Below are 446,683 nucleotides of genomic sequence, written 5' to 3' on the forward strand. Positions count from 1 at the left end.
CTATATCAAAGGGGGTTCATTCAATTTAAAGTGAATTGCGTCTTTTCAAAACAGTGGGGATAATCTCTTGAATTTTTTCTTGTGTGAGTACAAAATGAGCCGCTTTTTGAGCCATTAATGTGAAATCTGTCGAATAGGTCGTTATTCCATCAAAGATAATCTCCTTTACAGGGTCATCATCCTGCGATAAAATACCGATATCAGTTCCCAGTTTAATGTTTTGCGCTTTACAATCTTTCAGCAGTTTCCAGGTTTGTGTATCATATCATTACAAAAAAAAATAGATCTTTCCACGTTCTACAGAACCCGGGATATACTCTTTTTTTATAGTGTAATTGATATTATAATCCTTTACAAATTTTTTAAATGCCCTGACAATTTCAACCGGAGAATCAGAGTTTGGACGAGAGAAGAAAATCAGCTCATCAAAAGATCTGATCGTATCCAATAACTCTACAAACACCCGGTAACTGGATTCTTCAAATTCCTGAATCACATAAGAATACTCACCCGGCATGGGTTCATACCGGTCAGTCATTAAAAATTTATTTGCAGGAAGATTTTTTAATATACCGGCAGTTTTAGGATGTGGCATCGGAGTAACTACGTACACGCTATATTTCCCATTGATATTATTAATGACATTCTCAAAAACATCAATATTCTGATGATGAAAAAAAACATCAATATGTATATCAGATCCAACTGCTTCCCTGAATGCATTATGAAAAGTTTCCTGAATAGAGTCAAATGCGTACATCACCAGTGCGACTTTGATCATTTGACGTGTATCTGTATTAGACAGATAATAACCCATCCTGTTTTTAGAAGCGATAATACCCCGTTCAATTAGCTCTTTATATCCTTTTACAATTGTTTCCCTGGCAAAACCAGTTTCTTTGATCATCGTATTTACCGAAGGAAGTCTATCTCCCTTCACCAATATTTTCTCATCAATTGCATGAATAAAGCCCAGTACTAATTGTTCGTGTTTGGAATAACCTGGATTTGCTTCCAGTTCCTGTATTTTCTCAAAAAAACATTTCTCATATATCTTATCTGGCAGCCCCGCTGATTGTAATTAACAAAAACAAATTTAACATTAAAAGCGGTATGGTTATCCCATCCATACCGCTTATTTCACGGTTAATATCCGGGATTTTGCACTAAGAGCTTATTTTTTAATATTTCATATTTAGGTACAGGGAACAGATAATTAGCTTCTGAGAATTTCCTTTCCTGTAAAGTGAAGTAATTATACGCAAATGAACCAACCATCCGGATTTTTAGTGATATTCACTGCCATCAGCGGTTTATTATCCGTAATATTAGCTATTTTCCATCTGCGCACATCATAAAACCGTTGAGCTTCAAAACAGAATTCAATTTCCCGTTCGTGACGAATAGCATCTCTGAGTACTGATAAACTCTCGTTAACCTGAGGCATATTTACACTTGGCCGGCTCCGGATAAGATTCAGATATTCGGCAGCTACAGCCGTATTACCCAGCTCATATTCAGCTTCCGCATAGTTTAGATAGACTTCCGCCAAACGAAAAATAATCCAGTTCTGGTTACTGCCCGTAGCCGCCAGATCACGTGTTTCATCTGCATATTTACGCCAGTTATACCCAGTCAGACTGGCATTCCAGTTTTCAACCGGACTCTGCGGACTATCCAGTCCTCCTTTAAAGTATTCTACTTTACGACCTCTGAATGAACTACCATTATAAAGAATCGCCGCATCAAAACGCGGGTCGCGGTTCAGGTAAGGATTAGCCGGATCATAGCCCGATGCCGGATCTCCAATCATCTTTCCATTTTTCATTTCAAAATCGTTAACCAGGTTTTGAGAAGGCGCATATACTGACCAGCCATGAAATCCATTCGGCGAGATCATCACATCCAGCGAAGATTCCCAATAAGTGCTATTCATACCATAAGACAAAATTACCTCGGAATTAAACTTTTCAAGAAAAAGTTGTTTGTAATCTGCGCCAGAATATAGTCTGTAAATCCCCTTATCAATAACCGTTTTGGCTGCATCCGCTGCAGCCTGCCATTTGGTTTTATCATTCGAGGGATTATTCAACGGACTTGCAGCATATAATAAAGCCCTTGACTTCAAAGTCAGGGCAGCCCCGCTGGTAATACGCCCCAGATCACCTCCACTATAACTAGCTGGCAGCATTGTTCCAGCATCCGTTAATTCCTGAAGAATAAAGGTCATACACTCATCATAAGTATTTCTTGGAGATAAAACATTAGCATCCTCCAGGTTATAGACCTTAGTAATCAGCGGCACACTACCATAGCGTGAAACTAAATTAAAATAGCACCAGGCTCTGATAAACTTCATTTCTCCTGTCAGCCTTTTTTTCATTACGGCATCGCCCTGGACTGCCCCTATATTCTGAAAAAAGACATTGCAATCCCTGATAAATCCATAATCGGCCGACCAGCTATCCATAGAAAGATTATCAGGGCTAACCAGCCCGTTATTCCATAAGAAAACGCTTTCATAGTTAAATTTAGAGTATCCCTCATCTGAGGCAGCAGACAATCCAGGCCCATTCACCGGAGCGTCCCAATTATAAAAATGCGGCAGTGCCCGATATTTTGAATTGACAAAGGTCTGTACAAGATTCAGATCTGTCCATACATCTGTTTCGGAGTAGGTGTCTAAAGGTTTTTTTTCTAAAAAATCCTTCTTGCAGGAGCTGAGGCCAACTAAAAGGCTAAAGCTCAAACAGCATATATATAGCTACTTAATTTCATCTTCTTCATTTTTCAGATTATGGTTTAAAGGGAAATATTGATTCCGGCATTTATGATCCGGGTTTGCGGATAATAGCTACCCGTCACCGCATTTAGCCTATTAGTTCTTACTGTGCTTGTTGGTAAAGCACTTAATTCAGGATCATAATCCTTAATTTTACTGAAGACCAGTAAATTGCTGCCATTTACAAAAACCCGCAGGCTTTGCAATTTTAACCGCGAAACGAATGTCTTCGAAAAAGTATAAGAGACCTCTACATTTTTAAGTCTCAAAAATGTAGCATCACGAAGCCAGAAGTCTGAATACCGGTTATTTATAGGATCATTCCTATCAAAAGAGGCTGGATAAGCTCCATTTACGTTCGTAGTGCTCCAACGGTCTTCAAATAACCAGATTGGTGGCGTAATTGCATTCCCTTGTTGTGGTAAAACAAGCTGTTTGGCCCGCCCCTGTCCCTGTAAAAGCACATTTAACCCTATCCCTTTATATTGTATATCCCAAAATTCAGTGCAAATACAGTAGAAGGAGTTGGGGAATCAAAAGCCCTTACCATATCGTTAGAACTTATCTTTTTATCGCCATCGACATCCGCATACCTGATATCACCAGGTTTGGTATTCGGCAAATGCACAGAATTATCAATTTCAGCCTGTGTACGATAAATACCTTCAGATTTATAAACTAACCACGAATCCATTGGATGCCCCTGAACTTTTTGCCAGTCAGGAACATTAGCCGCTTCGTCCATAAACACAACTTCATTTTTAGTATGGGTAAAATTCCCTCCTATACTATAAGAGAAATCCTGATTTAAAGAATGCTTATAAAATACCTCCAGCTCAATCCCCTTATTGTTTACCTTACCAATATTCTCAGCAGGAAGTTTACCTGTTAACCCGGTACTTGACGGAACTGAAGCATTACGGGCAGTCAAAATGTTGCTGCGTTTAGAAATAAAATAATCTGCATTTACACTCAGATCTCCATGAAAGAAAGAAGATTCGAGTCCAATATTACTCGTATTGGCAACTTCCCATGTTATTCCAGGATTAGGTGCAACACCAGCAGATAACCCTTGTTGTCTATCACCATTCGCACCAAAATAATAGCCATTATCCAGATAATACTGCTGCAAATTCTGATAAGGATCAATTTTATCATTCCCCAGTTTACCCCAGGATGCTTTCAGTTTTAACTGATTGACAAAAGAAACATTATTCTTAAAGAAATTCTCTTCAGAGATCCTCCATCCTACAGAAAGCGCAGGAAAAGTCCCCCACTGCTTGCCTTTTGGAAAGTTGAAAGAGCCGTCATGTCTTAAAATAAACTCCGCCAGGTATCTATCTTTAAAACTATAAGTCAGCCTGCCAAATAAGTTCTGACGGGCAGATTGTCCAGCCACACTCCCATTATCTTTATCAATATCGCTTCCGATAAAAATCTGATCAATTTTGCTGCTTAAAAAGCCTGTACGGTAAGCACTGATACCCTCATTATAATTTGAACTTTGTTCATAGGCTACAAAAGCATTGACATTGTGATCACCAAACCGGCGTTCATAACCTAATTTCAAATTATACGTTTGAAGCTGATAATTCCTGAAATTCTCATTCAGATTAATTGGCCCTTCGGTGTTGCGCAGATTATCATAATTATTGGTGGACGGGTTATAGCGATAAGCATCCCAGTTATCATATAATTTTTTCCCATTGTTAAACCGAAAATCAAAGGCAGCCAGACCACTGATAGAGAGCCCCTTAGTAACATATGGTAGTTTGAGATCAAATGACAGATCAGATTGCAGGGAATAATCTTTTATCTTATTATATCCGGTTGCCCCCGAAGCCATGAGTACCGGATTACGGCCTCCTGCCAGTCCCGGGCCGGGAAGACCATTTGGATAATAGGCAGGTAAAGTCGGATAAGCAGACAGTAGTTCTGCAAATATCGTCCCGCTATCATAATTAGAATAACGCCTGTCTTCAATTCTTTCCGAAAGATTGAGGGACACTTTAAGATCTGAGGTAACTCTTGCTGTCACATTAGAACGCAGGTTGTATTGCTTATAACCCGTTGCCGAGTTGCGAAAGATACCATCCTGATTCAAATATTCTCCGGATATAAAATGATCAAACTTATCATTTCCGCCACTTAAGGTAAGTGCATGGCGATACTGCGGAGAAAAGTCTTTGACTACTTCATGGTACCAATTGGTATTGGGAAAGTTTAGCGGATCACTGCCTGCCGTATATTTCTGAATATCAGCAGCAGAATATTGATGAGGCTGTCCCAAACGATCATTAACTTCGTTAATATAAGTAGCATATTGCCCCGCATTCACGAGCTTTGGTAAAGTGGTAGGCTGAGTATAGCCATAACTGCCGTTATAAGTAATAACTGGCTTTCCGGTCTTACCCCTTTTGGTTGTTATCAGTATTACCCCATTTGCAGACTGCGCACCATAAATAGCCGCAGAAGCATCTTTTAATACACTGATACTTTCGATATCGTCAGGATTCATTCGTTCAAAAGCACCGCGATTGGCTACCCCATCAATAACAATCAGCGGACTATTATCATTCAGCGTCCCCATACCGCGAATCAATAAGGTGGAAAAATCACTACCAGGTTCGCCGGAACGATTGGTCGAGATAACTCCAGGTACGCGCCCTGCGATAGCATTAGTCAGGTTAGCGGCTGGACTTTCCCTTAGCGCATCGCCCTTCAGGGTAGCAACAGAGCCAGTTACGGTCGCTTTCTTCTGCACGCCATAACCTACGACTACAATTTCATCAAGCGCCTTTTGATCAGTATTGAGCTGAACATTAATTTTTGAATTGCCATTTACAGGAACTTCTTTACGGAGATAAGCTGTAGAAGAAAAAATCAGTACTGATTTTTCCGAAGCATTGATCAGGTAATTACCTGATGCATCCGAAGAAGTTCCGATATTTGTTCCTTTAACAGTAATGGAAACGCCGGGTAGCCCTTCCCTTTTTCATCTGTTATGGTTCCTGTAATGCGGTGTACCTGCTGTACAACTGACTGGGCATAGAGATCCTTCATAAAAGCCATCTGCCCCCCACTTACAGACAATAGCATTAAAACTTTGAGAGTCATTTTTAATTTCATACACGTTTTTTTGGTTAGTTTATTTGGTTTTGATTTATTCTAATTCATAGTCAACTGTTCTATTCTGTTCTATTCTACAATAGAACAAACATAAGAACATTTTTAAATAATCAAAACTTTATTTTACAAGCACTTATAAAAAACATCAGGAACCAAAACCTGATATTTAAGCAGAAAGAAAAGGAAGATTCAGAGATTTCACCCTATTCTGTCTATTGATACAAAACCTTATTTAGGGATTTAATTAAAAAGAAAAAACACCAATAATAATTGGTGTTTTAATGGAGGAAGAAAGAAATCATTTATGAATAAAATAGTACTTATATTACCCTTTTTTAATCTGATCTGCTATCTTTTCAGCAGTCATAATAATTACTGTAGGGTTCAAGTTAATCAAAGGAATTTCCGGGAAGATCGAAGCATCTACAACACGCAGATTTTTCAACCCATATACCCTGCCCTGTTCATCAACTACCGCATTCGCAGCACCTTCTTTTCCCATTGGGATAGTTGAACAAGGATGTTGTAAAGTTGATACACCGCTTAACAATGCCTTCCTGATTTCGGCATCAGTTTGCACCTGCTTTCCAGGATAAAGTTCACTATGGAAGAAGTCTTTTAACGGAGCAATTCCTACCATTTTACGTGCCAGTTTAAAACACTCGACCATACGAAGCATATCATCCTCAGCAGTCAAATGCTGAAAATCTATAACTGGCATAACTGCAGGGTCCTTACTAGCCAGCTTAAAAGAACCTTCAGAGATACAATTCATTAGCTCCAAACCTAAAGTAAACAATGAACCCGTAGGACTTAGAGATGGGTCAACCAGGTGTGAGGGAGAAATTGCAATATCCATTTCATCTGCTGAAGCTGCTCTTGAAGAGTTTGTCCATAATTGGGCTCCTACCACAGGATGTATTTCTGTGTTTTTTTCAGGCACTGCAGCAAAGTTCATCCAGTAAAAAGGGTGATCTAATAACCTTTTTCCAACTGGCGCGTTCAATACCATATCTATATCAAGTTTTTTAAGATCTTCAGCAGGCCCAACTCCAGAACGCATTAAAATACCAGCAGAACCATAAGCACCAGATGACAGAATAATCTGTTTTCCAAATAACTTCTTTCCATTAGCCAATTGAATTCCTTTAGCTTCTTTGTTTTCAAAAATGATTTTGTCAATCAATGACTCACTTAAAATCTGCAGGTTTTTACGCTTGCGCACATCTGGGCTCAGGTAAGCAATCCCCACATTTACCCTTACTCCATTCACCACATTCATTGGCACCGGACCTGCACCATTATTACTTTCCGGATTATTAAAATCATCAACTTTATTATATCCCATTGCAAGGGCAGTATCAACCACAGCCCTTTGAGCTGGAGTGATATAATCCATTGTCATTTGATGAATAGGAAACGGACCTGTTCTGCCGTGCCACCTATCATCGCCATGCTCAGTCCTTTCCATTTTCTTGTAGTAAGGAAGCACATCATCAAACGTCCATCCCTTCAAACCAAGATTAGTCCAGCGTTTAAAATCGAATTTCAGTGCACGTCCTGCTACAGCTCCATTGATATTCGAACTCCCGCCTACACCCTTTCCACGTGGTGCAGTTATGACATTACCATATTGTTGCACGGCACTTTTATATCCCCATTCATATCTCGGATCAAGGTTCGCCGCAATAATGTTGCTACTGTAAATTTTTTCAGGATTACCTTCCGGATCAAAATCCTTTCCTGCCTCAATTAGCAGGATATTCCAGTTTTTATTCTCCGAAAGACGACTTGCTAATACAGCACCAGCCGATCCTGCACCTGCGATAATAAAATTATATGTCCCATCAGAAGCCGGACCTTCATCCAGTAAAGGCGAATTTTCCAAATTAACTGCTGCTGCACTGATTGTATCCGTAATTAAGGTGGCCGCCAATGACAATGCACCTACTTTAATAGCATCTCTGCGTTTCATCGATTTTTATATTTTTTGATTAAAAAGTAATAACTGCTTTGATAGTTTCACCCGACAAGCTTTCGGCAACGGCCGTATTGATCTCTTCCAAACTGAAGAATTTCATCATTTTATCAACTGGAAAACGCCCTTCTTCATAAAACCTGATCATCTTAGGAATGAATATCCCGGGAACACAATCGCCCATGATACTACCTTTGATCGTACGTCCCCGTAAAAGGTTCCATGCGTCAAATTCAACCTTTGAACCTGCCGGTAATACACCAGTTAGTATACATATTCCATTCTCCTGGATCACATCCAGTGCCGAAGTCATTACTTTTTTAACCCCAGAAGATTCAAAAGCATAATTTGCACCTCTGTCACCAGTCATTTCCAATACGGCTTGTACCAAATCCTCCTCACGATCGCCACGTAATACGTGGGTAGCCCCAACTTCCAGTGCTAACTGAAGTCTCTTTTCACTAATATCTACAGCAATAATCATACTGCATCCAGCAATTTTAGCTGCCATTACTGCACTAAGGCCAACTGCACCCATACCGTAAATAACTATTGAAGTACCCGCTTCTGGTTTTAATGTATTTAAAATACCACCAGCGCCTGTCATAATTCCGCAAGCAAATGGAGCAAGATATTTTAAGTCTGCTGTTGGTGATACTTTAATTACAGAAGTCTGGTTAACTACCGCATATGATGCATGGGAAGATTGACCAAAGAAATGACTATGTACATCTCCCTCGTGATTATGCAGGCAAACTGAACCGTCTAACCGGCTTCCACCAAAATTAAGCGGTACATGCCGGATACAGTATGAAGGTAAACCGGTTTTACATTTTTCACATTCACCACATGAACTCAGTGATAGGACAACATGATCACCTGCCACTACTTGGTTACAGCCAAACCTACTTTAATAACTATTCCAGCACCTTCATGTCCCAAAACCACTGGTAAAGGAGTTTTAATATATTGATCTCTTACATCAATATCCGTCCGGCAAATACCAGCTGAAACCATTTTCACTAATACTTCGTTCTCTCGCGGCTCATCCAGGATCACTTGCTCTACAGCTAACTCAGTCCCTTTATTTTTCGCAATTGCTGCTGTTATCTCCATAATTTCATTATTGACATTGCAAGAATGAACTCCTTGCTTTATTGATAGTTTTTTGATTGATTATTTGTCAAAGGTAGAACAGCAATTTCCGGATATACTTAAGAAATATTAAGAAATTAGTGAAAAATATTCTTTAACAATCTGCGATTTAGCAGAGACAAGGCTGTTTTAAGATTAAAAAAAGCAATTACAAAGAAATAATACAACACCACTAATACTTCTCTGCAAGAATAGTCTCGCGTAACTAAAAGAGTTTCATTGGTTAAAAAAACACAACCAAAAAAACAGCAATATCCTCAATATTATTTCCCCATATAGCCTGCAAAAAAAAAAAAAAAAAAAAAACAATAATTTTACACCGATAGTTAATTCACTTAACTCACCAAAATAAAACGGGCAAAAGATAAAATGGACGAGACTAGAATGCGCTATGTTAGCCTGATTGCTAACATGCAAAAACATATCAAATTAAATGATAGTGAAATTGATGAATTATGTAATTCATTTAAATATAAAAAGATCAAAAAGGGAGACTATCTGCTTAAAGCCGGCGAAGTATGCCGTTATCAAACTTTTGTACTTTCTGGATTTTTAAAATTACACCATCTAAATGAAGAAGGAAAAGAGCACGCATTGATATTTTTACCTGCACAATGGTGGGCTGCTGACCTTTTCTCTTATTTTAATGGAACCGCTTCTAATATGATTATCAGGGCACTTTCTGATGGAGATGTTTTACAGCTGGAGAAAAACGCATTTGATAAGATGTTGAATAAATTCCCGTGTTTGAAAGATTTTTCAGGATAATCTATCAAAATGCATTATGCTCTCAACACAAAAAAGTTATTGATAGTATCAGTCTTTCAGCTAAGGATCGTTATCTGAATTTCATAACACGTTTTCCTGAGATAGTCAAACTCATTTCTCAGAAAGATATTGCAACTTACCTGGGGATGGCACCTGAATACTTAAGCAAATTACTAAAAGACATGTCTACGAAAAAGTAAAATTCTCTATGGTATAAATCAGGCTTTCCCGGGTTCTCTCAGGAAAGCCTGATCTGACTACTCCCCGTATACAGGGTAATCGGTATACCCATGTTCGGCACCACCATAATGCAGATCACGGTTTGGCAAGGCAAACTCATAATCATATTTTAACCTTTCTGTCAAATCAGGATTCGCAATAAAAGCTTCCCCAAAAGCGGCCAGGTCAATTACCCCTTCTTCAATATATTTCGTGGACAATTCTTTATCCATCCCTCCTGCCAGGATAATAATACCATCAAAGTTTACTCTGAAACGCGCTAAGAAGCCATCAGGCAAAGCAAAACTCCCTCTTGACTTCTGGTCCATCAAGTGAATATAAACGATACCACGCTTACTTAATTGACCAGCCAGGTAAGCATAAGTTTCCTCTATTTCATCATAATGCGGCAATTCATGCAATCCACCATAAGGGGTTAAACGAATAGCAACTTTTGCTGCACCAATCTGAGCAATACTGGCATCAATTGCTTCTAATAAGAATCTGCTGCGATTCTCTACTGCCCCCCCATATTCATCTGTTCTGTTATTTGTAAACGGATTCAGGAATTGTTCAATCAGGTATCCGTTAGCGCCGTGAAGCTCTACTCCATCAAAACCAGCCTCCATAGCATTAGCTGCTGCGCTGGCAAAATCCTGAACCACTTGTTTAACTTCTGCCGTAATTAATGGATGTGGCTTGGAAGCAATCACGAAACTCTCTTTTCCATGCGCATCATATCCCCATGCATTTGATTCAGCAGCTTGAATATCAGAAACACCAACCGGAGCCCGTTGATCTGGTTGATTGGAAACATGTGAAACCCTGCCTACATGCCATAACTGGGTAAATATTTTCGCTCCTTGTTCGTGAACAGCTTTAGTCACTAATTTCCAGCCTTCGACCTGTTCTTTAGTAAACAATCCCGGTACATGAAGAACCCCCATTGAAGTAGGAGAAATAGCAGTTCCTTCGGTTATAATTAAACCTGCACCTGCTCTTTGTTTATAATATAGGGCATTCAAATCATTAGGAATGCCATTTGGATTACGGGCACGGGTCATTGGTGCCATCACCACTCTGTTTTTCAGCTCAAGCCCTTTGCCTGAGTAAGTTTCAAATAAAGTCGTTTTATGTATGATTTTCTTGTGTTCCATCTTTTTATGTTATTTATTTAACAGCACAAATCTCCAGATAATAACACTATCATTAAAATAACATAAATTTCATCTTGCTATCACAATTATATAATAGAAACAGAGAACCTCCAATATGTGCCCGATTTTTTTTTTTTTTTTTTTTCTTATAGAAGAATATCTTTATCTAACCATCAATCAACCATTTACACTATGAAAAAAAATATCATTTACATTTTCTGCTGTATAACATTGCTATCAGGGGTACTATCCTGTACCACCAATAAGAATAAAGACAAAAGCGGATCAAACAAGGAGGCTGGCTCCAATATCAGCTCTGCTGCTAATGGGCCTGCTGACCAGGCAAGCCGTATCATTGAATACACCAACCTTGTCGTAGATATGGCAAACAGCCATAATTCTTACTTAAAAAATATCCTCAGCAATACAAACCAGATAGAATTTGGATTAAAAAACCCAAAAAATCTATATGCATTTGCAGGAATAATTACACCACACATCATACGGGCTGGTCTTCGCAACATGAATGGAGTAACTATAGAAAAGCCTGTCGATGAATTAGGTAAAGAGAACCAGACCTACTTTAAAACACAAAAAGAGCAAATATAATACCACATTCGGAAAGCTCCAGAATGATTACAAACTATTGGATGATTATGTAAAAGCGCAGGATTACAAGGATGATAAAGGCACTAAAGGCTATCTATTAATTGATACAATCAGAAACACCGTGCAAAAACTATATACCGGAAAGATAGTTTTGATGAAAAAAGTAAACGAACTAGCTGACGCTGCTGAGGTTGTTGTCCTGAAAGACAGCCCGCTAAAAGAATATATAATTGCGATGAAAACAGATATGAAGAACTTTCGCAGTTTTGTCGATCTGCTGGCAAATCACGGCAATGACTATACAAAGATCAGTGATAAAGTACAAGCAGGCTATAAAAACTTAGAGGCCGCACAAATAAAGAATGCTAATTTGAATATTGATAATGCTAAGAAGGCCAATAAAGATGCAGAGTACAAAAGATTCTATGAAAGTTTCCATGATCTTTTAATACGCACTAAAAAGACATTACGTGATGCCGGGACAGCTGGTAAAAACTAACAGATATTGATATCGACGGGCTCGACCGTGAATATGACGGCTTGATTAGAAGTTATAACTACTTTAATCAATAAAAAGAAGGGGATCCTAAATAAATCCCCTCTTTTATTTAATCTTTTAAACTAATCCTTATTTTTTCACCGCTGTAACTATTAACGCCTGTAAAGGAACATTAAGATCTGAAGTTCCATAAACTTCTGCTAATCTGTCACTTAATTTCTCAGTTAATTCAGGCAATAAATCAGCACACTGCTCTACAATTCCAGCATAGATAGGTGTTCCTTCTAATAATCCTTTTGCTGCATCATACGAATTAGCACTATATCCATTAACCTTTAACACCTTGATATTGATATCAGAGAATCCTCCATTGATCAAATCGGTTTTAATAACAGCCTGATCAGAATAAGAGAACGGAATATTATAAAAAGAAGGCGGATTAGCAGGGAAATACTCTTCCATTAACTCCTTAACTAATAGAACTATAGGATTATTAGACATTATATCCCACGAATTGAATATAAATGTCCCTCCATTTTCTAAAACACGAAATGCCTCCTGATAGGCTTTAACCCGGTCACTATAAAACATAACCCCAAATTGGCCGGCCACACAATCAAATGATTCGTCATCAAAAGGCAAAGACATTGCATCAGCCACAATCCATTGTACCTTGCTATCCTCTCCCATTTTATCCATTGCTAAAGCAATCATCCCCAGATTGATATCAGTTGCGACAAGAGAAACATTTGAGGATAACGTTTCCATAAGCTGTTTAGTTAACCTTCCTGTACCACAAGCCACTTCTAATACATTCGCCGGCTGTAACAGAGTTACACGCCTGGCCATATCGACAGCATAAGCTTCAAAAAGTAATGGGCCTAAATATTCGTCATAATTGAATGGGATACTACCAGAAAATGCCGTCGTTTTTGTTTCTGTCTTCATGCTAATAGAGTTTTAATTAGAAAAATTTCATGTGATGGGAATTGAGAGTGTATAATAACCACCAGCTGCCAAAATAAATCTTCCTGATAAGAGTACAACTATTCAATTTATTCAGTTTACCTGAAAAAAACCGCTTTCCTCAGATTAACTTATTCACAGCCACCGTTCACTAAAGTATAGTTTATTACTAAAAAATATTTATTTTTCACATTAAAAACTAAATCATACCTAAAACGATAATATAAAGACAATAATAGAATGTTACCAGAGACACAGTTAAATTAACAGGTGAAGCGCTCTACTTTAATTGTTTCTCCAGTCCTAACCGATCTATCTGAATCCAGTACTCAGCAATTTTCCCTTTTTCAATCCTATAAACTGAACTGGCAATTTCAACCAATTGTTTTCCTGTAGCCGGATGCGAATCAATTGTTCCAAGATGTTTTCCTGTTTGTTTCCATCGCACATAAACTTTATCATCTTCGGCAATCATTTCTGTGATCTCAAATTTAAAATTACCATATAGACTCAGAAATTCTTTGACATGTTCCGCATAGTTCTGAGGCGTTCTTTTAACAGTAGTCTCTTCCTCTGCATTCATTTGATGCGCCAGCAAAGTATCAGCCATATACAGCTCCGCATGATCTGGATGTTTACCAGAACGTACATCTTCCAAAAATCTCCTCACTACCTGCTTATTTTCTACGGATAGATTTTGGCGTTTTAATGCAGTAGCAGCAATTTCAATATTTCCATTTCCTGGAAGATCAAGGACAGCAATACAAACTCTGGCTGGAAAATCCCCCTTAAAATAAGTACTGTAAACCTGATTAGTCAATGGGTAATTATCCATGTTTTTTAAATAAATAGTTACGTTAACCAGGTCACTAAAATCAAGTCCCTGTTGTTTGAGTAAATGACCAATATTTTTCATAACCTGATGTGATTCAGCTTCAAAACTACTGGTTACTAATTTCTTAGTTAAACTATCAACCCCCAGTTGTCCTGAAATAAAAATAAAATCACCCGCAGATTTAATTTTGCTGTATGGTGGTGTTTTAACCTGGTTTTCTTTTGGTTGTGCCATGAGGTAAAAGGGATATATAAAAAAAAAGAGTGAATAATATCTGTTTCATGTTTCTTAATGAATTTGTACAAAATTACATTTACGTTTTAATACCCAAAATACTATTTTTGTCACAAACTAATACCTAAATAGTATTAATATGGATTTAAGACACTTGAATTACTTTCTGATTTTAGCAGAAGAATTACATTTTGGCCGGGCAGCAGAACGACTACATATCTCTCAGCCTCCTTTGAGCAGGATGATTCAGCAAATAGAAAATGATCTGGGTGTATTGCTCTTTGAACGGACTAAAAGAAGTGTCATACTCACTCCTGCCGGACTTGACTTTTTGCAGGATGCTAAACAAATGATTTTACAGATGCAAACTGTAAAGAAGCGACTGGCAATTTATGGACAGGGTGAAACTGGCACGCTAAGGATTGGCTATGTTGGAGCAGTTATGCATAGTAAACTCCCTTCACTTTTAGCCGAATTCACGAAAACTCTTCCCCATATTAGTTTACAGTTTGAGGAACTGCCAAACCATAATTTAGTCTATGAATTAAACAATGGGACCCTTGATGCTGCATTTGTCAGAACATGGCTTCATCCTGAAAAACTGGAAGAAAAATTAATTCTCTCGGAACCATTTGCAGTAGTAATCCCTATAAATCATTCATTATCAAATGAGAAATCAATATCAATTAAAGAGTTAATTAACGAAAAGTTTATCACGTTTACAAGGGAATGTGGCCCGACTATTTTTGACAGCTTTTTGGTCATGTGTTCAAATGCCGGGTTTACCCCGCAAATTTCGCATCATGCTTCTCAATTGAATTCTGTATTAAAACTGGTGGAAAGTGGTTTTGGAATTTCGCTTTTACCTGAACAGGTAGAACAGGGATATGCACTTAATTTAAAATTCATTCCGATTGAAGATGTACAGGAAACAGTTCCGCTGATTATGCTGACCAGGACACAAAAAATCCTAACCCTGCGTTGCTGCATTTGCAAAATCATCTGCTTAAGTGTTTGTAAAAAACAATAGTATTTCCTTAAAAACAGTACCAAAAATCACTGAAAAACAACCTCTTACAGCTCAAAAAACAGTTTAAAAAACGACCAAAACACGCCAGCCATAAGCCACTGATAACAAGCACGTTAAACTCACCTTGTTCAGACATCATTCGGAGACCATTCACAGGCACTAAAGGTATCTTTCAATTTTTACCGAACAAACATTAAACTTGTTGTAAATTATTTTTCAAATAAAAATTCAAAACGACACTTATTGTTATTGTTTTAACTATATTGGTAATACCAAAAACCAGATATAACTATGGCAATTTTACAGGAAGGCACCGTATTAGCAGGCATCAGAGGAAAAATCGGAAACATTGTGATTTATCAATGGAAGAACAAGGTTTGCGCCAGGTCCAAACCAAAAAAAGGCCGTAAAAAAGCAGTCAGAACTGTCCCGCAACAAGCTCAGGCCAATAAGATGAAGGTATTAAGTCCATTCTTAAACGTCGTTGCCCCTTTTCTTCAGGTAGGTTTCAGGCAAATAGTAGCAGGTCAGGACATGTCTGCACACAATGCTGCTAAATCTGTGAATATGAAAAATGCCATTAAGGGAGAATTTCCTGAGCAAGAGATCAACTGGGATACTATATTGGTTGCAGACGGAGAGCTGGTCAAACCTGAAAATGTGAAGACTACACTATCAGACAACACTTTTAATTTCACCTGGAACAAAGATCAAACAGGTATGGGCTCTCCAAGCGACAGAACCATTATCCTGTTATATGATAAGGATTATAAACAATTCCATGCCAATTATAGTGGTGCACGCAGAGACGAATTAAAGGATACTTTCTGCCTTGATTCTATTCCTATTGCAACTAACGATAGAGCTTATGAAGTATTTATAGCCTTTAAAGATGTAATGAGTGATGAGGTCTCCAGGAGTGTATACGGAAAGTTCATATAAATCCATAAAAAACCGGCTTTTTAATTAGCCCATCATTTAGACGATGAACTTCATAATAAGCCGGTTTCTGTTGTGAGTTCGGATATGTCTTAAGCCTGAGGCTCAAGGTATTTTGCGTAGCAATAACCTTCTTCTCCGTCATTGGTACGTACCAACCACCATAAATCATTACTTCTGTTAACCAGAGTAATAACCTCACCATGAGCTGCTTTTCCAACAATTGGCTGATCAGTACCTGGTCCTTTACGGATATTCAGGTTACTGCTTTCTGTGATTACTTTAGCATGTGTTACCGCTGCATCAACAGCAACATTTACATTTAAAACTAAATCGCCACCAGCGAAATTAGGATCAATCTGGTTGTAAATATCCCATAGATGATCTTTGGTAGCACCATCAGCTGCTGTTCCATCTACGTATAGTATTCCATCCTGTTCGCGTACTGCTAAATCAGAAATTCCTGCCGCAGTTGCAGCATCAGTTAATGCTTTTATATTTATCTTGTAATGCCATAATTCAGATTATTTTACAGTTAATTGGTTATCAATTTTTTTAGGTTTCAATACAGACAGCTGCTGCATTAATTTTACTAAAGAAGATTTGTTGATTTCTCCTTTTAAAGTAACTACACCATCTTTAACTGTAGTTTGAACTGTTGGAAAATCTTTAGCTGCATCAGCTACACTTTTGATCAATGCTGCATCTTCAGCAATCACAACTGGTACTAATGAAGCCAATCCTGATTTAATAGTCAGATTGTTTACTACCGACTTCACGCCTTTTTCCGCTTTTGCGATCACTTCTGCTTTAGCTTTTTCGGCTTCATCAGCAACTTCACCAGTCAAAGTAACTTCACCTTTTGTGACAGCCACGCTAACTTCACTTGCTTCTTTAGCTTTTACAGCAGTTTGTATGTCCCCATCTTTTGGTGAACAGCCTGCAAAAAACAGGGTTGCGACAACAGCCGCGCTCATAAATAGTTTTGTTGTTTTCATTTGTTTTCAGATAATGGTTTGTTAATTTATAATACTATAACAAAGTTCCCTTCAAAAAGATTGCCGCAATGCTAAAATAAATTACTAAGCCTGTAACGTCAACTAAAGTGGCCACAAAGGGTGCAGAGGACGTTGCCGGATCTATTTTACATTTTTTCAGGACCATCGGCACCATAGAACCACTTAATGTTCCCCACATCACAATCCCGATTAAGGAGAAAAAGATCGTAATTGCCAGCAATAACCAGTGAATTCCGTAATCATACCAATGCAGGTTCTGCCAGATCGCAATCCGGATAAAACCAATTGCTCCTAAGATTATTCCAAGTACTAATCCTGACAAGATTTCCCGTCGCATAACATACCACCAGTCTTTGAGGCTCAGCTCTTTTAAAGCCATAGCCCTTATAATCAAAGTAGCAGCTTGCGAACCACTATTTCCTCCACTAGAGATAATTAAAGGAACAAATAATGCCAGTACCACGGCTTTTATATTTCCCCATCAAAATACCCCATTGCCGTAGCCGTCAGCATCTCCCCTAAAAACAAGACAATTAACCATCCAGCTCTTTTTTTAAGCAAGGAGAAGAAAGGGGTCTTTACATAAGGAAAATCAAGTTCTTCGATACCCCCAAACTTTTGAATCTCTGCGGTTGCTTTTTGTTCAGCAACATCCATCACGTCATCTATGGTTACCACGCCTAATAAAACATGCTCATCATTGATTACAGGTAATACAACCCGGTCATACTCTTTAAATTTCTGAACAGCATCTTCTTTGGTTTCTGTAATTTTTAAGGTGACACAAAATCCGTCTACAATATCCATGATTTTTTTTGAACGCTCGTTTAGAACCAGTCGCCTGATTGGGATATCATCAATTAACTTCCCTTCGCTATCCACCACATAAATCACATTGGCGGCTTCTGTATCATTATGCTCTAAACGCAAATGCTCTGATGCTTCTTCAATGGTCATGGTCGTCGCATCCACAGTGGCTACATCAGTATTGATAATTCGAGCCACACTTTTAGGAGAATAACCTAACAGATTGGCTACTGCATCCCTATTCTGTTCATCTAAATATTCCAGAACACGGGAAAGTTCTATTCCCCTTAACGAGGAATAAAAAATGGTCCGGTCATCCGATTTCAGGTTATTGAGAATATAGGAAGCTCTATCTTTTGATATATTATTTATAATTTTCTTTTGGAGCTGTATATCCAGATAAGGTAATACATTGACCTGCTGGTCTGCACTGAAAGAGTTATAAGCATCAATAGCTTTGCCTGCTGGTATAGAAATAAACAGCTGAGCTACCTCTGAAGGGTGAATATACCCACTTTGGTGGTTCGGTTTAAATAACCCGGAGAAGTCTCCGGCAAGTATTTTCTTCCTCGTTTCTTTAAAAGGTAGAGTCATAGGAAATAGAATTATATCTCCAAGCTACTTAGTTAATTATTGATTTCCAACACATAAGATTCGAAATCATTTAATTCCGGCCTGCTCCTCTTCTCTCCACTGAAACCTGTAGACTTCGTTCCAGCCATTTTGAATTACATGAAGGGTTAGACCATCTTCATAAGGCAAAAAATTAGTCTTTTCAAAAACCCATATTTCACCAATATGATGGGTTATATAATCATAGTCAACAAATTCTTTGATCACTTGATACTTTGTTCCTGGTTTTAAGTTATTGATATTTCCCATAAAATTAAAACATAAGAGCGTTAAAATTACAAACCGTTATCCGTCAGTTGAGCCCTGAAAACCGAGGGCGTACATCCTTTAACTTTTTTAAATACCCTGCTAAAATAAGAAGCAGACTGATAATTTAACTGATAGGCTATTTCTGCTATTTCCATTGTGATATCCTGCAATAAAATCTGGCTATGCAGGATACTGATTTCATTAATCCATTGTTTTGGTGGTTTACCAGTCGTTTCTTTGACACATTTATTCAGGTAAGTTTCTGATAAAGCCATCTTTTTTGCATAAAATGAGACATCCGTATGGATGGCATGATCATTTTGCACATGCTCCCGGAATAAATAGGAAATCTCCTGGCTCCTGGTAATTGCACGCGGCTGATATGGGCTCTGGTGAATAATTTTGAGCAGAATCGAAGTAAAAAGCGAGATACAGATCTCTTGCAGTGCCTGACTCCCATGCATTTCTTCTTCCAGAAGCTTAAATACACTGCATACCCACTGAAGCACCTTTTCCGATAAATTGATAAAAGGCGCAGTAAAGAAAAAGTTAAGCTTGGTTTTATTCAGGGCGATATCAGAAATAATATCATTTTCATAAATCACATAAAAACCCCTGATATCATCTGATAGCTCCATTGTCCTGGTAATACTTCCCTGTTTGATATTCAGAGTCTGGCTGGCATTGATCGTATACTCTTCAATCCCTAGTTGTTGTCTGATACTCCCCCCAGTAACCAGAATCAGAAAGTTGAACGAAGTCCGGTAAGGAGGAACAGGGATAACAATATATCCTTTAAATAATCTTCAATCCGGTATAGTTGTAAATTAGATTGATTATGCAGCACCTGTTCCGTTACTTCTGGAAGGAACTGGCGCTTATACTCATAATTGGTAATCAATTTTACAGAATGACTCATAGCACAGGATGAAATTAGTTAAAGATAGTAATGTTTAAGAGCCCGTTTAAATTTATCTAATAAAATTAAACAGCTGCCTCAAGAACCACACCTTGAATGATTGTTTGTGCAGCAGCTGCGTTCATCAAGAAAAACAGACCAATGCAAACACTTAGTTTCTTCATTTTATATCCCGGGAGAATTTCTTTAAAACAACAGCGTTAAACCATTGCGCAGGCAGTATTTTTTTAAGGACAAGAGTAATCCAGCTTGCCGCAACAAATGGGAAAGTTAATACAGAATAGTTCATTTGAAGCATCCATACGTCGATTAGTACAGACAAGACCACTGCGATAAAAACAAAGATCCCTGCTTTAGGCTTTTCATCTGCAAAAGTGATTGCACACAAAACAGCATTGAAGCTAAATAAGCCCATATGTATGTCTAGTGAGGGTTCACCAATCCTAACCGATAGATAAGCGCTTAACAAGGCTCCTGCCACTCCATACAATGCTGCAATAGGCTTATTTATAAATACGGCCAGGAAAAAGATAATACCCGCCAGATTACTTCCCTGAAAGATAACTTCTCCGAAGCCACGTGCAGAAGTGACAAAATCATCTTCATCAGGAAACACTTCTCCGATAGCTAATGAATTAGTAACCACATAGGCGTGATGAAAAAAGTACAGTAATATCCAGCTTACCAAAATAAAGGGTAAGGTAAAGCCAGGAACATTTTTACAGATTAGAAAATGCTGAATAATGGTGGCCGTTGCCGCTCCAGCAATTACAGCAAGCCAGATTGCTGGCACAGGTTTAAAGTAGAAAGTTAAAGCCACGCCAACTAAGGTGGCACTAAACCCATATAAACCTTGTTCTATTGCTGTGCGGTCATATATTTTAAAAATTTTGCAGTTAGTGTCCCTGTGAGCGCAGCAAGCAAGGCAGCAATCCCAGAGATATAGGAGCCATAAAATATTCCGGCTAAAAAAACAACGCTCCGGTCCAGCCATTTTCCTGCAACATGATTTGACCAATACCCCGAAAGACGGTACGGCCTAAAAGAAAGGATTTCGCATTCATATATTTTGATTAGCAGATTGTTTTTCTTTGACTAAAGAGTCTTTTTTTGATGAAATATTTTTTCAGGTTAATCAGAACCTAATCTGGTTACCAGCCCAGAAACACCATTCCGATACCGCAGATCGTCACCACAGCACCACCAATGGCATGTACGTAACGTTCCAGTTTATCGGTCTTGAAAAAGGAATAGCCATAGATACCCAACAATACCATCCCCAGCATAGTTAATACCGTACTTATTGTAAAAACGGAAATCAAAACCACAACTTCAGGGACTGATCTTTTAGTTCCGGAGTAGAATAAAAGTGGAATCAGTGGTTCGCTGGGGCCCATCACAAAAATCGCGAATAAGACTAGTGGGGTAACTTTCACTTTACTACCAGGCATTACCACTTCTCCATGTTTATGAGTATACACATAAACTTCCTCTCCCATGACGTCAAAGTGTTTATGGGGCTTGTTTAAAAAGGCTTGTCTTAATCCGTAAATCAAATAAATTACTCCAAAGGCGAGTAATGCCCAGCTGGAAACATTCCCCCTGACATCCTGTAACCAGGAAACTTTATTCAGCTGCCAGCCTAAAAACAACCCTGCTAAACCCAAAACCACAGAACTTAGCACATGCCCTAAACCACAGGTGATAGTTAAAAAGATGGTTTTCATCTTACTCCATTTACGGGAACGGGACAAGACGATAAATGGCAGGTAATGATCCGGTCCTGATGCGGTATGAAAAAAACTGATGGTAATGGCCGTAAAAGCCAATGCAATTAATGTAGAAGTCATGATTTCAAATTATTGGTGCCTGTTTTTTCCCATATATATAGTGCTGTACGGTCTGAAAACAGTTGTACAGTTGTTCGCCTCCATTACCTAACATCCGCAAAACGAATCCTTTCTGCTGTACCGCAGAAATCCCAAAAATCAGATCCTCTTGCTTGCTCAGCAAGGCAAACAGATCTTCAATCAACTCATTTACAGCCACTTGTTTGGTATGGAGATAAACCAATGTGCCCTGATGGGTGAATCCTTCCAGTAAACCCGTTGAATCTAAAGGCATTGACGCAGGCTGTAATAAGACATTATCCTTCAGAATGAGCTTCTGGTGATGGTAGATCTCGATCAGGTTTTGAAAATGTCTGTATTTGAAGACTTCTCCATGATGTTTACGTCCGCAGGTAATGATTTCACTCATCATCAATTCGCAATTATCATCCAGATTCACGGTGTTCACACTGGTAAAACAGGAGTTTTCATGGGGTACAACGGGATGTGGTACGTAAAAAAAGGAGCTCCCTTTTTCCAGGTTCACTTCCATATGTTGAGATGCACTGTTTTCCATATTGTACAACCGCTGATAGGATTGTGATTGCAACTGCAAACGCGCATCAGCTTTAACCAGAATACTGAGCTGATATTCATCACCACTCAATATACCCGGCGAAGTACTCATCACCATTAAATAAGCAGCATGATCTGCTTTGTTTTGCCCCACCGGGACAACCCGGAATGGTGGCGTAACAAAAACATCTTTCAAATAGGAACGGCCTTGTTTTTCTTCAACCGTGATTTTAAGTGAACAAATCATAAACCGCTATCTGACAAGTTGGGGTTCGTCTATATCTTCCAGCATGGCGTATTTTTTAATCCAGCCAATTACAGCATCCAGTCCTTCCATTTCAATCAGGTTAGAGAAAATGAACGGAGCACCCTTGCGCATTCGCCTTGCATCGTTTTCCATCACTTCCAGACTTGCGCCAACATATGGAGCGAGGTCAATCTTATTGATCAATAATAAATCTGATCTGGTATAATACCAGGCCCCCCTTTGCGTGGAATTTTTTCTCCTCCTGCTACGTCAATCACAAAAATGGTAACATCGGCCAGATCCGGACTAAATGTAGCGGAAAGGTTATCTCCACCACTTTCAATCAGAATCAGTTCCAGATTCGGGAAACGGGCAACCAGTTCATCGATGGCTTCCAGATTCATACTTGCATCTTCTCTGATCGCGGTATGCGGACAACCACCAGTTTCGACACCAATTATTCTGTCACGTGGTAAAAGACTATTTTTAGCCATGAATTCCGCGTCTTCTTTGGTATAAATGTCATTGGTAATAACGGCAAGATCATATTGCCCCATTAATTTACGGCTCAGTCTTTCCAATAAAGCGGTTTTACCAGACCCTACCGGCCCTGCAACACCAATTTTAACATATTTTCGTTCCATTAATTCTGTTTTAAAATTTAAATATTACCAGGCTATATATGACCTGAATGATCAGGACATATATAGCCTGGAGTACAGTCTTTCATGTTGCATACAGCGGATATCGAAAGCAATACTGCAAAGCCCTACCAAGCTGCGGTCAACAGACTGACTTTCCACAACCAGCTGTTTTAACAGGGGTTGTAACTCAAAAAGAATATCCTGTCCGTCCAGTTGTCCGAGCGGTACCAACTTAACGCTATTGGTAATCATCCCCACAGCGGCATTAAAATAAAAAGCAAACAAAGCTTCTGGCAGCGGTAGTCCTAATAACTGTGCATAAATGCCAAAGGCGATACAATAATGCGCATCGGCAGTTTTCTCTGCAATGGCCTGCTCGTAAAACGTAACCAGCGGGAACACCTTCTGTCTTCTGAAGATTTTAATGAACCTTAAACCTAGTTTCTGACTAGCCTGCCTGATTTCCATTGGAGATTTAAGTGCGGTACATTCCTGATCGAGCTTTACTATAGCAGCAATGTCATTTTGCGCCGCCGCTTCATAAGCAAGCTTCATCATTGCCGCATCATTGTATTTGAGGTTATAAAGTCAGCATATTGGTGACGTATAAACGGGCAGTGTCTGCGCTGCAAACTATTCCCTCCTGAACATAGGTTTCCAAACCATTAGAGTGGCTGTATCCGCCAATAGGCAAAGTAGGATCGGCCAGGTGTAATAAGCTCCCTAAAAAATTGAGTTCCATATTATTCTTTTGTAGATGCCAGGTTCAGAATTTTGGTAAACAGTGATGTATTGCCACTGTGTCCATGAGGTTCAACATTTGATTTCAGCAGGTGAAATAGCTTGACAACCTGTTTTTCAGGGCGATAACCGCTCGCTTCCAACCACCTGAACATAGGCATTTCAAAAGGCATCATCACTTTATTGTCCTGAATAAACAGTGGCATATGTTTGTTTCCGATTTCATAACATACGGTTCCCATTTCCAATAAGGTCTCCGGACTGAGTACAATAGCTTCACAAGGGATAATATCAATTAATACTACCTTTTCAGTATCTATATACAAGATATCATCCTGTCTTAAACGCTGCCCCTCTCTAACAAACCTGATAGCGATCTCCATACCGGACTTTGTTTTTTTCCGCTGAATCCGTTTGGTAGTTTCATACCATTCGAGCTCCAGCAGATCGATTTTTAGCCCACTGATCTCATAGCCGCTTTTATTTCCAATAATTTCCTGTACAATCATATGCTATTAGTTTAAAAAAGGAAATAACGCTGGCCTAATGCAACTTCATCGATCGGCTCACAGGTTATTTTTTCTCCATCTACTTTGACCTCATAATTTTCAGGGTCAACGGTAATCTCAGGCAAGGCATCATTGTGAATCATATCACGTTTAGAGATATTCCGGCAATTCACTACTGGAAGCAGTGTTTTTTCCAAGCCATATTCTGCTGCGATCCCATTATCAAGCGAAACCTTTGAAACAAAAGTGAATGCCGATTTGGTAACGGCTCTGCCATAAGCGGCAAACATGTTGCGCATAATTACAGGTTGCGGAGTAGGTATAGAAGCATTGGCATCCCCCATTTTACTCGCTATAATCATCCCCCCTTTGATAATGATCTCTGGTTTAACCCCAAAGAATGCTGGTTTCCAGATCACCAGATCCGCAATTTTACCAGGTTCTAAAGAACCTACATATTTAGAAATCCCATGCGCTATAGCCGGATTGATTGTATACTTAGCCACATAACGTTTGGCTCTGTAGTTGTCATTTTCGTTCTTCAGATCCTCTGGTAGATAACTGCGTTGTTTTTTCATTTTATCGGCAGTTTGCCAGGTCCGCATAATCACTTCTCCAACCCTGCCCATAGCTTGCGAATCAGAACTCATGATACTGAATACACCAAGATCCTGTAAAATGTCTTCGGCGGCAATCGTTTCAGGACGGATACGGGAATCGGCAAATGCTACATCTTCAGGAATATCTTTACTCAAATGATGACAGACCATTAACATATCAAGATGCTCATCTATAGTGTTTTTAGTATAGGGTCTTGTAGGATTAGTTGAGGCTGGCAAAACATTAGCATACATAGCTGCTTTGATAATATCAGGTGCGTGACCACCTCCCGCACCTTCAGTATGGAAGGTATGGATGACACGGCCATTGATGGCGTTAATCGTATCTTCCAGAAAACCGGCTTCGTTTAAAGTATCGGTATGGATAGCCACCTGGACATCGTATTTATCTGCTACATTCAAAGACGCATCAATAGTTGCTGGTGTAGCTCCCCAGTCTTCATGAATTTTCAAACCTAAAGCACCTGCTTCAATCTGTTCTGCCAGCGGAGCTTCAGTAGCACAGTTCCCTTTCCCAAAGAATCCGACATTGACAGGAAAGGCTTCTGCAGCTTGCAGCATCCGTTTGATATTCCATTTTCCTGGGGTTACAGTAGTTGCATTGGTACCATCGGCTGGTCCTGTACCTCCGCCAATCATAGTGGTTATTCCACTATAAAGTGCCGTTTCTATCTGTGTAGGGCTAATAAAGTGAATATGTGTATCGATCCCCCCTGCTGTAACAACAATATAACCGGAACCTCCATGCACTTCAGTAGAAGCTCCAATAATCATATTCGGAGAAATACCGTCTGTGGTATCAGGATTACCTGCGCAGCCTATCCCTACAATTTTACCGTCTTTAATCCCGATATCGGCTTTAACGATACCCCAATGTTCAATAATAATGGCTCCGGTAATGGCCATATCCAGTACGCCCTGATCTCTGACAGCAGTGGACGACTGACACATCCCGTCACGAACGGTTTTGCCGCCACCAAATTTGGCTTCATCACCAGGATGCGAAAGATCTGCCTCTATTTCTACAATAATTTCTGTATCTGCAAGACGTACTTTATCACCTGTGGTGGGACCAAAAATATTGGTGTAATTTTTCCTGTTTATCTTTAAACTCATGTTGTTCGATTTTAAAATTGTTATTGCGGTTCATTCTTAAAATGATTCTTCTCCACCTTTTGCATGGCGGCAATTTTATTCTGTGCAAGTGTGGTATCGCCATTGACCAGGTTGTTATGGCCATATACTCTGCGCATTCCGCCAAACTCAACTACTTCTACTTCTTTGGCCTCTCCCGGTTCAAAACGAACAGCGGTACTTGCAATAATATTCAGTCTCATTCCGAATGCTTTTTCACGGTCAAAAGACATGGCTTTATTGACTTCAAAAAAATGGAAGTGTGAACCCACCTGAATTGGGCGGTCTCCTGTATTGGTCACTTTTAATTTCACGGTTTTACGGCCTTCATTACAGATGACGTTACCTTCTTTGATAAAAAATTCTCCTGGTATCATGTTAGAAATTTTAAGATTAACGGATTGGATCATGGACAGTCACCAGTTTGGTTCCGTCCGGAAAAGTTGCCTCGATCTGAATGTCATGGATCATTTCTGGAATACCTGACATGACATCTTCGCGGGTTAACAGAGTTGCGCCGTATTGCATCAGTTCTGCAACTGATTTTCCGTCACGGGCAGCTTCCATCAATTCGCCACTGATATAAGCGATTGATTCCGGATAGTTTAATTTCAGGCCACGGGCTTTCCGCTTGGCAGCAAGTTCCCCTGCCAGGTGCAGGAGTAATTTTTCGGTTTCTCGAGGGGTTAAATGCATAGTGTTTTTCTAAATATGAGAAATAAAAGGATATATATATCAGCAACTAACTGATTACCAGAAATATATGAATTAAACACGAGTAAACAGACCAGCAAATGAGATAGAGTGCATTCCTCCTGGCGAACAGGAAAATACCCTCAAATTCTTTTCTGAATCGGAATTACTGATGTTTTAGCAGGAAGGAATACGCAAATTGTGGTGCAAAATATACCTTGGAGTGGTATATGAGGCAGAAATCTCTTTCTCCCGAAGCTGGTTCAGGGGAACGGCAAATGATTCTGCAAATAAATAGTTGAACAGGTATTGTAGTTCGGGTGTTAAAAAACTGACCGGAAATACGGTATTGAATTCTTTAAAATCTTCGTCTTCTTGGTCCAGATAATATACTGATGAGCCGCGGTAGCATGTTCAGGTAAACCGATCATGGCAGATAATTGCTGGCTGAGCTGTTGATTTTGGCCCTTATACTCTCTGTTATGGTGCGCAAAACTACTCCCCTTACCCGCAAAAAAAAAAAATAAACATAAAGAATATAATACGGATAAACATTTTCATTTCTCGGACGATAAATTCAGCTTTCTCTACAATGTTTTATTGATCAGCCAAAAATATGTACCTCAGAACTTATGCTATAGTACAAATCACGAATATACTGTTAACTATCACGCCTTTTCATCAAATAGCAAACCGCTGACCCGATTTCTGAGAGACAGAATCCAGCCAGCGGATTTATTGCCACCTAACCAACCTTTATCTTTAAACTATTATTTGATATCCCAGATCCCCGCAGCACGCTCCAATTCGATCAAGGCAGCAGCATAGTTTGATTGTGATTCATAGAAGCCCTGTTGTACCTCATTATAGGTTCGCTGTGCATTCAAAACTTCCAGCAATGAAGTTTCTCCACGTTTGTAACTATACATTTTTGCAGTCAATATCCTTTTCCCCTCAGTCAGCAGGCCATCTTTATATTGCTTTACCTGCTTTGCAGAAGCCGTATAATTAAAATAAGCCTGGGTTACTTCTACCTGAATTTGCTGTAAAACCTGCTCATACTGCACTCCGGCCTGTTTAATAGTAAATTGAGCTGCCTTTAAATCTCCTTTATAATGATTGGAAAACTTCAATGGGACACTAAACCCGGCATTAAATGTCCGGTGATAAGGTGTCGGTGCTTCTTCATTTTTAGAAACTCCGTTAAACTGTAATCCGGCATTGATACCCAGATCTATTTTTCTGTTCGCTTTCACAAGTGTAAGACTTCTTTCTGCTACAGTTTTACTGTTTAACGCAGCGACGGCATCTGCCCGGATATTTTGAGCATTACTGATTAAGGTCTGATAATTCAGCTCACGTGCTAAGTTTTCGAAATCCCCATCAGGGTAATAGCATATATCCGCATTCTTTTTACCCAGATAAGCCCCTAATTTGATCAGAGAATTCTTCCAGTCGGCTTCATTCTGATAAACGCTGTTCTGCAAATTACTGGCTTCCAATTTTGATTGCCTTGCATCTGTTTCGGTAATTGCGCCCAATTTATAGCGTATAGCATCTGCATCAGCAAGCTGTTTCATCATTTGATAAGAATACTGCTGTACTTTCATTAATTCATAAGATTGAATGGCACTATAATAAGCTAACGCAGCATCAGCCCTCAGGTTCCTTAAATAATCAAGCAATAGTGCCTTACTTAATTCAGTTTCACTTTTGGCAAGGTTAATCCGCGCACTTCTTTTGCCACCTAATTCCAGTGTTGTCCCTAAACCAAGGGTTACCCCCTGCCCAAGTTTTAGTTTAGATTGCTGATTGTCAAAAGCCCCGAATGAAAATTCAGGATCAGGAAAAATCTTCGCTGTTTCGACCCCTGCTTCAGCAATATTTACATTGTATTTTTCTGCGGCATAACCTAAATTTTCTTTACCAACGCGGTTCAGGAATTCAAGTACTGATATTTTTGATTTTAAAGACAGGGTATCAACCTGTGCTTGTCCATTGAAGGCTATACCTGTAAGGAAAGCCAAAGACATAATATATTTAGTCAACTTCATAATGTATTATTGTATAGCAGTTTCCGATGGACTTATTAAATTGTTTTCGGCTGGCCCGAAATCGTTTCTGCCCCATTTACTTTCCATCAGATAATAAAGTGCAGGCAAAACGAATAAAGTAATTGCTGTTGCGGCAAACAAGCCATAAACGATCACTGTAGCCAATGGCCTTTGCACATCAGAACCAATTCCTGTGGCTAAAGAAGCAGGTAAAAGACCTAATGCAGCTACTGTTGCAGTCATCAGTACTGGTCTGAAACGATGTTTTGCGCCATCCAAAACCGCTTTAAGTAAATCATATCCTTTTTTACGGAGCTCATTGATGTGAGAAATCAGGATGATGACACCGTTTTGTATGGCCACACCAAACAAGGCGATAAAACCAACTGCCGAAGACACATTCAGGGTCATTCCACGAACGTTAAGAGCTAACATTCCCCCAAATAATGCGAGAGGAACAATACTTAAAATCAAGCCCGCCTGTCTGAATTTCCCAAATGCACCATAAAGCAATAAAAACATGATGGCTAAAGCCAAAGGCACAACAACTGTTAACTTTGCATAAGCCCGGTTTTGATTTTCAAACTGTCCACCCCATTCTATCTTATACTTTTCAGGATCGAATTTAACCTGCTGTGTAATTTTAGCCTGCGCTTCTTTTAAAAATGAACTTAGATCTGCTCCCCTTAGATTTAACCGGACAGTTAATTGTCTGCGGTTCATTTCTCTGGAAATAGAACTTTCCCCCAGATCGGTTTTCACCTCTGCAATCTGAGACAATGGAATTTTAGCCCCAGTTGAAGAAGTCAGCATTAAGTTGGCGATTTTTTCAGGAGTATCACGGCTCGTCTCTTTATAACGGCAAATTACATCGTAAACTTTATCGCCGGCAAAGATCTGTGAAACAGCTTTCCCTCCGATTGCTACTTCAACAAGCTCAGCTACATCGCTCATATTCAGCCCGTATTTAGCTACTGCATCCCGGTTTACCCGGATCTGTAATTGAGGTAAAGGAGGCTCCTGATCAATTGCAATATCTACTGCCCCTTTAACTTTACGTAAAGTGGTCACCACATTTTCGGTAATCCGTCTCGTTTCTTTGAAGTCATTGCCGTACACTTTAACCACCAGTTCACTGTGGGCACCTGCGATTTTATCCATAACCCCATCGATCATCGGTTGGGTAAAAGCAACTGTGTAACCAGGCATAGCAGCATATTCTTTTGACAGATCCTCTATCAAATCTGCTTTACTCCGTCCGCTTGTCCATTCTTTATAAGGTTTCAATCCTACGGAGACTTCAAAATGCGAAGGTGTAAAATAATCCGTACCATCATCATTACGACCTGCCTGTACATTCACATAAGTAATCTCAGGGTGCTTCATTGTAACGGCTCTCAGAGAATCGCTCATTTCCTTCGATTTCTCTAAAGTAACTCCCGGAGGCAACGATACTTGTAACCAGATAGAACCCTCATCCAGAGGAGGTAAGAAGTCTTTTCCCACAGTAATTGATAAGATAATCGCGCTGACCAATACTAAACCTAAAGGCAGAAAAACCTTTTTGGGCCTGTCCATTATCTTTTTCAGACGGCCTTCATACCATTTGGTCAGATTTTCTAACCAGGTATTATGATAGATTTTTCCCGGTTTTTTTTATAAACTGCATAGGCAAGTCCAGGTATCAGTAATAAAGCAACTGCCAGTGCACCCAACAACGCATATCCTACTGTAAATGCCATTGGTGTAAAGAGTTTCTTCTCTACTCTTTCAAAAGAAAACAAAGGCAGATAAGCAGTAATGATAATAATGGTAGAAAATAAGATAGGTTTTGCAACACTCAAAGCTCTTTTACCAATAGAAACCTCCTCTAATTCTTCATCAGGGTTAGCCTCTCTTTTCTTCAAAATTGTTTCGAGCATTACAATTGCCCCATCTACGATAATCCCAAAATCAATAGCCCCCAATGAAAGTAAATTGGCAGGAATATGCGTAAAATGCATCAGTATAAACGCAACCAGCAAAGCGACAGGAATGGTAATAGCCACGATTAAAGCTCCTCTCCAGCTTCCCAGGAAAACAATCAGCACAACAATAACCAAAGCCATCCCTTCTAAAAGTGTATGAGAAACTGTATCCAGTGTAGTATTAACCAGGTTTGTCCTGTCCAGATAAGCGCGTATAGTTACACCTTCAGGCAAAACACCTTTATTCAGATCTGCAACAGCTTTATGAATTCCATCCAGTACCACTGAAGGATTCTGTCCTTTCAACATCACAACAATCCCTTCAATTCCGTCCGAATAATTCACCTGACGATCAGTATAACCCAAAACACCTTTACGTTCCGTTCCAGTGTTCCATACTTTAACTCTCCTAAATCCTTCACGAATACAGGAACTCCGTTGACAGATTTGACTACAACATCTCCTAATGCGGCTAAATCTTTCACCAACCCTATTCCACGGACTACATAACCCTGTTCTCCCCGATTTAAAATGCTGCCCCCGGCATTGGTATTATTGTTATTAATTGCAGTTTGTACATCCGCGAGAGAAACATGGTATTGCGCTAATTTAGCAGGATCAATTTCGACCTGATATTGTGTAGTGATGCCGCCGAAATTGGTCACATCGGCCACGCCCTGTACTTGTTTGATCCCTGGAATAATTGTCCAGTTCTGTAAATCTGTAAGTTTCCTTAGATCATGGTTCTTACTTTCTATAATATACCGGTAGATTTCTCCGGTTGGGGAAGTCAGCGGATCAAGACCGGGAACAGCGCCAAAAGGAAGTTTCACATCGGTTAAGCGTTCCTGAATTCTTTGCCTTGCCCAATAATCATCTACCCCATCTTCAAAAACCATTGTAATGAGAGATAATCCGAATAAACTACGGCTACGCATCACATGCATGCCGGGTAAACCATTCAATGCGCGTTCTATAGGAATAGAGATCTGCTGTTCTACTTCTTCGGCAGCAAGACCGGGTACTTGTGTAACCACCTGTGAAGTTACATCGGCAATATCAGGATAGGCCTCAATAGAAAGTTGTTTCCAGGAGTAAAAACCAAATACAGCCAGAAGTATAAAGAGTGCCGCAAAGAGCCAGCGTTTTTTAATTGCAGTAAAAATTAATTGTTTCATCTGGATATTTATTATTTTTTAGATGGAGCCTTTGATTATAGCGTGATTTACTTAGCTTCCAATAGATAGAAGCCACCTTCTGATACGATCTTTTCGCCTTTGGCCAGACCTGATTTAATAACTACACGGTCTTTCTCTGTACCACCTGTCTCTACTTTTCTCTTGATATATTTACCCTCCGGGGTCACTACGAAAACAAAATTTGCATCGTTCATTTGCAGGATTGCTTTTAAGGGGACGATAATGGCTGAGGTAGGTGCATCTATAAAATTCACGGAGACATACATCCCCGGTTTAAGCATATGGTCGCTATTATCACATTCAATTAAAACCTGTACGCTACGGGTATCTTCGTCAACAATTTCATTCACGTGATAGACTTTTCCTTTGAGTTTTTTTCCGGGTAATGCCGCAACCTCAATTTCACATTCATCCTTTTCATTGATATAACGGATATCCTTTTCTTTGACCTGACCTGCAACCCAGACCTTGTTCAAATTAGCTACGGTTGCTACACTAGCTGCATCGTCTTTGATAAACTGGCCCAAAACCACCCTATTTTCAATAACTTCACCAGTAATCGGTGCGTGTACAACAAGAGCTTGTCCTAAAGACAATTTTTCTGGATTTGCTTTGAATATTCTGATGCCTATAACTGCATTTTCGAACTCCTTTTTTTCTACATCATAACCCGTTTGAGCTTCTTCCAGATCTTTCTGTGTACCTACTCCATTGGCCATCAAGTCCTTTTGACGTTTCAAAGTTCTTTCCGCTTGCTGCATCTGTGATTTCTCCTGAAAAAAGATCTTTTGGGCAGCTATGAAATCTGGTGAGCTGATTTCAAACAAGGGCGTTTCGGCAGTCGTTTTCATCCCTAATCTGATATAGCTTTTAGTCACCCTACCTTGAAATGGCGGTGCAATTTCAGCATATTGCGTAGGAATTGCTTTGACAGTTCCCGCAGTCAGCATTTGCATTTGATAAGGTTCAGTATCAACAGTGATATATTTCAGTTTGCCTTTCAAAACAGAATTTTCAGGCAGTGTAATCGCATCCCCTTTCAGGGTAAAATCAGCAGCCGGTTCTTTGGCTGCCTGTTGTTTGCATGAAGCAGTCAGCCCTATAATTACCACAGCAATGGCAGCCAGACAGGACTGACGATTATTTCTTAAGTTCATATTGTTCATTGTGTTTGTTTGAGAAGTTACTTAGGGTATGAAAATGGTATTCAAGCCATTCGGCGAAGATGACAACCAGTATAATTAATACGATTGCCAGTATCCATTGTTTGCTGGAGCGGATTATAGCCATTGGTTAAATCTTTTGATGTACCACACTTTAACATATTGAGTAAGCAGGCAATAGCCGCCAAGAATTCCAATTAACCATGGGAAATAACTGAGTGGCAATTGTTCCATCTTTAATGCACCTGCAAATGGTGAAAACGGGATAAATATTCCGATAACCATAATCAGGGAGGTCAATGCTACCACAGGAGTAGTTGCCCAGCTCTGGATAAATGGGATTTTACGGGTACGGATCATGTGCACAATCAGTGTCTGAGACAATAATCCTTCGATAAACCATCCACTTTGAAATAAACTCTGATGCTCCGGACTATTTGCTTTGAAAACAAAGAACATAACCGCGAACATCGCATAATCAAAAACAGAACTGATCGGGCCTATATAAAGCATGAAGCGTTTTTAATCCCTGAGGCATCCCATTTTTTGGGTTTCTCGATGAAGCCTTCATCCATTCTATCCCAGGGAATTGATACCTGCGATACATCATATAATAGATTCTGAACCAGGATTTGTACCGGTAGCATAGGTAAGAATGGCAGAAAGGCACTTGCACCTAACATGCTGAACATATTCCCAAAATTACTGCTGGCAGTCATTTTGATATATTTGATAATATTACCAAAGGTTCTGCGGCCGTAGATCACCCCTTTCCTGAGCACCATCAGATCTTTTTCGAGTAAAATGATATCGGCACTTTCTTTGGCGATATCCACCGCTGTGTCTACACTGATCCCAACATCGGCATCTCTGAGTGCCACAGCATCATTGATACCATCGCCCATAAAACCTACAGTATGGCCTTTTGCCTGTAATATTTTGACTACCCTGGATTTTTGAACCGGACTTAACTTTGCCAGTATAGAAACCTCTCCAACCTGTTCCTGCAATTCTGCATCAGTCAGTCATTTTTTCGACCTCAGCGCCTAACAGTATTTTATCAAAAGGAATACCTACATCACGGCATATCTTTTTGGTGACAATTTCATTGTCACCTGTTAATACTTTGATACTAACACCTAATTTCTGCAGTGCTTCAATTGCAATTTTAGCCGAAGGTTTAGCAGGATCAAGAAAACCTATAAAACCAGTCAAAATCATATTATTTTCATCTTCGACGGCATAATTGAGTGCGCGGTCATCAAACTCGCGGATGGCTACAAGCAAAACCCGGAGTCCTTCTGCATTCATTTTTTTTTTGACGTCTGCAAAATCATATCCCGTATTGTTTCATCCATACGGATTACCTTGTCAGATTCAATATGCAGTTGTTTATCATCTCCCGGATCAAAAGCATGACTACAGAGATCAAGCATTTCTTCTACAGCACCTTTACAGATCAGCAAGTGTTTGCCATTACGTTGTTTAAGGACAACCGACATCCTTCTTCGATGGAAGTCAAAGGGAAATTTCATCCACCTTTAAAAAGTGTTCTTCAACTTTCAGATAATCATGCAATTCAACATGATCCAGGACAGCTACATCCAGCAAATTTTTCAACCCCGTTTGATGAAAACTATTGAGGTAGGCCCATTTCAGCACCTCTTCATCCTCCTGTCCGAAAATATTCAAATGCCTTTCCAGCACAATCTTATCCATAGTCAGCGTACCTGTTTTATCCGTACATAACACATCCATAGCTCCAATATTCTGTATCGCATTGAGGCGTTTGATAATCACCTTATGTTTACTCATATTAACAGCTCCCTTAGCCAGGTTTGCCGTTACAATCATTGGTAACATCTCTGGGGTCAACCCAACGGCTACTGCAATAGCGAAAAGCAAAGCATCCCACCAGTTTCCTTTCACAAATCCATTGATCAGGAAAATCAGAGGTACCATCACCACCATAAAACTGATGAGCAGATAGCTCACTTTATTGACACCCTTATCAAAATTTGTCTCCGCCCGTTTACCAACAATAACTTTACTGAGCGAGCCGAAGTAAGTTTGATTACCAGTATTCACAACAATAGCGGTAGCATAACCACTGACAACATTTGTACCCATGAAACAGATATTATCCAGTTCTAATACTGGTTTATCTTCTGCATCACGCACTGCCAGACTCCTTTTTTCTACCGGTAAAGATTCTCCAGTCAGCATAGACTGGCTTACAAAAAGATCTTTAGATTGTACAATCCGGCAATCCGCAGGAATCATATCACCCGCAGAAAGCATGATCAAATCACCGGGCACTAATTTTTTAATATCCAGTTCTTTCTTTCCGGTAATCTTCCTCACAACCGTCGCAGTAGTTTTCACCATACTTTTAAGTTGTTCAGCAGCCCGGTTGCTCCGGTACTCTTGAAAGAACCGCAATAAAGAGCTCACCATCACCATAATACCGACCATAGCAACTGTCTTATAATCGGCTTCACCAGGACTTGCCAGCCATACATCCAGTATAAAAGAAATCACTGCAATAATCAGCAGTATGCCAATAAATGGATTGACAAATGCCTGAAACAGTTGTTTAATCCACGCCGGAGCTTTCTCATGATGCACTTCGTTTAAGCCAAATCTGCCTAACCTTTCTTTAGCTTGCAGAGCAGATAGTCCATCCACACCACTATCCAGCATAGCAAAATAAAAATCAGGATCTGACCTGGAAACATTCTGTAGTTTGGTTGCAGCGGCTTCATCACTACCATTAGACATGATTTTTCTTCTGTCTGGAATGGCTCTTTTTTTTAAACTCTCTTTTACGATAGTCATGATATTATATATAATAGATTAAGCGGAAATTGTTAATTATATCAATTGGAACAGGAGTACGACAACCCCGACCATCATCAGGCAGGTACAAATAGTGCGCAGCCTGCAGATCAGGTTATCGGCAGTGATTCCAACTGCAATAAATAAGATTGCGTACTGTATAATGCCGCATTTTAAAAGTAGAAAGGTCATTGTATCATCTTAATGTGTGTTTGTAAAAGTTATCAGTCATCTTATCGCTGATTATCAGTAATTTTCATTTAGCTACAGATCATTCTCATCACCCGCTTTATTCCAGCTGACCTCAGAAACTTCATGTTCTATAGTTAATCGTCCGGCGATCCGTTCCATAATGGAGTCTTCATTGCTATTAGCGAGTATTTCGGCCATGATTACAGCTTTACCTGGATCACCATCATCTGTACTTTTGAGTGATCGCAGCAATAGTTTATCGTCATTACTCGTAAACTGGAGCAACAGCACTCTTAAATGATTCTCTACATCCTGTCTGCATTTGATAATCAGCAGATAAGCCACTGGAATGCGTGTACTCTTCGTTGGAATACGACTTAGTTTCGCACCAACCGGGCGCATCAGCACATGTGTCAGGATTACAAAAGTGGTCACAACAACAGCCTCTGGAAGAAACCCAAGACCACAGGAAGCACCTACAGCGGCAGAGCACCATAAAGTGGCTGCTGCTGTATTTAGTCCCCTTATATTAAGTCCGTCTTTCATAATGACACCGGCTCCAAGGAAACCAATTCCGCTGACTACGTAAGAAATTACCCGGCCGGAGGCATCACCACCAACCTTTACCCCTAATGAAACGAACATACAGGCTCCCATGCAAACCAGCATATTTGTTCTTAGTCCGGCCATGCGTTGTCTCCATTGGCGTTCGGTACCAATAGCTGCTCCAAGGGCAAAAGCTATTGCAAGTCTTAGTGTGAACTCAAATATTGTCATAATTAGCCCTCCATTTTTTTAATTGTAGAAAAGCCCTTTTGATAGTATTTAGTATCAAAGAAGACAGTCTTAAAAAGATCCGTCTGAAAGAAAGAGATTGGTAATCGTGTTTTCTGCCGAAGATATTATCGGCTACCCCAAACGAGATAAATGGTTTGGTATCCATACCCACTGGATAATCATAATCTGAAATATAGCGGGTATATTTTGTCTGTGTTTTTGAAAAATTGAACATAACTCTGTTTTATGCCGTCAACCGGCATAACATCAGCTATGAGGATTGGCGGGCAGTTAAATAATTAATTAGTAGCGCTTTTAAAAGCGTCTTTGAATGGGGGCCTGAGTCCATATATTGTTATTTTTTAATGTGCTGCAAATATAAAGCGCCCTTTTTGAAAGCACCGTTAGAGGACAAACAGAAATTCATTAGAAATTCATTAGAGAAAAAGCAATTACCGGGCGGTAAAACGCAATCTTAAAGCCTTCAGCAAGTAAACCCTTAAAGCATCAACAAGTAATCCCTTAAAACATCAACAAGTAACCCCTTAAAACATCAACTAGTAATCCCTTAAAACATCAACAAGTAACCCCTTAAAACATCAACTAGTAATCCCTTAAAACATCAACTAGTAATCCCTTAAAGCGTCAACAAACAAACCTTTCAATGCTCCAGCCTGTTACCCTTGGGAGGTTTTTACAAGAAAAATGTTATCACGTTTATCCGGCCATGGATTAAAGAAAAAAAAACATCAACTAAACATGCTGACATCAGGGCCCGAAGGGAACGTAGTCAGCATGTTTAGTTGATGTTTTTTTTGCGAAGTCCCGGAGCTAAACGTGAAATATTTCGATTGTAAAGACACTCCCGGAGTTAACGGTTGAAGCAACACGAATAGCACCTTGATGCATACCAATAATCTTTTGAGTCAGCGACAACCCGATCCCGTTTCCCGGGCTAAAGTCCTTATTCTTTCCTCTGTAAAATGCAGAAAAGATACTTTCCAGTTCATCCTTTGCAATACCGATACCTGAATCTTTAAAACCCAATTTTACCCGATCATGGTCGAAGTTAATACTTACTGTACATTGGTGATTAGCAGAAAACTTACAGGCATTTTCCATCAGGTTGATAAATGCGACCTTCAGCAAGTACTCATTTCCTTTAACCGAAATATCGTCATCATCATCAATTTCACGTTCAAAGACGATATCAACCCTATAATCTTCATTGATTTTAAGCACAGCCTCTCTTGCATCCATCAGCAATTCATCTGTCCTTAACTCTTTCATACTTACCGTAGTCTGATCATAACTCGCTTTGGCCAGATCAAGTAACCCGTTAGACAACCTCACTAATCTTTGTGCATCACTCAATGACAGCCTGATCACTTCTTTATACTCTGCAACACTTCGCTCCCGGATTAATGCAAGCTGTAATTCACCAACTATCGTTGCCAGCGGAGTTCTCAATTCATGAGAAATATTACTTACAAAATTCTTCTGACCATCAAAAGATTGCTCCAACCTATCCAGCATGTTATTAAAAGTAATAGCCAGCTCTCCAATCTCATCCTTCTCATTCTTGACAAGTACCCGCTTATATAAATTAGTTGCTGTAATCTCCTCTACCTTATCTACAATTTCAGCGACCGGGTTTAACGCTTTACCTACAAAATAGTAACCCGCAGCGATCGTCAAACTGATAATAATGATAAAAAAAAGAAATGATGAAAAGTATACTTAAACTCTTCCAGTCGTGTCAACCCATATTTATCATTTGCTGCCGCAGTGATAACATAGGTTTTGCCTTTATGCAGATATAAAAGCCCTACAACCTGTAAACTTCCCTGATCAAAGGTAATTTCCTTCTGAAGAATAATCTGATCGATCATCTTTCTCGTTTCTTTAACCTTATCTATTTGCACAGCATCATGATAAAGCAAATTAAACGAAGTATCATAAACAGCTACCTCTTCTTCAAATAACGAATTGATTGAATTCTTATAAATTAATTGTAACACTGCCGGAGGAACTTTTGCATCAAAGAGCAAATTTGCTTTTGTAATCGCTTCTCTTTTAAGGTGCTTATAATATTGATCTTTCCTGCTTTGTGAAGTAGAAACATAGATAAATACAGCAAATGCTAAAAGTAAAGCACCAAAAAGCGTCAAAAACAACAATAAAAGTTTCGCTCTTATCTTCATCCTTCTTTAAATATGAAACCCATACCTGGTTTAGTATGAATCAGTTTTACTGCATAATTTTTATCTATTTTTTTTTTTTCCTTAAATAATTGATATAAACGTCAATAAAGTTTGTTCCAGAGTCAAAAGTATCCCAAACTTTCTCTGCAATCTCTGTTCTGGACAAAACACGTTCAGAATTCCCCATCATATACTCAAGCAACCGGAATTCTTTAGGTGTAAGATCAATAGGCTCCTCATTTCTTTTAACAAGCTTTGTTTCCAGATTCATTTCCAGATCTGCAAACCGCAAGATAAATCCCTGGTTAAAAGTATTATTCTGAGTCTGATTTCTTTTTATTAAAGCACGAATCCGGGCATGCAGCTCCCTGAAATCAAACGGCTTAACCAGGTAATCATCCGCACCAGCATCAAAACCTTCTACTTTATCATCCGTAGTGCCTAAAGCAGTAAGCATAATAATTGGAATGTCAGGACGTGCGATACGCACTTCCTTGCAAAGGTCAATTCCATTAATCTTTGGAAGGATTATCCATCCATCAGAATCAGATCATAGGTTTTCGTCAGGGCTAGTTTCTTACCCATTTCCCCATCAAAGGCAAGTGTAATATGAAATCCGAGTTCTTCCAGCCCCTTTTTGATCAGTTCAGCTACTCTTTGTTCATCTTCAATAACCAGTATGTGCATAAGGATATAATTAAACAACAAATGTGAACATTATTTTTTAGAGCCTGTTTAAAAATTTGTGCTGAGCTTCTTTTCCCTTAGCATCATTAGCACTATTTCTTCCTCTGGATAATATCAATTATATGCGCTATATATATATTATCATTTGATCTTTTTATAATCCGGCAAATGGATTTTTAAGCTGCAATAACAGCAAAAGATAAACTATTCATTAACTAGATATTAACAATATGTAATGAACCCGCTGCCAAAGACACTTTTAATATCAAAAACCCTGTAAAAGTTTAAGTATCCATAATACTAAATTGGTTTAGTTTTAATAAACAAAGTTTAGTATTGCTGTGTGAAAAAAACACATTACAACCTAAATCCACATAGATGAAACAGCTCTACAAGCAATTTAAACAGGTAATAACTGTAGTGTTATTTTTGCTTGCCCCGATGACTTTAGCGGCGCAAACTAAAATATCCGGCACAGTTAGTGACGAAACCAAACAAACCCTGCCGGGGGTAAGTGTATTGGTTGACGGCACCAAACAAGGTACAGTAACAGACATGAACGGCCACTTTCTTTTTACAGCTAAGAAAGGGCAAACTGTATCCTTCCAATACCTTGGATACCAGAAAACACAAATCATTATTGGTGATGAAACAATTATCAATGTAGTTTTAAAAGGTGACAGCAAAGCACTTTCTGAAGTCGTGGTTACAGCCCTAGGTAAAAAAAAAGACACCAAAAGAATTGGTTACGCACTTCAGACCGTAGATGGCGGTGATTTGCTAAAAGCACGTGACCCCAACCCGATCAGCAGTTTAGTAGGAAAAGTTGCTGGTTTATCTGTTGGTCCTTCTTCTCCTGAGGTATTAAGAGAACCTAACGTGATGATCCGTGGTGATAAGTTAACATTATATGTTATAGATGGTTTTCCTATCAATACAGACACCTGGAATATCAGTCCTGATGACATTGAAACTTATACAGTATTAAAAGGCCCTGCTGCCGCTGCTTTATATGGTAGCCGTGCAGTAAATGGTGCAATATTGATTACGACCAAAAAAGGTGATAAGAACAAAAAAGGACTAACCGTTGATGTTAACAGCAGTACAGTAATTAACAGCGGATTTTTAACCTTCCCGCGTTTACAAAATTCATATGGTGCTGGTGAAAACACACAGTATATGTTTGTGGATGGTAAAGGTGGTGCACCTGGTGGTGTCGATGGAGATTATGACATCTGGGGGCCATATTTCGCCGGACAACTGATCCCGCAATATGATAGTCCTGTAATTAATGGAGTAAGACAGGCAACTCCATACACTGCAAGAGGTAAAAACAATTTAAAGAACTTTTGAAGAGACTGGTTACCAAACCAATAATAACATATCATTAAGTGCTAACGGTGAGACTTATACGACAAGATTCTCAGTTTCGCAATCAAAACAATCAAGTTATATCCCCAACAGCGGACTTAATATTGTCAACTTCAACATGTATGGTTCATTCAATCCAACTCCAAGATTGAAAATTGAAGGTAACCTGGATTTTTTAACAGACAGTATACTGATAACTTTCCTGATGCAGATTACGGGCCTTCAAGTTTGATTTACAGTACAGCGATCTGGACTGGTGCAGACTGGGACGTGAATGCTCCGGATATTAAAGCGATATGGCAACCAGGTAAAGAAGGTGTTCAATCGCAGTTTGCAGAATATCAACGTTACCACAATCCTTATCTAATGACAGAAAAGTGGTTACGCGGACATTACAAGAATGATGTGTATGGTTATCTTTCTGCAAACTTTAAGATTGATAATCACTTAAACGCAACGCTTCGTTCACAATTTGATACTTATGGTATCTTACGTACTGAAAAACTTCCATTCTCTGCTCACCCATACGGACGTGAAGGAAATCAGGGTGACTACCGTGAAGACAGACGTAATTTGTTTGAGAACAACAATGAGTTATTATTAAATTTCAATTATAACATCAAGAATTTCTTCAACCTTTCTGGTTTGGTCGGAACTAATCTTCGTACCTTATCTTATAATTCAAGCTGGACATCTACTGATTACCTGAATGTTCCTGAAGTTTATGCTTTCAGTAACTCTAAAAATCCGGTACAGTCTACGAGTTTTAACTCGAGTATGATGGTATTGAGCGGGTATTTCTCATTGGATGCATCCTTCGGTAAATATGCAACATTATCGACGACGAGCAGAATAGATAAATCATCGGCCTTCCAAACGCCAACAACTTATTATTACCCAAGTATATCATTAGCAACTGTTGTTTCTGATTATATCAAAATGCCAAATTTCATCTCGTTCCTGAAAGCAAGAGCATCGTTCTCCAATGTACGTACTGATGCAAGCAGTGCAACAATCGGCCCTGCTCCTTTCAGTTCGATTACTGCATTTGGTGGTCAGACTGGTTCTAATCTGACAAATAATCCGCTTGGTTATGGTAACGTATACATGTCTCCTTATAACGGACCAGACTATTCTTTGAATACTTCGTTTAATATCAATAAACCTTATAATAATCAGGCTGCTGGTTATGGCCCTGATTATTTATATGAAAATGGAATTAAAACCAGTACCCGCGTAAATTACGAGGAAGGTTTTGATGTTAAGTTTTTAGGAAACAGACTGGGTTTAAGTGCTACGGCTTTCCAATATATAGATGGGCCGAAGATTTTACCTAACCAGATTTCTACTGCTACAGGATATACTTTATTATATCTGAATGCTTTAAAAACTAAAAAAACAGGTTATGAGGTTTCACTAAGTGGCACACCGATTAAAGACATGGGTGGTTTTGGCTGGGATGTTTTGGTCAACTGGTCAACTTTCAAGAGAGTTTACAAAGAACTTCCAAAGGGACAGGATATCTATCAGACCTTTTTCAAAGAAGGAGACCGCACGGATAAATTATATGGAACTGCTTTCGTAAGGACAAAAGATGGTCAGATTATCAATGACGCAGCCGGAAAGCCATTAAATAATGGTGGTGCGAATCAATACCTGGGAAACATGAATTCTGATTATTCATGGAGTATTTACAACAAGTTTCACTATAAAAACTGGAGTTTAGGTTTCCAGTTTGATGGTAGTGTAGGTGGAAAAACTACGGATTATATGCATAATAAAACTATGCGTGGTGGTTCAAATATCGAAACTGCTCAAGGTGCTTTGGGTGATGCGCGTTACCAGGATTGGGCTAATTATGGCCAGAAAGGCTATGCAGGTTCTTATGTTGGTGAAGGTGTTGTGATCTCTAATGGTGCTTCTATTAATTACGATTCTAAAACTGGTGCGATCCTGAATTATGGAGATCTTGCTTTTGCACCAAATACAAACAAAGTATTTGTTCAGGATTATGTGAGTAAGTATTATAATTTCGACGAGGCCAACCTGATGAGCAAAACTTTCGCGAAACTTCGTGAGGTAACCATTGGATTCGAGCTTCCTAAAAAATTACTTGCGGGTACGTTCATTCAAAAAGCTTCCTTCTCTTTGGTAGGCCGTAATTTATTGTACTTCTACAAAGATAAAAGATTTAAGGATGTTGATTTAGATCAGTATAACGGAGAGACTTCTGCAACTGGTTTACAATCACCTACGGTACGTAGTTATGGTTTCAACGTCAACATTACATTATAATTTCCTATATGAAAACGATATTCAGACTTTATTCTTTGCTTCCTCTTTTACTTGTGGTTACCATTTCGGGCTGCAAAAAGGACTTCGAAGAGAAAACGATCAACAATAACAAACCAACTGCTGTTCAGGCTTCATTGCTTTTAAATGGTATTTTAACCAGTAAGGGTCTGGTTGAGGGACCAGATGGTCAAAAAAGAAACTAATAATCAGTATTACTTAAATAATTATGATTATTACGGGAATAACCGCTATGATTTCAAATATGGTGATGATTATTATACCATCCTGAAAAATGTAGCAGAAATGGAAAAACAAGCGATCAAAGGAGGCTCTGCAGTTAACTCTTATAGTGCTCTGGCGAAGTTTTTCAAGGCTTACCTTTTCAGCAAAATGAGTATGGAAATGGGAGATATCCCAATGACAGCTGCATTGTCTGGAATAGGAAACCTCACTCCTGCTTATGATACGCAGAAAAACGTCATGTTACAGTCACTGGCATTACTGGAAAGTGCGAATTCAGATCTGACTACTTTAATCGCTGCAAAAGAGAATATCCTTGCGGGTGATATATTCTTTAATGGTGACTTGCTGAAATGGCAAAAAACTATCAATACATTCAGGATCAGATTATTGATTCAATTGAGCAAAAGAGCTGATGATGATGCACAACTGAATGTGAAAACACATTTGCTGCTGATATCGTCAACAATAAGGCTAAGTATCCTATCATGGAGAGTGCTGCAGATAATATGCAGTATATTTATATTTCTCCGACTAACTATTATCCGCAGACTCCTGATAACTTCGGACAAAGTGGTTCGAGGAAAAATACTTCGGCTACTTATATCGGCTTATTGACTAAATTAAAAGATCCAAGGGTATTTGTAACTGCCGAGCCTTCCCGCTACCAGGTAGAAACTTTAAAACAAAGTCCTACTGATTTTTCTTCTTTCATTGGCGCTGATGCCGGAGAAGATCTTGGTGTGATGTATAACAATGCAGGTTTGCAGAAATATTCATTTCTAAACAGAAAGCGTTATTATTCGACGTATACTGGCGAACCAAGTATTCAATTGGGTTATGCAGAACTGATGTTTAATATTGCCGAAGGTATTTCTCGCGGATGGGCTGCTGGTAATGCTGAGGACTATTATACTGCGGGTATCAAAAGTTCTATGGATTCTTATAAGATCCCCTACAGGTACCGGAACGTTTACTGCTTATTTCTATCGCCCGGGTTCAACGAATGTTGCTTTACCAGCCAACTATGATACTTATACAATCAATGTGGACTGGGATGCTTATTATAGTCAGCCTGCTGTAAAGTATAATACCACGAATGCACTTACACAAATCCTGCAGCAAAAGTACCTGGCTTTATTCCGTCACTCTGGACTGGAGTCTTATTTTACTTATCGCCGTACGGGTATCCCTGCTTTTACTACTGGTCCGGGTACTGGAAATGGTGGACGTATTGCAAGCCGTTTTCAGTATCATGAGTATGAACGTACTGCAAATGCAGCAAATTATCAGATTGCTATACAGAGTCAGTATGGTGGTAATGATGATATCAATGGAATCATGTATATCCTGAAATAGTAATGTCAATAGTTTAGTCTAATTTATTGTATTTTATTTTGAAAGGCGGAATTGTTCCGCCTTTCTGATTTTCAGACTCTTAGGCATAAACGGTTAAATAGACGGTTATTTTTATTGAATTTATTTTCATATTTAATTGCATGTTAATATTTAATTTCTATCTTTGCACCTCCTTAAACAAAAGGAATTAATTGATTCCGTAGCTCAGCTGGTAGAGCATTACACTTTTAATGTAGTGGTCCTGGGTTCGAATCCCAGCGGGATCACGAAAGGCGCAAGAAATTGCGCCTTTTCTGTTTAAAATGTTTTTTAAAAGGCGTTTTTCAAAAAATAATAAGTCATTTCATAGCAATCTGATTGGTGCCCTATCCGGTGCCCAATTGTATTTGGTAAATTTGGGCACCAGTTATCCTTGCCTCAATTTGAGCCATTCCTTAAAGCAAAAATTTGTTTACTGGATTTATCCGGGCTTAACTAAATGTTTTAATAACAGATTGAGAAATGAAAAGCAACCAAATATTAACCATTCTTTTTTGGCATCGTAAATCAAAGAAAGATGCTAACCGCCTCGCTCCTATTATTTGCAGAATATCTATGATTGATGGGATGGACGAAGAATTATCCACTTGTAGGAAAGCACAAATTGACAACTGGGATAACGCTTGCTGATCTTCAAATTAAAGAGTTTTCTGATTTGGTAGAAAAGAAGCTAAGATCACTGGAAACGCCCAAAACAATGGAAAGCCAAAAAAAAAAACAAGATTGCAGAATTCTTTTATACCACTATAATATTAATGATATAGAACTCATTAATATTAACTATTCCTTTGCACAGGATTTTTTAACCTTCCTGACTGTTAAGCGAATTTCAGCACTTGGGGAAGCTTCTGCGATGAAGCAAATCAAGAGTACCAAACAGATGCTGAAACTTGCTGAAACAAGTGGCTGGATAACAAAGAATACCATTGAAAAATTCAGGTGTGGTGCGGATGAACCAGAGATTCTGCCATTGGAAATATCAGAAGTTGAAAACATTTTGCATCATAAACTTACGATTGAAAGAATCGATAAAGTAAGAGATGCGTTTATATTTCAATGTTTTACCGGATTTGCTTATCAGGACATATTTAATTTATCTCCGATACATATTATAACCGTTGGTACCGCACATGAAAAATGGCTCATTAAAGAGCGTGGAAAAACAAATCATACGCTTCAATATTCTGTTAATGAGAACAACTACTTGCGCCAGATTTTTAATTGTCAGTTTTAAAAAATTATACCAGGCAAGGTTGAACCTATTAATTACGCCATAAAAGTCGAAACCGAAGTAAACAAATATTAACTTAATATTTATAAAATCACTAAATTATCGCCAAAAAAAACACTTTAAAATCTACCTAAAATTTACTTAAAAGATAAAAATTACTTCTAAAAACCATATCCCTATGGAGAAAACAGCAAAATACATTACTGAGTTATTTAATGGAAAGTATTTTGAGGAGCCAAAAACGGGACTAATGATCTTTAAATCTTGTCAGACAAAACTTGGAACTGGTATCTACCCAATACATGTAGCACATACACCTGGGCTTTTACTCGCAAACGTAAAATACCAAGGCTAATTACCAATAGAAACCAAGCAAGTAGAATGATTTACGTAAAAGAGAATTGAAGAATATTTAAAAAAAACTTTCTAAATACTAGCATTTCTTTTATCCACCAATACTAGACTCAACTTAATTCCGCTTCAATCTAAATTCGTTAATCAACTCTCCCTGCAATTCCCTAATTTCTCGATTAGCCAATTTCAATTCACTTTCCAATTGTGATATACATTAATCTTTGTGCTCATCTGTCTCATCTGGAGATTTTGGAGAGTGAGAACAATTCATTACAGAAACTCGTGACAAGCGATTTCGGCTAAAAATGGCCAACTTAAAACAATAACAGTTGATTACAAAAACAGGTATAATTATTTCTGTTGGTCAATCCGCCACGGAATCTATGGTCAATAGTACCGAAATCTCCACGCACAAGTCTGCCGACAAATAGCTTACAGCAAATTCAAAACGAATATAAATCGCTTAGAGATGATCAATTGACTTATGGCCTACTGCATTATGATGCACGTCCAATGGAATAAATGTACTATAGGCAACCTCTATGATATTTCCTTCAATATCTTCAAAATAAAAAAACAGGCCACCGAATGGGGGGATAGTAGGTGCTTTCAGGATTTTTACGCCTTTAGCCTTTAATTTTTCATAGATCACTGTCACCTCCTGCGCTGTAGGTACATTATAACCGATCGTAACTGCACGAAAACCCCTGCCTTCGGTTGGAACCCCAATAAAATCCGCCAGGTCTTTACGCTTTCCGATACTGAACAGAAAACCGTTCATCTGGTAAAAAACAATATCCTTGTTTTCCACAACCGGCTTCCAGCCCAGGTTTTCCTCATAGAATTTTTTCATAGCCTGCAGGTCATTTGCCCCAAGTGTCAATACGCTTATCCGTTGTTCCATCATCTGAGTTGTCTTTTCTACCGGTTTACAGGATTCCAATCCTGTTATCATACAGCAGCTGATCAATAGCTTTTTATTATTATGTTCACAGGCCAAATTTAAGACCAACCATCGCCCCTTCGTTTGTAAAAATCCGACAATATCAGAACAATGAGGGAGCTGTTCCCGTGAATCTTTTAATCTCCCTTGAAAGATGGGCATGATCATAATACCCATGATCAATGGCTATCTTCAGTAAACTGTCGGCACCCCTGTTCTTTATAGCCACCAGGGCCGCCCGGTTCCGCAGGATGTTGATAAAAGTCTTGGGACTTAGGCCTGTCTGTTGCCTGAATTTTCTTTCCAGCTGCCGGGGAGTTATGGCGTACCTTTCTGCGATTGCACCGATAGACAATTGGCCGGGCTTTAATCCCTCTATATCAGAAATCATGCCTGCAAGGCTATCCGTTTTCCGGGATAATTTTCCTGCAAAAAAATGATCAAGGTCAGCAGTAGTACCATTAAATAGTTTATCCAGGCCCGGGCAAAAAGAATTGCACAGTTCCACCGTAATGTCAGAGATCTCATCAAATCATAAAAAAAAAAATTAGAGAACGCTGCTGGCTTAAACCTAACACCTACAAGACTGGCATCACAAGGTATACATGAAGTTGTAAAAGTGGTCATTGTACCAATTAAATAGGCTTTTTCCGGCTCCATTAAAAACCTGCCATGACTAGTGGTACATTCAGCTCCCAGGTTGAAAATGATATCGATACACCCGTCGGGTAAAATGCGCTGCTCTTTTGACCCGCAGCCAACGTGCCGGATCGTCCAATAGGCATCTATATAACCAGTCAAGGATTGGTGAACAGGTAATTCAGTGTAGATCATAGGAATTTTATTTAATGCCCCTTAGCTATAAAACCATTTTTATTCCTGAAAGTTTTTCCGCCAGGCCGGAAAATCTGCTGCCATCTGCGCTTCATTCCTATGATGTTCTCCGATGATCCCAACACGCTTAGCAGAACAATCTGTCTCCAGTACCGTGCAAACCCACCCAGATCAAAGGGATCAAAACCCAATTCATCCACCAGGTCAAACACGATTTCCTTTGCAGTAGTAATCTCAACCGAAACTGCTAAAACGATGCGGTTTTTTTCCCTTTTGCCTCTGCCCCGATCATTCAAACTTGTCGCAAAAATGGAATTGAATACCTTAACCACAATAACACCCAATTGCTCCTGAACCCATAGGCTATCAATATCACTTTGTTCCAGCGAAAGAATGACCTGCCTGTTATTACATCATCTTCAACAGTAACTGCCTCAGCCCTGGTTTGCTCAGCAAGTTCTTTTAAAGATGCCGGCCCACGAGAGTTTGCAATCGAAACGTGATACCTCAGCTTAATAAATTTTGAAGCGAGGCAGCTTCCGATCTGACCTGCGCCAATAATTCATATCTCCATCTTTAGATCAAGACTCGGTTTTAACAACTATGTCGCTGAGTGTAGATTTCGGAATGAGGAGGTCAGTTTTGTCGAAACTCCCAGCCAGTATTGACGGCTTTTAAGTAGTGGAACCAAGTGGGCACTTCTCGAACCATTTCCTGCCCAATCATCACAGGTTTAACGCCTCTTGCACTAAATTATATGATAAATTTTCAAATGCTTCCCCTTGCACGTAAGTATTTTTCATAGAATATTATTAATTTTTCATGTAATGAATTGTAACGCAATTTAATAATTTTTCAAAAGTCTTTAATGGAGTAGACAGAATGGATTTCGTCATGTAAACCAGGTGCCCGCAACTGGCCCTATAATTAAAAGTATTTTTTTTTATCTTTACTCGAGCGATAAGTCAACCCCAACTAATCTACAATTTTGCAAGAAAGAAACCCAGCAAAAGATTTGCTATTTACGCATTTCAACTCTTCGTTTCTCTTAAATGAAGAGGAAAAAGAAAAACTGACCTTACTTTTCTCCGAACGTAAAATAAAACGACGTGGCTTTATCTTACAAGATGGGGATATTTGTCGGCATTTCACTTTCATTGTTTCAGGATGTTTTAAAATGTATGCTATAGATTTTTAATGGTAAAGAGTATAACCTGGAGTTCACAGCCGAAAATAGTTGGATAACCAATCTCTCCAGCTTTTATGCTCAGCAAGCTGGAAGTGTATATATAGAAGCAATAGAACCCTCTATCATTCTTCAAATTAAACACGCAGACTTAATCCATCTATATAGCAACTACCCAAAGTTTAACAGTAGTTTCCGAATTATTATTGAGCGCAAATATATTGAACTGCAAAACCGCGTATTGCAAAACATTAGCACAACAGCGAATGAACGCTATTTGTATTTCTTACAGCAATACCCTGATCTGGCTAACCGCTTACCCAGTACACAGATCGCCTCATACCTCGGTATAACTTCAGAATTCTTAAGCAAAATTAGAAAAGACTTGACTCAAAAACGCTGATTTCTTAAACTATCTTAAAGGTATTTCTTAAGATAGTTCATTGGTCGATAATTTCCCGAAAGCGGACATTTACGAAGTAATTAAACGCAAAAAAAATGGAAAATCTAATGAAAGCGATTGTACTATCGGAACAGACTTTGAAAGTGCAAAACGTAAAGAAACCACAAGAAACACAGGCAGACCATTTGATCATTAAAATGGATTGCTCCGCTATTAATAGCGGAGATAAGTTCTTTTTAAAATATCCATCTCCCCCTGGTGCCGTACAAAGTCTTTACGATATTAAAGGCGTATCAGGTGTTGGTAAAGTGATACAAATTGGCGAAGGAGTGCCGCTAGAGTATTTAGGAAAGAGCGTGACTATATACAGAAACTTAAGATACAGTGAAAGCGCGATTGGCACCTGGTGCGAATATTCGCACGTACACTTTCTGGACTGTGCAATACTTCCTGATGGTGTCAATCCTGAAGACTATTCTGGTTCCATGGTCAACATCATTACCCCATTTGCATTCTATAAAGAAATTTTAGACCAGGGACATCAAGGTATAATCAGTACTGCGGGTAACTCAGCGACCGGAATTGCACTACTAGGTATTTGCTTAACGTATAATTTCCCTTTGATCTCTATTGTCAGAAATGCAGAAAGCAAGAAGCAGTTAGAAGAACTTGGCGCCAAGAATATAGTTGTTCAAAGTGAGCAACATTTCGGCCTGCAACTAAAAAAAATGGCACAAGAACTAGAAACAACTGCAATTTTTGATGGCGTTGGAGGAGAAATATTAAATCAAATAATAGATATGCTCCCCAATGATTCAGTAATCTATTCTTACGGCTATCTTGGTGATCAAATTCCTTTAACAATTCAAACAAGTACGCTAAGTCTTAAAAACCTGATTATAAAACCATTTTCCAACTTAAAAACAAATACTGTACAGAATCCTCAGAACTTAGAAAAAGCATTGAAAGAAATAGCCGGACTTATTCATATGCCTCATTTCAAAACAAAAACAGGAAAGAGGTTTAAATTAGAGGAAATTAATGATGCACTATTTTTTAATAGCGGAAAAGCTATTTTGTATCACTCTTAATCATCATTTTAATAAAAAAATATCCCCTGTAAACATATATTGACCCCAAAAAATTGGACGAGGCTGCTTCACTCCCATTAGTTGCCTTAACAGCATGGCAGGCTCTTGTAGAACGTGGCGCATTAAAGAAAGGACAAAAGTCTTTATCCAAGCGGGTTCTGGTGGCGCTGGGGCTTCAAAAAGACACTTTAAAAATTAGACATTTTACCAACAGATGGATATTATAATTCAACCATTGCTTTTATTACCGCATTAGCAGGATTTAACAAGCCAGAAAATTCAGTAGCTACCTCGTCAAATTTAATCCGGTGGGTAATATAGGTTTGCGGATTGATCCACCCCTGCTTCATGGCTTGTTTCACCTGTTCGAAATCTTCGCGAGTGGCGTTACGGCTACTCATTAAGGTAGCCTCCCGTTTATGAAACTCAGGGTGACTAACTACCAGGTCTCCTTTTTGAAGACCGACCAACACGTATCTGCCTCCATGCGCCATATAACTAAAGCCATTATTTATGGCCTTCTCATTCCCAGTGGCATCAATAACTACAGCTGGCATTTCGCCATTAGTGATCTCTTTCAAACGGACAGTTATATCTTCCATTTGTACATTAATGGTAAAATCAACCTTTAATTTATTTGTACAAAACGTTAAGCGCTGATCGTTCATATCAGCTGCAATAACTTTAGCACCGGCTATACGTGCAAACTCCATAATACCCAAACCTATTGGACCAGCTCCTACCACCAGCACATATTCACCTTTGGCAATGTTAGCAAGTCGTACCCCATGCGCGCCTATGGCCAATGGCTCAATCAGCGCCAGTTCATCATAATTTAAACCCTCTCCATGTACCAGTAAGTTGGCCGGCACCTGTAAATATTCAGCCATTCCACCATCAATATGCACACCGCAAACCTGTATACTGACACAGCAATTAGGCTTACCCGACCGGCAGGCAATGCAATGACCGCAGTTAAAATAAGGAATAAAGGTTACCGCCTCTCCTTTTTCAAATCCTTCGCTTCGCTGCCGCCAGTATCAACTAATTCTCCGGCAAGTTCGTGCCCTAAAATACGCGGGTAACTAAAAAACGGTTGCGTACCTTCAAAAGCATGTAAATCTGTGCCGCATATACCTAATCTTTTAATTTTTATCAGGGCATTGCCTGGTCGTAGATGAGGTATATCAGCTGTGCCATATTCGAATCGCCCAGGCTCAACACATGTTAAAATCTTCATTTGTTATTATAGTTAATTTACTCATTTTTGGATTACGTTTTTATAATGCCGATTTATAATTAATGGCAAATATTCAGGGCTGATTAAACCCTCGCTCCTCAGTTTTTCCCAAAACTGCATAGGGATTTGTGCGTCGGCCATAGCCACATTATTTTTTACCCGGCCGGGATTTGTGGTGTTTAACGCTATGCTGCTTACACCTGGGGCACTTAAGCCAAATATAACACAGGCGACGGCAGGTTTAATATCAAAATCGACACAGATCGCATTAAACTGGTGACGCCAGGAAAATAGCGTTGCACCTTCGCTAGTTTGCGGATCAATTAGCTGGTAATTATAATAATCGCCACCTGTTAAAAAGCCGGCATTAAATACCGCCGAGTTAATGATAGATACTCCCCTGTTTTCCAATTGCTTCATAAATGTTAACAAGGGGAGCGGGTGGCTATGGATGGTCATGCTGTTGGCAATCATCACCCAATCTAAATCCACATCGGCTGCTATTTTCTGGATTACCTTCCAATCCTTTGCGCCGACGCCAATGCCTTTCACTTCCCCTTTTTGTTTTAAATCAGCGAGCGCACGGTAGGCGCTCAGTATATCCTGATAACGTTTACCGCGATCTGCCTCATCAATGGCAGCTAACAGGTATTCATCCGGATCATGTACTGATACCAGCGATGCGGCATAACCATTTAATAACTCATTTCCCTGGTGATAACACTCTAAAATACCATCATAACTGATATTTTGTACAGCATCGTACTTAAGCCCTTTCCATACGCCAGGTTCAAAAGTAGGTTCATCGGTTGTCAATTCAGTACGCATCCACCCCAGCTTGTTGCTTATTAATACGTCTTCAGCAGCAACATCCGTCAATTTTAAAAATCTACCTAATGACTCCAAAGCCAGACCCGCCCCATATTTCCCGGCTGAATCAAACACGGTAGGTTTATGCGAATAAACTACACTTTCCTTTACAATGGCTTGCTTAACCGTATCATCTAACTCAACATACAAATTGCCTAAACCGCTGGTACCAAATATCACGTCAGGTAAACTGATACCTTTCATAAAAATCTATTATTTTAATTCTATTTTAAAACTCATTACTTTCCAGGCAGGTATAACTGACGGTTTGGTGATAACCAGTGCATCATCTTCCTGCTTCCATTTTAGTTTTTCATTGCTGCCTAAAAGTTTAATAACAGCTATCTTTTTGTCATTCAGTTTTGAACTTTTCCCCAATGATGTGATACGGATATCACTGGCCGGTGTATTCATACAAAAAAATGCGTAGAGATTATTACCTTTTGTAGTAAAACGAATATCTGTTGCTTGATAAGCCTGGGCGTCGCTCAAACCACCAAACTGGCCTTTTGCCTGATTGGTTTTAATAGTTGAAGGACCTTCCCCATAAACTTTCCATGGGCGTGTGCCATATATACCCTCACCATTTACAGGCATCCAGGTTGCAATTTGCTCGATGATAGTAAGTACATCAGGCTCAAGGTCGCCTTCCGGAGTTTGTACTACATTAATCAGCAGGTTGCCATTTTTACTTACGATATCAATCAGCATTTGTATAACCTCGGTCCCGCTGCGGTATTTCTGACCGGTTTTATAATACCAATCACCTATTGATGTATCCGTTTGCCATGGGTACGGATTGATAGAATCCAGTACACCCCGTTCCACATCCTGCGCCCATTTACCTTCAGATGCTTCTTTGCAGTTATACACCGCCGTAGGCTGGCCGCCGGTATAAGCGATGTTCCCATTATAAAAAATTATTAGCCAGCATGCTGCGGCCTACTTCATCAAATGGTAATTTGCTATCAGAATAAAGCAAATCGGGATGGTAGGTATCCACCAGTTCTTTCACATCGGCATACCACTCTTTCATCCACGCTGGATTGGTGGTTAACCAATCGTTATCGCCAGGGGCAGCTTTAGTATGATACAGATCGGCATATTGCGGGTCGTTACCATCATATGGCACCTCTTTATACTGACCCGCAGTATCGGCTTTGTGCGCAGACTGATACCAGGTGTAGCTGGCCGCCAAGTGCTCGGATACACCAAATTTAAGACCTTCCTTTTTGGCAGCTTTTTGCCAAAGACCAACCACATCTTTATGCGGACCCATATTTACGGCATTCCAGCGGTGAATTTTGGAATTCCAAAGAAAAAAGTTATCATGATGGCTACCCATACTGACAAAGTATTTGGCTCCTGCCCTCTTATAAAGCGCCATCAGTTTTTCAGGATCCCACTTTTCTGCCTTCCATAACGGGATAATAATATCTTTATATCCAAATCTTGATGGCGTACCATAATGAGCCACATGGTACTTATTTTGCTGACTGCCTTCCACATACATGTTTTTTGCATACCAATCACCTTGCCGCGGAACAGCCTGTGGACCCCAATGTGCCCAGATACCAAACTTGGCATCCCTAAACCATTCAGGATACTTATACTCCTTTAACGATTCGTCTGTTGGCGTAAACGGACCTTTGTTAATAGATAATTGCTGAGCTTCACCTTGTACATTCAGCAGTAAACCAATGGCTACTGTAATGGTTAACGTGCTTAGTATTTTAAATTTCATATTACGGGTATTTATAGAGAAAAAATAATAATCCAGCTAGAATTCCCTGTACAGTGTTTAACGTGAACCATTGTTTTAAATGTGGAATAAGAATTGGATCATCTGTTTCTTCATTAGCAGGAATCAATTAAATTGGTAATCCAAAGTAAGTTGATTCCTGCTATTTCTAAAAACATAATTATATCTGATGGTTAAGGAATATTATCATACATTTAAACAAAAACACACATTGATGAATAATTCTGAAATTACGCGTACAGGTGTATCTCCTAACAGAAGGTGATGTCTGGTCGTCATAAGTTGATGTCATTAAAAGCAGAATAGAGTAAATGAAATTTGTGCGACTCTATTTATTATATTCCTTTTGATAATCCTGAGGTGTTTTTCCGGTCATACGTTTAAAGTTGTTGTGGAAACAGGAAAAATTATTAAAACCGCTATCATAACATATTTGTTTAACGCTTGATTGATTAGCAATTAATTGCTTACAGGCAAAACTAATACGAATTTCTGTTACAAAACTTAAATACGTTTTACCAGTATGGTATTTAAAATAACGGCAAAACGAACTAGGTGTCATGTCTGCTATACTGGCAACCTCTTCTAACATTATCTTTCTTTGGAAGTTACTGAACGTGTGGCTATAAATAGTCGTCATTCTTTTATTTTCTGCTTTCGGAAAGTCATATTTAAATCCTAATGATGCTAATACCGACACCTCTTCCAGCCCAGAAAACTCAGATAAGCAGGTAATTAACTTCATAATCCTGTTTAATCCGTTAGCCTGGTATATTTCCTCTATTAGTTTACCAATATTATTATTTGCCGATGCCTTGATCAGGAGTCCACGTTTTGCTTTTTCCAATAGTATTTTTAAATGCTTGGTTTCTGGCAAATACAAAAAGCGCTCTCCTATAAAGTTTTCGTGGAAATGGATAACCGTAGAATAAGACACCTGGCTAGCCGATTCATTCAAATTGCCATCATCATACTTCCAAAAATGCGGTAAATTACTGCCGATAAGTACAATGTCTCCCGGATCAAATTGGGTAATATGATCACCCACAAACTGGGTACCTGATCCTTTATGAAAATGAATCAGCTCAACCTCGGGATGACAATGCCAGCGTTTATTAATATTAGGAGCCATATCCTTACGCACACTAAAAGAGTGTTCGGTCCGTAAGGTATTTTAAGGATCTGAGGTTTCATTATATTCCTAAAGTTATCAATTACTAAAACATTAAGATAAAAAAAATAGATCCTCTTTTCAGAAGATTCCATCAAAAGCTCATAATTACGACATAGCCCGCTGTCACCCGCACAAGTTTCCGGAGTTTTTCCAGTTACCAATTATAATGATAGCTGATCTGCGCATTTTTTGTAATACTAATAAACCAGTTGCCTAATAATGACCTCTCTGCATAGTTCGCAAACTACGAGTACGGTTTCTTTCATCAGATTATAAAGTTCTTTTTATAAATTGCCTTTGCGTTTCTCTTAAATCAGCTTGAAACACAACAATTTTTTTTTTTTTTATTTTATCTGTTTTTAAATAAGTTCTTACAATAAATCATTATTTGAAATGAAGAAATTCTACTTACTATTTTTCTTTCTTCTTTCTTTGACAGCAACAGCGCAATTCCCCTCGGGCAGGATTCTTAACTATACACGTAAAGAGGGTCTTTCTTTCTTACGGTACGATCAACAGTATTTTACAGGATAACAAAGGTTTTATCTGGTTCGCTACGGGTGATGGATTAAATCGTTTTGATGGCATCAACTTTAACATCTTTAAACACCAGTCAGATAATCAGTTCAGCTTGCCTGGAAACTATGTGCAAAAGATATTTAAGGATTCCAGGGGCGAATTCTGGGTATCATCCAGAAAGGGGCTTTACCGTTTTAACCCAAAAACTGAAAACTTCACCAATTATCCATTAATTGCCCATTCAAAAAAAGTAGACGTAAGCCATATTACTGAAAACAAATATCATAATTTTTGGGTGTCCACTAGCGGAAATGGTTTTTTTTACCTGGACAGAAAGGTGGGAAAAATAGTTAATTATACGATGAAGACCCTGAATGGACTAAGCAGTAACAGCATTCTGAAGATTTATGAAGATGCCTATGGCCTGCTCTGGGTAGGTACAATGGATGCAGGTGTATGTGTATTTCGGGTAAGCATGGATTGGTTACGGAAAAATTGAACCTTGGTAGGGATCTAACCAACACTAACCGTGTAAATTCAATTTACCAGGATCGTATGAAGAATATCTGGATAGCTACCTCTGGTGGTTTATTACTATACGAAAGGCGTACAGATAAAGTATATAACCTTCAAGGGAGCAATTACGGATTAAGAAGTAATGTATTTCTTTCTGTCATTCAGGATAACCAGCACCAACTATTTGTTGGTTTGCAGGATGGTGGTTTGTATAAGGCAGATTTGAGCCATCTCGACCAAAGTAAGCCTACGGCTATCATTTTTGAACAGTTGAAGTATGAGAATGGCTTCAACATCATACCCAGGTCAGTACCTGAACTATTCCTTGATAAAGAGGAGAACCTATGGGTAGGAACTTATGGTGATGGCGTTTTTATGCTGAGCCGAACGCCCGATAAATTCAAGGCCTTTCACAAAAAGCTGAAAGATAATGATGGTGAGAATTATGTCCGCTATTATGGAATGTGTGTGTACTGACCATGAGGGCTATCTTTGGCTGGGTACTGATGGAGATGGGATTTATAAAACTACCACAGGCGGTAAAGTCATCAAACATTACCTTGCAGACGGCAAACCGAATAGTATTAAGGATAATGCGATTCTATACGTTTACCGGGACAGCAGAAACAATCTCTGGTTTGGTACCTATAGCAAGGGATTGTTTAAGTATGACCAGAAATCGGATTCCTTTATTAACTATCAGCACGAGGCCAAAACAGCAAGTACACTAGGCAGCAACGACGTTAGGGTAATTCATGAAGATGCACAGCATCATATTTGGGTAGGTACTAATGGCGGTGGACTGAGTATGTTTGATCCCCAGAGCAGGAAGTTTACCAATTATGATGGCAGGAACAGTAATATTCCATCTAATGATGTGAGGTCGTTACAGCATGATGATAAAGGAAATATCTGGGTGGGTACTTATGGAGGTGGACTATCATACTTTAAATTAAGTGAGCGCAAGTTTTATCCTTTCCTGAAAACGAAGAAATCGTCCGTAGATTTATCAAGTGATATTATTTTCTCGCTTTTTCTGGATAAGCAGAAACAATTGTGGATAGCTACCGAAGGAAAGGGGCTAATCGTATACAACACTATACAGCAATCAACCTTAAGCTTCAATGAAAGAAATGGCCTGGCTAATAATACGGTATTCGCAATTCAGGAAGAAGCACCCGGTAAGATATGGGTTAGTACAAATGAGGGACTTTCTAAGATAGAGCTCCAGCCCCACCGGGTATATAACTACAGCGGGAAGGATGGTCTGCAGGAAGGACAGTTCAATCCTGGGTCAGCTTCTTCAAGTAACAATGGTGAACTTATCTTCTTTGGAGGTACAGAAGGTTGGAACTCTTTTTATCCAAAAGAGATCAGACAAAGTAACTCCAGACCAGAAATAAAGATTACCGGCTTACAGCTTTACGGCAATAAAAAAGATGAAAAGGATAATACCAGAAATATCAGTGAATCAGTGAATCCAGTCATATCGTATTAGAAGCCGATCAATCTGTTTTTTCTATCCAGTATATGGCATTGAACTATGCCTATCCACGGTCAGGACAATTCGCCTACCAGTTAGAGGGGCTGGATAAAGAATGGAATTATGTGAAACATCAAAAATCTGCTACCTACAGGTATTTGCCGTCCGGGCACTATACGTTTAAAGTGAAAGCTACCAATCAGGATGGTGTATGGCAGAACCGATATGCAAGCATTCATATCCAGGTATTACCACCATGGTATAAAACCTGGTGGGCATATACGCTCTATCTCATAGCAGCCGGAGGATTGGTTTATCTGCTGATTCGTTATAAGGAAAATCAGAACCAGTTAAAATACAAAATCAGGATAACCGCTATTGAAGCTCAAAAAGAAAAAGAATTGCATGAAAATAAACTTTCCTTCTTCACCAATATATCACACGAGTTCCGCACACCGTTAACCTTAATCATTAACCCAGTAAGAGAGATTCTTAATTAATGATAAAGAACAAGAGAAAGACCTGAGCAATCTGAATACGGTATACCGCAATGCAAGGCGACTACTAAGTCTGGTAGACCAACTGCTGCTATTTAGCAAGGCAGAGACAAAGGCCGATAAACTCAAAGTTGTGGAACTTAATCTCTATAATCTTTGTGAGGAGGTATTTTTATGTTTCACTTACCAGGCAACGAAAAAAAACATTAATTATACATTCAGTAGTATAGCAAAAGATCTAACAGTTTATGGCGACCGGGAAAAGATTGAAATTGCACTCTTTAACCTGATTTCAAATGCGATAAGACATACGCCTGAAGCTGGCAAAGTAACTTTGAGTTTAACTGAACATGAAGAAAAGGTGAGCATATTGGTGGCTGATACCGGAAGCGGTATTGCAGAAAGTACTGGCGATAAGATTTTCGAACGCTTTTATAAGGTGCAAAATAATCAAAACTATACTAATGGAGGCTTTGGCATTGGACTTTTGGACTTTACCTGGAAAAAGTTACGTGGAGAGCCATCAGGGTACAGTAAATTACCAAAGTATAGTCGGGATTGGAACTTCCTTCGAACTAACTTTACATAAGGGCAAAGTACATTTTAAAGATAACCTGATCTTTGACGATCAGCTGGAAAGCTCTGCCATTCTGGAAGAACTGACAGAAGGGGCAGAAGAACAGGTATTCAAAAATGAGGCACCACCCATCCCCAATCGCTTACAGGAGGATATTTCTTCCGAGCAGAAAACGATACTAATAATTGATGATAACAAACAGATCAGAGATTATATCAGGCAGATCTTTGAATCTAAATTCCAGCTACTAGAAGCAGAAAGCGGTGACCAGGGCCTGCATATGGTTACTCAGTATCTTCCCGATGTGGTGATTAGTGATGTGGTTATGCCAAATCTTAATGGGTTGGAACTTTGCAAACTTATCAAAGAAGACCCTTCGCTTAACCACATTCCAGTGGTTTTACTTACGGCCAGCACTTCTCCAGATATCAAATTAAAAGGAATAGGATATGGTGCAGACGATTACATCAGCAAACCTTTTGAAAAAGAGTTATTGATTGCCCGGATAGAAGGTTTATTAAAGATCCGTAACGACTTGCAGAAATATTTCTACAATGAAATTACCCTCAAATCTGGTAACCTGAAGATCTCTGCTGAATATAAAGAGTTTCTGGACCGGTGCATTGAAATTGTAGAGAAACATATGACGGATCCTAATTTCGGGATTCAGACCCTGGCAGAGGAAATCGGCATGAGCCGATCTAATCTATACATCAAAATTAAATTGATCTCAGGCCAGTCCGCTAATAGCTTTATCCGTTTCATCCGTTTGAGAAAAGCGGCAGAGATTTTTGTGAGTACAGCACTTACTGTACAGGAAACCACCTTTCAGGTGGGCATCAAAGATGCACGCTATTTCAGAGAACAGTTTTACAAGCTGTTTAACATGAACCCTTCCGACTATATCAAAAAATACCGGAAGACTTTTACCGGTAAATATTCTCTAAACAAATCGTTAATCAAAGCGAAAGAGCTTAAATAAACCAATTTCTGTTCAAATCTCCCTTTCTTTTTGGGAGTTTACCCCTCACGCCGTCAGCATAAATATATCGACTTTAGTCAAGTTCATAGTTGATGCTTTAGCTGCAATAGAACGAGCTTCTAAAATCGAAACCAAATATTAAACCAAGTATAGTATGAAAAAAAATCTACAAGACGTCCTGTCTGTGTATACATGAATATTGCTGAAAACAGAAATTAATTTGTCATGTATCAACTCAACTCCAAACATTATGTATTCTAAATATTCTCTTAAGAAGAGTATTCAATTTATAGCAAAGACATTTTTGCTCCTCGGTATTACCACTGCTGTATTTGCACAACAAGCAACTATTATCAAAGGGAGAGTAACAGATAGTCATAACCAACCTCTGCCAGGCATCAGTATCCGGTTAAAAAATACAACAACAGGTACCTCTACAGATGGAAAACGGAAATTTTCAGATCGGCATCACCAGTTCCAATTCAATCTTGCAGTTTACTGCTGTAGGATATACCACACAGGAGATTTCTGCTTCTGGTAAAACAGTAGTCAACATATCGCTGACAAGCGATGACCGCAATTTAAATGAAGTACTGGTAGTTGGTTACGGTACCCAGAAAAAAAAAGAAACAGTTACAGGTTCCATTTCTCAGGTTAAAGGATCCGATTTGGTAAAGAGCCCGCAACCCAACTTATCTAACGCTTTGGCCGGAAGATTTTCTGGTGTGATCATCAACAACAGAGGAGGTGAACCGGGTTATGATGGTTCCAATATCACTATCCGCGGGCAGGCTACTACAGGAAGCAATGCAGTACTGGTTGTTGTAGACGGTGTGCCTGGACAAACCGGTGGTCTGGAACGTCTTGACCCAAACGATATTGAAAGTGTATCAGTATTGAAAGACGCCTCTGCTGCTATCTATGGTAACCGCGCAGCGAACGGGGTAATTCTGGTAACTACTAAAAAAGGTAAGACGGGGAAACCTGCCATTAACTACAGTTTTAACCAGGGTTTCGCTTCCCCAACCCGCCTGCCCCATCTGGCAGATGCAGCTACTTACGCGCAGATCATGAACGAGATCAACTACGATTCCAATCCTAATGGTGGTCTTAATCAAGCCTATACCGATGCACAACTACAGAAATTCAGGGATGGTTCTGACCCTTTATTGTATCCGAATACCAACTGGGCAAAAACCGTATTGAAAGATGTCACTCTGCAAAGTCAGCATAGTTTATCAGTCAATGGTGGTACAGAAGATATTAAATATTACCTATCCCTGGGCATGATTAACCAGGATGGTTTATACAAAAATGGCGTAACTGACTATAAACAATATAATTTTAGAACAAACATCGATGCCAGTATCACTAAACGACTAAAAGTTGGCTTATCCATTTCAGGAAGAGAAGAAGACCGTAACTTTCCGATCACAGGAAGAGAAAAAGATCTTGATTTTCCAATGACAGGATCAGGTGATATATTCAGATCGATTTACCGTTCTAAGCCAATTGTTTCGGCCTATTATCCAAATGGATTGCCAACAACAGGAATTGAAAATTCAAACCCTGCTGTACAGGTTACTGATCTTGGGGGAACGGTAAAAAATCCTACACAGGTATTAAATGCAATTCTGAGAGGAAGTTATCAAATACCAGGTGTAGAGGGTTTATCTCTCGACGGATTCTTATCCGCAGATAAGTCAAATACCTTCTCCAAGAATTTCAATAAGCCTTATACATTATATACCTATAGCTCTGCAACGGGAACTTATACCCCAACTACAGTGGGCGGTAACAATAATAAGGCATCACTATTTGAATCTCAAAAAAGGGAATCGCTCATTACTTCTAACGTCAAATTAAACTATACCCATCGTTTTGGTGCAAATGCTATCAATGCATTTATAGGTTATGAGCAGAGTAAAAACAATCTGGAGTATTTTAATGCGCAACGTTTCAACTATCTGTCAATACAAACACCTGAATTATCACAAGGAGGAACTTCCGCAACAGACTATCTTAATTCGGGATATAGCGCTAACTATACCCGCAGGAGTGTGATTAGCAGACTGGCCTATACTTATGATGATAAATATCTGTTTGAAGGTCAGCTGCGCCGTGATGGATCTTCTATTTTTGCTCCAGGCCATCAGTGGGGTAATTTCCCATCAGTATCTGCAGGATGGCGCATTAACAAAGAGAAATGGTTTAGTGACAGGGTAAAATTCTTTGATGAATTAAAGCTGAGAGCATCTTATGGATCACTAGGTAATGATAATGTGAACGGTTTCCAGTACTATGATAACTATACATTGGTAGGTAATGGATTTGTCGCTATGTCACCAGGTGGCATACCAACCATTCAACCAGGCGTAGCCCTATCTAAACTGGCCAACCCATCCATTACCTGGGAGGTATCAAAGAAACTCGACATTGGTATTAAGCCTTTCTTAAGCATTTTACTTTAGAGGCGATTTATTTCAAACAAAAAAGATCTGATATCCTGGCTACCCGTAACGCTTCACTGCCCGCAACTTCGGGAATCGTAAACCCTTATGGAACAGATCCACTGGTACCTTCAGAAAACATTGGTAAGGTAAACAGTGAAGGGTTTGAAGCATCTTTAGGATACAACCAGTCGGACGGCGAATTTAAATGGGGTGTAGCAGGTAACTTCACTTATGCAAAAAGCAAAATCATATTCATAGACGAAGCAGCTGGTACTTTAGATTATCAGAAACAAACAGGCAGACCGCTAAACAGTTATCTCTTGTATAATAGCGTCGGTATTTTCCGGACACAGACAGATCTGGATAACTATCCTCATGTTTCCGGAACAAAAATCGGTGATCTGATCTACAAAGATATTAATGGTGACGGGGTAATCAATGCAGATGATATGACCCGGACTAAATATGGTAATATCCCTCAGATTTACTTATGGTCTGAAACTTAAATGCATCCTATAAAAACTTCGACCTGTCGGTATTATTTGCAGGGCAGGCACTGGTAAGTCAATATGTACTGCCAGAATCTGGCAGTGTAGGAAATTTTTACAGCAGCTGGGCAGACAACAGGTTCAGTCCTACCAATCCAAATGGTACCTACCCGAGGGTTACAGAGCGGTCATCCAACGCCATTAGTGGCGGGGCCTACAAGAACACTTTCTGGTTGAATGACGCTTCTTTCCTCCGTCTTAAAAACGTAGAGCTTGCCTATAACCTGAAAAGTGAATTGCTGCAGAAGCTTAAGATCTCAGGCCTGAGGATATACCTGAGTGGATTCAACTTGTTTACCATTACCAAGGTTAAAGACTACGATCCCGAAGGAAACAATGAAAGCGGACAATTCTATCCTCAGCAAAGGATAATCAATTTAGGTGCAAACATTAAATTTTAATTCTTGTCAAGATGAAGTACAAATATAGCATACCAGTTTTCCTATTATTGGGAAGTGTACTGGCACTCAGTTCATGTAAGAAAGATTTTCTAGACCTGAAAGCAACAGACAGAATTCCTGCCAATACGCAGGAAACAGATACCGCAGTTTTTGAAGCTTACGTGACCAATGGTTATATTGGAACAAGACTGCAGGATAAAGAGGCTGACGGTACCAATCCCGGTTTTGGCCGTGGCTTTGAATACAGTATGTGGAGCTCGATCACTGATGAGTCTATTTACAACAATGATGATAACACCTGGCCAGTACAAAGAGGCCAGCTGGCACCAGAAAATCTGGGTGCACTCGGTGTATTATGGGGCAGAAGTTACCGTAGCATCCGAGAATGTAATTATGCACTGGGTGTATTAGCAAAGATAACAATGAGCACAGGTCATAAGACAAGACTGGAGGGTGAGATAAAATTTATCAGAGCTTTCCGGTATCTGGATCTGATCAGAAATTACGGAAAAGTAGTACTTATGGGCGATCAGGTACCTGGACTAAAAAGGACAATCTTCAGGATCCGGCTTTATACAAACGTGTAAGCATTAAGGAAAGTATAGATTATGCCGTAGCACAATTTGCTGATGCCGCTGCAAAATTACCATTGGATAACAGTGCCAGCTGGCAGCTGGGCAGGGCAACAAAAGGTGCAGCACTAGCATTGAAATCGAGATTGCAGCTTTATGCCGCCAGTCCTTTATACGATGGTGCCGGTACCTGGTCTCAAGCTGCTGCTGCCGCACAGGAGGTGATTGCGCTGAACAAGTATGGTATATACCAGGGAGGTTATGGGAATATGTTCCTGATCAATGAGAGTAATGAGGCCATTTTTGAGCGTATTTACACAAAAAATGCAAACCATGTGCACCTGGAAATCGCTAACGGTCCTAACGGATACGGTGGCTGGGCAGGAAACACACCTATGCAGAACCTGGTAGATGTATATGAGATGACCAATGGTTTACCTGCAAATGCATCCAATTCGCTTTATAATCCTACAAACCTTATGAAAACCGTGATCCACGTTTTACAGCGACCATTTTATATAATGGTGCGGCTTACAGGGAACGGAATGTAGAAACTTTTATACCAGGTGGTAAGGACAGCAGAGATGGTGATAGCAACTGGAATACAACTAAGACAGGTTATTATCTGAAGAAATTTATGAATGACGCTTACCCACTGCAAAATCCATGGGGTAATGCTGGGTTCCAGCCATGGATTTATATCCGGTATGCTGAGGTGCTGCTGAATTATGCGGAAGCAGTAAACGAAGCTTATGGCCCAGATGGGGCTGCACAAGGTGCAAATCTTACAGCTCGTCAGGCTATCAACCTGATCAGATCCAGAGCTGGTGTAAATATGCCTGGCGTGACAGCAGCAAGTCAAACAAGCATGCGTGATGCAATCAGACATGAGCGACAGATAGAGCTTGCTTTTGAAGAACACCGTTTTTATGATGTAAGGAGGTGGAAGATTGCAGACGTAACAGAAAACCTGCCCCCGCCAGAGGTATGATCATCACTAAAAATAGTGACGGCACCTTTACCTATACGCCTAAAATAGCCTTAGACGGACGTAAGTTTGAGACCAAACATTATTGGTTGCCTATTCCGCGTTCAGAAATACTCACTTCTAACAATCAGCTGGAACAGAATCCAGGATACTAAATAGATCAATATGAGAAATCTTTATTTGCCGTTCATCATTTTTGTTATGCTTTGTCCAGTCTTCTCGTCAGCTCAGGATGATGCTAGTGGATACCTTCTTTTTAACTCCGGATGGAAGTTCCATAAAGGAGAAATAGAAAATGGGGAAACAATTCAATTTAATGACCAGCAATGGCGAAATGTGAGTTTACCACATGACTGGAGTATTGAAGGGCCTTTCAGTTCAGAATGGGCTAGTAGTACAGGATATCTGCCAGGAGGTATTGGCTGGTATCGAAAAGCATTTAAGCTGTCACCACATCAGCAAGCTGGTAAGGTGTTTATCTATTTCGATGGCGTTTACAAGAACAGTGAAGTATGGATAAACGGACATTATCTGGGTAAAAGACCGAATGGCTATACACCTTTTCAGTATGATCTGAGCCCTTATCTGAACAAAACCGGAAACAACATAATTGCCGTTAAGGCGGATCATACCAAATATGCCGATTCAAGGTGGTATCCTGGCTCCGGGATATATCGTAACGTATACCTCATTATAAAAGAACAGGTTTATATTCCTACCTGGGGAGTTTCTTTTACCACACCAGAGGTAACTGTTGCACAAGCTTTGACTAAAGTTGAGGTAACACTACAGAACGACACGAAATCGACAGCAAACCTGGAGGTCAGAACAAATCTTGCCGATATTCAGGGGAAAGTAGTAGCAAGTATTAAGCAGCAAGTGTCGGTCAAAGCAGGTCAGAATGAGACTGCAAGTTTATCATTGCCGGTAAAGTTTCCTCGTCTATGGTCTGATGAAAACCCCGAACGTTATCGCCTTCAGGTATCAGTTTTTCCAGGAAAAAAAAAAATAGATGAGTATACAGAAAAGGTGGGTTTGAGAACGATAAAATTTGATGCCAATGAAGGCTTTTTCCTGAACGGGAAGAGCAAAAAACTCAAAGGTGTTTGTATTCACCATGATGCAGGTGCGCTTGGCGCCGCAGTCCCTAAAGAAGTATGGGCAAGAAGGCTGCGTATCCTGAAAGAGGTAGGTTGTAATGCTATAAGAATGAGTCATTATCCGCACCAGGATTATCTATATGAACTATGCGATGAGATGGGTTTTCTGGTGATGGATGAAGCGTTCGACGAATGGACCAGAGGAAAGAATAAATGGGTGGAAGGATGGAATGAGGGTACGCCCGTGAAAGACGGGTACCATGAGTATTTTGCCGAATGGGCAAACCGTGATCTGGCAGATATGGTAAAACGTAACCGCAACCATCCTTCTATCATTATGTGGAGTATTGGTAATGAGATTGACTATCCGAACGACCCTTATACCCATGAGGAGGTGCTAAACACTGGACGTAATCCTCAGATCTACGGTAAAGGTTATATAAAGGATAACCCGCCGGCAAGTGAAATGGCAATTATTGCCGCAAAACTGGTGAAAGTAATAAAACAAATTGATAAAACGAGACCAGTTACCGCTGCGCTGGCAGGTGTAGTCATGTCGAATATGACCGATTATCCAGGCTTACTCGATCTGGTGGGTTACAATTACCAGGAATATCGCTATGCGGAGGACCATAAGAAATACCCGGACAGAATTATCTATGGAAGTGAAAACGGCAAAGGAAAAAAAGAATGGCTTGCTGTAGATACAAGCAAGAATATCTTTGGTCAATTCCTTTGGACAGGTTTCGATTTTGTTGGAGAAGCAAGAAAATGGCCGGTGCGCAGTAGCAGTGCAGGACTGGCAAACATGGCTGGTTTCCCGAAGAATGACTATTTTGTAAGACAGTCACTGTGGTCTGCCAAACCAATGGCTTACCTGATGGTAGGTAATAAGTAGTGAAGAAAAAGGAGCCGACAAATTTATGTGGAATTCAGATTCTAAATGGAACTGGAAGGATGGTGAACAGGTTAAAGTTGGAGGTATTACCAATGCCGAAGAGGCTGAACTCTTCCTTAATGGAACTTCACTGGGCAAAAAAAGGGCCGATGAACCGGATTATCCAATGTGGGAACTTCCATATCAGTCAGGTACATTACAACTGAAAGCCTATAACAAAGAGAAAGAGGTAGCCAGCTACACTTTATCGACAACTGGTGAGGCAATGCAGATCAGTGCATCGGCAGATAAAAAAGAATTTAATAAAGCTAAAAAGGAAGTGTCACATATAGAAATTGTACTGAAGGATGATAAGGGCAACCTGGTCTATGATTCAGTCAATAAAATAAATGTTAAAATAGAAGGACCTGCAAGGCTTTTAGGTCTGGAAAGCGGTCGCACTGACAGTGATGAAAGTTATCAGGCTGCAAGCCGAAAAGTATACCATGGTAAACTACGCCCTACATACAGTCGGATGCAATAGAAGGTACCATCAGTATTACTTTTAGCAGTCCTAATTTAAAATCTCAAACAGTTATATACCAATCCAGATAATGAATAAATATAGCTTTCTTCTGTTTATTTCAGTTCTATGCCCTGCCCTCCTATCAGCGCAAAACATCATCAGTCCAGATAAAAAAATTCGTGTCGAACTCGTTATCACCTCTGGCCGGCCTGTATACAGCATTTATGTTAACAACCAGTCTGTGCTCCAAAAATCTGCAATGGGCGTAGACATCAATGGCTTTTCTTTTCATGACGGGATAAAAATAGCTAGTGTTTCACCTCTCAGTCTTATTGAGGATCATTACAGTACCCTCAATGCAAAGAAAAGCCAGATAATCTACAAAGCAAACAAACGTACTTTCACTCTTCTGGGTTCCCAAAAACAAAAAATTGGTATTACTTTCCAGGTATCCAATGACGGTGTAGCTTTTCGCTATGAGTTTACAGGAAAACACAAAATCAGCTGAGCACCATTAATAAAGAATACACCTCCTATCATTTCCCCGCAGATACAAAAGCCTGGTTACAGCCCAAAGCCCAGGCACAAACCGGATGGGAACATACCAACCCTTCTTATGAAGAAAATTATCAGCAGGAGATAAATATCGGTACTTCCTCTAAAACCGGCTGGGTTTATCCAGCCCTGTTCCGTTCAAAAGAGGTTTGGATGGCTATCACCGAGGCCGGGATGGATGGCAGATATTGCGGTACTATTTTAAAAAATGAGCAAGGAAGCTCTGAGTATCAAATTGATTTCCCCGACAAAAGGGAAATCTTTACTGGTAAAGGCTCTTTACCAGAATCAACAGGTTCCTGGGCCTCCCCCTGGAGAATCATTGCACTAGGCTCACTTAAAACGGTTATGGAATCCACATTAGGGACAGATCTGGCCATTCCTGCCATAAAATCCAAAGACAATTCTTTTATCAAACCGGGCCGTTCGTCCTCCTGGAGCTGGATCATGAGTAAAGATGATTCCATTATATACAGGGAACAGAAAAAATATATTGACTATGCTGCCACGATGAAATGGGAATATACTTTAATTGATGTAGACTGGGATACCAAAATTGGTTATGAGAAAATTGCTGAACTCAGCTCCTACGCTGCAAAAAAGAATGTTGGTTTAATACTTTGGTACAACTCTGCGGGAGATTGGAATACAGTAACTTATCATCCAAAAAACAAATTACTAACCCACCAAAACCGTGTCGAAGAATTCAGCCGGCTTCAAAAAATGGGCATCAAAGGCATTAAAGTAGATTTCTTCAACGGAGATGGACGTTCCATGATAGCTTACTACATAGAAATCCTGAAAGATGCAGCAGATTATAGGCTGCTGGTGAATTTCCACGGAGCAACACTACCAAGAGGATGGGCAAGGACCTACCCCAATCTAATGACAACAGAGGCGGTAAAGGGGTTTGAAATGATCACCTTTATGCAGGAAGCAGCTGACCAGGACCAGGAAGCTACACATGCAGCGATGCTACCTTTTACCCGCAACCTCTTCGATCCTATGGACTTCACGCCAATGAACCTGTATAAAATACCTACAAATGTGATCCGCAAAACTACGAGTGCCTTTGAACTTGCCACTAGCGTTCTGTTTCTTTCGGGCATCCAGCATTATGCAGAATCTCCCGAAGGTATGGCAAAAATACCTGAACAGGTCAGGACATTTTTAACAGAGCTCCCCTCTCATTGGGATGAAGTGAAGTTTATAGATGGGCTGCCTGGGAAATTTGTAGTCCTGGCCCGAAGAAGCGGTAATAAGTGGTATTTTGCAGGAATAAATGGTGAATCAACTCCAAAAAAAATCACGCTGGAACTATCCGGTCTAAAAATAGACAAAGCAAAATTGATTACCAGTGACATGACAGACCCACTAACTTTTAGTATCCGGCAAATTGACCCGCCCGCTCCTGAAAAAATTGAACTGGAGCTCAAAGGCAATGACGGATTTGTTCTGGTACTACAATAGATTCTCAGGCTCTTAAGTTAAGGATCAGAGAGATTGAAAAGTCATTAGAGAATCGAACGTACTCTATTATGGCTTCCCCCCCCATATATAGAGTACGCTCACTTCCAACAAACGTCCAGATGTTCTTGAATATAATGAATAAGCGCTGAAAATGGTGGTAAAAAAATGTCCGGTCGTTTTACAATATTTTTCTTAAAATATTCATTCCCATAACATCTGTATTCTCTGCTGCGTTAGATAACACAACTACCGTTATGTTTTTTTCGACATTAAAAATTAAAAAGCTGCTGCTTCCGCCTGTCCCACCATTATGCCAATAATAATTATATCCATTTATCAAGCGAATATGCCAACCCAGGCCTACTAAGGGACCTTTTGAAAATGAAACTTCATGAGTAAGGCCAAAAGATTTTTGCAAAACGGGATAGTCACTTTTTATATTGTTTTTTGCATAAACTAACAGGTCACTAATGGTAGAATGAATGCAAGGAACCACATGCGCTCAGTGCCTCGAAATCCCAGGCTTTAGTTTCATCGCCATCAGCATCATAAACCTTAACAAACCGTGATGCCAGTAGTGGTGTTAAGTGCTGTAATGTGCTTTTCATTTTTAAAGGGCTAGTTATTACGTCCTTAATAAGTTGCTGGTAACTTTTGTGACTAACCCTTTCTAAAATTACACCCAGTAAACCGACCGCCTGGTTTGAGTAAGCGTAAACTTCGCCAGGAAAAGAATTTAATTTACATTTCTTAAGATCAGCAAAGAGCATTTGCTCAGTATAATTTCTATATGGATTAAGCGGATCCATATTCTTATTAAAGAAATTATCAGGCAAGCCAGACAGGCCAGAGGTATGATTAATTAAGTTGATTATCCTGATCTTTTGGAGATATGGATTTGTTGCCACAGAATCTGGTAAATATTTTGTAATAGGGTCTGTCAAACTGATTTTACCTATATTAATATAATAAGCTAAAATTTCAGCTGTAAATGTTTTAGTAATGGAGCCTATCTCAAAAACAGTATTCTCATCCGGCAATTTTCCATTCTCCGTTTCGGTTTTCCCGTATCCGTAAGTGTACATTTTACCATCTTTTAAAACTCCGATACTTAGTCCAACCGTATTTGATTTCTGAATATATATCCTGGCGACAGAATCAACTTGTCTGTCGATAGTTGATTTTAAATGGTTTGAGGAAGCGACAGGGAAAGCTTTGCTGGTGATAATTGCTTTATAAGGATTAAATGTTATACAGTTAAACCTGTTATTTTCATCCAATACAAAAGAAAACTCCAACTTACCTGATTCAAAAATCAACTTATACTTAGCGGTATCAGTACTAGAACTAATAAGAGATGATTGTTTAATTCTTCCTAAAGGGTAAATTTCTTTCTCAAGAAAAGCACTCAATTTATCTTTATTTACAATCGCTTTATATTGTTCACTTGCTAATGAGTAGGTTAAATCCGCATTTCTTTCATCAATATATTTTTTCTTACCAAAAGTAGTACTGAATCCTTTTTTTGGTGCAAGCCGTCTTGTGCAAATATTTTTATTGATAAAAAACTAAATAGGACGAATAGCTTAATGTGGGTTGCTTTCATTATTTACAATAAATATAGTCTATTTTATCATTTTAAGATGATGAGTCAATTTCAACATCTGAGACAATAATTTCACTCACAAGGTTAACAGTTTTACTACACTTCAGAGACAACTGATTATGAAGAGCGATGCCAAACATCCAAAGCTCAGCTCTTGTGCTGAAAGTGAGATCTGGATGATCAAAGAAATGTAAAAATGCGATATGAAAGGCCCATTTACTCGCTCCAAACCAATACCCCTGCAGGCTTCAATGTCTTCTCCCCGACAAGTACTTTAGAAGTCCCGGGAATGTTCATGGTATAATCGGTGGAAGAATAATTTACAGCCACATAAAAACCATCTCTCCAATAAACAAAAACACCTTGCGGATAATCTTCTGTAGTAGTGGCCCCGGCTTCTGCATAAATGTCGCGTAATAAATCCTTTTCCAGATTCGAATCGTCAGTATCCACGCCTATGTAGGTTACAGATCCTTTACCAATTTTATGTTTTACAACAGCTGCTTTTCCCTTGTAAAACTGGTTTTCATATGTCGCAAGAATTTCCGTATTTTGATCAGGTAGCAACAAATCTGCCCAGTTATTCCAACTGTAATGTTTTGAGCTCATCTGAATATCACCTTTTGCATAAGCTGAAAGCATATCCGTCGCTATAACCTGGGCTCCAATAAGACCAGAGATTGGCGCAGCCTGCTTACCCTCCCAAAAATGCCCCATACGATCTTTGGTTGCTGTGCGACAGGTAATAACTAAATGGCCGCCACCGGCCACATAATTATTCCATTTCTTTACCAAAGCAGAATCAACCATTTCATAGGCAGGAACAATTACCACCTTATAATTTGACAAATCCGTTGTTTCAGATACTACATCAACCGGAGCTCCCAAGGCCTTCGCCATCTCCATGAACTTAACAGGGTAATTCCACGTGTCCCACTGCGAGGTCTGCTTTTGCCTGCCAATAGTCCAGTAATTTTCCAGGTTCCAAAGAATTGCAGTTGATCGCATAACCAGCTTTTCCGGCATCTTCATCCTTGGTCTATATTGCTTCCGCAATTCTTTTATTTCTTTGATGAATTCCATATATTCTTCCCCACCAGGCGAAGCTGTTATTCCATCCGTTTGTATGACACCTGCATGGTATTGTTCTGAGCTGTATAGGATCTGGCGGAAGCGATAGGAGCATGCAATTTTTCCGCCTGCGGGAAGGTATGGTACAACCACATACGCACTGTTCCTGGTAAAAGAAGCGGGTTATATGCTCCCCAGTTCACCGGTCCGGGTTGAATTTCCATCACTCCTGATACACCACCTAAACGCTTAAAATATTCCGAGGCAAAAAGGATTATTTTGCTGTCCCCCAGCCTGAATCCTGAATCCGAGTTCACCAATATTATCGCTGCCGCCATTAGGATAAGCAGTATAGGCTGCAAAATCGAGTTTTTTAGTTCGTGTCGGGTCAGAACCGGGAGAAACTGCGGTATAGTTAGTGGTAATATACTGATTCTTTGAAATGTATTTCCGCAATGTACCTGCCTGAAAATCAAGAAACCCAGCCTGGGCATCTGCAGAGTAGCGTTTAAAATCGAGCAAGGCATGAGGGTTATTTCCCCACCAGCCTACCAGATTGGTATTATGGATCATAACCTGGTTGAAGTTGTTATACCATTGGCTCCAGAAAGCCGTTCCCCAGGCATCATTTAATGCGTCAACAGTTTTATATTTGTTTTTTAGCCATTGCCTGAAAGCTTGCTGTGATGACGAGCTATAATCGGGTTTAGCATCGGGTTCATTATCTAGCTGCCATCCTATCACTTCTTTATTTTGTCCATAGCGCATGGCCATTTCGGTTACGATTTTTTCGACAAATAACCTGTATTTAGGATTAACGATTGATTGAACCTAACCCTCGTGTCCCATGTTCAGCCCGGATATAATTTCCATCCATTATAAAGGTTTCGGGGTAATTTACACGCATCCATGCTGGTGTAGTCGCCGATGGTGTGCACATAAGCACTTTAAGTTTATATTTAACACAAAGACTTACCACCTTGTCAAGCCAGGTAAAATCATACCGCCCTTCTTCTGGTTCCATTTTAAACCAGGCAAATTCAGAAAGGTGTACAAACTCATACCCCATATCCGAGATCTTCTTGATATCACGTTCCCACTGGCTTTCCTTCCAGTGTTCGGGATAATAATATATTCCCGTTGTAATCAGATCTTTTTCAGGAAAGAAACGATTGACTTCCTGAGATTTTGCAATTGATAATGATATAAATATTGTTGCTAACAGTGCTATAGATTTTTTCACCTTACTAATTATTTTGTATTTCAAATTATTTTCTTTTAATGTGCTATTCTTTTCTCTTTATAATATTCCTGCATTATGTATGTACCATGCTTTCTTTTTTTTGCCCTTTTCAGATAACAGGCCTTTTCTATTGAATCCACTCTGGTAAACTGGATGCATCCTACCCAATGAACGGTAATCAAATAAAAGCCAAGGACATACGCCACATAAATTAGGTGTTGTACTGAACATTTTTAGCTGATTGATATATATCTGTTCCTGATATTCTTCTGTCCAGAAAGCAGCCTCATCAATGGGGCCGTACTTGCTGCCGTACAAAGCTTCACCGCCAAATTCTGAAATAAAAAGGGGCTTATCCGGATAGGTCACATTCCATTTTATATCCGCAGATTTACCCTGCCAGGGCACATACCAGCCTATGTACTCGTTCAATGATATCATATCAACATAGTTGTTCAGCGTGTCCCATACTTTAATTGTATTATTCTCGTACATCTGATTGTTGAGAACATGGGTAATCAGCCTCGTAGAATCAAGTTCTCTGCATTTTTTTGTCAAATCCACGAGTTCTTCGCTGCGTCTGGGGGTTGAGGTATAAGTTTCATTGGAAAGGCTCCAGATAATCACATTGCAACGGTTCCTGTCCCTTCGCAGCATTTCCTTTAGCATCAGCTCCATTTTTAAAGGAACAGCAGTATCTGAAAATTCAATATGCTGATAAACGGGTAATTCGCTCCAAACCATTAGTCCCATTTTTTCTGCTTGCTTTACCATATTTTCATTGTGTGGATAATGTGCCAGGCGTACCAAATTACACCCAAGTTGTTTTGCATGGCTCAATAGCAATACTGCATCCTCCTTCGAAAATGCCCTTGCCCCTTTAAATGGATTCTCTTCGTGAATATTTACCCCTTTAAGAAAAATCTGCTTGCCGTTCAGAAAAATGTTACTCTTCCTTACTTCAATATTCCTGAAACCAATCTCATCAACGATAGTATCGGTTTCGCTTTCAATGAGCACTTTGTAAAGTTTAGGATTATCGGGCGACCAGCATATAAAAGACGAAGAAAATTGCAGGCTATAGCAATACCAGTGCTATCCGATCTTGTTGAATACACCAGGCCCAGCTCTGGAATTTTAACTTTTATACGTTGTTGCCTGCCAGCACCATTTAACTTTATCCACCCTAAAACCTCTTTTTGACTTCCTTTTTTGAGCTGAATGTTATAATCATCAATATAGGTATAACCAGTTTCAACAAGATTTACATCCCGGGTGATACCCCCATAGTTTAACCAATCGTATCCCAATCCGGGAAGTCCGTTTTTCAGACGTTTGTTATCAACCTTAACAATCAACGAGTTTGTCCCTGCTTTTACTTTCCCTGTTATTTCAAATTGAAACGGGGTAAAACCACCTTCGTGGCTTCCGATCTTTTCCCCGTTCAGATAAATATCGGCCAAGTAATTCACTGCGCCAAAATGTATAAAAAGTCTCCTGTTTGCATTCAGGGAATAACTAAATTCTTTTTTATACCAGACAATCCCTTCAAAATATGTCAGTTCGCATAGCTGAGAATTAAAATCTCCGGGTACTTTCAATCGCGGGCCACCTTCAAAAGAATATTCTACGAAATCTGTTTTTAACCGGGGAGTTTTCTCTAACCACACCTGCCGCCATTCTCCAATACCAGTCGGGTCGGGAATCACATTCCAGTCACCATTCAGGCTCGTAGTATTTCTCGATTGAATGTTAATCATTGCAGTTTGGCCTGACACAGCATTAGCCCAGAACCCCAAAATGAGAATCAGCAATATCTTTGATGTAAATTCAATTTTCTTCATTTCTAATGCTAATTCGTCCATTTTATAAATCCGATCCGACTCCCAGCGCGCCACCCATTAACAATCTAATTTCAATTTCTTAAACCTGCATCGTACTACTGCCTGGAGGTTTTAATGTTTAAAGTTGCCCCTGGCAGATGCGGGGAGGTAACAATCAGTCCCCTTCCATACCAGCATTATCATTTCCTCTATTGCCTGGTGAGGTTATTTTATTTCTGGGTAATGCCCCTCCAGTCATCGTTCTGAAAAAGGAATAGCAGGCAAGCCAGCAGAATTCATCAAATTGCATTCAGGGTTATCGGCCCAGGCATAGCGAAGAGCTTTCGGATTAGGTACCTCATCGGAATAAACCACAATTTCATTTCCTTCAATTGCAGCCTTTGCCCAATAGAATTTTTTGTCTTTACCTGCAATCGCAAAACCTGTTATTTCTCTGGCATCCTTCGATACAAGTCCATCATCAGCATTCATAAAACTTACACGAATGCGACTGCCGTCCTTTGTCAAACTTTTAAACACTGGTCCCGATGCTATACAATTTTGTTTATACACCAGCTTATTAGCATTCAGTGCCAAACGACGCCCCACCTCCTGTTTGTTAACAGGGTGAATATTATCGGCCTCTCCAATATCGATGATACAAGCCATGCCTGTATTGGGCTGTGACAATGTTAAAGTTTGGGCTTCCCTCAGCTCAGCCCATTCGCTTTCGGAAGGAAGAGGCTTTACTTTTTTGAAATTTGTCAGTCAGCTGAACATACAAAAATGGCAAATCACCTTGTTTCCAGCGCGCTCTCCAATCACTTATCAGCATGGGGAATAACTTACGGTAATTATAGGCCGCGGAGTCATTCGCTTCTCCCTGATACCAGAGAAATCCTTTGATTCCATAGGGAATAAGCGGATTAATCATTGCATTAAACAGTAATGACGGATAATTTTGATAATTCCGTATTTTCGGAAAAGCTGGTTCCAGGCCTTTTTGATATAACCATTTTCCGGCCAACGAAACCTTAGAAGAGCTATCTGTCAGATAAATTTCATTTGCAGGAGGATTCAAGCCACCTCCACCCCATAACATAGCTATTCTGAGGGTAATAATATTTTCACCCTTCCTTAGTAATTTGGCTGGAATAGTATAAGATTGTTTAGGATCACTGTTCCATATAGTCTTACAGATTTCCTCACCATTGAAATACATGGAATAGTTCATTTCCGGATGCCCGATATGGAGTGATAAATTTCCTGAAAAAGATTCAGGTAAGACTACTTTTTTACGCATCCACACCATGCCTTCATAAGGCCCGGTTCCAAAATCCTTAATCAATTTAGGCATTTCAACAACCGGCCAGCCAGAATCATCATATCCCTCTGCTGGTATTATTTTATCAGTATTATTTTGCGGATGATTTACAATGTCCCAGTAATGGATCTGGTCAAGGCTATCTTTTACAAAATTTTGCTCACTTAGAGAATCGCTTGCGAGCATGCTTGTTTTAGTAATTGGTGAGGTAAGCAACTTGTCCCGGCTTGTCCAGGATTCCACCGGTGTCCCTCCCCAGGTACTTTGGATAATGCCAATCGGAACATTCTGATCCCTATGTATTTTTCTGGCAAAATAGTAGGCAACGGCAGAAAACTGCCGCACATTTTCAGGATTACAAACTTTCCATTTTCCGGCTAGAATATCTTGCTGAGGAATTATTTTCTTACCATGCTCTACCTGAAGCAAACGTATTCAGGAAAATCTGCATTTGCAATTTCATTAGCCGCATCCTGAGCCTGCTGTACTGACCACTCCATGTTGGATTGCCCCGAAGCCAGCCAGACATCCCCTATAAGAATCTTTTCCAAGCTAATCTCCGAACCTGGTTTTCCTGATTCAGAAATTTTGAGCTTATAGGGTCCACCCGCTTTAAATGTTGGAAAACGAACCATCCAATTTCCATTCTGGTCTGCCGTTGCAGTGACACGGAACTTTCCGAGTTCGGCTATTATATGCACCCCTGGAGCAGAGTTTCCCCAAACGGGAATCTTAACACCTCTTTGTAAAACCATATTATCCCCAAATACTTTTGGTAAAGTAATCTGAGCATAACCCTGCACCCGAATAAAAATGAATAACATAAAAAACACAAACGATGTTTGCACCTGAATTCTCATTATTTTTTTCATCTATTAATATATTTAAGATAATTCTGTTGTTTATGTCTTGCACTTGTGATTACCCATTTATCTCATCGTCTTCTTATTTTTTAGAGCCCGCAATCAGGGCATCTATGGTGCGCTGATCAAGCACCTTATTGTTTCTGCGGTCTAAGGTGCTACCAGTATCCCAAAAGAAAGGCTTAAGGCCAAATTGAATAGCTTGTTTGGTTACATAAGTATTCCAATAATCTACAGCAGCATTATGTGCTGCCAGATCTAAAGGAACATTATTGGAATTCCCCCTTCTGGACGCGCTATACTCACCCATTATCACAGGAATCCCTTTATCTATAAATTTAGATTTCATTAAGCCAAACATTCTCAATTGCTCACTTTCTTCTCCCCAGCTTGCATTACGGTCGGATTGAATAGTAGAGTGGTGCCCTGCCCCCCAATAGTAAAACATCTTACCCCAGGTTGCATCTTGCTCTAATTGTGTAAATTGAAAAGGGGTATAATTATGCACTTCAACCATCATGCGATTGGGAACCTGATCTGTTGGAAGAGTATTCATCAGGTTGTTAGTTTTATCGACATCAGTCCCTGGCCCCTGAACAACCAGCACCCGGTAACTGTTCCTGCCCCCTGTTGAGCGAACTGCATTGATAAATGTTTGATGATAGCTATTGAGTATTTCCATCTGTTCAGCATTTTCCGCTGGAGGTTCATTAGCACTGGCAAACATGAGATGCTCGTCAAAATCCCTCATCGTTGTAGCGATCTGTTCCCAAAGCGCTTTTTGCTTGGCATTAACCGAGTCTTTCTTAAGCTGATTGATATTATAATCCAACCAACCACCGTCCCAGTGGATATTGAGCAACACATACATATCATTGTTTGCACAATATTGGACCACCTCTCTCACTCTGTTAAGCCACGCAGGGTCAATTTTCGCATTTGGCCGGTCACTTAAGTGATGCCAATCCCAGGCACATGGAAGCCGTACAGCATTAAAACCTGTCTGTTTTAAAAATTTCACATACGATTCGGTAATTTGAGGATTACCCCAGCCACTTTCGCCACCTGGCGATTATTCCATTGTATTACCGATATTCCATCCCAAATTCATTTTAGCAGCCAGTTGAACAGCCGTGTTGCTCATACCTGTTTGATCCGGTGCCTTGGGCGATGTATTATATGATGGATACAGAGCACTTACTTGCGAAAGCGTTACCCGTCTGGTCTGGCCGTTTTCTGATGTAACAACCAGTGTAACAGAACGGGAAGCACCGCTACTATTAGATACTGCGGTTACCTGAAGATCTTTAGCTCCCTCATTTCCTGTTGTTTGGTTGAACTGTAGCCATGCAGCACCAGGGCTACTAATGCTCCATTTACTACTACTGGTAACGGTTATACTTGAGATACCTCCTTCTGGCTGAAAAACAACTTCAGATTTAGAAACGCTGAGTTGCGGTTGAATTTCTTCCTTCTTTTTACAAAATGCGGTTAGCATTGTAAGCAACAGTAATACTAAGATTGACCGCTGTCCTTTAATTTTTATGTTTCCGAAATGTTCCATTAGTTTATTTTATTAATGTTTTAAATTATAAACCCCACCACTGAACAGACCTACTTTGATCAGGAGGGAATGATGATCTTTTTATTGATCATCAGCGTTATTATTTAGCGGTAACTGGTGGAACATAACTATCGGAATAATCTTTAGAAATAAAATTATAGACCAGCAATGCATTTCCTTCTCCATCAACATCTTTGTTCCGGTAAACACCGAGCCTCAAGGTATTGGCCGTGAGAGAAATGATCTCATAATAGTCCCAGTTTACACCTGTTATTCCATTTTTAGCTGGCTTATACCCTCTTAAAATGGTCCCTCCCGTAACGACTAGCCTTTTCTTTGCCGGGTCCAGTGAATAGGTGCCATTTTGTGTAATACCACCTTCCATGGGCTTCACCGCATTAAAGCCAGGGCCACCAATCAGGCTGAAGGTCATAACACCATAATCCCCTTTAGCCATATTACCAGGATAAATACCCTGTCCGGCATCCCACCAAATCGTATTAAAATTTGGGGGTCAAAATAGGTAAGTGGTCCCAGGAAAAATTTACCATCAGTATCCAGTACCCAGGATTTCTTTTTCCCAGGGCCACCGGAAATATCAAACCACATTTGGTCGGTCACATAACTCAGGTTCTCCCTGGTTACGTTCACGATCACAGAATCCATCTTCACGACTCCACCAGCTGTAACAGCCGAGAACTTGATGGTGTAACTGCCCTGAAATGCAAAATGAACAGTATCAGTCATCCGTCTGGAGGTCCCGGTACCATAATCCCACATAGAGATTGTCTCTGGGGTCAGGTTTCTCATAATCACCGTATTTCCCCCCGGATCGGCGGCAAAATCCTGAGAAACCTGATATTTAATTTCTGACTTATCCAGGGTCCTGCCCAAAGTATGCTGATCTTTCTTACAGGACAATATTCCAACAACCGGAAAGATGAGCAATAGCAGTGTTTTTATAATATGTTTCATTTTTACAATTTTTAAATGTTAGATTACCAGCCTGCATTTTGTTTTAGTGTTCCATTAGAAAGTGTGATTTGCGTATTTGGAATCTGCTGCAATCCTTGTGTTTCAATAATTTTTCCCGCAGAAATGGTTTTCACCGTACTTGTGCCTCCATTTAAGACCGTCGTCGTTTCTGCAATCTGCTGTGCAGCCACAGCTACGCCCTGGCGAAGAAGATCGTAAAACCGCAATCCCTCAAAAGCAAACTCCAATCGCCTCTCCTTCATTATGTTGTCCTTGGTTACGGGAACAGAAACGAAATTATCCTGGTAGGCGCGTTTTCTGACTTTATCAAAATAGGTTTGGGCACTGGCACTGCCAAGTTCAGCTGCCATCAGCAATACATCTGCATAACGGATGGATACATAATCCTGGAACTGTCCGATCTGAAAATCAGGATTCCCGTTTACTACTGGCAGCGGAACACATTTTTTTTATCTATCATTGGGCTATATTTTTTCACATAGTACCCAGTATATTCACGCTGTTTACTTTGATTGGAAAATTGAGCTTCTCATCTGGGATAGAAATCACAGAAGCTACTTTTCGTGTATCATTTGCATCAAAAGTATTCCAGAGTTTAGGGTTTACAGTTGCACCGCCCCACCCATTTCCATATGGAAAAATGGATTGTTCCCGCATACCTAACATGACCATCCAGTAATTTCCATCAATGTTTCCACTATAATCGCTCGTATAGGTATATTTGATTGCGAATATGGTTTCCATATTGTCCTCCCCCACATAAGCATCCTGCGAAGCAGCTGGCCATAGATTTGCATACTTATCTATCAGATTATAACCCCCGGTATTGATCACATCTTCCAATCCGGTTAAAACAGCAGCTTTATCTGCAACACCAACCAAGTCTGATTTAGTATAATATCCTGTATAAAAGAGAAATACCCTGGCTAATAATGCTTCAGCAGCATATTTGGTTACCCGGCCGCGATTTGCAACATTTTGAGCCGCATAGGGCACAGCAGGAATATTAGCAGCTGCGAATTTTAAATCACTTGCAATCACTTTATATACCGCATCTGGATCCGACTGTGGCAGGTTTTCTGCTGATGGTTCGGTTAACAAAGGAATGTGGCCCCATAAACGCATCATATCAAAGTATAAATAGGCACGAATGTACCTGGTTTCCCCTTCATAGGTTTTTTTTAAGTCAGTATTGCTTCCCCAGTCGATCTGGTTAATTTTACTTAGGAATACGTTACACCGATAGATCGCCTTATAGTATAAGGACCAGTTTTGTCCAAAAATATTCTGATCCGAAGGGGACCGGGATTTATCAAACTCATCCAGCAGCTGATACCCGTAGCCATCTGAGTTTCCTGTGCCGCCAAAGCAGTCATCAGATAAAACATTAGCCGCCACAGGGAGAGAAACACCACCAGACCAGATGATCTGTAAACCATCATAGCAGCCCACTAATGCCTTATAGCCATCGGCAGGTGTTTTATAGAAATTAGCATCTGTTACCGTCGTAATCGCTGTACATCTAAATAGCTTTTTTTGCAGGCCCCTGTTGCCAGCAGCAGCAGAGTGACCAATATGCATATTTTTATCGTTTTCATATCTCGCGTTCTATAGGTTATAATTTGATGTTTGCCCCAAAGAGAAAGGTTCTTGGCCTAGGGTAATACCCTACATCAACACCAGAAGCGAATTTGTCTGTATCGCTCCCGTAACCTATTTCAGGATCCATTCCATCGTATTTAGTGAAAGTGTAAAGGTTTAGTGCACTAGCGTATACCCTTACTTTTTTAAGGAAGTTTTTTTTAATTACCCGGCTTAGATCATACCCAAGCGTCACTGTATTGATCCTCAGGTAATCTCCCTTCTGAATGTACAGGTCAGAAAAAGTAGTATAGTTTCGGTTGTCGTCGGTTACTCTTGGCCTTGTTGTAGAAGAACCTTCACCGTGCCAGCGGTCCAGGACAGCGGTTGTATAATTTCCATATTGACTAGATTGGCCTCTGTAAGATTGTACATATCATCATTTCCAGTAACGCCAGATGCCACAAGAGAAAAATCAAAACCCCGGTAAACAGCACCCAACGTAATTCCAAAGGTATAATCAGGATTAGGCTTTCCAATCTGGATTCTGTCTTTATCATCGATTACACCGTCATTATTGATATCTACAAATCTGGCATCACCGGGCTGAGCAGTTGGCTGGATAACTTTTCCGCTAGAGGCACGGTAACTATTAACTTCTGCCTCATTCTGAAAAATACCATTTGTTTTCAATCCCCAGAAATAACCAATTGGGAAGCCATCCTGTGCACGATAAAACTCTCCTGAATTGTCGTAAAGTTGAGCCGCTGCACCATGGATGATGCCATCGGCTGTAGGTATTTTACCTACTTTATTTTTATTGTAGGCACCATTTACCCCTATATTATATCCAAATTCTCCAATATTGCTTTTGTAATTTAAGGCCAGCTCAAAGCCTTTATTCACTACATCACCACCATTAATGAAAGGTGCATCTGCGCGCCTGCGGTAGCCAATATAGGGGCAGCGATCAGCCAGTTTTTTTTGGTCTTTTTGTTGTACCAGTCAAAAGTTACTGCAAGTTTTCCTTTTAGGAAAGTTGCATCAAATCCCAGGTCTGCCTGTTCCGAAGTTTCCCATTTCAGCCCTAGATTACTCAATCTGCTTGGATAAGCCCCTGGCGTATTCACGCCCTCTTTATCGCCAAAAATATAATTCACATTAGTGAGTGTAATCGGCGCCAGATACTGAAAAGCAAGAACATTTTGATTGCCAACCTGTCCCCAGCTGGCACGTACCTTCAGGAAATCAAGCCAGTCTTTCTGATCTTTAAGAAAATCTTCATTTGTAGCTACCCAGCCTGCAGAAACAGAGGGGAAATAGCCCCATTGATTTTGGGAAGAAAATCTGGACGAACCATCTGCACGAAACGTGGCATTCAGCAAATAAGTTTCCTTATAATTATAATTAAGCCTTCCGAAATAAGACACACGGCGATCGGGATCGTTCGTTCGGCCCACCACCGATGGTAATCCCTGTACTGTTCTTATTGGTCGCATTACTTAACCAGGCATGGTCAAGGTCATCAAAAATCAGGTTGGTGTTGGTACCGAATAACGTTTTTCCATCTGCCTTATAGGCTGACATCCCACCAAGGATTTCAAAATTATGGTTTTCTTTTACCTTAAAGTTATAAGTCAGCAAGTTATCCCAGATCAGGGACTTTCCGCTGTTCATGGTTTGACTGGCTTTTGTTGTAGTGGTATAAGCATAAATCGACAAATTATAAATTGGCTGAAAGGAATGATAATCATAAGCGCTATAATCCATCCCCAGACTTGTTTTAAAGGTTAAACCTTTCATAGGCTTCAACAACAAATAAACATCGCCTAGTAACCGCTCAGTATTTGCTCTGTTCTGATTATTGTAGACCATAAGCGCATAGGGATTGGCTTCTCCATTATTCCAGGTTGATTTGCTGTTATCGTAAAAATTACCATCTGCATCATAAACAGGTACAAAAGGACTGGTATTAAAAGCACCTCTCAGCGTGTTGTTATATAGATTGCCTACAGCAACCCCATTATTTTTTGTATTTGTATAGGTGAGGTGCTGCCCGATCTTAAGAATATCTTTGTAAAAATTATGTTCAGAGTTGATTCTGAAGCTGTATCTTTTATAGTTAGATAGATCTTTACCTCCAACTACCCCCTCCTGACCGGTGTAAGACATACCCAAAGAATAAACTGATGCTTCTGAAGCTCCTGATGCACCAAGGGAATAATTCTGCGTTAACGCATTGCTGACCAGCATCTGGTTAATCCAATTGGTGCCTGTTCCAAGGGCTGCAATTTGGCTATTGGTAAATATTGGTTGTTTACCACTGTTGATGGCTGCTTCATTCATGATGGAAGCATATTCTTTGGAATCCAATAATTTCGCCTTGTTGGCGACATCCTGCACGCCTGCATAGGCATCAAAAGTAAGCTGTCCCGGCTGTCCTTTTTTTCCGGTCCTTGTGGTAATCAATACCACACCATTTGCTGCCTGTGAACCATAAATGGCTGCTGAAGCAGCATCTTTAAGAACGTCCACAGATTCTATATCAGCTGAGTTCAGATAAGAAATATCTCCGGTAAGAACACCATCTACCACATAAAGCGGACTTGCATCACCAGTTGTTCCGAGGCCCCGGATCACAACTTTGACATTTCCACCAGGTTGCCCCGTAGAAGAGGTAATTTGTACACCCGGGGTTTGCCCCTGCATAGCCTGTAATGGATTAGGACTGCTTTGCGACTGCAGGGCATCTCCTTTTAATTGCACTGATGCACCCGTAATTTTTTTTTCGTTGTACTCCATAACCTACTACAACAACTTCTTCGAGGTTTTTATCCTCTTCTACCAGGTTGATCTGGATTGTTTTTGCTGTACCAACTAGTACTTCCTTAGTCTGGTACCCTACAAAACTGACACGGAGAATATCACCTGTTTCAGCAGCAATGGCAAATAGGCCATCGTTATTTGTCCCCGTTTTACTGGTTTTATTTTTAATCTGAACTACAGCACCAGGTATCGGTTGCCCGTCAGATGCACCTGTAACTTTCCCCGATAGCTGACGCTCCTGCGCAAATAAATTCTGGCTAATGGTCAGCAAAGAGAGAAACACCAGCAAAAAGATGCCATCTCTTTTCATACAATTACTCTTTTTCATCCCGTTCATAAGATTTAGTAAAATTTGAATTCATTATATATTTGGTTTTGTTACTGTTTAATACTCATTTTTTTACCGGAGTATTTAAAAGTATGGTCTGGTTTAAGGTCAAAACGGAGTTCCTTTCCCGATTTAGGGGTGATAAAAATCACGTTTATCGTTCGCGTTTTTAACATTCCGGTAAAACTTCCTTTTCGATCCTCAACCGTTAGCGTTCCGGTATTTTCTTTATAATTGAATATAATGGTACTGAAGGCACCCTTTTCATAGTTATAATTTGTGCCTTCATCTTCATAAAGGGAAAACGAAGCATCTTTTCCTGTATACACAAATAAGGTGAGTGGATCTGCCGGCTTTTCTGAAGTATACTGCATTTCAGGACCAGTTGGAAGTATAGAACCTTCTTTTACAAAAACAGGGATTGTCTCATAAGGGGCATCCACCTGAACATCCTGTCCTCCGGTAAAATATTTACCACTGTATAAGTCATACCACCCCTGTCCAGAAGGCAGGTAAACCTTACGGGTCCTGTCTTTATAACCTGATACCGGATTAATCAGCAAAGATGGCCCAAACAGATAAGCATCATTTAAATCAGATGCTTTATGATCTGCCGGAAAATCCATCACCAGACCACGCATGATTGTATAATCCTCTGTGTAGCTTTTTCCTGCCAGAGAATAGATATAAGGCATTAACCTGTACCGTAACTTATTATAATACAACATACTTTTGTAAGCAGGATGATCTTTCGGTGCAATGTTATAGATCTCCCGGAAGGGGAACGGGTACTGTGTGAACCCTGAATAATGGAACAAAGGCCCCAAACTGATACCAGCGGGTATTCAGTTCCCTCCATTCCTCCTGATCTTCATCTTTTGGTTGTTCATATCGTTTTTCTACAGAAAAACCACCAATATCCATCGTCCAGTAAGGCATTCCGGAAAGGGAAAAGTTAACACCTGCACTGATTTGTGTTTTCATGTCTTCCCATCTGGAAGCAATATCACCACTCCATGCTGCCGCTGCATAACGCTGCAGGCCTGCATAAGCCGATCGGGTGAGAATAAATACCCTGTTCACCGGGTTTTCTTTACGCTGACCTTCATATACACCCTTTGCATTCACCAGAGGAAAAGCATTGAAGTAAGTGGTAGAAGATCCTTCATAAGTGGGATTCATTAATTCTTTCCGAATCTCCACTGGTAAGTTCGAATGCATATCAGGTTCTGTGGCATCCATCCACCAGGCATCTATCCCTTTAGTATAAAGCCTTTTATTCATCAGGTTCCAGAAAGCCTTTCTGGCAGTAGGGTTAAATGCGTCATAAAAGGTATTTGAATACCCTTTCCCTATCCAATCCCGTCTTCCATCCTCAATATTCCGTTTATACAGAAAATTATTCTTATTGAAATCATCGTAAACGTCAAACCCTTTATTAAACTTTGGCCAAACAGATATCATCAGGTTTACATGCTGTCTGTGAAGTTCACTGATCATTTTTTCCGGCGCCGGGAAGCGGGCAGGATCAAATTGCTGACTTCCCCACTCCGGTTCCTTCCAGTAAGACCAATCCAGTACAATGTTGTCCAGCGGAATCCGAAGATCCCGGAAAGTCTTCACAGTGGTTAAAATATCATCCTTGGTTTTATACCGCTCTCTGCTTTGCCAAAAACCCATCGCCCACTTTGGCATTAAAACTGCCTTTCCCGTAACAGTCCGGTAACCGCTGATGACCTGATCAGCATGGTCACCCTGAATAAAATAATAGTTTACACAGCGTCCGGATTCTGACATCAAACCAAAGGTATTTTTCAGTTCTTCCGGAATTGGCGGCAAACACATAAGCCCCAAATAAGATTCACCACCATCCGGTGTCCATTCTATTCTTATTTTCACCTTTTTATTCTTTTCCAGGCTCAGGTCCAGCGTAGCTACGCCCGGATTCCATGCCTGTCTCCAATAATCCGCAATGAGCTTATCATCAAACCATACTTTTATATACCCTGCATATTTTAACTGCAGCTGATACAATCCGGATAAACCACTCTCTACACTGCCTTCATAATTTACCACCGCCTCTGCAGGCTTAATTGCATCAGGAAATTTATGCTGATCTGTTAACCAGTTCATCGATATTTCTGAAACCGGTCGGCTAAACAGAATGGTTGAGGGGTTTTCCCGTTTGGCATAACTAGCAGTCAGCCAGCCCTCTTCATTGTTTTTGGAAAGGAGTTTTAAAGCACTCAATGGTTCATAATCTCTCAGATCTCCGGCACGGGTTATCGAATAATTATCCATAATACCCCATATCCTTTGTTAGACAAGAAGAATGGAACGGCAATATCCGTGTTGTACTGGACTAAATCTACCCTGCGCCCCCTGTAATTCATTACCCCTTGCTGATGCTGGCCTAAGCCATAATAAGCTTCATCTTTCTGTGCATCAAACAACTGTGTTACTTGATAACATGGTTCTCCGCTAAATACTTTGGGCACCAAAGAAACAACAGTCTTTTTACTTTGTGCCAGTAAGAGATCGCCCTGAATGGTATAGTAGGTCAGCAAGCCAGTTTCAAGAGAAGTTTCCACGCTTAATGTTGCAGTGGTCAGGATAACGCCTTTTTCTGTTTCCTTTACGGAGAATTTAAGATCAGGGTTATTTTGCTTAATAGCCATAAGGCTGTTATCTATACCAAAATCATGATCCGAAATTTCGGTAACATGAATGATCTGATCAGATACAGGTTGAAGGCGGATCTTTTTTACGCCTGAATTGGAATGATGGATCGTGATTTTTCAATTCCCGTAGGAATTTTAACATAGTTACTGTCGCTTGTCTGAGCAAGCACATTAACAGATAATAGAATACCACAGATAAAGGCTGCTGAGCTGACCCCGATTTTACGCATAGAAATAAATACAGTTATATTTGGTTGTTTGAATACCTAAAAATATCTGTAAACAAAAAATGAAAGGGTATTCAAATGATAACAATTTGGTATTAAAATGTTAACAGAAATGGCTTTTTGGCTATTAAATTCATTCCAACTGTTCTCCATGTTCCCTGAACGCTGCGTAAGCAGAGGGAAGTATTCCAAATTCTAGTTTGAAGTACCGGCTAAAATACTTGGGATTACTGAAGCCTACCTCATAGGCAACTTCTGCAACAGGAAGTTGAGATTTCAGCAGCAGAGGCTTTGCCTTCTGCAACCTATAACTTCTGATGTATTCAATCGGGGACTTGCCAGTTAGGGAAAGGATCTTTTTATACAACCCTACCCTGCTCATATTGAGATTTTGCACTAAGCTGATCTACACTATAAGTAGTATCTGACAGATGCTTTTCCAGATGGAGAGACAATTGCCTGATAAATTTATCATCAACAGATTCTATCTCGGTTTCCAGAGGCTTAAACTCTACCTGTTTTTTATAGGTTTTTTTGGAAATGGCCTGTTGCTGCAAAAGGTTACGGATTTTAGATCGCAGGATTTCAAAATTAAAAGGTTTGGTAATATAATCACTGGCACCTGCTTCCAGACCTGTAATTTGTTGGTTTTCTGTAGCCATTGCCGTTAACAGGATCACTGGAATGTGTGCCGTGCGTTTGTCAGATTTAATTTTTTTACATAGATCTACTCCATTCATTCCCGGCATGCTAATATCGGTCACAATCAGATCAGGATGCGATGACAAGACTTTCTTCCATCCCTCCAGTCCATTGTCTACTTCCGTAATCTGATAATGTTCTTTCAAATTATCTTTCAGATAAAAACGAAAATCTTCATTGTCCTCGATCAGCAGCATCAAGACTGGCTTCTTCTTTTCTCCGATAAAACCAGGGTCAGCTGCGAGCCTTTCCTGCAGAGCCGTAATTTGTATCAGCTGACTTTCTGCCGAAATATTTTTTTCTGTTTCTTCTACGAGCAGGAAAAAGGTTACTGTAAAAGTACTTCCTTCATTCAGAACACTTTGGACATGAATCGTTCCACCCTGCAGCCTAACAAACTCCTTAGTGATGGACAGACCTATTCCGCTTCCCTGGTTGACCATAGAATCAGGAACATCTGAATGAAAGAAGCGTTCAAAAATCTTTTCCTGCTTGTCGTCTGGAATTCCGATCCCATTGTCGCTTACTATAAGCAGTAACTTAACCATTCCTTTCTGGTAAGTCTGGACTTCCAGTTTAATAGAAATCTTTCCCCCTTCACCAGTAAACTTAAAAGCATTGGAAAGCAGGTTAAAAAGTATCCGTTCTACCTTATCATGGTCAAAAAAGAGGTTGTCAGGTGCTTTTGGTCCAGCCTCAAATTGAAGAGATATATTTTTCCGGTCTGCCACATCACTAAACGAATGGGATAACTCCTTAATAAATTGTATGATATTGCCGGTTTTCGGATGTAATTTCAATTCTTGTTCTTCCATTTTCCGGAAGTCTAACAGCTGGTTAACGAGGTTCAACAATCTCTTGCCATTCCGCTGAATCATTTGAAGCTGCGGCCGCTCAGAGGATTTGGCTTGTTTGATTATTTTATCAAGAGGCGTAATAATGAGGGATAAAGGTGTCCTGAACTCATGGCTGACATTAGTCAGAAATTTGATCTTCATCAAATCCAGATCATGCATTCTTTTGGCCTGCTGACGTTCCTGTTCTAAAACAAACTCTTTCCTGATGCGCTGAATACCCCTTTTCCTGATCAACAAGAGGGTCCCACCCGCAGCCAGCATGTATATTATATAAGCTGCTTTTGTTCTCCAAAATGGCGGAAGAATCTTAATTTTCAGTTGAGTTTCATTATCCACCCCAATTTCCGGATCCATCTGTAGACCTTACTTTGAAAACATATTCACCGGGGTCTATATTGGTGTAGGTTGCACTCCGGTTATCATTTTGCGGCTCCTGCCAATGCTTGTCAAAGCCTTCAAGCCTATATTTATACCGGATCTTTTTGGGGTTAAAATAGTTTAGTGCAGCAAAAGATAATGTAACGCCATTTTGGCGATAGTTCAACCTGATTTCTTTTGTGAAACCTATTGCTTGATTCAGCAGAATATTTCCATCTATTTTCCCACCAATGTCTACACTTCGGTTGGCAAGCAGCAAATCAGAAAGGACAATCACTGGTTTACTTTGATCATTTTTTATACTCTTTGGTTGAAAAAGATTAAAACCATTGGCACCGCCGAACAGCAATTCTCCTGCGCGGGTTTTATATCCTGCATTGGCATTAAATGCGCTTCCCTGCAGTCCGTCCTGGGCATCATATTTTCTAAAAGTATAGGTGAAATCTGTTTTGCTTTTGCTATTTTAGTGACCAGGATATTAAACAAGCCATTGGCCGTGCTTACCCAAAGATTTCCAGCTGTGTCTTCCAATATCTTCAGCGTTGCACTTTCGGTTAGTCCATCCTTACGATCAAAATTTTTAAACTGCCCGGTTTTGGGATTAAACCTGCTAATGCCATCCCGTGTTGCAATCCAGATAAACCCATGACTATCCTGCATCAAATCGTAAACGATGTTATTAATCAGTGAGTTTTCAATGCCCGGTTCATTTTTATAATAAATAAACCGTCCTTCTGCGTTCATTTTATTAACCCCTTCTGATGTCCCGATCCAGATATTTCCGTCCGAATCTTCCAGTAAACAAGAGATGTAATTTGAGGCAACACTATTGGGCTGGTTTGCTTTCCTGTGGAGAAAAGTCCCTGTAGTCCTGTTCAGGTTCTCCAGTCCGCCACTTAATGTAGCCACCCATAAATTACCCCTGCGATCTTCCAGAATGTCCCAAACCCTATCGTCAGACAAACTTTGCAGGGTCTTCATCATTATGTTTATAATGTTTAAAATCCTTCCCATCAAAGCTATTTAACCCACCAAAATAGGTCCCTATCCATAACTTCTTACTTTTATCTATATACAGACTAACAATAATATCATTGCTAAGGCTGTTCGGATCTTTAGGATCGTGAAGATATCTCTTAAATTTACCATTCTTCCGGTTGTAGTAGAAAAGACCGCCCCCATTTGTTCCAATCCAGACATTCCCCCGGTCATCTTCTGCAAAACGGTTGATATCCTCATAGGTTAAGCCTTCAGGGTTAAGCCCCTGATGTCTGTAAAGCGGGAACTTAAGTATTTTTTCATGGTAAAAACTAATTCCTTTTTTAAAAGTACCTAACCACATGATTCCCGATGAATCTTTATAAAGAGTCATAATACTGTTTTGTCCCAAACTTTTGGGGTCATTTTCCTTATTCACCAGATATCTGATGCTAAAATCCTTCTCGTTCAGCAAATTAATCCCACATCTGATCTGTCGCTATCCAGATCAGGCCACCTGGATCCTGGAGGATACAATTAATGAGATTATTGTTTAAGCTTCCAGTTTCTTTGTTAATAAATTTTCTCTTTCCTGTTGCGGGATCGTAGTAATCTATACCAGCAAGGGTATTGAGTGTATAGACCCACAATGCACCCTTCTGATCTATAAACATCCGGTAATCGTTAGACAGTCCGGGTTTATTTTGATGGAACAAACCGATCCGCTGCTCCACTTTTGCCGACTGGTTGTTCAACCGTTCGATAGTTTTATCCTTGTGTATCACCCAGATGTTTCCTTTATTGTCTTTCTGAATGCTGGCAATCCCGGTTTTGCCAAGACTTGTATTTTCTTTTCCGTCACAGTATAGATGGACAGTCTGACGATTAGAGATATTATATTTAAATAATCCCTCCTCTCCTGCATTAAACCAAAAATTACCTGCATTATCTTTCAGTATACCTCTAACAGCTTTAGTCTGAATATGCATTGTCTTTAGATATGCATTTACCTCTCTAACAAAACGCTCGGTAAGCGGATCATAGATACAAGGCTCATTTCTCGTTTCTATATAAAGCTTATGATTGGGCAGTTCGAAAATATTAGTTACAAAATCATCTGAAATAGAGCCTGGATCTCTTGGATCATGTTTAAATACCTTAAACTGGTAACCATCAAAGCGATTGAGGCCAGATAAAGTTCCAAACCACATAAATCCACAATCATCTTTCCATATGGTATTTACCTGATTATGTGATAATCCATCAGACAGGTCTAAGCGAGAAAACTGCACTTGTTCTTGCTGGGCCAATAATAAAAATGGGAATATGGTACAGAGGAGAGTAAGAAATCTTTTCCGGTTGAACATCAAGTTTATATCTGGTAATTATCCTGAATTGTCATTTAGGCAAACAATCCAGGTCCAAGATCATTTAAAATTACATTTTTTCCGGTAATTAAATGTCAGTATGACTATTATAAATGGTTATAATCTGGAATCAAATGGACCTCACATATGAGTACGGAGCCAATCAGATCTTAAAAAAACATTGCCCTTTCTTTAAGATTTTCAAAAGCTAAATAGTTTCATAAATTATTGAATTTAATTCCTTTCTATATTGTGAAGCATTTTTCCCAGTAAATTCTTTAAATGACTTATTAAAATGACTAAAATTATTAAATCCACTTTCATAACAGATATTTGCAATACTAGTTGGTTTTTCAGCTAAAAGTTTTGAAGCGTGTACAACACGGTACTCATTAACAAAAGCAGTAAATTTTTTTTTGGTGATTTTTTTAAAATATCTGCAGAAAGAAGGCACAGTCATACTTGACATTGCAGCTATTTTTTCTAAACTGATCTGTGTCTTGAAATGATCTTTAACATAATTGAAAACCATATTAATTCTATCGTTATCCTGAACTTGCATTTCAAGTGAAAATCCAGACGCATTTAGAATTTTATAATCGGTGGAGTTTTGAAGTTCTTTTAAAATGGCTAGTAGCGCTAAAAGTCTTTCAAAGGGCAATAAACTCTCCATTTTTTCTATCTGTTTCCCAACTACTCTTTTGGTTTCATTTCCAAAAGCAATTCCCCCTTTGGCTTTATCAAAAAGCTCTTGTATACATTTTGTTTCTTGTAAACCTAAAAATCCGGTTCCGAGGAATTCGGGTTTCATTTGGATCACCGTTTCATTCTTGTTACCTGTATTGTAATCCGTAAAGCCGCAGTGTGGGAGATTGCTCCCAATTAATATTAAGTCTCCATCAGTATAGTAAGATACATGGCTCCCAATTTGTCTCTTTCCAGCACCGCCATTTACAAAAACCATTTCAATTTCCTGGTGGTAATGCCATACATGAGCCTTGTTATTGGAATTCATTAAATATTTAGAATAATAGAACGAGCTTCCAAAAGAAGACTCAATTACTTCATATCCAGGCTTTGCTGCTTTCATATTTTGCCAATCAAATAAAGTAAAAATATACTTTATTGTGATTTTTAAAAAAAAAAAAAAACGCATACAGATGTTAATATAGCATAGATATTGGAAAATATGCAATCACTTATACCGGCTGGTTGTCAATAACTTAGACCTATCAAATAGTTACTAACTCTTTTAAAATTACTGATATGAAAAACTTACTCAAAATTAGCCTGATAGCTATGATCCTTTTTACTAGTGCAAACACCTATGCAAATAATGATGACCTGTCATTAAAAGTTAAAAATGCAGAACAAAAAACCATTCGTCTTTCTATAAATAAGACCGAGGATATGGACGTAACCTTCTATGGCATAGATAATGAAATCCTATATCAGAAAAAAGGTCAGGAATTAGGCGGAACGGAAAAAACTTACAACTTAACCGCTTTTCCTGATGGAAACTATATAATGAAAGTAGAAACAGATTTAAAATGGGTTGAATATCCGATCAACATTAAAAATAATAAAGCTTCAGTTTCTACACCTTCAATTAAAGAAGTCTTCAAAACCAGTTTTGACAAATAAAAATGGCGTAGTAACCCTTAGTTTAGATAATACAAATCAGGATCCAGTTGAAGTTATCATTTTTGATGAATTCAACGATCAGCTTTATACAAATATTTATAACGACTCAGCAAAGTTGCTTAAGAAATTTGATATTGGTAAAGCTCCTGCTAATAAATTAACTTTTGTCATAATAGCTAAAAATCAGGTGTTTAACAGAACAATAAATGTTAGATAAATCTAATAATTCTTCATCTGTCTTATACTGAAATCACTTGACCCATTAAAATTGGTTTGCAGGCTTATTCAACTACCCACTCATGAATTCCCGAAGAATTATCTTTAGGAAGCTGTATTTCCAACCTTAATCCTTTAGTTTTTACAGGTTTAAAATGTAGCGTATTAAATTTATCCTTTTCAACAAGGTAATTGTTGGTCGCCTCTACGGGGATCCAATTCCCACCACTTAAATAAAGGACCTTATAACTATCCGGAATCCGGCCCCCACCCCATGGTGTATCATCAAACCAATAAACCTTTGAAGCTGAAATTTCATATTCTTGATCGAAATCGTATTGTAAAAACTCATTAGTACCCTTTTTAGGCCACCAATGCAGGTAAGGGTAACTAGTATCTTTAGCATCTGCTGGTAAATATTGATCCTTTACAGCCGCCAGCAGCTGCTTATTACTTAATGATCCTGAAACCTTACTCTTCGAGGCAATGGTTGCAGCAGGTCTGGGTTTTGAAACAGATTCTTCATAGGGCACCCACACTGTCATTTCACTAGCTCCCCGGTTTGCCCATGCGTAATAAGGTATTGCGGTAACTGTTTGATTAACTTTGATCAGCTCGTTACTTTTGAGCTGCCTGTGTGTACCTGAACCTGTTACAGTTATTACTTCTATTCCATTTAACAAATCAGGGTCAAAGTTTGAAGTTGATACAGCATTTTTATCTACAATAATATCCTGAACTACACTATCCTTATTATCTGGCCCTTCCAGACAATAAACAATAGGTCCCCGTTGAAAAGCGAAACGACCTTTATCCTCCTTTACTTTTTCATTTGCAAAAACTTTCCTGGTTTCCATTGGAACAGAGAAGACTAACTGATCACCTTTCTTCCAGATACGTTTGATCACTGCGTAACCTTTAGCTACAGTATATTGGAGCGGCTTACCATTTAAAGCAAGCAGAACCTTTGAAGAATTCGTATCCATAAAACTATACAATGTACCAGGAACAGGCTCATTACCAGCCCATCCCGGAATCCGTACATGCAAAGTAAATGATGCGTTTTCTTCCGGATCTATTTTAATCTCTACTTTTCCATTCCAGGGATAAGCTGTAACCTGGGCTATTTTCACTTTAGTTACAGGAAGTTGAATCTCACTATTGTTCCCCATAAAAAGGTTGACGTACAAATTATTCTCGTTTTGAGCATACACGTAACCTGGTACAGAAGGTAAGAATCTGGTCATATTGGAAATACAGCAGGGGCAAACTGAACCAACCACTACGCTCATGCTGGTGCATCGAGGCCAGCGGATTAGGGTAAAAAAAGCGGTCTCCTGAAAGAGATACTCCCGATAGCAAACCATTATATAAAGTGCGTTCCAAAACATCTATATATTTCGAGTCTCCATGTAGCTGGAACATACGGCTGTTCCAGTAAATATTAGCAATTGCCGCACATGTTTCCGCATAAGCAGACATATTTGGCAAATGATAAGCCTCACCAAAGGCCTCACCCTCTCCCACCGATCCAATTCCTCCGGTGATATAGAGTTTTTTATTGACCACATCTTCCCAGATATCGTCAATCGCTTTCAAATACCTTTTATCCCCTGTAATTGCGGCGACATCAGCCATTCCGGTATACATATAAGCCGCTCTTACGGCATGCCCGACTGCTTCATGCTGATCAACGACCCTGGCCTGAGCCTGATTATAAGCATTGCCTTTAGGACCGCGTTCATCAAGAAAAAATTTGGCAAGAGTAAGGGTATTGCGTATTGCCTGTAATCCTGTATAATTTAACCAGCCCTATTTCCACCACCTGATGCCCGGGATATTTCTCAGTTTTACCATAACCAAAGTCTCTAACCAGAAGGTCTGCATTCTTCAATGCTATATTTAATAAAGTTTTCTTTCCTGTAGCCTGATAATGGGCAGCAGCGGATTCAAATAAGTGCCCGGAGTTATATAATTCGTGACTAAGTTCTTCTTCTTTTTCCCAGCGTTTACTTCCAATCCATTTATTTGGCTCAGCCGCATTGACTGTACGAAAGGTATAGAGGTAACCGTCTTTTTCCTGAGCAGCACCAATAATACTGATCAGCGTGTCCATGTATTTCTCCATAACCGGATCGGCTTTCATTTGTATTGCATAAGATGCACCCTCTATCACCTTATAGATATCAGTATCATCAAACGGAAAAACGGTTAATTTGTCTCCGGGAATTGTTTTTGAAGCTCTTAAAAAGTTATCTATTCTTCCATCCATTTTACATTGCTGCAAAGTATGAGGAATAGTAACATCAGCATTGATCTTCATTTTTGGGGCCCAGAACTGATCATTTACATGGACCTGTGTGAAAGCCACTGGTTGTATCGGATAATCCTTTTTCTGAGCATAAAGGGCACCAGAGAACAGGAACAATAACGTTATTATTTCTTTTAATTTCATTATTTCTCAACTATAAGCGGCCATCCATTCAGCCAGTTTAATTTTTCGATTCTGAGTTTTGGCACTCCTTTATCTTTTGCGTCATAACCATGAAATATCAAGTAGTCTTCTCCATCAAAAGAGCAGACAGCGTTATGACCAACTCCATACCAGCCAGTATTTCCTTCCAGTACCAATGTTCCCCCTCCTTTATTCATTTCAACATTTTTCTGGTCAAAAAAAGGGCCTTTAATTGAGCTGGAACGTCCAATAATTATTTTATACGTGCTTTTTTCACCTTTACAGCAATAGTCTATAGAAGCAAACAGATAATAGTACCCGTTCTTCTTAAAGAGAAATGGTGCCTCAATAGCATTTCCCCCGGCATCAACAGGATTTGCATCTATTGAAGGAGGGTTGGGGGCCTCAGGATCTTTCTTTCTGCTGGCAATTGTGGGTAGTATATCTTTCTGCGTTGAAATATGCAGCATATCTTTACTGAGCTGAACTAGTTTTATCCCATCCCAAAATGAACCAAAGACCATCCATGGAACGTCATTTTCATCTCTGATTACATTAGGATCAATAGCATTCCAGTTTGTTTTTCCCGGGAATGACTGAATTACTTTTCCATAATCTATCCATTTAAAATCTGGGGAATCAGGGTCCAGTGTTTGATTAACGGCCACTCCTATTGCCGAAGTATTTTTCCCAAAAGTAGATATAGAGTAATATAGGTAGTATTTCCCACTGTAAAAATAGATATCAGGTGCCCAGATATGGCCTTTAAAGGCTGGTATGTCTTTTACTGCCCATTCCGGTGCTTTGCTAAAAACAGGTTTTTCCTTTTTCCAGCTCTTCATATCAGTCGAACTCCAAACATTAATGCCCCAGCCCGTGCTGAACAAGTAGTACCGATTGTTCTGCCGGATCATTACCGGATCGTGGACAGAGATATCCGATTGGTATTCCTGAGCGCTTAAGCAGAATCCTTCTAGAAAAACCACAAATAAGATCAAATATTTTTTCATCCTGGTTTACTTAAAAGGAACCCTTAAAATATTAAAGGAGTAAGGTTGCAGATCCAATGTGGCCTGGTTATTCTTAATAATTATTGATTTTTCTTTCGGGCTTACGTTTACGGCATCTGCGAAAGTATTTACAGCGCCTGGATTCCCATTCTGCAATAGCGTAAGTTTCCCGCCTGAAGCCATCTCTTTACTTCCGCTGATCATAATATTCCTTGATTTAGCGGATGAAGAAGCATTAATAATTTTAATAATCACTTCATTCGTATTTTGATCCAATACAGCAGATGCATAAATACCTTACCTTCCTCACCAGCAATTATTATTTTCTGGTCACTCAGAATATCAACAACATCAGTTCCCTTATTTAAGGAATACAATTTCTGTACATAATAATTTGGTGTACCATACACTGTTAAATTATCTACCCAAATCATATCAGGTGTCCATTGCCAGCCATCGGCATTTGCAAATAATGGTGCATAAGAGGCCATATGTACCACTGCCGCGTTTCTTTCGAGCCCGGTCATAAATGCGGCTTCAGCAATAGCACATTCCCAATTGTTCTTATTGGTCGGTTTAGCAATTCCATCACTTTGTGCAGCATATTCGCCTGCAAATACTTTAGATCCGTTTTTGTCGTAATTATCATATCGCTTTGCATTCGCTAAAAACCATTGGGGTGAACGATAATAATGCTCATCAATGATATCTGCTTTCATTTTCCTTAAGGAAGTATTGAGCAGATCGAAACGCGCGCCATCGGGATCAGTTCCAGAGCTATTGATCAATTTAATTTGGGGATATTTACTTTTTAACAGCTTTGGTGAACAAATCCAGCCTTTCTAAATACTGCGGGCCCCAATTTTCATTACCAATACCCAACATTTTTAAATGAAAAGGTTCAGGATGCCCCATTTCCGCTCTCACTTTGCCCCATGGTGTATTCAAATCTCCGTTCGCAAATTCAATCAGATCTAATGCATCCTGAATATAAGGATCAAGTTCATCCAACGGCACAAGTTCAGCTGTATTAAACTGGCAGGACATTCCACAATTCAGGATAGGTAACGGCTCTGCACCAATATCTTCCGAAAGTTGAAAGTATTCATAAAACCCAAGCCCGAAGGTCTGGTAGTAATCGGGTGCAGGACGATGTGCAAACTCTGAATTCCAGCGGTTTACAATTAGTTTCCTGTTTTCAACCGGACCTATTGTTTTTTTCCACTGATAGCGGGTAGAAAGGTCATGTCCTTCTACAATACATCCGCCTGGAAAACGGATAAAACCAGGCTTCATATCTGCCAGTAATTGTACCATATCTCCCCGAAGTCCACCTTTTCTGTTCTTCCAGGTATCCCCCGGAAATAGAGAAATCTGATCCAGATCTATCTGTCCTGATCCTTCAAACCATAGATTAAATTTTGCTTTGTTCACGGTTTCGTTTGCAATGAAAGTTACTGATTGTTTCTTCCATTTACCGTCGCTTCCTTCAGGAACCAGAACAGCACTTCCTAAAACTTTGCCTATACTGTCTACCAGTTCAGCATGTAGTTTTATCAAAGGAGAAGATTGCCTGTAAAAAACAGAAAAATCATATGAAAGCCCTTTTTTAACACCTATTCCTTTAAATCCTTCATTAGTAATATTTAAATCTGCCTTATTCGTTCCCCTGGAAATAACCCTGAGATAGCGCGGATTATCAGCATATTTGTCACCTTTATTCAGTACCAGCAAGTCACCTTCCTGCATTTTACTACCCTGAATAGTCCAACCCATTAAAGGTTTGTAAAATTCGAAAGAACGGTTTTTAATCAACTCTCTGCATAAATACCCCCATCTGCCCCCATATTGATGTCCTCAAAAAAGACTCCCCACATTTCAGGTTGTACTTTAGCGGTGATTTTATCTGGGTTAACAGTTATGGTTGTATTTTTTTGTGCCAATACATTCAGTAAACTGAAGATGGCAATTACGGTAAGAAAATATTTTTTCAACATCTTATTTTTCTCCTTTTAAACCTTCTGTTGTCATTTGTATACGTTTCATGGTACCATCACTATTATAATAAAGACGGTCTATACACACTGACCTTCTGAAACTTCCTCCTGCAATAGGAATAGCACCATTATGATAAATGAAATATGATTTCCCTTTGAAATCAATGATTGCCTGATGATTGGTATTAGAATTTCCTGCCACTTCATTTAGAATCCCTTTGAAAACCCATGGGCCTGTTATTTTCCGGCTCATGGCATAAGCAATCTTTTCGGGGAACTGGTAAGCGTAAGACAAATAATACCATCCTTTATATTTGTGTATCCATGGCGCCTCCGTATAATTGGGCAGGTTTATCTTTTTGATTTCCCCCTCCTGCTCTATCATATTAGCTTTCAGTTTTATATAATAACATTGGGTATTTCCCCAGAACAAATAGGCTTGTCCATCATCATCAATAAATATGCTTGGATCAATATCATCCCAGCTTATCTTTGTTTCAGTAGTCATATCATTTGTAATCAGGGCTGAGCCACGGGCATCTTTAAAGGGTCCTAGCGGGCTGTCAGCTACGGCTACACCAATTGCTTTTCCTTTAACAGACCCATGCTCCACTGCTGCGTACCAGTAAAACTTTCCATTTCTTTCTACCACCTGTGATGCCCATGCATCGCCACTGGCCCAGGCAAAATCTTTCGGTTTTAAAGGAACAGGATGTGAAGTCCAGTCTATCATGTTTGCTGAAGAATAAACAAGCCATTCATTCATTACATAGCGTTCCTGCCCAGCTGGAGCCTCGTCGTGGCCCGCGTAGAGATAAACTTTATTCCGATAAACCATAGCCGACGGATCTGCCGTATACTTATCTGTAATGATTGGATTTCCCTGAATCACAACCTGTGTTTGCGCAGTACTTGTAAAAAAAACTATTAAAACCAGTATCAGAATAACACTATAATTAGGAAATATTTGCTTTAAGTTTTTCATCAGCAAGCTTATTCTAATTCCAATACTACGACAGAGAATGGTGGAAGTTTCATTATTAATTTACCCGCTTTCAGATTTGCACCTTTAAATTCAGCAGGTTTTACAAAATCCGGTTTTTCAAAGGTATTGTGATCATCCGCCTGGGTTGAAGTTAAGATTCTGCCACGGACAGATTTGTACTGCCCACCGCTCAAAACAATCTCTATTTGCTCACTTTTGTTTTTGTTGATATTCACCGCTGAAATGTGAGTCAGGCCTTTCGCATCTTTAGAAGCCGATACAGATACGGCTGGTAATTTTTCCTGGCCTAACGCATAATCATCGCTTTTCACTTCTACAGGAAGTAATGTAGCATCCTGATGAACTTTATACATCTCCATCACATGATAAGTTGGTGAGAGAAGCATTTTTTCTTTATTCGTCAAAATAACAGCCTGAAGCACATTTACGCACTGTGCTAGATTTGCAATTTTAACCCGGTCGCTATGATTATTAAAAATATTGAGCGTAGCTCCGGCAATCATCGCATCACGCATGGTATTCTGTTGATATAAAAATCCAGGATTGGTCCCATTCTCCACATCAAACCATCCACCCCACTCATCTACTACCAAAGCTATTTTTTTCTTCGGATCATACTTATCCATAATTGCAGCATGCCTGGTAATGAGTTCGTCCATCCGTAATGCAGCTTTCATCGTTTCGAAATACTGCTGTTCAGTAAAACCGACAGCGGGACCTTTTTTATCCCAGCTTGGAAAAGAGTAATGATGTAAAGCGATGCCATCCATCATTTGCAAAGGAATCCCTTTCATTAAAGTCTCAGTCCAGTCCAGTGATAGTCATCTCATCTACATTGGCACCAGATGCAATTTTAAACAGATTTCTACCTTCCATAAAAGTAGCATACCTACGATATTCACCTACATAATATTCTGGAGTCATATTCCCCCCACACCCCCATGCTTCATTTCCTACGCCCCAGAATTTCACATTCCATGGTTTTTCCTGACCGTTTTTCACTCTAAGGTCAGACATTGGACTTTTACCGTCAAAATTAACATACTGTACCCAATCTGAGAGTTCCTGTACTGTGCCACTACCAGTATTACCAGCCAGATAAGGCTCAGTTCCCAATAATTTGCACATGTTCAGAAAATCATGAGTACCAAAACTATTGTCTTCGGTTACACCACCCCACATGGTATTCACAATTGATGGTCGCTTATCCTTCGGACCTACGCCATCTTTCCAATGATATCTATCTGCAAAACAACCACCTGGCCATCTTAAGTTTGGGATATTCAGGTTTTTTAAGGCTGCAATAATATCATTTCTTACCCTTCGGTATTCGGTATTTTGGAATTCTCTCCTACATAAAATCCGTCATAAATACAGCGCCCTAAGTGTTCTGCAAAGTGTCCGTAAATATGTTTACTTATTTGGCCGGAGGGTTTGTCAGCCCTTAAGATTACTGTAGTTTGCTGTGCGGTCACCAACTGACTATTTCCCAGAATAAACAGGGATAGACATAGTGTTTTAAATACATTTTTCATGAACATAGTGATAAAATTTATAGTAGGAATTTAATTTGCGGGATTACGTTTCAAATTAGGATTAACATTTAATTCTGAAAGCGGAATTGGTAAATATTCTTTTCCTGGGGTCCAGGTATTAAAATCCGGATCGTGCACTTTCAACTCTGCCAGCTTAGCCGGGTCATACAACCAACCCCATCTGATAATGTCATTGATCCTGACCGATTCAATCGAGAATTCCAGCGCACGTTCATGTGCCAGCTGCTCTCTCATTTGAACTTGATTCAAACCAGGTTTGGTGCTACTCAGATCAGATCAGGCAGATTTGCCCTGCTTCTTACTTGCTGAATATAAGAATAGGCGTCTGTGGTATTTCCCATTTCGTTCAAGGTCTCGGCATACATCAGCAGTACATCTGCATATCTGAGTATTCTATTATTGATTCCTGAATTCTCCTGATCATCATTTCCCGGCCAGTTTAAACCGTCATGCGTGTATTTTCTAGGATAGATTGCTGTTAAAGCAAAAGGCCATTTATTTCCATAAACAGTAATAGAATTATCCGCTGGTTCATACGAAGCAATAGTAGCTAATAACCTCGGATCACTTTTACCATCATTAGTTTTTTCTATTTTAAACTCGTTGTAAATCCACCTGGTAGGAAGAAAGTCCGAATAACCATAACCATCCATTGCATAGGTTCTGCCTATGGAACTCACTTGCTTCCAATTGGCATTCGGCTCACCTCCATAATTCATAACCGTACCACCAACGGCATCTGGCTGACCAAATTGGACTTCAAACAATGATTCCGTATTGTTTTTATTCACCTCTTTAAAGTTATCTCTATAATTGGCCATCAGGATATATCTTCCTTTTTGAGCACCGTTTATTAGTTCGTTAAATTCTGCAGCAGCTTCAACCCATTTCTTTTTATACAGGTAAGCTTTCCCGAGCATTCCTGTTGCAGCCCCTTTGGTAGCACGGCCGGTTTGCCCTGCATCTGGTCCGTTCAAACCAGAATAAGTAATTGGAAGTGCGTCTTTAGCTGCTTTAAAATCACTAAAAATTTGCGCCCATAATACTTCATCCGTTGCTGTAGGTGTACGGTATTTTGACTTATCAACCGGCAATTCCAATGGAACGGGAATATCTCTGTAAGTATTCGCTAAATTGAATAAAGCCAAGCCCCGCAAGAAATGTGCTTGCCCAATAATCCTTTTTTTCAATTCCTCATCCATAGTTATTGCAGGTACATTGATAATCACTTGATTTGCACGCCAGATCAATTGATAATGTGCTGCCCAATCCATTGTACAGGTCCTGAATTTGATGGAATACTAAAATTTCCTACCTGTACCAGATCGCCCCAGGGGCTATCTCCTGTAAAATCATCTCCACGTACATCAGTAAGAGCTGGAAACATCCTCATATAAGTACCATCCTGAATCAGGCTATTATATATCGCATTTACCCCTGCCTGTGCATCGTCTGCTGTTTTCCAGTAAAGATCAATAGTTTTGGCATTCGGGTTTTGTATGTCGAGTTGCTTTTTACAACCTGTACTCAACAGGCCTAAAAGTATATAACAAAATATTTTTTTCATATCTCTGTTTTCTTAAATCTAAAACCTGGCTTGTAAGCCCATCATCAGTGTTCTGGGTGTCGGAAAAGAACCCGGGTCATATCCCGGTTCGAAGGGACGGGTCTGAGCGAAATCAGGATTGTATCCTTTATAATACTGGAATGTATAAACGTTTTGTGCAGTTGCATAGACTCTGATTGATTGCAACCACTTCACCTTCAGCGCTTAGGGATCGTATAGCCAATAGAAATCGTATTTATCCTCAGATAATCTCCTTTTTGCAGCCAGCCTTTCCGATCAGAATCTATTCCGTTCTGATTCGGATCATTAGCCACCAGTCTTGGATATTCATTATTTGGATTTGCTGGTGTCCACCGGTTGATGGCATCTTCATGATAATTGATATAATCAGTAGTATGCATCAGACTTCGGTACAAAGATCCATTGATCAGATTACCAGCAGCACCAGACATGAATAAGGTGAAATCGAAACCTTTATATCCAGCTGTAAAATTCAAGCCATAATATACTTTAGGTAAAGAGCTACCCAGATCTGTACGGTCAAGATCGTTGATTACACCATCTGGCTTACCATCAGGACCACTGATATCTTTAAATTTCAAGTCACCGGGAGCAGTTAAAGCATTTTGAAATGCATGATTTTTAATCTCATCTGTATTCTGGAAAACTCCTTCAACTACACGTCCATAATGACGACCGATCTCCTGCCCCGACCGTATTAATAAATCCACCCACAATTCGTGAGGTTTCTCCGCTGCTTAACGCCAATAAAGTGTTTTTCACTGTGCTCAAATTACCTGAGACACTGTAAGTGAAAGCCCCTTTATTATTATGATAGCCAAGATTAATTTCGATACCTGTATTTCTGATACTCGCTGCATTGGTTAAAGGTGCAGTATCATTAGAACCAACGGATGCTGGAATGGGTTCACCAATTAAAGCATCTGTGGCTTTATTATTATAATACTCAGCAGTCAGGTCGATTGCTCCATCAAAAAAAGTCGCGTCAATTCCAACATTTGATGTCGTTTTTGTTTCCCAATGGATATTAGGATCAATCACATTCGTTTGTGTACCACCAATCACTTTACTTCCATTGAAATTATATACAATATTAGGATTAAGCAGCGCCAGATATCTGAAATCACCAATATTAGCATTCCCCAACTGACCATACCCGCCTCTTAACTTCAATTCTGTCTGTTTTTTAGGAAGCTGAATAAATGTCTCTTTACTGATTCTCCAGCCTGCTGAAACACCAGGAAAATTACCATACTTATAACCGTAACCAAATCTGGATGAGCCATCCCGTCTGAAGTTTGCTGTCAATAAGTATTTATCATCATAATTATAGTTTAGCCTTCCAAAAAGTCCAAAGAAAGCATACGGAATGAGACTACCATCCACAGTTTTATTTGTTCCGTTTCCTAAAACCAGGTAATCGGGATCGAGTTGTTCGGCATGGCCAGATCTGGCTAAAGCAGTATTTTTATTGTAACTCACCCCCAGAACTGCATTAAATGTATGCTTATCAAATTTCTTATCATAGGTAAGTGTATTATCAACTAACGCATTTGTGTATATTCTTGAATTATCGTCCAGACGATTTACAGTTTGTTTGAAGAAAAACCCAAGATCGAATGTTGGCTGGAAAGCAAAATCACGCGCTACAGTTTTATCGTAACCAGCATTGATTTTATATTTCAGACTGACTGTGTCCGTTTAAATTCAATAATTGTGCTTCTGCCCACACCACACCAAAAATGCGGTCAACTTCTGTAAAGTTTGTGAACATAGAGTTCACGGCTGGTACATTTAAAGAAATCGCTCTTTCCTTATCAGATTGTGTTCCTCCATAGCCATTGGGCATAGTTGGATCATACACTAATTGTGTAGGAATGGCAATGACCAAATCATTAATCAGCGGAGGTCTTCCTCCTGTAAGTACATCGCCCCGAAAAGTCAGTGAATTTTCCTTGGAGTGTGTATAACTCAGTGATTGCCCGAATTTGAAAATTCCTTTAGACTGGGTTGTATTTACACGCCCGGTATACCGGCTATAATCAGGACCATTCCCGACAAAAGTACCTCCTTGTTTAAAGTAATCCAGAGATACATTAAATGTGGAATTTTCACCACCGCCAGAGAAATTCAGATTATGGTTCATCCGATATCCTGTCTTCAGTCCTTCCTTTTGCCAGTCTGTATCAATACTGCCTATATATTTAGAACTAGTCGGATCATTTGCAGGTGCACCAGTCTGCCCACCATTTAATTGAGATTCGTTGTTCAGTAGCTGATACCCAACACGATTAGCTACTGGTATCTTCTGCCAGATTTTATCTGCTCCAAAATAAGTATTGTATTCAATACTCAGCGGGCTATTTTTCTTTCCCTGTCTGGTGGTAATAATAATTACCCCATTTGCCGCTGCCGCCCCATAAATTGCTGCCGCTGTCCCGTCTTTCAAAACCTGCATAGATTCGATATCATTCGGGCTAAAATCACGAGGGGTGTTGGCCAGCATAATTCCATCCACTACATACAGTGGCTGCTGATTATTAAATGAGGCCAGCCCTCTGATACGAATAGTAGGTGAAGCCCCTGGCTGCCCGTCATTTGTCACTGCTATCCCGGCGGTTCGTCCTTGTAACAATTGCCCTACATCACTTGCAGAGGTCTTTTTCAGCTCTTTAGTATTTACAATGGAGACAGATCCTGTCAAATCTTTTTTAAGCTGGGTTCCATATCCTACCACTACGACCTCTCCTAATTCCTTCACGCTTGGTTTAAGTTGAACTTCAACCTGAGAGCGACTGTTTACAGGAACCTCCTGAGCAGTAAAACCGATAAGATTAATAACAAGCACATCATTTGAAATCACCTGTATAGCAAAATTACCATTAGGATCTGAAGCTGTTGCCCCCGTTTTTCCTTTAATTCTGACAGTAGCTCCAGGCAAACCAGCTCCACTCTCATCTACGACTTTTCCTTTGATATGCGATGTCTGTGCCAGCACCACAGTCGATAAAAAAAGTCCAATCAACAGCAACCCAAACCGGCTGTAGCGAAGACTATTATTAAGTATATAAATATTCATAAAATCATTCTTTAATTAACAGTTGGTTAGATCTTATTAAGGCGTTTTTTTAAACCAAATGGCCGTTCCACTTCCATTAAATCCAGTCATTACAATTGTGGATTCAATTTTCTCCCAGTCCCTTTCCCGCGAAACATGCAGTTTATCAATAAAGGCACCACCTCCCCATTTTAATTCAAGCCAGGGAGCAGCATAAGACCAGGTATTATTAGCGTCGCCATTGATCCTCCCATCAGCAGATAAAACAGTTTTTGCTGCCTCCGAATATTGCGGATCCACTTGTTCAACTTCATACCCGGGCACCTTTACATACCCCAAAACAATCTGTTCATAATTACCAGCGATTTGAGCTGTAGTCACTTCATTTTCTGAAACATTAGCATAGCGTTCAGGAGAGACCATAGGCCAGCCTTCAGGAGTCCAGAACATTTTTCGAACATGTAGTACCATAAATGCTCTATCTACCCCTGGCCTGCCTTGAGTAGCTATATAAAATTGTCCATTATCCTGAAAGACCGAAGGATGAGAGACGCCTGCCCAACCGCCATGTTTCATAAAGCGATAGGGTGCTAATAACATAGGTCCGTGATCTTCCTGCAAATGCAAATCAGCACGCACTACGCCCATTCCAGTCCAAAAAGGGACCTGTAGGATTTGCAGAACGAAAAACTCTTACATTATACTTTGTTGAAAGCCAGTCATAGGCTACAAAAAGATAGTACATTTTTGTGTTTGAATTATAGATGACCTCAGGTCCTTCCAGATTACCATTATAAGTACTTCCTGTTTTACCCCTTCTTACAATGCGCGCACCGATATCACCAGGGGTATTTGACAATCCTGTAGCAGGATTGAGTTTTAACTCAAACAAACCATCCCAGGCAGATCCATATATCATATATTGCTCGCCAGCAGGTGTCACTGCTACCGTCGGATCTATTGCATTGGTACCAGGGCCGGCAGTCAAAGAACTAACGGCAATCCCTTTTTTTTCTGTCCATGGTCCTTCAGGAGATGAAGCCGTAGCCAAACCGATACAACTTACCCTAAAACCTGTTGATGCTAATGAATAATACAATCTGTATTCATTACCTGCTTTTAAAATATAAGGTGCCCAAAGACCACCACTGTTTGATGTAGCTCATTTTTTTTTTTATATAATCATCACCTATAGCTGGTATTCCATTAAATACCCAACCAACAAACTTCCAGTTAACCAGATCTTTTGATTTTCTGATTTGTATACCCGGACGTACAGCAATTCCGTACCCCACATCCGTACTATAACAATAAAACCAATCCCCATCCTTAAAAATAGATGGATCATGCACATTATATGGCCCCCACATTGAACTATACTGAGCGGATGTAAGTTCCAGGTAGGTATCTTTAATATTATTAATATCAAAATCTGCTGCCTGATTTGCAACTGCTGCCTGACCCAGTTTATCAAAAGGATTTCCTTTTTTACAGGAGGAGAATAAGACAAGCACCATCGCACACCAGCAATACTTCCTGCAATTATTGAGTACAAAAATTTTCATAATTATTTATTAATATTTGGTTGCAGAATTTTGAATAATCGGTCGTTGAGCTATTGCTTAATTTGAAAATGAAGACATTTAGTCTTTTTACATTCCAAAGCAAAATGGTTGCTAAAGCGAGTTTAGCTTTTGTAGAGTTGCTCATAACAGATTAATTATTTGCATACATCCAGATTAATCACAGTCTATTACAAACCGGGTGATTTCATCTATTCTTGCAAAATTTATATTTGGTCTAACCAATTTGATTGATTAATAATCGAATGTATAAAATAATTATTAATCGTCAAATAGACATTTATAAAATAAATGTCTACACTACGTTTATAATCATTAAAAAATTGCATTTTTAAGGGGTGAAACAACCTTTACAAGCTATTTCACCCCTTAAAAAAATTATTAGAATATGTATGATATATTAAAAGAAGGGTGTGTGAAAGAAAAAAAGAGAGCAATAATGCCAAAATAATAAGTAATGAAGTCTCATTATCTATATCATTATGGAATTTGATATGAATTATTTCACAATTGAAAACTTATAAACTGTAACTGTCTTATATTCTTTTCCCGGTCTTATTACAGTGTGGCAGGAAATGAAGGCTGATTGGGTGCATCAGGAAAATGCTGAGTCTCCAGGCAAAAAGCAGAACGATGACCATACTTCACTTTACCTTTTCCGTCCTGATCTTTACCTGTCAAAAAATTACCACTATAAAATTGAATCCCTGGTTCTTCTGTGATAACATCCATGGAAATACCAGTTTTTTCGGACTCATTACCGTCACAGCTTTTCGTAAACCAGCCTCGGTTCTTAGTACAAAATTATGATCATATCCTTGTCCATATTCCAGTTGTTCATTTTTATCATTGATTCTTGCTCCTATAAGGGTGGGTTTAGTAAAGTCAAATGGTGTACCACTTACTTTTTCAATTTTTCCAGTCGGAATTAAGGTTTTGTCAACCGGAGTATAGGTGTCGGCTTCAATAGTTAACAAATGATCTGTGATAGTCTCATTTCCAGCTCCATTTAAATTAAAATAGGCATGATTGGTTAAATTAACTATCGTTGGTTTATCCGTTATTGCACTATAGCTAATCATAAGTGCATTGTCATCAGTTAACTTATAGATCACCTTTACTTTTAGATTACCCGGATAGCCTGCCTCATTATCTTTAGAAAGATAACTAAGCTCTAAAGTTTGTCCATCTGATTTCTTAGCCGCCCAAACCTGTGCATAAAATCCATCAAATCCACCATGTAGTGTATTTACACCATCATTGACCTGCAATTGATAAGGCTTTCCGTCAAGGATAAACTTGCCTTTTGCAATCCGGTTTCCATACCTTCCAATGACTGCACCAAAATACGGCTCGCCCTTTTTACGGTAAGATTTTAAACTATCATAACCTAAAACCACATCTGTAAGTTTCTGCTCACGGTCAGGAACTAATAACGAAACCAACCGGCCACCATAATTTGTGATTGCAGCTTCTACCCCATTCTTATTCTTCAATGTATATAGGGCTATATCTTTACCATTTATATTTTCCTTAAAACCACCTGCATCCGGAAGAGTGACCTGTGATCTGGAATTTGAATCGGTCTTTACAGATTTAGAGTTGGAGGTATTTCCACACCTGGTCAGGGTGAATAATAAAATAATGCTCAGATAAATTAAATTATGGTTCTTGTTCATATTGAATTTTTAAAATTTAGGAATACTAATGTATAAAAAGAATATTAAACGTCAAACAAACGATTAATGTTCAGCATTATAATAACTTTGCATCAAATTAAGTCATCAGATTTTTTTATTAATTTAACACAATGACAAAATATACAAACCAGAACCGGTTCTTAGTAGCCGTTGATTGCATTATATTTGGATTTGACGGAGAGCATCTAAAACTGCTTCTGATTAAAAGAAGCTTCGAACCCGAAAAAGATAAATGGAGTTTAATGGGTGGTTTTGTCAGTCCACAAGAAAGTCTGGACAATGCAGCTAATAGGGTTCTTACTCAACTAACCGGACTCGAAGGTGTTTATCTTGAGCAGATTCAAGCTTATGGTGATCCGCTAAGGGGATCCTATTGAACGTACACTTTCAGTTACCTATTTTGCATTAATAGACATCAACAAATATAAAATGCAGATTACAGATCAGTATCAGGCCGAATGGTTTCTGTTAAAAGACGCCCCTAAACTGATCTTTGATCATAATGAAATGGTGGAGAGTGCAAAGAAAAAAATCAGGTACAAAGCGGCACTTCATCCTATACTTTTCGAACTCCTGCCAAAAAAATTCACCATACCTCAATTGCAGAATTTATATGAGGATGTATACAATACCAGTATTGATAACAGAAATTTCATCAGGAAATTAACCTCCACCGGTTTGTTAATCAAACTTCCTGAAAAGGATAAATCAGGATCAAAAAAAGGTGCCTTCTATTTCAAACTTGATAAGAAAAAGTACGTAGCAAACTTCCAGGCCTTTTTAAACTTCATTCCTAATCCAGACAAATTAATATCTGGATAAGAGCCCTTTAATTCTTTCAAAAGATTATTAAAATAAATTCTTTTAAAAAAAATATTAAACGTTAATTAGACGTTTAATATTTTTATATGAGCAAAAATCAATACGTTATTGGTGTAGACTACGGATCAGATTCTGTCCGCTCTGTTATTATAAATGCAGAGAATGGCAAGGAGTTGGCCTCAGCAGTATTCTATTATCCACGCTGGCAAAAAGGCTTGTACTGTAAACCTGCGGAAAATCAATTCAGACAACACCCATTAGATTATATGGAAGGTCTGGAACAAAGTATTAAAAAATGTCTGGAGAAAGCCGGAGACCAGTTCAGTATAAAGTCTATAAAAGCAATTTCAATAGACACAACCGGATCAAGCCCGGTAGCAGTGAACCGATTGGGACAGCCACTGGCGTTATTGCCAGAGTTTGAACATAACCCAAATGCGATGTTCGTACTGTGGAAAGACCATACTTCAGTAAAGGAAGCTATGCAAATCAATAAGCATGCAGCTGAATATGACACCAATTATCTCAAATATTGTGGCGGTATCTATTCTTCCGAGTGGTTCTGGGCCAAATTACTGCATGTTTTGCGTACAGATCAAAAGGTGGCAAATGCCTGTTACTCCTGGGTAGAACATTGTGACTGGATCCCCTTTTTGCTTACAGGTGGAAGTGATGTTTCGAAAATGAAACGAAGCCGTTGTGCTGCCGGACATAAGGCATTATGGGCTGAAGAATTCGAGGGTCTGCCACCGAATGAATTCTTTGCGGAACTGGATCCGATCTTGAATGGTTTTACAGAACGTCTGTATAAAGAAACATACACTGCTGATGAACCCGCTGGTATAATTAGTCCGCAATGGGCAGAAAAACTTGGCCTCCATACGGATGTAATGATTGGAGTTGGCGCCTTCGATGCGCATATGGGTGCTGTTGGCGGACAGATAGAACCTTATTATTTAAGCAAAGTGATGGGAACATCTACCTGTGATATCCTGGTTGTTCCCTCCGCTGAGATGGGTAATAAACTAATCAAAGGAATTTGGGGCAGGTAAATGGTTCTGTCATTCCGGGAATGATTGGTCTTGAGGCCGGTCAGTCAGCTTTTGGAGATACTTATGCCTGGTTTAAAGAAGTGCTTTCATGGCCTGTTAAAAATCTTTTAAATCGAACGGCAATACTGGATGCCGAAACTATTAAAGCGCTGGAAAAGGAACTTTTAGACCAGCTAATTCCTGAACTAAGCAAACAAGCAGCTCTTATACCCAAAATGGACGATGACGAATTGGCTATAGACTGGCTAAACGGCCGCAGAACTCCTGATGCTAATCAGGAACTCAAAGCTGCGATTAGTAACCTCGACTTAGGAACTGATGCGCCAAGAATCTTCAGAGCCTTGGTGGAAGCGACTTGCTTCGGAGCCAAAAATATTGTGGATCGTTTCGAAAATGAAGGAATTCCAGTTAAAGGGATCATTGGAATAGGCGGTGTGGCAATAAAGTCCCCTTATGTCATGCAAACTATGGCCAACGTCCTCAATATACTATTCGCATCCATCATTTCGAGCATACCTGCGCATTGGGTGCGGCTATGTTTGCGACTGTAGTTGCAGGCATATACCCCACTATTGAATCGGCAATGAATTCAATAGGGAGTGGTTTTGACCTGGAATATCTTCCAGAAAGAGAAAATGTAGATTATTATTTCCGCCGCTTTGAAAATTATAAGGCGCTGGGTAAGCATATAGAGCAGAACCTGCATCATCAACTCATTACACAACCAGCAATAAATGAATAATTATCTAGAAATACGAGAAAAAGCGTACCTGGCTAACATGCAATTGCAAGCACTAGGACTAGTACTTTTCACCTTTGGAAATGCCAGTGCTGCCGATAGAGCCGCAGGCGTCTTCGCAATCAAACCCAGTGGAGTTCCTTATGAAGAACTTTCACCACAAAAAATGGTTATTGTAGATTTTGAAGGTAACACAGTCGAGGGAGATCTCCGTCCATCTTCCGATACCAAAACCCATGCTGTATTGTAACCACTGGGAAGAAATTGGCGGTATTGTACACACCCACTCCACTTACGGAACAGCTTGGGCGCAATCACAGCGATCATTACCAATTTATGGGACTACACATGCCGACCACTTAACGACCGATATTCCATGTGCCCCAGCAATGCCAGACGAACAGATCTCAGGCAATTACGAATATGAAACCGGATTTCAAATTATGAATCATTTAAAAAGTAATGGACTAAGTTATAAACAAATAGAAATGATTTTAGTTGGTAATCATGCACCTTTTACCTGGGGCAAGACGGTGGAGAAAGCCGTCTACAACAGTGCTGTACTAGAAGAACTTGCAAAAATGGCTTTTCTTACTGAACAAATACGACCGGATGTACCCAGGCTTAAAAACTCTTTGATCAAAAAACATTATGACCGTAAACATGGTACAGATTCTTATTATGGACAATAAAAAACAATCAGATAAAAACTAAAACACAATGATCAACCTAAAACAATTCGAAGCCTGGGTTCGTAACCGGAAGCCAGCATTTATATGGAGAAGAAACTTTAAGACAAGTTGCCGAGCATGCTTTACAAATTTCCGGTCAGCTGAACAACTCAGCACAAATTCCCGTAAAAATAATCTTTAAACCCGTAGTTAAAACACCGGAAGAGATTTACAGAATCTGCCAGGAGGCCAATACAGCAAAAAATTGCATCGGTGTTATTGCCTGGATGCATACATTTTCTCCCGCAAAAATGTGGATTGGTGGCCTAAAGGCTCTACAGAAACCATTATTGCATTTGCATACACAGTTTAACAGAGATATTCCCTGGAGTAGTATAGATATGGATTTCATGAATCTAAATCAAAGTGCACATGGTGACAGAGAGTTTGGATTCATCATGTCCAGAATGCGATTAAACAGAAAGGTTGTAGTTGGCCACTGGGAAGACCCACAAGTTAGAGAAGAATTGAGTATCTGGCTAAGAGCGGCGGCAGGTTGGTTTGATCAACAGGGAGCAAATTCGTCCGTTTTGGAGATAACATGCGCTATGTTGCTGTTACCGATGGAGATAAAGTAGAAGCAGAGATAAAATTTGGGTATGAAGTAAATACTTATGGAATTGGAGATCTGGTTGCCGTGATCAATCAAACAGCTGACAATGAAATTGATCACCTGGTTAAAGAATATGAAGAGCGTTATGTGATTCACAAAATATTAGCTAAGGGCGGTGAACAGCACTCTTCGTTACGAGAGGCTGCAAAAATTGAAATTGGTTTACGCAACTTTCTTCAGCAAGGAAATTTCAAAGGTTTCACAGATACCTTCGAAGACCTGCATGGTATTGCACAATTGCCAGGTATAGCCGCTCAGCGTTTAATGGCAGAAGGTTACGGTTTTGCAGGTGAAGGGGACTGGAAAACATCAGCACTGGTCAGAGCAATGAAAGTAATGGGCGCTGGATTAAAGGGTGGTAATTCATTCATGGAAGACTATACTTATCATTTTAACCTTGCCATCCTCCTATGGTACTAGGTTCACACATGCTCGAAATTTGCGAATCTATAGCCAGCGGACCTGTAAAATGCGAGGTACACCCTTTGGGAATTGGTGGTAAAGCAGATCCTGTAAGACTTATTTTTAATGCAGCCGGAGGCCCTGCCTTAAATGCATCAATTATTGATATGGGTAATCGTTTTCGTATGCTTATAAATCTGGTAGATGCAGTTGAACCAGATCAGGATATACCAAAACTACCTGTTGCAAGAGTATTATGGAAACCGCAACCAGACTTAAAAACAGGATGTGCTGCCTGGATTTATGCTGGTGGAGCACACCATACCTGTTATAGCCAGAACCTCACTGCCGAACATTTAAATGACTTTGCAGACATGGCAGGTATCGAGTTTGTAACCATTGACAACCATACTAATCTAAACCAGTTCCGTAATGAATTAAAGTGGAACGAAGTCTATTATCAACTGAATAAATAAACCTGAACCAACCAAATATAATTTCTCTGAGCAATAATTTAGTCTTAACTGATTATATCGTTTTTATTTTCTATTTTCTGATTGTTTCTGGTTACGGTTACACCATTTACCATAGACGTAAAAAAAAAAAACGAACACAACGCGAAAGCTTTTTTTCTGGCCGAGGGAACATTATCCTGGTGGGCTATTGGCGCTTCTTTGATTGCCTCAAATATATCTGCAGAGCAGTTCATTGGCATGAGTGGAGAGGGTTTTTTCTTAGGTATTGCTGTTGCAGCTTATGAATGGATAGCAGCCATAGCGCTCATTATTGTGGCTATCTGGTTTATACCGGTCTATCTTAAAAATAAGATTTATACCATGCCACAATTCTTGCAAACCAGATATAATGAATCAGTTGCTTTAATTATGGCAATTTTTTGGCTTTTCCTCTATGTATTTGTCAATCTAACCTCCATTTTATATCTGGGAGCAGTAGCGATTAACGGGCTTACTGGTGGAGATTATCTGCATTTGATTATGCTGGGACTTGCTGTGTTTGCACTCTTTATCTCACTGGGTGGAATGAAAGTAGTAGCGTATACAGATGTCATACAAGTAGCTGTCTTGATCTTTGGAGGCCTGGTTACCACTTATATTGCATTAACTGTAGTTGGAGAGAAATTTGGTGCAGGAGCAAACGCTATCGCAGGTTTTAATATCTTGATGGAACAAGCCCCTGAGCATTTTAAAATGATCATTCCCAAGCCAACAGCTACATCTTCCCAAAATGAAATCAGTAAATATCTTACTTTTCCTGGTGCTGCATCTTATATCGCAGGTATCTGGATTATTAACCTGAATTACTGGGGATGCAACCAATACATAACTCAAAGAGCATTAGGTGCTGATCTTAAAACAGCAAGAACAGGAATTTTATTTGCCGGATTGCTCAAGTTAATGATGCCGGCTATCGTAATGCTACCGGGTATAGCGGCCTTTGTTTTATATAAAAATGGCTTTCTACCTCAATTGACAGGAGGAAAAGATGGTGCCTACTCTGCTGCTGTCCTTAATTTTTTACCTACCGGATTAAAGGGGCTGTCTATCGCTGCATTAACCGCCGCAATTGTAGCTTCACTTGCTGGTAAAGTAAATAGTATATCCACCATATTTACTTTAGATGTTTATGCTAAATATTTAAAAAAAGATGCCGATGAAAAGAAACTGGTACTTACCGGCAGAATGACTGTATTTGCAGGCTTAATTCTTGCCGTATTATTTACCTGGAATGATTTGCTGGGAATTGGTGGAGTTGGCGGGTTCACTTACATTCAAAAGTATACGGGTTTCATTAGCCCAGGAGTTTTTGCAATGTTTATTCTTGGTATGTTCTGGAAAAGAACCACAGGAAATGCCGCAATTGCTGGTGTAATCACTGGTTTTTTGCTATCCGTGTTTTTCAATGAATTCGCCCCTGCTGTTTTAGGCCATGATACCTTAATTTATACCGCTTACCCAAATGGAAAAGGAGGATTTGAAATTCCGTTCCATATTGCATGGGGTTGTCGTTTGCTTTTACCATGTTACTCATGATTGGTATCAGCCTTTTCGGGCCTAAACTAAATCCAAAAGCTTTTGAACTGGATAAGGGTATGTTTAAAGTCGCACCATCAACTCTTGTATTAATCGTATTGACACTAATGATTGTGGCAGCATTATATGTGAAATTCTGGTAAGATTAAACTGTCTGACATTATTAATAATGTCAGACAGTTTGAACAGAGCCCCCCACTAGAATGAGTTTTTTCTTTCATTTGCTAATCTGGTCCTTTCATATTGCTAATTGTCCATTTCGCTTTTCTTTCTCCTTATGAGAGCACGATTGAGCCTTATATTTAAGACAAAAATTTACACTAAAACCTTTTAGAGTAAATCAAGATAATAGTTTTAGATAAAAAGAAGCAATTTTAATTTCACTACCATGGTCTTTAAAATTAACCAAATAGGAATTGCGGATTAATAAAGGTAATAATGGAAAACAATAAACAACCTGATAAAATAAAATACCAGGAAATGAAAACGAGCAGCTATTTGCGTTAGGAAAATGCTTCCAAAATCGTGTAAAAATTCAGCAGATAATTGATCAATTCGTTACACTGGCAGCATTATTATTTAATGTATCTATAGCAATTATTATAATGGCCGATCTGCACACGTTTTACTTTATGGCGGGCACAGGCTAGGGAGAAACAGACCAAATACCAAACCCATACCTGTTAAGCAATTCCTGGGTGGCTGGAGAATTTGGCCTTAGATTTCATGCTAGTGCATCTTTAACCACAATTAAAGGGTTAAGAATTGGTACTCTTTGTTTATTGGACACGAACTCACGTCAATTTTCTGCTGAGGATAAAGATAAGTTAGAAACACTTTCAAATTCCTTAATGGAACAATTTGAAATGTAAGATTAACTAAATAATGATATTATTACACTCTTGACATAAATGATACCAGAATTATTCGTAGTCTGGTCAGCTGATACTAGTTTTGCACCAGCTCTGATCCATAAATAGTTTTTCCATTCTGATCCTGAAAATAGATTCTTCCTCCTGAAGGAATTTTTCCTTCGACTCTGCCCGGTTACAAATTGCTGGCAGAAAGGTTGATCTGAATAACGGGATGCTCGATGAGCATTTACTCTTTAATTATCTCTTCCTGACCGTAGGGAGATCCTTAAACTATAAGCATCCGGAATATCCTATCAATGAGATAATATTGGCAATAAAATCTTGTTAACTCGATTTAAATTTATTTTTCAAGTATGATAATTATACTTTGAGTCCCTTGATTTATCGCGTAGTCTAATGCTGTTTTTCCAAAATTGTCCTTAATGCTTTTACCAGCTCCGTGGCTTAATAAGTACTTTACGATGTCTTCATGGCCAAACGTAGCGGCAAAGATTAGAGCTGTTGCACCATTAAAGTTCATCTGATCAACATCTGCTTTAGCTTGATTTAAATCAATTACCATGTTTAGGAATCCTTTAAAGCAAGCTCCCATATAAGAGCTGTATTACCAGAGCGATCTTGAGCGTTTGGATTTGCTCCATTCATTAACAGTAATTTGGCAGCAGCCACGTTTTCATTATAAACCGCAATAATCAAAGGTGTTGATCCTCGTTGGTCAGTTGTATCTATTTTTACATTGCTACCGATGAACTTGGTTAACATTGTAGTATCATTAGTACGGGCAGCATTAAAAATATCCTGTGAGTAGGATATTTTGCAAATGATGATCAGTGCGAATGTTATAAATATTTTCATCTTATGATGTTTCTTAAGTAGTTTTCTTGTGATCTAAAGTAAAATTTAAATGCTTATGTCATTTAATATGGGAGAAATGATTCAGTGTAATCAATTCGTCTTGATTAAGGTTCAGTAATCCAAATCCTTAGACGGGTAGTTAGATCACTGAGTAATTTATTACTGAATGATACTGTCAATTCTGGTTAAAAAATCTTCGATACCATCGAAGATAAATCAACCTTTAAAAAGTGAGAGTCAAACAACAGGTATCATACGATAGAACCAGGGAGAAACGCATCTCCCTGGTATTTGAGCTAAGTTTAAAATCAGTTATTGGTGAAGGCGGCTTCAACTTCCTGCCTGCTGGCTTTAAGACTAGCGGCGAGTTTTTTACCGAAATCAGCATCAGCCATATAAAAATGAGCGATCATCTTTAAAACGATAGCGCGGTTTGTTACTGTAGCAAGATCATCCGAGAGATTTTTAACAAGCTCTGCCTTACTTCTTTCTGGGAGTGCCCTATAGAAATCACCCGCCTGCTTAAAATCATTGGCTTTATCAATTTTGTGCTGGGTACTTGTGGGAGTAGTATAGGTAATAGTAGAGTATTGAGAATGACCATTATCTGTATAACCGTTTGCGGCAACAGTGGGCTGATAATTAACATCGGCATTCTTTTGTCTGTTACTCATGATACCATCCTGGTTATTCGAATTAACAGCGACCTTTGGAGCATTGACAGGTAAAGTATGGAAGTTGGACCTATACGATAACGTTGCGTATCAAAATAAGAGAATAAACGCCCCTGTAGCAGTTTATCTTCCGACGGCTCAATTCCCGGAATTAGATCTGCAGGTGAAAAAGCCGCTTCTTCTACCTGTTCGAAAAAGTTGTCAGGCCATTTGTTTAAAGTCATTTTGCCCACTAATACCATTTTCACTTCATTTTCCGGCCAAATTTTGGTTGGGTCAAGTGGATTGAAGTCAACTTTGTCCATATCCACTGGCTTAATCATTTGAACGTATAATTCCCATGATGGAAAATTTTCCGCTCTTAATATTATCATATAAATCGTGGGTTGCATTCTGAAAATCTTTTGCCTGCACACTCGCTGCTTCTGCGGCACTAAGGCCTTTTACCTTTTGTAATGTTTTCCAAGTATATTTAACATAGGTAATCTCCCCTTTATCATTTACCCATTTAAAAGCATGTACACTGGAGCCGTCCATCTGACGAAAGTTAGCTGGAATACCCAGATCTGTATACAAATGCGTAATCATATTCGTAGATTCAGGGATATGTGAAAAGAAATCGAAGTAACGGGTAGCATCCTGACGGTTTGTGATGGGTGATGGCTTTAATGAATGAACCATGTCGGGAAACTTGACTGCATCCCTAATGAAAAATACTGGCAAATTATTTCCAACGATATCATAGTTACCTTGGTCGGTATAAAATTTCACAGCAAATCCGCGTGGATCTCTTAATGTTTCCGGTGAGCCTTTACTATTTATTACAGTAGAAAACCGGGTAAAGACTGGTGTTGTCTTACCTTTTTCGGCAAATAATGTTGCCTTTGTAAACGCTGAAAAAATTATCAGCACTCACAAACTCGCCGAACGCTCCGGCACCGACTGGATGAACTACGCGTTCTGGTATCCGTTCCCGGTCAAACGATGCTAACTTCTCTATCAGGTTGATATCTTCCAGCAAAACAGGGCCATTGTTACCAATGGTTTTAGAATTTTGGTTATCGCCTACTGGTGCACCGTTATTAGTGGTTAACGACTTTTGCTGAGCGAATACGGAGAGTGCAGAGCACGAAAAAAGTAAAACAGTTAGATACTTAAAATTCATATGTGATTATTTTGAATACCAAAGATATACCCGCATAAGGGCTAAAGAAAATCATTAATTCTGATTAAGTAATAGAGAATATCTATAAGGATTTTATACTGCTATGAAAAAAAAAAAAACATATAGAGCTATATGTACAACGTTAATTTATTGCATTGCAATTTTTTTGGTAATTAAAATTTTGAGAAGCCCCTATCTAGATTACTGACCAAAAAAATTGGCCCGATTCTGCCAAGAAGCAACGAGTCTGTCTGTTTAATAAAACATACTACAATCCAGCAAGCTTGGGGTTAGTTCGAAATAATTAGTAAAGCCAGATAAGGCCATCCAAAAAACAAGATCAATTCTAATAATACGATTGAGTGGTATATACAATGATTTGTACAAAATGTTACAAGACACCATATTCTATAAATGAATGGCATCTTGTAACAAAGGAAATAGGTGATATAGACTAGGTTAAATTATTTCTCACGTCTGTAATTGGAATGAGTATCATTGCTGTAAGTGAGGGTCAGCGTAGAATCCGTGAGCGTTGTAATTAAAGCGGTATCAACACCAGGACCGGACAGTTTAACACCAGTAGTATAATTCGACAATACAAGGGTATCCCCATTTAACTTCCATTTTTTGTAAAGAAGTGTGTGCATATTAATAGAGCTTGCTGATCCATCAGCTTTCATCTCAATTCCTTGGACAGCAGGCTCCTGCCCGGGAATTGGCTGAATCCATTTTCCAGTCAGCTTCTCTTTAGTTACTAAATCCGGTTGTTTTTGAGCAGTAGCTTTATCCGATTCTTGTTGGCTGGTTTGATGCTTTTGACCATTTTGACAGGCAGCAAACAGTACTGTTGCCGCAGCTAAAAGTGTGATTTTAATTCTCATTGATTTCATTATCTTATGATACAAAGCTTAATTACTCAGCGCATAAAGCTAATAATAAAAAAAATAGAAGTCTTAAGATGCAAAAATAGTGGTAGTTTATGTCAAAATAGCATAGGTTGCTAAAGAGTGGTAATTTTATAAAGCTAACTAGATTTGAAAAAGCCCGACTTCGTTTTAGCTTCTTTTTAACAACTGCCAGTAAAAGATGAACAATTAACAGATAGTATATCTGTATTTTGATGGCATTCTCATTATCACCCTGAAAGTATTTAATGATGTTATCTTCAATGAAAGAAATCAGCCGTCCGAAAAATGGCTACTTTTACCGGACAAAATTAAAAAAATGACACTGCACCTATTTGTTCTCTTTTTCATACAGCTCTTTTTTTTGTTGCTTCAAAAACGAATGTCGAAAGAGCCAGAGAATATTAATTTTCAGGCTTCGTTGAATATACTAATCATCTACCTGGTACTGCCATTGTCTTTTCCGGGCATGGCAGTAATCGCTGACTTTTACTTTTTATGAAGGGATTACAGATAATCTTGTATGGTACTCCCTTGTATTTGTGCCGCTATGGATCTTTAGCGTCTATTGGATGAAAAGGAATCTGCAGCTACAAAATGACAGGGGCTGGGTTAGAAAGGCGTGGCTGGTGTCTATGAACAGCTTATTATTGATCGGCTTCATCTGCGCCATTTTTACCAGTCACCATGAACACGGTCCTACACCTTCGGTTAGGGATTCGGCCTATCTGACAGTTTATTTCATAGGAATCCATGTGACTGTTGTTATCGGTTTGACGATGCAGATCTGGCTTTTGGTAAAAAGCAGTTGGAGAACCAGCTTCATCTGGATAAATGTATTGTTCACCGTTATCGCGATGGCTATCTATTTATCGATATTATTTAGCATGAGTACACAAAGCAACTTCTGATGGCAATAAAAAGCAATACTCCCCCCTATTTTTGACAAATGGAAATGGTCGTAAAATACCCCTCAAATTGTCACAATTCCCCCTCATACATCTACTACCTTGTCCTTTGTTAGCTTTATATAAATATTAAACTAATAGCAGACAAGATGAGAAAGATCAGAATTTTCGAACATATTTCGCTGGACGGCGTGATCCAGCACGAAAACAGCGACGACTTCGCGCATGGTGGATGGACTACAGCATATAGAACTCCTGCTGGGTTAGAGGCTGTCACTGAGGCATATGGCACACACTTTGACCTGCTACTTGGCCGTCGTACTTACGATAGCTGGGCAGAATTTTGGCCGAAGGCCGGAAATATTCCGATAGCCAATGGCCTGAATGCTGCGACAAAATACGTCGCGACCCACCGACCTGACAGCCTCGAATGGGGGCCGGTTGGTAATCTGGGCACGGACATCATAGATGGTATTCGCAGCCTCAAGTCAACGGATGGCCCTGACCTGATTCTCTGTGGAAGTTCAACACTGACATCAGTCTTGCTCGACCAGGGATTGGTAGATGAGGTTGTGTTGATCATCTACCCAATCTTGCTTGGCAGTGGAAAACGCTTCTTCTCAGACAGCGCCTACCCGCGCGAACTCGCACTCATAAGCACGAAAACCACGTCAACGGGAGTGCTTATCAATACCTATAAATACGTTGGATCGCTGCGAACTGAATAAATCTTAAGCTGACGCGAGCGTGTGCTTAAGTCTATTATCCCTAGCTGTATTGTAAAAGAGTTGGGCCATAACAACCCACTCAAAAGTTCCCCCTCCCCCAGGCGAAAGGTTCGATTTTTGTACCAATAGAATCACGAAATGCCTCAATTTAAATTGAGGCATTTTACGTTGAAAATATTTTATGGGGCCTATCAATGTTGTTGCCCAAACCAATTGAAATTTTGCGACCGATGTGTTAATTATCAACAATTCAATAACTAGTACATTATGTACTTGATTGAACCCATTGCCTTCGCCAGGTCGGTGCCTCAAACGGATCTGCGAAATATTGTGTCTCATGTACAACTTTGCCGTTGCGGAATTCCATAATACTACTCACTGTGAATGCTGATTGCTCTTGATAGGTGATCGTATATTCCGTGATCCAGAGATCACCTTTTCCAACGATTCGCTTGACATTGAAGCCTGACGGTTTACCAGGATGATGACTCCTTAAGGCTTACAAATTATTTCGTCCGAGGATTCGCTCACCCGACTGAGGATAATCACAGATAATGTTGTCATCATAAATATCATGTTCTGCGTTTGTATTACCGCCTGCCGATGCACTCCAGTGCGCATTCAGGGCTTCTCGTATTTGTTCTTCTTCCATGAGTCAATTCGATTATTTAATGGATGTTGGTGGCTTTGATTTACCCTTAACCAAATCATTATAAATCGCGATACGGTGTGTACGTAGTTTATAGGGTATCTTTTCTTTGCTGTTGCTCATCTGGAAACCAATAGCGTGAGATTCTTTGATCGGCATGTGGCAGTCGATACAATTCTTTGCCAGTACAGCTTTGTTTTTCTCTTTCAATGTTTCATGTTTCACCTCCTGATGACAGCTGATACATTTAGCAGAATAAATTGCCACGCTAGGCTTCTTATTATCATGCACATCATGACAAGTAATGCATTCTGCCTTACCAGTTTTATAACACACGCTAGCCTCAAGCAGCTGCTTTTGTTTACCATGTACATCCGGATCTTCTCCTTTATAGGCACTATATTGGGGTAGTGTGTTTAACGTATCTCCAGGTTTAAAACTAAAAGTAGAACTCACAGTTTGAATACCCGTTCCTGAATGGCACACCCCACATACATCTATTCTTCGTGTTAACGCCAGCTTTTTATAACTCACCATAAAATTGGCCGTTTTTACCGTAGGATTCTCTTGATGAAAGGTTACGTGCTTGGCCGCAGGGCCATGGCAACGTTCGCAATCTATACCAGCAATAACAGAGTTTTTAACGTATTCTTCCTCTATCGAAAAATTAGCACCCTGCACCAACTTTTTGTCCGCGAAGGAGCTATGGCACTCTAAACAACGCGCGTAACAATTGGTCTGCCAAAATAAATCTGGTTGTCAGGAAAACCCGGACTATTTACCCATTGATGTTCTTTTGTCAGGTAGTTCAATGGCATTTGTATCAGCTGTTTGCCATACCAAAATGCAAATGTGTATGCACTGTTTCCAGCACCAAAAACCATGTCTGTATGTTCAGTTTTTTTATCGACGCCACCGATCAGCGCAGACTGATATAGGCTTCCAGCACGGTTTTTCACCTGTACTTTAGTCTGTTTATTAAAAACAAACTCTCCATCAGGTATGTGCAGACTGTCGGCAGAGTTAGGCTTAGTTAGCATTTTTGAAGCATTAAAATGAGAATTGTGTACCGCAGATTCTGTAAGATCTTTATGACAGTTTATACATGCAGAGCTTCCTGCGTAGGCTGCCCCCCTGCTGTCATTACTTTTACTTTTTACCTGTGTACATTGCACAATTGCGAACACAAAAATTGCCAGAATACAAAAAATCAGGAAGAAGCTCTCCGGCCCATACATTAGCTTTGGTTAGAATATTAGCAATATTGCTAAGTAAAATAATAAAAAATTTCATTACAACCGACAAAAAAACATAAAGGGCTAATTTTTCAAATTAACCCTTTATCAAATCTTGCAGGACACTAACATCTTCAAGTACATAAGCAAAAAAAGCAGTAGCAAAAAGTTCCTGCCAGCAAACTGTTAACAGGGACTTTATGATTACTCTGTAAAAATACTATGTTGAATGATAATCCCATCTCCTTCTCTCCCGTATTGCGGCACAATAAATCCTTTGGTTTCATAAAGGTTCGTCCCTGAATTATAATACCACTTTGCACAGCCGCTTATTTGTAATTTAATATGATATACATGATCGTAAGTTTCCTTTTGATAAGGATTAAAATCTGGTAGTAAGGCATGAAGGTCGTCCAGCTCTTTCGCATATTCATCATGAATTCTCATACCTTCATTACAGGCTTCCTGGTAAGAAAGCTTATACTGTGTGAATAGAATGAACACAATATTCAAGCATTCAGCTTCTATTTCAAGTTCTTTTTTCAATGAAGCAAAAATAACATTCAGTATACCAGATATATTTATTCATTATACTCCTTATTATTCTTTTTAGATCAATAAGCTTCAATTAATGCAGAAACACAATGTTCACACTAGTTAAACTAAGTCTTTATTGTTAAATTCATTACCCTGAACAGTGCCATTCAATTTATTCACAGTAATTAGAATTCGACTATACCATTGATAGTCGTGTATTTCATGGTGTATTTAACGCCAGGGTTTATATACCGGTAAACACCAAATCCGCCCCCTTAGATAATAAAACCCCTGCAACTATAGTTTGCAGGGGTTTTATTATCTAAGGGCGGTCAAAACTTATGAAGATTCCTATATTGGCTATATTTAAATTGTTCTTTAGCCTATCATATTATGTAAAAACAAGAACTGAAGAACTTTGATTCAGGCCCTTCCTACTTTTACAATTTTAAGCCCTTTTAGTCTGAATAATTTGGTTTCATGAGACTGCACTTTACCTTGCCATTTTTTGCCTTTGCCAATTGTTTTATTTTGCCAGACGTCTGTAATCTCATAACTACCATTCAAGCCGAGCTCTTTCCAACTAACACTTGATGTTTGCACAAGATCACTACGATTTAAAACAGCAACAGCAATATCTCCATTTTGCAATGGCTTAATAAATACGTTCCAGACATCGTCTCTGATTAAGCGAGCTCCCTGTTTTCCCAGTCCATCTTGATTAATAGCAATTACATCAGCATTGAGCAGAATATCTTTTGTTCGAGCATTCATATGGCGCAAGTCATTTGAAGCTAGTAAAGGAGCTGCCATAATACTCCATAAACTCATTTGGCTTTGATACTCTGTATCTGTACAACCAGATCCACCTAAATCTCCGGAAGGGCCCTTTTTCCCGTACAAACCAATCATAAGCGCATCTGGATCATTCCAGCTTCCCGGACCGGCAAATAGAGCCAGCCAGACTGGCATTTACATCTACAATATCCAGAATACCAGCACCTATGTGATGAAGATCTGTCTGTTTTTCCCAGCTTTTAACACTTTTCCATTTATCACGTATATCGGCTGTTGTACGCCATAAGTTCCCGCCAGCAGCTTTTGCCCATGTTGCCGGATTTCTGTCTCCCCATTCACATATCCCGAAAACAATTTCTCTTCCACTGTTTTTCAGTGCATCACCCATTGCTTTATAGCGGATCATCGCTGTAGCAGCATCCGCAGGTGCTCCGCAATAATCGTATTTCAGGTAATCAATATCCCAGGAAGCGAAAGTTTTAGCATCCTGATTTTCAAAATTTAAGCTTCCGGTATAACCAGCACAGGTTAATGGCGCCGCGTCAGAATAAATACCCAGCTTGATGCCTCTGGCATGAACATAAGCAGCTAATGCTTTAATACCTGACGGGAATTTCTTTGGATCAGGAATAATGTTGTTTCGACTGTCCCTTCCTCCTTGCCAGCCATCATCAATTAACAAATAATTGTACCCAGCTTTCACCATTCCAGAGCTTACCATCGCATCTGCCATCTCTTTAATCTCATTTTCGTGGATATGATCTTCAAAGTAATTCCAGGTGATCCAGCCCATTGGGGGAGTCGGGGATTGAGCTTTAACACTAAAGATCTGGAAAAAAAAAAAACACAGCAACAAAACTTATAAATTTCATGAAAATTTGTTTTTGGTTAACATTTAAAAAAAAAAAACTATATCCTCAAGCTAATGTATTAACATTAAAACGTATAAAGAGGACATACTTTTGATATATCCTCTTTATTTTATCTTTAATACAATCCTATTTCGGCCAGAGCCGCAAACTGTTCACCATCCCACGATGATTTAGCAATGAATTTAAAATACCTGAGTGCAATTGGCGATGCAAAGTCAAAATATTGCGGACCAGGAATGTTTCCAAGGGTATAGGAATTTATTTTTGTAAAATTAATCCCATCAGTACTACTATACCATAGCTCAGCATCTTTTATTGTACGTTGAATATTACCTCTTTGTGTAATAGATAAGCCTTTTGCAGTGTTAACACTTCCCATATCGACCACAAACTGATGAGGGTAAGATGCTGCATTTGCCGACCAGCTGGTATGCCAATATGTAGCAGAATTCCCATCAATCACATTGGCTACCGGTCCATTTGGTGCAGGCTCACCAGAAGTTTCCTGTGAACTGAAAGAAGCAATAGCCCATCCTTTTTTACTTAATTCATCCCGTGTACTAAAGTTTAATACCGGTAACCCATTCAAAAAAGTATAGGGGTAAATGGTTTCTGTTATCGTTCCATTTTGATGAACCAGGTCTACCTTTAGTTCATATTGCATATTATCTTCTCTATGTTCCAGATCGGAAATCTTCTCTTCAACATAAAAACTGTCCACCCCAATCGGCTTTGTCGACCAGGCAATAGCATTATAATCATGATTTACTCCTGTACCTTCTTCATTATTTACATTCGGGTCATTCATAATAATACATCACGTCTGTAACTGGTGTATCGGTACTGAATCTTCCTGAAACTACTATAGCCCCTTTTGCAGCGTCGTACTTTGCATGGATGCTTTTAATTGATGCATTTACAGGGCCATAATAGGTTTTGGTATCTTTATTAAATATCTCATTTGTATTTAGTCTGGCACAATCCGCAGAAGACAAGAAAGTCGGGATTTTCCCGAACTGAGTCCAGTACATTAAAGTATGCCCCAAGGTAGCCATTTCACTCACTTTTGGACTGTTATGACTCAGATTTAATCCATGACCTAATTCATGAGCTACACCGCCAAACCAATCGGTAAACCGGTTAGCTAATGTAGAAGTCTGGCCAATATATTTTATATCAAAATCTGCATAATCAATTGCATAACACCACCTTCCTGTACCGTAAAAAGGCCCCCCGGTTGGACCTCCTGATGCGTCAATAGCATAATTCGGTATTAGAATTAAGGTATGCTGGCTTGTTTGATCAGCGGGATGGGCAGCAAAATAGGCAATGACTTCCTGCTGCATTGCACCAGAACCTCCTTCATAAGGATAACTGCTTTTTGGCAGCTTTCCTCTGATAGTGATGATTTTTACACGTTTGGTAATTGCATCAGTTAATAAACCAAATGTTTTATTACCATAGCCATTTCTTTGCATCTCCTGCATATACCAGTTCTGATAATAAAGCAGGATCTCACTGTACCGGCGCTGATAATCTTTAAGTGTATCCAGATCACTAGGTACAAAATAAACTACATTTAAGTTGCGCTCCCGGTCAGAACTATTGCCGTTCCCCTTTGGTGAAACCTGTGGAGATAGCACAAGTTCTTTTTTACAGGAGCAAAAAATAATTGACATTAAAAAACAGGAATAAAGAATTCTTTTCATAAATATTTGGTTTAAGTTGGTTGCATTAGAAGCCAAAACATTTTAGAATGATTTAGCGGTTTAGGCTTATTTTGATAATACTTTCTATATTTTTTGTTTTAGCAGTAAGATGTATTTCACCAGGTTGAAGAGAAGTTGATTGCATCAGGATACTCGCAATCCCTCCTCTTACCTTTACTTTTGAAGGGCCAATAATTTTAGCATCACCCGTCAATGAAAACTCTACTTCTGTTTCATTATCCAGACAAGCAACTGTGCCATTTTTATCAACCAGTGAGGCATGTACAAAAATTGCATCAGCCTGATCAGCTTTCATCGGCTTTCCACTAAAATCGGCATCTAGTTTGATACGATTGGCTTGTTCAGGTGTACGTACAATTTGCTCGGTAACTTTTTTATCATTGATATAACCTTCGGCAAGAAGCTCTCCGGGTTCATATTGGATATCCTTAAAGGTAAATGGAGGATGCTGATAGTTCTTACAGTTCCCACCATCAAATGGATGAGTACCCCCTTTTTCAAATAGGCCATAAGGAGTTGTAGGACCATGATCAGGAATTTGTTCGCCTACAACTTTCCCATTCACCTTTTAAGATAATTTTATCACAGTTACTCAGGATAATTACTTTGTCTTTTCCTTGTCGGGCTGTCCACCAATTGGCAATGAACAGATAGGGACCATTATTGTCGATGCCCGCAATTTTTTTATAGGGTTGTAACTGGCTCCTGAATAAAGGTGCGATGAACTTGGGCAGGCGAAAATAATCCATCACCCCCCATTCATTATTTACTTTCAAACTGGGAACATTACCATCATACATCGCCCATATCGCATCTCCTACATTGCCTTTATAATCCAGGTCGGTATTGTGCTCCCACAAAGTATTCCATAGACCACCAAGCATAGCTGATTCACCTCTTTCCCGGGTACTATGGGTTGTGCTTTGTACCCCTCCATATTCCCAGTCCGCATATTCTTTGATAAAACCAGGCGAGTTAGGCTGCACATCCTGCACTCTTTCGTAGGTATTACTAAATACGGGTCCCTTATCATCATACCAATTAGACATCGCCACATCCCAGGTTATGTTTGGCACCATAAGTTTCACCAGTAGTAAAGTACTCGCCCGAAGGCAATTCTTTATGTACCAGTTCATGACAGGCTATTCTGAAATCATCCGGCGGATAACTTTCATTCAGATTGGCCTCCCATAAAACAACACTTGGATGGTTCCTGTCACGGTGAATCATGTCCTGTATATCACGATACACCCTTTGTTTAAAAATATCATTATTATTGAAAAACTGCCAGCCCGGAATATTATCCAACAGCATTAAACCCAGTTCATCAGCTGCATCATATAAAGCAGGAGATTGTGGATAGTGAGATAACCTGATCGTATTAAAACCTGCTTCTTTAATCTTTTTCAGATCACGGTATTGTGCGTCATCGCTGAGCGCATTACCCAGGTAGGGATAATCCTGGTGACGGTTTACTCCAATGAGTTTCATCGGTTCACCATTCACACTAAATCCTTCCGTATAAGAAAATATCAACTTCCTAAAACCCACACGTTGCTGGATATTGTCTTTGTTCAATACCGTTTACCAAAACAATGGTATTCAAAGTATAGAGATTAGGGCTGTCAGGACTCCAAAGTAAAGGCTTTGCCACCTTAAACTGTTGTTCGATCTCCATATCCTTCCCTTTGGCAAGAGGTTTTACTGCCGAAAGATTAGTAGCTACTATTGCTCCTATGGGAGATTTTAAAATTTGTTTCACTACGACAACCTGATCGCTCTTGCTTTGGTTTGCAACATTTGTTTTGATTAAGGCGGTGGCACTTTCTTTACTCACTTCAGGTGTTCTGAAAAAAAACACACCACCACCCATCACCTTTTGTGCCTGTACGGCATTGGTAATATGAACAGGGTTTGAAATAGTCAGCCAGGCATTCCGGTAAATACCGCTCCAATAATTAAACCCGTTTTTCATCAGGTCTTTGCCTGCCGGGAAATTTTTAGCCGCATGACTGTCCACCCTGACAATAATTTCGTTGGGTTTATCATAGAAAATATCTTTGCAATCAATATAGAAGAATGGAGTATATCCACCTTTATGCTGCATCACTAATTTTCCATTCAGCCAAACATCACTTTGCTGCATAGCAGCTTCAAACTCAATGGTAATTTGATGGCCCTTGTATCGCTGATCAACCGAAAATTGCTTTTTATAATAGGCTACCCCCTGCCACATCTCTGGCCCAGCTGCAAGGGGCTCAACATTTGCTGTATGTGGTAAGCTGACCTGCTGCCAGGCATTTTTGGCAATCAAAGGATATTCATTCGCATAATCGGCCCTGGCTTCCTGTAATTCATTTTGTGCGAGTTGTGAAACAGTTTCACTCGTACCTTTTTTAACATACTGGTTGGTAAACTGTGAAGAAAAACCTGTTTTGGTGGTATCATACAAGCCTGCTTTATGCGGGATTGTATCGTTGCTTTTGAATTTATAAAATTGCCAGCTATGGTTAAAGTTGAGCTGCTTTCTTTGCGCAGATGCGGAGATGAAAAATAAACAGCATACTGGCAGAAAAAATTATACTTTTCGAAAACATTGATTTTTCTATTCTGTTCATCAGGGTATTTTTTAGGATCAATTATTTAGTTGGTTTGTAAAACATCTAAAATTGGCATTTTGACTGTTGTTATTTCTCTTTGTTTGCTATCATTCAACTGATCAAAAACAACGATACTGTTAACTCCCTTTTTTAACCAGCAACCTGGTAGGTATAGCGTTTGCTGGGGGCCGACTTTCCAGTAACGCCCAAGATGATGGCCATTGATAAAAACTATGCCTTTACCCCAGTTTTTCATATTCAGGAAAGTATCTCCGATAGTATTGGCCGTAAATGTTCCCTGGTAAAGAGTAGGATGCCCGATTTCGCTTTGGGTCTTCTCTCCTATTGCCGAAACCTTGTCCATAGGTAAGCGGTACATTTGCCATTGACCAGTAATTTCATGATCATTAATCTTTACCGGGCTGATGATTCCTTTCAGGTTATGGACAATATCTTCTCCATAATTAATCCGCCCCATGTTTTCAACCAGGATATCCAAACGGGCGTTGAAAGGAATATGAATATTACAGGTAAAAGCATTTTGCTGGCGATTCAACTCTGCCACTTTTTTGCCGTTTACATACACCGTTGCATAATCCCTTAATCCGCTAAGATCTAAGGTACCGCTAACTGGCTGATTAAATTTACGGCTATATACAAAACATAACCGTAGCCCTGATTGAGATCTTCGAATGTTTGGGGCATATCGCTCACTACAGGCTGCTCTTTTTTGACTAGTTCTAATACATCGGCCGCTTTAGTTAATTGAATAGCAGGAAGCTGAATCACTGGTAGCGGTGCTGGTATTTCAGGTATAGGGTAAGCTACATATTTCTTCATTAAATTCCGGATAGCCGTAAATTTTGTAGTTACCCAACCCGCCTCACTTATTGGCGCATCATAATCATAACTGGTCACATCTGGTGTGATCTGATGTTTTTCTTCATAGTTGGCTCCAGTAGTAAAGCCAAAGCTGTCCCCCCCCCATGCGCCATATAAAGACTAAAGGACACTTTGTTCTTTAGAAACTTTTCGAGATCTTTTGTCACTAAAGAATCCGCTACCTTAGCTGCTGGTGTACCCCATGAATTAAACCAACCCGGGTAATATTCAGCTACCATATACGGCCCTTTACCATCATGGTACTGATTAATCTGCTTTTTTAAATTATCAATATTATCTTCTCCGTTAGCAGTAGGCAGTGCACCTTTGATAAACCCTCCTTCAAACAACATATCGCTATCTGAGGTGAAAAATGGCACATTAAAACCGGCACCAGACAACATCTCTTTGATGGCATTACTGTAAATCTTATGATCTGCAAGGGGAATATCTTTTCGCTGGGCAACATAAGAGCCAAATTCATTTTCTACCTGTACCATAATAACAGGCCCGCCATTGGTAATTTGCAGATCTTTGACCTGGCCGGCTAACTGGTTGATATAAGTCTTGCATGAATCCAGAAACTTTGCATTCTACTGCGGATAACCATATCCTTATCTTTTTGCAGCCACCATGGATAGCCCCCAAATTCCCATTCTGCACAGGCATAGGGTCCTGGTCTTAAGATCACCATTAAACCTTCCTGCTGCGCAATTTTAATAAATTCCCTGATATCGTGATTCCCTGTTTTGAAATCCCATACGCCAGGACTGGTTTCCTGGTAGTTCCAAAAAACATAGGTGGCAACGGTATTCAGTCCCATCGCCCGTAGCATCTTTAAACGGTGCCGCCAGTATTCCCTGGGAACACGGGCAAAATGCATTTCTCCCGAGTGAATCTGAATCGGTTTACCATCATATTGAAAAGCACCATCATTGATCGTAAATGTATGCTTTGACTGGCTATAGCCTGTTAAAACAATCGAAGCAGTTAAAAGCAAAGAAAAAATAATTTTTTTAATCATCATGTTTTGTGTGTGTGTTTATAGCAGATGGAAGTGGTTAATTTACCAAAGCTTATAAAGAAGCAGCACCCCGAACCACCAGGGTGCTCATTATCCACCTAACTAAACATCTGGTTTGCCCCGCAACACCAGATTACCTTCTCCATCCTAAGGATATTTATTGAATAACTATTGTTCTGTGTATAAAAATTAGTTCTTATATAATTTGATATTAAATACCTGAAAATAACTGCCAGGGTCACCATTCCCAACTATGTTCCCTAAAAATCCAATTGATACCACCTGCGGGCTGGTCAGTTTAAACGTAAAACTTCTTGTTTCAGTAGAATTTGGACTTGTGGTACCTACAGCTGCTCCATTAAACATACTCGCATATCCCAATGCCGTAGAAAGGTTAGCAAGTACCGGGATACCGTTTCCTCCTGCCGCAGCTACACAATAAACAGATGAATTAGACTGAATTTCTGAGTACGAATTAAATGAAACGATATAAGTTCCTGCGGGTAATGGCGAAGAGGTAGGCTGATAAACTATCCCGTCTACAACGGGCGTAGAACCCCATGTTTCCCAATAAAGACCCCCACCACTATCATCAGCATAGCCACCATTAGTGCCATTGTCTTTATTTTTAGCAGCCGCGTTGGTAATCCATGGCGCTGCAAGTATTCCAAATCTTCCATCAGAAGTAGCGGATTGAAAAGGACCAGTGTTTGATAAATAAATACTGGTTACTTCAAATTTCACATTATAGTTCTGATAGGCAACATAAAACGTGTCAATTGCCGTAGTAGTAGGTTTATATGCTGTGCGGTAACTAATACCGCTGCCATTTTTAAAATTTGGCAACGAAGTACTTAACCCTGTTGGAACAGACTTAACCAGGATATCACGCAATTTACCTGAAACATCAGTATACTTAACGTCCATCGAAACGGAACCGGCATCACTATTCACATCGGCCCAGTTAATTAAAGCTGAACCATCTGCCTGCATTTCGGCCTTGGCTATTCCCCTGTTTATGAGTGAACTTTGATATAAATCGCCATATACATTAGCAGCAATATTTACAGGAACAGAGAGATATGTCCCAGTTTATCATAAGTTCTTACCTCAAAGCTCATCACTCCTTGTGGCAAGTTTGGTATGATTAATTTTGCCGTATCTACACCATTGGTTCTGATTATAGGTACTTCAATAGAATCCCGTTTACTATTCCAAAACACCCTATACTTAACAATTTGGGGGTCAGAAGTGAAAAGCCCGGTAATCATCACCCTGTTCTTGCCTGAGAGCACTTTGACAGAATCTATTTTGCCGGGGTAAACTATTGGTCCACCTGCAGCGAATTTTGTTTTATACTCATCCATTTTAGTGCAGGCACTTAAAATCAGCATCATGAATGGAATTATATAGTAAGCTGTAATTTTATACTGTTTCATATTTGTGAAAATTTATTGAGGTTATCTATTAACATGGGCTAACTATTTGCCCCATAGTGTAAACTCCCCTATACTCATAAAGTAAGATCCCGACCAATTTTTTAAACTTCTTATCCTTACATATCTATAAGAACCTAAGCCCGCAGGAAAATCAAATGCAAATCCCTTTTTTCCATAAGCAATATCAGCGGCAGTTTCAACCCCGTAAGGAGAACCCGAAGGTTTTACGACATTACAAGTAACCAGCCTGGTCCATGTAGCATCCATATCTCCGTTCGGATTTGGATTATTAGAGCCCCAGATTTCGAAATCTTTTAAACTCCCCCTAGTATAATAAAAAGCATAAGACTCCAGGAAAGGGTTAAGCGACAGCCTGCTAAATGTTCTTTGCTTACCCAAATCAAGCGTAACAGTTTGCGGGCTGCTGGCATTTTCGTGGGTAAACAAAACACTTGGCCAATCCGGATTCATGTTATTATCATAAATATTTGATTCATTAGTATCTGGAAAAGCTAATTGTGCATCTCCAGGCAATCTATAAGTACTCCACTCAGACTTTGGAAGCAACTCTTCATAAAGCGGAGTAAGTTTTAAAAACAAGGTATCTGAATGATTTAACCATCTGTCTCTCACCAAAACGCGTATTTTCGCTGCAATGCGGGCATGCCTCTTACAACAGCTTTGATCAAAGAACTGTTACTGTAAATATTTTCCAAACCAACCGGCTGCACTAATCGTCCGGTACCGGCGGTATCAACCAATGGAATAATGGCTAAATTGTCCATAGTAGGATTATTACAGGTTACGTTAAATCCACCAAATGTAACGGTAACTTGAAGTGACCTTTGTGCAAGTTTAAATGCTGGTGTTAATGGCATAACAGTAACACTAACCGGGGCCGAAGCTATTTCACTGGAGTTTACAGCATACAGTTTCACAGTATGTGCCAGCGTATCACCAAAGCCGTTAACAATTAATGTATTGGTATAATGAGAAGCTCTCACCTCCTGGGTTTTGCCCGGAGATGTTTCATAAACAGCTTTCACATACAAAAGATCATTATCACCAGGTAAAGAGTAAGTTAAGCTGGCTGCCCCATTTAGATTTGTGACTGTTACATTGGAGACAACTCCCCTTCTGATTACTATTAGTTACCGTAGGTTTATTTAGCTCTTCTTGCTTACAGCCATTGCCAAGTAATAGAAATAAGGATGATATATAGAAGACGAATCGTAATTTACTTGTTTCCATTTTTAATATTTTAAATGATGAATACTCTACCAATTAGGGTTTTGCACTAAATTTTGATTAACGAGCAAATCATATTCTTTTATTGGCCATAAATAATCACGGGGAACAACAAATTGTCTCGAATAAATACTTAACTCACGATAATATAATTCAGGGTCATGTTCAGTTATTGACCAGCCTTTTACATTGCCATTTAACTCCTGCCCTGCCAGTTTCCACCGCACCAAATCCCAATAACGACTACCTTCAAAACAAAGTTCAACAGCGCGTTCTCTTTGAATAATTGATCTCATCCCATCCCTGGTTGTGTATTTGGTAGGGTTGACGCTAAAATTTGCCCATGAGTCTTGCACAGTTGGCAGTCCAGCCCTTGTCCTAATACGGTTAACAATCATATATACTTCTGTTACAGGACCTTTTGCTTCATTCAATGACTCTGCATATAATAAATACAGGTCAGCAAGCCTCATTTCTGGCCACGCATAGTTTGTATACGTTCCAGATGACCATTCATACTCCCAATTAAGCGCTTTTTTCATATAATAACCTGCAATCGGTACTGCGGCTGCCCTGCTTAATTCATTGCCACGTGCCATTAGCCAAAAGGTATTCTCATCACTTTTTGATGGACTATTCTTCATGTACCAAACACATCTGTCAAATCCTAAATCGGCATAATATCTTGGCTCCCTATCAAAATTCAGCCTTGCTGTAGTTTCACCTTCTTTAATGTTAAATCGTTCATCATGATTTGCTACTCGCAGCTCAGCAGTATTTGTAAAATCAAGCGTTTTATCTTCATCAATTGGAACGCCATTCTTGGTATAAAACATTTTGGCCATTTTTAAGGTAGGGCCTAACAATGGGCGATTAGCTGTTTTAGAGGGGTCAAGATTATTAAAATCATATTCACCGGCACACATTGACTGAAAAAATGAATTACTGTTGATATTATTATTTGCAGTTAGTCCCCATATTAATTCGTTGTTCCATTTTTCACTCATCGAACTCCTGATACTCATCTGTGTCATGGTAGTTGCACTGAGTGGTGTGGGCTGGGCCGGAAAAACATATAGCTGTATGTTTTGTGCATTACACACATCTATTGCTGCTTTACAAGCGTCAGCAGCACGCTGCCATTTTAAATCACTATAAGCAGAATTAAAGAGGTGCAAACCATCCTTATTTGTAAATGAACTATAATCGGGATTGCCGTTAAATAAAGGGCTTGCTGCTGTTACCAGCAATTTTGCTTTCATACTTAAAGCAATTGGTTTTGTAATACGTCCTAATTCACTGGCCTGGTTGGCAATTTGCGGAGGAAGATGTGCAGCTGCCTGATCAAATAAATTAGCGATATAATTCACCACCGTGTCTACCGGCTGACGTTTTACCCTGATCTGTTCAATAGGAGCATCGATAGGTAAATTCTTATCAACGATCGCTATTGGGCCATAAGCCCTAAATAAAATAAAATGATAATAAGCTTTCAGAAACTGAACCTCAGCTATCCATCTTTGTCTTGTATCAATATCAAGGTCTCTAACTTTATTCAGGTTGCTTACATTTTCCAAGAATATATTACAATCACGTATAGCATTATAATTGGCTGAAGCATCTCTTGTACCATCCATAAAATTGGCAATGGGATCCGATGTATTTTGAAACCCACGGGGAAGCTGTAAAACATTGGTATTTCTGATTTGGCCTGACGGATCCTCAACCCAAACCTCATCACTGACTGTAAGCCCTACATTATAACTAGGGTCCGTATTGTTTGGCAAATAAGAATAACAAGTAAATAAATATTTTTCGGCTTCGGTTTTCGATACAAAAGCATTGGCCAGTGTAGACACATTGTCTGGCACCACATCCAGGAAAGCTTTTTACAGGATGATATAGATAAAAAAATCATACCAAACACAATACACATAGCTACCTTACTGGTTATAAATCGGTTACACACCAAGTGCCTTATTTTATATATATATAATATTTTCATAAAAATTAATTTTAAAATTCGACTCTTAAACCTAGGTTAAATACCTTTTGAATAGGATATCCTAATCCTGAGCTCCCCATTTCAGGGTCCCATAGCTTAAAGCTGCTTAAAGTGAGTAAGTTTAACCCATTTGCATATATGCGCGCATTGCTTAGATATAATCTCTTCAATGCTTTTGGGGGCACATTATATCCAAACTCCGCTGATTTCAGCCGTACAAATGCACCATCTCGTAACCACCAGGATGATACCTGCGCATTATTTTGCTGAATAGTATTGCTTAACCTAGGCCAAAAAGCATAATTGTTCCTGTTGTCTTCCGACCAATGATCATCCGCAATAGACTGAAGCAGGCCATTTTGATAACCACCATTCATATAAAAGGTGTCATCATACTAGCCGAGTTAATGATAAATGAAGATCTGGCAGACCCCTGAAAGAATACACTAATGTCAAAATTCTTATAGCCAATGGATAAGCCAAATCCGTATATGATTTCAGGTACCATAGGAAAGCCAATCGGCACCTTGTCCGCACCGGTTATTTTGCCATCTCCGTTCATGTCCCTGTATTTGATATCTCCCGCCTTGTAATCGCCAAAGCTTTGTAGAGGCGAATTAGCCACATCTTTATCATCAATAAACAATCTTTCAGCAATCAAACCATATATCTGATTTGTTGAATTCCCTACATGTGAAAGGTATTGTAAATTGTTACTGTAAATAGGCTCCTCATTTTTTAGTATTTTATTTTTGGCATAAGTCATGGTACCACGACCTTGTATCCAAAAAGAATTATTGAAGTTCTTTTTGTAATCCAGCGCCAAATCTATCCCCTTACTATAAGTCCTGCCTGCATTTGAAGAAATATCTGCCTCAAGCCCCATGTAGTAGTAGGTATTGTGCTTCGAACAATTAAAATATTATTTCTGTATTGCTGGTATGCATCTACGGTTATATTAAAATTTTTAAAAACCGTTAAATCCATCCCGATATTAGTTTGTTTGGATTGTTCCCAGGTAATATCCTGGTTCTCATAACGATTGGTTACAATCCCAGGCCTGCTATAAGTAAAATTTGTACCGAATGAGCCATTGCTTCCGTTATTTAAATTGATATCGGATAAATAAAAGAAACGGTCTGTTGCAGAACCGATTTGGTCATTACCTACCAAACCATAAGTAGCCCTGAATTTAAGCTGACTAATGGTGTTGAGCAATGGTTCAAAGAATTTTTCGTTAGATACTACCCATCCGGCCCCTACAGAAGGGAAAAAACCGAATCTGTGATTTGCCGCGAAACGCTCTGAGCCATTATAACCAAAATTGAACTCAAACAAATACCTGTTATCATACCCATAAGTAGCCCTGCCGGAAACGCCTTCATTACGCGATGGCAAAGACAATTGCAAATTGGGAGCATTGCCTGTAAGATAGTTTCTTAACGTACCTATCAGCATAGCACCTACAGCATGCTTTTTGTCAAATACTCTTGAATAGTTAATAGCCGTTTCAAGATATGTACTGGAATTAACAGTAGCGGCCCCAGGATTATAGGTCAGATATTCTGTGGGCACAGGGAACTTATTTCCCGGTGATCCGTCATTAAGCAGTGTTAACCCATTAAACAAGCCGTCAAGTACGTTTGACTGATAATAATAGGGGCTGTATTGACGTGAAACTGAAAAACTTGAATAGCGTGAGGTATATGCCATCATTCTGGCAGACAAACCTTGAGTCAAAAAATCTAAATTTTGATTTAAATTCAATTGCGCCGTTAAGGTACTTGTATTGGAAGTTTGAACGCCTGAAAGAGACTGTGCATAAGGATTAACATATAAACCACCACCAGGAATAATAGCATTACCAAAAAGTGGGTGGTGTGTGTATAAGGAGATAATGATGCAGGATAAACAGCTGGGAATGCTACCGGATTACTCCATAGCGCATTGTTAAACACGGAGCTTCCGCCGCCCAGGGGGCCATTGTAATTATCAAATTGCCCTTTCAGACTAATAAGCGCCTCTGTTGTTTTTGTTAGCTTTAAGGTAGTATTGGATAAAATGGAATACGATTGCAACTTAATATTATTGCTGAAATTATTAAGTTCATTATCTTTTAGAATACCATTATCAACATTATAAGTCATCGCTAAATAATACTTTGCGTTCTCTGATCCTCCGCTGGCATTTAAATTAACCCTTTGGTTGTTAGTTTGTGACTTTATGAGTTGTTGTATCCAATTATTGCTGGGATATAGCAAAGGGTTATCTCCATTAGCTGTGTGATCAATTTTAGTTTGATCATACGGCAATGGTAGCAATGGGTTTCTTGTAAGCGTGCCCTCATTGGCAAGAGTCATATAAGTAATATTATCTGCCAACGCAATTTCCTGGTATTAGCGGACAATGAGTTTTCTAAACGGACAGTGAACTTGGTTTTTCCAACGTCTCCCTTCTTAGTGACTACTAGTATTACCCCATTCGCTCCCCTTGCACCATATAGAGCCGAAGCGGTAGCATCTTTCAACACAGAGAAACCAGCAATATCATCGGGTTGTAATCTGGAAAGATCGTATCCTGATGATTCGATACCATCAATTAAAATAAGCGGATCAACCTTACCCGCACCAAAAGTTCCAACACCTCTGATAAAAAACTGTGCATTATCGGCACCAGGCTCACCACTTCGCTGATATGAGATCATACCGGGTATTACCCCCGCAAGCATAGTAGTTAGATTGCTTGAAGGCCCCTTAAGATCCTTAGGGCTTACAGTCGTAATAGAACTAATCAAACTGGTCTTTTTCTGAGTACCATAAGCCACAATCGCAACATCTTCCAGATTGTTGTCATTGTTGTCAATCATTACGATATCTATTACGTAGTTACCATTGTTTGCCGGTTTATATTTTTTAAGTTCAATTTCCTGCTTTTTAAAACCAATAAAAGAGAAAACAATGATTGCATGATCAGCATCGTTCACATTGAGTGAAAATTTACCGTTTAAATCTGTTTGCATACCAGTGTTGGTATCTTTAACCCGGACACTTACGCCAGGTAATGGCAGCCCCTTACTATCGGTAACCATTCCCTGAATCTTTTTTGGCTGGGAGACCTGTACAGGTTCTTTTTGGGAGGTTGTGGGCTTTACTTTTTCAATCACAATAAGCTGATCGCTTAATACATAACTCAGGCTTTTGTTCTTAAGAATGTAATTTAGAACATCCTTAATTTCAGCATTTTGAAATTTAGCAGTAATAAATTCCTGGTCATTTAAAAGACGGTTACTGTAAAAAATGGTTAAACCGGTTTGTTTTTTGATCAACTTAAATACTTCGGCCAACGTAATCCTGGCTTTGTTGATTGTTATTGGTCCCCCGTTCTGCGAATATACGCCAAAGTAGTTTGGGAAACTAATAAAAAAATAAAAATGGACAGTAAAAACCGCCGGTAAAATAAAATTTTCTCCATAGTTTATTAGGTTTATATGTTGGTTGGCATAAAGACCCGCAAATGAGCAAAACGGGTGAACGGGAAATAAAAAAAGATCGATTTTTTTTATTAAGACTATTTTATATGCAAAACCCCGTCCTTAAAACTGGTTTCTACATTGGCAGAAGTTTTAAGATTTTGAAGAAAAACCTGAATAGGCTTATTTTTTTCAATAGCACCGCTGAAGGATTCTTCAGCGGTCTTGGGCTCATCAAAAACAACTTTTAAATTAAACCAGCGCAATAGCACCTGGCTGATGTCTTTTAATTTCGTGTTATGGAAATAATAGATACCGTGCATCCAGGCCAGTTCAGTACTGGCATCAAAGGGCTGAGTTAAAAAACCGGTACCGTGCGTGTAGATGGCTTGATAACCAGGAATTAGTAATAAACTTTTTTTTTATCATGTCCGCTAGTCTTAACAGACCCCTCAACCAGTGAGGTCATCGTTATGTTCGAATTATAGGAATTTACATTAAATTCTGTTCCAAGCACTTTTACATCAGTTTGGTTGGTATGAACAATAAATGGCTGATCTGGATTTTTCGCTACTTTAAAAAAAGCTTCACCAGTTAAATATACTTCCCTTGTTGCACCCGAAAACGAAAAAGGAAAATGCAGGCTTGAAGCTGAATTTAGCCAAACCCTGGTACCATCTGACAAAGTAATCTGATAGTCCAGTTTTACGGGCACAACCAGAGTACTCCATTCTTGTATTTTATGATCATCAAGTTTATATCTTAAGCCATGATCACCTTTTTTTATTTGGGCAAAGGGTAAATTGATCACATGTGTAGCGGTATCCGAAAGGTCAATGTGTTGCCCGTTTGCCAATTGCAATTCAATAGAAGGTGTTATCTTCTTTTTAATAGCAGTTACGTTATTGGTTGGATTTTCCCCCCCAATAAATAATATATTGTAATTGAAAGTGCAATACAAAATAAAGCGGCTATTGACGCCCACTTTATAAATCCAGTATGTATGAAGTTACCACTTTTAGTTTGTTCAATTTTATGCTCAACTTTATTCCAGGCTTTATTTTCATCCAGATTGTCAAAAAATGTGCGCGCTTTATCAGAGGATAATGTTTGCTGCATCTCCTCCCACATTATTTGAATATGATGATCTTCTTTTATCGCATTTTCAAGTAAATTATTGTCATCTTCGCTTATTGTACCAGCAATTTTCTCAATTATTAATTCTCGAATATGCACTCTATTATGTGTCATTATTTATAAGACCTAATTATAAACAAACGGGTGAACTATTTATGTTCTTTTAATAGTTCTCTTAAACCTTTAACCGCTAATTTTAAATGTGTTTTTAAAGAGTTGATGCTGATACCCATTTCAAAAGCAGCATCTTTATATTTTTTGTTTTCATAATGAACCAAAGTGAATGCCTGCAATCGCTGCATTGGCAAATTTGCTGCAATTTTCTCAAGACAAATCTGCGGTTCAGACAATTCTGTATCAGTTTCTTCTATCTCGGTAAGCGTATATTGATAATCGGTCAATTTTTTTTGAATAATTGCTCTCTTTTCAATCCTTTTTAAACACCTGTTACGAATGGCTACACGAAGATATGCCTTTAAAGAAGTATCTATATTTTTATATAATCTTCTTTCCCAAAAATCAACAAAAAACCCCTGAACAGTATCCTCAGCCTCCATTTCATCTTGTAAAATATAAAAAGCCTCCATATTAAGCAATTTATAATATTCTTTAAATATCAATTCAAAGGCTTTCCGGTTACCCAGCCTTAATTGCTCGAGAATTTGGATATTATCCAAGGTTTTCATGAAACAGGTTTAGTCGGTTTATACTCAGAATAGATGAGAACATCTATTTCTTAGCTTTAGAATCTCCAATGTATTCCAAAAAGATATGATTCACAGGCTTTATATTACGCAAACGTTTGCTTAAATTAAAATGAAATTTATTCTTTTCTATTCTCGCCTGGAAACTCATAAATGATCACCCCCTGTTAAGGTATATAATATTAGCTTCCTGCGGATATGGAAGATTTATTACAAGATCCCTAAATAATTTATAAACTCGTACTCCTTATCTGGTTACAGGTTGATTTCTAATACCAGAATTTTTTTAAAAATAATCAAACGTTTGCGCTACTTAAAGGAATTAATTTCCTGAAAATGAAACTATATTTATTTAGCTAAGGGTAAAGACTTGTAATCTTGCTAAAATACTACCATTGGGACTAATAGTTAAGCTTTCCGAAGATCTGTAAACCTATTATAACAATCAATATCAACATTTTACAAAACAAGATAAATATCATTCCAAAACCAATTTCTATAATCAGGGGAAGTGGTAATTTCGTCATCGTTCCATCAACTAAAATCTATAGTTCAAAAGACGTTCTTCCCGAAGCATCATTTCTTGCAGCAATTATAAATCAGTCTACCGGCTATAGCTTAAGTGCAAATGACACCATATCAACTGAAAATCAGAATGTTATCTCTTTGAATATTGAAAAGAAATTTGCTGATACCACCAAGGGCACATATACACTTGAAGTAAATGAGCGGGGCATATTTGCCAAAGCCGCGAGTAGAGAGGGCTTGTTCTATGCGATTCAGTCTATCCGACAATTGTTGCCAGGTACAATAGAAAATAATACAGTGGTCAAAAACATAAAGTGGATATTACCAGAGGTAAAGATTACGGATAAGCCAAAGTTTGAATGGCGAGGCTATATGCAGGATGTAAGCCAAACTTTCTATAGTGTTGATATGCTTAAAAAATATTTAGATGTGATGGCGCTGTACAAAATGAATACACTACACCTGCATTTGACCGATGATCAGGGATGGCGAATAGAAATAAAAAAATATCCTGAGCTTACTTCTAAGAAAACAACTGTTTTCGGTGAAAGCAGTAAACAACCAGCTGAAAGAAGTGGATATTACACACAGGCCCAAATGAAAGACCTGATTACCTATGCAAAAGCCAGATACATAACCATTATTCCTGAAATCGATGTACCCGGACACTGCTGGCCAATCATTATCACCCACCCTGAACTGGGTGTGAACAACAAAGTAACTCCAGGCTATGTTATATCGTTCATGGACTCGTATAACTATTGGGGAGCACAGTTTACTCCAAACCCTCTTGATCCGACAAAGGAGGAAGTATACACTTTCTTAGAAAATATATTTACGGAAATTGCAGAAATTTTCACATCCAAATAAATCCATTTCGGTGGGGACGAAGTTGTTCATAGACTTTGGGAGAATGAACCTCATGTAAAACAGTTTATGAAAGAAAAAGGAATGAAAAAAGTTGAGGAATTACAGAGTTATTTTGTCAAGAGGGTTAGTCATATTATTGCAAGCAAAGGAAAGCTACCAATTGGATGGAACGATATCCTTTCTGATCCCCCAACCTTCCCGGTAACACAACTATTATGTCCTGGATTGGATCAGATGCAGTAAAGGGAAACGATGGTACAATGTCTGATTTACCCCATTGATCAGCGCAGACTGATACAGGCTACCAGCACGGTTTTTCACCTGCAATTTAGTCTGTTTATTAAAAACAAACTCTCCATCAGGTATGTGCAGACTGTCGGCAGAGTTAGGCTTAGTTAGCATTTTCGAAGCATTAAAATGGGAATTGTGGACAGCAGATTCTGTAAGATCTTTATGACAGCTTATACATGCAGAGCTTCCTGCGTAGGCTGGCCCCCTGCTGTCGTTACTTTTACTTTTTACCTGTGTACATTGCACAATTGCGAACACAAAAATTGCCAGAATACAAAAAATCAGGAAGAAGCGTCTCCGGCCCATACATTAGCTTTAGTTAGAATATTAAACTGCTAACTAAAATAATAAAATTTCGCTACAACCGACAAAAAAACACATAAAGGGCTAATTTTTTCAAGTTAGCCCTATCAATTTTAAATCTTGTTCATCAGGCTCACGATCAGATGCCCATGCGATAAACCCGTCAGGGCGTATCAGTACAGCGCTCAAACCTAATTGTTCCTTTGCCTTGCCCGAAACATACTTGATTCGACGCCCGGATTCACTCGCCAAAGTTTTTAATGACTCATTCGTATCAAAATCAAGCAAGATCCACCGGCCATCGTGCATTAGCTCACCAATCCTTATGCCGTCTTCCAGCTTAAAGTTGGGAACGCTGTAACCTGCCAGAGGGTGATCACCACCAAGATTGTAATGTGTAAATACCCCCCACACCCTTCCGGCAACATAAGTGGCACCATCGCGTGTATTCATAAGGTCACTGACAATCGCCTTCAGCGCGCGGGCATCCGGACCTGGTTTCATGATCGCAACCTGTGCCCTTGACCAATCCAGTACCTGTATACCAATGGAGTGCCGTTCGTTATAATAACTATCCAGCAAGCCGTCCGGAGTCCCCCCTGGATGGTTGCGGCAAGCTTCCAACCCAGGTTCATCGCATCGCCCAGCCCCAGGTTAAGTCCCTGACCTCCTAAAGGCGCATGAATATGTGCGGCATCACCTGCTAAAAGTACCCGGCCGTTACGATAAGCTGTCGCTTGTCTTGCCCGGTCAGTCCATGTGGTTGCTATATCCAAAGCGCTGACAGTAACGTCGGTATTTGAGACCCGGCGTAAAACCTCCTGTACATGTTCAAGCGTGATTGGTTTTTCTGAATTATGAAATGCCCCGGCATCAAAGTCCTGCATGATCAGGTAACCAGGTTGCGATTGCAAGTACATACCTGTTGGCGTCACGTTTCGGCCTGGATTGAGCTTCTCCGGGTCGGCTATCTCAACCTGAGTAGAGTAGCCAGTAAATTCTGGTTCGGTACCGGCGAATTCAAAACCACCTGCTTTACGAACAACACTACGGCTTCCATCGCAACCCACAAGCCATTTACTTTGAAAAGATTGGTCGCCTGACTGAACAGTGACCCCTTCTCCGGTTTGATGAAAGTCTGTAATAGCAATCCCCCGCTTGATTTCTACTCCCAAAGCCTCTGCACGGCGGGTCAGTACCGTTTCAAGCTCCTCCATTTCAGTCAGTATATTGGTTTCAGTAGAACCTGACAGGCGATATTTCCATTGTGAGGTATCAATATTATCTTCATAAAATGGAATGCCAGCAAAGTGCCCCAACTGACGGCGGGTTTGTTGCCCCTTTCCGGAAGCAGGGGTGGCATGAGGGTTTTTAACGCGCTTATGCAGCTCAAGTTCTTTTAATAACCCACGGCGGTAAAGCGCTTCAATAGTGGGTGCAGAAAGCCCACGCATTCCAAAAGGGAGTTGCTTTAAGGGCGAACGTGGATTCTCTGCCTTTTCCAGGATCAGGACTGAACATTTAGCCAGGGCCAGTTCACAGGCAAGGAATAGACCTACAGGTCCTGCGCCGGAAATGATTACGTCTGGAATAGAATTATTTTGTGCGGATTTTTCGTTTTCAAGTGTAGCTTTCATATAGAATGATTGAGACACAAAACTCTGAAATACTCCCGCCTTAGTCTTGTATAAATGCGACAAAATCGTCACTAACAACCTGCTTCCCTTTCTTTGCTTTTCGTGCGAATGCCGCTGGTGTTGTGCCGCTGTAGCGTTTGAATTCTCTGCTTAGGTGGGATTGATCTGTATAGCCCACCTCATGAGCTAAGCTGGCAATATTAGAATCCGGATAATGCCACAATTGGTTTCGTACCTGCTCAAAGCGCATCAGACCAGACACGTCTTTAACAGTATAGCCAGAAGATTGCTTGAAGTTCCTTTCCAATGTACGAACTGTTGCATGAGCCGCCTCCGCCACCTGGCTTACCGGCATGTTGCCCTTTGCCCCCCTCATAGCAACTCCCGCTTTGAATAGCATACTGTCAACAGCAACCAACGACCGCGCATTCAGAAAATACTGTTTTACCTGAGCTATCGCTTCTTCATCTATCTTGTTAGCATGAATCAATTTATTCAATGTGGATTGAAGCTGAGCAATAGGATGTTCGAATATACGCACGCCGCCTTTACCAGAAGGTAATCCAAGCAAATCGAACACAGTCCAGGGAAAGCACCTGATAGCAATAATTTCTAAACGGTTTTTCGTGTGAAAAACAACAGGCTGATTGAGCAGCCCCATTATAAACGGTGATGGCAATGGCTGCAAAACTCCATTGTTAGCCATGCTGCAGTCGCTTCCAAAGTGAAAAATAATTTCAGCGTAACCATCTGGTAATACCTCAAAACCCGATTGTAGTTCTCCATATTCCATCTTGTTGTACCAGAAGCACTTTATGGTATCCCCTAGCTCTTCAGGAGGTTCAAATTCTTGATGCTGCATGCTATTTCATTTAGGTTATTGCTGAGTTACATCTTCCTATATGATTAAGGGATTAACTGTCTATAAGACCAACAGCCCAAAATCTCTTAAATTATAAATCGGTTTTGAATACCAGAACAATTCAAAATGCTCCATTGTAGTTTCGAAATCGGCTTTAATTTCTTTAAAGGTATAAACTTGCGCATTGGAAACCGCTATTTTTTGTAAGATTGAAGCCAGCCACTCTCCTTCGTTTTTATTAGTCTGAATGTTAAAAGTTTCCTTTTTATCGTGAAAAGTTAAAATCATTGTTTCCAAAGAATTGCCCTTCTTATGCTTTGCAAAGCACTTTGTATCTGGCTTCCCTCCTAACCAAACCACTTTAGCAGTTGGTTTAGTATCGAACTTACTTTCTTCCTTTAAAGCTTTCTCAATAAAATCCGAAGGAATCATGACTTTCGGAATCTTAAAATCAAACCAATCCTGCAATTTGTAATCCAGGCAAATACCGTGCATAAAATTAAAAAGTGATTTCTTTAAGCCAAAGCTAAATTTATCATGATCTATTCCTGTTTTATCGATGTAATTGATATCATTATTGGCGAAGGTCCCGATAGTCTCTCAGTCTCTTTAACCACACCAAATTTCTCTGGATACATACCAACAGGGCTATGTGCGGTCATCGCAAACTGATGCCAGAAGCCAGATTGTAAAACGCCTGCTTCAAACAATTGTCTCACCATTTCCAGGCTATCTACAGTCTCCTGAATAGTCTGTGTTGGATACCCATACATCAAATAAGCATGAACCAAAACCCCTGCTTCTGTCAAATTCCGGGTAACCTGAGCCACTTGTTCAACTGATACGCCTTTGTCAATTAGTTTTAATAACCTATCGGATGCCACTTCTAAACCACCAGAAACAGCAATACACCCTGATGCTTTTAGCAAAATACATAAATCCCTGGTAAAGCTTTTCTCAAACCGGATATTCGTCCACCAGCTTACAGAAATTTTTCTTCTTAAAATCTCCAGTGCTACTTCCCGCATCAGCGCCGGTGGCGCAGCCTCGTCAACAAAGTGAAAACCATTCTGTCCCGTTTTCTCACTTAACTCTTCAATCCGGTCTACAATCAACCTGGCTGCAACAGGTTCATAAACCTTAATATAATCCAGAGAAATATCACAGAACGTACATTTACCCCAATAACACCCATGTGCCATTGTCAATTTGTTCCAGCGGCCATCACTCCACATCCGGTGCATTGGATTTACAATTTCTATGACTGAAATGTATTGATCCAACTGTAAATCACTATAATCTGGTGTTCCCACATCAGCCTGCTTATAGTCGCTTTTTAAAGCATCATTTTTATAAGTAACCTCCCCATTCTCTAATAAAAAAGTTCTTTTATACAGGTTAAAATCTCCTCCTTTTGTGATCGAATTATAAAGCAATTCAATAGGTAACTCTCCATCATCCAGCGAGATATAATCGAAAAATTCAAATACTCTCTTATCAGAAACGGAACGCAATTCTGTATTGGCAAAACCGCCACCCATTGATATTTTAACCTCAGGATAACTTCGTTTCACATATTGTGCGCATCGGAAAGCGGCATACAAATTCCCTGGAAAAGGGACTGAAATCAAGAATAACTTAGGTTGAACAACGGAAATTTTCTTTTCTAAAATTTCAATCAGGATTTTATCCATGTAGGTATAGCTTTGATTTAAAGCTTCATAAAGCTCATCAAACGAATTTGCACTCCTGCCTAACCTTTCAGCATAACGACTAAAACCAAAATTATGGTCAATACATTCAATAATAAAATCTGAAATATCCTCAAGATATAGTGTTGCTAAATGCTTCCCTTTATCCTGTGTCCCCATTGAACCAAATGCCCAATCCAGCTCATCCAATTGCGTGAATCTTGATGCCTCCGGTAAAAAATCATCCTGACAAATTTGCAAAGCTAAGGTTGGATTTTTGCCTTGCAAAAAAGCTATAACAGCATCAATAGTTTTGATATACTCGTTTTTTAAAGCAAGAATTCGCTTTGCATTTGAACTTTTTGACTGATCAACCCGATCCTCGGCATGAGAAAAAAGGTCTTCCAAACCTTTCCTTTCCTGGAAAATATGGCCAAAATTACTTCAATACCCAAATCGGCCTGAGTTGAGGAAATATTTTTAGTATTCAAAAAACCTTTGATATATGCAGTTGCAGGATACGGGGTATTCAGTTGGGTAAAGGGAGGCGTAACAAGGAAAAGATCTGTTTTCAAAATGGAATTGTATTTCGTTACAAAAATATCCATAATTTTTTTAGTATTGGCCTATACTTGTCTGATTAGTCAATTTTCATATTTATTTATGCAAATCTTTTTAAATTCAGGCATCAAAAACTTTGAAGCGATTACCGGATCAAAACATACAGCAGTAGCTACTCCGGGTGATCAATTCTCGGTTTTGTAGATGGCACAGAAAATCCTGTAGGCGACCAACGTCAATTCTTTGCCACAGTTGGTGACGAGGATGCAGCTTACAAAGGAGGAAGCTATCTTTTTGTACAAAAGTATCTGCACAATATGCAGGGCTGGGCAAATCTGCCAGTTGAAGAACGGAAAAAGTAATCGGACGATAAAAAATGAGGTTGGCACATATTTTATTGCATACGCAAACACGTTCAGTACCACTTATAAAATGTTAGAACGAATGTTTATCGGAAGCCCTCCGGGAAATTATGACAGGATACTGGATTTCAGTACTGCCTATACTGGAAGCCTGTTCTTTGCTCCATCCCTGAATATTTTGAAAGAATATACAGCAGAATCATAACCTCTCTGAGTATCTTTACTTCTCAGCTAGCTCCTTGACCTTTTGTTGTGCTAATGGCCAGGTTTTTTCCATATAGTCTACATAATTTTCGTTCATATCCATATCCACCAGCCATAAAGTTTGATTACCATTCACAGGTTTAAGCGTATAATTCTCCAAAGCATCTCCCCAGTCTTCACCCTGGTAAGTTGTGGGTTCTTCTACTCCGTTTTTCACTTCTCCAAGATGATGAATGGATAAAAACTGACCGGGAATACTTTCCACGATCTCCGAAACCATACCGTTACCTTTGCCATCCAGAAAAAGTGCTTTACTCCCCTTCTTCCAGTCGGTTTTTACAGTTGAACCTTCACAAAAAGGTGCAGTCCACAAATCATAGGTATCTTTTCCAATGATCACATCCCAAACCCTCTCAGGCAGGGCATTAATCGTAATACTGAATTCCATCTTTTTCATAGCCTTTTTTTTATATAAAGTTAACACCTCAGTTTAATATTTGTAAGGGGCAACAACGCCATAATGAGGAGGAGTTTGCGACAACCTTATTGAAAAATACGATTAACCAAAGCTGCAAGGCGCTCAGAACCTAATGCCAGTTGCCTTGATTTACCCAAATAACTTAGAGAATCCTGGCTCAAATAGTATTACTATAAGTTTTACAATATCTCACTATAATATAAGTGATTATGATTACAAAGCCTTCTTAGGTAAGTTTGTTTAATTTATAACAAACCAGCATTCTACCCCCCAATTTGAAATCATGATTTTAACTAATAAAGTTTCATGACAAAGAAAACAGGAATACCAGCCGCATTATGGGCATTAACCATTAGTGCTTTCGCTATCGGAACTACAGAATTTGTTATTGTTGGTTTATTGCCAACTGTAGCTAAAGATCTACAAATCTCAATCCTTCAGCAGGACTATTAGTAAGCCTCTACGCAATTGTAGTAGCCATTGGTGCACCGATGCCATTGTCACTGGTGTTCCACTAGGTACATTTATCGGACAGCATTTTGGGTGGCAGGCTACCTTTATCGGAGTTGCATTACTAGGCATTGCCGGTTTAATCTCCAGCATGATCTTAGTTCCCGGAAATCTAAAAAACGAGCAACCTGCGTCCTTGAAAATGCAGCTGAAGGTGATTACAAATAAACATTTGCTGCTTACTTATTTAATGACTGCTTTAGGTTATGGAGGTACATTTGTGGCCTTCACTTACCTTTCTCCAATTCTACAGGAACTTACAGGATTGTCAGAGTCTATTGTTAGTGTCATCTTTCTTCTTTATGGTATTGCCATCGCTATAGGTAATATTATTGGTGGAAAAGTTTCCAATAAAAACCCTATAAAATCATTGCTGTGGATGTTTTCTTTGCAAGCCATAGTTTTACTAATCTTTACTTTTACTGTCTACAACACTCTTTTTGGAATCATTACCTTGTTTCTCATGGGAGGGCTTTCTTTCGCTAGTGTTCCCGGACTACAGTTATTGGTTGTACAGATTGCTGAGAAACACCTTCCTGGAACTGAGGATGTTGCCTCTGCTTTCAACATCGCCTCCTTTAATATTGGAATTGCGATTGGTGCCTATACAGGTGGCTTAATCGTTGCCTCTCCGCTAGGTCTTGGTGCGACACCATGGGTTGGTGCCATCTATGTTGTTCTTGCTATTGTCGTTACTTTATTCAGCGCAAGGCTCAACCGCAAATAATTAGGCCTTAATCAATACAACAATAAAAATCTCACAGAACATGGGACAGCAGGACTGTGTGCAGTTTATTTTAAAAACAGATTATAATGAACAGATTAGACAAAATAGGACAGCAAGGAAAACTGACTATCGGATTAGAATTACCCTTAGATAATGACTGGTCTGCAAGTGGAGATCATAAGCGCAGACAGGAAGGAAAGCCATTTGGAGTACCAGATATTACCAATCATAGCAAGCTTGCGCAAATGGCTGATGAGCTTGAATTTTCAGCGCTATGGAAGAGGGATATGGCTTTACAACTACGTCACTCTGACAGACCTGTAGAGGAGGTAATTTCTGAGATTTCAGCATTATATATTGCCGGTATCTGGCAAATAAATACAGGCTTATTTCTACACTTTATTAATTAGTCATAAAAATGCCCTCAAATAGTACCTGACTTTTTGAGGGCAATGTATCCTACTTCCCTGACTTTCTTCCTATAAACCTGATTACAGAACCTTTTCCAATATGATACTTCCCTTCATCTAAAAGAATCTCTTCTTCCACTAACAGGAGTATTTCATAATTTTCAAAATCAGCTAATATTTCTGATTTGGAGTACAACATATCAATATCCCCGGGGCCTCCAACTTTGGGGTTAACTTCGTTAAATTGTATATGTTTTTTACTAAAAGCCTCTAAAATAATCAGACCCCCTGGTCTGAGATACTCATCTAACTTTCTATGAAATAATGATTTATCTGCTGTTGAAAAATGTGCGTACACTAGCCCAATTGCATGGAATACTCCTCTTTCGAAATGGAGCTGTTCTAAATCTCCAACAATATACTTGAGCGTAACATCATTCTCTTTTGCAAGCTGTAATGCTTTTGATTGTCCTTGAATACTTAGATCAAATGAAGTCACCTTCCACCCTATTTGTGCTGCATATACTCCATTACGTCCTTCTCCATCGGCTGGCATTAATATAGATCCAGGTTCAAATTTTTGCAGCCATTCTTTAAAAAACAGGTTAGGCTCCTTGCCGTAAGCAAATTCATGATCCTGATATCTTTCATCCCATTTCTTGATTCATATCTGATTCGGTTTAAAATTCTATTAATAAAATAATCACTATTGTTATTTACCACAAAAGTAGTTTCTGTATCAATTTGCCGGATAGGATAAAAATGCAGTTTAATAGGATTTATCTGAATTATGTCTGAATTCTTCTGGTGAAGATCCCGTATGTTTTTTGAAGAATCTGATAAAGTAAGAAACATCCTGGAAACCCAGATGATATGCCAGCTGGTTGACCTGGTCAGAGGTTGCAAGAATATGTCTTTTGGATTCCAGGATAACATGTTCATTAATAAGTTCTGAACACGTTTTGCCTAATGTTGCTTTTGTAATTGCATTTAGCTGGTAGTTGGAAAGATTCAACATCTCAGCATATTGAGATACTTGTTTATAGTTAAAAACATGAGTCTCTAAAAGATCTGAAAATTCATCAAGCCGTTCTTGCATATACGGGTTGACATTCTTCAGGAGGCTTTTACCCTGCTGCCTGATGAGTTCAATAAAAAAGATATTCAGATTTGCTTTTATAACTTCCTGATATTGTTCCTTTTTATCGGTATATTCCTGAAAAAGACAGGTTAGTATAGAAAGTGTTTTTTGAAATCTATTTTCATTAAACTGATAGCAATTAATGTGACTTGCCTTACGTAATAGCTGATTTGATACCTTGTCATAAGGATAATGGAAATCATTTCTAAATTGCAGGAGGTATCCTTTACTCCCTGTTTTTAGGATAAGCCGGTGTACCTGACCCGGACGCATCAGAAAAACAGAATGGTCACAAATTTCGTAAGGTGTAAAATCTATCTCATGGTTACCTGTTCCTTTTTCCAGAGCGAGAATGTAAAAGAAGTCATGCCTGTGAAGTTCTTGAACCATGTCACACTGAGCCATTAAAGGCTCAATATTACGGATACTGAAGCTCTCCGAAAAATCAGGTTCTTTTTGGGTTACATGAATATGCCTTATTGGAATTTTGTCCATGCCAGATATGTCTTGTAGAATTTTTTCGCTCTTGAAATATTATTGCTGACGTGTCGCAAACTTAAATAAATTTAAAGGAAAACTAAGCGGTTTATATCTACGGATTTTGGAATACCGGCTGCCATATAGTAGTATTTAAAGATTCCAGGATTAAAATTGAAGAGATCTTAAATTTCTCCAGTTGAAAATAAACCCCTGCAAAATCAGGTTTACAGGGGTCTCGTTTTTCAAGGCGTTAAAATTTATAGAATTAAGGTCTCAATTCTTCTAATATTGTTTTTTTCACTGGTGCAAGCTGACCAAAAATGTCAGTTATCTGTAACGTGATATAATAATTTTGTTTTTTAAGAACGATATTATTTACTGGCAAACCAATACTCGTTATTTCGGGATCCTTAGCAGTAACCTCAGCAATAGGTTTTCCTGAACAATCCTTATTATCGAATATTTGCACCTGGTAACTGAGTTGAGGAGTAGCAGTTGGCAAAACACTCCAGTTCACAAATATCTTTTTTTGTGAGTGGTCATAATAATAAGAAGAAAGATCATAGACTGAGGCAGAACTGAGAATTCCGGGTTTATCGCCCTGCTGCACCGCAAAAGTATATTTCTTTGGCCCGATTTCTGTTCCGCATGACATTACCTTTACCCCATCTTTACCATAAGGAACTGCTTTCCATGAACCTTCTCCCGCTTCTGCAATAAGGGTATCTGGTTTTAGCCATTGCTGACCTTCTCCCTGCATCCAGTAGGATTTATAAACAGCTGTTCTTGCCCTTTTCTTCTCATCAGCAAAATTCTCCAGAAAACTCCCCATATCGCTATGCAACATAGCATTATGCTCCGGAACAGTAAGCGTCACATAATGCCGAAAGGTTTTTTTTTTTGCTGGTGATCATAGATCCAGTAACCAACTTGTGTTGTAGAATCATTTAAAGTCCATCGTTTTACAATGTTGGTATACCACTGATCAGCTTTCCACCCGAAATCTGCATGTGAATGTAAACCTGTTCCCTCGCCACCAAATCCTCCAAAATGTCAGCGGATCTTTATACGATGCTATGATTTGCTTTTTATTGGGAAAATCCCAGATTGAAAAAATATTATTAGGAGCGCGCTTCTCCCCGATTCCAGCTTTTTGAATACCACAATATCCTCCGCTTTTACCAATTCCAAACTGCACAGTACAAGCGTAAGTATAAGGAGCAATCCCATCTGAAGGGATCATGACATCTGCCATCATTAACTCTGCTTTGATTTTTCCCATTTTGGTCGTTTTAACATATGGGCCCCATTTCGGGCAGCTTTGCTGCCCGATTGCTTGTATAGAAAAAACAAACAGCAGCATGGCTGTAAATCCGATTTTATACATATAGTTATTTTTTAGTCAGTTTTAATTTCAATTCATAGATATACTTACCCGGGGTGTTCAATTTAGTATTAAAACGAACATTAATATTCACCGGATACTTATTCCAGGTACCGTATGGAAGCTGTTTAGGCGGAAACCAATTTTTAGCATCAGCGGTATCAATGGAAGCAATATATTGACTGTAAATACGGTAATAACAGTTCAGACCGTTAGATTGCGAATCCCAGTAAACGTCAGGAAAACGAGTTTGAGCATAGTCATATAATACTGCTGTATCTGTAACAGTAGTTTTATAAGCGAATGTACTCAGTGTTTTCAAAAAACTATTTCCACTTGGCCTTTGCTCTAAAGCTTTTCCTGGTAAAACAGCACCATTCTTATCTATTACCTTTAAGACAATCTGATTTGGCGAATTAGCCACCCTTCTAATAGTTAGTGTAGTATTAGTCGACTGGCCCAAATCAGGATTTACCCACTGATCGTCAAAAGGAAATCGGATTCCTGTCTCTGTTCCAGCTTTCAATGCTATAAAATATGGTGCATTTACATATTCATATTCGATTGGTTTGACGACACTGATTGTATTGATACCCATATATGTTTTTGTACCATTTGGATTTTCTACTTTCAGATCAATCAGATAATCACCAACAGGGACATTTTCAGTTGACTGTGTAATCAGATACTGACCGCTCTGTGGCAATACTGTAAAGGGAACTTTCTTTTGAATTTCCCGTTTAGCATTAATCAAAGCCAGCGTAGTGTCTGTTGTTGGATCATATGCCTTTTTCCATACCGGAACATCATACTCCTTAAAGAAAGACTCTTCACGTAGTCCGGTTTGCTTATTACGGATATTTAACAAAGTGATGGTATAGGGTGGTGTAGAATTATCCGGAATAATACCGTTAGACAATTGGAACTGTCCCTGAACAACTGTTAATGGGTCAGCTGAATAGCGCAGGTTATCACTTAAATAACCTACCTGTGTCTTTTTGCAGCCTGTCATCCATATAACTACTGATAAGATAAACAGACCTGATATGATATATTTTTTCATTTGTTTAAATTTAATTTGAAACCTTAGTTTTGAATGTCCAGATGTGACTATTGCTTAGCACATGAACCACTCCCGTATTGGTGATAATTCCACTCGTCTGGCAAAGTGCTTTGATATCAAGCAGTTTAGCATCCCCTGAAGGATCGACTTTAGTCAGTCCCTCCAGTACATCTTTTTCGCCCAGAATTTTATTCAGATAAACATACTTTGGCTTATTTGTGATAATACCATTAACAGTATATTGATCAGCCTCTTCAAGTGAAACATCCAGTACCACTCCATTTGTACTGGATTGATAAGATTTACCTTCACTGGTCAATCCGTCCCTGACAATCTTTTCAGGGAAGAAATACATTGCCATAGAGTCTCTGAGCATCTGAGGTGAAAAATTCTTAAATAACGAATCAAGGTTATAATTCAACTTCTCGTTTTTTTTACGGGCCTCATCACGCTTGGTATTCAAAAAATTGGTAATGGCGTAATCATTAGGAATGAAAAAGGTTCCGGGCCCGTTAATCAAATCTTTCATTCCTGCCTTATCAATAATCAATAAGGTAGTATCAAACATTTGATGGGGATTTGATTTTAGAAAATCGTAAGTCGTCGTGAGATCAATCTTTTCTTTACTTAGGCCTCCGTCTATAATTGCGCTCTTTTTACACGCGCTTCCGAATAAAACAAGCAGAAGGGCAGTGATATATATGTGTCTTAGTTTCATATTCATATTTTTTTATTATCGGATGAAGATTAATAACGGCCTTTCCACCATTCATTTTGACTGACAAGACTATTGAGATTAATAATGCTGTTATTAATAGGCCATAGCCACCCTTTTTTACTAAAACGGTCTTTGGTCATCCATGAAGGGTAAAAACCGGTTCCATCAGTTCCAAATGATTTACTGTTCCTTACAATGTCAAAATAACTCTGGCCTTCGCCGATCAGCTCTCTTTCCCGTTCTAATAAAATATCCCGTTTCAGCAAACTTGATGAACTGGAAACTGATGCGATACCTGCCCTGGTACGGATTTGATTGATTGCTGTAAGTGCTTCACCATCTCTTCCCAACGCATTGAGAGCCTCCGCTTTTAATAGAATAATATCAGCAAGTCTGAATATAATAAGATTGCTTTCTGCCCTTAAATCATATTTACCATCCGAACCAACATTCTGTATATCAGCATATTTAACAAGATTAGGCTTCACATCACTGACATTCCGGTAAGCTACAAATTCTTGTTTCCTGGTATCATCCGAAGTGTATAAATTATCCAGCGCAATTGGTGAAAGAAAATAAGTCGGATTAGCATTAGGCATCCCCTTTACAATATCACTGCTGATCGTTAAAAAAGCAATGGTGCTATTGCTGCTGGATTCATTATTTGCATACTTCGATGGAATAGCCAGAATATTCTCTTCACTACTGGTATTACTGAATAGTTTACGGATCGTTCCTTTAGGCTGAAGATTAAACAAATCAGCCCTGCTAGTCAATGAATCTGTATAAAGAACTGTTTTTGCATAGTCGTTTGTCCACGCAGAAGCATGCGCTAATAGTGCCAGTGCTGAACCTTTACTGGCTCTTATCCGCTGATTCGTATTCAGGCCGTCCCAGGTTAACAAAGAAGAAGCTTTTGTTGCATCAGAAATGATCTGAGTCATAATCTGCTTCTCATCAGTTCTGCCAATTAATTTCACCTGATCTGCTGTGGTGACTGCAGTTAATTGTAAGGGAAGATCCCCCCATACCCTGGTCATGTAGAAATAAGATAAAGCACGTAAAAAGTAAGCCTCACCCAGTAAATAGTTTTTTACGACCAGACGCAAATTTAGCATCAGGTATAGCATTGGTTTTTTCAATAATCAGGTTTGATAAACTTACAATCTGAAACCAGTTTGTCCAGTTATGAGCCCCTTCCTGGCGATATGCAACTGTAAAAGATCCCGTAGTATACATACCGGATACATTGGTATCATCTGAATTGAAAAGACCTACAGGCCCGTCTCCCCAAAGAAAAAAGCAATTATCCTGAAAGAGACTTTTACGCAAAAGTGCATAAGCCCCTAAAACTGCACCATCTACATCCTTTTCATTTTGCCAGAACGAATTTTCGTAAGTAGCATTTTCCAAATTATTCTCCAGAGCCTTCTTACATGAAAATGTAAGACAGCTCAAAAACATCAGCAATCCAATTGCCAGTACGCTATATTTTATATTGAATATCTTCATCTTGTTCTTGTTAAATGATTAAAATCCTACCTGTACCCCTAATGTATATTTTGTAGGTATCGGGTATCCATCCCCATAATCATAACCCATACCATCTACACGTTCTGCATCAACTCCCGAAAATTTCTGAAAAATGTGCAGGTTATCAACTGTACTGTACAGGCGCAGGTTATCAATTTTGGCTGCTTTTAACCAGCTTAATTTTTTAGCATCGAAAGTATAGCTGAAGCTGACATTTTTGATCCTTACATACCAGCCCGGTTCTACAAATAAGCTTTGTGCAGAACGCCATGCATATAAGCCCATGTAAGGGTTTATAGCTGGAAAAGTTGCCTGATCACCAGGCTGACGCCAGTAATTATATTTACTGATATCAGAGATTGAAGCTTTGGCAAAGTCTTCCGGATTTCCATAAAACAAACCGTTAGATAACCTTTGTGACAGTGTATTATTCACAATACTACGACCAAATGTGAAAGTGGTTAAGATCTGTAGCGAAAAGCCTTTGTACCTGAAATAATTGGTAAAACCACCAGTAACCTTAGGATTGGGATCCCCATAAAATGTAAGGTCATTCTGTCCGGCATTATCAGAGATGTAATAATCCCCGTTGGTATCACGCCATTTCGGATAACCTAATTTTAAAGTTCCCCATTTAGTTGCCCCTACTGCACCAGTATATGGATTGGTTAAAAGATCATCTTTAGAACTGATTACGCCATCATTAATATACATATAGTACATATTGACTGGCTTTCCGACAATATAAACTGAAGTCCTTCCACTATTGTCAGTATAATATAAATCGCGGTTTCCATTTGGTAATTCGGTAACCATATTTTTATTAAATGATAAATTCAGTGAAGGTCTCCATTCAAAATCTTTTGCTTTAACAGCAACCCCGGTCAGGTTAATTTCAACTCCTGTATTTCTAACACCCGCAGCATTTGAAAATGTATTTAAATACCCTGAATACTCTGGAATGTTAATACTCAACATTTGTCCGGTAGTGTTCCTTGTATAAGCATCAACAGTTAAATTCAACCGGTTTTTGAACAAAACAACGTCCAATCCCAGATTTAACTCATCAGATCGCTGCCAGGTAATATTATCATTGGTAATCCCTCTGTAATCAGGAATAACAACAGTGCTCCCGCCATAACTCGTAGACGTTGCACCAGGAAAATCCGCATTATAAGTATAAGAATTGTAACGCGAATTATCGCCAATACTACTTTCATCCCCCGCACGTCCCCAGCTTGCTCTTACTTTCAATTCATCTATCCAGCTAAATTTCTTGATAAACTCTTCGTTGGAAGCCAGCCAGCCTATAGATACAGCCGGAAAATAGCCCCATTTATTGTTTTTACCAAATCTCGAAGAGGCATCAGCCCTGTAGGAGGCATCAATCAGATATTTACTGTCAAAATCATAATGTACTGCTCCCAGATAAGAAAGTTTAGCATAGGTTGACAAGTCTGTGGATCCAAATAGTTTCCCATTAGGAATACCGTTTACGGTTTTGATATTGTCATTTGGCACACCGCTTCCGTAAAGATCGGTTGATTCATTTCTTCTGCTCTCAAACTCCTGAACAAAAGTGGCAGTTATATTATGCTTTTTGGCCAGTGTTTTTATCCATACTAAATTATTGGTCAGGATGTATTTCTGTCTGAGTTTGGAAATAGATTCTGCATAACCCAAACCGTCATCCTGTAAAAAAGAAGGTGAAGAATAATCCTGTTTTGAAGTTGAGTAACTTATAGCAGCACGGGTACTTACTCTGAAATCTTTCAAAAAGGTTAATCTCAATTCGCCACTCCCTGTTAAATCATTATTTACATTGTCATTTCGTTTGTAAGAATATGGATTAAGAGAGCGGCATCCCTGTCTGTTCCTGAGAGTTGAAGCAGAGATGATGGCATAGAAATCGGATTGATCCTGAACAAATTTCTATAATTATTATAAGAAGGTTGTTCAGATCCGACCAGACGTTTACCGTTTGATGCACGAAGACTGGTTATCAACTCCAGATTTTTGCTGAAGTTCACTCCTACGTTACTATTGAAAGAGTAGCGCTTGTACCCGGTATTGATCACGACACCTTTTTCATTGTATAAACCTGCACCGATACGATAATTAATGGCCTCAGAACCTCCAGAAACAGAAACATCATAATTCTGTACAGCACCGGACTGATAAAATAGATTCTGGTAATCATTATTGTTATTAAAAGCTGGATTCAAACTGTCAGTCAGCAGTTGTGGAACCTGATCACGCAATTGTGCATTTGTCCCATAATTATAGATCAAATCCATTTTCTGTCTACGCTCGGCAGCTCCAATTAATGTCGCAACTTCTTTAGGTTTTTGTATATATCCCTGATAAGTATTGAAACTTATCCGGGGTGCACCCAGTTTACCTCTTTTAGTTTTTATCAGGATTACCCCATTTGCTGCTCTGGAACCATATAATGCAGCAGCAGACGCATCTTTTAGGACATCAATGGACTCTACATCATTAGGATTCAGACTGGCCAGAAAATTTGTTCCTGTAGCATCAAAAGCTTTAATCTCATCGTCACCAATAGGTATTCCATCTATTACATATAGTGGATTACTATACAAATCATCAGTATTAAAACTAGAATTAGACATCGGGATTTTGGTGTTCCCCCTTACAACCAGCGAAGTCTTTACCCCTGGCTGACCGCTAAAGTTCTGCACATTGACTCCCGGAAGCTTCCCTTGCAAAAGTACGTCAACACTTGCTGCAGGCAGATTTTCAATATCCTTACTCGTTATACTCGCTATCGCTGCTGTAGTTTTTTTTACGATCAATACTTCCATAACCAGTAACAATAACTTCATTTAATCATTCAAATCTTCTTTTAAAATAACTGACAGATTTGTTTTACCATTTACAGAGACTTCCTTATCCACAAAACCAATCATCCTGAAAATAATTATATCATTTTCATTCACATTGAGTTTAAAAGAGCCACTGGCATCTGTACTGGTCAGGGCATTCTTTTTCCCTTTGATATAAACAGTTACACCTGGAATGGGTATTCCCTGGGCGTCTTTGACTACACCCTGAATCACTATGGTTAATATTTTGGGTGGTTGAGTTATCTGCTTGAAATTACCAGATACTACAGAGAGAGGTTTGCTATCGGCATTGCTATAAATACCCTGAAGTATCAATAACGCTGAGCAAACCTTAATGAAAGGTAGAGTACACTTCATAAAGTTTAGATTTAGTTAGGTTGTTTAGTTAATCAAGCAGAGGTGGTTCGCGCTTTGCTTAGGATTAAGGTATTGACAACCAAACCAGTTTCCGTTCTTTATTACTACGCAAACGCTTGCATAGGTTTCCGGAAAAAATCAGGATTACCTACTGTATTTTATCTATTATTTTAGATAAAATACAGTAGGTATGCTTTGACGAAAACATGAAGACGTTTTTTTGGATATGTCACAGATTTGACATTAAATTGTTACACAAACGTTTGTTTTCATCATAATAAGTACTATAAGAGTTTTTTTTTTTATGATAGGGAGGAATCTGTATTCTAATTATTCAGAAGTAAAAAGAAGATAATTTATACCCTGGGTATACAAAACTGCTTTCTAATCTGTTTTACTTTTGCATAAAATGCAATACTCTCTTTATCAATAAGGAAATCCATTGTTTGAATGAGTTCTTCTTTAATCCAGCTATGTTTTGTATTCAGATTAGCTAAAATATTTAAGCAATGTGATTTAATCGCTACAGGCACATCAGGGTCTATCAACCAGCTAAAAATAGCATCTGCTAATATTCCGGTATCATAATCCATGATTATCTTTTTTATTTCTAAGGATGCATTTTTCCTGGTCATCATTAACGCTAAGATTTTACTGTAGTGCCTGCGTGCTGACAGATTATTTTGTTCAGGGAGTTTAATCAGAAAATACATTGCATATGGCAAGAATCTCTCCTGATATAAAGTATATACATTTTCTAATATCCAGGCTGCTCTGAACCCTATTTGTTCATCCTGGTGAAAGGTTAAATCGATCAATTCTTTAATTGAAAAAGTGGCTTGTGATGCAATTTCAGCTAATTTTTCTACCTTGTTTTTTTGAAGAGTCATCTTCAGAATTTCAATCATATATTATACTTCGTTTCTTAAGGATTTTCCCAATTTTGATTAAAGTTAAAAATCAACACATATGAACAGAAATTATTATTACAAAAAATTTTTTTTTATGCTATTCCTGTACGCAGGAACCTGTTCAGCACAGCAAGATGTTAGATATGATTTAGGCAAGGCTTTAAAACAGAATACACTGATATTTAATAACAATCAAAGTGTGACACCTATTGCCGATGGTAACAGACACGGAGTATCAAGTAATGGAATTGTCTGGATTAAGGATTTCGAATTCTCAACGGGAACAATTGATGTCGATCTCAGAGGCAAAGATGTTTTTCAGCAAAGCTTTCTGGGTATTACTTTAGGACTTGACACAGCAACATTGGAAGCCGTATATTTTCGTCCATTCAACTTTCAGTCTAAAGACTCGCTGAGACGAAATCATACAGTACAATACATAAGTGAGCCCGCTTATCCATGGGAGAAACTCAGAGATGAATTTCCATTGGTATATGAAAATGCAACGAAACCATTTCCATTGGCAAAAGACTGGTTCCACGCAAAAATTGTAATCAAAGCAGATGAAATCACTGTCTACACAGATCATTCTTCAGAAGCGTCTCTTAAAGTGAAAAGGCTAAACAAAATACAAAAAGGAAAGCTTGGTTTATGGACATATGGTCTAAAAGGCGATTTTGCTAATCTGATGATAACTGATTGGAAATAATCGATTAAAAGGATGTCTACTCATTCCTGATAATCAAGTATTAAACCATAGTATTGCACTTTATTGAATATTATTCCACTAATAATCTACAAAAATTTTTTATGTTTGCTGTCTAATATAAAAGATATGAAAGATAACACAGTATCAGCCCTTTTAGGCTTTTTCTACATTGGAGTATGGGCATTCATCGTTCTGGGAGTTTTATTCTGTTCTTAATCAGATACATTACCAATTGCCACGACTTGCTTTCCGCTTACAATAATATTCATATTTAATATTGTAAGCGTATTCAGCAATCGCTGACATATTCAATTTTCATAATTAACTTTGTTTGGAATTTCCAATTGACAAGGTTTACACCAATTTTGGGCTTAACTTATCTTACGTGAAAAGCTTCACGCTGGTATTTATTTGATTACCATCAATATTTATAAGTCTGTAACCAAACGTCAGATTATCAATTTCTATTATTTCTGATCGTTTCTGTATTTGATAGGAACCTGCAGGAGATGAATACTGCCTGATTTTTCCCTCTTCTAATTCGTCAGTCATATGATAGTGCCCGCAAAAAATGATGATTTCATTTTTAAAGGTTAATAAAACATTCTTTATTTCCTCTCTGCCTATTAACGCAGCACCAACTTTATCCAGTGGAGTCCTGATTTCCAAAACAGGATGATGTATAAAAAGGATTATCTTTTTATTGCAATCCAATTCCTGTCTCAACCAGTTAAATTGAGCCGGACTAATAGAGTTAGAAGAAGAATCCAGATAGATGTATTTAAAATAATCGTCTTCACAGCTATAATTCAACTCATTATGATGATGATCAGCACTGTAATATTTGCTAACCTCCGAATAAGTATCGTGATTTCCCAGTACCATGAAAAGTTTGAAATTGAACTTATAAATAGTATCAAAAAACCATTGATTAGCCTCTTTGGTACCAATATCACCTCCAAATATTATTTCAGTAATCCCCTGGTTAGTAATGTCATTAAGAATCAAAATCAAATTGTGTCTTATTTTCTGCATTTTCTGCAATGTCATTATCGTATCTAATATTTCGCGCGCCACCCTTAATACCCTCTTCCAGAATAATTTTCTGACCTAAATGAGTATCAGTTATATAGGCAATTGTTTTGGCCATTATCTACTTATAATTGTATTCCTAAAGTCTCATATAAACCCAGCTCCCCTTTTGAGGTAATTGCTAAAGCACGCGTATGCGCTATTTTTCGCATCCAGTCTCCGGCAATTATCTTCTTTAACATGGCTGTGCCTAAAGAGCCCGCCAAATGGGGCCTTCTTTCGCTCCAATCAAGACATGGACGGGCAAAAGGTCGTTTCTGCTTCAACAAAACATCAGTATCAATACCAAAATCTTTAAAAAAAAACATGTCCCTTAACAGTAAGGTCATAGACCTGATTTTTTTCGACAAGATATTCATGGACAATTAATTGATCAGTAATAGCTACACCAGTTTTACCAGCGATATGATCATAACAGGTTCTGCAATATTTAAAGGAACACATCCTTAGTAACCGGTATTAAAGCCTGTTTCTGCAGTGGAATTAAATTTGCCATTGCTTCTATAGCGTAAGCTACTTCATCTCTGCCATAACTGAAATACCTATGTCTGCCCTGACAGCTAACTTTTAACAGATTAGCTTGTATCATTTTCCCCAGATGCGCACTTGCACTTTGAGGAGAAACTTCTGCAAATAAGGCTAATTCTGTAGCGGTATATGCTCTGCCATCCAATAATACCCATAACATTTTGATACGCGCAGGTTCACCTATCAATCCAGCAATATGCACCAAGTTTTCAAGTTCCATTTCCAAAGATACCCTATTACTCAAATACATATTTCATTCCAGAATGAAATATGTATTTGAGTAATAGTTCTGACCTACAGCACAAAACAGAACTATTGCTCAAAAAAATAACATAGAACACATATCAGAGCTTAATTAAAATTAAATAATTATCTTTGCCCTTCAAAAAAACACCATAATGTTCAAGCTGTTACCCCTGCTATTAATTTGTCTTTTATTTAGTTCTTGCATTAAAACAACTGACGGGCCATATTCCGATTACAGATTTGAAGTTTCCTGTGATAACTGCATCATCAGTATTAAAACCGGATTTGATCTTCAAAGTTATCATGTACGAGGTTACCAGTCAATCCCTTACAACCATACCCTGCCCAGGGTTACCGTATCTTTGTGGACTGATAATGATATAGATTACACTACCGTTAGATTTATGGGCAGTGGCTATAATAGAACGCTGTTTGATAATGATCTTTATTACAATGATCCGGCAGTTATAGTAGATCTTAATTTATAAGGATCGAAGCAATTATTTGATTAAATGCCACCGGTTTAGCTCATCCTTTATTGTTCCAAGTACTGCTTTGGCTATCATTCCTCTCAGCAAAATCCTTGTACCTATCCATAGAAAGAATTTGTGGACCGGTTTGTATTTCACCAGATTGAGGATAAGGGACTGTGTTCTTCTTTTCAAAGGAGGATAATTGAATTTGCTGATCACTTTCCAATTCAGGGCAGGCCAGTCACTGCCTGAGCTAAATGTTAATTGTGGAAAGGTATAATCTACATCACTCACTATAGGAATAATCTGCCAGTTATTTTTATCTGCGTGGGAACGATATTTATTAGCATCAATCCCTTCATAGCCCGCTTTGAAAATAGGATTTTCATCTTTGGCACTATCTGGAATAGTAAAATAATCACGCAAAAATATTTTGCAATTGTACCTGCCCAGGAAATAATCATGAACTCTGAATTCTTTATTCAGAAAGCCACTGAACCCTCCCAGTGCGCTACTGGCGATAGCTTTTTCGCCTTGAACATGTATTTTTGTACTATCAGTTTTCTTGAATTCTCTGGAAGGATCAATTAAGAATTGTCCGGCACAATTTTCATTCATCGCATCCACAACCTGAGCAGCTTTTGACCTCATTTGACTGATCATCGCAGAAAGGGTTAAACCCATCACATGCATTAATTTGTCAATCAACTTAATATCTATTGGTTTGCTACCTGGAAAAGGTGCAATCATCAGTACTGTTGAATTAAAAGTACTATAACTATTATATAATTCAGGATCAGATTGTCCGCATGCCTCACATAAAACATCCCGAACCTTATCAAAAGGGGCATTATTGATCATGCCTCCATCAATATTTAAAGATTGATATGGATCTGTATTAATCTGAATCGCTTCAAGCATTTTTTTATCAAATAGTGGATTATTATTGACTACATCTTTTGACCGCGTCACCTTTCTGGCCTTAAATCCAATTGGAAAAGCACCTGTGGCCATAGCCGCATCGATCGCTATCTGGGTATTAATTTCCGTTTTAAAATTAAGTGGCATCCAGCCAGATTTTTTGTTCTCTACTGTTTCAGTATCAGTTAATTCAAAGCAGGCATAATCCTGGTGTACCTGCATATAATAGGGTCGTTTTGAACCTTGTGCATTAAAATTCACATTGTAGGTAAAGCCGCCGAGGTTACTCAGTGTAGTAAATAATTTCAGTTTTCGCGGAAAAAAAGATGGCAATGGCTTCCATATAATCGTTTCAGGATCTTTAGGTTTCAGTACCCTCTGAGCTACTTCATCTATAAACCCGCAGTTAAGCGCCGATACGACACTCTCCTCAATATCATTAGTTTTCAGCATTTCAGAAAACATATCCCTGCTGGTAAGGTCTACCCACGAGTGATATAAAATATGATCTTTATGTTCTTCTAAAAGGTCAGCACCGGGTTTATCAATCGGATGCATTTCCTGTTGTAAAGCTGCTGCGGTAATAATAGCTGTCATTCCTCCGGCAGAAGCACCACCAATTACTGGTATTTCTACTTTATGCTTTGGCATTCCAGGCTTTCCTCTCACTTTCTCATAGGCTTCCAGAGCTTCCAGTAAATAATCCATAACTCCGGCAGTATAAGCTCCCGCTGACACTGCCCCTGCCATACAAATACCCAGATGGAATTTCCAGGTTCTTTTGATACGTTTATGTTATCATCCATAATTGAGATCAGACTTAAGATACATTATAAAGATAATGAAGGCATTACAATTACTATCCTTTACAATCTCCTTTCACGAGAATTTTACCAGCCTATACCATAATCTTCACCATGATTACTGGATCCTCCCCATAAACTACCATGTTTCCAATCAAAATAAATAGCATTAACAGGGCCGCTGGTACGCGCACCAAAACTAAGTGTATACCCCATTATCTTTAATTCGTTTCTTGTTGCTTCAGTTGTATTATCATTTAATAATATCTGACCCGGTTTTGGCTGACGGTCTGTTGTTTTAGTACCTCCTAATGAAAGCCAAAGCTGATTTGTGTTAAAATTTGCGGCTTCTGTAGCTTGCTGCACATTCATCCCGAATTCTGTAACATTTAAAAAGAACTGCAATAAATTTTGGTCCTGCGTATCTCCACCCTGTACCGCAGAAGATAAAAATGGCTTGCCATCTTTTAGTGCCATTGAAGGTGATAAAGTTACCCTTGGTCTTTTACCAGGTGCAACTACGTTAAAAGGGTTTAAAGCAGAGTCAAGAACAAAACTTTGCATCCGCTGACTCATTCCTACACCTGTGTTTCCGGCAATACAAGCAGGTAACCAGCCTCCGCTTGGAGTTATAGAAACGACCCAGCCCTCTTTATCAGCTGCCTCAACTGAAGTAGTACCTAGCCAAAGTCTTTCCTGATAAGCAGCATCAGAAGAATTATTTGTCATATCATGTGCAGGAGCAAAATTCCGTCTGGTAAGGTCAAGTTCATAACCCCTTTCTTTAAGCAGGTTTATATAAGGGTTTTTCTTCCCTTCAAATGGATATGGATTACCCGGCCCAATATTCTGATCATTCTTCTCATATTGTATCAACTTAGCTCGCTCCTTCGCGTAATCCTTACTCAGTAAACCTTTCATTGGTTCACGGGGCTCTGCATAAGGATCACCATAGTAAAAATCACGGTCAGCAAATGCAAGATTCATTGCCTGATAAAGAGTGTGAATATATTTTGGACTATTATAACCCATGCTCTTCAGGTCAAAATTCTCCAGAATATTTAACGCTTGCAGCATAACCGGTCCCTGTGTCCATTGCTGCATTTTATAAACATCAACTCCTTTGTAGTTTACCATGAGTGGATCTTCTTCCAGAGGTTTCCATCTTGCCAGATCTTCTATTGTAATCAGCCCCCCTTGTTCTTTACTGCCGCGTACAAATTCTTCAGCAATATCTCCTGTATAAAAACGATCATACGCCGCCATGATAGCTTGCTTTCTATTTTTACCTTGTTTCAGCGCTTTCTTTTCGGATGCTACCATTTTTTGAAGTGTTGCCAGCAAATCTTTTTGAATAAAAATCTCCCCCGCTTCCGGTGCTTCTCTTTTTTCACCAGGATGTGTCAAAAACAATTTTTTACTATATGGCCATTGCTCAATCTTTGATTTCCCACGTTCGATGCTATTTGCTGCCTGGGCTTCTATAGGGTAACCCGCGGCCATTTCCATTGCAGGTGAAAGTACTTGTTCAAGACTTAGCGTTCCATAATTTGCGAGCATATATAAAAGTCCACCCGGTGTACCTGGTGTGGTTGCTGCCAAAGGGCCATATTCGGGAGGGAAATTATATCCCTTATCTTTAAAGAAATCAACTGTAGCACCGCTTGGCGCAACTCCCATAGCATTGATAGCAATTACCTTTTTAGTTTTAGGATTATAAATCAGCGCCTGAGTTTCGCCTCCCCAGCTTAGCGTATCCCACATAGTGCAGGTAGCAGCCAGCATAGCACAGGCAGCATCAACTGCATTTCCACCTTTTTGAAAGGTCATGGCACCCGCTGTTGCAGCTAATGGTTTACCTGTGATAGCCATCCAGTTACGGCCATGTAAAATAGGCTTTTGAGTTTGCTGTGCTGCTAAAGGCAGTACGGAAACTGTGGAGAGAAATAATGCTGATACAAAATGCTTCATAAAAATCTATTAGCTGGTAAAATAGGCAATTTTAAGAGAAGCGACATAAAATAATTATCTTCGCGCTCTTTACTATAACTGAAGGATATGAAATTGGAAGAACAACTGCTGAAAAGAAGCGAAAACAAATGTGAATTATGCGAATCCGCAGAAGCTCTTACTTTATATGAAGTATTACCTCAATCAAGCAGTAATGAAGATAACTGTTTGATTATCTGCGATAAATGTCTTGTTCAGATCAATAAAAAGGAAGCGCTTGACAGCAAACACTGGGGCTGTTTAACAACAAGTATGTGGAGCGAAGTACCAAGTGTACAAGTAGTATCATGGCGCATGCTCAACCGTCTCAGTAACGAAAGCTGGGCAGCGGACAGCCTTGACATGATGTATCTTGACGATGAGAGACTTGCCTGGGCTAAAGCAGCTGGTGGCCTTGATAATGACACTGATACTGTTGAATTTCATAAAGATAGCCTTGGAGCCTTACTGCAAACCGCGATACTATAGTTTTAACGAAATCACTAGATGTAAAAGGTTCTCAATTAAATGCCAAGATGGGTACGGTTGTTAAAAACATTCGTTTAGTAGATAACAATACTGACCAGATTGAAGGTAAAATTGAAGGACAGGTTATCGTAATCCTTACCAAATATGTAAGAAAACAAGGATAACCCATCCTATATTTATTTAAATGAATCAGGAGGGATCTGATTTAAGAACCTCCACTTCATAAATCAGCGCTGCCCCGCCCGTTCGGCAGTTAAAAAATCTATTGATATACCTGTTGTACCAGGTTAACCGTCTGCTACTTTTACCGTAAATCGTCTAACATTTCCCACGATTTGGGTAATAACACCTTTTATTTTATCACACAACTTTGTATCAGTAAAAAAATACATGAACACAATGGATAAAAAAATCAATGTGGCTATAGTGGGAGCCGGCTTAGGCGGACTTGCTTTAGCACAAGGACTTAAAAAGAATAATATTCCTTTCGAGGGTCTTTGAAAAAGATATAACGGTTAACAGCCGGACACAGGGTTATCGAATCAGAATTGACGAGACAGGACAAAAAGCACTGATCAGCTGCCTTTCCAAAGAACTTTATACCTTATTTTCTGATAGCTGTGCGGTACATTCTGCTGAGGTACGTACCTTAAACTCACAATTGAAAAAAAACTAACGGATAAATGGGTAGATTCATGGAGTGATGTGGAGCAAGAGCAATTACCAGACTTAAGAGCGAACAGATTAACAATGAGAGAAGTCTTATTATCTGATCTTAATGATCAGGTATGTTTCAATAAAGAATTTGTGAATTATGAAGAGCAGCCAAATGGGAAGGTAGTTCTGAATTTTAAGGATGGAACGTTTTATAAAGCTGATTTAGTTGTGGCTGCCGATGGAGTCTATTCTAAGTTACGTGCTTCAAGATTTCCTGATAATCAACTGATAGATACTGGTCATATTAATATTTATGGAAAGACATTTTACAGTGATGAAGTTAAAAAAAGAGTGGATAAAGAGCTCCAGACCGATACCTCAGTAATATTTGAAAATGAAATAGCACTGATCATGGATGCGATGCAATTCCGCGACAATAGCGAAAAATTACAACTGAGTTACAAGGAAGATTACATTTACTGGGCATTTATAGGCAACCGCAGTCGTTTCGGCTTAAATGAAAAAGATAGTTTAATACTTTCTTCAGATGAAATCCTCTTCCGTATAAAAGCACTAACAAATTCCTGGGCACCCTCACTAAAATCATTATTCGAACTTTCTGATCCAAAAACACTTACTATTACTCCTGTAAGAACATCATTACCTGGAAAAATATGGACAGGCAACAGAATAACAGCATTAGGTGATGCAATACATGCGATGAGCCCTGCTGCTGGAATAGGTGCAAATTCAGCGCTTTATGATGCTTCCATATTAGCAGAAAACCTTGCAAAAGAGACCGATTTAAGCTTTGCTATTGCCGATTATGAAGCAAAATGCTACAACAACATAGTATCAATGCGGTAAAGGCTTCAAACCAGTCGGGACAAAAGCTTTATGCATATGAGTCGGACGAGGATAAATAAGGATCTAAATCCTTCTGAATTAATCAACCAGTGTATTGTTTGAGAATTTATTTTCTCCGGGTATCCTTAGGATTAATCCCTCCCTGATTCTTAAAAAACTTATTGAAATGACTTAAATCTGTGAAGCCAAATTCATTACTGATTTCTTTCATCATAGAACCACTGAATTTTAACCGGTTTTCTATCAGTTTAAATTTATAGTCACCAATATATTTTTTGATTGAGATCCCCATTTGTCGTTTAAATGAACTGCTCAAATGATTTGCAGACAGATTAAATCGTTTTGACAAAGAATTTAACCTCAAACTTTCCGGGTCCTGAATATTGACATGTATATAGTTCATCATATCAATAAAAAGATTCCCATTCGGCAAATTATCCGGAATCATCTGATGAAAAGCATTTCTTTTAATTACAGCAAAAAAAAACACTGCGGATCAAGTAAAAGATAACTTCATTTGAAGTGTTGCTCCCCTCCCATTCCCAGACAATCATCCGCATGATATGATCAATTTTATTAATTTCATCTTCAGACTTTACCAGACACGAATCATGTGCATTACTCACCACCAATAAATGATCAATCAGTTTATTCCATTCATTTTTAACGGACTCATTTGATGCCCCATCCAGGTAAACGTTACTAAATTTCAAAACACTGAACTCTGTTTCTTTTTCAATGATTAAAGTATGATAATCTGCCGGAGCCAGTAAAAACATACATTTCCCCTCATAAGGACTCAGTTCGCCGTTTAATTCGTGGTAACCACTTCCCGAATGAATAAACATCAGTTCAAAATGATTATGGTTGTGTACCGGATACGGCCACGTTTCTGTTGTAAAATGCCTGATAAAAAGTGGCTCGTGCTGGATAAATCGTTCCAATTAATAAGTTTTTACAAATATACCGTTTAAATGTGTAAATTTGTAGTCTTTCGCTAACCGTAGGTTTGTATCCAGAATCAGAAAACAAACATGACAACGGAAAAACCAAACTTACACCCTGCTATCATTCCATTAATGGCAGTATCGGCAGGAGTTATAGTTGCAAATATCTATTATAACCAACCCATCTTAAATGAAATCGGACAAGCACTGCATGTAAGTGAAAGCCAGATAGGCAGAATTTCTATGCTTTCACAGCTAGGCTATGGACTGGGTATGTTCTTTCTATTGCCATTGGGCGATAAACTAAACCGTAAAAACCTTATCCTGCTTCTTTGCGGTTTACTTATCCTCACATTAATTCTTTTTGCTTATTCATCCAGCCTTACTGTAATATGCGTACTCAGCTTTTTCATTGGGCTTTTCTCTACTCCTGCCCAAATCATTTTACCTATGGCAGCAACATTAGGTAAAGAAAACAGAGGTAAAAATGTAGGAAAGGTTTTTAGTGGTATACTGGTTGGTATTTTGGGTGCCAGAGTGCTTAGTGGTTTGATAACGGAATGGCTTGGATGGAGATATGTATATGGTATATCTGCCTTTATGGTCCTGACAATGAGCATCCTGTTAAAACTATATCTACCAGAAGTAACCCCCAGATTTAAAGGCAGTTACCTAAGTCTGTTAAAATCTACTCTGGCTTTGGTTAAAGAGTACAGGGTTTTAAGACAAGCCGCATTATTAGGGGCTTTTACTTTTGGTGTATTCTGTTCTTTCTGGACAACATTAACCTTTCATTTAAGTAGTCCGCCATTAAATTACCATACCGGAACTATTGGTTTGTTTGGTCTGATCGCCATTGGTGGTGCATTAGTAGCACCTTATTTTGGTAAACTTGCGGACAAGGGCAATGTTTATGGTTCTTTATTACTGACAGTCTCTATGATTATTGGAAGTATCCTTTTAATCAAGATCTTCCCTTATTCTATACCCGTTTTAATTATCAGTGTTTTCTTTTTAGACATCGGTGTTCAAGCCACACACAAATTACCAATTTTACCCGTATTTATAGTCTCCACGAAGATGCACATAGCCGGTTGAATACGATTTATATGACTACTTACTTCATTGGAGCGGCTGTAGGTACTTATTTTGGCCTGTTAAGCTGGAAATTTGGACAATGGGGTCTTTCAACTTCGCAGATGCTATTGTGGAGTGTTATTGCCTTGTTAATAGTAATTGTTTCCAAACGTTATAAATCATGAGTCTGATAGCTATTTTTAGTGATGTACATGGAAATTTACCTGCGCTGCAGGCGGTTCTGAATGATATTGAAAAAAGAAAAGCTGACCAGGTGTATTGCCTGGGGGATCTCGTCGATTTTGCGCCCTGGACCAATGAAGTAATCGAAACAATCAAAGGTTTGCAAATCCCCTGTCTGATGGGTAATCATGATGAAAGAATTGCTTTTGACCATGAAGTTATTCCTCTTGCGAAGCATAATCAGGAAGAAACAAAAGCAAAAGCAAGAACAACCGCATTAATCACACAAAACAGACGATTAAAGAGGAATGCAAAATGTATCTGGCAGGTCTTCCCGGTCAGATTAAGTTAACTTATAATATAAAAGGGGTTCCGGTTAATATACTTCTTGTGCATGGCAGTACAAGAAGTAATGAGGAATACGTCTATGAAAACCATGACCTGAATGATATCTATGAAATGTTAAGTGAACAACAGGCTGATATATTGATTATGGGACATACACATGAGTCTTATATCAGAACAATTCCTTCTCCCATCAGAAATACAACTCAAATGGTTATAAATTGTGGTTCTGCCGGCAGATCGAAAGAAGGAAAACCTTTAGCTTCCTATCTTTTAATAGCTATCAATGAAAATAGTATAAAACCAGAACTTATTAAACTAGAGTATCCCGTTAATAAAGTAATAAAAGCCATATCAGAAAGCGGCATTCCAGATTTTTATGCTGATTTCCTAAAGACTTAAATATTATTTGATCAGCCTGCCATAATATTGCAGACCGACCGATCAAATAATATATTTACTTTAGCTATGCTAAAACCAATAATAGCCAGATGGAAAGTAGTAATTCAATAAGTATCATAAGTCTGATTGCCGTTTTTGTCTCTTTACTTTTAGCATTTTTCCTTTTAACAGTATCTACAAAGAACAAATTAGGTAATGTCCTGCTAGCAAGTTTTATCATTCTTAATGCGGTTGATCTTAGCGGCTGGTTTATATATCATATCACGAAGGATTATCCGAATATAGAAGTGTTCAGATGGTCAACTACCTGGTTAATAAACCCGGTATTTTATTTATACGCCTTATCTATTTGCTTTTCTGATTTCAGATTAAAGCTTAAACATTTACTGCATGCCATTCCTTTCTTATTATTTAACCTCGCATTACTGCCAAAGGTTTACCTTGTAGATTTTGCTGCAAAAATACATTTCCTTGAAAATTATAGTGATAGTTTAATGCCCCGAATACTTTTTGTGCTGGGTGATTTGCAATTTGCATGCTGCTACATTATTGCCATTTTTCTTGTAAAAAAAAGTATAAAAAGATCTATCTCGAAAACTATGCGGATACCACTACCATTACTTATAAATGGTTATTCCAGCTCAATGTTGTCATCGTTATAGTCCATTCTATTGTTATGATTAAGGGCTTTTTAATGTTCAGCGGGAGCAGTGATATTTTTAACAGGGCACAAATCATAGTTGGCATTAATGCAGTGCTCATTCTATGCTGGTTTGTCTTAAAAGCTTTGTATAGCCCGGATTTGTTCAGAGGTATAGACTCTAAAATCCAGCCTGCGAAAAACCTGGCTGCTGAGGCGCCTGTCAATAGCCAATCAGTAAAAGGCGTAATAAGTCACGAGAACAATGAAAATATCCTGCGGATTAAGGAATATATGATACAGAAAGAGCCTTATTTAGAACCGTCTCTTACCATACAGGATCTTGCTGATCAAATAAAAATGCCTGTACGTGACTTGTCAATATTGATTAACAATTACCTTGACCAGCACTTCTTTGATTTCGTGAATGAGTACCGCATCGAAAAAGCAATGAGGATACTGAAAGATCCGGCAAAAAGTAATCTGACTATCCTTGAAATTTTATATGAGATAGGTTTTAATTCAAAATCATCTTTCAATACATCGTTCAAGAAACATACGAACCTGACACCAACAGAATTTCGTAGAAAATTTCAATAATATTAATAGTTGCTATTGAGCCTAATGATGCAGGATCAATTCTATGTTCCTATAATTATAATCCTTATTTCTTTAATTGTGCCACTACTACAGCCTGACACGGGTTGTGGCCGTATTGACATCTATGTTGGGAAGGGGTTGGTAAGGCCAATGGCCTTACCAACCCCTTCCCAACATAGATGTCCTACGCATAGTGAACAGTCAAGTTCAATACCGTGATTATCATCAATAACATAGAGACTATTTTATATCCTTTAATAAGGAAGTACCTTATTTCTGAAGACCAATAGAACCTGCTTAACTCCTGGCAGAAACAGGATAAGGACAATAATGATCCCAATCATGAAGATCATTAAAGAATAATAATCCATAGCCGATCTCAAAAACACCTGGTCCGCAATAGATTTATTAAACAATACTGTTGCCGCCCCCTGCGCATTTCCTGTACTGTTTCCTGAATAGCTTATTGCATGCTGCAAATGATCAAGTTTTTCAGCGTATAACGGATTTATTACAGTTATATACTGACGAAAATCATTAAAGTGAACACTTTTATAATACAACTGAAAATAGTTTGTCATTGCAAGACCGACAGACAGGCCTAGAAACCTGCTTGCAATACCAATGAAGGGAGTAGATCCAACCATGGAAAGTGGTGCTGCCGAAACCATGAACACAACCAGAGGAACCATGAGCCAGCCTGTTCCAAAGCCTTGTATAAACAATGGCAGATATAATTGCATGGTATCCGCATGAGCAGAGAAAAGAAAATACATCAGCAGGTGAAAGATCAGCAGGGAAAGGAAACCTGTTATCCACAACAGCTTTCCTTCTGTCCCGGTTAATACAAACCGGACTGAAAGTACCATTCCTAAAACTACACCACCAATATTAATTCCCCATAACGGAATGAGGTGTATGGGATCCAGTCCTAATATCTGTTGGGCAAAAACATAGGTAAAACCAGTTGTTCCTTTACAGGTATAATACAATGCAAGTAACAATAAGCCGTTTCTGACATTAGCTATCCGAAATAACCTGAGTTGTATTAAAGGACGTTTTAAATACAATTGTCTGTAGCTGAACAGGCAACCGGAAATGATAATCCCACAAGATAATAACTTAATCTTCTGATCTGCAAACCAGTTTAACTGCTGACCATATACCAGAATATATCCAACGGCACAAAATATAAATGCGTAAAAAAGATAGCTCATCCAATCCAATTGATAAAGAGGGAACTTCTTCTTAATTCTGATATTATTTACAATCAGCAACATTAATATCACTCCAAATCTGCGTAAATATCAATAGATAGAATAATTTATCGAATTCATAACGGTATAACATCCAGCTGCAAATAATAGCACAAACAGGGATAGCTGCCTGTAACATTCCATAAAACACACCATAACCCAATGCTCTGGCACGTTGTTGGGGCAATCTTTGAAAGATCAGGTTTAAAGAAAAATTACATACCATACTACAAGACAAACCCTGGATAAAACGGCAGGCCATCAATACTCCCGGATCTCGGGTCACTGCACAAACATAGCAAGTGATTGTATTGATTAAGATGCCTATGATAAAATAAGGCTTCGGTTTCATGTATTTGAAGAACCGGTCATCTACAGGGAAAAAGCTAACCAGTGCGGCATACATTAATACCACAGAGAATTGCACATCTGCTGGTTCTATTCCATAGTAGCCGCTGGTTTCAGGTACATTACTAAAGTAGATTGCAAAAATCAATAAAACCGGGAACAATACCAGGAATATAGTCAATCTGATCAGCCCACTCAGGAGCCCAGTCCTTAAAGAATTTTTGATCCATGATTTAATGATTAACTGATACATTAGCATTCATTCCAGCTTTTAATGAGTTCAATTTTCGGGGCCCGTCTGTCAACCGGATACGAACAGGGATACGCTGAATAGTTTTCACAAAATTGCCCGTGGCATTATCAGGCGGTAACAAAGAAAAACGGGACCCGGTAGCCGGCGACTGGGATTCTATGACCCCATGAAATGTATCCCCGGGAAAAGCATCAACAGTAATCTGAGCAGGCTGGTTTAACTTAAATTTACCCACCTGGGTTTCCTTAAAATTAGCAATAACCCATTTACCTGCGTCGCGGTTTACAATGAAAGTGAGCACCTGCCCCGCTTGTACCAATTGGCCATCCTGGATTATTTTCTTCCCTATCCTCCCGCAATAAGGAGCTAAAATCACAGTATAATTAACATTCAGTTTTTTCTGACCCAAAACAGCTTCACTCTTTTTGATTTCAGCATGAACAGATGCTTTTCGGGATTGAGCTTCCTTCACCTTTGAAAGTGATGCCTGGTAATTATTAAGTGCGGTCTGGTATTCTGAAACTGCTACATCAAATGAAGCTTTAACATTATCAAATTGCTGTTGCGTAGCTGATTCACCGGCCAGTAATCTTTGATAGCGAACATATTCCTGCTCTTGTCTGGTTAGCTTAGCCTTGGCGGCACTAATCTGTGAACCAGTTACTTTAGCTGCATTTTCAAGTACCTTTGTACTGCTTTCCAATAAGTTAATTCCTGCTTTAGCATTTTCTAAAGAAGCTTCGGCCTCCTGCTGCTGAATTTGATATTCATTATTATCAATAATAACCAGCGTATCCCCTTTATTAACCTGCTGATTCTCTTCGAAACTGACCTTTCTGATATATCCGCTAATCCTGGTACTTACCGGGTTTACATATTCTTCGACCTGCGCATCATTTGTTTCCTCATAAGAATATCCTTTCCATAAATATATCCCTCCCCAGATCATCAAACTGAGAAGCAGGATAATAGCAGAGCATTTAGTTAGAAAAGTAATAAACTGATCTGTACGGTTTCCTTTATTTTCCATATTATAGTTTTCCTACTGTTTTAAGTAATTGATAATATTGAATGATAGCGGTGACTTTCGCCTCTTCCAAATCAAATTTTGATTGTAATAATTGAGTATCTGCATCGAGCAAATCTGTAAGTAAGGCTAACTGGTTAAAATACCCATCTCTCACAATCCGGTAATTTTCGGTAGCCAGCTTAATGTTATCCTCCGCTACTTCTATACGTTTTAATGCTTCATTAAATCTTACATATACATGAATAGTCAATTGGCTGGTTTTATCTTGCTGGTCAGATAACAGTATTTTTTGTTTGTTCAATTCCAGACTTGCTGCATTAGACTTATGCTTATTCTTATAAAATGCAGATAAAGGCATAGCTATTTTAATTCCGGCAAACCCTAACCCATAAACTCTTCTTATTGTCGGTAGAAAAGATTATCAGGGTAATTATATCCATAGCTGGCCAACAACTCAATCTTAGGCAAGAAAGCAGCCTGAACCTGTTTCTGTCTGAACAAAGCAATATGTTCTTTTTGCGCTGCTATCTTTATTTCATAGGCATTGTTCTGCGCGCCGCTGATTAGCGTTGCTAAATTTTGGTCCGAACTCAACAAAGGCTTAACAATCAGGTCTGACAGCTGTATTTCTTGTTCCGGTGATAATCCCAGTAACAGTTTCAACTCATTTCCAACTAATAAAATAGTATTGTTAACCTCAATAAGCTTCATGTTTTGTCTGGAAATCTGCAATTCTGCTCTCAACAAATCACTCCTCAAAACCACCCCGTTTTTAAACAGGATTTTCATTTGCATCTGCCTTTTTTGTTCTTCTTTTAAATTGGCCAGAAGCAAATTTTTGAACTGCTCATTTCGCTGTACACTATAATATGCCGAAGCAACTTTCAATTTTATATCCGCTAATTGCTGACTCTGTTGTACAACAGATAAGATTTTAGTCTGCTCTTTCTCTTTTATCCCATTATTTATCTGATGACCATTGTATAGCTCCATGGATGCATCAGCTCCGAGATTAACCTGATCTGGGGTAATATGGATATTCTTTGATTTGGATAAACCATCTTCAAATGCTGTCATCGAAGTAAAGCGGCTGTAGCTTGTCCCTAGCTGTACAGAGGGAAGCCTCTTTACTTTTGCATCATTTAATTGTTCGGATTCCTGCTTTACTGTTATACGCTGAGCTGCAACTTCCTTATTATAGGCTGATGCTCTACCCCACGCCTCGTTCAATGTGATCACCAGAGGTTTATGATCAATACTTTGACCCAGTGAGGAAGAGCTTAAAAATAAAAAGGAAATACAGAAGACTGAATAACTTATTATAATTTTCTGTTGTTTCATCCTACAAAATTGAGCATTGGCATGATAATTAATTTTATATAATAGGCCATATATTTATTAATTTTGGCCACATGGATTTTTACTAGAGCAAATCAGCAGAGAGATCAGCTGGAACACCAGCTACCTCTGCATCAACACCTTAAAAGTCAGATTTTATTAGTTGAAGGCGGTTTAGCTTTCCTGGAAACGATAAACAAATAGTTCTATATTCCCGCAAGACATTATGTTTGGATCCCTCCAGATGTCGCGCATAATGTAAAATTCAATACCAGTGGCATCACAATATCTGGCGGAGAATTTGATTGACATACCCGATATGCCTGCTGTAGCTGAAAAATTTAGTTTGAGTGTGCGTACACTCACAAGGTTGTTTAAACTTCATTTAGACACCTCTTTTCTACAATATATTAAGCTGTTAAGAATAGTTGCCGCTATGGAAATGCTCTTAAACGGCGACAAAAATATTAGTGAGGTGGCTTATGCAGTAGGATATTCAAATATTGCAGCGTTCAGCAATAGTTTTCAGCAATCGGTGAACCGAAGACCTAGTGAATTTGCCCGTTTAAGAAATAAAAAAAAAAAAAACATTAAGACCCGACAACAGTTCCCGTGAATAGTCCAAACTTTGCCTTCTATATTCTATTGTACAGCCCTGTATCAACTGATAGTTTTGTTTTAAAAAAAACAATAGAAATGATAGATTACAAATCACGTTTAAAAGAGGTTTTTTCAGAAGTACTTGAAAGCCCGGTTTACAATGAAGATCTTGTTAAAAAACACTTTAGTCAGAATTATATTCAGCATGTAGACGGTAAAACGCTATACTTTGAAGGCTTCATTCAGCATATGAAAGCGCTGAAAAAAGATAAGCCAGCTATTCAGATTGACATTAAAACGCTGGTTCAGGAAGGCAGTACAGTTTTTTCCAACCACCTTGTTAATGTAATCACAAAGGAAAACGGGGAAAGTCAGGTACAGGTAATTGGAGAATTCCGGTTCGAAGGAGACCAGATTTGCTATTGCGACGAACTCAGTCATTTAGTCAGCGGAGATCCCAAAGACCGCGATCTTGGATCAAGAGTTTAAATTTTCAAGGAGTAAATTGTATGGCGCAATTTACTCCTTAAAACAATACCACTAATTTTTTTTTTATCATATAGTTCATTTTTATATCCAGGTCAATAAAATCATTCGCTTGCTCTCCCCTGATAAATCCATGATCTTCAAAAAAAGATAGTAATGGATTATCAGTTTGTTCAGCCAGCCATAGTGCCTCATAACCTTTACCTATTGACAGGCATTTATCCATTAAGGATTGTTTAGCAGCACTTGATAAATACGCTTTTAAAATACAGAAGTCAGCAATGCAGATTGCCTTTTTACCTTCCAGCATTTCAGGTCTTTTTCCCTGAGTAGTCACAAATGCATATCCTATTGCTTTTTCGTCAATATAGACCACTAACCACTGATTGCCAAAGCTGTTCATTTCATCAATGATATGTTTATCATTATAAATACCTGAAATATAATCTTCTATTACTTCATCTGTAACCAGATGGGCATATTTCTCTATTGCAATCGTTCTGGTAAGGAATAATAATTCAGAAATAGCATCTTCTGTTGCTACTCTGAATTTGGTGATAATTTTTTGATCCATGGTGTGAAATTTATAGCACCAAAGGTATGGATCATGATAAACAGATATAGAGACACTTTTTTGATAAACAACCGATACAGATACACATCAATACTTAATTAATATTGTGCCATACCTGCAAGTTTCAATCCTTCAATTCGTTTCCCAGAGTACTGATCAGCAAATACTATTCTGAAAAACCTTTTAAAATCAGCAGAAAAGGAAAAGGTTTCACCAGGTGTAAATTTGACGCCCACGTTTTCACAATGCAGATAAAATTCGCCGATATTAAGATCATCAGGTAACTTTACCCATAAATTATAGCCACCGGCAGGCATGACAACTTTTGTTCCTTTTGGAAAATAAGTCGTTAGCAGATTAATCGTATGATAAGCATTTTTAGATAACTGGATTCTGAAAGATCTGATATGTCTATCATAACTATTTGAACTCAATAGCTTATTTACTGTCTCCTGATATATTGGAGAAACAGTGCTGCCAATTGAAAATTTCACCTGTTCGGCTTTCTGGAAAAATTTGCCAGCAGATAACCAGCCAAGACGTATTCCGGCTGCCAGAGTTTTAGCATAAGAGGAGTAAGTCATCACTAAACCACTATCATCAAATGATTTGATATTAGGCGGTCGCTGTCCGGTGAAGTTTAAGTCTCCATAAATATCATTTTCAATCAAAGCGATCCCATATTGCTGCGCAACTGAAAGTAGTTTTTTTTTTTTTGATCATCTGACAATAGAATACCCGTAGGGTTCTGAAAATTCGGTGTAACAATTATTGCTTTAATCTTTGTATCAACACATACTTTTTTCAGATATTCTATATCAAATCCTGTTTGGAAATCCATAGGAATCTCGACAACCTTCAACCGTAAAATCTTAATTACCTGAAGAATAGAAAATACACATGGGCTTTCTACAGCAATAACATCACCAGTGGTACAAACTGATGCTAGTGCGATATACAATGCTTGCAGCGCTCCATCAGTAATAATTAATTCATCAGCACTTAAATTGGAGTTATAGGGTGCACTATGTCTGCATATATTAGCTTTCAATTCGACAGATCCTCCAGAAGGATAATATCTTAATAAACCAGCCCCTTGTTCTCTTATAACTTGCTGCATAGTACGCAGAATAAGTTTTTGCGGGATTAACAAATCACCCGGTGCTGCTACATTAAATTCAGTTAGAGAATTTCGTTCATTCCGCAATGAGGTCATCAGTGACAGATTATGCTTAAATACAGCATCCCTTACAGTAACCTTTTTCTTTGCTGAGGACACATTGATCTGACTTTCGGGCAGATTTGAAACATAATAACCGGATTTAAGAACGCTTTCTACCAACCCTTTTATCATTAGATATTCATAACCCCGCTGGACAGTTCCGGTACTGATTGAATACTCCTTCATCAATGTTCTTACAGATGGAAGTTTATAGCCCGGCTTATAAACCCCTTCTCTTATTTGGGTCTCAATCGCAGTGGTAAATTCTTCGTACCGGTATTGTTTCATAGTCAAACTGTATCTGTAATTTTTCAATAATCAACAACTGTATTCAAATGTAGCCAAATTATAGAAATGCAATCATCATGTACAGCAAAACGCCAACTGAAATACATAAATCAGGTAGCACATAATAGCTTCATTACCATTAAAAAAAAATATTCCAATGAAAAAGTGAAGATTTTTAATAATTATATAAACAATACGGCACGGCATTTGGTTAAGTTCTTATCAGATACTAACTATCTTCGCCTATAATGCATAAAACGATCTTACTGTTCTCCTTCTTATTTATTGCCTACAATGCCAGTGCACAAAATGCAAGTGATGCAATTCCGATTAATAATCAAGTTCGGGATACCTCGAATAAACGGGATTTAATAGATATCGCTAAAGTATTATTCAAAATAAAACCAGGTACTAAAACAAGAGAAAAGCCAAAAAAAGTATTCTTTTCCCTCTTACCAATCGGAGCTAATGTTCCCGGTGGCGGCAGAGCACTGATTACTTCAACCAGTGCAGGTTTCTATTTGGGTGATCGCAAAACAACTAATATCTCAAATGCGACTTTTACTCCTTACTGGAATTTACAGGGTCGTTTTGGACTTCCTTTGAGATCTAATATATGGCTTAAAGATAATTCCTGGAATATACAAGGAGATACCCGTTTCTTAGTTTACCCACAGTATACCTGGGGCTTAGGAACAGGACACGAGGATCAGAAGATGCTTGTTGATTATAAATATGTAAGGTTTTATCAAAGTGCATTAAAACAAATCAGACCTTACTTTTATGCTGGTTTCGGGTATAACCTTGACTATTTTGTCAATATAAAAACTCCCGATCCGGGGCTTCAGAAATTTAGTGGTTATAATGCTGGTACAGAACAGGACAGCAATTCCTTTTCTTCAGGAATATCCTTCAATTTATTATATGATACCCGCAATAATTCGATTAATCCATTACCGGGAAGTTATCTGAATATGATTTTAAGAACTAATCCTAAATTTATGGGAAGTCAAACCAGCTGGAAATCTCTTTATGTTGATGCCAGAAAATATATCTCTTTAAATACCAAACCACATCAGCAAAATACGCTGGCTTTGTGGTCTTATTTCTGGACAGGTTTGAATAGTAGCATCCCCTATCTCAATCTGCCAAGTATAGGCTGGGACCCTTATAATAGATCTGGCCGGGGTATGGATCAGAACAGATATAGAGGTAAAGGATTGTTTTATATAGAAAGTGAATATAGAAGAGACATTACTGATAATGGATTATTGGGTTTTGTAGTCTTCGCTAATGCAACTTCGGTAACTGAACCGGAAAACAATATGTTTAAAAAGATCCATCCAGCAGTTGGAGCTGGTATGCGTATCAAGTTTAATAAAGGCTCTAATACTAATATCGCTGTTGATTATGGAGTAAGTAAAGGATATTCCGGATTTTCAATCGGCCTTGGAGAAGCATTTTAAATGCCAGCTAAAATTTAGCCGTTCAATTTGTTTAAATCCTTTGGTTTATGATTTTTTATTAGGCGTAACCATAACCGTATAACTATCAGTGCCTGTTATTGTTTGAAAGATAAAATCACTTGATAAATAATAGGTGCTGATTTGTTTATTTTCGATATCCTGTATATCTTTTTTTTCTGTACCCGATTCTTTAATTTCTTTTAAAATGAGATTATAGGCATCAATACCATTAAGTTGGTAGTACAGTTGATTAATAACTTCGTCATCTGCCTGAATTCTGAACCACGATAACGCTTTTGATTGTTCAGATCCATGATTTCCGTAAGAAAAAGTTTTATATAACTGTCTCCCCTGTGCACCAGACAATTCGGGTCTCACTGCCCACTTCTGATGTATTAAACTATCAGTAACAGACGAAACTGGCTGACCTATAAATGATTTCTGATTCAGCTTAAGATTCTGACTATTGCTAAATAGAGCGGAAAGACAAAGCAAAATTGTTAATGCATATTTCATGGAAGCAAAGGTAATAAAATGTAAAAAGTAGAGCCCTTGTTAATTCTACTTTGTACGCCTATTGTACCTTTGTGGTTTTTGATAATCTCCATAGAGATATAAAGTCCCATTCCTAAACCGCTAGCCATAAAATTTTGATCATTAACGCGGTAAAAACGTTCAAAGATCTTGTCTTTCTGACTAGCAGAAAGACCAATACCGTAATCAGTTACTGAAATTCTCACCTGAGGGCCCTCCTTTGTAAATGATAGTATGATATCTTTGTGCAAAGGAGAATATTTCACTGCATTATTAATCAAATTCATTAGCACCTGCTCCAGCCGCTCAGTATTTCCATTTATCTTTATATCAATTCCTGGTTTGTAAATAATATTATAATCAGGGAACATATAACCAGCATTTTCAGCACAGGTAGAAATCAATTCATTATTAACACTTAGCGGATATTGGCTAAAATGTAATTTACCAGCCTGTATTTTACTGACATCCAATAAATCATTCACAAGAATCTGTAATCTGCTTATCGAACTTTCTGCCTTCACAATAAATGTTTTCACCTGGCTCGGGACAGTTTCTTTCTTATAATTGGAAATCAATTGCAGATAAGCCTTCAGACTTGTAAGTGGTGTTTTAAGTTCATGGCTCGCTATACCTATAAATTCATCTTTCTTTTCGATGGACTTACGCTGATCATCAATATCTGTAGCTGTGCCTACCCAGAACAGGATCTCCCCCGTTTCATTTCTTAAAGGAATACTCCGGTTAAGATGCCAGCGATAAATATCATCATTACGCTTGTAACGATTTTCAATTTCAAACACCTCTCCTGTTTTCATGCAGCAGGCAAACCTTTCCCTGGTAGCAGGAAGATCTTCAGGATGGATTATATTATCCCAGGATTCTTCAAAAGTTGCATCAAATGATAAACTGTATAATCATACCAGCGTTCATTAAAAAAATTAAATTGTCCTGATGGTAAATTTGTCCAGGTGATCTGTGGAATATTGTTAGCCAACAGCATAAAATGCTCTCTGCTCACTAAAAGGTCCTTTGTTCTTTCATTTACTGTATCTTCTAACGCATTATTGAGTGCTAACGCTTCTTTTCTGACTTCTTCAAGTTCTTCATTTTTAACCTTTAAGACCCGTTGCGCTTCTTTCTGACCTGTTAAATCGGTCAAAAGAATACTAAATGTGGTTCCTTCTTCCAGGTTAAGATTAGTAAGTGACATTAGCACTGACATGCTGGAAAGATCAGAGCTAATTAAAACTTCTTCTGTTTTATAATCAGCCAGCTTACTATTGCCTGTAATTGCATTAAGCTTATCAGTTGTATAACTATTGATAAACTGATCAAAACGTTTACCAATTACCTTATTTAATGATAGATCTACCATTTCAGCAAATCTGGAATTACAGTATAAAATTATTCCGTTTTTGTTTAGAGTAACTGCTCCCTCACCCATCTTTTCTATCAGAACCCTAAAAGTCTGATCCGCTGTTTTAAGTGTGTACAGCTGAAGTCCATCGTCTCCTTTGGTTACAAAAGCATCAACCGTACCGGACCTAATGGCTTCAATGGTATCATTAGCTTCTTCCAATTGAAGACGCAGCTTTTTTATTTCAGCTGTAAGCTGTTTTTCTGTATTTTGAGTACTCATTCTTTCTCCTTAAAATTAATTCCAAGTCCTCTTTGTACCCAATGGGTATCTGACAGATCACCAACTAATTTCTTATGTGGTTCAGCACCTTTTTTAATCAGGGTTGGTAACACGGTAATTTGTTCTTTATAGGCTCTCTCAGGAATCTGATAAACATCAATAATCTCCAGCACATAATTTCCCTGCAAGTATTTTTCACAAATAAATTTAATATTATTAATCGCCCGAACGGAATTATGTGAAGCCCCGGTAATAAACAGCGTAACTGATATTCGCTATTCAATTTTATCGGTGTATTGCTCATTTATTTGATATTAAAATCCTTTTCAAGCATAAATAAATTACACCATAAATGCATTAACAAAAAAACGACCAAGATTCAGTTTATCAATTTTGAGATTGATAAACATATTTTTTAAAAAAATGATATCATTTCCAGCTCCAATTATCTGCAATGCCCTTAACCCGCAATCAAACAGCTTTTCAGTAGAAAGTAAAACGATAAATTAATACCTTATTAATATTAATACACCATATTTGAAGTCCAAAACATTTTTCAAATTTTATTATATGATTCTTAAAAGATTACTTATTTACAGTAGCCTTGCGTTTGTTTTAGCAGGCTGTTCAAAGAAAACTACAGATAAACCAACTACTCCAGATCCTATAGCACCTCCAGCAGTATATTCAATAGTTGAAGGTTTTGAAAGCTCTAATAAAGCCAGTTATGCTGTTGGAAATATCTCCGCACCAACCGGAGCCTGGACATTGGATGACGCACTTGTAGGTGCAACTGACCCGGATTTAAAAAATGGGACAAAAAGCATCAGACTGAGAACAGGAAAAGTGTCTATGAATTTTGACGTTAAAGGCATGACCATGCTTTATATCAAACATGGTAAATATGGAAAAGACTTAGCATCTACATGGCAGTTAATGATGTCTACAGATGCAGGAGCTACTTATACCCAGGTAGGTACTGATATTGTTGATGACAATGCTGCATTAAAACTGGATTCATTTAAGGTTTCTGTAACTACAGCTGTTCGCTTTCAAATCAAAAAAGCAGGTACAACCAGAATAAACCTTGATGACATAACCTTTAAAGGTACTGGTGATTCTGGTATTATTATCGGTACACCAGACACAAACCCAGTAGATACTGCAAATAATATTGTAGCTGCGCCACCACGTGGTATTACAGCTGGTACAGATGCTCAGCCAGCTTCAGGTGATAACAGTAATTTATTATTTGGAAATCCTTCGAATGCAACAATGGTTACAGCAGACAACTTCCTGATCAATCAATCTTATTATGTTGAATCTTACAATAGCGCCAAAGGCACACCAAACTGGATCAGCTGGCATCTTGATGCGAATGACTTTAACGGTACATCACCCAGATTAGACAATTTTGCTGGATTTACGGGTTTACCTGCCGGAGCTTTTCAGGTTCAGAGCAATACTTATGTAGGTTCTGGATTTGACCGCGGTCATAACATACCATCAGCAGACCGTACAAGTTCTGCCAACGCAAACAGTTCTACTTTTTTAATGTCTAATATGATTCCTCAGGCACCTCAGAACAATCAAAAAACATGGGCCAATATGGAAAACTATTTGCGTACGGTGGCCTCACAAGGCAATGAAGTATATATCATTATGGGTAGTTACGGATCAGGCGGTGTAGGTAGCAAAGGAGCTGCAAGTACGATCGCAAATGGTAAAGTAACTGTTCCATCAAATGTATGGAAGATAGCAGTTATTATTCCTAATGGTAATGATGATATGAATAGAGTTACAGCTACAACGCGTGTAATTGCAGTGAATACGCCAAATATTAATGATATCAATGAAGATTGGAAAGGCTACCGTGTTTCAGTAAGAGATATAGAAAAAGCAACTGGTTATGATTTATTATCATCTCTTCCTAAAAATATTCAGGACGCAATTGAGACCACAGTAGATAAAGCAAACTAAATATGTGTTGACATTAATGCATATATTGATAATTTTACCAGAGATTATATTCCTCTAAAATTATTCAATGATATCATTAATCCAATTTTCATCAAGATCCGGCAAACAATGGTAAGTACACAGCGTAAATATATTTATCCTGCTGTACTTACCATTGCAGGATCTGATAGTGGTGGTGGCGCCGGCATACAGGCCGACCTGAAAACAATCTCATCTTTAGGCTGCTACGGAACTTCCGCAATTACCGTTGTAACTGCCCAGAATACTTTGGGTGTAACTAGTCTGCACTATCTCCCGGCAGCTATTCTTACTGATCAAATCATAGCTGTACTTAATGACATCAAACCCCATGCGATCAAAATTGGCATGATTGGTAAAGCAGAGCTACTGCGAGCTATATTTGATACATTAACTTCATATCCTGAAATCCCGGTAATTCTGGACCCGGTTATGATTGCAACCAGTGGTCACCGGTTAACCGATGAAAATACTATTGGATTGATGAAAACATTACTCATTCCTATAAGTGCTTTAGTCACGCCAAATCTTGATGAAGCAGCCGCTTTAGCGGAAATGGAAATTTCTACAGTTGCGCAAATGAAAACAGCAGCAAAAAGAATTCTTGATCTTGGTTGCAATGCTGTCCTGATTAAAGGCGGACATTTGAAGGGGAACATACTCTGTGATGTTTATCTGGACAAAACAGGCAGGGAATTTATCTATGAAAATGATAAGATTTTCAGCCAAAACACACATGGTACAGGTTGTACGTTATCATCTGCCATTGCCTCTTTTCTGGCAAGAGGTTTCGAATTACCTGCAGCAATAACAAATGCAGAATCATATGTTCATCAGGCTATAAATCAAGGGATTGATGTAACAACAGGAAAAGGAAAAGGCCCCTTAAATCATTTACACGCCCCTGTTCCATTAATCAGGCTCAATCCGGATCTAAAAAATTAATATATTTGGATCATGGCAGATTTAAAAACAGAATTTTCAGTAGAATTTGAAGGTGAAGAAATTCCAGTCATCATCACTGAAATTGAAAATGGTGAAGATTCAATTTTCATGGTTGACATACCGGGGCACGAGAACTTTGAAATATTCCTCTCTGAGGACGACATGTGGGTAACCAATGACGAAGTTACTGTAGATGAAGACTTTATCTTTCTAATCGGAGATAAATTTGAAAGCCTGCAACCTTAACCCTCTTTATCTTTTTTACCAACCAGTTTAAACTTAATTTTACCATCCTCTCCATCTGTGGCGAGGATGTGTATGACAATATACCTTTCATTCTTCTTTCCCTGATCTCCTGCTTGTCTGTAATATCTTCATCTTTTTTAGGATTTCTAAGCGGCACATCCAGAAATATATTCGTTCCTTTTCCAGTAGTAGCATACACACCGGCTAAATCCATATTCAGGACACTTGAATTAATCATCATTGGATTGATAGTAACCAGTCTTCCTTTAATATCAAATTTACCATTAAGGTTATCAAAAGTTATATTATCAAGGTTCCTGAATGGAAATGCAAACTTACCTATGCTTTTTACAGCATCATAGCTAACCAGGGCACCCTTTTTAATATCAAAATTGACATTTCCGTTCATTGATCCAGGAATTAGTTTACCCTGACCGTTAACACTTCCTGTGATATTTGTCCTGGTAGAAAAATTTCCTTTCAGATTTTTATAAGTCGGGCTTTCCAAACCAAAATTCTCAAATGAATAAAAGAAGTCTCTGATATTTACATTGGAAACCACAGTATTCAGTGAAAAAAAAAATTCAGGCGGCCATTTTGCTGTAGCTTTCCATTGAGTTTAATACCACCACCGCCATGTTTTAAACTGACATTCTTCAGATTTAAGCCATTTTCAGACAGAAAAATATCCGCGGTTGCGTTTGTTCCGGTAAACCTGCTATAATGTACTTTGTCAACCCGCAAATTAATTTCAGCACTTCCTTTGTCCAGCATGGTATTCATCTGTGTAGCGAAACTGTTGCTTTTATCTTTTGATTTAACGGGCGCACTACCTTTTCTTTCCCCCAGAAAAGCAAGAAATTCACCTAAATAAATACTAGGACTATGCATTCGCCAATTCAGTAAAATCTTCTCTGGTGCATTATAATAGAGATTAAGAAAGTTTTTGACACTTCCATCCATAAATACAACGCTCTTACCACTTTGTAACCTGATATCTCTGATCAATAAATCAGGACCTTTGAAGTCTAATGTAATGGATGTGTTCTTAAAGTGAACTCCTCTTGGAACATAACTTACTCAGCATTTTTAACACTAATAATTCCTGTTAAGATAGGTTTATTAAATTTGAAGTCCACAATATCTGCACTGTAATGAAGTTTTAAATCGGCCGTACCTTTTGTGAAATTCAAAACATCATTTCCTAAAACGTTACCTAATTTAGCAACATCAAATTTAGATTTAAAGATCCCGGTCGCTACAGGTTTATCAAGGTTATGAATAAACACGGTATCAGCAGTAAAGGGAAGTTCTTTATAACTTCCAGAAAAATGATAGAGTTTGATAGCAGAATTAGCATCAGTAAAGCCTTTTCCGTTAATGAAGTTATTGGTATAAACGCCAGCAAAATTGCAGTTATCTATAACTCCGCCAAAACCAGTCAGCGTATTATTCTTTACACCTGCTTTAACAAAAATAGAAGGATCACCACCTGCTCCCATATTTCCCTCTATAATCGCCTTAGCGAAAATTGGCTTGTCCAGGTTAAACATATTCAGCTTAGAGGTAATATTAGGAGCCAGCAAGGCTGATGCGTTTTTCCATAGTATACCTGGGGCTTCTACACTGATTGAAAATTCAACAGGATCTTTTGAGATCTTGAATTTCGCACCCAGAATGAAAGGATCCGTACCGATATTCAGAATATTTGGTTTAACCTCAATAATACCAGCCTGCTTATTGTAAGCAATATCCATTTTCCCTTCCAGGAGTTTATCCTTAACAAAACTTCCTCTTTTGGTATTGAAGGCAAGACTACGCACTAAAGTCTTTAATTTAATGTCTGCAGTCCAGCCAGACGAAGGGTAATCTACTTTACCACTAAAGTCTTGAATTGCAAACAAGAATAGTTTGTTCCCTTTTCTGTTATCCAGGATAAAACGCACATTATTCAGATCAAAACGCTTTATCTCTGCAGGCGCCAAACTTTTGTCTTTAGTTTCAGGTTTTTTTTCAGGTCTCTTTTTAAATACGGAGGTATTACTGTAACCATTACTATCTGTAAATAAATAAATTGAGGCATCATTAATCGTAACCTTTTTGATCTCTATGGTACCCCTTAATAAGGCCATTGTATTTACTGAAATATCCAAATCTTCTGCTGTAAGTAAAGAATGATGATGGACATTCCACAAGCTGTCTTTAATTTCTACTTTGTTTAATGATACGGATATGTTAGGAAAGCCTTTAAGAAAGGTTGGTTCGATATGATCAATTGTCAGATTTCCATTAAGATTTTTATTAAGTTCTTTGGTTATAGAAGACTGCAATTCTTTTTTATTAGCGCTTACATAGATAGCAAGACCAATAAAAATCACAATGATCAATAGTATAAGGGAAGAGAAAATCTGAATCGAGCGTTTTAACCAAAGGGGCATAGAAGATAATTTCGTAATAAACGTTTATAATATGGAAATTGTTTAAAGGTAGTTTTGTTCTATTAAATTGATTATTTTTATATCAACAAATTCATACGACGATGAGCACCATAAATTCACTCTATACAAGAACTTTAAGGTTCATGTGTTTACAATAAGCGGTATCATTGCTGTTTGTTGTATTTCTTCACAAAATTCGAATGCACAGTCACCTGTAATTACTAAGATAACTTTTCAAAAGGATAAGTACAACCGAATATTTATACCTGTAAAGATAAATAAAGATAGTATGTCTTTATTATTTGGTACTTATGCCAAACCTTTAAGATTAGCACCTTATTTTCAAACCAACAGCTCACTTTCTCCAAGCGGAGATATACTAACTTTAATTGCTCCTAATGGCCGGCCACATAACAGGTTACTTTTCTATTCTCCGAAAATTACTGTTGGGAACCTGAAATTCCGAAGCGAGGAAGCTATTGTAAATTATGCTTTTCCTGATTCTATTATCGCTGGTTCTACAGGAACTGAAATGGTTTACCGGTATAACTGGAAAATCAATAATGATAATAATGAAATCTCCATTTCCAAACTTCCATTTACCCCGTCACAAGCATTTACGACTATCAATTACAAAAATGACTCCCTATCCTAAAGTAGCGGTTGAGATTGCTGGTATTAAAACTAATTTTGCTTTGGATTTCGGATCTGGTACAGGCTTCCAAATCAATTCCAGATCTGATATAGGCCGCAAATTAATTGCAACGTATAATCTTAAACCTGTCAAAAGGTTTATTTCTGATATCCATGCAAGGAAATTGGCAGATACTATTTATGAGGTAAAAGTTCCTTCTATCCTATTCAATGGAGTTGAATTAGCAGAGCAGAAAATACAATTAAGCTCTGCCTTCCCTCAGAATATCGTAGGAACAGGATTTTTAGGCGGCTATAATGTTATTCTTAATAATTCCAGAAAACGAAAAACAGGCAACACCGTAATTTTAGAAAAGAGGCTTTCAAAATAGCCTCATAATTTCATTTTTACAAAAACAAGACATAGCAAATCCTGCTAAGTAATTCTTTTGCATACATTTGTACTGTAACAATAAATATTACAGATGAATAATGCAAAATTTGCCACTGCGCTTCATATCATATCCTTACTTTGCTTGATTTAAGTGAAGGAGAAAGATTATCATCAGAATGGATTGCAGGCAGTATCAACCTGAATCCGGCCCTGCTCCGTAAAGAGATTAGTAACCTGCGTAAGCTAGGGTTTATCTCTAGTAAAGAAGGTAACGGTGGAGGTTGTACACTTGCCCGTCCATCAGCTGATATTTTGTTATCAGACATCTACAAAGCTGTTCGCCAGTCTCCTCTTCTTGGACGTACCAATACACCAAACCCTTCATGTTCAGTAGGCCGCCAAATTAATCAGCATCTTGATGAGCTTTATACTGAAGCAGAGCTTTCGTTAACCAGCAGATTGGAGAAAAAGACATTGAAAGAATTCAGTAGAAAATTTCAGTCAGCAACATCAAATTTTTAATAAAAAACAAAGAGTTCAGGACATAAAAATAAGAATCATATGAATATAGCATTAATCGGAGCTTCAGGATTTGTAGGCTCAGCAATATTAAAAGAGGCATTAAACAGAGGTCACGAGGTAACAGCAATTGTCAGACATCCGGAAAAAATCACTTTAGATCATGACCATCTTACTATTGAAAAAGCGGATGTATTTGATGTCGCTCAGGTAACTAATGCTGTCAATGGAAAAGATGCAGTGATCAGTGCTTATAATTCAGGATGGACTAATCCTGATATTTATGCCGATTTTATCAAAGGTTCACAAGCCATCCAGGCAGGTGTTAAAGCATCGGATGTAAAAAGATATATTGTAATTGGTGGTGCCGGAAGTTTAGAAGTTGCCCCTGGATTACAAGCTGTTGACACACCTGATTTCCCTGCTGCTTATAAACCGGGAGCAACTGCTGCAAGAGATTATCTGAATATCATTAAAGAGGAAAAAGATCTGGACTGGACGTTTTTCAGTCCAGCTTTCGAAATGGGACCTCAAACTTCAGGCGTACGTAAAGGAAATTACAGAACAAGCCTGGACACTCCGGTATTTGATGCTGATGGCAGAGTATATTATCTGTAGAAGATTTAGCCGTTGCTATTATTGACGAGCTGGAAAATGCTAAACATGTAAGACAACGTTTTACAGCAGCTTATTAAGCATTTATTTTATTATTAAATGAAAAGATCCACTATCTAAAAATAGGTGGATCTTTTTTATGTTTAATCAACTATTTTTATGCCCAGGCTATCAAGAAACGAAATAGCAGCTGGTAACTGAAAAACAGCTCCCTTGACTTTGTTACCAGCGGGATCAATCTGATAATTCAGAGCCGCCTTAAAGTTAGCCAGCCTGAGATCAGTATTTGAAAATGTAGATCCCATAAAATCTGTACCACTTAAGTCTGCGCTCCCCATATTACATTCGGTAAAATCGACCTCCCTTGCTGTGCAGTTAACTAATTTTTTTTTTTTTTAGATTCTTTCCAAAAAAGCTGCAATAACTCAGTATACTATTCATTGCAGTGATAGAGAAAGGATTCAGCGTATCATACCATAATATACCTATAGCTTTACATTTCACTAAAGACAGGTTATTGATAAAAGTATCTTTAAATTTGATTAACGAGATATCGCTCTCTTCAAAAACACAGTTATTAAACGTACAGTCTTCAAATAAACATCCTTTTATCGTCGATTTATAAAAAGTGCAGTTATCAAAATAACGGCTGACCAAATGTTTATCCTCGTAGTTTACATTTTCAAAGCGTTTATTATAATGAGCTATCTGTTCATCGGAATTACTCAAAACCGTATACCCGCCTGAAAAGTTATACCATGAGGATTGATATCAAGATCATTTGTACTCATATGGTAGCCTTTAAAACCTGCTGCAATATAAGGTGCAATTCGTTTTGTAACGGCATATCTTAATCCAAAACCACCATATACGTATAATCCGGTTTCATTGATCCGGGTTGTAATCAGGGGTTGCTCATCGGTGGCCCGGTCATATTTCACAAAAGAAATACCAATTGAGGTTTCTGCAAAAGGCTCAAACTTTGATTTCGTAGGGTAGGGATATCATAGGTCAGATTCGCATAGACTGGGATAATTTTCATTTTATAAAGTACATACCCATTATCAGGATGTTTATCCGTTGTAACATACCCAATCCCAATCCCAGGTTTAAAATTGCCACCGAAATTCCTGGTTACTTTTAATGATGGTCCATTAAAATAATTACTATGCGTAGAACGCAGGAATTCAAAAGCTGGAGAGAAATTATATAAAGGCTCTTTATCTAAAGTTTTAGTTCCTTCTTGTGCTTTTGCAGCAATTGAAAAACCACACGCCAGCAGGAGTGCTAAGTTTAAAGTTATAATCCGTTTCATATTGTGTTGCAAATCTAATACATTTTGAAATGCAGTGATATATAATATCCGATTAAATTATCTCTGATGGAAAGGATTTGTTTTCGCATAATTCAATTTCTGATCTTTTTATATGAACAAATCTATAGGTTCTACAGCTCAGAAATCTTATCATATCGTAAGAATTGATACCTGATATGAAAAGATTTATTAAAAATTTGATGTTAAGAGCAAAAATCTGTTGTTTTGCATATTCTTAATGAGTCTAAATAACAAAAAATTTAATGATAGTTTTACGTCATCGGCCGTATGCCTCGTTTATAAATTCCAATGACCAGATTTCGTAAAATAATAGGCCAGATACATCTCTGGCTCGGATTAGCAACTGGATTGATCGTAGTAATTGTGAGTATTACCGGGTGTTTGTTTGTCTTTCAGAGAGAAATATCGGACATTATTCATCGGGAAACATTCTTTGTAAAAGCTGCATCATCAGCTACTGCACTTCCTTATAGCACTCTTTTAAAGAAGGCAGAACAGGTGCTTGGCAAAGATCATTTGATTAATTTCTCTACGGCATATAAGGATCCGGAACATGCCTGGGAGTTTATGACCTATAAAGCTGGTGATCCAAAGGCCTTAACCTATTTTGGAACAATTGATTATTACGAGTCCGTCTTCATTAATCCTTATACCGGAGCCGTTACCGGCAAATATGATTATAAGTATGACTTTTTTAATGTGGTTAAGTTTCTCCACTGGAGTTTATTGCTTAATGATACTTATGGACAGCCAATTGTTGGCTATAGTACGCTGATATTTGTGATCATGCTGATCACAGGAATGATTATGTGGTGGCCAAAAAAATGGAGTAAAACGAACATCAATAAGAGTTTTAAAGTTAAATGGGAAGCAGGATTTAAAAGAGTGGTTTATGACTTACATAATGTCTCAGGGTTCTATGTGATGCTGATTACCCTGATTTTAGCTTTGACAGGTATGGTATTCGCTTTGAAATGGTTTCAAACGACTGTCTATGTTGTTGCTTCCCGCTCCATAACACCTCCTGAAATAAAGCAGGAGAAATCGAATTCGGCCAAACCGGTATTGAACCCTGTAGATAAGGCTTTTAATACTGCTCAAACATTATTAATAAATTCAGATAGAATTAACCTCTCCCCTGCCTCTGGTACAGATGGGGTAATTTACGTCTATGGTATCATAGGTAAAGAAACTTATTACCATGCAGATGCTTTACAATTTGATCAATATTCAGGTAAATTACTCAACAGAAGGAATTACGATGAGCAGAATGCTGGTGAAAAATTAATTGGGATGAATTATGATATTCATGTGGGTGCAATATTAGGCTTACCTGGAAAAATCATAGCTTTTATAGCCAGTTTGGTCGCAGCAAGCCTTCCAATAACAGGCTTTATGATCTGGCTGAACAGGAAAAAAAAAAAAAAAGAAGAAATAGATTTGGTTTTGAATTTATGTTTTCTATCTTTGCAGCCCCGAAAGCATCTAAATAATATTTTTATTAAGAAGATCCGAGGAAACGGACCGGTAGTTCAGCTGGTTAGAATGCCGCCCTGTCACGGCGGAGGTCGCGGGTTCGAGTCCCGTCCGGTCCGCTAAAAGCTCTTCAGATTTCTGAGGAGCTTTTTTCTTTTACCCGTCTTTCGAAAATATTCAATTTTCCGGATCAAGTCACAAGCTTTTGGAACAAGGATTAAATATATAGTTTTGGTTATATATTTATTAATTCATGCAAGACTGTTAACATTCCTCTATAAAGATAGTGTGTATTCTTTTCCTCATTTTCATAATAAGTTGAGTTAGGTGTCAACCCATTTTGGGGCGGGACAAAAACATAAAAAAGGTTTTTATCATATGATAAAAACCTTTTTTATTTACTGAATTCCAAAAAAAAATAATTGCCATACGCCGAACAGCATATGAAAAATAGGAATCCTATTCAAATTTTATTTCACACTCACATTATACAATATAGTTTTATACTGACTAATTGTACCAGCATCTGAGCTTACAATAGTTAAAGGAAGAACAAAATTATTTCCAGCTGGGAGTGCAGAAGTATTAAAATTCACCGTTATAGAACCTGATGTTTGATTTGCAGGTACCGTAGCTGTAAAATTAGTGATCGTAAATGCAGCTGCCGGCATAAGCACATAAGAAGTATTATTTTTGACATTATAATTGGTTAATGCATCAGCATCTACCTTAAGTACCACATTTACTGGTGTCGTTAATGCATTCGGTACGGAAACATTGACCAGTACAGGGTAAGAAGTTGGACCAGCTGAAGCAGTTAAAGTGATTGACTGGAATATACCTTTGAACGCAACAGCAGGCAAGTCAATTGAAGCCCCCACATTAGGAAAATCGACATACGTTTTATCTTTCAGGCAAGAACTGAATATAGTCATAGTTAACAAGCTAAATATGACTAACTTAATATAATTTCTATTTTTCATCTTTTAAATTTTTAAGTGTTATTTAGCCCAGAATATCTTTGAAGTAAATTTATCAATATTTCCTTCAGCTCCAACTACTCCAGGATTTGTTCTATATTCAACCGCTGGGTAAAGAATACGAGTAATCTGATTAGGTGCATTAGCACCAGGATAAACTGATAGTGGAATATTATCAGGATAACCTGTTCTACGGTACTCATTGAAAGCTTCGAAACTACCATATGGATTTAAGGCTGCCCATTTCTGCACAATAATAGCTTTTTGCTGCTGTGCGGGAGATCCTCCAACAGGAAAAGCAATTGCTGGCTGAGCATAATAAGCCGCAGCGGCACTCACAGCATTAGGAACCAAGTCATCTACAAATGAGGCTGTAATGCCATCGTTGTAAAAAGATTGGGCGCTACCACTGATCAGACCTATACTCGCTGCTTCAGCCTGTAAAAACAGAGCTTCTGCACCAGATACAATAACGGCATCCATTGTAGCTCCTTTTATAGCTCCCGGGCCTAATTTACTAGGCGTTAAACCAGCCGGTGTCGTGGTGGTCTGCCCCAGGAAAGTTGCAATAATTACTCCAGAAGCATTTGCAGCATAGACCTGCTTTGCCCGAGGGTCTGCATTATTCAAATAAAAATTAGCACCATATTGATTTGCCTGATAACGTGCATTGTAATCTTGTGCACTACCTGTTGAATTGTAGCCATATGCGCCATAAAGCGGACTTTGCTGTCCTCCATTATAATCTGAACTTGAGTACCCGGGATTTACTACAGCTGGATTACTTGCATTAATATAACCTAAACCAGTTGTAGCAGCCACAGCGGTTTTTAAAGCACTCTGTTTAGCGCCTAAATTTGACTGACGAATCGCAAGTCTTAATTTCAATGTATTTGCAAATTGAATCCAGTTAGTCATTACGCCTTTGTACATAATGTCAGCTGGGCCAGGATTAACCGCAGTAGCTGGTGCTTTTTGGATAAGTACAATTGCTGCATCCAGTTGTTTCATCAGATCGTCGTAAATATCCGACCCCTTATCATACTTGGGAGTCAGGTTACCTGTTCCCGATAAAGCTTCTGTATAAGGTACATTGTTATAATTATCTACTAACTGCTGATAATCAAAAGCGGTCATGATTTTTGAAATCGCCTGATAATAGGGTTCCTTAGTTGCTTTTGCTAATTCATTGTAATTTGAAACATTGATGATATAGAGCTTTGTCCATACATCATAGTTTGCATTTGTGAAGGTGTATTGTAACAAATCGACATTAGGCTGATAACTTGTACTCCAGCTCAAGTATCCCATATAGCAAGCATACATGGTATAGTTGGCATCTGTAGTGGAAGTAGTTCCAGATACTGTAGTTTTTTTTGTATTACCATTTAAAATATCCGCAGTTATTTTTAAAGAACCGGATAACAGTAAATTAGGTGCCGCAGTGATCGGGAGATTTGGGTTTGCATTTAAATCAAGGTAATTTTTCTTACAACCACTCCAAGTGATGGCAAGGATAAATATAATGGCTAAATATTTTTTCATCGTCTTATGCGTTAAAATGTTAAATTAAGATTCGCTCCATAAATTCTTGTCGGAGGCAGTTGAATTCCATTATTAATACCAACTGCATTACCAGATGTATTTGAGAATTCAGGGTCGGTCCAGGTATTTGATTTAGGCCTGAACATCAATAAGTTCCTGCCTACTACTAAAGCAAAAAGATGCTCTCTTAATAAATTTAGAATGTTTGAGGAGTGAACTGAGATCAAAATTTAGATTAGCTTCACGCAATTTCCAAAAGGCACCACTTGATACATAACTACTTGCTGCATTATAAAAGGCACCCGAGTTCCAAAATCCAACATTACCTTCTGCAATACTTACATTAGTATTGGGAGTGTATACATCAGGCGCAGTCTGAATTACCGAGTTAGGAAACACAAAACGTGCGCGGCCGGTCGAAGCAGAGAATTCTGATACCCCAGCAGATGTTGCGTCATACAGCCCTCTGTTATAGATAACATAGCCACTTCTGTACTCACTAACTAAAGTAAGTGTAAGGAATTTATAACTTACTGTTTGTGTTAAGCCTAATATATACTTTGGCGTTGTACGACCAAGGTTCTTTAAATTCGGATCTAACGATGGGGCACCGTTTGAGGCATTAACAACTGCATGTCCCTGTGGATCACGTACAATATCAGTTCCATACAATACTGGATACGGTTGTCCAACTACAGCATTGATAGAGGCGTTAGGATAACCACCTAAAGAAATTTGATTTAAGCCATTTGATAAGGCAATTACCTTGGAATCATTCACGGCAAAGTTACCTCCCAGGTTCAAACTAACCTGTTTTTTTTTTTGATTTTGTTAAAACTTGCAGATCCATTTTAAACTCATACCCTGAATTCTGAACTTCTCCGACATTGATCAGCGCATTGTTATATCCTGAAGCTGGTGTAGTCGCAATAGAGAGCGTCTGATTTGTGGTATGGCTATTATAATAAGTCGCATTTAAATTAATGCGGTTATTTAAAAATCCAAGGTCAGCTCCTATTTCCAGTTCTTTACTTAATTCTGGTTTTAATCCGGGATTATTTTGGGTAGTACCTAAACTAACACCCCCAATACTTCCATATGAAAAACCAGGAGTCGTTGGATAAGTATTGAATGCACTATAAGGACTGATATTTACACTACCTACCTGACTATACCAGCAGCTCTCAATTTACCAAAACTGATAATTTTATTATCCTTCAAAGCATCTATAGCCTGTGTAAAAATGAATGAGCCTTTTACAGATGGATAGAAGAAAGAACGGTTTGCTGCTGGTAGCCGGGAATCATGGTCATTACGTAAAGTAGCTTCTAAGAAAGCATAATCTTTATAACCAATATTTAATGAACCGAAAAAGGCTATCTGTCTGATTTTCCCTTCCTGGGTAACCGTATTTGGTACACCTAAAATACTTCCGATATTATAAAAACCATCTACCAGTAAACTTGTACTGTTGTTCTGTATATATTTATAATTTTGCTGCCAGATGGTATTACCTAATAACAAATTGGTTTTAAAATCCTTAAAAAACGTTTTATGGAAATTAAGAATAATATCCTGTTGTGTACGATTATACCCTTGTGGCCCTGTAAGTGTAGTTCCATCAGTGTTTAGAGTAGAAATAGATCCGTCACCATATTGAGTAACATTTTGAACCTGTCCCGGAATAATAGCACTTCCATTAGAACTTGCCTCATTACCATATCCACCTGTTGGATCGGTTAACGCATACAGACTGAAATTAACCTGTGAGCGAGTGTATTGCTGAACGGCGGTTCCAGAGTTATGTGCCAGGCGATAACTTGCATCAAACCAATCTGTAGGGGTTAACGTTCCATTAAAGCTACCATTGAAAGAGTTGCTTGTTGTATTGTATCTGGAGTTATTAATTACCCAATAAGGATTTACACTATAAGAATTGTAAAAAGTATTGACATCTGCAAAAGGAGAATTGATATCCTTGTAATTATTTAATGGTACCCATGATGGGGTATTTAGAATGGAAGAATATAAAGTTCTTCCTCCATCAACTGAAGTCCCGTCATACCCTGCACCATAGGTACTGGTATTAGACTGAGTAAAACCAGCAGCAAAATCTGCTTTGAAAATACCAGCAGTTTTTGACGCTGCTACCCGGATAGCAGCAGTTCTATTATATTTATCCATAGGAACTACGCCGGTTTTATCCAGTCTGTTAACTGATAGATTAAAACTGTTAGCCGCATCACCCGCAGCATAAGAAAGATTGTTTTGTTCTGAGAATCCAGTCTTGAAAAACGCACGACGTGGATCTTTGCTCTGTGTAGAATAAGGAATAGTTTGAAGAGTTCCATCTTCAAGTGGAATTCCCAACGGAGTGGGTTTACCATTATAAGCCGGGCCAAATGATTGGTTTTCAAAAAAGTAGCCGGCGTGGTAACAAAACCTGTTATCGGATCTACAAAAGACCCACCCTCGCCTCCATAACTTCCAAAACGTGTTTGTAATTTAGGAAAATAAGAAATACTTTCAGCCTGGAAAGTATTGGAATAATTGATTGTTGGTATCCCCCACCACTTCCTCTTTTTGTGGTGATAACCAATGCACCGTTGGATGCTTCAGAACCATAAAGCGCAGCAGCACCCGCACCATTTAGTACATTCACGCTTTCGATATCATCAGGGCTGATGGTATTAACCACATCCGGTGAAATCGGCACGCCATTTAAAACTACTAATGCATAGTTATTACCATTAATGTGCCGGTTACCACGCAAGGTGAAACGAGTGCTCGGATTGATTCCATTATCAATCGTACTCAATACTAATCCTGGCACTTTAGCAGCTAAGCCATTTGTAAAATTAGTTGGGTGAGAGGTAGTCAGATCTTTACTGCTAATATTGGTTGCCGCAAATCCAAGCTCTTTAGCTTGTCGCTTTACGCCCAGCGCTCCAGTAATTACAACTTCGCCAAGCTGACGGCTATCGGGTGATAAGGCAAGTGAGACACTAGTTCTGTCACCGATACTAATTACTTGTTCCGCATAGCCGATAAATGTGAAAGTTAAACTGCTGTTCTTGGAAGGAACGGATATAGAATACTTACCATTAATTCCTGTAATTGCGCCAATTGTGGTTCCTGTGACACGTATACTAACGCCTGGAAGGGGTTGACCATCATCCTTTCCTGTTACTGTTCCTGTTACTGTCCGGTTTTGTGCGTATACGCCGGATCCAAAGAAAATCAGCAAACACATAGTGAGTTGTAGAATTTTTTTCATTTGTAATTTAGTTGTTAGGTTATTTAATAAGCACTAATACAAATATTATTCGGAAATTTTTAACGCAAACGGCTTAATCTCATGGCATCCTGACAGTTACCGGTTAAATATTTGTTGGTATATAAATTTGGTCATAAATTTTATTTAAATCCAAACTTAAAATTATAAATGCATAAAAAAAAAAAAAAAACACAACCAACTGACAATCAATATGAATAATAAAAAGACATCATTTGAAATTTAGATTATTTTTAAAGAAACAATAATAAAGAAGCACTAAAATTCCATTGCGCATTTTTTTTTGCAGAAATCCGTGAAAAGCAGACAGCCCCTTGCTTAATTTAAACAGTAGATAAGATGTTTGGATGTGTCAGAATATACTATTTTCGCTTATACTTTTTCAACAAAGAAATAACTTTATCATGCGGAAGTGCATAAGCCTTATTGCCATTGATCCCTTCCATTGTTTCTGCGGCAACCATTGCATTAACAATAGCCTCTTCAACTGCCTGAACGGTTCCTTCGAATAAAGGATTCATCCCGTCATTAGGGAATTGCTTTACAATAGCTATTGATTCTCTGTTAAAAGCTTCTTTATTTGCCGTCGAAAAGGCTATAAAAATATCGCCGGATCCATTTTCACCTCGCCCCCCTACTTTACCTACACCAAGCGCAATACGCTGTGCAATGCGTTTAAGCTGGTGAGGCAATAGAGGCGCGTCTGTTGCCAGAACTGCAATGATAGAACCATCACCTTCCTCCCAGTGTGATTTAGCTATTTTATGGATTTCATAATTTAACGTATCTCTTAACTCTACCCCGATTGGCACACCGGCAATAGTCAGATTCTTTTTAGCGCCGAAGTTTGCCTGCACCAAAACACCAATCGTATAAGTAGAATCTGTATATCTTTATTAATAATCTTGATGCTGTACCGGTACCTCCTTTAAATCCCAGGCACCACATCCCAGTACCACCTCCAACATTTCCCTCGGCTACCGGACCAGGCTTAGCAGTATTCAATGCTTCAAAAACATGACTTTCCTTTACATGAAAGCCATAAATATCGTTCATCATTCCATCATACGTTTCAGCAACCAACGGATAGGCAAACCACCCTTGCTCTTTTATCCAGTTTTTTTTAACAAACCATTTTAACATAGCATCCCGGCATACACCAATACTATTTGAATTGGTGATTAGGATTGGCGTTTCTAAAAATCCGGATTCCGTGATCCAGGTAGTCCCGGTCATTTCACCATTTCCATTGAGCGTATACCAGTTTGCATAAACAGGAACACTGGAGTGACTACGTGGAAATATTGCTGTAACCCCTGTCCTGACGGGGCCTTTACCTATGATATCATTCTTACCTTTACCTTCAATAATTGTACTGAACCCAACTTCAACTCCCTTTACGTCAGTTATCGCATTGTATTTACCAGCTGTTCCATCAAAGGGAATCCCAATGTCTCTGGCCCTGGGTTTTTGTGCGTAAACTGCTAGTTGGATACTCAATAAAAGTGCGATAGTTAATCTTGATTTCATACTCGGTTGTAATTATGGATAATCCTATAACCAGTTCTTAACTGATCAAAAAAGTATACTGAAAGTTTATATAAACCCTCCATTATTTCTCATGACATAAACAATATTACGTATTATTTATCACGAATAGAAACAAAAAGAAACCTGTCTTAATTACCCCCTCAAATTGCCGCGTTCGCCCCCTCATTCTTAAAGCAAAAGGATGTAGATTTATTCATACATCAAAAAGCAACTATTAATCAATCCATTACAAAATCTTTATATTATGAAAACAGTTAGTGACAGAATGTATTCAATCATCGTATTATATGATATGTATACCAAATTTTTCTCCAGAGCTATTGATGGCATTTCCGACAAAGATGTTCACAACAGATTGAATACCAAAGCAAACCACATAGCCTGGATTACGGGGAGCCTTGTCGAGGGAAGAAATGAATTAGCCTCAATTCTGGGCAGTAAACAACAACAAGCTGCACATGAACTTTTTAAAGATCATAAAGGCATCCAGGATGACGTTACTTATCCATCTTTACAATCCTTTGAACAGGATTGGAACAAGATCAGTCCGGTATTAAAAGAGATCCTCCTGAATATCACTGATGAAAAACTTGACAGCGCATTTGAAATGATGCCCGGACAAACCTTTTCAATTTATGAGCTCATTACTTTTACTGTTTACCGGGAAGCGAGCTGTATCGGCCAGATTGCTTTGTGGCGAAGACTGCTTGATTACCCGGCAATGAAGTACGATTAATTACCAGAAACGCGCATAAATAGCTATCAGTAATAGCATAATAGACACTATTAGTATGATCGATGATGGTTTTAAATTAAACATGTCTGCGTCCAGTTCAAAAGCTTTTGGATTGAGACGCGGACCTAATAAACTTGTCCCAATCATCACGAATACGGTAATGATAAATGACCAGCTCAGACAGATAAAAAACGGAATCTCATAATTACCGTCCATATTTGGAAAAGCAGTATACAAGAGCGTTTCAGGGCCAAATACCCTGACAGCAAATTCATTGAAGAAAACAGAAATTACAAAGCCGAAAATAATACCGGTAAAAGCAGCCAGGCTATTGGTTCGTTTCCAGAACATCCCTAAAATGAAAGTTGCAAAAACTCCAGGACTAATATAACTGGTATATTTCTGAACAAAGGTATACCCACCTGCCCTGCCAATTCCCAGCAGATCATTCCATGTAAATAGTACCGCAACTATCATTGATATTACAATAGCTATGCGTCCAATCCACACCATTCGCTGTTCACTTGAGATTTCATTGATATTTTTTTTATAGATATCAAGGGTGAAAATAGTAGATATACTATTGCATTTCCCAGCTAAAGAAGCAACGATTGCGGCAGTTAAAGCCGCCGCAGCCAGACCTTTTAACTCCGGAGGCAAAAGACCAAGGATAGCAGAATAAGCACTATCTTTTCCTCCTGTCAACTGTAAATGTCCACCTTTATACAACACATAAGCAATAATACCTGGCAGCATCACAATTACGGGCATTAATATTTTAAGCAAACTCGCAAATAATATTCCTGTGCGGGCAGTCTGTAAATCAGCCCCCAGTGCACGTTGTGTGATATACTGATTACAGCCCCAGTAATTCAAGTTACTAATCCATTGACCAGCGGCATACATACCAACTGCTGGAAGAATAAGATATTTATTAATATCAACCTGTGAAGCACCTGCTTTTGGTTTTGCCAGCATCAGATGAAAATGTTCAGGAGCTTCTCTGAGTAACACTTTAAACCCGGCGACAGCATCACTTCCAACACCAAACCTCTCCCCAACGATGGTTAATGTCATATAAGTAGTGGCTAAACCACCAATAATCAAAACCCCTACCTGGATTACATCCGTATAACCAATCACCCGCATTCCACCAAGCGTAATGATAATGGCAAATACAGCAAGACAGACCATCACGATATGAAAATAATCGCCTCCTATTAATCCGTTGATAGCTAATGCTCCCAAATACAGAATAGACGTTAAATTAATAAAAACATATAAAAAGATCCAGAATACGCTCATAATCAGAGCCACACTCCCATTGTACCTGTTTTTCAGGAACTGGGGCATCGTATATATCTTATTCTTAATATACACTGGCATAAAAAATATTGCCACAATGATTAATACGGCCGCCCCCAGCCATTCATAGACTGAAACAGCAATACCAGCGAAAAAACCCTCGCCACTCATCCCGATAAATTGTTCTGCCGAAATATTAGAAGCGATAATTGAGGCTCCTATTGCCCACCAGGTTAGTGACCCTTCAGCTAAAAAGAAATTCTTTGAATCATTTACTTTACTTTTCTTTCTATAAACGTAGTATCCATATAAAGCGACAATGATAAAATAAATTACAAAGACGCCAATACCCCCCATTGAGAGTTTCGAGTTCATATTTAATAATTAAGGGTTGAGGGTAATCAGATTCATTACATTTATAAGCTTCTGTGCTTGAGTAAATGTAATGAATCTAAAAGAAACTAAGTACATTGGCTCAGCTTAAAACCGCAATTTTGCAGGCAAGTATTTAGCAACAAGCGCCTCATAATAAGGCTTCAGTTCTTTCCAATCTGGCGGAAACGGACTTTTAGAATAAAGATCGAATGGATTAAACAGGTTTACCCATTTGAACATTTCCTTATCATGGTCATTCATTAAATGTTCGTAGGCATTTTCACGGTGCTGAGGATAAAACGAATGATAACGAAGCATATACAGACCTTGTTCCGGCAGATAATCTTTCAATAAATGGTAGACATATTCATCATGTCCCCAGGTCATTATCACCTTATCTAAACCACAATTAGGTTCATAAATACCATATTTGTATTGTTGTATAATGGATTATTTACATCCGGGTTTTCAGCAAAAAATTCAGAAAAAACAATCTTGTCAGAAAACGCGCAACCCACAGGATAACTATCTCCAACTACCGCCCATTGCGGCTCACCAAACAGGCATAATACTTTTCCCATGTCATGAAAAAGACCAACCAATACCATCCAGTCAGGATGTCCCTGACTCCGGATTGCTTCACTGGTTTGCAGCAGATGTTGAAACTGATCAAGATCAGTATCCGGGTCTGAATCATCCACCAGCTTATTCAGGAAATCAAAAGCCTCCCAAACGGACATCTCCATCTTATCGAACTTCAAATAATCAGCTCTTTTCTGCTGAACAAAATCAAAAGTCTGGTTGATATGCTGCAACCTGTAAAATTCCTTTACCGATGCTTTTTCAGGAGTTTCATAGTTTCTGAATTCGGCCACGTCTTTTTCCTGAGAAATTGTATTTGGGTCTGGATAACGCTCTAATAAATCATCTTCCCACTGGTCAAGCGAGCTTAACGGATTTTCCTGATCTGATTTGATTACTTCTTTCATTTTTTCTCTAAAATAAATATGAAAACAAAAATATCGACAATTCAGCTGACTACTAATCAATTACACCAGCATTCATATCCCTAATTTAATTAAAATCAGGGAATTATTTACGTTAAATTACAAATCTGTAATCACCTTATATTTGGGAACTAAGAATTTCATAACTACCCAGGCTACAATATAAGTTACCGCACAAATCGTAAACATAATCGTATAACCCGTCTGGATATGTCCCAATGACTTATAATAATCAAAAAGACCACCACCTAGTTTGGACATAAATACTCCACCTAAACCACCAGCCATACTTCCAATACCAATTACAGAACCAATACATTTTTTAGGAAACATATCTGAAACCGTTGTAAATATATTGGCAGACCAGGCCTGATGCGCTGAAGCACCAATTCCAATTAAAATCACGGGCACCCAAACACTAATATGTCCAAATGGCTGTGCAAGCAATACTACCAGAGGAAAAAGAGCAATAATGAACATCGCTTTCATCCGTCCATCATAAGGCGTATATCCCTTTTTCATAAAATACATCGGGAACCAGCCACCACCAATGCTTCCAATCATTGTCATACTATACAACACGGCCAAAGGAACCATAATATCAGTATTGTCCATTCCGTACTGAACTTTCAGATAAGAAGGCAGCCAGAATAGAAAAAACCACCATACACCATCTGTCATGAACTTTCCAAAAGTAAATGCCCAGGTTTGCTTATATCCTAAAAGCTTAAACCAGGATACTTTTTCATCAGCAGGCAGATTTTCGGTATCCGGCACGGCCGGTTGTTCATCCGGATCAAACTGGATATATTCCAGTTCAGCTTTACCCAAACGTTTCTGAAGCTCAGGCCTCTCATAAAATATGAACCAAAAAAACAGCCATATAAAACCAATTGCACCAATAATCATAAATGCCGATTCCCAACCCCATTCCTCAGCAATCCATGGAACAGTTAATGGAGCCAGAATAGCACCTACATTAGCACCGGAATTGAAAATACCAGTAGCCAGTGACCGCTCCTTTTTTGGAAAATATTCGGCTGTAGCTTTAATCGCAGCAGGAAAATTTCCCGATTCACCAAATGCTAATACAGCTCTCGCACACATAAATCCGACTACAGAAACAGAAATCCCTGTTATACCTAATACCGCCAGTGTAGCAGATAATCCTGCTCCTAAAAAGATAGCTTTTGCATGTAGAATAGCCCCTAAACACCATATAATCAAGGCTACCGCATATCCCCATTTTGTCCCCAGACGGTCAACAATTCTACCCGCAAAGAGCATTGAAATAGCATACACCAATTGGAAGGCAGAGGTAATATTTGCATAATCACTGTTTGTCCAGTTAAATTCTGCTTCAAGCCTGGTATGTAAAAGACTTAGAACCTGTCTGTCAAGATAATTTACTGTTGTAGCAAAAAAAAGCAGCGCACAGATTGTCCAGCGGTAATTACCCACTTTGTTTTCGTTCATTATATTTGGTTTGGTTTAGGTTGATTATAGTTTATCAGACGCCTCCGAAAACAGAGAAACCTCCGTCCACGCAGATCATTGCACCAGTAACAAATTGAGAAGCATCACTTAAAAGCCATACCAATGCACCTTTTAACTCATCCGGATGACCGAAACGCTTAAAAGGAGTTTGCGTAATCACTAAACCGCCCCTGTCTGTGTAACCACCATCAGGTTTAGTTAATAAATCACGATTTTGTTCTGTGAGGAAAAAACCTGGTGCAATAGCATTCATTCTGAGCCGATCGCCATAACGATTAGCCATTTCAACAGCAAACCATTGATTATAGTAATCCACAGCTGCTTTCCCCATGTTATAACCCAGAACTTTTGTAATAGCTCTTTTTGAATTCATTGAAGAAATATTCACAATACTACCTTTACCTGTTTCAGCAATAGCAGCACCAAATACCTGTGAAGGAATAATAGTACCCCATAAATTCAGGTCCATTACTTTTTTCATTCCCTCCAGATTCATTTTAAAAATGTCCTCTTCTGGTTTTAAAACGCCTTCAGGCTGATTACCACCCGCAGCATTTACCAGGCCATCGATCTTTCCAAAATGATCCAGTACCTGCGACCTGCATTTCAGCAACTGACTTTCATCCATCACATCAGCTACAAGTGCCAAAGCATTCCCTCCAGCCTTATTGATCGCATCTGCACGCTCCCGGGCAACCTGAGCATTTCTGCCCAAAATACCTACCGAAGCTCCTGCTTCGGCCACTGCATTCACAAATGCACCACCCAAAATCCCGGTTCCTCCGGTCACTATAATAACTTTACCTTTTAAGGTGAACATATTTTCTACTGACATATAATTTGATTAGTCGTGATTTAATCCGAAATAGTTTTTTTTTAGCATTATAATAACAGATATCCTGTATCATTTTCCCTACCCATTCTTCATCATCGGCAATAAACCCATCACCATTTCTGAGCCAAAAAGATTACATAATATTCTTCTGAAATACTCGTGACGAGAGTAAGATAAAAAGCTGCGCGAATCAGTAAGCATTCCAATAAATGAACTGATTACACCCATATTTGACAAAGCATTCAACTGCTTTTCTATACCATCTTTCTGATCTAAAAACCACCAGCCAGATCCAAATTGCATTTTCCCCTTTACCCTTCCATCAGCAAAATTACCTAACATGGTTGCAATAACTTCATTATCAGCCGGATTCAGATTATAAACAACCGTTTGTGCCAGCTGATCCGTTAAACTCAGGTGATTTAAGAATGCTGTTAAATTCTCAGCATGTTTATAATCCCCAATAGAATCATAACCAGTATCAGGACCTAATTTATGAAGCATTCCTTTATTATTATTCCTGATTGCACCAATATGAAATTGCTGTACCCAGCCCTTTTTATGGTACATTTTACAAAGTTCAGTTAAAACAAATCCGATAAAAGCATCCGGGTTAGAAAACACCGCCTGATCAGATTTCAAAAACACTTTGAATTCCTGTTCCTCCTGAGGACTTAAAATAAACCGGGCTGGCAAAGTACTTAAACCGTGATCAGATATAGAACAATGATGTAGTGCAAAAAAATCCACCCTCTTTTTTAAAGCTTCAACAAGAGAAGGAAGATCCGTAATCTCAACTCCTGATTTTTCGGCCAGTAACTGAAGGTAGGCTTTAAATGAATCCGGCCTGCTGATTGCAAAAACCTTGTCTGGTCTGAACGAAGGTTTCACCTTAATCTCAAACTCCTCCTTGTTTAGGCGCTGATGATTAATTAAATCATCACATGGATCATCTGTTGTACTCAGCATTTCAACTTTAAACTTTTTCAATAAACCACGTGATGAAAATTCATTCTGGCTTAGAAGCTCATTTGCCTGCTCATAAATTCTACCTGCTGAATCTGAATTTAAGTATTCTTTAATGCCAAATGGATTTTTAAGTTCCATGTGTGTCCAGTGGAACAATGGATTCCTTAAGGTAGCTGGTACAACACCTGCCCAGGCTTTAAACTTTTCATAATCATCTGCACTGCCGGTAATCAGATTTTCATCTACACCCAATGCCCGCATAGCTCTCCATTTATAATGATCACCCTTTAGCCAGATGTCGGTAAGATTGACAAATTTCTTATCTTCTGCAATTTGCGAAGGTGATAAATGATTATGAAAATCAATAACAGGCAAGTGTTTTGCATATTCATGGTAGAGCAAAACAGCCTTTTTATTAGTCAATAAAAAATCATCAGTAATGATAGTACCTTCCGTCATATCTTTAGTTTTCCGTTTAATATTTGGTTAAAACAAAGTATCTTTCAAAACCTGATTAAAACAGGTTATTGTTATTTCTTATCTTTCTATTTATTCTTTAATAAGTATTCGTTAAGAATACCAAATTCAAGCCCTCTCAATTCTGCCAAACCCTTTAACCGGCCGATAGCTGAATAACCAGGATTGGTTTTCTTGCGCAAATCTTCCAGCATCTGATGTCCATGATCAGGACGGACAGGTATACTAAGCTGTCTTCGCTGCTGCTGATTAAAGATTTCTTTAACCACCTGATACATATCGACATCCCCTTCTAAATGGTTATCTTCAAAAAAGTCACCGGCTGAATTTCTTTTAGTACTGCGCAGATGTATAAAATTAATACGTGCTGCAAATTCCCTGATCATTTCCGGAAGGTCATTATCCTTACGCACACCAAATGAACCTGTACAGAAGCATAAGCCATTATTGAAAGATGGCACGGCCGAAAATATTTTCCGTAAATGATGAGCAGTGCTGACTACGCGAGGCAAGCCAAAAATCGCATAAGGCGGATCATCAGGATGAACTACCATTTTAACCCCGCATGCATCTGCTACCGGCATAATTTCTGAAAGGAAATGGATCAGATGATCACTTAATTTTTCTTCATCAATTCCCTGATACTGATCTAGGCTAACTGAAATTGTTCCAGTGTAAAGCTTTCTTCACTCCCTGGCAACCCAGCGATGATATTACGCTGTAATAAAGTTTTTTGGTCATCATCAGCCTGATCAAACCACAATTTACCTCTTACAATTTCCTCTTTGGTATATGAAGCTGATGCATCAGGTCTTTTTAAGATAAAAACATCAAAGGCACATACAGCTGCCTTTTCAAATTTCAATGCTTTAGCCCCATTTGGTAATTCAAAAGCCAGATTAGTACGTGTCCAGTCTAAAACAGGCATAAAATTATAAGTAACTGTAGTTATACCACAAGCAGCAAGATTTTTTCTATGATTTTTTTTTATAATTATCAATATAACGCTCAAAATTTCCAACACGTGTTTTAATAGCTTCATGTACTGGTAAACTTTCTACTACATCCCAGTTCAAACCTGCATTTTCTATTAATTGTTTATGCTTTTTGATATCCTCAACCTCCCACACTACTCCATTGGGAATATGATGTAAAGCACTGACAATACCACTGCAGCCTGCCTGTAAAATGTCAGACAAACTCACCGGATCATTTGGGCCAAACCAGCGCATCGTCTGGGTCATTTTATACATAACTGATTTTTCTACTACATTCATTATTCAAATCTTTCCAATAAAATTATTTTAAAAATCCTTTATACGTTATCGCAATTTATAAAAGGCCAAAGGCATATCTGGTATGGAATCTATATCAATAGTCTGTCAAACGTTTGATTCTACATTTCAAACGTTTGAAATAAATCAGGTTCTATACCCCTTTTAATAGCCTTTCAGATATTATTCAATATCAGATTTATTTAATAATTAACCTTCACGAATAGATTTTAATTATTAAACTCTTATTAAAAAACAGCTTAATGACACATATCAAACGTTTGATATAGTTTATTATCTTTACATTTAGAGGATCGTTAACTAACCTAATGAGTACAAAAACACCAGTCACACTAAAACTTTTGGCCCAAAAGCTAAAAATCTCTATATCCACCGTATCCAAAGCACTTAACGACTACCCTACGATCAATGCCTATACCAAAGAACGGGTAAAGCAGATGGCCGCAGAATTACATTTTACGCCAAACAAATCGGCGCTTAATCTGCAGATCCAGAAATCATATACAATTGGTATCATTTTACCCGATTTAATGGATCATTACTTTACAAGGAGCATTTTTGGAATCGAGCAATATGCAAGGCAATATGGTTACAATGTCATCATTGGTCAATCTTATGATGACTTGAAAAAGGAAATTGATCTGGCTAATATGTTGCTAAAAAGCCGCATCGATGGTTTAATTATTGCTATATCCAAAAACACACAGAATTTTGATCATTTAGATATGTTCGAAAACCTTGGGCTCCCTATTATATATTATGGCAGAAACCCAAGTTTTAATCTAAGCTGTCACAAAGTATTAAGCAATACCTATCAGGGTTGTTATAAAGCAACTGATTTTTTAATCAAACGCGGGCATCAAAAGAGTGGCTTATCTTGGTGGCCCAAAAATGATCAGCTTTACACATGACAGGTTCAAAGGCTATATCAACGCACTGAATGACAGCAACATTCCTTTTGATGCCAGCCTGGTAGCCTATACCGATTTTGATCAGACAAATACCAACAATGCAATTAAAGAGCTATTTTACAATAGCGAAAATCCACCTACCGCATTAGTAGCTTTTAAAGAACAGATCTTATTTGACACCATGAAATACCTTCGTTCCAATAAATACGAAAAAATGGATCAGACCGAATTTATTGGCTTTGGTAATATGCCATTTATCAGATATCTGGATAATCCACCGTTAGCATCCATTGAAGAAAATCCCGAATCAATGGGTGAAAATGCAATTAAATTACTTTTAAAATTAATTGACCAAAAAACAGAGACAACAGAATACCAAGAAGTTATGGTAGATTGCGAACTTGTTCTGCATCATTAATTCAGCTGCATTTCTGGCACATTAATCACTCTTTTAAAAGTTCCAAAAAGTTCCATAGCTTTCTCTTTGACTGCTACAGCATCATCATACTTTAAAAATATTCATCAGAAGTAATTATAAAATCAAGCTGTCCTCTAAAAGCAGAGGCAAATATTGTTGAGGGATTCCCAAAAGGGAATATCGTTACGGGTGAATATAATCTCTCCACCTCAATAGCACCATATTTTTCTTTAATACTGACACAACCCATATTTGAAAAAGTAAAATCATGCCCCTTAGCATCTGCTTTAGCATATTTTGTGAGCTTAGGTAACGATGATGAAAGACAATCACTAAGCATAAATATTCTGTTGACATTAGTTTTGCTGATTTCCAGTACCAAATCATCTTTAAACTGACGGGCCTGATCCCAGAAACCAATTTTACTGCCTTTTCTAAGGCTTAACCCAATCGTCACTGGAAAAGCAAATAACATATTGTTTTTTATTTCCGGAACAAATTTCCGCATATCCACAGCACAGTAGAGCTTGCTGTATGATTTGATAGATAGTTTCAATACTATTGAATGCTTGTAAAAATATAACACTTAATACAGCATGTATAGAAATTGCTTCTTCCTTACATTTCCTGCAAATCGTCGCAGACTCTTCCTGATCTAATTTCCAGTGAAATAAATAAGGTTTTACTCTTTTAATCTCTTTTTTCGAAAACATGGCCAATAATATCAGTTTTGTTAACTTCTTAACAGCGAAGACCATGAATAGATTTGCTTTACTAAGTCTTATTGCATCAGGAATAAAATCATGCAGTGAAGTGAATGAATTATAAGTACCTATTTCCATTTGGGGCTGTGCAAGTAAACTCAAAGTTTCATCAAGAAGATTCAGTATAGCTCTCCCATCACATATACAATGATGGCAAATCATAATCAAGTCTGATGCTGAAGGAGATTTCAGATAAACAACCCGCATCAGCGGACCATTTTTCACATTAAATGGAGTAAGACATTCAAAAGTTGTTTCCTTTTTCAATCAATCATCATCAGATATCGATTGGAAACACGAACTGGTATCTGACCAATATTTTCATCTGTAATAAAATAAGGGATACCACCTTCATCTTCCAGGACATTAACGCTCAGTAAAGGGTGCCGGGCCTGTACTTTCAAAAGCACGGCATGTAATACATCCACATCAATACTCCCTTTAATTTTAACTGCGACAACAGCATTTGCTGCAGTTTGTCCATCACTATACATAGTTCCTTCAACTAATGTTAGCTTTCTTCTCATAACATTCATACCTGTTTCCTATAAAAATACCAGATATAAGTTTAGGCATACAAGAGTAGAACTACGCAATAATTGTAACAATTATCTAAGTAAAAACACCCACTATAACATCTGGTTTAATTTAAGCTCCTATTATACAATTAGATTTACTAAATTGTATTTGATTTAACCAATCAATTAAACACTTCTTAAACAAAAATTAACCCTTAAACAAAAACATGAAATTTCAATTATTACTTCTCGCAGGACTAACAAGCTTGATCGCCTGATCGCCTGCAAAGACAAGTCTGCAACTATCCCTTTATCTCCAACAGAATTAACTAACGAGTCAATTACCGGTACCTGGAAACTTGTTTCCAGTAAAGTTACTACAGGTACAAAAACAGAAGTTACCTATCCGGTAAAAGGACTGGAAATGATTAAGTTATTCAATGGAACACACTTTGCCTTTTTCAAACACGATTTAGTAAAAGGAGCCCTCCCTACCCCTGTATATGGCTCTGGTGCTGGAACTTATTCTCTCAAAGGTGATCAATACCGGGAACATTTAGATTATTGTAACGCGCGTGAATGGGAGAACAGAGATTTCAAATTCACACTGACTTTGAAAAATGACACGATAATACAAAAGGGTATAGAGAAAATTGATAGCCTTAATATCAATCAGGAAATTATAGAAATATATACCAAAGTAAAGTAGTTATCTGCTCTAAAAAAGGCTGCCTTTCTACCCGTTCTTTTACAAAACTCGCTAAACGAGTGTTAAACAGCTAAAAAAAAATCAACATACATAATTTTCCTATGTATATAAGAAAATTATATATTTGTATTATGAGTACAGCAAACGGAATGTTAAAAGGCAGCCTGCAAACTATCATTTTGAAACTCCTTCAGGAAAATGATAAAATGTATGGTTATGAAATCACACAGAAGGTGAAAGAAATCACCAGTGGAGAAATTAAACTTACTGAAGGTGCAATGTACCCCAGCCTGCACAAGATGGAGGCTGACGGGATGTTATCTACGAGTACAGAACTAGTCGACAACAGAGTACGTAAATATTACGCCCTCACCACGGCGGGTAAAAAAAAAGAAGTAGAGAATAAACTACAAGAAGCTGAGAGTTTTATTGGGAATCTGCAATTACTGCTTAACCTAAAATCTAAACTCTCATGAAACTAACCACGCAACAGCATTTAGAAATACGTCAGCATCTTCTGGGTTTATCACTTACGGAAGATACACTTGATGAATTATATGATCATCTCATTACTTCCCTGGAACAAAAACCGGCTTCCACTAAATTCAATATGACTGATGTGCGCAAACTCATCCATACAGAATTCAGCGACCTTATTAATAACCCGGAAAAAAAAAAAGAAATATCAAAAGATCAATACGATTGCTGGTTTTGGGCTTTTTGGCATCGCCCTGCTCACCTACTTGTTGACAATGGAACCTACCGCAAGTTTTTATGACTGCGGGGAATTCATTGCTACCGCTAACAGACTACAGGTTGGACACCAGCCCGGCGCACCACTTTTTTTGATGATTGGCAAATTATTCAGCATGCTTGCGATGGGAAACACAGCTCAAATTGCCTACTGGATTAATTTCAGTGCAGTCCTTGCCAGTGCAACAACGATCATGTTTCTTTTCTGGACTATCACAGCTCTTGCAGCCAAAGTTTATAGAAGAGAGAAAATCGGAACTAAGACTCTCAGTATTATAGCTGCCGGGGCCATAGGCGCATTAGCCTATACTTTCTCTGATACTTTTTTTGGTTCTCTGCAGTAGAATCAGAAGTTTATGCCCTTTCTTCTTTATTTACAGCAGTGACTTTCTGGGCTATCCTCAAATGGGAAAGTGACACCAATAACCGCTGGCTGGTCTTCATCTCTTTTATCGTAGGCCTTTCTATCGGTGTACATTTACTGAGCCTGCTGACCATTCCTGCCGTGACCTTAGTTTATTACTTTAAAAAAGCAGCAAAACCAGGAATTGCAGGTACGATTAAAGCCTTCCTGATTGGCTGTGTGATTGTTGGCATTGTTCAGTTCGTCCTGATCCAATACTTTGTTCTTTTTGCAGCAAAAGCCGATATATTGTTTGTCAATACTTTTGGCCTTTTCTTTGGCTCAGGCGCAATATCCTTTGTTTTAATTTTTGCCGCAGGAATATGCTGGGCGATAAATTACTCGATACGCAAACGCAGATACAATCTGAACATGGGTTTGCTCTGCCTGACATTCGTTCTATTTGGTTTCAGCTCCTATCTAATGATCCTGATCAGGGCTGATGCAAAAACCAATATCAATTTAAGTAATCCAGATCAGCCTTTTTCTCTTTATGAATACCTGGGAAGGACAAATTACGGATCTACCCCATTGATATACGGTAATACTTTTGATGCTAAAACAGTAGAAAACAAGGAAACCGGGAATACATACCGCAAGGGAGCCGCAAAATATGAGATATCTGGAAAAACCTATAAAACCACCTATGATAAAAACCTTTTTTTTCCAAGGACATTCAGTCAGAAAACGGGACATGCTCAATATTATCAGCAGTGGCTAAATCTCAGTGAAGGACAAACACCAACTTTTACTCAAAACCTGAGCTTTTTCACTTCATGGCAATTAGGCTTTATGTACTGGCGTTATTTCTTCTGGAATTTTGTGGGCAGACAGAACGATGTTCAAGGTAATGGAGGTATAGATAATGGCAACTGGATTTCAGGTATAAAACCACTGGATGCCATGCGTTTGGGAAACCAGTCCGATCTTCCGGCAACTATAACGACCAATGCAGCGCATAACGTTTATTATGGTTTTCCGTTGATTCTTGGAATTGCTGGCCTGATCTGGTTATACCGTAGAAATAAAACAGATGGAATTGTTGTGCTTACTTTGTTTTTCTTCACCGGAATAGCGATCATTCTTTATCTTAATCAAGATCCATTACAGCCCAGAGAAAGAGATTATGCCTATGCTGGTTCATTCTATGCCTTTGCGATTTGTATAGGTTTCGGGGTTCTGGCTTTAAAAGAATTGCTATCAAAAATTGCACAACAAAAGCTGAGCCTGATCATAGCTACAGGAATATCATTACTGGCTGTTCCGGTATTAATGGGGATACAAGGATGGGATGACCATAATCGCTCACAGAAACATACTGCTACAGACTGGGCAAAAAATTACTTGAACTCCTGTGCTCCAAACGCTATTCTTTTTACTAACGCGGATAATGATACTTTTCCACTTTGGTATGCACAGGAAGTTGAAGGTTTCAGAACAGATGTAAGAGTAATTTGTATGCAGTTTTTACCTGACGCTTCATTTATCAATCAATTGAAAAAACAAGTAAATAAATCTGCACCATTACCGATCACAATGGGCGAGGAAAAATATGTTTCCGGTGTCAGGGATTATCTTCCTTATGTAGATTACGGATTAACTGATAGTGTCGAACTGAAAGATCTGTTTGCTGTAATGACGTCTGACAATAAAGAAGACCAGGTACAGATGAATGATGGAACATTTATGAATTTCATGCCTGCTAAGAAATTAAAACTAACCGTAGATTCTGAACAACTTGTTAAAACACATACCATTACCTCCGCTCAAAAAGCAAATGTAGCAAAAGAGATGGAATGGAGTTTTAATAAATCATACGTCAGTAAAGGTGATTTAGCTTTATTTGATATTCTGATCCACAATAATTGGGAACGCCCGATATATTTTGCCACTACAGTATCAGATGATACTTATGCAGGGACTTGATAAATATCTTTACCTGGAAGGTTACGCCTACCGTTTATTACCTTTTAAAACCGGAGCAGATGATGTAAGAGATAAAAGCGAGAAAACCAATTCGGATGTGATGTATGCAAATGTGATGAATAAAATAGATTATTCAGCGTTTAATAAAGCCTCATATTTAGATCCTGAATCCAAAAGGATCGTATTTTCTACCTGGGGATTTAATAATACACTGGCAGCTAACCTGATTATTGAAGGCAAACCAGCTCAGGCAACTCATTTGATGCAGAAGTGTTTAAGAGACTTGCCATTAACAAACTATTCTGTCAGAGACACAGTGAACAGAATTAGTACGATTCAGAATTTATATGCACTGAATCACATAAAAGAAGCTAATCAACTGACTAAAGAAACATCTGATTTTCTTGCGCAGGAATTCACTTATGTATGTACCCTTACCCCCGAATTTCAACGGACTTATTTACAGAATACAAGATTAAGCTTATATGTTTTAGGCGAGCTTAACAAGCTAACAAATGGCTATAAACAGAAGGAGATGAACCAATTGATCAATGGTGTATTTAACAATATGATCGATAAATCGGGTGTTAGAAGTTAAAAATAATTTCTCAGATCAGAAGTCCCGAACAAATCAGCTTAGCTGCCAGCTTATTACAGAACGGGTTATATCAATAGAAAAGGGGTTTATCATTTAAGATAAACCCCTTTTTTTCTATTGATATAATTTACAAGATGATAATTCTGTTTGACTAGAACTCTGCCGTTACCAACTCTGGTTTTTCAACCAAAGGAGCCTGAGCAGGTTTCTTTTTAGCCAGTTGATTTACCCTGTACATCAGAAAAATACTGATTAAAGTAACCGCCACTACAACAAATCCAACTGTATCATAATGTTCTATAGGACTGAATTTAGTTTTCTGAACCACGATCATACCTGATACCGCAGCAGCTATACCGCCCGCTATTTGTTGCATAGAAGAATTAATACTCATAAATGCACCTCTGTCTTCCATATCAGGAATTGCACTGGTAAGTGCAGAAGAAGGAACCATTCTGCTCATTATCCCAATCATCATCAAGACATTAAGACCAATTACAATCCAGAATGGTGTCGCTGACAAATTAGTATAGGCAACACAAATAATCATTGTCCATATTGAAGCAATACTGAAGATTTTGAATTTACTCACAGTATCACTTAAGCGACCGATTAATGGCATAATTACCAATGAACTCACTCCTGAAATCATAAACAACAAAGGCAATTCTTCGGCCGTAACATGCAGGTTATTAACAGCAAATACACTTCCAAAAGGCATCATCATAAAACCGCCTATAGAAAGTGCTGCCGTTGCAGCAAAGCCCACCCTGTAATTTTGTTTTGATACTGTATGCCAAAGGTGCTTAAATGCAGACTTGTCACGCTGTAAACCAAGATGTTTATTAATCGGTTTTAAAACCGTGACAATTAAAGCTGCGATAATTAACGCTACTCCGCTACCATAACAAAAGGAGATTCCCAGCCCCATTTGTTAGCGATATACAAACCTATTGGAATGCCCAATACCTGGCTTGCACCAAACCCCATTTGTATAAATCCCATTACCCTTCCTCTTTGCTGTAAACTAAAAAGATCCGTAATAATGGCCATAGAAATCGAACTGATTACTCCGCCAAATAAACCAGTAATAATACGCGCAGCCACCAATAGCTCAAAAGAATTGGCTAAACTGCATAAAAAGGTTCCTACAATGAAACCAGTATAAAAGAATAAAAGCAGTTTTTTACGATCAAAACGATCAGCAAAACCTGCTGTTAATAAACCAGAAATACCTGCACTAAAAGCATAAGCAGAAACCGCAATCCCAAAAGATGACGGTTTCATACTTAATGACTTAATCAGCATATCCCCCAGAGGAGACATGACCATAAAGTCAAGTATAACAGTAAATTGAGTCATTGCTAAAATAAAGATTACGATCTTTTGATAGCCAGTAAAAGGTATAATTTCCTTTGTTTCCATATAATTAAGTTAATTCACAGCACATATAGCCATGATCCTGAACCAATTCAATAATCTGCTGATGTTTTAAACTATACGAGATAATTCTCAAAACATAGTCTTCATCATTGAGGTCCACATTCCATTGTTCAATATTTTTGTTTTCGTCTAATAAGGGCTGCAAAGCCCGTCTATCCTCTTCAGATTTGATATCTGTTTTAAAAAGCAGGATATGGTTGAAGTTTTCCATTTTTTCATTCTTATTAAATGGTTATAAATTCATTTTTTTAGCGCTTTTACCACAAAGTCAAAAGCTTGCCATAACATCTTATCATTCATTTTAAAGGGCCTCCCTCCCAGACTTTGCCCGTCATTGTTAAATTTAACCAAAGAGTATAACGGCGCAAAAGCGATTGACCAGAATACTTCAAAATGCATTTCTTCGACTTCGCCACGAGAGACGATATTTTTGTTAAATCGCTCAAATGGTGCTAAAAAGCATCTTTCATGAAAGTGTTTAGAAATTGTTCCTGGTAGATCGAAGCTCTAAGCTTTTCATGAAACCCACTAAGCGTCGGGTTATCAATCAGGTAACGATACCGATTCTCCCATTGAACGCGCAACCCATCTTCAAATGATGCCTCAGTATCAAAATTTCGCAGCATTGACTCTCCCATCAGTTTGCCGTGTTCTGCAGCCAAATGTGAAATAAGATCATCCTTATCCTTGTAATAAATATAAAGTGTGGCTACGGAAATACCACAAGCTTTGGCTAGCTTATTCATACTAAAGCTATCAAAACCACCTTTCCCTATGATTTCAATTGCCGTTTTTTTGACCAGGCATTCTTTCTCTATATCTCTTGCGCGCATAATTAATAAATGATTCAACAAATATAAGTGAATATTCATTCATTAATGAAATAATAAATAAAATATATCTTTGCAGTACATACACATCTTATCACCTACCAATTGAAAAAAGCACTCTCAAAATCACAGGAGGAATAAGCATTGGCTCCTTAATTCTGCTGATATTACTAGTCCCTTATATTATACCCAATACGATTTCTAAAGAAATAGAAAACCGGATCAATCAAAATATCAATGGAAAAGCTGAATTTGAAAGTACCAGCCTCTCCTTTTTTAAACACTTCCCATCTTTAACGTTAAGCCTCAATAACTTCACACTAAAGGGTTCAGCTCCATTTGAGAAAGAAACTTTGATCCATGCAAAACAGTTATCTTTCCGTTTGAACCTGAGTACTATTTTTTCAAAACAGGTAAAGATTGACCAGATTTTCTTAGATCAGGCCAATATCAATATCCAGGTAGATGAGAAGGGAAATGCAAATTACAATGTCTACAAAAGTAATCCTAACCCGCAAAATTCTTCAGAAAGCAGTTCTACTGCAATAAAAATCGAAGGAATTTTCATTAATAAAAGTAACCTGGTTTATAATGACAACTCAATTCCAATGAAAGTTAGCGCCAGAGGATGAATTATACTGGTAATGGTGACCTGAGCGAAGCGATTTTCGATTTAAAAAGCAATGCCAAAATCGACACACTTGATTTATACTATAATAACTCTCCTTACCTGCTGCATAAAAAGATAGATGCGAAATTGGTTACCAAAATCAATACCAACTCGCTCGATCTGATGTTCAATGAAAATGACTTAAAAATAAACACCTTACCAATCCTTTTTGTAGGTAAATTTTCATTCCTTAAGGATGGTTATGATATCAATTTTAAGACTGCAGCTAAAGAAACCGACCTGCATAATATTTTCACCGTGTTGCCTCCATCAATTGCAAACAGGATGCAAAAAACAACGATTAAAGGTTATGCTGAGATCAATGCTTCCTTAATAGGAAAATATCTGGCAAAACAAAAGATCATGCCTACCCTATCATTTAATATCAAGGTACGTGATGGCCACATCAATAACCCAAAGGCTCCCGAAGCGATCAGCAATCTATATCTGAATTTGCACATGAAATTGCCCAGCTTAAACCCAGACAGCTTATATATAGATATGGATAGCCTGCATTTTAATATGGGGAAAGATTATGTAAACTCTGTAGTTAAACTAAATGGCTAAAAAAAAAAAACCAAAGTCTATATCAATACAAGAGGATCGATAGATTTAACTAAATGGAGTAAAATATTTGATATCAGCAATTTAAAAGGCGTTTATACCATCGATCTCAAAGCAGACGGCCAATTTACCAAAAAGGTAGTCAGAAGCGGTATAAGACAGGTAGACACCGTTAACGTTATCCCTAAATTCACATTAAAGTCTTCTCTGCGTGGTGGTTATTTTAAATACCCTTCTCTGAATGCTTCCATTGAGAAAATCAATTTCAACATAGGTGGACATAACAGTGATGGAAATTACAAACACACGCAACTGGACATCACAGATATTAATTTACAAGCATTAAGCAATTACATCAGAGGGTCAGCCAAAATACAACCTGGTAATATGGCAATTGATGTAAAACTAAAATCGATGATCAATCTTGCCGAAATCAAGAAATTCTATCCATTAAAAGATCTGGAATTGAATGGAGAGCTCAATATGGACTTGCGAAGCAAGGGTGTATATAATAAAGCAAGAAAGACTTTCCCGGTAACAGAGGCCATATTCAAACTCGCAAACGGACGTATTAAGACGGCTCATTTTGATCAGCCATTAGAGCAAATTGTTGTGGATGGGACTTTGACAAACAGAGATGGAACCTTAAGGGGTACACAAGTTAATATCAAACCGATCTCTTTCATTATGGCAGGACAGCCTTTCATGCTCAAAGCAGCTGTCAGAAATTTTGAAAATGTATCCTATAATATCACCTCGAAAGGAACTATAGATATTGGCAAAATGTATCAATTCTTTGCAATTAAAGGCTATAATATAAATGGGACAATATTTACAGACCTCTCATTAAAAGGTTTACAAAGCGATGCAACTGCTGGGAATTATCAAAAGCTAAATAACAGGGGCCGTATGATCGTTAACAATATTAACTTGCAATCAGACCTCTTCCCAAAAGCATTTTTAATCAAAAATGGTGTCTTCTCTTTTGCACAGGATAATATGAAATTTGATAAATTCAAAGCTAGCTATGGAAAATCAGATTTCACTATGGATGGTCAGCTTGGTAATATCATTAACTATGTACTTAAACCAAATGCAAAGCTGACAGGAAACTTCAACTTTCAAAGCAAGCGCATTTTTGCAGATGAGTTAATGGTTTATAATTCACCTAAACCAATACCTGGTGCTCCTGCGGGCAGCAACGGTGTGATTCTTATTCCTGCAAATCTGGACGTAACTTTATCAGCCGACGCTGGAACGGTCTACTATAATGACTTGCAGATCAAAAATGCAAAAGGTAATGTAATTTTAAAGGATGGTACATTAACATTAAACCAAACCAGTTTCAACCTGATTGATGCTGCCGTGAATATGGATGCTACTTATAAAAGTATAACACCTAAAATCGGCCACATTTGATTATCATATTACCGCTAAAGAATTTGATATTGCCAAAGCGTACAAGGAAATTAAAATCTTCAGAACACTGGCAACTTCGGCATCAAAAGTAAAAGGCGTTGTAGGATTAGATTACCAGTTAACGGGTAAACTGAACCAGGATATGATGCCTGTATATCCTTCATTAAAAGGTGCTGGTGTATTATCATTAAAGAAAGTTAGCTTAAGCGGATTTAAGATGATGAATGCAGTCAGTAAAGCAACCCGCAGAGATAGTCTGAATAACCCTGAATTAAAGGATGTAGAGATTAAATCTATTATCAATAAGAATATCATTACTATAGAAAGATTTAAGATGCGTATTGCGGGGTTCAGACCACGTTTCGAAGGACAGGTTAGTTTTGATGGCCGCCTGAACATGAGCGGAAGATTAGGTTTGCCGCCATTTGGCTTGATTGGTATTCCTTTAACCATTACCGGTACACAGGATAAACCAATTATTACTCTAAAAAGAAACAAAGAAGCTAAACTCGAAGAAAAAGAGGAAGAATAGTCTTCAAGAGACAATGGTCTGAATTAAATATATAAGGGTGTCCTACGAAGTATGGACACCCTTATTTGATTATATCCCTCATTTAAAAAAATTATAATTAGTGAAACTGGGCAGTTTCAGTACTATCTTTCATTGCTATCGTAGAAGCAGTGCCTTGCTGCACCGTGTTTTGTACACAATCAAAATAACCGGTTCCTACAAAACTCTGGTGTTTCACTGCTTTAAATCCGTGTTCCTGCAAAGCAAATTCTCTTTGCTGTAATTGAGAGAAACCAGCCATTCCAGTTTGTTTATAGGCATGCGACAGTTCAAACATAGAAGTATTCAATGCATGGAACCCTGCTAAAGTAATAAACTGGAATTTATAACCTAATGCTGCCAGGTCTTCCCTGAAGGTTTCAATCTGCTTTTCACTCAAATGTTTGCTCCAGTTAAATGAAGGTGAACAGTTATACGCTTATACGCTAACATTTTACCTGGATATACTGCATGAATAGCTTCTGCAAATTCTTTGGCAACCGACAGGTCAGGATGAGAAGTTTCCATCCAGATCATATCTGCATAAGGAGCATAAGAAATACCACGTGAAATACATTGTTCCAGCCCATTTCTCACGGTATAAAACCCTTCATTTGTTCTTTCACCAGTAATAAACTCCCTATCTCTTATATCCACATCCGAAGTAATCAGGTTAGCCGCTTCTGCGTCTGTCCGGGCAATAATCAGCGTAGCAACATTCATTACATCAGCTGCAAGTCTCGCCGCTACTAATTTATTGATGGCCTCCTGAGTGGGTACTAAAACCTTTCCACCCAAATGCCCGCATTTTTTAGCAGAAGATAACTGATCTTCAAAATGAACACCTGCTGCACCCGCTTCGATCATCGCTTTCATCAATTCAAATGCATTCAAATTGCCGCCAAAGCCCGCTTCTGCATCAGCAACAATTGGAGCCATATCCAGTCAGTTTTGTGTTATCGCCATTGACAGAATCAATCTGCTCACAGCGTAAAAACGCATTATTGATACGTTTTACTACATCCGGAACAGAATTAACCGGATAAAGTGACTGATCAGGGTACATTGTACCTGATGAATTCGCATCGGCAGCTACCTGCCAGCCGCTTAAATAAATAGATTCTAATCCTGCCGCAACTTCCTGAACCGCCTGGTTGCCCGTTAAAGCACCCAACGCAGCCACATAAGATTGCGAATTTAGTTTTACCCATAGTTTTTCCGCACCTTTTTTGGCAAGGGAATATTCGATTTCCACTTTGCTGCGCAGTTTCAAAACTTCTTCTGCGGTATAAGGACGATTAATACCAGCCCACCTTGGGTTGGTCTGCCATTCGGTAAATAGCTGTGCTGCTTTAGGTTCTGTTGCCATGATGATTGTTCTTTTAAGGTTTACATTGGTTTTTATCTGGTTGTTTGTGATAATGTTGTACTATTTTTCATTAAATGTTTTAAGTATTTTAAATTGCTCTGGTCACTATTGATTAGGATGCTTATCTCCGTATTTTATCTTTCAGCAGATACAGATACTTGCTCAGCTTTTTGCAGTTCCACCTCCCCTTCTGTGCATACCTTCTTTTCACCATTTGAAAGAATAAGATCGTAGGCAGGCAGTGTAAGAAAGTCAACCCATTTATTCTGAACAACGAGTCTGTTAAAAATGCAGATCGCCTGCACATATGCCCCTTCCTGATAAGCTTTGGCACCTACCATATTTCTTATTTCCCAAATCTCATCATCTCGTAAATCTTCGTACAGACTATGTGTGATTACTCTGCCATCATCCAGTTTAGCCTTATTGTGTACCCACTGCCAAACCTGTGTGCGACAGATCTCTGCCGTAGCTGCGTCTTCCATTAAATTATAGATAGCCGCAGCACCATTACCACGAAGCCAGTTTTCCAGATATAAAATACCCACATTGATGTTTTGCCTCAATCCTTCTTCCGTAATCGTTCCCTCAGGTAATTCCAGTAAGTCATTTTTCGTACAAACAAAGTCTTCACGGCTTACATGAAGCTGATTAGGTGTTTTCATCCCTGCATCAAATATTTCTTTAGCAATAGCAACTAATCCCGGATGAGCAACCCAGGTACCATCATGCCCGTCTGTTACTTCACGAAGTTTATCAGCTTTCACCTTTTTGATAGCGGCTTCATTAGCGGCTTCATTATTTTTAATCGTTATCTGCGCAGCCATTCCACCTATTGCATGTGCTCCGCGTTTATGACAAGTTTTAATTACCAGTTGTGTATAGGCTCTCATAAAAGGAACAGTCATATTTACCTGAGCACGATCCGGAAAAACGTAACCCGGAACATTTCTGAATTTCTTAATGAAAGAGAAAATATAATCCCAGCGACCGCAATTCATTCCAGCAGAATGATCTCTCAATTCATATAATATTTCATCAAGCTGAAAAGGGGCCATAATAGTTTCAACTAATACCGTTGCCTTAATACTTTTCTGAGCAATTCTGCAATAGTCTTGTGCAAATACAAATACATCGTTCCATAACTTTGCTTCCTGGTAGCTTTCTAATTTTGGTAAATAGAAATAAGGACCATTTCCATTTTCAAGCAATGTTTTTGCATTATGAAAAAAGTAAAGCCCAAAGTCCAGCAGACTTCCACTGATAGGTTCATGATTAATTTCTATATGTTTTTCTTCCAGGTGCCATCCTCTTGGACGTACAAATAAGGTAGCTGTAGTATCATTTAATTTATACTCTTTTCCATTGTCTGCACTTGTGAAACTAATGGTGCGGTTAATTGCATCACGCAGATTAAGTTGCCCGCCAACTACATTATCCCAGTTAGGTGAATTGCTGTCTTCAAAATCAGCCATAAAAATATTGGCGCCAGAGTTCATCGCATTGATAATCATTTTGCGTTCAACAGGGCCGGTTATTTCAACCCGGCGATCTCTGATATCGTCCGGAACAGGAGAGATTTTCCAGTCACCTTCTCTGATCGCAGCAGTTTCAGAAAGAAAATGAGGTTTCCATCCGCCATCAATTTTTTCCTGCACCATTTCCCTCTCCACTAACAGCGCTTTTCGCTGTACATTAAATTGCAGATGCAATGCCTTAATAAATTCCAGTGCTTCTTCTGAAAGCACTTCCTTGTAAGTTGCCCGGTACGGAGCATTAATGGTCATTCCCTCTGGGGTAGTGTACCATGTTTTGGGGTGGTTCATATTTGATGTCATGGTTGTAAATTTTATACAATATACGTATTTTTCTCAATTAGCGAATATTTCGCTAATATTTTTTTATTCGTTGATTGACTCATTTTAACTACTTTAGTAGTATGATAACCAATAATGATAGTGTACGCCTCATTTTAGGCCTTAAAGTAAAATCTCTTCGTCAGGAAAAAGGGCTGTCTTATCAGCAGTTAGCTGAACAAACCGGGATGTCACTTTCCTATGTACATGATATAGAGACCGGTAAAAAATTCCCAAAGGCAGACAAGATACTTTCACTGGCAAAAATACTGGGCGTAGATTATGATTACCTGGTATCATTAAGAGCGAATAAAAAGCTCCAGCCTATTATAGATCTGATCAATTCTGACTTTATTAATGCTATTCCATGGGAACATTTCGGTCTGACACCAGCCGCTTTACTTGATCTTTTCTCTAATACGCCCGATAAAGTCACCGCATTTATTAGCACATTACTTAAAATTTCGAGAAGTTATCAGTTATCAAAAGAGAATTTCTACAATGCGGCACTGCGATCTTACCAGGATTTGCAAGACAATTATTTTGAAGCAATTGAAGATGCAGTAAGAAATTTCAGAGAGGAATACGGTTGGGAAGAAACTTTACAAATAGATATTCCTGTATTAGAAAAAGTATTAAATAGTATCAATATCCAGGTAAACCGCAAAAAGATGAACACAATGGACGCATTGCACGGTCTGCGTTCTTTCTATTCTAATACGACGAACAAGGTATTTTATATTAATAAAGGAATGACCCCTGCCCAAGAGAAATTTCTGTTATCAAGGGAGATCGCATTTCAATACCTCTCCATTACTGAAAGACCATATGAAACGATTATTCAGCAAAGCGATTCATTTGATATGATGCTCAATAATTTTAAGGCATCATATTTTGCAGTAGCCCTGCTGATGCAGGAAGAAAAGTTTGTGGAGGATGTAAAAAGCATTATGATGCAAAATAAATGGAATGATAAAGCATGGCTCAATCTCTGCACAATATATGACGTAACGCCAGAAATGATGATACAGCGGTTAACGAATATCTTACCCAAACATTTCGGCATTGACCAGCTTTTCTTTTTACGCATATCAGGGAACGTGAAGAAAGATAGCTACGAAATCACGAAAGAACTCCATCTTTCTCAATTGCATAATCCTTATGCCAATGCCACCCATGAACATTATTGCCGCCGCTGGGTTTCAATCACCTCATTAAAGACCATACTGCTGACCTTGTTGACAGTAAAAAATACAAATATCCGGTAGTTGAAGCGCAAATCTCTCAGTACTGGCAGACACATAACAGGTATTTATGTATTTCAATATCAAAACCAGCACGAAAAAAAGATGAAATGATAAGTGTAACTATCGGACTACTGATAGACCAGAAGCTACTCCAAGCCATGTCTTTTGTAAACGATATGACTATTCCTGTAAAAACGGTTCATACTACTTGTGAACGATGCGGCATTATGGATTGCATGGAAAGAGCGGCACCACCTATTGAAATCTTAAAAGAACAGCATCAGGAACAAATCAACAAGGCTTTGAAGCAATTGGAGTAAAGAAGAAAAACCTGAATACGATTACAAAATCTTATACAAAAAAATGGCAGGCATCTTTCAGACACCCGCCATTTTTAAATATTTAATCAGGCTGTTTACGTAAACAAACCGTTCTTTATGATTAAAGTTTGAAACCGTAAGCGATACGCAAAGCAATTGTCCTACGCTTTTGTTATCGTAGTTATTTGCTAAACGTAATGCATCACCTTTACCAGTGTTCTCGTATTTAAGGCCTAAGTCTAAACCATTACTCCATGAGTAACCTAAAGTTGGTGCGTAAAGGAAAGTAGTTTTTGAATCTTTAGATACGCCAAAAGCAGCACCTACTTCACCCATTGCATAAATACCCGAACCAGTTGGATCAAAGAAATATTTTAAACCAGTTTTTACCGGGATATAAGCATAATCAGGAATCTCGATATTATTAACCGCACCTTTACTGTAAACACGGTCTTTTGCGAAATAATGATTATAACCAGTTGCGATCGGCACCGATAATTGTTTAGTTACATCAAATTGTGCACGTACATCAATCCCCGCTGCAACGCTATAATTATTGTTTGTAGGGATACCTATATTTGCACCAACACCTATTTTTTGAGCACTAACATTCGTTGTGAAGAATATTGCCACAGCAGCTACTGCCGAAGCAAGATATTTTTAGTAGATTTTTTTTCATATTATATTTATTCATGTGTTTTGACGATTGACAATTATTATCAACCATTCGGGTGAGTAAATACAAAATGCATGCCACTACGAGAATTCGTATCTTCTTAAAACTAGAAAACAAGCCTAATAACAGTATAGAAGACGTTTTTCAAAACTCCGGCATTCCCATACAGAATAAGGAATCCAAATCCTCCCAGTTTTAATAAGGAACCATTGATACGCTTATGTAACAGCTATTTATCGCTTAAATGATTCTTCATATAATTTGACAACCTCTTGGGTTAAATGAGCTGGCTCCATAGCCGAATCCAACCAGTTTATCATAATACCGTCTTTTTCCATTTTTCTGAAAAAAGTCATTTGTCTTTTGGCAAATTGACGGATTGCGATGTACAATTTCTCTTTTAAGTCTGGTAAACTGAGCTTATTCTGGAGATATTCAGTGATAAATTTATACTCCAAACCATAAAAAAGAAGCATTTCGGCACTACTTTACTCCACGCTTCAAAAGTGCCTCTACTTCTTCTATTAGTCCATTATCAAAACGCTCATTTAATCTCTTATAGATTCTTTCCCGGCGGGAATCAACCTCTCCTCCCAGACCAATAATCAGGGACTGAATAACAGGACGGTTCTCTTCCACTAAAGTATGATATTGTAAGTATTCTGCAATTTCAATAGCCCTGACTAATCTTTTGGAGGAGGAAAGATCTGCATGCTCCGTTAATTCAGCAGGATAACCAGCCAGTATTTCCCGCAATGCTACAATATTATGTGCCGGAAGACTCATTCTCAGCTCATCGTTTACAGGAACGGCAGTATACTGATGATTTTGCAATATACTATGAATATACATCCCGGTTCCGCCACATAGTATTGGAGTTTTGTGCTGATGAGTCAGCTGCTCAAATACCTTATAAAAATCATCTTTAAATGAGTTGACATTATAGTTCTCTCCCGCCTCCCTGATATTAATCAAATGATAAGGAAGGAAACCTCCTTCCCATCTATACTGTATTCATGCAGATCTTTTCCAGTACCGATATCCATATCTTTAAATACCTGTCTGCTATCTGCACTAATAACTTCTCCATCCAATGCATATGCAACACTGACAGCAAGTTTAGTTTTTCCTGAGGCAGTTGGGCCCAGTATAATTAAAAGAGGTTTTTTTTATCTATTTGCATTGTATAATATATTTCAGGTTTCCCGTATTAAAAACACTGATATAAAGTAAAGAATTTAAATATTCTGTTCTTTCAGGCTCAGTTAACTGAGCCATAGCAGTAATAACTTCATCTGGCAGGCGATGAGGAAAATAACGGATGTTACTAGTCTGGTCCAACCATATTTCTGCCGGTGGTACTTTTGCGACAAGCTCAAAACCCAGCTTTGTATATCCTTTCCCATAAGACCAGTCCAGATCTGCATATGTCATCACATCATTTGGAAGGATATTTTTGATTAAATGTTTAATCAGTTTACTCAATCCGCCCTGCACAGTAAAACCATCGGCATTCGCAAACCTGATTAGTTCAACAGACGTATAATCTGCATGCTTTCTGGTCATTTTACGTTTGGCACTAAAAGTGGCAACAGCAACAAATTTCCCTTCTAAAACTAATGCGTACCGATGTCTTGCCTTGGCTGATCCCTGGAGATGGTTATCCTTAAGAAAAACATCAGCTTCAGGTTGAGTTATATTAACAACGCTGGTTTTTCTACCATGAATCCTCTGATTTCCACCTAGCAACGAGCTGATACGGCTTAAAATCTGTGCCGGTTTATTATACCAGATATCTTCCCAAAGCTGAATTAATTGTTTACCCGAAGCACTATATTCCTCTTGTAAAATTAACGCTTCTGCTGAACCAGGATGATTTGCTATACTTAGCAAATTAAGATATAATTCATCATTATCCTGAAACTTCAATAAAAGAAAAGAGTCAGAAGTATACAATTCTGACTCAATGCCAATATCCAGTAACGCTTGTTTAACTCTTGTTGCCAGCTTATTTTTTTTATCCCCACTCCTGTTTTTTATTTACAGCAATCTCCGCTCTTTTTATCCTCATCACTGTTAGTTTTCAATTCTTTTCTACACCCATCCCTGCTCTTTAAATATTTTATATCCGGCAGCTACTTTATCTTCAATTAAATTCAAAGTTACATCATCCAGTTCTTTAATGTACATTGTTCGCTCATGCTGAGGTACAGAATCAGGAAGCAAATCAAATGCTATATGATCATCTTTAACTTCCAGACTGAGAAAAAACACTTCTGGTTTATGCTGATCTTTCGCTTCTAGCGGGGGTGCGGCCCAGAGGTCATATTTCTGATCGCTGTTAGCCCCATCATTAAAACCTAAAGTGGTATAAGGCTGTAACGCTGCCCTGATAGTCTGAAAAATTTCTATAAGATCCGTTTTCATATCTTTGATATTTTGAATTCATAGATATAACAAGCATCAAAACCTATTGTTTCCCGTTTTCCATATTTAACCACCACCATTTTGTATCCGGATAATTTCCTCCGATCTGAAATGTCTCACCCAATAAAGGAGTGGTAATCAACTGTTCTGACTCTTCAGCACTTTTAGATACACGCAAAACAGGATCATTCCAATCATGCAAAGCTAATGTAAACTTTCCCCAGTGTACAGGTAAAAGCACTTTTGCCTTCAAATCTTTTGCTGCCATTACCGTTTGTTCAGGGAACATATGGATAAAAGGCCATAGTTCATTATATTGCCCACATTCTAAAATTGCCAGATCAAAAGGTCCATGTTGCTCACCAATTACCTTAAAATGACTATCATAACCAGAATCTCCACCTAAAAATAATTTATGTTCAGCACTTTCCAGAATAAACGAAGACCATAATGTCCGGTTCCTTTTAAACGTTCTGCCAGTAAAATGTCTTGCTGGCTGGGCTGTAAACTTAAGCCCGCATAAAACCGTTTGTTCATCCCATGCCAGTTCGGTAATCTTCTCTGCCGGAATTCCCCCAACGCAATAAATGTGACCCTGCTCCTGCTGAAGTTAAGAAATGCTTCACATTATCTTTCAGCTTTAAGATACTTTGATAATCCATATGATCGTAATGATCATGCGTAATCAGCAAAATATCAATTGCGGGGAAATCTTCTGCCCCAATAAAATCCGTACCAGCATATTGTTTTTTACCTATAAATGAAAATGGAGAAGGCGTTCTGCTAAATACCGGATCGACCAGTACCTTTAAAGAATCCAGCTGCAATAAATAAGAAGAATGCCCAAACCACGTTAGTTTTGCTCCTGATATAGAATCCAGTTCAGGTTTAACATGTGGTAAAACGGCTGTCGGTCTGCTATTTGGATTCCCTTTCAGCATAGCTTTGAGAAGAACCCAATACCCTTCTTCGGGTTCAACAGGAGTTAAAGACTGATTTTGCAGGACATCATCTTTAACGTTAGGCAAAGCCCGGATACGTTCTAAACCTGCACCCTGGGGCAAACGGCCAAAAAACCGGCAAATTTAAAATGATATAAACCAGCAATGCTAATGTGCAAACAATGAATATGGTGATATACATATAGAATAGATAATGATAACAGATATGTTAAAGGTATTAAATTATAGCAGCAGTCAATAAATGCTGATTACATCAAATCCGCAACGAATATAACAATTGGATGAAGTATCAAACCCAGTAATTTTATTAATATTGCACAGACCTGTTTAAATAACAGCTCCTGTAAAATTTAATTATTATCAAGACCTCAAACAGAGCAAATAATGAGTCCTAATACCGTTTTTCTAAACCACACTTTTATAGACGCTGCTCAGGCTTCCCTACTAATTACAGATCTTGCTATACAAAGAGGATATGGAATATTTGATTTCTTTAAGACAGTCAATGGCAAACCTATTTTTCTGGACGATCATATAGAACGTTTTTATAACTCTGCTAAAAAAATGCACCTGCACGTCAACCAGACTCCTGCAGAATTGAAAGACATCATGCTGCTGAATTGATGCAAAGGAATAATTTACCAGATTCCGGAATTAAGATGACTTTGACCGGAGGGTACTCTGATGATGCTTATATCCTGCCTGCTGCACAAAATCTGATCATTACACAACTGCCTTTAACCATCCCTCAGGGTCTTCAAACTGAAGGTATAACTTTGGTTACTTATTCCTATCAAAGACAATTATCCGAAATGAAAACGCTGGATTATACTATGGCGATCTGGTTACAACCTTTTATCAAGGAAAATAAAGCTGACGACGTATTGTATCAATATAATGGTTTAGTCAAAGAAACTCCCAGGGCCAATTTTTTCATTGTGACCAATGAAGGAGAAGTTATAACTGCCAAAAACGATGTACTGAGTGGTGTTATCCGTAAAAACATCCTTAACCTCAAAGATTCAGGTTTCCAGATCACAGCACGTGATTTTACCTTGGAAGAACTTTATAATGCGAGCGAGGCTTTCATGACCAGTACAACTAAAAATATCTTCCTATTCTAAAAGTAGACGGAAAAGAAATTGGTAATGGAAAAGCAGGGAAGATTACCACGCAGTTATCTGCTTTGTTATTCGAAAAAATGAGACAGATCTAATTCAAAACCGGGATTGATCTTCACCCAAAGAAGGAAGATCTGGCTAAACTACAGCCGGATCTTCCTTCTTTGGTACTAATTTTTCTGCAAGACCAGCTCCAGCTGCAAGTAATTCATTGGTAATTGACCGGGTATATTCAGAAATTTCTGCTTTAAAATCTGCAACCGAAGCACCAGATCTGATTTCTTCCAGTCTTTTTTCCCATGAACCTGTCAACTCAGCCTGAGCAATCTTCTGATCTTTGACTACATCATAAACAGCAAGGCCTTTAAAAGTTGGCACGAGATTACGTTTTTCACGCATAATATAATCCCTGGTGATTAGAGTTTCAATAATTGAAGCTCTTGTAGCCGGAGTTCCCAGCCCACTATCTTTCATGGCGTAGCGCAATTCTTCATCTTCAATTTCTTTACCAGAAGTTTCCAGTGCTTTCAGTAAAGAAGCTTCATTATATAGAGGTTTCGGTTTAGTCTGCTTCTCCAGCAAAGCTTTCTCTACAATAGGCAGAAGTTCCCCTTTTTTAACCTTTGGAAGAGAAGGATTATCCTCATCTTTTTTATCTTCCTCTTTATCATTTAATACAGAGCGCCATCCCGCAGAGCGGATAACTGTTCCGTTTGCAATAAACAGAGAGCCAGATTCAATCGTTATTTTCGTTACCTCCTTAACACATTCCTGATGAAAGGCCTCCAGCATACGCCCTACTACCATATCATAAACCGCCTGTTTATCCGAACTCAAATGATAAGGTGCCTCACCAGTTGGTAAAATAGCATGGTGATCCGTTACTTTCTTTGCATTCACGCTCCTTTTATTCAAAGGTATGGTCATTAGAAATTCAGCCTGTTTTCCAAAATCCGGATGCGTAGTCAGTTGAGTAATTAACTGAGGGACACCAGCAGCAAAAACATCATCCCCAATGTACCGGCTACCCGTACGTGGATAAGAAACCAGTTTACTTTCGTATAAATTCTGTAGTAAATTAAGCGTTTGATCGGCAGTATAACCTTTACGCTTATTTGCTTCCTGTTGTAAACTACTCAGGTCATGTAACAAAGGAGGCGGTTCTTTTCGTGGTTTAGCTTCAACATCAATGATTTTACCCCCGGTTGGAAAACCAGAGGCCACATCTTCAATTTTATCAAATAAAACCTGCGCTTCTTCCTTTACATTGAAATTGACTGTGGAAACAGCCTTAAACAGCTGCCCTTCTTTATCCAGCTGTATACCCAGCTGATAATATAATTGTGGTACAAAATTCTTTGTTTCAATAAATCTGGAGCAGATCATTGCTAAAGTAGGTGTTTGTACCCTACCCAGTGAAAGTACTGATCTTGCACCAGCCGAAATACTTAAAGCCTGAGTAGCGTTCATTCCTACCAGCCAGTCAGATTCTGACCTGCCTGCAATGTGCAGAATTAAACAACGTATCATAATCAGTACCCGGCTTAAGATTTCTGAACCCTTCTTTAATAGCTTCGTCAGTCTGTGAAGAGATCCAGAGTCTTTTAAAAGGTTTTTTACATTTCAGAAAATAATAGATATAGCGGAAAATGAGTTCACCTTCCCTCCCGGCATCCGTCGCTACGATAATCTCTGTAGCCTCATCAAACAGCTTTTTGATAATATCGAGTTGTTTCCTTACTCCGGGATCCTCTACCAGGCCATCTTTGGTTTTGATCTTCCTGATGGCAAGCTTAAATTTAGCTGGGAGCATCGGCAAATGCTGCCTTCTCCAGCCTATAAAGCCATATTCTTGTGGAGGTGCTAATTGCAGCAGATGTCCGAATGCCCAGGTAAAAGTGTAACCTTTCCCCTCAATGTATCCGTCTTTTTTACCCGTTGCGCCAAACACTTTAGCTAATTCACGTGCAACGGAAGGTTTTTCTGCAATTACAATCTTCATCTCTGGTATCCTTTATTTAGAGACCCTAAATTTCATTAAAATACTTCATATTAAAAAACCAGGCGGGTATATCCTGGCTGCAATTGTCTGCCAGAAGAGGCCTGACATTGCTATGCCAGGATATACCCGCCTGGTTTTTTAATTGCTCATCCAAAAGGAGATCCTTCAATGACGAAGTGCTAACCAATAGCCTCACAGATGGTTAAGAGGATCAAATCGATTATATTATTGTGGTGGCTTGTGTGATTTATTGTTTAGTTTATTTTATTTATCAACAAACCCTCAAGTTTATTGAATTACAAACTCTTTTTTGAACTCTCTAATATTCTTATTTCGAGCTTTTTATTGACTAATTGATCAGCTCATTTAAGAATTAGCAGTTTGAAATCCGGCACCTATTTTAATTTTTATGAAGGTATTTAAAGATTAGCGACGCACTGCATAGCAGAATGCAGACAGAGATAATTGCACTTACCGTTATTGCATACACAATAGAAGTTGCTCCGCTGTTGGCCATTGCACCAAATATAGCTACCCCCCATTGCTCGCGCTGCCTGGCGGGTTGTATTCAAAACGGCAGATGCAGTACCTGAACGTGTCCTGGTACCCCGGCAAGTATCCCCGTGGTCATTGCAGGAACTGCAAGCCCCATTCCAAGCGGTATAGTAATAAATGGAATAAATAATTGCCAGTAAGGCGTATTCGCATTTGCGATCAGTAACCCTGCGAAACCGATGATTGATATAAACAGTCCCGCTAAAATTGGAATACGTATCCCATACCTCGCCATGAGCCGGGCACTAATCAGGTTTGAAATGATAAATCCCGCAGTCAGCGGGTAAAAAAAAGCAAGACCAGCATTAAGCGAGGCGTAGTGTAATACATCCTGCAGATACAGACTTATGTTCCATAATAAGCACTATTGAATGCTATACCGAGTAAGATCAGCACATTAAAAGAAGAAGAATTAAACAAATCCAAAGGTAATATAGGTGAGCTTGCTTTTTTTCTCAATGCGGATAAACCAGATCATCATGGCGGCACTAAAAAGCAAACCACCAAAAATCAGTGGGTGTGTAAAGCCCAGGCTATGCCACTCGATAATAGCCGCAGTTAAAGCCGTGAGCGCAAGCATCCATACCAGTTGTCCCGGAATATCAAAGCCCTTATCGGGATGGCGTTCACTTTCCCTTAGTCTGAAGCTCAGGAAAATACCGATCATGCACAGTGGTATATCAACAAGAAAGATCATCCGCCAGTTACTCAAATGAATCAAAAGCCCGCCTAAAATCGGGCCAGCAGCAATTGACACCCCACCCGCGGCAGTCCAAAGGGCAACAGCGCGGGAACGCAGCGTTTTATCATGAGAAAACTCCTGATTTAAAATAGAAAGGGAACTTGGTATCATTGTCGCTGCCCCAATCCCCTGCAAAATCCTGAATCCAATTAAACTAATCGGATTCCAGGCCAGTCCGCAACCTATAGAAGCCGCCCCAAAAACTAATAATCCAATCTGAAAGATCCTTTTAGACCCAAGCAAATCGCTCATTGAACCAGCAGACAGCATCAAAACCGCGAAAGCTATAGTATAAGCATCAACAATCCATTGTAACGCACTAATATCTGCAGAAAAAGACTTAGAAATCCGCGGGAGTGCTATATTTACAATAGACACATCCAGCTGAGAAACGACAAAAGCCAAACTTGTGGTCCCCACTACAAAACCAAAGGAAAGAATCTTCTTTGAAGTATCTTGCGCAACCAATTTCTCCATGAATCAAAGTTATCATAACCTCAATAAAAGCCACCTTAGAAATCACAAATAATATCATAATTCCTTAAAGAGAGATCAATTCAGCAATACCACCAGTACCATCTAATAATAATCCTTAAAGTTCAGTCTGATAACTATCTAAAAGGCTACATCAAATAAACAATCCTTAAAGCTCAGTCTGATAACTATCTAAAAGGCTACATCAAATAAACAACCATTAAAGCTCCGTCTCTAATAGCCAACCTTAAATAACATCTTAAAGCGCCAACAAAGAACACAATGCAGTGGATACTCTGGAAAAAAAACAGGTATACATATTCAGACATAGCTGTTCCCCTCTTCAGGGGGACGAAGTCTGAATATGTATACCTGTTTTTTTTTTTATATAGAAGACAACAAATCCAAACCAATTTTGAATGTGTTACAATGCGCCTCAACAATGTCCTTAATTAGTGGAGAATACCCTCCCCCCATACTGACCTGAACGGGCAAACCATGTCCCTTACAAAACTCAAAAACCATTTTATCCCTCTCTTTGCAGCCAGCCTTGCTCATCGCTAGTTGCCCTAATTTATCACTTGATAAAACATCTACCCCAGATAAATAAAAAACAAAATCAGGTTTATGTTTCTCATACAACCCCGGTAACGTATGTTCCAAAAGCGAAAGATAAACATCATCACCAGTTCCAGCATCAAGGCCAATATCAAGATCAGAAACCTCCTTGCGGAAAAGGGAAGTTCTTTTCGCCGTGCATAGAAAAAGTAAATACCCTATTCTCGTTCTCCAGAATCTGTGCAGTCCCATTTCCCTGATGCACATCTAAATCTATAATCAGAATACGATTACACAAACCCCTGTTCAAAAGATAATTAGCCGCAATAGCCTGATCATTCAGCAAACAAAAGCCCTCACCCCAGTTTGACCCTGCGTGATGCGTACCACCAGCCACATTAAAAGCAAGACCATATTCTTTTGCAAATAGCGCACCATCAATCGTTCCCTGAGCGATTCTCAGTTCCCGCTCCAGCAATTGTGCATTTAACGGGAAGCCAATCCGGCGCTGCTCCCTTGGGGGCAAAGTAAAATCTCTTAGCTGCGCCCAATAAGCAGCATCATGCGATAACAATACAACCTCTTCATCAACCGGTTCAGGTTCAAAAAGATTATTAAGACTGATAACCCCTTCATGTAATAACTGTTCTGGTATCAATTCATACTTTAGCATCGGAAAACGATGTTCCTCCGGTAAAGGATGCGCATATAAAGGATGATAAGCTATTTTTATCATTTAATTTAAGATCTCTCCTACGTGTTTTTCAATATTATTACAGATTTCATCTACAGGCAAATCATTCGCATCCTGTCCAAAAGGATTTTCTATTTCCTCTGCGATGAGCTCTAAACTGGCCAGTACATATAGAATAAAAGGTACAATTGGAATCACGAAATAACCAAGACTGAATACCCAGCCAAAAGGAAGAGTAATTACATAGATAAAAAGGAATTTCTTGATAAAAGCACTATAAGAAAAAGGAATAGGTGTTTTCTTTATCCTTTCACAACCACCGCAGATATCTGTAAAACGGTTCAGGTCACTACTCAGCACAATCAACTGTTCACCAGAAATTTTGCCAGCAGCCTCCAAGTCAAAAACCCGTGCAGAAAGACTTGCGGCAACCTGATTAGGAATATGTTTACCCCCATCTACCTCAACCAGAAAACTATTTTTACCCGAAATACTTTTTTTCTCTCAGATGTTCTTTTAAAGCGAAAGCATATTTAGGGATCGCATAACTGAAATATTCATATTCTTCCTCACCCAACTTAAGCGATTTAATTTTTATTGCCAGGTTACGGCTGATATTAGTCAGTTCGCCAAGTAATCTCCTGCCTTCCCACCATCTATCATAAGAAGTATTGGTACGAAATACCAGTAACATGGAAATCACAAAGCCCAGCAAACTATGCATCATACCAATATTCTTGACAGTTGCCGTTTGGGATAATTTAAGAAAATGAAGCTCTCCAAAAGCTATCAGACCAGAAAACACAGCTACACTGAGCATCAGTGGCCATAATTTCCTGAAAGTATCGGCTTTATGGATATGGAAAATAAAGGTGAACCAATCTTTAGGATTGTAATTTATCATATAGCTATCTCTTTGCTTATTTTTAACAATAACTCACCAGTCAGGAAAACATCCTCAAAAGAATTATACAAAGGAACCGGACTCAAACGGATTACATTTGGCTCTCTCCAATCGCCCAATACATTATTCGCAACCAGCTTTTCAAAAACCCCCTTTGCATTTCCGGAAGCAATAATAGAAACCTGGGTACCACGGTCGTTTTCATTTTCGGGCGTAATCACTTTATACTGTTCATAACCAATTGCCTGATTTACCTGACCAATTGTATAAATCAGATAAGCCGTTAATACTTTACTTTTGTCTCTCAGTGGCCCCATAAACCCAGCCGACTCAAAGATTTGCAGTGAAGCATGATATAAAGCCATTGGCATGACTTGCGAACAGCTAATCTGCCAGCCATCTGCTCCCGGTTCAGGCACAAAGCCTTTTTCCATTTTAAAACGAGTAGATTCTTTATAGCCCCACCATCCTGCATAGCGGTTCAGTGTATCGTCCTTAAAATGTTTCTCATGAACAAATATGCCACCTATCCCACCAGGGCCACTATTCTGATACTTATAAGAACACCAGCAAGCAAAATCATATCCCAGTCATGCAGTTGCACAGGAACATTTCCGGCTGCATGCGCAAGGTCGAATCCTACAATTGCACCCGCAGCATGCCCCGCCTTGGTAATAGACTCCATATCGAACCATTGCCCGGTGAAATAATTGATACCACCAAATAAAACTAAAGCCAGCTCATCTGCATTTTCAGCAATACGGGCTGTAATATCTTCTGTCCTCAAAGTATATTCACCCGGTCTGGGAGCAACTTCAATAATAGCCGTTGCCGGCTCATAACCATGAAAACGCACCTGACTTTCCAATGCATACTGATCAGACGGGAAAGCACCGGCCTCCATAATAATCTTAAATCTTTTTTGATCAGGGCGATAAAAACTAACCATCAGTAAATGAAGATTAACTGTCAGCGTATTCATCGGGCAAACCTCAGCAGGCAATGCACCTACGATCGGAGCCATTAATTTTTTAAGCTCTTTATGATAAAACATCCACGGACTGTTTCCTTCAAACCAGCCTTTCTACAGCCAGATTTTGCCAGTTATCCAATTGTTTTCCAAGCACAGTACGCGCTGATTTAGGTTGAAGACCCAATGAATTACCACACAGATATATAAAAGGTTTACCATTTTGCTGTGGAAATAGGAATTCTTCACGGAATTTTCGCAATGGATCCTGTTCATCCATTGTCCTTGCAAATGATAATGTATTTTCAAAGTTCATATTTTTCGTAATTATGCTAATCAGGATAACGCTTTTTACAATTTTAGTAAAAAAAATATAGAATCAGACAATCTTATACTTGTTCTCTTCTGCAATTTCGTGCATCTCAAATTTCCTGATAAAAAGAACTATCAAAGCAATGATCACAGCGGCAATAGCCATGATTAAGGATACCTCTCTTAAAGTCAGCAACATGGCTTGTAATTCAATTTTTTTGGCAATCATTACTACAGCTGCACTATGCGCATGAATACTATCCATGCCATGTGATAAAAATCCAGCTTTTAAATGTTGTATTTCTGATGATGAAAACAGAATTATCAAAGGTGATCCCTTCTGAAAGATAACCATCGTGCCGGTTTGTACCCCTGAACAACCAGTTACTGAATAACGAATAACCAGCATAAGAACCTAGAATATAACGAAAAAACAAACTTCCCATCACCCTGTCACCATTAGATTCTCTGGGGATATTAGTCGCTGTGAAAGTAGATAGTGTGGTGAGCATTACGCCATAGGCCATTCCCTGCATCAGGTAAGCCGCCACCAGGTTATGCATAGAATTATAAGTCTGCACATCATGGAAAAAGATAAACAAAGACCCCGCATAAAGCAGAAAAGCAATACTTAACATGACGCGTACTGGCATCCGCCGATATAATAAGATACCCGCAATTGGAAAACTGATCAGGTAAGCACATAAAGTAATCACGGCAATAATTGATAAATATCTTTCTTCGCCATGAAAGGTATAGGCTGCATACTTGTTAAATAATAAGTTGGTGCTATAAAAAGCATACATCAATACCATGAAGGCAATACCCAGAGGAATTTGTTTATAATCCTTAAAAACTCTTAGATTCCAGAAAGGACGTTTTACATGATACTGTCTGAAAATAAAAAGAAAAGTAAACAGGAAAAATCCAGTAAATGCAACTATAATCTGTTTGTCTCTAAACCAGTCCTTAGTTTGTCCATAAGTAAGCACATAGCACAATAAAAAAGATCCACTAGTAAAAAAAAACAAACTTGCCCAGTCAACCTGGTATAAAGGAATTTTTCTATGCATTCGTTCGCGGTGAAATAACAACAGACAAATCACGATACAAAGACCTGCCGCTATGGTGGCGATCAAATAAATTGCCTGCCAGTCATGCTCTTCAATAGTTGGATTAAAAAAAATATCAGCAAGCTCTCCTCCCGTCCGGGCGATGGTATAATAAATCCCATAAAATAATGCACGATGACGCATCACAGGAAAACGATCCGTTAATAAGGATATAAAATCGAGCAGACAGATCAGTTTAAGGATACTTATCAAAAAGTTGCTGACTAATAAAAGTGGGACATAATTGATCAGATAACAGGAAATAGAAAGGATCACCTGGAAAATCAATGCACCCATTAACAGATCTGACTTCTTAAAATAAAGTTTCAACCTATAATATATAGGTATAGCGGAAACAAGTCCAACTGTACCAATCTGTGAAAACCAGGTCACTGTTTCTGGCTCTACCCCATAAAAAGCAGATAACCGTGAAGCGGTAGTACTTGTGATTGCTAAAACAAAAGATTGCAGCAACAATAATAAAATGACAGCAGGCCCTTTAATCCCATCGCTGATATTTTTCCGGTATGGAGATAATTCATAAAACATAAAGGTATAATTAGCTTAACTTTTTAATGAGCTGTCCAAGAACCCGTCTTGTAACTTCTAATTCTTCCGTTTCAATAGCAACCGTTATGCTATCCAAAAAAGCATCAAGTATTGGCAAAACCACCTTTTCCAGTTCCCGGCCGCTATCATCAGTAAGCATAATTTTCTTATTTCTTGCGTCTATAGTATCGCTGACCCGTTCTACCAGTTTCCTCTTTTCTAAATTATCAATGATTTTGGTGATTGAACCTTTATCCTTAAATAGTTGCTCTGCCAGATCTTTTTGCTTCTGCCCTTCTTCTTTCCAGATCAATCTGAGTACAGCACACATTTCGGAGGTTAGATCAAGCTTGCTTTGTATCAACAACGCATTGATTCTTAAGCGATACAGACCTAAAGCCTGCGAGATTAATAAACTAATTCTGGTATCTGTATCCATAGCTAATAAATTAGGATACAAAGTTCACATAAATTAGTTGAATATTCAACTAATTTATGTGAATAAATGAATTTGTCGCAATTGGCCCTGTATAAAGTCGTTAACGACACTCACGTTTATATGCCAGTATCGTTAAATTTGTATTGATAAATCAATCATACAGTTATGAGCACTTTAGATAAACAATTTACAGCTACACTGCTAAAAGTCAAAAACAAAGGCGGATGGACATACGTGATATGGCCTGATTCGGTCGAATTCTTTAAAACCAGGGGGTTGGTCAAAGTAAGGGGCACAATTGAAGGGCGCCCCTTTCAGAGTTCATTTATGGCATTAGGAAATGGGACACATAAACTTCCCATAAAAGCTGAAATGAGAAAAGTTATTCATAAGCAGGAAGGTGATCTTGTCAAGATCCACCTCGAAGAACGGATTGACAATAAAGCACCTTAAAAGCTTAATTTCCGTTTTTTGCAAACTGGTCTATAATTTCCATTACAATAAGCCCGTCCTCACCCATACATGGGTTAGCTGTCTCATTTAAAAAATAGCGTACCGTTGCCCCGATCATAGGTTGCTGAACATGCTGAAGTGCATCAAAATTAAATACTTCTGTTTTTCCTCCTGCAGTTAGCTCTATTTTAGCCGGGCCAAAAACAGGAAAAGAGATCGTTCCTTTAGAACCGGTTATGATGCAAAGATCCTTTCTGTGTTGCGGGAGGCATATCAAAACACCATGTTCCGTTAAAAAACACGTTATTTTTGAATTTCAAAACTCCTGTAACCAAATCATCAGCCTGATATAAACCGCCCTGGTTCCCAGAAATTCCTAATGCTTTTTCAATTGGCCCGAAAAAAAATATAACATTAAATCCAACTGATGTGGGGCGATATCATGGAAAAGTCCGCCACCAGCAATTGCAGGATCTAAACGCCATTGTATTTTTGGATCTGCAAGCTCTTTTGGAGTAAGTGAAGGCTGTAAATAATCAAGCGTAACAAATTTTACAGTCCCAATAACCTGTTCATCGATTAATGCTTTGATCTTTTTAAACACTGGCTGTTCTCTGCGATAATGTGCGATAGTCAGTTTTCCATTGCTCTGCGCTGCAGCTTCAACCATTTTCTTCCCCGCATCAGCATTTACAGCCATTGGTTTTTCAACGTAAACCGACTTGCCAGCTTTTAAAGCTGCAATAGTCAACTCCAGATGTGATAATGGCGGTGTTGCAATATATATAGCATTGATCTCCGGATCATCAATCAATTCTTGTGTACTGTTATACCATTTTGGTACCTGGTGTCTCTTTGCATAATCTTCAGCCTTAGCCGCATTTCTGCTCATTACAGCCACGAGACGTGAATTTGGAACTTTATTAAAAGCAGGCCCGCTTTTTACTTCCGTCACATCCCCACATCCGATCATCCCCCATTTTATAACATTCTGCATCGTAATTAATTTAAGAAGGTAAATATGGTAAAAATCTGTATTCCTGCCTAAACATTATAGTCTAAGTTAATTCTAAAGCCATTCAAATCTCAGCCCGATCATCCCGGTTTGCGAGGTAATTCTGTTCAAAGAAGAGTTAGATTAAGTCATAAATAATCTGTCAAAAATGGTAAATCCATGCTTTATTCTCACTTTATTCAGATAAACGTGTAGAAGAACTGAATAACCTTTGAACAAGGCCTGAACGATGTCTGAACAAGGACACTATAAAACACTTCTAGTCAGCTGTTTACATCTTTGCTAAATCAAGCTTTTTAACGGGCCAAAATTGGCATTAGAAACAGGGGTTAAACACACAAAACAAGTATCCTTATTGTGAAAAATTTCATTCAAATTAAATAATGTATTTAAACAACAAAACGTGCAACAGCCGTTTATATCAAACAGCCACTACACGCTTCTTTCATAGGTAGATAAATACAGAATAAACTTAAACAACCTGTTCTGAATCCTGCATAGCTAAAGCTACAGGATTAACCAATGTCCCGATTACTTCGGGTGTTGGAACATCAGTGCTCTCACTATATCCGTGAGTCAGTAACCGAACCCGGTTAATGCAAACACGTGCAAATTCAGGTACAAACAGATCAAATTTTGTGAATTTAGTAGCCAGTTCAGGATTTTCTTCCTGAAATTCTACAATAGTATTGGCTACATTTTTCCAGAAATATTCTTCATCCAGCCCCACATAAGAATGGAAAACATTACTTAAATATCTGAATACTGCATCAAAAATTCCCGAAAGAATGAATAGCGGTGCTAATTCATCATCAATTTCTCTTAAAACATTCACCAGGTCTTCTGGTAATTTTGCTTTTGATTCTTCTGTTAAAACGATCTCTTCCACAAAATCTTTAATGATAATTCTCTGTGGTATATAATCCTTCATCACCATGATCGTATTTTCGCCATGAGGACTGAAGAAGAAAGCATGCTTATAAAAAATCCTTAAAATAGGTTTAAGATATGCTTTTAAATATGCTTTAAGCCATTCATCGGGGTAATCCCGGATTTTTCAATCATCGCCTCTACCAGACTTTTGCCTTGATCATCTACGTAAAGCAAACTGGCCATTGTCATTATCTTTTCCCCTGGTTGCAGATAATTTTCTGCGCTTTCTCTCCAGATTACACCTAAAAATTCCTGGTATTGATATGGAGATTCTGGAATTGCACTATATTGAGGATGAGTATACGCCGCTGTAGCAACCTCCCCCAATAATACAACCCCGGTTTCTTTCAGATAAACATCTCCATCCAGCATATCTTTTGCCCATTGGGTTACTCTTGGCGCAATAGCTAGCTTTTTTGGAGATAAACCTCTGAAAATTGAGGTATTTAATATCGAAATAGCCGTTTTAACATAATGTTTATGTGGCTGGCTGATATTAAAAAAAGTACGGATACTTTGCTGGCACTTATACTGATCATTTCCCAAAGCCAGTGGTACAACATACTCGCTGGCTATATCATGTGCAAGCTGTAAAACAATTTTATTGTTCCATTGCCATTCATGGACAGGTATAAACAGATAATCATCAGGATTTAAGTTTTTACCACTTAATATTTCATTAAACTGGTTAATCTGCTCAAAACCTAATTCGTCTTCATAAAAAGCAGCCATATCTATAGATGCTAAAGATTTAAAGTCTGCACGTGTTCTGTGTACTGCTAACCAGGCTAATTGTGTAGACTGACCACCTTCGGGTGCATATTTACCCTGATCACTGTGGTTAAATCCAATTCTGCCTTTATTAATCGTAGCCCATGGATGACCATCCATCTGATGTTCAATCGTCTGATAATCAGCATCAGCAAGCTGATCTGCGGTCAAACGTCCTTTTTCGTGGATAAATGCATCAGCATACAAGGTGTTCAATGTCTCTTCCACAAAATGGGCAAGCGTGAATGATTTCACACCAAAAGTCTCTTGTGTTTCGGTAAAGAATGCAGGTGCATTATTTAAAGGAACAGCGATTTCATCCACGTATTTACGCAAAGATTCTTTCTGGATATGCCAGTAATCCAGTGCACGGAGACTTGCTGAGAAAGAATAATAAATATTTTTGTGATCTGTATCCAAACGAAAATGCGACAAACCAGACTCATCAGTTCCTGTAATTTCAGGTTCTGCCAGTTTTTCGTGCATTAGTTCTACAATGGCTTTAGCGATATAATTTAAATTCACCTTATCCCAAACTGCTTTTTTAAGCGGCTTTACATTGTCGAAATGGTTGTAATTCATAGTCAGTATTTTAAATATTGATAGCTTGTTAATTTATACTGTTTTCAGTTTCGAGGATTTCTTTCAGCGGATTGGCTATTCCCTCAGTTGCCGCCAGACCAAAAGATTGAAAAGCAATTTTCTTTTCAACCTTATAGGCTTCTCTGCCCAGTACAGTATTGATTATTGATGAATTCCGGTAAGCCCCCATCCCTAAATCGGGAGTTACAAATCCATGGGTATGTAATTCTGCGTTCTGAACAAAAATCTCATTGCCATGGGTATCAATTGAGTAATTACGGCCTACATAATATAAATTATCTTCGGTGCGGGCAATCCTGTGATTGATACCTTTTAAAAAATAGGGTTCTTTGTATTTATAGCCTGTCGCCACAACAACGAAATCAGTTTGCTGAACAAATTCCTTTTCTAACTCAGTATGGTAGAAATGGAGATTAGAACTGCCATCTTCTGCGGTTGTGATTCCATCAAGCTGGCAATTAGGACTTAGTTTAACATTTGGCTCCTCCCCATCTACACTCAATTCATATAATTTATCAAAAATCTGGTTGATCAAATCATAATTAATGCCTTTGAACAATGAATTTTGTTTGCTTAAAACCTGTTTGCGTTTTTCATCAGGCAGGTTATAGAAATGATCTACATACTCAGGAGAAGTCAATTCTAAAGTAAGTTTTGAATACTCCATCGGGAAAAACGATCCGGACGCGTATACCATTTCAGTTCCAATCCATTTTCAGTTTCTGGCAAAAGGTCATAGAAAATTTCCGCAGCACTCTGCCCCGATCCGATAATACTTACACTTTGCCAGTTCAGCATCTCACGTTTATTATTCAGATATTCTGAGGTATGAATTACCTTCGTGTGTTTGCCTGGCTCTATAAAGTCTGGCATTTTAGGAATTGTTCCTGTGCCTAAAACCAGTTTACGGGCATAATATGTTTGTTTTTCGAAGTCCCGCTGATCTTCTACTATCAATTTATAGCATTGTTCTGCTTCATCATAATCAGTACTTAATACTTTCTGATTAAACTGACACGAAGGCAACTGGGCGATTACCCATTTGCAATAAGCATTATATTCTTTACGTAAAATATAGAAGTCTTCTCTGATATAGAACTTATACAAACGATCTGTTTGTTTCATGAAATTCAAGAAACTATAAGGACTGGTAGGATCAGCTAACGTAACCAGATCTGCCATAAAAGGCACTTGTAAAGTGACATCACTCAGCATCATACCAGGATGCCAGTTAAAAACTGGTGCCTGATCGAAAAATATAGCAGAAAGATCTTCTAAAGGCGCTGCCAGAGCAGCCATACCCAAGTTAAAGGGGCCGATACCAACACCAATGATGTCGTAAATTTTTTTTGTGTTTTCATTTATTCTTAAAATTTATACTGAGGCCACCTGCCCTGCTAATGCTATATCTTTACTTGCTGGAAATTTTTTTCCCAATACCATTCACGATAGCAAAAAGTTAACGTCGCATCTTTATGCGGCATTTTGATAACATGCTGATACCTGTACCCCAGACGTGTCCCGAAAATATGCATCGCTCTGGATTCGACTGCTGCTTCACCAATGCATTTTCCTACTACGGGTTGTGCAAAAATGAAGTCCACCATAGTCTGCCCGGTAGGGAAACTAAATTTCTTATCCTTATCTGTTGGTGCAATCATTAGATGTACACCATAATCAGTTGCAAGTGCGTCATAGTAAGCTCCCATAACATCGCGCATTGGCCAGTAAGGTTCTATAGTGAAAGTTGGCTCACCGTTAATTTCTCCTATAAAACTGTGTGAAAGATCACCAGGTATTAAAGTACGGTAAAACGTTTCCAGCCCTCTGATTGGTCCATCCATTTTCCAGATTGGTTTAGCATGTTCCTGATTAAACCAATCATGTACCATTTCCAGATCCCGGTCAATATCAAAAGGACGCAGTGTAATGGTAATATCTTCTTCAATAGGAAAATACCTGCTGTACATAATCTCTTTGGTCTTTGGCTTAATCAGATTATCACAAAAAAAGTACCTGTTCAGAGGATTTGGATAAGCTCTGAAAATCGCTGGATTGTTAGTTGGAGCACTCGCTTCATCAATATTGTACAGGTTGATTAACAAGTTACCTTTGACTTCCCAGCTTCTGTTATTGATTATGTAATCTACAAAACCTGTAGTATCTGATTCTTCGAATTGTTTAAATTCAAGATATATCAGATCGATTAGTTCTCTTTCGTCTGCAAGTCCATTACAGCCCATGGCATTCACTACACCTAAAATATTATTGATCAGAAGATAGTAGGTGTATTTAGGCACGATAAAAGATGCAGGTGCTATAGCACCACTTTGAGCGGCTAAATCTGGCAGGTGATTCAATAGACCTTCGCATTTACCTTCCAGAAAAAAGAAACCTTGATTATCTCTGAAATATAGTTTAGCAGGAAAATTCAGGCTGTCCAGTTCCAGTTCAACAAGCACATTCTGCTGATGAAATTCAAAAGCCATTCCATATTTATTCAGGAACCCAACGATCGGGCCCACACAGATATGCAGATATTGTTTGAACCAGTTAATTGCTGTCTGTTCTACCGACTTGTTTTTGTATTTAGCAGCTTGTTCAATGAGATTTACGATCCTTGGCTTTTCGCCTAATAACCCATCCTGACATAATGCCGCTAATAAAGTTACATTTTTGTCTCCTTCTTCACCTTTAAACGTATTATGACGGATACTGGTGTTGAAACCATCAATTGTTTTTCCCTTATAAGTAACGGCAAAAAAAGCAGGGTCGGTAATAAATGCGATTTCCGGAAACTCTTTTTTCAAAGATTTTCCAAGTTCAGTTTTTAATAAACGGCTGACATCATATCCGCGGTGCAGTTCAGGAGTTAAATTAACACGTTCTGAATTCGTGATTTTCACATGCAGTGAAAATTTATACATCCAGTCACTTTCACGGTTATATACCGTACGTACAGATGATGTTGGTGTATATAAAGCTCCCCATTCTCCAAGGCTATACAGTAAACCTTCGCTTACCATTTCTTTAACTTCTGGCCGGGCTAGTAAATATTCAGCTTCCCATGGGTGCATCGGCAATACTTTCCATGATGCATGACTATCTACTAATGCTCTGATTTGATGAGCTGCGGGTACCGCATTCAGTAATTCTGCTTTAAAAGTATCAGTAATATCAAATCCTTCTGCATTCTTTTCAATTACTTGTTCAGGTGCAATCAGAAAATAAGATAACTGGAATTCTCCGGCTGTTTCAGGAGAATATTTCAATAGTTCATCATCATTCTTAAAACCAAGTCTTCCTTTAGTCAGTGGATGTGAGTTGTGTCCAAGGACTAAGGATTGTTCCGTTTCAATAAAACTCATCTGCTTTTTATTGACAAGCTTACCCGTACGGTTAAAATATTCCTGGTATTTTGTTAAATTATCAATGCTGTTCTGCAGACGCGATTTTACCAGTTCTGAATTAATCTCCGGGAATTCTGCCTTTGCAAAAACAATGATCAGCTCCATAAAACGCATAGCATCCATTGGTTTGATTTCATCCGTATTCAGATCACGTTCTATCACCGGGTAATGGAATACGTGTCTTCCACTTTCCGCATAATGTTTAAGTGGTGCGAATACTTCAAATCCAAACTCAGAAAAATCAAAACGTAAGTGAAATTCATGACCTGTTAGTTTCAAATAATTAGCTAGTGGCTGATCGTATGCAGGGATTCCCACATAGCGGCTCCAATTACTAAATTCTCTGCAATAGCTATTTAAGAGAGCATTGAAATTAATTTCTCCAGAATTCTGTTGTAGTTTTATTAAACTGTAGGTATTCGTTTCCATGTTTTTTTATGATGTTGAAGATGTTTTTAACGTGATCGATTGTAGTAAGCGGGTTAAGCAAGGTAAATTTGAGGTAGAATTGTTTATTGATTTTAGTACCAGCAACCAATGCTTCCCCTCCATTAAACATGCTTTTTTTGATGAACTGGTTCATTGCACAGAGGTCAGCCTTTCCGTCTCTGGGATTGTAACGGAATACCAGGGCACTGATATCAGATTCATTCATCAATTCAAAAGAAGGATCTGCCTGAAGCATAGCTGCAATCTGTGAGGCTGTTTGAATGATCGTTTCAAAGTAACCACCCAGCTTTTCTTTCCCCATCATTCTTAAGGTGAACCAAAGTTTCAGAGCATCAAAACGACGGGTAGTTTGTATAGATTTATTGACCTGGTTTGGTAGGCCGTCAAGGTCGTGATCTTTAGGATTCAGATAATCGGCATGATGAGTTATCAGACCAAAAAACCTTTTGTCTTTAATCAAAAAAGCCCCACTGCTAACTGGCTGGAAAAATGATTTGTGATAATCTACGGTTACAGAATGTGCAAGTTCAATACCGTTAATCAATCTGCGGGATTTACTGGTTAGCAGTAATCCGCAGCCATAAGCTGCATCTACATGAAACCATAAGTCATATTTGTTGGTTAAACGGCCTATTTCCTGCAAAGGATCAATATTACCGAAATCGGTAGTACCTGCTGTTCCTACTATGGCAATTGGGATATTGCCTAAGGCGAGTTCCTGTTTAATTGCATCTTCGAGCAGTATAGAATTCATTCTGAAACTGCGGTCCGTTTTAATTTTCACTACGGCTTTTTCACCAAGTCCTAACAGAGAAGCATTTTTTTGGATACTGAAATGGGCCATTTCTGACACAAAAATTCTGAAACGCGAAGCTTCTGCCGGCAAACCATCTTCTTTAATGTTATGGTTTAAATATTTCATAGCGTAATGATCTCTGGCCAGCAGTAGCCCCATTAAGTTACTCTGGGTTCCGCCACTGGTGAAAATTCCGTCAGACTGAGGGCCAAAACCGATTTGACTATTGGTCCACTCAATCAGTTTTTGCTCCATTAATGTTCCTCCAGCACTTTGATCCCAGGTATATAAAGATGAATTAATAGAGGAAATCATAACTTCTGCTGCAATTGCTGGTATAACCAGCGGACAGTTTAAATGGGCAATATATTCCGGATGATGGAATGCGACAGCATGATTGGTGTACAAAAGCTCAACTTCATCGAGCAAACTATCATAATCAGCTAATGGAGTTTCAAAATCCACATTAGCAAATAAGGGACGCAGTTGCGCCGGGCTTACACCACTGAATGGCTTTTTATTGTTATCAAGGAAACGTTTGACAGCCAGGCTTACCTTGCCTATCGCATCGAGGTATTCTTCCTGATTGTCATGATGGAAAATGTCCTTTTGAGGGTTATCTCCGAATAAAACGGATAATTGTTTTTCTTGTAGGTTGACTGTAAGCATATAGGTGTTAATTTTTCACGGTTTTTATATAATAGATGTAATTAGTAAGCGTGTCGGTCGTTTGCACAAATCTTTATGACTATGCCAATTTAAATCAACAGAAGTGGTACCAATTAGAGCGAAAGAAGGTGTAGATTCCTCTGTTTCATTACGATTTAAATTTATATGCGAAGAAAGAGGTTATTTAGAACAATTACAAATTATATTTAGACTAATTACATATAGATATATAACACACTGAATATCAGCGTTTTTTTTGATGTTAAATTTTCATTAATATTTATTTAATATATCGATATCATGTAGCAGGATTGCTTTTATCTCTTGCTATCTGAAGAGCCGGATGAACTTTTAGCGACTCCCGGTAAATATAAAGCAATGTATTATTTGGAATTAATCCAAATAATACATTGCTTTGCGCTGTAAAAATCTAAAAAAAACAATATATGAGAAGAAATCTATACTTAATTTTATTCCTTATAGTTGCTTTTACAGCTGGCGTTAAAGCGCAAACTGTAAGCGGAATTATAAGTAACGATAGCGAACCATTAAGCGGTGCAAACATCAAAATCGAAGGCAGGAAGTTGGAAACCAGTACCGACAAAGACGGTCATTTTGACTAAAACTTGAAGCTGGCAGTTATAATTTAATTATCAGTTATATTGGCTATAATCAGACTGTTAAAAAAATAAATTTGGTAAAGGATCAGAACCTTAATCTTGAAGTAGTGCTCAAAGCTACTAATACAATGGATGAGGTGGTAGTTGTTTCTTCTCGTAAGCCAAGTAAAATAAGTGAAATCCCCGGAACGGTCTGGATCATTGATAATGAACGTTTACAAGAGCAGATTAAAGGTGGTGTTAGCTTAAAAGAAGCTTTAGGGAAACTTATTCCCGGTTTGGATGCTGGTCCTGAAGGACGTACCAATTATGGTCAGAACTTAAGAGGAAAAAATGTATTGGTGATGATTGATGGTGTCTCTTTAAACAGCACCAGAGCTGTTGCAAGACAGTTTGATTCTGTTGATCCTTTTAACATTGAGCGCATTGAAGTACTTTCGGGCGCAAGTTCAATTTATGGTGGTGGTGCAACAGGCGGTATCGTCAATATTATCACTAAAAAAGGACAAGCGGGCCCATTGGCTTTCACTACAGAAGCAGGCGTACGCAGTGGTTTACAACAAAAATCAGATCACGATATTCGTATTGCACAGTCAATTTCGGGAGGGGGTGAAAACTTCAAAGGAAGAATTGGCATTGCGTATCAAAAAAAAAACAATGCTGCATTTGATGCAACGAATAAACAGATCTTCACTGATATTACGCAAACAGATTTACAGTATAACCAGTCTTTTGATATTTTCACTAATACGGAATTCAAACTGGGCCGTAAACAGACATTAAAAATTAATGCACAATATTATAATTCTGGTTATGCGGGTACGAGGGATCTTTTCCTGGGCAATAACTATTCAATCATCACAGTACCAGGAACTAATCCAAGTGTTTTAGAAATGAGAGATGGTTTTACCTCTTCTGTTAAACCACAATCTTCACGCGCATCGATCAATGCTGATTATCATGCGGCCGATATCCTTGGCGGACAGGATTTATATATTCAGGGGCAAGCAGAAATGAAAAATTAAGCTTCCACCCTTTCCCTGCACTTGCCAGAAATTCATTTGAGGTAGCCAAGAGCTTTTATTATAGTGGTTCAACTGTTCAAAGTACAAGATACAGTGCATTAAAATTAGTTTTTTGACAAAACAATGGTCAGCATTTAATTTAACTTATGGTGTTGATGCTGATAACGAAGCATTTAAGGCTAATCAAACCTTATTTGACATCCCTCAGTCTTTTGCAAGTGGTGGATTGATTAATAATGGGATAGCATCGGTTGAGCGTTATCCTGCAGTTGATATAAATAGTCTTTCTGGTTTTATGCAGGCACAATGGAACCTGACATCTAATCTAACTTTATCTGGAGGTATCAGACAGCAAAGATTGTATGTAAAGGTTGGTGACATTGTTGGTATTAACGCCCAGGCTTCTATTGTTTATGGCCGTGGTCAGACAGCTACACCTATTCCCGGTGGCAAAAGTCATTATGATGTAAACCTGTTAAATGGGGATTAGTAGTGTATAAAATCTCCGCTCCTGAGCAAGTATGGGTTAATTTTGCCCAGGGTTTCAATTTAGCTGACCCGGCAAAATATTATGGCCAGGGTACTTACAAATTAAACGGAACGCACTGGGATTTGACTAAGTCAACCAGCGTAGACAATTCTCCATTGACAGGACTGAAAACTAATCAGTTAGAGACTGGATGGCGTCACCGCGGTAAGGTTATCAATGCACAAGTTGCAGCATTCTATTCATGGTCTGATAAGGACATGCAAACAGACTTGACTACTTACTCAGTTCAAGTAATTGATAGGAAACAACGTAATTTCGGTGCTGAAGGTTCCCTATCTGTAAACTTGTCAAATGGATTTGAGATTGGTGGAAATGGTTTATATATCAAATCACAATTCAAAGATGGTGATTCATGGAAATTACAGACTGTTGGCAATATCAGCACATCAAAGGCAGCAGCTTTCATCGGATGGAATAACAAAACTGTAGGATTTAAAGCTCAGGCTTTCCGTTCATTTGACGCGAAAGATTATTTAGATAACGAATTTAAGGGGTACACTACTTTAGATCTGTTGGGCAATGTCAAATTACCTCTTGGAACATTATCATTTGGTGTACAAAACTTATTGAACCTGGAGTATCAGACTATCTGGAGTCAGCGTGCGCAGGTTTTGTATAAAGGTTTAGGGGTTCCAGCGCTTTACTATTACAATGGAAGAGGCCGTACTTATAACTTAAGTTACACAATTAACTATTAATGACTAAGGTAATATGCAATACCCTGTTCAGAATCAGCATCTACTGAAATAAAACTATCATTTTAAACAAAAAATCGGACACCCGTAAGGATGTCCGATTTTTTGTTTAAAACTTAATATTAATGTCACCACTTTTAACATATGTAATTATTATCTTTGAGTATAACCACCTTAAGCATGAGAAAAAATAATACACCTGCTATTACTTTATTTTCACTTCTTTTCTTTTATCTGCTGCATGCGGTAAAACGGATGTTCTGCCTATAACACCGACTCCACCGGTAGTTCCGGTTGTTGTGCCACCGGTAACACCACCAGTGACCCCTCCCATAGATCCGTATATGAAGTTAGAAGGAATGGCAGCAGCTAGTGGTTTTAGTTTTTTAAGAGACAGTGTCTGGTCTGACAAAGTAAGTCACACGATTGTGTTAACATTCGACGCGGGATACAGCAGGCTGCCGGTTTTAGCTTCTTTCGAGAAGAATATTTACCCCGGGGCTATTGTTAAAGGGAAATATCTGGGCAGTAAAACAGAGCCTGAAAAAGTCAATGATTATCCTGTAAATCAACTCACAGTACTTACTGATATCCTTACGGATGAAACTGACGGAGTAATTAAAGCTCCTTCTTATAGTTCTCATCTGAATTATGTACAAAAAGTCTTATCTGCAAGACCCAGCTTTCGTCAGCTCCAAAGCTTCCTGATGGACAGCCGCGAATTTAGCCATGTGAATGAGCTAAAAATCTTCTCTTTGGAAGTAACGTTGATCTCAATACATTATTTGGCATTCCAAAAAGCAATGCAGGCATTGTCACTAAGGTCAAAAGTGGTATCCTAATCAGAGCAATACAAATGAATTTTTCTGTTTACATGGATCCTTCTGAAGCCATTTCATTTAAGCAGCCTGTTGATGAAAATATGTTTAAAAGAGAAAATATGTCTTATGTTACTGGTGTAGATTATGGCCGGATGGGATTGCTGACTATACAGGCGGATGCTGAAAAAAATCAGCTGAATGTAATTACCAACAAGATAAGAGATAACCAAACGCTGGATGAAAAGGAAACAAAACTTGTCGCATCAGCCGAAATCCATACTTATCTGAATGGTTATAGTACAATCGGAAAACAAAATGTAGAAGGTGCATCAGGACTGGATAAAATTCAAAAATACTATAAGCTGATTTCGAGTGAAGGTGAATTTACAGCATCAAATTATGGTAGTCCATTATATTATTCTACAAAAGTGCCGTTAGTGATTATGGCCGCATTCCTGAAAAGGGACGTTTGTTCAGGGTGAATGTAGAAAGAGATAAAATTACCAGCACGAAATAGAATTCAATGAAAATTTACCAGCATTCGATCCTGCTTAAAGAAAGAAAAAGAGGTTTTCACCTGATTACCTCTGATATTCTTGATGCTTTTCCAGAAATCCGCGAACTTAAAACAAGTATTTGCCAGGTTTTCATTCAGCATACCTCCGCCTCGCTCACGATTAATGAGAATGCAGACCCAACAGTCAGACATGATTTTGAAATATTTTTCAACAAGGCAGTTCCTGAGAATGATCCGGATTACCTGCATGATGAAGAAGGTTCTGATGATATGCCCGCCCATTTAAAAACGGCACTGCTGGACACTTCCTTAATGATTCCTATTCGAAACGGCAGATTAGCTTTGGGCACATGGCAGGGAATTTATTTATGCGAACACCGGAATTATGGAGGTTCAAGGGCAGTTATGCTGACTGCATGGGGCGAATGATCCGATCAAAATACGGATGAATCATACAATCTATTATGCATTTGAATATATTTGAAGACCGAAATATAAGATCGGGCTATAAACAGGTATCAACCTCTCCATTCAAATTGTTCATATGAAAAAAATAATTGCGGTAAAATCAAAAAAAGAGCTTAAAACATTTATTGATTTTCCCCATGAGCTATATAAAAATGATCCGTACTACGTTCCGGAATTGTTTATCGCACAAAAAGACTTATTGACCACACATCCATTTCACAAACATTCATCACTGCAAACTTTTTTATTGTATGATGGGGATAAAGTTACTGGTCGCATTGCAGCTATATTAAATAATAACCACAATATTGCCAACCAGACCAATGATGGTTTCTTTGGCTTCTTTGATTGTATCGATGACAATGAGAGTGCTTCATTACTGATTCAGGAAGCAGAAAAATGGTTAACAGAAAAAGGTGTGGAAACCATTATCGGCTGTCAATTTTTCTACGAACGAGTCTTGTGGTTTGCTGATTGAAGGTTTTGATTCCAGACCAGTTGTGATGATGCCGTATAATGCTTCCTACTATCCGGCTCTGCTGGAACAGACAGGACTTTCAAAAAAGGTAGATCTGATTGCATGGAAATGGGATGGTGATAATTATGATGACCGATCAGTACAATTGCTTGAAAAGCTTCAGGAACGTTTGAAACGAAGCAATATCACTATCCGTAAAATCAATATGAAAAAGTTCAAGGAGGAAGCAGACAGCCTTCGTGAAGTATATAATAAAGCATGGGATAAAAACATGGGTTTTGTGCCGCTTAATGATGAGGAATATGATTACCAGGCAAAAGATCTGAAAATGATCTTAGATCCTGATTTCTGCCTTGTTGCCGAGCAGGATGGAAAAATTGTAGGGTTTGGTGCAGCGATACCGGATATCAATGAAATTCTGATTAAAATCAAAAAAGGAAGATTATTCCCTACTGGCCTGTTTTAAATTACTAATGGGTAAAAAGAAAGTCTCAGGAATCAGAATTTTACTTTTGGGCGTAGTAGAAGGTTACCGCAAAATGGGTATCGAAGCTTGTCTGTATGGCAATATCATTAAAGCCTATAAAGCTAAAGGATTAAAATATGCAGAAGCATCCTGGACACTGGAACACAATGACTTAGTAAACAACGCAATCCGTGCAATTAAAGGTGATCCATATAAAAAATACAGAATTTACGAAAAACCAATTCAAACCAAAAAGGTATAAATGAAGATAAACAGTTTTTTTTCAATTGCTAAGCGCGCGGGATTTCTAATCCTGCTGATGGTGCTATTTTTTAATAGCACGCAGATTTTGGCGCAGCAAAAGAAAGCTGTTAAAAGTACCAGTGACCTCTCCTATCTGACCGATTCAACCGTACTGAACCGAAGTGATTATTTACTCCGGTTAGGTAAGGTTTTTGAAACGATCAACCAGGTAGAGATAACTACTTCTTATTTTATTTTATTTACTCCCACTAATAGATCTGCATTTAACACAGGATGAGGCAGCTATAGCACTGATGAAAAAACGCCTGTCACAAAGTGACAGGACACTTAATCTCCAAAACCTGCAGATGTACCAAACACTGCTTGATGAACTGGAAACCAACAACGTAAAATGCCTCGCTGACCTCCAGGGTTATGAGAAGAAATTAAACGGACTTAAAACGCAAATTCTTAATCTGCGAAAAGATACCGTATTGATGAAGGTTTTCCGGACTGATTCATTAAAGCGAATTTTTAAAACAGAATTTGTAGAGCTAGGCAAGAAACGTATTGTAATGGACAGTTTGATTAAATCGAACACGAGTTTAATCAACAATTTGCAGGCGCGTACATCTACTAATATCATCAACATCAGGGAAATGAGCTATACGGCGGACAACCAGTTAGAATCTGTCAGCATTAAAGCTTTTAGTAAAGAAAGACGGTATTTGTGGGAATCTGTAGATAGAAAGGCAAACAGAAAAGTAGGCTTCCAGCGCTTCATGGAAAGTGAGCAGCAGATTTCAAGCTATTACTTCGAATATACACAAAATACCAGGCTTATACTGCTACTACTAGGCATTGGCTTTTTCTTTTGGATTTATTTAAATTTCAAAAGCCTTAAACAAAGAGGCAGATTAGATTCTGTCAACAATCTTAATCTTCAGTTTATCAGGCCAAAACCTTACCTGGCCACCCTGATTTTCATATTGACGTTAGCACCTGTTTTTGATTTGTTAGCACCCGCATTGTATATAGAAACCATACATATCCTGCTGGCACTAAGTATTACTGCTTTACTTTTCAAAAGACTACCGAGAGACATTTTTTATAAATGGTGCATTTTTATAGTCCTATTGGTATTTCCGGTGATCCTGCGTTCGTTAGGCATGCCCGCACGTTATCAGCGCTGGTTATTATTGATATTCAGCACAGCATCCCTGGTATATGGCTTGTACAGTTATAAAATTTTTTAAAGCAAAAGCAGTAAAATACAGGCTACTAAAAACTGTTGGAATTATTTACATCATCTTTAATTTTCTAGCAATTATCTGCAATTTATTTGGTCGCTTTACTTTAACTCAAATTTTCTATAGCAGTGCTGTAAGTTCATTATTGCATGCAGTTTCGTTGATTATCATAGCAGGAATGATCACAGAGGCTTTTCTACTGCAAATTAAAAGCAGCAGGATCAGGAAAAATTATCCTGAGCATTTTGACTGGGAACCAGTTGTAAAAAGTTTACGCGGGTTGTTAGGCATAGCAGTATTCTTGATCTGGCTAACTTTATTACTGGTTAACCTGAACATATTTGATGGGTTATACACCCTTTTAGTCTCTGTTTTTACTGAGAAGCGTAAAATAGGGACGCTTGTTTTCACTTTATGGGGCATTGTATTATTCCTGATGATTATCTGGGTAGCCAACTTCCTGCAAAAATACATTGCTTACTTTTTTGGCGATACGGGCGATGATTCTCTGGATGACAACAAGGGTGAGCGTTCTAAATTGATAGTAACGAAACTAGTATTGCTTATTGGGGGCTTTTTACTGGCCGTAGCGGCATCAGGATTACCAATTGATAAGATTACCGTAGTATTAGGTGCATTGGGCGTAGGGATCGGCTTAGGGCTACAAAACATCGTGAGTAACTTTGTGTCTGGTATTATCCTGATTTTTGATAAAACTGTTCGCATTGGTGATGTGGTTGAAATAAGCGATAAAAAAGGAAGGGTTAAGGAAATAGGGCTTCGCGCCAGTACCCTGCTTACCGATGATGGTGCAGAAATTATCATTCCAAATGGGGCAATTTTATCTAATAATATTATCAACTGGACACTGACTAATAACCAGATGCGTGTAGTGATCGAGTTTTCGGTTAGCAATCCTTTTCACAGAGAGGAAGTTACAGAAGTAATCAAAGAGGTAATCGCTTCACACGATAATATTTTCACAGGTAAAGAACCTAAGGTGATCATTGTTCCTAAAAAAAACAAGACCAGCAGTATCATTAAGGTTTATTTCTGGTGTAAGGACATCTCACAGGCGGAAAACACAAAGAGCAGCATCAATTCGATCATTTTTGACGAGCTGGAAGTAAAGGGTATAGAGATTTTGTAGACAACGAGCTTTAAGACTGTCCGGCACATTGAGCCTTTTAGCTTTCACGTTTGATTTCCGGCTCCCATAAGTTGGAACACCTGTTGATATAATCATTTAACAATCCCTGGGAATAATCTATGACTAAGGACTTCTCACCCACTATTACAGGGATATTCAGATGATTGTATATTAGCTTTTCGAGGCTCCTACCAGCAAAAACCTTGCATTACTAACACTTTTTGCAAATTCGGCAAACCCGTCCAGTGTAATCAGATCAAACCTATCGTTATCTGAGCGGCCAATTCTCCCTACAATAAAGGAAGCCTGCAAATTGTTTTCTTGTTTAAATGCTTTCACCTGATCATTCGATGGGAGCAGTCTGTTAATCTGTTTTACGTCAACCGGATTTGATAAAGCCTTCCTTTTGGAGGCAAAATTCTCTTTCAGATACCGATCAGAATCCATCCGGCGAGTCAGAATCATCTTTGATACAAACAAATCATAATCTATAAGCTTATAGAATTTTGAGTAATCGTATAACCCAAAGGTATTAGTCATCAAAACCAGCTTTAGTTTGTTCTCTTTTACTACATTAAAAATCTCTGGATTAAGTGATCCGTCGCCGTGCCAATGGAACACGTCCGTCTCCTGAAGCAGCTTCGCAAGTTTGCTCAGATCTCCATCTAAAATAACAACATTAATACCTAAATCTCGAATCAGTTTCACTCTGGCTCCACCTTCTTTTACGCCCACAACTGTTACTTCAAAATTCTCTTTGTTCAGAAATTTACTGATTAACTGAATGGTATATGCGGTTCCCCCTAAGCCTAGTTCATTTCCGGCTTCAATGATTTTTATCTTTTTCATCTGGCTATTTTTTTTTTTGAACAATTTACTGACTTTCCATTCTTCTGAAAGGGTAAGATGTCCCAAAATCCACCACTAGTAAGATGATTAAATTTCAAGTATAAGCAATAAAACAAATTATCTTTCTTAGTAAATACAAATTTCATATAAAAACCATAAATACATTGAAAAATAGATAATTATAAAAATAATACTATCAAATGATAAGTACACTAATTATCATCAAAAACTCTCTTTTACAGCCTGAGTCAGTATACCTACCGCTTCTTCCAACTCTTCTGTAGTCAGGTTTCCAAAGCCTAATCTCATTGCAGTAAAACTGTCCGTCTGGTACAATAATTCTTGTGGAAGATGAAGGTTTTTTTTCAAACAGTTCTTACTGATCCGCATCAGATTTAGCTGAGGATTCCATTTCGTCCATACGGATAATCCGCCGGGTGGCGAAGAAAAACTAAGCTCCTCTCCTAGTTGCTGCTGAAGCAAATTCACAAAAGTATCGCGGCGCTCCTGATAGATTTTTACTGCTGCTTTTTTAAGATGACGCTGAATCTCTTTTTCCTCTAGTAATTCTGCTAGAGCCTGCTCCATCAGCATATCTCCCTGCCTGTCTACCAGCCTGCGAAATTTAGCCATTTCTCTGATCAGATTCTCTGGGGCAATAAGGTAACCGGAACGAAAACCCGGAGCCAGGGACTTACAAAATGAACCTATATAAACCACCATTCCATTAGTATCTGCACTGGCTAATGGCAGTACTGAATTCCCGTTATAATGGAAATCATAATCATAGTCGTCTTCCAGAATAATAAAGCCATGGATTTGCGCCAGCTGTAACAGCTCTACCCTCCGCTCAGCACTCAAAGTCACTGTGGTTGGGTAATGGTGATGTGGCGTAAGGTATAACATCCTTATCTTTTTCGTCTTGCAGAGTTCACGGATTGCATCTACTGAGATCCCATCTGCATCCACAGGAACAGAAATAATCCTGCCACCTGATTGCTGGAAACACATATTGCCAGATAATAGCTCAGATCACCCACAATTACAAGATCACCTGGCTCAATCAGCATACTTGATGCCATATAGATACTCATATGGATTCCCCTTGTAGTCAGAATATTATTCTTATTAATATGTAATCCCCTGGTATTATTAAGATATAAGGCCAGTGTTTCCCTGAAATATTCATTTCCTTCTACGTGTGAATATCCGAAATGCTTATAATTGGTTTTACTTTTCAAAATCCCGCCATAAACCTTTGACAACCGGTCTAATGGAAGCAGCCTGATATCAGGCAAACCATCATTAAACTCGAGTCCTGCGATCGGATTTACAGTTAAAACATCCAGTAAAATACTCTGCTTAAAGCGATAACCCGTTTCTGAAGGGTAACTGGTCAGGAATTTCTCATCATAAGGTTGCAGCGCAATATGCTCATGCGGCCCCTTATTTCTCACAAAAGTGCCCTTATTTGGCCTGATTTCAGTCCATCCCTGCGCATCAAGCTCATCATAGGCTGCAATAATTGTCTTTCTATGCAATTTCAGATCATCTGCCAGGCTACGGGTACCAGGGAGCTGAACTCCTGCTAAAAGCACCCCGCGCTGTATCGCATTAATCATTTGATGGGCAATTTGAAGGTATACCGCCCGATCTAATGACCTGTCGATATGAATAACACTTTGAAAAGGAATTTGAACCGGACTACTCATAAACTTAAAACTGGTACATATTAACTATCCGGCAAGGTAATACTTTTGGCTCAAACAAATGAAATCAATGGAATTAGAAGAGCTCCTTCAACACATAGTAAGTGACGACCATACACATGCGCGCTTCCTCAACACACTCTCTTTACAGGAGAATATCGGGGCTAGAAAGATATCAGCAAACGAACAGCCTGAAACATCCACCTATATGGTTTTAAAACATGCGGCCGAAGAACACCGTCATGCCTTCTACCTGAAAAAGCAAATAGCAAAATTAAGTATATCGGCCTGCCCTACTTATGAGCCGGACTACCTCCTTGCTCCATATAGCAGCAAGTACTATCTGAATAAACTGGATTTACTGACCAGCCGATATTTAAAGGAAACCCTGCAATTAAAAGGCTCAGATTTGAAGTTCGCTGCTTATCTATTGGTCACCTATGCTATTGAAGTACGTGCAGATTTGATTTACCCTATTTACCAGGGCGTATTAGATCAAAATAAGAGTAAAGTGAGTGTTCGTTCTATCATTCTGGAAGAACAGGGCCACCTGGAGGAAATGACTGCACAACTTAAAAATTTCTCAACAACCTGGGAGACACACGCAAAAAACATAACTACTATAGAAGCCGTGTTATATGAAAACTGGATTAATGATTTAGCCAAAACCATATAAGATGAAACGCGGCGCTAATGATATTATGTCCGAAAAACTAAACACAAGAAAAGCTGAATCTACTTTTCGTAGTTTACAGTATAAGAATGACTTATACGATTTCAGTTCAAATGATTATTTAGGTTTTGCACGTTCTTCAGAGCTACGTCAAATCGTTAATTCACAATTAGAAAAACATCCGCAGATGTTATCCGGTGCTACAGGATCAAGATTGCTCAGTGGCAATTCTGAATTCGCAGAACAACTGGAAGAAGAGATTGCCGGTTACCATAATGCGGCAAACGGATTAATCTTCAATTCTGGTTACGCTGCTAATTCGGCTATTTTTTCATGCCTGCCTCAAAAAGATGATACAATCATTCATGATGAGCTGATCCATGCCTCAATTATTGACGGGGCAAGACTAAGTTATGCTACGAGATTAAAATTCAGGCATAATGACCTGGAAGACCTGGAAAAGAAACTTAAAAAAAGTACGGGTATCTGTTATGTAGCTGTTGAAAGCATTTACTCAATGGATGGCGACATGGCTGATCTTGAAGGAATTTCTTCACTTTGCCAGCTATATGATGCGCATTTAATCGTAGATGAAGCACATGCTTTTGGGGTGATTGGAACTGGACTGGTGGATTCACTGGGAATCCAGGATACCGTATTTGCCCGGATCATTACTTTTGGAAAAGCACTGGGTTTACATGGAGCAATTATACTAGGAACTGATTTACTGAGAGATTACCTCATTAACTTCGCGCGCCCCTTCATATACACTACCGCCCTGCCCTACCCGCAACTCATCGCACTACAGATTGCATATAAACATTTTTTAACTCATCCAGAGCTGCAGAGTGTACTGAAACATAAATCGTTGCTCCTGAAGGCTAATTTACCGCAACAACACCAATTGCTATGTAATGATAACCCAGGCGCTATACATTGTATATTTCTTTCGAGCAACGATGAAGCTATCAGGTTTAGCCGCGCATTACAAAGAAATGGTTTTGATATCCGGCCGATTCTCAGTCCTACTATCCCAAAAGGAAAAGAAAGACTGCGCATTTGCGTGCACATCCATAATTCCGATCATGAAATACTTGAATTATGTCACCACATTAAACTATTGAGCCAATAATTATATGGACAACAAGCCCCTATTTATCACTGGTATAGGCACGGAGGTCGGAAAAACTATTGTTTCGGCAGTGCTGACTGAACAATTACAAGCTGATTACTGGAAACCTGTACAGGCCGGTGATCTTGACAACACAGACAGTGACAAAGTTAAAGAACTGATTAGCAACACCAAAAGCATATTTCATCCCGAGACTTTTAAGTTCATCATGGCTGCCTCACCACACCGTGCCGCAAAAAATGAAGGAATTGAAATACGCCCTCAGGATTTTTCCCTTCCGGAAACAAACAATCAGTTATTGATTGAAGGCGCAGGAGGTTTATTCGTCCCGCTTTCGTACCGGCTCCTGATGATTGATCTCATCCATCTTTTAGACGCAGATGCAGTATTAGTGGTTAGAAACTACCTGGGCTGCATTAACCATACCTTATTGAGCATCCACGCATTGCTGAGTAAAGGAATACCATTAAAGCATCTTGTTTTGAATGGAGATTTCGATTTTGACACCCTTAATGTCCTGCTCCATCATCTCCCAAAAGACTGCACGTGGAGCAAATTACCTGAATTTACAACAATTAACAAAAAAGCCATTGCGGATGCTCCTTTTCAACTTACCCCTATTCCGATCACCTATTAAATTTATATCGCATGAACAGTAATACTACTATACGCAATGACTGGTCTATCCAGGAAATCGAAAACATCTATCATCAACCTCTGTTAGAGCTTGTTTACGAAGCAGCAACAGTACATCGCCAGTGGCATAAAGCTAGTGAAGTACAGGTTTGCACCTTATTATCAGTTAAGACAGGCGGTTGCCCTGAAGATTGTTCTTATTGCGGGCAGGCAGCGCGTTATCACACTGGAATTACTGTGAAAGCATTAATGTCTAAAGAGGACGTTGTAGCGATCGCACAAAGGGCTAAAGATTCTGGTTCTTCTCGTTTCTGTATGGCTGCCGCGTGGCGTGAGGTACGTGACAACCGTGATTTTGAAAACACATTCTTGAAATGGTACAGGGTGTAAATGAGATCGGCCTGGAAGTTTGCTGCACACTGGGTATGATTAATGAATCTCAGGCGGCAAGATTACAGGAAGCCGGATTATATGCTTACAATCACAATCTGGATACTTCTAAAGATTATTATCAGGAAATTATCAATACTCGTACCTATGACGACCGGTTATCCACCCTGAACAATGTCAGAAAAGCAGGAATTTCTGTGTGTTCGGGTGGCATTATCGGACTGGGAGAAACACATGCAGACAGAATCAATATGCTGCATACATTATCAACTCTGGCACAACACCCGGAGTCTGTACCGGTGAATGCATTGGCAAGAGTAAAGGGAACTCCTCTGGCCGATTTACCCAAAGTAGATTCATGGGAAATGGTAAGAATGATCGCTACCGCAAGGATTTTAATGCCTAAAGCGATGGTCAGATTAAGTGCTGGCCGCGCCGAAATGACGACCGAAGAACAATCATGGTGCTTCATGGCAGGTGCCAATTCTATCTTCACCAGCGAAAGCGAAGAACTATTGGTTACACCAAACCCAAGACTGGATGATGATAGAAAAATGTTTGATTTGTTAGGGTTGAAGCCGATGCAAAAAGAAAAAATTAAAAACATAACTTCTGTAATATGAGCTCAATAGAACAAGACACCTTAAGTCTAACTGAAAGAGATCTGAAGGTCATATGGCATCCATATACGCAAATGCTGCATGCCATAATTCCAACTGCCATTGTGAGTGCGTCAGGAAGCGACCTGTATGACGAGGATGGTAAACGCTATATAGATGCCATATCTTCGTGGTGGGTAATTCTTCATGGACACTCCCACCCCTACATTGCAGACCGGGTATCTGCACAGATTAGAAAACTTGACCAGGTGATCTTTGCAGGCTTTACACATGAGCCTGCTGTTGAACTTGCTGAGAAGCTTTTGAGCTTGCTACCAGAAAACCAGGAGAAAGTATTTTACACGGATAACGGGTCTACTTCTTCTGTCGAGGTTGCTTTGAAAAAATGTGTGTGCAGTACTGGCATAATCAAGGAAAATCCAGAAGAATGGTACTTGCTTTTCATAACGGTTATCATGGGGATACTTTTGGCGCTATGTCGGTCAGCGGCCGCAGTGCATGGACAGCCCCTTTTGATGCCTATTTATTTGAAGTGCTTTATATTGATATTCCTACTGCTGAAAATATTGATAGTTTGAAAAAGCAAATTTCGGAGGTAAGTGATCAGTTAGCTTGTTTTGTTTATGAACCGCTCGTCCAGGGATCTGCCGGAATGCTGATGTATGGTGCTGCTGAGCTTGATGAACTCATGAGACATTGCCGCTCAGAACATGTATTAATGATACAGGACGAGGTTTTTACCGGATTTGGAAGGACGGGAAAACATTTTGCGGCTAACCATTTAAAGGAAGCCCCCGATGTGATGTGTTTTTCAAAAGGTTTAACTGGCGGAACAATGCCTTTAGGAGTAACGACTTTTCGGAAGACATTTATAATGCATTTTTATCAAAGGATAAGTTAAAAACATTGTTTCATGGCCATTCGTTTACTGCTAATCCATTAGCTTGTACCGCAGCGTCAGCAAGCATTGATTTATTATTACTTAATGAGACTCAACGGAATATAGAAAGGATTTGCCGCAAACATGCTGATTTTATCAAAAGAATTGGTGAGCATATGCGGGTTGAATCTGCAAGACAGACAGGAACAATTCTTGCGATTGAATGGAGGACAGAAACTGGCACTTCTTATTTCGATGATCTCCGGAACTTATTATATGATTACTTTTTAAATAAAGGTATTTTAATGCGCCCGCTTGGGAACGTGATTTATGTTTTACCGCCGTATTGTATCAGCGATGAGGATCTGGATTATGTTTACGAGGAGATTGAAGGCGCGCTGGAGCTTTATTAGTGATTCTGGGGGACTGTTTGTTCAGACAGCCCCCTTTATTTTACGAGTCATATCGTTTATCAATAATAATCTCTTTTAATTTTGTATAAAGGTTATAGTTATTGTAATAAATACCTTTATTAATATCAGAAACAGGCGCAGGTTTCTCTATAATCTTTTTGATATCTTCTATAATAGATGGACTATCCAAATCTATTGTCCTGAAATAACGTTCATCATAAATATCACTGATATTCGGTGCACCATTATAAATGGGTATTGTATTGCATAAAACACAATCCACAAATTTTTCGGTCACATAATTTCTTTCATTTGAATTTTCAATTGCAATGGAGTATTCATAAGGTAGTAAACCTGTAAATTTGTACTCAATCGGGCCTTTAAATCTCCTGTCATCAATTTCTAATCGCTTACCATAAATATCAATCTCGAGGTCTGACGCTAATATTTGATTTAAAAGACCAATCCGCTTATTGTAATTCCCTATCGGCTTATTCAGATAGGAAACAATCATCGATATCTTCTTCTCTTTTTTTGTATTCGCAGCAGTCTCAAAAAATGCACGGGTACATGATCATGGTAAAACATATAGGATGGAGAAACAATAACATCGCCGCCTATATGAAGATTGTGGGTCTTCTCAAATAATTTCGGATCATGCACAATTACATAGTCGCTATGCAGTAAAAAGTCGATATACTCATGTGCTTTACTCCATGAAGGTTCTTGTATAACTGTGATTACTTTCGCTTTCCTGTTAATTGGCTCGTCAGTACGGTTGAATACTACGGAATAATCGTAGTCATTAGCAATGGTGAAGGTCAAATCGCTATCATAAACAGCATAATTTGCTTTAAACCTTCTTAAAAGGTTTTCTGAACCTTCGTAGTTGGAGAGAAACTTAATCTTCATCATAGGTATCTGTTTTTGTCGAAAACTAAGATAAAGAATGGGAAAAGCAGATAACAATCTCTGCTTATTTTGGGACTTTTGACCTTATTACACAAATTCTATTGCATAAAAAAACCGGTCCGATAAATCGGACCGGTCTAGGTCAATTATATAGTTAATAAACTTAAACTAACTGAACATTAATTGCGTTAAGACCTTTACGGCCTTCTTCTACATCATAAGTAACTTTATCGTTCTCACGGATGCTAGCCATTAGGCCTGTTGAATGAACAAAGATTTCACTGTCACCATTAGCTGGTACGATAAATCCGAAACCTTTAGTCTCATTAAAAAATTTTACTACTCCTTCTTGCATTGTATTATTATTATAAATATTCACAAATGTAATTATATATTTTTAAATATAATTAAAAAAACGAATTATATTTTTTCTGCTAGACTAAAATCTGCTTGCTATTGCAATTAAAGAAGCGTTCATATATAATTTTGTCCTTTTCTACTTCAAATACCCATGATTCATTTAAAGCACTTTTCCCTATATCTTTGAGATTGAAGTTCATCTTTAATCTGAAACAGAAAAATTCACCGATGACCAGGGGGTCTGAAATCTCCATACTCCTGGTCTGTTCCATTTTTCTGTTGTATAAAAAAACCAGGATCATGGATCATGGTTATTTTTTGTTACCGGGTAAAATTCTTTGATAGCATCATCATTCCTCCCCTCCCGCCAAAGCTGAATGAATTTGAGTGCAACTTCCTGAGTGTTCATTATTGATTAATTTAGATAAATTTTTAGTTTACGAATTGAAATTACAAAAGAATTCCGAACCACCAAAAAAGCACTTAAACAATAGATAATCAATAATATAAATATTTTTACACTTAGAAAAAAGCGGCAAAAGCCACCACGTTTTAGTAATGCTTAAACACACAACATATGATTTTACAATAAATTTAAGGTTACGTTTTGCACATAACTTAATATAGTAACTCCGATACCTGTTGTATCTCCCATAGTTGAATTTGTTAATGTATGCCATTAATATAATCCTAAAGCTACCTCAACCTGATTGTCTTTAATCAAATCCAAACTATTCAGCTGCTGTGCCATGTAAATACTTGTTAATCTCCCTGTTCCTTCTACTGCTACATACGGACCTTATCTACAGCCAAAAGTGTAATGCCTTGCAGTTTAACATTTCTGTCTTTTAATGAATTGTAGATCCCGGTCACCCTGGTATCCAGATATGGCATTTCGTTAATATTTTTAGCTGCATCTGCCACCAGGTAAGTGCCATCAGTATTCCTTTCCCATCCTGGTAATTGTAGCGTATAGACCATATCAAGATCAGATTTATTAATCTCCAATACAGCGCTGTACCATTTGACATATAGAGAGATCGAGTCCACCAGACTTTGTTTAAATTCTAATACCATACCTATTCCTTCTCTTTCCAGATATCGGCTGCCGGACAAGAGCATATTCATCGTTTCTTGCCTTCCTGCCTCATAAAGAGGATTAAAAAACTCGGAATATACTTCCCCTATCGCCCATCTTCTAAGAACTTCGTGCCGGTCAATTTTTTCTATTAATTTCATATATTTTACCAGTTAAAATCTACCTTTTCGAATAGTTTGGGTGTACCCATTGTACCGGGGTAGCTCCACCACATTGATAAAAAAATTAGCTTCCCCCATGTAAACAGGTACTCTGAAAATGGTTTGTTCTTCGGACTCTTTTTCGTGAGTTGCAGGAGTGACATCAAAGGTGATCCTGCCGTAGCTTAGCTGGAACAATTTATGGTCTTTGCCATACGCTATTGGTACGCAATCCAATGAGTGTATCCGCTCCGCCAGATCAGGAAGTATCCATCGTATGGGATTAAAATAAAGTACATAAAAGATATCCGGGAGATATAAGAACTGTTGTTCGAAAAACTTACTCAGACTCTCTCCTTCGATTAAGATTTTAGGCATAAAATAGACGTACTGGGGAATGGCAATCTCTTCAAAAGGATACATGATTACTCCGTCAATATGTTTCAAAACACGGTTCCTGGCCTCTGAATATGCTAAAAAGGATGTCATACTACACATAGTTGATCTTTGGTTTACAATTAGATTTTACGGTCAGTTCCAAGTTACAAAGAAATCGAAGGGTAATTAACTGATTGGTTTTTTGGGACTTTTGACCCTGTAATGAGGGAGCAACGATTTCTAAATTGACAACAAATAAATCATTATGAAACAACCTTTAGTTAGCTGTATTATGCCTACTGCAAACAGACATAAATACATCCCTTTTGCTGTAGATTATTTTTTACAGCAGGATTATCATAATACTGAATTGATAATTATTGATGATGGAAAGGAGTCAATCGAATCTTTACTGCCTAATATTCCCAACATCAGGTATTTTTACGCACCGCCGATCGGTACAATTGGCCTAAAGCGCAATTATGCTTGTGAAAAAGCTATCGGACAGATCATTGTGCACTGGGATGATGATGACTGGTATGCTCATGACTGGGTTAGCCAGCAGGTGAACTTTCTGATCAGTTCGGGTGCTGATATCTGCGGAATCAGACATATTCATCATTATGCTGCGATCACGAATGACTTCTGGCAGGGAGATGCACTTAACCGGAATAATCCAATTCTAAGCCTTTCCTGGCAGGCGCGACGATGGTTTACTGGAAAGCTTTCTGGGAGAAACATCCTTTTAAAGATTTGCAAAAGGGTGAAGATGAAGGTTTTGTACAGACTCCCGGGGCTAAAATATTTGCTCATGATTATATTGACGGGTTTATAGCCATGTTACATCCTGATAATACTACAGTTAAACCATTTGAAAACCGAACTCAAAAAAAAAAAACTACTAATATACTATTGGGAATAATTGCGAATTACCACCTGTTATCGGTCTTGTATTAATTATAATGGGCGTAATTGTAATTAACTTATTATCAAAAAACTCGGGGCATTAACTGCTGGAATCACACGCAGGTCCAGCCAGCCATTGTGCGGTGATTCCATTTTTTCTCAAGGTAAAAGAATTCACTGGAGGCAATCGCCGCCTCTTCTACCTGGTTGTCTAGTGTACAGCTGTCCAAATGATCTACTACAGCTGAAGAAACTAGAGCATGTCTGAGTTTCGCGCAGCTAAGGTATTTGCATAGTCGTTATCGGCACACCAGAACTGGTAATTTTCATCCAGTTTTCCGGTAATTCTAAAAACATCCCGTTTTAAGAAGAGGCACCAGCCTGCGACTTCATATCTGCTCCGGTATCCTGGATATATTCCATTATTTTCCTCAAATCCCATTTTTGGATGATGAAGGGAACAGAAAGGAGAAGCACTGGATAAGTCATAATATTTATGAAACGCTTTTAATATCTCAGAGGCCCAACCTACATGAAAGCGCAAGTCATTGTTACACAGGCATACGTATTTTGAAGAAGTCATCTCAATTCCCATATTCATATACCGATGATAACCAAATCCCTCTTCAGGATAAATAGTTGTAGTGCCATGGTATTGAAAAGGTTCCAATTCTTTGTGTGATTCAATAACAACCACATTGAATTTAATCTCTTCTTTATTTTCAGAAGTTATTAATGAACTGATGCATTGTTCAGTAATTAATTTTAATTTTTCGTTCGTTCTGTGCAAAGCTTAAAATAATGATATCAATTTCTGTCTTGCTCTTCATAAATAATTCCATTTGACTTCTTTTCATGGGTGTTGATTAGATGTATACCTGTATTTATAATAACAAGTTACAAACAAAACCATCAGGTAATCTACATTCTTGAATTTCGGGACATTTGGCCCGCTCAACCGAGCCTTCAGTTAATTAAATTTATTGTTATGGCAAGGCTTATCAAAATCATCTTTTTTTTATTACTGTGGGCAATAATCGCAGATTTATGCCTCTTTGTATATAGAATAGATCAGCAGCGGGCATCTCATAAAAAGGTAAACCCGCATTCTGTCTATTCAGGCTATTAGCCGTATATAATTTCTTTTAATTTCGTGTATAAGTTGTACTTTTTGAAGTATATTTCTTTGTTTACTCCTGCTCCTGGTGCCGGATAATGAATTATATTTTCAAGGTCCTGAAGAATTGTTTCGCTGTCAAGGTCTATCGTTCTGTAATATAACGTGAGTCATATACATCTGTGAGATTCGGCGCTCCATTATATATAGGAGTAGTATTACATAAAACACAGTCTACGAACTTTTCAGTTATATAGTTTTTTTCGTTTGAATTTTCCATAGCAATAGAATATTCGTAGGGTAATAAGCCTTCGTGTTTATATTTTATTTCACCTTTATACCTGCTATCCCGGATACTTAACCCTCTTCCGTAAATGTCAATATCAAAATCAGAATTAAGGATCTGAACGAGTATTTCGATTCGTTTATGGTAATTAGCCCGGCTAAAATATAATCCCGAAACTATCATAGATAGTTTTTTTTCTTTTTTAATAAGCTCCGTATCGTTATAAAAGGAATAATCAACATGATCATGGTAAAACATAAATGCAGGAGATTCGATGATCTTCCCTCCTAGTTTAACCAAGTTGGTTTGTTCGAATAAGTCTGGATCATGGACAATAATATAATCACTGTTTGTTAAAAAATGTTTGCTCCCGTGTGCATCACTCCAGGATGGTTCCTGAATTACAGTGATGATTTTGGCTTCGTGTTTAATCGAATCATTTGCCCGGTTAAATACTACTGCGAAATCATAGTCATCACCTGTGGTAAAATCCAGCATGTCATCATTTATGATATAATTTGCCTTGAATCTTTTTAATAGGTTTTCGGAAACTTCGTAGTCGGAGAAGAATTTTATTTTCATCATTTTATAGTTCTTTAGCTTATTCCTAAGTTAAAAATTAGCTCTTTGAATAGTATCAGCAGCAGGATTATGGGACTTTTGACCCTATCATTAAGAATGAATCCTTTCTAAATTGTAATGAAAAACGAACCAAGATGAATTCACCATTAGTATCCTGTATAATGCCTACGGCGAACAGAGAAAAGTTTATCCCTTTTGCTATTGCTTATTTTATGACTCAGAGTTATCGAAATAAGGAGTTAATTATTATAGATGACGGAAAAGAATCGGTAGCTCATTTAATACCTAAACGTCCCGAGTATCCGTATATTTTTATACTGATCCAATTGGGACTGTTGGCTTGAAACGTAATTATGCTTGCGAAAAGGCACAAGGTGAGATTATAGTTCATCTGGATGATGATGACTGGTATGCAGAAGATTGGATCAGACAACAGGTAAATTATCTTTTAAGCTCCGGTGCAGATATGTGCGGCATCCAGCATATCCATTATTACTCTATTATTATGGATAAGCTATATACTGTGATCAGACAATATGCCGATGGATCAAATCCGATGGATTGGGTGGCTGGAGGAACATTGGTTTACTGGAAGTCATTCTGGGAAAAACATCCTTTTAAAGACTTACAAACAGGAGAAGATGATGACTTTATTCAAAAATCAGGGGCCAAACTTTTTGTACATGATTACAGAGATGGCTTTGTTGCCCTTCTGCATCCTCATAATACAGTAATCAGAAGTTTTGAAAATCCTAAACACAAAGCGTTAAAATCATGAAGATCAAATTATCACACCGCGCTAATTTCCTGTATCTGTATTACGCAGAACAGGCCCTCACTCCTGCTTAAGGCAATAGTCAGTTTTGATACTCAGAATTATCCGAACAGAGAGCTGGTTATTTCGTATCCTAAACATGATTTAGAAACAAAAAAATTGATTGATGATGTTTTAGAAGTATCTAATCTTAGAATTATCCGCGTAGAGCGGGAAGGCGATGAATCATTAGGCACAGCAAGAAATCATGCAATTCAGAATTGTAATGGAACTTATATTTGTTTGTGGGATGATGACGATTGGTATCAAGCCAGAAGGTTAGCACATCAGTATAATACAATGCAGGTTAACGCGCAATTCCGGGAAGCCAGTATTTTGACAAGGGTGATGTTATTCGATGCGACTACGCAGCAAGCTTATCTTTCTTTCCCCTATATGTGGGGCGGAAGTCTATTGTGCAGGAAAGATCACATTTTAAAACATCCATTTTCGAATAGTGATGTCGCTGAAGATGCCCCGATTATTAAGTACCTGGAATCCAGCAAGCTCATGCACTATATTGCGGATAGTGCTTTTCTTTATCTTTATGTATATCATGGTACAAATGCGCTGAGTCATTTCCATTTTTCTTACTATTTAAAGAAAAGTGAGCTGCTGGATCAGAATAGTACGGACTGGATTCGCAGTCTTTTAGATACTAAAGTGGAGGTGTTACCCTCCTAATCAACAATATGTGCCGGCTTTATCATTTCAGGCGCGTTGCCCAGATTGGATAAGGCTGGCCCTCTCTGATAAAATCAAGGAAATAAGTTTCATCAGGAATAACTTCTGATTTATAGGTTTTACGAATGATACTAAATACACTTTGATCATGACGGTGATCAATAAATTCTTCATCCTGGATGGTATTGTCTTTATCATCTGTAAACAGTAAAGGATTTTCACATAATGCACCATACCACTTGTTTATCAGCATGGTGGCGTGAGTGCATTTTCTTAGCATAACCACTGTGGCCATGAGCTGGTTTGAATGAATCAGGTCTTCTGATGACTGAAAGTGGCCGAAGACTTCTTGTTTGGTATATTCTATTTCTTTATGAGGGAGTTCAAAACTGATACAGCCGGTTTCTGTTTCATGTAACAGTTCAATATATTCTGTAAAACGCTTTTCGCCATTACTGTTGATCATGCATCCGGCATCACAGTAAATCAGGATATCATTATCTGCTAAGGATTCTAATACTTTTTGAATAAAGTAAGGTTTCCAGATCCAGTAGCCTCCTCCTCTTCTCTGGTTAAGGACATGTCCAAAATGTCCTTTAAATATAGGTTCAATATCCTCAGGGCTGAAGATGGTCACTTCATCGAAGAAAAGCGAATCAAGTGCTGTTTGTTTAAAAAACTCTCTTTGTGAGGCATATTTAGCATCACCGTAACTGATTAAATGTATTTTCATAATGATGTTGAGTTCATTTACAACAAGTTACACAAAATAGAAAATCAAGTTTATGAGTAGAGGTTTTGGGACTTTTGACCCTGTTCTTAGCAAGAGAACCTACTTAAATTAGGAATACTTAAATTTTAAACATATGATGAATCAACCACTGGTATCATGTATTATGCCTACTGCCAATCGGCAAAAATATATTCCTTTTACTCTGAATCATTTTTTAGATCAGGATTATCCAAATACAGAACTTATCATTATAGACGACGGGAAGGAATCTATCGTTTCCTTATTGCCTGATGATTCTCGTATAAAGTATTTCTATACAGAACCATTAGGTACTATTGGAGTTAAAAGGAATTATGCATGTAACAAGGCAAAAGGAGAAATCATCATGCACTGGGATGATGATGACTGGTATGCACATGACTGGATCAGTAAACAAGTAAACTACCTAAAAAACTCTGGATCAGATATTTGCGGAATAGAGCATATTCATTTTTTTTCACCTGTTACAGATACCTTATGGGTTGGAACCGCAATGAATAGAAATAACCCTTCGAGTCCCGATCAGTGGCTAAATGGAGCAACCCTTGCTTACTGGAAATCATTTTGGATTAATCATCCATTTAAAGATTTACAGACTGGAGAAGATGATAATTTTATTACGAAATCAGGAGCTAAAATTTTTGCCCATGAATATATTGATGGTTTTATCGCAGTCCTACATCCATGTAACACAACAACCAAATATTTTGAGAATCCCAGACATAAAATGCCTAAACAACTTTAGACACTTTTAGCCCTAACAGGGACAGCGTTCAACCTGTAGATTGGTCCAACAATTATATTTTCAAGGGAATAATTAAAAACCCTAAACAGAATAAGCTAAATTAAAGTTTTTAATTGTTTTTTGATCTATTAAATCAATCTTCATTATGTCTTTTACCTACCATAACCGATGTTGGTATGCTTATACCTTTGGAGATCCCATTACTTACATCCAGTTACATAAAAACAAATTCAAAACTGCCCGCGTTTCTTACAGGATGCTGCATATGCACCATTTATTCCTGCTTGCAGACTTATTCCTCAATCACCTTTATCTGTTAATATGCAGCAATATATCATTGATGCAATAGTGACATCCTTTCCGCAACCTCCTGTACCCCCAAGTTGTAAATATTTTGTTTACATAAAAGAATGCTAATTGGTAAAAACACTTTCATTATAATAAAACCCAGTCTTCACCTGTTCTATATTTCCATTTTTTCAAAAAAAATAAGTTGTTTCCTTATTGGTCAGTTCTTCCTGCCTTTCTTGTGTCTGGTTATGCAGAGTCCTATTTTCTAAATGATCCACAAAGGATGAAGTAACCAGGATATGATTTAATTTTAAAACCCAAAGCGTATTTGAATAATCATTATCAGCACACCAAAACTTATAATTCTCATCTAATTTTCCAGTTAAACGTAACATATCCCGCCTAAAGAAGAGGCACCAACCGGCTATCTCCCCTCTAATATGATATCCCAATTTAGGACCATCATTTTTTTTAAAACCCATAGTTGGATGATGTAATGTACAAAATGGAGATGCGCTGGAAAGATTATTAAACTGAACAAAAGGTTTAAGAATTTCTCTAGCCCAATTTGGATGAAATATTAAATCATTGTTGCATAAACAAATAAAGGGAGACGAAGTTAATTCAATACCCATATTCATAAAACGATGATAGCCAAACTCCTTGTCAGGATAGATAGTCAAAGTATTTTCATACTGATAGGGTTTCATTGATTTTTCAGACTCTATTACAATTACATTAAACTTGATTTCTTCCGCATTTTCTGATGCAAATAAGGAGTTGAGACAATTAATTGTAATAGTTTTTAAAGCCTCCGTTTGTGCATAGCTTAAAATAATAATGTCAATTTCTATTCTTTCTTTCATCATTTATCATGTTTTCAACAAGTTACTAAGAAATCAAATCCATGAATAGCTCAAACTGATTTTGGGACATTTGACCCTAAAGGCTAGGTCATGTTTTGGCTAATTTTAGCTAAACCTTAAAATCTTAGATTATGGCCAGATTGTGGTATACATTTATTGGTGGAAATGATCCAACTAATTTCTTAAACTACTATAAGATATCTGTTAAGCATGAATGCCTATGCGGCAATCAAATCTGTGCAGTTTACGTGGCGGGTAATGGTAATTCTCACCCCGACACGAATTTTTCTCAGAATATACAACAGTATATAAAGGATGCACTTTCAACTGGTCAAATACAACCAGAGATTCCTTTCAATACTAAAAAATATGTTTACCTGAAATATTAAATTCTAAATTAACTGTTTTTCCATGAATTCAACTTACCCCATAATCTCCTGTATATGTATCACTTATAACAGGCCGTTTTTGCTCCAAGGAGCTATTCATTGTTTCGAAGCACAGAATTATCCAAATAAAGAATTAGTCATTTCTTATCAGGTAAATGATGCACTTAGTAAACAAGTAATAGACGAATTGTCATATAATGAAACTCTAAAAATAAAATTAATTGAACGCCCTATCGACGAATCCTTAGGTAATGCAAGAAATTACGCAATAGCAAAATGTTCAGGAGATTATATTTGTATGTGGGACGACGATGACTGGTATCATCCAAGTAGATTATCTTTTCAATTCAATAGCATGCAGATTATTGGACAACGTTATCAGGCGAGTGTACTTTCACGCATTCTGCTCTATGATAATACTTCAAAAAAAGCATATTTCTCCTTTCCTTATACCTGGGATGGTACAGTCTTATGCAGAAAAGAAATATTACTGCAAAACCAATATGCAAATAGTAACCGTGGAGAAGATACACACGTTATTACATTTTTATCAGGAAGAAAATTGTTGTACCAGATCAATGATTCACCCTTTCTATATGTATATATCTATCACGGTACAAATACCTGGCACTATAAACATTTTGAATACTTCTTAAACAAGAGTGAATTGTTAAGTGAAGAAGTAACAGCAAGTATTCGCAAAATGATTAATTATTAATAACAACTCTATTTTAAAGAGACTTTTGACCCCATTCACCAGTTTCTTTTTTAATTAATTTTATTTCCATTAAAATAAGCTTATGATAAAATCACCTCTTGTGTCCTGTATTATGCCTACAGCTAACAGACAAAAATTTATTCCTTTTGCAATAGACTATTTTTTACAACAGGATTATTCCAATGCAGAACTAGTTATTATAGATGATGGAATTGAATCTGTTGCTTCACTGGTTCCGGATAATCCAAAGATTAAATATTTTTATACTGAACCCCTTGGAACTATTGGTATTAAGCGTAATTATGCCTGTGAACAAGCATCAGGAGAAATAATTATGCATTGGGATGATGATGATTGGTATGCTCCGGACTGGATTAGCAGATTAACAAATGCACTATTAACTTCTGAAGCAGATATAACAGGTCTGAATCGTGTTGTTTTCTATTCGCCATCAGTAGATAAACGATGGATGTACGAAGACAGTGAATTGGACAAACCTTGGCTATGTGGTGCTACAATGACGTATATAAGAAGTCTTTTTGGCAACAACATAAATTTATTGATATACAAGTCGGCGAAGATTATGACTTCGTCTGGAATTCGGGAGCCAAAATTTTTGCTTTGGAATACACAGAAGGATTTGTTGCTCTTTTACACGCACACAACACAAGCATTAAACCAATCGAAAATCCTAAGCATAAAAAACATGCTACCAACTGGAAAGAACCCAATAAAGAAACGGAACCATGAGTACTCCATATGTATCGTGTATTATGCCAACAGCAAACCGACCAAATTTCGTCGCATTAGCTGCAGAACATTTTCTTAACCAAGACTTTAGGAATGCAGAATTAATTATTATAGATGATGGAAAAGAATCTGTAAGATCGGTATTACCTAATCATCGGCGTATTAAATATTTTTATACTGATCCTTTAGGTAGCATTGGTAAAAAAAGAAATTTTGCCTGTAAAAAAGCCTCTGGAGAAATAATCATGCATTGGGATGATGATGATTGGTATGCATGACTGACTGGATTAGCCAGTCGGTTAATTTTCTACTTCGGTCTGATGCTGATATTTGCGGTTTGAAGCAGATTGTTTTTTTTTCTCCACTGGTCGATAAATTTTGGAAGTATCCTATTGAGGAACCTGACCATCCCTGGTTAGCAGGAGCTACGATGACTTATAGAAAATCTTTCTGGCTAGATCACCCATTTAAGGATTTACAAATTGGTGAAGATTATGATTATGTATGGAATACTGGTGCCAAGATTAGTGCTTTGGATTATTCCGATGGCTTTATTGCCACACTACATAATTCAAATACTACTTTAAAGCCTTTTGAGGATCCTAGACATAAAAGGCAATATGCAAGTAACCTAATGGATGTTCAATATAAGGGAGAAACCGAAAACCCTAAACAGAGTAGGTATCATCATTAACAATTTATTCTATGCCTTGGTATCAATTTATTAACAATGAACTGGATATCTGTGATCCAGATAGCTATACTGTTCTGGAAAAAGCACCTGAAACAATAGATGGCCCGTATTTATCTGCCATTTTTGCTGATGAAATTCCCAATGATCCAGAGCGCAGACCAGATCTTGAAGGTACTCCTGGTCTATTATTCTATATAATAAGGGCATTAGCTAAAGGCAAAGGTCAGCCTGCCTCTAATTTCCCACCTGTACCATTAGAGGTAAGGATGTCAGCTCATCCTTCCGCTGGTATTTCCCGGCAAGACTTTTAGCTTAACTAAACAAGAATTATGAGTCATCTGACCCACAAATAGCCATGCTTTTTGGGCTATATTGTGATATAAGACAACCGCAAAAGTGTTGCTTGCTATATTTATGATTATATAGATATTCTCGAAACACAAAAAGGGAGAAGCCGAAAACCCTGAATATAGTAGGCTTAATTTAAAGTTTTATGATACTTTTTGATCTATAAAAGTATCCCTATGTTATGGCTAGAAATTGGTATGCATATCTTGGTGAAGGCAACCCAAACTTTAACAAGTTCTTATGGAAGAATGACTCTTCTTCCTGGATGTTTAAATGGAAATTCAGTATGTGCAATAAATGCGACAGGTAGTGCTGACACTCCAGATTCGCCTCTTTCATTGAATTTAAAATCTTACATTATAAATGCTCTAGGAACATTAATCGCTCAGCCGCAAGATAGCGGAAAGACTAAAAAATATGTTTATATGAGACCTTTAAAATAAAACAATTATTCTTGAAAGAAATAAATGGGGAAAGCTGAAAACCCAAAACAGAGTAGGCCCGAATTTAAAGTTTTATGATACTTTTTGATCTATAAAAGTATCCTTATATTATGGCTAGAAATTGGTATACTTATGTTGGCGGTGCTTTAGGAGACCCACGTCTTTCGAGTGGCTACAGTCTTCTTACAACCAAACCCGCATGCATGAGTGGAAATATTATTTGCGCAATTTATACTGGTAATGGGGACATCTCCCCTACAACACCATTATCACTTAATTTACTGAATTATATTAGTAATGCAAATGCTTCGGGTGTGCCAGAGCCACAGCGTCCACTGGGGGCAAAAAAATTCGTTTATTTGAGACGCTAATTATTGAATTCTCACTCAATTATAGAATGAAATTTTTCTGTAATTGAGTATTCCTTTATTTAAAATCAGTTAATTGAGAATAAAACTATCAATTCCCGTATTTCGAGGGGCTTTTATATTTCTATCCCATATAAATTCATAATAACAATCAGTAATACAGCACATTATACTGATTAATTTTTTTTTATTATGCGACTTTTGGCCCTGTAAGACAAGAGGTATTTGAGCTAAATTAGTACTATGTTTAATGAAGGACATATACTTATTGTTAGCTCCGGATATGGCAATAAATAAGTTATGAGTAAACAAAGTTGTCTGCAGCAATCAGTTTATAATAACCCAACATGCACCTATTGAACCAGAGAAAAGGGAGAACCGAAAACCCCGAATAGAGTAGGATTAAACTTAAAGTTTTCTGATGCTTTTTTTTGATTTATAAAAGTGTCCTTATATTATGGCTAGAAGTTGGTATGGATACCTGGGTACTGGTGATGTAACTGATCCAGGAAATTATTTTCTTACAAGTGTTAAACCATCTTGTATAACTGGAGACAATATTTGTGCAATTTATGCTCCTGAAGGTGGTGCACTTCCATTGGCACCATTTTCTGCAAATATTCTAAAATATATTGCCGATTCGTCAACTGGTACAGTTGCAAGACCAAACTTACTGGGAGCTAAGTTTTATCTTTACAAAAAAGATTAATTTTTTGTAAAGATAAAATACAGGAAGTGAAAACTTCCTGTATTTATACCTCTATCGATACATTTCATTAAATGAATGATTTCTATCTCAGTAGGATTAGTAACAATTGTTCTGAATCGAGATAAACTCCAATCTATTCTTCATTTAGAACCAACAGAAAAAAGGGAAAAACCGAAAACCCTGAACAGAGTAGGATTAAATTTAAAGTTTTCTGACGCTTTGATTTATAAAAGAGTCCTTATATTATGGCTAGAAGTTGGTATGGATACCTGAGTACTGGTGATGTAACTGACCCAGGAAATTATTTTCTTACAAGCGTTAAACCATCTTGTATTACAGGAGATAATATTTGTGCAATCTATGCTCCTGAAGGTGGTGCACTTCCACTAGCACCGTTTTCAAAACGCATGTTACAATATATAGCTGATGCATCGACTGGTACAGTTGCAAGGCCAAACGTAGCAGGAGCTAAATTTTATCTTTACAAAAAAGATTAAATTTCCAATAATTACATAAGGTACGGAAATATAATATTTCCGTACCTTATGTAATTATTGCCTTTCATCATTAATTCTGGAGGCGAGCTGTATGGCATTGTATGCATTAACTACTCCCCCAGACAAACAAACTGACGAAAAACTCAAACTATTTCCACGATCATCTCTCACTGAATGATTAACTTTCGCTACTGAACTCATAATAATAAATTTAACCTGAGATGCATTAAGCTTAGGGTAATAAGACCAAATTAAAGCTGCTAATCCGGAAACTACCGGAGCCGCCATACTCGTTCCATTTTCATTCACATATTTATCTCCTGGAATAGTAGAATAAATATCAACCCCAGGTGCAAATACATCGACTACTTTACTCCCATAATTAGAAAACCAGGCAAGAAGACTTTCATCATCTATCGCATTTGATGCGCCAACCTCTATCCAATTTTCAGCCTTCCCCCCATGAAGATAAAATCGACTTGGAAAAGTTGCAGTTGCTTCATCGAGCAGTTGTCCTTTATTTCCTGCTGCGTGTACAATAAGGATGTCTTTAGACATTGCATAACGTACAGCTTCATCTACCGAAAACTTATCTGTGGAAGAATTTTTACCTGAACTAATGTTAATTATTCTGGCTCCATTATCTGCTGCATATCGAATTGCAGATGCAACATCTTTGTCTAAAGCATCTCCATCGGGAATTGCTGTTATTGACATAATTTTAGCGTCTCTGGCTATTCCTTTTATCCCAATTTCATTTTCCCTGTTTGCAGCGATTACTCCTGAGATATGAGTTCCATGAATTGCATCTGGTCCTTTTACATCATTATTACCATAAAATTTCATTTGATACTCTTTGTTTGATGCCCGGGGATCATAATTAAGATTATACATATAATCCTTTAGTACCCTATATCGCTTATATTTATTTTCAAATTCATTGATGAAATTGCTATCTGCTTTTAGTCCATTCACCATAACCATCAGAACATTAGCTTCAGCGGCCGTACTATACTTATAATTTCTAAATTCTCCAATCGTTGGTTTTTGCTTTCCGATAGACTTAATAATATTTCCCAATGTACTACGCTGCCTTTCCATTTCTAAAATTGCCTTATCAAGTGGAACTAATCTTTCTACTAATTGACTTCTTAAAGCCTTTGTCTCAGAGGATTCAGGATTTAACTTCAAATTACTACGTAATAAGCGAACCAATCTAAATTATCGAAATGAAAACTACCTTTAGATGAACCTAAAAAATTCCATCCATTTATATCATCAATATAACCGTTCCCATCATCATCCTTGCCATTTCCAATAATTTCTTTGGGGTTTACCCAAATGGATGATTTCAAATCTTCATGATAAATATCTACCCCGCCGTCAATAACAGCCACAACAACGGGCTTAGCAATTTTATTTTTCAACAATTCCACATACGCTTTTTCCGTACTTATACCAAATAAATGACTTGTCTGCAGATCCAAATTCTGCCAATCTTTTTTAGTTTTTTCAATTTGTTGTGCTTTAAGTAATAACGGAACAAAAAACAGCAAACATGCAAGTTTTAAATTCAGTAGATTTTTTATAATAATTATCATCAGCTTAGGGTAAGATTTGCAATATTTCTATTTCGAAAATGAGTGTGCTATTTGGTAGAATAGTTCCTTGATTTGTATGGGATTCATAGGCAAGTTCAGAAGGAATATATAATATCCCATTTTGATCCCTCCCGCATAAGTGGCAATGCTTCTTTCCATCCTTTTATTGTATTTCCCACACTTATGTCAGCCGGCCTACCTTTTTCATTAGTACTTTCAAATATTTTCCCATTGACTAACATACCTGTATAATTCACTTTAACTTTAGAATTGGTCTCAACTTTATGTCCTACCCCTTCTTTGATCACTTTATACTGTAATCCTGATTGTAATACAATTACACCTTTCTGCTTTTTATTATTCGCCAGGAAGATCCTATTCTCTTCTATTGTGGGATTACTTATTTTTTTTTTTGTGCGTCTTTTTTCACTTTAAATTCAGCCTGTTTTAATGCATCAACTAACAGGCCGCCATCAATCTCAGAAAAGACAAATTTATCGACTTCCTTTTCCTCCTCCTCCAAATCATAACCATAAAGCTGTAATGCTTTTCGTATGGCTGGAATATCAGTCCACGATTGGATATTTAAATTCAGTTTTTCTTCGCTTTTACTTTTATTAAATACATAAGGATTCTCTGCATGTTGATTAAGTTCATAACTCAAGGAAGACAAACTGTAGGACTTTCCCTCTAACAATTTCGCTCCCCCTCCAGTTTCTTTTTTAACTAGATTTAAGACCTTTTCTCTCCTTTTTTCCCATCGTACATTTAATCCTAATAAAGCATTCATATCGTTAATAACGCTTTTCGCAACTTCATTATCAGTTTGTCCGGTATCAGGATTTTGTGATTCAAAACAAATTCCATGAAGACGTAACCAATCTTGTCTATAGCCAAATGCACGGAGATAAATATATTTTGATTTATCACTAACATCCCATATTACTTGGTTAGGATCAACTATATAGGATGGCTTGACAAGATTCTTAAGTTCAACAGCATGGTTCCAATTCAATACATAAGCCGCAAAAATAGATTCATTAAGAAAATAAGTACGAATAGTTTTTTTCTGTTTGTCTCTTATAGTTCCAACACCGCCTGCAATCGCCTCAGATTGAATCTTTTCAAGATAACCACAAATTGATGCATATTTCAAAATTGTATTACTGGTATCTATTTGGTTATTATCCGGGCTAAATAAAGGTTGAGTAGAGTTGTATACATAATAGTCATACTTGACAGGCCAATTGACCTTTACTCCACTTAATACCTTCTGAATATTGTTCTCATCAACATATTCAGGCTCTGTTATACCAATAACTTTACCTTTATAAATCCAAACTTCATGCGGAACTGAACGGTGTTTGAAGTAACTATTCAATACCTTATCTTCTACTACCGAGGGAATTGATAATTCCTTAGTGTATTTGTTGGTTTTCCAAAAATTTAACACCAAATTTTCTTTTTCTTCTGTTACAGGAAGAATCTTAATACGATCCCCAAATCTTTTTTGCAAATTTTCCATTTTTGGTAACGCTGCAACACATCCAGAACAACTTGTAGCCCAAAAGTCTATAATTAATAACTGTTTATTAAAATCGGCTATTCTTGCTGTACGTTTATTGATTGAAATGTATAATCTTCGGTATCAATATCTCAGGCACTGTATCTCCCAATTTAAGATCTTGTAGTGATTGCTGCGCAATTGTGCTATTAAATACAAATAACAGTAATAAGATCAATTTATATTTATAATTCATTTTCTACTTTATTTCAGTTATAACAAACATTTCTACTTCACGCTTTTCCTCTTTTAAATCTAAATCATAATGTTGCAACGATTTACGAAGGGTAATCAAATCTGTTAAAGAATCAATTCGGAGGTCCAGATCTACAGGCCCGGCATATCCGGTTTCGTCAACCATTGGAGCAAAGCCAGCATCATAAAGTATTGATCCTAACCTATCTAATGTAAAATTATTTATATACCCCTGGTTAGTATACTTTCGCTCACCCTTTCCTAAGCTTTTTATTTTATCAGAGTTAGAAGTACGTACCAAAACCAAAGCGTTGACTATTCGCTTTTTCAACCCAAATTCTACCCCAAATACCCGCGACAATTCTTTATTTATAATATCAAAACTATCAATTGATCCCATTGGAATTAAGAATTCAAAACAATAAGCATTTTTGCGCATCCATTCTTCTTTTGAGCCTTGAGAAGGATCGTACAAGTAATGAGAAGGATTTTTTACCTCTAAAATCACTTTATTGGGTTTATAGAATCCATGCGTAAATATATCTTCTAATGACAAATTATATGCATAATAACGGTTAGTACCATTACTGGTATCTATAGAATTTGAAAAGTTCATCAATCCTCTGATTGACTGCACTCCTTGCCGATAACCAGTAACTACTGAAAAACGAAGTAAACGGCTAGTATTTCTTCCTTGCTCTGGATTAAATTTAAAAACAGGTTTCCTCGGGTTAAAATCGAATAGTGGGTTTCTATAAGAAATTGACATGGTGTCAATATCCTGTGCACTTGCAGAGCATATATCTATCAATACAATCATTAGTACAATTATTGATTTAATATTCATTTTATCACAGTAAAAGGGAAGCTAATAATAAACTCTTATCCGATGGTTTAGAGCACATCGAACAAGAGCTAGAGAATTTTAATTTACTATCGTTATTTAACGAGGATTCTGTGCTATAGGGCTATTGCTGATAACTTCTTGTGGAATAAGCAAAGTGTAGCGCAGGTCGTTAGGGGGTAATGTGTATGTAATCCCCTGTGCAGTTCTGCTTAAAGTTTTCGAGAACTTGCTATCCTTATTCAGCCTCCGCAGATCACTCCACCGTAACCCACGCATGGTCAACTCTTTTCTTCTTTCGGTAATTACTTTTAATAAAGCATCATCTGCGGTAGTAGCCACGATATCGACATATTTCCCTGTTGACCACCTGCTTTTAAGCAAGACATTTAAATCATTTATAGCAGAAGCAGCATTACCAACTCTGGCATAAGCTTCTGCACGAATCAGATAAAGTTCATCAACTGCAAGCCCATCAAAAAAAAGTAGAAGCAGTTGTTGGTTCATAATTCCCCGTAAATCTATATGTTCCATCAGAATTAGATTTAAACAATACATTCTTTCTTAAATCATTATTTTGATACGATGCTATTAAGCCTAAATCTATTCGCGCAAGATTATTGCCTTGATACAATGGATTTAATGCTATATCCGGTGCCATAAGTGCATGAAAAATCACCTCCTTATTGAATCTTGCAAAAGGTGTATCGGATCCTGTACTTAATGTATTAAAGTCAATTAGCTGGTTATTTATCTGTAATGCTGCATTAGCATTGATCAATGCATTAGGATAGTCTTCCATTGATAAAAACACACGTGCTAACATTGCATACGCAGCAGCTTTATTAGGTCTTGTTTGAATACTAGATGTTGGTTGTAATAGACCGGCAGCATCTTGCAAATCCTGAATGATACGCGCATACGTTTGTTCTACAGTACCTCTATCAGATTTATCATTAATATCTGAACTTAAACGCAGTGGAATACCAGGATTCTGACTTGCAGTATTAGTAGAATATTGTGTGTATATATAATTGAGCAACCTGCCAAAAAGCAAAAGCACGATAAAAAAGTGCCGATCCCATCAAAGTATTTATAGTAGTTTGATCTGCTGTTCCTGATTTAAGTCTTCCTAAAGTTTCAATTACTACGTTAGCAGAGAAAATTGTTTTATATGGGGTTTCCCATTGAGGTACAGCTCCAGGACGAGCTGCCGAAGGAGACCATGTGTACAAATCCCGATCTGTTTGAGTTAAGTCATTTAATAAAAATCCAGCATCATTTAAATAATAATCATCAGCAGATGCTTCTCCATCACTTGGATAACCAGTATTCATGTAAGCATAATTATCCAGCAAAAGTTGACAATCTGCCGGCGTTTCTAGAAAATACTGGCTACTGGATTTTTTGATATCAACATATTTCTGACACGATATATTTGTTATAGTAAGCAAAGAGATAAAACCTGGCATTATCAATTTACTCCAAAGACCTTTATTAAGTAAGATTTTTTGCTTCAATTCTTTAATTTAAAAGTTAGCACTTAAGCCCAGAGAATATGTACGAGGAACAGGATAATCAAATACATCAGGGTCAAGTCCAAGCTTATTTGCTCTCCATATAATTCCAAGATTTGTGACATTAGCATAAATTCTGGGATTTTTAATAAACCAATTCTTTTTATTAATTGTGTAAGCTAAATTGATTCGTTGTAAACGAATATGATCAGCCTTAAGGACATTAATCTCTGAACTAGCATAGAATGCATCTCTAAATGTATTAACTGGATAAGTTAAAGAAGGAACGTTTGTATGCAATTCATCTCCGGGCTTTTGCCACCTCTGGTTATACTCTGCACCTTGTAGTACATTGGAATTATACATTTCAGAATAAGAAACAACATCTGTTGATGATCTTCTAAAATAATAGCCAAGTTTAAAAAGTAAGTTTGCACTGATCGAGAAACCACCATAGCTAAATACATTATCCAGAGAACCAAAGTATACCGGAACCGCCGTCCAAAATAATGTGCAGTGGATGCCGGAGCGTTCGAAATTGAAGTATAAACAGTACCTGCCGTTGCTGAAGTCAAACTGACAACCTGACCATTGAGGTATCCACGGGGATCACCAGTGTTGGGGTCTAATCCAGCCCACTTAAAACCATATAATCTAGAAAGATCAGCTCCGGTATTAAAGGATGAGCTTGATAATGCCTGAAGCGCAGTAGTTGATTCTCCTACATACAGCTTAGTCACTTTAACCCGGTTATAACTAAAATTGAAATTACTTGTCCAACTGAACAAACCACTCTGAATGTTTTGCGAATTCAGTGTCAGATCAATCCCCCGGCCAATAAGATTTGCAGTATTTATATTAAGAATACTAAAACCAGTAGATGGATCCATAGGGGCTGTAGTCAATAAATCGGAAGTTCTTTTTTCATAATATTCCAAGCTCCCGGATAACCGATTATTACGGAGACCAAAGTCCAATCCAAAATTCAAAACACCTGTTTTCTCAGGGCGCAGATCACGATTAGGGACCCCCTGAGTATCACTAATATCAGAAGAAAATAATCCACTTACAGCATTCTGTTTAGGTGGAACAGACAAAATTGCTCTTGAGCCAATACGAGGATTAACATTACCATTATACCCGAATGTTGCACGTAATTGTAATTTAGGTAACCACAAAAGCTGATAGAATTTTTCATTTGCTATATTCCAGCTAGTTCCCAAAGAGTAAAAAGGTGTACCTCCTCTGTTAGTCCCTGAACCAAATTCACTTGAAATATCCTTACGAACGCTTCCTGATATTGTATAGCGTCTATCATAAGTATAGGCTGCATTGGAATATAGAGCATAAGTTCTAATTTTCAGATCAACTAGAGTAGGGGAATAAAATGGAACCAGGGCTACAGGTATACCGATATCAGGATCACCAAACAGCCTTCGAACGTTAGTTTTATAACTTAAATTATTATTAACAGCCAATGTATTTTCATCATATCCATAGTATGAATGAATCTGTAAAAAAGAATAGTATTGAGAGACGTCCATACCCGCAATTGCATTGATTATATTTTTATCGTTCCATGACTTATTGATATTTAATTTCGCCTTAAGCACTTGATTATTAGATTTTGTAAATGACGGCTTATATATTCCACCTACAGGGATATTACGAGTAAAAATGGTTCCAGGAGTAGTATATTGATTAATCAAATCACGCATGTAGTACGAATTCTGACCCCACAAAATATTAGTTTCATCATAGCTCCTGTTATAATTGTATGCAATATCTGCTGAAAATATGCTACTTAATTTGTATAAAGCCAAAACACCTAAATTTACTCCTTGAAGATTAGTTTTGGCATATCCCTCTTTGATATCATCCAAAGGTTTATAGTAAGGATCCAGAATATTGCTTCCATAAGTTGAGGCAAGTAAATCGACAAACGCCGGTCGATAACTCTTAGGTACCACTAAGGGATTCCCATTGTCATCAGCCAACGCGTATAAGGATAAAAAGTACGATTTGTAATTCCAGATATAGTATTTTGACCAGATTGGTCACTTCTTCTCCTTAAAAAATAGCTTACATTTGCTTGAACCTCCAAATTTCTCAGAACATGTATAGATGTATTATAGGTTAATGAAAGTTTATCCTGGTTTGATTGAATCGTATTATTTTGTGTTCTGTCATAACCTCCAGATAACCTGTAAGCAACATTTTTAGAACCACCATCTACCCCCAAAAAATAACTTTGTGTAATTGCAGGGCGAAGAATATACTTTTCATAATCATTCCTTATGTCGTTACCTCTCAAAGCGTCTATCTGTGCCTTTGCATTATCGGCGGTTATTTGTCCTTGTTTCTGTTTAAACAATATCTCCGCCACAGGGGAACTAACAGTCTGAGCTTGAGTAATAACAACAGGATTGAAATTAGTACCTGCCGCATTAAATTGATAAATCTGTGCATCAATAAAATCAGATGTACTCATCTTCTTTTTGTAAAACAAATCAAATTTATCCGTGATACTTAAATTAGTATTAAAGGAAACATTGAGTGCTTTTTGGTACGCTCCTCTTTTGGTTTTGACCACAATTACACCATTAGCAGCTCTGGAGCCCCAAATCGATGCGGAAGCAGCATCTTTTAAGATAGTAAGACTTTCAACATCGTTCGGATTCACTTTATCAATTGAATATGGACTGGGGATCCCATCTATTATCACTAATACTTCACCCGTATTATCAGCTTTGTTATTAACAGGTTCTAATGTGTTTTTTCCTCTTATTGTTAAATATTGTACTGAAGTTCTACCACTAGTTGTTGTAGCACTGGCCGAATTGGTAAACTGATCCTGATTATTAAAATTCATACTAGTTGTAAGGCCTTCTAGCCTTTTAATCAAATCCGGACTTGTACTATACTGTAACTGCTCCTTTGTAATAACATCAAATGACCCAGTAGCACGTTCTTTTGGTAAATCCTGATACCCCGTACTTACAACATTCACCTCACCCAGGGTATTTACACCCGGGATTAATGAGACACTAATCTGCTTATCCGGATCTAATCCTGTCAAAGTCAACTCCTTATTCAAATATCCCAAATACGAAATTTGCAATGCCCCTTTTTTCGGTCCATATATTGAAAAGTAGCCTTCTGAATTTGTTTTAGTAACTTTATTACTTGCCTTTACTCGTACCGTAGCATTTGGCATTGGTTTACCAGATTCATCAATAATTTTTCCTTTGTAAATAACAGAGTCTGCGCGCTCAAGAGGATTGTTAGAAACTAACTTCTGCTTTCTTACAATAACGATAGTGCGTTCATCACTTGTAAAATCCAAATTCTGGCCAGCAAGACAAGCCCTCATAACCTGTTCAATTGGAACCTTTACAAATTTTACCGTGATCTTTTTTTCAGCATTCAATTGACCAGGTTGCCATAAGACATCATAACCAGTCTGTTTTTTGATCTCTTTAAATATTTCTTTGATTTGCGATATTTTTCTTTTCCAGGCTCACTTTTTGCCCATAAGCCGTTGCATTTACCTGCATTACACCCGCAATCAATAAAGAAATAATCAGTCGTATGACCCATAGAAATTTACGCAGGTTACCTGGAAGGTATCCTGGGAATTTAGTATAAAATTTCATATTTTTGTTCGCTTGGTTTGACTACAAAGAGAAATACTTGCAATGCGAATCTCTTTGTATAGGTTAGGTTATTCAATAATTTAACTTAAACCCTAATGCCCGGGGATGTTCGTGCATCCCTGGGTTTATTAAGGAGTTTATTTGTGTAAATTTTTTGTCACTATGATTTTCCTCCCTTCAATTTTAAAGTGAATAGATTGTAACATCTCTAATTTTTTGAGCACTTGAGAAACATTTGAATATTTTGATAATGTTCCACTAAACAATTGGTGTTTCAATTCTTCTTGTTCGTACTGGACATCTACATTATACCATCTTGATACTTTTTTCAGGATACTTTCGAGCTCTTCTTCGTTAAACATAAAATATCCGTTTTTCCAGGCAACAGCTTCATCCAGATCCATATTCTTCACTTCGATACCAGCCTGACCATCCTTAGATATAAGAGACTGCTGACCAGGCCGTATAATCTTCTGAGCATTTGTAAGCGAGTTGGTAACTTTAACACTTCCCTCCAATAAAGTAGTACTAACGAAAGGTTCATTTGAGTATGCATTAATATTGAAATGCGTCCCTAATACCTGCACAACCTGATTATTTGAATAGACTTCAAAAGGCCTGGTTTTATCCTTCGCTACTTCAAAGTACGCTTCTCCGGTTAATTCCACTTTACGCTCATTACCCTGAAACGCAACGGGATAACGTAAAGAAGACGCAGCATTCAGCCAGACCTTTGTTCCATCAGGTAAAACCAGCTGATATTGTCCTCCTTTAGGTGTTTCTATAGCATTATATGCATATCTAGCTGCTACAGATAATTTTGGGTTTTCATAGACAAGCTGACTATCTTTTTCTTCTTAATAATAATAGTACCAGACTGATTTGCTATTTGTCCATTTTTTGATTCAGTCAATGATATCTTTGAACCGTTAGATAAAGTCAAAGTCGCTTTATTTCCACCATGAACAATTTCGGTCGCTGCATAATTGGTATTAGTAGATCTGAATTGATTAGTCTGATATAGAAGAATACTAGTAAAAACAACAAAAACGGCTGCTGCTGCCATATACCAATATTTCAAATCAACAACTGTCACGACTTTACTTTTTTTTTTCCAGCTCCTCCAGTCTTTTAATTTCTTCATGAATTCTGGAATGCATAAGATTACCAACATTTTCATTTTGGATAATATTCTGAGATTCTAAAATTTCATCTAATTCCGAAAAAAGATCAAAATACTGTTCTAGAAATAATATTTGGTCTTCATCTGCAGTATCCTCCAGATAAGCTTCAACAGCTTTTAGAAATTCTGCCTTAAATTTTTTCGACTTCTTTGACTTCATTAAGGTTAAGGTTTTTTTATATACTTTATTATAACAGTATGTGGTAACATGAGAACCTCCCATCACCTCTGATAATATTTTTATAATTATCCTTCTTTTTGGGACATTTGTCCCTCCCAACCTCCCCCATTCCTACTTAAATTTAAACAAACCCTTTATTATGGATTACCCACTTGTTTCCTGCATCATGCCTACAGCAAACAGGCAGATCTTCATCCCCTATGCAATCGATTACTTCCTGCATCAGGATTACCCAAACAAAGAATTAATCATCATCGACGACGGTCAGGAATCCATAACATCCTTAATCCCAAAACATCCCCGAATCCATTATTACTATTTCAAACCATTAGGCAGTATCGGTGCAATAAGAAATCTTGCCTGTGAAACAGCCTCCGGCGAAATTATTGTCCACTTGGACGATGACGACTGGTACGCACAGGATTGGATAACCCATCAGGTATACGCCTTGATCAGATCAGGAGCAGATATCACTGGCCTAAACAACAACATTAACTACTTTTCTACTTTAATAAATAAAAGATGGAATTATAAAGACACTCAAAAAGGAACACCATGGGTCTATGGTGGAACTTTAGCCTATTGGAAGTCCTTCTGGAAAAAACACCCGTTCAACAACTTACAAGTAGGGGAAGACAATAATTTCATCTGGAACTCAGAAGCCAAAGTCCATCCCCATAACTATACAGAAGGTTACCTTGCCATTATCCACAGAGATAACAGCGCTGCCCAGTTATACCAAGACCCAAAAGAAAAACTTCAGCTAGAAAAGTGGATGTGTAAAATACAGACCCCAGAAAAATGCTGCAACCATTCTATCCTGTCAACAAGTTCCGATCTCCCCTTAGTAAGCTGCATCATGCCTACCGCTAACCGCCAAGACTTTATCCCTACGGCGATAGAAAACTTCCTGAAGCAGGACTACATGAACACCGAACTCATCATCGTCGATGACGGAAAAGAATCTGTACAACATTTAATCCCCGACAATCCCCGAATCCGTTATTTCTATTTTGAACCCCTTGGCCCAATCGGAACAAAACGCAACATCGCCTGTGAAATAGCCGACGGAGAACTCATCACCCATTGGGATGACGATGACTGGTATGCCCAGGACTGGATCTCTCACCAGGTACAAGCCCTAATCAATTCTGATGCTGACATTTGCGGAATAAATCAGGTACAATTCTTTTCTCCTACCCTTAACAGTTACTGGATGACTAAAAATAGGAACTCCCAAAGACCATGGTTAACAGGAGCAAGCCTCATTTATAGAAAATCCTATTGGGAAAAACATCCATTTAAGAATCTTCAAATCGGAGAAGATGACGACTATGTAAGAAATTCAGGAGGAAAGATTTTTGCACACGACTATTTTCAGGGATTCATCGCTACATTACATCCTTATAATACAAGTATCAAATTTTTTGAAGACCCAAAAGATAAAGCTAAAACCAGCTAAAAAAATATTCTTCAAAATTAATCTGAAAAATTTGTTTCCAGCTAAACGCTTTTAATATTTCCCATTCCAATTAAGCACAAAAAAACAGTATCAAAACCATGCGTATTTATACCTATTTTAAAAACTAACTAACTAAAATATAAAGAATTATGTAATTTAGTCGCGCTGATTTTCACATTTATATAAATGTATAGAATTGGTTTTTTAAAAAAAAAAAAACAAACCAAATATATCCAACCTCATTTGTATAACCTGAGCTTATGAAATTCAGATTAGTCATTATTATATGTATAATCTTTAATAAAATTAACCCGGCAACGGGTCAGGCACTCCCCGCAATTAACCCCCAATTAACGAAAGGCTCCTGGCCCGCTTACTGGATTACCTCTCCCGACGCACAACAACGCGAATACGGAATATATCATTTCCGAAAAGTCTTTCTGCTCTCTACATCTGCCATACCAAAATCCTTCCTTATTCACGTAACCGCAGATAACCGCTACCGGCTGTTCGTGAACGGCAAACAGTCTGTTCAGGTCCGGCGCGTGGCGATCTGTTTAACTGGTTTTACGAAACCATAGATATTGCCTCTTATTTAGCAGAAGGTGAAAACACAATTGCCGCATTAGTATGGAATATGGGAAACCTTGCACCTGTTGCACAAGTATCCAATCAAACAGCTTTTCTCTTACAAGGTAACTCCACAGCAGAAAAGATGATTAATACAGATGCCAGCTGGAAAGTAAAAAAAAGTAAAGCCTATACCCCCTGCTCTTTAGACAACGGAGAAAGATTAAAAGCCTATATGGTGGTTGGGCCCGGAGATGAGGTTGATGGAAAACAATACCTATGGGATTGGGAAACGGCAAAATATAATGATGCTTCATGGAATATAGCTGAAGAAATTACTCATCCTGAACCCGTAGGCTATGGAACAGATAACAGATGGACTCTGGCCCCAAGAAATATCCCCTTATTTACAGAAAGCCTTCTGCGTTTTCCTATTGTCCGGCGCACAACCGAGTTCAAAGTAAACCCCGAATTTCTAACCGGAAAAAGCTCCATAAAAATCCCATCCAATCGAAGAGTCAGTATTTTACTGGATCAGAAATTTATGACAGCAGCATACCCTGAACTATTGGTTTCTGGCGGTAAAGGATCTAAAGTCAAACTCACCTACTCAGAAGCTTTATTTGATAAACAAGGTGATAAAGGAAATAGAAATGAAATAGATTATAAAGAAATCAAAGGAAATTACGATGTTTTTATACCAGATGGTGAAAATAACCGAAAATTCCGCCCATTATGGTTTCGGGCTTACCGTTATGTCCAGTTGGATATTATGACAGCAGATGAGCCATTAATTCTGAATGATATATACAGTATGAAAACCGGCTATCCACTTCAAATGAATGCCACTTTTTCAAGCAATGACCCTTCATTACAAGAAATATGGAAAGTAGGCTGGCGAACAGCACAACTTTGCGCAGGAGATATGTACTACGATACCCCATATTATGAACAGCTGCAATATACCGGCGACAGCAGGATTCAAGCCTTAATTTCTTTATATACCTCCGGTGATGACCGGCTGATGCGAAAAGCAATTCTGGATTTTTATCGTTCCCGCACCCCCGAAGGACTAACACAGGGCCGTTATCCCAGCAACCGGTTACAGATCATTCCTACATTCTCTTTATTCTGGGTCTCTATGGTATATGATTATTGGATGCACCGTCATGACGATGCATTTGTAAAACAGTTTCTGCCTGCCATTAATGAAATCACAGAATGGTTCCATACACGTGTAGACAAAAAGAAGAAAATGCTGGGCCCGTTAACCTGGTGGAATTTTGTAGACTGGGATAATTTCAATGGCTGGGGAACCGCACCGGGATCAGATCATGGAAACTCTTCTATTATTACCTTACAATACGCCTATACTCTGAATCAGGCTGCTGAACTATTCAGAGCCTTTAATCTGACAAGCCAGGCCAATGCGCAGGAAATGCTGGCCCTGGAATTAGCGATCATACCTACTGGTATTGCTATAATCAAACTACCGGATTAATGGCTGATACACCTGATCAAAAATCCTATAGCCAGCATGCCGGAATCTGGGCAGTGCTTAGTGGAGCAGTACCATTACAGGAGGCACAGCCGTTAATGCAAAAAATTCTTGAAGACAAATCAATCGGTCAGGTAACCTTCTTCTACCGCTTTTATCTTACACAGGCTTTAAAGAAAGCAGAAATGGGTGATTTATATTATAAAGAGCTAAAACCATGGCGTGATATGCTCAAACTAGGTTTAACAACATTTGCAAAAAAAACCTGAGCCTACACGATCAGACTGCCATGCCTGGAGTGCAAGTCCCGACTATGACTTTCTTGCTACAATTTGTGGTATTATGCCCGATGCTCCGGGATTTAGTAAAGTGCTGATTAAACCCGCTTTAGGCGAATTGACTGAGGCAACAGGCTCTATGCCTATCCCCGCTGGAAAAGTATCAGTCACTCTAAAAAGAAACGGGAAGGATGGAATACGCGCAGAAATCATGCTTCCCGAACAAATTTCCGGGACATTTAATTGGGAAGGAAAAGAGATCAAACTGCGCGGAGGCAAACAAATTATCACAATTTAACAAACCAAATATATGAGATCAATTAATTCAGTGGTTCCCACCGCACAATTTCCGACCAGATATCATCATCCACCTTAAAAATGTCTTCGTCTGCAACATAAATACCTTCATGCCAGATCCCATGCAGTTCTTCAATAACAACCTGGAATCTTACATACTGTTTGTCTGCAGGCAGACTCCTTTGATCTAATTTAATTTCCATACACAACGTATTAAAATCAGAATTGTCCAGAGCAAAAGTATACTTACGAAATTTAAAATCGTTGGTTTTCATACCTGCCATTTTTTTTCAGCACAACGAATTATTAACATTTTAATAACCTTAAAAGCTCTTATGTTTAACTATCAGGACAGTATCCATCACGAAGCTAAAAAAACAGGTCTTAACAGCAGGGATTAAATAGAGACAAATACAATTTTAAAAGGAGTTTGCACTAAATTAAAATAGATTAACGCTTTGACAACTAATTATTTATAAACAAACACTTACTAGTAAATGCAAATTATAGAAAAGCCAACCAGTAAAAATTCTTTGAGTAATCAGTTTCTATAAATTTTCATTCAGATTTCAAAATACAAATGACACAAAAAAACACCAGAACGAAGAAAAGTATAAAAATCAAAGAGCTTAAAGCTATGAGTTACAATTGACACATCATCTATATGTGTATAAATGAAAGATTTTTCCCCATATAAAATTATTCAGGATTTTGAAAAAAATCAGATTAATAAGGTTCCAAGCAATGTTTTGAGTATAAAGAGAATATAAAGTTATTAATTGACATATAATTGTTGATACATTTATTTTTACAATAGTTAAAGTAAATGATATTTTTTGTATTTTGTTGATTATTAACACATACCATCGCACATGCATTACAAATTACTGGTTCCTACATGAGAATAAAATATTGAGTTATTTTATAATTGATTTGCGTTGATGCCAGATCCACACAAGACGCAGATCAGATTTACAGACTAATTAATAATTCGTGTCATTTTTAAATTATAATATGAAATGGAAAATAAGGAATTGTTCAGACTTCTAGCTGGAAAGAATTCTTTGCGTTTAGAGTTAGAATTAAAACTAAACGACATGATTAAGAGGGAGTATTATGCCAAAAGCCAGATTATTTTAAAACCAGGTCAAATTCCTAACCGTGTCTGGTTCATTGAAAAAGGTTCTGCAATGGGATTTGTTTTTAAAGAAGAAAAGAAAGTACCTTTTTGGTTCTGGAATGAGAACGATATTATGGTTCCACTCAACAGCTTTTTCAATCAGGTTCCATCAGAAACCTACATAGAGTTATTGGAGCCTAGTATTCTGATGTCTATCTCTTTTGAGGAGGTGCAGGAAATATTACTAGGTTTTCCAGAATCGAATGATTACGTGCGTAAAATTATGCAGGATTATCAGAAAATGAGCGAAAAAAGAATACTAGAATTTGCCGCTTATACCCATGAAGAACATTACCTGCATTTAATGAGAGATTGTCCTGCAATTTTCAGGAAAGCATCAGTAGAAAGTATTGCCGCATACCTTGGCATATCCCGAAAAACTCTCAACCGCATCAGATCCAGAACCAGAAGATTTTAGATTCAGCAGTTTAGCCGTTCCTCCCTAATAATTCCTGGACTACTTTATTAGCTGGTATTTTTCCGGCCTTCCAAAGCTGTATCCCTTATCATAGGGTTACAGCTTTTTTTTGCAGGAAAAATCAATTCCTTTTGAGACATTTGTCCCTTTTTTTCAGCAAAAACTCTCCATAAATTGCTCTTATCAAACAAGATAATTAACACTCTCTATTAATTGCAGGCTGACAAAAATATGTCTTTACACGTCTTTCCTTAGAATGACTATTTCGTTCAGTCCTGCAATTAATTGATTTGGATTACAAAAACCTAATGTATAAAATTATGAACCCACATCCTTTTATTAACATCATTACCGGATTGCTCATCTTGTTATGGGCTTATGCATCTTTCTCTAAAATCTTTAATATGCATCAGTTTCAACATGCGCTTATGACCCAGGTATTTCCCCGCTGGGTTGGGAAGATCCTGACTTATGTATTGCCATTAACAGAACTTGTGCTTATTGGGCTTCTGGTAATCCCTCAAACAAGATTAACAGGTATGTATTCATCTCTGTTTCTTATGGGAGTCTTTACACTATATGTAGGTGGGGCAGTTTTTCAGATCTATGAACGTTATCCTTGTGCCTGTGGTGGATTATTTGCCAGAATGGGCTGGTACAAACATTTTAAAGTTAACATCGTACTCACGCTAATTGCCTTGGCGGGGGTAATATTAATGGAATCTTAAAAAATTAGCTATTCAGGGCTTCTAGTTGATCCCTAAGCAAATGCAAACGATGTATAAAAACCTCAGCAGATTTTAAATCGCCCTTTAACTTTACATAAGTTAAATGAGATTCAAGAAAAAGTGGCAGGTCCATAATCATTACACCTCTTTCCAGCTCAATTTGAGCAGGTAAAGTTATTCCGGCAAAATAAGCATCTAATTCTTCTATTGACATCCTGCGAAGTTAAAAGAAATATCCAAAAAAACAGCCCTCATAATTAGATGAAGGCTGCTTTTTTTACAGGAAATACATAAGATTAAAAACCAGGCTCATCTGCACTTGGTCCGTAAGTACCTGGAATAGGTACATCAAGTAAACGAAGATAAACACCCAGCTGTGCCCTATGGTGAACAATCTGGCTCATAGAATGACGAATAACCTCTCCTTTTGTATTTAACATTAATACCTGATCACCATTTTTCAGCGTCCAGTTTGGCAGCAAATCCTCTTCTTTTGCATTCTCAAGAGCCGTTTTTGCTTCTTCCAATGATTTCTCAAAGATTCCCAGCAGATCCGAACTATTATTCCACACAGGCGACTCATATGGCGTGTCTGCAAAATTTAACCCATCAGTGTGAAGAGCCATACTGATCCAGCCCGGCAATTCAGCAATGTGACCTGCCAGCTTCCTGATCGGCATACTTTTTTCATGCGGTTGCCAATCGTATTTATCAGCAGGAATACGTTCAAGCATTTTACGGGTGACTACTGATTCTTCTGTGAGTTCTTTTAACAAGTTTTGAATGGTTGACATAACGTTTGCTTTTTATTTGTTAATCCAAAGAAACTATGTGCAAGTGACAACCCTATGTCAGCAGCACTATTTATTCGCTAATTTTTTTCCAATACCAGAAAAAATAAATTCTACTTTATTTAATAACTCTCCTGGCTGCAGTACCACGGCGTGGTCTGCAAAAGTGATAAACCATCGGGCAAACCCCTCCATAGAATATGTAAGAAACTGCATTTCTACCCCATCAGGAAGATGATTTTCAGACACATACCCATGATAGTATTTTTGCTGACCAAGATATGGATAAGCCCGCTTATCTACTTTAATTGTCACTTCTTCCAGCTTGACCTCTTTAAACATATCACGCAAATAATTTTTTATGATGATGGATGACGATCAGGATATAGCTCTGCAAGAGTACTGATTTCTGTAATTCTGTCAAAACGAAAATCCCGGTATGCATTTCTTTCTCTGCAATAAGCAATCAGGTGCCAGTAATTATCCAGATAAAATACACCTATTGGTTCAATTAATCTTAATGTATGTTCCTGTCTGTAATAGGCGAAGTAATTCAATTGCATTACACATTTCCCTGCAATAGCATTTAAAATCGTCTGCAGCGGATTATGATGTGTACTAAGCTCTGGAGTATGTGTGGCTTTGAGAAATTCTATCCTGTCATCGAGACTCTCCAAATGATCTTTATCAGCACTTTTCAAAACTGCTCTTATTTTGTAGAGTGCACTGCTATAAGAATTTCCATTCGCGGTATCTGTCAGGCCAATCACCAGCTTTTCGGCAGTAATGAATGCAGTGGCTTCTTCACGCGTAAACATGATAGGAGGAAGTCTGTAACCATCCGTTAAAGAGTATCCCACACCCGCTTCTCCAATAATAGGTATTCCGGCTTCCTCGAGCGATCTGATATCTCTATATACAGTTCTCAGACTGATTTCAAAGCGCTCAGCAATATCCTGCGCTCTGATTGTTCTGCGCGATTGTAACTGAATGAGTATAGCAGAGAGTCGGTCTATTCGGTTCATAGCCCAAATCTACCTATCTTTTCGCAATTGTTCCAGTCTTGATTTCTGCTCAGCGATCCTGTTTTCAAGGCGGTCATGTTTTTCTTTAGAATGAGCCTCCAAAACACCTCTATCAGCATTATGCTGATGATGATTATCAACCCAGCGTGATAACTGGTTCTCTCTAAGTGCAACCAATTTTGCTGGTGCAGGGATAAAAACCTCATCATCTACATTTGTCCGGTTAATATGAGAGAAGTTAATGGGTCTAACACGGTATTGACAGGAATTTCAAAATCCTCCCAGACATGAGCAATCAATAAGAACTTGCCATTTGGGATATTTGCAGAAACCTTATCCAGATAATCCGAAACACCTTCCGCTCTAACTGTATCTCCCACAGAACCAGCAACCATACCCGCTCCTATACCTACAAGAAAACCAAGTGGCCCTGCAAGTAAACCGATTAATCCACCGATAATCCCACCCCCTATTGCACTATATCCTTCTGCCTCATCTTTAGCAGATCTAATGGCCGTATTCCCATCATTATCTTTACTTAGAATATAAGATTCACCCAAAGAAACTTCTTGTGATGCATCTAATTGCTGAATGGCCTGCATTGCTTTAAATGCCTCTGCTTCAGTACTGAACAGGGCCTGAATTATTTTTTCCATAATCAATAGCTTAGTATACAACTATAAAAGCAATCAGAAATCCTTTTTGTTTGGTGCAGGAGGTTTATTATATAGGGTACTGACCTCTTAATATAATTTTTTTTTGAAGTTCATTAGCACAATTATTATTTTAGATTATGAGATACTTAGCAATTAACATCAATTACAAACTAGATCAGGATTGGTACTGCAGATTAGGATCTATAATGGAATGTCATAAATATTTTGGCAGTCTTGGACCTCAACATGGCCCTGGTGTTGCAATTTACGATACAGAAATGGGACAGTATATGTGGCTCGAAGATGCATACAGAGAGGATAACGCCCGTTTAATTGAAATTATACTAAGCGCAACGAAGTCTTCAAAAGCCTGAAAAGAGTTTATCCAAAAGGACAATTGTCACAGCGTTTGCCCTTTTTATATTTTTCACAACACTCCTTTTTCTTTTTGGACTTTGACTTCGAATGTTTTTTGTCTTTATTTTTTTTTCTTATCCACTGTACCCTATCTTACAACTCACGAAGAATATTAGGATACAAATTTACAATTAATTACCGAGATGGGTTCAGACAAGTTTAATATTATTAAAACACTTATCATAGATCGAATCATATACACCATTTTTCTTTAATAAAGCAAGAGTTTCGTTAATTTGATTTTTAAGCACAAGATCACCTTTTTTCATCGCTATAGCATATTCAGACTCGGTTCCGGGCATAAACATCCCAATTTCCAATGTTTTATGCTTTGCCAGAAAACCACCCACAATTGGTGAATCATCTATCAAAACATCAATTTTATGAGCAAGCAGTTTTTTATATAACTCATCGTTCGTATCTGTGTGAACTGTCGCATTCCCCGGGAATTGTGCCATCACATATTTCTCCGCTTCAGTAGCAGTACGGATACCTATTTTCTTGTTTTTAAAACTACTTAAATCAGACAGGCTATCTCCCCCATTAACAACTGCACATAATTGAAATTGCAGATAAGGTTTACTAAATTCCAGGATCATTTGTCTGGAGGTAGTCATTGTTACAGCAGAGCAGATCATATCCAGCTCTCCTTTATATAATTTTTCGAGGATAGTTTTCCATAATGAAACCTCATATTGTAATTCAAGGTTCAAAACTTCAGCAACTGCCTGGATCATATCTACCTCAAATCCTTCAAAAACAGATGAATTGTAATCGCTGTGTAAGGGAAACGGGGCTGCAGAATCCAGTCCTATCTTCAATATTTGTTTCATCTATTTATTTATTTTCTTTTTTGTCAGATGGAGCCTTTGATGATTCAAATAATTATTGCCCTTCGGGTTTAATAATTATTTGAATCATGTCGGGTTCATAATTTACTATTTCAATTCTCAGGGTAACATTTTTATCTCTGTCCCTTTTTTTTATTCATTTTTTTAATGAATATTAACAACCTGCATCAACTGGTTGTTTTATCCTGACAATTTTAGTTAATTTTAAGGGTCTTTTTCAATATTTTCTAATATAAATATTTCATTTGACGATCAGAAAATTAAAATTATCAGAAAACACTGATTAATAATAGAGTTATACCTGCGGCAAATAGCGTACTGAAAAATTCACCCAATTATTACTCAAAAAATTACGACGTTCCAGGCTTGCGCCCATTACAGAATCCGATAAATTACCTGCAAAACCAGCAAAAAAAACAATAATAAATATACGACTATCTGCCATAATAAACAGTGCATAAATCAATGCAATCAGCCCTGCACCAGCTACACCTATTAGTGTACCTTCCAAACTAATTACCCCATCCAGTCCCCTCGTATCTTTTTTCCAGATTAGACAATTATAAAATCTTTTTCCATACAACATACCTAATTCCGAAGACAGCGTATCTGCAGTGGCTGATGCAAAACTCCCTGCGATCATTAACAATAAAACCGTTGCATACCCAGGAAAAATTATAGCTAAGAAAGAAAATATGGTTGCTGTCCCGGCATTAGCCAATACCTGTCCGGGTTTCCTTTGGGCCGAATCACCTGGCTTGTCAAGTTGTTCTTTCAACTTTCTTCCCCAGGCAGTTGACAGTGTTCCGCATAAAAAAAAGGCAGCCAGCAAAAGCCAGCCCCATATAACCAGCGCCAAGATAAATTATCGTTCCGCAAACTACACCCGTAATTGCCGCAGCTGCAGTTAATTTCTGAGTATAAATACTAAAACACCCTCCCGCAGCTAATAAGGCTATAGCAGTTAAGACTGCCGGTTGAATCAACATAGTTAAAAGTAATGAAATTTATGAGACAGGCTTGACAAGATTGAATTTATTCTTTGTAATTTTAAAAAATATATGTTTCGTTATTTTCTCTCTGCATTATTGCTTTTTCTGGGTACTTCATGTGCATTAATTGCGCAAGAAAAACTGCCTTTAAAAGACACCGTAGCGCAACAGGATGTAAGCGATATTTTCAAAATATTGTTTAAGAAAAACAAAAAACCTGATACAACTTTCAAAAAAACAAGCAGTCTGGCGATACTCCCATCTATTGGCTATACACCAAGTACAGGATTTATGTTTGGTGCAGATGTTTCCATCACAAAAATATTTGGCGCCCCGAAAAAACAACAACTATATCTATTTTTGATGCATTTGGTGCAGTATCTACTAATCAACTGGCTTTAATACAGTTAAAACACAATGTGTATTCTGAAGGAAATAAATGGTATCTGGAGGGAAGCTGGGAGTTTGGAAAAACAGTAGTTCTTGACCATGGAATTGGCACAGGTAAAGATGACCCGGGAATATTTCCGATTAAATATACTTATGCAAAACTCTACGAAAATATCTACAGGAAAATATTTGATAATTTCTATGCAGGTGCAGGTTTTGCCTTTAATTATTATACAAATATTGATGATGAACGTGAGAACTCCGCAAAATCAAAAACCCGCAATCACTTTTATAGTGTTAAAAATGGATTTCCGACCTATGGTTATTCAGCTAGCGGGTTCCTTCTTAATTTGCAATACGACACACGCGACCAGCCATTCCGTGCGTACAAAGGAGTATACGTCAATCTCTCACTCAGATCAAACAAAACATGGCTGGGAAGTGACCGAAACTCCACTCAATTGAAAACAGAAGTGAGAAAATACTGGTCATTATCCAGAAAAAACCCAGAGCATGTCATTGCTTTCTGGTTATGGGGATCTTATTTATTGAATGGTCATATCCCCTATTTAGAATTACCAGGAACTGGTAGTGACACTTATCAGCGTCTTGGACGAGGGTATACAATTGCCCGTTTTAAAGGCCCCTCTTATTTTTACAATGAATTAGAATACAGATTTCCAATCACAGCAAATAAACTGATTAGTGGAGTGACCTTTTTTAATATGCAGACGGCAAATAACCAATTCCACACCAAACTACTCAGCTACTGGGAACCAGGAGGAGGAGCCGGACTACGTATCCTGTTCAATAAACATACACGAACTAACCTATGCCTTGACTATGGTTTCGGGAAAGGATCAAACGGAGTCTTTGTGGGCATTAATGAAGCATTTTAGAATTCAAACTGCACTTTCGCCCTTACACCATATTTAGCGATACCAGGATTATATCCAGATAGTTGAATCTTCTTACTAAATCCAAACGGATAACTTTAAATATATTACCAATCCCTATACTCCCTTCTATATAAGGCAGCTTACCCAATGAATAAGTTGTTTTAACACCATCTCCATTTACAGGGAACTGTAATAAAGAAGGGTTCTGATTCGGGTCATTCTCCTTTCTCAAGCCACCATAAAGACCTTTAAAAGTAATATACTCTCTCAGCTTCAGTTTTTTGATCAATGGGATTCTATTCAAGATCAGGCCGTTAAAATTATGATCTATATTCAAGCTCACATAATGATCACTTACAAATTCCATGAAATTCATCAAATTATAAGCATAAACCTGGTAAGAGTAACTCTGATTAGCCCTATGGATATCAAGTAGTGGGAAAGGCACCTTACCAGCTATATAACCAGCCTCTACACGAATATCCGAACGGCCAAACTGCGATAAATAGAAACGTTTATCAATGGTACCCATGATATTCTGATAATTATACTGCCCGCCAAACAAGCCTTTTACACCAACCGCATAGTTAAGATTAAATACAGGATATTTTTCAATCAGCCTTTCACGGAAAGTTTTACCCTGATAAAATTTTTCATGTGGAGCATAACGCAAATCCAGACTTAGCTCCGAACTCGTTACACGATCAGTACGAACAATCTGGTTATTTACATAACTATCAAAAACAAGAGTCCCCGCAGCAGTCTGAGTCCATTTTTTAAATCCAAGATTAAAAGAGAAGTGATTGCTGTATTCCTGCATATATTGTAACCTGTAATAGTCACTATACAGAAATTGGTTACTCTCTCCACGTTTAAAAGAAGAGACAAAATTATCTTCAGGAATGATATTTTTCGCACCATCCCCCGGGATATCTACATCTCTTTGAAAACTCGCACGGATAAAACTCTGGGGAAAAGTATAAATTGATTTATTATTGAATGCATAAGCCCCACTCAGATAACCCTTCCATTTTTCATCCTTGAACCCCTAGGCAGCATAAGTATCAAAGTAAAATCTTTTGCTGAAATCTGTTGTTGTACGTCCGCCTAATCTTAATCTGAATCCCTCCAGACTATTAAAACTATAAAAAGTATAAATAGGGCCAACCTCAATCGGGCCATACTTTTTATAACCTATAAAAAGGAAAGAGGCAACATCCATCAACCGTTTAAAAGACTTCATTTTGCCCAGACTATCCATATTGTGATAGATTTTGACTTTCTCCTTTGCTAGAGTATCCAGGCGATTCTCGGCCCAAAACTGATCTGACCTGTTTTCTGCTTCCGGAACCATCACCAGGCTTTCCCCTTTAAAAATAGCATCAGGCTGTGCAATATTTGTCTTATAATCCTTTATAATAACAGTTCTTTCTCCTTTAAAGCCTCTTCCACCATCGCTGCCTACACCAAAATCCATTAACAGATGACTTTTACTCAGGTGAAACTTCCCTAAAGAATCCTGTTCAAAATTAAGTTTAACTTCCAGAGCCCTTACAAAATTTATATTTACCCCTTTACCAGTTCTTAACAGCGCATTCTGAACAGCATATTTACCATCCATTGTAATGTAAATCTTGCCTTCAAACAGCAGTGCATTCTTATTACGGGGGATGAATGAAAGCTCTATTAAATTGGGCTTACTGGTCTTAATTGTATCCGTGATAAAGAACTTATAAAACGTCGGTGCACCATCAGCAATAGGGCTTAAAAACTGGCTATTTGTAAAAATGATATTGTTATCATAGATGTTTACATCCGCATACATCCTTTCAAAATAGTTACCAATTGCATTATTATCCACCAAGCCATTATCAAAATTCACATGTTTATCAGCCAGCATAATTACCTTCGTTTTTTCAGGATTCTTACGATAATAGTTTTTAGATAAGCGTTCACGAAGATAAATTGGCATGATATTCTTGCCCCCAATCTCAGAAGAATCCTGCTCATCAAATAAGAACTGGTATTTACGGAAAAGCTTTTTGTTTTTGAATTTCTCAGATAAGTTACTTAGCGAAAATTGCATCCAGTCATATTGCTGATACTCCACGTTTTTCGCACTTTCAAGCCTGTTCATGGGCTTATGCTCAATAACTTTTCTGATCAGCTCTACTGCTGGATTGTCCTTATTACGATAAGCAGCCTTTTTATTCGAGCTGATATTCACTTCGTTCAGATTCTGTGATTCTTCCTGCAGCTTAACATTCAGCACTTGTTCTTTACCAGTTATCACTGAAAAAAAACGTGTTTTAAAACCCATATATTCGACCTGTAGCTGGGTATAAGGTTCTGTGGTACTGATCTCATATTTCCCGTTAATATCTGTTCTGGTCATTACCTTAGACCCCTTGAACAAAACTGTAACATAAGGAATAGGGCTTCTATCCTTAATATTTATTATAGTTCCTGAAATCACTGTACCCTGAGCCGCAGCCTGGAGAGTAAAAAGAAAAACAAGTATAGTCAGTACACAAAAAGACTTCTTCTCTCTGATATCAATCATAATCTAAAACGCCTGGCCTAAGTCTTTTTGTTAAAATTTATGCAAATAACTGCTTAATCAAACACACGATAAGATGTGCATTATATGATAACTATTTGTTTATTATATAATAACTCTAATTAACCAAATGTTTCTCAATTAAGATGTTAATGTATGTTAAAAATCATACCAAATCACGATTGTAACATAAAAAAAAATCAAAAACATACGTTTACGAAAATGCTATAAGCCATCTCCTACAGCAAAACAACACTAACTTAAGCCAATTGTTTTCTCTCTGAATGATTTTGGCGCAGCCATAGTCTGGCGTTTGAAGAAAAGATTAAAGTTGGCTGGATATTCAAAACCCAGACAATAACCTATTTCTGAAATATTCCATTCTGTATGGGTGAGCAGAGCGATAGCCTCATTTGCAATACGCCCGGAGATATGTTCTGAAGTAGTTTTACCTGTTACTTCTTTAACAGCATGATTAAGGTGATTTACGTGTATAGATAAGCGTTCAGCGAAATCATTTGCTGTACGCAGCTGGAGCACGTGATCAGGGGAATAAATAGGGAATTGTCTTTCCAGTAATTCAAAAAACAGAGAAGCAATACGTGAAGAGGCATTATTTGACTTAACCTGTGTTTCCGACGGGCGGGTTTTCATAGCCTCATGGATCAGTAAATTCACATAATTGCGTATCAAATCATACTTATATGTGTAATCACTCTCCATTTCAGCCATCATTTTCTCAAATATCCGTGCTACATTTTCCTGCTGCTCTTCTTTGATATAAAAAACAGGATTATCCTGTATCCGTGCCAGCAGCGAATTCTTTAGCGGCTCAGTTCGCTGACGCATGAAATTTTCAGTAAATAAGCAGAAATACCCCGATTGGAATTCAGAAGTTGCTTCCCATGAATATGGAATAGTCTGATTCGTAAACATCAGTGCACATCCATCAATTTCTATCCGTTGGTTTGGATAATGAAGCACCCCTTTGCCAATGATGATATATTTTTTTATAGAAATCCCTTCTGTTATAAGGAGAAGGGTTCAATGTGCAATAGCCGAACCTTTTAAACACATTAAAATGTCCTGTATGTGCATCAAGTATAGGATTTGGAATAGTGACATCAGGTCTGTTGACCGCAAACATCTCATAAAACTCCTGAAGGGACATACTTTTTTTCACGCATTAAAATTGCATAAATTTTAAGATGTCCCTATATTTTTTTGTGTAATATTATGGTTTGATAACGTCTCCTGGATGAATTTCTTCATTCGCTTGACTAACAAGAACGTCCCCCTCTTTGATATCTCCAAAAATCTCTATTTTATCATCAGTTTCGCGGCCCTTTTTAATACTTACTTTCTCCGCTTTTCCATCTTTTGAACGAATCACATATACACCTTCCGCACTATCAACCATAGCCGTTTTAGGAACAGTAAAAGTACTGGCATTTGCCGGCAACGGTATAGAAACATCCGCTACCATTCCCGGCAAAAGCTTTTTAGTCAGATTGGGTACATCCATTTCCACTCTTTCTGAACGCAGACGTTGGTCCAGTGCACCAGACAATCTTTTAACTTTAGCAGTAAATAGCATTTCAGGCTGTGATTTCACCGTAAAAGTTACTTCATCCCCTTCTTTAAGATAACCTGTGTACAACTCAGGAACAGAAATAACCAAACGTAAATGTTTTTGCTGCTGTATAGTAAATAAAGGAAATTCAGATCCTTTTCCAGAAGGCCCTACATAGGCACCCAAATTCACATTTCTCGAAGAAACCACGCCATCAAAAGGAGCACGGATCTCCAGGTAATTCTGGATCGAACCTACTTCTTTATAAGAAGCCTTTGCTGCATTAAACTGTGCCAGATCAGAGTTTCTTCTTGCAATAGCCTGATCCAGATCATTTTTGGAAATTGTACCCGGTGTTTTGCTCGTTTCAAATAAACGGTCATAATTTGCTTTACTCGCCGTATAAACTGCTTCCTGAGATCAAACGAGAATCAGCAGCTGCAAGCTGCGAAGTCAATTCTGGTGCTTCAAGCGTCATCAGCAATTGTCCCTGTTTAACTTCCGTGCCGATATCCGCTTTTAAAGTTTTCACAAAGCTGCTTACCTTAGCATAAAGGTCTACCTGTTGGTAAGCGATCAGCTCACCAGGTATTCTTAATGAAGTAGCCATTTTTTCTTTGTTTAAAACAAAGGTTTTAATCCCAGGCTTTTTGTCAGCTTCTTTATTTTCTTTTTTCTCTTCGTGATTACAGCTGCTTATTATGGCTGCGAATACGATGCTGCTTAGAAAGAGGGAAGTTCGGCTGAATATTTTCTTGTTCATTATATGATAATCTATGTACCTGTTCAATTTTTTATAATATGGTGATAACACCTTAATCTTTTAATCCTTTTATATAGTGTGCACTTTCTTCATCTTCCGGATCCAATGACAACGATTGTGTAGAAACTTTACCTTGCACCCATGCAAATACCAGGGGTAATAATTAATACAGCAAAAGTTGAAGCAATCAATCCACCGATTACAGCTCTTCCTAAAGGCGAAACCTGATCCCCGCCTTCTCCATGTCCTATTGCCATAGGCAACATACCAGCTACCATCGCCACACTCGTCATAATGATAGGACGAAGACGTAAACCTGCCGCTTCTCTCGCAGATTGCAATGCATTACCATTGTGTTTTCTTAACTCTTCAGCATTGGTAATCAGTAGTACAGCATTCGCAATAGACACCCCGACTGACATGATAATCCCCATGTAAGACTGTAAGTTAAGCGTTGAACCAGTTAACTTCAGTAATAACAAAGAACCCAGTACAACAGCCGGAACAGTCGCAAGAATTACCAGTGGAACCCTGAAAGACTGGAAGTTAGCAGACAACATCAGGAAAATTACCACAATAGCAACCAGTAAACCATTTTGCAAACTGCTCAATGTATCATTCAGTACCTTTCCAAGACCAATCTGTTCCACAACAAACTCCCCTTGGCAGTTCGCCTATATTCTTTATAGCTACTGCCACATCCTTATTTGCTGAGCCCAAATCTTTATCATTCAGATTTGCGGTTACAGAAAGATATGGAGTAGCCCCAAGGTTATCATTTTCACCATAAGTAGTATCCGGTTTGATCGTAGCCACATCACTCAATACAGGTCTGCTGCTATTTTTCAATAAAGGAATCTCACCAAGATCCTCTTTACTATTCATTTGATTTAAAGGCACCTGTACCTGTACACCATAGGATAAGCCAATTTTCTCATCTACCCAGTTATTTTTATCTGTATAACGGGAAGACGATGTCGAAGCAACCAGCGATTTAGATATATCAGCTAAATCAACCCCCAGCTGTGCTGCACGTACCCTGTCAATATTGATATTTAAAGAAGGATATTTAATCGGCTGTGCAATCTGTACATCTCTCATGTACTCAATCTTCTTTAATTCAGCAGAGATCTTATTTGCATATTCTTCATTGATTTTTTTTGTTTTTACCAGCAATTCTGACTTCAACAGGAGTTGGAGAACCCTGGCTTAATACTTTATCAGTTAATTCGATAGGCTCAAATGATAGTTTCACATCAGGCATCTCTTTTTTAACCTCATCACGCAACTTATCTTTCAGTTCATCCATATTCACATGATAATCTTTCAGTGCTATCTGAAAAACAGCCTCATGCGGCCCACCCATAAATAAATAGATAGGATTCACGGAGAACAAAGCCGGATGCTGCCCTACATAAACAGAAGTAATTCCCACATGTTCAGGCCCTACCAATTTCTTCAGGACTTTCAGAATCAGATTTGCTTTTTCTTCAGTTCTTTCTAATCGTGTACCATCCGGAGCTCTCATCCTCAACTGAAACTGGCTTGAATTTACTTTAGGTAATACATCACGGCCGATATTGCTCAATAACAGAATTGCTGAACCAATAATCACAACCAGATAAACTATGACTACCGGCTTACGAATCAAAAACAACCTGTCAATAAAACGCATAAACCTGTTTCTGAATTTATCAAACAAGGTTACTTTTCCTTCTTCGTTATAACATTCTCTCTCTACCAGGATCTTCTTCTGATTCAATGTTTCCTGCTCAGATTCAAGCGTTAACCCCGTCTGATTGAAAGCATCTTCATCATCAGTAATCGTAGGATCAGTCTTCTTATGTTTATGCGGATGTGCTATCATTAGCCAGTTGGCCAGGATAGGTACAAAAGTTTGGGAAAGCAGAAAAGATATGATCATTGAAAATCCAATAGCCAGGGCCAACGGTAAAAACAATGCTCCCGGTATACCTGTCATCGTAAACGCTGGTGCAAATACCGCCAGGATACACAATAGGATCAGCAATTTTGGAAAAGCAATCTCCTTACAGGCATCCCATATTGCCAGCGCTTTAGGTTTACCCATATCAAAATGCTGGTGAATATTCTCGATCGTTACCGTAGATTCATCCACCAGGATACCAATCGCTAGTGCCAATCCCGAAAGCGACATAATATTGATTGTCTGTCCAAATAATTTCAGGAATAATACACCTGCAATAATCGAAGTAGGAATCGTCAGAATAACAATTAATGCAGCTCTTTTATCCCCTAAAAACAATAACACCATTAATCCAGTCAGAATAGCACCAATCGCACCCTCACTAATTAGACTTTCTACTGCATTAATTACTGATACAGACTGGTCAAATTCATAAGACAGCTTCACATCCTCAGGTAAAGTATTTTGAATTTTAGGCAGATTAGCCTTCAGATTCTTTACAACGTCCCAGGTAGAAGCATCTCCCGATTTAGCAATACTCAAATAAACAGAACGTTTGCCATTAATCAGGGCATAACCATTCGTAATATCTGCCCCATCTTTTACACTGGCAACATCACGTAAGTAAAGATTTTGAACACCTCCTTTAAATAAAGGAATATCTTCAAAATCCTTGATATTTTTAATCGTATAATTAGTAGGTGTAATATAATTTTTATCTCCTATACGCACATTTCCAGAAGGCGCTGTCTGATTGTTTGTGCTAATCGCGCTAACAATTTGCTCTACCGTAAGGTTATGTGACCGCATCAATCCAGGATTAACGTTGATCTCCACAGTACGCGGACTACCCCCAAAAGGCGCAGGAGCCAACAAACCTGGAATAGCAGTAAAAGAAGCACGGACATAAGTATTAGCTAAATCCTGCAACTCATTATTACTGCGTGTTGGGCTGCTTAATACCAGTTGTCCGATAGGCAGCGAAGAAGCATCAAACCTGATAATAAAGGGGGGCTGGGAACCAGGCGGAAAGATTGCCTGGGCCCGATTCGATAGTGCACTCAGCTCTGAGGCTGCCTGTGCCATATTTGTTCCTTCATAATAGGTCAGCTTCATCAGCATCAACCCTTGCGTATTTTTAGTTTCAATACTCTTTATCCCATTGGCAAAAAGCAAAACATTCACATAATTTTTAGCAAAATAAGATTCCATTGCGTAGGCGTATATCCCCCGAACGGGTGGGCGATATAAATAACCGGCAAATTCATCTGAGGCAAAATATCTACCTTGATACTGGTCATGGCGCTGATACCAAAAAACAGTAAACCGGCAACAAACACCATTATAGAAATGGGTTTACGTAGTGCGAAACGTATTAAATTCATATCTGGGTAGCGGCTTAAAATTCGTTAATAAATAGATTATAATCACCCAATGCAGCTGATTTCAATAACAAAGCCTGCCATACATTCGTATAGGCAATATCACGATCAGTCTCTGCCCTGTTCAATGCATACAGAGCCTGCGTCAGATCTACAATTGTAGTCAACCCATTTTTATATAAAGTGCTCTTCTGCAAATAAGCTTCACTTGCCGCTTTTACCTGTACAGGAGCTTCATTATAATTGTCCATTGCATTTTTGATCTTGCTTTCCGCCAGTGCTAGCTGAGCATGTAATTGCTGACTCACCAGTTCACCAGTTCATATTCATTCTCTAACCACTCGAAATATAGCGTTGTGCTTTAACCTGCGGAGAATTACGTAAAATGGTCGTTAAGTTCCAGGTCACACCAACACCAAATAAATAATTACCACGCGTTGGATTAACACCATCCCCATAACTATGTGAGTAAGCATTCAGATTATTTGGATAATTAGTATCAAATCCAGAGCCTCTGCCCTGCAATATCCCAATTAAAGAGAATGTTGGATACGCCAGTTTCTTATAATAATTCAATTGCTGATTACTCAGATCCACTCTGTCCCTGTAGAATTTCAAAAGCGGATGCTCTTTAAAATTCACATTCGTATCCGCTAATAAAATCGATTGCGGCACATGGTTTATTGATGCTGTATCCACTTTAAAACCAGTAGCAGTTACCCCCATCAGGATACCAAGCCTGTTAGCCTGTTCCTGTTCAAGATCTATCGCTTTAGTCAGTGCAATTTTAGCATTTGATACTTCAGCACCAGCTAATGAAGAATCTACACCGGCATTAATCCATTTTTTGCACGCAGAACTGCATTGTTTTTAAAGATTGTCGCTCTCTCCAGGTTCTTCTGCTGCGATTTAGTCAGGCGCTGTGCAGCAAGTAAATTCAGGTAAGCAGCAGACACACGTACTTCATGCTGAAAAATCTCCTGATTCAGGTCATTTACATCCCTCTTAAGCGCTGCTTTCGAAACATTGATCTTTTCACGGATTCTGCCGAAGCTAAAAAAATCCCAGTTTATATTACTAAGATAAAGGGCACCAAAAGCAGCATTCCAGTTTTGCTGGGGAAGTGCCGGACCAGACGAAGCCGTACTTAATCCGCCTAAAGCAGAGAGCGGCCCGTTCTGTCCATTGATTGTACCATAATCCTGCTGTGCAGCAAGTGTAAAATTGGGAAGGTATTCCCTTCTGGCCTGTTCAACTGTCTGTTTAGAGGCGCTCACGTAATTGCCTTTTGCCTTTATAGTTCCATAATTAGTAATTGCTGTATGAATGGCATCCTCATATTTAAAGTTTGGGCATCGACAGTTACAGCAGTACACAGGAAAGAGGAAAAAAGAATTGTAGAAAATGATATTCGGGGCATTAGATTGATGTTAGTTAAATCGATATTCTACTTAGTGTTTTTTGTACATAGCAAAAGTATCTGTTATAACATCAACCGAAAATATTCAGTTCAAATCAATACTTATTAAATTCAAACAATTAGGCTTTAGAATACCAAAAACAGGGCTATTAGCGACCGATCATTTCCTTTACAGATAAAAATTAAGCTAATTAAACGTAAACATACAGTTATAAAGCACTTAAATGACATTATACTGACTAGTCAGCCCATCAAAAATACAAAAACAATAAGATTACCTCTGAATAAAGACCAGACAGCACTATAAACTGAATTAATCTAATTTGTTTTCTGATAAATGATAGTTTTAATAAAACCACTATAGTAAAAAGCAGTATTCAAGGAGAGATAGGTATTTTCTTCAAATAGATATTCCGTATTATTCACCAGCAATTTTGCTTCTACAGATGAAATTTTACTAAAAAACAAATACATAGTATGCAATAACAACCACTGCCACCTCTTTCCTGACTTCTCAGTATAATAAAAGTCAGAAAATAGCCAGGCCCCACCCGATTTAAGCAAATTATTGAGTTGATTAAAGACTATTTGAACATTATCCGCAGAAAAATTATCAAAGAAGAATGCCGTAATTAAAACATCATAAGAGACTACTGCTTTAAAATCTTCCATTGCAGCATGGATATACGTAACGATATTATCTTTTACATCTCTTTTCTTAGAAAGATCAAGCATTTTAGAAGAAATTTCAACATAAGTAATAGTTAAACCCGAAGGATGAATTTTAGCTATTTCTTCCAATATCCATCCCGTCCCTCCTCCTGCTATTAAAATAATACTATTTGCCGGGATAGCATGCAACTGGTCAATCTGCGCCTTCACCTGTGCACGGAAGAAAATCATTCTGCTGAGCACATACATAATATCCAGCTATACTATCATAATTATTCTTCATCATTCTTAAATAAACTGCATAGCAATAATGCCACAAACTGCCTTTACCATAATCAGTCCGTCAATGACGATAAGATAGTAAAATATCTTCTTTCTATTGTTCATAGAATAAGCGACGATTGCAGTCAGCACAAAGGGAATCAGATTAATCAACACCCTTGGCGTAGGAAAATGTTCGATATAAGCAAAAATCAGCAATGATAAAATCCCCGTAATCAATAGCGGGATCAACACATAAAATATGGTCTTCTTCAGGCCTATCCTGACGACAAACGTTTTAAGCTGACTGTTAGAATCAATTGCGTAATCCTTTACATCAAACATAATCGCATTTACCGTACAAAACATCCAGTTTTTCACAAAAAGGAAATACCAGAATGTAGTTTTGGCTACATCTGTATTAGATTGTATTTTCAGTAAAATCAGCGGTAAAAGATTAGCAGTAGCCGCCCATACAAAACCAATAATAAAAGGTTTAAACCAGCCCGTATTTCGTAAATTGAGATTAAAGAAAAAGACAGGCACTAAACCATAATATAAGACAGCCATCCCCACAACCACACCTACAACGACCCAGTATTCAAGAGGCAAATGTAATATGGCATCAAAATTACTGACCACCATATAAAAAATAAGTGCCCCGCAAACCAGGCTCAGGATCAGCTGGCTCAAACGGACAAAACTACGGTGTTCTGCGTACCATGCCGTCCGGGGATTTTGCGTCTTCTGACTACTTTTCGCGCCCATATACGCATAAGTATAATAGACAATTGGTGCAAGAAATAATAATATATAATAGCTAAGGGAATTGAAAGGTACCTTTAACTGCAATGTAGATTCGATAGTCAAAGCCACCGCCAGCAAGCCGATAAAGTAGTTACCGAAAAATATAAATTTTATAATCTTTGAACCCATCTTGAGATTTGCTGACCTGATATTATTTGTCTTAATTTTTCGAGAAAATTAATGGTATTTTTTTTTAAGATATCTTCTATTCTTTCATCCGGAACAAGATCTGTTACCGCAATCAATTTAATCCTTTTGAAATCAGGATGCAGCGTATTGAGCACGTAATTATTACATTCAGGCATGACAGCCGATGGAACCTTAAGCACAGGAAATCTCAGATCATCAAACCATTTATTACCTATCGGCTGACAATGGCTATAATCATAAGGATCACGCCAGTCAGGGTCCATTTTACTTTCTTCTACAGTACTGATTAGCAAATCGTCAGGAATCTCAATAAAAACGGTTTTAAAGTCCTGATTGAAACCCACCCCCTGTCTTCGTACCATATTTTCCATGAATGCCAATGGGATATTTTCTGCACAGTAAATTACACGTTTACCAGCCGAGGCCCATCTTCCATTTACTCCTGATGCAGTAAGTGAGCCAGCATAATTTTTATGCCCTATTCTGAATACAATCATCTATCAATTTAAACAGCATCGCCATAGGCCATTTTTATGAGTTCATCTGTTACCAGGTCAACACCTCCGGGAGTCGTTAACCAGTCCATAGGACGCTCTTTTGAATTCCAGAAAGGCTTATTTAACCAATAACTGAATTCATCAACAGTACCGAATAACTCTACACCTTTTTTATAAAGACCTATTAATTTAAGCAAATGCTCTCCATAAACAGGCTCCAGCAATTTTTTTTGTTCTTTATAGTTACTGATTGTCCGGGAGGATATATTAATCAGATCTGCCAGCGATTTATTAGAGATATTAATCGCTTCAGCAAAATCATAAAATAACCCCGGTTTTAGCCCCTGTCTTGCATATTGAAAGACCTTCATATCATCACTTACGTCGATTGCATTAAATTTGACGCGAAGTGTTTCTGTCCGTTTGTCTGAAAGTAACACACTTGTAGCTGACATATCTTCGAATTTTAGAACACTAATATACGAATATTTTCAATATCAATGTTGAAAATATTCGTATATCCATTTAGCTTTCGGATAATGTCTCTTATTTACCCCCCTGTGACGATAATCTCACTGCTCTGAACAAATTATCAGTTGCCTGCAGGATTTTCGCTTTCAACCGGGGACTATAATCCGGGTGGTTTTTAAGAAATTCAGTTACAATAGTTGCCGCTGCTTTACTCTGGTAAGTTCCAAATGTAGCCTGTAACCAGGATTGCGGAAAGAAAATATCACCAGTAGACTGAATTTCCTCTAACAAACCAAGACTTTTCTCTAAATAACCCACACTATATTGCTGGCGCAGCGGATGATGAAGATAATACAAAGCAGCAAGTACATTTGACTCTTTTGCCTTGTTAGCAGGATATTTCAAACTATCAAAAAAAAAAATCATCTCTCACACTTTTCTTTTCAGAAACAGCAGGTATAATGAACTCAAAACGCTTCTTCCGGTCAGGATTCGTAATTCTTGAATCCTGTACACCTAAAATAGCATCATCAGCATCCCCCCTAACAGCTAATGAAAGCGCAAGACTGGTATAATCATCCTCCGAAAGCGTTATTCCGGCAGGAGCTTTCATGCTTTTCCAGATTTGATAAAGCCTGTTTCTTGCCGTTTTACTCAGAAAAACATCCTGATAAGCTTTAAAAAGCTGTTTCTTGTTATTATTGCTTTTTTGTAATAGCATCGCCGACCACAATTTATCTTCCAGCGCAACTGACAGCGATTGTCTCTCTTTAGCATCACTGAACTGCCAGTAAATAGTACTGATATAATTACTGAGTAATCTAATATTAAGCTCTTCACCCTCTTTTGCCAAACTCTGGCTAAAAAGTGTCAATAAAGCCACAGGCTGAACAGTTTTTCCACTCAGCATTTGCTCATATAACGAGATATAGGCAACAGATCGGTGTAATGGTTTTTCCAGGCCAGACAAATACTGTGGAATTAAAGGATCAACCGGCCACTGCCCATAACCATCTCCTGCCGAGTTGAAAAGAATAAACAAGGGTTTATCAAGCCCAACCGCTTCTTTGAGCTCCAGTTTCTCTTCCGCTAAATCAGCACTGATTACCTTAACTGAGCCGGGATAAAACAAAGTCACCTCAAAAGCTTGTGGCCAGACTCTTTTTTCTCCATATTCAGCTTGCTGTGTTAAAGTAAGTGCACTGATTTTATTCCCCGCGTAAACTATTTTATAATCAATAACAGGCCTGCCGCTCTCATTTACCCATACCTTATTCCATTTCTCCAGATCAACCGGCGTATGTGCATCCAGAATACGAATTAAATCAGGCCATGAAGCGTTACTATTGGCAAATTTCTTTAAATACTCCCTTACCCCCTCCTGAAATTTATCCTTTCCCATCAGCGCTTCCAGTTGCTGCATCATAACAGGAGCCTTATGATAGATGATATTACCATAAAGTGTTCCCGCATCCTTCAGGTTATCCAGTGGCTGACGAATAGGGTTAGCACCTAATGTACGGTCTACAGCATAAGCAGCAGGGAAGTGATCGATCAGGAATTTAAGAGCGAGTAATCGGCCTTTCCCCCCGATTCTTCCGCACTTTTATCAGCCATAAAATTGGCAAACACCTCCTTCATCCAAACATCCGAAAACCAGTCCATAGTCACAAGGTCACCAAACCACATATGAGCTGTTTCATGCGCAATCAGATTATTACGTGCATTAAGCTGATCTTTGGTTGCACCAGCATCTAAAAACAAACTGGCTGCTTTATATTGAATTGCTCCGGGATGTTCCATTCCACCAAATTGAAAATCAGGAATAGCCACAAACCCAAACTTCTGAAAAGGATAAGATATAGCCGTCCAATCTTCAAAATATTTTAAGGAGGCAGAATGAATGTTATATATAGCAGGTAAACTTGGTTTAAGCTTATCATGATCCGTTTCACGGTATAAAAAATTTGCCCGCAGCTTATTTACTGTTCCCTTATAAAGCTCAAATTTACCAGCAGCAAAAGCAAAAAGATAAGTACTTAGCAGATCAGAAGTCTTATAATGATATTTTTACGCTGCTGTTCCTGCACAGAATCCTTAAGTTCAGCATTTGCTATTGCCTTCCAATCTTTAGGCAGATGAAGTGTCAACGTATAAATCGCTTTCAAATCAGGCTGATCAAAACATGGAAAAACAGTTCTCGCTCTGTCCGGAACAAATAAAGTATACAGATAATCTGAGTTTCTATTTAATGCACCCTCACCTGCCCTGAATAAAATGCGCACTTCATTATCACCCTTTTTCAAAAATTGCGGAAGCAGGATCAGATGTTCCTTATCATGCTTCACAGCTACTGTTTTACCATTAATAGTCAGCAAACTGATTTTCGAAGGATCTTCTTTAAAATCCAGCTGCAAAGGCAATCTTACAGCACTCAATTTAAAATTCAGCACTTCATGTGCCGAAATCGCCACCGTTTTCTCAGCAGGTATACTCAGTTCAAGCTTATAATGAATAGCAGTAAGTACTGATTTACGATAAACCGCCAGTGATCTGCTTACTCCATTTTCAACAATCGGGTCAGGAATTGCTTTTCGTGACGAACAGGAAGTCAATACAATAAACAGAAGTAACAGGGATTTATAGCGAAATATCATGAGGGCAATTTACTATTTTTGTTCAGAATCAGGGTACAGACAAGTACGGAACATTTTGTCAAAACCATATACTTTAAGGTCTTTCCCGATCACAACAATCTTAGTCTCCCTGATCTCATCCGGCAGCCAGGTTTCACCTAAAGTAATAGAAAGTGATTTACCAACAGTCTGCAACACAATTCTACTCGAAAAAATATGGCTGTAAATAATTCCTTTGATCCGGTATACATTAGCCGACTGCGCAATCAGAAATACCATCATCCGATGTTCAAGCGCCTCAATATCCAGACTCTCTTTATATTTTAAAAGTATTGTCTCAATATCACTGTGTTCATGACGGTTATGAGAAGCTGCAAAAGCCATTAAAGGCTGTTTTTCATTCATACCAGTTCCTAAACTGAACATTCCCTTTGGCGCGTAGATACAGGTTTGGGATTACTGTAAAAATTGGCAAAACGTTCCCTGGCAAACATCTTTTTGACTTGAAAATCATCTTTCGTGGCAATCAGAATTTCTGCAAACGGATTGATAGCCTTTAAGATAGCCTGTAACTCTATGACATAACTTTCACTTACCCGTTCCACCTTATTTAATAAGATACTGTCACTAAAAGCAATTTGCTGAATAGCCTCAGGACGTTCTTTTAACTGATCTTCAACCAGCTCAGCATCTACAATACAAATCACTCTTTTTAAATCATATCCTCTCTTCACCTGATCCATGGTCAAAAATGGATGGGCAATATTCGCAGGATCAGCAATTCCTGTAGCCTCTATAATCAGGTGGTCCCAGGAATCCTTCTTCTCCCATAAATTATTTAAAATATCATATAAATCATCATTCAGCGTACAACAGATACAACCATTATTAAGCTCTACAACATCCTCATCCCCCTTAATGATCAGCCCTGCATCTATACTTTCCGAGCCAATTTCATTCTCTATTATCGCGAAGCGTGTATCCTTCATTTTCGAAATTACCGCATTCAGAACTGTTGTTTTTCCTGCGCCTAAAAATCCAGTAAGGATAGTTACTTCTTTTGCCTTCATATATTTCATCAGATTTGATCTCGCTTTAAATTACAAACTTAAGATATCCGACCATTTTTCACCAAATAAGCCAAATAAAATAACGTCCAATAGTTTACTTTGTAAATTTTATGTTGTTCAGAATATTTTCCTGTTAATATTTTTTCAATATTGTCTAAAAGATGTACATTGCCAAGCAAAGATATGCAAATGCAATAATGTTGCGCACAATTACTACCTCGAATACTAATTAAACACACAATAATGAATAAATCAATATTTAAACCTTTAGTCTTCGCCTCAGGACTATTATTAACATCCACTTTCGGATTTGCACAGGACAACCTGGTAAATTCTTTAAAAAACAATCAATCTGCAAACAGCACTCAGGTTTCAAATTCACGGACGTGATTAACCTTGAAAATACATCTGTTAAAAACCAGGGTTCTTCAGGAACTTGCTGGAGTTATTCTACAAACTCTTTCCTTGAATCAGAAATGATCAGAATGGGAAAAGAGCCTGTAGCTTTATCTGAAATCTTCTCAGCTCGCAATGCTTATGTAGAAAAAGGTAAAAATTATGTACGTATGCACGGAGCAGTAACTTTAGGTGATGGTGGTGCTTTGCATGATGTAATTAATATGTTCAGACAATACGGTGCGGTTCCACAAGTAAACTATACTGGTTTAAACTATGGTACTAAAATCAATAAATTTGGCGAAATGGGTGCAATTACTACCGCTGTACTAGAAGCAGTAGTTAAAAACCCAAACAAAACATTAACACCAAACTGGCAAAAAGCTTATACAGCTGTAATTGATTCTTATTTAGGACAGGTTCCTGAAAAATTCGATTACAAAGGTAAAAGCTATACTCCACAGACTTTCGCAAAACAAGTAGTTGGCATTAATCCTGATGATTATGTAGAATTATCTTCATTCAATGATCATCCTTTCTACAGCAAATTTACTTTGTTAGTACAGGATAACTGGTCATTTGACCAGGTTTACAACGTTAAAGTGAATGAAATCACTGATATCATTGACAACGCATTGAAAAATGGTTATTCAGTAGCATGGGCTACCGACGTAAGTGAAAAATCATTCTCTTACAAAAATGGTGTGGCTTATATCCCGGCTAAACCATATGAAGAAATGAATGAGCAGGAAAAAACATCTATGTTCAGCGAGCCAAAACCAGAAATGGAAATCACTCAGGAAAACCGTCAGTTAGCTTTTGATAACTATGAAACTACTGATGACCACGGTATGCATATCGTTGGATTAACTAAAGATCAGAATGGCAGAGAGTATTATATCGTTAAAAATTCATGGGGCGTAACCAATGACTACAAAGGTTATTTATACGTAACTAAGAATTATGAATAAAATACAAAACGACCGCTTTCTTATTGAACAAAGGTGGTATACCAGCAACAATCAGAAAAAACCTGGGTATTTAAAATCCAGAACGTATAAATAAAAAGAGGGGTTAAAAGCACGTTGCATAACGTGTTTTTAACCCCTCTTTTTATTTATACAGATTCTTATACAGGCATAACAATCCTTATTCCATTTTCACCAGCAACCACAGCTTTTGTAGCCATACCATAGAATAGAGAATGGTCTACAATCCCAGGAATCATCTTAACTGTAATATTCAGAGCTTTCAATTCAGGCAGCTCCGTAAAATGAATATCGGCCAGCAGATTTCCGTTATCAGAAATCAGTGCCCCATCTTTTTGCGTGCCCATTCTCAATTTTACTGATGACGCAGGATAAACCACCTTTATCCTGCCAAGAACAACAGGTAATGCCTCCTGCAAAATTTCGATGACCAGAGGATAAGTATGATCCAGTTTTGTCACCATTTTGCTTTCATCACCATTAAAATAAACTCATTAGCCATAGAGGCCAGTACTTTTTCACTGGTATGAATCCCGCCACCGCTCTTCAAAGCATTCAGCCCGGAATCAAACTGATCACAACCGTCAAAATAAATATCCAGCGCTGCAATTGTACTGGAAAATATCACCTTTAACCCTTTTTCAATCAGATATGCGCGCGTTTTAAAAGAAGATGACACAAATGTGAGTGAAGCAGCAAATTCTTCTTTCTCGCTGATCAAATTGACCAGATGTACAATCGTACTTCCTGCACCCAGTCCGATAACCTGCCCTTTTTTAATAAAATCCAAAGAAGCTTTTGCAGCCTCCAGTTTGTAATCAATCATCTGAATCAAATTAGTTCCGGGCTAAAATTAATATATTTATCCATGCAAAAACCTATAAATACAGGCGTATTATCCTTTGGAATGTCTGGAAAGTTATTTCACACCCCCTTCGTAGATGCACATCCAGGATTTAACCTGTCTGCAGTAGTAGAAGATCTGAAAAAACGGCAAAACTGCGTTTTCCAGAAATAAAAAGCTATAATTCTGTAGATGAACTTATTGCAGACCCGGAAATAGAACTGGTGATTATCAATACACCAAATTATACACATTTTGAATTTGCACAGAAAGCCCTTCGTGCTGGTAAACATGTACTGGTAGAAAAACCGTTTACCGTTACAGCTGAGCAGGCCCGGCTCCTTTTCAAAGAAGCAAAAGATCATAACCTGTATATCCTTCCCTATCAGAACCGTCGCTATGACAGCGATTTTCTGGCTGCAAAAGCTATCGTAGACAGCGGTAAACTCGGCCGGCTTGTAGAAGCACATATTCGCTACGACAGATATCGTTATACCATTGGCCCTAAAGTTTTCAAAGAAACACCTATGCCTGGCAGCGGATTACTGTATGACCTGGGCCCCCATTTACTAGACATGGTTTTTGCCTTATTCGGTGAACCATTGGAATGGACTAAAACCCTTGGTTATTACCGCCCAAATACACAAGTAGATGATTACGCCTATATCCATTTAAAATATCCTGAAAATCTACAGGTATTCATTACCATGAGCATGCTGGTCGTAGAACAACAACCTGCATTTGTGATGAACGGAACCAAAGGATCATACTTCAAACATCGTTCAGATATACAGGAAACACAACTGTTAAAAAACATGAGCCCCAATGATCCTTTATATGGGATTGAATTACCTGGAAAAGAAGGTGTGCTAAGTACTATTGACAAAGATGGTCAGATCACAAAAACAATCATTCCACCAGGTAAAGCTTCTTATATTCATTTATTTGATGCGGTTTATCAAACTATTAGAGAAGGCAAGCCTTACCCCGTCAAAGAAGAACAAATTATTCAGCAAATCACTATACTAGAAAGCAATTAAAGACAAACGGGCCTCATTCGTCTGGAAATGAGGCCCTTTTAAGATAAATAACCTTATAAAAAGATTTATTTTAGGATAGCAGTAGGTTTTTTATGTTCATCAATCAATAGCTACAAATGAGAATTCACCAGTAACCGCTTTCTCACGATCCTCAGAATACATTTGCTCCACATAGATTTCTACCTTTACTTTCATACTGGTATTTCCAATATGACTTACTGTACCAACCAGTTCAACAATAGTACCGGCAGGTATTGGCATTTTAAAATCTATTCTGTCGCTGCTTACAGTAACCATTCTCTGGCGGCTAAACCTTGTAGCGGTAATAAATGCTACTTCATCCATCATATGCATGGCAGTTCCGCCAAATAAGGTATCATAATGATTTGTAGTATTAGGGAATACGGCTTTAAAAATTCTGGTCTCTGATGATTTAATCTTCTCTTCTATAGTCATTTCTGTATTATTTTATAATAAAAACGTGTGGCCTGCGAACAAACCACACGTTTAAGGCTACAAACTTACTGGTTCTTTTACGGATAAACGCAATTCTTTTGCGGCTTCAACCATTTCGATCAGTGCTTTTTTGGTTTCATCCCAATGGCGCGTTTTCAAACCGCAATCCGGATTGACCCATAGCTGGGCGGCCGGAATAACAGCTTTTGCTTTTTCCAGCAATTGCACCATTTCATCCCTTGACGGAACTCTTGGAGAGTGGATATCATAAACACCTGGTCCAATTTCATTTGGATAATTGAAATCTGCAAAAGCATCAAGCAATTCCATTTGTGAACGAGAACATTCAATAGTGATCACATCAGCATCCATATCTGCGATATGCTGAATAATATCATTGAACTCTGAATAACACATATGAGTGTGAATCTGGGTCTCATCGCGTACACCACTTGCAGAAATCCGGAAAGCCTGAACAGCCCATTTCAGATATTCCTGCCAGTCCGATTTACGCAAAGGTAAACCTTCACGGATTGCTGGCTCATCAATCTGTATGATCTTAATACCGGCATTTTCCAAATCACAAACTTCATCACGAATAGCCAAAGCTATTTGTTTACAAGTAAGCGCACGTGGCTGATCATTTCTTACAAACGACCATTGTAAAATCGTAACAGGACCTGTTAACATCCCTTTAACCCATTTACTAGTCAGTGATTGCGCATAAGACGACCATCTTACTGTCATTGGCGCAGGACGATGCACATCACCAAATATAATCGGAGGTTTCACGCAGCGGCTACCATAACTCTGTACCCAACCATTTTTAGTGAATACAAATCCGGCAAGCTGTTCACCAAAATACTCAACCATATCATTACGCTCAAATTCACCATGAACAAGTACATCAATGCCTGTATTTTCCTGAAAACGGATAGTTTCCTCTGTTTCTTTTTCAATTAGCGCATCATATTCAGCCTGCGTTAAATCACCTTTTTTAAATTTAGCTCTCCAGCTGCGAACTTCAGAAGTCTGCGGGAAAGAGCCAATCGTTGTTGTAGGGAATAAAGGCAGGTTCAGCGCATTTTGCTGTGCAATTTTACGGCCTGAATAAGGAATTAGTCTATTTTCGTCCTTTTCGGTTACTCCCGCAATACGATTTTTCACTGCATCATTATGAATCAAAGCTGAAGTTCTGCGGCTTTGATTCGCAGCCACATTATCTTGCAAAGCAGTAATTGCCTGATCTGAAGGCGTTTTACCAGCCAATTGTTTCAGACAAACTATTTCGTCAACCTTCTGACGCGCAAAAGCAAGCCATTGTTTGATTTCTGGTGTAAGTGTTTTCTCATTAGTTTCCAGTGCCAAATCGCATGGAGAGTGAATCAGCGAACAAGAAGGCGAAACTAAAATCCTATCCTCTCCTATTTTTTCTACTGCCAGGTTTAACTGTGAAAGCGATTGCTGAAAATCATTTTTCCAGATATTTCTTCCATCAACCACTCCTAAAGACAATTGTAAATGGTTAGGAATAGCTGCTAACACCCTTTCTAATTGCTCAGGAGCTCTGACCAGGTCAATATGTAATGCCGTAACCGGAAGTGATGCTGCCAGTTCCAGGTTATCTTTTAACCCTTCAAAATAAGTGGTTAAAAGAACTTTCAGCTTTGGAAACTGCTTTCTGATTTCCTTATATACATAGGTATAAGCATCCTTTTCCTGCTGCGTTAAATCCAAAACCAGGAAAGGTTCATCAAATTGCACCCATTCTACATGCTGCGTATCTAATTCTCTTAATATTTCAATATAAACAGGTAATAGATTTTTGATCAGTTCAATCCTATGGAAACCCTCTTGTTTCTCTTTACCTAAAAGCAGGTAAGAAACAGGGCCAATAATCACAGGTTTAGTTTTTATTCCCAGTCTTTTAGCCTCATTGTATTCATTAATAATCTTCTGAGAAAAAAGTTTGAAAGTCTGATCTTTATAGAATTCCGGAACAATGTAATGATAGTTTGTATCAAACCACTTAGTCATTTCCATTGCCGTAATATCAATACCGTCTTTCTGATAACCCCTTGCCATAGCAAAATAGAGATCCAGCTCAGTATTAGCCTTGTTTAAAATAACTTCATGGTAGTTTTGGAATTGCGCCTACAGTCAGAGAAAGATCCAATACCTGGTCATAAAAAGAGAAATCATTTGATGGAATAAGATCTATTCCTGATTCCTTTTGTAGTGTCCAGTTATTTGCACGGATTTCTTTTCCTGTTTGTAACAGGTTTTCAATAGGTATTTTGCCTGACCAGTATAATTCACTGGATTTTTTGAGCTCTCTGCTGCTACCTATTCGCGGGTAGCCAAGATTGTTTGTTAGCATTTTCATTGCTTTTTAAATGATAAAAAAATCAGTTAAAAGCTCTTTTAAGCTAGATGTTCACAATGTTTTATAAGAGAAGAGAGATTAAATATGCACGCACGAACACCCATTAAACATTATTATCCATGTTTAATAAAGGCAAAAATGCATCATACCTGACCTAAAGCTTCTATTCGCGAAAGCATTGTCAATTCGGATAAGGCAGGTCTCCTGACTTGTAACATTTTTGCCACCCTTCCCATCCCTAAAGACAGTGGGTATTTATTGGCAAAAACTGTTTAGTTACTTACAGTTGCGCGACAGCTCGTGATTTGCACACGATTCCCTATTAATCTGCGTTAAGCAGAACCAATTCCGGTTGATGAAGAAAAAATAGTAAAGAACTTAATCAGCCCAAATATAATTGAAATTAGGTTGCATTGGTCATCTAAATCAGTTTTTATCTGAATTAGATAAAACATGTTCAATCAAGTTCAATTCATCTTCGCTAAAAGATAGATGGTCCAGGCATTTAATGGAATCAGCAAGTTGCTCTGGCCTGCTTGCTCCTACCAGTACAGATGTAATTCTCTGATCGCGTAGAATCCAGGATAAAGCCATTTGTGCCAGACTCTGTCCACGTTTCACCGCTAATGCATTTAATTCCTTTAACTGACCAAGACGTTCAGCAGTGATTTGGTTTTCCTGTAAAAATCCATGAGGTTTTGCAGCTCTGGAGTCTTCAGGAATACCGTGAAGATATTTATTAGTCAATAATCCTGTGCCAATGGCGAAAAGGGTATACATCCAACTCCCTGCTCACCCAGCAAATCAAGCAAGCCACCTTCTATCCATCTTTCGAACATAGAATATTTAGGTTGATGAATTAAACAAGGTGTACCTAGTTCTTTTAAAATCTGCAGAGCCTCAGCAGCTTCTGGAGCAGGATAATTTGAAATCCCGACATACAATGCTTTCCCCTGGCGAACCATCAGATCGAGTGTTGCCATAGTCTCTTCGAGCGGAGTTTCGGGATCAGGACGGTGATGATAAAAAATATCAACATAATCAAGTCCCATACGTTTTAAGCTCTGGTCAAGGCTGGATACTAAATATTTTTTAGAGCCCCAATCTCCATAAGGGCCGTCCCACATCGTATATCCCGCTTTCGAGGAAATGATCATTTCATCCCTGTAAGCAAGAAAATCCTGCTTTAAGATCGTTCCGAAATTCTCTTCTGCCGATCCCGGAGGCGGGCCATAATTATTTGCCAGATCAAAATGTGTGATTCCACTATCAAAAGCAAGTTTGATAATATTCCTGGAATTTTCCTGCTGGTCTACATATCCGAAATTATGCCATAAGCCTAAGGATATAGCTGGTAATTTTAGTCCGCTTTTACCGCAACGGCGGTATTGCATCTTCGTATAACGTTCAGGATTGGCTGTATATGGCATAAAAAAGAGGTAAAAAGAGGGTTTATAAGCCCTCTCTTCTGGTAAGGTTGTGCTTTTTTATTTAGCTGTGTTTTTTTTTTCTCAGTTACTTCAGTACGGATATCCTGAGCAAGAACTTTTAAATCCTGCATCGCTTTACGTACTCTTGTTCCTGCTGCACTGTTACCTGCAGTATAAAACTTCTCAGCATCAACTTCAACAGAAGCAAGCAATTCTTTTAGTTTTGAAAATTTTTCCATGTTTTAGTGTTTATACAGAGCCAAATATATAACTTTTGCGAAATAAACACATAGAACATCATTCTAATTGCGGTTATATCTTGTAAATAAAGCTATAATCATCCTTTTTACAGCTTATTTAACCCTGCCAAATCTCGGGTCAAGCTTATATTTTTCCCTTCTGTGATAAAAAATTAAATCACACAATAAAGCCGCCCCTCATAGAAAAATGACGCGGCTATTTCATATCGCTCAGATTTTGTATCTATTTTTGTATCAAGCATTAATAGCGCGCTCAACAAACCAAACAGACAGGAATCAGACCGTATGAATAAAAAGGTATTAGTATTGGAAAAGAACAGAGATATTCTTGAACTGATTAATATTTTACTAACCGATGAGGGATATATTGTTGAGTTATTATCCTCAGAAAATGAAGTATTTGACCATATCAGAAACTTTCAGCCTGATATCATTCTTCTGGATATTATCAGTCCTACTGAAGAAGGAACAGCTTTATGCAAGACTATTAAAGCTGCAGAAGACTCCAGCCATATTCCCGTTATAGTCTTATCTACTCACCCGAAGCTTGAAGTAGTGAAAGAGTATGTGCAGATGAAGTTGTCCCTAAACCTTTCGATATCTCTTTCCTTCTTGCTACTATAGAACAGCAACTCGTTAATGCCTGAGAACAATCCATTAACGAGCTAACAAGTCCTTAAAGCTTATGCTGTGTTTTCAGATATTTCAAATATTTCTGATCATCTTCAAAAAGGTCAGCGCCTTCCATTTGATAAGCAGCTAATAAGTGAATATTTGCATTTTCATGGTCACCAAGCTCAAAATAAGTCTCTCCTAACCTAAGCAATACAAACGGATTAATTTCTTCTTCACTACTATAGATATCATGTGCCAGAAGCAAATGTCCCAGAGCCTCCTTGTACTTACCAGCGCTGAAATAAGCATCACCACAAGAAGCTGAAACCCAACCTGCTGCTTCCCAGTCTTCCTTAGGCTCCGGCAATACATCCAGTGCTTTCTGAAACCATTCAGCTGCTTTCTCAAAATGCTCTGCATCCATTTCCAGGTTTCCCTGATCACAATACTCTTCTTCCATTAAATCCTGTTGCTCATCAGTCAGCTCTTCCTGCTGCGAACTATCCGCAGGAACGAAATTACTTTTGAACTCTTCAAATTCAACATCAGAAGTTACTGCCATATGCAGAAAATCGGCATTAAAATCATGGAAAATACTGTTTTTTCCTAAACCATGAGCGATTTTGAAATAAACTCTGGCTTTATCCAGGTCACCTAGCGTATAATAAATACTGCCGGTAGTAATGAAATGACCCGAACTTTTTACAGTTTCAGTTTTCATCTTTTCCTGAAGATATTCAGTTTCTTTTAAAAAATGAGGCAATGCCTTTTCAACCTGACCGGTCTGCTCATAAAAAGAAAAAATGCTGTCCAGCAATATGCCGCCAACACTGCAATTTTCTTTAGGATGAGGGATGGATTCATCAATCTCCAATAAAAGCTGTTCAGCTTCTTCTAAATTTTGTGACTCAGTCAGTGTATAAACCTGATCGATCTGATCAAAAAATACTTCTTCTTCTTCCGGACTATAAACTAACATGGCTGATTTTTTTTAAATTAAACGGTGTACGAAGGTAGTTATAAGGGTTGGTTTTCCATCTGCTTTATAATTTTGTTGACTTCGGTCTCCGTAGACCTTAATTTTGTCTGACAAAAAGCAATCAATTCAGATGCCCGCTTTACTTTTTCGGCAAGTACATCAACAGAAACTGCTTCAGTTTCTATTTCCTGAGCGATCTGGGTAAGCTCACTATAAGCTTCCTCATAATTCAAATTCTTTTCCATTGCGGGGGATTTTAGATAAAACTTTTGTATTAATTTCTGACGAAGCAAAACTTATGGTTAGCTCCGTACCAGGGATAATCGTATCAGCATTACTTACAATTGAGCCATTCACTTTAACAATCGCAAATCCCTTATTCAGAATATTTTGCGGACTCATCATCCTCACTACCAATTCAAAATGACCAATATATCTGGCATGATTTGCAAAATACATCCGGTTAAATGACTGAAATTAGCCAGCAAATTTTTCAGGTCTTTGCCCCTGTTAGAAATGATAATTTTAGGATTAGTCAGCACCATTCCCGAAAGATTCAGGATATCCCTGTGTTTTTCATGAAGCATATTTTTCGCCGAATTAATAATAACCTGGTTTAACCGGGTCATCTGCTCCTTATGCTGGTTCATCATTTGAAAAGTCCTGATGACCAGGTGCTGTTGAAGCGATAAAACAGATTCTTCGAAATTTCTATTATGTGCGATTAGCATTTCTGCAGCTTTAGTAGGAGTTTTTGTAGAAGTATGTGCCATCAAATCGGCAATCGTCTCATTTTTCTGATGTCCTATGCCCGTAATTACAGGTATAGGAAATTTAGCGATCGCGCGATTCAGCTCATAATTATCAAAAATCAGAAAATCAGTCTGTGCACCTCCACCCCTGATAATAACCAGTGCATCATATTCCTTGCCCGAGCCAAATACCTGGATCAGTTTCGTTAAAAACTGCCCGGCATTTCCTTCACCCTGTACCAGGGCAAAGTAGTCATCCACTTCAAAATGATAACCAAAAGTATTATTTTCCAGTGTATGCTTAAAATCGTGATAACCAGCAGAAGTATCAGAAGATATGACCGCTATCCGCTGCAATACCCGGTTTAAGGGTAATTCGTTATTTCGGGTACGATATTGTCCGTCCACCAGCCGGATAAAGGAAGGATTGTCCCTAACCAGTCTTTCCAGGGTTTCTTTACGCTGCTGCTCAAATCTGCCCAGCGTAAAACTCGTATCAATATCCAGCAGGTTTAACTGCAAACCAAATGATGGATTATACTGTACAGCAACCTGAATCAGTACATTAATATCATTTTTGAACTGCTGCCCGGTAGCCTTCTCAAAATTTGAAATATTTACAGAGGCATTTCCCCATGCCCTTCCGCCTATTTTAGCTAGAATTTTTGCAGAAGATTTATCCTTTTCAACCAGTTCAAAGTAATGAAAATTACTCTGGGGCTTATAAGTATAATTAGTGATATCAGCTATTACCCAGAATGTTCTGGACCCAAAGACACCATTGATAGTATCATGAATCTGACGGGTAAGTTCGGATAATTTAATAGAAGGTATCGCTGCCAAAATTTCTCTTATTTGATAGTTAAAATTAGACATTTTGAAGCAGAATTAATCTTCAAATCACGAATACAAAAAACTAGCTGACTACAGCATTCATTTTTTCAAGAAACACCTTTAACGCAGTATGTTTAACCAGCCAGTTGAAAAGATTAATTCCAACAATTGCACAAGTAATACCAGACAATACATCTAATACATAATGATGACTGGTATATATGGCAGTAAACCATATCCCAAGCATGACAATTCCAAAGAAAACATTCATTACACCTAATTTATTCTTCAATCCATAATACAATACAATTACCGGGTATGAAGAATGCAAAGAAGGCATTGCGGCAAAAACATTGGAACCATTACTATAAATTGACTTGAATATTGGTGCATGCATTAAAAAAGCGGTCAAACTTAACCAGTCCGGCAGTATTTCCAGCAGTATGAGCCTCAAACACAAATCCATGATACTGAACATACCAGGGCGGTGCAGCAGGATAAAGATAATAGATTACAAAACCGATCAGGTTCACCAGTACAAAAGTCAGTGAAAACTGAAGGAACTGTTTCCTGTTTGCAAAAAAGAGATAACCTGCAAATGCCAGGGGTACTGGAATCCACATCAGGTAAAATACACCTCCCATAACATCCAGAAATGAATTGCCATGTAATCTCCAGTATTCATTAGGTGTTAGTACAGTCCCATCAGAAGAAATTCCGAAAATATGCTTTTCAAGATTATATAATCCTTCAATGTGTACAGTATTGAAGGCATAATTAGGAAATGCCTTCATGTAATCGAAAATTATCCAGTAGACTATGAATATGGAAAACCCAAGAATAAACTTCCTGGTCACCAGAGATGCATAGTACAAAGAATTGAAAAGCACTACTAAAAAAACCTGCTGGGTCTTAAATCCGATTAAAAGATAAGAGAGAAGCAAATAAGCAAAAGACAATGAAGTCGTTACGATGATGTCCCTGAGAGAGAAAAATGGTCTATTCAGCCGTATCTGGTCTGTCATTTACGTTTTTTATAAAATCCGATCCTAAAACTTTATCCCATATAGCAGAGCTCACGCCATACCCTTTGGTAGAATCAGAATAATGATGTAACATATGATGCTGCTTTAATTTTTTCCAGAATGGATTTTTAAAGTTTGCATGATGCAAAGCATAGTGCACCATATCATAAACTAAATATCCTATCAGAAATCCTGTAAAGAAAGCAAAAATAGTACCAGCTGGCAGAATAAACAAAAATAAGAAGTATAGTGCCAGTGCCATTGGGATACTGGCTGATGGCGGCATTACTAATCTTTTAGCATCATTCGGATAATCATGGTGGACACCATGGAAGATAAAATGTATTCTTTTACCAATTTTTGAACTTGGGAAAAAAATGAAAAATATAACGGTGCATAATATATTCCGTTATCGTCCAGATGAACAGACCAGCAACCAGCCAACCCATAAAACCCAAGAAGCTCATTTGAATATCTACAAACGCTTTCCAAATTAAAAAGGCAATAACCGGTACAAAAACTATAAGCGGAACATAGAAATCTACTTTTGATAGTTTTTCTAATAGTCCACTTTTGAACATTCTAATGGATTCAGATGAGTTCGATATAAAATTCTTTTTCATGAGAGTTTATTTTTTTTAACTGTTATGAAGCTATCAGGTGCTACCTAATTTTGTTCATTTAGGTTTGTGTTCTGCTGCACATGATGGTTTCATGAGAGTATTCTTAAATTTTAATCCGTTCGGTAATTAATGCGTTGTTTGCAGTATTCACACCTTTAATTTCGACATACTTTACGTTAGGTAACCAGAACGATCCACCTTGTATCCGCAAAAATATGCGTTCTACTTGAATTTTCTTATTATTGACTGTCACATAAACATGATATTTTTTATCATCTTCAGATTTCGTCAGGTATAATGGTAATTTCTTATGAGAAACAAACCGTAGTTCAAACTGATCATTGGCCAATGCTTTCGATTCTATTCCGTAAGCAAATTTACGTTGAATATATCCCAGCTCTTTTTTTGATTCATCTTCCGTATAACGGATCCAGTAAACATGAACAGGATTATCTTTATCTACCTGTCCTTTTCCATTTACATTTAACTCACAAATAATTGTATTGGTATTTGGGTCACGCTGAACATAAAAAAGCTGATTTGCTATTCCTTTAGGAACAGGAAATTTTACCGGCGAAGGATTACTCACATCCTGTGTTTGTGCATATACAGTACTTACAGATCCAAAGCTGAATAAAGCAGTTAATAAGAATAAACCAGTTACAACAATTGTTAAAGGATTGTTTTTATCAACGATTAAAGCCTCTTCCTTTTTCTCCTCCAACTCCTGGGCATCCAATGCTTTTTTAGCATCTCTTAATCTGTTTATAGCTGTAATATTGGTCATAAAAGCCATCACAGTAATCGGAATCGTAAAAAAATAGAGATCGTTTCAAAAATATGAAAAGAGATACCCGGTATAAACACTTTGTAATCGCCACCTATATAATGCCCGGTAATCCCAGCCGCCATTGCACAAATACCAATAGTAACAACACGTTCCGGGCGCTGCATCAATCCACCCTTACTTTGAACACCCAGTCCTTCTGCTCTGGCACGTGTATAACTTACCATCATAGAACCGATTAAAGCAATAAACGCAAACAATGAACTTAAAAAATAATGATGAGAAACCAGGTAATAACAGATACCAAGGAACATAATCAGTTCACTGTAACGATCCAGTACAGAATCATAAAGCGCTCCAAATCTCGAGCTCATATTTCCAAGACGGGCTACCTGACCATCAAGCATATCAAATAATCCTGCAAAAAGAACGAGCGCACCACTCCAGCCCACAAATGAAAGGTCCCCTCTGTTACTCCGTTCTGCACCGAAAACAAAAATAACAGCTACCCCAACATTTAGTAAAAGGCCAATAGTCGTCACAGCGTTGGGTGTTAACCCCATTCGGATCAACCCTTTTACAAAAGGGTTAATGATCTTATAAATCGTTTGCTGTAAACGATCACGAAATGATAATGCTTGCATAAATACCTCTTTATTCTTTTTTAAAAATCAAATTTAACTCTTGCTCTTATTCCCCACTGTGAAACTCCTGGATTATCCAGATAATTGAAACGCTTAACCAAATCTACGCGCAATAGTTTAAAAATATTACCAATTCCTACACTACCTTCCATATATGGCTGGCTCCCTAATACAAAAGTAGTTTGCGTACCTTCTGCATTTTTTGGAAACTGCAATAATGAAGGGTCATTATTCGGATTATTCTGATCTCTTAAGCCACCCCATAAAGCTTTGAAAGATACGGATTCTCTAAGCTTCAGCTTCTTGATCAATGGTATCTTATTAAAAAAGAATCCATTAAAGTTCTGATCAATATTAATACTTGCATAATGATCACTCACAAACTCCAGGAAGTTCATTAAGTTATAAGAATTCAGCTGATAAGCATAAGTTTGATTGGCTCTGTGAATGTCAAGCAATGGGAAAGGCACTTTACCAAAAATATATCCACCTTCTGCAGTAACGTCAGTATAGCCCAATTGAGAAAGATAAAAACGTTTGTCAATACTTCCCATCAGGTTCTGATAATTATACTGCCCGCCAAATACACCTTTTAAACCAGCTGTATACCTTAAGTTAAAGATCGGGTACTTATCAAAAATCGGTACTCTGTATATTTTACCCTGGTAAAATTTTTCATGAGGTGCATAACGCAGATTCACGCTTATTTCAGAAGTATTGATCAGATCAACCGGAGTTACAGTATTATTCACTGTATTATTAAAAGCCAGCGTACCACCCGGACGCTGTGTCCACTTACGGAATGATACAGCATAAGAGAAGTGATTTTCAAACTCTTTTACATAATCAATTTTATAAAAATCATTATATAAAAGCATATCATTTACACCACGTTTGAAAGATAGCAAGAAGTTATCTTCCTGAACAAACTGAAGCTCTTGTCCCGGAATCTTAGTATCTCTCTGGAAACTTCCCCTGATATAGTTCTGAGGGAAAGCATAAATAGATTTATTATTCAACGAATAAGTTCCGCTTAAGAAATATTTCCATTTTTCGTCCTTAAATCCATAAGCCGCATAAGTTTCAAAATAATACCTTTTGCTCAGGGCTGGTGTAGTACGTCCACCCAGACGCAGACGGAACCCCTCTACATTATTGAAACTATAAAAGGTATTTACTGGTCCTGCTTCAAACGGCCCGAAATCTTTATATCCTGCAAACAACAGGGTAACCAGATCCATTGTTCTTTTAAAAGAAGGGATCGTTTGTAAAGTATCAATGTTTTTATAGATTCTCAGTTTTGAACGTACCGTTGTATATCCTGTCTCTGCTCATTCCAGAACTGATCTGTGCGTAAAGCAGCTTGTGGAGCCATCACTAAGGCCGGCCCGGCATAGGTTGTATCCGCCTGTGGCTTATTAATTTGATAATCATTAATGACCACTGTACGCTGACCAGTGAAACCACCACCCTTTTTCTTATTGATACCAAAATCAACGATCAGGTTTGTTTTTGACAAATGATACCTGCCATCCTCATTTTTCGCAAAATCAAGTTTAGCCTCCAGCGCTCTGACAAAATTCAGATTTATGTTTTTATTTACCGTCAAAAATGCATCCTGAACAGCAAAATTACCATCCATAGTAATGTACATCTTACCTTCAAATAAAAGGTCCGTATTATTTCTGGGAATAAAAGAAAGTTCAATCAGATTTGGCGTATGTGTTTTGATCGTATCCGTAATAAAGAACTTATAGAATGTAGGTGATGCATCCGCAATAGGACTCAAAAACTGATTACTCATTACAGAAATATTGCTGTCGTAAATATTGATATCCGCATACATTCTTTCAAAGTACATGGTCAATCCCTGCGTATCTATAAATTTACTGTCGTAATTAACATGTTTATCACCAACCACAATAGTCTTCTTTTTACCAGGATTTTTTTGCAGATAGTTTTGGGTAACCTTTTCCTCCATATATACAGGTAATAACAACTTACCACCTATTTTTGTAGAATCCTGTTCCTCAAAAAGAAACTGGTAATTTCTGAATATGCGTTTGTTCTTGAATTTGTCTGACAGGTTACTCAAGGAAAAAACCAATTGTTCATATTGCTTATATTCAACATGATCATAGTTTTTACTCTGATTTTTATTTTTATTCTCAATAACCCTTCTGATCAGTTCGACTGCAGGATTGTTCTTATTTCTATACGCAGGCCTTTTGTTAGAACTAATGACTACCTCTGTTAAGCTCTGAGACTCAGACTGCAAACGTATATTAATCACCTGTGTTTCTCCTGGCTTAACAGTTGCAAAGTTACTTTTATAACCTACATAACTAAACTGCAGCTGGTTATGTACTTCACTAGTAGAAATACTATATTTACCATCTGCGTCAGTCTTGGTGATAATATTTGTTCCTTTAAAAAGAACAGTTACATAGGGTATAGGATCTTTGTCCGTAGCATCTGTAACCACACCACTGATCACAGTGTGTTGTTGGGCTGAAGCCTTAACTGCAAAAAAAGGCAGTGCTAAAGCACAGATGAGTATGAATGTTTGAATGCGAGTTTTCATAAAAATTATATAAATACAAACTTCTTTTGCATCAGAAAGTTATAACCAGTTCCAACTGTACAAGAGACTAAGATTTTTGATAAAATGTAATTAACATGTAGGTAATGCGTGACCAGGTAGACACCCGCCGTTGTTAACAGCAAATTTCCTACCCAAACTATAATATATTTAAAGATTTGAAAATTGATATTTTTTTCCTTTGCACCGAACACCCAATTGCGTCCCATCATCATAAAATTGACCATTCCACCCGCCGTTGTACCTATCACACTTCCAAGGACATACCACACATGAAACACCTGCGTACAGACTAATGTGGTAAGAAAGTCAATAATTGAGGCCGACAATGAAGCAACCTGAGCTTTTACAAAAGTCGCCATATTTAATGTATAATAAATCTTACAATAACCTGCAACAGGATGTTCGCATATATACCCGCAAGGATATCATCAAACATCACTCCCCAACCCCCTGGCAAATTCTCCAGGCGTCTGATAAAAAGTGGTTTTACAATGTCAAAAAAGCGAAAAAGGATTAATCCTATCAGAATATTTACCGGTGTGACCGGAATCCATAAAAGTGTGATACACATCCCCACCACTTCATCAATGACTACCCTGTTATGATCTTTGCCCCATATCTCCTCAACGATATTACCGGACCAGATTCCCAGCGCAGTCAGCAAAGCCGTAACTATTAAAGCAGGAATAAAATTAAATCCATCCGGATGCACAAGATACCAAACCAAACCAGGCAGGTCGCGACAGCAGCGGCAGTTCCTGCCCCTTTGCCGATATACCCGATACCCAGGCTCGTTGATGTGATTTTATGAAATAACATTTTCCTTTATAATTACTGCGTTCTGCTATTTATAGCCATTTATTATTCTTGTACCAGTTGACCGTTTCCAACAATCCATTTTCCAGATTATAGGCAGGTTTAAAGCCAAGGTCTGCTTTTAGTTTTTCAATACTGCATGCCCAGTTAATAGCCGTCAGTTCATTCATTTTTTCTTTATTCAGCGTAGGTGCTGCTGTAGAGTTTTTATAAATCCTCTCCATCAATGCCGCCAATGCTGCAACTGCCGAAACCGGCAAATGGAATTTCCATGTCCGTTTATGCAGTGCTTTTTTCACTCCTTCCGCCAATGCGTATCTGTCATAGATACTACCATCAGACACATTATATTGCTTGTTTGTTACATTAGAAAACAGGGCATCTACGATAATCTTAGCCAGAGACTTTCACGTAAATGAAACTGATCTGCTGTTTGAAGCTACCAATATGAGGCTCCAGTCCTTTATTTATTGTTTGCAGCAGAATAAAAATATCTTTCTCTCTGGGTCCGTAAACCGCAGTAGGACGTATGACAATAAGTGGTAAGTCCTTGATTTCTGCTAAATATTGTTCTGCCAATAACTTACTTGCCCCATAATTGGTTACAGGCTGAGCTGGAGAATTATCCTCAATCAGACCTGATAAGTCCTTTAAGGGACCCAGGGCTGCAAGACTACTCACAAAGATGAATTTCTCCAGGCTGATATTTGCTTGTACAGCTGCTAATGCAAGATTCTTAGTGTAGGTTGCATTAACCGTATTGTATTCTTCCTGAGTTTTAGCTTTGGTAATACCAGAAGCATGTATAATGTAATTATATTGCTTTTCTTCCAGCTCCTTTTTCAGTAAATCAATATTGCTGAAATCAGGATTAGTATATTGTATATCAAATTCCTCCAGATGTTTGATATTGCTGCTGCTTGGTCTCACTGCCGCAAAAACCTCTAAATCAGAGGATATTGCAGCCGCAATCAAATGGTATCCAACGAAACCACTTGCCCCGGTTATCAATACACGCTTCTTCATATCGTTTCTTCAAATAACTGCAGGGTTAAACGCTCATAGAAAAGGTGCTTAACTGAGCTAAGCATATGTTCCTGAGTTATAAATAAATCAGGAACATAATTAAAATCCTTTTTGCCATGGGCGGCAACAATGTGTTTCATATACTAGATACTAACCTTAACCGGGGTTAGCTGAACTTCTTTAAAAGCAGCATAAAGTTTATCCACCGCTTCCTCAATCTGAGCAAATGTGTGTGTAGCCATCAAAGAGAATCTGATTAAAGAAGAATCTGATGGTACAGCCGGTGAAACAACAGGATTAACAAATATTCCGTTCCTGTGCAAGATATTGGTGATCAGGAATGTTTTATCGTTATCTCTGATATAAACAGGTATGATTGGACTATCTGTATGTCCTATATCAAATCCTGCATCTAAAAGTAGTTTTTTTGCATAGTTCGTGTTATCCCAAAGTTTATCAATACGTTCTGGCTCTGACTCTATAATATCCAATGCAGCAATTACACTCGCTACAGCTGAAGGAGGCATGCTTGCACTAAACATCAATGAGCGTGCTCTGTGTTTAATGTATTCTATAGTTTCTTCTGTTCCTGCAATAAATCCACCTAACGAAGCAAGTGACTTACTGAAAGTACCCATGATCAGATCTACATCGTTTGTCAGATTAAAGTGAGAAGCCACTCCTGAACCATTAAACCCGATAACACCCAAACTGTGTGCATCATCCATCATGATATTCGCTCCGAATTCATCTGCAAGCTGTACAATCTCAGGAAGTTTAACAATGTCACCTTCCATACTAAAAATACCATCTGCAACGATCAGCTTTGCTGAATCTTCTGGTAACCTGCTTAATTTCTTACGCAGATCTTCCATATCGTTGTGTGCATATTTTATCGTACGTGAAAATGAAAGACGGCTACCATCAATGATAGACGCGTGATCATATTCATCAAGAATCAAATAATCGTTTCTTTCCAGCAGGCAGGAAATAACCCCCAGGTTAACCTGGAAACCTGTACTGAATAATACCGCAGCTTCTTTACCTACATATGCTGCAAGTCTTCTTTCCAGTTCCAGATGGATATCCAGTGTTCCGTTCAAAAATCTTGATCCGGCACAACCTGTTCCGTATTTATCAACAGCAAGTTTTGCAGCTTCTTTAATCTTCGGATGATTAGTTAACCCCAAATAAGAATTTGACCCAAACATCAAAACTTTTTTCCCTTCAATGATGACCTCAGTGTCTTGTGCCGACTCTATCGATCTGAAATAAGGGTATAATCCTTTTTCCTTAATTGCATTCGCATCTTTAAATGCTGCAATCCTATCGCCCAATTTTTTACGCATGCCTGAATTGTATAATGTTTACTTCAGATAGTCATCATCATAATTTATTTTATTCATAAACAGCTTAATACTGAAAATACCGCAATGAAACATGATCTAATATATTAAAAATATGTTAATTTTAAGATAGACAAAAGTAAATTATTCTTAGACCATAACCGTATTTTAGTCTATAATATTATTGTCAAATAAATAATTCAACCTTTTATATCTTATTTTATTGTTAAGATCTTCCTTATATTTCCCATTAAAAAAACGAAATACAGCTCAGATTAATTGTTAGTCTGTTTTCTTTTTTGCAGCGTCTTTACCTATCCCAGTGATCAGCATATCAATCATTTCATCAAAATATTCATGCGTCCGCTGTTCTGAAAGCTCGATAGATAAAGGGAAATGAAGCCCGCGAAAAACTGTTACCATTACAAACGATATTTTGTTCATCCGCTCCCCTGTCATTTCTTTAAATTCACCCGACTGGATCCCACCAAGGAGGATTTCAGTAATCATGTCTATCTGAATCTGCTCATATCTGGATTTAATATACAAATCAGCATTCTCATGCTATCAACTATATCATCAAATAACACCTCCCTAAAGCTATGAAAACCTATTATGGAGGTAATTTGTGCTTGCAAATAAGCTTTTAACTTATCTTTAGCGGTTAATGAAATATTTACAGCTTCACGTATACGTTTCACTACATTTTTCATCTCATCTTCAACAACCGCTTCGAAAATCTCAATTTTGCTTGGAAAATAGTAATAAAGCGTACTCTTTCCTTTACCAGCGGCGGTTGCTATCTCTTCCATGGTTGTTTTTTTTAAACCATGTTTACCGAATAGCTTCTTTGCCCCTGATAATATCTCCCCGATTACAATCTCATCCTTTTCCATTCAAAACCAAAATAAATAATTAGACCGAAATTCAATTATGGTCCAAAAGTATTGTAAATATTTCATTCCGCAATTCTTCCATATCAAATCAGACATTGAAATGATACTTATATTAAATTAAAAACAAAAAAGCTAATTAAATAATCGCGTTATTTTGATTGTCCAGGCTTACTTCTCAGATCTTCTTTATCATAAAGATCAATTAATTTACCTTGTAATCGGATCACGCTTGACTCCAGTTCAAGCACTTTTTGCTTCAATCGTTCATTTTCCTCTCCTATCTCACTTTTATCATCCTCTCCCGTATTTAACAATTGTCTGATATCTAAACCATGTACATCTGCGATCTGGTGAATTCTGCTAAAGTTTGGATCAGTAATTCCTGTTTCCAGTTTCGAATATGCAGGAATAGATACTTTTAATAATTCAGCCATAGTTTTTTGGTTAAGGCCTTTCTTTTGACGGAGAATTTTGAATTTCTGTCCCAGTGTTTTCATTATAATTTTTTTTTAATTAGTGAGTTTGTTTAGCATTAAAATTAGAAATTATTTAACATAAATTTTACATCAGTGAATGATATTTTAAGCTAAACCATTATAGCGATTTACAAATAATGATAAAAAAAATACATCTGACAGAAAAAAAGTGCCATTTTTTTGCGGATTACTAAATTGCCGGATTCCAGAATGAAAGCAAGCTACAACAACAAAAACACCCGACAGGCAGATGTATCATCCTGCAAACATCAAATATCAAGCCATAATAGAAAAAATATGAACATTATTAAAATGACAGTTGAAATTTTATACCGCTATTTGTCAACTTCAAATCTTCAGACGAAAGTTTTCCAACTGGTATTTTAACAAATGGCTCGATACGGATTTTGTATTTATTAAAAAGGCTTTGCTGACGACCTATGGAGAAATTAAAGAACCCGATATAGCTATTTCCCTTTAAATGTTTTTCTGTAACCGGCTCATCGAGCTGTTCAACAGACACCGCCTTAAAAGTAGAAGGATGACCAGTTTCAGGATCGAAACTTTCCTTATCTACTGAAGAATTCTGTTCAAAAGTATTACTGCGTCTTTCACTAACCACATTGAAATACGAAACCCCGGCACTGGTATAGTAATGTTTATTCAGCTTATAACCACCAGCGCAATTGGGATATCTATAGCTTTAAGGTTTGCATCAACAGACAATACTTTCTTCTCAGAAAAAGCTCTTACTCCAACTCCATTGCCATCCCCTTGCGGCGGAACAATTCCACCTGCTTCCATCTGTGTATATGAGATACCCGCACTTAATGAAAACTTATCCGAAAGCCGGTAAGCAGTGGTCAGACCAGCGCCGATATTCACACTGGCACTTGTTGCTGCAGGCATTACTTCCAGGCCAAAATCCCAATTAGATCCGGACTCTTTCTTTTTTAGCACTTTACCCGAATTTTTCGATTCAGCCATCAGGAATTCAGCAGTACTTAGCGGTACGCGTTTAGCATGGACTATACTATCTTTATTTATAGCTTTTGGCACCGCACTTACATCTTCGGTTATGACAAAGGGTTTAACTGCTGTTTTGGCGTATTGTGTCTGCGCAATCTGCTGTGCCGAGCTTAATGAATGTTCTATATTTTTTTGTTGTGTGCTTTTTCAGAAACAGTAGTATCAGGAATAGAAAAAACAGTATTTAAAGAAGCTATTTTTCGCTGTTTAGCTGTTAGCTCAGAAGTATGGTTTACCGGGGCTGAATTCAGACCTCCGGAAGGGTTTCCGGTAATTTTAGCCAACCTCATTGAAGCCGTATCTGAACCGATCGCTGCATTCCTGCCTGAATCAATAGCCGGACTATTCGTACCGCTTTTAGCAACAGGTTTTAAGATGACCGCTGCATCAGTTTTTCTCTGGTGAACTAATTTGTTAAATGCGAAAGGTAAGACAGATGCCATTAAAAGAAAAACGGCTGCAATTTTGATCCAGTTTGCAAGAAATGGATATTTTTTCTTCTTTTGCGTTTTTGAAAATGACTCCCATTCTCCCGGCACATAGGTTTCCTGATAATCTTCGAAAAGATCAGCAATCTCCTTTATCAATTCTTTCTTAGAATGTTCCATCAGTAATTTCAATACTTTTTTTATACAGTTCCCTTAGCTTTTGCTTCGCCCTTGTGAGATAAGTCCGGCTTGAGCTAACCGGTATAGTTAATAATGAGGCTATTTCATCGTGGCTGAACCCTTCAATCTCATAAAGATTAAACACAGTACGATGCAAATCAGGAATACGATGCAATAGCTTCAGGATATCTTCGGCAAACAACTTCTCCTCTACCTCAACATAACCAACTGTTCCTTCTTCATATTCATCTATATAAGTCAGTGCAGATTTGTTGGCCCTGATTTTATCCAGTGAAGTACGCACGGTAATTTTAGCCAGCCAGGCCTTAAAGGTTTTCTGAAAATCTATCAGGTTATGATCATGTCTGAAGTCATACATTGTTTTAAATGCCTTCATAAAACTATCATTTACCACCTCCTTTGCAGCATTCCTGTCTTTAAAATAACGCGTTGATATCCCCATCAGATAACCCCAGTAGTGGATATAAATACGTTCTTGTATGCGCTCATCGCGCGCAGCAAGGCCCGCAATGATCTCCTGGGAACATTGTATTTTTATTATCCACGCTTCGCTAAACCTATCTTGTAAGTCAATATATCTATTTTATCCCTGCTTAACCGCAGTTTGCAATCTTCTCTATCATTTAACAGAACCGGATTAACAGCATAAACGCTGCTCACCAGCATAACGCTACAGTACCATTCATTTAAATTCATAAAGATCGGATTTTTCTTCAAATATCAAATTTATCTAAAATCGTTGTAGCGTTATCGTAATCCGCTACGTTTTACCTTCAAAAACAACTAATAATTTTTATCAAAACAATTTAGACATGAAATCAATTCCTACTTTATTCTCAAAAAACATTAAAAGCTCTATAGTACTCATTGCATTGATTGGTACTACGCTTTCGTTTACTTCTTGCAAAAAAGACGAGCCTGTTCAGAGAGATGCTTCAGCATTATCAATTACCAACGCTTCTCCACTGCGGGACTCTGTTGATTTCTTAGTGAATAACCAAAAGCTTAACGGGAGCGCTCCTTTGCTTTTTGGAACTACGTACAACTATATCGGGTTCACTCCAGGAACAATAAATGCAGGCGTTGCAAGACCAAATAACCCTAAAGCTTTCTACAATGCAAATATCACATTAACAAATGGTCTTTATCAATCATTGTATATTGTAAACAAAGATGATTCTACTTCTTACCTTCTTTTAAAGGATAATTTTACTGCACCTGCCAGTGGACAGGGTAAAATACGTTTCGTAAATTTATCTTCAGATTCACCAGCTTATGATCTTGTACTGGAAGGTGACACTACTGCTTTCAAAAACAGAGCTTTCAAAGAATTCGTTGACTTTAAGAACATAAAGCCAGCTAAATATAAAGTATCACTGGTTAACACAGCAACTAAAGCGGTTGCAGCTACACTTGCTGATGTTGAAATCACAGCAGGAAATTTCTATACAATCTATGCTAAAGGCTTATTAAACTCAACTATTGAGGCTAAAAAGCTGACTATAAAATCAAGCATACATAAATTTTAGAACTAATTTTATCCATTACAATCTAAACCATCTGAGCTAAATTAGCCAGGTGGTTTTTTTATCTGCTGCCCTGACGTAAAATAAATGCGCCCAGCATTAATGCTACAGCAACACCTGAAATACCAGGAAATAAAATAAAAAGATAAAGTATAGCGCTAATTCCTGCAACAGCGAGAATAAACAATAACCCTTTCATACGGGTTTCCATTTTAAAAGCAGCTATAAATGTAAATAAGTAAAACGTGCCAGCAAGTATTGGTAAGAACATTTACAAATATGCCAACCTAATGTTAAGTTAATGTTAAGCATTCTTCATAATTTCATTTCGATGACAATATTTTATGCTAATAAATAGGGTCGCTCCTGGTATGTTTTCCATAAAAACTCTGAGAACAAGCTATTTGCCCTTGCGTAAGGTGAACCAGTGAATTGCTTTGGATTATCCGGATCAAAAGATTCATGTAAAAATCCAGTATCTCCATGACATTTTGCAGCATCTTCAGACAAAGTTTAATTTCATCATCGTCCGTGCTCGTGAGTCCTCTTGCGATAATACTCATTGGCCAGATCATATGTTTGGTAATGCGCGGGCTTCCAATCCCTTCTGCCAGAGCCCCCTTATAAAAGAACGGATTATCTCCGGAATGAATCATTTTTCTTGTATTCAGATACACTTCATCAGTCATAGATACAGCTCCCAGATAAGGCAGAGCCAGCAAACTTGGAATATTTGCATCATCCATCAGGTTATAGCTTCCCATTCCATTAATTTCATAGGCATATATCTTACCGTAAACCGCATGATCGACAATCGCATATTTTTGCAATGCCTGTCTTACTTCCAGCGCCAGAGCTTCCATATCTTTAGCAACCTGCTCATCAGCTTTAATTACTCTGAATAATTCAGCAGCCTGACGCAGGCTCACCACAGCAAAAAAGTTAGATGGAACCAGGAAAGAAAAAACAGTTGCATCCTCACTGGGCCAAAGCAGAGCAGAGCAAATCAAACCAACTGGTTTTACAGGATAACCGAAACCTTCCATTGGCAATGTATCTGTCGCCCATAAAGTAGTTCGCTGAAAATGATAAGGCCCATTATTCTCCTTACGCTGCTGTTCTTTGAAAGTCTTTAAAATTGTATTTATAGCCTCTTGCCACTTCGCATCAAAAAAACTGGTATCTTTAGTTTGCTGCCAGTATCTATAGGCCAGACGAATTGGGTAACAAAGAGAATCAAGTTCCCATTTACGCTCGTGAACCCCAGGCAACATCGTCGTCAGATCATCTTTCATTGCCCCTGCTTTAGTAGGATCATTGTAGAAAGAGCTCGCATATGGATCTTTAAGGATATAAGCCACCTGCCTGCTGATTACTCCGCCAACCAGATTTCTTAATCCCTTATCTCTTCTTAAAAACGGCAGATAAGCCCACATATGGACACTACTATCCCTCAACCACATCGCATCTATATCTCCGGTATTCAGAAACTATCTGGCTTTCCGTTGAATTCTGTATAGGTAACCAGGTTATCCACTGCATTAGGAAAACAATTATTGAATAACCATGCCAATTCTTTATTTTTTACCTTATCAGTAAACTCAGCAATAGCATTTTCGACCGCTTTACTTGTAAAACGACGCAGTTCTATTGGTTTTCTTACCACCGGAAATTCAGCTTCAGCAGCGAATGATAATAGCTTACCCGACATCATTGCTGCCGTCAAAAGCCCAGCTTTCTGCACAAAAGATCTTCTTCTCATTAAATAATATCTATCAGTTTAACTCAGCATCTGTTAAATCAACAAACAGATGCCCTTATTGTTAAAAGAATCCAATATTATAGATTTTTTTTAAATTTCCGTCCCTGTTTACATTTATATTACGAAACGGCACAGCATAAATGTCTAGTATTTTAATAGTCCTTTTATCTCAATAAAAACTATATTAGCTATATGAACAGCTTCTATAACAATTATAAAGGAATAATCTGCTGATAGCTGGTATCATAGCAGGAAGTATAGCAGGTTTAATATTTGGCGAGCGTGTTAAGGTACTTAAGCCGATTGGTGAAATTTTCCTTAATCTCCTGTTCACAGCCGTAATCCCTTTGGTATTTTTCTCCATTTCTTCCGCAATCGGCAGCCTGAAAGAAACTAATAAATTGAGTAAAATGATGGCCGTTATGGTGCTGGTATTTCTCTCAACTGTTTTAATCTCTGGCTCATTAACCATTCTGGCAGTTAAAATATTCCCTGTTCACGAGCACATGACTAATACCCCTTTAACAGAAACCATAGTTAAAAAACCTTTTGGAGACCAGATTACGCAATTACTAACCACCAGTGAGTTTTTCGAACTCCTTTCCAGAAAAAGTATGCTGGCCATGATTATATTCTCAGTCCTTACTGGCTTTGCGACATTACGTTCAGGCGAATACGGAGCAGCTTTCTCCAATTTTCTGAATGCAGGAAATGACGTTTTCAAAAATGTATTTATCATATATATCATGAAACTGGCGCCTATAGGATTAGGTGCTTACTTCGCTTATCAGGTAGGTGTTTTTGGTCCGCAGTTGTTTGGAACTTACGCCAGATCCCTTGGACTATACTATGGAACAGGCGCTTTTTACTTTGTCTTTATCTTTACCTTCTATGCATTTATAGCTGGTGGGGTAAAAGGCATAAAAAAATACTGGAATAACAACATCATTCCTTCCGCTACCGCCGTAGGTACATGCAGCAGTATTGCTAATATACCAGCCAATCTGGATGCTGCAGAAAAAATCGGTATTCCCGCTTACATAGCCAATGTGACCATTCCATTGGGGGCAACTCTGCATAAAGACGGGTCGAGTATTTCATCCATCATTAAAATGGCCGTTGTATTTGCGATGTTCGGCAAAGGCTTTGACAGTATAGAGACTATAATGATTGCGTTGGGTATGACAGTACTGGTTAGTATTGTTGAAGGAGGTATTCCTAATGGCGGTTATGTCGGAGAGCTCCTGTTCATTTCAGCCTATGGTTTTCCTCCCGAAGCATTGCCACCGGCGATGATCATCGGAACATTAGTAGATCCGATGGCCACCTTATTAAATTCGACCGGCGACACCGTAGCGGCAATGTTAGTTGCACGTTTTACGGAGGGTAAAAAATGGCTTGCTACAAAGGCATAAAGCCATTTTCAATATTATCATCATGTAATCCAATTACAGAATAGTGTCTTGGCAGATACCATGTAACCGTTTGCATCATATTTCTATAGTGAGTTTCTGTTTCGAAACGATCCGGAGTGATATTAAAAGCCAGATCCTGTTTTAATTCCTCTCCTATTTTGCGTGCCATCAGCAGGACTTTAGGCCCTTCAATACCATTCAGTTCAAAGAAATCCTTTAACAATTTTCTGGTTTCCGATGGAAGTATTGTTTCTGCAGGTTGTCCGACCATAATTTCTTCCCCTTCGGCAACAACCTCTTCGGTATTGCTGCTAATACTGAACTGGCTATCTTCGGCAGTGAAGAAGCTCCCATTCAGGTTATAATTTAAAAGATCACCATAAGACAACACCCAGTCCGGCATTCCTTCTCCGGGATTAATCACGATACCGTATCCTCTTTCCAGCAGAAAATCTGTAATCATTCTTTCAATATAAAAAGATTGATATTCTTCACCTGGTTCCGGAACAAATAATTGAAAATAAGGGAAACCATCAGGTCCCGCTATAATTTGCGGTGTCCCACAACGCAGACTCGCCAGAGGCAGGTCAGCTAAAAACCGGCTTACCCAGTCCTCATCTCTTTGCTCCATTGGTACAGCCAAAAGTACAGACAGCATCTGTGTTTTTTCTAAATCTCCAAGATACTCCTGAGGCACCTTTTGTTTTTCTGATTCAACAACAGACTCTGTTCCAGCAGCTTTCCCAGTTTCCGTTTCCTTTGCTGTATCAGTCTTTTTGAAAATATCGAATAATCCCATGTAATATAAAATTGCTAACCCGTCCGGTGTATCCTTCAGGCGCAACCCAAATTTAGCAAAATATCGATAAATAGGGTGCTAATTGTACATATTGTGTCTTATACCCTCCCTCTTAAAAAAATAACATCATCTAAAGGTGCCATCCAGATGTTCTTTAAATTGTGGGAAGCCGGTTGAGTATTAGCGTATAATCAGGACGCAAAATCTGTATCAGCAGGTAAAAGCGGCTTGTTCATAAATCTGGATGGCTTAACTAATTTACGTACAAATCCTTTGAAAAAACAGGGTCAATTGTCTCAGAATATCAACCCGATTACCATAAAAAACAGCCCGAAAAACGATCAAAAAACATCATCCACAAGCAACTGATAATAAGGTAGGTAGCCCTACCTTGTTCAGACATCATTCACAGCTCCTGTACAGGCTCTTCAAAGCTCATTTGATTCTTATCAAACAAACTTTGAACTTGTTGTAAATTATTTTTCTAAAATAAATTCTAAACAACACTTATTATTATTAATTTAACTATATTGGTAACAGTAACCAACCAGATATAATTATGGCAATTTTACAGGAAGGCACCGTATTAGCAGGTATCAGAGGAAAAATCGGAAACATTGTGATTTATCAGTGGAAGAATAAGGTATGCGCCCGTTCTAAACCAAAAAAAAAGGACGTAAAAAAGCAGTCAGAACTGTTGCGCAACAAGCTCAATCCAATAAAATGAAGGTCTTGAGCCCTTTTTTAAACCCCATTTCCGAGTTTCTGCAAATAGGTTTTAAGCAAATAGTAGCAGCTCAGGATATCTCTGCCAACAATGCTGCTAAGTCCTTCAATATGAAAAATGCCATTAAAGGAGAATTCCCGCAGCAGGAGATCAACTGGGATAAGATATTGGTTGCAGACGGAGAACTGGTTAAACCCGAAAATGTGGTGGTCACGCTATCAGAAGACACTTTTAATTTCGTATGGGACGAAGATCAAACGGGCATAGGGTCTCCAAATGACCGTGCTATTATTCTATTATATGATAAAACTTTCGGGAATGTACATGCCAATTATAGTGGCGCACGCAGAGACGAATTAAAAGATACTTTCCGCCTTAATCCTCTTTATAGTAAACAGAGGACTTATGAAGTATTTATAGCATTTAAAGATGTAATGAGTGATCACGTTTCCAAAAGTGTGTATTGCGGAAGATTTATAAACTAAGGATCTCCCTAAACCGCTCAATTTGTCGTCTGTGGCGTAAAATATGTACTATTGCATGTTCCATTAATTGCTCTATATCATACAATTGCCCCCACCCGGTCATTATTTTATCCCCGGCATCAAACCGTTCCAGGTCCTCATCCTTAACCCCTTCAAAAATTCCAACTGTAAACTGAAATGCCCTTTTCAAATCACCCGTATACCCTTCAGCCGAAAGGAGATAAATCTTTTCTGGCCTAACCGTTAAAACCCCACCAAGACTCTGAATATAAATCGCATAACTATAAGCCGAACTAACCACATGTGAAAAACAGTTTGAATAGACCTGCAATTCTCATCCCCTGTCTGCGCATCAGCAATCCTGATCAACTCATCATCTGGCACCGCCTCAATAATCCTTAACAAATCAATTATTGCCCTTTCATATTCATCAAGCAATCCACCAATCGCACCCTTTCTATAAATCATAAAATCAAATTTCAATTCACCTCCAATATCATCATATTTCCTATCCAATAAAAACAAATTTTTTGGGTCAGACTAAGGCAGCTGCCAGGACCACCAACCAGCCACATGCAATGAGTGATTAAAGAAGAAATAAAAGCCAACCATGTAGTTCAGACATAACATTGCCTTTGCCCCGAAGGGTATAAGGAAATGAAGTCTGAACTACATGGTTGCTTTTATTTCTTACCTTTGTATTATGAATAAATTCTTCTTGTCAGAACTCCACATTTACCCCATAAAATCCCTGGCAGGCATTAGCCTAACACACGCCCTTCTCGAAGAAAAAGGTTTACAACACGATAGAAAGATGGATGTTAATAGACAATGAAGGTACATTTATTAGTCAGCGGAAATACCCCGAACTCGCCTTGCTTCAAATCTTCTTAGACGAAGATCATCTCACTATTATCCATAAAGACACCCCTTCCGTTACCATATCTTTCCTTTACGAAGAAAACACTGGTGGGCCCATTCCTGTAAACGTCTGGGGAACTGATTGCATTGGGATCGAAGTCAATACATCGGTAAGTAAATGGTTTTCAGAATTTCTTCAAACCGATGCCCGTCTGGTACGAATGCCAGAAGGAGAAAGAAGACTTGTCGATCCGCAATATGCCAAAGATGAAGAAGTAGTCAGTTTTGCAGATGGTTACCCCTGTTTAATTATCAGCCAGGCCTCATTGGATGGCCTGAATGAACGCCTTAATCATCCAGTCCCAATGAATCGTTTCCGGCCTAATTTTGTCTTCACAGGCGGAGAGCCTCATATTGAAGATAGTTTTGACACCTTTTCTATTGGTGCACTATTATTTAAAGCTGTAAAACCATGTTCCAGATGTGTAATGATAACTGTAGATCAGCAGACAGCTACTAAAAGTGCTGAACCTTTAAAAACACTCGCAGGTTATCGCACAATAAATAAGAAAATCATGTTTGGTCAAAACCTCGTGCATAAAGGTTCCGGTACTATCCGTGTTGGTGATCAGCTCCATGTGAAGGAATGGAAAGCTTAAAAACCTCTGCCATACCAACCTTCAATGTAAAAGAATCTTTCAGTGCTATACTTTTATAATGCGCTAAAATTATACGGATAACGCCACCATGGGTCACAATTCCAACCTGTTGATGGGATTGTTTTAAAAGTTCATTCCAGAACAACAAAACCCTTTTCTGCATTCCCAACATTGTTTCTCCATTAGGTGGGGCCTGATTTACAAAGTCGTTCATCCACAGCTCACATTCATTACGGTCTACCGTATCCCACGTATCTCCTTCCCAATCACCAAAGTTCAGTTCATATAAGCTTTATGCTGTCTGTATGCAGATGAAATTTCTCCTGCAAGGACCTTACATCTAAAAGACGGACTGGAATATACCACATCCAGATCCACAGGAATCTGCTTCAGTACACTATCTTTTTCCTGTGTAAAACTATCAGCAAGCGGAACATCTGTCCGCCCATAAATCAATCCCTTTTTAATCAAAGGGGTCGTATGTCTGATCAGATAAACTTCCATATCAAAATATAAGATAAATAAACAGTTACTTCGGTAAGCTGCTGCACCGCACCCAGACAGTCACCTGTATACCCACCTATCCATTTCTTAAAATAAGCTCCCAGATACAAACTAAAAAGCAGTACCGGTAAAATGATCATTAACAATAAAGGCTGAGCAAGATAGCAGGTTAAAGCCACCAGAGGAATCAAAGTAAAAATGCCTGCCAGGATAAGGTTTACCGGTTTTCCTTTTTCTACCGCTCCGCTAGCTTTGCTTTCTTCAATACGTGCATAGCTAGCTATGGTAAAAACTACCGTTATTGCCGCAAACCGGCTAAGTGAATGTGCTACAACAAACAATCCAATGATTGTTATGACATCGGTATAGATGAATGTTTCAGTAAATAATTGCATTAACGCGGCAAACTTAAGCCCCATTAGTAAAATAAGCCCAACCACACCATAAGTACCCAGCCTGCTGTCTTTCATAATGAGCAAAATCTTTTCCTTTGCCCATCCCCCTCCAAAACCATCACATACATCAGCAAAACCATCCTCGTGGAAAGCGCCAGTTAGCAGTATCGAAGCCACCATTACTAATAAAAGGGCAATAGCCTCGCCAAATAAGTAAGCAGCAGCAATAAAAACACCAGCAGTAACCAGTCCAATGATCCAGCCCACGACAGGCAAATATCTGATCGAATCAGGCAGATTATGTGCATTATCCTGATGTACGTAAGCAGGCCCCGGTAGTCTTGAATAAAATGATAGCGCGGTAAAAAAAAGCCTTAATTCTTTATTCATCTATTTATTGTTTTTTTTTTTTAATCCTCAAAGGCTCCATCAGGATTTATTAGATATTTCTGCACTTTGAAAGCTTGCCATCTCATTCAGGAAGTTCACTGCACTTTTCAAAAGCGGATAAGCTAATGCACAACCAGTCCCTTCTCCTAATCTGAGATGAAGTCCGAGCAATGGTGTTGCATCCAGATGTGCTAACAATAAACGATGTCCTTTTTCTTCAGACTCGTGGCAGAAAACTGCATTACTTTTTATACTTTGATCAATATGATAGGCACAAAGATACGCTGCTGTCGCAATGAACCCATCCACCATAACTATCATTTTCCTTTTCCCGGCCGCTAACATCCCGCCAGTCATTTCCAGCAGTTCAAATCCGCCAAAATGTGCCATTAATTTAAAGACATCATTGCTTCCCTTATAGTTCGCAATCGCTTTTTCCAGTATTTCCTGTTTTCTGAGTAACTGTTCATCATTCAAACCCGTTCCCCTGCCAATACAATCCGAGATTGGTAAATCGCAAAGTAAACTCATCAATACTGCAGCACTCGAGGTATTACCTATTCCCATCTCTCCGAAACCAATCACATTACACCCTTTCGCAGCAATTTCTGCTACTACGGCTTCCCCTTTTAACAAACAAAGCTCTGCCTGAAAGACCGTCATTGCCGGGCCATGTAAAAAGGAGGCCGTGCCTTTAGCAATTTTTCCTTCGCCTAAAGGCAAACTTTCTTCAAAATCATAATTCACACCTGCATCTACTACCTGAAGATGGATTTGGTGCTGCCTGCAAAAAACATTAATGGCAGCTCCCCCGCTTAAGAAGTTTAAAACCATTTGGCGGGTTACTTCCTGAGGGAAAGCACTTACCCCTTCTTTCGCAATCCCATGATCTGCCGCAAAAACTACAAGGTGAGGATTAGTTAATTGCGGGTTTGTGGTATTAAATACTTGTCCTATCTGTAAGGCGAGATCTTCCAGCATTCCCAGGGATCCCAGAGGTTTAGTTTATTATCTATTAATACTTTTAAATCTTCAGAGATCATATATTGTTATCAAATTAGGCTATAATGTAAATTATTATTTCTTCAAAAACAAAGGTAGTCCGGATACCATAAATACCGCTTCATCTGCTTTAGCTGCAACATATTGGTTTGCCCAGCCCTGCAGATCTGCAAACTTGCGTCCTACTGGTGTATCCGCATGCATTCCCATTCCCAATTCGTTTGAAATAATGATGAAAGTACCAGAAATTTCAACCAGCTGGTCAATTTCTTTCTTAAAATCGGAAAGTGACAGCTCAATATCATTAGCTCTGTCCATAAAAAAGTTAGTTAGCCATAATGTGACACAATCAATAACGACATGACGTCCTTGTAAAGGCAAAAGGTACAAATCACGATAAGCTTCAAAATTTGTCCATTCCGGGCCCCGGTCCCCCTGATGTCTTGTTACCCGCTCCTGAAAATCTTCATCCCATATTTTGGCTGTAGCCACATAAACCGGATCAGCACAGCACAAAGCTCTTTTGCACGTTTTTGTGCATAACCACTTTTACCACTTCTTACTCCTCCTGTTATAAAAATCAGCATGGTTAAGGTTTTAATGCCGGATCTGTATTCTTGAACCGCTTATAAAGAAATAACTGCCATTTTTCTTCTGCCACACCTGCTTTATCCATTTCAGCTCTCGAAAGGGTGAAAAACAAATCAGATAAACGATTGATGTAAGCAGGAATGGTATCATCGACCTCGTCAGCTTTGATTAAACTTACCAATCTTCTTTCTCCTCTTCGCATTTGCGTACGCACCATATGACAAAGTGCAGAAATTTCATTTCCTCCTGGCAGGATAAAATAATCAGAAGGATGCGTCATTGCATTTTCAAGCTCATCAATCCAGGTTTCGCAGAACACAGGGCCGTCAACCGGCATTGGGTTTGTATTAATTTTTGCGGCGTCAGACGGACGTGCCAGATGTGACATCATATCCATCAGGTCTTTCTGAATTTTATGCAAATTAGTTTGCCATTCATGTTTATCCCCTAATTTTACTCTTAGCATTCCTATAGTAGAATTCACTTCATCCAGTGTACCAACGCATTCTACCCGTACATCATCCTTATCTACACGTTTCCCTCCAAAAAGACCCGTGGTTCCTTTATCTCCTTTTTTAGTATATATCTTCATTTGGTTTTGTTCTTGTATCTACAACACAATTTTAATGAATAAAATCTAAACAGGCTCTAAAAAAACAAGGTTAATATTCTTTGTTGTAAATTGAACAAACGTTTGCGCTGAAATCTAGCTTTTCAATTGTTTAGGTTTGGATTGTAAAATAATCCTGAACGCTATAACCACGATGAAAAGACTAATATTATGTGCCCTGACAGCTTTGTTTTTCGGCAAATCTTTTGGGCAGAAAACTGCTTCTGATCCTAAAATATTCTGGTCAGAAAACTTTAAAACAGGCAAATTACCAGAAGGCTGGAAAAACGTAGATCAAAGCACACAAAACATTGAATGGCTGGTCACAAATCAACCTTATCCGGGCTCTTATCAGTATCAGCAGCAGGCACCCCCTATAGCTTCAAAAAGCCGCGGATATCATCTTCAATTTCAAGCGGGTTATTTTGTAGATGAAGATCAGCCACGCTGGATTAAAAAAAACTGGCACCCTGACACCTGGATGCAAACTAAAAGTATAGATTGCTCAGGCAAATCATCTGTTATCTTAAGATTTCAGCAAACTTTCAGATATAATAATGAGTCTGCGGCTCCGGGGGCTGGTTTATTTGTTGGCGTGAGTACTGATGGTGTCAAATGGACTGATTATAATGTGATGAACAACGCACCAGCTGCCAAGGATATGTTTACACCTATTAACCAAGAGCTTAACATTACAAAAACAGCAGCTAACCAGCCTAAGGTATATCTTCGTTTTTACTGGAAAGGTTATTATAGCTGGTACTGGATGATTGATGATATTGAACTGGCAGAAGCCTATAAAAAGGATCTTGCTCTTGGACGTTTAACGTCACATAATGAAGAAGAAAACACTTTTACTAAAACCGACGTTTTAGCGGTAACTGTAAAAAACAGCGGAATTGAAACAATTCGTTCAGCATTTAAAGTTTTTTGTAAACTGGATGGGAAACGAGAGATTGTGGCGGAGGTTCCGGCAAGTAAAAAAGGAATTGCACCGGGTGCAGAAATCACGGTTAATCTACCTGCAACAGACTTGACAGACAGACCTATGCATGCTTTAAATTTCCGTTTAAAATATGATGAGGATGAAAAAGAATCCAATAATAACCTGCTGGTTAAAATCAATGCGAAAGAAACTAAAGTTGGAAACCTGACCGCTTTCAAAGCTGATAAAAATGAGTTTAACATCTCTGCAGGTCTATCTGCCTTTAAAGTAATCTTTTATAGTGATGATATTTTCAGGATCTGGATGACTCCTGACGGCGAATTTACCAACCCTGCCGCTAACGATATCGTAGTCAGCTATGAGTAAAAAATCCTGCAGTCACCGCTGTAGATAAGGGGGGTTATTATCAACTTAAAAGTGCCGCCTGTGTGGTTAGGGTGTATAAAAGCCCATTGCGTTTTGCCATGTATGACCTAACAGATAGCAAAGCCATTTGGGAAGAATCTGAACCACTATCTTTTGGTGCACATACAAAACAAAGTATGAAACGTCATGCGGATGAATATTTTTATGGTTGCGGAATGCAAAATGGTTATTTTTCACACCGTGATAAAGATATCCTGATTGAAAAAGGTAACGGATGGGATGATGGCGGAAGAGCAAATCCTGCGCCTTTCTATCTTTCAACAGCAGGTTATGGCGCATTCAGAAATACTTTTGATGTAGGCAAATACTCATTTAAAGAAAATCTGCAATTTACACACAATGAGAATCGTTTTGACTGTTTCTATTTCTATGGTCCATCCATAAAGCAGATATTAAATGGTTATACGCAAATTACCGGCCGCCCATTTTTAATGCCGCGCTGGGCATTAAGTTTAGGTGATGCAAATTGCTATAACCGGGGTTCTAAAGGAAATGAGAGTAAAAATTATAAGGGAACCGGAAGCACCGGAACCACGCCTGATGTAATTAAACTTGTTGCAGATAAATATGTAGCTAATAACTTCCCCCGGGGATGGATTTTACCAAATGATGGTTATGGTTGTGGTTATACCAAACTGGATTCTACGATTACTGAATTACATAAACGTGGTTTTTATACTGGTTTATGGACAGAAAATGGCGTAGATAAAATTGCAAAAGAGGTTGGTCAGGCTGGTTCACGCTTAGCGAAATTGGATGTGGCATGGGTTGGCCCAGGTTATAAATATGCATTGGATGGTTGTAAAGCTGCTTATGAGGGTATAGAAAATAATAGTAATGCGCGTGGTTTTATCTGGAGCGTAATGGGCTGGGCGGGAACGCAAAGATATTCTACAGTCTGGTCTGGTGATCAGAAGGGTAATTGGGAGTATATCCGCGCTTCCATATTCCAACTATCATTGGTTCTGGTCTGTCTGCACAAAATGCAGCAACAGGAGACGTAGATGGTATTTTTGGCGGGAGTGATTCCACTTACGTAAGAGATCTTCAATGGAAGTGTTTTACACCTGTTTTAATGGTGATGAGTGGCTGGTCGAAAAAAGACAAACAACCTTATAATTTTGATGAGCCGTTTGCATCCATCAACAGAAAATATTTACAGCTTAAAATGAGAATGACACCTTACATGTACACTTTATGTGAGGAAGCTTATGAAACGGGGGTACCTGCTTCCAGAGCCATGGTTCTGGAATATCCTGAAGATCCGGTAACACGCGATAAAAAGACACAATACCAGTTTATGAATGGCGCCTCTTTATTAGTTGCCCCTATTTATAAAAGTGAAGCAAAAAGAGATAGTATTTATCTGCCAAAAGGCAACTGGTCCGACTACTGGAGCGGCAAAACCTATCAGGGAAATACCTGGCTGAACAACTAGAGGCAGGGCTGGAAAAACTCCCTCTATTTGTTAAGGAAGGAGCGATTATTCCTATGTATCCAGCAATGAATTATGATGGTGAAAAGAAAACTGACAGCCTTACACTGGATATCTATCCTTTCCAAAAATCTTCTTTTGATCTGTATGAAGATGATGGTCTGACACGTGAGCACCGCAATGGGGCTTTCTCTAAAACTTTATTAGAAGTAGATGCTGGTACGGGTGTGAACGTTAAGATTAATGCTTCCAGAGGAGACTTTAAGGGCCGTAATCTAAACCGGGTATATTTGATTGATATTCACCAAGCTAAATTACCTGCAAAAGTTTCTGTGAATGGAAAAGGTATTAAAGGTTATGTGAGCAAAGAAAGTTTTGACAAAGCTTTAGTTGGTTATTATTTTGACTCGGTTGATAAAGGTGGTATAGTACATATCAAAACAGCTGGCTTAAGTACTTCAGCTGCACAGCTGGTCTATTTAAAATAGGTCTGATCTTGCTGTGTTGAAACCGCTTGGGTCAAATGACCTGAGCGGTTTTTTTATGCAGGATTCAAAATACAACAAAACAAATTATTCACAATAAAGATATTTATTACCTTTTAAATAAAAAAAGAGATTAAGTTGGGCATAAATCAATTGAATTATGTCAGAGAAAATAAATAAATACATTGATCCACTATCAGATTTTGGTTTTAAACACCTTTTTGGTGGCGAACCTAACAAAGAAGTCATGATTGACTTTTTGAATGCGCTTTTTGAAGGAGAGAAACACATTACAGATATTGTATACAATCCGACTGAGTATGGCGGTAATGATGAAGATCATAAAAAGGTTTGCTTTGACTTACTGTGTACGGGCACGAATGGGGAGCAATTTATCGTAGAAATGCAACGGGCAGCACATGATAATTTTGCAGACAGGTGTATTTTTTATTTAAGCAGGCTCATACACCAGCAAAAGCTGCCAGGCAACCAGGGCAACTGGAAAGTCAAACTAAAAGAGGTATTTCTAATCGCTATACTCGATTTTAAAATGAAAGGAGGATTGGAAGACCATTATCTCCAAAGTATTTCGCTGGTTAATACGAGTACTAATGAAATATTCCACAATGGACTGGGATTTAAGTTTTTGGAACTGCCTAAATTTGACAAAAAAGAAGGTGAACTGGAAAATGAACTGGACAAATGGGTGTATATGCTTAAACACATGCACAGTTTGAATCAGATTCCTAAGTATCTGGACAAACGTATTTTTCAAAAAATATTTAAAATAGCAGAAATGGGAAGACTATCAGCAGAACAACAATTCCTATACGAATCAAGTTTGATGCATAAAGCAGATTACGAAAGTACTATTGAATATGCCGCAGAGAGAGGCTTAGAACAGGGCTTAGAAAAGGGCATGGAAAAGGGCTTAGAAAAAGGTATACGTCAAAATTCTATTGAAATAGCAAAGAAAATGAAATTAGAAAATTTTGACTTTGTTAAAATTGCACGGTTTACAGAAACTTACAATTGAAGAAATTGAAAAGCTATAAACAAAAAGAGGTACAATACGATCGCATTGTACCTCCTTTTACAAAAACTGTTTTAGAAACTGATGTTATATCTCAATGAGAAGTTTCTTCCGGCAAGATTAAAACCGCGTTTCTCATAGTAATTTTCATCTGTGATATTATTCATCATGAATGTAACTGTATGTCTGGTCCTATAGGTATAGCTAGCTGCAAAGTCAGCCACCATAAACTCAGGATAAACAATTTCAGGATATTTAGAATCATTGAAATCTGTATCCTTACGTTTCCCTACATATCTGCCACTCAACCTAAGATCTAGTCCTTTCAGGTTATTAAACTCAAAACCATAAGTTGAAGTAAAGTTTGGTACATTGTAAATATCTTTAGTTGATTCAGTACCATCAGCTAATATGGTAACCTCTTTGGCTTTTGATGATTTCGTTGCATTTGCAAAAACTTTTAAAGAATAATCTTTCGCCGCCAATGTTCCAAAATCCCATGCAAATTCAGCTTCAAAACCATTTATATTTGCTTTATTAGCGTTAACATAAGTCATACGGGTACCTATAGGAAAACCACTTGGAGTAGTTTCTGTTGGAACAGGTACAGTCGTTTTAGTTGTAATTCTATCTTTTATATAAGTATTATAGTAAGTAAAATCAGCAGTCAATCCCCATTCAGGTTTGTTGAACCTTAAACCTGCATCCCACGAAATACTATTCTCATTTTTCAGATCAGGGTTTCCCTGGATCACACTAGCCTTACCGTCCTTAACTTTTTCAGAGTACCCAGCTACATTATAAGCATCCGGTGTCACAAATGCACGTCCTGTAGTTGCATGTACTGTAAACAGCTTACTCACCGCGTACTGAGCTGCTAAACTTGGACTAAAAAAGGGATTGGTTTGTTTACCTCCGGCGTAAGTTGTTAATAATGGAGTTTGCTTCACATTATAAGTGATCAGGTCTAAACGTACACCTGGATTTAATTACTAATTTATTGTCAAGAAAGTTGAATTGTCCCTGAATATATCCCGCAGCAGAAGAAAGCGTGTAATTTGGAGAATATGGGGCTGATTCAGAACCATCTGAATTAAAAGATTGTGAACTTGTGGATGCATTGCTATAATCCAGACCAAAAACCAAACTATGATTTCCTAACTGATAAGCATCTTTTGCCTGTATACCTTTCCAGCTGGTAGAGCTTTTATAAGAAGCATAAGGAGCTAGAAGACCATTTACAGGGAGAAGTGTATTGTTTAAATTGTTCTCCTGTGAAGTATATCCTTTCAGCGTTAAATGATGCTGATCAATGTTACCGGAAATTGTAGCCTCCTCATTATGGCGTTCAATGTCTTTTGTACTTGGCTGTCCGTTTCCGAAAAATATATCACTTGGCGATTCTACATTTTTTGCAGCAAAACGCTCCCCTCTTACATCCAGTCTCCAGTTAGCGTCAAACTGATAACCCAATCTTAAGCTTCCTGAATTATATAGTTCAGCTTTGTATAGTCACGTCTTAAACCATCAGAACGCTTATCATCCATTTCAACAGGTCCGCTTGTATAGTTATAAAGTGCAGTGTTTGCACCCAGCATCTTTCTAAATACATTTCCCTTACCCAACTTCATGTTTTTAGCTCTGTCGAAATTCAGAAAAGATAAATCAAAATCGAGTTTCTTACTGATATTTCCACCTGCAGCAGCACCTAGTTTAGTGGTTTCATAAGATCCGTATTCTGCGAATACATTTCCATGTATATCACCGGATGATTTTTTAGTGATGATATTCACTACCCCCCCCATAGCAGATGAGCCATACAAAGCAGAAGCAGGTCCTTTAAGCACTTCAATACGCTCAATATCAGAAGGATTGATAGTTGAAATACTTACTGTACCCGCCGGACGACCGTCAACTAACAATAGCGAACGTTGGTTTAAGCCACTTGCCTGTGGCCTGAAACCACGTATACCAATACCAGAAGATAATCCCGGATATACTGTATAATACTTACGGATGAATTCTTTTTTAATAAATCTGTTACTTCCTGAGCAGGTGTCATATCTATTACAGACTTCGTAATTACCGTCATACTCTGAGGCACATGACGTCTTTTCACTTCAGTTCTTGAGGAAGTGGTTCTTCGTCACTTTTGGTGAAAGTTTATTAAATAATTACACTTTTAAAACTAGTCCAGATCTTTTTTTAAAGGCGATTCCCGCTTTTTCTAGAAGATTGTATATCTGTGCTTTTTGATATTCCAAGCCGTATTCCTTCTTGATCCATTGCGCCAATAGCGGTCCTGTCCATTTTTCTGATTGAAAGCCGTATTTCTCCGGAGCTTCTTTTAGCACCAGTTCTTTAATCCTGTCTAACTGTTCATCTGATAGTGCACTACGTCTGCCACGTCCCTTTCTATCTTTTAGGCCTTCAATTCCCTCTTGTTCAAATCTATGTACCCAATTGGTTATTTGCTTGAAACTTATATTATGAAGTTCAGATAGCTTCCTACTTGAATGACCTAAAGCAACTAGGTATACCAAATATAACCTTACACCTACAGTGTAAGCGTCATTTGTATTTAATAGTTTCTTTATCTCTCCAGCTTCCGATCGCTGAACTTTTAATACAGATTTTCCCACTATATTTTTCTTTTAATAAAGACAAATATAAGTATAATATATGTGTAATTTTATAATATACTATTGTCTTATGATATCACAGTTTATCCTTCCTTCTAATTTACAGCTAAAAGCTGAAACAATCTATTCAGAACCAGGAGTACTTTATATTCATACTTCTGTTTGTCAAAAATATTCGGCTTGTCCCATTTGTGGCAAAACAAGCAATAGAATCCATAGCAGGTATTCCAGAACCCTTTTAGATCTACCTATTTCCGGACACATGGCCAAAGTTAAGCTCAAAGCGAGGAAATACTTTTGTGATAATGCGGTATGCCCGAGAAAAGTATTTACTGAACGCTTCGATTGTGAAATCAGACCTTACTACAGAAGAATGGTTCGTTCGAATGACCTTCTTAAGCGGATGGCACTTGAGCTGGGTGGAAATACAGGTGCTGCAATCAGTCGCTATGTTGGCGTACCTGTTAGCCCAACCACTATATTGCGTGTGATCAAAAGGATTGAGATCCAGCCTAAGGCATTAACATCTGGTATAATCGGCGTAGATGACTGGGCATTCAAAAAAGGAAAGACTTACGGAACTGTTATTGTTGATCTAGAAAGAAAAGAAGTAATAGACTTGCTGCCTGACCGAGAGTCAGGTACTCTTGCAGAATGGCTCAGGAAGCATCCGGAAATAAAAATAGTTTCGAGAGACCGGTACGGTCCATACGCTTTAGGCGTGAAAACTGGCGCACCTGCTGCCAGCCAGGTTGCAGACCGCTTTCATTTGCTGATGAACCTTGGAGAAGCAACCAAGAGGATCTTTCAATCAAAAGGAAAAGAATTGAGGGAAATATTTACCCTTTATAATGATCCGAAAAGAGGAACTTCTACACCAGTTGAACTTGAACAACCAGCTCCAGGTACGCTGGAAATTACAGAACCGAACGTCTCAACCGCTAATATTAGCGTTGACAGGCTACATAAGTTCGAGAAAGTTAAAGAGCTACGCAGCAATGGTGTTGCTATAAAGCAAATTGCTAGAACCACAAAACTGGCACGAGGAACGGTCAGGAAGTACATACTCATGGAACAGCTTGGGAAAAGACAATCCAGGACTTCAACCAATCTGGAAGCTTTCCTAGATTTTCTTTTGCAGGAACATAATAGGAATAAAACGTACCGGGAACTGCATAAAACCATAATGCAGATGGGATTTAACGGAAAGTACACGCAGTTTTGCGCTAAGATGAATGATCTTTATAACACCCAATCGCTCCCTCGATTAAAACCTCTTTATCCGGTGCCGATTAAGACTTGGTCGCCTACCAGGCTGTCTCTGATGCTATATATGGAACCAGACCATTAAGGGAAATGATGACAAAGACTTTTTGAAATTACTATTTGAAAAACTACCACAGATAAAACAAATGGAGCAACTGGTAAAAGGCTTTAAACATCTCTTTGTTGCCAAGGAGGATGGAATGCTGAAAAAATGGATTGAGGAGGCGCTAAAATCTGAGTGTGGACTGAAGAACTTTGCCAAAAATCTAATGAAGGACTACGAGGCGGTAAATAATGCAGTGATAACAACTATAAGTAACGGACAAGTTGAAGGACAGGTAAACCGAATCAAAAACATCAAAAGAAAAATGTACGGCAGGGCAGGCTTTCAGTTGTTGAGAAAAATGGTTCTCACAAAGTCAGCATAATTCACCAAAAGTGACGAAGAACCGAGGAAGTAACCACTACTTCGTCAAGTGCATTGGTTTTAACAGAATCCGTTTTCTTTTCCTGCGCTAATGCAGGGCTGCTTAATAAAACCGTACCTATCAGCAGGTTTCTAAATGATAATAATGGTAATTTTTTATTCATATATTTTAATATTGGTGTGTAATCGGGTTTAGGATAAAAAAACTACAGTGCAGAAAGAAATCCAAGCAGTGAAGTATAGGTAGTGTGCTTATTATTTTGTTGTACTGTCCAAATAAATTCAGACCCTTCACCAGAAACAGAAACGACCAGGTTATTTTCTTCTGCAAAGGATATATAAAAGCCATTTCTGACCAATGCTTTTTTAGTCCAGAAAGCAGCAACTCCTTCTCCTATTACTTTAATACTGCGTTTCCCGGCATAATGAATATTGAAGGTTCCGGTTGCTGCATCAAATGCAATCCCATCTTTGTCAAAAGCATGCTGAAATGAACCATTTAAAACCAGTTCTTCCGGCAATCCGGCATCCAAATGGCCCCCATTGCTCATTAACCAGATTTGATCTGCTACCTGTAGGGCCAGATCAAGTTCATGTGTAGACAGCAAAATTGCTTTATTTGTTTCTTTAGCCAGCTGATGCAGTAAACGCACAATTGAATACGGCTGGGTAAATCAAGGTGGGCAGTTGGCTCATCTAATATAATTAGTGGCGTATCCTGAGCCATTGCCCTTGCCAGCATTACCTTCTGACATTCCCCGTCGCTCAGACTATCCATCTTTCTACCTAAAAAAGCTTCAGTATGTGTCGCTTTGATTGCCTGGTCAATAATCTGTTTATCCTGCGCAGTCAGTATACCTAACCACCCGGAATAAGGATAACGGCCAAGAGAAATAAGTGAATAGACATCCAGGTTACCAGATCTCATATTATCAGTCAGTACTAAACTTATTTTTTTAGCAACCTGTGCAGGCTTGAGCTTTTTAAGATCCTTACCATCCAGTATAATTTCGCCTTTCAGCGGATGTTGTAATCCCGATATCGTCCGGAGTAAAGTAGATTTACCACAGCCATTTGGCCCCAATAAACAAATCAGCTGCCCCGCATGAAGTTCCAGATCTAAAGGCCCGGCAATAACTTTCGTCTTGTTTTTTCCTGCCTGGTAACCAATTGTTAAGCCTGAGGTATGAAGTAATGAGGTTTGCGCAGCCATTAGAATCCTCTTAATTTAGTTGGCCCTGCAATAATCCAGATCACTACTGGTGAACCTACCAAAGCTGTTATCACGTTAATAGGCAAAACAGTTTGACTTCCTGGCAATTGTGCAACAATATCACAAATCAGCATCAGTACGGTTCCGATCAGGCAACATGCCGGAATCAGGATACGATGACTTGAAGTATTAAATAAAGCTCTCGCTAAATGTGGCACAGCTATACCTATAAAACCTATTGGGCCACAAAAAGCTGTAATACCTCCAGCTAAAATACTTGTACTGCCAATAATCAATATACGTGCGCGTTTGACGGTCAGTCCCATACTCCGTGCATAGTTATCACCCAGCAATAAAGCGTCAAGTAGTTTTGAAGACAAAAACGAAATCAATAAACCAGCAAAAACGACGACGGCAAGGATTGTAAGCTGACCACCTGTCACACCGCCCAGGGAACCAAAAGTCCAGAGCAGATAATCCTTAATCAGCTCGGGAGAACTGAAGTACTGCCAGATACTGATTACTGAAAGCGTGATATTACCAATCATTACACCCACTATCAGTACAATAACATTGTCTTTTAAGGACGAAGAAATTGACACAATAAGTATCATAATCAGAGCTGCACCGAATGAGGAGGCTACAATAATCAGCCAGCTTCCTGAAATACCTAATTCCTTAATCGTATATAAACTCGTGATACTACCAGCAGAAAGCATGACAAGGGCTACTCCCAGACTCGCTCCAGCAGTTATTCCTAAAACTGAAGGTCCTGCAAGAGGGTTCCGGAAAAGTGTTTGCATTTGTAAACCGCTTACTGATAAACCACAACCTACAATTATTGCTGTCAGTGCTTTCGGCAGCCTGATTTTTTCGATGATATAAACCCAGGTATCATTTCCAGAATCGGAGGTAAATAAAACCTTAATCACATCCTTCAACGGAATATGGACGGAACCAAGGGCTACATCAAGCAGAAAAGCTACCAATAATATGGACAGCAGTACTGAAACTTTTATTTTGTTCAATTTCTTAAAGAATTAATTCAATTGCTTGTAATAAACGAGCTGATGATCCGGTAACAATTCAGGGTGAAAAATTTTGATCAGATCACCTAATACTATTTGCGGGTTAACCGATCCGGACTCCCAATAATCATTAGAACCTATATCGTTCACTTTTTTATTAAAATTAAAGATATGACCGTCTTTGAAAGGTTTGAATTCTATATAACGGTTGTCTATTGCCTTAATATCGTCTTTGGTATCTACAGTTCCTACATTCAGCCAGAAATCAGCTTTAAGAGCTACTGGAGCTACAGTTTCAAAATTAAGGGGCAAACTACCTTTTCCATGGATATCAGCCCATTTATAAGATGTGCCTGCATCTTTAAGAAACTGCACCATATAGCTATCTCCATCAGGGACATACCATGTTCCTTTATAAGGGCATACCACAGATTAGAGATGGTTTAATTAATGCTTTTTTTCCTATTTCGGCCAAACGGTTATATTCTTTCTCTACGGTTTCAAATTTAGTATTGACCAATGCCTCTTTATCCATCAATGCAGCCATCAGTTTAACCCATTCTGCACGGCCCAGAGGTGTAGTTTCCAACCATTCGGAATTGAGCATTACAGGTACACCTGCGCCAGTCAGTGTCTCATATTTACTGAATTTAGCGTCCGGGCTTCCCATAACCATCACCAAACCTGGTTTCATGCTGATCAGCACTTCGTCATTCATGGTTCCGTCTATTCCAACTTCTTTTACTTTACCAGCAGTGATGTTTTTTCTTACAGTTTCTGAACTAACATATTGCAAACTTCCCAAACCAGTGATTGCATTTGCAGCTCCTGCGAAATCAGCCAATGCGATATGCATCGATGACATTGCTACTAAACTTTTAACGGGAATTTCTATGAGTTGTGCCTTTTTATATCCTTCCGGAGCCTTTGCTCCTTTAGCGAGTAAAACGTATTGCGCTGTATCTGCATGAGCTCCCATGCCCGAATAAATACTAACCAGCTTATAATTATCATAATAATCGATATTAAAGCCTTTGGCGTATTTTATTTCTGCACTGCCCGTTTTTGCTGAGGTATGTTTTTGACCAGACTGGTTCTGCTTGCATGAGGTAATCAGCAACAGGGAAACTATCAAACAGGGGAATATTCCACTGAATGACGAATATTTTATTTTTCTCATCATAAAGTTTAGCCTTTCTTCCGAAAGCATTTAATAACTATTGATAAGGCAGGTCTTCTGACTTCCTCAAATTACTACCTTCCCTTCATTACGAAAGTGGTTTTTACAGTAATTTTCCAACGAGGTTTACAGCAGCGGAGACTGTTCCGGAATTACACCGGTATTCCCTTAAAGCATTTTATTTCTGTTTAATTATAAAAAACAGGGTCTTAAATAAAATGCAGCCTTAAGACTGCAAACCTAGATAAAATCGAGGATAAATGCAATGCGCTCTGAGACTGAGTTTTTTGGTACGTCTATCAGCTCAAATCCACGCGTTTTATAAGCGTTTCTGATCGCGTCATTAATGAGCGTAGCTTCTTCAAAAGTTTGCCAGCGTTCACTATCGTGAACATAGATCTTCTCCCAGGGAGGAAGGATAAAAACCTGCTTGTGATACGGATGAAGCTTTAAAGCTTCATCATATATTGCTGCAAAATTAATTTGGGCAACGTCCAGATAAGCGATAATATCAGGAATTCCACGATCAAAAAAGGCAAGTTTATCTGCTGGTGCACTTTTCCACGAAGCAAGCATTCCTTCTAATACTTTTGCAGAAAAACAAGAAATATCCATCCAGGGCAGACAAAATGATCCCTTTGTGGTTTCCTGAATAATCATTTTTCTGGATACTTCTTCAGAACAAAAATATCCTTGCTGTTGCAACCCACTAATCAATGTTGATTTTCCAGAACCAGGGCCTCCGCTGATGATATATTTTCGGGATGGATTGATCATACAGAACAAACAAATTTATAACTGAAAGAAATAAATAGTAATTGATAATACCATGATTAAACAGACACCCTGATTAATACTGCTTACCATTTTAAATTCTTCATGTTTGATTTCCCTGCTGTTACTACCGATAAGCGGTTTATCAACCAAAATTCCATGATAAACATTTGGACCGCCAAACTGAACATCCAAAATTCCGGCCAATGCCGCTTCCGGATAACCAGCATTAGGACTTTTATGCTGATGACCGTATTTCATCACAGATTGCCAGCCTTTCATACTAAAGGTAACCATGAGCATCAGGATAGTGGTAATACGTGCAGGAATGAAATTTGCGACATCATCCAGACGGGCAGCAAATTTGCCAAAATACTCATATCTGTCATTACGATACCCAACCATAGAATCCATGGTATTAATCATTTTATAGGTAAGCATTCCAGGTATACCAGCTACAAAGTAAAAAAACAAAGGTGCAATCACTCCATCACTCAGGTTCTCCGACATCGTTTCAAATACAGCAACACGAATTTGCTGTGCATCCAGATTTGAAGTGTCACGCCCTACGATTCTGGATAAACGGACTCTCCCCGCTTCCAGTCCTTTATATTTTAGTGCATCAAAGACTTGTTGTCCTTCTGTAATCAAACCTCTGTTTGCTAAAGCGTAGTAAACAAATGCCGTAGCGAAAAGGAAATAGACTGGCACGCTATGGCTCAGCATAAAATGTATAGCACTATAAAAGAATAAAAATGTTGCTGAACATAATACCAATGCCATGAGCATTCCTTTAATAAAAAGGAATTTACCTTGATTAAGATGCTTTTCAGCAAAAGAAATCAAGGTTCCGAAAAATCTAACAGGATGCGGTAAGCCTTCAGGATCACCGAATATCAGATCGAGCAGATAACCTGCAAGTAAGGGAATAACGATAATTATATATGTTTCCATTCAGCTAAAGCATTGATCAGCAATTGATTTTTAGTCTTACTCAAAGTCGATATACGGATATGTTTATCGGTAAGCCCTCTAAAGTTATCCGCATTACGGATCAATATATTAAATTCTTTTAGTAAAAACTGTTTTAATACTGCTGCAGTTTGCAGATTTGTACTGGCAAGAAAAAAATGGGTATGGCTTGGATAAACAGTCAGCTGAGTATTTGCAAGATCTTTTACAAAACCTGCTTTATCAACTAATAACTGTGGAAGTGGGATTTGTATCGTTTTATAATGATCAAAGATAAAATGTCCGGCGGCTATTGCCATTGCATTCACTGCCCAGGGCAATTTAAAAGCTTTTAACCGTTCAATCAGCACTGCATTTGCAGCGATATAACCTAGTCTCAAACCAGGAATGGCATACGCTTTAGTCATTGAGCGTAAAACAACCAGGTTATCGTATTTTTCAATCAGGGCAATCACAGAAGTCAGAGATAATGTGAACTCAATAAAAGCTTCATCGACGACAACAAATAAAACATCAGGATGTTTTTGTATTAAGGATTCCAGGTCTGTAAATACAGCTCCGGTTGGATTATTCGGGTTACAGATAAACAGCACCTCAGTACCGGCCTTTAATCCCATTTCCAGTTCTGCCCAGTTCAGAAAACTGATCTGATGTCCAAACATTTTACAAGCATCTTCGTATTCTGCAAAGGCTGGGATAGTGATTGTTTTTTTTTTTATTTTGATAAGCCTGTGCAACCAGGTAAATACTTTCTGTACTTCCATTAGTTACCAGTATATTTTCAGTTTTGAAACCGTAGGATATAGCAATCTTCTCTGTCAGGCTTTCTGCAAGTACTTCGGGATAACGCTGTACGTTTTCCCATTGCGCAAAAAGATGTTCTTTCAAACCAGACGGCGCTCCCCCATACCAAACATTTGTACTAAAATCGGCTGCTATTTTTTGCCTGTGTAAATACCCGTCATCCCCGTGTCCCTGAAACATTTGATAATCTTTTATTTGCTGATATACCTGGTCAATATCCAGATTTTCTCTTAATAATACAGCCAACTTATCATATTGTTCGCTACGGAATTCGAGATAATCTACGTATTCTACTTGTAAGTCGGTATATGGAGCGACCAAATCATTGATAACAACCTGATTATCTAAAATCCCATGTAAATAAGAACCCCAGCACTTTTCTGATAAAAAATAACCATCTGTTTGCTTTCCATCTAAAAAAGCTACCGGTTTATTTATGCCATGCACCATTGTCTCGCCCATATGAATCTCATATCCGATACAAATTTCAGAAAAATCTCTATAAGTAAAATGGCATTGCCTGGTCGTCTTTCCATTAAGTAAGACTGTTTCTACGGGTAAAATAGCTAATCCAGCAATTTCTCCCGCAGCTGATTCTATCTGCTGAGGATCTCTGATAAATTGCCCCATCATTTGATATCCTCCACAAATCCCAATTACCGTTTTGCCACACTGGTGAGCTTCGGGTAATTGCATCAGCAAGCCCGTTATTCCTGAGTTCGATCAGATCTTCAATTGTATTTTTACTACCAGGCAGGATAACAATATCCGCCCCGGCAATGCCCTGCCTGGTATGGGTATAATATAAATTGACTCTGCTGTCTTTATCCAGACGGTCAAAATCTGTAAAATTAGACATCCTGCTTAACAATACGACTGCGATATTCACTTTACCACTTACAGGTTGATTTTGCTTTAATTTCAGCGAAACCGCATCTTCCTCTTCAATAAAAATATCTCTGAAATAAGGAATAATCCCGATTACAGGCACTCCGCATAAATCTTCTATAATCTTTTTTCCATCTTGAAAGAGATCCACATCACCACGGAATTTATTAATGATAATACCTTTGATACAGGCCTTTTCTTCGGGTTCCAGCAAAGCCATTGTTCCATAAAGACTGGCAAATATACCGCCCTTGTCAATGTCTGTAATCAGATAGGTTGCTGCCCCAGCCGCTATTGCCATCCTCATATTGGTAATATCCCGCTTTTTGAGATTCAGTTCCGAGATACTTCCCGCTCCTTCCATTACAATTGGGGAATAACGGGAGGCTAATCTTTGCCACGCCCGTTTAACCTCTTCAAACAGTTCGGTACGGTCATTGGATAAAAAATATTCTTTCGCACTTTGATTACCTATAGATTTCCCATTGAGAATTACCTGCGCAGTCTGATCATTTGTTGGTTTAAGCAACACGGGGTTCATGTCTGTATGACAAGGTATACCGGCTGCTTCTGCCTGCACGGCCTGTGCACGGCCAATTTCCAAACCTTCGGGTGTTGCATAACTGTTCAGCGACATGTTCTGCGCTTTAAACGGCGCTGGTGAATAACCATCTTGTTTAAAGATCCGGCAAAATCCGGCAGTAATCACACTTTTACCTACATCAGATGAGGTTCCGACAAACATAACAGGCCTGAGCTTCCTTTGAATTTCCATGGAATGCAAGCTTACACATTTTATCAGAGCTTAACAATGCAATTAATTAATATCAGGCAAGAAATAATGGCCTTTTGATCAGACAAAATCTGATTCCTTTCTATTATCTTAATATTCAATTAATAACAATCATTGATACTTGAAAAACAATTATTTAACCATGAACAAATCAACTCTGTTTCTGATCATGCCCGTATTATTGGCATTATCCTGTAAAAAAGAAAATGTTCAGCTTCAGCAAAAGCTTAACAATGTAAAAAATGATGCGGTAGAAATTGCAAAAGATACCGCGAACATTACACTCTCCTGGAATAAAACTTACCAGAAAATCGAAGGCTTTGGTGCATTTGGCGGCCGGATTACCCCTTTCTTTGAATCTCCTAAACGGGATAGCATCATGAATTATCTCTGGGGAGAAACAGGTTTACAAATGACTATCATCCGTGGGAAAATCATTCGTAGTTATCCCTTTGACAAACAAAGTGGTGTAGTAACCATTAAACCTGCTGGTTCGGACATTGATATGGATGTAAATGGTGCAGAATACAAAAAGCTTACTGATGATCAAAAGGAACAGATTGGCCAGCTCTGGATATTAAAAAAAGCAAAAGAGCGCTACCAGTTACCTATCATCTTTGCCAGTGCCTGGACGCCTCCTCTTTATATGAAAACGAATCCGGATAGTGAAAGTGGTAAAAATTTTAACGGACTTAATTTCAAATGCTGTTCAACTGATTTTGCCCGTTACCTATCTGGGTTTACAAAGGCCTATCAAAACGAGGGAATTAATTTTTATGCGATCTCACCAACTAACGAGCCTGAAAATATATTTTCGGACTGGGATGCTTCTTACTGGGATTCAAAACATCTTGGCGAATTTGTTTCCAACAATCTGCGCCCTGCATTAAATACTGCCGGACTAACTTCAACAAAGATTATTGCTTCTGAAAATGCCGCCTGGGGAACTGCTAATTCTTTCTTATCAGGAATGGACAAAAGTAATGTTGATATTCTGGCAGGACACGGCTATGTAGAAATAGGTGATCTTATTTTAGGAAAACGAGGATTAAATCAGAATCCAAAACCATGGACTTTTAGTACTGGCAATAAACCTGTCTGGCTAACTGAAACCTCTGATGATGGTGGTACTTACGATGGAACAATTACCGGTGGTTTGAAATTGGCAACGAGTATGCATAAATTTCTGGCAGAATGTAATGTCAATGCTTTTGTCTATTGGTTGGGTATGCTGGCCATCAAAAACAATGAATCCCTGATTGGGACTAATGGTGACGGCAGTCTGGAATTCCCTAAAACCTATGATGTAATGGGACAGTTTTCAAAAGCTATCCGTCCGGGTTATATTCGTTTTGATTCAAAAATGCAAAATAACTCAACCTTGAAAGTATCTGCCTACAAAGATCCTGTGACTGGTAAATTCAGTGTGGTTGCAATTAATCCTGGTCAGCAAGCTGTGATCTGTAAAATTAGTTTAGACGGATTCAGTGCAGGTATCCTGAACTCTTATCAAACTACCGGAAGCAGTACAAGATGGCAGAATAGTGCTCCTATAACTGTAAAAGCAAATGGAATTTTTGAAGTAATGGTTCCAGCGACAGGCGTGATCACTTTTACCGGTACAAAAGGATAAAATTAATATTCAGCATTTTAGATTTATGCGTTAATTATCACGCTTAAATCTAAAATGCTTTTGGTAAAAATGCTTCGGCAGGTATCCCAAATATAACCTAAGTGCTTTAGCCATTTTCAGGGTTACTTCTTTTTCCTGAAAGAAATAAAGATACATGACCTCTCGATCCGATTATTGGATCCAAATCCTTTGCTTTTAATCTTTTCTCTTCCATTTTCAATTTAATTACCTCAATGGGATCTAATTCAGGGATTTTCTTTAAGGAATAATGTTTAAAATAAAATAACTATTTTGTCTGATACCATATGCAATTCAAAAGGATAGACACTGCAAGACTTTATTTAATCCCATTCACTCTTTGTATTTGCAGAGAAGTGCTCAATAATGATTTTACCAGTTTAAGGAATATGAACATAAATCCAGGCGAGATCTGGCCGGATGAAGATATGCTGGAAACGTTACCCAGAATTATAGATAAACTTAATCTGGTACCTGCCCCTTCCGGATTTGAATCCTGGATAATTATCGAAAAGGAAACGAACAAAGTTATTGGGGATACTGGATTCAAAGGATTACCAGATATTAATGGTGCTGCCGACATCGGTTATGGAATTATAGCCAGTGCAAGACGTAATGGTTATGCAGCGGAAGCTGTTAACAGTTTAATTGACTGGGCATTTCAACAATCAGAATTAAGGGTGATAACTGCAAGCTGTGAGCCTGCAAATGCCGGCTCTGCAAAGGTGTTAAAAGGACTCGGTTTTAGCTTTAAAGGTATGAATGAAGAAATGTTCCGGTGGGAATTATTCCGTTCGTCTCCATAATTTGACGATAGTCTTACTCTACAGAATTAGTAGAGTTTAATTAATTACATACAGTATATTCGCCTTATAATTATAAACAACCGCTCAAAATTGATAAGCATATGTATAAAAAGACCCTTGGTATAGGTTTGTTCGCTCTTTTATCTATTGGTGCAACTGCACAGACTTCTCTTCAGCAGGGTGCCTGGCGTGCTGCACTTCAAAGAAATGATGGGAATAAGATTATTTTTAACCTGGATATCCAGCAGCAAAAAGGAAAAACAGTATTCTATATTGTAAATGATCCTGAAAAAATGCTGGCTGATGACGTTACTATTGTCAAAGATTCGGTATTTATTAATATGCCCGTTTTTGAATCTGCTTTCAGATTGAAGATTATATCAAAAGATAGTCTTTCAGGAACATGGATAAGAAAAACTACAGCAAAAGATATTGTTATGCCTTTTACTGCCACTACAAAAGAAGCTTATCGCTTTCCTGCTGTAAATGGTGATGCTAAAGAAAGTGCCGATGGAAAATGGAAAATTGACTTTACAAAAGCTACTGGCTCTGAACGTGAAGCTATTGGTCAGTTTGCACAAAAAGGAAACCAGGTAACAGGTTCAATCCTTACCCCTTCTGGTGATTACCGTTATCTTTCTGGCATAGTTACCGGAGATTCATTGCAGTTATCTACGTTCGATGGGATTCATGCCATGGTATTTACGGGCAAGATCAATAAAGGTAATATTACCGATGGTAATTTATACAGCGGCCCGGTTTCAAAAGAGAAATGGACTGCTCAAAAAGACGACAACGCCGCTTTATCAACGCAGCAGGTAACGAAACTTAAGGATGGTGAAGATGGAAGTTTGAATTTCAGTTTTCCTGATCTTGACGGAAAACAGGTTTCAATTAAAGATAAGCGGTTTAAAAATAAAGTGGTAATCATCCAGCTAATGGGTTCGTGGTGTCCTAATTGCATGGACGAAACAGCCTTTCTAAGCGAGTATTATAACAAGAACAAAGCAAAAGGCGTAGAAATACTTGGACTTGCTTACGAGTACACTACGGACGACGTAAAGCGTTCTACTGCAAGTCTACGTAAATTTCAAAAAAGATTCGATGTAAAATATCCTTTGCTGATTACTCCTACTACAGTTTCTGATTCACTGCATACAGAGAAAACATTACCACAGTTAACTGCCATTAAAGTATTCCCAACTACCCTGATTCTTGATAAAAGCGGAAAGGTAACAGAGATTACGACTGATTTTTATGGGCCGGGCACTGGTGATTATTATACCAAATATAAAGCGGCTTTTGAGAAGAAGATTGACGAGTTACTGGCAAAATAAGATCAGATAAACCTATTTTTAATAGCAAAAAAACCGCTCAGGCTAAATGGCCTGAGCGTTTTTTTTTTTTATGCAGATCGTAATCCTTTAATAACCTGTGAACTGTTAAGTCTGAAGATTATTTTTTTAATTGTTTTCTTGTTGATGCTGTCAATTCGCGTTTTGCTAATGCATGGCACTCATAGATTGCATCACTGAACATCATTTGCTCAGGTGGAGTTTCTGAGTAGAAGCTGAAGGCCCTCTAAGTGCGCCTACCAAACCTAATTCTCTTGCTACATAAACATATCTGATCGCATCGATAACCACACCAGCAGAGTTAGGTGAATCCTGAACTGAAAGCTGGGCATCAAAGATTACCGGAGCACCCATAAAGCCTTCTAATTCCAAACGGAAGTTAGCTACTTTGTTGTCTCCATAATAGGCAATGTATTCTGAAGGACCTGCGTGAAGGAAACTGTCTTCAGTTGAGATACCTCTGATATCATTTTGTGCACGGATTACGTTTTCTTTAGAGATCTTTTTAGATTTTAAACGATTTTTGTCTTCCATGTTAAGGAAATCGGTGTTTCCACCAACATTTCTCTGAATGTGAGCTTTCACATGATGACCTCTTTCGAAAGCTAATTCCTGAAGCATCTGAGAAACGATACTTGCGCCAAACTGACTACGCATATCATCTCCGATGATTGGAATACCAGCATCAATGAACCTTTGCTCCCATGCAGGCAGGATCTGAAGCAATAAATACAGGGATACAGTTTACTAAAGAGATACCTAATTCAATACAGATCTCTGCATAAAATTCTGTAGCCAGTTGTGAGCCAACAGGAAGGTAGTTGATTAATACTTCTGCTTCATGTTTACGCAATTGCGCGACAATTTCAGCACGTAAAGCATTTACCTGAGCTTTATCATAAGTAACGCTATCAATCAAAATATCAGTATTCTTCAATTCTTCTTTGATTACGAACCTGTTTGCTTCAGGATAAGCTGCCATCTGTGGAGATACACCATCAATGACAGGTGATCTATATATTGGAGCTTCTGATTCTATATCAGCATTAAGTATGATCGTACAATTTGGTTTAGCAAAAATGGCGTCTTTTAAAGGCTGGCCGATTTTTCTTTCGTCTACATCAAATCCGCAAACGAATTCAATATTTGCCGCTTTATATCCACCAATATCATTAGCCATCAATCCTGATGTCTTTTCTGCATGTTTATAGTAAAAACTCCACGCCTTGTACTAACGAGCTGGCGCAATTACCTACGCCTAAAATTGCAACTCTGATTTTCTTTCCTTGGTTATGCATTGTTTGAACTTGGGTTATTCTAATTTTATCAGACGGAGAGCTTAAAGGCAGAATTCATCCATCTAAATCTCCGCAAAAATAGAAATCCGATTATTATTTCCAGTATAGTTTTGAACAATATAAAGATAATTATGATAAGATGATTAAATTTTACATTCTGACAACTTTAAGAACATAGTCAGTTTTTACGAAAAACAGAAAGCTGACGATTCTTCTCTGTTATACATTTATTCGGTGTATCACTAAATTGATCTTTTTTAGGTGTATATTAACATTTAAATAAGCAACCTTGCAATTAAAAAGATTCTGAAAACTTCTTATTAAATTATTTGTTAAGCATATCGTGCTGGTCAATAAAAAAGCCGATATAACGAAAAATATCACATCCATGAATAATTACAAGGATCAATACACGATACTCTCCTATCTGATGCTTGAAAATGCAATAGAATTTATTGAATTCGTCAAAACAGTCTTCAATGCGGAAACCTGCTTATTAAATATAGCAGCAGATAACAGAACAGTGTTATCTGCCGAGATAAAAATCGGACATAGTGTTTTACTGCTTTCCGAAGCGGCAGATAAATATGGAAAAGCTGCCGGTAATCTTTTTATCTATGTAGGCAATGCCGATGAAACATTTCAAAGGGCTATATTTCATGGTGCTTCTGTTGTAACTGAGGTATCTGATATGGATTATGGACGATGCGGAGGCATAGAAGATCCCTTTGGAAATACCTGGTGGTTAACTTCTGCAAAATAGATTCACGTCATCATTTACCTAAGGCAGCTTCTTGAAAATATTGCCAATGACATCCGGGATTTCGTTAATCGCTTTTTCCGGGTTATTAACTTCCCCTTCTGCCCACCCTCTCCATAATACTTTTGATGTTTTACGGTCGATAATATCAATCATCATAATACTATTCGCCTTAATTCTTATACTTCTTTCTCTTTCTCCTACATAAACCGGAAGAGGGTTATAATAGGAATAATAATAAACCCTTCTGCCCCCGTAGTAAGAAACACGCGGAAGTATTCTTGTTGGAGGATTATAATATACAGGGTCACTATAATCTTTAACCTCTTTATTCACCACAGCAGTATAACGCAGTAGTAAATCAGGGTTATCGCTTTGAAGGTTAAAACCTCTTTTTCCCATTTCCTGGCTGGCTGACTCTACAATTTTGTCTGTAGCTATGTCATTATTATAAATAGAGGTAGATTTCGATTTCCCTTCGGGTATCCAGGCAAAGGTTTTATATTTTGCGGGATCCAGTGGTTTGCGGGTTACTGAATAATAGTTGTATGAAGAGCACCCTGAAAATGCTGCTGCCACAACAAATAGTAATAAAAATAGCTTTTTCATTTTGATATATTTTAATGATTAAACTCAATCTGTCAGTATTTTACCGTCATTAAACAATAGACAAATAAAAAGCACAAAAGTTTAATGTAACCCTTTTTATAGTCCATACTGATTTGTCTTTCCTTTCTCAAAAAAAACCGCAATTACGTCCAGTATTTAGTACATTTATTTACTTAGATTACAAGTTATTTCTTCCATATACCAATTCCCTCTTTAAGACTCATAACTACCTGTCCTTCTATCATATACCACTCATAATCAAAATTGACGACCCAAAATCCATTTTTAACGGATTAATTCTTGCAAAGGACAGATAGTAACAAGAATGTTATAGAACTAACACATTATCCACTTATTAATTTATTACTATGAAAACGAGATCATTTTTAAAAAACTTACTTAAAGGGACGGCTATTTTATCTCTTGCGGTATTTGTATCTTCCTGCAAAAAGAACGACGTTGACAGTTCTGGATCTGCAAATATTAAAGTTGTCAATGCATCACCGACATCACCTAACCAGGGTTTTTATTTAGCCAATAAAACTGTTGTAGCAAGCAAGCGGATTATCATTTGCTAATTCATCTGCTTACATTTCTACTAATTCAGGTAATAACCTTGTAGCTGAATTTAGAAGTGACGGGTCTACAACTGCCTATGCAACAGGAAAATCTGATATTAAAAACGGTTCCAGCTATACGGTATTTTTAGCAGGAGACGGACAGGCAGCCAGAGTCAAATTTTTTGAAGATGACAGAAGTGCGCCAGCCAGCGGACAAGCTAAAGTAAGATTTGTGCATTTAAGTGATGCAGCTCCGGTTAATATTGACATCAGACGTTCATCAGGTGAAAATCTTGCTGCAAATCTTGGCCGCGATGTGGCAACGAATTTTACAACGATAACTCCTGGAGTTCTTTCTCTTAATGTTTATGCAGCAGGTCAGTCTACAAGTTTAGGTAGTTTTAACTTATCAGCATTTGCTGCTGATAAAATTTACACAGTCTATATCACAGGATCTACTGCAAATTCAATTTCAGTGCGCCAGATCACACAAGAATAATTTATTCTTTTAATAATATAAAAAGCCGGTTTAGACAACCGGCTTTTTATATTTAAAGCTTCTCGATTTAAACTGATTTTTTTATAATAACTAAACTATCAGAGAGAAAATCATTAAAAGAAGTACTTCACCCCTAGTCCGGCAAATCCATTTCTTTTAGGCGAAGGATTAAAATAGGCAGGTTGTGCACCACCATATCCTACTGCATTTAAAGATAAAATTGAACTATAAGCTTCATTGAATAAGTTATCAATTCCACCATAGACATTTATTTCAAAGGCCTCCAATCTTTTCTTATACCCTGCTTTAGCATTTACAACCTGATAGGAGGCATTATAATCAGAGTTCTTATCATTTAAAGGCATTTTATCATTGTAGTAATAATTCAAATAACCATATAGCCCAAACCGGGTTTCTAAATCAAGACCGGCACTAATCACCCATGGTGAAATCCCGGTCAGGGCATTCCCGTTATAAGAGGCTGTAACTTCATTTGCCGCATTCAGAATCTGATAATCTTTAAATTTGAAAGCCGAATAGGTTAGCGCAACAAAGGGTCTCAGGCTAGCTATTCCCTGGTTATCATCTGGTTTTAAAGCTTGCCATGACAAAGCCAGCTCTGCGCCATTATGTGTCGTTTTTCCAGCATTGTTGTAAATGGTTATCCCTTGCTGTACAGATTGTCCGATCAGCTCTCCTTTCATATCCATTTTGAATAAGGAAAGATCATAGCTCAGGCGGGAATTCAGCAGATTACCTTTCGCATTAATTTCGTAATTGACAGCTTTTTCTGCCTGTAAAAAAGGATTAATTGATCCATCTACATTTTTCACCTCTGAACTTGACGGCGGAGAAAAACCTGTACTTACACTTGCATGCAAGCTTAATGCGTCAGAAAAGTTATGGCTTAAAGCGATTCGGGGAGTCGCTTGTGGTTTAAAATCCTTTATTCCACTTTGCGTGGGAACAAGATAATTGGATACATCATACTTTAAACTGTTATAGCTCAGTCCCAGGGTTAATAAAGTACGTTCCCCCAACTGGGTCTCTGATTGATAAAACAATGAATAAAGTGTGTTCCGGTAATCTATATTTCCTGTCAAAGTGCCTTCTTTACCTTTATTATTTACATATTGTGTTCCTTTAGTCAACCCTTCATTGAACTCAGCACCAACTATAAATTTTGTTGGCAATGCTGAGAAACCCGGATTATAAGTAAAACTTGTTCTTCCACCATAACTCTGATAATAATTTCTCAGATAAGCATAGGGTAATGGATGGTTTAAATCATAGGAGTAAGTAAATACACTTGTACTGTTAGATAATTGATCATTGATTTGATATTGCTGTCCAAGACCTACTCTTGTCCAGGTTTGATAACGGCCAGCTTGCTTATCCAGATTACTTGCATTTGCCTGTAATGGATTGGCAGCTACCTGATCTGCGGTCAGTGAGCCCGGAATCTGGGAGTACTGTGTTGTCCTGTTGAGTAACAGGGTGATAATACGTTTATTACTTGGAAAGAGCTGAAAATTACCAGAAAGAAATCTGCGCATATCATTGCTATGCTCTCTGTATCCATCATACTCCTGCCACCCATAAGAAACGTAACTGTTTATTTTATCTCCGCCGTTGCGATAAGTTGCCGCCAAACGGTGTAAGCCATAACTACCTGCTAAACCAGAAGCTTCCAGGCTTTGCTCCTGGTAAGGGGAACGCTGCAATTGAAAATTGATTACTCCACCTGTACCAGCTCCATATATACTGGATGCAGGTCCTTTGATTACTTCAGCTCTGCCAATACTGTTGACATCTAAAGCCTCGATGCGGGTTGTTCCATCGGCCTCCGTAACTGGGATATCATTCAGGTAAACTTTTATATTTCTTAACCCATAAGAAGACCTGACACCGTTTCCACGAATTGCAATCCTGGCCTCAGAGAGCGTGCTCTGATCCATTCTTACTCCGGGTATAGAATTCAGCGCCGATTGAAAAAGAAAGTCCACTGCCACGATTGATATCTTTGCTGGTAATCATTCCGATAGACCCCGCAGTTTCCTTCTTGGTACGGTTACCTGCAAAACCAGTTACCCGGACTTCATTCAAACTGGATTCATCTGCATCCAGCTGAATATTCAACATCCCCTCTTTTTTGTTGTAATCAACTTCCTGCGGTTTAAAACCGAGCAGGATAAACCTGTAGTGCTGATCTGCGGTTGTATTTTCAATTTTAAAGTATCCTTTTTTATCCGATACAGTCAGGAGTTTATTATCAGATGTTTTGATACTTACACCGGCAAGTGCCTGTTTAGTTTGAGAGTCATAAATATTACCTGTAACAGGTTGATTTTGTGCATGAATGCTTTGCTCAAAAAAGGCAAGGCAAGCAAGCAGCATAATAAATCTTAAAGGCTTCATTGTAAAATGCGAAATTATAATCCATATAAATATTAACCGGTATTTAAGAATACCGGCCTCATAAGATCCTGTTAGATTTAAACAGGTTTTAAAATTTGGATTATACGCGGGGAGGCTGAAAGATATCAGCAGCATATACTGGCAGACGAAAAGGCAATTCAGATTGATATACCTGTTCAATACGGAACATATAAGGATTAAATGAAAGTTTCTCCACGACTACACCTACCTGGTGCATGCCACGTTGATTTTCATGTTCCCTGTTCTTTTCCTTTTGTTCCGCCTGTTTCAATTTACGCATCAGGTAGCATTTACCATTACAATGCATCTGCGGCTTGTCGCGGTTAACACAGAGTTTGGATGCGATATAGTTCTCATTCAAATCAAACCCCGCCTGCACAAAGACCTGGCTAAAATTAGCGGTCAACGTGAAGAAGATCAGGACATGTGCAAGAATATTTCTGAACATTTTGCAAATATAGAAAATATTCTTAGCGGTCGTTTAAATTTAAACGATCGCTAAGCAATAGCTGCTAAGTACTTATGGAGCGATCAAGATGAACATAGCCACCATCTACATATAAAAGTTGTCCGGTAGTATGGCTCGATCTGGGAGATAGCAGGAATACCACTGTATTAGCAATTTCTTCTGCGGTCGTCATTCGTTGTTCAAATGGGATCTTTGCTGTAATATCTTTCAGTTTTTTTTTTCCGGTTCTGGCAAAGTACTTATCCAGGTTTGATACAAAGGAGTATAACATTCAGCTACAATTACTGCATTTACCCGAATACTATAGGGTAGCAATTCAACTGCCCATTCTCTTGTCAGCGCATTTCTGGCTCCATTCGATGCGGCATAAGCTGAAGTACCACCCTGCCCCGTATCTGCTACCTTTGAACCGATATTAACAATGGCTCCCTTGCTCTTTTTCAGGTAAGGGAGCGCCTGATGAGCCATCAGGTAATAGTGAATCACATTTTTATGTAAACTATCTACGAAAGATTGATAATTACCGCTCTCCAGACCTACTCCGTCATTTACACCTGCATTGTTTACCAAACCATCTATTTTACAAAGGTATTGATGATCGTATAGATAGTTTCTTCTGCACTTTTTGGATCTGTCAGCTCTGCTACAACCTGAAAGGCCTGTTTACCTTCACTAACAATTTCGTTAACGAGTTTCAGGTTATCGGCTTCCTTCCTGCCTACAATAACAGGAATAGCACCTTCATTTGCCAGCTGACGAACAATTCCTTCACCAATTCCTTTTGCACCGCCTGTAACAATAACTATTTTATCTTTTAATTGCAGATCCATTATTGAGTTTTAAATGATATTAATTTTTAACATAAGCTTTAACTTCCTGTCTGGAAACTCCAAGACCATCAATACCTAATTCTACGACATCACCTGCTTTCAGATAAACTGGTGGCTTAAAACCAAGCCCGACTCCTGCCGGCGTTCCCGTAGAAATCACATCTCCTGGTAAAAGTGTCATAAACTGGCTTACGTAGGAAATTACAAATGGTATGTTGAAAATAAAGTTTGAGGTGTTACCATCCTGCATCGTTTTGCCATTTACTTTAAGCCAGAGACGCAGTTTATTCAGATCACCCAGTTCATCAGGAGTAGCTAAAAATGGGCCTAAAGGTGCAAAAGTATCACAGCCTTTGCCTTTGTCCCAGGTTCCGTTTCTTTCTATCTGAAATTCACGTTCTGAAACATCATTATGCAAAGCATAGCCCGCTACATAGTCCAATGCTTCTGATTCCTCAACATAGGATGCTTTTTTACCGATTACAACTGCAAGTTCAACTTCCCAGTCTGTCTTCACAGAATTTTTCGGGATAATAATATCATCATTCGGCCCAACTAATGCTGTGGTCGATTTCATAAAGATAATTGGCTCAACAGGTAATGGTGCATTGGTTTCTTTAGCATGATCTGCATAGTTTAATCCAATACATATAATTTTAGACGGACGTGCAATTGGTGAACCTAAACGAGCTGAATCTGGAATTTTATCTAGTTTACCAGCATTTGCTTTCACAAATTCGGCTAATCTTGCCAAGCCATTCTTTTCAAAAAAATCTTCATTATAATCTCTGCCAAAAGCAGAAGTATCGTACTTAATATCATTGATAATTACACCAGTCTTTTCATGACCCGCATTGCCCCATCTTATTAATTTCATAAATATCTTTAGTTGTTAAGTTTTATAAATCCTCCGTCAATCGGATAATCATTTCCAGTGATAAATCCTGACTCTTCTGCACAAAGATATAAGGCCAGTGCAGCTATTTCTTCTGGTTTCCCCATTCTCCCAATCGGCTGACTTTTAGAAAGCTTAGAAAACATCTCTTCCTCTTTACCAGGATAGTTTTTTGAAATAAAACCATCTACGAAAGGGGTATGTACTCTTGCAGGTGAAATACTATTACAACGGATACCGTCTTCCATATAATCACGCGCTACAGACATGGTCATTGCATAAATTGCACCCTTGCTCATCGAATAAGCAAATCTGTCGGTTATGCCTACCAAAGCAGCTATAGATGCCATATTCAAAAATCACACCGGACTTTCACTTTTCTTTAAAAAGGGAATTGCAGCAAATAAAGTGTTATAAGCTCCTTTAACATTCACTGCAAATACTTTGTCAAAATCCTCCTCACTTGTGGTATCGGCCTTGCCTATATGGGCGATACCTGCATTGTTAACCAAAATATCAACGGCTCCGATCTGATAAAAAATATCCAATACCTGGTTTTGATTACTTACATCACAACCATGAGCATGGGCTTTACCATTGTTCTGCTTAATTACGGTAACTGTTTCCTCAGCTGCCTCAGCATTGAGCTCTATAATATGTACTTCTGCACCTTGTTTGGCAAATAGTATAGAAATTGCTTTTCCTATACCACTTCCTCCGCCGGTAACAATAGCTACTTTTCCTTCTAAACTAAACATATATTAAATTATAATGAAACTCCTCTTTTCCATGGAATAAAATCATCCTGCCCTAATTCTACAGATTTAGGTTTAATGAGCCCGCTTGCCACATCGATCACGTAATTCAGTATCCGTTCACCAGCTTCTTCGATACTTTCTGTTCCTTCAATAATAGTTCCGCAGTTAATATCGATAATATCAGGCATTTTATTAAATAATGCAGTATTTGTAGAGATCTTAATCACTGGTGCAACAGGATTTCCGGTTGGTGTACCCAGACCAGTTGTAAAAAGAACAATATTTGCACCCGAACCTACTTCGGCAGTAGTGCTTTCAACATCACTGCCCGGAGTGCACAATAAATTTAAACCTGGTTTTGTCACTTTATCAGGGTAATCCAATACCGCTGTTACAGGAGAATTACCCCCTTTTTTTGCCGCACCTGCGGATTTTATAGCATCTGTAATTAACCCATCTTTAATATTTCCGGGCGATGGATTTGCATAAAATCCAGAACCTGATGCTTCTGCAAGAGCATTATAAGTACTCATCAGCCCCATAAAACGATTGGCTGTTTCGATATCTATACAGCGATCACTGAGCTCCTGCTCACCACATAGCTCTGGAAATTCGGCCAGAATAACGCTTCCGCCCATTGTAACCAGCAGATCAGAAAGATGACCTAATGCGGGGTTAGCCGAAATTCCTGAGAATCCGTCAGAACCACCGCATTCCAATCCTATGCAGAGCTTCGATAAAGGTGCTGGTGCTCTTTCTTTTTGATTAGCGACCATTAGACCAGTAAAAGTTTGCTTCAATGCTTCTTGCAGCAACTTACTTTCTGTCCCAAGCTTTTGCTGTTCCAGAATAACTAATGGTTTACTGAATTTCGAATCTCTTTTTTTTATCTCTGCTTCCAGAATACTGATCTGTGCATGCTGACAACCTAAACTCAGAACGGTTGCTCCTGCAACATTTGGATGTGTAATATATCCGGCTAACAGACCACAGAGTGCATCAGAGTCCATTCTGGTTCCTCCGCAGCCCATATCGTGGTTCAAAAATTTAATCCCATCTATATTTGGGAATAATTTATTGGCAGGGGCTACAGCAGCAGCTGAGTGCTGCAAATCTGCCTGCAAAATATCTTCTACGCTTTTGCCTGTTTGATATAATGCAATTAAGCCGTCTACTTCGTTTTCGTAACTTTTAGCTTTTTTAAAGCCCAGTTTACCTGTAAGTGCTTCTTTAAGGACTTCTACATTTCGGTTTTCACAGAATACCAGGGGAATAACGATCCAGTAGTTGGCAGTACCAACAGCACCATCTTCTCTATGAAATCCCATAAAAGTTTTATCCCTGAAAGCTTCAGCATTGGGCTTTTGCCATTGTGTTTTTCTTTCTCCAAGCTGATAACCTTCTGCGGCATGTTTTACATTATCAACTGTTATTGCTTGCCCCGCCTTAATAGCTTCACTTGCTTTACCCACCAGCACGCCATACATGAAAATGCTGTTCCCTTCAGACAGATCATGTATGGTAAATTTGTGCTTGGCGGCTATCGGTGTTATTATATCAAAAGTCAGCGCATTAAACGTTACTTTAAATCCTGCAGGCAGATACACAAGGGCTACCAATACATTATCCAGCGGATGAATTTGTATAAAGTAAGTTGTTTCTGTTTGCGCCATATTATTCGAGTTCAAAAATTTGATTCATTAACATCCATTTCTCTCCGGGTTTTGCTCCTGGTAAAGCCTGCTGGTATTTCCACATCAGCTTTTCCCATTCCTGTACCCTTTCGTTCTGTTCATCCATTGCAGCCTTATGTTCGAAGCTGAAAGTATCGCTCACTTCCATCATCATCACCAGACGATTGGAAAAGCGATAAATCTGCATCTTCTCTATTCCTGAGTTCTTAATACTGGCATAGATTTCCGGCCATATTTTTTGATGATATTTCTCGTATTCCCGGATTAGTTCGGGATCATTAATCAAATCAAGCGTTAAACAATAGGTCCTCATTTATCTGTTTTATATTTTTAGATGGTGCGGTATCTTTGTATATTCAAAGGAAAGTATTTTTGATTTTATTTATTTTATCATTTGAACGAAAGATTAAATGATTTTGCATTTTGGCATATTTACCTTTTATCAGCCATCATTTGTAACAAAAAAAAATGAAACCTCAACTTTTAAAAGCATCTCCAAACCCAATTCATTCCTTCAATGCCAGACAGGATAATGTGCCCTATATCAACAACCGATGGCACTATCACTCGGAAGTGGAACTGATTCATTTTAAGAAAGGTAATGGCACACAGTTTATCGGTGACAGCATTAAGCGTTTTCGTTCTGGTGATGTGATTTTAATCGGTGCACACCTGCCGCATTACTGGAGATTTGACGATGTTTATTTTGATGAGCAGGTTAATACCAGTGCTGATGTAAGGGTGATACATTTCAATGAGAATTTCTGGGGAGATGTGTTTCTCAATTTGCCGGAGAATAAACTGATTAAAACTACACTGGAAAAAGCGAGACGGGGGATTCAGATTGGCGGGCAGATCAAAAACAACATTGGTGATTTGCTGGAGCAGCTTTTACAGGCAGAAGGTTCAAAGAAAATTTGCTGTTAATGGAAGCGCTGACGAGCATCGGCAATTGCACAAAAACCAGGCTCCTTTCTTCTATTGGTTTTAAACATAATTTCGAGGAATCCGAAAACGACAGGATTCATGCGATCTATGAATTTTCACTTGCTAACTTTAAGCGTAAGATCCAAACTAAGGAGGTAGCAGATATTGCACATGTAAGTGTGAACTATTTTTGCCGGTATTTTAAATCAAGAACAAGAAAGACCTATTCTCAGTTCATTAATGAAATAAGAATAGGCCATGCTTGTAAATTACTGATCGAAAACAAGATTAATGTCAAACAGATCTGTTATGAAAGCGGCTTTTATAATTTTGCCAGTTTTCATAAATACTTCAAATCAATTACGGGTAAAAGCCCGCTTAATTATCAGCGTGAATTTTTTCATGACCGAAAAGAAACGACTCATTAAAGATGAGTACTGACAAATTAATTTGATGCAGATTATTTCGCCTGCATACCTGTCAAAGTGGATTTAATTCTTTTACGATCTCTGAAGAATTGTCAGGTGCATCAAATATTTTATGTGCAGTTGATGCTTTTCCATAAAAACTTTTGTTAGCGTCAGCATCTATCGCCAGAGAAGCTCCGTTTACAGAAATTCCTGCAAAAAGACCTTTACTGCGAGAGTAAGAATAGACTTCTGCTTCCAGTTTATAATCGGTATTTGCGGTTGTATTCCTGCCTACAGGGCCTGCAGCAACAGAAAGGTCACCACCAAGTGTAAAACTGCTCTTTTTGATATCAGTCAGACTACTGCTGTGTTTAAATACCAAAACAAGATCTACTGCCTGTACACCTATTTGAAAACCAATGCTGCCTCCGGTAATTGTGACAAAGACTGGATTACTCCATGTTCCGTCGGCTCTTTTCACCATAGCAATACCTTTGCCTCTTTTAGCTCCTATTACAAATCCTGCGTTGATTAATTTTGGAACGACAATAATCCCCTGAGTGACAGCGAGTAAGTAAGTCTGATGGTATAGATTCCTTCATCTTACTAAAATCCGCGAGTACGGTTGTTGCTGCTTCTACTTTCTTTTCTTCCTTTTCCTGTGCATTAACCGAAGCGCTTATGAATAAGCCTGCACATAAAAGAAGTGCAACTTTAAACTTCGGTAATTTCATCGTTTTCATAATAGTCCTGGTTTTATTTGAATTTGATTAACTATTAATGGTTAATCAAATTCGAAGCCAAGATTATCTTGTAAACATGTTCATATTATATTTCACATATAAATACCTGTAATGGTTCCAGCAAAAGTAGTATTAACTTCAGTAACAGTTCCTTCTTGGAAAATAGCTTTATTTCTTATGGATATCTGATAAACTGGAGTCAATTTTAATTCCAAAAAAACAGTTTTTATTTTTTTCATAACATGCTAGCGGTTAATTTTAACCAATAATAGGAGTATCCTTCAATATTTAAAAAGTTATTACATGAACTAATATATTATCGTGGTAAATGAATATATAATCTCCTATATTTGAAATAATGATTTCCGCATTCTCTTCAAAAAAAGCTAAAATTTATCGTGGACATATTTTTGTATGGACACTGTTTATTACCTATGAATTCCTCCTTGTATTTCTATTGCACCTTCCAACTTCTTCTCTAGGAGATTATATTTTAGCCTATTCCCTCAATATAATTCTTTTTTACACTAACGCTTACATATTGTGGCCGTTAATATACAAAAATCCCATATATATAGGAGTAATACTATTTTTGCTTGAGTTTATAGCATATTCAATTCTAAAATATATTTTTTCATGGATTTACAATATCATCGCTCCTTCAAGCATCCTTACTTTTGATATTGATCTGGTTACTATGGCCAGAATTATTTATCGGTTCATCTATTTTGTTGGTTTGAGTTCAGGTTACTGGTTTGCTTTAAACATCATTACACAGAGAAAGGAAATTTCAGATTTAGAAAAAGCAAAATTACTGGACCAATTACAACAACAACAATTAGAAAAAAAAAACTGGTCGATTCTGAAGTTGCCTATTTAAAATCACAAATCAATCCGCATTTCTTATTTAACACCTTAAATTTCCTTCATAATACAGCGATTACAACAGCTCCTCAACTAACTAAGCCAATTTTATTACTTTCAGACATTATGCGTTATGCATTGACTGAAATACCGCAAAATGGTAAAGTAGAGCTTTCGGAAGAAATTGAGCAGATAGCTTCTTTTATTGATTTAAATCAATTTAGGTTTGATCATAATTTACAGTTATCTTTCACCATTACGGGAAATACTGGCAACTTAAGGATACTCCCCTTAATCTTGTTAACCCCCATAGAGAACATTTTTAAATATGCCGATCTTAAAAATACCGAGTATCCTGTAAAAATCAGTATAGATATTAACAACAATGAATTGAAATTTGCCATTTACAACAGAAAAATAAGAACAAGAAAACAATTACCTAGTCATGGCGTGGGTCTTAAAAACTTAAAACTAAGGTTGATGCATACTACTATTTAAATGTTCATGAAATACAAATAATAGAAACTGCAGATGATTATACATTCAACCTCCAAATAACCTTATAACCTTTATGTATATAAATTTTTTATAATAGATGATGAATCACACGCCATCGAAACTCTAAAAAAATACGCAGCAGACAGTGCACAACTGGAGGTCGTTTCTACTTCACAAAATCCATTGGAGGCAATTAAATATATTAATGAAAATAAGGATATAGACATTACTTTTCTGGACATTGATATGCCTGAGATGTCTGGCCTGGATGTAGCAGATTTAATCTATAAAAACACAGCAATCATTTTCACTACTGGTCATGCCGGGTATGCTGTACAGGGTTTTGAAAAAAATATATCTGATTTTTTGCTAAAACCGATTTCCTTTGAGAAATTTCTAAAATCTGTAACAAAGGTTATCACTAAAATAGAAGAAGAAAAAACCCCAGAGTACCCCTAAAAATGAAAGCTACTTTTTTGTTAACCGGGGATAAAAGGTAAAATGCTTAAAGTAAATTATGATGATGTTGAATATATTGAAGGGTTAAACAACTACATCGTCATTCATACTCCTCAAAACAATCATATTATCTATCTGACAATGAAGGAGATTGAAGCCGGCTTACCAACTGTTAATTTCATCAGAATTCATAAATCCTATATCATCAATATTGATAAGGTAACGATGATGGAAGGAAACAAAATTATGATCGATAAAATGATTTTACCTATAGGATCTTCCTATAAAGACCAGCTCTTAAAAAAAGTAAATAGCAACGTTATTAAAACTCATCGTTAGTCATATAATTGAGATAAACCTGATACTTTTTCATAAAATGATAGGCAAGATATTCATAAGCACGGGGATCATCTTCAAATATTCTGTTCATATGCATATGTAACAAACTTGCAATCAGGTTATATTTATCAACAGGTCTCCAATTTGATGTTTTCTCATTAAGAGCAACGAGCCCTAGATTAAAACAGTCGTAAATTCTGTTACTTTTATAAATAGAAAACTGCTCATTATTAGTCAATTCTGACTGAAAATCTCTGTATTTAAGATCCATTTTACGCGCGATTTCTTTATCACCATTATTAAATTCTGCTGAATAATCGGCAAGAATCTGACCAAAAAAATCAACACGTTGTTCTTTATCTTTAATGAAGCACTTTACCATTAGAAGTGTCGAGTGTATTGCAAAATTTAATTTAAACCTCGTTTCATATCCAAATGCTTGAAGTGTACTAAGAATATACTCACTATCGTGATAAAATAACGATTCTATTTCATCTATTAACTCTGCTGAATATCTTTCCAACTCTCTTTGATAAGTATCAAGCTGTACCTCCGATATTTTCCCTGAATGACACAGTGGTCTTAACTTTGCGTTGAGTTCCGTGAATAAACTATGAGCTAATTTTCCGGTAATAAAAAATCTTAGTCTGATATGATGTTCGGGATCATTATATCTAATCTAAAAAAAACACTTAAACCCTGGACTGTTCTTCTTGTATTTTTGAAGTACAGGTAAAATAACATTTATTAAAATACAATCTGTCAATGAGTAATGCGCATACAATTTGATATATAGCCATTCATCTCCAGGAACAAATGTGCGTTTTACTTTTAGCTTTTTAATATCCCCGATTACATTGCCCATTGGCTGAGGAGAAGGGTATGATTTAGATTTATTGACGACACAAACGATGTGTTGGCTTGCGTAAGGCCTTCCCTTCATATCATGCACATCGGCACACTCAGGTAATACATATTCTTTTAATGTGATTGATTTCTTGTTTCTGATACATTTAATAAACATATCAAGATCAACTTTATTATTTCTGTTAAAAACAAGAAAGTTATCACTTTCATTCAAACTAAAATATTTTGGCAGATGCAATTCTTCTCCAAAATCCTTATAGTGCCCCGCAACTATCTTGTTAATTTTATGCTCATCCAAATTCCATCTGGCAGGACTGAGAACTGCCCCTGCCTAGTTGAACACGTGGATAATAATCTAAACCTGGAAAAAGCTGTTCAAGAGAAAACACTAAGCTGGATTTAATTCCCTGATGCTGTAAATCACAAAGAAATCTGAATGCCGGAATAGTAGTAAGCTTAGTATTGTAGGCCGAAGAAAACCTGGGTATAACATATTTATTGAGTTTTACTGATCTTAAAAGGATTGTGTCACCACTCATCGATATGACCAGATCATTCAGTTTAATAGTATTTTCTTCCGGACGTGTTGAATAGGTTAATATGGGGATTTCATAAGGATAAAAATGTCCTCGTTGATTAATGTTTGATGTCTTATTAGCAGGTGAAAAGGCAATTTCAGCAAATATAAAATCATTATTTATGGACAGCTCTTGTTCGCATATATTTTTAAGCTGTTGTTCAATAGCCTCATTTGGAGCTCCAAATCTTGCTCCCAATTCTACTCCTGATACACCTGCAATTTGATCGATCCATAGTTCGTTGTCTACATTTTTATATAAAATGGACATGCCTGGTGGCAATAAAGAATTACTTTCTGGCAATAGGTCAATATCCTCTTGCGTAAGTATAATTTTTTCCAAACCTGATTTCGAAAGGTCATTCCATTTCTTAAAGATCAATTTTTCTGCTTCACCCCAATTCAGCTTACTTTCAGCTTCCTCACTCTTTCTCAAATCTTCGACAAATCCATCATTGCCGTTATCAAAAGCCGAAGTTAAATTTTCATACCCAACACCAATTCCCGGATCCATCACTTCCATTAATGGTACCTCCCGCCGGTCATATTTCTTTTTGAAAGCCGTCTTAAAGCCTTTCATTACGTCTTCATTCCTATCAACAGTTAGTTTGTCCAGATTTTTGATCAATGAGATAAATTCAGGATGCACCTCATTATTTAGTCCGCCTGAAATTTCACGCTGATATAAACTATAAGGAACTCTATCTTCATTTCGGCTAATGAGTTCTTCTACAGCTCTATTAAGAGTGGGTAATCCGGCTCTTTGATCATTAATAACAGTTGAGAATGTTTTTAATCGCTTCAAACTAAGCTGAGGGTATTCTTTCAATAAAGCCAGACACCGTTCATTATACAATAAGCCCGTAACATTTGGTGTTAGCTCTGAAACAATTACCTGGCCCTGTACCAAATGATTAAAATAATCCTCTGCACCTGCATCTTCACCGTATTCTTTTATCAAATAACTAAGAATGTCAGTTTTTGTCTTTCCCTGGTCAATAAACTTTAACATTTTTTTCAACCCAGGGATTACTTTTAGATGTACTACTACATGTTTATCCTGTTCAGTATAAGCTTGACTAACAAAATACAGCTCCCCTGCCACATCATACATGGAATTATTAGCATAATATCGAATAGATGGTAATTCTTCTACTTTTAAAGTATTGATATAATTCAGTATTGTCGTAAAATCAGGGATAGCAGTCAACCCACCTTGACCGGTAAAACACAATTGATCATCCTGACCTGACGTCCAATTGGCTAAAGAGAATGAAGAAAAGAGACCATATGGTAACGCTCTAAAACACATTCGGTTTAAGTATTTCCACAAAGTTATTTTTGCCCGTTCATTTAATCGGTCATAATCAAAATCTTTTTTCTTCAGCTCAACATATAATGTCTGACTGGCAAAAAACAAACTCGCCCTAAAGAAATCCGTTTTTAACAATCCTTGCAAAAACAACTCGTTAAAATTCTCGTAACTATAGGCCGGTGACCGAACCAGCAAAAAGGAGTCAACAGTAAATTCTGACATTTTTTGAGCACTTAAATATATTTGGTAAAGAAAAGAATTCCCCTTGCGGTGAAATTTATAAAAAAAAACACTCATATTGTACGTTTACGTATTTTTTTTTGTTCGATAATGAACTACAAAAATAACAACAAATCCATAATCAACTGACGGATAGCGTAATAACAAAATTACATAAACTGGCATGTAATTAGTCTGCATAAGGTAAATTCAATATATGTTATTGCTTAACCTAAAAATAGCCAGAAGAAACCTGCTGAAAAACAAAGGTTTTTCTTTGATCAATATTGGCGGTTTAGCTATTGGCCTGGCTTGCTGTATGATATTACTGTTCTATGTCAGTTATGAATGGAATTACAACAAGCAATTCGCTGCTATTGATCGTATCTATTTTGCTAAAACAAACCTGATTATTAATGATCATTTAGCTTTATATATGGCCGAACAACGCAGTAACGAAATCAGTATCAGAAAAGTACTTGGTGCTGATTTAAAAAGCATTCTTATTTTACTCAACAAAGATTTCATTAAACTTGTCCTGCTATCAAATATAATTGCTTTTCCTATAGCTTATATTTTATCAAAAAGCTGGCTTCAAAAATATGATTATAGTGTAGGTATATCAGTCTGGCCTTTTCTGATAGCAGCAGGTCTTTCAATCGCTATTGCTTTATTAACAGTGAGTGTACAAAGTATTAAAGTCGCAAGAGCTAACGCAGTGGATGCGCTAAAATATGAGTAAACAGAGCTACGATTTAACAGAAGAGATACGGTAGGCACATCTTCTGCCTCCGTCAACGATATATTCTATACGTTTTATAGGTATGTTTTCACCAATAACAGTTTGCAGTGTTTTGAATTCTGCATTGCATATTGCAGGATTAGCATGAGCAGCGGCACCTATAGGGCAATGATTTTCTATAAAAATGAACCCTTCATCATCTTTGATGACCTGGGCCATATAACCTTCTTTTGTCCGGATAGAGACAAAACTGTTGATTCTCTTTTCAAGATCAGAGACACCTTCCAGTTCTTTCAGGTACTTACTGGTCCCTTTTTCACCATTAACCGTAATCAACTGTGAAACAGCATTTTCACCAAGAAGCTCTTTCATTACTTCCATCAGCTTAACGGTAAGTGCGGCATGTGTATCCGGGAAGCGGGATTGCCCTAAACTGGTTAGTGACCATAATTGCTGTGGCCTGCCTCTCCCGGTTACCGTTTTGCTGGAAGTCACCAGACCTTCTTTTTCTAAGCGCAACATTTGGAAACGTGCACCCTCTACCGTCACCTTAAATTCACGGGCAAGCGACAACAGAGACTGTGCCCCGCTGGTTTTCAGCAGATTCACAGCACCTTCCCTAAATGACATCTTATTTTCCATTACAACCAGCCCAGTTCTAACTTTGCTTCATCGCTCATCATATCTCTGGTCCATGGCGGATCGAAAGTAAGACGTACCTCTACCCCATTCACACCTTCAACAGCTTTCACCTTATTTTCTACTTCCTCAAGAAGTTCACCCGCAACCGGGCACGCAGGCGCAGTCAGTGTCATATAAATATGTACATTATTATCTTCGAGCATATCAATCTTATAGATCAGGCCCAGTTCATAAATACTAACTGGTATCTCCGGATCGTAGATCGTATGTAATACATCTTCGATTTTATCTCTTAACAATGGTTCACTCATAACAATTCAATTTAATCCTGTGATTTAAAAGCCAGGGCGTACATCTTCATTTGTTTTAGCATTGACAATAACCCATTGGAACGATTAGGTGACAAGTGATTCTGTAAACCTATAGTATTGATAAAGTACAAATCTGACTCTATAATTTCCTGTGGAGTATGTCCTGATAAAACCCTGACCATCATACTAATCAACCCCTTGGTAATAATTGCATCACTATCAGCAGTAAACCAGATTTTACCTTCTTTGTATTCCGGGTGCAGCCACACACTTGACTGGCATCCTTTAATCAGGTTATCCGGTATTTTATATTGTGCATCAATCAGAGGAAGTTCTTTCCCCATATCAATGATATTCTCATATTTATCCATCCAGTCTGAAAAAAAAGCTCAAACTCTTCAATAATCTCGTCCTGTTGTTCGTTAATCGTCATCTGTAATAATTAAATGAGTATAGCGGCAGCTCTTTTTATTCCTGCTACCAGTAAATCCACTTCTGAACGAGTATTGTAAAAGGCAAAAGAAAGCACGACAAGTCCCTGGAATACCGAAAAAGTCCATAACCGGTTCAGTACAATGATGGCCAGTACGGATAGCGATTCCCTGTTTATCCAGTAATTCTCCTAAATCATAAGGGTGTACACCATCAATTAAAAATGAAATTACACTTGCGCGCTGCTCTGCTTTTCCAATAAACCTCAGACCAGGTACTTCGGCCAGCAATTCGAGCGCATAGTTTAATAATTCATGTTCCTTTTCCTGTATAGCTTCCAGACCTATAGCATTCACATAGTCTATAGCCGCCCCAAGCCCGATCGCTCCGCATATATCCGGTGTACCTGCTTCAAACTTATAAGGTAAATCATTGTAAATGGTTTTTTCGAAAGTGACAGTTTTAATCATATCACCCCCTCCCTGATAAGGAGGAATCATATTCAGCCATTTTTCTTTGCCATAAAGTACACCAATCCCGGTAGGCCCGTAAATTTTATGTCCTGAGAAAACCAGAAAATCAATATCCAGTTCCTGTACATCTATTGGTAAATGCTGAATAGCCTGCGCAGCGTCAATCATTACAGGAATATTTTTCGCATGTGCCTGTTTAATAATTTCTCTGACCGGATTAATTGTTCCTAAAGAGTTTGATACGTAAGTAACTGAAACCAGTTTTACGCTTTCATCCAAAAGAGCTGGTAAAGTATCCATTTGCAACACACCATTTTCATCCATAGGAATGACTTTTAGTGTTGCTCCTCTCTCTTCACAGATCATTTGCCAGGGTACAATATTCGAATGATGTTCCATAGCAGAAACCAGGATACTATCCCCGGCATTTAGAAATTTCTTTCCAAATGAAGAGGCAACCAGGTTAATTCCATCGGTTGTCCCTTTCGTGAAGATAACTTCATGGCTAAATGCAGCATTGATGAACTTACTTACCTTATGGCGTGCTTCTTCATAAGCCGCTGTCGCCTGCTGGCTTAACAAATGCACACCACGGTGCACATTACTGTTGCAAGTTTTATATAAAACCTCTACAGCAGCTAAAACTGCTGTAGGTTTTTGTGTTGTTGCTGCATTATCAAGATATACTAAATCCTTACCATATACTTTGGTATCCAGTATAGGAAAGTCTTCTCTGATATTTTCTGCTATCGGTCTGCTCATTTCTTTTCCTTTTAAATGATTGTTGCTAATGAATTTTCCATCTTTTTATAAATTAAAGACTGAACAAAATCCTTTACCGCTTCATTTTCAATTTTTTGAGTAACATCAAACATAAACGCTTCTACCAGAAGTTTACGGGCCGACTCTTCAGAAATCCCTCTCGACTGTAGATAAAACAATGATTCAGGATCAAATTGACCTACTGTACAACCATGGCTGCATTTTACGTCATCCGCAAATATTTCTAATTGAGGTTTTGCAAATACCTGTGCTTTATCACTCAGTAAAAGATTATTATTCTGCTGAAAAGCATTGGTTTTCTGAGCCGGACGCTCTACAAATACTTTTCCGTTAAACACCGCTTTACCTTTATCTAATAATACCCCTTTATAGATCTCATTGCTATCACAATGCGGGAATCTATGGTGAATTGCAGTATGATTATCGGTCAGCTGATGACCAGCTACCAGGTATAAACCTAATAAATGAGTTTCAGTTGCACTACCATTGAGAACAATTTCCAGGTTATTACGGATCAGTTCTGCACCAGGTAAATTGAACATGAAGTTATCATAACGACTATGACGTTCCTGGGTAATATGATTATAATTGATTAATCTGTCTTCGGCAGCGTTATCCTGAATCACATACTGAATCAGATTTGCATTTTCTTTAACTGTGATTTGCGAGACGCTATTCATTAATACACGTTGCGCATGCCCTAGTGAAACAGCACTATCAATTAATTCAGCTTTTGCATTTTCATTTACAATGATTAAATGACGCGGCTGATACAACATATTTTCATTTGCTGTATACAGATGAATGATCTGTACTGGTTTGCCCAGTACTACATTCTTTTTGGAACTTCAAGAAAATATCCATCAGTAAAAAATGCTGCATTTAAAGCATACATCCTGTTGCCTTCTGCTTCTTTACAGGTAATATAATCCTTATAAAGTTCTGTATTGATAATACTTTCCAATGGAAGTACACTCAATTGATCAGCTTCTGGTAAAACAGATAAGTCAAACTGGATCTTACCATTCAATAAAACCAGCAACCAGGCATCAAGACCAGGTACAATTGCTGCATGTATTGCTGCCTTAACTTCCTGCTGATCAACTTCACCTGTAGTCTGTGAAAAAGTATCAGTTAGAAATGGAGTCAGATTAGTAAATTTCCAATCCTCATCTTTTGAGGTAGGAAACCCCTTTGCCTTAAACAATTCAAAAGCATCTTCCCTTGATTTTGATAAATCAACGTTAATATTTTCAGCTTTTGGTGTGTTTTCAAACTCAGCGATCAATTGATTATAAAATGGAGTTGTAAACTGATTTACCATCTTAAATTTTGTTTATTGATTCATTGCCATGGAATTCTTCTTTCAACCAGTCGTATCCTTTTTCTTCCAGTTCTAATGCCAGTTCTTTTGTTCCTGAACGTACGATCTGACCATTGTACAATACATGTACAAAATCAGGCACGATATATTCAAGCAAACGCTGATAGTGAGTAATCAAAACAAAAGCATTATCTGCTGAACGCAATTTATTGATACCGTTAGATACAATACGTAAAGCATCGATATCCAGTCCTGAATCTGTTTCATCAAGAATTGACAATTTAGGCTCCAGCATGGCTAATTGGAATACTTCATTCCTTTTCTTCTCTCCTCCGGAAAAACCCTGGTTCAGAGAACGGTTAGCCAGCTTTGCTTCGAATTCAACCAAAGCTTGTTTTTCTTTAGTCATTTTCAGAAACTCTTTAGCCGAAAGCTGCGGAAGCTCACGGTGAGTTCTGATTTCACTTAATGCTGTTCTTAAAAAATTGATGTTTGATACTCCAGGAATTTCTACAGGATATTGAAAAAAGCAAGGAAAACACCTTCACGTGCACGCACTTCAGGTTTCATATCCAACAGATTTTTACCATCCAGCCAAACTTCACCTTCAGTAACCTCGTAATTTTCACGACCTGCAAGAACTGAGGCCAGTGAACTTTTCCCAGATCCGTTAGGACCCATAATAGCATGTACTTCACCGGCTTTCACCTCAAGGTTAATTCCTTTTAAAATTTCTTTTCCTTCAATATTCGCATGAAGATTTTTTATTGATAACATATGAATTCTATATTTTTTTATGATCTACCCTACGCTGCCTTCGAGTGTAAGAGAAAGTAATTTTTGAGCCTCTACTGCAAATTCCATTGGCAATTGATTCAGTACATCTTTTGCATATCCATTGACGATTAATGCAATAGCCTGTTCCGCGTCAATTCCACGCTGATTCAGATAAAAGACCTGATCTTCTCCTATTTTGGAGGTCGTAGCTTCATGCTCTATGGTAGCTGTATTATTTTTTTGGATTCGATATAAGGGAAAGTGTGTGCACCACAACGGTCACCTATTAACAGAGAATCGCACTGGGTGAAGTTACGTGCATAAGCAGCCTTAGGCCCCATTTGCACTAAACCACGATAGCTATTCTGTCCCTGACCTGCAGAGATCCCTTTAGAGATAATCCTGCTTTTGGTATGGGCACCAAGATGATATATTTTTGTACCCGTATCTGCAATTTGCATGTTATTAGTTACTGCAACAGAATAAAACTCGCCTGATGAATAATCGCCCTGTAACAGTATACTTGGGTATTTCCACGTAATTGCAGAACCTGTTTCTACCTGTGTCCATGAAATTTTGGCACGCTCACCACGACAGGCTCCACGTTTGGTTACAAAATTAAAAATTCCGCCTTTTCCTTCTTTATCTCCAGGATACCAGTTTTGTACCGTTGAATATTTAATTTCCGCACCTTTCATGGCAATCAGTTCAACTACCGCAGCGTGCAATTGATTTTCATCACACGCATAGGCGCTGTACATCCTTCCAGGTAACTTACATAACTATCTTCATCAGCAATGATTAGTGTACGCTCAAACTGACCGGTATTTTCAGCATTAATCCTGAAATAAGTAGAAAGTTCCATCGGACATCTTACTCCTTTAGGGATATATACGAAAGATCCGTCAGAGAATACAGCGGTATTTAAAGAGGCAAAAACGTTATCAGTATGGGGAACAACTGAACCCAGGTATTTCTGTATCAGTTCAGGGTGCTCTTTAACAGCATCGCTGATAGAACAAAATATAATTCCCAGCTCGTTTAAATGTTTTTTTATAGGTGGTAGTTACCGATACACTATCAAATACAACATCCACAGCAACTCCTGCCAGTTGTTTCTGTTCTGACATCGGGATACCTAATTTCTCAAAAGTACGCAGCAATTCAGGGTCTACTTCATCCAGCGATGCATATTTAGCCTGCTGTTTGGGTGCGGCATAATAAGAAATAGACTGAAAGTCAATTTCGGGCGGGCATTTTGAAGTTTTGCCATTGCGGCATTTCTTGCTTCTGGAAAGCCTTGAAACCCTTCATACGCCAATCGAGTAACCATTGGGGTTCATTCTTTTTTGCAGAAATAAACTTCACAGTATCTTCGTTGAGTCCGACTTCAGAAATATCCATATCAATCGCTGTAACAAAGCCAAATTCGTATTCACGGTTTGCCAGTTGTTCGAGCATCAAATCATCTTTTTCCATCATTATTCAGTTTAAAAACTTTATCGGCAGCTTTCGGATGGCTGGGTGGACAAAGCAGGTAACAAAGATAAGTAATGAGCTTAATAAACAAAGGAATTACTTTGTTTATTACAATACAATGAGTTAAAGCTATTGTATTCGACTCTTTACCAAAAATATTAATGGACTTTATGATTTTCAGCTTAGATTTACAGCCATATTTTAGAAGATTTTAAAATGATTATAAAACCAAGAATTTATAAGCGTGCTGTCTTGCAGACGATGTTTTATATCGCTACTGCGGTAGCGCTTCCAGCGTTTGCACAGCAAAAAACTGAAGACCCTTTATTGAAAATTTACAGGGGCAGTGCTGAAAAGATCAATGATTTGATCCATACAAAGCTGGATGTTAAGTTTGACTATAAAAAGCGTTATTTATATGGAAAAGAATGGGTAACCATTAAACCTCATATTTATGCTACTGACAGTTTAAGACTGGATGCAAAAGGTATGGATATCAAGACTGTTGCTGTAGTAAAAAATGGCAAAAATATTCCGCTTAAATATACCTATGATAATCTTTCACTGGCGATTAAACTGGATAAGACTTATCAGAATACGGAAAATTATACCATATATATAGATTATACAGCAAAGCCGGATGAGTTGAAAATAGAGGCTGGCGAAGCTATAACGGATGCCAAAGGACTTTATTTCATCAATCCTGATAGCACAGAAAAAGGTAAACCAGTACAAATCTGGACACAGGGTGAACTGGAAAGTTCTTCGGCCTGGTTCCCTACAATTGACAGAACAAATCAGAAAACTACAGATGAAATCAGCATGACTGTACCGGGTAAATATGTGACTTTATCAAATGGCAGACTGGCTTCACAGAAAAAAAATTCCGATGGCACCAGAACAGATACCTGGAAAATGGAATTACCACATTCTCCTTATTTGTTTATGATGGCTGTGGGTGATTTTAAAATTTACAAGGATAAATGGCGTGATAAAGAGGTTAGTTATTATCTGGAGCCTGCTTACGCACCTTATGCCAAGGATATATTTAGCTTTACTCCTGAGGCAATTGAGTTCTATTCAAAGACTTTAGGTGTAGATTATCCATGGAACAAGTATTCACAGATTGTAGTACGTGATTATGTAAGCGGTGCAATGGAAAATACCACTGCAACACTACATGGCGCTTATGTACAGGGAACAACACGTGAACTGGCTGACAGATATTATGATAAAGGAAGAAGCACTATTGTCCACGAGCTTTTTTCATCAGTGGTTTGGAGATTATGTTACCGCTGAAAGCTGGAGTAATCTTACCGTAAATGAGTCATTTGCTGATTTTAGTGAAACGCTATGGGCAGAACATAAATATGGACAGGATACGGGGATGAACACAATAATGAAGCTATGCTGACTTATCTGGAAGACCCGGCAAATGCGACGAAAAACCTTGTTCGTTTTCATTACCACGCTGCCCAGGATATGTTTGACGCTGTGTCTTACAAAAAAGGTGGCCGTATTTTGAATATGCTTCGTAATTACCTCACTGCACCTGTATTTTTTAAAGGATTGAATATTTATCTAAAAACAAATGCATTCAAAAATGGCGAAGCACAGCAGCTGCGTTTAGCCATGGAAGAAGCAAGTGGTAAGGATTTAAACTGGTTTTTCAATCAATGGTATTATAGTGCCGGTCACCCGTTACTGGATATTAAATACAAATGGGATGAAGCGGCCAAAACACAGACTGTTTACCTGAATCAAACACAAGAAGAAGGAAAAGCATTCCAATTGCCAATGGCAGTAGATATCTATAATGGCACTCAGAAAGAACGTCATCAAATATGGATGCGAAGCAAATCGGATACGCTTACTTTTAAATTAGCTGCACAACCTAAACTGGTTAATGTTGATGCTGATAAAATTACGCTAAGTAAAAAAACAGATCACAAGACAATTATAGATTTATTGTTCCAATATCAGCATGCTCCATTATATATGGACAGACTGGAAGCGATCGACGCAGCTGTTGCGCAACAAAAAGACCCTGTTGCACAACAAATTTTATTAGCTGCTTTACAGGACAAATATTATGGATTGCGTATGAAAGCTATGAACAGTATTGATCCAAATAATATTGCATTGATAACACCAGCAATACCGCTAATCCTCAAAATAGCAAAAACAGACGATAACAATCTTGCAAAAGCCGAAGCAATAAAGATTATCAGTGTTACCAAAGACGCAGTACAACAATTACCAATTTTCACTGAAGGCTTAAAAAGCACATCCTATGCAGTTCAGGGTGCATCATTATTTGCAATGTCAATTTTAAAACCTGCCGAAGCATTGGCTATGGCTAAATCTTTTGAAAAAGACAATAAAGGTGAATTAACAAAAGCGATGACTACTGTTTACGCACAAAATGGTGGTGATGCAGAATGGCCTTACGTTTATAAAAACTTTCAGGAAAGCGATGCACAATCAAAATTCGACATGCTTAAAGACTTTGCGATCATGACTGCCCGTGTTAAAAGTCCGGAGTATTCCGGGCAGGGTATCAATGCATTAAAAGAATTTGGAATTAAATACAAGTCGCAGGGGGCTGCCCCGGTAATTACCAGTGTTCTCGATCAAATTAAAACAGTACGTCAGCAACAGCATGATGATGCTTCTGTGAAACTTATCGGAGAAGCTCAACAACAGATTAATGATAAGAAATAAGTAATTCTCATCAAAAACATCGAGGCCCCATTCAAGAGATAAATCTTGAAAGGGGCCTTTTTTTTTTATGAATTGATACTATTATTTCTGGCAAATCAGCTTTCTTAAAGCACCTGTTCTTCAAGCAGCAACTTCAATTTTTCACTGGCATCCTTACAAAATCCAGGATGCACCCTTGATGTTTGGAGTACCGTACTCCGCATCGCAGTAAGCCAGCGAAACCTCGATGCAAGATCTAACTGACCAATAGGTCCGCTTTCCTTTCCACCAGCACAGATTCTTTTTAAAGCCTGCAGGTTATTTTCGATTTCTTCTATAGCTGTAGTTTTAGAAAAAACACTTAGTTTTTCTTTGTTTAATACAATCTCTGCCTGCAAAAATTTCTGTTTAGCACAGTAAAGAATAACTCCGACATTCATAAATTCTTCACGTTCCACCCTTGGTACAACGCGAATTACCGCATACTCAAATAAGTGACTGTCTTGCATTTTGTGCTTCTTTTACAAAAATTTCTGAATTGGCAATTCTTAGCTCTAAAAACCGGGCATAAGCATTGCGATGTTCTTCGGCCGAGTTAAAGGTGCGTTCTTCGCATAACCACTCCGCGGGGATCAGATTTACTATAGACTGAATCAACTCTTTAGTTATAACCGGGCTGAACTCTGCATCCACGGCTTCCAGTTCTGAAGCCCAGGGTAGCAACACATGATCTTTGATCAAAGTAAATGGCCGCTGCGCCTGTTCTTCCCAGTTTTGCCAGGAATGATGGAAATAGAGAGAAGCTCCATGATCAATCAGCCAAAGTTCTTTATGCCAGATCAGCATATTGGTATTACGGCCAGTACGATCCATATTGGTCAACAGACAATCAAGCCAAACGATCTGTGAAGCAAGTTTTGCATCTATAGTTGTAACTGTAGGATCAAATGTAATCGCGCCAGACAGGTAATGCAAAGCAAGATTAAGTCCTACGCTGGCTTTTAACAGATCCTGTATTTCTTCATCTGGTTCTGTACGGCCAAAGGCCTCATCCAGGTTAGCCAATACAATTTCGGGTATTTTAAATCCAAGGGCACGTGCAATTTCACCACCAATAATCTCTGCAATTAGTGCCTTTACGCCCTGTCCCGCACCGCGAAACTTAAGGACATACAGAAAATCATCGTCGGCCTCTGCAATAGCAGGCATAGATCCTCCTTCGCGCAATGGTGTAACATAACGCGTTACATTGACGGTTCTGAGTTGAAGTTCGTTAATATTCATCATAAAAAATGCTCTTGATAGAGACGGCTTGAAATTTAGGTAAATTATTTCAAAGACCTCATTTAATAACCTGGAATGTTTTTACAGGCTGATGATGATACTCACAGGTACTTACATTTTGCGGGATTAAAAGAAATAAGATCAGAAGAAAACGAAGGGATGTTTCCACGTCCATAATAAATAATTTATATAGTATTAAACAAAATAGGTGAAGGGGCTAAAAAAGGGCTGGTGGCAGAGGTGCCGATATAAATTTTGGATCTCCAAACAATGAATGTGTACAAACTGCTTATTAACTTAGTATAATCAAGATTACCAGATTTATCCAGCCCCTGTCCAAAAATCAAAGTATAGGTTTCAAAACGAACCAGTCCTTTTGGTATATTTTTCATAATGATACTCCCTGAGTATTGATAAGGAGCAGCTTTACTTGTTGCAATCATGTTTGTTCCGTCGTAAATACCGGGGCCGAATTCACCCTGGAACAACGCAATCCATTTTTTATTTGCCTTTACCTGATTGCAGCATGGACTTACAAAATGCGCGATTAGAAAATCAGTGCCGATATTATCTGAATTTACGGTGATATTACTGCACACGGTAGGAAGGGGCTGATTAAACACCGCTGAGATTGCTAAAGAGAGAGTGGCTACAATAGTTTCTGTTGCCCTCCCCTTGTCAATGCCCAATCCAATTATATAATTCTTCTTTCCAATGGAAAGCTGATCAAATATATGCTCACCAAAAAGTTCACCACTAGTTATTTTCCTGGTCTGCAATGCATCTGAGGACGGCAGCGTACGGGAACCTTCCCAAATAGAAAGAAAACAGCCCATAGCTCCGGGATCAGACCCGGGCAATAAATTAAATGAAACAGCTACCTGCTTTTCATTTACTGGTTTTCCAATGAGTTGAATAACACCTTGCGTACACATAACAAATTATGATTTTTTAAGAACAGTATATAAGCCAAATATCCATTCGGCAGATTAAAAATAACAGGGTGAAAACAGCTTTTCGGGTTCAGCATTTTAGCTTTATTAAAAGGTAAAATGGAGTTTGCCACAAGAAATAATTTACCTAGGTTAGCTTAAAAAAACGCCCATATTATGAAATTAAAATTCCCTATTCTATTTACTGCATTAATTGCTGTAGGTGTAGCTGCATGTCAGCAAAAAGAAACTGCTGCTATAGAGCCTGCCAGCAAAGATGTAACTATACCCGATTCAGTTTTAGTTGACGTAAATACTGCAAGAGAATATGTTAAAAATTATGCACCTCATGCTGGTTATGTAGATCAGACAGAAGAAGAAGTAAGAGCAAAAGCGCCTAAAAAACCAGATACACGCTGTGTTTGGTTTAGTAAACAAAGATTACAACAAATGCTTGATCAGCTTGAAAATGAAAAAGGAGATGGCGTACGCTTCTATATGATTACCTATAATAAAAAGTACGATACCACCTTAATTGGTAGACAGACACCTATACCGCCAAAAAAATACTGGGGATACAATACCCTGTTAATGGTTTCGACCAGACCAGTTAAATCTGATGAAGGGATTCTGCATTTCGATTATTACGGGAACAATGTTAATCAGGAAAATGAAGTAAAAAAAAACAGTAAAAACAAAAAAACCAGGTTTTATCGTAACTTTCGTTCCTGAGAACAGAGGTGAATTATGTCCGCCACCTTCAAACTGTATGTCAATTGGAGCAACATTGCTAACTGATACGTTAAAGAGATAATATGCATCAGTTTTTTACTGTAAATACTATTACAGAGCTCCTTTTTTTACTGACTGATCAGCATTTTTTGCCTGTACAGAGACAAAAATATATACTGGAGATCTTTCATAATTTATCTTTTCCTGGTATGTACCGTAGAAATGGCCGGGATTAGTCTACGCCTTGAACACAAACCGAATTACGCTCTCTATACCTGTTTCCTGGTGGTTGAATGTACAGTGGTAAGTTGTTTTTTTTTATCATTTATACAAGAAATACCATCACAAACCTAGCCAGCTGTACAGCTGGTTAGGTTTATTTATTTTAGTATTTACTCTGGAGCTATTCAATAATAATTTTAGCAATTTCGCCTATAAAACCGCTGCTTTTATGTCGGTTATTTTTGTCATCGCAAGCTTATACTATTACATGCTTATCCTAAAAGATGAGCATTTCAGGAAATTGGAAACTTATCCACCTTTCTGGGTAGTTAATGGTATTTTATTTTTCTATTTTGGCAGCACTGCGTGTAATATATTTTTTGACTACCTTTTGCAGGAAAAGGCCAGTTTCGATAAGTTTATCTACGAGATATGTTACTTTTAATATTCTGAATGTACTTTTATATAGTTGTTGGTCTTACGCTTTTATATGCAGATATCGTCAAAGGAATTAATCTTACTGATTGCCATAATCACATTCATTTTCCTGATTGCCCCTCTTTTTTTGATTATTTATATCTTTTTATACAATAAAAAAAAGGCCAGACATCTTGAAGAAAAAAAGGCTTTAAAGAAAACATTTGAACTGGAATTACTAAAGAGTCAGGTAGAAGTGCAGGAACATATCCTCCAGACTATAGCGAGTGACCTGCATGATAATATCGGACAGTTACTGAGTCTGACAAGCATGACGTTAAGCTCTATTAAAGCTGATCATTTAAGAGAGGAAAAGATTAACACCGCAGCAGAACTGACCCATCGTGCAATTAAAGAACTGCGTCAGCTTTCAAAAAAGATGAGCGGACAGGAACTGATCAAAAAAAGTCTGGGACATTCTATTGCATACGAGCTGGACTGGCTAAAAAAAGGTCTGGCTTATGAGGTTCAGTTTGAGGACAACACTACGCATTCCATTCCGGAACATGCCGATAAAGAGTTAATCATGTTCCGGCTATTCCAGGAAATATTAAGTAATATTCTCCGGCATGCACAGGCAAGCATAATCAAAATCACGATTAACCAAACCAAAGATTATTTATCTCTTCTTGTCAGGGATAATGGTAAAGGGTTTCTTCTGGAGCAAAAACTAAAGGCAAGTGACGGTTTAGGCCTATCCAATCTTCAAAAAAGGACATCGATGATGGATGGAAACTTCATCATTAATTCTAGTCCTGGTACGGGTACTGAGATTCATATTTCGATACCATACAGCTAAATTGTTTTTTCAAAAAACAGCAATAGACATTTTTAATTTATAAATTTAGGCGCTGTTGAAGCCGCGCTCAGATATGGAAGATAAAAAGATAGCTATTGCAATTGTTGATGATCATACTTTATTTAGAAAAGGAATGATTAGCCTGTTAGAAGAATCAGATGAAATTGATATTCTTTTTGATGCTTCCAACGGACAGGAAATGATCGCAATGCTGAATAATGATATGCTGCCACAAGTGATATTAATGGATATCAATATGCCTAAAATGGATGGTTATGAATCCACTAAATGGCTCACCAGCAATTATCCTCAAATCAAGGTCCTGGCCTTAAGCATGTACGATGAGGATAAACCTATTATAGAAATGCTCAAAAACGGAGCTGGTGGATATTTATTAAAAGAATCTAAAACCTCCGATTTAATTATTGCAATTAAAACCATCGCAATACATGGTTATTTTATGAATAACCTGGTTTCGGGCAAGTTAATCAGATCTTTACAAGAAAATAGTTCCTCAAAAAAAACCTGCTGCAGGAAATCTCTGCAAATGAACGTAAATTTCTGGAACACTGCTGTTCAGAGTTCACTTATAAAGAAATTGCCGATAAAATGAATCTCAGCCCGCATACTATTGATAATTACAGAGAATCGTTATTTCAGAAATTTGAAATTAAATCACGTACAGGATTAGTCTTATTTGCCCTGCGGAATGAATTAATCAAACTGTAGAAGATTAGTTAATCATCAAGATCTGAATACAACCTGTTTCCCCTGTCAATAGTTACGTACAAATCCGGAGTGTTGCCTTTAATTGATTTGATTTTACCAGATTTGGCAGGAGGGCTAAAATTATCATGGTAATCAATTCTGACTGCCCCTATCGAACTTACCTTACCATTTTTCCCGGCACCGGAAAAAAAAACATCATAATAGCCAATTCCAATCTTACCGAATGATTTGAGTTTACCTCTCCTATCCCCATCAAAGACATCATAATAGCCAATAGTGTTACTGCCAATTAATTTGATTTTACCTCTTCTTTCTCCATCGAAGACATCGTAATAATCAACCCTGATACCACCAAAAGATTTGACTTTACCATTTCTTTCCCCATCAAAAACATCGAAATAATCATTTAAACACCTCCGATTGATTTGAGTTTGCCTTTTTTTCCGCCATCGTCAAATCCATCATAATACTCTTCATCCAAATAATCACTCCATTCCGGAACTCTTTTACTTCCACGGTTGACCAGGGATAACGTATTAGCTTTCGGGTCGAACTGCAAACTCAGTTCACCAATTGTAAAAACGATGGAATTTATCGCCGCTGTTTGCGGCAAGATTTTGAAATTTACTCTCGATAGTTCCTGCGCATTACAAAACAAACTAAAGCCTAAAAACAAGGCAGTTACTATGATATTCCGGGAACTCTTTGAGCTTAAAATCATTTTCAATATTATTTTTTTTCGTTTAACACTAAAGTAATTAAAAATCTATTAAATTATAACTGAATGTTAATTTATCTGCCACAAAAAACAGGTTAACCTGCTTAGCGCAGATTAACCTTTTACATTATATTTAATAATTTAATTAATAACCAGGATTCTGAGTATAGTTCGTATTTCCCAGCTGATTATCTGGTATAGGGAACAACACGCTTCTTGGATTATCTGTTGGTTTTTCTTGCCATGGAGTTAAGAATTTACCAAAACGAATCAAATCTTGTCTTCTTACACCTTCCCAGAAAAACTCACGTCCGCGTTCATCCAGTAAATTGTCCAGTGTTAAACTTCCAAAAGCAGTAGCTCCCCTTACTGTTCTAAGTGAGTTGACAAGCGTTAATGCGCTGCCAGTCTGCCCAGTTCTTAACTGAGCCTCAGCCTTCATCAATAATACATCTGAATATCTGTAATAAACCCAGTCATTTTCTGCCTTACCGGTTGAAGCATTGACATAATCAATCGGATATTTGATTACGCGGATCCCAGCAACCTCCAGGTGATTTGCATCAGTTTCAATATTACTTACTTCGGGCGTAAAAATCAGGTTATTACCACGTCTGTCTTTAATGATCGCGCCAGTCTGATCATATTGCTGACCAATTAAAAAACCAACTTTAACACCAGAAAACATTTGTCATCCCAGCATATGTTCCACCAATACGCTGATCAGCAGCTTCAAATTTCTTATAAAAATCAGACAAAGTAGAGAATCCATTATAACCACTTGGATTTTGATTATAATGCAATGGAGGTACCCACATATCTTTTACAGCACCCGCATCAGAGCCACCAACATTTCTGGAAGTGAATATATTCTCTTTTGATAGTTTGTCATTAGTTGGCGCAAAATTGTCAAAATATTTTGCCGTCAGCTGATATTTGCCAGAATTGATAATTTCATCTGCAAGGGTGATTACTTTTGCCATATCTGCAGGATCAAAAGTTGGAACCATACGATTTAAAAATGCACCCTTATTCAGGTAACACTTCATCAACAGCATTTTTGCCGCATCTTTATTTGCAAAATAATTAGGTCCATCGGTCAGAGTAGGAATGATAGCTGTCAATTCTGAAATCAGGTAATCAATTTCTTCAGGAGCCTTTCTGACTCTTGAGTTCGTAATAACTGATTCACCCGGATCACGATAGGCAACCTGCCCCCAACCATCCAGAACAGAGAACTGAGCGAAAGCACGAACAAATCTTGCTTCTGCAGCCTGTACCGGTGAAGGACTAAAAGCCAGCACATTTGTTGCTGCATAATTTACCCCATGTAAATCTCTGTATGTATCAGAGATACGGGAATGATCTGCCTCCCACCTGTGTAAATGTAATGCACGCCATGCACCATTATCATCCCAGTCACCAGCCCGCGTAGGCACAATAGCCTCGTCAGAAGGAAATTCCTGTAATGACCACCAGCCCCAGGGTCCCTGGTATGGATTACGCATAGCGGTGTAACTTCCATTTAGCAAATCGGCAACGTTCCCGGAATTCACCCCTTCATTACCAATCTGGCCACCTATATCCTCTTTCAGTTTTGTACAGCCTGAAATAGCTATTGCTAATGCAAAAAAAGTAATTATATATTTATTTTTCATGTTGATCATAATTAGTTAAAGAGAGAAATTAACTCCAAAAAATTGAATGTTCTTGAACTAGGATAAGGAATGTATTCAATACCAGCCGAAGGCACACCATTCACGCTTTTATCCACGTTTACTTCCGGATCAAAACCAGTGTATTTAGTAATTATAAATAAGTTTTGTCCATTTACAAAAATGTTCATCCCTTTGATCACCTTACCTACATTACCAATCGAATAACCGATTGTGGCATTAGCCAGTTTCACATAACTACCATTCTCAATATACCTGGAAGATGCAGCAATCGGATTGGCTAAAGATTCCTGAATTGGTGAATTCAGCAAATTAGCAGCAATATTTCTACCAATGCCAAGATTAGAGATTGGCAATACTGAATTCGCTGTGTTGTTGTAAATTTTCTGACCTAATGATCCATTGAAGTTTGCACCAAAAGTTACTTTCTTGTATCTGAAATTAGCACTAAAACCTAAGATGACACTTGGATTCGGATTCCCCAGGTAATAATATTTATAGCCTTCATCAGTATACTGAGATTGATTGTCCGCCAGCATTCAAACCAGTATATTCCCTGGTTACCATGGCAAATAATGGCAATCCTTGTTGAAGAACTTCTAAGGTTACCCCGCTTAATCCTTGTCCGCTCAATGAACCAGTTTTAATAATACCTTCCAGAGTTTCTACTTTATTTTTAATAAAAGTAGCATTACCACCTAAAGATAGAGAGACATCTGGCTTATCAATAATATTTGCATTTAATGTAAGTTCGATTCCTTTATTACTGATTGTACCAGGTAAATTAACCCATGAGGCTACTACGCCCGGATTTGTTGGTGATACTGGGTTTTGAGGAAATAAAAGTCCAGTTTTTTTTTTTATTAAAATAATCCACAGATCCAGTAATCTTGTTACCAAACAAGCCAAAATCTACGCCTAAGTTGGTTTGTTCGTCTTCTTGCCATTTTAAGTCCGGATTTCTATTATTTACTGCAACAAGTGTTCGTTTACCACCTATAAAAACATAATCGAAACGTTGTTGAGATGATGCTCCTGACGGAAACTCCTGATTACCAGTCTTTCCGTACCCTGCTCTTAGTTTCAGTTGATTTAACCAGGAAACATCAGCCATGAAGGTTTCATTTTTAATATTCCAGGCAGCCGCAAACGAAGGAAAATATCCATAACGATTATTCGAACCAAATTTGGTAGAACCATCTGCCCTGAACGTTGCTGTCAGTAAATATTTATTATCATAATTAAAAATCGCTCTCGCAAAATAAGACTGCAATTGAGAAACCGGATCATTATAAGAATTTACCGTACGGTTTGCAGGTTCAATAGCGTGGAATATATCAGTATAATCAACTGCTGCATCACCAAATCCTCTGCCGGTCATATTTTGTCCTTTATTAGTGTAGTTATTAAATTCATAACCAATAATTGCATTCAGATTAAGCTTACTCGCTATTTCCTTATTAAAAGTAAGCGTATTGGTGAATTGCTGCGTAATCAGTTCAGAATTGGAATAACTGGCCACACTCCAGGAAAATCATCCTTTGCCTCTACACCGGTCAGGTTAAGAAAACTACGCGTAGAAGCCCTTCTGATACCCGTGCTATAATTTATACTAGCCAGCATTCTGAACTCTAACCAGGGTGTAATTTTATAATAAGGTGAAACACTTCCAAGAATAGTTGAAACTTTAGTTTTATCACTTGAAGCCTCTAACATCGCCATTGGATTAATTGTTGTTGAATTCTTTTCAACAAATACAGATCCATCCGCATTATACATAGACCGTGTTGGATTCCATGATAAAGCCTGACCAATTAAACTACCTGTGAACCCCGCATCCGTAGAAATCGGAGCAAGATTCTCTAAATACTGACTACTGATCAGATTGATATCCAATCCTAATTTCTTACTCTCCAAAAATTTGAAATTCCCGTTAAATGCGCCACTGTATTTTTTAAAATCAGTCTTTTTGATAATACCCTGCTGATTTTGATAACCTAAAGAAACACGAAAAACATTTCCATCTCATTTCCTCCGCTAACTGCAACAGAATAGTTCTGATTGTAGCCAGTACGCATAATCGATTTCATTGCATCTACATTATCGCCATAATCATTAGCTGTCAATCCATATTGCTTTAAAGCACTACGGAACTCATTACCATCCAATGTCTTAAGCGTACGTGCCAGCGTACTTACACCCGCAGAAGCACCTACATCAATTTTAACTTCACCGCTCTTTCCTTTTTTTGTAGTAATTAAAACTACTCCATATGCAGCTCTTGAACCGTAAATTGCAGTAGCGGAAGCGTCTTTTAAAATTTCCATGGATTCGATATCAGCCGGATTAATAAAGTTCAGTGGATTTCCCTGAGCAGAAGTACCAGAAGCAGTCAGGTTATTCGTTCCTGGAGCTGTAGCAGTCCCCCCATTACCAGTAGGCCTGGCCGACCTGCCATCAAGGGCAACACCATCAACTACATATAAAGGTTGTCCTGTACCTGTTACTGCCGTATTCCCCCTGATCTAACCGTAGAAGCCCCACCTGGCTGCCCGCTGTTATTAATCATCTGCACACCTGCAACCTTTCCCTGGATAAGCTGATCGGGTGCAATTAGCGGTCCTTTATTGAAATCCTTAGCAGAAATCGTCGTTGCAGCACCAGTCAGATCGCTCTTTTTTACAGCTCCATAACCTACAATCGTTACAGCCTCAAGATCAGTTCCTGATGATAACGTAATGTTGATTGTAGCCCTGCTATTGATATCTATTGTTTGTGATTGCAAACCAACATAACTGAAAGTCAGCGATTTTCCCGTCGCAGGTACATTAATAGCATACTTACCATTGGCATCGGTCATTGCTCTTACGTTCGTACCGGTAACTGAGATTGTAACACCTATTAAGGTGTTCTTTTCGTTATCAGATATCACACCTTTTACTACTGATTGTGCATATGCTGATAAATTAATGCTGAGTAAAGCAAGACAACAAAATATTGTTCTTTGCAACAGCTGAGATTTAAGCTTGTCTAAAAAGACAAACTTTTTTTTTTTTTTGGTAAAGACTCGTTCATAATTATTTGGTTTAGTTTATTTTGATTGAGAAAGCTTTCTGGTTTTTGTTTTACGTTTTGAAGGAGACAATGGACAATTTGAATTTGTAATATTACAAGCCAGTCTGGACTGGTTAGTCAAAGCAATATATGCGTAAATAATTTCCCTTGTTATTGATTCTGTATCAATTCAAACTAAAATCAATTTATCATCAAATAAAAACACAAACATCTATAAAACAACAAATTAATACCGTTAATTAAATTCAAATAAGCTAAAGCGCTTGAGCTTTAGCTTATTTATTTAGAAATTGTAACATTTTAGCGACGAATACAATAATGATAAATTCATTAATTATTCGCCGGACATAGTGTATTGAATACAGTATGACAAAAAAAATTATATATATATTGTTATCAGCTTATCACTACCTACCTTAACCTATGCAAGCAGACCAAAAGAGAGTTATGCTCTTCATCTATACTTCTATACTTCAATAATGATGACAAGCATTTTCGTCTTCGGATGTTCACCAGAAAAAAGAACAAATTCAGCTTCCCTGTTAGAGAAGCCAATGCGCAGTGTGCAGCAGGATAGTTTGAATTTCCTGGTTACAGCATTAATACTAGCAATCACCTTTGCTCTTATCGCCTGTTACCTGCTGTACCAGAACTATAAAAAAAAGCAAAGAATTAGAGCTCAAAAACAATGAAAGCCTGAGACAAAAAGAAGAATTGATTGCATTATCAACAGCAACCCAGGCAACTGCAGAAGCAAAATTCAGTTTCTTTACGCACATTTCTAATGCCTTCAGGGTTCCGCTTACCTTGATCCTGCTCCCATTGGATGAGCTATTAGACAGCAAAAACTCATCAAATGCACCTAAACATCAGCTGAATCTAATTCATAGAAATGTACAAAGGCTATTACTGATGGTTAATCAGCTAACCGATTTCAGAAAGATAGAATATGATAAAATAAAATGAAATCGACCTGACCTGTCAGGATTTCGTTGCTTTCTCAAAAGATATTATATCCTCATTTAAAGCACTTGCTTTAAGAAAAAACATCGAATTAAAGCTATCATGTTCTGATAAAGAAATCATGGTTTGGTTTGATAGAAACATGTTTGATAAAGTGTTGTTTAATTTATTATCTAATGCTATCAAGTTTAGTCCTGAACATGGAAAAATAGTAATCGGGCTTCATAAAAACCTTACTGATCAGGTACTGGAGATCACAGTATCAGATAACGGTAATGGAATGACCGAAGAAGAAGTTAAACATGTTTTCGAGTTATTTTACCAGGCAGACAAAGGCAGTTTTTTTGGTTCAGGTCTTGGTCTTTCTTTATCAAAAGAGATTACCGAATTACATCAGGGCACTATAAGTATTCAAAGTAAAAAAGGAAACGGAACCATCTTTCATATTATACTACCTTTAGAGCAGGAATACACTATTCCTAAAAACCAGGAAGCAATCAGTGATTTCACTATAAGTCCTGATCATTTAAATCAATATACCGCAGAAATCCTGCAGGACAGCTCTCCTGATCTGCAGGGCAATGAACAAGACGGGTATATCAATGAAGAGTCTCTACTGATTATTGAAGAAAATGAAGAGCTGCTTGAATATCTAAAAAACAGCTTTAAAGAAGATTATGAAGTCTTTACTGCCAACAGCAACTCTCAGGGTCTGAAATTAGCTTATGAAATGATTCCTGATCTAATTCTTACTGATATAACTTTAACTGAGAAATCAACCATTCAGATTACCCCTGCACTCAAAAATGATATCAGGACTTCTCATATACCTGTTATCATCTTAGCAGCTGATGGTAATGAAGAGCATAAAATAAGCGAGATTAAACAAATGGCAGATCTTTATATGACTAAGCCATTCAACTTGATATTACTTAAAGAAAGTGTAAAGAATCTGCTTTGGAACAGGAAATTACTAAAAAGAAAGTTTATGAGTGAAAGTCCTGCAGAAAATAACACAATGGTATTAAGCAGATCCGACAAAAAATTCCTAAGCGATTTTACCAGTATAATTGAACAGAATATAGCCAATGATAAGTTTAATGTAGACGACATAGCGATAGCGTTGGGTATATCCAGAATTCAGTTATATCGAAAAACAAAAGTTCTGCTTGACTGCACAATTAATGATTACATTTTAAACAGAAGGCTTAAAAAAGCCAAATATCTTTTAATTAATGAAGACTTTTCCATTTCTGAAATCACTTACAAAGTAGGCTTTTCATCCCCTACTTATTTCTCCACTGTGTTTAAATCAAAATATAATTGTACGCCCTCCTCTTATAAAAAACAAATAGCCGTAAACACCTAACCATAAATATCGTGCATGAAAACCTAATCAGGCAACATCTTCGTGATGAAAGGCCAAACAAACAATAATTCTCTATATTCATCCATCAAAACAAATCTAACAGTAATCTAAATCGTTATAACATGTATTTACACAAAGCAATTATTACCTCTGTTCTGATCACAGGATTAGGGCTGGCAAACGCAAATGCCCAGGCTAAACATGAGGATACAGAATTCTATACTCCAGTTCCCCAAAAAGTTACTCCGGGAAAAATAATAACGGAAGCCCCTTCTGATGCGATCATTCTGTTTGACGGCAAAAACCTTGATCAATGGGTAATGACCGATGACAGAACACAACCCGCAAAATGGACTGTTGCAGGTGGTCAGCTGACCGTTAATAAGAAAACAGGCAATATTGAAACTAAACAATCTTTTGGTAACTATCAATTGCATATTGAATGGCAAGTGCCAAAAGATATAACCGGAACAGGACAATTGCGCGGTAATAGTGGTCTTTTCCTTGCTTCAATGGGAAAAGGTGACCTGGGTTATGAGTTACAGATTCTGGATTCTTATGATAATAACACCTACACTAACGGCATGGCAGGAAGTATTTACAAGCAAACTACTCCGCTGGTTAATCCATCGCGTAAGCCGGGAGAATGGCAAACCTATGATGTGATCTGGACTGCCCCAACCTTTAAGGCTGATAGCACAGTGAATACACCAGCCAAAGTAACCGTATTGTATAATGGTGTATTGGTTCAGAATAATTTTGAATTGAAAGGCCCAACGCAATATATTGGTGTAGCATCTTACAAAAGTGCTCACGGCCCACTTCCAATCAAGCTTCAATCTCATGGAGATAAAAGTGAACCGGTCAGCTATCGTAATATCTGGATCAGAGAGCTGCAAAAGTAGTTTTGCAACTCCTTAATAAATAAAAGAAGCCGCTTTAATCTTGTTTGAAGCGGCTTCTTTATGAGGTTGTTTCTAAATTCCTTAAACTTTTTTAGGAGGAAGATCAAATGCAACAGCTTCATGCTCAAAATGACCATTATGTGCACCATCGCAAAAAGGTTTGTTTTTTGACATTCCGCAACGGCAAATCGATAATACTTCTCTGCCTTGCAGACCGTATACATTGCCATTTCTGTCAACAATTTCGAAATCGCCTTCGATCTTTACAGATCCATTATTATTGATTGTAAGTTTTGTCTTTGACATGTAATTGTTAGTTTGGGACAAAAGTAGAAGTCTGAATGGAAAGCGGGAAATCTCATTTCTATTTAGAAACATTATCCCATAAAAAAGGAGCCTCTTTTTTGAAACTCCTTTTTTCCCTTCTCTATTACTACTTAATGAGAACCCTATATTTAGATCAAACAACTACAAAATCAAAAGTCTTGGATTGATTTTCTTTTGCATTCCAACTGGCATAGTTCTCTTTACATTTCCAAGGCTTTTAAAAGAAACTGGTGCAACATTTTCTTGTTGTTGCAGTTTATCTCCTGTAAAAACGCCTACTTCATTAATCTTGCCGCTGGTAGCTTGAATTTTAATTTGATCTTTCATAATAATGGTGATTTGTCAACTAAAGAACAACGGTTATGCCATAAAGTTTATCAAAAAAAATAAATAAGACACTAAACGTTTATATGACAAAAAAGAGTCAAAAGATTTTCACAATCACTCTTTTTAATTTTTTGTTTATTTTTATAGCATCATGGACAAGGATAAAAAGGACTCAAAAAAGGACATCATCCTCAAGTGGATTCGACGTATGGGGGTTTGGGGTTTTCTGTTCTTTCTCGTGAAAGGGCTAATCTGGCTGGCCGTTGGATATTGGGTGGTCAAATAAATTCTGAAACAATTCTTATTGCTTAATCGTTAATGAAGAAAAAAGCAATGAAGAACCAAATCCCGGAGCAACAAGAAGGAGGTCAGCTGGATACCACAGCAAAAACTGAACTCCCTTCTATTGAAGAAGCTAAAGCATTCTATCAGATTGCAAAAAACAGGTTATTAAATATATCCTGCTGGGCAGAAATTTGCAAAGTCCCTTTGTCAACTTTTACCTTAACAGATGCAAATGGCCAGGAAGTAATCAGGGAAGCCGAAGAAGGTGATTATCTAAAGATAAATATTCCCCCGGGCCCGGAACTTATACCGGAGACGGCTTCGACTGGGTACGTGTAGAGAAAGTAAATGAAGAAATTAATAATTCATCGGCAGTAATAACCTTACAAGCCAGACCATCAGCAAATCCAACACAGCAAGATCCAGCTATTGCACATTTCTTTACCCAGCATGCGACCTCAACTTTTCAGGTTAAACAATCCGGCAGGATTGTTTCTGCAGAAGAGCATGGAAGAAATGAGGTGCCCAATACAGACACCTCGCATCTAACTGATCATATAAGAAATACCCTTGTTGGCTGGACCGCAAAAATCGGCCTTTCTTATCCACAATGGAAAAGCCTGGTCAAAGGTATTGTAGAAACCAATCCGGTTTAGTTATTGTGGTTTAGCAATATCCACTTTAATCTTTTCAAGGATCGCTTTCGTCTCCTCAAAACTCGTATGGTGGTAAGCATGCATCCCAAGGCTTTTTGCAGTTTCGACCTGAAAGATCCTGTCTGAAAATCCTGTCATCAAAATAATAGCATTGCTCTGTCTGGTCTGGCCTGTGCGATACCTAAAGCCAGCAAAAAGATATTTGGATCAGGCTTACGCATCTTTACGTCACAAGAAGATACGAAAGCATCAAAACATTCATGCAGCTTGAATTTCTTCACTCTGTAAGTATTCAATTCCTTACCTTCATTATTGATAGAAATTATACGGAAACCACAGTCTCTTTTCCATTCTTTCATCCACTGTAACAAACCCGGAAGTTCTTTTGATCTGGAATAAACAAACTCTTTAAAATCCTCTCTTGTGAAATCTCTTGGATGGTTAAAAACAACCGTATCCAGATATTCATCAAGCGTAATATTCCCGATTTCAAAAACGTTAAAAATGTAATTGTGTAATGTATTCAGCTCATCATAATTGAGACCGAATCTTTCTGCGGCCAGTTTACGCGAATCGTGTCCCCAGCCGTTGGTTAGCAATACGCCACCGATGTCAAAGAAAAGTATCTTAGGTTCTGAATTTTCCATAAGGTATGTTAAACAGGTTATTTTTACTTACGTAAACTTAGTTAATTGCCCGCAAAAACAAGCTGTTAAAAAAAAACAGGCTATCTTTTGACGATAGCCTGTTTTTCTTAAGAGTCTTAAAATCTAGTTGAAGATATATCTTACTCCTATTTGCGCCTGCCAGCGGGAAACCTGGTCAGTATTTACTTTAGTAGAATTGGTTACTGGAATTAAATTATCCTTATCCAGGTAAGGGAATGAATAATTTGCTTTACCATTCGCATCAACGCCCTGGTATTTAAGAACAGCTACTGAACCTGTATTAAATCCATTGTATGAATTTTCATATAAGCCCCAGTTACGGTTTAAGAAATTACCAAGGTTGATGATATTAAATTCAACTCTTATCGTATTTTTCTGGCTTCTTGTTTTACCAGATTTCACAAAAAAGTCTTGAGTAATGTTCAGATCAGCACGCTGAAAATAAGGTAAAATCACTCCATTTCTTTTAGTGAATTCACCTCGTGCTGGCTCAGATATTTATCCTGATTGATAAATGTATTCAATTGGTTCCAAATCTGGTCAGGAGTTCTGGTATCACCCACAAAATCAGCAACTAAATTAATATCACCTTTACTTTTGGGCACGAACATCAAATCATTTGCAGCGCCATCATTATTAGGGTCACCACTGGTGATATAAGACACTGCACCATTATTAGCAGACTCAAAGAATAAACCTATAGAAGTCGCATAGTTTTTATGATATTCTTTTCTGTAAGCCAATGAAGCGATAAAGCGATTAGGCATTACATAGGTACTATTTGATAAACTCTGATCGTTAGGGTTACCTGTTGTTGGTCTTCCTGCCCAGATAATACTGGCTGTAGATCCACCGTCATTTACGTCTTTAGAACCCGTATGTGTGTAGGCGATATTCGCATAAAACCCATTCAGGAAGCTTTTCTGTAACTGTGCAGTAACAAAATAAGAATAACCTTTATTTGTGTTGGTCAGGTAGTATAACCAGTAATATTTGGATTAGTAACACTTACTGGGGCACCATTGTTTGATGTTCTGTTATTAGAGGTATAACGGATCTGGCCTTCTACACCTGGTAAAGTAGTATAACTGTCAGGAAGAACAAGGTTCTGATGATAAATAGCATTGATATCTTTAGTATAAGATCCTTCTAAAGTACCAATAATACCGAATGGCAATTGCTGATCAATCGCAAGATTAGTTCTCCAGATTTTTGGATACTTCAAATTAGGATCTGTAACATCTAATTCATAAGAAGTATTTGCTGCAACTGCACCCGTTGGACGATTACCATTTACATCCGGATTATAGATCAGACGCGGATCATTAGGTGTTTTGGTTCCGTTAACAGTACCAGAGCTAAATAATGTTCCAGTATTTGATGCCTGGTTAGAGATCCATACAAATGGTGTTAAACCTGCGAATAATCCTGTACCTCCACGAATCTGTGTTGTATGATCACCTTTAACGTCCCCAGTTAAAACCTACACGTGGTGATAACTGGATCCTGCTTTTAGGTAATTTAGATACATCAACCTGTATACCCTGCTGAAAAGTTAAAGCCGCAGCATTAGGGTTCGGATCAAGTTTAGTAGGATAATAATTATAATCAGCCCTTAAACCATAAGTCAGTACAAAATTGTCTCTTACACGGAATTTATCCTGTGCATACAAACTAAAATTATATGATTTTATCTTAACCAGGGGCAAATCCCCGCCATTCGCAGCATTACGGTAATTATAAGATGCAGCAGGAAGATTATTGATAAAATCAGAAGCCGAATTATAAGTATATAAACCGTTATAATTAGGTGCAAATCCATTTAGAAAGCTCTGAGATTGATTACTTGTTCCAATTGTAACCTCATGTTTACCAGCAAAAATTGTTAAATCATCTGAAAGCTGCCCGATATTTGAACTCAACAAGTTACCCGCAGTGTAAAGCTCATATCCAAAACTTGTTAAAACACCACTTGGAGCAGTAATAATTTTCCCGGTCGCATCAGTTACCCCATTATCAATATCTACCATCGGTACATTTTTAGCTGACAATGGTTCACGGAAATCGCGTAAAGCAGAATAACCAACTGTTAGTTTATTAGAAATTGTATTACTGATTTTACTGTTCAGTTCCAGCATTCCGATATTAAAATTATTGTTGATCGTATAGCCTGCGCCAAAGAATGGCAGAGAACCAGGACCAGCACCACGCGTTGATCCCACACCAACTTTATCATTAATAATTCCGCCTGCACTATTAGGAGGTTGGTTTTTGAATGATTTAAGGTAAAAATACTTAGCACTTAAAGTATTGTTTTTATCGATATTCCAGTCTAACTTAACTGTGATCTTATCACTCTGTGTTTTATAACTATAATTTTCATATGGCCCTGGATTATAACCATACCTGGTTTGCAAAGCGTTAGCTATAGCATCTAAAGTTGCCGCGTCTGCCTTTGAAACCGTTCCACCACTAACACCTGGTCTTGAAGCAACAAACGTAGTCCCCGGGTTACTGATACGTTCCTGTTCACCGGATACGAAAAAGAATAATTTGTTTTTAATGATTGGCCCGCCAATACTCAAGCCTCTTGTATTATAATCAAAAGGAACTTTAGTAACTTCAGAAGTACCCGCTTTATAACCAGTTAAACCAGTACCCCGACCATAATAGTAAACAGAGCCTTTAATATCATTTGTACCCGATTTAATCACTGTGTTTACACCAGCTCCGGTAAAGAATCCCTGACGTACATCGTAAGGAGCCAGATCAACCTGTATCTGATCAATTGCATCCAGAGAAATTGGCTGTGAATTCGCCTGTCCCCCTAAAGTACCTGAAAGACCAAAAGAATTGTTAAACAAAGCACCATCAACTGTAATATTATTGAAAGTACTGCTTCTTCCACCGAAACTCATCGCACTTGTTGTACTTGCTGAAGGAGTTAGTTTAGTAAAGTCTGCCAAAGATCTGTTAATCGTTGGTAGAGCATCAATCTGAGCGCGCGTAATAGTCTCTCTTGCACCAGTACGGGAAGAGTTCATAACCTTACCCTGCGTGCCTACTACTTTTACTTCTTTCAAATCAGTTGCACTATCATCCATTTTGACGTTAATCGCCTGATCCTGACCAATTGAAAGCGTCAGGTTACTTTGAACGTATTGTTTAAAACCGATATACGATATTTTCAGCGTGTAAGGCCCGCCAATTTTAACGTTGATCAAATTGTAACGTCCGTTACCACGGGTTTCAACTGCATAAACAGTTCCGGTTGGCATATGGGTCAGTACTACGGTCGCTCCCGGTATCGGAGCTTTTCCATCTGTTACAACACCATTAATGGAAGCTGTAGTAATACCCTGGGCAAAAACCGATTGACCAGCCCAGACCGTAGTCATTAGCATTAATAATAAGAGTAATGTTTTTTTCATAAGGATTGTTTTGTGTTTGGATTGGGGCTTGCAGGGCGCTGTGCCTGTCGCACAGGTTTGTGCTCATTGCATAAATTTATGCTGAGTTAAGATGACCTTCTGCTTATGCAAATCCCGTTTTGTTTTTTTAATGATTTAGCTTTCTGAATTAAAAGCCGCACGAAGGTAAATATCGTGCATTAAGTCAAGGTTAACAATGGATTAACTACTTAAAATTAGTTTTTTATTAATTTTAACCAAAAAAAACATCTCAAAAAAATTAAAACAATATCTTATTAACTATTAATTGACTAGAAATACAATTAATATAACATTCCATTCTAATTAATAAACTCTCTTAAAAACAAACACGATACAAATCCAATAATTATTACCAAAAAAATCTCCGGAGTATGTTCCGGAGATTTTATAACCTATATATAGGTTATTATTTCGTCATTAGTCCCGAAATGATATTAATGCTCAGTGCAACGATTACTGTATTAAAAGCAAAAGAGACCAAACTATGCATTAAGGCAAGACGACGGATTCTCTTTGAACTGATTTCTACATCTGAAACCTGGAAAGTCATTCCGATTACAAATGAGAAATAAGTAAAATCAAGGTAGTCAGGAGTTTTTTCTTCTGGAAATTCTAAACCTTCTTTATATTTTGGCTGAACATTGTCTTTGGTATCAGTAACTAATTTTTCAGTATTAGCCTCTCCACTGACAGATTTAACGGAAGTCTTGCCTTTAGTCTCATAATAAAGATGGGCATATCGGAATACGAATATTGTATGCACCAATGCCCATGCGCACATGACAGCTGTTATCGATAAAATAATATGTAAAGTGAGTGCATTTCCAGTAAGCTGCTGAGTTGATTTTAGCAAGAGAATAACAACAAACAGACTTATCAGTGCTGCAACCAGAACAAAAATAAAAATCAGTGTGCGGTTATTATCCTGCACTTTTGAGATTTTTTCTTCATTTCAATAGGATGTACATAAAATATGGTCGCCCATGAAATACCTAATTGCGTTATCGCATAGCCGATCCAGACTAACTAAAATGAATTGTATGGAGGCTGCCATTCTCCCATAACAGCATAAGAAAACAATTAGGGCAACTATTAATGAGAGATACAATTTGTGATGGGCATCCAACCTTGATAATTTCATAAAGAGGGTAAGCAATTTAAAAATGAATACACAATTGTAATCAAAAAAAAAATAAAAGCAGCAAGGGTATTGCTGCTTTTATTTTTGCTGTTTAGCAAATCTTTTGAATCCAGAGGGTATTTGGATTTAACCGTTCTTACGCATAAAATTATCACTATGCATTTTCAGGCTTTTTTTCAGCAGCTGTCTTGCAATATGTATTCTTGTTTTAACAGTTCCAATTGGAATGTCCAACTGATCAGCGATTTCATGATATTTAAAACCTTCGAAGTATTTAAGAAAAGGAGTATAATATTCTGGCTGTAATTTGTCAAGGGCTTTATATATATCTTCCATAACAAATTTTCCATCACTGTCATTTACCGAGGCACTATAATGCAATTTATCAGAAGTAATCTCATCATCAGTCACTGTCATAATCAAATTGGTTCTGGTTGTCCTGCGGTAATTATTAATGAACGTATTCTTCATTATAGTAAATAACCAGGCTTTGAAATTTGTGCCCTCCTTAAAATGATTGGAGTAATTAATGGCTTTTAACATCGTATCCTGTACCAGATCATTTGCATCCTCCATATCTCTTGTGAAAGAAATAGCGAATGACTGTAAAGAATCCTTGTAACTGTAAAGTCGAAAATTAAAATCGTTGCTACTCATAGTGTTTATGTTTTTCGGTTTATATATGAACACAATTACAAAAGACATACCAAAAATAGCCTCTATTCATTTTAAAATTGGTTTACGATCCAGCAATTACATTATTTAATATTATTTATACACATATATATTGTTTATGTAAAAAAAACAAACAAAATGGTATTGTACCAAAAACTATACATTTTTGTCCACTTTATTTCAGTAATCCCTAAACAAAACATATATATAAACAGCTCCCCTTTTCAAGGATTTAGATTTAGAAGTCCGGCATAACTTAGAATAATAATTATATTGTAATTAAAGAAATGAGGATAAAAACCGGAAATCCCCATAAATAACTAAAGGGGAATCGAAATTCCCCTTTAGTATATCAAACACACCAATTTGAGAGCAAAATTTAATACAAGGATAAATTATCAACTTGATTAAACCGTGCTTAATGTTAAAAGTATGAAAGAGTTTTTGATCTTTAAATATTTTTACGTCAACAGCTCGTTTACTTACACGAACCTCCGCTTAAGACTCATTTTCATTTAACCTGATTCCTGAAAAAGAGGTTTTCAATAGGATTTTCAATCTTCTTCAGGAAATAGCAAGCTGCATTCCACTGCCCATAAAACTAAGATACTCCAGGTCATCCAACCTGGAGTATCAACAAAACAAAACTTAGATCTAACCAAAATCAAGTATCGGCGTAATGATTCACATTACTATTGACGTCATGGGCGGATTCGAACCGCCGTTAAAGGTTTTGCAGACCCACACCTCACCACTCGGCCACATGACTATTTTAGCAGAGAAAAATATGAGTAACCCTTGTTTTTCTCCTTTGTAATTTCTTTCATTACGTTGTTACTGACAGCAAATATAATAATGTCTACTGAAATAGTAGTATTTATTTTAACTATTTTTATTTTTTCTCTCATTTTAGTCATTCGGCAGAAAGGACTATCTTTACCTTCCACACTATGGCAGACATCCCAAACCTATTTGAAACTGTTAAAAACACCCCTGATACCTATATAATCAGTGATTTCAACCCAGCACTTTTCAATACTGTTTTTATATTAAAACACAGTTCTGGTCCGGCAGATATTACAGCGCCAGGCTATTTTGATTTGTTGCCACAGCATATTTCAATAGGTTATGCCTCATTTGGGAACAGTGGTACTGCCATAAAATTTCCACAAGTAGACATACGTCTTCATCAAAACAACCTGATTCTTTCTTGTCGTTGTCCTTCAATCAAAATAGATTATGTGAGCATCAGATGCAGGTCCTGTTTAATATCATCGAACGTCCTGAACTCCGTGTATTTTTTGATAGTAAGCTAAGACATGAAAAGATAAGGCAATTTGCCACAGCCTACGGTTTAGAAAACGAAAGTCCCGATGACTTATTTACCATTGAATATGGAAATAAGAATTTCGGGATTATTCCAGTGATGAAAGACCTCCTGCCAATTACGAAAGAGAAAAATGAGCTTCTTAAAGAGCTTCTTTTGCCTAAAACAGACCTCAATTTCTTAAAACGTGTAGCAGAAGAGGAAGGCACAAAGAAAATACTTGTTTTAAAGCAGCACCGTTACTACTCACATTTCCAGGCTGACTTTTTGGAATGTGCAACGACAGCCACTGGTAAAATAAGGAATCCATTGAAGCAGTTAAATGCGATGGACTACATATGGGCAACAGAAAACCCAGAAGAATTAAAATTCTATACAGCAATTTCCAAATTCCAGCAGAACTACGAAAACTGCACAGGCAGATGCCGACATCAATGGCTTAAAAGCACTGGTAAAGAATCCCCTTGGGCTGGACGTTTTTTACCACGACCCCAGGATCTCCCCTAACCTGACTGTCAGTTCAATCATTCCAGTGAAGATCAAAAACCTTCACATAGACATTCGCCTGGCCGTTAACCTCACCAACGGATTTTATACCATTTTGGGCGAACTCGTTTTAGAAGGTAAAGCTTACGACCTTAAGCTTCTGAATATAAAGTTCAGTTACTTCATCTTTTACAACGGTACGATGTACCTCATTGATAATCCCGATTTCATCAGAGTAGTAGATTTCTTCAGACAAAACAACAATCATCTGATTATACACGATTCTAAATTTGCAGCATTCAAAGAAGACATCTTGTCCAGGCTGGAAAGCAAAATCCATATCAACTACTCCTATCTCAAACCCGCTACCCACGAACAACTCAAAGAGGCACACTTTGATCAGTCAACCGAGAAGATCATCTACCTCTCTCCGACTCTGAAAACTACGTTCTGATAACCCCCGTAATGAAATACGGAGCCGTTGAAGTCCCTGTATTATCCAGAAAACAAATCCATGCCGCAGACCACGCAGGCAATGTATTTACCGTAACCAGAGATGAGCAGGAGGAGTTACAGTTTGTGTCCTCAATGATTCGTCAGCATCCCCATTTTGAAGAGCAGCTGGATAAAGAATCCTTTTACCTTCATAAAAAACGTTTTCTGGACGAAGGCTGGTTTTTAGCCGCCTTTGAAGAATGGCATCAGCAGAACATCACCATATTAGGTTTCAACCAGCTAAAGGGCAATAACATAAACCCTAACAAAGCAAAAATAAGCATAGCCGTAAACAGCGGACTAAACTGGTTTGACACCGCATTTGAAGTCACTTTTGGAAAACAAAAAGTCTCCCTCAAGCACCTGCACAGATCAATCAGGAATAAAAGCAAATTTGTGAAGCTCGGTGACGGCACGATGGGGATACTACCTCAAGAGTGGATTGATCGTCTTACAAAATACTTTAATGCCGGAGAAGTTGTAGATGAATCCATTCGTACACCCAAGGTAAATTTCACAGAAATTACCGACTTGTACGAAGAAGAAATCCTTTCAGTAGCTGTAAAAATGGAGCTCTCTACCTATAAAGCTAAAATAGCTGATTTTAAAAACATCCAAAAAGTAGAAGTTCCAAAAGCCCTGAATGGAACCCTTAGAGATTACCAGAAAGAAGGCCTGAACTGGTTAAACTTCCTTGATGAATTCAATTTCGGTGGTTGTCTCGCCGACGATATGGGCCTCGGGAAAACCATTCAGATTATTGCCTTCATCCTATCCCAGCGGGAAAAGGGACATCAAAACACCAACCTCATCGTTGTTCCCACTACCCTGATCTTTAACTGGCAGGCCGAAATAACCAAATTCGCCCCCGATCTTAAGATCCATACCATATACGGTGCAGACCGGATAAAAGACCATGAAGATTTCAGCAATTACAATTACGAAATCATCCTCACCTCCTATGGCACCCTGCTATACGACATAGGCTGGCTTAAGAAATATCACTTTAACTACATTTTTCTGGATGAGTCTCAAACCATAAAAAACCCCGACTCCCTACGTTACAACGCTGTGCGTCTGCTACAGTCCAGGAATAAAATTGTCATTACCGGTACCCCAATAGAGAACAACACCTTTGACCTTTACGGGCAACTCTCCTTTGCATGCCCCGGGCTCCTCGGCAGCAAACAATATTTCAGAGACCATTACTCATCCCCTATAGATAAATTTAAAGACACAAGGGCTGCAAAAAACCTTAAAAAGAAAGTAAGCCCATTCATCCTGCGCAGAAAAAAAAAAGAAGTGGCCGCAGAGCTTCCTGACAAAACCGAAATGGTGATCTACTGCGAGATGGGCACGACCCAAAAGACCGCTTACGACGCCTGCAAAAACGAGTACAAGAAATTTCTCCTGTCCGGGAAAGAAGACCATGAAGAAAAAAGCGCATCATGCATATCCTTAAAGGCCTGACCCAGCTCAGACAGATCTGCAATTCACCTGCCTTGCTCAAGGACAACCTGCTGCACGGAGCCACCTCCTCTAAAATCACGACCCTGATGGAAGAAATAGAGAGTCACTCACCCCAGCATAAAATCCTCGTATTCTCACAATTCGTCTCCATGCTCGACCTCATCAAGAAGGAACTCGAACAAAAAGACATCCCCTTTGAATACCTTAGTGGCAAAACAACCAATCGTGAAAAGCGCGTACAAAGCTTCCAGCAAAACGAAAACATCCGTGTCTTCCTGATCAGTCTGAAAGCAGGCGGAACCGGCCTGAACCTTACCGAGGCCGACTACGTATACCTCGTTGACCCCTGGTGGAACCCTGCTGTAGAAAACCAGGCCATTGACCGTTGCTATCGCATTGGCCAGAAGAAAAATGTAGTAGCTATCAGATTAATTTGTCCTGACACTATCGAAAAAAATCATAACTTCAGGAAACAAAGAAGGAGCTTGTGAATGATATCATACAAACCGATACCTCCCTGCTAAAATCCCTTTCAAAAAGTGATCTGATTGAGCTCTTCAACTAATCAAAAGCTGCTAACAAACCAGCAAACCTATAGACAATCCAACAAGCAAACCTAAAAGTAACTAACAAAAAGCAATCCAATAGGCAATCCAACAAGTAAACCAATAGGCAACTAACAAATAAGCAATCCAATAGGCGATCCAACAAGCAAACCTAAAGGCAACTAACAAAATAGCAATTCGATAGGCAATCCAATAAGCAAACCTATAGGCAACTAACAAAAAGCAATCCAATAGGCGATCCAACAAGCAAACCTAAAGGCAACTAACAAAATAGCAATTCGATAGGCAATCCAATAAGCAAACCTATAGGCAACTAACAAAAAGCAATCCAATAGGCGATCCAACAAGCAAACCTAAAGGCAACTAACAAAATAGCAATTCGATAGGCAATCCTAAGCAAACCTATAGGCAACTAACAAAAAGCAATCCAATAGGCGATCCAACAAGCAAACCTAAAGGCAACTAACAAAGAAGCAATCCAACAAGTAAACCAATAGGCAACTAACAAAGAAGTAATCCAACAAGCAAACCTAAAGGTAACTAACAAAATAGCAATCCAACAAGTAAACCAATAGGCAACTAACAAATAAGCAATCCAACAAGTAAACCAATAGGTAACTAACAAACAACTCAATAGCGCGCCAACAAATCACACCATTTCGCCAGTTTAGAGAAATAAAAAAAAAGACCAGCATATTTCGGACATTGTTCATTCCTTCAAATGAACGTCGGCCGAAATATGCTGGTCTTTTTTTTATTTCCCCCTGACCTAAGAAGCAGTGAACTTGTAGGTTAGCGACTTATCATCGCCCGAGAAAGAAACCTCATGTTTAACCCCTTGCTCATCCAGATAAACCTTCCCCTTCACAAACCCTTCCAAATCCTTCTTACTCACCTGTTCAAAGTAACTCTGAAAATCCTGTTTCAGTGCCTCATCAGTTTTCGGAGCAGTCGCTAACGTCTGTTCAGGAAGCGAAGTAGCACTCATTTTCTCCAGTCCGATCATCATAATATCAAAATACCATGAATCCGTCAATTTCATTGCTTCGATAGCCAGTCCGTCCACAAACCCTAACAAATTGTGTCTGAAACTAGTTCCCTCATCCATAAAGAACCTCAATCCGGTAGACTTTGTCCATTCAGCTCTTTCACCCTGATCACCATTGCTGCTTACCCCGTAAAAGGCAACAAGATATTCCAGAGAGCCGGTGATTATCTTCTCTTCATGGTTAATATTCTCATCAAGAACCTGTTGAGAAACACTATTCATAATTTTATCAAAATACGTAGAATCCCCGGTAAAGCTCATACCAGAAATTTTCACTCCCGGTAAACCACCACAGCCCCTGCGGGCAAGGATTCCATTCTTATAAATTTTTATATTCAGTGCTTTCCGTTCCGTTCCCGACTTCACTGTGATTAATACCTGTTCGACTTCAGACTTATCCATTTTTTTTACGCTTTATAATAACCTCAATAAAAGCAGACCTTGCAATCCGCCGACGCGAAATTACAATTAAAATTTAGCTATAGAAGTTATATTAGTAGACTGGCAAGCATTAAATACCCCTAAAGCACCGCCAGAAATATTACTTATCGGATTAGAAGGCGTATCCGTATTCTGATCGATCGTCGTGTTCAAAGTTCTGAAATAATCATAAGTACCTTTATCAATACACTGCAATTCGACCGTCATCAGATCACCATTATTAATCAATGGATTTCCCACCTTTGAATCCGTATCATAATAAAGCTGGTTGTCATAAGTTCTGCCATCCGTTGCATCATCATTGCGTACAAAAGAGCCCTTTACCAGCACATTATTTACCCACTGCCTTAACCTGTAATAATTCCCTTTTCCTACCGGATCAGTGTATTCAGGAACCATAAATATTTTATATCTGCATCCAGTTCAAAGCGTTTTGCATAAAGCTTATTCACCTTGATCGCTTTCAGGGGAATAGTCGAAGTAGCCATATAAGTCTTACCACTCAGTTTAACTGTCAATTGATAAGTATGACCGCCAACCCCCTGCATCAGGCTCGTCTCATAGACACCAGAATTTTTAGTCGTTAAAGTCTCAGCAACACCAGAAGTCAGATCCTTAATTTCAACAACCCCGTCATTACGCCCCACAAAATTATTATCCTCCTCAAAGTTCTTTGATTCGGAAATGCTCACCCTATAAGGCCCGGCATTGGCAGTAACCTGCCCCTCAATTACAATTTGTGTAGCCGATCCATCCAATTTAACATCAATGACCTTTTCACAACCACTGAACATCACCGTTACTATCATTAAGTAGAAAAAACCTACACTGCGTTTCATCATTTTAAAATTTAAAGTTGTAAGAAATTGAAGGCACAAACCTGAACAAAGAAGTTTGCACCGCCTGAGGGGAGCGGTCATCAGGGTTATCACGGAAAGTAATCGCGTAAGCATTTTCACGTCCATAAGCATTATAAAGACCAAATGCCAGTTCAGAAGAGAAGTTTTTACGCTCTTTCAGTTTACATGTAGCACTCAGATCAAGTCTGTGATAAGCAGGCATTCTGTAAGCATTACGTTTAGTATATAAGAAAACCACCTGGTTATCCGTATAGTATTTACCACTTGGGAAAGAGACCGCATTACCCGTATAATAAACAAAGGTTGCAGAAAGCGACCATTTCCTGTTCACCTCATACATACCTACAATGGAGATATCATGTGTACGATCCTGTCTTGCAGCATACCAGTCATTCTCATTAATACCATCAATCATTTTTTCGGAGCGCGACAAAGTATAACCAATCCATCCCGTCAGGCGTCCTGTCTTTTTACGCAATAGCAGTTCGAGCCCATAAGCTCTCCCTTTACCAAATAAAAGCTGCGGCTCAATAGGATCATTACTTCTGATGATATTGGCCCCGTCCCCGTAATCTACCTGGTTATTCATTACCTTATAATATGTTTCTGCACTAAACTCAAAAGTATTGTCTTTCAGGTTGCGGAAATAGCCCAGAGATACCTGATCTGAAGTTTCCGGTTTGATAATATTATTTGTTGCCACCCATTTATCCGTCGGGCTGCTTGTCGCAGAGTTAGACAGCTGATGAAGAGACTGCGTATTCCTCGCATAGGCCGCTTTCAAAGAAGAAACTTCATTTAGCTGATAAGCCGCAGAAAATCTTGGTTCAATATTAAAGTATGTCTTTACAATTTTACCTTTATCATAATGAAGCGTGTCTACGATTGCTCCAGAGGCATCCAGGTTATAAAAATTATTATCACCACCTAATACAGAGAAAGCACTCAAACGCAAACCATATTCAACTTTCAGGCGATCAGAAGCCTTCCACTCATTACTTACATAAGCCGCGTTTTCCCAGCTATGCGTAAAAGGCTGACTATCCAGCGTAAAATCACCACTATACTGACCCGGTTTTATCGTATGGTAAACCGAATTCACCCCTATTTTCCACGTATTTTTTGTATTCGGATAAAAGCTAAATTCCTCTTTCAGGTTCCAATCCTTGATTTGAGAAGTTATTTTACCATTAAAAGAAGTTGAATTAGTCAGGTTAATATTATAACGGTAGTCACTATAAATCAACGAAGTATTAGAGAACAGCTTAGGGCTAAATTGGTGATTCCATCTTAAAGTACCAGTTTTATTACCCCAGTCCAAACCAAACAGTCCACCCAAACCCAGTTTATCCTGTCCAAGATAACCGGAAAGATAAACCTTATCATTCTCTCCAAACTGGTAATTAGCTTTCAGGTTTAGATCATAGAAATACAGCGCACTCTTTTTAACAACGGTATCACTGCTTGCTTTTAGGAAAGCATCCACGTATGTTCTTCTTCCACTGATCAAAAACGAACCTTTATTTTTCACGATAGGCCCTTCAATAGTCACACCCTTGAAGCAATAATCCCAATTCCACCATTTACACTTAGCTTCTGATTATTCCCATCGTTCATTTTCACATCCATCACAGAAGACAATCTGCCGCCGTAATTTGCAGGTGTATTGCCCTTATAAAGGGTAACGTCCTTGATCGCATCAGAATTAAACGTAGAGAAGAAACCCAGCAAGTGGGAAGGATTGTAAACAATAGCCTCATCCAAAAGAATCAGGTTCTGATCAGCAGCACCTCCTCTGACAAAAAAAAGCCACTGTTACCTTCACCAGCCGATTTCACACCTGGTAAAAGTTGTACCACCTTAATCAGGTCCCTTTCTCCAAAAAGTACAGGGACTCTGTCAATTTCTTTCATACTCAATTTTTCAACCCCCATTTTTGCAGAGCTGACATGCTCATCTCTGGCCGCTCCAGAGATAACAACCTCCGAAAGATTGTTATCCTGCGGAACCAAAGCAATTTTAAGCTGAATATTTTTATCCAGATTTACAGTTCTTGTGTCGATGACATAACCGACAGAACCAATCAGAAGTTTATAACTGCCACTTATTGTAGTCAGAGAGAAAAAACCGTACTCATTAGAAGTTGCGGATACATTGGCAGGGCCTTCCACTTTAATTGTTGTACCAATTAATTGTTCCCCGGTTTGGGCGTCTTTGACATACCCGCTGATCGTATGTTTCGTTTGTGCATTAGTCTTACAAATAGTTAATAAGATCAGTAAGGGTATCAGGTACAGTACTTTTATAGTCATTTAGGTTAAGCGGTTTCTGGATATATGCGCTAAACTAAATAAATAAATTCAAGCACAGCTACATCAGCCAGAATAATCTGATCCCCTTCTTTCAAGGTATAGCCTATCTGTGTTGAATTCAATTTATGTGTATTTTCATCCTGTGCAGCTTTAACTTTAGTCTTATTTCCCGGCGGCACGCCACCTTCATCCGCGTATAATTTAAAACAAGCCTGTTCTTTATCCCACTCCAGATGCGCGTGTTGTCTGCTGATATACTTATTACTTTCCTGAGCTTCCCCCAAAAAAGCGATTGCATTTACACGATAACTGCCGTCATTTCCCTGCACACTGCTTTCTCTGCCAATATTTACCCGGCTGGTGCCTGGTTTAATAATATACTGCTCCTGTTCCGCTTTACCAGTAATCACCTTTAAACAAGCTGTTAATCCTACCTGCAAACTACTTTTCACCTCAGCATTTTTCAAGATCATCCCAACCTTAGCTTCCTGATTTTGAATAGCCCCTGCTGGCAATTCAGCCACATATTGGACTTCCAGTTTCCAAGCCGCAGGAAGATCCAGTGCAAAATTATCAGCGATCCGCTGTACCTCTTCCTGAAATTTCTCAGGTTCAGCACTGTACAAAGCAGTTTCATACATAAACAGCTCCTCCGCGCCAGCATTCACAAAAAGCTGTAAGGCTTTTAAATGCGAACCTTCTCCACCATCCAGTTTCTGCAATTCTTCTTTAATCATTTGCAAAAAAATGACATCCCTCAAACTCTTAGCATCTAACGGATTATCCGTTTTTATTCTTTTTAAAAAAATCAAACATCCTTATATTCTTTAATTTATGCTTTTCATATATCCTTTTCTTACCAGCAAAGGTATTACCGTTTCACCAGCTACCCTTACCGCTTCCGAAGACCCTCTGGTCGCTTCAACCCGGATACAAACCACCGTATAACCCTGTCCATTTCCATCAGGTGCAAAAAAAAAAACATACCAGCCATCATTTACCTTTTTCTTTTTAATGATCCTTTCGGGCGTACCCGTTTTACCAGCTACCGCAATACCAAATACACCAGCCTTGCGTGCACTCTGCTCAATCATATATTGTTTTAACAACGCAGCAGCAGCAGGGTCTTTTGCCAATACCACCCCTTGTTTTTCTTTGATCGTCGAATCCGCTAATTTCAGTACATAACGGTTAGGGATTAAAACACCACCATTCGCAATCGCTGAACCTAAACGTGCCATTGCAGCAGGCGTAGAAATTAACTCCCCCTGTCCCCAGGCCATTCCCGAAATACCAGTTGCCCGGTTCCTGTAAATATTGTTTGGATTATAAGCACTGCTGAATTCCGTTTTGCGCCATAAATTAAGCCAGCGTTGTTCTTGCTCCTCATTAACCGATTTCCGGCCATAATAATAACCACCAACCCCATGCAAAAACATCCCTGTTTTCAAATAAAGATCTCCCATTTGCTCCTGTAAATGCTGCTGATTAGCCAGTTTAATAAAATAAACATTATTCGATTTCACGATTGCCTGTTCCATATCAATCTGACCCGTTTCATCAGGTTCAGCACCACGCGTACGTATCCTTTCATTTGCTTTGACCAGGTAAGTCTGCTGTGCAGCAGCTAAACCCAGTTTATTAAAACCAGCCATTGCAGTCAGCAATTTAGCCGTAGAACCTGGTTGCGTAGCAATTGCAAAACCCGGATCGGCAGTTGTAGTCCATGAATCCAGTTTATTCTGATCGAAAGGCTCATGGTCAGCTGTTCCCAGTTTTTCACTGGTGGCAAAGGGAAAGCAGCCGAAGCCAGTACATCACCCGTTTTAGAAGACATCACCACTACCGAAACCCTGTTTTTACTCAGTTTAGGATCATTCGCTAAACCAGTCTGCAAATGTGTTTGCAAACTCGCATCGACACTTAACCTGACCTCACGGTTACGTTTTTTAAAAGTTTTGATTTCTGTACTGTCCAATCCTGAAATTAACAATGATGTTAATGCAGAATAATCTTTTTTAAGGACGGTCATTTCCTTCGGCCCTCTGGGTAAAAAGCGATCTTCCTTATAACGGGAAGCAATCATCGTATAACTTGTTACAGGCATCTTAAACCCTCTTAACTCAGCAGCATGTTCATACTCTGCGAAATAGCCATTAATACCACCACTAAAAACCCCGGTATTTGCATCCCCTGTCCAGAAAAACATTTGCTCTTCGAAAGGATAATAACGCGTTACCCTTTTACATTGCAGAATCCAGTTTGTAACTGGCGGCACCTGCTTCCCGCAATTGCTCCATTTGCTTTTTCACCAGCTCAGGATTGCTGGTTGCTAAGATCAGACCTGACCTATCATAAATAGTTCCAGCTTCCAGTTTTTTTTTTCATTAATATCCCTATCCGGGGATTATAGCTGAACATCCTGCTCCCGCTTTTATCTGCTACCAGAGCAGGTTTAACCACCCATGCAGGCGTATTAAAACTATAGCGGGATACATTAATCACTAACAACAATATAGCTGCACAGGCAGCAATTAATGCCGGAACCAGGTTTCTATCCTGTTGCCCGGTCAGATATTTCATTTGCACAGCCGTTCCTCTAACCGAAGAAACCGATAATAAAAACCCCGCAGCCACAAAATTAATGACCAGTGAAGAACCACCATAACTCTCAAATGGAAGAGATACCCCCGATAAAGGCAAAGCACCAATAGATCCACCTGCAATCAGCAAAAACTGAATAAAAGTACAGATCCCAATCCCCGAACAGATATAAAAAAGGAACGGGGTACCCGTACGCCGGCCAATAATGATCGAACGATGCAAATAGATTAAAAACAAGATGAAAATACAGGTTATCCCTGTCCATCCAAATTCTTCTCCTATAGCAGGAAGGATCATATCAGTATGTGCTTCAGGAATAGTTTTCGCAAAACCCTGTCCTGTTCCCTGTCCGCTGATCCCACCAGTTGCAATTCCCCAAAGGCCATTTGCGACCTGGTCACCACCATAAACTTCATTATTCCACGCATCCTGCCAGATTGCTTTCCTGTCGGCCAGTCTCGCTACCGGCCCCGGAACAATTTTGTCCAGGTAAGGGATTTTATCAATCGTTAAGAAAGCCGTGATTACAATCAGCGCCATAACTGCCGACTCGCTCATTGACTTACGTTTTAAAACATGATACAGCACTAAAATCGCAAAAGTGATTAAAGCATCAAGCCATACATTATCCAGTAACCAGGCAACCAGCACATACATAAAAAGTACAAATGCCGCCATCTCCATAAAATCTCCTCTTGAAAAAGAGAAAAGAAGTATAAAAGTAAAACAGATTACGATGGCCGGGCCAAGATCCCCTAACAGCAAAAATAAAAACAAGGTGAATAAGATCGCTGCCAATGCAAAAGAGAAAAATGACCAGCGTTTTTTCCAGCTCGAATAAGTAGCAATAAACTGTTCATTTTGCGCAAAAAAACCTGCTAAAAACAGGACTACAATATATTTAACAACTTCACTGGGCTGCACCCCTAATAAATTCACTTTAACACCACTACCTTCTGGCCCGGCACCAAATAAAAGCGTACCCGCCAATAGCAAAATAGCCCCTGCAATCCACGGCCATCCATTAGCAGCAGAACGATCCTTGAATATAAATAAACGGTAAAATCCAGAATCAGCCGTAAAACGTTTAAGATTTAAAAACAACAATACACCTAAACCCGCAACCCCCAAGTATAAAAACCACAAAGAATCAACCGCCAGAAAACGGTCTCTTACCGGATCCTGCAAACTCAGCAGCGTCAGAAAAGACAATCCTGTCAGCAGCATTAACAAGGGTAAAATCAATTGATCCGCTTCCGGAAACTTGAAAGACAACAGCAAATGGATGAACACAAAAGTCAGCAAAAATCCACCTGTAACTACAAAATACCAAAACTTAAACTGTTCAGGTGTACGTACAATTAATGCCCCATCATTCTTCAATAGGTTAAATTCACGCGACGAAAGTAACCTGAGCATATGAGGCGCTTCATTAAAATTGAATTGTTTGGAACCATTTAACTCCTGTACCCCTTTAACCTGACCAAATTCAGCACCAGGTTTTAAAGGAATTACTTCATAAGCTTTCTCTTCCGGTAATTGATTAAAAGCATAAGAGCCCTCACCGTCTGTACGGGCATAAGCAGTAAACGATTTTGCGTCAATACTATCAGCAGGAAGAACAGTAGATAACCTGACCAAAACTCCGGCAACAACGCGTCTCCCTTATGAGAAACCTTCCCCTTAATCACACCATTGCCCATGCCCAGGTTTTTGACCGCAGGCAGAGCCGGAGCATTATTTTTTTCTTGCGTAAAACGAGCTTCATCATCCCCGGTAAAACCAAGTAACGATCTTGACACAGCCACCCTCTTTTTAAAAGCAGCTCCGCCATTGTGATAAGCCTCATCAGCCACAACATTAAATTTCCTTTTATTCAGGTCACCGATATTTGTAAAAGACAGTCCTTTAGCTTCTTGTGAGGCAATAGAATTACTAATGATATCAATATCAAGCGGATCTTCCAGATAGTAGCCGCTGGTTAATAGTGCCTTCACCGCTTTCGCAGGTTCAGGTGCATTTAAATTCACCACTGTTCCTTCTTTCAGACGCTGATCTACATCCTTTATCCTCCCCTGAAGTACACCAAATAGCCTCACAAACAAGGTTATTAGTAAAATAGCAATCAGCCCTAAAAACAAGCGTTCCTGCGTTCTTCCCTTACGTTCCGTATTTCCCTTATCCATAATTATTTCTTAGCCAGCGAATCTGCTGCATAACTACGTTTAGATAATCTGCCATTCACATAAAACTGGTCTGGAAAAACAAACCGTACCTGTATTGGATAATTAACTTTGTTAAAACGTATATTTTTCAAGTCTAAAGCATTGTTATAAGACACAACCCCAGTTTCAAAATTTTCCAGCACCAGCTGATCTATCTTCACATATTTACATTTCGGAGAAAGAATCAACGCGGGCCCTTTATAAGCTGAATCACTTTGAAAAACAATATTCCCTTTAGTTTTCAGGATTAAAGTATCTCTGTCAATTGTCAACGCCTGACTCAAATGAACCGGTACTTTAAACACCGTATCGGAAAGCAATAAAGTATCACCTTTCAACTTTGACAGCGTATCACTAATCATTTTTTCCTGCGGATTTAAACCCGGTTTTATAGCAGTTACCAAAGTCGTTCCGGGCTGATCAGCTTTTGTACCTTCTGCGGTATATAAAAACAACCATACAGTAGTTCCTAAAAACAACAGGCATAAAGCTGACAGTAGAAAAATCAAACCTTTAGAACTCTTTTCTTTAACGGCAGGTTCTTCAGGTGAAGCTTTAACCGTCTCCCTGAAAGGTTCAGCTAACGAAGAACTGACCACAGGCTGATTTTTAGCCGTTTTATCCGCCTTTGGCATCTCATAGACCGCAGGAGCTTTATCGTTTTTGGCCAATACTACTGTGACATTATCTTTACCGCCTGCACGGTTTGCTTCTTCCACTAACCGCTGTCCTTTTACTGCAAGGGTCTCCGGGCCATTTAACACCGCTGTGATTAAGGCAGCGTCTACCATATCCGTTAAGCCATCACTGCAAATCAGGATCATATCACCGGGTAAAAAAGGTGAAGACCCCGTTTCAAAATAAGCATCTGTCATTCCCTGACGGCTTGCAAGTCCTAAAGCCTGGTTGATCTGATTACGTTTAGGATGCTGCTGCATTGCTGCCTCCTCCGTTAACCTGCCAGAATCTTCAAGGAAACCTACAAAAGACTGATCACGCGAGATTTTAATCAGTGAATGATCACGGAATAAATATAACCGTGTATCCCCTACATGAACATAATGCAAAAGGTTATTCTGTCTGTCTATCACAGCAAGCGTAGCTACGCAAGCCATATCCATGAGTTCCAGATCCCCCTGTTTATGTTCTATAATCTGCTCATTAGCGAGATGAAAAACCCTGTTCAGCTGACTGATTAAATCAGGTTCAATTGCTTCTAATTCTTTTAAAATAACTCCTTTGGTTAATGCAGCTGCGATTTCACCGCCAGCATACCCCCCAACCCCATCAATTACACCTGCGATCATAAATTTATTATGCATCACTTCCTGCGTAATGAATTCATCTTCATTATTCTCTCTTACCTTGCCGGCATCAGTAATTCCAAATAAACGATCAGCCATTATTTCTGCGATTTTTTAATATCTGTAAAATGCCATACCAGCAATAAAACTCCTATGGCTAACAGCCCAATTGATAAATAGTTACCCATCCGGAATTAAGGTTTAAAAATGTTAATACCGATAATACCATTTAATAGTATTTTTGAATTGAAAGGAAGTTCTACCCAGTCCGGAGCATTAACATCACTCCGGTAAACCTCAACTTCATTGACCATTGTTTTTTCACCAAAAGAAGCCAGGTAAAACTTACCCTCTGGCTCATTATACCGGATACTCAAATGCGGTGTATTCACCCAGTCTGAGGGGATACTGAAAATATAGGGTTCTTTCCTGGTTTCATCCTTACCAGAAACCACAATTTCTTGTGTAGTCATCAGATATTCCACTTTTTTACCCCTGAAATTCTGATCCGGCATAATCGTTTCCAAACGCGCCAGGACTTTATCAGACTTCCTTTTCACCAATTGTTCGTTTTCAAGATCCATCGCATACGGCAGCTCATAATAACCTTCGCTATAATAAGTAAAGCCGTTTAAAATATCCTGGTTAACATCCAGTGTTTCTGCAATCCCTGTTTGTCTTGGAATAAAGGTAACTCTTAAATTCTCTTCCTTTTTAGTACTTCCGGGAAGCAGTTTCCCTATAAAACCTTTATCGCCACGTTCATAATCAGGGTGAGAAGCCAGTCTGAAAACCCATTTAGAACTGGAAGGCTCAACGGTCTTACCCATTTTCCGGTATTCTTTTAAAACCTCATAAAACTGGTTTACTGACTCGTGTACAATAATTCCGAACAAACCCTGTTTATGTTCCAGAAACTCTTTATAGTCCTCTTCATTGAAACAAATAATAAATTCATGATAGAAAACTATCCGGTTCGCAAAAGACAGCTGACCTATGGATTCTTTGAATTTATCCAGTATATATTTATAAACTTCATCGGGCGTTAACCCTTTGACTGCTTTTTTTGCTTTACTTTTTTCTGTTGGAAGAAACCAGTCCTGCAGACCCGTCTTTTTCCAGAAAGTTGACTTTTCTGCCATTTTACCTTTAATTATATATTATTCCCGTTTAAATTTCAAACGGCTCTAAAAATGAAGCGTAGTATCTAAATTCATTGTAGTAGTATCCCGGGGAGTCTGTGGAACAGGCTTAATCTGTATCGGCTGTGTTTCTGTTGTACCACTATCATTTAAAGAATCACGATCCTTGTCCCAGCTATATCCCTTATCCTTATCATCCTGATTTGTTGCTGCCGGAACAGTAGTTTCTTTCACAGGCAACTCTTTTTTCACCGGTTTAGCCGGCTCTTTAAACAAGAGAAAATAGCTCAGCAGGGCAATCATAAAAATCACTCCAGTCGCTAACACATAAAACACAGGTTTAGAAATTGCGATTACGCCCGGATCTTTAACAGGTATTCCATCCTGTGCTTCCTGATAATGTAAAAGCAAAGTTTGCAATCTGTCATTCTCCATTTGCAGTAAAGAAATCCCAGTACTATTAGCTACTATATTTATTTCCGGAATCAGCGATACTACTATGTACAATGGCGTATTGCAGCTCCATTCCATTTCTATATCTCGAGGCTGGTGCTTTTTCCAAACATTTACCGATCACTGTCATTAACCATCCCGGAACCTGCATCTCATGCGAAACCTTGTCATCTGACCAGCTTTCAGGCATGTGCTCTTTTCTCAGCGTCAGCAGATCAGGAACAGGTAATTCCAGATGACCAACCAGTACATCATTACGCGATTTTTGTCCATTATCCAATAAAGGAAAAGGAACCTGCCCGGCAAGCAACTCATAAAGGATTACCCCATAACTGTAAATATCAGTTTCAAAAAGCATTTGTCCTTCACTTTGCTCCGGTGCCATAAATTCTATAGCTCCTGCATGGCGGATACTTGTTCTGCGCTGTTCATCAGACATCGCTGACAAGCCAAAATCAAGCAGGACATAATTACCTGTATGAACATTAAATTTTACATTATTACTCTTAATATCACCATGTTTTACAGTTACCTTTATGACAATGAGCTAAGGCATTGGCCAAATGGTCAGCTACCTTAATCACCTCCTTTACCGTAAATATTTTATCATGCGGCTCTTTCAGCAACTCTTCCAGATCAGGTCCTTCAATATATTCCATTTCTATGAATGGAAAAGAACCGCTTTCTGTAATTCCTGAATTTAAGATTTTAACTATATTAGGATTAGGCTCCTCATTTACTTTCTTCAATTTCTCCACCTCATTCTGGAAACTCCTGAAATTTTTATCTTCCGTACTTTCTGTATGAACTGGTGTTGGCAGTAATTTCACTGCCGTAATAATAGGACCAAAACGTCTTCCCTTGTAAACTGAACCCTGGCCACCGGTACGCAATGCGCCCATATTCTCCAGACCTTCAGTAATCGTAAATACTTTACTCATTTAAGCTAATTCAACTCTGTGTGTCAGACAAAATTAAACAATTTTAGTTCCAATGTTTATTTAAAAAATCATTGCCGTTCAGCACGCATATTTTAACAAACAAGTTGTTGTAGTGTTTCTGGTCTGTAAGGGGTCTATGTTGGGAAGGGGTTGGAAGGGCGATTACCCCTTCCAACCCCTTCCCAACATAGACCCCTTACGTATGTTAACCTACCCCTCTTCTTATTTTAACTTATTTGTGATAATGTTTATTTCAAAATAAAATACTTATCTTGTTAGAAACAAAAAGGCATTTATGTAATAATTAGAATCATGGCAATATTAAAGGTTGAATCGAATAGAGGGTTTATAGGTAGAGTAGGTAATACGGTTACTTATTTGTTAAATGGACAAATTGTAAAGCGCACAATTGGAAAGAATTCCAAAGAAGCTACTATTCCTCAACTTTCGGCAAGGCAGAAAACTAAAATTACTACCGGATTTTTAAAACCAGTCAAAGAGTTTATTAATATTGGATTTGAGTTTGAAGCCAGGTTAGTGGAGAAACAAAG

General features: G+C 38.2%; 589 protein-coding genes, 3 tRNA genes, 33 pseudogenes and 2 riboswitches (1 of these 627 running past the window's edge). Of the genes and pseudogenes, 188 read left to right on the plus strand and 437 right to left on the minus strand.

Annotated features, from left to right (window positions below):
- Positions 1–268: 268 nt before the first annotated feature.
- The 9 genes from ACWYN3_RS11885 to ACWYN3_RS11925 form a co-directional block, all read right to left on the minus strand.
- A complete protein-coding gene (locus ACWYN3_RS11885) occupies positions 269–943 on the minus strand; it encodes a hypothetical protein (RefSeq protein ID WP_456221332.1) in 675 nt (224 codons plus the stop codon).
- Positions 944–1,146: 203 nt separating this feature from the next.
- The gene (locus tag ACWYN3_RS11890; protein ID WP_456221333.1) at positions 1,147–1,278 is read right to left on the minus strand and encodes a RagB/SusD family nutrient uptake outer membrane protein; all 132 of its coding nucleotides are present in this window, start codon (positions 1,276–1,278) and stop codon (positions 1,147–1,149) included.
- On the minus strand, positions 1,256–2,749 hold the full coding sequence (locus ACWYN3_RS11895) for a RagB/SusD family nutrient uptake outer membrane protein (RefSeq protein ID WP_456221334.1): 1,494 nt from the start codon (positions 2,747–2,749) through the stop codon (positions 1,256–1,258). Before ACWYN3_RS11895 ends, ACWYN3_RS11890 begins: the two co-directional genes overlap by 23 nt.
- A 53-nt stretch (positions 2,750–2,802) precedes the next feature.
- Positions 2,803–3,246 carry a hypothetical protein gene (locus tag ACWYN3_RS11900; RefSeq protein ID WP_456221335.1) on the minus strand — a complete coding sequence of 148 codons (444 nt, stop codon included), beginning with the start codon at positions 3,244–3,246 and terminating at the stop codon, positions 2,803–2,805.
- 8 nt (positions 3,247–3,254) lie between these two features.
- Positions 3,255–5,750 carry a SusC/RagA family TonB-linked outer membrane protein gene (locus ACWYN3_RS11905; protein WP_456222975.1) on the minus strand — a complete coding sequence of 832 codons (2,496 nt, stop codon included), beginning with the start codon at positions 5,748–5,750 and terminating at the stop codon, positions 3,255–3,257.
- On the minus strand, positions 5,693–5,911 hold the full coding sequence (locus ACWYN3_RS11910; protein ID WP_456221336.1) for a hypothetical protein: 219 nt from the start codon (positions 5,909–5,911) through the stop codon (positions 5,693–5,695). Before ACWYN3_RS11910 ends, ACWYN3_RS11905 begins: the two co-directional genes overlap by 58 nt.
- A 325-nt stretch (positions 5,912–6,236) precedes the next feature.
- Entirely contained in the window at positions 6,237–7,886 is a 1,650-nt protein-coding gene (locus ACWYN3_RS11915; protein WP_456221337.1) for a GMC family oxidoreductase, read from the minus strand.
- Between the two features lie 19 nt (positions 7,887–7,905).
- Complete coding sequence (locus ACWYN3_RS11920) at positions 7,906–8,775, minus strand: NAD(P)-dependent alcohol dehydrogenase (RefSeq protein ID WP_456221338.1); 870 nt, start codon at positions 8,773–8,775, stop codon at positions 7,906–7,908.
- Entirely contained in the window at positions 8,775–9,005 is a 231-nt protein-coding gene (locus ACWYN3_RS11925; protein ID WP_456221339.1) for an alcohol dehydrogenase catalytic domain-containing protein, read from the minus strand. The genes ACWYN3_RS11920 and ACWYN3_RS11925 overlap by 1 nt, the downstream gene beginning before the upstream one ends.
- 408 nt (positions 9,006–9,413) lie before the next feature.
- Between ACWYN3_RS11925 and ACWYN3_RS11930 the strand changes: the two genes are divergently transcribed.
- Positions 9,414–9,812, plus strand: coding sequence for a Crp/Fnr family transcriptional regulator (locus ACWYN3_RS11930; RefSeq protein WP_456221340.1), 399 nt, complete (start codon positions 9,414–9,416; stop codon positions 9,810–9,812).
- 257 nt (positions 9,813–10,069) lie between these two features.
- Here the strand turns inward: ACWYN3_RS11930 and ACWYN3_RS11935 are convergent, their stop codons facing one another.
- Positions 10,070–11,188 carry an alkene reductase gene (locus tag ACWYN3_RS11935; protein ID WP_456221341.1) on the minus strand — a complete coding sequence of 373 codons (1,119 nt, stop codon included), beginning with the start codon at positions 11,186–11,188 and terminating at the stop codon, positions 10,070–10,072.
- A 192-nt stretch (positions 11,189–11,380) separates the two neighbouring features.
- Here ACWYN3_RS11935 and ACWYN3_RS11940 point away from each other — a divergent pair, with 192 nt between their 5' ends.
- Both ACWYN3_RS11940 and ACWYN3_RS11945 read left to right on the plus strand, forming a co-directional pair.
- A complete protein-coding gene (locus tag ACWYN3_RS11940) occupies positions 11,381–11,797 on the plus strand; it encodes a hypothetical protein (protein ID WP_456221342.1) in 417 nt (138 codons plus the stop codon).
- A 37-nt stretch (positions 11,798–11,834) separates the two neighbouring features.
- Entirely contained in the window at positions 11,835–12,296 is a 462-nt protein-coding gene (locus tag ACWYN3_RS11945; protein WP_456221343.1) for a hypothetical protein, read from the plus strand.
- Positions 12,297–12,425: 129 nt separating this feature from the next.
- On the opposite strand, the gene ACWYN3_RS11950 is transcribed toward ACWYN3_RS11945, so the two are convergent.
- Complete coding sequence (locus ACWYN3_RS11950; protein WP_456221344.1) at positions 12,426–13,244, minus strand: class I SAM-dependent methyltransferase; 819 nt, start codon at positions 13,242–13,244, stop codon at positions 12,426–12,428.
- 298 nt (positions 13,245–13,542) lie between these two features.
- Positions 13,543–14,331: a Rid family hydrolase gene (locus ACWYN3_RS11955; protein ID WP_456221345.1), complete on the minus strand. Its 789-nt coding sequence runs from the start codon at positions 14,329–14,331 to the stop codon at positions 13,543–13,545.
- 139 nt (positions 14,332–14,470) lie between these two features.
- Here ACWYN3_RS11955 and ACWYN3_RS11960 point away from each other — a divergent pair, with 139 nt between their 5' ends.
- Positions 14,471–15,361 carry a LysR substrate-binding domain-containing protein gene (locus tag ACWYN3_RS11960; RefSeq protein WP_456221346.1) on the plus strand — a complete coding sequence of 297 codons (891 nt, stop codon included), beginning with the start codon at positions 14,471–14,473 and terminating at the stop codon, positions 15,359–15,361.
- Between the two features lie 291 nt (positions 15,362–15,652).
- Positions 15,653–16,303: a DUF6266 family protein gene (locus tag ACWYN3_RS11965; protein WP_456221347.1), complete on the plus strand. Its 651-nt coding sequence runs from the start codon at positions 15,653–15,655 to the stop codon at positions 16,301–16,303.
- 89 nt (positions 16,304–16,392) lie between these two features.
- On the opposite strand, the gene ACWYN3_RS11970 is transcribed toward ACWYN3_RS11965, so the two are convergent.
- From ACWYN3_RS11970 to ACWYN3_RS12130, 33 genes are all read right to left on the minus strand, one after another.
- Positions 16,393–16,803 (minus strand): SH3 domain-containing protein, encoded by a 411-nt coding sequence (locus ACWYN3_RS11970; RefSeq protein WP_456222976.1) that lies wholly within the window; start codon positions 16,801–16,803, stop codon positions 16,393–16,395.
- A 21-nt stretch (positions 16,804–16,824) separates the two neighbouring features.
- Positions 16,825–17,298 carry a BON domain-containing protein gene (locus ACWYN3_RS11975; RefSeq protein ID WP_456221348.1) on the minus strand — a complete coding sequence of 158 codons (474 nt, stop codon included), beginning with the start codon at positions 17,296–17,298 and terminating at the stop codon, positions 16,825–16,827.
- A gap of 34 nt (positions 17,299–17,332) precedes the next feature.
- Positions 17,333–17,782: a magnesium transporter gene (locus ACWYN3_RS11980; protein ID WP_456221349.1), complete on the minus strand. Its 450-nt coding sequence runs from the start codon at positions 17,780–17,782 to the stop codon at positions 17,333–17,335.
- A 5-nt stretch (positions 17,783–17,787) separates the two neighbouring features.
- Positions 17,788–18,720, minus strand: a complete 933-nt coding sequence (locus ACWYN3_RS11985; RefSeq protein ID WP_456221350.1) for a magnesium transporter — start codon at positions 18,718–18,720, stop codon at positions 17,788–17,790.
- Positions 18,721–18,786: 66 nt separating this feature from the next.
- Positions 18,787–19,008: a DUF3601 domain-containing protein gene (locus tag ACWYN3_RS11990; RefSeq protein ID WP_456221351.1), complete on the minus strand. Its 222-nt coding sequence runs from the start codon at positions 19,006–19,008 to the stop codon at positions 18,787–18,789.
- A 26-nt stretch (positions 19,009–19,034) separates the two neighbouring features.
- Positions 19,035–19,646: a helix-turn-helix domain-containing protein gene (locus ACWYN3_RS11995; RefSeq protein WP_456221352.1), complete on the minus strand. Its 612-nt coding sequence runs from the start codon at positions 19,644–19,646 to the stop codon at positions 19,035–19,037.
- Between the two features lie 104 nt (positions 19,647–19,750).
- The gene (locus ACWYN3_RS12000) at positions 19,751–19,927 is read right to left on the minus strand and encodes a hypothetical protein (RefSeq protein WP_456221353.1); all 177 of its coding nucleotides are present in this window, start codon (positions 19,925–19,927) and stop codon (positions 19,751–19,753) included.
- A 160-nt stretch (positions 19,928–20,087) separates the two neighbouring features.
- Complete coding sequence (locus ACWYN3_RS12005; protein WP_456221354.1) at positions 20,088–20,921, minus strand: urea transporter; 834 nt, start codon at positions 20,919–20,921, stop codon at positions 20,088–20,090.
- Between the two features lie 157 nt (positions 20,922–21,078).
- Complete coding sequence (locus tag ACWYN3_RS12010; RefSeq protein ID WP_456221355.1) at positions 21,079–21,777, minus strand: hypothetical protein; 699 nt, start codon at positions 21,775–21,777, stop codon at positions 21,079–21,081.
- A gap of 4 nt (positions 21,778–21,781) precedes the next feature.
- The gene (locus ACWYN3_RS12015) at positions 21,782–22,579 is read right to left on the minus strand and encodes an urease accessory protein UreD (RefSeq protein WP_456221356.1); all 798 of its coding nucleotides are present in this window, start codon (positions 22,577–22,579) and stop codon (positions 21,782–21,784) included.
- A 6-nt stretch (positions 22,580–22,585) separates the two neighbouring features.
- The gene (locus ACWYN3_RS12020; protein ID WP_456221357.1) at positions 22,586–22,783 is read right to left on the minus strand and encodes a hypothetical protein; all 198 of its coding nucleotides are present in this window, start codon (positions 22,781–22,783) and stop codon (positions 22,586–22,588) included.
- Complete coding sequence (gene ureG / locus ACWYN3_RS12025) at positions 22,780–23,223, minus strand: urease accessory protein UreG (protein WP_456221358.1); 444 nt, start codon at positions 23,221–23,223, stop codon at positions 22,780–22,782. Before ureG ends, ACWYN3_RS12020 begins: the two co-directional genes overlap by 4 nt.
- Before the next feature lie 51 nt (positions 23,224–23,274).
- Positions 23,275–23,781 carry an urease accessory protein UreF gene (locus tag ACWYN3_RS12030; RefSeq protein WP_456221359.1) on the minus strand — a complete coding sequence of 169 codons (507 nt, stop codon included), beginning with the start codon at positions 23,779–23,781 and terminating at the stop codon, positions 23,275–23,277.
- Positions 23,782–23,803: 22 nt separating this feature from the next.
- Complete coding sequence (locus ACWYN3_RS12035) at positions 23,804–23,965, minus strand: hypothetical protein (RefSeq protein ID WP_456221360.1); 162 nt, start codon at positions 23,963–23,965, stop codon at positions 23,804–23,806.
- Position 23,966: 1 nt separating this feature from the next.
- The gene (gene ureE, locus ACWYN3_RS12040) at positions 23,967–24,473 is read right to left on the minus strand and encodes an urease accessory protein UreE (protein ID WP_456221361.1); all 507 of its coding nucleotides are present in this window, start codon (positions 24,471–24,473) and stop codon (positions 23,967–23,969) included.
- 11 nt (positions 24,474–24,484) lie between these two features.
- Complete coding sequence (gene ureC / locus ACWYN3_RS12045) at positions 24,485–26,209, minus strand: urease subunit alpha (protein ID WP_456221362.1); 1,725 nt, start codon at positions 26,207–26,209, stop codon at positions 24,485–24,487.
- A 20-nt stretch (positions 26,210–26,229) separates the two neighbouring features.
- Complete coding sequence (gene ureB, locus ACWYN3_RS12050; protein WP_456221363.1) at positions 26,230–26,604, minus strand: urease subunit beta; 375 nt, start codon at positions 26,602–26,604, stop codon at positions 26,230–26,232.
- Between the two features lie 16 nt (positions 26,605–26,620).
- Complete coding sequence (gene ureA / locus ACWYN3_RS12055; RefSeq protein ID WP_456221364.1) at positions 26,621–26,923, minus strand: urease subunit gamma; 303 nt, start codon at positions 26,921–26,923, stop codon at positions 26,621–26,623.
- A 767-nt stretch (positions 26,924–27,690) separates the two neighbouring features.
- Positions 27,691–28,974, minus strand: a complete 1,284-nt coding sequence (locus ACWYN3_RS12060) for a TolC family protein (protein WP_456221365.1) — start codon at positions 28,972–28,974, stop codon at positions 27,691–27,693.
- Positions 28,975–28,980: 6 nt separating this feature from the next.
- Positions 28,981–30,552: an efflux RND transporter permease subunit gene (locus ACWYN3_RS12065; RefSeq protein WP_456221366.1), complete on the minus strand. Its 1,572-nt coding sequence runs from the start codon at positions 30,550–30,552 to the stop codon at positions 28,981–28,983.
- Between the two features lie 41 nt (positions 30,553–30,593).
- Positions 30,594–31,307, minus strand: coding sequence for an efflux RND transporter permease subunit (locus ACWYN3_RS12070; RefSeq protein WP_456221367.1), 714 nt, complete (start codon positions 31,305–31,307; stop codon positions 30,594–30,596).
- Positions 31,283–32,119, minus strand: coding sequence for an efflux RND transporter permease subunit (locus ACWYN3_RS12075; RefSeq protein WP_456221368.1), 837 nt, complete (start codon positions 32,117–32,119; stop codon positions 31,283–31,285). The genes ACWYN3_RS12070 and ACWYN3_RS12075 overlap by 25 nt, the downstream gene beginning before the upstream one ends.
- A gap of 47 nt (positions 32,120–32,166) precedes the next feature.
- The gene (locus ACWYN3_RS12080) at positions 32,167–33,306 is read right to left on the minus strand and encodes an efflux RND transporter periplasmic adaptor subunit (RefSeq protein ID WP_456221369.1); all 1,140 of its coding nucleotides are present in this window, start codon (positions 33,304–33,306) and stop codon (positions 32,167–32,169) included.
- A 114-nt stretch (positions 33,307–33,420) separates the two neighbouring features.
- The gene (locus tag ACWYN3_RS12085) at positions 33,421–33,816 is read right to left on the minus strand and encodes a cation transporting ATPase C-terminal domain-containing protein (protein ID WP_456221370.1); all 396 of its coding nucleotides are present in this window, start codon (positions 33,814–33,816) and stop codon (positions 33,421–33,423) included.
- Positions 33,804–34,313 carry an HAD-IC family P-type ATPase gene (locus ACWYN3_RS12090; RefSeq protein WP_456221371.1) on the minus strand — a complete coding sequence of 170 codons (510 nt, stop codon included), beginning with the start codon at positions 34,311–34,313 and terminating at the stop codon, positions 33,804–33,806. Before ACWYN3_RS12090 ends, ACWYN3_RS12085 begins: the two co-directional genes overlap by 13 nt.
- Positions 34,314–34,320: 7 nt before the next feature.
- Positions 34,321–34,614 (minus strand): hypothetical protein, encoded by a 294-nt coding sequence (locus tag ACWYN3_RS12095; RefSeq protein ID WP_456221372.1) that lies wholly within the window; start codon positions 34,612–34,614, stop codon positions 34,321–34,323.
- Positions 34,611–34,838 (minus strand): hypothetical protein, encoded by a 228-nt coding sequence (locus ACWYN3_RS12100; protein WP_456221373.1) that lies wholly within the window; start codon positions 34,836–34,838, stop codon positions 34,611–34,613. The genes ACWYN3_RS12095 and ACWYN3_RS12100 overlap by 4 nt, the downstream gene beginning before the upstream one ends.
- Entirely contained in the window at positions 34,822–36,141 is a 1,320-nt protein-coding gene (locus ACWYN3_RS12105) for an HAD-IC family P-type ATPase (protein WP_456221374.1), read from the minus strand. The genes ACWYN3_RS12100 and ACWYN3_RS12105 overlap by 17 nt, the downstream gene beginning before the upstream one ends.
- A 264-nt stretch (positions 36,142–36,405) precedes the next feature.
- Complete coding sequence (locus ACWYN3_RS12110; RefSeq protein WP_456221375.1) at positions 36,406–37,110, minus strand: MgtC/SapB family protein; 705 nt, start codon at positions 37,108–37,110, stop codon at positions 36,406–36,408.
- Between the two features lie 831 nt (positions 37,111–37,941).
- On the minus strand, positions 37,942–38,808 hold the full coding sequence (locus tag ACWYN3_RS12115) for a HAMP domain-containing sensor histidine kinase (protein ID WP_456221376.1): 867 nt from the start codon (positions 38,806–38,808) through the stop codon (positions 37,942–37,944).
- Positions 38,805–39,314 (minus strand): hypothetical protein, encoded by a 510-nt coding sequence (locus ACWYN3_RS12120; protein ID WP_456221377.1) that lies wholly within the window; start codon positions 39,312–39,314, stop codon positions 38,805–38,807. Before ACWYN3_RS12120 ends, ACWYN3_RS12115 begins: the two co-directional genes overlap by 4 nt.
- A 64-nt stretch (positions 39,315–39,378) precedes the next feature.
- The gene (locus ACWYN3_RS12125) at positions 39,379–39,804 is read right to left on the minus strand and encodes a response regulator transcription factor (RefSeq protein WP_456221378.1); all 426 of its coding nucleotides are present in this window, start codon (positions 39,802–39,804) and stop codon (positions 39,379–39,381) included.
- Between the two features lie 38 nt (positions 39,805–39,842).
- Positions 39,843–40,001, minus strand: coding sequence for a hypothetical protein (locus tag ACWYN3_RS12130; protein WP_456221379.1), 159 nt, complete (start codon positions 39,999–40,001; stop codon positions 39,843–39,845).
- Between the two features lie 378 nt (positions 40,002–40,379).
- Here ACWYN3_RS12130 and ACWYN3_RS12135 point away from each other — a divergent pair, with 378 nt between their 5' ends.
- The 8 genes and pseudogenes from ACWYN3_RS12135 to ACWYN3_RS12170 all read left to right on the plus strand — a co-directional run bounded on the left by ACWYN3_RS12135 (position 40,380) and on the right by ACWYN3_RS12170 (position 46,539).
- Entirely contained in the window at positions 40,380–41,354 is a 975-nt protein-coding gene (locus tag ACWYN3_RS12135) for a carboxypeptidase-like regulatory domain-containing protein (RefSeq protein WP_456221380.1), read from the plus strand.
- 246 nt (positions 41,355–41,600) lie between these two features.
- A complete protein-coding gene (locus ACWYN3_RS12140) occupies positions 41,601–43,667 on the plus strand; it encodes a hypothetical protein (RefSeq protein ID WP_456221381.1) in 2,067 nt (688 codons plus the stop codon).
- Between the two features lie 8 nt (positions 43,668–43,675).
- On the plus strand, positions 43,676–43,870 hold the full coding sequence (locus ACWYN3_RS12145; protein ID WP_456221382.1) for a hypothetical protein: 195 nt from the start codon (positions 43,676–43,678) through the stop codon (positions 43,868–43,870).
- Positions 43,851–44,285: pseudogene (locus ACWYN3_RS12150) on the plus strand (SusD/RagB family nutrient-binding outer membrane lipoprotein); the annotation flags it as partial. The gene ACWYN3_RS12145 and the pseudogene ACWYN3_RS12150, both read left to right, overlap by 20 nt.
- A 110-nt stretch (positions 44,286–44,395) precedes the next feature.
- Positions 44,396–44,938, plus strand: coding sequence for a SusD/RagB family nutrient-binding outer membrane lipoprotein (locus tag ACWYN3_RS12155; protein WP_456221383.1), 543 nt, complete (start codon positions 44,396–44,398; stop codon positions 44,936–44,938).
- 16 nt (positions 44,939–44,954) lie between these two features.
- Positions 44,955–45,266 (plus strand): SusD/RagB family nutrient-binding outer membrane lipoprotein, encoded by a 312-nt coding sequence (locus ACWYN3_RS12160; protein WP_456221384.1) that lies wholly within the window; start codon positions 44,955–44,957, stop codon positions 45,264–45,266.
- Between the two features lie 193 nt (positions 45,267–45,459).
- A tRNA-Lys gene (locus tag ACWYN3_RS12165) sits at positions 45,460–45,532 on the plus strand.
- A gap of 335 nt (positions 45,533–45,867) precedes the next feature.
- Positions 45,868–46,539, plus strand: coding sequence for a phage integrase SAM-like domain-containing protein (locus ACWYN3_RS12170; protein ID WP_456221385.1), 672 nt, complete (start codon positions 45,868–45,870; stop codon positions 46,537–46,539).
- An 814-nt stretch (positions 46,540–47,353) separates the two neighbouring features.
- Here ACWYN3_RS12170 and ACWYN3_RS12175 read toward each other — a convergent pair.
- The 5 genes from ACWYN3_RS12175 to ACWYN3_RS12195 form a co-directional block, all read right to left on the minus strand.
- The gene (locus ACWYN3_RS12175) at positions 47,354–47,833 is read right to left on the minus strand and encodes a VOC family protein (protein ID WP_456221386.1); all 480 of its coding nucleotides are present in this window, start codon (positions 47,831–47,833) and stop codon (positions 47,354–47,356) included.
- A gap of 103 nt (positions 47,834–47,936) precedes the next feature.
- Positions 47,937–48,335, minus strand: coding sequence for a helix-turn-helix domain-containing protein (locus ACWYN3_RS12180; protein WP_456222977.1), 399 nt, complete (start codon positions 48,333–48,335; stop codon positions 47,937–47,939).
- A complete protein-coding gene (locus ACWYN3_RS12185) occupies positions 48,221–48,667 on the minus strand; it encodes a DUF6597 domain-containing transcriptional factor (RefSeq protein ID WP_456221387.1) in 447 nt (148 codons plus the stop codon). The genes ACWYN3_RS12180 and ACWYN3_RS12185 overlap by 115 nt, the downstream gene beginning before the upstream one ends.
- 11 nt (positions 48,668–48,678) lie before the next feature.
- On the minus strand, positions 48,679–48,999 hold the full coding sequence (locus ACWYN3_RS12190; protein ID WP_456221388.1) for a hypothetical protein: 321 nt from the start codon (positions 48,997–48,999) through the stop codon (positions 48,679–48,681).
- Positions 48,960–49,229 carry an NAD(P)-binding domain-containing protein gene (locus tag ACWYN3_RS12195; protein WP_456222978.1) on the minus strand — a complete coding sequence of 90 codons (270 nt, stop codon included), beginning with the start codon at positions 49,227–49,229 and terminating at the stop codon, positions 48,960–48,962. The genes ACWYN3_RS12190 and ACWYN3_RS12195 overlap by 40 nt, the downstream gene beginning before the upstream one ends.
- A gap of 426 nt (positions 49,230–49,655) precedes the next feature.
- Here ACWYN3_RS12195 and ACWYN3_RS12200 point away from each other — a divergent pair, with 426 nt between their 5' ends.
- From ACWYN3_RS12200 to ACWYN3_RS12210, 3 genes are all read left to right on the plus strand, one after another.
- Positions 49,656–49,865, plus strand: coding sequence for a hypothetical protein (locus ACWYN3_RS12200; RefSeq protein WP_456221389.1), 210 nt, complete (start codon positions 49,656–49,658; stop codon positions 49,863–49,865).
- A gap of 486 nt (positions 49,866–50,351) precedes the next feature.
- Positions 50,352–51,347: a hypothetical protein gene (locus ACWYN3_RS12205; protein ID WP_456221390.1), complete on the plus strand. Its 996-nt coding sequence runs from the start codon at positions 50,352–50,354 to the stop codon at positions 51,345–51,347.
- A 53-nt stretch (positions 51,348–51,400) separates the two neighbouring features.
- Positions 51,401–51,574, plus strand: a complete 174-nt coding sequence (locus ACWYN3_RS12210; RefSeq protein ID WP_456221391.1) for a hypothetical protein — start codon at positions 51,401–51,403, stop codon at positions 51,572–51,574.
- Here ACWYN3_RS12210 and ACWYN3_RS12215 read toward each other — a convergent pair.
- The 6 genes and pseudogenes from ACWYN3_RS12215 to ACWYN3_RS12240 form a co-directional block, all read right to left on the minus strand.
- Positions 51,569–52,255, minus strand: a complete 687-nt coding sequence (locus ACWYN3_RS12215) for a zinc-binding dehydrogenase (protein ID WP_456222979.1) — start codon at positions 52,253–52,255, stop codon at positions 51,569–51,571. The genes ACWYN3_RS12210 and ACWYN3_RS12215 overlap by 6 nt on opposite strands.
- Positions 52,256–52,587 (minus strand): annotated as a pseudogene (locus tag ACWYN3_RS12220) (alcohol dehydrogenase catalytic domain-containing protein); the annotation flags it as partial.
- A 21-nt stretch (positions 52,588–52,608) separates the two neighbouring features.
- Complete coding sequence (locus ACWYN3_RS12225) at positions 52,609–53,661, minus strand: aldo/keto reductase (RefSeq protein ID WP_456221392.1); 1,053 nt, start codon at positions 53,659–53,661, stop codon at positions 52,609–52,611.
- Positions 53,662–53,670: 9 nt separating this feature from the next.
- A complete protein-coding gene (locus tag ACWYN3_RS12230; RefSeq protein WP_456221393.1) occupies positions 53,671–54,330 on the minus strand; it encodes an alpha-L-fucosidase in 660 nt (219 codons plus the stop codon).
- Positions 54,331–54,367: 37 nt separating this feature from the next.
- Entirely contained in the window at positions 54,368–55,201 is an 834-nt protein-coding gene (locus ACWYN3_RS12235) for an alpha-L-fucosidase (protein WP_456221394.1), read from the minus strand.
- Positions 55,202–55,547: 346 nt separating this feature from the next.
- Positions 55,548–56,351, minus strand: a complete 804-nt coding sequence (locus ACWYN3_RS12240) for an AraC family transcriptional regulator (RefSeq protein WP_456221395.1) — start codon at positions 56,349–56,351, stop codon at positions 55,548–55,550.
- Positions 56,352–56,868: 517 nt separating this feature from the next.
- Between ACWYN3_RS12240 and ACWYN3_RS12245 the strand changes: the two are divergent.
- The 19 genes and pseudogenes from ACWYN3_RS12245 to ACWYN3_RS12335 form a co-directional block, all read left to right on the plus strand.
- Positions 56,869–56,949 (plus strand): annotated as a pseudogene (locus tag ACWYN3_RS12245) (hypothetical protein); the annotation flags it as partial.
- Positions 56,950–57,024: 75 nt separating this feature from the next.
- Positions 57,025–57,411 carry a two-component regulator propeller domain-containing protein gene (locus tag ACWYN3_RS12250; protein ID WP_456221396.1) on the plus strand — a complete coding sequence of 129 codons (387 nt, stop codon included), beginning with the start codon at positions 57,025–57,027 and terminating at the stop codon, positions 57,409–57,411.
- Positions 57,369–57,905 (plus strand): two-component regulator propeller domain-containing protein, encoded by a 537-nt coding sequence (locus tag ACWYN3_RS12255; RefSeq protein ID WP_456221397.1) that lies wholly within the window; start codon positions 57,369–57,371, stop codon positions 57,903–57,905. Before ACWYN3_RS12250 ends, ACWYN3_RS12255 begins: the two co-directional genes overlap by 43 nt.
- Positions 57,886–58,926 carry a ligand-binding sensor domain-containing protein gene (locus ACWYN3_RS12260; protein ID WP_456221398.1) on the plus strand — a complete coding sequence of 347 codons (1,041 nt, stop codon included), beginning with the start codon at positions 57,886–57,888 and terminating at the stop codon, positions 58,924–58,926. The genes ACWYN3_RS12255 and ACWYN3_RS12260 overlap by 20 nt, the downstream gene beginning before the upstream one ends.
- A gap of 32 nt (positions 58,927–58,958) precedes the next feature.
- Positions 58,959–59,411, plus strand: coding sequence for a triple tyrosine motif-containing protein (locus ACWYN3_RS12265; RefSeq protein WP_456221399.1), 453 nt, complete (start codon positions 58,959–58,961; stop codon positions 59,409–59,411).
- Between the two features lie 130 nt (positions 59,412–59,541).
- A complete protein-coding gene (locus ACWYN3_RS12270; protein WP_456221400.1) occupies positions 59,542–59,997 on the plus strand; it encodes a sensor histidine kinase in 456 nt (151 codons plus the stop codon).
- Complete coding sequence (locus ACWYN3_RS12275) at positions 59,921–60,967, plus strand: response regulator (RefSeq protein ID WP_456221401.1); 1,047 nt, start codon at positions 59,921–59,923, stop codon at positions 60,965–60,967. Before ACWYN3_RS12270 ends, ACWYN3_RS12275 begins: the two co-directional genes overlap by 77 nt.
- 440 nt (positions 60,968–61,407) lie before the next feature.
- Positions 61,408–63,438 (plus strand): SusC/RagA family TonB-linked outer membrane protein, encoded by a 2,031-nt coding sequence (locus ACWYN3_RS12280; protein WP_456221402.1) that lies wholly within the window; start codon positions 61,408–61,410, stop codon positions 63,436–63,438.
- A 35-nt stretch (positions 63,439–63,473) separates the two neighbouring features.
- Positions 63,474–63,674, plus strand: a pseudogene (locus tag ACWYN3_RS12285) (hypothetical protein); the annotation flags it as partial.
- 66 nt (positions 63,675–63,740) lie between these two features.
- On the plus strand, positions 63,741–63,926 hold the full coding sequence (locus ACWYN3_RS12290; protein WP_456221403.1) for a hypothetical protein: 186 nt from the start codon (positions 63,741–63,743) through the stop codon (positions 63,924–63,926).
- 215 nt (positions 63,927–64,141) lie between these two features.
- On the plus strand, positions 64,142–64,369 hold the full coding sequence (locus ACWYN3_RS12295; protein ID WP_456221404.1) for a hypothetical protein: 228 nt from the start codon (positions 64,142–64,144) through the stop codon (positions 64,367–64,369).
- An 11-nt stretch (positions 64,370–64,380) separates the two neighbouring features.
- On the plus strand, positions 64,381–64,956 hold the full coding sequence (locus ACWYN3_RS12300; RefSeq protein ID WP_456221405.1) for a RagB/SusD family nutrient uptake outer membrane protein: 576 nt from the start codon (positions 64,381–64,383) through the stop codon (positions 64,954–64,956).
- Positions 64,957–65,018: 62 nt separating this feature from the next.
- The gene (locus tag ACWYN3_RS12305) at positions 65,019–65,492 is read left to right on the plus strand and encodes a hypothetical protein (protein WP_456221406.1); all 474 of its coding nucleotides are present in this window, start codon (positions 65,019–65,021) and stop codon (positions 65,490–65,492) included.
- Positions 65,453–65,932, plus strand: a complete 480-nt coding sequence (locus tag ACWYN3_RS12310; protein WP_456222980.1) for a RagB/SusD family nutrient uptake outer membrane protein — start codon at positions 65,453–65,455, stop codon at positions 65,930–65,932. Before ACWYN3_RS12305 ends, ACWYN3_RS12310 begins: the two co-directional genes overlap by 40 nt.
- Positions 65,929–66,084, plus strand: coding sequence for a RagB/SusD family nutrient uptake outer membrane protein (locus ACWYN3_RS12315; protein WP_456221407.1), 156 nt, complete (start codon positions 65,929–65,931; stop codon positions 66,082–66,084). The genes ACWYN3_RS12310 and ACWYN3_RS12315 overlap by 4 nt, the downstream gene beginning before the upstream one ends.
- A 10-nt stretch (positions 66,085–66,094) precedes the next feature.
- Positions 66,095–67,927, plus strand: coding sequence for a glycoside hydrolase family 2 TIM barrel-domain containing protein (locus ACWYN3_RS12320; RefSeq protein WP_456221408.1), 1,833 nt, complete (start codon positions 66,095–66,097; stop codon positions 67,925–67,927).
- A gap of 25 nt (positions 67,928–67,952) precedes the next feature.
- Positions 67,953–68,450 carry a DUF4982 domain-containing protein gene (locus tag ACWYN3_RS12325; protein WP_456221409.1) on the plus strand — a complete coding sequence of 166 codons (498 nt, stop codon included), beginning with the start codon at positions 67,953–67,955 and terminating at the stop codon, positions 68,448–68,450.
- A 70-nt stretch (positions 68,451–68,520) separates the two neighbouring features.
- Entirely contained in the window at positions 68,521–68,940 is a 420-nt protein-coding gene (locus ACWYN3_RS12330) for a glycoside hydrolase family 97 N-terminal domain-containing protein (RefSeq protein WP_456221410.1), read from the plus strand.
- A 5-nt stretch (positions 68,941–68,945) separates the two neighbouring features.
- Positions 68,946–70,457, plus strand: coding sequence for a glycoside hydrolase family 97 catalytic domain-containing protein (locus tag ACWYN3_RS12335; RefSeq protein WP_456222981.1), 1,512 nt, complete (start codon positions 68,946–68,948; stop codon positions 70,455–70,457).
- A 178-nt stretch (positions 70,458–70,635) separates the two neighbouring features.
- Here the strand turns inward: ACWYN3_RS12335 and ACWYN3_RS12340 are convergent, their stop codons facing one another.
- The 32 genes and pseudogenes from ACWYN3_RS12340 to ACWYN3_RS12495 form a co-directional block, all read right to left on the minus strand.
- Positions 70,636–70,953, minus strand: coding sequence for a serine hydrolase (locus tag ACWYN3_RS12340; RefSeq protein ID WP_456221411.1), 318 nt, complete (start codon positions 70,951–70,953; stop codon positions 70,636–70,638).
- On the minus strand, positions 70,925–71,869 hold the full coding sequence (locus ACWYN3_RS12345; RefSeq protein WP_456221412.1) for a serine hydrolase domain-containing protein: 945 nt from the start codon (positions 71,867–71,869) through the stop codon (positions 70,925–70,927). Before ACWYN3_RS12345 ends, ACWYN3_RS12340 begins: the two co-directional genes overlap by 29 nt.
- 410 nt (positions 71,870–72,279) lie before the next feature.
- A complete protein-coding gene (locus ACWYN3_RS12350) occupies positions 72,280–73,146 on the minus strand; it encodes a beta-galactosidase trimerization domain-containing protein (protein WP_456221413.1) in 867 nt (288 codons plus the stop codon).
- A gap of 26 nt (positions 73,147–73,172) precedes the next feature.
- A complete protein-coding gene (locus ACWYN3_RS12355) occupies positions 73,173–73,361 on the minus strand; it encodes a hypothetical protein (protein WP_456221414.1) in 189 nt (62 codons plus the stop codon).
- A 22-nt stretch (positions 73,362–73,383) separates the two neighbouring features.
- Positions 73,384–73,908 (minus strand): beta-galactosidase, encoded by a 525-nt coding sequence (locus ACWYN3_RS12360; protein ID WP_456221415.1) that lies wholly within the window; start codon positions 73,906–73,908, stop codon positions 73,384–73,386.
- Between the two features lie 40 nt (positions 73,909–73,948).
- Positions 73,949–74,401, minus strand: coding sequence for a beta-galactosidase (locus tag ACWYN3_RS12365; RefSeq protein WP_456221416.1), 453 nt, complete (start codon positions 74,399–74,401; stop codon positions 73,949–73,951).
- Positions 74,402–74,434: 33 nt separating this feature from the next.
- Complete coding sequence (locus tag ACWYN3_RS12370; RefSeq protein ID WP_456221417.1) at positions 74,435–75,397, minus strand: glycoside hydrolase family 2 TIM barrel-domain containing protein; 963 nt, start codon at positions 75,395–75,397, stop codon at positions 74,435–74,437.
- On the minus strand, positions 75,334–76,242 hold the full coding sequence (locus ACWYN3_RS12375; RefSeq protein ID WP_456221418.1) for a sugar-binding domain-containing protein: 909 nt from the start codon (positions 76,240–76,242) through the stop codon (positions 75,334–75,336). Before ACWYN3_RS12375 ends, ACWYN3_RS12370 begins: the two co-directional genes overlap by 64 nt.
- Positions 76,243–76,455: 213 nt before the next feature.
- Positions 76,456–76,890: a hypothetical protein gene (locus tag ACWYN3_RS12380; protein ID WP_456221419.1), complete on the minus strand. Its 435-nt coding sequence runs from the start codon at positions 76,888–76,890 to the stop codon at positions 76,456–76,458.
- Positions 76,891–76,915: 25 nt separating this feature from the next.
- Positions 76,916–77,953 (minus strand): sialate O-acetylesterase, encoded by a 1,038-nt coding sequence (locus ACWYN3_RS12385; protein WP_456221420.1) that lies wholly within the window; start codon positions 77,951–77,953, stop codon positions 76,916–76,918.
- Positions 77,941–78,396: a hypothetical protein gene (locus ACWYN3_RS12390; RefSeq protein WP_456221421.1), complete on the minus strand. Its 456-nt coding sequence runs from the start codon at positions 78,394–78,396 to the stop codon at positions 77,941–77,943. Before ACWYN3_RS12390 ends, ACWYN3_RS12385 begins: the two co-directional genes overlap by 13 nt.
- Before the next feature lie 73 nt (positions 78,397–78,469).
- Positions 78,470–79,441 (minus strand): annotated as a pseudogene (locus tag ACWYN3_RS12395) (glycoside hydrolase family 5 protein); the annotation flags it as partial.
- Between the two features lie 18 nt (positions 79,442–79,459).
- Positions 79,460–79,951 (minus strand): BACON domain-containing protein, encoded by a 492-nt coding sequence (locus tag ACWYN3_RS12400; protein WP_456221422.1) that lies wholly within the window; start codon positions 79,949–79,951, stop codon positions 79,460–79,462.
- A gap of 100 nt (positions 79,952–80,051) precedes the next feature.
- Positions 80,052–80,408 carry a hypothetical protein gene (locus ACWYN3_RS12405; protein WP_456221423.1) on the minus strand — a complete coding sequence of 119 codons (357 nt, stop codon included), beginning with the start codon at positions 80,406–80,408 and terminating at the stop codon, positions 80,052–80,054.
- Positions 80,381–80,926 (minus strand): hypothetical protein, encoded by a 546-nt coding sequence (locus tag ACWYN3_RS12410; RefSeq protein WP_456221424.1) that lies wholly within the window; start codon positions 80,924–80,926, stop codon positions 80,381–80,383. Before ACWYN3_RS12410 ends, ACWYN3_RS12405 begins: the two co-directional genes overlap by 28 nt.
- Before the next feature lie 23 nt (positions 80,927–80,949).
- On the minus strand, positions 80,950–81,381 hold the full coding sequence (locus ACWYN3_RS12415) for a RagB/SusD family nutrient uptake outer membrane protein (protein ID WP_456222982.1): 432 nt from the start codon (positions 81,379–81,381) through the stop codon (positions 80,950–80,952).
- A 40-nt stretch (positions 81,382–81,421) separates the two neighbouring features.
- A complete protein-coding gene (locus ACWYN3_RS12420; RefSeq protein WP_456221425.1) occupies positions 81,422–82,528 on the minus strand; it encodes a RagB/SusD family nutrient uptake outer membrane protein in 1,107 nt (368 codons plus the stop codon).
- A gap of 34 nt (positions 82,529–82,562) precedes the next feature.
- Complete coding sequence (locus tag ACWYN3_RS12425; RefSeq protein WP_456221426.1) at positions 82,563–82,784, minus strand: hypothetical protein; 222 nt, start codon at positions 82,782–82,784, stop codon at positions 82,563–82,565.
- A gap of 74 nt (positions 82,785–82,858) precedes the next feature.
- Positions 82,859–83,434: a hypothetical protein gene (locus ACWYN3_RS12430; protein WP_456221427.1), complete on the minus strand. Its 576-nt coding sequence runs from the start codon at positions 83,432–83,434 to the stop codon at positions 82,859–82,861.
- Entirely contained in the window at positions 83,434–83,988 is a 555-nt protein-coding gene (locus ACWYN3_RS12435) for a hypothetical protein (protein WP_456221428.1), read from the minus strand. Before ACWYN3_RS12435 ends, ACWYN3_RS12430 begins: the two co-directional genes overlap by 1 nt.
- Positions 83,936–85,294 (minus strand): TonB-dependent receptor plug domain-containing protein, encoded by a 1,359-nt coding sequence (locus ACWYN3_RS12440; RefSeq protein ID WP_456221429.1) that lies wholly within the window; start codon positions 85,292–85,294, stop codon positions 83,936–83,938. The genes ACWYN3_RS12435 and ACWYN3_RS12440 overlap by 53 nt, the downstream gene beginning before the upstream one ends.
- On the minus strand, positions 85,251–85,691 hold the full coding sequence (locus ACWYN3_RS12445) for a carboxypeptidase-like regulatory domain-containing protein (protein WP_456221430.1): 441 nt from the start codon (positions 85,689–85,691) through the stop codon (positions 85,251–85,253). The genes ACWYN3_RS12440 and ACWYN3_RS12445 overlap by 44 nt, the downstream gene beginning before the upstream one ends.
- A gap of 41 nt (positions 85,692–85,732) precedes the next feature.
- Complete coding sequence (locus ACWYN3_RS12450) at positions 85,733–86,377, minus strand: DUF5110 domain-containing protein (RefSeq protein WP_456221431.1); 645 nt, start codon at positions 86,375–86,377, stop codon at positions 85,733–85,735.
- 67 nt (positions 86,378–86,444) lie between these two features.
- On the minus strand, positions 86,445–87,983 hold the full coding sequence (locus ACWYN3_RS12455) for a TIM-barrel domain-containing protein (protein WP_456221432.1): 1,539 nt from the start codon (positions 87,981–87,983) through the stop codon (positions 86,445–86,447).
- Positions 87,965–88,477 (minus strand): hypothetical protein, encoded by a 513-nt coding sequence (locus ACWYN3_RS12460; RefSeq protein WP_456222983.1) that lies wholly within the window; start codon positions 88,475–88,477, stop codon positions 87,965–87,967. Before ACWYN3_RS12460 ends, ACWYN3_RS12455 begins: the two co-directional genes overlap by 19 nt.
- A gap of 246 nt (positions 88,478–88,723) precedes the next feature.
- Complete coding sequence (locus ACWYN3_RS12465) at positions 88,724–88,972, minus strand: helix-turn-helix transcriptional regulator (protein ID WP_456221433.1); 249 nt, start codon at positions 88,970–88,972, stop codon at positions 88,724–88,726.
- Entirely contained in the window at positions 88,950–90,503 is a 1,554-nt protein-coding gene (locus ACWYN3_RS12470; protein ID WP_456221434.1) for an ATP-binding response regulator, read from the minus strand. The genes ACWYN3_RS12465 and ACWYN3_RS12470 overlap by 23 nt, the downstream gene beginning before the upstream one ends.
- Positions 90,478–90,876 carry a triple tyrosine motif-containing protein gene (locus ACWYN3_RS12475; protein WP_456221435.1) on the minus strand — a complete coding sequence of 133 codons (399 nt, stop codon included), beginning with the start codon at positions 90,874–90,876 and terminating at the stop codon, positions 90,478–90,480. Before ACWYN3_RS12475 ends, ACWYN3_RS12470 begins: the two co-directional genes overlap by 26 nt.
- On the minus strand, positions 90,825–91,511 hold the full coding sequence (locus tag ACWYN3_RS12480; protein ID WP_456221436.1) for a ligand-binding sensor domain-containing protein: 687 nt from the start codon (positions 91,509–91,511) through the stop codon (positions 90,825–90,827). The genes ACWYN3_RS12475 and ACWYN3_RS12480 overlap by 52 nt, the downstream gene beginning before the upstream one ends.
- The gene (locus ACWYN3_RS12485) at positions 91,483–91,980 is read right to left on the minus strand and encodes a ligand-binding sensor domain-containing protein (RefSeq protein ID WP_456221437.1); all 498 of its coding nucleotides are present in this window, start codon (positions 91,978–91,980) and stop codon (positions 91,483–91,485) included. Before ACWYN3_RS12485 ends, ACWYN3_RS12480 begins: the two co-directional genes overlap by 29 nt.
- Before the next feature lies 1 nt (position 91,981).
- Positions 91,982–92,797 (minus strand): ligand-binding sensor domain-containing protein, encoded by an 816-nt coding sequence (locus ACWYN3_RS12490; RefSeq protein WP_456221438.1) that lies wholly within the window; start codon positions 92,795–92,797, stop codon positions 91,982–91,984.
- Between the two features lie 283 nt (positions 92,798–93,080).
- Positions 93,081–93,962, minus strand: a complete 882-nt coding sequence (locus ACWYN3_RS12495) for an AraC family transcriptional regulator (protein WP_456221439.1) — start codon at positions 93,960–93,962, stop codon at positions 93,081–93,083.
- A 176-nt stretch (positions 93,963–94,138) separates the two neighbouring features.
- On the opposite strand from ACWYN3_RS12495, the gene ACWYN3_RS12500 reads away from it, so the two are divergent.
- Positions 94,139–94,516 carry a hypothetical protein gene (locus tag ACWYN3_RS12500; RefSeq protein ID WP_456221440.1) on the plus strand — a complete coding sequence of 126 codons (378 nt, stop codon included), beginning with the start codon at positions 94,139–94,141 and terminating at the stop codon, positions 94,514–94,516.
- Entirely contained in the window at positions 94,506–94,733 is a 228-nt protein-coding gene (locus ACWYN3_RS12505) for a hypothetical protein (protein WP_456221441.1), read from the plus strand. Before ACWYN3_RS12500 ends, ACWYN3_RS12505 begins: the two co-directional genes overlap by 11 nt.
- A gap of 64 nt (positions 94,734–94,797) precedes the next feature.
- On the opposite strand, the gene ACWYN3_RS12510 is transcribed toward ACWYN3_RS12505, so the two are convergent.
- The 24 genes from ACWYN3_RS12510 to ACWYN3_RS12625 all read right to left on the minus strand — a co-directional run bounded on the left by ACWYN3_RS12510 (position 94,798) and on the right by ACWYN3_RS12625 (position 110,664).
- Positions 94,798–95,922, minus strand: coding sequence for a discoidin domain-containing protein (locus ACWYN3_RS12510; RefSeq protein ID WP_456221442.1), 1,125 nt, complete (start codon positions 95,920–95,922; stop codon positions 94,798–94,800).
- Position 95,923: 1 nt separating this feature from the next.
- On the minus strand, positions 95,924–96,514 hold the full coding sequence (locus tag ACWYN3_RS12515; RefSeq protein ID WP_456222984.1) for a beta-L-arabinofuranosidase domain-containing protein: 591 nt from the start codon (positions 96,512–96,514) through the stop codon (positions 95,924–95,926).
- Positions 96,477–97,187, minus strand: coding sequence for a beta-L-arabinofuranosidase domain-containing protein (locus tag ACWYN3_RS12520; protein WP_456221443.1), 711 nt, complete (start codon positions 97,185–97,187; stop codon positions 96,477–96,479). Before ACWYN3_RS12520 ends, ACWYN3_RS12515 begins: the two co-directional genes overlap by 38 nt.
- Positions 97,187–98,197 carry a family 43 glycosylhydrolase gene (locus ACWYN3_RS12525; protein ID WP_456221444.1) on the minus strand — a complete coding sequence of 337 codons (1,011 nt, stop codon included), beginning with the start codon at positions 98,195–98,197 and terminating at the stop codon, positions 97,187–97,189. Before ACWYN3_RS12525 ends, ACWYN3_RS12520 begins: the two co-directional genes overlap by 1 nt.
- A gap of 6 nt (positions 98,198–98,203) precedes the next feature.
- Positions 98,204–98,452 carry a hypothetical protein gene (locus ACWYN3_RS12530; protein WP_456221445.1) on the minus strand — a complete coding sequence of 83 codons (249 nt, stop codon included), beginning with the start codon at positions 98,450–98,452 and terminating at the stop codon, positions 98,204–98,206.
- Positions 98,449–98,985, minus strand: coding sequence for an alpha-L-arabinofuranosidase C-terminal domain-containing protein (locus tag ACWYN3_RS12535; protein ID WP_456221446.1), 537 nt, complete (start codon positions 98,983–98,985; stop codon positions 98,449–98,451). The genes ACWYN3_RS12530 and ACWYN3_RS12535 overlap by 4 nt, the downstream gene beginning before the upstream one ends.
- A 16-nt stretch (positions 98,986–99,001) precedes the next feature.
- Complete coding sequence (locus tag ACWYN3_RS12540) at positions 99,002–99,973, minus strand: hypothetical protein (RefSeq protein WP_456221447.1); 972 nt, start codon at positions 99,971–99,973, stop codon at positions 99,002–99,004.
- 35 nt (positions 99,974–100,008) lie between these two features.
- Positions 100,009–100,194 (minus strand): hypothetical protein, encoded by a 186-nt coding sequence (locus tag ACWYN3_RS12545; RefSeq protein ID WP_456221448.1) that lies wholly within the window; start codon positions 100,192–100,194, stop codon positions 100,009–100,011.
- Between the two features lies 1 nt (position 100,195).
- A complete protein-coding gene (locus tag ACWYN3_RS12550) occupies positions 100,196–101,179 on the minus strand; it encodes a glycoside hydrolase family 43 protein (protein WP_456221449.1) in 984 nt (327 codons plus the stop codon).
- An 8-nt stretch (positions 101,180–101,187) separates the two neighbouring features.
- Entirely contained in the window at positions 101,188–101,994 is an 807-nt protein-coding gene (locus ACWYN3_RS12555; RefSeq protein WP_456221450.1) for an alpha-L-arabinofuranosidase C-terminal domain-containing protein, read from the minus strand.
- Positions 101,995–102,001: 7 nt separating this feature from the next.
- Positions 102,002–102,391, minus strand: a complete 390-nt coding sequence (locus ACWYN3_RS12560; RefSeq protein WP_456221451.1) for a hypothetical protein — start codon at positions 102,389–102,391, stop codon at positions 102,002–102,004.
- 125 nt (positions 102,392–102,516) lie between these two features.
- Entirely contained in the window at positions 102,517–102,741 is a 225-nt protein-coding gene (locus ACWYN3_RS12565; protein WP_456221452.1) for a hypothetical protein, read from the minus strand.
- A gap of 24 nt (positions 102,742–102,765) precedes the next feature.
- Entirely contained in the window at positions 102,766–103,026 is a 261-nt protein-coding gene (locus tag ACWYN3_RS12570; protein ID WP_456222985.1) for a RagB/SusD family nutrient uptake outer membrane protein, read from the minus strand.
- Entirely contained in the window at positions 103,023–104,030 is a 1,008-nt protein-coding gene (locus ACWYN3_RS12575) for a RagB/SusD family nutrient uptake outer membrane protein (protein ID WP_456221453.1), read from the minus strand. The genes ACWYN3_RS12570 and ACWYN3_RS12575 overlap by 4 nt, the downstream gene beginning before the upstream one ends.
- Positions 104,003–104,323, minus strand: coding sequence for a hypothetical protein (locus ACWYN3_RS12580; protein ID WP_456221454.1), 321 nt, complete (start codon positions 104,321–104,323; stop codon positions 104,003–104,005). Before ACWYN3_RS12580 ends, ACWYN3_RS12575 begins: the two co-directional genes overlap by 28 nt.
- 18 nt (positions 104,324–104,341) lie before the next feature.
- Positions 104,342–104,518, minus strand: a complete 177-nt coding sequence (locus tag ACWYN3_RS12585) for a hypothetical protein (protein WP_456221455.1) — start codon at positions 104,516–104,518, stop codon at positions 104,342–104,344.
- A gap of 2 nt (positions 104,519–104,520) precedes the next feature.
- Positions 104,521–105,054 carry a hypothetical protein gene (locus ACWYN3_RS12590; RefSeq protein ID WP_456221456.1) on the minus strand — a complete coding sequence of 178 codons (534 nt, stop codon included), beginning with the start codon at positions 105,052–105,054 and terminating at the stop codon, positions 104,521–104,523.
- Positions 104,996–105,826 carry a TonB-dependent receptor domain-containing protein gene (locus tag ACWYN3_RS12595; protein ID WP_456221457.1) on the minus strand — a complete coding sequence of 277 codons (831 nt, stop codon included), beginning with the start codon at positions 105,824–105,826 and terminating at the stop codon, positions 104,996–104,998. Before ACWYN3_RS12595 ends, ACWYN3_RS12590 begins: the two co-directional genes overlap by 59 nt.
- Positions 105,827–106,019: 193 nt before the next feature.
- The gene (locus ACWYN3_RS12600; protein WP_456221458.1) at positions 106,020–107,423 is read right to left on the minus strand and encodes a TonB-dependent receptor plug domain-containing protein; all 1,404 of its coding nucleotides are present in this window, start codon (positions 107,421–107,423) and stop codon (positions 106,020–106,022) included.
- 36 nt (positions 107,424–107,459) lie between these two features.
- On the minus strand, positions 107,460–108,050 hold the full coding sequence (locus ACWYN3_RS12605) for a lipocalin-like domain-containing protein (RefSeq protein WP_456221459.1): 591 nt from the start codon (positions 108,048–108,050) through the stop codon (positions 107,460–107,462).
- Positions 108,031–108,501, minus strand: coding sequence for a family 43 glycosylhydrolase (locus ACWYN3_RS12610; RefSeq protein WP_456221460.1), 471 nt, complete (start codon positions 108,499–108,501; stop codon positions 108,031–108,033). The genes ACWYN3_RS12605 and ACWYN3_RS12610 overlap by 20 nt, the downstream gene beginning before the upstream one ends.
- 10 nt (positions 108,502–108,511) lie before the next feature.
- Positions 108,512–108,967: a hypothetical protein gene (locus tag ACWYN3_RS12615; RefSeq protein ID WP_456221461.1), complete on the minus strand. Its 456-nt coding sequence runs from the start codon at positions 108,965–108,967 to the stop codon at positions 108,512–108,514.
- Between the two features lie 576 nt (positions 108,968–109,543).
- Positions 109,544–109,717, minus strand: coding sequence for an aldose epimerase family protein (locus tag ACWYN3_RS12620; RefSeq protein WP_456221462.1), 174 nt, complete (start codon positions 109,715–109,717; stop codon positions 109,544–109,546).
- Positions 109,663–110,664 carry an aldose epimerase family protein gene (locus ACWYN3_RS12625; protein WP_456221463.1) on the minus strand — a complete coding sequence of 334 codons (1,002 nt, stop codon included), beginning with the start codon at positions 110,662–110,664 and terminating at the stop codon, positions 109,663–109,665. The genes ACWYN3_RS12620 and ACWYN3_RS12625 overlap by 55 nt, the downstream gene beginning before the upstream one ends.
- 131 nt (positions 110,665–110,795) lie before the next feature.
- Between ACWYN3_RS12625 and ACWYN3_RS12630 the strand changes: the two genes are divergently transcribed.
- From ACWYN3_RS12630 to ACWYN3_RS12680, 11 genes and pseudogenes are all read left to right on the plus strand, one after another.
- A complete protein-coding gene (locus ACWYN3_RS12630) occupies positions 110,796–111,062 on the plus strand; it encodes an NUDIX domain-containing protein (RefSeq protein ID WP_456221464.1) in 267 nt (88 codons plus the stop codon).
- Between the two features lie 52 nt (positions 111,063–111,114).
- The gene (locus ACWYN3_RS12635; protein WP_456221465.1) at positions 111,115–111,507 is read left to right on the plus strand and encodes an NUDIX hydrolase; all 393 of its coding nucleotides are present in this window, start codon (positions 111,115–111,117) and stop codon (positions 111,505–111,507) included.
- An 86-nt stretch (positions 111,508–111,593) separates the two neighbouring features.
- Positions 111,594–112,559, plus strand: a complete 966-nt coding sequence (locus ACWYN3_RS12640; protein WP_456221466.1) for an FGGY family carbohydrate kinase — start codon at positions 111,594–111,596, stop codon at positions 112,557–112,559.
- Positions 112,547–113,110 carry an FGGY-family carbohydrate kinase gene (locus tag ACWYN3_RS12645; RefSeq protein WP_456221467.1) on the plus strand — a complete coding sequence of 188 codons (564 nt, stop codon included), beginning with the start codon at positions 112,547–112,549 and terminating at the stop codon, positions 113,108–113,110. Before ACWYN3_RS12640 ends, ACWYN3_RS12645 begins: the two co-directional genes overlap by 13 nt.
- On the plus strand, positions 113,095–113,301 hold the full coding sequence (locus tag ACWYN3_RS12650; RefSeq protein ID WP_456221468.1) for a hypothetical protein: 207 nt from the start codon (positions 113,095–113,097) through the stop codon (positions 113,299–113,301). The genes ACWYN3_RS12645 and ACWYN3_RS12650 overlap by 16 nt, the downstream gene beginning before the upstream one ends.
- Positions 113,302–113,344: 43 nt before the next feature.
- Positions 113,345–113,548 (plus strand): class II aldolase/adducin family protein, encoded by a 204-nt coding sequence (locus tag ACWYN3_RS12655; protein ID WP_456221469.1) that lies wholly within the window; start codon positions 113,345–113,347, stop codon positions 113,546–113,548.
- On the plus strand, positions 113,535–113,990 hold the full coding sequence (locus ACWYN3_RS12660; protein ID WP_456221470.1) for a class II aldolase/adducin family protein: 456 nt from the start codon (positions 113,535–113,537) through the stop codon (positions 113,988–113,990). The genes ACWYN3_RS12655 and ACWYN3_RS12660 overlap by 14 nt, the downstream gene beginning before the upstream one ends.
- A 119-nt stretch (positions 113,991–114,109) precedes the next feature.
- A pseudogene (locus ACWYN3_RS12665) lies at positions 114,110–114,607 on the plus strand (hypothetical protein); the annotation flags it as partial.
- A complete protein-coding gene (locus tag ACWYN3_RS12670) occupies positions 114,571–115,062 on the plus strand; it encodes an L-arabinose isomerase family protein (RefSeq protein ID WP_456221471.1) in 492 nt (163 codons plus the stop codon). The pseudogene ACWYN3_RS12665 and the gene ACWYN3_RS12670, both read left to right, overlap by 37 nt.
- On the plus strand, positions 115,053–115,520 hold the full coding sequence (locus tag ACWYN3_RS12675) for a hypothetical protein (RefSeq protein WP_456221472.1): 468 nt from the start codon (positions 115,053–115,055) through the stop codon (positions 115,518–115,520). The genes ACWYN3_RS12670 and ACWYN3_RS12675 overlap by 10 nt, the downstream gene beginning before the upstream one ends.
- Positions 115,521–115,546: 26 nt before the next feature.
- Positions 115,547–117,238, plus strand: a pseudogene (locus ACWYN3_RS12680) (sodium:solute symporter family transporter).
- Positions 117,239–118,310: 1,072 nt separating this feature from the next.
- Here the strand turns inward: ACWYN3_RS12680 and ACWYN3_RS12685 are convergent.
- The 7 genes from ACWYN3_RS12685 to ACWYN3_RS12715 form a co-directional block, all read right to left on the minus strand.
- Positions 118,311–118,532, minus strand: a complete 222-nt coding sequence (locus tag ACWYN3_RS12685; protein ID WP_456221473.1) for an ankyrin repeat domain-containing protein — start codon at positions 118,530–118,532, stop codon at positions 118,311–118,313.
- 2 nt (positions 118,533–118,534) lie between these two features.
- Positions 118,535–118,825, minus strand: coding sequence for an ankyrin repeat domain-containing protein (locus ACWYN3_RS12690; protein WP_456221474.1), 291 nt, complete (start codon positions 118,823–118,825; stop codon positions 118,535–118,537).
- 308 nt (positions 118,826–119,133) lie between these two features.
- The gene (locus ACWYN3_RS12695) at positions 119,134–119,499 is read right to left on the minus strand and encodes a catalase-related domain-containing protein (RefSeq protein ID WP_456221475.1); all 366 of its coding nucleotides are present in this window, start codon (positions 119,497–119,499) and stop codon (positions 119,134–119,136) included.
- Positions 119,496–119,822, minus strand: a complete 327-nt coding sequence (locus ACWYN3_RS12700; RefSeq protein ID WP_456221476.1) for a catalase — start codon at positions 119,820–119,822, stop codon at positions 119,496–119,498. The genes ACWYN3_RS12695 and ACWYN3_RS12700 overlap by 4 nt, the downstream gene beginning before the upstream one ends.
- Positions 119,815–120,411 (minus strand): catalase, encoded by a 597-nt coding sequence (locus tag ACWYN3_RS12705; RefSeq protein WP_456221477.1) that lies wholly within the window; start codon positions 120,409–120,411, stop codon positions 119,815–119,817. The genes ACWYN3_RS12700 and ACWYN3_RS12705 overlap by 8 nt, the downstream gene beginning before the upstream one ends.
- Positions 120,356–120,664 carry a catalase gene (locus ACWYN3_RS12710; protein WP_456221478.1) on the minus strand — a complete coding sequence of 103 codons (309 nt, stop codon included), beginning with the start codon at positions 120,662–120,664 and terminating at the stop codon, positions 120,356–120,358. The genes ACWYN3_RS12705 and ACWYN3_RS12710 overlap by 56 nt, the downstream gene beginning before the upstream one ends.
- A gap of 464 nt (positions 120,665–121,128) precedes the next feature.
- On the minus strand, positions 121,129–121,557 hold the full coding sequence (locus tag ACWYN3_RS12715; protein ID WP_456221479.1) for a lipocalin family protein: 429 nt from the start codon (positions 121,555–121,557) through the stop codon (positions 121,129–121,131).
- A gap of 587 nt (positions 121,558–122,144) precedes the next feature.
- Between ACWYN3_RS12715 and ACWYN3_RS12720 the strand changes: the two genes are divergently transcribed.
- Together ACWYN3_RS12720 and ACWYN3_RS12725 are read left to right on the plus strand one after the other, a co-directional pair.
- Positions 122,145–122,483 carry a hypothetical protein gene (locus ACWYN3_RS12720; protein ID WP_456221480.1) on the plus strand — a complete coding sequence of 113 codons (339 nt, stop codon included), beginning with the start codon at positions 122,145–122,147 and terminating at the stop codon, positions 122,481–122,483.
- A gap of 146 nt (positions 122,484–122,629) precedes the next feature.
- A complete protein-coding gene (locus tag ACWYN3_RS12725) occupies positions 122,630–123,208 on the plus strand; it encodes a dihydrofolate reductase family protein (protein WP_456221481.1) in 579 nt (192 codons plus the stop codon).
- 499 nt (positions 123,209–123,707) lie between these two features.
- On the opposite strand, the gene ACWYN3_RS12730 is transcribed toward ACWYN3_RS12725, so the two are convergent.
- The 29 genes and pseudogenes from ACWYN3_RS12730 to ACWYN3_RS12870 all read right to left on the minus strand — a co-directional run bounded on the left by ACWYN3_RS12730 (position 123,708) and on the right by ACWYN3_RS12870 (position 143,519).
- Entirely contained in the window at positions 123,708–123,860 is a 153-nt protein-coding gene (locus ACWYN3_RS12730; protein WP_456221482.1) for a hypothetical protein, read from the minus strand.
- A 12-nt stretch (positions 123,861–123,872) separates the two neighbouring features.
- Complete coding sequence (locus ACWYN3_RS12735) at positions 123,873–124,538, minus strand: hypothetical protein (protein WP_456221483.1); 666 nt, start codon at positions 124,536–124,538, stop codon at positions 123,873–123,875.
- A 32-nt stretch (positions 124,539–124,570) separates the two neighbouring features.
- Complete coding sequence (locus ACWYN3_RS12740; RefSeq protein WP_456221484.1) at positions 124,571–125,095, minus strand: hypothetical protein; 525 nt, start codon at positions 125,093–125,095, stop codon at positions 124,571–124,573.
- Between the two features lie 201 nt (positions 125,096–125,296).
- A complete protein-coding gene (locus ACWYN3_RS12745; RefSeq protein ID WP_456221485.1) occupies positions 125,297–125,638 on the minus strand; it encodes a hypothetical protein in 342 nt (113 codons plus the stop codon).
- A 414-nt stretch (positions 125,639–126,052) separates the two neighbouring features.
- Entirely contained in the window at positions 126,053–126,541 is a 489-nt protein-coding gene (locus tag ACWYN3_RS12750; RefSeq protein WP_456221486.1) for a hypothetical protein, read from the minus strand.
- 13 nt (positions 126,542–126,554) lie between these two features.
- Positions 126,555–127,220 (minus strand): glycoside hydrolase family 27 protein, encoded by a 666-nt coding sequence (locus ACWYN3_RS12755; protein ID WP_456221487.1) that lies wholly within the window; start codon positions 127,218–127,220, stop codon positions 126,555–126,557.
- 194 nt (positions 127,221–127,414) lie between these two features.
- Complete coding sequence (locus ACWYN3_RS12760; protein ID WP_456221488.1) at positions 127,415–128,107, minus strand: discoidin domain-containing protein; 693 nt, start codon at positions 128,105–128,107, stop codon at positions 127,415–127,417.
- Positions 128,100–128,942, minus strand: a complete 843-nt coding sequence (locus tag ACWYN3_RS12765) for a hypothetical protein (RefSeq protein WP_456221489.1) — start codon at positions 128,940–128,942, stop codon at positions 128,100–128,102. Before ACWYN3_RS12765 ends, ACWYN3_RS12760 begins: the two co-directional genes overlap by 8 nt.
- 118 nt (positions 128,943–129,060) lie before the next feature.
- The gene (locus ACWYN3_RS12770; RefSeq protein WP_456221490.1) at positions 129,061–129,594 is read right to left on the minus strand and encodes a DUF4982 domain-containing protein; all 534 of its coding nucleotides are present in this window, start codon (positions 129,592–129,594) and stop codon (positions 129,061–129,063) included.
- Positions 129,560–130,078 (minus strand): hypothetical protein, encoded by a 519-nt coding sequence (locus tag ACWYN3_RS12775; RefSeq protein ID WP_456221491.1) that lies wholly within the window; start codon positions 130,076–130,078, stop codon positions 129,560–129,562. The genes ACWYN3_RS12770 and ACWYN3_RS12775 overlap by 35 nt, the downstream gene beginning before the upstream one ends.
- Positions 130,071–130,607, minus strand: a complete 537-nt coding sequence (locus tag ACWYN3_RS12780; protein ID WP_456221492.1) for a glycoside hydrolase family 2 TIM barrel-domain containing protein — start codon at positions 130,605–130,607, stop codon at positions 130,071–130,073. The genes ACWYN3_RS12775 and ACWYN3_RS12780 overlap by 8 nt, the downstream gene beginning before the upstream one ends.
- A complete protein-coding gene (locus ACWYN3_RS12785) occupies positions 130,570–131,481 on the minus strand; it encodes a sugar-binding domain-containing protein (protein WP_456221493.1) in 912 nt (303 codons plus the stop codon). The genes ACWYN3_RS12780 and ACWYN3_RS12785 overlap by 38 nt, the downstream gene beginning before the upstream one ends.
- A gap of 191 nt (positions 131,482–131,672) precedes the next feature.
- Positions 131,673–132,323: a hypothetical protein gene (locus ACWYN3_RS12790; protein WP_456222986.1), complete on the minus strand. Its 651-nt coding sequence runs from the start codon at positions 132,321–132,323 to the stop codon at positions 131,673–131,675.
- A complete protein-coding gene (locus tag ACWYN3_RS12795) occupies positions 132,245–132,547 on the minus strand; it encodes a beta-galactosidase (protein ID WP_456221494.1) in 303 nt (100 codons plus the stop codon). The genes ACWYN3_RS12790 and ACWYN3_RS12795 overlap by 79 nt, the downstream gene beginning before the upstream one ends.
- A pseudogene (locus tag ACWYN3_RS12800) lies at positions 132,544–133,538 on the minus strand (beta-galactosidase). The gene ACWYN3_RS12795 and the pseudogene ACWYN3_RS12800 overlap by 4 nt, the downstream one beginning before the upstream one ends.
- 186 nt (positions 133,539–133,724) lie before the next feature.
- A complete protein-coding gene (locus ACWYN3_RS12805; protein WP_456222987.1) occupies positions 133,725–134,597 on the minus strand; it encodes a DUF5013 domain-containing protein in 873 nt (290 codons plus the stop codon).
- Positions 134,598–134,599: 2 nt separating this feature from the next.
- A complete protein-coding gene (locus tag ACWYN3_RS12810) occupies positions 134,600–134,974 on the minus strand; it encodes a DUF4998 domain-containing protein (protein WP_456221495.1) in 375 nt (124 codons plus the stop codon).
- Positions 134,975–135,016: 42 nt separating this feature from the next.
- The gene (locus ACWYN3_RS12815) at positions 135,017–135,445 is read right to left on the minus strand and encodes a DUF5000 domain-containing lipoprotein (protein ID WP_456222988.1); all 429 of its coding nucleotides are present in this window, start codon (positions 135,443–135,445) and stop codon (positions 135,017–135,019) included.
- A gap of 141 nt (positions 135,446–135,586) precedes the next feature.
- Positions 135,587–136,122, minus strand: a pseudogene (locus ACWYN3_RS12820) (DUF4959 domain-containing protein); the annotation flags it as partial.
- A gap of 129 nt (positions 136,123–136,251) precedes the next feature.
- Positions 136,252–138,093 carry a RagB/SusD family nutrient uptake outer membrane protein gene (locus tag ACWYN3_RS12825; RefSeq protein ID WP_456221496.1) on the minus strand — a complete coding sequence of 614 codons (1,842 nt, stop codon included), beginning with the start codon at positions 138,091–138,093 and terminating at the stop codon, positions 136,252–136,254.
- 145 nt (positions 138,094–138,238) lie between these two features.
- The gene (locus tag ACWYN3_RS12830; protein ID WP_456221497.1) at positions 138,239–138,604 is read right to left on the minus strand and encodes a hypothetical protein; all 366 of its coding nucleotides are present in this window, start codon (positions 138,602–138,604) and stop codon (positions 138,239–138,241) included.
- Positions 138,601–139,113 carry a hypothetical protein gene (locus ACWYN3_RS12835; RefSeq protein WP_456221498.1) on the minus strand — a complete coding sequence of 171 codons (513 nt, stop codon included), beginning with the start codon at positions 139,111–139,113 and terminating at the stop codon, positions 138,601–138,603. Before ACWYN3_RS12835 ends, ACWYN3_RS12830 begins: the two co-directional genes overlap by 4 nt.
- Positions 139,056–139,943: a hypothetical protein gene (locus tag ACWYN3_RS12840; protein WP_456221499.1), complete on the minus strand. Its 888-nt coding sequence runs from the start codon at positions 139,941–139,943 to the stop codon at positions 139,056–139,058. Before ACWYN3_RS12840 ends, ACWYN3_RS12835 begins: the two co-directional genes overlap by 58 nt.
- 59 nt (positions 139,944–140,002) lie before the next feature.
- Positions 140,003–140,608: a hypothetical protein gene (locus tag ACWYN3_RS12845; RefSeq protein ID WP_456221500.1), complete on the minus strand. Its 606-nt coding sequence runs from the start codon at positions 140,606–140,608 to the stop codon at positions 140,003–140,005.
- Complete coding sequence (locus ACWYN3_RS12850; RefSeq protein WP_456221501.1) at positions 140,584–141,570, minus strand: TonB-dependent receptor plug domain-containing protein; 987 nt, start codon at positions 141,568–141,570, stop codon at positions 140,584–140,586. The genes ACWYN3_RS12845 and ACWYN3_RS12850 overlap by 25 nt, the downstream gene beginning before the upstream one ends.
- A gap of 224 nt (positions 141,571–141,794) precedes the next feature.
- The gene (locus ACWYN3_RS12855; RefSeq protein ID WP_456221502.1) at positions 141,795–142,019 is read right to left on the minus strand and encodes a DUF4974 domain-containing protein; all 225 of its coding nucleotides are present in this window, start codon (positions 142,017–142,019) and stop codon (positions 141,795–141,797) included.
- 80 nt (positions 142,020–142,099) lie between these two features.
- Positions 142,100–142,552 (minus strand): FecR family protein, encoded by a 453-nt coding sequence (locus tag ACWYN3_RS12860; RefSeq protein ID WP_456221503.1) that lies wholly within the window; start codon positions 142,550–142,552, stop codon positions 142,100–142,102.
- A gap of 41 nt (positions 142,553–142,593) precedes the next feature.
- A complete protein-coding gene (locus ACWYN3_RS12865; protein WP_456221504.1) occupies positions 142,594–142,947 on the minus strand; it encodes a hypothetical protein in 354 nt (117 codons plus the stop codon).
- Between the two features lie 35 nt (positions 142,948–142,982).
- Positions 142,983–143,519, minus strand: a complete 537-nt coding sequence (locus ACWYN3_RS12870; RefSeq protein WP_456221505.1) for a sigma-70 family RNA polymerase sigma factor — start codon at positions 143,517–143,519, stop codon at positions 142,983–142,985.
- Between the two features lie 498 nt (positions 143,520–144,017).
- Here ACWYN3_RS12870 and ACWYN3_RS12875 point away from each other — a divergent pair.
- A pseudogene (locus ACWYN3_RS12875) lies at positions 144,018–145,178 on the plus strand (beta-N-acetylhexosaminidase).
- Here ACWYN3_RS12875 and ACWYN3_RS12880 read toward each other — a convergent pair.
- From ACWYN3_RS12880 to ACWYN3_RS12905, 6 genes are all read right to left on the minus strand, one after another.
- Complete coding sequence (locus ACWYN3_RS12880) at positions 145,149–145,484, minus strand: hypothetical protein (protein ID WP_456221506.1); 336 nt, start codon at positions 145,482–145,484, stop codon at positions 145,149–145,151. The pseudogene ACWYN3_RS12875 and the gene ACWYN3_RS12880 sit on opposite strands and share 30 nt — an antisense overlap.
- Positions 145,485–145,622: 138 nt before the next feature.
- On the minus strand, positions 145,623–145,982 hold the full coding sequence (locus ACWYN3_RS12885; RefSeq protein ID WP_456221507.1) for an aromatic-ring hydroxylase C-terminal domain-containing protein: 360 nt from the start codon (positions 145,980–145,982) through the stop codon (positions 145,623–145,625).
- 47 nt (positions 145,983–146,029) lie between these two features.
- Entirely contained in the window at positions 146,030–147,184 is a 1,155-nt protein-coding gene (locus ACWYN3_RS12890; protein ID WP_456221508.1) for an FAD-dependent monooxygenase, read from the minus strand.
- 22 nt (positions 147,185–147,206) lie between these two features.
- The gene (locus ACWYN3_RS12895; protein WP_456221509.1) at positions 147,207–148,028 is read right to left on the minus strand and encodes a helix-turn-helix domain-containing protein; all 822 of its coding nucleotides are present in this window, start codon (positions 148,026–148,028) and stop codon (positions 147,207–147,209) included.
- A 60-nt stretch (positions 148,029–148,088) separates the two neighbouring features.
- Positions 148,089–148,523, minus strand: a complete 435-nt coding sequence (locus ACWYN3_RS12900; RefSeq protein WP_456221510.1) for a hypothetical protein — start codon at positions 148,521–148,523, stop codon at positions 148,089–148,091.
- A gap of 47 nt (positions 148,524–148,570) precedes the next feature.
- The gene (locus ACWYN3_RS12905; RefSeq protein WP_456221511.1) at positions 148,571–150,127 is read right to left on the minus strand and encodes a B12-binding domain-containing radical SAM protein; all 1,557 of its coding nucleotides are present in this window, start codon (positions 150,125–150,127) and stop codon (positions 148,571–148,573) included.
- Between the two features lie 341 nt (positions 150,128–150,468).
- Between ACWYN3_RS12905 and ACWYN3_RS12910 the strand changes: the two genes are divergently transcribed.
- Together ACWYN3_RS12910 and ACWYN3_RS12915 are read left to right on the plus strand one after the other, a co-directional pair.
- On the plus strand, positions 150,469–150,642 hold the full coding sequence (locus tag ACWYN3_RS12910) for a hypothetical protein (RefSeq protein WP_456222989.1): 174 nt from the start codon (positions 150,469–150,471) through the stop codon (positions 150,640–150,642).
- Positions 150,623–150,847, plus strand: coding sequence for a hypothetical protein (locus ACWYN3_RS12915; RefSeq protein WP_456221512.1), 225 nt, complete (start codon positions 150,623–150,625; stop codon positions 150,845–150,847). The genes ACWYN3_RS12910 and ACWYN3_RS12915 overlap by 20 nt, the downstream gene beginning before the upstream one ends.
- A 15-nt stretch (positions 150,848–150,862) precedes the next feature.
- Here the strand turns inward: ACWYN3_RS12915 and ACWYN3_RS12920 are convergent, their stop codons facing one another.
- Complete coding sequence (locus tag ACWYN3_RS12920; protein ID WP_456221513.1) at positions 150,863–151,303, minus strand: SRPBCC domain-containing protein; 441 nt, start codon at positions 151,301–151,303, stop codon at positions 150,863–150,865.
- A 327-nt stretch (positions 151,304–151,630) separates the two neighbouring features.
- On the opposite strand from ACWYN3_RS12920, the gene ACWYN3_RS12925 reads away from it, so the two are divergent.
- The 3 genes from ACWYN3_RS12925 (at position 151,631) to ACWYN3_RS12935 (ending at position 152,971) form a co-directional block, all read left to right on the plus strand.
- Positions 151,631–151,777, plus strand: a complete 147-nt coding sequence (locus tag ACWYN3_RS12925) for a hypothetical protein (protein WP_456221514.1) — start codon at positions 151,631–151,633, stop codon at positions 151,775–151,777.
- A 43-nt stretch (positions 151,778–151,820) separates the two neighbouring features.
- Positions 151,821–152,561 carry an MFS transporter gene (locus tag ACWYN3_RS12930; protein ID WP_456222990.1) on the plus strand — a complete coding sequence of 247 codons (741 nt, stop codon included), beginning with the start codon at positions 151,821–151,823 and terminating at the stop codon, positions 152,559–152,561.
- A gap of 86 nt (positions 152,562–152,647) precedes the next feature.
- Positions 152,648–152,971, plus strand: a complete 324-nt coding sequence (locus tag ACWYN3_RS12935) for a hypothetical protein (RefSeq protein ID WP_456221515.1) — start codon at positions 152,648–152,650, stop codon at positions 152,969–152,971.
- 49 nt (positions 152,972–153,020) lie between these two features.
- On the opposite strand, the gene ACWYN3_RS12940 is transcribed toward ACWYN3_RS12935, so the two are convergent.
- The 13 genes and pseudogenes from ACWYN3_RS12940 to ACWYN3_RS13000 form a co-directional block, all read right to left on the minus strand.
- A complete protein-coding gene (locus ACWYN3_RS12940) occupies positions 153,021–153,527 on the minus strand; it encodes a class I SAM-dependent methyltransferase (RefSeq protein WP_456221516.1) in 507 nt (168 codons plus the stop codon).
- A gap of 213 nt (positions 153,528–153,740) precedes the next feature.
- Positions 153,741–154,607 carry an AraC family transcriptional regulator gene (locus ACWYN3_RS12945; RefSeq protein WP_456221517.1) on the minus strand — a complete coding sequence of 289 codons (867 nt, stop codon included), beginning with the start codon at positions 154,605–154,607 and terminating at the stop codon, positions 153,741–153,743.
- Positions 154,608–154,857: 250 nt separating this feature from the next.
- Positions 154,858–155,469 (minus strand): DUF3472 domain-containing protein, encoded by a 612-nt coding sequence (locus tag ACWYN3_RS12950; RefSeq protein ID WP_456221518.1) that lies wholly within the window; start codon positions 155,467–155,469, stop codon positions 154,858–154,860.
- Positions 155,466–155,582 (minus strand): annotated as a pseudogene (locus ACWYN3_RS12955) (hypothetical protein); the annotation flags it as partial. The pseudogene ACWYN3_RS12955 and the gene ACWYN3_RS12950, both read right to left, overlap by 4 nt.
- The gene (locus tag ACWYN3_RS12960) at positions 155,578–155,979 is read right to left on the minus strand and encodes a DUF3472 domain-containing protein (RefSeq protein WP_456221519.1); all 402 of its coding nucleotides are present in this window, start codon (positions 155,977–155,979) and stop codon (positions 155,578–155,580) included. The pseudogene ACWYN3_RS12955 and the gene ACWYN3_RS12960, both read right to left, overlap by 5 nt.
- A gap of 4 nt (positions 155,980–155,983) precedes the next feature.
- The gene (locus ACWYN3_RS12965) at positions 155,984–157,039 is read right to left on the minus strand and encodes a DUF5007 domain-containing protein (RefSeq protein WP_456221520.1); all 1,056 of its coding nucleotides are present in this window, start codon (positions 157,037–157,039) and stop codon (positions 155,984–155,986) included.
- A gap of 10 nt (positions 157,040–157,049) precedes the next feature.
- The gene (locus tag ACWYN3_RS12970; RefSeq protein WP_456221521.1) at positions 157,050–157,757 is read right to left on the minus strand and encodes a fasciclin domain-containing protein; all 708 of its coding nucleotides are present in this window, start codon (positions 157,755–157,757) and stop codon (positions 157,050–157,052) included.
- Between the two features lie 29 nt (positions 157,758–157,786).
- Positions 157,787–158,875, minus strand: coding sequence for a RagB/SusD family nutrient uptake outer membrane protein (locus ACWYN3_RS12975; RefSeq protein WP_456221522.1), 1,089 nt, complete (start codon positions 158,873–158,875; stop codon positions 157,787–157,789).
- Positions 158,832–159,269 (minus strand): hypothetical protein, encoded by a 438-nt coding sequence (locus tag ACWYN3_RS12980; protein ID WP_456221523.1) that lies wholly within the window; start codon positions 159,267–159,269, stop codon positions 158,832–158,834. Before ACWYN3_RS12980 ends, ACWYN3_RS12975 begins: the two co-directional genes overlap by 44 nt.
- Positions 159,270–159,287: 18 nt before the next feature.
- Positions 159,288–161,189, minus strand: a complete 1,902-nt coding sequence (locus tag ACWYN3_RS12985; protein ID WP_456222991.1) for a SusC/RagA family TonB-linked outer membrane protein — start codon at positions 161,187–161,189, stop codon at positions 159,288–159,290.
- Entirely contained in the window at positions 161,108–162,139 is a 1,032-nt protein-coding gene (locus ACWYN3_RS12990) for a TonB-dependent receptor plug domain-containing protein (RefSeq protein WP_456221524.1), read from the minus strand. Before ACWYN3_RS12990 ends, ACWYN3_RS12985 begins: the two co-directional genes overlap by 82 nt.
- Complete coding sequence (locus ACWYN3_RS12995; RefSeq protein WP_456221525.1) at positions 162,140–162,517, minus strand: carboxypeptidase-like regulatory domain-containing protein; 378 nt, start codon at positions 162,515–162,517, stop codon at positions 162,140–162,142. It lies immediately after the preceding gene.
- Positions 162,518–162,873: 356 nt separating this feature from the next.
- Entirely contained in the window at positions 162,874–163,425 is a 552-nt protein-coding gene (locus ACWYN3_RS13000; protein ID WP_456221526.1) for a hypothetical protein, read from the minus strand.
- Positions 163,426–163,522: 97 nt separating this feature from the next.
- Between ACWYN3_RS13000 and ACWYN3_RS13005 the strand changes: the two genes are divergently transcribed.
- Positions 163,523–164,137: a hypothetical protein gene (locus ACWYN3_RS13005; RefSeq protein WP_456221527.1), complete on the plus strand. Its 615-nt coding sequence runs from the start codon at positions 163,523–163,525 to the stop codon at positions 164,135–164,137.
- A 381-nt stretch (positions 164,138–164,518) separates the two neighbouring features.
- On the opposite strand, the gene ACWYN3_RS13010 is transcribed toward ACWYN3_RS13005, so the two are convergent.
- The 4 genes from ACWYN3_RS13010 to ACWYN3_RS13025 form a co-directional block, all read right to left on the minus strand.
- Positions 164,519–165,151 (minus strand): metallophosphoesterase family protein, encoded by a 633-nt coding sequence (locus ACWYN3_RS13010; RefSeq protein WP_456221528.1) that lies wholly within the window; start codon positions 165,149–165,151, stop codon positions 164,519–164,521.
- On the minus strand, positions 165,135–165,287 hold the full coding sequence (locus ACWYN3_RS13015; protein WP_456221529.1) for a hypothetical protein: 153 nt from the start codon (positions 165,285–165,287) through the stop codon (positions 165,135–165,137). Before ACWYN3_RS13015 ends, ACWYN3_RS13010 begins: the two co-directional genes overlap by 17 nt.
- A gap of 7 nt (positions 165,288–165,294) precedes the next feature.
- Positions 165,295–165,537 (minus strand): hypothetical protein, encoded by a 243-nt coding sequence (locus tag ACWYN3_RS13020; protein ID WP_456221530.1) that lies wholly within the window; start codon positions 165,535–165,537, stop codon positions 165,295–165,297.
- Positions 165,538–165,659: 122 nt separating this feature from the next.
- Positions 165,660–165,977, minus strand: coding sequence for an ArsR/SmtB family transcription factor (locus ACWYN3_RS13025; protein WP_456221531.1), 318 nt, complete (start codon positions 165,975–165,977; stop codon positions 165,660–165,662).
- Between the two features lie 178 nt (positions 165,978–166,155).
- Between ACWYN3_RS13025 and ACWYN3_RS13030 the strand changes: the two genes are divergently transcribed.
- Positions 166,156–166,491: a hypothetical protein gene (locus ACWYN3_RS13030; protein WP_456221532.1), complete on the plus strand. Its 336-nt coding sequence runs from the start codon at positions 166,156–166,158 to the stop codon at positions 166,489–166,491.
- A gap of 12 nt (positions 166,492–166,503) precedes the next feature.
- Here the strand turns inward: ACWYN3_RS13030 and ACWYN3_RS13035 are convergent, their stop codons facing one another.
- Entirely contained in the window at positions 166,504–168,147 is a 1,644-nt protein-coding gene (locus ACWYN3_RS13035; RefSeq protein ID WP_456221533.1) for a patatin-like phospholipase family protein, read from the minus strand.
- A gap of 140 nt (positions 168,148–168,287) precedes the next feature.
- Complete coding sequence (locus ACWYN3_RS13040; RefSeq protein ID WP_456221534.1) at positions 168,288–170,171, minus strand: gamma-glutamyltransferase family protein; 1,884 nt, start codon at positions 170,169–170,171, stop codon at positions 168,288–168,290.
- A gap of 87 nt (positions 170,172–170,258) precedes the next feature.
- Between ACWYN3_RS13040 and ACWYN3_RS13045 the strand changes: the two genes are divergently transcribed.
- The 3 genes from ACWYN3_RS13045 (at position 170,259) to ACWYN3_RS13055 (ending at position 172,202) form a co-directional block, all read left to right on the plus strand.
- Complete coding sequence (locus tag ACWYN3_RS13045) at positions 170,259–170,678, plus strand: hypothetical protein (RefSeq protein WP_456221535.1); 420 nt, start codon at positions 170,259–170,261, stop codon at positions 170,676–170,678.
- The gene (locus ACWYN3_RS13050; protein WP_456222992.1) at positions 170,675–170,842 is read left to right on the plus strand and encodes a PhnA domain-containing protein; all 168 of its coding nucleotides are present in this window, start codon (positions 170,675–170,677) and stop codon (positions 170,840–170,842) included. The genes ACWYN3_RS13045 and ACWYN3_RS13050 overlap by 4 nt, the downstream gene beginning before the upstream one ends.
- Before the next feature lie 541 nt (positions 170,843–171,383).
- The gene (locus ACWYN3_RS13055) at positions 171,384–172,202 is read left to right on the plus strand and encodes an FAD-dependent oxidoreductase (RefSeq protein WP_456221536.1); all 819 of its coding nucleotides are present in this window, start codon (positions 171,384–171,386) and stop codon (positions 172,200–172,202) included.
- 106 nt (positions 172,203–172,308) lie between these two features.
- Here ACWYN3_RS13055 and ACWYN3_RS13060 read toward each other — a convergent pair whose 3' ends face one another.
- Entirely contained in the window at positions 172,309–172,608 is a 300-nt protein-coding gene (locus ACWYN3_RS13060) for a helix-turn-helix domain-containing protein (RefSeq protein ID WP_456221537.1), read from the minus strand.
- Positions 172,609–172,669: 61 nt separating this feature from the next.
- Positions 172,670–173,146, minus strand: coding sequence for an AraC family ligand binding domain-containing protein (locus ACWYN3_RS13065; protein ID WP_456221538.1), 477 nt, complete (start codon positions 173,144–173,146; stop codon positions 172,670–172,672).
- 90 nt (positions 173,147–173,236) lie between these two features.
- On the opposite strand from ACWYN3_RS13065, the gene ACWYN3_RS13070 reads away from it, so the two are divergent.
- The 4 genes from ACWYN3_RS13070 to ACWYN3_RS13085 are packed head-to-tail and all read left to right on the plus strand — an operon-like array spanning position 173,237 to position 175,156.
- On the plus strand, positions 173,237–174,247 hold the full coding sequence (locus ACWYN3_RS13070) for an MFS transporter (protein ID WP_456221539.1): 1,011 nt from the start codon (positions 173,237–173,239) through the stop codon (positions 174,245–174,247).
- Positions 174,244–174,411 (plus strand): hypothetical protein, encoded by a 168-nt coding sequence (locus tag ACWYN3_RS13075; RefSeq protein WP_456221540.1) that lies wholly within the window; start codon positions 174,244–174,246, stop codon positions 174,409–174,411. The genes ACWYN3_RS13070 and ACWYN3_RS13075 overlap by 4 nt, the downstream gene beginning before the upstream one ends.
- Complete coding sequence (locus tag ACWYN3_RS13080; protein ID WP_456221541.1) at positions 174,408–174,761, plus strand: metallophosphoesterase family protein; 354 nt, start codon at positions 174,408–174,410, stop codon at positions 174,759–174,761. Before ACWYN3_RS13075 ends, ACWYN3_RS13080 begins: the two co-directional genes overlap by 4 nt.
- Complete coding sequence (locus tag ACWYN3_RS13085) at positions 174,725–175,156, plus strand: metallophosphoesterase family protein (RefSeq protein ID WP_456221542.1); 432 nt, start codon at positions 174,725–174,727, stop codon at positions 175,154–175,156. Before ACWYN3_RS13080 ends, ACWYN3_RS13085 begins: the two co-directional genes overlap by 37 nt.
- 64 nt (positions 175,157–175,220) lie before the next feature.
- Here ACWYN3_RS13085 and ACWYN3_RS13090 read toward each other — a convergent pair whose 3' ends face one another.
- The gene (locus ACWYN3_RS13090) at positions 175,221–175,376 is read right to left on the minus strand and encodes a hypothetical protein (protein ID WP_456221543.1); all 156 of its coding nucleotides are present in this window, start codon (positions 175,374–175,376) and stop codon (positions 175,221–175,223) included.
- A gap of 315 nt (positions 175,377–175,691) precedes the next feature.
- Here ACWYN3_RS13090 and ACWYN3_RS13095 point away from each other — a divergent pair, with 315 nt between their 5' ends.
- Complete coding sequence (locus ACWYN3_RS13095) at positions 175,692–176,396, plus strand: helix-turn-helix domain-containing protein (protein ID WP_456221544.1); 705 nt, start codon at positions 175,692–175,694, stop codon at positions 176,394–176,396.
- Between the two features lie 254 nt (positions 176,397–176,650).
- Here the strand turns inward: ACWYN3_RS13095 and ACWYN3_RS13100 are convergent, their stop codons facing one another.
- From ACWYN3_RS13100 to ACWYN3_RS13120, 5 genes are read right to left on the minus strand one after another with little or no spacing between them, the layout of a single operon-like run.
- Complete coding sequence (locus ACWYN3_RS13100) at positions 176,651–177,685, minus strand: hypothetical protein (RefSeq protein ID WP_456221545.1); 1,035 nt, start codon at positions 177,683–177,685, stop codon at positions 176,651–176,653.
- The gene (locus ACWYN3_RS13105; protein ID WP_456221546.1) at positions 177,657–178,181 is read right to left on the minus strand and encodes an MFS transporter; all 525 of its coding nucleotides are present in this window, start codon (positions 178,179–178,181) and stop codon (positions 177,657–177,659) included. Before ACWYN3_RS13105 ends, ACWYN3_RS13100 begins: the two co-directional genes overlap by 29 nt.
- Positions 178,182–178,233: 52 nt before the next feature.
- Positions 178,234–179,283: an HlyD family secretion protein gene (locus tag ACWYN3_RS13110; RefSeq protein WP_456221547.1), complete on the minus strand. Its 1,050-nt coding sequence runs from the start codon at positions 179,281–179,283 to the stop codon at positions 178,234–178,236.
- 1 nt (position 179,284) lies between these two features.
- The gene (locus tag ACWYN3_RS13115; RefSeq protein WP_456222993.1) at positions 179,285–179,686 is read right to left on the minus strand and encodes a TolC family protein; all 402 of its coding nucleotides are present in this window, start codon (positions 179,684–179,686) and stop codon (positions 179,285–179,287) included.
- The gene (locus ACWYN3_RS13120; protein WP_456221548.1) at positions 179,683–180,624 is read right to left on the minus strand and encodes a TolC family protein; all 942 of its coding nucleotides are present in this window, start codon (positions 180,622–180,624) and stop codon (positions 179,683–179,685) included. Before ACWYN3_RS13120 ends, ACWYN3_RS13115 begins: the two co-directional genes overlap by 4 nt.
- 271 nt (positions 180,625–180,895) lie before the next feature.
- On the opposite strand from ACWYN3_RS13120, the gene ACWYN3_RS13125 reads away from it, so the two are divergent.
- Both ACWYN3_RS13125 and ACWYN3_RS13130 read left to right on the plus strand, forming a co-directional pair.
- A complete protein-coding gene (locus ACWYN3_RS13125; protein WP_456221549.1) occupies positions 180,896–181,237 on the plus strand; it encodes a helix-turn-helix domain-containing protein in 342 nt (113 codons plus the stop codon).
- 80 nt (positions 181,238–181,317) lie between these two features.
- On the plus strand, positions 181,318–181,710 hold the full coding sequence (locus ACWYN3_RS13130; protein ID WP_456221550.1) for a nuclear transport factor 2 family protein: 393 nt from the start codon (positions 181,318–181,320) through the stop codon (positions 181,708–181,710).
- Between the two features lie 37 nt (positions 181,711–181,747).
- Here ACWYN3_RS13130 and ACWYN3_RS13135 read toward each other — a convergent pair whose 3' ends face one another.
- The 3 genes from ACWYN3_RS13135 to ACWYN3_RS13145 all read right to left on the minus strand — a co-directional run bounded on the left by ACWYN3_RS13135 (position 181,748) and on the right by ACWYN3_RS13145 (position 183,791).
- On the minus strand, positions 181,748–182,281 hold the full coding sequence (locus ACWYN3_RS13135; RefSeq protein ID WP_456221551.1) for an N-acetyltransferase: 534 nt from the start codon (positions 182,279–182,281) through the stop codon (positions 181,748–181,750).
- A 98-nt stretch (positions 182,282–182,379) separates the two neighbouring features.
- Positions 182,380–182,952, minus strand: a complete 573-nt coding sequence (locus ACWYN3_RS13140) for a hypothetical protein (protein WP_456221552.1) — start codon at positions 182,950–182,952, stop codon at positions 182,380–182,382.
- A complete protein-coding gene (locus ACWYN3_RS13145; protein WP_456221553.1) occupies positions 182,949–183,791 on the minus strand; it encodes an aminotransferase-like domain-containing protein in 843 nt (280 codons plus the stop codon). The genes ACWYN3_RS13140 and ACWYN3_RS13145 overlap by 4 nt, the downstream gene beginning before the upstream one ends.
- A gap of 248 nt (positions 183,792–184,039) precedes the next feature.
- Here ACWYN3_RS13145 and ACWYN3_RS13150 point away from each other — a divergent pair, with 248 nt between their 5' ends.
- Positions 184,040–185,257 (plus strand): BamA/TamA family outer membrane protein, encoded by a 1,218-nt coding sequence (locus ACWYN3_RS13150; protein ID WP_456221554.1) that lies wholly within the window; start codon positions 184,040–184,042, stop codon positions 185,255–185,257.
- A gap of 45 nt (positions 185,258–185,302) precedes the next feature.
- Here the strand turns inward: ACWYN3_RS13150 and ACWYN3_RS13155 are convergent, their stop codons facing one another.
- The 4 genes from ACWYN3_RS13155 to ACWYN3_RS13170 are packed head-to-tail and all read right to left on the minus strand — an operon-like array spanning position 185,303 to position 187,705.
- Entirely contained in the window at positions 185,303–185,773 is a 471-nt protein-coding gene (locus ACWYN3_RS13155; RefSeq protein WP_456221555.1) for a hypothetical protein, read from the minus strand.
- Positions 185,770–186,660, minus strand: coding sequence for a sensor histidine kinase (locus ACWYN3_RS13160; protein ID WP_456222994.1), 891 nt, complete (start codon positions 186,658–186,660; stop codon positions 185,770–185,772). Before ACWYN3_RS13160 ends, ACWYN3_RS13155 begins: the two co-directional genes overlap by 4 nt.
- Positions 186,657–187,433: a PAS domain S-box protein gene (locus tag ACWYN3_RS13165; protein WP_456221556.1), complete on the minus strand. Its 777-nt coding sequence runs from the start codon at positions 187,431–187,433 to the stop codon at positions 186,657–186,659. Before ACWYN3_RS13165 ends, ACWYN3_RS13160 begins: the two co-directional genes overlap by 4 nt.
- Positions 187,430–187,705 (minus strand): circadian clock KaiB family protein, encoded by a 276-nt coding sequence (locus ACWYN3_RS13170; protein ID WP_456222995.1) that lies wholly within the window; start codon positions 187,703–187,705, stop codon positions 187,430–187,432. Before ACWYN3_RS13170 ends, ACWYN3_RS13165 begins: the two co-directional genes overlap by 4 nt.
- 298 nt (positions 187,706–188,003) lie before the next feature.
- Between ACWYN3_RS13170 and ACWYN3_RS13175 the strand changes: the two genes are divergently transcribed.
- From ACWYN3_RS13175 to ACWYN3_RS13185, 3 genes are all read left to right on the plus strand, one after another.
- Positions 188,004–189,413, plus strand: coding sequence for a DNA/RNA non-specific endonuclease (locus ACWYN3_RS13175; protein WP_456221557.1), 1,410 nt, complete (start codon positions 188,004–188,006; stop codon positions 189,411–189,413).
- A 108-nt stretch (positions 189,414–189,521) separates the two neighbouring features.
- Entirely contained in the window at positions 189,522–190,376 is an 855-nt protein-coding gene (gene thiD / locus ACWYN3_RS13180) for a bifunctional hydroxymethylpyrimidine kinase/phosphomethylpyrimidine kinase (protein WP_456221558.1), read from the plus strand.
- A 12-nt stretch (positions 190,377–190,388) separates the two neighbouring features.
- Entirely contained in the window at positions 190,389–190,622 is a 234-nt protein-coding gene (locus ACWYN3_RS13185; protein ID WP_456221559.1) for a hypothetical protein, read from the plus strand.
- Here the strand turns inward: ACWYN3_RS13185 and ACWYN3_RS13190 are convergent.
- From ACWYN3_RS13190 to ACWYN3_RS13200, 3 genes are all read right to left on the minus strand, one after another.
- The gene (locus ACWYN3_RS13190) at positions 190,579–191,031 is read right to left on the minus strand and encodes a hypothetical protein (protein WP_456221560.1); all 453 of its coding nucleotides are present in this window, start codon (positions 191,029–191,031) and stop codon (positions 190,579–190,581) included. The two genes, ACWYN3_RS13185 and ACWYN3_RS13190, sit on opposite strands and share 44 nt — an antisense overlap.
- A gap of 158 nt (positions 191,032–191,189) precedes the next feature.
- A complete protein-coding gene (locus tag ACWYN3_RS13195; protein WP_456221561.1) occupies positions 191,190–191,630 on the minus strand; it encodes a hypothetical protein in 441 nt (146 codons plus the stop codon).
- A 68-nt stretch (positions 191,631–191,698) separates the two neighbouring features.
- The gene (locus ACWYN3_RS13200; protein ID WP_456221562.1) at positions 191,699–193,060 is read right to left on the minus strand and encodes an AsmA family protein; all 1,362 of its coding nucleotides are present in this window, start codon (positions 193,058–193,060) and stop codon (positions 191,699–191,701) included.
- A 289-nt stretch (positions 193,061–193,349) separates the two neighbouring features.
- Here ACWYN3_RS13200 and ACWYN3_RS13205 point away from each other — a divergent pair, with 289 nt between their 5' ends.
- The 4 genes from ACWYN3_RS13205 to ACWYN3_RS13220 all read left to right on the plus strand — a co-directional run bounded on the left by ACWYN3_RS13205 (position 193,350) and on the right by ACWYN3_RS13220 (position 195,224).
- A complete protein-coding gene (locus tag ACWYN3_RS13205) occupies positions 193,350–193,715 on the plus strand; it encodes a hypothetical protein (RefSeq protein ID WP_456221563.1) in 366 nt (121 codons plus the stop codon).
- On the plus strand, positions 193,699–194,085 hold the full coding sequence (locus ACWYN3_RS13210; protein WP_456221564.1) for a hypothetical protein: 387 nt from the start codon (positions 193,699–193,701) through the stop codon (positions 194,083–194,085). The genes ACWYN3_RS13205 and ACWYN3_RS13210 overlap by 17 nt, the downstream gene beginning before the upstream one ends.
- Before the next feature lie 107 nt (positions 194,086–194,192).
- Positions 194,193–194,609, plus strand: a complete 417-nt coding sequence (locus ACWYN3_RS13215; protein WP_456222996.1) for an Rrf2 family transcriptional regulator — start codon at positions 194,193–194,195, stop codon at positions 194,607–194,609.
- A gap of 39 nt (positions 194,610–194,648) precedes the next feature.
- A complete protein-coding gene (locus ACWYN3_RS13220) occupies positions 194,649–195,224 on the plus strand; it encodes an NAD(P)-dependent oxidoreductase (protein WP_456221565.1) in 576 nt (191 codons plus the stop codon).
- 140 nt (positions 195,225–195,364) lie between these two features.
- On the opposite strand, the pseudogene ACWYN3_RS13225 reads toward ACWYN3_RS13220, so the two are convergent.
- The 4 genes and pseudogenes from ACWYN3_RS13225 to ACWYN3_RS13240 all read right to left on the minus strand — a co-directional run.
- Positions 195,365–195,574 (minus strand): annotated as a pseudogene (locus ACWYN3_RS13225) (pentapeptide repeat-containing protein); the annotation flags it as partial.
- A 22-nt stretch (positions 195,575–195,596) separates the two neighbouring features.
- Positions 195,597–195,950 carry a pentapeptide repeat-containing protein gene (locus ACWYN3_RS13230; protein ID WP_456221566.1) on the minus strand — a complete coding sequence of 118 codons (354 nt, stop codon included), beginning with the start codon at positions 195,948–195,950 and terminating at the stop codon, positions 195,597–195,599.
- Positions 195,947–196,162, minus strand: coding sequence for a hypothetical protein (locus ACWYN3_RS13235; RefSeq protein ID WP_456221567.1), 216 nt, complete (start codon positions 196,160–196,162; stop codon positions 195,947–195,949). The genes ACWYN3_RS13230 and ACWYN3_RS13235 overlap by 4 nt, the downstream gene beginning before the upstream one ends.
- A complete protein-coding gene (locus ACWYN3_RS13240; RefSeq protein WP_456221568.1) occupies positions 196,159–196,536 on the minus strand; it encodes a hypothetical protein in 378 nt (125 codons plus the stop codon). Before ACWYN3_RS13240 ends, ACWYN3_RS13235 begins: the two co-directional genes overlap by 4 nt.
- Before the next feature lie 309 nt (positions 196,537–196,845).
- Here ACWYN3_RS13240 and ACWYN3_RS13245 point away from each other — a divergent pair.
- Positions 196,846–197,958, plus strand: a pseudogene (locus ACWYN3_RS13245) (PepSY-associated TM helix domain-containing protein); the annotation flags it as partial.
- 120 nt (positions 197,959–198,078) lie between these two features.
- Positions 198,079–198,152 (plus strand) — tRNA-Asp (locus ACWYN3_RS13250).
- 351 nt (positions 198,153–198,503) lie between these two features.
- On the opposite strand, the gene ACWYN3_RS13255 is transcribed toward ACWYN3_RS13250, so the two are convergent.
- The 8 genes from ACWYN3_RS13255 to ACWYN3_RS13290 form a co-directional block, all read right to left on the minus strand.
- Complete coding sequence (locus tag ACWYN3_RS13255; RefSeq protein ID WP_456221569.1) at positions 198,504–199,016, minus strand: DUF1735 domain-containing protein; 513 nt, start codon at positions 199,014–199,016, stop codon at positions 198,504–198,506.
- An 18-nt stretch (positions 199,017–199,034) separates the two neighbouring features.
- Positions 199,035–200,558 (minus strand): SusD/RagB family nutrient-binding outer membrane lipoprotein, encoded by a 1,524-nt coding sequence (locus tag ACWYN3_RS13260; protein WP_456221570.1) that lies wholly within the window; start codon positions 200,556–200,558, stop codon positions 199,035–199,037.
- 132 nt (positions 200,559–200,690) lie between these two features.
- Positions 200,691–201,338: a hypothetical protein gene (locus ACWYN3_RS13265; RefSeq protein WP_456221571.1), complete on the minus strand. Its 648-nt coding sequence runs from the start codon at positions 201,336–201,338 to the stop codon at positions 200,691–200,693.
- Between the two features lie 25 nt (positions 201,339–201,363).
- Positions 201,364–201,747, minus strand: coding sequence for a TonB-dependent receptor domain-containing protein (locus tag ACWYN3_RS13270; RefSeq protein ID WP_456222997.1), 384 nt, complete (start codon positions 201,745–201,747; stop codon positions 201,364–201,366).
- The gene (locus tag ACWYN3_RS13275) at positions 201,720–202,928 is read right to left on the minus strand and encodes a hypothetical protein (RefSeq protein WP_456221572.1); all 1,209 of its coding nucleotides are present in this window, start codon (positions 202,926–202,928) and stop codon (positions 201,720–201,722) included. Before ACWYN3_RS13275 ends, ACWYN3_RS13270 begins: the two co-directional genes overlap by 28 nt.
- 85 nt (positions 202,929–203,013) lie before the next feature.
- Positions 203,014–203,835 carry a carboxypeptidase-like regulatory domain-containing protein gene (locus tag ACWYN3_RS13280; protein WP_456221573.1) on the minus strand — a complete coding sequence of 274 codons (822 nt, stop codon included), beginning with the start codon at positions 203,833–203,835 and terminating at the stop codon, positions 203,014–203,016.
- 380 nt (positions 203,836–204,215) lie between these two features.
- The gene (locus ACWYN3_RS13285; protein WP_456221574.1) at positions 204,216–204,710 is read right to left on the minus strand and encodes a P1 family peptidase; all 495 of its coding nucleotides are present in this window, start codon (positions 204,708–204,710) and stop codon (positions 204,216–204,218) included.
- Complete coding sequence (locus ACWYN3_RS13290) at positions 204,688–205,383, minus strand: P1 family peptidase (protein ID WP_456221575.1); 696 nt, start codon at positions 205,381–205,383, stop codon at positions 204,688–204,690. Before ACWYN3_RS13290 ends, ACWYN3_RS13285 begins: the two co-directional genes overlap by 23 nt.
- Before the next feature lie 265 nt (positions 205,384–205,648).
- Between ACWYN3_RS13290 and ACWYN3_RS13295 the strand changes: the two genes are divergently transcribed.
- Positions 205,649–206,140: a DinB family protein gene (locus ACWYN3_RS13295; protein WP_456221576.1), complete on the plus strand. Its 492-nt coding sequence runs from the start codon at positions 205,649–205,651 to the stop codon at positions 206,138–206,140.
- Here ACWYN3_RS13295 and ACWYN3_RS13300 read toward each other — a convergent pair whose 3' ends face one another.
- The 8 genes and pseudogenes from ACWYN3_RS13300 to ACWYN3_RS13335 all read right to left on the minus strand — a co-directional run bounded on the left by ACWYN3_RS13300 (position 206,141) and on the right by ACWYN3_RS13335 (position 213,882).
- A complete protein-coding gene (locus ACWYN3_RS13300; RefSeq protein WP_456221577.1) occupies positions 206,141–207,820 on the minus strand; it encodes a sodium:solute symporter family transporter in 1,680 nt (559 codons plus the stop codon).
- Between the two features lie 105 nt (positions 207,821–207,925).
- Positions 207,926–208,207 (minus strand): inositol oxygenase family protein, encoded by a 282-nt coding sequence (locus ACWYN3_RS13305; protein WP_456221578.1) that lies wholly within the window; start codon positions 208,205–208,207, stop codon positions 207,926–207,928.
- A gap of 11 nt (positions 208,208–208,218) precedes the next feature.
- Complete coding sequence (locus ACWYN3_RS13310; protein ID WP_456221579.1) at positions 208,219–208,809, minus strand: inositol oxygenase family protein; 591 nt, start codon at positions 208,807–208,809, stop codon at positions 208,219–208,221.
- Between the two features lie 117 nt (positions 208,810–208,926).
- Positions 208,927–210,303, minus strand: coding sequence for an MFS transporter (locus tag ACWYN3_RS13315; protein WP_456221580.1), 1,377 nt, complete (start codon positions 210,301–210,303; stop codon positions 208,927–208,929).
- 34 nt (positions 210,304–210,337) lie between these two features.
- On the minus strand, positions 210,338–211,159 hold the full coding sequence (locus ACWYN3_RS13320) for an SDR family oxidoreductase (protein ID WP_456221581.1): 822 nt from the start codon (positions 211,157–211,159) through the stop codon (positions 210,338–210,340).
- Positions 211,160–211,237: 78 nt separating this feature from the next.
- The gene (uxaC, locus tag ACWYN3_RS13325; protein WP_456221582.1) at positions 211,238–212,587 is read right to left on the minus strand and encodes a glucuronate isomerase; all 1,350 of its coding nucleotides are present in this window, start codon (positions 212,585–212,587) and stop codon (positions 211,238–211,240) included.
- 86 nt (positions 212,588–212,673) lie between these two features.
- A pseudogene (uxuA, locus tag ACWYN3_RS13330) lies at positions 212,674–213,647 on the minus strand (mannonate dehydratase).
- On the minus strand, positions 213,580–213,882 hold the full coding sequence (locus ACWYN3_RS13335) for a mannonate dehydratase (RefSeq protein ID WP_456221583.1): 303 nt from the start codon (positions 213,880–213,882) through the stop codon (positions 213,580–213,582). Before ACWYN3_RS13335 ends, uxuA begins: the two are co-directional and overlap by 68 nt.
- A 326-nt stretch (positions 213,883–214,208) precedes the next feature.
- Here ACWYN3_RS13335 and ACWYN3_RS13340 point away from each other — a divergent pair, with 326 nt between their 5' ends.
- Both ACWYN3_RS13340 and ACWYN3_RS13345 read left to right on the plus strand, forming a co-directional pair.
- A complete protein-coding gene (locus tag ACWYN3_RS13340) occupies positions 214,209–214,811 on the plus strand; it encodes a LacI family DNA-binding transcriptional regulator (protein WP_456221584.1) in 603 nt (200 codons plus the stop codon).
- Positions 214,792–215,229 carry a substrate-binding domain-containing protein gene (locus tag ACWYN3_RS13345; RefSeq protein WP_456221585.1) on the plus strand — a complete coding sequence of 146 codons (438 nt, stop codon included), beginning with the start codon at positions 214,792–214,794 and terminating at the stop codon, positions 215,227–215,229. Before ACWYN3_RS13340 ends, ACWYN3_RS13345 begins: the two co-directional genes overlap by 20 nt.
- A gap of 91 nt (positions 215,230–215,320) precedes the next feature.
- On the opposite strand, the gene ACWYN3_RS13350 is transcribed toward ACWYN3_RS13345, so the two are convergent.
- Genes ACWYN3_RS13350 through ACWYN3_RS13360 form a run of 3 tightly spaced genes read right to left on the minus strand, consistent with a single transcriptional unit; the run spans position 215,321 to position 216,520 of the window.
- Positions 215,321–215,704 carry a hypothetical protein gene (locus ACWYN3_RS13350; RefSeq protein WP_456221586.1) on the minus strand — a complete coding sequence of 128 codons (384 nt, stop codon included), beginning with the start codon at positions 215,702–215,704 and terminating at the stop codon, positions 215,321–215,323.
- Complete coding sequence (locus ACWYN3_RS13355; RefSeq protein WP_456221587.1) at positions 215,664–216,260, minus strand: hypothetical protein; 597 nt, start codon at positions 216,258–216,260, stop codon at positions 215,664–215,666. Before ACWYN3_RS13355 ends, ACWYN3_RS13350 begins: the two co-directional genes overlap by 41 nt.
- Complete coding sequence (locus ACWYN3_RS13360) at positions 216,257–216,520, minus strand: hypothetical protein (protein WP_456221588.1); 264 nt, start codon at positions 216,518–216,520, stop codon at positions 216,257–216,259. Before ACWYN3_RS13360 ends, ACWYN3_RS13355 begins: the two co-directional genes overlap by 4 nt.
- A 415-nt stretch (positions 216,521–216,935) precedes the next feature.
- On the opposite strand from ACWYN3_RS13360, the gene ACWYN3_RS13365 reads away from it, so the two are divergent.
- The 6 genes from ACWYN3_RS13365 (at position 216,936) to ACWYN3_RS13390 (ending at position 220,900) form a co-directional block, all read left to right on the plus strand.
- Positions 216,936–217,220 carry a hypothetical protein gene (locus ACWYN3_RS13365; RefSeq protein ID WP_456221589.1) on the plus strand — a complete coding sequence of 95 codons (285 nt, stop codon included), beginning with the start codon at positions 216,936–216,938 and terminating at the stop codon, positions 217,218–217,220.
- A 131-nt stretch (positions 217,221–217,351) separates the two neighbouring features.
- Entirely contained in the window at positions 217,352–217,696 is a 345-nt protein-coding gene (locus ACWYN3_RS13370; RefSeq protein ID WP_456221590.1) for a PadR family transcriptional regulator, read from the plus strand.
- Positions 217,693–217,998: a hypothetical protein gene (locus tag ACWYN3_RS13375; RefSeq protein WP_456221591.1), complete on the plus strand. Its 306-nt coding sequence runs from the start codon at positions 217,693–217,695 to the stop codon at positions 217,996–217,998. The genes ACWYN3_RS13370 and ACWYN3_RS13375 overlap by 4 nt, the downstream gene beginning before the upstream one ends.
- On the plus strand, positions 217,973–218,317 hold the full coding sequence (locus ACWYN3_RS13380; protein ID WP_456221592.1) for a glycosyltransferase family 117 protein: 345 nt from the start codon (positions 217,973–217,975) through the stop codon (positions 218,315–218,317). Before ACWYN3_RS13375 ends, ACWYN3_RS13380 begins: the two co-directional genes overlap by 26 nt.
- Before the next feature lie 38 nt (positions 218,318–218,355).
- Positions 218,356–220,302 carry a protein O-mannosyl-transferase family gene (locus tag ACWYN3_RS13385; protein ID WP_456221593.1) on the plus strand — a complete coding sequence of 649 codons (1,947 nt, stop codon included), beginning with the start codon at positions 218,356–218,358 and terminating at the stop codon, positions 220,300–220,302.
- Entirely contained in the window at positions 220,280–220,900 is a 621-nt protein-coding gene (locus ACWYN3_RS13390) for a hypothetical protein (RefSeq protein WP_456221594.1), read from the plus strand. The genes ACWYN3_RS13385 and ACWYN3_RS13390 overlap by 23 nt, the downstream gene beginning before the upstream one ends.
- A 151-nt stretch (positions 220,901–221,051) precedes the next feature.
- On the opposite strand, the gene ACWYN3_RS13395 is transcribed toward ACWYN3_RS13390, so the two are convergent.
- From ACWYN3_RS13395 to ACWYN3_RS13415, 5 genes are read right to left on the minus strand one after another with little or no spacing between them, the layout of a single operon-like run.
- Positions 221,052–221,831 (minus strand): MFS transporter, encoded by a 780-nt coding sequence (locus ACWYN3_RS13395; protein ID WP_456221595.1) that lies wholly within the window; start codon positions 221,829–221,831, stop codon positions 221,052–221,054.
- Positions 221,792–222,325 carry an MFS transporter gene (locus tag ACWYN3_RS13400; protein WP_456221596.1) on the minus strand — a complete coding sequence of 178 codons (534 nt, stop codon included), beginning with the start codon at positions 222,323–222,325 and terminating at the stop codon, positions 221,792–221,794. Before ACWYN3_RS13400 ends, ACWYN3_RS13395 begins: the two co-directional genes overlap by 40 nt.
- A 4-nt stretch (positions 222,326–222,329) precedes the next feature.
- Entirely contained in the window at positions 222,330–222,554 is a 225-nt protein-coding gene (locus tag ACWYN3_RS13405) for a hypothetical protein (protein ID WP_456221597.1), read from the minus strand.
- A gap of 29 nt (positions 222,555–222,583) precedes the next feature.
- Positions 222,584–222,742: a hypothetical protein gene (locus ACWYN3_RS13410; RefSeq protein ID WP_456221598.1), complete on the minus strand. Its 159-nt coding sequence runs from the start codon at positions 222,740–222,742 to the stop codon at positions 222,584–222,586.
- Positions 222,743–222,795: 53 nt separating this feature from the next.
- On the minus strand, positions 222,796–223,176 hold the full coding sequence (locus tag ACWYN3_RS13415) for a TetR/AcrR family transcriptional regulator (RefSeq protein ID WP_456221599.1): 381 nt from the start codon (positions 223,174–223,176) through the stop codon (positions 222,796–222,798).
- Positions 223,177–223,298: 122 nt separating this feature from the next.
- On the opposite strand from ACWYN3_RS13415, the gene ACWYN3_RS13420 reads away from it, so the two are divergent.
- The 4 genes from ACWYN3_RS13420 to ACWYN3_RS13435 all read left to right on the plus strand — a co-directional run bounded on the left by ACWYN3_RS13420 (position 223,299) and on the right by ACWYN3_RS13435 (position 226,358).
- Positions 223,299–223,805, plus strand: coding sequence for an AsmA family protein (locus tag ACWYN3_RS13420; protein ID WP_456222998.1), 507 nt, complete (start codon positions 223,299–223,301; stop codon positions 223,803–223,805).
- Positions 223,802–224,410, plus strand: coding sequence for a hypothetical protein (locus ACWYN3_RS13425; protein WP_456221600.1), 609 nt, complete (start codon positions 223,802–223,804; stop codon positions 224,408–224,410). The genes ACWYN3_RS13420 and ACWYN3_RS13425 overlap by 4 nt, the downstream gene beginning before the upstream one ends.
- A gap of 384 nt (positions 224,411–224,794) precedes the next feature.
- Positions 224,795–225,826 (plus strand): hypothetical protein, encoded by a 1,032-nt coding sequence (locus tag ACWYN3_RS13430; RefSeq protein ID WP_456221601.1) that lies wholly within the window; start codon positions 224,795–224,797, stop codon positions 225,824–225,826.
- A 142-nt stretch (positions 225,827–225,968) separates the two neighbouring features.
- Positions 225,969–226,358, plus strand: a complete 390-nt coding sequence (locus ACWYN3_RS13435; RefSeq protein WP_456221602.1) for a hypothetical protein — start codon at positions 225,969–225,971, stop codon at positions 226,356–226,358.
- A gap of 97 nt (positions 226,359–226,455) precedes the next feature.
- On the opposite strand, the gene ACWYN3_RS13440 is transcribed toward ACWYN3_RS13435, so the two are convergent.
- The 4 genes from ACWYN3_RS13440 to aceB form a co-directional block, all read right to left on the minus strand.
- Positions 226,456–226,776 carry a hypothetical protein gene (locus ACWYN3_RS13440; RefSeq protein ID WP_456221603.1) on the minus strand — a complete coding sequence of 107 codons (321 nt, stop codon included), beginning with the start codon at positions 226,774–226,776 and terminating at the stop codon, positions 226,456–226,458.
- Complete coding sequence (locus tag ACWYN3_RS13445; RefSeq protein WP_456221604.1) at positions 226,773–227,315, minus strand: isocitrate lyase/phosphoenolpyruvate mutase family protein; 543 nt, start codon at positions 227,313–227,315, stop codon at positions 226,773–226,775. Before ACWYN3_RS13445 ends, ACWYN3_RS13440 begins: the two co-directional genes overlap by 4 nt.
- Positions 227,296–227,745, minus strand: a complete 450-nt coding sequence (locus tag ACWYN3_RS13450; protein ID WP_456221605.1) for a hypothetical protein — start codon at positions 227,743–227,745, stop codon at positions 227,296–227,298. The genes ACWYN3_RS13445 and ACWYN3_RS13450 overlap by 20 nt, the downstream gene beginning before the upstream one ends.
- Before the next feature lie 134 nt (positions 227,746–227,879).
- On the minus strand, positions 227,880–229,571 hold the full coding sequence (aceB, locus tag ACWYN3_RS13455; RefSeq protein ID WP_456221606.1) for a malate synthase A: 1,692 nt from the start codon (positions 229,569–229,571) through the stop codon (positions 227,880–227,882).
- Between the two features lie 113 nt (positions 229,572–229,684).
- Between aceB and ACWYN3_RS13460 the strand changes: the two genes are divergently transcribed.
- Both ACWYN3_RS13460 and ACWYN3_RS13465 read left to right on the plus strand, forming a co-directional pair.
- Positions 229,685–230,869: a helix-turn-helix domain-containing protein gene (locus ACWYN3_RS13460; protein ID WP_456221607.1), complete on the plus strand. Its 1,185-nt coding sequence runs from the start codon at positions 229,685–229,687 to the stop codon at positions 230,867–230,869.
- Positions 230,870–230,955: 86 nt separating this feature from the next.
- Positions 230,956–231,168: a hypothetical protein gene (locus ACWYN3_RS13465; RefSeq protein WP_456221608.1), complete on the plus strand. Its 213-nt coding sequence runs from the start codon at positions 230,956–230,958 to the stop codon at positions 231,166–231,168.
- A gap of 57 nt (positions 231,169–231,225) precedes the next feature.
- On the opposite strand, the gene ACWYN3_RS13470 is transcribed toward ACWYN3_RS13465, so the two are convergent.
- From ACWYN3_RS13470 to ACWYN3_RS13505, 8 genes and pseudogenes are all read right to left on the minus strand, one after another.
- Positions 231,226–231,801 carry a hypothetical protein gene (locus ACWYN3_RS13470; RefSeq protein WP_456221609.1) on the minus strand — a complete coding sequence of 192 codons (576 nt, stop codon included), beginning with the start codon at positions 231,799–231,801 and terminating at the stop codon, positions 231,226–231,228.
- A gap of 276 nt (positions 231,802–232,077) precedes the next feature.
- Complete coding sequence (locus ACWYN3_RS13475; protein WP_456221610.1) at positions 232,078–232,320, minus strand: hypothetical protein; 243 nt, start codon at positions 232,318–232,320, stop codon at positions 232,078–232,080.
- Positions 232,321–232,327: 7 nt separating this feature from the next.
- Positions 232,328–232,819 carry a hypothetical protein gene (locus ACWYN3_RS13480; RefSeq protein ID WP_456221611.1) on the minus strand — a complete coding sequence of 164 codons (492 nt, stop codon included), beginning with the start codon at positions 232,817–232,819 and terminating at the stop codon, positions 232,328–232,330.
- On the minus strand, positions 232,816–232,998 hold the full coding sequence (locus ACWYN3_RS13485; protein WP_456222999.1) for an isopentenyl transferase family protein: 183 nt from the start codon (positions 232,996–232,998) through the stop codon (positions 232,816–232,818). The genes ACWYN3_RS13480 and ACWYN3_RS13485 overlap by 4 nt, the downstream gene beginning before the upstream one ends.
- 19 nt (positions 232,999–233,017) lie before the next feature.
- Positions 233,018–233,800 carry a hypothetical protein gene (locus tag ACWYN3_RS13490; protein WP_456221612.1) on the minus strand — a complete coding sequence of 261 codons (783 nt, stop codon included), beginning with the start codon at positions 233,798–233,800 and terminating at the stop codon, positions 233,018–233,020.
- Between the two features lie 138 nt (positions 233,801–233,938).
- Positions 233,939–234,271: a hypothetical protein gene (locus ACWYN3_RS13495; protein WP_456221613.1), complete on the minus strand. Its 333-nt coding sequence runs from the start codon at positions 234,269–234,271 to the stop codon at positions 233,939–233,941.
- 43 nt (positions 234,272–234,314) lie between these two features.
- Positions 234,315–234,539, minus strand: coding sequence for a hypothetical protein (locus ACWYN3_RS13500; protein ID WP_456223358.1), 225 nt, complete (start codon positions 234,537–234,539; stop codon positions 234,315–234,317).
- Positions 234,540–234,551: 12 nt separating this feature from the next.
- Positions 234,552–235,212: pseudogene (locus tag ACWYN3_RS13505) on the minus strand (MBL fold metallo-hydrolase); the annotation flags it as partial.
- A gap of 405 nt (positions 235,213–235,617) precedes the next feature.
- Between ACWYN3_RS13505 and ACWYN3_RS13510 the strand changes: the two are divergent.
- On the plus strand, positions 235,618–235,857 hold the full coding sequence (locus tag ACWYN3_RS13510) for an aminotransferase class IV (protein WP_456221614.1): 240 nt from the start codon (positions 235,618–235,620) through the stop codon (positions 235,855–235,857).
- Positions 235,857–236,357 (plus strand): aminotransferase class IV, encoded by a 501-nt coding sequence (locus ACWYN3_RS13515; RefSeq protein ID WP_456221615.1) that lies wholly within the window; start codon positions 235,857–235,859, stop codon positions 236,355–236,357. The genes ACWYN3_RS13510 and ACWYN3_RS13515 overlap by 1 nt, the downstream gene beginning before the upstream one ends.
- A gap of 135 nt (positions 236,358–236,492) precedes the next feature.
- On the opposite strand, the pseudogene ACWYN3_RS13520 reads toward ACWYN3_RS13515, so the two are convergent.
- The 13 genes and pseudogenes from ACWYN3_RS13520 to ACWYN3_RS13580 form a co-directional block, all read right to left on the minus strand.
- Positions 236,493–238,356: pseudogene (locus ACWYN3_RS13520) on the minus strand (DNA topoisomerase).
- Between the two features lie 568 nt (positions 238,357–238,924).
- On the minus strand, positions 238,925–239,146 hold the full coding sequence (locus tag ACWYN3_RS13525) for a hypothetical protein (RefSeq protein WP_456221616.1): 222 nt from the start codon (positions 239,144–239,146) through the stop codon (positions 238,925–238,927).
- 177 nt (positions 239,147–239,323) lie between these two features.
- Complete coding sequence (locus ACWYN3_RS13530) at positions 239,324–240,130, minus strand: MFS transporter (RefSeq protein WP_456221617.1); 807 nt, start codon at positions 240,128–240,130, stop codon at positions 239,324–239,326.
- Between the two features lie 381 nt (positions 240,131–240,511).
- Positions 240,512–240,790 (minus strand): hypothetical protein, encoded by a 279-nt coding sequence (locus tag ACWYN3_RS13535; protein WP_456221618.1) that lies wholly within the window; start codon positions 240,788–240,790, stop codon positions 240,512–240,514.
- Positions 240,791–240,842: 52 nt separating this feature from the next.
- Positions 240,843–241,421: a histone deacetylase family protein gene (locus ACWYN3_RS13540; RefSeq protein ID WP_456221619.1), complete on the minus strand. Its 579-nt coding sequence runs from the start codon at positions 241,419–241,421 to the stop codon at positions 240,843–240,845.
- Positions 241,422–241,871, minus strand: a complete 450-nt coding sequence (locus tag ACWYN3_RS13545; RefSeq protein WP_456223000.1) for a hypothetical protein — start codon at positions 241,869–241,871, stop codon at positions 241,422–241,424. It lies immediately after the preceding gene.
- On the minus strand, positions 241,861–242,283 hold the full coding sequence (locus ACWYN3_RS13550) for a hypothetical protein (RefSeq protein ID WP_456221620.1): 423 nt from the start codon (positions 242,281–242,283) through the stop codon (positions 241,861–241,863). Before ACWYN3_RS13550 ends, ACWYN3_RS13545 begins: the two co-directional genes overlap by 11 nt.
- Positions 242,280–242,717: a kynureninase/PvdN C-terminal domain-containing protein gene (locus ACWYN3_RS13555; RefSeq protein ID WP_456221621.1), complete on the minus strand. Its 438-nt coding sequence runs from the start codon at positions 242,715–242,717 to the stop codon at positions 242,280–242,282. Before ACWYN3_RS13555 ends, ACWYN3_RS13550 begins: the two co-directional genes overlap by 4 nt.
- Before the next feature lie 92 nt (positions 242,718–242,809).
- Positions 242,810–243,337, minus strand: coding sequence for an aminotransferase class V-fold PLP-dependent enzyme (locus ACWYN3_RS13560; protein WP_456221622.1), 528 nt, complete (start codon positions 243,335–243,337; stop codon positions 242,810–242,812).
- 16 nt (positions 243,338–243,353) lie between these two features.
- Positions 243,354–243,569: a hypothetical protein gene (locus ACWYN3_RS13565; RefSeq protein WP_456221623.1), complete on the minus strand. Its 216-nt coding sequence runs from the start codon at positions 243,567–243,569 to the stop codon at positions 243,354–243,356.
- 63 nt (positions 243,570–243,632) lie between these two features.
- Positions 243,633–243,830, minus strand: a complete 198-nt coding sequence (locus ACWYN3_RS13570; RefSeq protein WP_456221624.1) for a hypothetical protein — start codon at positions 243,828–243,830, stop codon at positions 243,633–243,635.
- Positions 243,823–245,226: an MFS transporter gene (locus ACWYN3_RS13575; RefSeq protein ID WP_456221625.1), complete on the minus strand. Its 1,404-nt coding sequence runs from the start codon at positions 245,224–245,226 to the stop codon at positions 243,823–243,825. Before ACWYN3_RS13575 ends, ACWYN3_RS13570 begins: the two co-directional genes overlap by 8 nt.
- A gap of 10 nt (positions 245,227–245,236) precedes the next feature.
- A complete protein-coding gene (locus ACWYN3_RS13580) occupies positions 245,237–245,665 on the minus strand; it encodes a MarR family winged helix-turn-helix transcriptional regulator (protein ID WP_456221626.1) in 429 nt (142 codons plus the stop codon).
- A gap of 165 nt (positions 245,666–245,830) precedes the next feature.
- Here ACWYN3_RS13580 and ACWYN3_RS13585 point away from each other — a divergent pair, with 165 nt between their 5' ends.
- Positions 245,831–246,118 carry a DUF1905 domain-containing protein gene (locus tag ACWYN3_RS13585; RefSeq protein WP_456221627.1) on the plus strand — a complete coding sequence of 96 codons (288 nt, stop codon included), beginning with the start codon at positions 245,831–245,833 and terminating at the stop codon, positions 246,116–246,118.
- Positions 246,119–246,122: 4 nt separating this feature from the next.
- Here the strand turns inward: ACWYN3_RS13585 and ACWYN3_RS13590 are convergent, their stop codons facing one another.
- The 7 genes and pseudogenes from ACWYN3_RS13590 to ACWYN3_RS13620 all read right to left on the minus strand — a co-directional run bounded on the left by ACWYN3_RS13590 (position 246,123) and on the right by ACWYN3_RS13620 (position 254,765).
- Positions 246,123–246,395: a hypothetical protein gene (locus ACWYN3_RS13590; RefSeq protein ID WP_456221628.1), complete on the minus strand. Its 273-nt coding sequence runs from the start codon at positions 246,393–246,395 to the stop codon at positions 246,123–246,125.
- Between the two features lie 99 nt (positions 246,396–246,494).
- Positions 246,495–247,115, minus strand: coding sequence for a Gfo/Idh/MocA family protein (locus ACWYN3_RS13595; protein WP_456221629.1), 621 nt, complete (start codon positions 247,113–247,115; stop codon positions 246,495–246,497).
- Between the two features lie 490 nt (positions 247,116–247,605).
- A complete protein-coding gene (locus tag ACWYN3_RS13600) occupies positions 247,606–248,187 on the minus strand; it encodes an IucA/IucC family C-terminal-domain containing protein (protein ID WP_456223001.1) in 582 nt (193 codons plus the stop codon).
- Positions 248,148–249,419, minus strand: a complete 1,272-nt coding sequence (locus ACWYN3_RS13605) for an IucA/IucC family protein (protein WP_456221630.1) — start codon at positions 249,417–249,419, stop codon at positions 248,148–248,150. Before ACWYN3_RS13605 ends, ACWYN3_RS13600 begins: the two co-directional genes overlap by 40 nt.
- 28 nt (positions 249,420–249,447) lie before the next feature.
- A pseudogene (locus ACWYN3_RS13610) lies at positions 249,448–250,739 on the minus strand (lysine N(6)-hydroxylase/L-ornithine N(5)-oxygenase family protein).
- A 104-nt stretch (positions 250,740–250,843) separates the two neighbouring features.
- Positions 250,844–253,279, minus strand: a complete 2,436-nt coding sequence (locus ACWYN3_RS13615) for a GNAT family N-acetyltransferase (protein WP_456221631.1) — start codon at positions 253,277–253,279, stop codon at positions 250,844–250,846.
- A complete protein-coding gene (locus tag ACWYN3_RS13620) occupies positions 253,224–254,765 on the minus strand; it encodes a pyridoxal phosphate-dependent decarboxylase family protein (protein WP_456221632.1) in 1,542 nt (513 codons plus the stop codon). Before ACWYN3_RS13620 ends, ACWYN3_RS13615 begins: the two co-directional genes overlap by 56 nt.
- Before the next feature lie 446 nt (positions 254,766–255,211).
- Between ACWYN3_RS13620 and ACWYN3_RS13625 the strand changes: the two genes are divergently transcribed.
- From ACWYN3_RS13625 to ACWYN3_RS13640, 4 genes are all read left to right on the plus strand, one after another.
- The gene (locus ACWYN3_RS13625) at positions 255,212–255,388 is read left to right on the plus strand and encodes a hypothetical protein (RefSeq protein WP_456221633.1); all 177 of its coding nucleotides are present in this window, start codon (positions 255,212–255,214) and stop codon (positions 255,386–255,388) included.
- A gap of 71 nt (positions 255,389–255,459) precedes the next feature.
- The gene (locus tag ACWYN3_RS13630; protein WP_456221634.1) at positions 255,460–256,410 is read left to right on the plus strand and encodes a TonB-dependent receptor; all 951 of its coding nucleotides are present in this window, start codon (positions 255,460–255,462) and stop codon (positions 256,408–256,410) included.
- A gap of 112 nt (positions 256,411–256,522) precedes the next feature.
- Positions 256,523–256,900 (plus strand): hypothetical protein, encoded by a 378-nt coding sequence (locus ACWYN3_RS13635; protein WP_456221635.1) that lies wholly within the window; start codon positions 256,523–256,525, stop codon positions 256,898–256,900.
- A 2-nt stretch (positions 256,901–256,902) separates the two neighbouring features.
- Positions 256,903–257,658 (plus strand): hypothetical protein, encoded by a 756-nt coding sequence (locus ACWYN3_RS13640; RefSeq protein WP_456221636.1) that lies wholly within the window; start codon positions 256,903–256,905, stop codon positions 257,656–257,658.
- A gap of 202 nt (positions 257,659–257,860) precedes the next feature.
- Here the strand turns inward: ACWYN3_RS13640 and ACWYN3_RS13645 are convergent, their stop codons facing one another.
- Positions 257,861–257,989 carry a hypothetical protein gene (locus ACWYN3_RS13645; protein ID WP_456221637.1) on the minus strand — a complete coding sequence of 43 codons (129 nt, stop codon included), beginning with the start codon at positions 257,987–257,989 and terminating at the stop codon, positions 257,861–257,863.
- A 10-nt stretch (positions 257,990–257,999) separates the two neighbouring features.
- On the opposite strand from ACWYN3_RS13645, the gene ACWYN3_RS13650 reads away from it, so the two are divergent.
- From ACWYN3_RS13650 to ACWYN3_RS13690, 9 genes are all read left to right on the plus strand, one after another.
- A complete protein-coding gene (locus ACWYN3_RS13650; protein ID WP_456221638.1) occupies positions 258,000–258,497 on the plus strand; it encodes a hypothetical protein in 498 nt (165 codons plus the stop codon).
- A 14-nt stretch (positions 258,498–258,511) separates the two neighbouring features.
- A complete protein-coding gene (locus ACWYN3_RS13655; protein WP_456221639.1) occupies positions 258,512–258,958 on the plus strand; it encodes a hypothetical protein in 447 nt (148 codons plus the stop codon).
- 41 nt (positions 258,959–258,999) lie between these two features.
- Positions 259,000–259,422, plus strand: coding sequence for a secondary thiamine-phosphate synthase enzyme YjbQ (locus ACWYN3_RS13660; protein WP_456221640.1), 423 nt, complete (start codon positions 259,000–259,002; stop codon positions 259,420–259,422).
- 115 nt (positions 259,423–259,537) lie between these two features.
- A complete protein-coding gene (locus ACWYN3_RS13665; RefSeq protein ID WP_456221641.1) occupies positions 259,538–259,939 on the plus strand; it encodes a hypothetical protein in 402 nt (133 codons plus the stop codon).
- A complete protein-coding gene (locus tag ACWYN3_RS13670) occupies positions 259,878–260,405 on the plus strand; it encodes a hypothetical protein (protein ID WP_456221642.1) in 528 nt (175 codons plus the stop codon). The genes ACWYN3_RS13665 and ACWYN3_RS13670 overlap by 62 nt, the downstream gene beginning before the upstream one ends.
- 7 nt (positions 260,406–260,412) lie before the next feature.
- The gene (locus tag ACWYN3_RS13675; RefSeq protein ID WP_456221643.1) at positions 260,413–260,667 is read left to right on the plus strand and encodes a hypothetical protein; all 255 of its coding nucleotides are present in this window, start codon (positions 260,413–260,415) and stop codon (positions 260,665–260,667) included.
- Positions 260,668–260,946, plus strand: coding sequence for a hypothetical protein (locus ACWYN3_RS13680; RefSeq protein ID WP_456221644.1), 279 nt, complete (start codon positions 260,668–260,670; stop codon positions 260,944–260,946).
- Between the two features lie 16 nt (positions 260,947–260,962).
- Positions 260,963–261,904 carry a hypothetical protein gene (locus tag ACWYN3_RS13685; protein ID WP_456221645.1) on the plus strand — a complete coding sequence of 314 codons (942 nt, stop codon included), beginning with the start codon at positions 260,963–260,965 and terminating at the stop codon, positions 261,902–261,904.
- Between the two features lie 172 nt (positions 261,905–262,076).
- Positions 262,077–263,048, plus strand: coding sequence for a mechanosensitive ion channel family protein (locus ACWYN3_RS13690; RefSeq protein WP_456221646.1), 972 nt, complete (start codon positions 262,077–262,079; stop codon positions 263,046–263,048).
- 171 nt (positions 263,049–263,219) lie between these two features.
- Here ACWYN3_RS13690 and ACWYN3_RS13695 read toward each other — a convergent pair whose 3' ends face one another.
- From ACWYN3_RS13695 to ACWYN3_RS13705, 3 genes are all read right to left on the minus strand, one after another.
- A complete protein-coding gene (locus tag ACWYN3_RS13695) occupies positions 263,220–263,897 on the minus strand; it encodes a hypothetical protein (protein WP_456221647.1) in 678 nt (225 codons plus the stop codon).
- 222 nt (positions 263,898–264,119) lie between these two features.
- A complete protein-coding gene (locus ACWYN3_RS13700) occupies positions 264,120–264,908 on the minus strand; it encodes an aminotransferase-like domain-containing protein (protein ID WP_456221648.1) in 789 nt (262 codons plus the stop codon).
- Positions 264,842–265,609, minus strand: a complete 768-nt coding sequence (locus ACWYN3_RS13705; protein ID WP_456221649.1) for an aminotransferase class I/II-fold pyridoxal phosphate-dependent enzyme — start codon at positions 265,607–265,609, stop codon at positions 264,842–264,844. Before ACWYN3_RS13705 ends, ACWYN3_RS13700 begins: the two co-directional genes overlap by 67 nt.
- A 58-nt stretch (positions 265,610–265,667) precedes the next feature.
- Between ACWYN3_RS13705 and ACWYN3_RS13710 the strand changes: the two genes are divergently transcribed.
- The 7 genes and pseudogenes from ACWYN3_RS13710 (at position 265,668) to ACWYN3_RS13740 (ending at position 270,350) form a co-directional block, all read left to right on the plus strand.
- Entirely contained in the window at positions 265,668–266,282 is a 615-nt protein-coding gene (locus tag ACWYN3_RS13710; RefSeq protein WP_456221650.1) for a hypothetical protein, read from the plus strand.
- A 1-nt stretch (position 266,283) separates the two neighbouring features.
- Positions 266,284–267,411, plus strand: coding sequence for an aminotransferase class I/II-fold pyridoxal phosphate-dependent enzyme (locus ACWYN3_RS13715; protein WP_456221651.1), 1,128 nt, complete (start codon positions 266,284–266,286; stop codon positions 267,409–267,411).
- A 4-nt stretch (positions 267,412–267,415) separates the two neighbouring features.
- Positions 267,416–268,048: a dethiobiotin synthase gene (bioD, locus tag ACWYN3_RS13720; RefSeq protein WP_456221652.1), complete on the plus strand. Its 633-nt coding sequence runs from the start codon at positions 267,416–267,418 to the stop codon at positions 268,046–268,048.
- A gap of 11 nt (positions 268,049–268,059) precedes the next feature.
- Positions 268,060–269,060 (plus strand): annotated as a pseudogene (bioB, locus tag ACWYN3_RS13725) (biotin synthase BioB).
- Between the two features lie 71 nt (positions 269,061–269,131).
- Positions 269,132–269,377 (plus strand): annotated as a pseudogene (locus tag ACWYN3_RS13730) (aminotransferase class III-fold pyridoxal phosphate-dependent enzyme); the annotation flags it as partial.
- 107 nt (positions 269,378–269,484) lie between these two features.
- Entirely contained in the window at positions 269,485–269,958 is a 474-nt protein-coding gene (locus ACWYN3_RS13735) for an aminotransferase class III-fold pyridoxal phosphate-dependent enzyme (protein ID WP_456221653.1), read from the plus strand.
- A gap of 5 nt (positions 269,959–269,963) precedes the next feature.
- Entirely contained in the window at positions 269,964–270,350 is a 387-nt protein-coding gene (locus ACWYN3_RS13740; protein ID WP_456221654.1) for an aminotransferase class III-fold pyridoxal phosphate-dependent enzyme, read from the plus strand.
- 40 nt (positions 270,351–270,390) lie between these two features.
- Here the strand turns inward: ACWYN3_RS13740 and ACWYN3_RS13745 are convergent, their stop codons facing one another.
- The 6 genes from ACWYN3_RS13745 to ACWYN3_RS13770 all read right to left on the minus strand — a co-directional run bounded on the left by ACWYN3_RS13745 (position 270,391) and on the right by ACWYN3_RS13770 (position 273,308).
- Positions 270,391–270,864: a glycosyltransferase family 10 domain-containing protein gene (locus ACWYN3_RS13745; protein ID WP_456221655.1), complete on the minus strand. Its 474-nt coding sequence runs from the start codon at positions 270,862–270,864 to the stop codon at positions 270,391–270,393.
- On the minus strand, positions 270,861–271,265 hold the full coding sequence (locus ACWYN3_RS13750; protein ID WP_456221656.1) for a hypothetical protein: 405 nt from the start codon (positions 271,263–271,265) through the stop codon (positions 270,861–270,863). Before ACWYN3_RS13750 ends, ACWYN3_RS13745 begins: the two co-directional genes overlap by 4 nt.
- Positions 271,266–271,425: 160 nt before the next feature.
- On the minus strand, positions 271,426–271,617 hold the full coding sequence (locus ACWYN3_RS13755) for a cold-shock protein (protein WP_068396992.1): 192 nt from the start codon (positions 271,615–271,617) through the stop codon (positions 271,426–271,428).
- 79 nt (positions 271,618–271,696) lie between these two features.
- The gene (locus tag ACWYN3_RS13760) at positions 271,697–271,894 is read right to left on the minus strand and encodes a SnoaL-like domain-containing protein (protein ID WP_456221657.1); all 198 of its coding nucleotides are present in this window, start codon (positions 271,892–271,894) and stop codon (positions 271,697–271,699) included.
- Between the two features lie 514 nt (positions 271,895–272,408).
- A complete protein-coding gene (locus tag ACWYN3_RS13765; protein WP_456221658.1) occupies positions 272,409–272,861 on the minus strand; it encodes a hypothetical protein in 453 nt (150 codons plus the stop codon).
- A gap of 12 nt (positions 272,862–272,873) precedes the next feature.
- Complete coding sequence (locus ACWYN3_RS13770) at positions 272,874–273,308, minus strand: hypothetical protein (protein ID WP_456221659.1); 435 nt, start codon at positions 273,306–273,308, stop codon at positions 272,874–272,876.
- A gap of 196 nt (positions 273,309–273,504) precedes the next feature.
- Here ACWYN3_RS13770 and ACWYN3_RS13775 point away from each other — a divergent pair, with 196 nt between their 5' ends.
- A complete protein-coding gene (locus tag ACWYN3_RS13775; protein WP_456221660.1) occupies positions 273,505–274,074 on the plus strand; it encodes a glycosyltransferase family 2 protein in 570 nt (189 codons plus the stop codon).
- A gap of 324 nt (positions 274,075–274,398) precedes the next feature.
- On the opposite strand, the gene ACWYN3_RS13780 is transcribed toward ACWYN3_RS13775, so the two are convergent.
- Both ACWYN3_RS13780 and ACWYN3_RS13785 read right to left on the minus strand, forming a co-directional pair.
- Positions 274,399–274,935: a glycosyltransferase family 2 protein gene (locus ACWYN3_RS13780; protein ID WP_456221661.1), complete on the minus strand. Its 537-nt coding sequence runs from the start codon at positions 274,933–274,935 to the stop codon at positions 274,399–274,401.
- 472 nt (positions 274,936–275,407) lie between these two features.
- Entirely contained in the window at positions 275,408–276,133 is a 726-nt protein-coding gene (locus tag ACWYN3_RS13785) for a glycosyltransferase family 10 domain-containing protein (RefSeq protein ID WP_456221662.1), read from the minus strand.
- A gap of 131 nt (positions 276,134–276,264) precedes the next feature.
- On the opposite strand from ACWYN3_RS13785, the gene ACWYN3_RS13790 reads away from it, so the two are divergent.
- Genes ACWYN3_RS13790 through ACWYN3_RS13800 form a run of 3 tightly spaced genes read left to right on the plus strand, consistent with a single transcriptional unit; the run spans position 276,265 to position 277,628 of the window.
- Entirely contained in the window at positions 276,265–276,474 is a 210-nt protein-coding gene (locus tag ACWYN3_RS13790) for a glycosyltransferase (RefSeq protein ID WP_456221663.1), read from the plus strand.
- The gene (locus ACWYN3_RS13795) at positions 276,471–276,908 is read left to right on the plus strand and encodes a glycosyltransferase family 2 protein (RefSeq protein WP_456221664.1); all 438 of its coding nucleotides are present in this window, start codon (positions 276,471–276,473) and stop codon (positions 276,906–276,908) included. The genes ACWYN3_RS13790 and ACWYN3_RS13795 overlap by 4 nt, the downstream gene beginning before the upstream one ends.
- 39 nt (positions 276,909–276,947) lie before the next feature.
- Complete coding sequence (locus tag ACWYN3_RS13800; RefSeq protein ID WP_456223002.1) at positions 276,948–277,628, plus strand: glycosyltransferase family 2 protein; 681 nt, start codon at positions 276,948–276,950, stop codon at positions 277,626–277,628.
- Positions 277,629–277,650: 22 nt separating this feature from the next.
- Here ACWYN3_RS13800 and ACWYN3_RS13805 read toward each other — a convergent pair whose 3' ends face one another.
- Positions 277,651–278,361 (minus strand): hypothetical protein, encoded by a 711-nt coding sequence (locus ACWYN3_RS13805; protein WP_456221665.1) that lies wholly within the window; start codon positions 278,359–278,361, stop codon positions 277,651–277,653.
- A 133-nt stretch (positions 278,362–278,494) separates the two neighbouring features.
- Between ACWYN3_RS13805 and ACWYN3_RS13810 the strand changes: the two genes are divergently transcribed.
- Positions 278,495–279,145, plus strand: a complete 651-nt coding sequence (locus ACWYN3_RS13810; protein ID WP_456221666.1) for a glycosyltransferase family 2 protein — start codon at positions 278,495–278,497, stop codon at positions 279,143–279,145.
- A 479-nt stretch (positions 279,146–279,624) separates the two neighbouring features.
- Here ACWYN3_RS13810 and ACWYN3_RS13815 read toward each other — a convergent pair whose 3' ends face one another.
- Positions 279,625–280,305, minus strand: coding sequence for a glycosyltransferase family 2 protein (locus ACWYN3_RS13815; RefSeq protein WP_456221667.1), 681 nt, complete (start codon positions 280,303–280,305; stop codon positions 279,625–279,627).
- A gap of 128 nt (positions 280,306–280,433) precedes the next feature.
- On the opposite strand from ACWYN3_RS13815, the gene ACWYN3_RS13820 reads away from it, so the two are divergent.
- From ACWYN3_RS13820 to ACWYN3_RS13865, 10 genes are all read left to right on the plus strand, one after another.
- Positions 280,434–280,691 carry a hypothetical protein gene (locus ACWYN3_RS13820; protein WP_456221668.1) on the plus strand — a complete coding sequence of 86 codons (258 nt, stop codon included), beginning with the start codon at positions 280,434–280,436 and terminating at the stop codon, positions 280,689–280,691.
- 22 nt (positions 280,692–280,713) lie between these two features.
- Positions 280,714–281,409, plus strand: coding sequence for a glycosyltransferase family 2 protein (locus ACWYN3_RS13825; RefSeq protein ID WP_456221669.1), 696 nt, complete (start codon positions 280,714–280,716; stop codon positions 281,407–281,409).
- Between the two features lie 82 nt (positions 281,410–281,491).
- Entirely contained in the window at positions 281,492–282,238 is a 747-nt protein-coding gene (locus tag ACWYN3_RS13830) for a glycosyltransferase family 2 protein (protein WP_456221670.1), read from the plus strand.
- Positions 282,183–282,437, plus strand: a complete 255-nt coding sequence (locus tag ACWYN3_RS13835) for a glycosyltransferase family A protein (protein ID WP_456221671.1) — start codon at positions 282,183–282,185, stop codon at positions 282,435–282,437. The genes ACWYN3_RS13830 and ACWYN3_RS13835 overlap by 56 nt, the downstream gene beginning before the upstream one ends.
- A gap of 59 nt (positions 282,438–282,496) precedes the next feature.
- Complete coding sequence (locus ACWYN3_RS13840; protein WP_456221672.1) at positions 282,497–282,853, plus strand: hypothetical protein; 357 nt, start codon at positions 282,497–282,499, stop codon at positions 282,851–282,853.
- A gap of 11 nt (positions 282,854–282,864) precedes the next feature.
- The gene (locus ACWYN3_RS13845) at positions 282,865–283,164 is read left to right on the plus strand and encodes a hypothetical protein (protein WP_456221673.1); all 300 of its coding nucleotides are present in this window, start codon (positions 282,865–282,867) and stop codon (positions 283,162–283,164) included.
- A 213-nt stretch (positions 283,165–283,377) separates the two neighbouring features.
- Positions 283,378–283,644 carry a hypothetical protein gene (locus tag ACWYN3_RS13850; protein ID WP_456221674.1) on the plus strand — a complete coding sequence of 89 codons (267 nt, stop codon included), beginning with the start codon at positions 283,378–283,380 and terminating at the stop codon, positions 283,642–283,644.
- A 110-nt stretch (positions 283,645–283,754) separates the two neighbouring features.
- Positions 283,755–284,015, plus strand: coding sequence for a hypothetical protein (locus tag ACWYN3_RS13855; RefSeq protein WP_456221675.1), 261 nt, complete (start codon positions 283,755–283,757; stop codon positions 284,013–284,015).
- Positions 284,016–284,469: 454 nt separating this feature from the next.
- Complete coding sequence (locus ACWYN3_RS13860) at positions 284,470–284,721, plus strand: hypothetical protein (protein ID WP_456221676.1); 252 nt, start codon at positions 284,470–284,472, stop codon at positions 284,719–284,721.
- Positions 284,722–284,966: 245 nt separating this feature from the next.
- The gene (locus tag ACWYN3_RS13865; protein WP_456221677.1) at positions 284,967–285,218 is read left to right on the plus strand and encodes a hypothetical protein; all 252 of its coding nucleotides are present in this window, start codon (positions 284,967–284,969) and stop codon (positions 285,216–285,218) included.
- A gap of 54 nt (positions 285,219–285,272) precedes the next feature.
- Here ACWYN3_RS13865 and ACWYN3_RS13870 read toward each other — a convergent pair whose 3' ends face one another.
- The 16 genes and pseudogenes from ACWYN3_RS13870 to ACWYN3_RS13945 all read right to left on the minus strand — a co-directional run bounded on the left by ACWYN3_RS13870 (position 285,273) and on the right by ACWYN3_RS13945 (position 296,004).
- The gene (locus ACWYN3_RS13870; RefSeq protein ID WP_456221678.1) at positions 285,273–286,409 is read right to left on the minus strand and encodes a S8 family serine peptidase; all 1,137 of its coding nucleotides are present in this window, start codon (positions 286,407–286,409) and stop codon (positions 285,273–285,275) included.
- Complete coding sequence (locus ACWYN3_RS13875) at positions 286,406–286,819, minus strand: hypothetical protein (protein WP_456221679.1); 414 nt, start codon at positions 286,817–286,819, stop codon at positions 286,406–286,408. The genes ACWYN3_RS13870 and ACWYN3_RS13875 overlap by 4 nt, the downstream gene beginning before the upstream one ends.
- A 4-nt stretch (positions 286,820–286,823) precedes the next feature.
- Positions 286,824–286,934, minus strand: a complete 111-nt coding sequence (locus ACWYN3_RS13880; RefSeq protein WP_456223003.1) for an FKBP-type peptidyl-prolyl cis-trans isomerase — start codon at positions 286,932–286,934, stop codon at positions 286,824–286,826.
- Positions 286,915–287,127: an FKBP-type peptidyl-prolyl cis-trans isomerase gene (locus ACWYN3_RS13885; RefSeq protein ID WP_456221680.1), complete on the minus strand. Its 213-nt coding sequence runs from the start codon at positions 287,125–287,127 to the stop codon at positions 286,915–286,917. The genes ACWYN3_RS13880 and ACWYN3_RS13885 overlap by 20 nt, the downstream gene beginning before the upstream one ends.
- Positions 287,128–287,178: 51 nt before the next feature.
- A pseudogene (locus ACWYN3_RS13890) lies at positions 287,179–287,223 on the minus strand (hypothetical protein); the annotation flags it as partial.
- Entirely contained in the window at positions 287,220–288,344 is a 1,125-nt protein-coding gene (locus ACWYN3_RS13895; RefSeq protein WP_456221681.1) for a hypothetical protein, read from the minus strand. The pseudogene ACWYN3_RS13890 and the gene ACWYN3_RS13895, both read right to left, overlap by 4 nt.
- A 238-nt stretch (positions 288,345–288,582) precedes the next feature.
- On the minus strand, positions 288,583–289,398 hold the full coding sequence (locus tag ACWYN3_RS13900; protein ID WP_456221682.1) for a hypothetical protein: 816 nt from the start codon (positions 289,396–289,398) through the stop codon (positions 288,583–288,585).
- Positions 289,399–289,521: 123 nt separating this feature from the next.
- A complete protein-coding gene (locus ACWYN3_RS13905) occupies positions 289,522–289,929 on the minus strand; it encodes a RagB/SusD family nutrient uptake outer membrane protein (RefSeq protein ID WP_456221683.1) in 408 nt (135 codons plus the stop codon).
- A pseudogene (locus ACWYN3_RS13910) lies at positions 289,898–290,894 on the minus strand (RagB/SusD family nutrient uptake outer membrane protein). The gene ACWYN3_RS13905 and the pseudogene ACWYN3_RS13910 overlap by 32 nt, the downstream one beginning before the upstream one ends.
- Positions 290,895–290,951: 57 nt before the next feature.
- Positions 290,952–291,239 carry a hypothetical protein gene (locus ACWYN3_RS13915; protein WP_456221684.1) on the minus strand — a complete coding sequence of 96 codons (288 nt, stop codon included), beginning with the start codon at positions 291,237–291,239 and terminating at the stop codon, positions 290,952–290,954.
- Positions 291,215–292,909, minus strand: a complete 1,695-nt coding sequence (locus ACWYN3_RS13920) for a hypothetical protein (RefSeq protein ID WP_456221685.1) — start codon at positions 292,907–292,909, stop codon at positions 291,215–291,217. The genes ACWYN3_RS13915 and ACWYN3_RS13920 overlap by 25 nt, the downstream gene beginning before the upstream one ends.
- Positions 292,909–294,369: a carboxypeptidase-like regulatory domain-containing protein gene (locus tag ACWYN3_RS13925; protein ID WP_456221686.1), complete on the minus strand. Its 1,461-nt coding sequence runs from the start codon at positions 294,367–294,369 to the stop codon at positions 292,909–292,911. The genes ACWYN3_RS13920 and ACWYN3_RS13925 overlap by 1 nt, the downstream gene beginning before the upstream one ends.
- A gap of 49 nt (positions 294,370–294,418) precedes the next feature.
- Positions 294,419–294,595 (minus strand): hypothetical protein, encoded by a 177-nt coding sequence (locus tag ACWYN3_RS13930; protein ID WP_456221687.1) that lies wholly within the window; start codon positions 294,593–294,595, stop codon positions 294,419–294,421.
- A 137-nt stretch (positions 294,596–294,732) separates the two neighbouring features.
- Positions 294,733–295,380, minus strand: a complete 648-nt coding sequence (locus tag ACWYN3_RS13935; RefSeq protein ID WP_456223004.1) for a FecR family protein — start codon at positions 295,378–295,380, stop codon at positions 294,733–294,735.
- 23 nt (positions 295,381–295,403) lie between these two features.
- Complete coding sequence (locus ACWYN3_RS13940; RefSeq protein WP_456221688.1) at positions 295,404–295,739, minus strand: hypothetical protein; 336 nt, start codon at positions 295,737–295,739, stop codon at positions 295,404–295,406.
- On the minus strand, positions 295,696–296,004 hold the full coding sequence (locus tag ACWYN3_RS13945; protein WP_456221689.1) for a hypothetical protein: 309 nt from the start codon (positions 296,002–296,004) through the stop codon (positions 295,696–295,698). The genes ACWYN3_RS13940 and ACWYN3_RS13945 overlap by 44 nt, the downstream gene beginning before the upstream one ends.
- A gap of 94 nt (positions 296,005–296,098) precedes the next feature.
- On the opposite strand from ACWYN3_RS13945, the gene ACWYN3_RS13950 reads away from it, so the two are divergent.
- The 4 genes from ACWYN3_RS13950 to ACWYN3_RS13965 all read left to right on the plus strand — a co-directional run bounded on the left by ACWYN3_RS13950 (position 296,099) and on the right by ACWYN3_RS13965 (position 300,065).
- Positions 296,099–297,421 (plus strand): glycosyltransferase family 2 protein, encoded by a 1,323-nt coding sequence (locus tag ACWYN3_RS13950; protein WP_456221690.1) that lies wholly within the window; start codon positions 296,099–296,101, stop codon positions 297,419–297,421.
- A 577-nt stretch (positions 297,422–297,998) separates the two neighbouring features.
- A complete protein-coding gene (locus ACWYN3_RS13955; protein WP_456223005.1) occupies positions 297,999–299,492 on the plus strand; it encodes a family 78 glycoside hydrolase catalytic domain in 1,494 nt (497 codons plus the stop codon).
- Positions 299,492–299,758 carry a hypothetical protein gene (locus ACWYN3_RS13960; protein ID WP_456221691.1) on the plus strand — a complete coding sequence of 89 codons (267 nt, stop codon included), beginning with the start codon at positions 299,492–299,494 and terminating at the stop codon, positions 299,756–299,758. The genes ACWYN3_RS13955 and ACWYN3_RS13960 overlap by 1 nt, the downstream gene beginning before the upstream one ends.
- On the plus strand, positions 299,742–300,065 hold the full coding sequence (locus tag ACWYN3_RS13965; RefSeq protein ID WP_456221692.1) for an alpha-L-rhamnosidase C-terminal domain-containing protein: 324 nt from the start codon (positions 299,742–299,744) through the stop codon (positions 300,063–300,065). Before ACWYN3_RS13960 ends, ACWYN3_RS13965 begins: the two co-directional genes overlap by 17 nt.
- Before the next feature lie 22 nt (positions 300,066–300,087).
- On the opposite strand, the gene ACWYN3_RS13970 is transcribed toward ACWYN3_RS13965, so the two are convergent.
- Positions 300,088–300,339: a hypothetical protein gene (locus ACWYN3_RS13970; protein WP_456221693.1), complete on the minus strand. Its 252-nt coding sequence runs from the start codon at positions 300,337–300,339 to the stop codon at positions 300,088–300,090.
- 744 nt (positions 300,340–301,083) lie between these two features.
- Between ACWYN3_RS13970 and ACWYN3_RS13975 the strand changes: the two genes are divergently transcribed.
- Both ACWYN3_RS13975 and ACWYN3_RS13980 read left to right on the plus strand, forming a co-directional pair.
- Positions 301,084–301,662: a Crp/Fnr family transcriptional regulator gene (locus ACWYN3_RS13975; RefSeq protein ID WP_456221694.1), complete on the plus strand. Its 579-nt coding sequence runs from the start codon at positions 301,084–301,086 to the stop codon at positions 301,660–301,662.
- 320 nt (positions 301,663–301,982) lie between these two features.
- Positions 301,983–302,390 (plus strand): MauE/DoxX family redox-associated membrane protein, encoded by a 408-nt coding sequence (locus ACWYN3_RS13980; protein ID WP_456221695.1) that lies wholly within the window; start codon positions 301,983–301,985, stop codon positions 302,388–302,390.
- Positions 302,391–302,394: 4 nt separating this feature from the next.
- On the opposite strand, the gene ACWYN3_RS13985 is transcribed toward ACWYN3_RS13980, so the two are convergent.
- The 6 genes from ACWYN3_RS13985 to ACWYN3_RS14010 form a co-directional block, all read right to left on the minus strand.
- Positions 302,395–302,604 carry a DUF6965 family protein gene (locus ACWYN3_RS13985; RefSeq protein ID WP_456221696.1) on the minus strand — a complete coding sequence of 70 codons (210 nt, stop codon included), beginning with the start codon at positions 302,602–302,604 and terminating at the stop codon, positions 302,395–302,397.
- 82 nt (positions 302,605–302,686) lie between these two features.
- Positions 302,687–303,184, minus strand: coding sequence for a DinB family protein (locus ACWYN3_RS13990; protein ID WP_456221697.1), 498 nt, complete (start codon positions 303,182–303,184; stop codon positions 302,687–302,689).
- 66 nt (positions 303,185–303,250) lie between these two features.
- Positions 303,251–303,523: a WCX domain-containing protein gene (locus ACWYN3_RS13995; RefSeq protein WP_456221698.1), complete on the minus strand. Its 273-nt coding sequence runs from the start codon at positions 303,521–303,523 to the stop codon at positions 303,251–303,253.
- Between the two features lie 17 nt (positions 303,524–303,540).
- A complete protein-coding gene (locus ACWYN3_RS14000; protein WP_456221699.1) occupies positions 303,541–304,206 on the minus strand; it encodes a helix-turn-helix transcriptional regulator in 666 nt (221 codons plus the stop codon).
- 9 nt (positions 304,207–304,215) lie between these two features.
- Entirely contained in the window at positions 304,216–304,383 is a 168-nt protein-coding gene (locus tag ACWYN3_RS14005) for a hypothetical protein (protein ID WP_456221700.1), read from the minus strand.
- A gap of 32 nt (positions 304,384–304,415) precedes the next feature.
- A complete protein-coding gene (locus tag ACWYN3_RS14010) occupies positions 304,416–304,862 on the minus strand; it encodes a hypothetical protein (protein WP_456221701.1) in 447 nt (148 codons plus the stop codon).
- A 137-nt stretch (positions 304,863–304,999) separates the two neighbouring features.
- On the opposite strand from ACWYN3_RS14010, the gene ACWYN3_RS14015 reads away from it, so the two are divergent.
- Entirely contained in the window at positions 305,000–305,236 is a 237-nt protein-coding gene (locus tag ACWYN3_RS14015; RefSeq protein WP_456221702.1) for a hypothetical protein, read from the plus strand.
- 192 nt (positions 305,237–305,428) lie between these two features.
- Here ACWYN3_RS14015 and ACWYN3_RS14020 read toward each other — a convergent pair whose 3' ends face one another.
- From ACWYN3_RS14020 to ACWYN3_RS14030, 3 genes are all read right to left on the minus strand, one after another.
- The gene (locus ACWYN3_RS14020) at positions 305,429–306,112 is read right to left on the minus strand and encodes a substrate-binding periplasmic protein (RefSeq protein WP_456221703.1); all 684 of its coding nucleotides are present in this window, start codon (positions 306,110–306,112) and stop codon (positions 305,429–305,431) included.
- A gap of 313 nt (positions 306,113–306,425) precedes the next feature.
- Entirely contained in the window at positions 306,426–306,989 is a 564-nt protein-coding gene (locus tag ACWYN3_RS14025) for a DUF92 domain-containing protein (protein ID WP_456221704.1), read from the minus strand.
- Entirely contained in the window at positions 306,892–307,119 is a 228-nt protein-coding gene (locus tag ACWYN3_RS14030; RefSeq protein ID WP_456223359.1) for a hypothetical protein, read from the minus strand. The genes ACWYN3_RS14025 and ACWYN3_RS14030 overlap by 98 nt, the downstream gene beginning before the upstream one ends.
- Before the next feature lie 72 nt (positions 307,120–307,191).
- On the opposite strand from ACWYN3_RS14030, the gene ACWYN3_RS14035 reads away from it, so the two are divergent.
- The gene (locus ACWYN3_RS14035) at positions 307,192–307,524 is read left to right on the plus strand and encodes a hypothetical protein (RefSeq protein ID WP_456221705.1); all 333 of its coding nucleotides are present in this window, start codon (positions 307,192–307,194) and stop codon (positions 307,522–307,524) included.
- A 17-nt stretch (positions 307,525–307,541) separates the two neighbouring features.
- A complete protein-coding gene (locus ACWYN3_RS14040; protein ID WP_456221706.1) occupies positions 307,542–308,411 on the plus strand; it encodes a BamA/TamA family outer membrane protein in 870 nt (289 codons plus the stop codon).
- Positions 308,412–308,433: 22 nt separating this feature from the next.
- Here the strand turns inward: ACWYN3_RS14040 and ACWYN3_RS14045 are convergent.
- From ACWYN3_RS14045 to ACWYN3_RS14130, 18 genes and pseudogenes are all read right to left on the minus strand, one after another.
- Positions 308,434–310,974, minus strand: a pseudogene (locus ACWYN3_RS14045) (DUF5686 family protein).
- 252 nt (positions 310,975–311,226) lie between these two features.
- Positions 311,227–311,955 carry a helix-turn-helix domain-containing protein gene (locus ACWYN3_RS14050; protein ID WP_456221707.1) on the minus strand — a complete coding sequence of 243 codons (729 nt, stop codon included), beginning with the start codon at positions 311,953–311,955 and terminating at the stop codon, positions 311,227–311,229.
- 250 nt (positions 311,956–312,205) lie between these two features.
- Complete coding sequence (locus tag ACWYN3_RS14055) at positions 312,206–312,889, minus strand: efflux RND transporter periplasmic adaptor subunit (protein ID WP_456223006.1); 684 nt, start codon at positions 312,887–312,889, stop codon at positions 312,206–312,208.
- A 46-nt stretch (positions 312,890–312,935) separates the two neighbouring features.
- A complete protein-coding gene (locus ACWYN3_RS14060; RefSeq protein ID WP_456221708.1) occupies positions 312,936–313,307 on the minus strand; it encodes a hypothetical protein in 372 nt (123 codons plus the stop codon).
- A gap of 52 nt (positions 313,308–313,359) precedes the next feature.
- A pseudogene (locus ACWYN3_RS14065) lies at positions 313,360–316,637 on the minus strand (efflux RND transporter permease subunit).
- A 14-nt stretch (positions 316,638–316,651) separates the two neighbouring features.
- A complete protein-coding gene (locus ACWYN3_RS14070) occupies positions 316,652–316,942 on the minus strand; it encodes a TolC family protein (RefSeq protein ID WP_456221709.1) in 291 nt (96 codons plus the stop codon).
- 25 nt (positions 316,943–316,967) lie between these two features.
- Positions 316,968–317,360, minus strand: coding sequence for a TolC family protein (locus tag ACWYN3_RS14075; protein WP_456221710.1), 393 nt, complete (start codon positions 317,358–317,360; stop codon positions 316,968–316,970).
- Positions 317,361–317,458: 98 nt separating this feature from the next.
- Complete coding sequence (locus ACWYN3_RS14080) at positions 317,459–317,911, minus strand: TolC family protein (RefSeq protein ID WP_456221711.1); 453 nt, start codon at positions 317,909–317,911, stop codon at positions 317,459–317,461.
- Between the two features lie 461 nt (positions 317,912–318,372).
- Positions 318,373–318,975, minus strand: a complete 603-nt coding sequence (locus ACWYN3_RS14085; RefSeq protein ID WP_456221712.1) for a class I SAM-dependent methyltransferase — start codon at positions 318,973–318,975, stop codon at positions 318,373–318,375.
- Between the two features lie 39 nt (positions 318,976–319,014).
- Entirely contained in the window at positions 319,015–319,923 is a 909-nt protein-coding gene (locus ACWYN3_RS14090; RefSeq protein ID WP_456221713.1) for a hypothetical protein, read from the minus strand.
- Positions 319,905–320,441: an RES family NAD+ phosphorylase gene (locus tag ACWYN3_RS14095; protein ID WP_456221714.1), complete on the minus strand. Its 537-nt coding sequence runs from the start codon at positions 320,439–320,441 to the stop codon at positions 319,905–319,907. The genes ACWYN3_RS14090 and ACWYN3_RS14095 overlap by 19 nt, the downstream gene beginning before the upstream one ends.
- A gap of 8 nt (positions 320,442–320,449) precedes the next feature.
- Positions 320,450–320,896 (minus strand): antitoxin Xre-like helix-turn-helix domain-containing protein, encoded by a 447-nt coding sequence (locus tag ACWYN3_RS14100; RefSeq protein ID WP_456221715.1) that lies wholly within the window; start codon positions 320,894–320,896, stop codon positions 320,450–320,452.
- Between the two features lie 91 nt (positions 320,897–320,987).
- Positions 320,988–321,338, minus strand: coding sequence for a hypothetical protein (locus ACWYN3_RS14105; protein ID WP_456221716.1), 351 nt, complete (start codon positions 321,336–321,338; stop codon positions 320,988–320,990).
- Entirely contained in the window at positions 321,322–322,506 is a 1,185-nt protein-coding gene (locus ACWYN3_RS14110) for a M1 family aminopeptidase (protein ID WP_456223007.1), read from the minus strand. The genes ACWYN3_RS14105 and ACWYN3_RS14110 overlap by 17 nt, the downstream gene beginning before the upstream one ends.
- Positions 322,467–322,958 (minus strand): M1 family aminopeptidase, encoded by a 492-nt coding sequence (locus ACWYN3_RS14115; RefSeq protein WP_456223008.1) that lies wholly within the window; start codon positions 322,956–322,958, stop codon positions 322,467–322,469. The genes ACWYN3_RS14110 and ACWYN3_RS14115 overlap by 40 nt, the downstream gene beginning before the upstream one ends.
- Positions 322,952–323,569, minus strand: a complete 618-nt coding sequence (locus ACWYN3_RS14120; protein ID WP_456221717.1) for a hypothetical protein — start codon at positions 323,567–323,569, stop codon at positions 322,952–322,954. The genes ACWYN3_RS14115 and ACWYN3_RS14120 overlap by 7 nt, the downstream gene beginning before the upstream one ends.
- A gap of 12 nt (positions 323,570–323,581) precedes the next feature.
- Complete coding sequence (locus ACWYN3_RS14125) at positions 323,582–323,974, minus strand: GTP-binding protein (protein ID WP_456221718.1); 393 nt, start codon at positions 323,972–323,974, stop codon at positions 323,582–323,584.
- Complete coding sequence (locus ACWYN3_RS14130; protein WP_456221719.1) at positions 323,962–324,627, minus strand: CobW family GTP-binding protein; 666 nt, start codon at positions 324,625–324,627, stop codon at positions 323,962–323,964. The genes ACWYN3_RS14125 and ACWYN3_RS14130 overlap by 13 nt, the downstream gene beginning before the upstream one ends.
- A gap of 377 nt (positions 324,628–325,004) precedes the next feature.
- On the opposite strand from ACWYN3_RS14130, the gene ACWYN3_RS14135 reads away from it, so the two are divergent.
- Entirely contained in the window at positions 325,005–325,985 is a 981-nt protein-coding gene (locus ACWYN3_RS14135) for an aminopeptidase C (RefSeq protein ID WP_456221720.1), read from the plus strand.
- Between the two features lie 158 nt (positions 325,986–326,143).
- Here ACWYN3_RS14135 and rpiA read toward each other — a convergent pair.
- Positions 326,144–326,829: pseudogene (gene rpiA / locus ACWYN3_RS14140) on the minus strand (ribose 5-phosphate isomerase A).
- A gap of 188 nt (positions 326,830–327,017) precedes the next feature.
- On the opposite strand from rpiA, the gene ACWYN3_RS14145 reads away from it, so the two are divergent.
- Complete coding sequence (locus ACWYN3_RS14145; RefSeq protein WP_456223009.1) at positions 327,018–327,887, plus strand: Gfo/Idh/MocA family protein; 870 nt, start codon at positions 327,018–327,020, stop codon at positions 327,885–327,887.
- A gap of 99 nt (positions 327,888–327,986) precedes the next feature.
- On the opposite strand, the gene ACWYN3_RS14150 is transcribed toward ACWYN3_RS14145, so the two are convergent.
- From ACWYN3_RS14150 to ACWYN3_RS14170, 5 genes and pseudogenes are all read right to left on the minus strand, one after another.
- Positions 327,987–328,343 (minus strand): acyl-CoA thioesterase, encoded by a 357-nt coding sequence (locus ACWYN3_RS14150; protein ID WP_456221721.1) that lies wholly within the window; start codon positions 328,341–328,343, stop codon positions 327,987–327,989.
- Between the two features lie 57 nt (positions 328,344–328,400).
- Positions 328,401–330,428: a 5-methyltetrahydropteroyltriglutamate--homocysteine S-methyltransferase gene (gene metE / locus ACWYN3_RS14155; RefSeq protein ID WP_456221722.1), complete on the minus strand. Its 2,028-nt coding sequence runs from the start codon at positions 330,426–330,428 to the stop codon at positions 328,401–328,403.
- A gap of 46 nt (positions 330,429–330,474) precedes the next feature.
- Positions 330,475–330,729 (minus strand): hypothetical protein, encoded by a 255-nt coding sequence (locus ACWYN3_RS14160; RefSeq protein WP_456221723.1) that lies wholly within the window; start codon positions 330,727–330,729, stop codon positions 330,475–330,477.
- A gap of 177 nt (positions 330,730–330,906) precedes the next feature.
- A riboswitch (cobalamin riboswitch) is annotated at positions 330,907–331,091 on the minus strand.
- A gap of 64 nt (positions 331,092–331,155) precedes the next feature.
- Positions 331,156–332,018: pseudogene (locus ACWYN3_RS14165) on the minus strand (aldo/keto reductase).
- Between the two features lie 206 nt (positions 332,019–332,224).
- A pseudogene (locus tag ACWYN3_RS14170) lies at positions 332,225–332,398 on the minus strand (histone H1); the annotation flags it as partial.
- A 306-nt stretch (positions 332,399–332,704) separates the two neighbouring features.
- Between ACWYN3_RS14170 and ACWYN3_RS14175 the strand changes: the two are divergent.
- Complete coding sequence (locus tag ACWYN3_RS14175) at positions 332,705–333,043, plus strand: response regulator (protein ID WP_456221724.1); 339 nt, start codon at positions 332,705–332,707, stop codon at positions 333,041–333,043.
- Positions 333,044–333,095: 52 nt separating this feature from the next.
- Here ACWYN3_RS14175 and ACWYN3_RS14180 read toward each other — a convergent pair whose 3' ends face one another.
- The 23 genes from ACWYN3_RS14180 to ACWYN3_RS14290 form a co-directional block, all read right to left on the minus strand.
- The gene (locus tag ACWYN3_RS14180; RefSeq protein WP_456221725.1) at positions 333,096–334,013 is read right to left on the minus strand and encodes a tetratricopeptide repeat protein; all 918 of its coding nucleotides are present in this window, start codon (positions 334,011–334,013) and stop codon (positions 333,096–333,098) included.
- 38 nt (positions 334,014–334,051) lie between these two features.
- Positions 334,052–334,258 (minus strand): exodeoxyribonuclease VII small subunit, encoded by a 207-nt coding sequence (gene xseB / locus ACWYN3_RS14185; RefSeq protein ID WP_456221726.1) that lies wholly within the window; start codon positions 334,256–334,258, stop codon positions 334,052–334,054.
- Entirely contained in the window at positions 334,236–334,472 is a 237-nt protein-coding gene (locus ACWYN3_RS14190; protein ID WP_456223360.1) for a hypothetical protein, read from the minus strand. The genes xseB and ACWYN3_RS14190 overlap by 23 nt, the downstream gene beginning before the upstream one ends.
- Positions 334,424–335,608 carry an exodeoxyribonuclease VII large subunit gene (gene xseA, locus ACWYN3_RS14195; protein ID WP_456221727.1) on the minus strand — a complete coding sequence of 395 codons (1,185 nt, stop codon included), beginning with the start codon at positions 335,606–335,608 and terminating at the stop codon, positions 334,424–334,426. Before xseA ends, ACWYN3_RS14190 begins: the two co-directional genes overlap by 49 nt.
- 73 nt (positions 335,609–335,681) lie before the next feature.
- On the minus strand, positions 335,682–335,996 hold the full coding sequence (locus ACWYN3_RS14200; RefSeq protein ID WP_456221728.1) for a phosphatase PAP2 family protein: 315 nt from the start codon (positions 335,994–335,996) through the stop codon (positions 335,682–335,684).
- On the minus strand, positions 335,965–336,624 hold the full coding sequence (locus tag ACWYN3_RS14205; RefSeq protein ID WP_456221729.1) for a phosphatase PAP2 family protein: 660 nt from the start codon (positions 336,622–336,624) through the stop codon (positions 335,965–335,967). Before ACWYN3_RS14205 ends, ACWYN3_RS14200 begins: the two co-directional genes overlap by 32 nt.
- Positions 336,599–336,910, minus strand: a complete 312-nt coding sequence (locus ACWYN3_RS14210) for a sterol desaturase family protein (RefSeq protein ID WP_456221730.1) — start codon at positions 336,908–336,910, stop codon at positions 336,599–336,601. The genes ACWYN3_RS14205 and ACWYN3_RS14210 overlap by 26 nt, the downstream gene beginning before the upstream one ends.
- Before the next feature lie 440 nt (positions 336,911–337,350).
- Positions 337,351–338,043 carry a DUF4833 domain-containing protein gene (locus ACWYN3_RS14215; RefSeq protein WP_456221731.1) on the minus strand — a complete coding sequence of 231 codons (693 nt, stop codon included), beginning with the start codon at positions 338,041–338,043 and terminating at the stop codon, positions 337,351–337,353.
- Positions 338,043–338,678: a CDP-alcohol phosphatidyltransferase family protein gene (locus ACWYN3_RS14220; RefSeq protein ID WP_456221732.1), complete on the minus strand. Its 636-nt coding sequence runs from the start codon at positions 338,676–338,678 to the stop codon at positions 338,043–338,045. Before ACWYN3_RS14220 ends, ACWYN3_RS14215 begins: the two co-directional genes overlap by 1 nt.
- 20 nt (positions 338,679–338,698) lie before the next feature.
- Positions 338,699–339,919, minus strand: a complete 1,221-nt coding sequence (locus tag ACWYN3_RS14225) for a DUF5686 family protein (protein ID WP_456221733.1) — start codon at positions 339,917–339,919, stop codon at positions 338,699–338,701.
- A gap of 53 nt (positions 339,920–339,972) precedes the next feature.
- Positions 339,973–341,262, minus strand: coding sequence for a DUF5686 family protein (locus ACWYN3_RS14230; protein ID WP_456221734.1), 1,290 nt, complete (start codon positions 341,260–341,262; stop codon positions 339,973–339,975).
- A 5-nt stretch (positions 341,263–341,267) separates the two neighbouring features.
- On the minus strand, positions 341,268–341,642 hold the full coding sequence (locus ACWYN3_RS14235) for a GtrA family protein (protein WP_456221735.1): 375 nt from the start codon (positions 341,640–341,642) through the stop codon (positions 341,268–341,270).
- Between the two features lie 2 nt (positions 341,643–341,644).
- Positions 341,645–342,010, minus strand: coding sequence for a phosphatidylglycerophosphatase A family protein (locus tag ACWYN3_RS14240; RefSeq protein ID WP_456221736.1), 366 nt, complete (start codon positions 342,008–342,010; stop codon positions 341,645–341,647).
- A 121-nt stretch (positions 342,011–342,131) separates the two neighbouring features.
- Positions 342,132–342,443 carry a hypothetical protein gene (locus tag ACWYN3_RS14245; RefSeq protein WP_456221737.1) on the minus strand — a complete coding sequence of 104 codons (312 nt, stop codon included), beginning with the start codon at positions 342,441–342,443 and terminating at the stop codon, positions 342,132–342,134.
- A 49-nt stretch (positions 342,444–342,492) separates the two neighbouring features.
- Positions 342,493–343,125, minus strand: a complete 633-nt coding sequence (locus ACWYN3_RS14250; protein WP_456221738.1) for an NAD-dependent epimerase/dehydratase family protein — start codon at positions 343,123–343,125, stop codon at positions 342,493–342,495.
- 143 nt (positions 343,126–343,268) lie between these two features.
- Positions 343,269–344,474: a serine palmitoyltransferase gene (spt, locus tag ACWYN3_RS14255; protein ID WP_183883735.1), complete on the minus strand. Its 1,206-nt coding sequence runs from the start codon at positions 344,472–344,474 to the stop codon at positions 343,269–343,271.
- A gap of 279 nt (positions 344,475–344,753) precedes the next feature.
- Complete coding sequence (locus ACWYN3_RS14260; protein ID WP_456221739.1) at positions 344,754–344,981, minus strand: hypothetical protein; 228 nt, start codon at positions 344,979–344,981, stop codon at positions 344,754–344,756.
- A 2-nt stretch (positions 344,982–344,983) separates the two neighbouring features.
- On the minus strand, positions 344,984–345,367 hold the full coding sequence (locus ACWYN3_RS14265) for a TetR/AcrR family transcriptional regulator (protein WP_456221740.1): 384 nt from the start codon (positions 345,365–345,367) through the stop codon (positions 344,984–344,986).
- 149 nt (positions 345,368–345,516) lie between these two features.
- Positions 345,517–345,864, minus strand: coding sequence for a helix-turn-helix domain-containing protein (locus ACWYN3_RS14270; RefSeq protein ID WP_456221741.1), 348 nt, complete (start codon positions 345,862–345,864; stop codon positions 345,517–345,519).
- Positions 345,865–346,150: 286 nt separating this feature from the next.
- A complete protein-coding gene (locus tag ACWYN3_RS14275; protein ID WP_456221742.1) occupies positions 346,151–346,465 on the minus strand; it encodes a hypothetical protein in 315 nt (104 codons plus the stop codon).
- A gap of 41 nt (positions 346,466–346,506) precedes the next feature.
- Positions 346,507–346,902, minus strand: a complete 396-nt coding sequence (locus ACWYN3_RS14280; protein ID WP_456221743.1) for a hypothetical protein — start codon at positions 346,900–346,902, stop codon at positions 346,507–346,509.
- A 92-nt stretch (positions 346,903–346,994) separates the two neighbouring features.
- Positions 346,995–347,480: a hypothetical protein gene (locus ACWYN3_RS14285; protein ID WP_456221744.1), complete on the minus strand. Its 486-nt coding sequence runs from the start codon at positions 347,478–347,480 to the stop codon at positions 346,995–346,997.
- Positions 347,467–348,075 carry an RNA polymerase sigma factor gene (locus ACWYN3_RS14290; protein ID WP_456223010.1) on the minus strand — a complete coding sequence of 203 codons (609 nt, stop codon included), beginning with the start codon at positions 348,073–348,075 and terminating at the stop codon, positions 347,467–347,469. Before ACWYN3_RS14290 ends, ACWYN3_RS14285 begins: the two co-directional genes overlap by 14 nt.
- Before the next feature lie 238 nt (positions 348,076–348,313).
- On the opposite strand from ACWYN3_RS14290, the gene ACWYN3_RS14295 reads away from it, so the two are divergent.
- Entirely contained in the window at positions 348,314–349,030 is a 717-nt protein-coding gene (locus ACWYN3_RS14295) for a DUF4397 domain-containing protein (RefSeq protein WP_456221745.1), read from the plus strand.
- Positions 349,031–349,088: 58 nt separating this feature from the next.
- Here the strand turns inward: ACWYN3_RS14295 and ACWYN3_RS14300 are convergent, their stop codons facing one another.
- From ACWYN3_RS14300 to ACWYN3_RS14310, 3 genes and pseudogenes are all read right to left on the minus strand, one after another.
- Positions 349,089–349,238, minus strand: a complete 150-nt coding sequence (locus tag ACWYN3_RS14300) for a hypothetical protein (protein WP_456221746.1) — start codon at positions 349,236–349,238, stop codon at positions 349,089–349,091.
- A gap of 131 nt (positions 349,239–349,369) precedes the next feature.
- Positions 349,370–350,490: pseudogene (locus ACWYN3_RS14305) on the minus strand (glycoside hydrolase family 125 protein).
- 20 nt (positions 350,491–350,510) lie between these two features.
- A complete protein-coding gene (locus ACWYN3_RS14310) occupies positions 350,511–350,789 on the minus strand; it encodes a hypothetical protein (RefSeq protein WP_456221747.1) in 279 nt (92 codons plus the stop codon).
- 233 nt (positions 350,790–351,022) lie between these two features.
- Between ACWYN3_RS14310 and ACWYN3_RS14315 the strand changes: the two genes are divergently transcribed.
- Positions 351,023–352,204 (plus strand): dicarboxylate/amino acid:cation symporter, encoded by a 1,182-nt coding sequence (locus ACWYN3_RS14315; RefSeq protein ID WP_456223011.1) that lies wholly within the window; start codon positions 351,023–351,025, stop codon positions 352,202–352,204.
- On the opposite strand, the gene ACWYN3_RS14320 is transcribed toward ACWYN3_RS14315, so the two are convergent.
- Positions 352,191–353,003, minus strand: a complete 813-nt coding sequence (locus ACWYN3_RS14320) for a hypothetical protein (RefSeq protein WP_456221748.1) — start codon at positions 353,001–353,003, stop codon at positions 352,191–352,193. The two genes, ACWYN3_RS14315 and ACWYN3_RS14320, sit on opposite strands and share 14 nt — an antisense overlap.
- 559 nt (positions 353,004–353,562) lie before the next feature.
- Here ACWYN3_RS14320 and ACWYN3_RS14325 point away from each other — a divergent pair.
- Positions 353,563–353,730, plus strand: a complete 168-nt coding sequence (locus tag ACWYN3_RS14325) for a hypothetical protein (protein ID WP_456221749.1) — start codon at positions 353,563–353,565, stop codon at positions 353,728–353,730.
- The gene (locus ACWYN3_RS14330; protein ID WP_456221750.1) at positions 353,727–354,215 is read left to right on the plus strand and encodes a DUF6266 family protein; all 489 of its coding nucleotides are present in this window, start codon (positions 353,727–353,729) and stop codon (positions 354,213–354,215) included. Before ACWYN3_RS14325 ends, ACWYN3_RS14330 begins: the two co-directional genes overlap by 4 nt.
- Here ACWYN3_RS14330 and ACWYN3_RS14335 read toward each other — a convergent pair.
- Together ACWYN3_RS14335 and ACWYN3_RS14340 are read right to left on the minus strand one after the other, a co-directional pair.
- Positions 354,205–354,405, minus strand: coding sequence for a hypothetical protein (locus ACWYN3_RS14335; RefSeq protein WP_456221751.1), 201 nt, complete (start codon positions 354,403–354,405; stop codon positions 354,205–354,207). The genes ACWYN3_RS14330 and ACWYN3_RS14335 overlap by 11 nt on opposite strands.
- A 53-nt stretch (positions 354,406–354,458) precedes the next feature.
- The gene (locus ACWYN3_RS14340; RefSeq protein ID WP_456221752.1) at positions 354,459–354,731 is read right to left on the minus strand and encodes a hypothetical protein; all 273 of its coding nucleotides are present in this window, start codon (positions 354,729–354,731) and stop codon (positions 354,459–354,461) included.
- Positions 354,732–354,918: 187 nt separating this feature from the next.
- Between ACWYN3_RS14340 and ACWYN3_RS14345 the strand changes: the two genes are divergently transcribed.
- Both ACWYN3_RS14345 and ACWYN3_RS14350 read left to right on the plus strand, forming a co-directional pair.
- Positions 354,919–355,050, plus strand: a complete 132-nt coding sequence (locus ACWYN3_RS14345) for an MOSC N-terminal beta barrel domain-containing protein (protein WP_456221753.1) — start codon at positions 354,919–354,921, stop codon at positions 355,048–355,050.
- Entirely contained in the window at positions 355,034–355,735 is a 702-nt protein-coding gene (locus tag ACWYN3_RS14350) for an MOSC domain-containing protein (RefSeq protein ID WP_456221754.1), read from the plus strand. The genes ACWYN3_RS14345 and ACWYN3_RS14350 overlap by 17 nt, the downstream gene beginning before the upstream one ends.
- Here the strand turns inward: ACWYN3_RS14350 and ACWYN3_RS14355 are convergent.
- The 7 genes from ACWYN3_RS14355 to ACWYN3_RS14385 form a co-directional block, all read right to left on the minus strand.
- Positions 355,689–356,015, minus strand: coding sequence for a histidine phosphatase family protein (locus ACWYN3_RS14355; protein ID WP_456223012.1), 327 nt, complete (start codon positions 356,013–356,015; stop codon positions 355,689–355,691). The two genes, ACWYN3_RS14350 and ACWYN3_RS14355, sit on opposite strands and share 47 nt — an antisense overlap.
- Positions 356,012–356,239, minus strand: coding sequence for a histidine phosphatase family protein (locus tag ACWYN3_RS14360; RefSeq protein WP_456221755.1), 228 nt, complete (start codon positions 356,237–356,239; stop codon positions 356,012–356,014). The genes ACWYN3_RS14355 and ACWYN3_RS14360 overlap by 4 nt, the downstream gene beginning before the upstream one ends.
- Entirely contained in the window at positions 356,224–357,024 is an 801-nt protein-coding gene (locus ACWYN3_RS14365) for an adenosylcobinamide-GDP ribazoletransferase (protein ID WP_456221756.1), read from the minus strand. The genes ACWYN3_RS14360 and ACWYN3_RS14365 overlap by 16 nt, the downstream gene beginning before the upstream one ends.
- A gap of 39 nt (positions 357,025–357,063) precedes the next feature.
- On the minus strand, positions 357,064–358,020 hold the full coding sequence (gene cobT / locus ACWYN3_RS14370; RefSeq protein ID WP_456223013.1) for a nicotinate-nucleotide--dimethylbenzimidazole phosphoribosyltransferase: 957 nt from the start codon (positions 358,018–358,020) through the stop codon (positions 357,064–357,066).
- A gap of 81 nt (positions 358,021–358,101) precedes the next feature.
- Positions 358,102–358,518, minus strand: a complete 417-nt coding sequence (locus ACWYN3_RS14375; RefSeq protein WP_456221757.1) for a bifunctional adenosylcobinamide kinase/adenosylcobinamide-phosphate guanylyltransferase — start codon at positions 358,516–358,518, stop codon at positions 358,102–358,104.
- Positions 358,473–358,613, minus strand: coding sequence for a hypothetical protein (locus tag ACWYN3_RS14380; RefSeq protein ID WP_456221758.1), 141 nt, complete (start codon positions 358,611–358,613; stop codon positions 358,473–358,475). Before ACWYN3_RS14380 ends, ACWYN3_RS14375 begins: the two co-directional genes overlap by 46 nt.
- 2 nt (positions 358,614–358,615) lie before the next feature.
- Positions 358,616–359,209, minus strand: a complete 594-nt coding sequence (locus tag ACWYN3_RS14385; RefSeq protein ID WP_456221759.1) for a cob(I)yrinic acid a,c-diamide adenosyltransferase — start codon at positions 359,207–359,209, stop codon at positions 358,616–358,618.
- A 172-nt stretch (positions 359,210–359,381) separates the two neighbouring features.
- Here ACWYN3_RS14385 and ACWYN3_RS14390 point away from each other — a divergent pair, with 172 nt between their 5' ends.
- From ACWYN3_RS14390 to ACWYN3_RS14415, 6 genes and pseudogenes are all read left to right on the plus strand, one after another.
- Positions 359,382–360,539, plus strand: a complete 1,158-nt coding sequence (locus tag ACWYN3_RS14390; RefSeq protein WP_456221760.1) for a hypothetical protein — start codon at positions 359,382–359,384, stop codon at positions 360,537–360,539.
- Positions 360,540–360,559: 20 nt separating this feature from the next.
- A pseudogene (locus tag ACWYN3_RS14395) lies at positions 360,560–360,877 on the plus strand (hypothetical protein); the annotation flags it as partial.
- A gap of 153 nt (positions 360,878–361,030) precedes the next feature.
- Entirely contained in the window at positions 361,031–361,603 is a 573-nt protein-coding gene (locus ACWYN3_RS14400) for a TIM-barrel domain-containing protein (protein WP_456223014.1), read from the plus strand.
- Positions 361,522–362,037: a TIM-barrel domain-containing protein gene (locus tag ACWYN3_RS14405; RefSeq protein WP_456221761.1), complete on the plus strand. Its 516-nt coding sequence runs from the start codon at positions 361,522–361,524 to the stop codon at positions 362,035–362,037. Before ACWYN3_RS14400 ends, ACWYN3_RS14405 begins: the two co-directional genes overlap by 82 nt.
- 53 nt (positions 362,038–362,090) lie before the next feature.
- Positions 362,091–362,522: a DUF5110 domain-containing protein gene (locus ACWYN3_RS14410; RefSeq protein WP_456221762.1), complete on the plus strand. Its 432-nt coding sequence runs from the start codon at positions 362,091–362,093 to the stop codon at positions 362,520–362,522.
- Positions 362,523–362,679: 157 nt separating this feature from the next.
- Positions 362,680–363,555 carry an Rpn family recombination-promoting nuclease/putative transposase gene (locus ACWYN3_RS14415; RefSeq protein ID WP_456221763.1) on the plus strand — a complete coding sequence of 292 codons (876 nt, stop codon included), beginning with the start codon at positions 362,680–362,682 and terminating at the stop codon, positions 363,553–363,555.
- Positions 363,556–363,626: 71 nt separating this feature from the next.
- Here ACWYN3_RS14415 and ACWYN3_RS14420 read toward each other — a convergent pair whose 3' ends face one another.
- Genes ACWYN3_RS14420 through ACWYN3_RS14440 form a run of 5 tightly spaced genes read right to left on the minus strand, consistent with a single transcriptional unit; the run spans position 363,627 to position 366,194 of the window.
- Positions 363,627–364,502 carry a TonB-dependent receptor domain-containing protein gene (locus ACWYN3_RS14420; RefSeq protein ID WP_456221764.1) on the minus strand — a complete coding sequence of 292 codons (876 nt, stop codon included), beginning with the start codon at positions 364,500–364,502 and terminating at the stop codon, positions 363,627–363,629.
- Position 364,503: 1 nt separating this feature from the next.
- Complete coding sequence (locus ACWYN3_RS14425; RefSeq protein ID WP_456221765.1) at positions 364,504–365,025, minus strand: hypothetical protein; 522 nt, start codon at positions 365,023–365,025, stop codon at positions 364,504–364,506.
- A 2-nt stretch (positions 365,026–365,027) separates the two neighbouring features.
- A complete protein-coding gene (locus tag ACWYN3_RS14430) occupies positions 365,028–365,570 on the minus strand; it encodes a TonB-dependent receptor (RefSeq protein WP_456223015.1) in 543 nt (180 codons plus the stop codon).
- Positions 365,489–365,671, minus strand: coding sequence for a hypothetical protein (locus ACWYN3_RS14435; RefSeq protein WP_456221766.1), 183 nt, complete (start codon positions 365,669–365,671; stop codon positions 365,489–365,491). Before ACWYN3_RS14435 ends, ACWYN3_RS14430 begins: the two co-directional genes overlap by 82 nt.
- A gap of 55 nt (positions 365,672–365,726) precedes the next feature.
- Positions 365,727–366,194 (minus strand): helix-turn-helix domain-containing protein, encoded by a 468-nt coding sequence (locus ACWYN3_RS14440; RefSeq protein WP_456217022.1) that lies wholly within the window; start codon positions 366,192–366,194, stop codon positions 365,727–365,729.
- Between the two features lie 70 nt (positions 366,195–366,264).
- On the opposite strand from ACWYN3_RS14440, the gene ACWYN3_RS14445 reads away from it, so the two are divergent.
- Positions 366,265–367,545 (plus strand): ISL3 family transposase, encoded by a 1,281-nt coding sequence (locus ACWYN3_RS14445; RefSeq protein WP_456221767.1) that lies wholly within the window; start codon positions 366,265–366,267, stop codon positions 367,543–367,545.
- 22 nt (positions 367,546–367,567) lie between these two features.
- The gene (locus tag ACWYN3_RS14450) at positions 367,568–367,888 is read left to right on the plus strand and encodes a transposase (RefSeq protein WP_456221768.1); all 321 of its coding nucleotides are present in this window, start codon (positions 367,568–367,570) and stop codon (positions 367,886–367,888) included.
- A 1-nt stretch (position 367,889) separates the two neighbouring features.
- Here the strand turns inward: ACWYN3_RS14450 and ACWYN3_RS14455 are convergent, their stop codons facing one another.
- From ACWYN3_RS14455 to ACWYN3_RS14505, 11 genes are all read right to left on the minus strand, one after another.
- A complete protein-coding gene (locus ACWYN3_RS14455) occupies positions 367,890–368,051 on the minus strand; it encodes a hypothetical protein (protein WP_456221769.1) in 162 nt (53 codons plus the stop codon).
- Positions 368,052–368,093: 42 nt separating this feature from the next.
- A complete protein-coding gene (locus ACWYN3_RS14460; protein ID WP_456221770.1) occupies positions 368,094–368,495 on the minus strand; it encodes a hypothetical protein in 402 nt (133 codons plus the stop codon).
- The gene (locus ACWYN3_RS14465; protein ID WP_456221771.1) at positions 368,456–369,100 is read right to left on the minus strand and encodes an ABC transporter ATP-binding protein; all 645 of its coding nucleotides are present in this window, start codon (positions 369,098–369,100) and stop codon (positions 368,456–368,458) included. The genes ACWYN3_RS14460 and ACWYN3_RS14465 overlap by 40 nt, the downstream gene beginning before the upstream one ends.
- Positions 369,100–370,128: an iron chelate uptake ABC transporter family permease subunit gene (locus tag ACWYN3_RS14470; protein WP_456221772.1), complete on the minus strand. Its 1,029-nt coding sequence runs from the start codon at positions 370,126–370,128 to the stop codon at positions 369,100–369,102. The genes ACWYN3_RS14465 and ACWYN3_RS14470 overlap by 1 nt, the downstream gene beginning before the upstream one ends.
- Before the next feature lie 12 nt (positions 370,129–370,140).
- Complete coding sequence (locus ACWYN3_RS14475) at positions 370,141–370,557, minus strand: hypothetical protein (RefSeq protein ID WP_456221773.1); 417 nt, start codon at positions 370,555–370,557, stop codon at positions 370,141–370,143.
- Complete coding sequence (locus ACWYN3_RS14480; protein WP_456221774.1) at positions 370,541–371,263, minus strand: hypothetical protein; 723 nt, start codon at positions 371,261–371,263, stop codon at positions 370,541–370,543. The genes ACWYN3_RS14475 and ACWYN3_RS14480 overlap by 17 nt, the downstream gene beginning before the upstream one ends.
- Positions 371,264–371,338: 75 nt before the next feature.
- Positions 371,339–371,535: riboswitch (cobalamin riboswitch) on the minus strand.
- 13 nt (positions 371,536–371,548) lie between these two features.
- Positions 371,549–372,085, minus strand: a complete 537-nt coding sequence (locus ACWYN3_RS14485; protein WP_456221775.1) for an AAA family ATPase — start codon at positions 372,083–372,085, stop codon at positions 371,549–371,551.
- Between the two features lie 15 nt (positions 372,086–372,100).
- Positions 372,101–373,036 (minus strand): adenosylcobinamide-phosphate synthase CbiB, encoded by a 936-nt coding sequence (gene cbiB / locus ACWYN3_RS14490; protein ID WP_456221776.1) that lies wholly within the window; start codon positions 373,034–373,036, stop codon positions 372,101–372,103.
- Positions 373,021–373,716 (minus strand): pyridoxal phosphate-dependent aminotransferase, encoded by a 696-nt coding sequence (locus ACWYN3_RS14495; RefSeq protein ID WP_456221777.1) that lies wholly within the window; start codon positions 373,714–373,716, stop codon positions 373,021–373,023. The genes cbiB and ACWYN3_RS14495 overlap by 16 nt, the downstream gene beginning before the upstream one ends.
- A 1-nt stretch (position 373,717) precedes the next feature.
- Positions 373,718–374,491 carry a hypothetical protein gene (locus ACWYN3_RS14500; RefSeq protein WP_456221778.1) on the minus strand — a complete coding sequence of 258 codons (774 nt, stop codon included), beginning with the start codon at positions 374,489–374,491 and terminating at the stop codon, positions 373,718–373,720.
- Positions 374,394–375,491, minus strand: a complete 1,098-nt coding sequence (locus ACWYN3_RS14505) for a cobyric acid synthase (RefSeq protein WP_456221779.1) — start codon at positions 375,489–375,491, stop codon at positions 374,394–374,396. The genes ACWYN3_RS14500 and ACWYN3_RS14505 overlap by 98 nt, the downstream gene beginning before the upstream one ends.
- A gap of 190 nt (positions 375,492–375,681) precedes the next feature.
- Here ACWYN3_RS14505 and ACWYN3_RS14510 point away from each other — a divergent pair, with 190 nt between their 5' ends.
- The 3 genes from ACWYN3_RS14510 to ACWYN3_RS14520 all read left to right on the plus strand — a co-directional run bounded on the left by ACWYN3_RS14510 (position 375,682) and on the right by ACWYN3_RS14520 (position 379,333).
- Positions 375,682–377,172: a glycoside hydrolase gene (locus ACWYN3_RS14510; RefSeq protein WP_456221780.1), complete on the plus strand. Its 1,491-nt coding sequence runs from the start codon at positions 375,682–375,684 to the stop codon at positions 377,170–377,172.
- Between the two features lie 407 nt (positions 377,173–377,579).
- Entirely contained in the window at positions 377,580–377,996 is a 417-nt protein-coding gene (locus ACWYN3_RS14515; RefSeq protein ID WP_456221781.1) for a GNAT family N-acetyltransferase, read from the plus strand.
- 101 nt (positions 377,997–378,097) lie between these two features.
- Entirely contained in the window at positions 378,098–379,333 is a 1,236-nt protein-coding gene (locus tag ACWYN3_RS14520) for a peroxiredoxin family protein (protein WP_456221782.1), read from the plus strand.
- Positions 379,334–379,534: 201 nt separating this feature from the next.
- Here the strand turns inward: ACWYN3_RS14520 and ACWYN3_RS14525 are convergent, their stop codons facing one another.
- Both ACWYN3_RS14525 and ACWYN3_RS14530 read right to left on the minus strand, forming a co-directional pair.
- Entirely contained in the window at positions 379,535–380,077 is a 543-nt protein-coding gene (locus ACWYN3_RS14525; protein ID WP_456221783.1) for a hypothetical protein, read from the minus strand.
- Complete coding sequence (locus tag ACWYN3_RS14530) at positions 380,037–380,534, minus strand: hypothetical protein (RefSeq protein WP_456221784.1); 498 nt, start codon at positions 380,532–380,534, stop codon at positions 380,037–380,039. The genes ACWYN3_RS14525 and ACWYN3_RS14530 overlap by 41 nt, the downstream gene beginning before the upstream one ends.
- A gap of 503 nt (positions 380,535–381,037) precedes the next feature.
- Here ACWYN3_RS14530 and ACWYN3_RS14535 point away from each other — a divergent pair.
- Positions 381,038–381,412, plus strand: coding sequence for a VOC family protein (locus ACWYN3_RS14535; protein WP_456221785.1), 375 nt, complete (start codon positions 381,038–381,040; stop codon positions 381,410–381,412).
- Positions 381,413–381,430: 18 nt separating this feature from the next.
- Here ACWYN3_RS14535 and ACWYN3_RS14540 read toward each other — a convergent pair whose 3' ends face one another.
- Positions 381,431–382,018, minus strand: a complete 588-nt coding sequence (locus ACWYN3_RS14540; protein ID WP_456221786.1) for a DUF4136 domain-containing protein — start codon at positions 382,016–382,018, stop codon at positions 381,431–381,433.
- 368 nt (positions 382,019–382,386) lie between these two features.
- Between ACWYN3_RS14540 and ACWYN3_RS14545 the strand changes: the two genes are divergently transcribed.
- The 3 genes and pseudogenes from ACWYN3_RS14545 (at position 382,387) to ACWYN3_RS14555 (ending at position 383,077) form a co-directional block, all read left to right on the plus strand.
- The gene (locus ACWYN3_RS14545) at positions 382,387–382,596 is read left to right on the plus strand and encodes a hypothetical protein (RefSeq protein WP_456221787.1); all 210 of its coding nucleotides are present in this window, start codon (positions 382,387–382,389) and stop codon (positions 382,594–382,596) included.
- A gap of 13 nt (positions 382,597–382,609) precedes the next feature.
- A pseudogene (locus tag ACWYN3_RS14550) lies at positions 382,610–382,777 on the plus strand (DUF4397 domain-containing protein); the annotation flags it as partial.
- A 33-nt stretch (positions 382,778–382,810) separates the two neighbouring features.
- The gene (locus ACWYN3_RS14555; protein WP_456221788.1) at positions 382,811–383,077 is read left to right on the plus strand and encodes a hypothetical protein; all 267 of its coding nucleotides are present in this window, start codon (positions 382,811–382,813) and stop codon (positions 383,075–383,077) included.
- Positions 383,078–383,190: 113 nt separating this feature from the next.
- Here the strand turns inward: ACWYN3_RS14555 and ACWYN3_RS14560 are convergent, their stop codons facing one another.
- From ACWYN3_RS14560 to ACWYN3_RS14595, 8 genes and pseudogenes are all read right to left on the minus strand, one after another.
- On the minus strand, positions 383,191–385,089 hold the full coding sequence (locus tag ACWYN3_RS14560) for a TonB-dependent receptor family protein (protein WP_456221789.1): 1,899 nt from the start codon (positions 385,087–385,089) through the stop codon (positions 383,191–383,193).
- A complete protein-coding gene (locus tag ACWYN3_RS14565; protein ID WP_456221790.1) occupies positions 385,013–385,474 on the minus strand; it encodes a carboxypeptidase-like regulatory domain-containing protein in 462 nt (153 codons plus the stop codon). The genes ACWYN3_RS14560 and ACWYN3_RS14565 overlap by 77 nt, the downstream gene beginning before the upstream one ends.
- 121 nt (positions 385,475–385,595) lie before the next feature.
- Complete coding sequence (locus ACWYN3_RS14570; protein ID WP_456221791.1) at positions 385,596–385,964, minus strand: hypothetical protein; 369 nt, start codon at positions 385,962–385,964, stop codon at positions 385,596–385,598.
- A 64-nt stretch (positions 385,965–386,028) separates the two neighbouring features.
- Positions 386,029–386,815: pseudogene (locus ACWYN3_RS14575) on the minus strand (L-fucose dehydrogenase).
- Positions 386,816–386,834: 19 nt separating this feature from the next.
- Positions 386,835–387,692, minus strand: coding sequence for a fumarylacetoacetate hydrolase family protein (locus ACWYN3_RS14580; protein ID WP_456221792.1), 858 nt, complete (start codon positions 387,690–387,692; stop codon positions 386,835–386,837).
- An 8-nt stretch (positions 387,693–387,700) separates the two neighbouring features.
- Positions 387,701–388,468: pseudogene (locus ACWYN3_RS14585) on the minus strand (SDR family NAD(P)-dependent oxidoreductase).
- 8 nt (positions 388,469–388,476) lie between these two features.
- Positions 388,477–390,141, minus strand: coding sequence for a UxaA family hydrolase (locus ACWYN3_RS14590; RefSeq protein ID WP_456221793.1), 1,665 nt, complete (start codon positions 390,139–390,141; stop codon positions 388,477–388,479).
- A gap of 1 nt (position 390,142) precedes the next feature.
- On the minus strand, positions 390,143–390,475 hold the full coding sequence (locus ACWYN3_RS14595) for an L-rhamnose mutarotase (RefSeq protein ID WP_456221794.1): 333 nt from the start codon (positions 390,473–390,475) through the stop codon (positions 390,143–390,145).
- 155 nt (positions 390,476–390,630) lie between these two features.
- Between ACWYN3_RS14595 and ACWYN3_RS14600 the strand changes: the two genes are divergently transcribed.
- Entirely contained in the window at positions 390,631–391,089 is a 459-nt protein-coding gene (locus tag ACWYN3_RS14600) for an AraC family ligand binding domain-containing protein (protein WP_456221795.1), read from the plus strand.
- Entirely contained in the window at positions 391,089–391,517 is a 429-nt protein-coding gene (locus tag ACWYN3_RS14605) for a helix-turn-helix domain-containing protein (RefSeq protein WP_456221796.1), read from the plus strand. The genes ACWYN3_RS14600 and ACWYN3_RS14605 overlap by 1 nt, the downstream gene beginning before the upstream one ends.
- A gap of 52 nt (positions 391,518–391,569) precedes the next feature.
- Here ACWYN3_RS14605 and ACWYN3_RS14610 read toward each other — a convergent pair whose 3' ends face one another.
- Both ACWYN3_RS14610 and ACWYN3_RS14615 read right to left on the minus strand, forming a co-directional pair.
- On the minus strand, positions 391,570–391,983 hold the full coding sequence (locus ACWYN3_RS14610; protein ID WP_456221797.1) for a lipid-binding SYLF domain-containing protein: 414 nt from the start codon (positions 391,981–391,983) through the stop codon (positions 391,570–391,572).
- 351 nt (positions 391,984–392,334) lie between these two features.
- The gene (locus ACWYN3_RS14615) at positions 392,335–392,481 is read right to left on the minus strand and encodes a hypothetical protein (RefSeq protein ID WP_456221798.1); all 147 of its coding nucleotides are present in this window, start codon (positions 392,479–392,481) and stop codon (positions 392,335–392,337) included.
- Between the two features lie 353 nt (positions 392,482–392,834).
- Here ACWYN3_RS14615 and ACWYN3_RS14620 point away from each other — a divergent pair, with 353 nt between their 5' ends.
- From ACWYN3_RS14620 to ACWYN3_RS14635, 4 genes are all read left to right on the plus strand, one after another.
- A complete protein-coding gene (locus ACWYN3_RS14620; RefSeq protein WP_456221799.1) occupies positions 392,835–393,122 on the plus strand; it encodes a hypothetical protein in 288 nt (95 codons plus the stop codon).
- A gap of 8 nt (positions 393,123–393,130) precedes the next feature.
- Positions 393,131–393,604, plus strand: coding sequence for a histidine kinase (locus tag ACWYN3_RS14625; RefSeq protein WP_456223016.1), 474 nt, complete (start codon positions 393,131–393,133; stop codon positions 393,602–393,604).
- Positions 393,605–393,697: 93 nt separating this feature from the next.
- Positions 393,698–394,063 carry a LytR/AlgR family response regulator transcription factor gene (locus ACWYN3_RS14630; RefSeq protein WP_456223017.1) on the plus strand — a complete coding sequence of 122 codons (366 nt, stop codon included), beginning with the start codon at positions 393,698–393,700 and terminating at the stop codon, positions 394,061–394,063.
- A gap of 42 nt (positions 394,064–394,105) precedes the next feature.
- Positions 394,106–394,402 (plus strand): LytR/AlgR family response regulator transcription factor, encoded by a 297-nt coding sequence (locus tag ACWYN3_RS14635; RefSeq protein WP_456221800.1) that lies wholly within the window; start codon positions 394,106–394,108, stop codon positions 394,400–394,402.
- On the opposite strand, the gene ACWYN3_RS14640 is transcribed toward ACWYN3_RS14635, so the two are convergent.
- Genes ACWYN3_RS14640 through ACWYN3_RS14650 form a run of 3 tightly spaced genes read right to left on the minus strand, consistent with a single transcriptional unit; the run spans position 394,386 to position 397,383 of the window.
- Positions 394,386–395,081 carry a thiopeptide-type bacteriocin biosynthesis protein gene (locus ACWYN3_RS14640; RefSeq protein WP_456223018.1) on the minus strand — a complete coding sequence of 232 codons (696 nt, stop codon included), beginning with the start codon at positions 395,079–395,081 and terminating at the stop codon, positions 394,386–394,388. The two genes, ACWYN3_RS14635 and ACWYN3_RS14640, sit on opposite strands and share 17 nt — an antisense overlap.
- Positions 395,082–395,567: a hypothetical protein gene (locus ACWYN3_RS14645; RefSeq protein WP_456221801.1), complete on the minus strand. Its 486-nt coding sequence runs from the start codon at positions 395,565–395,567 to the stop codon at positions 395,082–395,084.
- A complete protein-coding gene (locus ACWYN3_RS14650; RefSeq protein ID WP_456221802.1) occupies positions 395,560–397,383 on the minus strand; it encodes a lantibiotic dehydratase in 1,824 nt (607 codons plus the stop codon). Before ACWYN3_RS14650 ends, ACWYN3_RS14645 begins: the two co-directional genes overlap by 8 nt.
- 214 nt (positions 397,384–397,597) lie before the next feature.
- Here ACWYN3_RS14650 and ACWYN3_RS14655 point away from each other — a divergent pair, with 214 nt between their 5' ends.
- Positions 397,598–398,122 carry an ABC transporter permease gene (locus ACWYN3_RS14655; RefSeq protein WP_456221803.1) on the plus strand — a complete coding sequence of 175 codons (525 nt, stop codon included), beginning with the start codon at positions 397,598–397,600 and terminating at the stop codon, positions 398,120–398,122.
- A 6-nt stretch (positions 398,123–398,128) separates the two neighbouring features.
- Here ACWYN3_RS14655 and ACWYN3_RS14660 read toward each other — a convergent pair whose 3' ends face one another.
- The 13 genes and pseudogenes from ACWYN3_RS14660 to ACWYN3_RS14720 form a co-directional block, all read right to left on the minus strand.
- Complete coding sequence (locus ACWYN3_RS14660) at positions 398,129–398,764, minus strand: helix-turn-helix transcriptional regulator (RefSeq protein ID WP_456221804.1); 636 nt, start codon at positions 398,762–398,764, stop codon at positions 398,129–398,131.
- Positions 398,764–399,075, minus strand: coding sequence for a DUF59 domain-containing protein (locus ACWYN3_RS14665; protein WP_456221805.1), 312 nt, complete (start codon positions 399,073–399,075; stop codon positions 398,764–398,766). Before ACWYN3_RS14665 ends, ACWYN3_RS14660 begins: the two co-directional genes overlap by 1 nt.
- Before the next feature lie 11 nt (positions 399,076–399,086).
- Entirely contained in the window at positions 399,087–399,446 is a 360-nt protein-coding gene (locus tag ACWYN3_RS14670) for a SufE family protein (protein ID WP_456221806.1), read from the minus strand.
- Between the two features lie 51 nt (positions 399,447–399,497).
- A complete protein-coding gene (locus tag ACWYN3_RS14675) occupies positions 399,498–400,742 on the minus strand; it encodes an aminotransferase class V-fold PLP-dependent enzyme (RefSeq protein ID WP_456221807.1) in 1,245 nt (414 codons plus the stop codon).
- 11 nt (positions 400,743–400,753) lie between these two features.
- Entirely contained in the window at positions 400,754–401,590 is an 837-nt protein-coding gene (gene sufD / locus ACWYN3_RS14680) for a Fe-S cluster assembly protein SufD (protein WP_456223019.1), read from the minus strand.
- A 2-nt stretch (positions 401,591–401,592) separates the two neighbouring features.
- Positions 401,593–402,087: a hypothetical protein gene (locus tag ACWYN3_RS14685; RefSeq protein ID WP_456221808.1), complete on the minus strand. Its 495-nt coding sequence runs from the start codon at positions 402,085–402,087 to the stop codon at positions 401,593–401,595.
- Position 402,088: 1 nt separating this feature from the next.
- Complete coding sequence (locus tag ACWYN3_RS14690) at positions 402,089–402,595, minus strand: hypothetical protein (RefSeq protein WP_456223020.1); 507 nt, start codon at positions 402,593–402,595, stop codon at positions 402,089–402,091.
- 2 nt (positions 402,596–402,597) lie between these two features.
- Positions 402,598–402,864, minus strand: a complete 267-nt coding sequence (locus tag ACWYN3_RS14695) for an ATP-binding cassette domain-containing protein (RefSeq protein ID WP_456221809.1) — start codon at positions 402,862–402,864, stop codon at positions 402,598–402,600.
- Between the two features lie 24 nt (positions 402,865–402,888).
- Positions 402,889–403,625, minus strand: a pseudogene (locus tag ACWYN3_RS14700) (SufD family Fe-S cluster assembly protein).
- Positions 403,577–403,729 carry a SufD family Fe-S cluster assembly protein gene (locus ACWYN3_RS14705; RefSeq protein ID WP_456221810.1) on the minus strand — a complete coding sequence of 51 codons (153 nt, stop codon included), beginning with the start codon at positions 403,727–403,729 and terminating at the stop codon, positions 403,577–403,579. Before ACWYN3_RS14705 ends, ACWYN3_RS14700 begins: the two are co-directional and overlap by 49 nt.
- 63 nt (positions 403,730–403,792) lie before the next feature.
- Positions 403,793–403,921: pseudogene (locus ACWYN3_RS14710) on the minus strand (hypothetical protein); the annotation flags it as partial.
- Complete coding sequence (locus ACWYN3_RS14715; protein ID WP_456221811.1) at positions 403,863–404,027, minus strand: hypothetical protein; 165 nt, start codon at positions 404,025–404,027, stop codon at positions 403,863–403,865. The gene ACWYN3_RS14715 and the pseudogene ACWYN3_RS14710, both read right to left, overlap by 59 nt.
- A 76-nt stretch (positions 404,028–404,103) precedes the next feature.
- On the minus strand, positions 404,104–404,346 hold the full coding sequence (locus ACWYN3_RS14720; RefSeq protein ID WP_456221812.1) for a hypothetical protein: 243 nt from the start codon (positions 404,344–404,346) through the stop codon (positions 404,104–404,106).
- A 213-nt stretch (positions 404,347–404,559) separates the two neighbouring features.
- Between ACWYN3_RS14720 and ACWYN3_RS14725 the strand changes: the two genes are divergently transcribed.
- From ACWYN3_RS14725 to ACWYN3_RS14735, 3 genes are read left to right on the plus strand one after another with little or no spacing between them, the layout of a single operon-like run.
- Positions 404,560–405,642 (plus strand): M1 family metallopeptidase, encoded by a 1,083-nt coding sequence (locus ACWYN3_RS14725; RefSeq protein WP_456221813.1) that lies wholly within the window; start codon positions 404,560–404,562, stop codon positions 405,640–405,642.
- On the plus strand, positions 405,572–405,757 hold the full coding sequence (locus ACWYN3_RS14730) for a M1 family aminopeptidase (protein ID WP_456221814.1): 186 nt from the start codon (positions 405,572–405,574) through the stop codon (positions 405,755–405,757). Before ACWYN3_RS14725 ends, ACWYN3_RS14730 begins: the two co-directional genes overlap by 71 nt.
- Complete coding sequence (locus tag ACWYN3_RS14735; protein WP_456221815.1) at positions 405,751–407,067, plus strand: M1 family metallopeptidase; 1,317 nt, start codon at positions 405,751–405,753, stop codon at positions 407,065–407,067. Before ACWYN3_RS14730 ends, ACWYN3_RS14735 begins: the two co-directional genes overlap by 7 nt.
- A gap of 104 nt (positions 407,068–407,171) precedes the next feature.
- On the opposite strand, the gene ACWYN3_RS14740 is transcribed toward ACWYN3_RS14735, so the two are convergent.
- The 3 genes from ACWYN3_RS14740 to ACWYN3_RS14750 form a co-directional block, all read right to left on the minus strand.
- Positions 407,172–407,555 carry a DUF3037 domain-containing protein gene (locus ACWYN3_RS14740; protein WP_456221816.1) on the minus strand — a complete coding sequence of 128 codons (384 nt, stop codon included), beginning with the start codon at positions 407,553–407,555 and terminating at the stop codon, positions 407,172–407,174.
- Positions 407,533–408,330, minus strand: coding sequence for a HipA family kinase (locus tag ACWYN3_RS14745; RefSeq protein WP_456223021.1), 798 nt, complete (start codon positions 408,328–408,330; stop codon positions 407,533–407,535). Before ACWYN3_RS14745 ends, ACWYN3_RS14740 begins: the two co-directional genes overlap by 23 nt.
- A 185-nt stretch (positions 408,331–408,515) precedes the next feature.
- Complete coding sequence (locus ACWYN3_RS14750) at positions 408,516–409,265, minus strand: hypothetical protein (RefSeq protein WP_456221817.1); 750 nt, start codon at positions 409,263–409,265, stop codon at positions 408,516–408,518.
- Between the two features lie 174 nt (positions 409,266–409,439).
- Here ACWYN3_RS14750 and ACWYN3_RS14755 point away from each other — a divergent pair, with 174 nt between their 5' ends.
- The 4 genes from ACWYN3_RS14755 (at position 409,440) to ACWYN3_RS14770 (ending at position 412,221) form a co-directional block, all read left to right on the plus strand.
- Complete coding sequence (locus ACWYN3_RS14755) at positions 409,440–409,994, plus strand: hypothetical protein (protein ID WP_456221818.1); 555 nt, start codon at positions 409,440–409,442, stop codon at positions 409,992–409,994.
- A gap of 712 nt (positions 409,995–410,706) precedes the next feature.
- Positions 410,707–411,492 carry a sensor histidine kinase gene (locus ACWYN3_RS14760; RefSeq protein ID WP_456221819.1) on the plus strand — a complete coding sequence of 262 codons (786 nt, stop codon included), beginning with the start codon at positions 410,707–410,709 and terminating at the stop codon, positions 411,490–411,492.
- Between the two features lie 73 nt (positions 411,493–411,565).
- Positions 411,566–412,105 carry a response regulator gene (locus ACWYN3_RS14765; protein ID WP_456221820.1) on the plus strand — a complete coding sequence of 180 codons (540 nt, stop codon included), beginning with the start codon at positions 411,566–411,568 and terminating at the stop codon, positions 412,103–412,105.
- Positions 412,090–412,221, plus strand: coding sequence for a LuxR C-terminal-related transcriptional regulator (locus ACWYN3_RS14770; protein ID WP_456223022.1), 132 nt, complete (start codon positions 412,090–412,092; stop codon positions 412,219–412,221). The genes ACWYN3_RS14765 and ACWYN3_RS14770 overlap by 16 nt, the downstream gene beginning before the upstream one ends.
- A gap of 406 nt (positions 412,222–412,627) precedes the next feature.
- Here the strand turns inward: ACWYN3_RS14770 and ACWYN3_RS14775 are convergent, their stop codons facing one another.
- The 10 genes from ACWYN3_RS14775 to ACWYN3_RS14820 all read right to left on the minus strand — a co-directional run bounded on the left by ACWYN3_RS14775 (position 412,628) and on the right by ACWYN3_RS14820 (position 418,306).
- Positions 412,628–412,942, minus strand: coding sequence for a hypothetical protein (locus ACWYN3_RS14775; protein WP_456221821.1), 315 nt, complete (start codon positions 412,940–412,942; stop codon positions 412,628–412,630).
- Positions 412,943–413,084: 142 nt separating this feature from the next.
- The gene (locus tag ACWYN3_RS14780; protein WP_456221822.1) at positions 413,085–413,627 is read right to left on the minus strand and encodes a RagB/SusD family nutrient uptake outer membrane protein; all 543 of its coding nucleotides are present in this window, start codon (positions 413,625–413,627) and stop codon (positions 413,085–413,087) included.
- Positions 413,611–414,597, minus strand: a complete 987-nt coding sequence (locus tag ACWYN3_RS14785) for a hypothetical protein (RefSeq protein WP_456221823.1) — start codon at positions 414,595–414,597, stop codon at positions 413,611–413,613. The genes ACWYN3_RS14780 and ACWYN3_RS14785 overlap by 17 nt, the downstream gene beginning before the upstream one ends.
- Positions 414,598–414,608: 11 nt before the next feature.
- Positions 414,609–415,154 (minus strand): hypothetical protein, encoded by a 546-nt coding sequence (locus tag ACWYN3_RS14790; RefSeq protein ID WP_456221824.1) that lies wholly within the window; start codon positions 415,152–415,154, stop codon positions 414,609–414,611.
- Positions 415,123–415,515 (minus strand): hypothetical protein, encoded by a 393-nt coding sequence (locus tag ACWYN3_RS14795; protein WP_456223361.1) that lies wholly within the window; start codon positions 415,513–415,515, stop codon positions 415,123–415,125. The genes ACWYN3_RS14790 and ACWYN3_RS14795 overlap by 32 nt, the downstream gene beginning before the upstream one ends.
- Positions 415,400–416,137: a TonB-dependent receptor domain-containing protein gene (locus ACWYN3_RS14800; protein ID WP_456221825.1), complete on the minus strand. Its 738-nt coding sequence runs from the start codon at positions 416,135–416,137 to the stop codon at positions 415,400–415,402. Before ACWYN3_RS14800 ends, ACWYN3_RS14795 begins: the two co-directional genes overlap by 116 nt.
- Positions 416,110–416,532 carry a hypothetical protein gene (locus tag ACWYN3_RS14805; protein WP_456221826.1) on the minus strand — a complete coding sequence of 141 codons (423 nt, stop codon included), beginning with the start codon at positions 416,530–416,532 and terminating at the stop codon, positions 416,110–416,112. The genes ACWYN3_RS14800 and ACWYN3_RS14805 overlap by 28 nt, the downstream gene beginning before the upstream one ends.
- An 80-nt stretch (positions 416,533–416,612) precedes the next feature.
- The gene (locus ACWYN3_RS14810; protein WP_456223023.1) at positions 416,613–417,140 is read right to left on the minus strand and encodes a TonB-dependent receptor plug domain-containing protein; all 528 of its coding nucleotides are present in this window, start codon (positions 417,138–417,140) and stop codon (positions 416,613–416,615) included.
- Positions 417,119–417,625: a carboxypeptidase-like regulatory domain-containing protein gene (locus ACWYN3_RS14815; RefSeq protein WP_456221827.1), complete on the minus strand. Its 507-nt coding sequence runs from the start codon at positions 417,623–417,625 to the stop codon at positions 417,119–417,121. Before ACWYN3_RS14815 ends, ACWYN3_RS14810 begins: the two co-directional genes overlap by 22 nt.
- A 531-nt stretch (positions 417,626–418,156) precedes the next feature.
- Positions 418,157–418,306 carry a hypothetical protein gene (locus ACWYN3_RS14820; protein ID WP_456221828.1) on the minus strand — a complete coding sequence of 50 codons (150 nt, stop codon included), beginning with the start codon at positions 418,304–418,306 and terminating at the stop codon, positions 418,157–418,159.
- 2 nt (positions 418,307–418,308) lie between these two features.
- Between ACWYN3_RS14820 and ACWYN3_RS14825 the strand changes: the two genes are divergently transcribed.
- The 3 genes from ACWYN3_RS14825 (at position 418,309) to ACWYN3_RS14835 (ending at position 420,927) form a co-directional block, all read left to right on the plus strand.
- Positions 418,309–418,656, plus strand: coding sequence for a histidine kinase dimerization/phospho-acceptor domain-containing protein (locus tag ACWYN3_RS14825; RefSeq protein WP_456221829.1), 348 nt, complete (start codon positions 418,309–418,311; stop codon positions 418,654–418,656).
- A 139-nt stretch (positions 418,657–418,795) separates the two neighbouring features.
- Entirely contained in the window at positions 418,796–420,022 is a 1,227-nt protein-coding gene (locus tag ACWYN3_RS14830) for a hybrid sensor histidine kinase/response regulator transcription factor (protein ID WP_456221830.1), read from the plus strand.
- Between the two features lie 122 nt (positions 420,023–420,144).
- Complete coding sequence (locus ACWYN3_RS14835) at positions 420,145–420,927, plus strand: 3-keto-disaccharide hydrolase (RefSeq protein WP_456221831.1); 783 nt, start codon at positions 420,145–420,147, stop codon at positions 420,925–420,927.
- Between the two features lie 81 nt (positions 420,928–421,008).
- Here the strand turns inward: ACWYN3_RS14835 and ACWYN3_RS14840 are convergent, their stop codons facing one another.
- Positions 421,009–421,233 carry a CDGSH iron-sulfur domain-containing protein gene (locus ACWYN3_RS14840; RefSeq protein ID WP_456221832.1) on the minus strand — a complete coding sequence of 75 codons (225 nt, stop codon included), beginning with the start codon at positions 421,231–421,233 and terminating at the stop codon, positions 421,009–421,011.
- Positions 421,234–421,395: 162 nt separating this feature from the next.
- Positions 421,396–421,581, minus strand: coding sequence for a hypothetical protein (locus ACWYN3_RS14845; RefSeq protein WP_456221833.1), 186 nt, complete (start codon positions 421,579–421,581; stop codon positions 421,396–421,398).
- 333 nt (positions 421,582–421,914) lie between these two features.
- Here ACWYN3_RS14845 and ACWYN3_RS14850 point away from each other — a divergent pair, with 333 nt between their 5' ends.
- Positions 421,915–422,205, plus strand: a complete 291-nt coding sequence (locus tag ACWYN3_RS14850) for a hypothetical protein (RefSeq protein WP_456221834.1) — start codon at positions 421,915–421,917, stop codon at positions 422,203–422,205.
- 182 nt (positions 422,206–422,387) lie between these two features.
- Positions 422,388–422,522 carry a hypothetical protein gene (locus ACWYN3_RS14855; RefSeq protein WP_456221835.1) on the plus strand — a complete coding sequence of 45 codons (135 nt, stop codon included), beginning with the start codon at positions 422,388–422,390 and terminating at the stop codon, positions 422,520–422,522.
- Here the strand turns inward: ACWYN3_RS14855 and ACWYN3_RS14860 are convergent, their stop codons facing one another.
- The 9 genes from ACWYN3_RS14860 to ACWYN3_RS14900 form a co-directional block, all read right to left on the minus strand.
- On the minus strand, positions 422,523–422,660 hold the full coding sequence (locus tag ACWYN3_RS14860; protein WP_456221836.1) for a hypothetical protein: 138 nt from the start codon (positions 422,658–422,660) through the stop codon (positions 422,523–422,525).
- Complete coding sequence (locus ACWYN3_RS14865; protein ID WP_456221837.1) at positions 422,660–423,169, minus strand: HAD family hydrolase; 510 nt, start codon at positions 423,167–423,169, stop codon at positions 422,660–422,662. The genes ACWYN3_RS14860 and ACWYN3_RS14865 overlap by 1 nt, the downstream gene beginning before the upstream one ends.
- A gap of 123 nt (positions 423,170–423,292) precedes the next feature.
- Complete coding sequence (locus tag ACWYN3_RS14870) at positions 423,293–423,646, minus strand: hypothetical protein (RefSeq protein WP_456221838.1); 354 nt, start codon at positions 423,644–423,646, stop codon at positions 423,293–423,295.
- A complete protein-coding gene (locus ACWYN3_RS14875) occupies positions 423,643–423,957 on the minus strand; it encodes a hypothetical protein (RefSeq protein ID WP_456221839.1) in 315 nt (104 codons plus the stop codon). Before ACWYN3_RS14875 ends, ACWYN3_RS14870 begins: the two co-directional genes overlap by 4 nt.
- 203 nt (positions 423,958–424,160) lie before the next feature.
- A complete protein-coding gene (locus tag ACWYN3_RS14880) occupies positions 424,161–424,415 on the minus strand; it encodes a hypothetical protein (protein WP_456221840.1) in 255 nt (84 codons plus the stop codon).
- A 238-nt stretch (positions 424,416–424,653) separates the two neighbouring features.
- Positions 424,654–426,621 carry an outer membrane beta-barrel protein gene (locus ACWYN3_RS14885; protein ID WP_456221841.1) on the minus strand — a complete coding sequence of 656 codons (1,968 nt, stop codon included), beginning with the start codon at positions 426,619–426,621 and terminating at the stop codon, positions 424,654–424,656.
- 427 nt (positions 426,622–427,048) lie between these two features.
- Positions 427,049–427,573 (minus strand): DUF1345 domain-containing protein, encoded by a 525-nt coding sequence (locus tag ACWYN3_RS14890; protein ID WP_456221842.1) that lies wholly within the window; start codon positions 427,571–427,573, stop codon positions 427,049–427,051.
- Between the two features lie 336 nt (positions 427,574–427,909).
- Positions 427,910–428,440 carry an RNA polymerase sigma factor gene (locus tag ACWYN3_RS14895; RefSeq protein ID WP_456221843.1) on the minus strand — a complete coding sequence of 177 codons (531 nt, stop codon included), beginning with the start codon at positions 428,438–428,440 and terminating at the stop codon, positions 427,910–427,912.
- Positions 428,441–429,156: 716 nt separating this feature from the next.
- A tRNA-Cys gene (locus ACWYN3_RS14900) sits at positions 429,157–429,227 on the minus strand.
- 483 nt (positions 429,228–429,710) lie between these two features.
- On the opposite strand from ACWYN3_RS14900, the gene ACWYN3_RS14905 reads away from it, so the two are divergent.
- The 4 genes from ACWYN3_RS14905 to ACWYN3_RS14920 are packed head-to-tail and all read left to right on the plus strand — an operon-like array spanning position 429,711 to position 432,727.
- Positions 429,711–430,292 (plus strand): hypothetical protein, encoded by a 582-nt coding sequence (locus tag ACWYN3_RS14905; protein ID WP_456221844.1) that lies wholly within the window; start codon positions 429,711–429,713, stop codon positions 430,290–430,292.
- A gap of 25 nt (positions 430,293–430,317) precedes the next feature.
- A complete protein-coding gene (locus ACWYN3_RS14910; RefSeq protein ID WP_456221845.1) occupies positions 430,318–430,725 on the plus strand; it encodes a hypothetical protein in 408 nt (135 codons plus the stop codon).
- A gap of 11 nt (positions 430,726–430,736) precedes the next feature.
- A complete protein-coding gene (locus tag ACWYN3_RS14915; RefSeq protein WP_456221846.1) occupies positions 430,737–432,236 on the plus strand; it encodes an SNF2-related protein in 1,500 nt (499 codons plus the stop codon).
- Positions 432,215–432,727, plus strand: a complete 513-nt coding sequence (locus ACWYN3_RS14920) for a DEAD/DEAH box helicase (RefSeq protein WP_456221847.1) — start codon at positions 432,215–432,217, stop codon at positions 432,725–432,727. Before ACWYN3_RS14915 ends, ACWYN3_RS14920 begins: the two co-directional genes overlap by 22 nt.
- An 844-nt stretch (positions 432,728–433,571) precedes the next feature.
- Here ACWYN3_RS14920 and ACWYN3_RS14925 read toward each other — a convergent pair.
- The 16 genes from ACWYN3_RS14925 to ACWYN3_RS15000 form a co-directional block, all read right to left on the minus strand.
- Positions 433,572–434,252, minus strand: a complete 681-nt coding sequence (locus tag ACWYN3_RS14925; RefSeq protein ID WP_456221848.1) for a hypothetical protein — start codon at positions 434,250–434,252, stop codon at positions 433,572–433,574.
- 66 nt (positions 434,253–434,318) lie between these two features.
- Positions 434,319–434,690 (minus strand): DUF4249 family protein, encoded by a 372-nt coding sequence (locus tag ACWYN3_RS14930; RefSeq protein WP_456221849.1) that lies wholly within the window; start codon positions 434,688–434,690, stop codon positions 434,319–434,321.
- The gene (locus ACWYN3_RS14935) at positions 434,663–435,133 is read right to left on the minus strand and encodes a DUF4249 family protein (RefSeq protein WP_456221850.1); all 471 of its coding nucleotides are present in this window, start codon (positions 435,131–435,133) and stop codon (positions 434,663–434,665) included. The genes ACWYN3_RS14930 and ACWYN3_RS14935 overlap by 28 nt, the downstream gene beginning before the upstream one ends.
- Before the next feature lies 1 nt (position 435,134).
- Positions 435,135–436,703, minus strand: a complete 1,569-nt coding sequence (locus tag ACWYN3_RS14940; RefSeq protein ID WP_456221851.1) for a TonB-dependent receptor plug domain-containing protein — start codon at positions 436,701–436,703, stop codon at positions 435,135–435,137.
- Positions 436,700–436,915 (minus strand): hypothetical protein, encoded by a 216-nt coding sequence (locus ACWYN3_RS14945; protein ID WP_456221852.1) that lies wholly within the window; start codon positions 436,913–436,915, stop codon positions 436,700–436,702. Before ACWYN3_RS14945 ends, ACWYN3_RS14940 begins: the two co-directional genes overlap by 4 nt.
- Before the next feature lie 5 nt (positions 436,916–436,920).
- A complete protein-coding gene (locus ACWYN3_RS14950) occupies positions 436,921–437,463 on the minus strand; it encodes a carboxypeptidase-like regulatory domain-containing protein (protein ID WP_456221853.1) in 543 nt (180 codons plus the stop codon).
- Between the two features lie 29 nt (positions 437,464–437,492).
- Positions 437,493–438,200, minus strand: a complete 708-nt coding sequence (locus ACWYN3_RS14955) for an FHA domain-containing protein (RefSeq protein ID WP_456221854.1) — start codon at positions 438,198–438,200, stop codon at positions 437,493–437,495.
- Positions 438,201–438,290: 90 nt separating this feature from the next.
- On the minus strand, positions 438,291–439,238 hold the full coding sequence (locus ACWYN3_RS14960) for a penicillin-binding transpeptidase domain-containing protein (RefSeq protein ID WP_456223024.1): 948 nt from the start codon (positions 439,236–439,238) through the stop codon (positions 438,291–438,293).
- Positions 439,124–439,741: a hypothetical protein gene (locus ACWYN3_RS14965; protein WP_456221855.1), complete on the minus strand. Its 618-nt coding sequence runs from the start codon at positions 439,739–439,741 to the stop codon at positions 439,124–439,126. Before ACWYN3_RS14965 ends, ACWYN3_RS14960 begins: the two co-directional genes overlap by 115 nt.
- Positions 439,742–439,815: 74 nt before the next feature.
- Positions 439,816–441,486, minus strand: a complete 1,671-nt coding sequence (locus ACWYN3_RS14970) for an FtsW/RodA/SpoVE family cell cycle protein (RefSeq protein ID WP_456223025.1) — start codon at positions 441,484–441,486, stop codon at positions 439,816–439,818.
- A 92-nt stretch (positions 441,487–441,578) separates the two neighbouring features.
- Complete coding sequence (locus ACWYN3_RS14975) at positions 441,579–442,253, minus strand: hypothetical protein (RefSeq protein ID WP_456221856.1); 675 nt, start codon at positions 442,251–442,253, stop codon at positions 441,579–441,581.
- 2 nt (positions 442,254–442,255) lie between these two features.
- On the minus strand, positions 442,256–443,695 hold the full coding sequence (locus ACWYN3_RS14980; RefSeq protein WP_456221857.1) for a PP2C family protein-serine/threonine phosphatase: 1,440 nt from the start codon (positions 443,693–443,695) through the stop codon (positions 442,256–442,258).
- Positions 443,696–443,790: 95 nt separating this feature from the next.
- A complete protein-coding gene (locus tag ACWYN3_RS14985; RefSeq protein ID WP_456221858.1) occupies positions 443,791–444,738 on the minus strand; it encodes a hypothetical protein in 948 nt (315 codons plus the stop codon).
- A 45-nt stretch (positions 444,739–444,783) separates the two neighbouring features.
- Positions 444,784–445,245 carry a hypothetical protein gene (locus ACWYN3_RS14990; RefSeq protein WP_456221859.1) on the minus strand — a complete coding sequence of 154 codons (462 nt, stop codon included), beginning with the start codon at positions 445,243–445,245 and terminating at the stop codon, positions 444,784–444,786.
- The gene (locus ACWYN3_RS14995; protein ID WP_456223026.1) at positions 445,199–445,735 is read right to left on the minus strand and encodes a serine/threonine protein kinase; all 537 of its coding nucleotides are present in this window, start codon (positions 445,733–445,735) and stop codon (positions 445,199–445,201) included. Before ACWYN3_RS14995 ends, ACWYN3_RS14990 begins: the two co-directional genes overlap by 47 nt.
- Positions 445,704–446,132 carry a protein kinase domain-containing protein gene (locus ACWYN3_RS15000; RefSeq protein ID WP_456221860.1) on the minus strand — a complete coding sequence of 143 codons (429 nt, stop codon included), beginning with the start codon at positions 446,130–446,132 and terminating at the stop codon, positions 445,704–445,706. The genes ACWYN3_RS14995 and ACWYN3_RS15000 overlap by 32 nt, the downstream gene beginning before the upstream one ends.
- A gap of 312 nt (positions 446,133–446,444) precedes the next feature.
- Here ACWYN3_RS15000 and ACWYN3_RS15005 point away from each other — a divergent pair, with 312 nt between their 5' ends.
- A protein-coding gene (locus ACWYN3_RS15005) for a DUF6266 family protein (RefSeq protein ID WP_456221861.1) crosses the window boundary here: on the plus strand, positions 446,445–446,683 show its 5' portion. 61 nt of this gene lie beyond the right edge of the window; the window shows 239 of its 300 coding nt (coding positions 1–239); the start codon lies at positions 446,445–446,447; the stop codon falls past the right edge of the window.

The organism is Pedobacter sp. NJ-S-72 (assembly GCF_053890575.1).

Coding starts and splice junctions, on each gene's coding strand:
- ACWYN3_RS13620 (WP_456221632.1), bottom strand. CDS start 254,765: ATGCTTACAGTCAACCTACAAGAAAAACAATTATCCGTTTTATTCGGA.
- ACWYN3_RS12620 (WP_456221462.1), bottom strand. CDS start 109,717: ATGGATGTTATCACAGAAGAACCAGGGATTCAATTTTATAGTGGTAAT.
- ACWYN3_RS14935 (WP_456221850.1), bottom strand. CDS start 435,133: ATGATGAAACGCAGTGTAGGTTTTTTCTACTTAATGATAGTAACGGTG.
- ACWYN3_RS14215 (WP_456221731.1), bottom strand. CDS start 338,043: ATGGCTTTTATGACCAATATTACAGCTATAAACAGATTAAGAGATGCT.
- ACWYN3_RS14495 (WP_456221777.1), bottom strand. CDS start 373,716: ATGTTTGGACATCAGATCAGTTTTCTGAACTGGGCAGAACTGGAAATG.
- ACWYN3_RS11940 (WP_456221342.1), top strand. CDS start 11,381: ATGAAAAAAAATATCATTTACATTTTCTGCTGTATAACATTGCTATCA.
- ACWYN3_RS14615 (WP_456221798.1), bottom strand. CDS start 392,481: ATGAAAAAAATAAAAACTGTTTTTTTGGAATTAAAATTGACTCCAGTT.
- ACWYN3_RS13460 (WP_456221607.1), top strand. CDS start 229,685: ATGATAACCAATAATGATAGTGTACGCCTCATTTTAGGCCTTAAAGTA.
- ACWYN3_RS14085 (WP_456221712.1), bottom strand. CDS start 318,975: ATGTATGTGCTCAGCAGAATGATTTTCTTCCGTGCACAGGTGAAGGCG.
- ACWYN3_RS14175 (WP_456221724.1), top strand. CDS start 332,705: ATGAATAAAAAGGTATTAGTATTGGAAAAGAACAGAGATATTCTTGAA.
- ACWYN3_RS13040 (WP_456221534.1), bottom strand. CDS start 170,171: ATGAAGCATTTTGTATCAGCATTATTTCTCTCCACAGTTTCCGTACTG.
- ACWYN3_RS14670 (WP_456221806.1), bottom strand. CDS start 399,446: ATGGATAAATATGAGAATATCATTGATATGGGGAAAGAACTTCCTCTG.
- ACWYN3_RS14100 (WP_456221715.1), bottom strand. CDS start 320,896: ATGTCAGCTACAAGTGTGTTACTTTCAGACAAACGGACAGAAACACTT.
- ACWYN3_RS13705 (WP_456221649.1), bottom strand. CDS start 265,609: ATGAGTAGTCCGGTTCAAATTCCTTTTCAAAGTGTTATTCATATCGAC.
- ACWYN3_RS13305 (WP_456221578.1), bottom strand. CDS start 208,207: ATGACCTGGGGACATGATGAATATGTCTACCATTTATTGAAAGATTAT.
- ACWYN3_RS13500 (WP_456223358.1), bottom strand. CDS start 234,539: ATGGCAGCAAAAGATTTGAAGGCAAAAGTGCTTTTACCTGTACACTGG.
- ACWYN3_RS11965 (WP_456221347.1), top strand. CDS start 15,653: ATGGCAATTTTACAGGAAGGCACCGTATTAGCAGGCATCAGAGGAAAA.
- ACWYN3_RS14780 (WP_456221822.1), bottom strand. CDS start 413,627: ATGTTTTCTGGTGTTAAAGTTGGTTTTTTAATTGGTCAGCAATATGAT.
- ACWYN3_RS14190 (WP_456223360.1), bottom strand. CDS start 334,472: ATGTATTTTGCAAATCATGCCAGATATATTGGTCATTTTGAATTGGTA.
- ACWYN3_RS14225 (WP_456221733.1), bottom strand. CDS start 339,919: ATGGATCTGGTTACCCTGTTGTTTGCAGGATATAAAGATTTCGGGCCG.
- ACWYN3_RS13905 (WP_456221683.1), bottom strand. CDS start 289,929: ATGAACCAACAACTGCTTCTACTTTTTTTTGATGGGCTTGCAGTTGAT.
- ACWYN3_RS12495 (WP_456221439.1), bottom strand. CDS start 93,962: ATGAAAGCAGCAAAGCCTGGATATGAAGTAATTGAGTCTTCTTTTGGA.
- ACWYN3_RS13375 (WP_456221591.1), top strand. CDS start 217,693: ATGAAACTAACCACGCAACAGCATTTAGAAATACGTCAGCATCTTCTG.
- ACWYN3_RS14385 (WP_456221759.1), bottom strand. CDS start 359,209: ATGAAGATATATACTAAAAAAGGAGATAAAGGAACCACGGGTCTTTTT.
- ACWYN3_RS13315 (WP_456221580.1), bottom strand. CDS start 210,303: ATGAACGAAAACAAAGTGGGTAATTACCGCTGGACAATCTGTGCGCTG.
- ACWYN3_RS14725 (WP_456221813.1), top strand. CDS start 404,560: ATGATTATAAAACCAAGAATTTATAAGCGTGCTGTCTTGCAGACGATG.
- ACWYN3_RS11960 (WP_456221346.1), top strand. CDS start 14,471: ATGGATTTAAGACACTTGAATTACTTTCTGATTTTAGCAGAAGAATTA.
- ACWYN3_RS12775 (WP_456221491.1), bottom strand. CDS start 130,078: ATGTCTAATTGGTATGATGATAAGGGACCCGTATTTAGTAATACCTAC.
- ACWYN3_RS13155 (WP_456221555.1), bottom strand. CDS start 185,773: ATGAAATATGCATTAACAATTTTGCTTTGTCTTTCCGCTCTATTTAGC.
- ACWYN3_RS13445 (WP_456221604.1), bottom strand. CDS start 227,315: ATGGCTCCAATTGTTGCTGATGCAGAAGCGGGCTTTGGCGGCAATTTG.
- ACWYN3_RS14975 (WP_456221856.1), bottom strand. CDS start 442,253: ATGGATAAGGGAAATACGGAACGTAAGGGAAGAACGCAGGAACGCTTG.
- ACWYN3_RS13400 (WP_456221596.1), bottom strand. CDS start 222,325: ATGGAAACAAAGGAAATTATACCTTTTACTGGCTATCAAAAGATCGTA.
- cbiB (WP_456221776.1), bottom strand. CDS start 373,036: ATGGAAACATATATAATTATCGTTATTCCCTTACTTGCAGGTTATCTG.
- ACWYN3_RS14750 (WP_456221817.1), bottom strand. CDS start 409,265: ATGTGTACGCAAGGTGTTATTCAACTCATTGGAAAACCAGTAAATGAA.
- ACWYN3_RS13785 (WP_456221662.1), bottom strand. CDS start 276,133: ATGATGAAAATAAAATTCTTCTCCGACTACGAAGTTTCCGAAAACCTA.
- ACWYN3_RS13030 (WP_456221532.1), top strand. CDS start 166,156: ATGTTCAAGCTGTTACCCCTGCTATTAATTTGTCTTTTATTTAGTTCT.
- ACWYN3_RS14790 (WP_456221824.1), bottom strand. CDS start 415,154: ATGCTGGCGGACAATCAATCTCAGTATACTGATGAAGGCTATAAATAT.
- ACWYN3_RS12580 (WP_456221454.1), bottom strand. CDS start 104,323: ATGAAAAAAATATTTTGTTATATACTTTTAGGCCTGTTGAGTACAGGT.
- ACWYN3_RS12100 (WP_456221373.1), bottom strand. CDS start 34,838: ATGAAATTTCCCTTTGACTTCCATCGAAGAAGGATGTCGGTTGTCCTT.
- ACWYN3_RS13580 (WP_456221626.1), bottom strand. CDS start 245,665: ATGGATACAGATACCAGAATTAGTTTATTAATCTCGCAGGCTTTAGGT.
- ACWYN3_RS12865 (WP_456221504.1), bottom strand. CDS start 142,947: ATGACACATAATAGAGTGCATATTCGAGAATTAATAATTGAGAAAATT.
- ACWYN3_RS12480 (WP_456221436.1), bottom strand. CDS start 91,511: ATGATGAAGACCCTGCAAAGTTTGTCTGACGATAGGGTTTGGGACATT.
- ACWYN3_RS14765 (WP_456221820.1), top strand. CDS start 411,566: ATGGAAGATAAAAAGATAGCTATTGCAATTGTTGATGATCATACTTTA.
- ACWYN3_RS11950 (WP_456221344.1), bottom strand. CDS start 13,244: ATGAAGACAGAAACAAAAACGACGGCATTTTCTGGTAGTATCCCATTC.
- ACWYN3_RS12965 (WP_456221520.1), bottom strand. CDS start 157,039: ATGAAAAAATATATCATATCAGGTCTGTTTATCTTATCAGTAGTTATA.
- ACWYN3_RS12410 (WP_456221424.1), bottom strand. CDS start 80,926: ATGAAACATATTATAAAAACACTGCTATTGCTCATCTTTCCGGTTGTT.
- ACWYN3_RS13980 (WP_456221695.1), top strand. CDS start 301,983: ATGAACCCACATCCTTTTATTAACATCATTACCGGATTGCTCATCTTG.
- ACWYN3_RS14925 (WP_456221848.1), bottom strand. CDS start 434,252: ATGGATAAGTCTGAAGTCGAACAGGTATTAATCACAGTGAAGTCGGGA.
- ACWYN3_RS13290 (WP_456221575.1), bottom strand. CDS start 205,383: ATGAAATCAAGATTAACTATCGCACTTTTATTGAGTATCCAACTAGCA.
- ACWYN3_RS13900 (WP_456221682.1), bottom strand. CDS start 289,398: ATGATTGTATTGATAGATATATGCTCTGCAAGTGCACAGGATATTGAC.
- ACWYN3_RS12465 (WP_456221433.1), bottom strand. CDS start 88,972: ATGAGCAGGGTAGGGTTGTATAAAAAGATCCTTTCCCTAACTGGCAAG.
- ACWYN3_RS12725 (WP_456221481.1), top strand. CDS start 122,630: ATGAGAAAGATCAGAATTTTCGAACATATTTCGCTGGACGGCGTGATC.
- ACWYN3_RS13430 (WP_456221601.1), top strand. CDS start 224,795: ATGGCAATTGATGTAAAACTAAAATCGATGATCAATCTTGCCGAAATC.
- ACWYN3_RS13005 (WP_456221527.1), top strand. CDS start 163,523: ATGCTATTCCTGTACGCAGGAACCTGTTCAGCACAGCAAGATGTTAGA.
- ACWYN3_RS14590 (WP_456221793.1), bottom strand. CDS start 390,141: ATGGCGCAAACAGAAACAACTTACTTTATACAAATTCATCCGCTGGAT.
- ACWYN3_RS11995 (WP_456221352.1), bottom strand. CDS start 19,646: ATGGAGCTATCAGATGATATCAGGGGTTTTTATGTGATTTATGAAAAT.
- ACWYN3_RS13825 (WP_456221669.1), top strand. CDS start 280,714: ATGAATTCAACTTACCCCATAATCTCCTGTATATGTATCACTTATAAC.
- ACWYN3_RS14980 (WP_456221857.1), bottom strand. CDS start 443,695: ATGGCTGATCGTTTATTTGGAATTACTGATGCCGGCAAGGTAAGAGAG.
- ACWYN3_RS12520 (WP_456221443.1), bottom strand. CDS start 97,187: ATGAAATTAAAAGAAATAATAACGTTATTGTTCCTGTTCTCTGGTGCC.
- ACWYN3_RS13810 (WP_456221666.1), top strand. CDS start 278,495: ATGATGAATCAACCACTGGTATCATGTATTATGCCTACTGCCAATCGG.
- ACWYN3_RS13435 (WP_456221602.1), top strand. CDS start 225,969: ATGATGCCTGTATATCCTTCATTAAAAGGTGCTGGTGTATTATCATTA.
- ACWYN3_RS14365 (WP_456221756.1), bottom strand. CDS start 357,024: ATGAATAAAGAATTAAGGCTTTTTTTTACCGCGCTATCATTTTATTCA.
- ACWYN3_RS12650 (WP_456221468.1), top strand. CDS start 113,095: ATGTTTGCGACTGTAGTTGCAGGCATATACCCCACTATTGAATCGGCA.
- ACWYN3_RS14705 (WP_456221810.1), bottom strand. CDS start 403,729: ATGGAACTTTCTACTTATTTCAGGATTAATGCTGAAAATACCGGTCAG.
- ACWYN3_RS13035 (WP_456221533.1), bottom strand. CDS start 168,147: ATGGCAGGGGCAGTGTCAGCGGGAGCTTATACTGCCGGAGTTATGGAT.
- ACWYN3_RS12685 (WP_456221473.1), bottom strand. CDS start 118,532: ATGGTAATTGATTTAAATCAAGCTAAAGCAGATGTTGATCAGATGAAC.
- ACWYN3_RS14930 (WP_456221849.1), bottom strand. CDS start 434,690: ATGGTTCCTGAATACACTGATCCGGTAGGAAAAGGGAATTATTACAGG.
- ACWYN3_RS14235 (WP_456221735.1), bottom strand. CDS start 341,642: ATGGCGACTTTTGTAAAAGCTCAGGTTGCTTCATTGTCGGCCTCAATT.
- ACWYN3_RS14130 (WP_456221719.1), bottom strand. CDS start 324,627: ATGAAATATATGAAGGCAAAAGAAGTAACTATCCTTACTGGATTTTTA.
- ACWYN3_RS13380 (WP_456221592.1), top strand. CDS start 217,973: ATGGAACCTACCGCAAGTTTTTATGACTGCGGGGAATTCATTGCTACC.
- ACWYN3_RS13950 (WP_456221690.1), top strand. CDS start 296,099: ATGGATTACCCACTTGTTTCCTGCATCATGCCTACAGCAAACAGGCAG.
- ACWYN3_RS14390 (WP_456221760.1), top strand. CDS start 359,382: ATGAAAAGACTAATATTATGTGCCCTGACAGCTTTGTTTTTCGGCAAA.
- ACWYN3_RS13410 (WP_456221598.1), bottom strand. CDS start 222,742: ATGCATTTTGAAGTATTCTGGTCAATCGCTTTTGCGCCGTTATACTCT.
- ACWYN3_RS12815 (WP_456222988.1), bottom strand. CDS start 135,445: ATGAATCCGGATTGGCCAAGTGTTTTGTTTACCCACGAAAATGCCAGC.
- ACWYN3_RS14535 (WP_456221785.1), top strand. CDS start 381,038: ATGAATAATTACAAGGATCAATACACGATACTCTCCTATCTGATGCTT.
- ACWYN3_RS13415 (WP_456221599.1), bottom strand. CDS start 223,176: ATGCGCGCAAGAGATATAGAGAAAGAATGCCTGGTCAAAAAAACGGCA.
- ACWYN3_RS12455 (WP_456221432.1), bottom strand. CDS start 87,983: ATGGATAATTATTCGATAACCCGTGCCGGAGATCTGAGAGATTATGAA.
- ACWYN3_RS12320 (WP_456221408.1), top strand. CDS start 66,095: ATGAGAAATCTTTATTTGCCGTTCATCATTTTTGTTATGCTTTGTCCA.
- ACWYN3_RS14075 (WP_456221710.1), bottom strand. CDS start 317,360: ATGGGGGTAACTGCTACTGGTTTTAAAGTGGATACAGCATCAATAAAC.
- ACWYN3_RS13865 (WP_456221677.1), top strand. CDS start 284,967: ATGGCTAGAAGTTGGTATGGATACCTGAGTACTGGTGATGTAACTGAC.
- ACWYN3_RS13735 (WP_456221653.1), top strand. CDS start 269,485: ATGGTACTTGCTTTTCATAACGGTTATCATGGGGATACTTTTGGCGCT.
- ACWYN3_RS13830 (WP_456221670.1), top strand. CDS start 281,492: ATGATAAAATCACCTCTTGTGTCCTGTATTATGCCTACAGCTAACAGA.
- ACWYN3_RS14580 (WP_456221792.1), bottom strand. CDS start 387,692: ATGAAATTAATAAGATGGGGCAATGCGGGTCATGAAAAGACTGGTGTA.
- ACWYN3_RS12280 (WP_456221402.1), top strand. CDS start 61,408: ATGGAAAACGGAAATTTTCAGATCGGCATCACCAGTTCCAATTCAATC.
- ACWYN3_RS11955 (WP_456221345.1), bottom strand. CDS start 14,331: ATGGCACAACCAAAAGAAAACCAGGTTAAAACACCACCATACAGCAAA.
- ACWYN3_RS14105 (WP_456221716.1), bottom strand. CDS start 321,338: ATGATTTTTTTTTTTGATAGTTTGAAATATCCTGCTAACAAGGCAAAA.
- ACWYN3_RS13645 (WP_456221637.1), bottom strand. CDS start 257,989: ATGGGAGGGGTCACTGGTGGTGTTACCGGTGGCACAACAACCGGAACT.
- ACWYN3_RS14730 (WP_456221814.1), top strand. CDS start 405,572: ATGATAAAGGAAGAAGCACTATTGTCCACGAGCTTTTTTCATCAGTGG.
- ACWYN3_RS12265 (WP_456221399.1), top strand. CDS start 58,959: ATGGCATTGAACTATGCCTATCCACGGTCAGGACAATTCGCCTACCAG.
- ACWYN3_RS13570 (WP_456221624.1), bottom strand. CDS start 243,830: ATGGATAGTATTCATGCGCATAGTGCAGCTGTAGTAATGATTGCCAAA.
- ACWYN3_RS14350 (WP_456221754.1), top strand. CDS start 355,034: ATGTTAATAGACAATGAAGGTACATTTATTAGTCAGCGGAAATACCCC.
- ACWYN3_RS12030 (WP_456221359.1), bottom strand. CDS start 23,781: ATGATGAAGCTTGCTTATGAAGCGGCGGCGCAAAATGACATTGCTGCT.
- ACWYN3_RS14600 (WP_456221795.1), top strand. CDS start 390,631: ATGAAACCTCAACTTTTAAAAGCATCTCCAAACCCAATTCATTCCTTC.
- ACWYN3_RS13095 (WP_456221544.1), top strand. CDS start 175,692: ATGCTGCTACATTATTGCCATTTTTCTTGTAAAAAAAAGTATAAAAAG.
- ACWYN3_RS13260 (WP_456221570.1), bottom strand. CDS start 200,558: ATGAAAAAATATTTAGCCATTATATTTATCCTTGCCATCACTTGGAGT.
- ACWYN3_RS13525 (WP_456221616.1), bottom strand. CDS start 239,146: ATGGCGAGGTATGGGATACGTATTCCAATTTTAGCGGGACTGTTTATA.
- ACWYN3_RS12300 (WP_456221405.1), top strand. CDS start 64,381: ATGAAGTACAAATATAGCATACCAGTTTTCCTATTATTGGGAAGTGTA.
- ACWYN3_RS12095 (WP_456221372.1), bottom strand. CDS start 34,614: ATGAATGCAGAAGGACTCCGGGTTTTGCTTGTAGCCATCCGCGAGTTT.
- ACWYN3_RS14865 (WP_456221837.1), bottom strand. CDS start 423,169: ATGGAAAATTCAGAACCTAAGATACTTTTCTTTGACATCGGTGGCGTA.
- ACWYN3_RS12005 (WP_456221354.1), bottom strand. CDS start 20,921: ATGGCTGGACCGGAGCGTTGTTTTTTTAGCCGGAATATTTTATGGCTC.
- ACWYN3_RS14775 (WP_456221821.1), bottom strand. CDS start 412,942: ATGATTTTAAGCTCAAAGAGTTCCCGGAATATCATAGTAACTGCCTTG.
- ACWYN3_RS14915 (WP_456221846.1), top strand. CDS start 430,737: ATGAAATACGGAGCCGTTGAAGTCCCTGTATTATCCAGAAAACAAATC.
- ACWYN3_RS14295 (WP_456221745.1), top strand. CDS start 348,314: ATGAAATCAATTCCTACTTTATTCTCAAAAAACATTAAAAGCTCTATA.
- ACWYN3_RS13985 (WP_456221696.1), bottom strand. CDS start 302,604: ATGTCAATAGAAGAATTAGATGCTTATTTTGCCGGAATAACTTTACCT.
- ACWYN3_RS12185 (WP_456221387.1), bottom strand. CDS start 48,667: ATGATCTACACTGAATTACCTGTTCACCAATCCTTGACTGGTTATATA.
- ACWYN3_RS14205 (WP_456221729.1), bottom strand. CDS start 336,624: ATGACAGACCAGATACGGCTGAATAGACCATTTTTCTCTCTCAGGGAC.
- ACWYN3_RS12375 (WP_456221418.1), bottom strand. CDS start 76,242: ATGGACGAATTAGCATTAGAAATGAAGAAAATTGAATTTACATCAAAG.
- ACWYN3_RS14445 (WP_456221767.1), top strand. CDS start 366,265: ATGATATCACAGTTTATCCTTCCTTCTAATTTACAGCTAAAAGCTGAA.
- ACWYN3_RS14985 (WP_456221858.1), bottom strand. CDS start 444,738: ATGGCAGAAAAGTCAACTTTCTGGAAAAAGACGGGTCTGCAGGACTGG.
- ACWYN3_RS13685 (WP_456221645.1), top strand. CDS start 260,963: ATGAAAAAACGCCTGTCACAAAGTGACAGGACACTTAATCTCCAAAAC.
- ACWYN3_RS12920 (WP_456221513.1), bottom strand. CDS start 151,303: ATGAAAAAGATGGAATTCAGTATTACGATTAATGCCCTGCCTGAGAGG.
- ACWYN3_RS14570 (WP_456221791.1), bottom strand. CDS start 385,964: ATGTTCAGAAATATTCTTGCACATGTCCTGATCTTCTTCACGTTGACC.
- ACWYN3_RS12400 (WP_456221422.1), bottom strand. CDS start 79,951: ATGGAACATTTCGGAAACATAAAAATTAAAGGACAGCGGTCAATCTTA.
- ureA (WP_456221364.1), bottom strand. CDS start 26,923: ATGCATTTAACCCCTCGAGAAACCGAAAAATTACTCCTGCACCTGGCA.
- ACWYN3_RS12390 (WP_456221421.1), bottom strand. CDS start 78,396: ATGAAAAAAATAATGAGAATTCAGGTGCAAACATCGTTTGTGTTTTTT.
- ACWYN3_RS14300 (WP_456221746.1), bottom strand. CDS start 349,238: ATGGAAACCCGTATGAAAGGGTTATTGTTTATTCTCGCTGTTGCAGGA.
- ACWYN3_RS14330 (WP_456221750.1), top strand. CDS start 353,727: ATGAAGGTCTTGAGCCCTTTTTTAAACCCCATTTCCGAGTTTCTGCAA.
- ACWYN3_RS12925 (WP_456221514.1), top strand. CDS start 151,631: ATGACAAAGAAAACAGGAATACCAGCCGCATTATGGGCATTAACCATT.
- ACWYN3_RS13850 (WP_456221674.1), top strand. CDS start 283,378: ATGTTATGGCTAGAAATTGGTATGCATATCTTGGTGAAGGCAACCCAA.
- ACWYN3_RS12235 (WP_456221394.1), bottom strand. CDS start 55,201: ATGAAATTTAAAATACTAAGCACGTTAACCATTACAGTAGCCATTGGT.
- ACWYN3_RS13665 (WP_456221641.1), top strand. CDS start 259,538: ATGAAAAAAATAATTGCGGTAAAATCAAAAAAAGAGCTTAAAACATTT.
- ACWYN3_RS12035 (WP_456221360.1), bottom strand. CDS start 23,965: ATGGAACTCAATTTTTTAGGGAGCTTATTACACCTGGCCGATCCTACT.
- ACWYN3_RS12835 (WP_456221498.1), bottom strand. CDS start 139,113: ATGGGGCTTGAGGCAGATATTTCTTCAAATGCAGGCAGGACTTATAGT.
- ACWYN3_RS13475 (WP_456221610.1), bottom strand. CDS start 232,320: ATGCTTCTTTTTTATGGTTTGGAGTATAAATTTATCACTGAATATCTC.
- ACWYN3_RS13575 (WP_456221625.1), bottom strand. CDS start 245,226: ATGTTTTATGAATTATCTCCATACCGGAAAAATATCAGCGATGGGATT.
- ACWYN3_RS13000 (WP_456221526.1), bottom strand. CDS start 163,425: ATGATTGAAATTCTGAAGATGACTCTTCAAAAAAACAAGGTAGAAAAA.
- ACWYN3_RS14345 (WP_456221753.1), top strand. CDS start 354,919: ATGAATAAATTCTTCTTGTCAGAACTCCACATTTACCCCATAAAATCC.
- ACWYN3_RS15000 (WP_456221860.1), bottom strand. CDS start 446,132: ATGAGTAAAGTATTTACGATTACTGAAGGTCTGGAGAATATGGGCGCA.
- ACWYN3_RS13220 (WP_456221565.1), top strand. CDS start 194,649: ATGAATATAGCATTAATCGGAGCTTCAGGATTTGTAGGCTCAGCAATA.
- ACWYN3_RS13370 (WP_456221590.1), top strand. CDS start 217,352: ATGAGTACAGCAAACGGAATGTTAAAAGGCAGCCTGCAAACTATCATT.
- ACWYN3_RS12550 (WP_456221449.1), bottom strand. CDS start 101,179: ATGAAAAACTTAAAGCAAATATTTCCTAATTATAGTGTTATTCTGATA.
- ACWYN3_RS12085 (WP_456221370.1), bottom strand. CDS start 33,816: ATGCTTTATATAGGCCCGATCAGTTCTGTTTTTGATTATGCGATGTTC.
- ACWYN3_RS13790 (WP_456221663.1), top strand. CDS start 276,265: ATGAATTCACCATTAGTATCCTGTATAATGCCTACGGCGAACAGAGAA.
- ACWYN3_RS13765 (WP_456221658.1), bottom strand. CDS start 272,861: ATGAAATTAATAGAAAAAATTGACCGGCACGAAGTTCTTAGAAGATGG.
- ACWYN3_RS13510 (WP_456221614.1), top strand. CDS start 235,618: ATGAGTCCTAATACCGTTTTTCTAAACCACACTTTTATAGACGCTGCT.
- ACWYN3_RS13175 (WP_456221557.1), top strand. CDS start 188,004: ATGATTCTTAAAAGATTACTTATTTACAGTAGCCTTGCGTTTGTTTTA.
- ACWYN3_RS14545 (WP_456221787.1), top strand. CDS start 382,387: ATGAAAACGAGATCATTTTTAAAAAACTTACTTAAAGGGACGGCTATT.
- ACWYN3_RS13970 (WP_456221693.1), bottom strand. CDS start 300,339: ATGAAAACCAACGATTTTAAATTTCGTAAGTATACTTTTGCTCTGGAC.
- ACWYN3_RS14760 (WP_456221819.1), top strand. CDS start 410,707: ATGCAGATATCGTCAAAGGAATTAATCTTACTGATTGCCATAATCACA.
- ACWYN3_RS13210 (WP_456221564.1), top strand. CDS start 193,699: ATGACTCCCTATCCTAAAGTAGCGGTTGAGATTGCTGGTATTAAAACT.
- ACWYN3_RS14520 (WP_456221782.1), top strand. CDS start 378,098: ATGTATAAAAAGACCCTTGGTATAGGTTTGTTCGCTCTTTTATCTATT.
- ACWYN3_RS14410 (WP_456221762.1), top strand. CDS start 362,091: ATGTATCCAGCAATGAATTATGATGGTGAAAAGAAAACTGACAGCCTT.
- ACWYN3_RS13710 (WP_456221650.1), top strand. CDS start 265,668: ATGAAATCAATGGAATTAGAAGAGCTCCTTCAACACATAGTAAGTGAC.
- ACWYN3_RS12675 (WP_456221472.1), top strand. CDS start 115,053: ATGGTACTAGGTTCACACATGCTCGAAATTTGCGAATCTATAGCCAGC.
- ACWYN3_RS14655 (WP_456221803.1), top strand. CDS start 397,598: ATGTTATTGCTTAACCTAAAAATAGCCAGAAGAAACCTGCTGAAAAAC.
- uxaC (WP_456221582.1), bottom strand. CDS start 212,587: ATGACGGAAGGTACTATCATTACTGATGATTTTTTATTGACTAATAAA.
- ACWYN3_RS12565 (WP_456221452.1), bottom strand. CDS start 102,741: ATGTTCATGAAAAATGTATTTAAAACACTATGTCTATCCCTGTTTATT.
- ACWYN3_RS13020 (WP_456221530.1), bottom strand. CDS start 165,537: ATGTTTTTTTTTAAAGATTTTGGTATTGATACTGATGTTTTGTTGAAG.
- ACWYN3_RS13450 (WP_456221605.1), bottom strand. CDS start 227,745: ATGGCAACAGAACCTAAAGCAGCACAGCTATTTACCGAATGGCAGACC.
- ACWYN3_RS12630 (WP_456221464.1), top strand. CDS start 110,796: ATGACAAAATATACAAACCAGAACCGGTTCTTAGTAGCCGTTGATTGC.
- ACWYN3_RS13695 (WP_456221647.1), bottom strand. CDS start 263,897: ATGAAAAAGATAAAAATCATTGAAGCCGGAAATGAACTAGGCTTAGGG.
- ACWYN3_RS14955 (WP_456221854.1), bottom strand. CDS start 438,200: ATGATTAAAGAAGAATTGCAGAAACTGGATGGTGGAGAAGGTTCGCAT.
- ACWYN3_RS14540 (WP_456221786.1), bottom strand. CDS start 382,018: ATGAAAAAGCTATTTTTATTACTATTTGTTGTGGCAGCAGCATTTTCA.
- ACWYN3_RS12605 (WP_456221459.1), bottom strand. CDS start 108,050: ATGGGCGTAGTGCGTGCTGATTTGCATTTGCAGGAAGATCACGGACCT.
- ACWYN3_RS12155 (WP_456221383.1), top strand. CDS start 44,396: ATGGAGAGTGCTGCAGATAATATGCAGTATATTTATATTTCTCCGACT.
- ACWYN3_RS13845 (WP_456221673.1), top strand. CDS start 282,865: ATGCCTTGGTATCAATTTATTAACAATGAACTGGATATCTGTGATCCA.
- ACWYN3_RS13015 (WP_456221529.1), bottom strand. CDS start 165,287: ATGGCCAAAACAATTGCCTATATAACTGATACTCATTTAGGTCAGAAA.
- ACWYN3_RS14120 (WP_456221717.1), bottom strand. CDS start 323,569: ATGATATTTCGCTATAAATCCCTGTTACTTCTGTTTATTGTATTGACT.
- ACWYN3_RS14905 (WP_456221844.1), top strand. CDS start 429,711: ATGCAGGTCCTGTTTAATATCATCGAACGTCCTGAACTCCGTGTATTT.
- ACWYN3_RS13540 (WP_456221619.1), bottom strand. CDS start 241,421: ATGATAAAAATAGCTTATCATCCTTTATATGCGCATCCTTTACCGGAG.
- ACWYN3_RS14830 (WP_456221830.1), top strand. CDS start 418,796: ATGTTTGATAAAGTGTTGTTTAATTTATTATCTAATGCTATCAAGTTT.
- ACWYN3_RS12960 (WP_456221519.1), bottom strand. CDS start 155,979: ATGTATAAAATCGGATTTACAGCCATGCTGCTGTTTGTTTTTTCTATA.
- ACWYN3_RS14200 (WP_456221728.1), bottom strand. CDS start 335,996: ATGCATGCACCAATATTCAAGTCAATTTATAGTAATGGTTCCAATGTT.
- ACWYN3_RS12970 (WP_456221521.1), bottom strand. CDS start 157,757: ATGAAACTAAGACACATATATATCACTGCCCTTCTGCTTGTTTTATTC.
- ACWYN3_RS12980 (WP_456221523.1), bottom strand. CDS start 159,269: ATGAAGATATTCAATATAAAATATAGCGTACTGGCAATTGGATTGCTG.
- ACWYN3_RS13465 (WP_456221608.1), top strand. CDS start 230,956: ATGATAAGTGTAACTATCGGACTACTGATAGACCAGAAGCTACTCCAA.
- ACWYN3_RS12060 (WP_456221365.1), bottom strand. CDS start 28,974: ATGAAGTTGACTAAATATATTATGTCTTTGGCTTTCCTTACAGGTATA.
- ACWYN3_RS14400 (WP_456223014.1), top strand. CDS start 361,031: ATGCCGCGCTGGGCATTAAGTTTAGGTGATGCAAATTGCTATAACCGG.
- ACWYN3_RS13335 (WP_456221583.1), bottom strand. CDS start 213,882: ATGAATGTAGTAGAAAAATCAGTTATGTATAAAATGACCCAGACGATG.
- ACWYN3_RS12600 (WP_456221458.1), bottom strand. CDS start 107,423: ATGAATATTTATATACTTAATAATAGTCTTCGCTACAGCCGGTTTGGG.
- ACWYN3_RS12640 (WP_456221466.1), top strand. CDS start 111,594: ATGAGCAAAAATCAATACGTTATTGGTGTAGACTACGGATCAGATTCT.
- ACWYN3_RS12710 (WP_456221478.1), bottom strand. CDS start 120,664: ATGAATTTTAAGTATCTAACTGTTTTACTTTTTTCGTGCTCTGCACTC.
- thiD (WP_456221558.1), top strand. CDS start 189,522: ATGGTAAGTACACAGCGTAAATATATTTATCCTGCTGTACTTACCATT.
- ACWYN3_RS13060 (WP_456221537.1), bottom strand. CDS start 172,608: ATGATGAACTATATACATGTCAATATTCAGGACCCGGAAAGTTTGAGG.
- ACWYN3_RS13805 (WP_456221665.1), bottom strand. CDS start 278,361: ATGAAAATACATTTAATCAGTTACGGTGATGCTAAATATGCCTCACAA.
- ACWYN3_RS11985 (WP_456221350.1), bottom strand. CDS start 18,720: ATGACTCTACCTTTTAAAGAAACGAGGAAGAAAATACTTGCCGGAGAC.
- ACWYN3_RS13165 (WP_456221556.1), bottom strand. CDS start 187,433: ATGAGTACTCAAAATACAGAAAAACAGCTTACAGCTGAAATAAAAAAG.
- ACWYN3_RS13255 (WP_456221569.1), bottom strand. CDS start 199,016: ATGAAAAATAGAAATTATATTAAGTTAGTCATATTTAGCTTGTTAACT.
- ACWYN3_RS14285 (WP_456221744.1), bottom strand. CDS start 347,480: ATGGAACATTCTAAGAAAGAATTGATAAAGGAGATTGCTGATCTTTTC.
- ACWYN3_RS12555 (WP_456221450.1), bottom strand. CDS start 101,994: ATGAAAGGGATTCCTTTGCAAATGATGGATGGCATCGCTTTACATCAT.
- ACWYN3_RS13145 (WP_456221553.1), bottom strand. CDS start 183,791: ATGAAACAATACCGGTACGAAGAATTTACCACTGCGATTGAGACCCAA.
- ACWYN3_RS13940 (WP_456221688.1), bottom strand. CDS start 295,739: ATGAAGAAATTAAAAGACTGGAGGAGCTGGAAAAAAAAAAGTAAAGTC.
- ACWYN3_RS12690 (WP_456221474.1), bottom strand. CDS start 118,825: ATGAAAATATTTATAACATTCGCACTGATCATCATTTGCAAAATATCC.
- ACWYN3_RS14740 (WP_456221816.1), bottom strand. CDS start 407,555: ATGCAAGACAGTCACTTATTTGAGTATGCGGTAATTCGCGTTGTACCA.
- ACWYN3_RS13615 (WP_456221631.1), bottom strand. CDS start 253,279: ATGGAAACGAATACCTACAGTTTAATAAAACTACAACAGAATTCTGGA.
- ureE (WP_456221361.1), bottom strand. CDS start 24,473: ATGATTGTACAGGAAATTATTGGAAATAAAAGCGGCTATGAGATCAGT.
- ACWYN3_RS14660 (WP_456221804.1), bottom strand. CDS start 398,764: ATGGAAAATAAGATGTCATTTAGGGAAGGTGCTGTGAATCTGCTGAAA.
- ACWYN3_RS13395 (WP_456221595.1), bottom strand. CDS start 221,831: ATGGGGCTGGGAATCTCCTTTTGTTATGGTAGCGGAGTAGCGTTAATT.
- ACWYN3_RS13655 (WP_456221639.1), top strand. CDS start 258,512: ATGAATTTTTCTGTTTACATGGATCCTTCTGAAGCCATTTCATTTAAG.
- ACWYN3_RS13120 (WP_456221548.1), bottom strand. CDS start 180,624: ATGAAACAACAGAAAATTATAATAAGTTATTCAGTCTTCTGTATTTCC.
- ACWYN3_RS13320 (WP_456221581.1), bottom strand. CDS start 211,159: ATGTCAGTAGAAAATATGTTCACCTTAAAAGGTAAAGTTATTATAGTG.
- ACWYN3_RS14485 (WP_456221775.1), bottom strand. CDS start 372,085: ATGATCAATCCATCCCGAAAATATATCATCAGCGGAGGCCCTGGTTCT.
- ACWYN3_RS14500 (WP_456221778.1), bottom strand. CDS start 374,491: ATGATGGGGCAATTTATCAGAGATCCTCAGCAGATAGAATCAGCTGCG.
- ACWYN3_RS12110 (WP_456221375.1), bottom strand. CDS start 37,110: ATGACAATATTTGAGTTCACACTAAGACTTGCAATAGCTTTTGCCCTT.
- metE (WP_456221722.1), bottom strand. CDS start 330,428: ATGGCAAGGGGTTATCAGAAAGACGGTATTGATATTACGGCAATGGAA.
- ACWYN3_RS13110 (WP_456221547.1), bottom strand. CDS start 179,283: ATGGAAAATAAAGGAAACCGTACAGATCAGTTTATTACTTTTCTAACT.
- ACWYN3_RS12170 (WP_456221385.1), top strand. CDS start 45,868: ATGGGATGGACGAAGAATTATCCACTTGTAGGAAAGCACAAATTGACA.
- ACWYN3_RS14835 (WP_456221831.1), top strand. CDS start 420,145: ATGTATTTACACAAAGCAATTATTACCTCTGTTCTGATCACAGGATTA.
- ACWYN3_RS13855 (WP_456221675.1), top strand. CDS start 283,755: ATGGCTAGAAATTGGTATACTTATGTTGGCGGTGCTTTAGGAGACCCA.
- ACWYN3_RS13820 (WP_456221668.1), top strand. CDS start 280,434: ATGGCCAGATTGTGGTATACATTTATTGGTGGAAATGATCCAACTAAT.
- ACWYN3_RS12945 (WP_456221517.1), bottom strand. CDS start 154,607: ATGGACAAAATTCCAATAAGGCATATTCATGTAACCCAAAAAGAACCT.
- ACWYN3_RS12575 (WP_456221453.1), bottom strand. CDS start 104,030: ATGGATTGGGCAGCACATTATCAATTGATCTGGCGTGCAAATCAAGTG.
- ACWYN3_RS12205 (WP_456221390.1), top strand. CDS start 50,352: ATGGAAAATCTAATGAAAGCGATTGTACTATCGGAACAGACTTTGAAA.
- ACWYN3_RS14650 (WP_456221802.1), bottom strand. CDS start 397,383: ATGTCAGAATTTACTGTTGACTCCTTTTTGCTGGTTCGGTCACCGGCC.
- ACWYN3_RS14595 (WP_456221794.1), bottom strand. CDS start 390,475: ATGAGGACCTATTGTTTAACGCTTGATTTGATTAATGATCCCGAACTA.
- ACWYN3_RS13345 (WP_456221585.1), top strand. CDS start 214,792: ATGATCAGCTTTACACATGACAGGTTCAAAGGCTATATCAACGCACTG.
- ACWYN3_RS13895 (WP_456221681.1), bottom strand. CDS start 288,344: ATGGAAAATTTGCAAAAAAGATTTGGGGATCGTATTAAGATTCTTCCT.
- spt (WP_183883735.1), bottom strand. CDS start 344,474: ATGCGTAAAAAATTGGGCGATAGGATTGCAGCATTTAAAGATGCGAAT.
- ACWYN3_RS13875 (WP_456221679.1), bottom strand. CDS start 286,819: ATGATAATTATTATAAAAAATCTACTGAATTTAAAACTTGCATGTTTG.
- ACWYN3_RS14895 (WP_456221843.1), bottom strand. CDS start 428,440: ATGAGTAGCAACGATTTTAATTTTCGACTTTACAGTTACAAGGATTCT.
- ACWYN3_RS13130 (WP_456221550.1), top strand. CDS start 181,318: ATGATAGATTACAAATCACGTTTAAAAGAGGTTTTTTCAGAAGTACTT.
- ACWYN3_RS14180 (WP_456221725.1), bottom strand. CDS start 334,013: ATGTTAGTTTATAGTCCGGAAGAAGAAGAAGTATTTTTTGATCAGATC.
- ACWYN3_RS13650 (WP_456221638.1), top strand. CDS start 258,000: ATGAAGTTAGAAGGAATGGCAGCAGCTAGTGGTTTTAGTTTTTTAAGA.
- ACWYN3_RS12330 (WP_456221410.1), top strand. CDS start 68,521: ATGAATAAATATAGCTTTCTTCTGTTTATTTCAGTTCTATGCCCTGCC.
- ACWYN3_RS13755 (WP_068396992.1), bottom strand. CDS start 271,617: ATGCAAGAAGGAGTAGTAAAATTTTTTAATGAGACTAAAGGTTTCGGA.
- ACWYN3_RS14840 (WP_456221832.1), bottom strand. CDS start 421,233: ATGTCAAAGACAAAACTTACAATCAATAATAATGGATCTGTAAAGATC.
- ureG (WP_456221358.1), bottom strand. CDS start 23,223: ATGGAACGAAAATATGTTAAAATTGGTGTTGCAGGGCCGGTAGGGTCT.
- ACWYN3_RS13550 (WP_456221620.1), bottom strand. CDS start 242,283: ATGATAAATTACAATCCTAAAGATTGGTTCACCTTTATTTTCCATATC.
- ACWYN3_RS14310 (WP_456221747.1), bottom strand. CDS start 350,789: ATGAGAAGAAGATCTTTTGTGCAGAAAGCTGGGCTTTTGACGGCAGCA.
- ACWYN3_RS12870 (WP_456221505.1), bottom strand. CDS start 143,519: ATGAAAACCTTGGATAATATCCAAATTCTCGAGCAATTAAGGCTGGGT.
- ACWYN3_RS13280 (WP_456221573.1), bottom strand. CDS start 203,835: ATGAAAAAAATTCTACAACTCACTATGTGTTTGCTGATTTTCTTTGGA.
- ACWYN3_RS13390 (WP_456221594.1), top strand. CDS start 220,280: ATGATACTTATGCAGGGACTTGATAAATATCTTTACCTGGAAGGTTAC.
- ACWYN3_RS14635 (WP_456221800.1), top strand. CDS start 394,106: ATGCTTAAAGTAAATTATGATGATGTTGAATATATTGAAGGGTTAAAC.
- ACWYN3_RS14090 (WP_456221713.1), bottom strand. CDS start 319,923: ATGGGTTCAAAGATTATAAAATTTATATTTTTCGGTAACTACTTTATC.
- ACWYN3_RS12900 (WP_456221510.1), bottom strand. CDS start 148,523: ATGCACGGTATTTGCCTGGATTACAAATTGCAGGATTGGTTTGATTTT.
- ACWYN3_RS14685 (WP_456221808.1), bottom strand. CDS start 402,087: ATGGTAAATCAGTTTACAACTCCATTTTATAATCAATTGATCGCTGAG.
- ACWYN3_RS12615 (WP_456221461.1), bottom strand. CDS start 108,967: ATGAAAATTTTTGTACTCAATAATTGCAGGAAGTATTGCTGGTGTGCG.
- ACWYN3_RS12940 (WP_456221516.1), bottom strand. CDS start 153,527: ATGCCAGCCGATGGAGAAGGACGTAATGGAGTATATGCAGCACAAATA.
- ACWYN3_RS12760 (WP_456221488.1), bottom strand. CDS start 128,107: ATGAATGACCCGAATGTAAATAATGAAGAAGGTACAGGAGTAAATCAT.
- ACWYN3_RS12010 (WP_456221355.1), bottom strand. CDS start 21,777: ATGACTTCTACATTAATTGCATTGGCTTTTACGGCCATTACCATCAGT.
- ACWYN3_RS12700 (WP_456221476.1), bottom strand. CDS start 119,822: ATGATTAAGCCAGTGGATATGGACAAAGTTGACTTCAATCCACTTGAC.
- ACWYN3_RS14515 (WP_456221781.1), top strand. CDS start 377,580: ATGAACATAAATCCAGGCGAGATCTGGCCGGATGAAGATATGCTGGAA.
- ACWYN3_RS12240 (WP_456221395.1), bottom strand. CDS start 56,351: ATGGCTCCTAATATTAATAAACGCTGGCATTGTCATCCCGAGGTTGAG.
- ACWYN3_RS14000 (WP_456221699.1), bottom strand. CDS start 304,206: ATGAACCGAATAGACCGACTCTCTGCTATACTCATTCAGTTACAATCG.
- ACWYN3_RS11890 (WP_456221333.1), bottom strand. CDS start 1,278: ATGGTTGGTTCATTTGCGTATAATTACTTCACTTTACAGGAAAGGAAA.
- ACWYN3_RS14150 (WP_456221721.1), bottom strand. CDS start 328,343: ATGACTATAGAAGAGAAGATTAAATCATCAGAGACCAGAATTTTTAAA.
- ACWYN3_RS13185 (WP_456221559.1), top strand. CDS start 190,389: ATGGCAGATTTAAAAACAGAATTTTCAGTAGAATTTGAAGGTGAAGAA.
- ACWYN3_RS13715 (WP_456221651.1), top strand. CDS start 266,284: ATGAAACGCGGCGCTAATGATATTATGTCCGAAAAACTAAACACAAGA.
- ACWYN3_RS13975 (WP_456221694.1), top strand. CDS start 301,084: ATGGAAAATAAGGAATTGTTCAGACTTCTAGCTGGAAAGAATTCTTTG.
- ACWYN3_RS12740 (WP_456221484.1), bottom strand. CDS start 125,095: ATGTATGGGCCGGAGAGCTTCTTCCTGATTTTTTGTATTCTGGCAATT.
- ACWYN3_RS14010 (WP_456221701.1), bottom strand. CDS start 304,862: ATGGAAAAAATAATTCAGGCCCTGTTCAGTACTGAAGCAGAGGCATTT.
- ACWYN3_RS13750 (WP_456221656.1), bottom strand. CDS start 271,265: ATGATGAAGATTAAGTTTCTCTCCAACTACGAAGGTTCAGAAAACCTT.
- ACWYN3_RS12420 (WP_456221425.1), bottom strand. CDS start 82,528: ATGCATATTGGTCACTCTGCTGCTGCTGGCAACAGGGGCCTGCAAAAA.
- ACWYN3_RS13025 (WP_456221531.1), bottom strand. CDS start 165,977: ATGGAACTTGAAAACTTGGTGCATATTGCTGGATTGATAGGTGAACCT.
- ACWYN3_RS12810 (WP_456221495.1), bottom strand. CDS start 134,974: ATGAAACAGTATAAAATTACAGCTTACTATATAATTCCATTCATGATG.
- ACWYN3_RS14125 (WP_456221718.1), bottom strand. CDS start 323,974: ATGTTCAGTTTAGGAACTGGTATGAATGAAAAACAGCCTTTAATGGCT.
- ACWYN3_RS13515 (WP_456221615.1), top strand. CDS start 235,857: ATGCAAAGGAATAATTTACCAGATTCCGGAATTAAGATGACTTTGACC.
- ACWYN3_RS14020 (WP_456221703.1), bottom strand. CDS start 306,112: ATGAAACAAATATTGAAGATAGGACTGGATTCTGCAGCCCCGTTTCCC.
- ACWYN3_RS12995 (WP_456221525.1), bottom strand. CDS start 162,517: ATGAAGTGTACTCTACCTTTCATTAAGGTTTGCTCAGCGTTATTGATA.
- ureC (WP_456221362.1), bottom strand. CDS start 26,209: ATGAGTTTAAAGATAAACAGGAAAAATTACACCAATATTTTTGGTCCC.
- ACWYN3_RS12260 (WP_456221398.1), top strand. CDS start 57,886: ATGGAATGTGTGTGTACTGACCATGAGGGCTATCTTTGGCTGGGTACT.
- ACWYN3_RS12975 (WP_456221522.1), bottom strand. CDS start 158,875: ATGCTAAATTTGCGTCTGGTCGTAAAAAACTATTTACTGGGTGAGGCT.
- ACWYN3_RS14745 (WP_456223021.1), bottom strand. CDS start 408,330: ATGAATATTAACGAACTTCAACTCAGAACCGTCAATGTAACGCGTTAT.
- ACWYN3_RS11975 (WP_456221348.1), bottom strand. CDS start 17,298: ATGAAAACAACAAAACTATTTATGAGCGCGGCTGTTGTCGCAACCCTG.
- ACWYN3_RS13815 (WP_456221667.1), bottom strand. CDS start 280,305: ATGATGAAAGAAAGAATAGAAATTGACATTATTATTTTAAGCTATGCA.
- ACWYN3_RS14720 (WP_456221812.1), bottom strand. CDS start 404,346: ATGATGGAAAAAGATGATTTGATGCTCGAACAACTGGCAAACCGTGAA.
- ACWYN3_RS13860 (WP_456221676.1), top strand. CDS start 284,470: ATGGCTAGAAGTTGGTATGGATACCTGGGTACTGGTGATGTAACTGAT.
- ACWYN3_RS12715 (WP_456221479.1), bottom strand. CDS start 121,557: ATGAAATCAATGAGAATTAAAATCACACTTTTAGCTGCGGCAACAGTA.
- ACWYN3_RS14755 (WP_456221818.1), top strand. CDS start 409,440: ATGAAATTAAAATTCCCTATTCTATTTACTGCATTAATTGCTGTAGGT.
- ACWYN3_RS12830 (WP_456221497.1), bottom strand. CDS start 138,604: ATGAATGGTGGTTATCAAAATGGCCTGCTTCAGTCTATTGCGGATGAT.
- ACWYN3_RS14885 (WP_456221841.1), bottom strand. CDS start 426,621: ATGAAAAAAACATTACTCTTATTATTAATGCTAATGACTACGGTCTGG.
- ACWYN3_RS13080 (WP_456221541.1), top strand. CDS start 174,408: ATGAGTCTGATAGCTATTTTTAGTGATGTACATGGAAATTTACCTGCG.
- ACWYN3_RS14465 (WP_456221771.1), bottom strand. CDS start 369,100: ATGGCTGCGCAAACCTCATTACTTCATACCTCAGGCTTAACAATTGGT.
- ACWYN3_RS13835 (WP_456221671.1), top strand. CDS start 282,183: ATGCCAACAGCAAACCGACCAAATTTCGTCGCATTAGCTGCAGAACAT.
- ACWYN3_RS12500 (WP_456221440.1), top strand. CDS start 94,139: ATGAAAAACTTACTCAAAATTAGCCTGATAGCTATGATCCTTTTTACT.
- ACWYN3_RS12625 (WP_456221463.1), bottom strand. CDS start 110,664: ATGAACAAGAACCATAATTTAATTTATCTGAGCATTATTTTATTATTC.
- ACWYN3_RS12730 (WP_456221482.1), bottom strand. CDS start 123,860: ATGGAAGAAGAACAAATACGAGAAGCCCTGAATGCGCACTGGAGTGCA.
- ACWYN3_RS14735 (WP_456221815.1), top strand. CDS start 405,751: ATGCTGACTTATCTGGAAGACCCGGCAAATGCGACGAAAAACCTTGTT.
- ACWYN3_RS13070 (WP_456221539.1), top strand. CDS start 173,237: ATGACAACGGAAAAACCAAACTTACACCCTGCTATCATTCCATTAATG.
- ACWYN3_RS13690 (WP_456221646.1), top strand. CDS start 262,077: ATGATCACAGAGGCTTTTCTACTGCAAATTAAAAGCAGCAGGATCAGG.
- ACWYN3_RS12315 (WP_456221407.1), top strand. CDS start 65,929: ATGATCATCACTAAAAATAGTGACGGCACCTTTACCTATACGCCTAAA.
- ACWYN3_RS14220 (WP_456221732.1), bottom strand. CDS start 338,678: ATGCAAGCATTATCATTTCGTGATCGTTTACAGCAAACGATTTATAAG.
- ACWYN3_RS14015 (WP_456221702.1), top strand. CDS start 305,000: ATGAGATACTTAGCAATTAACATCAATTACAAACTAGATCAGGATTGG.
- ACWYN3_RS13565 (WP_456221623.1), bottom strand. CDS start 243,569: ATGAACTTTGAAAATACATTATCATTTGCAAGGACAATGGATGAACAG.
- ACWYN3_RS14505 (WP_456221779.1), bottom strand. CDS start 375,491: ATGTTTGTCGGAACCTCATCTGATGTAGGTAAAAGTGTGATTACTGCC.
- ACWYN3_RS12755 (WP_456221487.1), bottom strand. CDS start 127,220: ATGGGCTGGATCACCTGGAATTACTTTGAAGATCATATCCACGAAAAT.
- ACWYN3_RS14455 (WP_456221769.1), bottom strand. CDS start 368,051: ATGAATAAAAAATTACCATTATTATCATTTAGAAACCTGCTGATAGGT.
- ACWYN3_RS12255 (WP_456221397.1), top strand. CDS start 57,369: ATGTGTATTTCGGGTAAGCATGGATTGGTTACGGAAAAATTGAACCTT.
- ACWYN3_RS13700 (WP_456221648.1), bottom strand. CDS start 264,908: ATGTGTTTCCAGCAATCAGGTGGCAGGATTATTTCTGTTCCTGTGGAT.
- ACWYN3_RS11925 (WP_456221339.1), bottom strand. CDS start 9,005: ATGGAGATAACAGCAGCAATTGCGAAAAATAAAGGGACTGAGTTAGCT.
- ACWYN3_RS13745 (WP_456221655.1), bottom strand. CDS start 270,864: ATGATTGTTTCCTATCTGAATAAGCCGATAGGGAATTACAATAAGCGG.
- ACWYN3_RS11935 (WP_456221341.1), bottom strand. CDS start 11,188: ATGGAACACAAGAAAATCATACATAAAACGACTTTATTTGAAACTTAC.
- ACWYN3_RS13625 (WP_456221633.1), top strand. CDS start 255,212: ATGAGAAGAAATCTATACTTAATTTTATTCCTTATAGTTGCTTTTACA.
- ACWYN3_RS12695 (WP_456221475.1), bottom strand. CDS start 119,499: ATGAGTAACAGACAAAAGAATGCCGATGTTAATTATCAGCCCACTGTT.
- ACWYN3_RS14695 (WP_456221809.1), bottom strand. CDS start 402,864: ATGTTATCAATAAAAAATCTTCATGCGAATATTGAAGGAAAAGAAATT.
- ACWYN3_RS12720 (WP_456221480.1), top strand. CDS start 122,145: ATGAAAAGGAATCTGCAGCTACAAAATGACAGGGGCTGGGTTAGAAAG.
- ACWYN3_RS14095 (WP_456221714.1), bottom strand. CDS start 320,441: ATGATTGTATTCAGAATAGGGCATAAAAATTATGCTGGCTCACTTACT.
- ACWYN3_RS12360 (WP_456221415.1), bottom strand. CDS start 73,908: ATGGCCATGCGCTATGGACAAAATAAAGAAGTGATAGGATGGCAGCTA.
- ACWYN3_RS12065 (WP_456221366.1), bottom strand. CDS start 30,552: ATGGACAGGCCCAAAAAGGTTTTTCTGCCTTTAGGTTTAGTATTGGTC.
- ACWYN3_RS12635 (WP_456221465.1), top strand. CDS start 111,115: ATGCAGATTACAGATCAGTATCAGGCCGAATGGTTTCTGTTAAAAGAC.
- ACWYN3_RS14270 (WP_456221741.1), bottom strand. CDS start 345,864: ATGAAAACACTGGGACAGAAATTCAAAATTCTCCGTCAAAAGAAAGGC.
- ACWYN3_RS12525 (WP_456221444.1), bottom strand. CDS start 98,197: ATGAAAAAATATTTGATCTTATTTGTGGTTTTTCTAGAAGGATTCTGC.
- ACWYN3_RS11930 (WP_456221340.1), top strand. CDS start 9,414: ATGGACGAGACTAGAATGCGCTATGTTAGCCTGATTGCTAACATGCAA.
- ACWYN3_RS13240 (WP_456221568.1), bottom strand. CDS start 196,536: ATGAAACGGATTATAACTTTAAACTTAGCACTCCTGCTGGCGTGTGGT.
- ACWYN3_RS12660 (WP_456221470.1), top strand. CDS start 113,535: ATGCTGTATTGTAACCACTGGGAAGAAATTGGCGGTATTGTACACACC.
- ACWYN3_RS14230 (WP_456221734.1), bottom strand. CDS start 341,262: ATGAAAACTCGCATTCAAACATTCATACTCATCTGTGCTTTAGCACTG.
- ACWYN3_RS12855 (WP_456221502.1), bottom strand. CDS start 142,019: ATGCACGGTATCTATTATTTCCATAACACGAAATTAAAAGACATCAGC.
- ACWYN3_RS13190 (WP_456221560.1), bottom strand. CDS start 191,031: ATGAACGGAAATGTCAATTTTGATATTAAAAAGGGTGCCCTGGTTAGC.
- ACWYN3_RS14605 (WP_456221796.1), top strand. CDS start 391,089: ATGGAAGCGCTGACGAGCATCGGCAATTGCACAAAAACCAGGCTCCTT.
- ACWYN3_RS13085 (WP_456221542.1), top strand. CDS start 174,725: ATGTATCTGGCAGGTCTTCCCGGTCAGATTAAGTTAACTTATAATATA.
- ACWYN3_RS14785 (WP_456221823.1), bottom strand. CDS start 414,597: ATGAAAAATAAATATATAATTACTTTTTTTGCATTAGCAATAGCTATT.
- ACWYN3_RS13150 (WP_456221554.1), top strand. CDS start 184,040: ATGCATAAAACGATCTTACTGTTCTCCTTCTTATTTATTGCCTACAAT.
- ACWYN3_RS13760 (WP_456221657.1), bottom strand. CDS start 271,894: ATGGAACAGACCAGGAGTATGGAGATTTCAGACCCCCTGGTCATCGGT.
- ACWYN3_RS14665 (WP_456221805.1), bottom strand. CDS start 399,075: ATGAGTGAACCATTGTTAAGAGATAAAATCGAAGATGTATTACATACG.
- ACWYN3_RS12540 (WP_456221447.1), bottom strand. CDS start 99,973: ATGGGTTGGACTATTCAGGGTAGTAAAATGCAGGAAGGTGACTTGCTG.
- ACWYN3_RS14970 (WP_456223025.1), bottom strand. CDS start 441,486: ATGCTCAGGTTACTTTCGTCGCGTGAATTTAACCTATTGAAGAATGAT.
- ACWYN3_RS13295 (WP_456221576.1), top strand. CDS start 205,649: ATGAAAACAGTTAGTGACAGAATGTATTCAATCATCGTATTATATGAT.
- ACWYN3_RS14875 (WP_456221839.1), bottom strand. CDS start 423,957: ATGCCTAATCGCTTTATCGCTTCATTGGCTTACAGAAAAGAATATCAT.
- ACWYN3_RS13585 (WP_456221627.1), top strand. CDS start 245,831: ATGAGCACTTTAGATAAACAATTTACAGCTACACTGCTAAAAGTCAAA.
- ACWYN3_RS12080 (WP_456221369.1), bottom strand. CDS start 33,306: ATGAACAATATGAACTTAAGAAATAATCGTCAGTCCTGTCTGGCTGCC.
- ACWYN3_RS14510 (WP_456221780.1), top strand. CDS start 375,682: ATGAACAAATCAACTCTGTTTCTGATCATGCCCGTATTATTGGCATTA.
- xseB (WP_456221726.1), bottom strand. CDS start 334,258: ATGGAAAAGAATTTGAATTATGAGGAAGCTTATAGTGAGCTTACCCAG.
- ACWYN3_RS14675 (WP_456221807.1), bottom strand. CDS start 400,742: ATGAGCAGACCGATAGCAGAAAATATCAGAGAAGACTTTCCTATACTG.
- ACWYN3_RS13135 (WP_456221551.1), bottom strand. CDS start 182,281: ATGGATCAAAAAATTATCACCAAATTCAGAGTAGCAACAGAAGATGCT.
- ACWYN3_RS12990 (WP_456221524.1), bottom strand. CDS start 162,139: ATGAAGTTATTGTTACTGGTTATGGAAGTATTGATCGTAAAAAAAACT.
- ACWYN3_RS12225 (WP_456221392.1), bottom strand. CDS start 53,661: ATGAAAGGTATCAGTTTACCTGACGTGATATTTGGTACCAGCGGTTTA.
- ACWYN3_RS14260 (WP_456221739.1), bottom strand. CDS start 344,981: ATGATTACTGAAATCCTCCTTGGTGGGATCCAGTCGGGTGAATTTAAA.
- ACWYN3_RS12895 (WP_456221509.1), bottom strand. CDS start 148,028: ATGCAGCATCAAGAATTTGAACCTCCTGAAGAGCTAGGGGATACCATA.
- ACWYN3_RS13675 (WP_456221643.1), top strand. CDS start 260,413: ATGGGTAAAAAGAAAGTCTCAGGAATCAGAATTTTACTTTTGGGCGTA.
- ACWYN3_RS13960 (WP_456221691.1), top strand. CDS start 299,492: ATGGCTGATACACCTGATCAAAAATCCTATAGCCAGCATGCCGGAATC.
- ACWYN3_RS13995 (WP_456221698.1), bottom strand. CDS start 303,523: ATGTTTAAAGAGGTCAAGCTGGAAGAAGTGACAATTAAAGTAGATAAG.
- ACWYN3_RS13090 (WP_456221543.1), bottom strand. CDS start 175,376: ATGATAAAACTTGCTAGCAGGACATTACCTAATTTGTTCTTTGTAGAT.
- ACWYN3_RS12325 (WP_456221409.1), top strand. CDS start 67,953: ATGTGGAATTCAGATTCTAAATGGAACTGGAAGGATGGTGAACAGGTT.
- ACWYN3_RS12545 (WP_456221448.1), bottom strand. CDS start 100,194: ATGTTGAAAAAATATTTTCTTACCGTAATTGCCATCTTCAGTTTACTG.
- ACWYN3_RS13680 (WP_456221644.1), top strand. CDS start 260,668: ATGAAGATAAACAGTTTTTTTTCAATTGCTAAGCGCGCGGGATTTCTA.
- ACWYN3_RS14860 (WP_456221836.1), bottom strand. CDS start 422,660: ATGACAGGATTTTCAGACAGGATCTTTCAGGTCGAAACTGCAAAAAGC.
- ACWYN3_RS12840 (WP_456221499.1), bottom strand. CDS start 139,943: ATGATGGCATATACCTCACGCTATTCAAGTTTTTCAGTTTCACGTCAA.
- ACWYN3_RS14160 (WP_456221723.1), bottom strand. CDS start 330,729: ATGAAAATGCTAACAAACAATCTTGGCTACCCGCGAATAGGTAGCAGC.
- aceB (WP_456221606.1), bottom strand. CDS start 229,571: ATGAACCACCCCAAAACATGGTACACTACCCCAGAGGGAATGACCATT.
- ACWYN3_RS13200 (WP_456221562.1), bottom strand. CDS start 193,060: ATGCCCCTTTGGTTAAAACGCTCGATTCAGATTTTCTCTTCCCTTATA.
- ACWYN3_RS13560 (WP_456221622.1), bottom strand. CDS start 243,337: ATGTTTTATCATAAAGAGCTTAAAAAATTAATGGCTCCGATCGTAGGT.
- ACWYN3_RS12445 (WP_456221430.1), bottom strand. CDS start 85,691: ATGAACGGGATGAAAAAGAGTAATTGTATGAAAAGAGATGGCATCTTT.
- ACWYN3_RS12470 (WP_456221434.1), bottom strand. CDS start 90,503: ATGGATCCGGAAATTGGGGTGGATAATGAAACTCAACTGAAAATTAAG.
- ACWYN3_RS14265 (WP_456221740.1), bottom strand. CDS start 345,367: ATGGAAAAGGATGAGATTGTAATCGGGGAGATATTATCAGGGGCAAAG.
- ACWYN3_RS13300 (WP_456221577.1), bottom strand. CDS start 207,820: ATGAACTCGAAACTCTCAATGGGGGGTATTGGCGTCTTTGTAATTTAT.
- ACWYN3_RS11990 (WP_456221351.1), bottom strand. CDS start 19,008: ATGGGAAATATCAATAACTTAAAACCAGGAACAAAGTATCAAGTGATC.
- ACWYN3_RS12750 (WP_456221486.1), bottom strand. CDS start 126,541: ATGATTGGTTTGTACGGGAAAAAGGGCCCTTCCGGAGATTTAGGTGGA.
- ACWYN3_RS14415 (WP_456221763.1), top strand. CDS start 362,680: ATGTCAGAGAAAATAAATAAATACATTGATCCACTATCAGATTTTGGT.
- ACWYN3_RS14325 (WP_456221749.1), top strand. CDS start 353,563: ATGGCAATTTTACAGGAAGGCACCGTATTAGCAGGTATCAGAGGAAAA.
- ACWYN3_RS14950 (WP_456221853.1), bottom strand. CDS start 437,463: ATGACTATAAAAGTACTGTACCTGATACCCTTACTGATCTTATTAACT.
- ACWYN3_RS14850 (WP_456221834.1), top strand. CDS start 421,915: ATGAAGAACCAAATCCCGGAGCAACAAGAAGGAGGTCAGCTGGATACC.
- ACWYN3_RS13595 (WP_456221629.1), bottom strand. CDS start 247,115: ATGCAGAATGTTATAAAATGGGGGATGATCGGATGTGGGGATGTGACG.
- ACWYN3_RS14610 (WP_456221797.1), bottom strand. CDS start 391,983: ATGGTGAAAAGAGCCGACGGAACATGGAGTAATCCAGTCTTTGTCACA.
- ACWYN3_RS13360 (WP_456221588.1), bottom strand. CDS start 216,520: ATGAGAAGAAAGCTAACATTAGTTGAAGGAACTATGTATAGTGATGGA.
- ACWYN3_RS13495 (WP_456221613.1), bottom strand. CDS start 234,271: ATGAAAACGGATCTTATAGAAATTTTTCAGACTATCAGGGCAGCGTTA.
- ACWYN3_RS14030 (WP_456223359.1), bottom strand. CDS start 307,119: ATGTTGATTCAACCGGCAGTCTTAACTGCTATAGCCTTATTAGCTGCG.
- ACWYN3_RS13350 (WP_456221586.1), bottom strand. CDS start 215,704: ATGTTATTTGCTTTTCCAGTGACGATTGGGTTAAGCCTTAGAAAAGGC.
- ACWYN3_RS12350 (WP_456221413.1), bottom strand. CDS start 73,146: ATGGAATTCATCAAAGAAATAAAAGAATTGCGGAAGCAATATAGACCA.
- ACWYN3_RS13775 (WP_456221660.1), top strand. CDS start 273,505: ATGAAACAACCTTTAGTTAGCTGTATTATGCCTACTGCAAACAGACAT.
- ACWYN3_RS13205 (WP_456221563.1), top strand. CDS start 193,350: ATGTCTTTATTATTTGGTACTTATGCCAAACCTTTAAGATTAGCACCT.
- ACWYN3_RS11910 (WP_456221336.1), bottom strand. CDS start 5,911: ATGAAATTAAAAATGACTCTCAAAGTTTTAATGCTATTGTCTGTAAGT.
- ACWYN3_RS13405 (WP_456221597.1), bottom strand. CDS start 222,554: ATGGAAAACTTCAACCATATCCTGCTTTTTAAAACAGATATCAAATCT.
- ACWYN3_RS12120 (WP_456221377.1), bottom strand. CDS start 39,314: ATGAAGATAAGAGCGAAACTTTTATTGTTGTTTTTGACGCTTTTTGGT.
- ACWYN3_RS14210 (WP_456221730.1), bottom strand. CDS start 336,910: ATGCCGCCATCAGCCAGTATCCCAATGGCACTGGCACTATACTTCTTA.
- ACWYN3_RS12670 (WP_456221471.1), top strand. CDS start 114,571: ATGCGCTATGTTGCTGTTACCGATGGAGATAAAGTAGAAGCAGAGATA.
- ACWYN3_RS12450 (WP_456221431.1), bottom strand. CDS start 86,377: ATGCCTTATATCTATTCTCTGGCAGGAAAAAGCTACACAGAGGATTAT.
- ACWYN3_RS12075 (WP_456221368.1), bottom strand. CDS start 32,119: ATGAAACAATTAATTTTTACTGCAATTAAAAAACGCTGGCTCTTTGCG.
- ACWYN3_RS12885 (WP_456221507.1), bottom strand. CDS start 145,982: ATGAATACACGCGATGGTGCCACTTATGTTGCCGGAAGGGTGTGGGGG.
- ACWYN3_RS13340 (WP_456221584.1), top strand. CDS start 214,209: ATGAGTACAAAAACACCAGTCACACTAAAACTTTTGGCCCAAAAGCTA.
- bioD (WP_456221652.1), top strand. CDS start 267,416: ATGGACAACAAGCCCCTATTTATCACTGGTATAGGCACGGAGGTCGGA.
- ACWYN3_RS12145 (WP_456221382.1), top strand. CDS start 43,676: ATGAAAACGATATTCAGACTTTATTCTTTGCTTCCTCTTTTACTTGTG.
- ureB (WP_456221363.1), bottom strand. CDS start 26,604: ATGATACCAGGAGAATTTTTTATCAAAGAAGGTAACGTCATCTGTAAT.
- ACWYN3_RS11915 (WP_456221337.1), bottom strand. CDS start 7,886: ATGAAACGCAGAGATGCTATTAAAGTAGGTGCATTGTCATTGGCGGCC.
- ACWYN3_RS14060 (WP_456221708.1), bottom strand. CDS start 313,307: ATGAACAAGAAAATATTCAGCCGAACTTCCCTCTTTCTAAGCAGCATC.
- ACWYN3_RS12135 (WP_456221380.1), top strand. CDS start 40,380: ATGAAACAGCTCTACAAGCAATTTAAACAGGTAATAACTGTAGTGTTA.
- ACWYN3_RS14250 (WP_456221738.1), bottom strand. CDS start 343,125: ATGAAGAAGCGTGTATTGATAACCGGGGCAAGTGGTTTCGTTGGATAC.
- ACWYN3_RS13425 (WP_456221600.1), top strand. CDS start 223,802: ATGAATTATACTGGTAATGGTGACCTGAGCGAAGCGATTTTCGATTTA.
- ACWYN3_RS12015 (WP_456221356.1), bottom strand. CDS start 22,579: ATGATTTGTTCACTTAAAATCACGGTTGAAGAAAAACAAGGCCGTTCC.
- ACWYN3_RS14035 (WP_456221705.1), top strand. CDS start 307,192: ATGTTTCGTTATTTTCTCTCTGCATTATTGCTTTTTCTGGGTACTTCA.
- ACWYN3_RS13310 (WP_456221579.1), bottom strand. CDS start 208,809: ATGAAAGAAGTAATCAAATCAGATCAGGAAAATCCGTTAAGCTCGCTT.
- ACWYN3_RS14360 (WP_456221755.1), bottom strand. CDS start 356,239: ATGGAAGTTTATCTGATCAGACATACGACCCCTTTGATTAAAAAGGGA.
- ACWYN3_RS13045 (WP_456221535.1), top strand. CDS start 170,259: ATGAAATTGGAAGAACAACTGCTGAAAAGAAGCGAAAACAAATGTGAA.
- ACWYN3_RS13660 (WP_456221640.1), top strand. CDS start 259,000: ATGAAAATTTACCAGCATTCGATCCTGCTTAAAGAAAGAAAAAGAGGT.
- ACWYN3_RS13555 (WP_456221621.1), bottom strand. CDS start 242,717: ATGGAAAAAGGCTTTGTGCCTGAACCGGGAGCAGATGGCTGGCAGATT.
- ACWYN3_RS12130 (WP_456221379.1), bottom strand. CDS start 40,001: ATGCACATACTGGTTATTGAAGATGAACAAAGAGTAGCTGAACTGATC.
- ACWYN3_RS14920 (WP_456221847.1), top strand. CDS start 432,215: ATGCATATCCTTAAAGGCCTGACCCAGCTCAGACAGATCTGCAATTCA.
- ACWYN3_RS14845 (WP_456221833.1), bottom strand. CDS start 421,581: ATGAAAGATCAAATTAAAATTCAAGCTACCAGCGGCAAGATTAATGAA.
- ACWYN3_RS13605 (WP_456221630.1), bottom strand. CDS start 249,419: ATGAATTACAACCATTTCGACAATGTAAAGCCGCTTAAAAAAGCAGTT.
- ACWYN3_RS14320 (WP_456221748.1), bottom strand. CDS start 353,003: ATGGGATTATTCGATATTTTCAAAAAGACTGATACAGCAAAGGAAACG.
- ACWYN3_RS14380 (WP_456221758.1), bottom strand. CDS start 358,613: ATGCTGATTTTTATAACAGGAGGAGTAAGAAGTGGTAAAAGTGGTTAT.
- ACWYN3_RS13530 (WP_456221617.1), bottom strand. CDS start 240,130: ATGGAGAAATTGGTTGCGCAAGATACTTCAAAGAAGATTCTTTCCTTT.
- ACWYN3_RS13365 (WP_456221589.1), top strand. CDS start 216,936: ATGATTAAGTTATTCAATGGAACACACTTTGCCTTTTTCAAACACGAT.
- ACWYN3_RS12105 (WP_456221374.1), bottom strand. CDS start 36,141: ATGACTATCGTAAAAGAGAGTTTAAAAAAAAGAGCCATTCCAGACAGA.
- ACWYN3_RS12000 (WP_456221353.1), bottom strand. CDS start 19,927: ATGAGTCATTCTGTAAAATTGATTACCAATTATGAGTATAAGCGCCAG.
- ACWYN3_RS13930 (WP_456221687.1), bottom strand. CDS start 294,595: ATGAAATTTTATACTAAATTCCCAGGATACCTTCCAGGTAACCTGCGT.
- ACWYN3_RS14565 (WP_456221790.1), bottom strand. CDS start 385,474: ATGCTGCTTGCTTGCCTTGCCTTTTTTGAGCAAAGCATTCATGCACAA.
- ACWYN3_RS12405 (WP_456221423.1), bottom strand. CDS start 80,408: ATGGCTAAAGGGGATTATGGTGTTATGACCTTCAGCCTGATTGGTGGC.
- ACWYN3_RS13990 (WP_456221697.1), bottom strand. CDS start 303,184: ATGTCAACCATTCAAAACTTGTTAAAAGAACTCACAGAAGAATCAGTA.
- ACWYN3_RS12935 (WP_456221515.1), top strand. CDS start 152,648: ATGAACAGATTAGACAAAATAGGACAGCAAGGAAAACTGACTATCGGA.